Here is a 391,105-nt window from a genome sequence, read left to right on the forward strand (position 1 = left end):
AGGAAAAAGCCCGCTGCGTATGCGCTACTTCGTCTACTCTCCCCCCCCTCCCCCCCTCCCCCCCCCCCCCCGCCCCCCCCCCCCCCCCCCCCCCCCCCCCCCCCGACGGCGTACGGACGGCTCAGCCGTCGCTTCCGGTGCCCCGCGACTCGACCAGGGCGCGCAGGGCGCGGGCGTCGCGGATGGCCTGCTCCTTGGCCATGCCGGGCTGGATGCCGAGGGCGGGCATGCTGGTGCCGTCGCTGAGGTCGAGGAAGACCCACGGGTCGCCGGAGCGGAGGTTGACGCGGAGGATCTCCTCCCACGCCAGCCTGCGGGTCCGGGTGAGGTTGACGACGGTGACCCCGGTGTCGTCGGCGGCGACCTTGGGCCTGCTGAGCAGGGCCAGGACGCCGAAGAAGAGTGCGGCGACGAAGATGAAGCTGACCCGCTCCGCCGGGTTGAGCCGCTCCAGCATGAGCGCGACGACCGTGATGACGAGGAACATCGCCAGGCCCACGCTCAGCAGGACCACCCGGGTGAGGGTGGGCCGGAAGGTGACCGGCAGGGTGGGGAGTTCGGGCCTGGGCGCGGACATCGGGGTCTTCTCTCGGGGAGTGCGGTGGCCGGGGCCGTCAGAGTCGGCAGGCGTGGATGGCCGTGGTGAGGATGGCGCGGGCGCCGAGCTCGTACAGGTCGTCCATGATCCGCTGGGCCTCCTTGGCGGCGACCATGGAGCGGACGGCGACCCAGCCCTCGTGGTGCAGCGGCGAGATCGTCGGGGACTCCAGGCCGGGGGTGAGGGCTACGGCGCGCTCCAGGTGCTCGACGCGGCAGTCGTAGTCCATCATCACGTAGGACCGGGCGACCAGGACGCCCTGGAGGCGGCGGAGGAACTGCTGGACCTTGGGGTCGTCGGCGGGGGCGCCGTTGCGCCGGATGACGACGGCCTCGGAGGTCATGATCGGCTCGCCGATCACTTCGAGTCCGGCGTTGCGCAGGCTGGTGCCGGTCTCCACCACGTCGGCGATGACCTGGGCGACGCCCAGCTCGATGGCCGTCTCGACCGCGCCGTCGAGGTGGACGACGGAGGCCTTGACGCCCGCCTCGGCGAGGTGGGCGGCGACGATGCCCTCGTAGGAGGTGGCGATCGTCATGCCGTCGAAGTCCGCCGGTCCCGCCGCCGTGCCGGGCTTGGTGGCGTAGCGGAAGGTGGAGCGGGCGAAGCCGAGCTGGAGGATCTCCTCGGAGTCGGCGCCCGAGTCCTGGAGGAGATCGCGGCCGGTGATGCCGATGTCGAGCTTGCCGGAGCTGACGTAGATCGCGATGTCGCGGGGGCGGAGGTAGAAGAACTCCACCTCGTTCGAAGGGTCGACCAGGACCAGTTCCTTCGACTCCTTGCGCTGCTGGTAACCGGCCTCATGGAGCATCGCCATCGCAGGCCCGGAGAGTGAACCCTTGTTGGGGACGGCGATGCGCAGCATGAGGTCAGGTTCCTTTGTGCGGAGGGAGAAGCGCGGGACAGGGGCGTGCGGTGCTCGGGGCGGGCTCAGAGATGGGCGTAGACGTCGTCGAGGGAGATCCCGCGGGCGACCATCATCACCTGGACGTGGTACAGCAGCTGGGAGATCTCCTCGGCGGCGGCTTCCTTGCCCTCGTACTCGGCGGCCATCCAGACCTCGGCGGCCTCCTCGACGACCTTCTTGCCGATGGCATGCACGCCCTTGTCCACCAGTTCGGCGGTGCGCGAGGTGGAGGGGTCGCCTTCGGCGGCCTTGAGCTGGAGCTCGGCGAAGAGCTCTTCGAAGGTTTTGTTCGCCATGATGTCCTCAGAATACGGGGTCGCCGGAGGGCCCTCAGCGCCAGGGTTCGCTGACGGTCCGCAGCGTGGCGGCCGTGGCGACGGCGGCGGTGACCGCTTCGTGCCCCTTGTCCTCACCTGACCCTTCGAGTCCGGCCCGGTCGAGCGCCTGTTCCTCGGTGTCGCAGGTCAGTACGCCGAAGCCGACGGGAACTCCGGTGTCGACGGTGACCTGGGTGAGGCCGAGGGTGACGCCCTGGGACACGTACTCGAAGTGGGGGGTGCCGCCCCGGATGACCACGCCGAGGGCGACGATCGCGTCGTAGCCGCGTCCGGCGAGCACCTTGGCGACCACGGGCAGCTCGAAGCTGCCGGGGACCCGGAGCAGGGTCGGCTCGTCGATGCCCAGCTCGTGCAGGGCGCGCAGCGCGCCGTCGACGAGCCCGTCCATGACCTTCTCGTGCCACTGGGCCGCGATGACGGCCACCCGCAGGTCAGCGCAGTTGCGTACGGACAGTTCGGGTGCACCCTTGCCGCTCATGTTTCTCCTGAAGCTGGTGATGTGGGGATGGTCGTTACTGGTTGGCGCAGGTCGACGCGGGGGCGCCGTCGAGCCAGGGCAGGTCGTGGCCCATGCGGTCGCGCTTGGTGCGCAGGTAGCGCAGATTGTGCTCGCCGGCCTGGACGGGCATCGGTTCGCGGCCGGTGACGGTGAGGCCGTGGCGCAGGACGGCCGCCGTCTTGTCGGGGTTGTTGGTCATCAGCCGCAGGCTGCGTACGCCGAGGTCCTTGAGGATCTGGGCGCCCGCCGCGTAGTCCCGGGCGTCGGCGGGCAGGCCGAGCTCCAGGTTGGCGTCGAGGGTGTCGACGCCGCGCTCCTGGAGTTCGTACGCGCGCAGCTTGGAGAGCAGGCCGATGCCGCGTCCCTCGTGGCCCCGGAGGTAGACGACGACGCCCCGGCCCGCTTCGGTGATGCGCTGCATGGAGGCGTGCAGCTGGGGGCCGCAGTCGCAGCGCTGGGACTGGAAGATGTCGCCGGTCAGGCACTCGGAGTGAATACGGACGAGGACGTCCTCGCCGTCGCCTTCCGCGAGGTCGCCGTGGACCAGGGCGACGTGCTCGACGCCGTCGACGGTGGAGCGGTAGCCGTACGCGGTGAAGTCGCCGAACGCGGTGGGCAGCCGGGTCTCGGCCTCCCGGCGGACGGTCGGCTCGGAGGTGCGGCGGTAGGCGATCAGGTCCTCGATGGAGATGATCGTCAGTCCGTGCTTGCGGGCGAAGGGGACCAGCTCGGGCAGCCGGAGCATGACGCCGTCCTCCCCCGCGATCTCCACGATGGCCCCGGCGGGGCGCAGTCCGGCGAGCCGGGCGAGGTCGACGGCGGCCTCGGTGTGGCCGTTGCGGACGAGGACGCCCCCGGAGCGGGCGCGCAACGGGAAGACGTGGCCGGGGCGGACGAAGTCGCCGGGGCCCGCGACGCCGTCCGCGAGCATCCTGAGGGTGGTGGCGCGGTCGGCGGCGGAGATGCCGGTGGTGACGCCGTGGGCGGCGGAGGCGTCGACGGAGACCGTGAAGGCGGTCTGCATCGACTCGGTGTTGTCTTCGACCATCTGCGGGAGGTCGAGCCGCTCCAGCTCGTCGCTCTCCATGGGTGCGCAGATCAGGCCGCGGCACTCGCTCATCATGAAGGCGACGATCTCCGGGGTGGCCTTCTCGGCGGCGATGACGAGGTCGCCCTCGTTCTCGCGGTCCTCGTCGTCCACGACGACGACGGGCCGGCCGGCGGCGATGTCACGGATGGCCTGCTCGACCGGGTCCAGGGAGAGGTCCTCGGCGAGCGGGTCGTGGCCGGGGTGCAGCCAGGTGGGCTGGGCTGTCATGCCGTGGCTCCTTCCAGAGCGGGTGTCCGCGTACGCAGCCACCAGTCACGCATCCCCCACAGGACGAGGGCGCCGTAGATGATGTAGACGAAGCCCGAGAAGGCGAAGCCGTTGGCGAAGTTCAGCGGGACGCCGACCAGGTCGACCAGCAGCCAGGCGAACCAGAACTCGACCATGCCGCGCGCCTGGGCGTACATCGCGACGACGGTCCCGACGAAGATGTACGCGTCCGGCCACGGGTCCCAGGACAGCGACGGGTAGGCGGTGAACAGGCCGCCGACGGCCAGGGTGCCGAGCGCTGCCGCGCCGATCAGCACGACGCGCTCGCGCCAGGTGGCGAAGCGGACGGCGATGGAGCCGTCCTGGGCCTGCCGCTTGCCCCGGTTCCAGGACCACCAGCCCCACAACGCCACGGCGATGACGACCAGTTGCTTGCCCGCGCTGCCGGAGAGGTGCGCGGAGGCGAAGGCGACCAGGAGGATGGCGCCGGAGAGCAGCTGCGCGGGCCAGGTCCAGATGGAGCGCCGCCAGCCGAGGGCGAGGGCGATCAGGCCGATGATGTTGCCGATCATGTCCGACCACTTGATGTGCTGGCCGAACACGGTGAAGGCCTCGGAGTTGAGCCAGGAGGCGGCGTTCATCGCGGGTCCTGCCCGGACCGGTCGCCGAGCATCCGCTCGACGTACTTGGCGATGACGTCCACCTCCAGGTTGACCGGGTCGCCGGGCTGCTTGTGGCCGAGCGTGGTCAGGTCGAGGGTGGTGGGGATGAGGCTGAGGGTGAAGTAGTCCGCGGCGGCCTCGACGACGGTGAGGCTGACGCCGTCGACGGTGATGGAGCCCTTCTCGACGACGTACCGGGTGAGTTCGGGCGGCAGGGAGACCTTGACGATCTCCCAGTGCTCCGAGGGGGTGCGCTCCAGGATGGTGCCGGTGCCGTCCACGTGCCCCTGGACGAGGTGTCCGCCGAGCCGCCCGCCGAGCGCCATCGGGCGCTCCAGGTTGACCCGGGAGCCGGGGGTGAGCGCGCCGAGGCTGGAGCGCCCCAGGGTCTCGGCCATCACGTCGGCGGTGAACTCGCCGTCGGCGGTGTCCACGACGGTGAGGCAGACGCCGTTCACCGCGATGGAGTCGCCGTGCTTGGCGCCCTCGGTGACGAGGGGGCCGCGCAGCCGGAAGCGGGAGGCGTCCTCCAGCTGCTCGACGGCGGTGACCTCACCCAGTTCTTCGACAATTCCGGTGAACACTCAGATTCCCTTCCGGGCAGGCGTGGGGACGGCGGTGATGCGCAGATCGGGGCCGATGCGGACGGTCTCGGTCACTTCGAGGCGCAGCGCCTGGGAGATGGTGGAGATTCCGGCGTCGGCGAGGGCGGCGGGGCCCGCGCCGAGCAGGACCGGGGCGAGATAGCCGACGACCTTGTCGACCGTGCCCGAGGCGACGAAGGCGCCGGCCAGGGTGGGCCCGCCTTCGAGGAGTACGGAGCGGACGCCGCGGGTGTGCAGGGCGGCGAGGAGGGCCTCGATGTCCAGGCCGGGTCCGGTGGCGGCGCGGGGCAGCGGCAGGGCGACGCCCTCGGGGAGGTGGCCCGCCGGGGCGTCCTCGGCCACGGCGACGAGGGTCGGCGCGGTGCCGTCCAGGACCCGGGCGCCGGGCTTCACGGCGGTGGCGTTCGTGTCGACGACGACCCGCAGCGGCTGGGTGGCGCCGTCGATGCCGCGTACGCCCAGCTGGGGGTCGTCGATGCGGGCGGTGCCGGAGCCGACGATCACGGCGTCGGCCTCGGCGCGCAGCCGGTGGACGTCGGTGCGGGCCTCGGGCGAGGTGATCCAGCGACTGGTGGCGTCGGCGGCGGCGATCCGGCCGTCGAGGGTGGCGGCGTACTTCCACAGGACGTACGGACGCCCCAGGCGCACCGAGGTCAGCCAGGGCGCGTTACCCGCCTCGGCCTCCTCCGCGAGGAGCCCCTGCTCGACCTGTATCCCGGCCGCGCGCAGGGTGTCGGCACCGCCGGTGGCCTGCGGGTCCGGGTCGCCGACCGCGTACACGACCCGGCTGATCCCGGCGGCCGGGAGAGCCTCGGCGCAGGGGCCGGTGCGGCCGGTGTGGTTACACGGTTCGAGGGTGACGTAGGCGGTGCCGCCACGGGCCCGCTCGCCCGCCGCGCGCAGGGCGTGGACCTCGGCGTGCGGTCCTCCGGCGCGCTGGTGGAAGCCTTCACCGGCCACGGCTCCGGCGGCGTCGGTGATCACGCATCCGACGACCGGATTGGGGCTGGTGGAGCCGAGACCGCGCGCTGCGAGCGTGATCGCTCGGCGCATGGCGGTGATGTCGGCTGCGGTGGCCACCGGGTCCTCCTGCCTCTTCGGGCACGGACTCCGGGGCCTGTCGATGACGACAGATAGAGCGGGTCGTCAGGGGAACGCCGATACCCGAGGACGGGAAACGCCGGGAACACATGGATTGCCGGGAGCTTTCCGGCCATGCGTCCGCCGACGGCGGCGTACCGATGACAAACCGCCGCGCACTGCCTCCCATCCGGACTTTAACCGTCGGTCCAGGAATTTCACCTGGTCAACCGGCCGCTGGCTGCGGACGGGTCGCGGACTGTAACCGCCGGTTCGGAATTGCACCGACCCCGGAGTGCGCTGCTACTGGTATGGAACCAGTCTGCCACGGACGCCTCTCGGCCATGCGGGTGAGCGCTGTGGGCTGGGTCACAAGGGGCTCCGGGGCACCGGCGGCCGACAGGGAAGTTGACACTTAAAGGTCCGGACCTATTGACGCACTGGTCTAGTCCTCTTAATCTCTGCGTCACCTCCGAGGTTCGGTTCGACGGTGTGCGCACACCAGGACCCCGACACGACCCACCCCTCTTTGCCAGTTGTGTTCTGCCGACCTCCCCAGGAGGAACGACCACATGCTGTCCCCCACCCGAGCGAGAGCCACCCTGCTCGCCGCCGGCGCCGCCGTCGCCGGGCTGCTGATGACCTCCCTTGCCGCCACCCCGTCGGCGGCCGCCACCGACCACGAGTCCTGTCGCCCCGACGGCCTCTACCAGACCCCCGGTGCCGACACCCCCTACTGCACCGTCTACGACTCCGACGGACGCGAGAAGATGGGCGACGACCACCAGCGCCGCGTCATCGGATACTTCACCAACTGGCGTACCGGCAAGGACGGCAAGGACGCCTATCTGGTCCCGGACATCCCCTGGGACAAGGTCACGCACCTCAACTACGCCTTCGCGCACGTCGACAGCGCCAACAAGCTCTCGGTCGGCCCCGACAGCGCGGACAACGCCTCCACCGGCATGACCTGGCCCGGCGTCGCGGGCGCCGAGATGGACCCGGCGCTCCCCTACAAGGGGCACTTCAACCTGCTGACCAAGTACAAGAAGCAGTACCCGGACGTGAAGACCCTGGTCTCCGTGGGCGGCTGGGCCGAGACCGGCGGCTACTTCGGCCCGGACGGCGAGCGCGTCGACTCCGGCGGCTTCTACTCGATGGCGACCAACGCCGACGGCTCGGTCAACCAGGCGGGCATCGACACCTTCTCCGACTCGGCGGTCGACTTCGTCCGGAAGTACGGCTTCAACGGCGTCGACATCGACTACGAGTACGCGACCTCGATGAAGGACGCGGGCAACCCGATGGACCACGCGCTGGCCAACGGCCGCCGCGCGGGCCTGGTCAAGGGCTACGACGCCCTGATGAAGACCCTGCGCGAGAAGCTGGACCACGCGGGCGCCGCCGACGGCAAGCACTACCTGCTGACCGTCGCCGCCCCCTCCTCCGGCTATCTGCTGCGGGGCATGGAGACGTACCAGATGCAGAAGTACCTGGACTACGTCAACATCATGTCCTACGACCTGCACGGCGCCTGGAACGAGTACGTCGGCCCGAACGCCTCGCTGTTCGACGACGGCAAGGACAACGAGCTGGCGCAGGCGGGTGTGTACACCACCTCGCAGTACGGCGGCCTCGGCTACCTCAACACCGACTGGGCCTACCACTACTTCCGCGGCTCGATGCCGGCCGGCCGGATCAACATCGGTCTGCCGTACTACACCCGCGGCTTCAAGAACGTCCAGGGCGGCACCGACGGCCTGTGGGGCAAGGCGCCCACGACCGACTGCCCGGCGGGCGCGGGCCTGACCAAGTGCGGTGACGGCGCGGTCGGCATCGACAACCTGTGGCACGACAAGGACGACAACGGCGAGGAATCCCCGGCCGGTTCCAACCCGATGTGGCACGCGAAGAACCTGGAGAAGGGCATCGTCGGGGACTACGTCACCGACTACGGCTTCCCCGCGGACACCCGGCTGACCGGCACGTACGCCCGTAAGTACGACTCCACGCTGGTCGCCCCGTGGCTGTGGAACGCGCAGAAGAAGGTCTTCCTGTCCACCGAGGACGAGCAGTCGGTGCAGGCCAAGGCCGACTACGTCGTCGACAAGGGCATCGGCGGCACGATGATCTGGGAGCTGGCGGGCGACTACCGGTGGAACGCGGCCAAGGGCCAGTACGAGACCGGCTCCACGCTGACGACCGCGATGTACGACGCGTTCAAGTCGGCCACCCCGTACGGCGCGAAGCGCTCCACGATCGACCTGCCCACCGAGGCGCTGGACATCGACGTCTCCTTCGGGCAGTTCCCGCTGGGCGACTCCAACTACCCGATCAGCCCCAAGCTGAAGATCACCAACCGCACCGGGGCCACGCTGCCCGGCGGCACGGAGTTCCAGTTCGACTACTCCACCTCCGCCCCGGCCAACGCCAAGGACCAGTCCGGCTTCGGTACGACGATCATCCGCAGCGACCACACGGCGACCGACAACATCGGCGGCCTCAAGGGCGACTACAACCGCGTGTCGCTGAAGCTCCCGGCCTGGCAGACGCTGGCCCCCGGCGATTCGGTGGAGCTGGACTTCGTCTACTACCTGCCGACCTCCACCCCGTCCAACTGGACCGTGACCTTCGACGGGAAGTCCTACTCCCTCGCCGGTGACCTGGCCCGCGGCACCACGCTGGTCGAGCCCGGCACGGGACCCGACCCGACGCCGACCCCGGACCCGACCGGTCCCACGCCGACCCCGACCCCGACGGAGCCGGGCGGCGAGTGCTCGGCCCCGGCGTGGAAGGCGACCACCGAGTACGGCGGCGGCTCCACCGTCAGCCACGACGGCCACGAGTGGAAGGCCTCGTGGTGGACGAAGGGCGAGACGCCCGGGTCCACCGGTGAGTGGGGCGTCTGGAAGGACCTCGGCGCCTGCTGAGTCCGCACGTACGGCGACAGCCCCGGCCTCCCCGGCCGGGGCTGTCGCCCGTTCCGGCCGGCTGATCCCATGACGACGGTCCTGATGACCGGCGCCATCGGAACCCCGGACCACCAGTCAGCTGATCCGCCGACCGCTCGCGGAACCCCGGGACCGCCGGTCAGCTCTCCGCGGCAGTACGCTCTCCGGCCCGGTCAGCCCTCCGGGGCGAACAGCGCGTCCTGCGCCGCGTCCCGGGCCGCGATCAGGGCCCCGCGCAGGACGCCCCCGTCGCCCAGCGAACCGGCGCGGACCTCGGTGCGCAGGGGGGACAACGCGGTCAGCCGCTCCTCGACCCGGGCGGCCAGCGCGGCCCCGCCCGCATGTCCGACGGCCCCCGCCAGGAGCAGGCACCCGGGGTCGAGGACCGAGACGACGGCGGCGGCCCCGAGCGCGAGGCGGTCGGCCAGCTCGTCGAGGAACGGCCCGCCGCGCTCCCCCGGCTCCAGCGCGCGCCGCACCGCGTCGACGGCCGCCTCGTCCGCGTAGCCCTCCGGGTCCGCCCCGGCGGCCGCAAGACCGTGCCGGGCGGCGAGTCCGGCCACGGCGGCGGAGCCGGCCAGCGAGTGGAAGCCACCGTCGCAACGGGCCGCCGAGGGCAGTCCGCCCGCTCCCGGGACCGGCAGGAACCCGATCTCCCCCGCTCCGCCGGACGCCCCCTGGCGCAGCTTTCCGTCCAGCATCACCGCGGCCCCGACTCCGTGACCCAGCCAGAGCATGACGAAGGTTTCCCGGTCACGGGCGGCGCCCTCCCGGTGCTCCGCCATGGCGGCCAGATTGGTCTCGTTCTCCACCAGGACGGTGGCGGGCAGCCGCTGGTGGAGTTCGCGGACCAGGGCCCGGTGCCAGGAGGGCAGTCCGGAGGTGTCGCGCAGTTCGCCGGTGACGGGGTCGATCAGCCCGGGCGCGCCGACGCCGACGCTGTGCAGCGGTACGGACCCGGCCGCGCGGGCGGTGCGCTCCAGGAGGGCGGCGGCCCGCTCGACCGCCGGACCGGTGCGGGTGTCGCTGCCGATGGGCAGGGACCCCTCGGCGAGGGTGGCGCCCAGCAGGTCGGCGACGACGACGCTGACGCTGCCGGTGCGTACGTCGAGCGCCGCGAGGTGGGCCCGGTCGGCGACGATCCCGTACAGCCGGGCGTTGGGGCCCCGGCGGACGGCCCCCGACTCGCCGACGACCCGGATCAGCCCGGCGCCCTGGAGCCGCTCGACGAGGTCGGCGACGGTGGGCCGGGAGAGTCCGGTCAGCGCCTTGAGCTGCGTGGCCGTCAACGGGCCGTCCCGCTGGAGCAGTTGCAGGGCCAGGCGGTCGTTGATGGCCCGAGCCGTACTCGGTGATGCGGGCATACCGAGATCCTTCCAGATCGCCCTTGCGCCCCTCCTCCCCGGGCCGTCGCACGGCCACTATTTATCAGGCAGGGTTCCTGATAGTTTACGCCACGCATCGTCGCGCGGGAGCGTCGGGACAGCCGGCACCCCAGAATTCCCAGGGGAGGCACCACGGCATGACGAACGATCCGACCGTCACGGTCCACGGCAAGGAACAGGTGGGACGGGCTCGGATCGCCGTCGCCACGGTCTTCGCCGTGCACGGAGCGGTGACCGGCAGCTTCGCGACCCGGGTGCCCTGGATCCAGGACCACGCCGGGGTGAGCGCGGGCCAGCTCGGTCTGGCGCTGGCCTTCCCGGCGATCGGCGCGTCCATCGCGATGCCGCTGGCGGGCCGGATCAGTCACCGGTTCGGGGCGCGGGCCGCGCTGCGGGGGCTGCTGGCGCTCTGGACGCTGGCCCTGGCCCTGCCCGCCCTCGCCCCGAACCTGCTCGCGCTGTGCGCGGCGCTGTTCGTCTACGGGGCGACGGCCGGGATGTCCGATGTGGCGATGAACGCCCTGGGTGTCGAGGTGGAGAACCGCCTCGACAAGTCGATCATGTCGGGACTGCACGGGATGTGGAGCGTGGGCGCGCTGATCGGTTCGGCGGCGGGCACGGTCGCCGCCCACATCGGGGCCGACGCACGCCTGCACCACACGCTCGCCGCGCTGGTCCTCACGGCACTGGGGCTGATCGCCTGCCAGGGCGTCCTGGATCTGCGCGGCGCGCCGGACGAGGAGCCGCCGCCGCGTTTCACGCTGCCGCCGAGGTCGGCGCTGATCATCGGGGCCGTCGGGTTCTGCGCGGTGTTCGCCGAGGGGGCGAGCCTGGACTGGTCGGCGGTCTATCTGCGGGACGTCCTGGGCAGCTCGGACGGGATCGCGGCCGCCTCCACCACGGCGTTCGCCCTGACGATGGCGGTGGCGCGGCTCGCCGGGGACCGGATCGTGGACCGGTTCGGCGCGGTGCGGACCGTACGGGTCGGAGGGGCGCTGGCCACCGCGGGCGGGCTGCTCGTCGTGTTCTCGCCCGCTCCCGCGGCGGCGTTGGGCGGCTTCGGGCTGCTGGGCCTCGGCGTGGCGGTCGTGGTACCGCTCGCCTTCGCGGCGGCCGGGCGCAGCGGACCGAACCCGAGCCAGGCGATCGCGGGGGTCGCGACCATCACGTACACCTCGGGGCTCATCGCCCCCTCCGCGATCGGGTCGCTGGCCGAGGCGACCTCGCTGGTGGTGTCGTTCGGCGTGGTGACGGTGCTGGCCTTCGGCCTGGTGCTGGGCGCGGGGGTGCTCCGGGCGGGCGACCGCAGGGTCACGGGCTCGGCGGTGGACGGCAGGGCGACGGCGAAGAGTCCGGCGGCCGGGGGCTGACCCGGACCTCCGCGCGGTCACCGCCTGCCGCCCCACTACCATGGCGCTGATCTTTTCCGCAGGTGAACACCGAACACCGGATCACAGACCGGCCGGCACACCGAGCAGACCTTCAGGGAGCAACCATGAGCCTCGGCGTGCGCTGGACCTTGCACGGCGACGGGAAGACCCCCGCGCCCGGGGCGGTGGTGCGCCCCGACGAGCGGCTCTCCTGGCCCCGTACGTTCGGACTGGGCGCGCAGCACGTGGTGGCGATGTTCGGGGCGTCGTTCGTCGCTCCGGTGCTGATGGGGCTCGACCCGAACCTCGCGATCATGATGTCCGGTGTCGCGACCGCGATCTTCCTGCTGGCGACCAAGGGCCGGGTGCCCAGCTATCTGGGCTGCTCGCTCTCCTTCGTCGGCGTCGCGGCCACGATCCGGGCGAGCGGTGGTGACAGCGCGACCGTCACGGGCGCGGTGCTGGCGGTCGGCGCGGCGCTGTTCCTGGTGGGCCTCGCGGTGCAGCGGTTCGGCGCGCGGATCATTCACGCGGCGATGCCGCCGGTGGTGACCGGCGCGGTGGTGATGCTCATCGGCTTCAACCTGGCGCCGGTGACCGCGTCCACGTACTGGCCGCAGGACCAGTGGACGGCGCTGGCGGTGATGCTGTTCACCGGGCTCGCCGTGGTGTGCCTGCGCGGTTTCCTCTCCCGGATCGCGATCTTCCTGGGCCTGGTCTTCGGGTACGCGCTGTCCTGGGTGCTGGACCTGGCGTTCGGGAAGATCCACTCCCCGGCGGGCGGCGCGGAGGCCGTCGACCACTGGCGTCTGGACCTTTCGGCGGTCGGCTCGGCCGACTGGATCGGGCTGCCGTCCTTCCACGCACCGGCCTTCGAGTGGTCGGCGATCCTGGTGGCGCTGCCCGTGGTGATCGCGCTGGTCGCGGAGAACGCGGGCCATGTGAAGGCCGTGGGCGAGATGACGGGCGACCCGCTGGACGACAAGCTCGGCACCGCCATCGCGGCGGACGGCGCGGCGTCCATGCTGTCCACCGCCGTGGGCGGCCCGCCCAACACCACGTACTCCGAGAACATCGGCGTGATGGCCGCGACCCGCGTCTACTCCACGGCCGCGTACTGGGCGGCGGCCTGCTTCGCCCTCCTCTTCGGCCTGTGCCCCAAGTTCGGCGCTGTCGTCGCCGCGATCCCGGGCGGGGTGCTGGGCGGGATCACCGTGATCCTGTACGGGATGATCGGCCTGCTCGGTGCGCAGATCTGGCTCAACGGCCGGGTGGACCTGCGTAATCCGCTCAACCTCGTCCCGGCCGCCGCGGGCATCATCATCGGCGTCGGCGGGGTCACCCTGAAGATCACCGACAACTTCGAGCTGGGCGGGATCGCGCTCGGCACGATCGTCGTGATCACCGGCTACCACGTCCTGCGGGCCTTCGCCCCGGCCCACCTGAAGTCCCAGGAACCGCTGCTGGACTCCGGCACGTCGGCGTACGACGAGGAGCCGGGGGCCGGGAAGCCCTGAGCCGGCCGGTGGTCAGCCGGTCGCCAGGGCGTAGGCGTACTCCGGGGTGAAGGCACCCGCCGCGCCCGAGCAGCCGTCGGACTCCCCCGGCAGCTTCACCCACAGATACGCGTCGATCCCGCTCTCCCCGGTCCGGGTCGTGGGGCTCTGACCCAGCGCCCGGCCCGCCGGGTCGCACCACTGACCGGCGGCGGGCGCCCCGTTGCCGTTGCGGCTGGTGTCGATGACCGCGCCGAGTCCGGGCGGGCCGCCGAGGGCCGCCAGGACGCGGCGGGCGTACGCGGTCTCGTCGGCGGTGCGGTGGAAGTTGGCCACATTGGTGAAGATGCCGTCGCCGCTGGTGGCCGCGCCCGCCGCCCGGAGCGCGGCGGCCTGTTTCGCGGGGGCGTGCCAGCCGGAGTGACCTCCGTCGAAGTAGACCCGCGCCCGGGGGTTCGCGGCGCGCAGGGTCTCTCCGGCGCGGGCCAGCGCGGCGAAGCGGGCGGCCCGTTCGGGGGCGGTGAGGCAGTCGGAGAGGGCGATGGCGTCCGGTTCCAGGATCACGATCGCCGGGCCCGCGCCGAGCCCCTGGGCGAACTCCCCCATCCAGGCGTCGTACGCCGCGAGATCCGGCGCTCCGCCCTGCGAGGCCCCGCCGCAGTCCCGGTCGGGTATCGCGTACGGCACGAGCACCGGAGTCCGGCCCGCGGCGGCCGCGCCCCGGGTGACCGCGCGGACCTGACCGGTGATCTCCCCCGGGTTGTGGGCGGCGAACCAGACGGCCGCGGGCCGCGTCGCGATCCGGGACTCGATCGCCGGGCGGCGCGGGTCGCCGGGGTTCGCCCGGACCCAGTCCAGGACCTGGGACCGAGGGTGGCGGAACAGCCGGGTGCGGGGCGGCGGGGCGGGAGCGGCCGCCGGGGCCGTGGGCGAGGCCGTGGGCGGAGCGCTCGCGCGCGGCGTGGTGCGCGAGCGCTCCGGGGCCGGTGGCAGGGGCGTGGTGGACGTCGGCGCGCCGGGCCCGGGTGCGGTGGGCGACGGGACGGCGGGGAGCGGCGGGAGACGTTGCGAGGGCGCCGGCTCCGGGACGGCCGCGGTCCGCCGCTCCTCCTGCCCGGCCTCGACCAGCCCGGCGGTGGCGCCGATCGCCACCACTGCCGACGCGACGGCCAGCAGGGCCTGGCGCCGGGCGGCGCGTCGGCGTTCCCGGTGTGCGATACAGCGCTGTGCGCGTGAACCCGGCACTCCTCGATCCCCCTTTTCCGGCACCGTTGTTCGTCCGTTCCGATGAACCTCCGGCCGGTCGGCGCCGTGGCGAGCCTATGGCTGGGACGCTCCGCGCATGACGCAGATCGAGCAGTCCGCAGCCCCGGCCGGCCTCGGCACCCTCAGGGCGGGTGATCCTCCGGTGATCGAACGGATGGCGGCATTCCGCTCCCGGTGGCCGTCGGGGGACGGGGTGGCGGTCTTCCACCGGGTGTATCTGGGGGTCGTCGAGACGGTCGAACCGGACCTGGGGAGGGGCGGCTTCGACGACCGGGAGGCCGCCGCCACGCTGGGCGTGCGCTGCGCCGAGCGCTATCTGTCGGCGCTCGACGCGGCGACGGCGGGCGGCCGGGTGCCGGAGTGCTGGCGGCCGCTCGTCCGGTACCGGCGGCATCCCGGCGTACGGCCGATGCAGTTCGCGCTGAGCGGCCTCCAGGCGCACGTGGGTCACGATCTGGTCCTGGCGCTGGTGGACACCTGTCGTACGCTCGGCTGCGCTCCGGCGGACCTGGAGGGGGAGTTCGAGCGCGTGGGGGATCTCCTCGTGTTGCTGGAGGAGCGGATCCGCGACGATCTGATGCCGGGGCCCGAGCTGCTGAGGATCGCGGACCCGCTGACGCACCTGGTGAGCTGCTGGAGCCTGGAACGGGCCCGCGAGGCCGCCTGGACGGCCGCCCGCACGCTGTGGCGGCTGCGCGGATTCCCGTCGCTGGCCGAGGAGTTCAGGCAGCGCACCGACGCGGGCGCCGGCCTGGTGAGCCGCCTGCTGCTCACCCCGTGCCGCTGACGCCCGCGCCGGTGTCCTGCCGTCCGCGCTCCCGCCCTCCGGTTCAGTCCTCCGGAAGCTCCACCGGCGCGATCTCGTCGAAGAGGTCGCCGGGGCCGGGGTTGGTCGGGTCGCTCGCCCCGCCGAACTGGTGCATGACGCCCCACACCGCGTTCAGCGCGGTCTGCACGGCGCCCTCGGCCCAGCCCGCCGTCCAGGAGATGTCGTCCCCGGCCAGGAAGATGCCGCGCTTGTCCTCCGGCAGCCGGTCCTGCATGAAGTGGGTGAACAGCCGCCGCTGGTAGCGGTAGTGGCCGGGCAGGTTGGCCTTGAACGCACCCATGAACCAGGGCTCGTTCTCCCAGGAGACGGTGACCGGGTTGCCGATGATGTGGCTGCGGATGTCGACGTTCGGGTAGATCTCCCCGAGCGACTTCAGCATGACGTCCATGCGCTCCTTCGGGGAGAGCGGCAGCCACTTCAGGCTGTCGTCGCACCACGTGTAGGAGAGGCAGATGACCGCGGGCTTGTCGGGGCCGTCGTCCAGGAGGTACGTCCCCCGGGTCATCCGGTCGGTGAGCGTCATCGACATGGTGTCGCGGCCGGTGGTCTCGTCCTTGTCGAGCCAGAACGGCCGGTCGACCGGGACGAACAGCTTGGACGACTCCATGTAGTGGGTGCGCTCCATCGCCGTCCAGTGGTCGATCGGGAAGAGCGCGTCATCGCAGTCGATCTTGGAGAGCAGCAGCCAGGACTGGCCGGTGAAGACCGCGGCCCGGAAGGTGCGGATGTCGCCGGTGGCGTCGGTGACGGTGATGCGATTGCCCGCGGTGCGGGTCAGCCGGGTCACGGCGGGGCGCGGCTCGCCCTCGTGCAGGGAGGACAGCGAGGTGCCGAGCGGCCAGTGGACGATCTTCTGCGGCTCGCGGTCCCACAGGCGCAGCGGGAGCTGCTGACTGCCGCCGACGATGCCGCGGTGGTGGTCGTCGGCCTCGGTGTAGACGACGCGCAGGATCTCCAGGATGGAGTTGGGGAAGTCGGTGTCCCAGCCGCCGGTGCCGAAGCCGACCTGGCCGAAGATCTCGCGGTGCCGGAACGACTTGAAGGCCTCGGACTCGCAGAGGAAGCCGTAGAAGGTCTGGTTGTCGAGCCGCTCGACGAGCTGCGACCAGATCTCCCGGATGCGCGGGACGTCGCGCTCGCGCAGCGCCCGGTTCATGTCGGAGAAGTCGGCGCCCTCCTCCAGACAGGCGTTCCAGGCCTCGGCCACATCGCGGTAGACCTGCGGCAGGTCGTCGATGGTCTCGGCGTAGTGCGACTCGCCCTTGAGGTCCACGACGGTGGAGGGGGTGGCCGGGGAGAGCGGGTTGGGGAAGGACCGGGTCTCAAGGCCCACCAGGTCGATGTAGTGCTGGAGCGCCGTGGAGGAGGGCGGGAAGCGCATCGCGCCCATCTCGGCGGTGAGCGAGGGGTCGCAGCCGTCGAAGCCGACGGTGCGCAGCCGTCCGCCGATCTGGTCGGCCTCGTAGACGACGGGCTTGAGGCCCATCTTCATCAGCTCGTACGCGGCGATGATGCCGGAGAGCCCGCCGCCGATGACGGCGACCTCGCTGCCGTGCTCGGTCGCCGGTATCTGGCCGAGGCCCGCCGGGTGGGCGAGGAAGTCGTCGTACGCGTACGGGAAGTCCGGCCCGAACATGGTGATCGGCGGGGCGGCCGCTTCGGTGTGCTGGACGGCGTTGGGCACCGTGGACGTCATGGGGTGCGGACTCCTTGCGCGAAGACTGAAGGGGGAAGCGGTGGGGGGAGGGCTCAGCCGAGGGAGCCGTACAGACCGGGACGGCGGTCGTGCAGATACGGGTTGGCTGCGCGCGAGGCGGCCAGGAACTCCGGGTCCACCTCGCCGGTCACGAGCTCCTCGCCGCGCCCGGCGCGGGTGCGCACCACGCCGTCGGGTCCGGCCAGGCAGCTGAGTCCGACGAACTCGAACTCCCCTTCCGGGCCGGTGCGGTTGACGTAGGCCACGTACATCTGGCTCTCGAAGGCCCGTACGGGGACGACGGATTCGGCGACGAACTGGAAGGGGTGCATCTGCGCGGTGGGAACCAGCAGCAGGTCGGTGCCCGCCAGTGCGTGCGCCCGTACGTTCTCCGGGAACTCGACGTCGTAGCAGATCAGCAGGCCGATGCGGATACCGTCCAGATCGGCCTGGACGACGGTCTGCTCGCCGGGCGTGAACCACTCCTGCTCGAAGCAGCCGAAGAGGTGGGTCTTGCGGTAGTTCGCGAGCCGTGCACCGTCGGGGCCGATGAGCTGGGAGGCGTTGAAGATCCGCTCCCCGTCGCGCTCCGGGTACCCGTACAGGACGGCGAGGCCGTGGCGTACGGCGATCTCGGCGACGGCCCGGGCGCCGGGGCCGTCGGCGGGCTCGGCGAGCGCGGGGACGGCGTCGCCGATGGCGTAGCCGGTCAGGAACAGCTCGGGGGCGACGAGCAGCCGGTTCCCCGTCGCGGCGGCCCGGGCGGCGGCCTCGTCCAGCACCTTGAGGTTACCGGCGACGGCGCCGGGCCGTCCGGAGCTCTGGAGCAGGGCGGTGCGCAACGGCGGCATGGCTGACCTCGGGCGGGGCGGGCGGGGCGGGGAGACGTATCGAAGGTACGTGTCACGGATCTGCCCGGACAAGGCGCGACTGTTGCGCACCGACCGTTGATTCGTTGCGCGGGAAGGGCTGGGGACGGCGAAACGTTGCGTGGGACATCACCGCAGGTCAGCGGGGTGATATGTGCCACTGGTTGACGGGCTCCAGGGCCTGTCTGACCGTTCCCGTCGTCGCCCGAAGGGCAGCCGCGGCAGACGGGAGCTGTCACACCGGCCCTAGGCCGGCGGTGCCTCCGCCGAGTAGCGGCGCAGCAGCGGCGAGAGCACCAGAACGGACTTCGTCCGCTCCACGTACGGCTCCCCCGCGATCCGCTCCAGGACCTGCTCGAAGTGGCGCATGTCGGCGGCGAAGACCTGGACCACCGCGTCCGCGTCCCCGGTCACCGTGGAGGCCGAGGCGATCTCCGGGTAGCGGGCGAGGCCCTGCTTGATGGCTTCCGGGGAGGTGTTGCGGCTGCAGTAGATCTCGATGAACCCCTCGGTCTCCCAGCCGAGCGCGGCCGGGTCCACGCGCACGGTGAAGCCGGTGATCGCGCCCTCGGCGCGGAGCCGGTCGACACGGCGCTTCACGGCGGGGGCGGAGAGGCCGACGATCGCGCCGATGTCGGCGTAGGAGCGCCGGGCGTCTTCGGCGAGGGCGTGGACGATGCGTTCGTCGAGGTCGTTCAGGCGCACGTCGGGCGGTTCACTTCTCTGCGGTGGGTCGGCTGCGGGTGGCGGACGGTGCCGCCACCCGCAGTAGACCACGGGCCGCCGCCCGGGGCGCGCCCGGTACGGCGGGGCAGGCCGTCAGAAGGGGAACTGCGAGCGGCCGTGCTGGATGGAGATCCACTTCTGGGTGGTGAAGGCATCGATCATCGAGTCGCCGTTCAGCCGGCCGAGGCCCGAGCTCTTCTCGCCGCCGAAGGGGACGATGGGCTCGTCGTGGACGGTGCCGTCGTTGATGTGGATCATGCCGGTGTGGATGCGCTGCCCGATCCGCACGCCGCGCTCGGTGTTGCCGGTGTGGACGGCGCCGCTGAGCCCGTAGGGGGTGTCGTTGGCGATGCGGACGGCCTCGTCCTCGCCGTCGAAGGGGACGATCAGGGCGACGGGGCCGAAGATCTCCTGCTGGAGGACGGGCGAGTCGGCGGCGAGGCCGGTGAGCACGGAGGGGCTGACGAGGTTGCCGTCGGCGGCGCCGTGCAGGAGGGCCGTCGCACCGGCCGCCACGGTCTGGTCGACGAGCTTGGAGACGGACTCGGCCTGCGAGGAGTTGATCAGGGGGCCGATCTGGGTGGCCGGATCGGCCGGGTCGCCGACGGTGAGCGAGGCGACCTTCGCGACGAACTTCTCGGTGAACTCCTGCTCCACGGCACGGTCGACCAGGATGCGGTTGGCGGCCATGCAGACCTGGCCCTGGTGGACGTAGCGGCTGAAGACGGCCGCGTCGACGGCGTAGTCCACGTCGGCGTCGTCGAGCACGATCAGGGCGCTGTTGCCGCCGAGTTCGAGGACGGCCCGCTTGAGGTTGGCGGCACAGACGGTGGCGACGTGGCGGCCGACCTTGTCCGAGCCGGTGAAGGAGATGACCTGCGGCACCGGGTGCTCCAGCAGGGTGTCGCCGATCTCCGCGATGTCGGTGATCACGACGTTCAGCAGCCCGGCGGGGAGCCCCGCGTCCTCGAAGATCTTGGCCAGCAGGGTGCCGCCGCAGATCGGGGTGTTCTGGTGCGGCTTGAGGACGACGGCGTTGCCGAGGGCCAGGGCGGGCGCGACGGACTTGAGGGAGAGCAGGAAGGGGAAGTTGAAGGGGCTGATCACCCCGACGACGCCGACGGGCACCCGGTAGACGCGGTTCTCCTTGCCCTCGGTCGGCGAGGGCAGGATCTGTCCGGCGGGGCGCAGGGCGAGCTGGATGGCTTCGCGGAGGAACTCCTTGGCCAGGTGCAGTTCGAAGGCGGCCTTCAGCCGGGTGCCGCCGAGCTCGGCGACGATGGCCTCGCCGATCTCCGGCTCGCGCTCCTCGACGAGGCGCAGCGCCTTCTCCAGGACGGCCCGCCTGCTGTACGGGTTGGTGTCCGCCCACGCCTGCTGGGCGCGCTCAGCGGCGCGGTAGGCCTGGTCGACCTCTTCGGCGGTGGCCACGGGGATGGAGGCGAGCTTCTCGCCGTCGAAGGGGTTGAAGTCGATGATGTCCCAGGACCCCTTCCCCGGCCTCCACTCGCCGTCGATGTACTGATGGGCCAGGTCAGTGAAGAAGGACATGAGATCCCTTACCGCAGAGAGGCAGGCAGCTGAGTGCGCTTCATATTACTTAAGTTTCAACCGAGTTGAAGCGCACTCCCGGCCACCTCGCCGGGCTCGGGGGCCCGGGCCCGGAAACGCCCCCGCCCCTCCCGGCGCGAACGGCTGGGAGGGGCGGGGGCGTTGCGGTGGGAGCGGGATCAACTCCAGCTGGCGTGCAGCGGCTTGCCCTCGGCGTATCCGGCGGCGCTCTGGACCCCGACGACCGCCTTGTCCGCGAACTCCTCCAGGGAGCCCGCGCCCGCGTAGGTGCAGGAGGAGCGGACGCCCGCGATGATCGAGTCGATCAGGTCCTCGACGCCCGGGCGGGTCGGGTCGAGGAACATCCGCGAGGTGGAGATGCCCTCCTCGAAGAGCGCCTTGCGGGCCCGGTCGTACGCGGACTCCTCCGAGGTGCGGTTCTTGACGGCGCGGGCCGAGGCCATCCCGAAGGACTCCTTGTAGAAGCGGCCGTCGGCGGACTGCTGGAGGTCACCGGGCGACTCGTACGTCCCCGCGAACCAGGAGCCGATCATCACGTTGGACGCGCCGGCGGCGAGCGCCATGGCGACGTCGCGCGGGTGGCGGACACCACCGTCGGCCCAGACGTGCTTGCCGTGCTTCCTGGCCTCGGCGGCGCACTCCAGGACGGCGGAGAACTGCGGGCGGCCGACGCCGGTCATCATCCGGGTGGTGCACATGGCGCCGGGTCCGACGCCGACCTTGATGATGTCCGCGCCCGCCTCGATCAGGTCCCGTACGCCCTCGGCGGCGACGATGTTGCCCGCGACGATCGGGACCTGCGGGTCGAGTGCGCGGACTGCCCGCACCGCGCTGATCATGGACTCCTGGTGGCCGTGGGCGGTGTCCACGACGAGCACGTCGGCGCCCGCGTCCAGGAGCTGCTTGGCCTTGCCCGCGACGTCCCCGTTGATGCCGACGGCGGCCGCGATGCGCAGCTTGCCCTGTGCGTCGGTGGCGGGGGTGTAGAGCGTGGCGCGCAGGGCGGCCTTGCGGGTGAGGATGCCGACGAGGCGGCCGTCCGCGTCGACCGCGGGGGCGAGCTTGCGGTTGGCGCCGTCGAGCTTGTTGAAGGCGTCACGCGGGTCGATGCCGGCGTCCAGCAGGACCAGGTCCTTGGACATGACCTCGGAGAGCTGGGTGAAGCGGTCGACGCCGGTGAGGTCGTGGTCGGTGACGACGCCGACGGGGCGCCGGTCGGCGTCGACGACGACGCCCGCGCCGTGGGCGCGCTTGGGCAGCAGCGACAGGGCGTCGGCGACGGTCTGGCCGGGGGCCAGCTCGATCGGGGTGTCGAGGACGAGGTGGCGCGTCTTGACCCAGGAGATGACGTCGGTGACGACGTCGATCGGGATGTCCTGGGGGATGACGACGAGACCGCCGCGGCGGGCGACAGTTTCGGCCATGCGGCGGCCCGCGATGGCGGTCATGTTGGCGACCACGAGCGGGATGGTGGTACCGGTGCCGTCGGGCGACGAGAGGTCCACTCCCTGCCGGGAGCCGACCGCGGAGCGGCCCGGGACCATGAAGACGTCGTCGTACGTGAGGTCGTACGGGACCGCGGGGGACTCTGTGTAGCGACCGGTGCCCGGCTCAAGAAAGCGCATAACACTCATTTTTTCATACGAAACGGTGCAGGTCGTTTCCACGAAGACACAGCAAAAGACCCCCGCGTTCGTCCGTTCCTCCAAGGAGTGCTCCAAGGGGGTGGCCGGGGGCCCCGGGCAAGTGGAACCTGCCTTACCCACGGACTGTACCCGAACGGGATTCGAATCATTCGTGATCACCATCCCTGGACCGGGTGACAAAGGGTCAGGTAGCTTCAAACCCGCAGGTCTCGGGGGTGTCCGAAGCGCCGCTCCGGCACATCGGCAGTCCTGGGCACACCGTTTGACCGGAGAGGATCCAGATCCGCCTGTGGACAGCGAACTGCCGGACATCTACTGCCCGTTCCCGCAGCGGACCAACCCGCACGTGGCGCACACCCGGGGTCATCTGGACGCCTGGACCAGACAGACGGGTCTGGTCCACCGCGAGTCCGCGAGGAACCGCTTCGAACAAGCCGATTTCGGGGCGTTCGTCGGCATGGTCTATCCGACGGCCGACGGTGAACACCTCGATCTGGTGGCCGATTGGTTCGTCTGGCTCTTCCTGGTCGACGACCAGCTCGACGACGGCCATCTCGGCCGTTCCCCCGATCGGGTGAGGGATGTCGTCGACCGGATGCGCGCGGTGGTCGACGGCTCCGCCCCCGAGCCGCTGCCGGGCGAGGATCTCCCGGCCGCCGTGATCGCCCTGGCCGATCTGTGGAAACGTACGACGCCGAACGCGGCCCCCCACTGGCGGACCCGGTTCGCCTGGCATCTGGTGACCTACCTCACGACCGCCACGACCTGGGAGGCCGGGAACCGGGCCGAGGACGTGGTGCCGTCGGAGGAGACGTACATCGCGAAGCGGCGGCACACCGGGGCCATCCACGTCTGCATGGACCTCATAGAGATCGTGGCGGGCATCGAGGCCCCGGAGTCGCTCCACAACGACCCCCGGTTCATCACCGCCCTGGAAGCCTCGTGCAACCACGTGTGCTGGGCCAACGACGTCTACTCCTTCGAGAAGGAGCAGATGCTCGGCGAGATCCACAACCTCGTCCACCTCGCCCGCCACCACCGGGGCATGGGCGAGCAGCAGGCGCTGGACCATGTCGCGGAGCGGATAGCCAAGGAGACCGAGCGCTTCCTGACGGCCGAGGACGAGCTGCTGGAGCTGTATCCCGAGCTGTCCGCGCTGCTGGTGCCCTACCTCGACGGGATGCGCAGCTGGATGCGCGGCAACCTGGACTGGTCGCGTCAGACACCGCGCTACAACCCGGCCGACGTGGGCCAGTACGAGGAGCCCGAGGAGTATCTGGAGGAGACCGTGCTGGGTATCCCGCCCGCCCCTCCCGAGGCCGTCCGCACCGAAGCCGCGCCGTGCGCGGCCAAGGCGCCGCCGACGGGCTGAGTCCGGGGCCTGGAGAAGCGCTGAGGGGGCGTGCACCGCGTGGTGCAGGCCCCCTCAGCGCATGGCGCCCGTTGTCACTCCCCGTCGGGGTCGGCCCGCTCCAGCGCCGGACGCACCCCGGCGGCGGACTCGGTGAGCAGGAAGTCCGCGGCGGCGGTGTCCGTCACGAGGCTGGTCACCAGGCCGGAGCGCAGCACCGCGCCGATCGCCGCCGCCTTGCGCTGGCCGCCCGCGATCGCCACCACCTCGGGGATCCGGCGCAGCCGGTCCGCCTCCACGGTGATACAGCGCTCGCCGAGGTCCCGGCCGACCCGGCGGCCGTCGGCGTCGAAGAGGTGCGCGGACATCTCGGCGGCGACGCCGAGCGAGGCGTAGTGCGCGCGCTCCTCGTCGGAGAGCATGTCGTGGACCGTGGAGATGCCCGGCTCCCAGGAACCGATGGAGACCGCGGCGACCGTGACCTTGTCGAAGTACTCGAAGGCACGGGCGATGCCCGTCTGCTCGCGCAGCGCGGCGGCCGTCGCCGGGTCCGGCAGCAGCATCGGCGCGTAGATGGGGTGCGCCTCACCGCCGGAGACCTGGGCGGCCCGGCGGACCGCCTCGACCGAGCCGCGCTCGGCGGTGCCCGCGTCGTAGACCCCGGTCAACTGGACGACGGTGCAGGGCGGGAGCCGGTCGAGGGCGGCCGCCATGTGGATGGTGGAGCGGCCCCAGGCCAGGCCGAGCACATCGCCCTCGGCCACCAGCTCGCCGAGCAGATCGGCCGCGACCTCGCCCAGGTTCTCCGGGTCGGGGGCGTCCTCCTGCTCCTCGGCCGGGGACTCGACGACCACCGCGTGCCGCAGCCCGTAGCGGGCTCGCAGCGCGTCGGAGCGTTCGGCGTCCAGCTCGGCCGGGACCCGGATCTCGATCCGTACGAGATCACGTTCGAGGGCGGTCTCCAGGACCCGGGCCACCTTGAAGCGGCTGACGCCGAACTCCTCGGCGATCTGGATCTTGGACTTGCCCTCCAGATAGAACCGGCGGGCCATGGCCGCCGCCTGCACCAGCTCCGCGGGTCCCATCCGCATGGCTGACCGACCCGCCGAGATGCCAGACACCGCGATCTCCTCACTGCTGTTCACACGCCCGATACGCCGTTCATCCTGTCAGATCCGGCGATCCTTGATCGGCCCTGTCGGGCCGCGTTCATCTGTCCTTGGTTCAGTGGTCGCACGCCCAGGGGGCCGCGGCCGTCGCCACGTCCGCCTGCGCCCGCAGGTCCCGCACCGCCGCCGCCGGGTCCTTCGCCCCGTACACCGCGGATCCGGCCACGAAGACGTCGGCGCCCGCCTCGGCGCACCGCTCGATGGTGCCGGCCGAGACCCCGCCGTCGACCTGGAGCCACAGTTCGAGGCCGTGCTTGCTGATCAGCTCCCGGGTGCGGCGGATCTTCGGCAGCATGATGTCCAGGAAGGCCTGGCCGCCGAAGCCCGGCTCGACGGTCATGATCAGCAGCATGTCGAGCTCGGGGAGCAGGTCCTCGTACGGCTCGATGGGCGTCGCGGGCTTGAGCGCCATCGAGGCGCGCGCCCCCTTGGCCCGGATCTCCCGCGCGAGGCGCACCGGCGCGGCGGCGGCCTCCGCGTGGAAGGTGACGGAACCGGCCCCGGCCTCCACGTACTGCGGGGCCCAGCGGTCCGCGTCCTCGATCATGAGGTGGCAGTCCAGCGGGGTGTCCGTGGCCTTGCTGAGCGCTTCGACGATCGGCACGCCGAGGGTCAGGTTGGGCACGAAGTGGTTGTCCATCACATCGACGTGGAGCCAGTCCGCGCCTTCGACGGCCTTCGCCTCCTCGGCGAGACGTGCGAAATCCGCGGACAGGATGCTGGGATTGATCTGCGCCATGACCCAAGCCTGCCACGTTCCGCGCCGGTTCCCCGCCTCGATGCCCTCCGAGGCCTCGCACGACCATCACAGTCCGCGCATTCAGGGCATTTTGCCAGCCCTTTACCGCTCTTTCACCGGACGGGGAGGCCTGCTGACGCGGTGATATTCAGCCGGTCCGGCGCAGCAGAGCCAGATACATCGCGTCCGTGCCGTGCAGATGCGGCCAGAGCTGGACGTCCGGTCCCTCGCCGAGGGCGGGTACTCCGGGCATCAGCGGCCGGGCGTCGATCCACTCAGCCTCGACCGGCTCCCCACCGCGGCCCTTCAGCACGTCCTCGACGACCACCCGGGTCTCGGCGAGATGCGGCGAGCAGGTCGCGTAACCGACCACGCCGCCGATCCGTACGGCCTTCAACGCCTCGCGCAGCAGTCCGCGTTGGAGCGGGGCGAAGGCCTCCAGGTCCTCGGCCCGACGCCGCCAGCGGGACTCCGGGCGGCGGCGCAGCGCCCCCAGGCCCGAGCACGGCACGTCCATCAGGACGCGGTCGAAGGTACCGGGCCGCCACGGCGGGCGGGTGCCGTCGGCGGTGATCACCTGATACGGGCCCGGGTTGCCGGCGAGCGCCCGCTCGACCAGCCGGGCGCGGTGCGGCTGCTTCTCGGCGGCGAGCAGGGTCGCCCCCCGCCCGGCGGCGAGGGCGGCCAGCAGGGCGGCCTTGCCCCCGGGACCCGCGCAGCCGTCCAGCCAGCGGGTGTCGCTCCCGTCGAGGGGGGCGGCGGCCAGGGCGGCGGCGACGAGCTGGCTGCCCTCGTCCTGGACGCCCGCCCGGCCGTCCCGGACGGCTTCCAGCGCTCCGGGCTCGCCGCCCTCGGCCATCCGCACGGCGTACGGGGACCAACGGCCCGGGAGGGAGTTGTCCTCGCCCAGCGCCGTGGCCAGCTCGTCGGTGGTGGAGCGGCCGGGGCGGGCCGCCAACGTCACCTCGGGCCGCTCGTTGTCGGCTTCGAGGAGGTCCTCGATGCCCGCGCGGCCGCCGCCCAGCGCGTCCCAGAGCGCGGAGACGATCCAGCGCGGGTGGGAGTGCACGACGGAGAGGTGGTCCTCGGCGTCCTCCTCGTACGGCGGGGCGACTTTCTCCACCCAGCCGTCGAGGTCGTGCGCGGTGACCTTGCGCAGCACCGCGTTGACGAACTTCGCGCGCCCCTCCCCCAGCACCACCCGGGCCAGCTCCACGCTGGCGGAGACGGCCGCGTGGGTGGGGATGCGGGTGCCGAGCAGCTGGTGGACGCCCATGTTGAGGACGTCCAGGACCGGCGGGTCGACCTCGCGCAGCGGCCGGTCGATGCAGGCCGCCACGATCGCGTCGTAGGTCCCCTGGCGGCGCAGCGTCCCGTAGACCAGCTCGGTCGCCAGCGCCGCGTCCCGGCCGTCGAAGTCGCCCTTGGCGCGGGCCTTCTTCAGCAGCGGGGGCAGCACGAGGTTGGCGTACGCGTCACGCTCGTCGACGGCCCTGAGCGCCTCGAAGGCCAGAAAACGGACCGGGTCCTTCTGGGGACGGCGATGGGGCCTGGCGGGACGGCGACGCGGCTGGTCGTTCACGTGAAAGGTGCTCCGCTGATGGTGAGAGAGGCGAACCCTCCCAGCGTACGTCGCCGCTCCCGGCCCCTCGAACGAGAGGTTCTACGACCCCAGCAGCTCACCGTGGACGATGCGGACACCGCGCGCCCAGTCGGCGGCCTTCATCGGCTTCTTGCCCTGCGGCTGGACCCACAGCAGCTCGACGGCGTGCGAGCCGGTGCCCGCGTACACGTTGTTCTTGGCGGCGGAGAGCTCGCCGGGAGCCAGGTCGGTCCGGTCCAGGACGGGCGTGGCCTGGATCAGCTTCAGCCGCTCGCCGCGGAACAGGGTCCAGGCGCCGGGGGCCGGGGTGCAGCCCCGCACGACCCGGTCGACCCGCAGGGCGGGGGCCGACCACTGGACCTGGGCGTCCTCGACGGTGATCTTCGGGGCCTGGGTGACGCCCTCGTGCGGCTGCGGCACGGCGTGCAGGGTGCCGTCCTCGATGCCGTCCATGGTCGCGGCGAGCAGCCCGGCCCCCGCGAAGGCGAGCCGGGTGAGCAGGTCGCCGCTGGTGTCGGTGGGGCGGATCTCCTCGGTGAGGACGCCGTAGACCGGGCCGGAGTCCAGCCCTTCCTCGATCAGGAAGGTGGACGCGCCGGTCACCTCGTCCCCGGCCATCAGGGAGTGCTGCACGGGCGCGGCCCCGCGCCAGGCGGGCAGCAGCGAGAAGTGCAGGTTGACCCAGCCGCGCGCGGGCACGTCCAGGGCGGCCTTGGGCAGCAGGGCCCCGTAGGCGACGACCGGGCAGCAGTCCGGGGCGATCTCGCGCAGCCGGGCGAGGAACGCCTCGTCCCGGGGCTTGGCGGGCTTGAGCACCTCGATCCCCGCCTCCTCGGCCCGCTCGGCCACCGGGCTCGCGACGAGCCGCCGGCCCCGCCCGGCCGGAGCGTCGGGGCGGGTCACGACGGCGGCGACCTCGTGGCGGTCGGAGGCGATCAGGGCGTCCAGTGCGGGGACGGCGACCTCGGGGGTGCCGGCGAAGACGAGCTTCATGGGTGGCTGACTGCCTCTCGGGCCAAGACGTACGGTGACGAGCAGCACACCAGTCTAGGGCCTGTCGTCAAACCGCCGTCGTCGCCCGAAGGGCGGGCGGACGCCGTCCGGCAGGCGGCAGTCCGACGACAGGCCCCAGGGGGTGGCCGAGGGAAGAGCACGCCGGGTCCGTCCGCTCCGGCCGTGCGCCGACCGAAGGGGCGTACGCGCGCCGCGCACGCCCCGTGCATATGCACATACGCCCCGATAGCGTGACCACATACCCGGCTCGGGCGTTGGTCAAAGGAGATTGACCGAAGCGGGCCGCCCCGATGCGGCCCGATCCCTTTCAACGCCGGTTCGAGAGGCTTCTTCATGGCCGACCACGCAACCCACGACGCCCAAGCGCGGGCCAGTCTGCACCTTCTGGTGCGGGACATCGAGCGGGTCCGGCGGCAGGTGGACGCGCTGCGCACCCTCACCGCCCAGCTGGGCAACGTCTACCGTCCGCGCCGCTCCGGCCCCTCCGCGGGCTTCGTCGTCTACGGCAGGGCCCCGGCCCCCACCGTCCGCCTCGCGCAGGAGCTGCGGGACAGCGTCGAGACCCTGGTCACGGCCGCGGTGGACTTCGACCGCTCGCTGGGCTTCTCCTGGGACGCGGTGGGCTCCGCCCTCGGCGTCACCAAGCAGGCCGTGCACCGCCGTTACGGCACGCGTCGGGCCACCCAGCAGCCCGCCGCCGAGACGGGCGCGGAGACGACGGCCGCGCCGCGCACGGTCTCCGTCGGCACCGGCCTGTCCGGTGGCCCCGCCGCCGGGACCGGCGCCCCGGTACCCGCGGTGCCCGCGGCCCGGTCGAGGCCGCCGCAGCCGCCGGCGGCCCAGCCGTCGGCCCGTGAGGAACTCCGCCCCGGAGCATTCCCGGGCCCCCGCAACGGCTGACACCGATCCGCTCCTCTGCCCCACCGTGCAGGCCGCGCGGCGGGGCAGTGTCGCGTGGGGGCAGCGCCGGGTGGGGCGAGGCAGCGCTGCCTGGGAGCAGGGGTCGCTGGGGGCAGAGGGTCGCTGGGCGGGCCAGGTCCTGGGGCGGACGGGTGGCCTCAGCCGATGTCCGGCGGGTCGATCCGGATGCGCACCTGGTCCCCGCCGCCCTTCGCCGTGCGCGCCGCCTGTGCCGCCTTCAGAGCGCCCGCGAGGGCCGCGCCGCGGCCCGGGACCACCCGGATGAGGGCACGCTCCCAGGTCTCGCCCGGTGGGGCCTCTCCCGGCCTGCGGGGTCTTCCCGGCCCGGCCGGGGGGACCGGCACCGGGCCCAGGACCTCGGCCTCCGGCGGCAGGCCGGCGGTCTGGAGAAACGAGTCCAGGGAATCGGCCGGGCCGGTCACCGAGGCCATCCGGGAGACCGGCGGGAAGCCCAGCTCGGCCCGCTCCGCCAGCTCGCGGCGGGCGAAACCGGCCGGGTCCCAGCGGACCAGGGCCTGCACCGCCCGTTCCGTCGGCTCGGCCACGATGACCACCGAGCCGCCCTCCTCCTGCCCCCGCACCAGCGCGCCCGCGGCCGTCCAGCGGCGCAACGCCTCCTCGCCCGCCCGCAGGTCCGGCCTGCCGAGCATGGCCCAGCCGTCCAGGAGCAGCGCGGCGGCGTAACCGCCCTCGGCCACGGGCTCCGCGCCGGGGGTGCTGACCACCAGCGCGGGCGCACCCGGCACCGCGTCCAGGATGTGGTCGCGCCCCGAGGTGCGGACCGGCACGGCGGGGAAGGCCCGGCCCAGCTCCTCGGCGGTGCGGCGGGCGCCGACGATCTGGGCGCGGAGCCGGGGGGAGCCGCACTCCGCGCAGTGCCAGGACCGCTCGGCCCGCCCGCACCAGGCGCAGTTCAGATCCTGCTGGTCCGGGGCCTGGAGCGGGCCCGCGCAGTGGCGGCAGCGGGCGGGGGTGCGGCAGCGTTCACAGGCGAGGCGGGGGGCGTAACCCCTCCGGGGGACCTGGACCAGCACCGGGCCGCTGCGCAGGCCGTCGCGCACGGTCTGCCAGGCGAGGCTGGGCAGCCGGGCGGAGCGGGCGGCGCCGTCCCGGGCCAGCTCGCCGTCCCCGATCGTACGGATCAGGGGGGCGGCCCGGCGCAGCTGCTCCCGCTCCGCGAGGAGCGGCAGCGCCCAGCCGCTCTCCACGAGCTGGGCCGCCTCCACCGTGCAGCTGGTGCCGCCGAGCAGGAAGCCGCAGCGGCCCTGCGCGGCCCGCAGCTCCAGGACCTCGCGGACATGCGGGAAGGGGGCGTTGTCGTCGCTGTGGCTGGAGTCCCCGTCGTCCCAGATGACCACCAGGCCGAGGTGCTGGACGGGGGCGAACATCGCGGCCCGGGTCCCCACGACCGCCCGCACGGAGCCCCGGCGCACCGCGAGCCACTGGCGATAGCGCTTCTCCGGGCCGGAGTCGGCGGTCAGCAGCGCGTGCCGGCCCGCGCCGAGCAGCTCGGTCAGCGCCGCGTCGACCCGTCCGGCGGCCCGCCCGTCGGGGACCACGACGAGGGCGCCCCGCCCCGACGAGAGCGTCGCCGCGACGGCCCCGGCGATCTCGGCGGGCCAGTGCGGCCCGGGCAGGGCGGTCCACACCGCGCGCGGGGCGCCGCCCTCGGCCAGGGCGCGCAGAAAGGCCGGGCCCTGGCCGTACCGCTCCCAGGTGCCCGGCTGCGGGGGCGGGGGCGGCGGCAGCGGCTCCGGGGAGGGCTTGGACTCGGCGCGGCCGTTGCGGGGCGGGACGGCGAGCTGGAGGACGTCGGCGAGGCTGCCCGCATACCGGTCGGCGACCGCGCGGGAGAGGGCGAGCAGCTCGGGCCCGAGGACCGGCTCCGGGGAGACCACGTAGGCCAGGGCGGCCAGCGCGCCCTGGTAGTCGGAGTCGGCGCGGCGCTCGATGATGAAGCCGTCGATCAGGCCGCCGCCCTCGCGCCGCCCGCCCTGCACATTGCGCCCGCCCGCCCCGAACCGCACCCGCACCCGCACACCCGGCTGGGCGTCGGCGTCCAGCTCCTCGGGGACGGCGTAGTCGAAATACTGGTCGAGATGGAGGACGCCCTTGTTGACCAGGACGCGGGCGACGGGCAGTTCCCCGGCGAGCGCGGCGCCGCGCCAGGTCCGCGGCTTGGCGCGCGGCACCTTCGCCCGGCGCACCGTCTCCCGGATCAGCGCAAGCTGCTCCGGCGCCCCGGCACCGGGCTCGGCCGCCCCGGTCCCGGGCTCGGCGGACTGCTCGTTCTCGCTGCTCACAGCCAAATTCCTACCAGACGGCACTGACAGCGGCGGCCGCGCGCAGAGCGGCGGGGCCCGGCCACCGTGTTCGGTGTCCGGGCCCCGCTGTCATGACTGTGCGGTACTGCTGGTGCCGCGACCGGCGAGGCCGGCCCGACGGGGCGAAGCCCGCCGGGAGGGGCACTGACTAGAGACCGGCTGCCGCGCGCAGGGCGTCCACCCGGTCCGTGCGCTCCCAGGTGAAGTCCGGCAGCTCACGGCCGAAGTGGCCGTACGCGGCGGTCTGGGCGTAGATCGGGCGGAGCAGGTCGAGGTCCCGGATGATCGCGGCCGGGCGGAGGTCGAAGACCTCACCGATGGCGTTCTCGATCTTCTCGGTGTCCACGGCCGCGGTGCCGAAGGTCTCGACGAAGAGACCGACCGGCTCGGCCTTGCCGATCGCGTACGCGACCTGGACCTCGCAGCGCGTGGCGAGCCCGGCGGCCACCACGTTCTTGGCGACCCAGCGCATCGCGTACGCCGCGGAACGGTCGACCTTGGACGGGTCCTTGCCCGAGAAGGCGCCGCCGCCGTGGCGGGCCATGCCGCCGTAGGTGTCGATGATGATCTTGCGCCCGGTCAGACCCGCGTCGCCCATCGGGCCGCCGATCTCGAAGCGGCCGGTGGGGTTCACCAGGAGGCGGTAGCCCTCGGTGTCCAGCTTGATGCCGTCCTCGACGAGCTGCGCGAGCACGTGCTCGACGACGAACTCACGGATGTCGGGCGCGAGCAGCGAGTCCAGGTCGATGTCGGAGGCGTGCTGCGAGGAGACCACCACGGTGTCCAGGCGGACCGCCTTGTCACCGTCGTACTCGATGGTGACCTGGGTCTTGCCGTCGGGACGGAGGTAGGGGATGGTCCCGTTCTTCCGAACCTCGGACAGCCGCCGGGAGAGGCGGTGGGCGAGGTGGATCGGGAGCGGCATCAGCTCCGGGGTCTCGTCGCAGGCGTAGCCGAACATCAGGCCCTGGTCGCCCGCGCCCTGCTTGTCGAGCTCGTCCTCATCGCCCTCGACCCGCTTCTCATAAGCGGTGTCGACGCCCTGCGCGATGTCCGGCGACTGCGCGCCGATGGAGACCGAGACGCCACAGGAAGCACCGTCGAAGCCCTTTTTGGAGGAGTCGTAGCCGATCTCCAGCACCTTGTTGCGCACGAGGTTGGGGATGTCGGCGTAGGCCTTGGTGGTGACCTCGCCCGCGACATGCACCAGACCAGTGGTGATCAAGGTCTCGACGGCGACGCGCGAGGCGGGGTCCTCGCGCAGGAGCGCGTCGAGAATCGTGTCGCTGATCTGGTCAGCGATCTTGTCGGGGTGACCCTCGGTGACGGATTCCGAGGTGAAGAGACGGCGGGACACATCGCTCCCTGGGGTTGCAGCGGCTGCTGGCTGATCATGGGTGGTACGTCCGAGAGCTGCGCTCGGAGCGTGCCGTCGACCAGTTTATCGGTCGTATCCGGCGGCCGGGCCAGGTGTCTCGCCCTTTGGAAGTTCCGTGACCTGCGCCACAGGAGGTTCCAGTAGGACAATCCGCCCTTCCCGGCGACCTGTTTACACCCTATAGGGCCTTTTCAGTCGCCCGGAGGGTTGGTGATGAAATCGGCTGGAACCTTCCCGAAACCAGGTCCCAGACCGTGTCGGCGAGCGCTTCCTTGGGGCCGTGGGGAACTGGTGTCTCCTGGCCGTCGGCGGCGAGGACGACCGCTTCGTTCTCCTCGGAGCCGAAGGTCTTGCGCTCCCCCACCTCGTTGACCACGAGCAGGTCGCAGCCCTTGCGGCGGAGCTTCTCACGGCCGTTGGCCAGCACATCGTCGGTCTCGGCGGCGAAGCCCACGACGATCTGGTCCGGCCGAGCCCGCTCGGCGGCGACCTCGGCGAGGATGTCGGGGTTGCGGACCAGCGGGACGGCGGGGGCCTCCTCGCCGTCCTTCTTCTTGATCTTGCCCGGGGCGTAGTCGGCGGGACGGAAGTCGGCCACCGCGGCCGCCATCACCACGGCGTCCGCGTCGGCGGCCGCCTTCAGCACGGCCTCCCGCAGCTGTACGGCGGTGCCGACCCGCAGGACGTCGGCCCCGGCCGGATCGGGCAGCCCGGTGTTGGCCTCGATCAGGGTGACCCGGGCACCGCGGGCGACCGCCGTGCGCGCCAGTGCGTACCCCTGCTTGCCGGAGGAGCGGTTGCCGAGGAACCGGACCGGGTCCAGCGGCTCGCGCGTGCCGCCCGCGCTGATCACCACATGGCGGCCCGCGAGGTCGGGCTCGGTGACCCCGCGCGCCAGCACCCGGCGGCAGACCTCGAAGATCTCGCCCGGGTCGGGCAGCCGGCCCTTGCCGGTGTCGACGCCGGTGAGCCGCCCGACGGCGGGCTCGATGACGACGGCGCCCCGGCGGCGCAGCGTCGCGACGTTCTCCTGGGTGGCCGGGTGCTCCCACATCTCGGTGTGCATGGCGGGCGCGAAGACCACCGGACAGCGGGCGGTCAGCAGGGTGTTGGTGAGCAGGTCGTCGGCGAGCCCGTGGGCCGCCCTGGCCAGCATGTCGGCGGTCGCCGGGGCGACCACCACGAGGTCGGCCTCCTGCCCGATCCGTACGTGCGGGACTTCGTGCACGTCGTCCCAGACCTGGTCGGAGACGGGGTGCCCGGAGAGCGCCGACCAGGTCGCGGCGCCCACGAAGTGCAGCGAGGAGGCGGTCGGGACGACCCGTACGTCATGGCCGGACTCGGTCAGCCGGCGCAGCAGCTCGCACGCCTTGTAGGCGGCGATGCCCCCGCTGACCCCCAGGACCACCTTCGGCTTGTCCACTGCGTCTCCCCGCACTCGGCAACGTAACGGCTATGTGTGCGGTCCCATGCTGCCTCACCGCGCGGAACGCGTTCACCCGGCCCCGGACACGCCTCAGGCCCGGCGTACGGGCCGCCGGGCCTGAGGACGAGGTGCTGTTCTGCCTACTGCGCGGGGCCCTCGATGGCCTCGGAGGTCAGCAGACCCGCGTTGATCTCGCGGAGCGCGATCGACAGCGGCTTCTCGTGCACGTGGGTGTCGACGAGCGGACCGACGTACTCAAGGAGACCCTCACCGAGCTGCGAGTAGTACGCGTTGATCTGGCGGGCGCGCTTGGCCGCGTAGATCACCAGGCTGTACTTCGAGTCGGTGGCCTCAAGGAGCTCATCAATCGGCGGGTTGATGATGCCCTCGGGCGTGGTGATGGAAGAGGACACTCTCTGCCTTCCGAAGGGGGTAAAGATCAAAGATCACAGTAGATCTAAGCCTGAAGCATCAAGGCTAGCAGCTCGCGGGCCACGTCCTCGACGGAGGTGTTGACCAGCGTCGTATCGAACTCGGCCTCGGCGGCCAGTTCGACCTTCGCGGCGGCGAGCCTGCGCTCGATGACCTCGGGCGCCTCGGTGCCCCGGCCGGTGAGCCGGCGCACCAGCTCCTCCCAGCTCGGCGGCGCCAGGAAGACCAGGCGTGCGTCGGCCATCGACTCGCGGACCAGCCGGGCGCCCTGGAGGTCGATCTCCAGCAGGACCGGTTCCCCGGCCTCCAGGCGGTCCAGCACGGCGCGGCGCGGCGTGCCGTAGCGGTTGCCCGCGAACTCGGCCCACTCCAGCAGCTCGCCGTTGGCGACGAGCTTGTCGAACTCCTCGTCGTCCACGAAGAAGTAGTGCACTCCGTTGCGCTCCCCGGGGCGCGGCTTGCGTGTCGTCGCCGACACGGAGAGCCAGACCTCGGGGTGCACGGTGCGCATATGAGCGACGACCGTGCTCTTGCCGACCCCCGAGGGGCCGGAGAGCACGGTCAGCCGCGGACGTACGTCCGGGGGTACGGGGGACGTCCCCCGGGATGTTGCAGCCATGGGGCGATTATCCAGGTTCTCAGGGGTGCCTGAGAACGTCAGGCGGCGGTGCCGCCGAACTCACGCTCCAGGGATGCGATCTGGTTGGAGCCAAGACCCCTGACCCGGCGGCTCTCGGAGATGCCGAGACGCTCCATGATCTGCTTGGCGCGGACCTTGCCGACGCCCGGCAGGGATTCCAGCAGTGCGGAGACCTTCATCTTCCCGATGACGTCGTTCTCCTGGCCCTGCTTGATGACCTCGTGGAGGGAGGCGCCGGAGTGCTTGAGTCGATTCTTGACCTCGGCCCGCTCCCGGCGAGCCGCGGCGGCCTTTTCGAGCGCGGCTGCGCGCTGTTCAGGGGTAAGGGGCGGAAGAGCCACGCCTACGTCACCTCGGATGTCGATCTGTCGGATACGGACCGGCGGGGAAGCTGGACGCCCCCCACCAGGTGAGCGACGAACACACTGTGCTCGGCCGCTCTCGACGGAGACTAGCGGCCTGGGCCGCTGTAGTCAGCGAGAACAGACGAAAAGTCCTGGTCAGCTGTGCCCGACCAGGACTTTCCCGACATATCGACCAGGTTTCCGGTCAGTAACTCGTCAGTGATTCGTCAACACGCTGTAAACGTGTCAGGGTCAACTGCCGGATACGGCACGACGGACCTCGTCCGCGAACCGTTCGGCCGCTTCGCGCAGCCCGGACGCGTCCGGGCCGTGGCGCAGCACGCCCCGGCTCACACTGGGGACCACGTTGCCCACGGCGTCGCCGAACACCGTCGGCAGGTCCGCCGGGGTCGCCCCCTGGGCGCCGATGCCGGGCGCCAGGAGCGGCCCGTTGATGGCCAGGTTCACCCCCGCGTCGCCGAGCGTCGCGCCGACCACCGCGCCGACCGAGCCGAGCGGGGCCGCCCCCGCGTTCTCGGCCGCCATGTGGTCGAGCATCAGCTGGGCGAGCGAGCGGCCGTCGGCGGCCGTGGCGCGCTGGACCTCGGCACCCTCCGGGTTGGAGGTGAGGGCGAGGACGAAGACGCCCGCGCCGGAGACGGCGGCCGCGTCGAGCGCCGGTCGCAGCGAGCCGAAGCCGAGGTACGGGGAGACGGTCACCGCGTCGGAGAAGAGCGGGGAGTCCTTGTCCAGGTAGGTCGCCGCGTAGGCGGCCATGGTGGAGCCGATGTCGCCGCGCTTGGCGTCCATCAGGACGAGCGCCCCGGCTGCCCGTGCCTCTTCGACGGCCTTCTCCAGGACGGCGACGCCACGCGAGCCGAAGCGCTCGAAGAACGCGGACTGCGGCTTGAGGACGGCGACCCGGTCGGCCAGCGCCTCGACCACCGTACGGGTGAAGCGCTCCAGGCCCGCGATGTCGTCGTTCAGCCCCCAGGAGGTGAGCAGCGAGGCGTGCGGGTCGATGCCGACGCAGAGCGGCCCACGGGTGTCCATGGCGTGGCGCAGGCGGGCACCGAAGGGTTCGGGGGTCACAGGGCGGCCTTCTTCCGGGTCTCGGCGCCGACGGCCTCGGCGAGGGTGGCGTACGGGGATGCGGCGAGCCGCGCGGCGAGGCCCTTGTGGATGCCGCGGGCGTAGAAGGGGCCTTCGTAGATGAAGGCGCTGTAGCCCTGGACGAGGGTGGCCCCGGCCAGGATGCGCTGCCAGGCGTCCTCGGCGTTCTCGACGCCCCCGACGCCCACCAGGGTGATCCGGTCCCCCACACGGGCGTACAGGCGGCTCAGGACCTCCAGCGAGCGCTCCTTGAGGGGTGCGCCGGAGAGTCCGCCGGTCTCTCCCACCAGGGCGGGGTCGGATTTCAGGCCCAGGCCCTCGCGGGCGATGGTGGTGTTGGTGGCGATGATGCCGTCCAGGCCCAGTTCCACGGCGAGGTCGGCGACGGCGTCGACGTCCTCGTCCGCGAGGTCCGGGGCGATCTTGACGAGCAGCGGGACCCGCCGGGTGGTGACGGTGCGGTCGGCGGCCTCGCGTACGGCGGTGAGCAGCGGGCGCAGCGACTCGGTGGCCTGGAGGTTGCGCAGGCCGGGGGTGTTGGGCGAGGAGACGTTGACGACCAGGTAGTCGGCGTGGGCGGCGAGGGCCTCGGTGGACTTCACGTAGTCGGCGGCTGCTTCGGCCTCGGGCACGGCCTTGGTCTTGCCGATGTTGACGCCGACGGTCGTACGGAAGACCGGGTTGCGGGCGGCCAGGCGGGCGGCGACGGCGGCGGAGCCCTCGTTGTTGAAGCCCATGCGGTTGATCAGCGCGCGGTCGGCGACGAGCCGGAAGAGCCGCTTCTTGGGGTTGCCGGGCTGGGCTTCGCCGGTGACGGTGCCGATCTCGATGTGGTCGAAACCGAGCATGGCCATGCCGTCGATGGCGACCGCGTTCTTGTCGAAGCCTGCGGCGAGCCCGAAGGGGCCGTGCATCCGCAGGCCGAGGGCCTCGGTGCGCAGCTCCTTGAAGCGGGGGGCGAGGGCGGCGGCGAGGAAGGTGCGCAGGACGGGGATGCGGGCGGCGAGGCGGATCCAGCGGAAGGCGGCGTAGTGGGCCTGCTCGGGGTCCATCCGCTTGAAGACCAGCCGGAAGAAGAGCTTGTACATGGGGAGGTGTCCTTGGTGCTCGGTGGGCTCGACGGGGCTCGCAAAGAGGGGGACACCGTTTCCGGTGTCCCCCTCTCCGGGCGGCTAGTCGCGGGCCGCTGTCAGATGCTCGGCGTGTTCCTGGAGGGAACGGACGCCCACGTCGCCGTGGTTGAGGGCGTCGATGCCCTGGACGGCGGCGGCGAGCGCCTGGACCGTGGTCAGGCAGGGGACCGAGCGGGCGACGGCCGCGGTGCGGATGTCGTAGCCGTCGAGCCGTCCGCCGGTGCCGTACGGCGTGTTGACGATGAGGTCGACCTCGCCGTCGTGGATGAGCTGGACGATGGTCTTCTCGCCGTTCGGTCCGGTGCCCTCGGACTGCTTGCGCACCACGGTGGCGTTGATGCCGTTGCGCTTGAGGACCTCCGCGGTGCCGGAGGTGGCCATCAGCTCGAAGCCGTGGGCGACCAGCTCGCGGGCCGGGAAGATCATCGAGCGCTTGTCCCGGTTGGCGACCGAGATGAACGCGCGGCCCTTGGTGGGCAGCGGGCCGTACGCACCGGCCTGCGACTTGGCGTACGCCGTGCCGAAGACCGAGTCGATGCCCATGACCTCGCCGGTGGAGCGCATCTCCGGGCCGAGGACCGTGTCGACGCCCCGGCCGTGGATGTCGCGGAAGCGCGACCACGGCATCACGGCCTCCTTGACGGAGATCGGCGCGTCCAGCGGCAGGGTGCCGCCGTCGCCGGTCTTCGGCAGCAGGCCCTCCTCGCGCAGCTCGGCGATGGTCGCGCCGAGCGAGATGCGCGCGGCGGCCTTGGCGAGCGGGACCGCGGTCGCCTTCGAGGTGAAGGGGACCGTGCGGGAGGCGCGCGGGTTGGCTTCGAGGACGTAGAGGATGTCGCCGGAGAGCGCGAACTGGATGTTGATCAGTCCGCGGACGCCGACGCCCTTGGCGATGCCCTCGGTGGAGGCGCGCAGCCGCTTGATGTCGAACCCGCCGAGGGTGATCGGGGGCAGGGCACAGGCCGAGTCGCCGGAGTGGATGCCGGCCTCCTCGATGTGCTCCATGACGCCGCCGAGGTACAGCTCGGTGCCGTCGTAGAGGGCGTCCACGTCGATCTCGATGGCGTCGTCGAGGAAGCGGTCGACCAGGACCGGCCGGGTGGGGCTGATCTCGGTGGACTCGGCGATGTACGCGGCGAGGCGCGTCTCGTCGTACACGATCTCCATGCCGCGCCCGCCGAGGACGTAGGACGGCCGCACGAGGACGGGGTAGCCGATCTCGTCGGCGATGGCCTTGGCCTCGCCGAAGGTGGTGGCGGTGCCGTGCTTGGGCGCGGGCAGTCCGGCCTCGGCCAGGACCCGGCCGAAGGCGCCGCGGTCCTCGGCGGCGTGGATGGCCTCCGGGGAGGTGCCGACGACGGGCACGCCGTTGTCCTTGAGCGCCTGGGAGAGGCCCAGCGGGGTCTGGCCGCCGAGCTGGACGATGACTCCGGCGATCGGGCCCGCCAGCGACTCGGCGTGCACGATCTCCAGGACGTCCTCCAGGGTGAGCGGCTCGAAGTAGAGCCGGTCGGAGGTGTCGTAGTCGGTGGAGACGGTCTCCGGGTTGCAGTTGACCATGACGGTCTCGTAGCCCGCGTCGCTGAGCGCGAAGGACGCGTGCACACAGGAGTAGTCGAACTCGATGCCCTGGCCGATGCGGTTGGGGCCCGAGCCGAGGATGATCACGGCGGGCTTGGTGCGGCTCGCGACCTCGCTCTCCTCGTCGTACGAGGAGTAGAAGTACGGGGTCTTCGCGGCGAACTCGGCGGCACACGTGTCGACGGTCTTGTAGACCGGGCGGACGCCCAGCGCGTGCCGGACCTCGCGGACGACGTCCTCGCGCAGCCCGCGGATCTCACCGATCTGGGCGTCGGAGAAGCCGTGCCGCTTGGCCTCGGCGATCAGGTCGGCGTCCAGGCGTTCGGCAGAGGCCAGCTCGTCGGCGATCTCCTTGATCAGGAAGAGCTGGTCGACGAACCAGGGGTCGATCTTCGTGGCGTCGAAGACCTCCTCCTGGGTGGCTCCGGCCCGGATCGCCTGCATGACGGTGTTGATGCGGCCGTCGGTGGGCCGGACCGCCTCGGCCAGCAGCTCCGCCTTGTCACCGACCGGGCCGGTGAAGGCGAACTGCGAGCCCTTCTTCTCCAGCGAGCGCAGGGCCTTCTGGAGGGCCTCGGTGAAGTTCCGGCCGATCGCCATGGCCTCGCCCACCGACTTCATGGTGGTGGTGAGGGTGGAGTCGGCGGAGGGGAACTTCTCGAAGGCGAAGCGCGGGGCCTTGACGACGACGTAGTCGAGGGTCGGCTCGAAGGAGGCCGGGGTCTTCTCGGTGATGTCGTTGGGGATCTCGTCCAGCGTGTAGCCGACGGCCAGCTTGGCGGCGATCTTGGCGATCGGGAAGCCGGTGGCCTTGGAAGCGAGCGCCGAGGAGCGGGAGACGCGGGGGTTCATCTCGATGACGATGACCCGGCCGTCGGTGGGGTCGATGGCGAACTGGATGTTGCAGCCGCCGGTGTCGACGCCGACCTCGCGGATGATCGCGATGCCGATGTCGCGCAGCCGCTGGTACTCGCGGTCGGTGAGCGTCATCGCCGGGGCGACGGTGATGGAGTCGCCGGTGTGGACGCCCATCGGGTCGAAGTTCTCGATGGAGCAGACGACCACGACATTGTCGTTCCTGTCGCGCATCAGCTCCAGCTCGTACTCCTTCCAGCCGAGGATGGACTCCTCCAGGAGCACCTCGGTGGTCGGGGAGAGCGTGAGGCCCTGTCCGGCGATACGGCGCAGCTCCTCCTCGTCGTGGGCGAACCCGGAGCCGGCGCCGCCCATGGTGAAGGAGGGGCGGACGACGACGGGGTAGCCGCCGAGGGTGTCGACGCCCGCGAGGACGTCGTCCATGGAGTGGCAGATGACCGAACGGGCGGACTCGCCGTAGCCGGTCTTCGCCTTGACGGCTTCCACGACGCCCTTGAAGAGGTCGCGGTCCTCGCCCTTGTTGATCGCCTCGACGTTGGCGCCGATGAGCTCGACGCCGTACTTCTCCAGGACACCGTTCTCGTGCATGGAGATCGCGGTGTTCAGCGCGGTCTGGCCGCCGAGGGTGGGCAGGAGCGCGTCGGGGCGCTCCTTGGCGATGATCTTCTCGACGAACTCGGGGGTGATCGGCTCGACGTAGGTGGCGTCGGCGATCTCCGGGTCGGTCATGATCGTCGCCGGGTTGGAGTTCACCAGGATGACGCGCAGGCCCTCGGCCTTGAGGACGCGGCAGGCCTGGGTGCCGGAGTAGTCGAACTCGGCTGCCTGACCGATGACGATCGGGCCGGAGCCGATGACCAGGACGGACTGGATATCGGAGCGCTTAGGCACGCTGGCCCTCCATCAGGGATACGAAACGGTCGAAGAGATACGCGGCGTCGTGCGGGCCCGCGGCCGCCTCGGGGTGGTACTGGACACTGAAGGCGGGCCGGTCCAGGAGCTGGAGGCCCTCGACCACCTGGTCGTTCAGGCAGACGTGGGAGACCTTGGCCCGCCCGTAGGGGGTCTCGGAGTCACGGTCGAGGGGCGCGTCGACGGCGAAGCCGTGGTTGTGCGCGGTGACCTCGACCTTGCCGGTGGTGCGGTCCTGCACCGGCTGGTTGATGCCGCGGTGGCCGTACTTCAGCTTGTAGGTGCCGAAGCCGAGCGCGCGGCCGAGGATCTGGTTGCCGAAGCAGATGCCGAAGAGCGGGGTGGACCGCTCAAGCACGCCCCGCATGAGGGCGACCGGGTGGTCGGCGGTGGACGGGTCTCCGGGGCCGTTGGAGAAGAAGACGCCGTCGGGCTGGACCGCGTACACCTCCTCCAGGGTGGCGGTGGCGGGCAGCACGTGGACCTCGATGCCGCGCTCGGCCATCCGGTGCGGGGTCATGCCCTTGATGCCGAGGTCGATCGCGGCGACGGTGAACTTCTTCGTGCCGATCGCGGGGACGACGTAGGCCTCCTTGGTGGCGACCTCGGCGGAGAGGTCGGCACCGGCCATCTCGGGGGCCTGGCGGACCTTGGCGAGGAGCGTGCCCTCGTCGGCGATCGCGTTGCCGGAGAAGATCCCGACGCGCATCGCGCCGCGCTCGCGCAGATGGCGGGTGAGGGCGCGGGTGTCGACGCCGCTGATACCGACGACGCCCTGCGCGACCAGCTCCTCGTCCAGCGAGCGCTGCGAGCGCCAGTTGGAGGGCTTGCGGGCGGGGTCGCGGACGACGTAGCCGGAGACCCAGATGCGGCCCGACTCGGGGTCCTCGTCGTTGACGCCGGTGTTGCCGACGTGCGGGGCCGTCATGACGACGACCTGGCGGTGGTACGAGGGGTCGGTGAGGGTTTCCTGGTAGCCGGACATGCCGGTGGAGAACACCGCCTCGCCGAAGGTCTCCCCCACGGCCCCGTAGGCGCGGCCGCGGAAGGCGCGGCCGTCCTCCAGGACGAGTACGGCGGGGGTCTGGGCCCCCCGGGTGGAGATCGTCATCGTGCGGTGCCTTCCGTAGTGGTGCTGGTGAGGTGGTTGACGGCGTCGACCCAGGCCTGGTGCTCGGCGGCGTGGTCGGAGCGGAAGCCGGAGTCGATCAGCGTCCCGCCGTGCGCCCAGGTGATGATCAGCAGGCCGCCCTCGGGGAGGACCTTGCCCGCCAGCGCCTTGTCGAGGCGGGCCTCGCGCAGGGCCTCGGCCGGGACGAAGAAGTCGGCCGCCCCGGGGCGTACGACGTCCAGGCCGCGGGCGGTGAGCGTGAGCTCGGTACGGCTGCGGGTGCCGAGGCCGTGCGCGACGATCCGGTCGAGCCACTGCCCGGCGGTGGTGGAGGCGTGGTAGCGCCCCTTGAGCGTCAGGAGCACCTCGTCGTCGGCGAAGCCCTCGGGCGTGGCCGGGAGCTCGGGCAGGCCCGACTGGAGGCTGGCGCGCCACTTCCAGCCCTGGCGCATCAGCCAGTAGACGAGGGCGATGAAGACGAACAGGCCGACCACCCAGGCGATGCGGGCGGCCCAGTCCGTCACTTCCGCCGACTTCTGCTCGGCGGCCAGGTGGTACAGGGGGGTCAGAGTTGTCACGCGAGCTTCCCGTCGACGACCGTGGCACGGCCCCGCAGGAAGGTATGGGTGACGCGGCCCGGCAGCTCACGGCCCTCGTAGGGGGTGTTGCGGCTGCGGGACGCGAAGCCCGCGGGGTCCACGGCTCCACGGTATGCCGGATCGACCAGGGTGAGGTTGGCGGGCTCACCCGCCGAGACGGGACGGCCGTGTCCGACGAGTCGGCCGATGGCCGCGGGGCGGAAGGACATGCGGTCGGCGACGCCCGCCCAGTCGAGCAGGCCGGTGTCGACCATCGTCTGCTGGACGACCGAGAGGGCGGTCTCCAGGCCCACCATCCCCATGGCGGCCGCGGCCCACTCGCAGTCCTTGTCCTCGTGCGGGTGCGGGGCGTGGTCGGTGGCGACGCAGTCGATCGTGCCGTCGGCGAGCGCCTCGCGCAGGGCCAGCACGTCGGCCTCGGTGCGCAGCGGCGGGTTCACCTTGTAGACCGGGTTGTAGCTGCGGACCAGCTCGTCGGTGAGGAGGAGGTGGTGCGGGGTGACCTCGGCGGTGACGTTCCAGCCCTTGGACTTGGCCCAGCGCACGATCTCCACGGACCCGGCGGTGGAGAGGTGGCAGATGTGGACGCGGGAGCCGACGTGGGCGGCGAGGAGGACGTCGCGGGCGATGATCGACTCCTCCGCGACGGCGGGCCAGCCGCCGAGACCCAGCTCTGCCGAGACGATGCCCTCGTTCATCTGGGCGCCCTCGGTGAGGCGGGGCTCCTGGGCGTGCTGGGCGACGACGCCGTCGAAGGCCTTCACGTACTCCAGGGCGCGGCGCATGATCACCGCGTCGTCGACGCACTTGCCGTCGTCGGAGAAGACCTTCACCCCGGCGGCCGAGTCGTGCATGGCGCCGAGCTCGGCGAGCTTCTTACCCTCCAGGCCGACGGTGACGGCGCCCACGGGCTGCACGTCGCAGTAGCCGGACTCCTTGCCGAGCCGCCAGACCTGCTCGACGACGCCCGCGGTGTCGGCGACGGGGAAGGTGTTGGCCATGGCGTGGACGGCGGTGAAGCCGCCGACGGCCGCGGCCCTGGTGCCGGTGAGGACGGTCTCGGAGTCCTCACGGCCGGGCTCGCGCAGATGGGTGTGCAGGTCGACCAGGCCGGGCAGCAGGATCTGCCCCTCGGCCTCGATCACGGTGGCGCCGGCGGCGTCGAGGCCGGTGCCCACCTCGGTGACGGTCTCGCCGTCGATCAGTACGTCCTGCGGCTCGCCGCCGAGGATCCGCGCACCGCGAATGATGGTCTTGCTCATGGTTACTTGTTCTCCTCGGTACGGGCGGGGGCGGCGGACAGCGCGGTGTCGGAGCCGCCGAGCAGCAGGTAGAGCACGGCCATGCGGATGGAGACGCCGTTGGCGACCTGCTCGACGACCGTGCAGCGGTCGGAGTCGGCGACCTCGGCGGTGATCTCCATGCCGCGGACCATCGGGCCGGGGTGCATGACGACGGCGTGTTCGGGCATCCTCGCCATCCGCTCGCCGTTCAGGCCGTAGCGGCGGGAGTATTCGCGCTCGGTCGGGAAGTAGGCGGCGTTCATCCGTTCGCGCTGCACACGCAGCATCATCACCGCATCGGACTTCGCCAGCACGTCGTCGAGGCTGTAGCTGACATCGCAGGGCCACTTCTCGACGCCCACCGGGACGAGGGTGGGCGGGGCCACCAGGGTGACGTGCGCGCCGAGCGTGGTCAGCAGGTGGACGTTGGAGCGGGCGACGCGGCTGTGCAGGATGTCGCCGACGATCGTGATGCGGCGGCCGTCCAGGTCACGGCCGAGCCCGGCGTCGGCTCCGACGAGCCGGCGGCGCATCGTGAAGGCGTCCAGCAGGGCCTGGGTGGGGTGCTCGTGGGTGCCGTCCCCCGCGTTGACCACGGCCCCGTCGATCCAGCCGGAGGTGGCGAGCCGGTAGGGAGCGCCGGAGGCGCCGTGCCGGATGACCACGGCGTCGGCGCCCATCGCCTCCAGGGTCAGGGCGGTGTCCTTGAGGGACTCGCCCTTGGAGACCGAGGAGCCCTTGGCGGAGAAGTTGATGACGTCGGCGGACAGCCGCTTGGCGGCCGCCTCGAAGGAGATACGGGTCCGGGTCGAGTCCTCGAAGAAGAGGTTGACGACGGTTCGGCCGCGCAGGGTGGGGAGCTTCTTGATCGGCCGGTCCGCGACCCGGGCCATCTCCTCGGCGGTGTCGAGGATCAGGACGGCGTCGTCGCGGGTGAGGTCGGCGGCCGAGATGAGGTGACGCTTCATCTGGGGGTTCTCCGGGTGGCTGGAGGGAGTTTCAGACATGCGGGCGCGCGGGAGTCGCCGTACGGCCCTTCAGTGGCGCAGGGGCGTACGGAAGGGCTCGGGCTACTGCGCGTCCGCCGGGGCGGCCTGCTGGACACCGAGCAGCACGGCGTCGCGGCCGTCCTCCTCGGCGAGCTGGACCTTGACCGTCTCCCGCAGCGACGTGGGGAGGTTCTTGCCGACGTAGTCCGCGCGGATCGGGAGTTCCCGGTGACCGCGGTCGACGAGGACCGCGAGCTGTACGGCGCGGGGGCGGCCGATGTCGCCGAGCGCGTCGAGCGCGGCGCGGATCGTGCGGCCGGAGAAGAGGACGTCGTCGACCAGGACGACCAGGCTGCCCTCGATCCCCTCGCCGGGGATCTCGGTGCGGGCCAGGGCGCGCGCCGGGCGCAGCCTCAGGTCGTCCCGGTACATGGTGATGTCGAGGGAGCCGACCGGCATCTTCCGGCCGGTGATGTCTTCGAGTTTGTCGGCGAGCCTGCGGGCGAGGAAGACGCCTCGCGTCGGGATGCCGAGCAGCACCACGTCGTCGGCGCCCTTGGCGCGTTCGACGATCTCGTGGGCGATACGGGTCAGAACACGGGCGATGTCGGGGGCCTCCAGAACGGGGCGTGCCGCGTTGCCAGTGTCGTCGTGCTGTGCGTCCATAAGAAACGGACCTCCTTCTCCGCCTCACGGGACGGACCTTAAAGGACGTCGAAATTGCGTCATCCACGTTACCAGGGCTTGCACGGCGCCCTGGTACCGCCCCCGGGAGGTGCCGGTCCGGATCATTCGGCTTGACGCATCCAAGTAACGCTGCGTAACCTCACAGTGAGTTACCAGCCACGCGGCGCAGCCGCACACTGTTCCAGCGTCCGGGGAGCCATATGTCCAGCGAATACGCAAAACAGCTCGGGGCCAAACTCCGTGCCATCCGCACCCAGCAGGGCCTTTCCCTCCACGGCGTGGAGGAGAAGTCCCAGGGGCGCTGGAAGGCGGTCGTGGTCGGTTCGTACGAGCGCGGCGACCGTGCCGTGACCGTGCAGCGCCTCGCCGAGCTGGCGGACTTCTACGGGGTCCCGGTGCAGGAGCTGCTGCCCGGCACGACGCCGGGCGGGGCCGCCGAGCCGCCGCCGAAGCTCGTCCTGGACCTGGAGCGCCTCGCCCACGTCCCGCCGGAGAAGGCCGGTCCGCTCCAGCGCTACGCGGCCACGATCCAGAGCCAGCGCGGTGACTACAACGGCAAGGTGCTCTCGATCCGCCAGGACGACCTGCGCACCCTGGCCGTGATCTACGACCAGTCGCCGTCCGTGCTCACGGAGCAGCTGATCAGCTGGGGTGTGCTGGACGCGGACGCGCGGCGCGCGGTCTCCCACGACGAGGGCTGAGCGAGCGGGAGCGGGGCCGAAGGGCCTCAGCAGACCCCCCAGCAGAAACGTACCGCCGGGCCGGCGGGGACCTGAACGGGTCCCCGCCGGCCCGGCGTTCTTCGTCTCTCCTCCGTCGCGCTCCCGCCTCCGTCGCGCGTTCGTCCCTCCCGCCCGGGGACGTCGAAGGGCCCACGGTCGGTCGACCGTGGGCCCTTCGACGCGAGGTGCGCGACCGAACCGTCCGGGGCTACTGCTCCCGGCGGAGGTTCGGCTTGAGGTCCTTGAAACGGGCCAGCAGGCCGTTCACGAAGGACGGGGAGTCATCGGTGGAGAACTCCTTGGCGAGCTGGACGGCCTCGTCGATCACCACGGCGTCCGGGGTCTCGTCCAGCCAGATCAGCTCGTATGCACCGAGCCGCAGGATGTTCCGGTCGACGACCGGCATGCGGTCGATCTCCCAGTCCACGGCGTAGGTGACGATGAGGTCGTCGATGCGGTCCGCGTACTGCGCGTACCCCTCGACGAGCTCCATCGTGAATTCGCCGACCGGCGGCTGACGGTCGTCGGTCCGCGAGTGCCGAACCCAGTCCGCGAGGACACTCTGCACGGACTCACCGCGCTGGTCGGCCTCGAAGAGGATCTGGAAGGCGCGCTTGCGGGCCTTGTTCCGGGCAGCCACGGTTAGCTGTTCACCCGGCCGAGGTAGTCGCCCGTACGGGTGTCGACCTTGATCTTCTCGCCGGTGGTGATGAAGAGCGGCACGCCGATCTCGTAGCCGGTCTCCAGGGTGGCGGGCTTGGTGCCACCGGTGGAGCGGTCGCCCTGGACGCCCGGGTCGGTGTGCTGGATCGTCAGCTCGACGGCGGCGGGCAGCTCGACGTAGAGCACCTCGCCCTCGTACTGGGCGACGGAGGCGGTGAAGCCCTCGATCAGGAAGTTGGCGGCGTCGCCGACGGCCTTGCGGTCGACCATGAGCTGGTCGTAGGTGTCCATGTCCATGAAGACGAAGTACTCGCCGTCCATGTACGAGAACTGCATGTCGCGGCGGTCAATGGTGGCCGTCTCGACCTTCACGCCGGCGTTGAACGTCTTGTCGACGACCTTGCCGGAGAGCACGTTCTTGAGCTTGGTGCGCACGAAGGCAGGGCCCTTGCCGGGCTTGACGTGCTGGAACTCGACGACGGACCAGAGCTGGCCTCCGTCGAGCTTGAGCACCATGCCGTTCTTGAGGTCGTTCGTGGAAGCCACGGTTGCGGAATCTCCTGGGCTGAAGCTGGTGGAACGACCGAGGATCCGCGCTAGAGCGCGAGCAGCTCCTTGGTCGTCATGGTGAGTAGCTCGGGTCCGCCGTCCGCCTCGGGGCGCACGACGAGCGTGTCATCGATCCGGACACCGCCCCGGCCCGGGAGGTGGACCCCCGGTTCGACGGTGACCGGCACACAAGCGTCCAGTTTACCCATGGCTGTCGGTGCCAGTTGCGGGTCCTCCTCGATTTCGAGCCCCACACCGTGCCCGGTCCGGGGTACGAGGCCCTCCCCGTGCCCGGCGGAGTCCAGCAGATGGCGCGCCGCGTGGTCCACGTCCCGGTAGGCGGCCCCCGGCGCCAGCGCCTCCCGCCCGGCCCGCTGAGCGGCGAAAACAAGGTCGTAGAGCTCGATCTGCCACTCGGCCGGGGCGGTGCCGATGACGAAGGTACGGCCGATCTCGCACCGGTAGCCGTGGTAGCTCGCGCCCAGGCTGACGGAGAGGAAATCTCCCTCCTCCACCCTGCGGTCGGACGGCCGGTGCCTGCCCTGGCCGGAGTTGGGGCCGGTGGCTACGGAAGTGGCGAAGGCGGGGCCGTCCGCCCCGTGGTCGACGAGGCGGCGTTCCAGTTCGAGCGCGAGGTGCCGCTCGGTGCGGCCGACCAGGATCGACTCCAGGAGCTCACCCAGGGCCTGGTCGGTGATCTCGGCGGCGATCCGCAGGCAGCCGATCTCCTCCTCGTCCTTGACGATCCGCTGCTGCTCCACGACGAAGCCCAGATCAGCGAGTTGGAGGCGGTGGGCGGCCTGTCCCATAGCGCGGTGGCGGGCCACGGTCAGATCGTGTTCCTCGACGGCGAGCGAAGCGGCGCCCGACGAGGCGGCGAGGGCCGCGGCGGCGACCACCGGGTCCCCGTCCGGGGCGGGTAGGAGCTCGATGCGGAGCGCCTCGTCGGGCCGCCCGTGACCGGGCTCCCCCGTCGGGGCGCGGGGGCAGAGCAGGACGTCCTCGCCGGGGCCGAGCAGCAGCACGGCGCCGGGAGGCGCTCCGCCCGCGAGATAGCGGACGTTGGCGGGGCGGGAGACCAGGGCGGCCGCGGAGCCCGCGGCGGCGCACCGGTCGCGGAGCAGCCCGCGTCGGACGGCGTGCACCTCTGACATGCTCCGAGCGTACGAGCGGGGACGCCGCACCGCCCGGTCAGCGCATCCGACCGGGGGCCGGAAGGCCGGGCAGCGCGGACGGGACAGCGGCCGACGACAGGGGCGACGCGGCGCGGGCGGCGCGGGACGGGTCGGCATACGGGCCTGCCACCTGGCCCCGCGTGGGGCCGGCGGTCGTGCGGGCAGCTGTCTGTCGGACGAGCGGCCGTCTGTCGGAGAGGCGGCTGTCGGGCAGGCGGCTACCAGGTGGGCGGGCTCGCGATGGAGCGGGCGAGGACGTCGTCCAGGACGCGGGCCGTCGTCTCGACGTCGTACGTGGAGTTGTCGATGATCGGAAGGCCGGAGCCGTACCAGCCCGCCATCCGGCCGTGGATGCGGGCGACCTCCTCGTCGGAGAGGCGGCGGTTGCCGCTGCGCGCCGCGTTGCGCTCCAGGACGATCTCCAGGCCGGGCAGCAGCACGACGGGCAGCAGGCCGGGGCCCACATGCCGCTTCCAGCCGCCGAGGCCGACGACCGGGCGGTCGGGGAAGACCGCGTCGTCGAGGATGCACGAGATGCCGTTGGCGAGGAAGTTGCGTGCGGCGAACCCGCAGGTGCGGCGGGCCAGGCGGTACTGGGCCTCGGAGTGGTCGTTCCAGCCGGCCTGCGGGTCGGCGAAGCCGGAGCAGACCCACTCGCGGACGTCGTCGAGGGAGACATGGGCGGTGGGCACCCGGCGGCGGGCCGCCCAGAGCCTGGCGACGGTGGTCTTGCCCGCGCCCGCGGGGCCGATCAGAAGCACGGCGAGGGTCGCGCTGCCGGTGCCGGGCTCGGCGGGGGGCGCGGGCAGCCCGACGGGGCCGCCGGGGGGCAGCTGGACGTACCCGGTCGCCTGGCCGCCGGAGGGCGGCGGCGTGGGCCCGGTGCCGCTCCAGCCGTGCTGGGGGGCCTGTCCGGGGGCCGGTGGCTGCGGGGCCTGGCCCTGAGCCGGAGGCTGCCCCTGGCCATGGGGCGGAGAATGCGGAGCCTGACCGGGGGCAGGGGGCCGTGGGGGTTGGCCGGGAGTCGAGGGCTGGGGCGCCTGGCCAGGGGCCGGAGGCTGCGGAGCCTGGCCGTGAGCCGAGGGCCGGGGGGCCTGGCCCGGGGCCGGAAACCCGGGTATCGGGGGCGGGCCGGGGTGACCGGGGTGCTGGGCCTGGTGCGACCAGCCGACAGACCCGTTCCCGGGGCCGTGGGGCGGCGGCAGCGGGGCCCCCACTGCGTGCTGCATCCGGTGCCACTCCGTCTCGTCACTGCAACTGGCGCTGATGGGACGGCTACCGTACCTTCCCGGGCCGCCCTGGGGTGAACGGCCCGGGAGGGCACGAAGTGCCCGCCGCCCGGAGGGGGATCCGGACGGGAATCGCGTGGGTGTCAGCCCGGCAGTTCGTCGGCCAGAGCCCGCAGCGCGAGCCGGTAGGAGCCGATGCCGAACCCGGCGACCGTGCCGCTGGCCACCGAGGCGATCACCGAGGTGTGCCGGAACTCCTCCCGGGTGTACGGGTTGGAGATGTGCACCTCGATCAGCGGAGCGGTGCGCTGGGCGGCCGCGTCCCGCATCCCGTACGAGTAGTGCGTGAAGGCACCCGGGTTGAGAACGACCGGAATCGAACCGTCCGCCGCCTCGTGGAGCCAGCGGATCAGCTCGCCCTCGTCGTTGGTCTCTCGCACCTCGACGTCGAAGCCGAGCTCCTTGCCGAGGGTCGTGCAGACCTCGACGAGTCCGGCGTAGGAGGTGGCTCCGTAGACGTCGGGCTCGCGGGAACCGAGCCGGCCGAGGTTGGGGCCGTTCAGGACGAAGACCGTGCGGGTCACGCGGAGACCTCCCCGTAGGCGGCGAGCAGGACGGCCGGATCGGGGCCCTCAAGGACCGTGGGCTTGCCGATGCCGTCCAGGACGATGAAACGCAGCAGGTCGCCGCGGGACTTCTTGTCGACCTTCATGTTCTCCAGCAGCTTGGGCCACTGGTCGCCGCGGTAGGCGAGCGGCAGGCCCACCGACTCCAGGACGGTCCGGTGCCGGTCGGCGGTGGCGTCGTCCAGGCGTCCGGCGAGCCGGCCCAGCTCGGCGGCGAAGACCATGCCGATGGAGACGGCCGCGCCGTGGCGCCACTTGTAGCGCTCGTTCTTCTCAATGGCGTGGCCCAGGGTGTGACCGTAGTTGAGGATCTCGCGGAGTCCGGACTCCTTGAGGTCGCTGGAGACGACCTCGGCCTTGACCCGGATGGACCGCTCGATCAGCTCGGCGGTGTGCGGTCCGGCGGGCGTACGAGCACCCTCGGGGTCGGCCTCGATCAGGTCGAGGATGACCGGGTCGGCGATGAAACCGGCCTTGATGATCTCGGCCATGCCGGAGACGTAGTCGTGGACCGGCAGCGAGTCGAGCGCGGCGAGGTCGCAGAGCACACCGGCCGGGGGGTGGAAGGCGCCGACGAGGTTCTTGCCCTCCGCGGTGTTGATCCCGGTCTTGCCGCCGACGGCCGCGTCGACCATGCCGAGGACGGTGGTGGGCACCGCGACCCACCGCACCCCGCGCAGCCAACTGGCCGCGACGAAACCGGCCACGTCCGTGGTCGCGCCGCCGCCGACGCCGACGATGACGTCGGTGCGGGTGAAGCCGGTCTGGCCGAGCGCCTTCCAGCAATAGGCGGCGACCTCGACGGTCTTGGCCTCCTCGGCGTTCGGCAGCTGGATGGCGATCGCCTCGTAGCCCTGATCGGCGAGGTCCTGGCGGACCGCCTCACCGGTCTCGGCGAGCGCCTCGGGGTGCAGCACGGCGACCCGCTTGGCGCGGTCGCCGATGAGCTGGGGCAGCTCGCCGAGGAGCTGGTGGCCGACGAGGACCTCGTACGGGTCGGAACCCGCCGTGCCGGCGACCTGGATACGGGTGGTGCCCTGCTGCGTCATGCCGGTGTTCTCCACGCCGGGGGCCGCTGCGCCCTCCGGCAGTTCCAGTGCGTCGATGATCGCCTGGGCGACCTCTTCGGGGGTGCGGTCGTCGGTGGGGACGACCGTACGGGCGACCTCTTCGTACAGGTGGCGGCGGGCGTCCATCAGCTCGCGCCACTGCTTGCGCGGATTGACCGCGAGGAGCGGGCGGGCGGCGCCCAGCCCGACGCGGCGGACGGCCTCCTCCACGTTCATGGAGAGGTAGACGACCGGGCGGTCCGCCAGCAGTTTCCTGGTCGTCTCGTCCAGGACGGCCCCGCCGCCGAGGGAGAGGACGCCCGAGTGTTCGGCGACGGCCGTCGCGACGGCCCGGCGCTCCAGGGCGCGGAAGTGCTCCTCGCCCTCGTCGTAGAAGATCTCCGCGATCGGTTTGCCCGCCTCGGCGACGACGTCCGCGTCGGTGTCCCGGTAGGTGGTGCCGAGCCGGGCGGCGAGCAGTTCGCCGACGCTGGACTTTCCGACGCCCATCGGGCCGACGAGGACGACCAGGGGGCCGCTCATCGGATCTGGAGGTGGTCGAGGTACGAGCGCACGTTGCGGTGGGTCTCGGCCACGCTGTCGCCGCCGAACTTCTCCGCCACCGCGTCGGCGAGGACCAGGGCGACCATCGCCTCGGCGACGATACCGGCGGCCGGAACGGCGCAGACGTCGGAGCGCTGGTGGTGGGCCTTGGCAGCCTCGCCCGTGACGACGTCCACGGTGGCCAGGGCGCGCGGCACGGTCGCGATGGGCTTCATCGCGGCGCGGACCCGCAGCAGCTCGCCGGTGGTCAGCCCGCCCTCGGTGCCGCCGGAGCGGCCGGAGGTGCGCTTGATGCCGTCGTCGGTGGCGACGATCTCGTCGTGCGCCTTGGACCCGGGGACCCGGGCCAGCTCGAAGCCGTCACCGACCTCGACGCCCTTGATGGCCTGGATGCCCATGAGCGCGGCGGCGAGCCGGGCGTCCAGGCGGCGGTCCCAGTGCACGTGCGAGCCGAGCCCGACAGGCACCCCGTACGCCAGCACCTCGACGACGCCGCCGAGCGTGTCGCCGTCCTTGTGAGCCTGGTCGATCTCGGCCACCATCGCCTTGGACGCGTCGGCGTCGAGGCAGCGGACGGGGTCCGCGTCCAGCCGGTCCACGTCGGCGGGAACCGGGTAGACACCGTACGGCGCCTTCGCGGCGGCCAGCTCCACGACATGGCTGACGATCTCGATGCCCGCGGTCTCCTTCAGGTAGGAGCGGGCAACGGCCCCGAGGGCGACGCGCGCGGCGGTCTCCCGGGCACTCGCGCGCTCCAGGACCGGCCGGGCCTCATCGAAACCGTACTTCTGCATCCCCGCCAGATCCGCATGGCCCGGACGCGGCCGGGTCAGCGGGGCGTTACGGGCCAGCTGGGCCAACTCCTCCGGGTCGACCGGGTCGGCCGACATGACCTGCTCCCACTTGGGCCACTCCGTGTTGCCGACCATGACAGCGACCGGAGAGCCCATGGTGAGGCCGTGGCGTACGCCACCGAGGAAGGTCACCTCGTCCTGCTCGAACTTCATCCGAGCACCGCGGCCGTAACCGAGCCGCCGCCGGGCGAGCGCCTCCGCCACCATCTCCGTCGTGACGGGGACGCCGGCGGGAAGCCCCTCCAGCGTCGCGACGAGTGCGGGGCCGTGCGACTCCCCCGCGGTCAGCCAGCGCAACCTGCTCAACGGGTCTCCTCATGCTCGCGCCTGGAATCCAGCGGCGCGACCGGGTGCGCGGCCCTGGCCCGCCGCCTTTGATCCTCCCATGACCGGGGGCGCGGTCCGGCCGCCGGTCCAGCAGACGGACGGCCGAGGCCGCTGCCCGGTGCGTCAGCGGGCCGCGAGCGCGGCTTCCCCGGCCTGCCGCATGGCGACCAGCGGGCCCGGAACCCGGCCGGTCATCTGCTCCACCTGCAACAGGGCCTGGTGCACGAGGAGGTCGAGCCCACCGACCACCGTCCCGCCGCGCGCCGACCAGGCGGCGGCGAGCGCGGTGGGCCACGGCTCGTAGAGCACGTCGAAGAGGATTCCCGGGGCGTCCGGCACGCCTTCGCCCAGGGTGTCGGTGCTGCCCGCCGGGGTGGTGGCGATCACCAGCGGTGCGTCCAGCGCCTGCGCGGCGTCCGCCCAGGCGGCGATGACGACGTCGACCCCGAGCCGCTCCCCCCAGGCCCGCATCTCCGCCGCTCGCTCAGGGCTGCGCACGTAGGCCGTGACCGGCCCTGCGCAGATCACGGCGAGTGCGGCGAGTGCGGAGGAGGCGGTGGCCCCGGCGCCGAGGACGGCGGCGGATTCCACTTTGTCGACGCCGCGTTCACGCAGTGCGGCGATCATGCCGGGGATGTCCGTGTTGTCGCCGACCCGTCGGCCGTCGCCCGTGAACACGACCGTGTTGACGGCCTCCACCGCGGCGGCCGTCGTACTGATCTCGTCCAGCAGCGGGATGATCGCCCGCTTGAGCGGCATGGTCAGGGACAGCCCCGCCCAGGAGGAGTCCAGTCCTTCGACGAAGCCGGGCAGCGCAGCCTCGTCGATCTCGAACCGGTCGTAGGACCAGTCGTCGAGGCCGAGCTCGGCGTAGGCGGCGCGGTGCAGGACCGGGGAGAGCGAATGGGCGATGGGCGAGCCGAGAACGGCGGCCCTGCGCGTCGGGGTCACTGGCTGGCCTTCTCCTCTTCGTATTTACGCCGGTTCTTCTCGTGCTCCTTGTTGGTCACCGCGAAGACCGTCTTGTCCTCGTTGATCGAGACGAAGTAGTACCAGGGACCCGGCGTGGGGTTCATCGCCGAGTGCAGGGCGTCCGCACCCGGGTTGCTGATCGGGCCCGAGGGCAGGCCAACGATCTTGTACGTGTTGTAGGGGTCGTCGATCTTCCGCAGGTCGTCGACGGCGCCGATGTCCAGGGTGCTCTGACCCTTTATGTAGTTGATCGTGGAGTCGAACTCCAGTCGGCCGACCGTCTCCATGTTGCCCGGCTTGAGGCGGTTGTAGACCACCCGCGCGACCTTGTCGAAGTCGTGCTTGTACTTGCCTTCGACCTGCACGAGGCTCGCCACGGTGACGAGCTCCCACGGGTTCTTCAGGCCGAGTTTCGTCGCCGTGGCTTCCAGGTCGAGCTTCTTGTACTCCTTGTTCGCCCGCTCCACCATCCGCTTCAGCGCGGTCTCCGGCTTCGTCCCCTTGGCCACCGGATACGCCGCCGGGTACAGGAAGCCCTCCAGCGGGTCCTTGACGTCCGGGTTGTTGTCGGCCCAGTCGGGCAGGCCCAGAGACTCCGCCTTGGTCTTGGCGACCTTCGCCGTGGTGCCCTTCTCCAGCCCGAGCCGCTTGTCGAGGTTGGCGTAGACCGTGACGTTACGGGTGCCCTCGGGGATCACGAAGATGTTCTGGCTCTTGGGGTCGAGCATCGTCTTGACCGCGTTGGCCGCCGACATCTCCTGGTTCAGGAGGTAGACGCCCGCCTGGATCGACTTGCCCTTGGGGTTCGCGTTCTGTGCCGAGACGAAGGCGTCGACGGACTTGATGACACCCTTCTTCTGGAGGGTGTTCGCGATGTCGTAGCCGAGCGCGCCCTCGGGGATCTCGACCTCGACCTGAGGGCCGGTGCCCGTGCCCGCGTAGTCGGCCGGGGCGCCGAACTGCTTCTTCCAGAAGGTGTAGCCGACGTACGACACGCCCCCGAGGCCGCCGATCAGGACGGCGGAGACCACCAGGCAGGCGCAGCCGCTGCGGTTCTTCCTCTTCTTCTTGCCCTTGCCGCCGCGGCGGTCACTGCCGTCCCGGTCCCGGCGCGAGGCGCGCGATCCGTCGTCGTCCGGGTCGTCGTCGTCGTCACGCGGCTCGCGGCTCGCGGGCTCGTCGGCACCCGTGAAGAAGGGGTGCGTCTCCTCCTGCGGCCTGTCCGGGTCCCAGTCCGTCGACGGCTGTTGCTGTGGTTGCTCCCGCTGGTGCTGTTGTTCGGAGTCGCGGCGGCCCGGCGGCTGCGGGGGCGGGTAGGCCTCCGGCGTGCCGTAGTAGTCGTGCGACGCGTCGTAGCCGGCGGGCTGCTGCGCGTACGGGTCCTGGGGCTCGGCTCCGTACGGCATGGCGGCCTGCCGGCCGGTGTCCCAGCCGCCGTCGTACTGCGGCTGGGACACCGACTGCTGCGCGTACGGGTCCTGGTGGGGCGTCCCGTACTGCTGCTGGTACTGCTGATCCTGCTGCGGCTGCTGCGCGTACTGCTGCTGGTGCTCGTCGTACGGCTGCTGCTGCGGGTACTGCTGGTGGTTCTGGTGCTGCTGCGCGTACGGGTCCTGCGGATAGGACTGCTGCTGGTCGCCGTACTGGCTCTGGCCGTGGGCAGCCTGCTGGCCTCCCCATCCCTGGTCCCCGTACAAGGGGTCCTCGGGATGCCACGGTTCGGAGCCGGGGCCCCGGCCATACTCAGTCATCGATCCCCTAGAGCCGCGAGACGACGTTCCGTCTCTTCGCTTCGCTGTGCGGTGTCTGTTCGAACCACCGACGCATCGCGCGGAACGTTACCGTATCGCGATCAGACAACCACTTCGACGCCCTCGCCCGGGGGATTGCCTGACGCCCGTTCGGACTCCAGAGCGTTCTGGAGGATCACCACAGCGGCAGCCTGGTCGATGACAGACCGGCCCTTCTTGGACTTCACGCCCGAGGCGCGCAGCCCTTGACTGGCCGTCACTGTGGTCATCCTCTCGTCCACGAGCCGCACCGGAACGGGTGCGATCGAACGGGCGATCACCTGGGCGAAATCCCGGACCTTGGCGGCCGCGGGGCCCTCGCCCCCGCCGAGGGAGCGGGGCAGGCCGACGATGACCTCGATCGGCTCGTACTCCTCGACGATGGCCGCCAGCCGCCGGTGGGCGGCCGGGACATCGCGTCCCGGCACGGTCTCCACCGGCGTGGCCAGGATCCCGTCGGGGTCGCACGAGGCGACCCCGATCCGGGCGTCCCCGACGTCGACGGCGAGCCGTCGGCCCCGGCGCATCCCCGTCATCGCGCTCGTCACGCCGTCTCGGTGACGAGGCGCTCGACCGCGGCGACGGCGTCGCCGATGGCGGCCGGGTTCGTGCCGCCGCCCTGGGCGACGTCCGGCTTGCCGCCGCCACCGCCGCCGAGCGTCTTGGCGGCCGTGCGGACGAGGTCGCCGGCCTTGAGGCCGCGCTCGCGGGCGGCCTCGTTGGTGGCGATGACCGTGAGCGGGCGGCCGTTGGCCGTGGTGAACAGGGCCACGACGGCCGGGCGGCCGCCCTGGATGCGTCCGCGCACGTCCAGGACCAGCTTGCGCAGGTCGTCGGCGGAGGTACCGTCGGGGACCTGGCCGGTGACCAGGGCGACGCCCCGGACGTCCTTGGCGGAGTCGACGAGCCCGGCGGCGGCCGCGAGGACCTTCTCCGCGCGGTACTTCTCGATCTCCTTCTCGGCGTCCTTGAGCTTGCCGAGCATGCCCGCGATCTTCTCCGGCAGCTCCTCGGGACGGCCCTTGACCAGCTCCTGGAGCTGGGCGACGACCGTGTGCTCCTTGGCGAGGAAGTTGTAGGCGTCCACGCCGACGAGGGCCTCGATGCGGCGCACGCCGGAGCCGATGGAGGACTCACCGAGCAGCTTGACCAGGCCGAGCTGGGCGGTGTTGTGGACGTGGGTGCCGCCGCACAGCTCCTTGGAGAAGTCCCCGATGGTGACCACGCGGACCCGCTCGCCGTACTTCTCACCGAACTCGGCGATGGCTCCCTGCTTCTTGGCCTCGTCGATCGACATGACCTCGGCCTGGACGTCGAGTTCACGCGAGAGGACCTCGTTGATCCGCTGCTCGACATCGGTGAGGACCGTGCCGGGGACGGCGGCGGGCGAACCGAAGTCGAAGCGGAAGCGGCCGGGTGAGTTCTCCGAACCGGCCTGGGCGGCCGTCGGGCCGAGCGCGTCGCGCAGCGCCTGGTGGGTGAGGTGCGTGGCGCTGTGGGCGCGGGCGATGGCCCGGCGGCGGGTGGCGTCGATGGAGGCGAAGACGGGGGCCCCGACCGTGACCTCTCCGACCTGGACGACGCCCTTGTGGACGTGGACGCCGGGGACCGGCTTCTGGACGTCGCGGACCTCGATCACCGCGCCGGTGTCGAGCCGGATGCGGCCGGTGTCGGCGAGCTGGCCGCCGCCCTCGGCGTAGAAGGGGGTGCGGTCGAGGACGACCTCGATCTCGTCGCCCTCGGTGGCGGCGGGCGAGGGGACACCGTCGACCAGGAGACCGACGATGGTGGATTCGCCGACGATCGAGGTGTAGCCGGTGAACTCGGTGGCGCCGGAGGTGTCGGCGACCTCGCGGTAGGCGGACAGGTCGGCGTGACCGGTCTTCTTGGCGCGGGCGTCGGCCTTGGCCTTGTCGCGCTGCTCCTGCATGAGGCGGCGGAAGCCGTCCTCGTCCACGGAGAGCCCCTGCTCGGCGGCCATCTCCAGGGTCAGGTCGATCGGGAAGCCCCAGGTGTCGTGGAGCAGGAACGCCTTGTCCCCGGCGAGGACCTTGCCACCGGCGGCCTTGGTCTCGGTGACCGCGGTCTCCAGGATGTTGGTGCCGCCCTTGAGGGCCTTGAGGAAGGCGGCTTCCTCGGCGAGCGCGACCGTCTCGATACGCTTGCGGTCGGTGATCAGCTCGGGGTACTGGAGCCCCATCGTGTCGATCACGACGTCGACCAGGGCCTTGACGACCGATCCGGTGGCGCCCATGAGGCGCATGTTGCGGATGGCCCGGCGCATGATGCGGCGCAGGACGTAGCCGCGGCCCTCGTTGCCCGGGGTGACCCCGTCGCCGATGAGCATCACCGACGTACGGATGTGGTCGGCGACCACGCGGAGCGAGACGTCGGTGGACTGCTCGGCGCCGTAGCGGACGCCGGTCAGCTCGGTGGCCTTGTCCATGACGACGCGCAGGGTGTCGGTCTCGTACATGTTCTGTACGCCCTGGAGGATCATGGCGAGGCGTTCGAGGCCGAGACCGGTGTCGATGTTCTTCGACGGCAGGTCCCCGAGGATCGGGAAGTCCTCCTTGCCGTCACCGGCACCGCGCTCGTACTGCATGAAGACCAGGTTCCAGATCTCCACGTAGCGCTCGTCGTTGACGGCCGGGCCGCCCTCGACGCCGAACTCGGGGCCGCGGTCGTAGTTGATCTCGGAGCAGGGGCCGCAGGGACCGGGGACGCCCATGGACCAGAAGTTGTCCTTCTTGCCCAGGCGCTGGATGCGTTCGGCCGGCACGCCGATCTTGTCGCGCCAGATGGCCTCGGCCTCGTCGTCGTCGAGGTAGACCGTGATCCAGAGCTTCTCCGGCTCCAGGCCGTATCCGCCGTCCTCGACGGAGTTGGTCAGGGCCTCCCAGGCGAGCTGGATGGCCCCTTCCTTGAAGTAGTCCCCGAAGGAGAAGTTGCCGCACATCTGGAAGAAGGTGCCGTGGCGGGTGGTCTTGCCGACCTCTTCGATGTCCGGTGTACGCACGCACTTCTGCACGCTGGTGACGCGCGGGGCGGGCGGCTTGACCTCGCCGAGGAAGTACGGCTTGAAGGGAACCATGCCCGCGGGGACCAGCAGCAGAGTCGGGTCGTCCGCGATGAGCGACGCCGAAGGCACGACGGTGTGACCGCGCTCCTCGAAGAAGCTCAGCCAGCGGCGGCGGATTTCAGCCGACTCCATTAGTGGTCCTCATTCCGGTTGTTCGACTTGTAGGGGAGCTTGCGGTACGTGGTGACGGCGGGCTCGGGCGCGTCGACGGCGTAGAGCCGCTGTACGGGGAGTTCGGGGTCGACCGGCGCCTGGAGGCCCAGGGCGCCGCCCAGTTCGGCTTCGCGCCGGACCATGCCCGCACGGACGTCGAGGGCGAAGTCCTTGAGCTTGTGGCCGGTCTCGATCGCCTTGTCCGCGGCCTGCGCGGCGAGGCTCTCGGGGGTCAGCTGCCTGAGCTTGCGGTTGACCTTGGTGGTGGCCCAGACGCCGGCGGCTGCGCCGGCGGTGAACCAGAACGTGCGGCGGAACATCGCTCGATCAGTCCTTCTGTCCGCGGGGGTTTCGGCGGTCGCGCCTGCGTCCGCGCGCGGACGGCACGGTCCGGCCGACGATCACCGTACGGCGGGCGGAGGAACGGCCACGCGCCGGTTCCGGTTCGGACTCGGGGGCGGTGCGGCGGCCGAGGGCCTGCCGTACGCCGTAGCCGAACGCGGCGACCTTGACGAGCGGTCCGCCGAAGGTGGAGGCGACGGTGGTGGAAAGCGCGGAGGCGTTGGAGGCGACCTCCTGGACGTCGCTCGCGATGGCGTCGACCTTGTCGAGCTGCGTCTGCGCGGAGCGCACCGTCGCCGAGGCGTCGGCGAGCAGCGGGACGGCCTGGTCGGTCACGTCCGCCACCAGCTTGGTGGTCGCCCTGAGCGTCTGGGCGAGCCTCACCAGCACCACGGCGAGGAACGAGACCAGGATCGCCCAGAAGACGGCCACGAGAATCCCGGCCACCTCTCCACCGGACACTGTGCACCGCTCTCTGCTCGTCGATCGGCCCCGGAGCCGGGGCCTGTCTCCGTCGGTACGGCCGGGTTCCTGCCCCCGCGCGCGCCCGATCGTCGTCCCACGAGCCTATCGCGCCGTGCATCGCCTCCCCTACCGCATTCTCGGCGGCCAGGGCGGGAGTTGCCATAACGAGATTGTACGGAGAGCTTTCAAGCCAGTACCCTCCGTGTTCCATGCGACGCCTGCAGGGCCCCTGCCCCCAGCCCGACGATCCTGATGACCGCACCTCCGCCGCCTCCGGCCGTCTCCCGGCCGACCTGAACCGGTTCGTGGGACGGGAGTACGAACTGGCCGAGGTGGCCGGGCTCCTGGAGGAGTCCCGGCTCGTCACGGTCGCCGGAGTGGCGGGCGTGGGCAAGACCCGGTGTGTCACCCGGGTCGCCGCGCTTGTGGAGAAACGGTACTGCGACGGGGTCCGACTGGCCGAGCTGTCCACCGTCCACCACCCCGACCTGCTGGAACACGCCTTGATCGACGCACTGGGGCTGACCGATCACACGAGCAGGCCGCCCCGCGCCACCCTCGTCGAATATCTGTCCGGCCGCCGGATGCTGCTGGTCATCGACGGCTTCGAGCACCTCGTGGACGGCTGCGCCGACCTCGTACGCGAACTGCTGCGCCGGGCGCCGCGCCTCCAGGTGCTCGCAGCCGGGCGCTGCCCCCTCCGGGTGGACGGGGAACGGACGTTCCCGCTCGCCCCGATGTCCGACGAGGACGCGCTGGAGCTGTTCACGGAGCGGGCGCGCGCGGTGCGGCCGGGCTGGGCACCCTCACCGGGAGAGCAGGCGGCCTCGCTGGAGCTGTGCCGCCGCCTCGACGGGATTCCGCTGGCGCTCGAACTGGCCGCCGGGCGGCTGCGGGCCCTGTCGGTGGATCAGGTGCTGCTGCGGCTGGACGACCGGTTCCGGCTGCTGACCGGCGGCCGTCGCGCTGCGCCGCCCCGCCACCAGACGCTGCGTACGGCGATCGGCTGGAGCCATGAGCTGTGCACGCCCGAGCAGCGGCTGCTGTGGGCGCGGCTCTCGGTGTTCGCCGGACAGTTCGACCTGGAGGCCGCCGAGTACATCTGCGGCGGGGTGGATCTGCCCGCCGAATCGGTGCTGGACGTGCTGGACGAGCTGCTCGCCCAGTCGGTGGTGGAGCGCGAGGACGGAGCGACCGGGGCCCGCTACCGGCTGCTGGACACGGTCCGTGAGTACGGGGCGGAGTGGCTGGCAGCCACCGGGGACGCCCAGCGGCTGCGGCGGCGCCACCGGGACTGGTTCCTGGGGCTCGCGACCTGGTGCGAGCTGGACTGGTTCAGCCCCCGGCAGGCCGAGGTGGCGGCACGGATCGACAGCGAGCTGCCCAATCTTCGCCGGGCGATGGAATGTTCGATGGAAAGCTCCGACGAGGTGCATCTGGCCCAATATCTGGCGGGTACCCTGTGGTTCTACTGGGCCGGCTGCGGGCGGCTGTCCGAAGGCCGGCACTGGCTGGACCACGTACTGGAGGAGCCGTCCCCGCACGATGCCGCCCGGCTCAAGGTGCTGTGGGTGCTGGGCTATGTCGCGGTCCTCCAAGGCGATGCGGTGGGCGCGATCTCGGCGCTCCAGGAGTGCCGGGAGGAGGCCGAGCGCACCGGTGACGCGACGGCGCTGGCGTACGCGGTGCACCGCACGGGCTGTCTGGCGATCGTGACGGACGACATGCCGCGCGCCGAGGAACTGCTGCGCGACGCGCTCGGCCGGTACCGCGAGATCGGCGAGCTGAACAGCAACGTGCTGATGGCGCAGGTCGAGCTGGCCATGGCGGTGGCGTTCCTGGGCGATCTGGACGCGGCGGCGGTGATCTGCGACGAGGTCCGGGAGATCTGCGAGGACCACGGGGAGCGGTGGGCGCTGGCGTACGCGCTGTACGTCCTGGCGTTCGCGGCGCTCCAGCGGGGACGGCCCGCGCGGGCCCGGCAGATGCTCGGGGAGTGCCTGGCGATCGGCCGTACGTTCAACGACCTGCTGGGCACCGTGCTCTCGCTGGAGCTGCTGGCGCTGGTGACGGCGGTGGAGGGCGACGCCGGTGAGGCGGCGGTGCTCCAGGGTGCCGCGGAGCGCATCTGGCCGTCGGTGGGACTCCAGCTGTTCGGCTCGGTCCACTACGGGCGGCCACGGGTCGAGTGCGAGCAGCAGGCGCGCCGGGAGCTGGGGAACGCCGCGTACGAGGAGGGGCTGCGGGCGGGTCGGCGACTGGATCCGGACGCCGCGGTCGACCGGGCCCTGGCCGGCGGCGGGGCGTCCAAGGCGCCGGTCGGGGGCGGGGTGCCCGCGCCGGGCGAGTCCGGGGGAACGCGAAGGCCCGCCGCCTCCCGGATGACCGGAAGGGGCGGGCCGGAGCGCTGGTGAGAGCGGCTACGCCTGGATCAGCGGGCGTAGTACTCGACGACGAGCTGCTCGTCGCAGATCACCGGGATCTCCTTGCGGTTCGGGTCCCGGTCCAGGCGGAAGGCCAGGGCCTTCAGGTTCACCTGGAGGTAGCGCGGGGTCTCACCGTCGGTGTCGTAACCACCCTCGCGGGCCACCTGGAAGGGGACCTTGGAGCGGCTGCGCTCGCGGACCTGGACGATGTCGTCCGGGCGCACACGGAAGGACGGCTTGTCGACCTTGCCGCCGTTGACCTCGATGTGGCCGTGGACGACCATCTGACGGGCCTGGTAGATGGTGCGGGCGATGCCCGAACGCAGGACCAGGGCGTCGAGGCGGCGCTCCAGCTCGACGACCAGCGCCTCGCCCGTCTTGCCCTCGGCCTTCTTGGCGCGGTCGTAGGCGCGCGCCATCTGGCGCTCGCTGATGTCGTACTGCGCACGCAGGCGCTGCTTCTCCAGCAGACGGACCTTGTAGTCCGAGTTCTGCTTGCGGCCACGGCCGTGCTCACCCGGCGGGTACGGACGAGCTTCGAAGTACTTGACAGCCTTGGGCGTCAGGGCGATGCCGAGGGCACGCGACTTCTTGACCTTGGGACGCGACTGGTTAGGCACGTTCTCCAGACCTCCGTTGTAGGTTAGGTTAGGCTTACCTTACTCAAGGAGATCGCATGTCTCGCCCTGGGAACACCACTCACGTCACGGACAGCACAGACAGCGGCAGCACCTCTTCTGAGGGTGCTGCTACGACGGAAGGCCGATCTGATCGTGGTCAGCCGCGTCCCAGCGGGCTTGATACCACTCGGATGCCGTCAGCAGCCGAGCGCACACGAACTCTCGTACAGAGTACCTGCTCCGCGCTGCTGGTCGTACCGGGGCTCGATCTGGCCCACACCGAAGCCCTGGTCCCGGACAGCAGGAGCGTGGGGCCGGAGGGGGACCTGTTCCTCGAATTCCCCGCGGACTCCCCGGCGGTACGGGCCGCGACGCACGCCCAGGGCGACGAGCTGACGGCTGTGCTGGAGCTCACGGACGTCGCCCCCGTCTCCGTCCCGCACCGGATCCGGGGCCGTGCCTGGGTCTCCGGCTGGCTCACCTCCGTACCCGGTATCGCCGAGCCGGGCCGGATGATGCTGCGCCTGGAGTTCGGCGAGGCGTACGTGGATGATCTCTGGGGCGCCGAGGACATCGATCCGGAGGACTTCCGCGACGCGGCCCCCGACCCCCTGGTCCCCCACGAGACGGAGCTGCTCCAGCATCTGCACTCCGCCCACGACGAGCGGATGCGCACCCTGTGCGGACTGCTCGGCGAGCGGACCGCCCGGGCCTGCTCCTCCCACCAGCCGAGCGCCGTGCCCGTGGCGCTGGACCGCTTCGGGCTGCGGGTCCGCTTCGTCGAGGACAAGGGCTCGTGCTTCGACGCCCGCTTCGAGTTCCCCGAGCCCGTGCGGGACGTCACCGGACTGCGCCGGGCGATGCACACCCTCTTCGAAGCGGCCTCCCACTGACCCGCGCCCGGAAGCGGGGCGGGTCCGGTCAGGACGCGCCCTCGGCCGGCTCCTCGCCGCCCGCGCGGCCCAGCCGCTCGCGGACCCGCTCGACCACGTCCGCGTACCGCGCCTCCGCGCCATAGCGGGTGGGGGTGTAGTAGCACCGGTCGCGGACCGCGTCGGGGGCGTACTGCTGGGCGGCGATGCCGCCCTGGACGTCGTGCGGATAGACATAGCCCTGGGCGTGGCCGAGCTTGGCGGCGCCCTGGTAGTGCCCGTCGCGCAGATGCGCCGGGACGGGTCCGGCGAGCCCCTTGCGTACGTCCTCCTGGGCGGCGGAGATCGCGAGCGTCGCCGCGTTGGACTTGGGCGCGAGCGCCAGGGCGATGGTGGCGTGGCTGAGGGTGAGCGCCGCCTCAGGGAAGCCGATCATGGCGACGGCCTGGGCCGCGGCCACCGCGGTCGGCAGGGCGGTGGGATCGGCCAGGCCGATGTCCTCGCTGGCGGAGATCATCAGCCGCCGTGCGATGAACCGCGGGTCCTCGCCCGCCTCGATCATCCGGGCCAGATAGTGCAGCGCGGCGTCGACGTCGGAGCCGCGGATGGACTTGATGAGCGCGCTGGCCACGTCGTAGTGCTGGTCGCCGTCGCGGTCGTACTTCACGGCGGCCCGGTCGACGGTCTCCTCGACCGTCTCCAGGGTGATGCCGGCCTCATGCTTCGCCAGCGCCGCGCCCGCCGCCGCCTCCAGCGCGGTCAGCGCCCGGCGCGCGTCGCCGCCCGCGATGCGCAGCAGATGCGCCTCGGCGTCCTCGGGCAGGGTGACCGCCCCGCCGAGGCCCCGCTCCTCGGCCAGCGCCCGGCGCAGCAGCGCCCGCAGGTCGTCGTCGGTCAGCGGCTCCAGGGTGAGCAGCAGGGAGCGCGAGAGCAGCGGGGAGATGATCGAGAAGTAGGGATTCTCCGTGGTGGCGGCGATGAGGGTGACCCAGCGGTTCTCCACGGCAGGCAGCAGGGAGTCCTGCTGGGCCTTGGAGAAGCGGTGGATCTCGTCGAGGAAGAGGACGGTCTCCTTGCCGAAGCCGCCGGTGGCGCGGCGCGCGCCCTCGATGACGGCCCGGACCTCCTTGACGCCCGCGGTGATCGCGGAGAGCTCGACGAAGCGCTTGTTGGTCGCCTTGCTGACCACGTACGCCAGGGTCGTCTTGCCGGTGCCGGGCGGGCCCCACAGGATCACCGAGGAGGCGCCGGCCGGGCCGCCGCTCCCCTCGCCGACGAGGCGGCGCAGCGGCGAGCCCGGCTTGAGCAGATGCTGCTGGCCGACGACCTCGTCGAGGATGCGCGGACGCATCCGGACAGCGAGGGGGCTGCTGGACGGGTCCTTCTCCTGGCGGTCTTCGGCGGCTGCGGTAAAGAGGTCGGGCTCCACGTCATGAAGCCTATGCGACCCCACTGACAGCGCCCCGAAGAGCACCTGCCGAAGCGGTGGGTGGGGTCAGCTGGTCCAGAAGTCCCACCAGCGGGTCAGGATCAGCATGCCGATGATCCCGATCCACATCACCGGGAGCACCCAGGGGAACTCGGTGAGGCCGTTCCGCAGCCAGGCCGGGGCCGGGAGGATGCGGTGCTTGACGTTGTGCGTGGTCACGTAGGAGAACATGACGATCGTGGCGACCCAGGCCAGGCAGCACCACAGGCACAGCGAGTTGATGTTGTACAGCGACTGGTACTGGAGCCAGGTGCAGAAGCCGACGCCGAACAGCGTCCCGGCGTTCAGGCCGAGCCAGAACCAGCCGCGGTAGCGGGCTCCGGCGAGCAGGCCCATCCCGATGGCGATGACCATGCCGTACGTGACCAGCCCGAGCATCGGGTTGGGGAACCCGAACGCCGAGGCCTGCTCGCTCTTCATGATGTTGCCGCACGCGACGACGGGGTTGAGGCTGCACCCGGGGGTGAAGGAGGGGTCCTCCAGCAGCTTGAACTTGTCGAGCGTGATGACCCAGGAGGCCAGGAGTCCGGCCGCGCCGGTGATCACCAGGAGCAGGGCCAGACCGCGTCCGGCCCCGAAGGTCCGCTTCCGGCCGCCCTCGTCCTGGTCCGAGGAGAGGTCGTGGTCTACCGCTGCAGTCGTCATATCGCCGTTCCATCACCGAGTGGTCAACCGGGCAAGGTCATTGTGCCGCACCCCCGCACAGGTCAACCGTTCGATGGACATAAAGGTGTACGCCCGGTGGGCGGGAAACGGCCCGCTCCGCGGGATGCTCTGGACCATGTCAGAACTTGTGGTGAACGTGCGCGGTCTGCGGAAGCGCTATGGCGATGTGACCGCGCTGGACGGCCTGGACCTGGGCATCCCGCGCGGTGAGGTGTGCGGACTGCTCGGCCCCAACGGTGCCGGGAAGAGCACCTGCGTGGGCGTGCTCCAGGGGCAGCGGGACCGGGACGGCGGGAGCGTGGAGGTCCTCGGGGCCGACCCCGCGACCGCCGGCCGGCGGTCGCGGTCCCGCGTCGGGATCGTCTGGCAGGATGAATCCGCGCCCGCCGAGTTGACGGTACGGGAGACCGTGCGGCACTTCGCCCGCTACTACCCGCGCCCGCGCGACCCCGACGAGACCATCGCCCTGGTCGGTCTGGAGGCGAAGGCGGGGGCCCGGACCAAGGCGCTCTCGGGCGGGCAGCGGCGACGTCTCGATGTGGCGCTCGGCGTGATCGGCGCCCCCGAACTCCTCCTCCTCGACGAGCCGACCACCGGCTTCGACCCGGCGGCCCGGCGGCAGTTCTGGGAGCTGATCCGGCTGCTCGCCGACGGCGGCACCACCATCCTCCTCACCACGCACTACCTGGAGGAGGCGGAGGCGCTCGCCGACCGGCTCGTCGTCATCGCCGACGGCACCGCCGTCGCCGAGGGCAGCCCCGGGGAGTTGCGCGCCCGCTACGGCGCCCTGGCGACGGTCCGGTGGACGGAGTCCGACGGCACCCCTCGCGCCGAGGAGACCGCGACCCCGACCCGTACCGTCGCCGCGCTCGCCGACCGCTTCGACGGGGAGGTCCCCGGGCTGCTGGTCACCCGGCCCACCCTGGAGGACGTCTATCTGCGGCTCACCGGACAGCGGGAGGTGACCCGGTGAAGGAGAGCCTCCCCGGGGCCTGGGGACTCGGAGTGCTGCGCGGCGGTCTGGAGCTGAAGCAGTTCTTCCGCCAGCGCGACCAGGTCGTCTTCGTCTTCGCCTTCCCCGTCGTCTTCCTGGTGCTGTTCGCCTCGATCTTCAGCGGCACGGTGGAGGGTAGCGATGTGGCTGTCTCCCAGCTCTATGTGGCCGCGATGCTGGGGGCGGGCATCATGGCGACCAGCTTCCAGTCCCTCGGCATCTCCATCGCGGTCGAGCGCGACGAACGGCAGTTGCGCCGGCTGACCTCCACCCCGATGCCGCCCGCCGCCTACTTCCTGGGCAAGGTGTGGCTGGTCCTGGTCACCGGAGTCCTGGAGGCGGCCGTCCTGCTGCTGGTGGGGGTGGGTATGTTCGGTCTCAAGCTGCCCACGGACCTCCTCACCTGGCTGACGTTCGGCTGGATCTTCCTGCTCGGGGCGACCGGGTGCGCGCTGCTGGGCATCGCGATCAGCAGTCTGCCCCGGTCGGGGCGGAGCGCGGGGTCGGTGGTGATCCTGCCGTTCCTGGTGCTCCAGTTCATCTCCGGGGTCTACATCCCGGCGAGCGAACTGCCCGACTGGATGCTGAACATCGGCGCCCTGTTCCCGCTCAAGTGGATGTGCCAGGGCTTCCGCGGGGTCTTCCTGCCCGAGTCGGCCGCCGTGCTGGAGCAGGCGGGCAGCTGGGAGTTCGGCCGGATCGCCCTGGTGTTGGGCGCGTGGTGCATCGGAGGATTGCTGCTGTGTCTGCTGACGTTTCGCTGGAAGAACCGGCGCGACGGCTGACCGGGGCGGGCGGAGCGCGCGACTCCGACGTCTGGGTCCGGTCGCTGCGCCCCTGGGACGCGTATTTCGCCGTCGTCTGGGCGGTCACGCTCGCGGTGGTCCTCGGTGCCGCCGAGCCCTCGTGGCCGTTGCGGGCGGTGGCGGCCTCGATCGTGGCGCTGAACCTGCCGTGGTACGTCCTGATGGGCCGCCCGGCCATGCTGGACGACACCGGGGACGAGGGGCCCGCCCTCCGCTACGTGGTGGGGGCGGTGCTGCTGTTCCTGCCCACGGCGGTACTGGTGAACGAGACGCAGCTCGTCACGTTCGCGCTGGCCCCGCAGTGCTTCATGCTGCTGCGGCTGCGGGGCGCGCTGTGGGTGCTGGGCATCATGGGCGCGGTGCCGTTCGCGGGCTGGACGCTGCTGTGGCGGCCGTCGGCGGGCGAGACGGTCTTCCGGCTGCTGCTGGCGGTGGCGACCTTCGCGTTCAGCGCGTTCCTGGGGCAGTGGACGATGCGGATCATCGCCCAGAGCCGGGACCGGGCCGCGCTGATCTCCGAGCTGGAGGCGGGTCGCGAGGAGATCGCCCGGCTGTCGGCGGCGCACGGGGCGCTGGCGGAGCGGGAGCGGATGTCGCGGGAGATCCATGACACGCTGGCCCAGGGGTTCACCAGTCTGCTGATGCTGTCGCAGGCCGTGGAGTCGGAGCTGGAGCACGACCTGCCGCAGGCCCGGCGGCACGTGGCGCTGATGACACGGACCGCGCGCGAGAACCTCGCCGAGGCCCGGGCGCTGGTGGCCGGAGGCTCCCCCGCGGACCTGGCCGGTACGTCGCTGGCGGACGCCCTGCGGCGGCTCACCGACCGGCACACCGCGCAGACCGGGTCCCCGGCACGGCTGTCGGTGGACGGCGGTGTCCGCCCGCTGCCGACCGCGTACGAGGTGGTGGCTCTGCGCGCCTGCCAGGAGGCGCTCGCCAACACCCGCAAGCACGCGGGCCCGTCCGTACCGGTTACGGTGCTGCTCGGGTATGCCCCGGACGCCCTGACCCTGTCCGTTCGGGACGAGGGGTGCGGGTTCGATCCCCGGGCGCCCCGCGAGGGCTACGGTCTGGACGGGGTACGGGCCCGGGCCGAGGAGGCCGGCGGCAGTGCGGAGGTCCGCAGCGCCCCGGGCGTGGGGACCTCGGTGACCGTGGCCCTGCCGCTGCCCCCGGTTGTCCCGTCCCCTGCCGTCCCGTTCCCGGACGCCCCCCGAAGGAGTGCCTGATGATCCGTGTCCTGCTGGCCGACGACCACCCCGTCGTACGGGAGGGGCTGCGCGGGATGCTGGAGGCCGAGGCGGACCTCGACGTGGTGGGCGAGGCCGGCAGCGGCCCCCGCGCCGAGGCCCTGTGCGCCGAACTGCTTCCGGACATCGTGCTGATGGACCTGCGGATGCCGGGCGGCGGGGGCGTCGAGTCGATCCGCCGCATCCGGGCGGCGGGGCTGCCGTGCCGGGTCGTGGTGCTGACCACGTACGAGAGTGACGGCGACATCCTTCGGGCGGTGGAGGCCGGGGCGTCCGGCTATCTGCTCAAGGACCTGGGGCGCGGGGAACTGGCGGAGGCGATCCGGGCCGCGGCGCGGGGCGAGACGGTACTCGCGCCGACGGTGGCGACACGGCTGGTGGACCGGCTGCGCGGGGTGCCGGAGCTGCCGCGGCTCTCGGAGCGGGAGACGCAGGTGCTGCGGCTGGTGGCGGAGGGGTGCACCAACGCGGAGATCGGGCGGAAGCTGTTCATCGGGGAGTCGACGGTGAAGACCCATCTGCTGCGGATCTTCGGCAAGCTGGGCGTGAACGACCGGACCGCCGCGGTGACCGGGGCGATGCGCCACGGGCTGCTGTGAGGACTGCGGCGCGGGCGGGAGGACCTGGGGTCCTGCCGCCCGCGCCGCTTTCACGAAGCGGCTCAGCCGAGCCGCTTCGTCAGCTCCGCGACGGCCTCCGCCAGCGGCACCGCGCTCTGCTCGCCGGACTCCATGTCCTTGAGCTGGACGACGCCCTCGGCGAGATCGCGCTCGCCCGCCACCAGGGTGTAGCGCGCGCCCGAGCGGTTGGCGCTCTTCATCGCGCCCTTCAGGCCCCGGCCGCCGAACGCGAAGTCGGCGGCGACGCCCGCGCGGCGCAGCTCGGTGACGACGCCGAACAGCACCCGGCGGGCTTCCTCTCCGAGCGGGACCGCGTACACGCTGGTGGTGACGGGCAGGTCGAGCTCGACGCCCTCGGCCTCCAGAGCCAGGACCGTGCGGTCCACGCCGAGCGCCCAGCCGACGGACGGCAGCGCGGGGCCGCCGATCATCTCGGACAGTCCGTCGTAGCGGCCGCCGCCGCCCACCGCGGACTGGGAGCCCAGGCCGTCGTGGACGAACTCGAAGGTGGTACGGGTGTAGTAGTCGAGGCCGCGGACGAGCTTCTCGTCGTCCTCGTACCCGACTCCGGCCGCCGTCAGCAGCGCGCGGACCTCTTCGTGGTACGCCTTGCAGGCGTCGCAGAGGTGGTCGCGGAGCTTGGGCGCGTCGGTGAGCTGCTTCTGTACGTCGGCCCGCTTGTCGTCCAGGACGCGCAGCGGGTTGATCTCGATGCGGCGGCGGGTCTCCTCGTCGAGGTCGAGGTCGCGCAGGAAGGTCTGGAGCGCTTCCCGGTAGACGGGGCGGCACTCCTTGTCGCCGAGCGAGTTCAGCAGGATGCGGAACTGGCGCAGGCCGAGCGAGCGGTACGCCTGGTCGGCCAGGATGATCAGCTCGGCGTCCAGGACCGGGTCCTCGGTGCCGATGGCCTCGGCGCCGACCTGCGAGAAGTGGCGGTAGCGGCCCTTCTGCGGGCGCTCGTAGCGGTAGTAGGAGCCGGAGTACCAGAGCTTGACGGGGAGGTTGCCCGCCTTGTGGAGGTTGGCCTCCAGCGCGGCGCGCAGCACGGAGGCGGTGCCCTCGGGGCGCAGCGCGAGCTGGTCGCCGCCCTTGGTGGTGAGGGTGTACATCTCCTTGGTGACGATGTCGGTGGACTCACCGACACCGCGCGCGAAGAGCTCGACGTTCTCGAACCCGGGCGTCTCGATGTAGCCGTAGCCGGAGTCGCGCAGGGGGGCGGAGATGGCCTCGCGCACCGCCAGGAACTTCGCGGAGTCCGGCGGGGTCAGGTCGTACGTGCCCTTGGGGGCCTGAAAGGTGCTCACGATTACGTCTCTCGTCTACAGTCCTCGGCGCGGCGCCGCGTCCAGACCGTTCAGGAACGGGTTGGAGGCGCGCTCGCGGCCGATGGTCGTCTGGGGGCCGTGGCCGGACAGCACCACGGTCGAGTCGTCGAGCGGCAGGCACACGCGGGCCAGCGACTCCAGCAACTCGGCGTGGTCGCCGCCGGGCAGGTCGGTACGTCCGACGGAGCCGGCGAAGAGCAGGTCGCCCGAGAAGAGGACCGGCGGAATGTCCGCGGCCTCGGGCATCCCGAACGTCACCGACCCCTTGGTATGGCCGGGCGCGTGCGAGACGCCGAACTCCAGACCGGCCAGGCTCAGCTTCGCCCCGTCGGTCAGCTCCTTGACGTCGTCGGGCTCTCCCACGGTCAGCTCGCCCATGAGCGGCATCCCGATGGAGCGGCCCAGCGCCTTCTCCGGGTCGCTCATCATGTAGCGGTCCTCGGGGTGGATCCAGGCGGGTACGTCGTGGGAGCCGCAGACGGGGACGACCGAGGCGACGTGGTCGATGTGGCCGTGGGTGAGGACGACGGCGACGGGCTTGAGCCGATGCTTCTTCAGCGTTTCCTCGACGCCCTGGGCGGCCTGGTGGCCCGGGTCGATGATCACGCACTCCTCACCGGTGGCGGGGGCGACCAGATAGCAGTTGGTCCCCCAGGCCCCGGCGGGGAACCCGGCAATGAGCACGATCGTCCTTAATGTTCGTCCGGTGGAAGCGGCCGCAGTACAAGGATGCGGCGGATCAGAGCCTACCGGCGCTCCTCATGACACAGGTAACCCATATACGGTACGGGCAGCTCAGGCCCTCATCCGACGACCCACGACGTAACAAGGAGCCCCACCGGTGTCCAGCAGCGAACAGCGGCGACGGCAGCTCGCCCGGGAAAAGTTCGAGCGCCAGCAGAAGCGCCGGGAGGAGGCCCGCCGCAGGACCAGGCGCATCACCGCGATCGTCGCGGCCTCGGTGGCCGTGGTCGCCGTCATCGGAGTGAGCGCGTTCGTCGTGGCCGGCAAGGGCGACGACAAGGACAAGGCGAGCGACGCGGCGTCGAGCCAGAGCCCCGCTCCGGAGCCCTCGGAGAGCGAGAGCAAGGCTCCGCTGCCCCCGATGAAGATCGACAAGAAGGCGACGTACACGATGTCGCTGAAGACCACCCAGGGCGACATAGCGTTCTCGATGGACGCGGCGAAGACCCCGCAGACGACGAACTCCTTCAAGGCGCTCGCCGACAAGGGCTACTTCGACACCACCACGTGCCACCGCCTGACCACCCAGGGCATCTTCGTGCTCCAGTGCGGCGACCCGGACGGCAACGGTATGGGCGGCCCGGGCTACACCATCCCGGACGAGAACCTGGACGCGCTCGGCAAGGCGGGCGACGACGGCAAGGTGACCTTCCCGCCGGGCACGGTGGCGATGGCCAACACCGGTCAGCCGGACTCCGGCGGCAGCCAGTTCTTCCTGGTCTACAAGGAGACGAAGCTCCCGCCGACCTACACCCCGTTCGGCACGATGGACAAGGCCTCCCTGGAGGCCGTCGAGAAGATCGGCAAGGCCGGGGTGGAGGGCGACCAGCCCGACGGCCCTCCGAAGAAGACCGTGACGATCGAGAAGGCGTCGGTCGAGAAGGACTGAACCGGCCGGGCGGCGACCGGCCCGGCCCGAACCGGCCCCGAGCGGAGAATTTCGGCCGCGCGGAGTGCGGACAGCCGGGCGGCCGGTCGCCTAGATTGGCGTTGTGGAGGGCGGGCGATGCCCGCCCCAGGAAACTGTGGACGATGCCCGGGGGCGAACCCCCTAGCAGGCATCAGGTGGAGGAGGCGCTGTGAGCAGCGACCCGTGGGGCCGCGTCGACGAGACGGGCACCGTGTACGTGCGTACAGCCGACGGCGAGCAGGTCGTCGGATCGTGGCAGGCCGGTTCGCCTGAGGAGGCTCTGGCCTATTTCGAGCGCAAGTACGACGGCATGGTCGTCGAGATCGGCCTCCTCGAACGGCGGGTGAAGACCACCGATCTGTCGGCGAAGGACGCGACGACGGCGATCGGCCATCTGCGCCAGCAGGTCGACGAGCACCATGCGGTGGGCGACCTCGACGCGCTGCGCAAGCGGCTGGACGCGCTGGTGGCGACGGTCGAGGCGCGGCGCGAGGAGCGCAAGGCGCAGAAGGCCAAGCAGACCGACGAGGCCAAGCACGCCAAGGAGGCGCTCGTCGCCGAGGCGGAGGAGCTGGCGAAGAGCGAGCAGTGGCGCTCGGCCGGTGAACGGCTGCGGGCGCTGGTGGACACCTGGAAGGGTCTCCCCCGTCTGGACCGCAAGTCGGACGACGAGCTGTGGCACCGCTTCTCGCACGCGCGCTCGGCGTTCTCCAAGCGGCGCAAGGCCCACTTCGCCGCGCTGGACGCCCAGCGCGAGGACGCCCGCAAGGCCAAGGAGAAGCTGGTCACCGAGGCCGAGGCGCTGTCCGGCTCCACGGACTGGGTCGGCACGGCCGCGCGCTACCGCGATCTGATGACCGAGTGGAAGGCGGCGGGCCGCGCCCAGCGCGAGGCCGAGGACGATCTGTGGAACCGCTTCCGCGGTGCCCAGGACGTCTTCTTCGCCGCCCGCAGCGAGGTCTTCGCGGAGCGGGACGCCGAGCAGGGCGAGAACCTCAAGCTCAAGGAGGAGCTCGCCACCGAGGCCGAGAAGCTGGTGCCGGTGAAGGACCTCAAGGCGGCCCGTGCCGCGTTCCGGTCCGTCAACGAGCGCTGGGAGGCCATCGGCCACGTACCGCGTGACGCCCGGCCCAAGGTCGAGGGCCGGATGCAGGCGGTGGAGCGGGCGCTCCAGGAGGCCGAGGAGTCCGAGTGGCGCCGGACCAACCCGGAGGCGCGGGCCCGCGCCGAGGGTCTGACCGGTCAGCTCCAGTCGGCCGTGGACAAGCTGCGCGGCCAGATCGACACCGCGCGCGCTTCGGGCAACAACGCCCGCGCGGACAAGCTGGCCAAGGAGCTGGAGGGCCGTCAGGCGCTGCTGGACCAGGCGCTGAAGGGCCTGGAGGAGTTCGGCGGCTGAGAAAGCCCGTGAAAGGGAGGGGCCCCGGTACGGATCGCGTACCGGGGCCCCTCCCTTTCGCTCTTACGGCCTGCGGGCCGAGGTGACGCGGTAGACGTCGTAGACGCCCTCCACGCCGCGTACGGCCTTCAGGACGTGCCCCAGGTGCTTGGGGTCGCCCATCTCGAAGGTGAAGCGCGAGGTGGCCACCCGGTCGCGGGAGGTCTGGACGGCCGCCGACAGGATGTTGACGTGCTGGTCGGACAGGACCCGGGTGACGTCGGACAGCAGCCGGGAGCGGTCCAGCGCCTCGACCTGGATGGCGACCAGGAAGACCGACGACTGGGTCGGAGCCCACTCGACGTCGAGAATGCGCTCGGGCTGCTGGGACAGCGAGTCCACGTTGACGCAGTCGGCGCGGTGCACCGAGACGCCGCTGCCCCGGGTGACGAAGCCGATGATCGGGTCGCCGGGGACCGGCGTACAGCAGCGGGCCAGCTTGACCCAGACGTCCTCGACGCCCTTGACGACGACGCCGGGGTCGGCGTTGGCGCGGCGCTTGCTGCGGCCGCCGTGCGAGGGCGGGGTGGATTCGGCCAGGTCCTCGTTGGCCTCGTCGTGGCCGCCGAGGGCCTGCACCAGCTTCTGCACGACGCCCGCGGCGGCGACATGGCCTTCGCCGATCGCCGCGTACAGCGAGGAGATGTCGGGGTAGCGCATCTCGTGGGCGAGGGTGACCAGCGAGTCGCCGGTCAGGATGCGCTGGATCGGCAGGTTCTGCTTGCGCATGGCCCGCGCGATGGCGTCCTTGCCCTGCTCGATGGCCTCGTCGCGGCGCTCCTTGGAGAACCAGGCGCGGATCTTGTTGCGGGCGCGCGGCGACTTGACGAAGCCGAGCCAGTCCCGGGAGGGGCCGGCGCCGGCCGCCTTGGAGGTGAACACCTCGACCAGGTCGCCGTTGTCGAGGGTCGATTCGAGCGGGACGAGCCGCCCGTTGACGCGTGCTCCTATAGTCCGGTGGCCGACCTCGGTGTGGACGGCGTACGCGAAGTCGACGGGGGTCGCGCCGGCGGGAAGCGCTATCACGTCCCCCTTCGGCGTGAAGACGAAGACCTCGTTGCGCGAGAGGTCGAAGCGCAGGGACTCCAGGAACTCGCTCGGGTCCTCGGTCTCCTTCTGCCAGTCCAGGAGCTGGCGCAGCCACGCCATGTCGTTGACGGTGTCCTGGCCGCGGCCGGTGTTCTTGGGGACGTCGGTACGGACCTTGGAGGCGCCCGCGACGGCCTCCTGCTTGTACTTCCAGTGGGCGGCGATGCCGTACTCGGCGCGGCGGTGCATGTCGAACGTACGGATCTGGAGCTCGACGGGTTTGCCGCTGGGACCGATCACCGTGGTGTGCAGTGACTGGTACATGTTGAACTTGGGCATCGCGATGTAGTCCTTGAACCGCCCGGGCACCGGGTTCCACCGGGCGTGGACGGTGCCGAGCGCCGCGTAGCAGTCGCGGACCGTGTCGACAAGCACCCGGATTCCCACCAGGTCGTAGATCTCGGCGAAGTCGCGGCCTCGCACGATCATCTTCTGGTAGACGCTGTAGTAGTGCTTGGGGCGGCCGGTGACGGTGGCCTTGATACGGGCGGCCCGCAGGTCGGACTGGACCTCGTCGGTCACTATGGCGAGGTATTCGTCGCGCTTGGGGGCGCGCTCCGCGACGAGCCGGACGATCTCGTCGTACATCTTGGGGTAGAGGATCGCGAAGGCGAGGTCCTCCAGCTCCCACTTGATGGTGTTCATGCCCAGCCGGTGCGCCAGCGGGGCGTAGATCTCCAGCGTCTCGCGGGCCTTCTTCTCCTGCTTCTCCCGCTTGAGGTAGCGCATGGTGCGCATGTTGTGCAGGCGGTCGGCGAGCTTGATGACGAGGACCCGGGGGTCCTTGGCCATGGCCACAACCATCTTGCGTACGGTCTCGGCCTGGGCCGCCTCGCCGAACTTGACCTTGTCCAGCTTGGTGACGCCGTCGACGAGCAGAGCGACCTGGTCGCCGAAGTCGCGGCGCAGGGTGTCCAGGCCGTACTCGGTGTCCTCGACGGTGTCGTGGAGCAGGCCCGCCATCAGGGTGGCCGGATCCATGCCCAGCTCGGCCAGGATCGTGGTGACGGCCAGCGGATGCGTGATGTACGGGTCGCCGCTCTTGCGCTTCTGGCCACGGTGCCAGCGCTCGGCGACCTGGTAGGCCTTCTCGATCTGCCGGAGAGTGGCCGTCTCGATCTTGGGGTCGTTGCCCCGGACCGTACGCAGGAGGGGCTCCAGGACCGGGTTGTACGGGCTGGAGCGCTGGACGCCGAGGCGGGCGAGGCGGGCTCGCACCCGGTTGGAGGAGCCGCCGGAGCGGGGGGCGGACCCGGCCGGGGCGGCGGGCTTCGCCGGGGCCTGCGGCGCGGGGGCCGGGGGCTTGGGCGCCGCGGCGGCCGGTTTCGCGGCGGGCGGCTGCGCCGGGCTCACGGGGGCGGACCGCTCGGCCGGGGCGGGGGCTGCGGGCTTCGGGGGCGGAGTGCCCGTCCCGGCGGGCTTCGCGGCCCCCTGGGGGCGCGCGCCACCGGGGGCGGGCTCCGGGGGCGCGGGCTTCGGCGCGTTCGAGGGCGCGGCCTTCGCGGGCGTGGCGGGGGCCGCCACGGGCTTGTCGGGCTGCGGGGCGGCGGCTGACTGGGCCTCGTCTGGCAAGAGCGCTCCTCGTGCGGATCCGGGGTACCCGGAGAGCCCATGGTATCGATCCCCCGGCGAACCCTCGCCCGGGGACGGCAGGAGCCCGCACAACGAGGGACGGGCACCCGGTTCGTTCCCGGGTGCCCGTCCCTCGTACTCGGTGGCCGTCGCCGGCCTGTCCTGCGGATCAGACCGTGATCAGGGCCTCCAGCGGTGCGCCCCGCAGGCCCGGCTCCAGACGGGCGCGGCCCGCGAGGAAACCGAGCTCCATGAGGACCGCGACGCCCGCGACCCGGGCGCCGGCCCGCCGGATGAGCTCCAGCGAGGCTTCCGCGGTGCCGCCGGTGGCGAGAACGTCGTCGATGACCATGATCCGGTCGTCGGCGGCGAGGTCCTCGGCGTGGATCTCGATCTCCGCGCTGCCGTACTCCAGCTCGTAGGACTGGGCGAGCGTGGCTCCGGGGAGCTTTCCGGCCTTGCGGACCGGTACGAAGCCGAGGCCCGCGCGGACCGCTACCGGCGCGGCCAGGATGAAGCCGCGCGCCTCCAGGCCGACGACCTTCGTGGCGCCGTGGCGTACGCACAGCTCCGCGAGGGCGTCGGTGAGCGCCGTGAAGGCCGCCGGGTCCGCGAGCAGCGGAGTGATGTCCTTGAACATCACGCCCGGCTTCGGGTAGTCCGCGACATCACGGATCCGGCTGAGCAGCAGCTCCCGGGTGGATTCGGTGGTGCTCGTCATCGCTCAGCGCTTCCCGGGGTGCGGCCGTGCGAGCGGGGTCCGGCTCCGCTGCCCGCGGTCGCGGCGCCCTCGACGATGTCCTCGGGACCATCGTCGGCGGGCTCGCCCTTGGCTGCGGCGGCCGCCCGCTTGGCGAGGACCCGCTTCTTCAGCGCCTTCATCTGCGGGTCGCGTTCCTTGAGGTCGGCGACGAGCGGGGTGGCGATGAAGATCGAGGAGTACGCACCGGCGGCGAGACCGACGAACAGAGACAGCGAGATGTCGTTCAGCATGCCCGCGCCGAAGACACCGCCACCGATGAAGAGCAGCCCGGCCACCGGCAGCAGCGCCACCACGGTGGTGTTGATCGAGCGGACCAGGGTGCTGTTGATCGACCGGTTGGCGATCTCGCTGTACGTGAAGCGGGTCTGCTTGGTGATGTCCTTCTGCCCCTCCTTGAGGCTGTCGAAGACCACCACCGTGTCGTACAGGGAGTAACCGAGAATGGTCAGCAGACCGATCACCGTGCCCGGGGTGACCTCGAAGCCGACCAGGGCGTAGACACCGACCGTGATGGTGATGTCGTGGATCAGTGCGATGAGGGCGGCGACGGCCATCCGCCACTCGAAGGCGATGGCCAGATAGATCACCACCAGGACCATGAAGACCGCGAGACCGGTCCAGGCCTTGTTGGCGATCTGCTCACCCCAGCTGGGGCCGACCAGGTCCGCGTTGATCTCGTCGGCGGGGATGCCGAGCTCGTCGGAGAGCGTCTCCTTGATCTCGTTCGCCGTGGCGGTGTCGACCTCGGTGATCTGGATGCGCAGACCGCCGTTGCCGAGCTCCTGGACGATGGCCAGGTGGCCGGATGCCTCGGTCGCCACGTCCGTGGCCTGGGCGGTGGAGATCTTGGCCCTGGTGTCGGTCGTGAAGACCGCGCCGCCCTGGAACTCGATGCCCATGCGGAGGCCGCCGACCGCCACGCCGATGATGGCCGTGATGGTGATCAGTATCGAGACGCCGTACCAGATCTTGCGGTTGCGGATGAAGTCGTAGCCGACCTCGCCGCGGTAGAGCCGGGCGCCGAGATTGCCGAGTCGCGACATCTCACGCCTCCTTCGGTTCGGTGGGGGCGTTGACACGGCGCGAGCGGCGCAGCGGCGGCTGGGCGCCGAGCCGCTTCGGGTCCAGTCCGGACCACGGACCGCCCTTGGAGAAGAACTTCGTCCGCCCCATGAGCGTCATGAGCGGCTTGGTGAAGAAGAACACCACGACGACGTCGAGCAGGGTGGTCAGGCCGAGCGTGAACGCGAAGCCCTGCACCTTGCCGACGGTGACGATGAAGAGCACCGCGGCGGCCAGGAACGACACGAAGTCGGAGACCAGGATGGTGCGCCGGGCGCGCGGCCAGGCCCGCTCGATGGCCGGGCGGAGCGTGCGTCCCTCGCGGATCTCGTCTCTGACGCGTTCGAAGTAGACGATGAACGAGTCCGCTGTGATGCCGATGGCGACGATGGCGCCGCAGACGGCCGGGAGGTTCAGCGCGAAGCCGATGGCCGGGCCCAGCAAGGACATGATCGTGTACGTCAGGACGCCGGAGACCAGAAGGCTCAGGAGCGCGATGAACGAGAGTCCTCGGTAGTAGACGACGAGGTAGAGGACCACCAGCGCGAGACCGATGGCACCGGCGATCAGGCCGCCCTTGAGCTGCTCGCTGCCGAGAGCCGCGGTCACCGTGGTGACGCTGACTTCCTCGAAGGTGAGGGGAAGCGCGCCGTAGGACAGGATGTTGCCGAGCTCTTCGGCCGACTTCTGGTCGAAGCTGCCGGAGATCTGGGCGTTCTTGCTGAGCGCGGTGCGCACCGACGGAGCCGAGACGACCTCGCCGTCCAGGACGATCGCGAACTGGTTCATCGGCGGCTGCTGCTGCGAGAGCCTGCTGGTGATCGTCTGGAACTTCTTGGCGCCGCCGGAGGTGAACTCCATCGACACGATCCACTGGCCGGTCTGCTGGTCGATGGCGGCCTTGGCGTCGTCGACGTCGCTGCCGGAGACCTCGGCGGGGCCGAGCACGTACTTCTCGTAGCTGCCCGGGACGTTCGAGCCGCAGGCGACGATCGAGTCGGTGGGCTTGGCGTCCTGGCCCGCCTCGGTCCGCTGCTCGGGGTCGGTGCAGTCGAGCTTGGCGAACTCCTCCTGGAGCTTGGCCGTCGCCGGGTCCACGGAGGGCGAGGCCTCGGGGGAATCGGACGGCTTCGGCTCGTCGGAGCCCGGGGCGGAGGGTGTCGGGTCCTTCTTCAGGGCACCGGTGACCGCGCGGCCCTGGGTGGTGGCACTCGCCGAGGGGGTGGCCTCCGAACCGGTGGCCTCCTCGCCCTTGTCCTTGTCGGCGCCCTGGTCCTTGTCGTCCGGCGTGCCGGACTCACCGGGCTTCGGCGTGGCGCTGCCGGTGGGCGTGGGCTGCTCGGGACCGCTCGCCTGCACCGTCAGAACAGGCCGGAAGTAGAGCTGGGCGGTGGTGCCGACCTGCTTCTGGGCCTGCTTGGAGTCCGTCCCCTTGGGGATGTTGACGATGATGTTGCGATCGCCCTGGGTCTGGACCTCGGCCTCGGAGACGCCCAGCCCGTTGACACGCCGTTCGATGATCCCGACCGCGGTGTTCATGTTGGTCGGGTTGATCGCGTTCGGCTTGCCGGGCTGGTTCTGCGCCTCCAGCGTGATCGACGTACCGCCGGCCAGGTCGATGCCCAGCCGGGGTGTGGTGTGCCCGGACAGGAACATCCCGCCGGTGAGCGCGACCATGGCGATGAGGATCAGAGCCAGGGCACGCCCCGGCCTCCCCTGACCGCCGGACGGCCCTCGGCCCTTCTTGGGTGCTGCCACCTTCTCGTTTCTCCCTGTCCAACCGCCCCGCGCCGGGTACGCGCCCGAGCGGCCACGAAGTGTTGTGGGGGCCTGCCCCCCGCAGACGACCCCACGGTCCCGGGGACGCCGCGCGCCGGTGGGCACACGACGTCCCCGGGATCGTGAGAACTACTTGGTGTCGGCTTCGCCGTCGGTCTTGCCGTCGTCCTTGGCGTTCTTGACGTCCTTGGCGGCGCTCTCGGCGTCGGCGTCGTCCTTGCCCAGGTCGATCCTGGCGGGCTCGGCGTCTTCCGTGGCCGGCTCACCGGTCAGCGAGGAGGCGTCATCGGGAACGACCGTGCCGTCCGCGTCCAGCTCCTCGTCGTCGCCGTGGACGATGCGGTTGTACTCCGCGTCGTCGAGGACGGCGCCGACCGCGTTCTTCGCGTAGATGGCGTGCACGCCGGGGGCGACCTCAAGGAGGACGGTGTCGTCGTGGACTTCCTTGACGGTGGCGTACATGCCCCCGATCGTCCGGACGCCGGTGCCGGGCTGCATGTCGTTGCGCATCTGCGCGGCCGCCGCCTGCTTCTTCTTGGCGGAGCGGGTCATCAGGAACATGGCCCCGATGAGCACGATGAAGGGGAGGAGAGTCAAGATATCCACGGGACGGGAATTCCTTCGCACGACCGCGCTGGAATGCGGCCTGTATATACGGGGGTGGGTACACCGACCGGTAAGGGCGGCATCGGCGGAGTCTAAGCGAGTCCGCATCGATGGAACAACGCCCAGCATGGCACCCGGGTTCCTGTACTGGCGAACCTGTGATGCATCACGCCCCGAACAGACCCGGTTGTCCCCTTACGCCGTGCTGCGGCGGAACCAGTCCCAGATGCGCCCAGGCCGCCGGGGTGGCAACGCGGCCGCGCGGCGTCCTGGCCAGCAGTCCTTCCCGTACGAGGAAGGGCTCGGCGACCTCCTCGACGGTCTCCCGCTCCTCCCCCACGGCGACCGCGAGAGTGGACAGGCCGACGGGGCCGCCGCCGAAGAGTTTCAGCAGGGCGCCGAGCACCGCACGGTCCAGCCGATCGAGTCCCCTGGCGTCAACCTCGTACACCTTCAGGGCCGCCGCGGCGATCTCCCGGTCGATCGCGCCCTCCGCCTTGACCTGCGCGTAGTCGCGGACGCGGCGCAGCAGGCGGTTGGCGATACGGGGCGTGCCCCGGGAGCGTCCGGCGATCTCGGCGGCGCCCTCCACGTCGATGCCGACGTCGAGGAGGCGGGCCGAGCGGTGGATGACGCGCTCCAGCTCGGCGGGGGCGTAGAACTCCATGTGGCCGGTGAAGCCGAAGCGGTCGCGCAGCGGGGGCGGCAGCAGTCCGGCCCGGGTGGTGGCCCCGACCAGGGTGAACGGCGGCAGTTCGAGAGGGATGGCGGTGGCGCCGGGGCCCTTGCCGACGATCACGTCGACGCGGAAGTCCTCCATCGCCATGTAGAGCATCTCCTCGGCGGGCCGGGACATGCGGTGGATCTCGTCGAGGAAGAGGACCTCGCCCTCCTGGAGGGAGGAGAGGATCGCCGCGAGGTCACCGGCGTGCTGGATGGCGGGGCCCGAGGTGATCCGGATCGGGGCGTTCATCTCGGCGGCGATGATCATCGAGAGCGTGGTCTTGCCGAGGCCGGGTGCGCCGGAGAGCAGCACGTGGTCAGCGGTGGCACCACGGGCGCGGGCGGCCTTCAGGACCAGGTCGAGCTGCTCGCGAACCTTCTCCTGGCCGACGAACTCCTCCAGGTCCTTGGGGCGCAGGGCAGCCTCGACGGCGGTGTCCTCGCCGTCCGCGTCGGCGTCGACCAGCCGGTCGTCGAAGACCGGCCCGGTGGGCTCATCGGTCTCGGGTCCGGTCTCGTCCCAGTTCATTTCGGGGCCTCTTCGGTGGTTCGGTGCCGGTCAGCGTGCGCGGTTGAGAGTCTGCAGGGCGGCCCTCAGCAGCTGCGGCACCGGGGGTGCGGTGCCCTCGGCGACGGCGGCCTCGGCCTGCGGGGCGACGGCGTTGACCGCCTCGTCGGCCTCGCGGCTCGCGTAGCCGAGGCCGATCAGCGCGGCCTGGAGCTGGTCGCGCCAGCCGGAGGTGACAGGGGTGCCGATGCCCTGCTGGCCGATGTGCGCGCCAACCGGTTCGCCGAGCCGGTCCTTGAGCTCCAGCAGCAGTTTCTGGGCGCCTTTCTTTCCGATGCCTGAGACGGCGGTGAGGGCCTTCTCATCGCCGGTGGACACGGCGAGGCGCAGGGCGTCGGGGCTGTGGGTGGCCAGCATCGCCTGGGCGAGCCGGGGGCCGACACCGCTGGCGGTCTGGAGCAGTTCGAAAACCTGCCGCTCGTCGTCGTCCTTGAAGCCGTACAGGGTGAGGGAGTCCTCCCGGACGACGAGGGAGGTGGCGAGCCGGGCCTCCTTGCCGATGCGCAGGTCGGCGAGGGTGTGCGGGGTGCACTGGACGGCCATGCCGATGCCGCCGACCTCGATGACGGCCGTGGTCGGGGCGAGGGCGGCCACCGGGCCGGAGACGAAGGCGATCATGCGGTGGGGCCTTTCAGCGTGCGGGACGTGCGGGGCGTGTCTGCTGCGCCGGTCGTACGGGCGGTGCCGGGCGCGGGGGGCGTGCCGGCCGCGCCCGCCGTACGGGTAGCCCCAGGCGTACGGGGTGCTCCCGGTGCGCCTGCGGTACGGGAAGTGCCGGGCGCGCGAGACGTGCCGGGCGCGCCTGCCGTACGGGGTATGCCGGGCGTGCCGGGTGTACGGGATGCGCCGGGCGCGCCCTGAGTGCGGTGGGCCGCCACCGCCTGCTGGAGGCGGTTCTGCGCGGGCGCGCGCCAGATGTGGCAGATGGCGAGGGCCAGGGCGTCCGCGGCGTCGGCGGGCCTGGGCGGGGCGTCGAGCCTCAGCAGCCGGGTCACCATGGCCCCGACCTGGGCCTTCTCCGCGCGGCCCGATCCCGTGACGGCCGCCTTGACCTCGCTGGGCGTGTGCAGGGCGACCGGAATGCCGCGCCGGGCGGCGCAGAGCATGGCCACCGCGCTTGCCTGGGCCGTGCCCATCACCGTACGGACGTTGTGCTGGGCGAAGACGCGCTCCACGGCGACGAAGGACGGGGAGTGCTCGTCGAGCCACTGCTCGATGCCGCGCTCCACGGCGACGAGCCGGTCACCCAGCTCGGCGTCCGAAGAGGTGCGCACGACGCCGACGCCGAGCATCGTCAGCGGGCGGCCCGCGACCCCTTCGACCACGCCGACCCCGCACCGGGTCAGCCCCGGGTCAATGCCCAGAACCCGCATGGAGCCCCCCTGTCCTCGCCGTGTGCCGCGCCCGCTCGTTCATCTGTTCCCGCAGGCTATCGGCTCGCACTGACAAAGCCTCGCAACCACAAGACGACGGGCCGACGGGGAGTGCCCCGTCGGCCCGTCGAACCAAGCCGTACCGGCTGTGCCGGCTGAACCGGCCGCGCCGTCAGGCGTCGACCTTCTCCATGACCTCGTCGGACACGTCGAAGTTGGCGAAGACGTTCTGCACGTCGTCGCTGTCCTCCAGCGCGTCGATGAGCTTGAAGATCTTGCGCGCGCCCTCTTCGTCCAGCTCGACCTGCATGGTCGGCAGGAAGTTGGCCTCGGCGGAGTCGTAGTCGATGCCCGCCTCCTGGAGCGCGGTGCGCACCGCGACCATGTCGGTGGCCTCGCTGACCACCTCGAAGGTCTCGCCGAGGTCGTTGACCTCCTCGGCGCCCGCGTCGAGGACCGCGCCGAGGACGTCGTCCTCGGACAGCTCGCCCTTGGGCACGATCACGACGCCCTTGCGGTTGAACAGGTACGAGACGGAGCCCGGGTCGGCCATGGAGCCGCCGTTCCGGGTCATCGCGACACGTACGTCGGACGCGGCACGGTTGCGGTTGTCGGTGAGGCACTCGATGAGCACCGCGACACCGTTGGGGCCGTAACCCTCGTACATGATCGTCTCGTAGTCGGCGCCGCCCGCTTCGAGACCGCCGCCACGCTTGACGGCGGAGTCGATGTTCTTGTTCGGGACGGAGCTCTTCTTCGCCTTCTGGATGGCGTCGACGAGCGTCGGGTTGCCATCGGGGTCCACGCCGCCGGAGCGCGCCGCGACCTCGATGTTCTTGATCAGCTTCGCGAAGAGCTTGCCGCGCTTGGCGTCAATCACGGCCTTCTTGTGCTTCGTCGTAGCCCATTTAGAGTGGCCGGACATCTGCCTTCTCCTTCGCGTCACCAAAATCGAGTCGAACCCGAGAGATCCTACCGGGGTCCGCTCAGTTCACTGCGCGCACCATGTCCACGAACAGAGCGTGCACGCGATGGTCGCCGGTCAGTTCGGGATGGAACGACGTGGCAAGGACATTTCGCTGGCGCACGGCCACGATGTGCCCGCCGTGTTCGGCGATGACTTCGGCCTCGGCGCCGACGGACTCCACCCAGGGGGCGCGGATGAAGACGCCCTCCACAGGGCCGCCGTCGATCCCGGCGACCTCGACCGCGGCTTCGAAGGACTCGTTCTGCCGGCCGAAGGCGTTGCGCCGCACGATCATGTCGATGCCGCCGACGGTCTCCTGGCCCGAGCGCGGGTCCAGGATCTTCTCGGCCAGCAGGATCATCCCGGCGCAGGTGCCGTAGACCGGCATCCCGGCCCGGACCCGCTCGCGCAGGGGCTCCATCATGCCGAAGAGGACGGCCAGCTTGGACATGGTGGTCGACTCGCCGCCGGGGATGACCAGTCCGTCGACCTCGGCGAGCTCCTCGGGGCGCCGGACCGGCCTGGCCACGGCGTCCGCCGAGGCCAGGGCGATCAGGTGCTCCCGTACGTCGCCCTGGAGAGCGAGGACGCCGATCAGGGGGGTGTCGCTCATCAGTGGTTACCAGCCGCGGTTGGCGTAGCGCTCGGACTCGGGCAGCGTGTCGCAGTTGATGCCGACCATGGCCTCGCCCAGGTTGCGGGAGGCGTCCGCGATGACCTTCGGGTCGTCGTAGAAGGTGGTGGCCTTCACGATGGCGGCGGCGCGCTTGGCCGGGTCGCCGGACTTGAAGATGCCGGAGCCGACGAAGACGCCCTCGGCGCCGAGCTGGCGCATCAGCGCGGCGTCGGCCGGGGTGGCGACGCCACCGGCGGAGAACAGCACGACGGGCAGCTTGCCGAGCTCGGCGACCTCCTTGACCAGCTCGTAAGGGGCGCGCAGGTCCTTGGCGGCGGCGTAGAGCTCGTTGTTGTCGAAGCCACGCAGACGCGCGATCTCGTTCTTGATCTGGCGCAGGTGGCGGACGGCCTCGACGACGTTGCCGGTGCCGGCCTCGCCCTTCGAGCGGATCATGGCCGCGCCCTCGGCGATGCGGCGCAGGGCCTCGCCCAGGTTGGTGGCGCCGCACACGAAGGGGGTGGTGAAGGCGAACTTGTCGCTGTGGTTGACCTCGTCGGCCGGAGTGAGGACCTCGGACTCGTCGATGTAGTCGACGCCGAGGGACTGCAGGACCTGGGCCTCGACGAAGTGGCCGATGCGGGACTTGGCCATGACGGGGATGGAGACGGCCCCGATGATCTCCTCGATCATGTTGGGGTCGGACATCCGGGCCACGCCGCCGTCCTTGCGGATGTCGGCCGGGACCCGCTCCAGGGCCATGACGGCCACGGCGCCCGCGTCCTCGGCGATCTTCGCCTGCTCGGCGTCGACGACGTCCATGATCACGCCGCCCTTGAGCTGCTCGGCCATGCCGCGCTTGACGCGCGCGGTGCCGGTGGCGGGGGACTCGGTGGACTGCGGGGTGCTGGGAAGCGTGGACACGGGACCTCACTCGGTGAAAAGACGCTGGATACTGCATCGCCGAGCAAACGCTGCGGGACCAGTCCACAGCAAGGGCCAATGGGCAGGCCGTGGATCGTTTTGGAGTCGGGCCCGCGTGGTCCGGGGCCGGTCCTACGTACCGGGGCGGTCCGCCAGGGCCACCGGCGGGGCGTCGTCCATCTCGAAGGCCAGCGGGAACGGCGCGTGCCCGGCCAGCCGGAACAGTCTGACCGTACGGTGCCGGCGCAGCGCACGGGCCGCGCGCACGGAGTCGTTGTGGAAGCGGCGGGCCATGGGGACACGGCGTACGGCGGCGGCCAGTTCGACGGCCGCGTCCTCGCCGCCGGGGACCTCCTTCACCGCCTCCACCTGGGCCGGTTCGCCGAAGACGGCGCGCAGGGCGGTGCTCAGCTCGCTCTCGGCGACCTCGCGGTGGTCCTCCTCGGCCTGCCGGGCGGCGTGCGCGGCCTCGTACAGGACGATCGAGGCGGCCGGGTCCAGGACGCCGGAGGTGGCCAGCTCCTGGGTGACCGAGGCGCGGCGCAGCAGTTGGGCGTCGAGGGCGGCGCGGGCGGCGTCGATCCGGGAGTGCAGGCGGTCGAGGCGGCCCGCCGTCCAGCTGAGGTACACGCCGATCGCGACGAGGGCGACGACGATCCAGATGAGGGTTACGGTCACGGGCCCACACGCTACCGCCGCCGTGGCCTCCCCCTTCAACAGGAGGCCCCCACGCCGCCGTCACCGGAGCCCCGCCCCGGCACAGGCCCCGGCGGCCCGGCTCGAACCGCGCCCTCAGTCCCGCGCCAGCCCGAACCGCGCCCGCAGCCCCGAGCGTTCGTCCGCCGCGACGGACGCGGCCCCGTCCGTCACCGTCTCGTACACCGCGAGGATGTCGGCCCCCACCGTCGCCCAGTCGAAGCGCCGCACATGCGCCTCGCCGCGCTCGCGGAGTCCGGCCCGGCGCTCCGGGTCGCCCAGCAGCCGGATCGCGGCGGCGGCCAGCGCGTCGGCGTCCTCGTTGGCGAACAGGTCGCCCGCCGCGCCCTGGTCCAGCACCTGGGCGAACGCGTCGAGGTCGCTGGCGAGCACCGGCGCACCGGCCGACAGCGCCTCGACCAGGATGATCCCGAAGCTCTCGCCACCGGTGTTGGGGGCCACGTACACATCTACGCTGCGCAGCAGGCGGGCCTTGTCCTCGTCGCTGACCATGCCGAGGAACTCGACGCGCTCGCGCAGCTCCTTCGGCAGGGATGCCACCGCCTCCTCCTCGTCCCCGCGCCCCGCGACCAGCAGCCGGGTCTCCGGGCGGGCGGCGAGGATCGCGGGCAGCGCCTTCATCAGGACGGGCAGCCCCTTGCGGGGTTCGTCGATACGGCCGATGAAGCCGAGGGTCTGCCCCTGCCATTCGGCCTTCGGCTCGGCCTTGGCGAAGAAGCCGACGTCGACGCCGTTCGGGATGACGACGGCGTCGCCGCCGAGGTGCTCGACCAGGGTGCGCCGGGCGTACTCGCTGACCGCGATCCGGGCGCTGATCTTCTCCAGCGCGGGCTGGAGGATCGGGTAGGCGGCGATCATCGCCCGGGAGCGCGGGTTGGAGGTGTGGAAGGTGGCCACGATCGGTCCCTGCGCCGCCCAGCAGGCCAGCAGGCCCAGCGACGGGGAGGTCGGTTCGTGGATGTGGATCACGTCGAACGTGCCGTCGTGCAGCCAGCGCCGTACCCGGGCAGCCGACAGGAAGCCGAAGTTCAGCCGGGCGACGGAGCCGTTGTACGGCACGGGGACGGCCCGGCCCGCCGAGACGACGTAGCGCGGCAGCGGGGTCTCGTCGTCGGCCGGGGCCAGGACGGAGACCTCGTGGCCGAGCCGGATCAGGTGTTCGGCGAGGTCCCGGATGTGGAACTGCACACCGCCCGGTACGTCCCAGGAGTACGGGCAGACGATGCCGATCTTCACGCGGTGTCCCCCCGGGGTTCCAGGTCGTCCAGCCAGAGCCTCTGGAGCATGTGCCAGTCCTCGGGGTGTTCGGCGATGCCGGTGGCGTAGACGTCGGCCAGGGCCTGGGTCATGACGGACGTCCTCTCGGCGCGGGTGCCTTCCTCCGGCGCCTCGACCGCCGGGTGGACGCGGGCCCCCATCACCGGTGTGCCGTCGTACCAGAGGGTCACCGGCAGCAGCAGCGCGCCCGTCTGCTGGGCGAGCAGCGCGGGTCCGGCGGGCATCCGGGCGGTGGCGCCGAAGAACGACACCTCCACCCCGGAGGCGGACAGGTCCCGGTCCGCGACCAGGCAGACCAGGCCGCCCGCGCGCAGTCGGCGGGCCAGGGTCCCGAAGGCCGCCCCGCCGCTGTGCGGCAGGACCTCCATGCCGAGGCCCTCGCGGTAGGCGACGAAGCGGTCGTAGAGCGACTCGGGGTCGAGCCGTTCCGCGACGGTGGTGAAGGGGACCTTCAGGTCGGTGGTGACCCAGGCTCCGGCGAGGTCCCAGTTGCCCAGGTGCGGCAGGGCGAGGATCACGCCGTTGCCGGCGTCCAGGGCTTCGGTGAGCAGGTGCGCGTCCTTGACGTCGATGCTCGCCTTGATCCGTTCCGGGCTCCAGGTCGGCAGCCGGAACGACTCCATCCAGTAGCGCATGTAGGAGCGCATCCCGGCCCGGGACAGCTCGGCAAGACGCTCCGGACCCGCGTCGGGGACGACCCGCGCCAGGTTCGACTCAAGCCGCAGCACGCTCTTGCCGCGCCTCTTCCACGCCTGGTCGGCGATGGTGCGGAAGAGGGCCGCCGCCGCGGGCTCGGGCAGCGTCTTCACGGCGCTCCAGCCCAGCCCGTACAGCCCGTCGGTGACCCGGCCCTTCAGGCCGGACGCGCCGCCGCTCACCGGTCGGCCTCGCTCCCCTGGTCGGCGGAACCGACGGCGGACGCGTCCGCGGCGGACTGGCCCGCGGCGGCCTCCGCGGCGTCCGCCTCCGCCGATTCACGGCGTACGGTCACCACGCGCTGGATCAGCGTGACCAGGCTGCCCGCGGCGACGATCCACAGGGCGATCGGGAGCAGGACGTCGATGTGCGGGACACCGAACTTGTGCAGTCCGGCGAGACCTGCCGCGACCAGTGAGATCACCAGGCGCTCGGCGCGCTCCACGAGGCCGTTGACCGCGACCGGCAGGCCGATCGACTCGCCGCGCGCCTTGGTGTATGAGACCACCTGGCCGCTGGCCAGGCAGAAGATCGCGACGGCGCAGAGGATGTTGTCGTCACCGCTGCCCGCGTACCAGAGGGCGAAGCCGGCGAAGATCGCCCCGTCGGCGACCCGGTCCAGCGTCGAGTCGAGGAACGCGCCCCACCGGCTGGAGATCCCGGCCTGCCGCGCCATGTTGCCGTCGACGAGGTCGGAGAAGACGAAGATCGTGATGACGATCGTGCCCCAGAAGAACTCCCCCATCGGGAAAAAGACCAGCGCACCTGCCATCACTCCGGCCGTACCGATGAGAGTGACCGCGTCGGGGCTGACCCCGAGGCGGAGCAGCAGAGCGGCGAACGGGGTGAGGACACGCGTGAAGAATGCACGCGCGTACTTGTTCAGCATGGCCTTCCCGAGGGTTCGGTTGGCCGAGCGGCCCCTACGGCCACCGGCTGGCCCATCGTAGTCACCACCGCCGCCGTCCACCGGACGGGCACCCGCCCGGGGGGTGTCAGGGCGGCGGGGACGGGGACCACGCGCGACGTATGGACGCGGCCGCGTCCCGGTGCCAAGCTCGAAGGACCGCGGGCGTCGCCGAAGCCGCCGCGGCGGCCTTCCCGTGCCCGTGACCACCGCTGCCCCACGCGCGGTCGCCCTCCCCCGCACCGCGCCATCGACCGGGAGGCACGCATCATGGGCGACAAGGCACACGCACACCCCGGAGCCGCCGGAGGAGCACCGACGGCCGGCCACCCCTCCGCGATACGCAACGTGGTGCTGGTCGGCCCCAGCGGATCGGGCAAGACCACCCTGGTCGAGGCGCTGGCCCTGACGGCGGGCGCCGTGAACCGGGCCGGGCGCGTCGAGGACGGGGCGACCGTCTCCGACTACGACGAGATCGAACAGCGCCGACGGCGTTCCGTGCAGCTCTCGCTGGTCCCGGTGGCCTGGGACGGATGCAAGATCAATCTGCTGGACACCCCCGGTTACGCGGACTTCGTCGGGGAGCTGCGGGCCGGTCTGCGCGCGGCGGACGCGGCGCTTTTCGTCGTCTCGGCGGCCCAGGAGGCCGAGTCCGTGGCCGCGACCACCCGGGCCGTGTGGGAGGAGTGCGCGATCGTCGGCATGCCGCGCGCGATCGTCGTCACGCATCTGGACACCGCCCGCACCTCGTTCGACGGGATGACCCGGGTCTGCTCCGAGATCTTCGGCGGCGACGACCCCGATGCCGTACTGCCCCTGTACCTGCCGGTGCTGGGGCCCGAGGCCGCCGACGGGCACGCCCCGCTGACCGGGCTCACGGGGCTGCTGAGCCGGCGGATCCTCGACTACTCCTCGGGGGAACGCGCCGAGCTGCCGCCCGCGCCGGAGCAGGAGGAGCCGCTGCGGGCGGCCCGCGACCGGCTGATCGAGGGGATCATCGCCGAGAGCGAGGACGAGTCCTTGATGGAGCGCTATCTCGGCGGCGAGGACATCGACGTGACGACGCTGATCGGCGATCTGGAACGAGCGGTCGCCAAGGGCTCCTTCCACCCCGTCCTCACCGCGGCCCCGGCGGCCGACGGCGCCCGGCAGGGCATCGGCACCGTGGAGCTGCTGGAGCTGATCACGCGCGGCTTCCCGACCCCGCTGGAGCGCACCCCGCCCGTCGTCACGACCCCGGCGGGCAAGCCCCGGCCCGCGCCGGTCTGCGATCCGGAAGGCCCGCTGGTCGCCGAGGTCGTGAAGACCTCGTCGGACCCGTACGTGGGCCGTGTCTCGCTCGTCCGCGTCTTCTCCGGCACCCTGCGCCCCGACGATCCGGTCCACCTGTGCGGCCACGGCCTCGACGCGACGGGGCACGCGCCGCGCCCCTGTCACGAGGCGGAGATCCGCCTCGGCGCGCTCACCTCGCCGTTCGGCCGCCAGCAACGCACCCAGGACCGGTGTATCGCGGGCGACCTGGCGTGCGTGGCGCGGCTCGGTGAGGCGGAGACCGGTGACACGCTCTCCCCGGCCGGCGACCCGGTTCTGATCGAGCCCTGGTCGACGCCGGACCCGCTGCTCCCGCTGGCCGTCCGGGCGCACGGCAAGGCGGACGAGGACAAGCTGTCGCAGGGGCTGGCCCGGCTGGTGGCCGAGGACCCCACCCTGCGCCTCGAACAGAACCCGGACACCCACCAGGTCGTCCTGTGGTGCCTGGGCGAGGCGCACCAGGAGGTCGCCCTGGAACGGCTGCGCGAGCGCTACGGCGTCCAGGTCGACGCGGAACCGCACCGGGTGCCGCTGCGCGAGACGTTCGCGGGCCGGGCCACCGGGCGCGGACGGCACGTCAAGCAGTCGGGCGGGCACGGGCAGTTCGCGATCTGCGAGATCGAGGTGGAGCCGCTGCCGCCGGGTTCGGGCGTCGAGTTCGTCGACCGGGTGGTGGGCGGTTCGGTGCCGCGTCAGTTCATCGGGTCGGTGGAGAAGGGAGTACGGGCCCAGGCCGCGAAGGGGGTGGCCGCCGGGCATCCGCTCGTCGACGTACGGATCACGCTGCTGGACGGCAAGGCGCACTCGGTGGACTCCTCGGACGCCGCCTTCCAGACCGCCGGTGCGCTCGCCCTGCGGGAAGCGGCGGCGGACGCCCGCATCCAGCTCCTGGAACCGGTCTGCGAGGTGAGCGTGCTGGTCCCGGACGACTTCGTGGGCCCGGTGATGAGCGATCTGTCGGGGCGCCGGGGCCGGGTCGTGGGCACCGAGCAGAGTCCGGGCGGGCGCACCGTCGTACGGGCCGAGGTGCCGGAGATCGAGGTCGGCCGGTACGCCGTGGACCTGCGCTCCCTGTCCCACGGCACCGGGCGCTTCGACCGCGCCTACGCCCGGCACGAGGCGATGCCGCCGCAGGTGGCCGACCGGGTCCGCACCGAGCAGCGGGACGGAACACCCGGCGCGTGACCGGCGCACGGTCGCACACCCGGCCGGGTCCCGCCGGAGACGGGCGGTGCCGTGATCCGGACGATACGCTGTGGGCGCAGCTCAGAAGGTATGCCGCGTACGGTAGTTGGGCACACCCGCAGGAGCGGACGGTGCGGCGAGTGGGGGCGACAGGTGGCCAACGACGGATTCGACTTCTCACCCGGGGCCCAGATCCCGATCCAGGGGTCCGGCGGCCAGTCGGTGGCGACCAACGCCCTGGCCTCGGCGGCGTATCGGGACAGCCCGGTGGAGAAGATCCTCGACGCCAACAGCGAGTGGCACAAGTCCGTGGTGAAGCCGGGGTCCTCCAAGCTGTTCAAGTCGGACTACTTCAAGCCCAATCTGGGCGAGGCGTTCGCCCGCGCCGTTCAGGAACGGATGCTGGGCGGAGCCCGTAAGGCGCTCATCCAGTCCTTCGGCACGGACCCGCAGACGGTGGTGGAGCACTGCCTGTCCGCGAACAACCTGCGCAAGGCCCGCGACACCCGGCTCACTCTGGTGACCGTGGTGTTCGGCATCCTCTTCCTGCCCGGACTGCTGGCGTGGGTGATCGCCTTCCGGGTCCGCGACGCGCTCGACAAGTCCAAGGACACGGCGTTCCGGGCGGCCGGCACGGTGCTGCTGGCGGCCTGCGGGATCGGCGCGCTGGTGCTGATGGTCAAGCTCCCCCTGGACGGGCTGCTCGCGCTCTACGTCCGGGGCGCGCTCGTCGCCCCGGTGATCGGCTGGCTCCTCGCCAAGCGGATCGCGGAGACCTCCGCCAAGGATCTGCGGGCCCGCTGGGACGGGCTGCTGTCGGGCACCGGAGTGATCGCGAAGATCCCCGAGGCGGTGCCGAAGAACCCCAACGAGACCGCACGTGAGGCGCTGCGCCAGAGTCTGGAGAAGCTGTCGGCCGAGCAGCAGTCCAACGCCGTCTTCTACGCGGGGCCCAAGGGCGTCCTCGGGATGGGCACCCGCTGGGGCAGCTGGCAGCTGGCCGAGGAGCTGGTCCCCAAGGACCCGACGAAGGAGATCCACCAGTTCCGCAGCTGGGACCTGATCCGGATCATCCACGACCAGCTGAAGATGCTGGAGCGCGGCCCGCTGAACACCGGCGGTTTTCCCAAGCCGTCCGTGAAGCACTGGATCGTCTCTCCGATCGGGGAGAACGCGGACGCCGTCTCACGCCCCGACGGCGAGGACGTCGCCACCTTCCAGGTGAAACCGCACGAGATACAGCGGATCTGCAACCACCAGCAGTTCGGCAGCGGTGACCGGCACTATCTGGGAGTCCAGTTCACCCTGTGGGACGGGCAGCTGGTGATCACGATGATGATCACCGTCACCGTGCTCCACGAGACCCTGCGCATCGAGGTCACCGGCCATGCGCTCGGGCCGGTGCACGGGCTGTTCCTCTCCAAGCCGGAGGCCAAGACGAAGACGGTCAACAAGACCGTCCGCTTCTGGGAGACGCGGGACGTCCAGCTGCCGCTGGTGGAGGCCAAGGAGGTCGTCCGGCTCGCGCTGCGGGCCCCCCTCACCTGGTATCCGCCCCTGCTGGACTACCTGGGCGGGAAGATAGTGCTGCCCGAGCCGTTCGGGCTGCGGCACGCCTGGGCGGCCAAGCCGTGGAACCACCGCTTCATGGCGGACGACGCGATGCGCGCCGCGACCCCGGTGCTGCGGGTCGTCCACTCGGCGGCCATGCGGGTGCTGGAGGAGAACGGTGTGGACACCGAGCGCTTCGACAACCGCTCGATGATCCTGAGCGGCCTCGTCCAGGACGCGGCCCCGCGCAAGGCCGACGTCTACGACGCCTAGGCGCGGCTACGGAGGAAGGCCCCCGCCGGGGCGGGGGCCTTCCTTCGTTACCTACGGAACCGCCCGCTCAGACGGTCGCGGGCCAGGCGTCGGCCAGCATCGCCCGGGTGTCGCCGAGCAGCTGCGGCAGCACCTTGGTGTGGCCGATGACCGGCATGAAGTTGGTGTCGCCGCCCCAGCGCGGCACCAGGTGCTGGTGCAGATGGGCGGCGATCCCCGCACCGGCCACGGAGCCCTGGTTCATGCCGATGTTGAAGCCGTGCGCCCCGGAGGCCGCGCGCAGCGCGACCATCGCCCGCTTGGTGAAGTCCGCCAGCTCGACGGTCTCGGGGCCGTCCAGCTCGGTGTAGTCGGCGACATGACGGTAGGGGACCACCATGAGGTGGCCGCCGTTGTACGGATACAGGTTCAGCACCGCGTAGACGTGCTCGCCGCGCGCCACGACGAGGCCGTCCTCGTCGGATTTCGCCGGGATCGAACAGAACGGACAGCCGTCCTCGGCACCCGGGCCGCTCGGCTTGTTCTCGCCCTGGATGTACGCCATCCGATGGGGCGTCCACAGGCGCTGGAATGCGTCGGGCGTCCCCACGCCGATCTGCTGCTCCGGCTCACTCGTCATGCCGATCAGCATATTGCGTCACCCGTGCGGAGCGTGTCGCCGGGGGCGCACCGCACGGCCGCCCGTAATGCTGAGGCGATGAGCGACCGACCCGCATCCGGGCCACCGGCCAGGCTGACCCGCTGGGAGCAGCGTACGGAGGTGCCCCTCTTCGCCGCGGGGCTGCTCTTCCTGGCGGGATACGCGGTCCGGGTGCTGACCCCGCACGATGCCGAGCCCTGGAACGGCATCGCCCTGATTCTCGTCTGGTCGACCTGGCTGCTGTTCCTGGCGGACTACGTGACGCGGCTGGGGCTCAGCGGCCTGGGCGCGCGCTTCGTCCGCACTCACTGGCTGGACACCCTGGTCCTGCTGCTGCCGTTGCTGCGCCCGCTGCGGATGGTCCAGGTCTATACGGCGGTGCAGCGCCGCCGCGACCGGCCGCGGCTGAACCTGTACGCGCGCGTGATGGCGTACGCGAGTACCACCGTCGGCCTGCTCGGTTTCGCCGCCTCGCTCGCGGTCTACCACCTGGAGCGCACGGCCCCCGGCGCCTCCATCCGTACCTTCGGCGACGCGGTGTGGTGGGCGTGCGCGACGCTCACGACGGTCGGTTACGGGGACGCCTCACCGGTCACCTTCTGGGGCCGGACGGTGGCGGCGGGGCTGATGGCGTGCGGTCTCGCGCTGCTCGGCGCGGTGACCGGGTCGTTCTCGTCGTGGCTGATCCAGGTGTTCACGCGGGAGGACGAGAAACGGCCCCCGGAGCGCGGGTAGCGCCGCGGGGGCCGTGACCCGGGAGAGGGCTCAGACCTGGACGCGGTCCTCGACGGCCTTCGCGATCTTGGCGATGGCCTCGTCGACCGGGATGCCGTTCTCCTGCGAACCGTCGCGGTAGCGGAAGGAGACGGCACCGTTGGCCATGTCCTCGTCACCGGCGATGATCATGAAGGGAACCTTGTTCTTCTGCTGGTTGCGGATCTTCTTCTGCATCCGGTCCGAGGAGGCGTCCACGTCCACCCGCAGCCCCTGCTTGCGCGCCTTGGCGGCGAACTCCTGGAGGTAGGGGATGTGGGCGTCGCCGATCGGGATGCCGACGGCCTGGACGGGGGCGAGCCAGACCGGGAAGGCGCCCGCGTAGTGCTCCAGGAGCACGGCGAAGAAGCGCTCGATGGAGCCGAACAGGGCACGGTGGATCATGACCGGGCGCTGCTTGGAGCCGTCGGGGCCGGTGTACTCCAGGTCGAAGCGCTCCGGAAGGTTGAAGTCGAGCTGCACGGTCGACATCTGCCAGGTGCGGCCGATGGCGTCCTTGCACTGCACGGAGATCTTCGGGCCGTAGAACGCGGCGCCGCCCGGGTCGGGGACCAGCGGGAGGCCCTGCTTCTCGGCGACCTGGCGCAGCGTCTCGGTGGCCTCCTCCCAGGTCTCGTCGGAGCCGACGTACTTCTCCGGGTCCTTGGTGGAGAGCTCCAGGTAGAAGTCGGTGAGCCCGTAGTCACGGAGCAGGTTCAGCACGAAGGTGAGCGTGCGGTCCAGCTCCTCGGCCATCTGCTCCTTGGTGCAGTAGATGTGCGCGTCGTCCTGCGTGAAACCGCGCGAGCGGGTCAGGCCGTGCACGACGCCCGACTTCTCGTAGCGATACACCGTGCCGAACTCGAAGAGGCGCAGCGGCAGTTCGCGGTAGGAGCGGCCGCGCGCGTCGAAGATCAGGTTGTGCATCGGGCAGTTCATCGGCTTGAGGTAGTAGTCCACCCCGTCGTCGAGCTGCATGGGCGGGTACATGCCGTCGGCGTACCAGTCCAGGTGGCCGGACTTCTCGAAGAGCTTGCCCTTGGTGGCGTGCGGGCTGTAGACGAACTCGTAGCCCTCCTCCTCGTGACGGCGGCGCGAGTAGTCCTCCATGGCCCGGCGGATGACGCCGCCCTTGGGGTGGAAGACCGCGAGGCCGGGGCCGATCTCGTCGGGGAAGGAGAAGAGGTCCAGCTCGTTGCCGAGCTTGCGGTGGTCGCGCTTGGCGGCCTCCTCCAGGAACTCCAGGTGCGCCTTCAGCTCGTCCTTGGTCGGCCAGGCGGTGCCGTAGATGCGCTGGAGCATCGGGTTCTTCTCGCTGCCGCGCCAGTACGCGGCGGCGTTGCGCATCAGCTTGAACGCCGGGATGAACCGGGTGGTGGGCAGGTGGGGACCGCGGCAGAGGTCCTTCCAGCACAGGTCGCCGGTCTTCGCGTCGAGGTTGTCGTAGATGGTCAGCTCGCCGCCGCCCACCTCGACGTCCGCGCCGTCGTCCGAGGACGCCGAGCCCTTGATGCCGATGAGCTCCAGCTTGTACGGCTCGCCCGCCAGCTCCTCGCGGGCGGCCTCGTCGGAGACCACGCGGCGGGAGAACTTCTGGCCCCGCTTCTGGATCTCCTGCATCTTCTTCTCGATGGCCTTGAGGTCCTCGGGCGTGAACGGCTTCTCGACGTCGAAGTCGTAGTAGAAGCCGTCCTTGACCGGCGGGCCGATGCCGAGCTTGGCCTCGGGGAAGAGCTCCTGCACGGCCTGGGCCATGACGTGCGCGGTGGAGTGGCGCAGGATGTTCAGGCCGTCCTCGGAGGAGATCTCCACGGGCTCGACGGTCTCGCCGTCCTGGAGCTCGTAGGAGAGGTCCTTCAGCTCGCCGCCGATGCGCGCGGCGACGACGGTGCGCTGACCGGGGAAGAGCTCACCGGCGGTCGTGCCCGTCGTCACCGCGTGCTCTTCCCGCTCGGAATCGCGTTGGATGATCACACGGACGTCTGACACCGGTCTCTCCTGACTGAGGGGATGCCCGCCGTCGTATGGCAGGGCAAGACGAATCGTACCGAGCCGTACGCCCCCGATGCGAACGGCTTCCGGGACGCCCTACGGCTCCTCCCCGGCACACGCCTCCTCGAAGTGGTCGACGTTCTCCTGGAGCGCCTTCATCAGCCGGTCCCGCTCCGCCTCGTCGACCTGGACGGGCGCGACCTGCGAGGCCCCGGTGAGCCGCCGGAAGCCGCCGCGCCGCTCCAGCCGCCCCTCCACCCGCAGCGGCAGCCCGACGAGGTGGGCGTGGCCCGCGATGCGGTACGCCTCCTCGTCCAGCTCCACACGGACGTGGGCGACCTCCGCCCCGGCCAGCACCCGCAGCCGTACGATCCCGGCGCCGCGCGGCCCGGAGCGGCGCAGCCGGACCACGGCGCCGGTGAGGCGGACCTGCACGGCGGGTTCCTCGCGGAGGTAGCGGGCGCTCGCTGAACGCAGGGCCGGGAGGTCGCCCGGGGAGAACTCGACGGGCGCCGGGCGGACCGGGCAGCCGTCCGGGGTGCCCGCGGCGGGCGCCCAGCGCAGGTCGATCCCGGCCCCCTCCGAGCCGCGCACCAGGGCGATCAGCGCCTCGGTCAGCTCCCGGCTGACGCCCGCCGCGACCGCGCTGTCGAAGGCCTCCATGCCTCCGGTGGCCCGCTGGTAGTCCACGGCCTCGCGGGCGGCGTGCAGGGCGTGGCAGAGCTGGACGGCGACGGCGCGTCCGGTGGCGACGGGGACGTACGCCGTGAGGCTGCGGCCCCCGGGTGCGGGCCCGATGAGCGCGTCGTCGAGGGCGGCGCGCGCCTTCCTGCGGTGCCGCGCCCCGTGGTAGCCCGCCCGGCCGCGCGCCGCCAGCGCCCCGGCCAGCAGGAGCTGCCGGGCCGCCGAGCGCAGCGCCTCGGCCTCGGTCCACCCCGCGGCCCCGGCAGCGGCGGCGGCCGATTCGGGGACCTCGCGCCACCAGCGGATCTCGTCGCTGGGCACGGCGAGGGAGACCAGGACGTCCCGGGCGGAGGGGTCGGCGCTGCGGCCGAGCGCGAGAAGGGCCTCCTCGATCAGCTCACCGCTGTCGGGGAAGGCCGCGCTCTCGGGCACCAGGAGGCTGGTCGCTCCCGCCGAGGGCCCGGGCGGGGTCCAGCGGCCGTACCGCCCGGAGGCTCCACCGCGCCGCTGCCAGCCGTGCCGCCGTAGGAGGGCGGCGAGCACGGCGGGGTCGGGCGGCTCCGCCCCGGCGACCAGCGGGGGCCCGGGGCGGACGGTGGGGTGCGACCGGGCGGCGGGCAGTCCCGCCCAGCCCGTGGGCTCGTCCATCGACCGGTGCATCAGGGTCTCCCTCCGGCCCCGACCCGGGCCATGATGTCGCAGAGTGCGCGGTCGTCGAAGATCCGCGAGGTCGGGATGCGCACAGTGGTCCGGTACCGGCCCGTCACCGCGTGGCCGGCCAGGTTGGTCCAGTAGCAGCAGTGGCGCAGGTCGAGGCTGCCGGGCCCGGCGCTGAGCCAGTCGTCCTGGCTGCGCGGCACGAGCATCACGACCAGGATCTTGTGCACCGACACCGGGGTGCGGGCGAGTTTGACGAGGTGGGCGTTGTCGAGCGTGAAGGAGAACGCCCCGCCCGCCGGGTGCGGCGGTATCTGGTAGGTGCACTTGAGCTGCACCTTGATGGTCACTTCGTCGTCGACGGTGTGGGCCGGGGCGCCGTGGCTGACGTGCCAGTCGATGCCGTTGTCGGGAAAGGGCTGGGACAGCGAGCATCCGGCCGCCGCCGCGACGGCGTGCAGATAGCCCACCTGAAGGGTCTCCATGCAGGCGGTGGTGGCGAGGGAGCCGCGCAGCGGTGCGTCGAACTGCTGCGGCAGCCGCGCCCCGAAGTCCTCGGCGCGGGTGGGCCCCCCAGGGTCGGGCTGCGCGAGCGCCATGGCTCCGTGTGCCTTCCGGGCGTGCCGATCGATGGCAGATGGCTCTGCCGGCGGGTGACATGTGTGGGCGACATGCGGTGGGCGGGCCGACGGGGCTGCGCAAGCAACTTCCCGGCGTCTCATCTGTGTTGTCACCGCATCGGACCCCCCGCAAACGGCGTATCAGGCAAACAGCCCGGGTATCACCGATATCGGGCAGGGGAATCACTCCATCTGCCGCGCAGGTGCGAGGAGTTCGGGGATGATGCACTGGTTCGAAGGGCCGCTGGCCGCTTTTGACACGGAGACGACAGGCGTGGACGTCGAGCAGGACCGGATCGTTTCGGCCGCTCTCGTCGCGCAGGACACCGCGGGCGGACGCGTCCGCGTCACCCGCTGGCTGGTCAACCCGGGGATTCCGGTCCCGGCGGGGGCGACCGAGATCCACGGTCTGACCGACGACCACCTTCAGCGCAACGGACGTTGGCCCGCACCGGTCATGGACGAGATCGCCCGCGCGCTGGCCGAGAGCTGCGCGACGGGGCGTCCGCTGGTCGTGATGAACGCACCGTTCGATCTGACGCTGCTGGACCGGGAGTTGAAGCGGCACCGGGCGTCGTCGCTGGCCGGGTATCTGGACGGGGTGCCGATGCGGGTGGTGGACCCCCGGGTGCTGGACAAACACCTGGACCGCTACCGCAAGGGCCGCCGTACGCTCACGGATCTCTGCGCGAGTTACGAGGTGGTGCTCGACGGGGCCCATGACGCGGCGGCCGACGCGACCGCCTCGATGGAGCTGGTGCGCGCTGTGTGCCGGCGCTTCTCCGCCCGGATGGAGCGGCTGTCCCCGGCCGAGCTGCACACCCTCCAGGCGACCTGGCATGCGGCCCAGGCGCGCGGCCTGGAGGCGTGGTTCGCGAAGAGCGGGACACCGGAGCCGGTGGACCCGGCATGGCCGCTGCGCCCGGAGCTGCCCGCGGCCGCGTGAGGGGCTCACGGGCCCGGACACGCGAAAGCCGGTCCGCGTGATGCTGGCGGACCGGCTTTCCCCGGTGGGCGATACTGGGTTCGAACCAGTGACCTCTTCGGTGTGAACGAAGCGCTCTCCCACTGAGCTAATCGCCCGGGAACGGGTTGAACCATACAGGGCTCGGCGGGCTTCCTTCAAACTCCTCCCGGCCGGGCCCTACTCAGAGCCCTGTGACCGGGAAGTGAGTATCCGAGCGCATGTACGGGACGCGTGGCCGGGGCCACACTCCCGTACATGGAACATGTGCCCCCGCCCGCCGAGGAACTGGCCCTCCTCGACCGTGAACTGGCCGAGCTGGACGCCCGCAGGGCACAGCTGCTCACCCGGCGCGCCTGGCTGCTCGCAGCGCTCCGGCCGCCCGCGCCGACGGCGGCCCCGGGCTGGAACCCGTCCGCCTGGGGCTCGCCGCCTCCCGGCAGTCCCGGCGCCCCGGCGCGGGCGTGGGGTCATGTGCCGCCGAAGCCGTCCGCGCCGCGCAGCGCGCAGAACGTCCTGCTGACGCTGGGCGGTCTGCTGCTGACGATCGCGGCGATCGCGTTCACGCTGGTGAGCTGGGGCTCGATGGGGATCGGCGGACGGTCGGCCGTGCTGGCCGCGGTGACGGCGGGGGCGCTCATCGCCCCGGCGGTCCTGCTGCGCCGGGGGCTCGGGGCGACGGCGGAGGCCCTGGTGGCGCTGGCCCTGGTGCTGACGCTGCTGGACGTGTACGCGGTCCACGCGGCGGCGGACCCGGACATGGACGGGCTCGCCTTCACCGCGCTCGCGTCGGCCGTGCTGGCGGCGCTGTGGACGGCGTACGGCCTCGCGCTCCGCCCGCTCCACCTGCCGCTGCCCGCCGCCGTGGTGTTCGCCCAGTGGCCGCTTCTGTTCTGGGCGTGGTCGGCACAGGCCCCGGCACTCGTGTTCGGGTGGGCGCTGCTCGCGACGGCGGTGCTGGACGGGGCGATCGCCCTGCGGGGCAAGGGTCTCGGGGTACGGATCACGGCGGGCGTGGGCGGCACGGTGACGGGTCTGGTGGCCCTGCTGGTGGGCCTGGCCGAGTCGGCGTCCGCCGCCGGGCCGCTGGAGGCCGCCGCCCCGGGTGCGCTGCTCCTGGCGGCAGCGGCGGCCGCGCTGGCCGGGGCGTGGCGCGCATCCGACGGCTTCGCGCAGCTGGGCGGCGCGGTGGCCGGTCTCTCGGCGGTGGCGGCGGTGGGCGGCGTGCCCGCCGCGCTGACGCCGGAGGGCTGGCGTGTGCTGCCGTACCTGCTGTGCGGCATCGCCCTGACGGCGGTCGTACGGGCCCGGCTGCCGAAGAACGCGGCGCGCGGGGTGCTGGCGGCGTCGGGGGCGGTGGTCGCCGGGGCCCTGGTGTGGGCGCTGCCGCCGGTCGCGACGGTACTGCTGGGCCCGGTCACGCAGCTGACGGACGTCTGGGCGGGCACACCCGACGGCTTCCGGGCCGCACTGGGGTCGACGCTGCGGTGGCCGGAGCTGGCCGCGTCCCCGGTGGTGCTGGCCCTGGTGGCGGGGCTGCTGGGGGCGGCGTACCGGTGGTGGGCCGCGGTGGCAGAGACCGTGGGGCCGGTGGTCGCGCCTACGGCGGGGGCGGAGGGCGCAGCGGGTGCCCCGGCCCCGGCAGGCGCTCCGGGTGCTCCTGGTTCGGTGCCTCACGGTGCGTGGGGTTGGGGCGCGGGTCCGCTGGGGGCGGTGTCCCGGCCCCCCGCCCGTCGGCCGTCGGGTGCGGCGGTGCGCGGTGCGGCCGGAGCCTCGGCCCTGGCGCTCGGCTGGGGTGCGCTGCTGGTCGCGGCGGCCGTGCTGGACGTGCCCTACGCGGTCGCCGTGGCCGGGGAGACGCTGCTGGTGGCCGGGCTGCTCGCACTGGCCGCCCGGGTTTCCGGGAACGGCGGGAGCGATGCGAGGGGCCGGGGCGGGTCGGCGGCGCTGGCGGTGACCGCGCTCGTGGGCGCGGTCACCGGAGCCGTGAGCGTCGGGCTGCTGTCGCTGGCGTCCGAGGCGGGCACCTACGCGGTGTTCGGCGGGCTGGTGGCCCTGTTCACCGGGGCGGCGGTCCGGGCGCGCGCACAGGCGCCTCAGGCGGTCCTCGCGGTCGCCGCCGTGGTCGGGGGCACCGTGCTGACCGGGTGCGCGGGCCGGTCCCTGGGGCTCGCCCCGTACGAGGCCGCGCCGCTGCTGCTCCTGGTGCCCGCGCTGACGGTGCTGCTGGGGGCGCGGCTGCGGCGGCACCCGGCCGCGTTGCCGGTGGAGCTGACGGGGGCGGCGGGTGCGCTCGTCGCGGTCGGGCTCGCGGTGGAGGACGCGCCGTTCCTGGCGCTGGTGCTGGCCCTGTCCGGGGTGCTGGCGGCGGGTGCGGCGGTGCGGCCGGAGCGTCGGCCGGTGGCCGGGTACCTGGCGGCGGCGCTGTTCGTGCTGGCCACCTGGGTGCGGCTGGCGGCCTCGGAGGTGTCGTTCCCCGAGGCGTACACCCTGCCGGTGACCGTGCCCGCCCTGGTCGTGGGCGTGCTGCGGCGGCGGAAGGACCCCGAGGCGTCGTCGTGGACGGCGTACGGGCCGGGGCTCGCGGCAACGCTGCTGCCGAGCCTGGCGGTGGCCTGGACCGATCCGGACTGGCACCGCCCGCTGGTGCTGGGCGTGGCGGCCCTGGTGATCACGCTGCTGGGTGCGCGGTACCGGCTCCAGGCCCTGCTGCTGCTCGGCGGAGCGGTGCTGGCACTGGACGGGCTGCACGAGCTGGCGCCGTACGTGGTGCAGGTCGCCGGGGCGCTGCCCCGCTGGCTGCCGCCGGCCCTGGCCGGGCTGCTGTTGCTGGTGGTGGGAGCGACGTACGAGCAGCGGCTGCGGGACGCCAGGCGGCTGAAGGACGCGCTGGGCCGGATGCGGTGAGCCGGGTCCGGTCCGGGGGCACGCCGTTCGCGGCGCCCCCGGACCGGACCGGGCGGCGTGAGCAACGCAGAGGGCCCGGGAGACGGATTCCGTCTCCCGGGCCCTCTGTCCGGGTGGGCGATACTGGGTTCGAACCAGTGACCTCTTCGGTGTGAACGAAGCGCTCTCCCACTGAGCTAATCGCCCGGGCGCACCGCAAACATTACCCCATGTCAGCGGTGCTTCCGGACCACCCTCGGGTCACTCGGCGATCTTCCACGGCATGGTGATCCCGAACTTCCACACGTAGATCCCGACCAGCACCGCCATGATCACCAGCCCCACCGTGGTGAGGATGATGTTGCGCCGCCGGACCTTGGGATCGAGCGCCCGCTGCGCCGCCTCGGTGACCTTGCGCTTGGTCCAGCGCAGCACCAGTTGGGCCCAGACGAACTCGGTCGCCCAGATCGCCATACCGGCGAAGATCACCAGCCAGCCGGGGCCGGGCAGCACCAACATGAGCACGCCCGCCGCCACCACGCCGAGGCCGACGACGAAGACGCCGACCTGCCAGCTCAGGTGGAGCGGCTTGGACGCCTTGATGAAACCCGGCGCACGCGAGCCCAGCTCACGCTCCCCCGGGTCCGACTCCCCCGTGGCGGACGACGGGGCCGCCTGCTCGGAGACCCTGCTCCGCTCGTCACTCTCCGCGTTCATGAAGCCAACCTACCCGACACGCCCTCGTCACTTCGTCGTCACCGGAATGGACGCATAACTCAAAGTTACACGCCGCTGAGCGAGGGACCCGAAGCATCACAAATGGGTCAGAGGGGTTTACAACGCCACCGTAGGTGGCATGTCGATTTCGCCGACGTGCGAACCCCCGAGCGCACACTGAGCGAAAGGCCCTGGCGCTTATGAACACCACGGTCAGCTGCGAGCTGCACCTGCGCCTCGTTGTGTCGAGCGAGTCCTCACTGCCTGTACCCGCGGGCCTGCGGTATGACACGGCCGATCCCTATGCCGTGCACGCCACCTTCCACACCGGAGCGGAGGAGACGGTCGAATGGGTATTCGCCCGCGACCTCCTTGCCGAGGGGCTGCACCGCCCCACCGGCACCGGAGACGTCCGCGTCTGGCCATCACGTAGTCACGGCCAAGGCGTCGTATGCATCGCACTGAGCTCCCCAGAGGGCGAAGCGCTGCTTGAGGCCCCGGCACGGGCCCTGGAGTCGTTCCTGAAAAGGACCGACGCCGCGGTCCCGCCCGGCACCGAGCATCGGCACTTCGATCTCGACACGGAGCTCTCGCACATCCTGGCCGAGAACTGAGCCAGGCCGAGAACTGCTCGACGCCGTCCGACTCGGGGAGACGGCGTCAGGCGGACAACCACATACGGCAGACACCGGCGCCGTCATCGCGGAATCCACCGCGATGACGGCGCCGCTGCGCTCGGCCGCCCTCCCCCAGCCGTCATCCCCGCCCCGGGCCGTCCTCCTTCAGGGCCCGCCGAGCCAGTAGAGTCAGCCGCCATCGGCGGGCGCCCGCCCGCCGGAGGCCAGGGAGCGAAGCGTGCTGATCCCACACGACACCCGGATCGCCCTCGACGCGGTGGTAGATCTGGTGAACACCGCACCGGAGAGCGAGCCGCCGCCGGACGACGCCTCGGACGGACTGGTGGACGGGTCCGCCGACGGGCTCCCCGACGTAGCCGCGCTGTACGCCTTCGCCGAGCGGCACCACATCAGCGGCGTCGGCACGCTCGGCGAGAAGGACCTGGGGGCCGTACGCGACGTACGGGCCGGCTTCGCGGAGGTCTTCGCGGCGCCCGACGCCCGTACGGCCGCCGAGCTGGTGAACCGGCTCGTCGCGGCGGCCGGGACCACCCCGCAGCTCACCGACCACGACGGCTACGACTGGCATGTGCACTACTTCTCGCCGGACGCCTCGCTCGCCGACCACCTCGCGGCCGACTGCGGGATGGCACTCGCCTTCATCATCGTGGCGGGCGAGCAGGAGCGGCTGCGCCGCTGCGAGGCGCCGGACTGCGGCCACGCCTTCGTCGACCTGTCCCGCAACCGCTCCCGCCGCTACTGCTCCAGCCGTACGTGCGGCAACAGGCTCCACGTCGCGGCCTACCGGGCCCGCCGCAAGGAAGCCGCGGGCTGACGGCACGGGGCCTGCCCCGGCGCGGCCGGGTACAGCGGGTGCGGACTCGGCGGCTCACAGCAGCAGGAGATCGTGCAGGGCGGCCATCAGCAGCAGGCTCCCGATCACCGCCAGGAAGATCATCAGGGGCGGCTGGGAGAGCGCGAAGAGGCAGCCGCGGGGCTCTTCGGCTGGGGGTGCGGGGGCCTCGCCCCGGGAAGTGTCCACCATCTCGGGGCGATCATGACGCACCCGCGACCGGGTTGGCGATCAACCTGGTTCATTCCCCCGGGAGTTCACCGTCCCGTGGCCATCAGTAATCGCTCCGGCGTGCGGGGCGCCATCAGGCATTCGGGCCGGGCGGCCGCAGCGAGGCCGCATTCCGTGCGGCCGGAGTCCGGTCAGATGCCGTGCTTCTTGAGGATCGCCTCGATGTCGCTGAAGTCCTCGCCCCCGGCGGCGGCCTCCTGCTTCTTCTCCGGCTTCGACCGCGGCTTCGCCCCGGCCGCCGCGGGTCCGGCCGTGCTCCCGGCGCCGAGCGACGGGGCCGAGGCCGCCGGGGCGACCGCCTCGTGCTGCCCGGCGGCCCGCGCGGCCTTGCGTTCCGCGCGGGTGGTGCCGCTGCGGCGCTCGATGGCGCGGGTGGTCATGAACAGCAGCCAGGAGAGGCCGAGCAGACCGAATCCGATCCAGACGCTCGGCTTGAAGGCGATCCCCGCGACCCACTCGACGACCCCGGTCAGCACGAGCCCGAACGGGACGAGGGAGTAGGCGGCGATCCTCGTCGCCGTGAGGAACTTCTTGCGGTACGCGGTCACCGCGGCGATGCCCAGCCCGGCCGCCGACACCGCGGAACAGATGGTCTCGGCAAGCATGGGGGCCTCCAGGCACAGGGGATACGTCCCTTCCATCCTGCACCGCCGGCCACCGCCGGGGCCACGGCGGTGGCCCACTTCAGGGACATCTCAGGGCCGCACTCCTTCCCAGGTCCCGATCGGGAGGCACCCGCGCGGCCTGAAACAATGGGCGCATGAGCGATTCCACCCCTGCGGCACCGGTCGTCCTCGACGTCTGGTGCGATCTCCAGTGCCCCGACTGCCACCAGGCCCTCAGCGACGTGCACGCCCTGCGCGCCCGGTACGGCGACCGCGTCGAGATCCGCCTGCGTCACTTCCCGCTGGACAAGAACAAGCACGCCTACGCCGCCGCCCAGGCCGCCGAGGAGGCCACCGCCCAGGGCAAGGACTGGCCGTACGTCGAGGCGCTGCTGGCCAGGACCGCCGACCTCGGCCGCACCGGCGAGCCGGTGCTGCTCGACGTGGCGCGCGAACTGGGCCTGGACGCCGAGGAGTTCGACACCGCCCTGATCGACGGCCGGCATCTGCTGATCGTCGACGCCGACCAGGCGGAGGGCAAGGCGCTCGGTGTGACGGGCACGCCCACCTATGTGATCGGCGAGGAGCGGCTGGACGGCGGCAGGAGCCAGGAGGGGCTGCGCGAGCGGATCGAGGAGATCGCCGACCGGCTGCTCGCCGCGCGGGACCGGTAGGCCCCAAAGGCAGGGGCGCCGGCGGCGCCCGGCCGGGGAGCCGCTACAGCGCCTTGGCCAGGTTGTAGCGCGTCGTCGTGTAGCCGAGGGACTCGTACAGCCGCAGGGCCGGTGTGTTGGCGGCGAAGACGTGCAGGCCGAGGCGGTGCGCACCCCAGGAGCGGGTGACGTCCTCGGCCAGCAGCATCAGGGCCCGCCCGTGGCCCCGGCCCCGGTGCTCCTCGCGCACCTCGACGTCGAAGACGTACCCGGCCGCTCCGCCCGGCGGCAGCTCCCGCAGGGCCACCCACACATGGCCGACGGCCTCGCCCGCCGCGACCAGCACCGAGAAGCGCACCCCCGCGGTCGCCAGTCCGTCGGGGAGGTGCGTGGCGTGGTCGGTCTCGGACTTGAGCCGGGCCTGCTCGGGCGGCACGCCTCGGTCGGTCCAGCCCTGTGCGTACGCCTGCACCGCGCCCCGCCGCCAGTCGGCGAACTCCTCCTCGCTCATCGCGCGCGAGGTGAGGCCCGCGGGCAGGGCCGCGCCGTCCGGGCCGAGCTCCTTGACCATGGTGCGGCTGCGTTCGGTGTAGCCGAGGGCGGCGGCCAGCCGACGGGCGGGTTCGTTGCCGGCGGGGACCTCGGCCCGCACCTGGGTGCACCCCCACCCCCGCAGCACCTCCTCGGCGGCGAGCGCGGCGATGATGCCCCGGCCGCGTCTGCGCCGCGCCTCGTCGACGCTCAGGGAGCGCAGGACCCCGGCGGTGGCGCCGAACGCCTCGTCGGTGCCGATCTCGACGGCTCCGACGGGCCGCCCGTTGTCGCACACGTCGTAGCGGCGCGCCCGCACACCGGCGGCGTTCTGCTGGAGCGGCCCGGACGGCCGCAGTGTCGTGGTCATCAAGGGGTTGTATCCCCTGCCGGGCGGCCCGTCACGCGCCCTTCCGGCGCGCCCCTACGGGTCCAGGTCGTTCCCGGCCCGCTCGTCGAAGATCCGCATGGCCTTGGCCGTCACCGGGCCGGGCTCCGGGCTCAGCTCGCGGCCGTCGACCCGGTGCACCGCCTGGATGTCGCGGAGCGTCGAGGTCAGGAACACCTCGTCGGCGTCGGCGAGCACGTCCATGGGAAGGTCGGTCTCCTCCGCTCCGGTCCACTCGACGGCCAGCGCGCGGGTGATCCCGGCGAGGCACCCGGAGGCCACCGGCGGGGTGTGGATGCGGCCGTCCAGGACGACGAACACGTTGGAGCCGGTGCCTTCGCAGAGCCGGTCGGCCGTGTTGGGGAACAGCGCCTCGGACGCGCCCCGCTCACGGGCCCGCGCGAGGGCGACGACGTTCTCGGCGTACGAGGTGGTCTTCAGGCCGACGAGCGCGCCGCGTTCGTTGCGCGTCCAGGGCACGGTGATCACCGCGGTGGTGTCGGGGCGGCGGTTCACCCCGTCGAGCGCGACCACGAGGCTCGGCCCGCCGGTCCCCCGGTCCGAGCCGAGCGGGGCGAGCCCACCGGTGTAGGTGATGCGCAGCCGCCCCAGCGGTACGGGGTTGGCGCCGATGACCGCCGCGGCGGCGCGGCGGACCTCGTCGAGGTCCGGGTCGGGCAGCCCCAGGCCCCGGGCGGACCGGGTGAGCCGGTCGAGGTGGCGGGTCAGGGCGAAGGGGCGCCCCTCGCTCGTACGGACCGTCTCGAAGATGCCGTCGCCCACGGTCAGCCCGTGGTCGAGCACCGAAAGCCGGGCGTTGTCGGCGTCCCGCAGTCCGCCGTTGACCCAAATCCTCATTGCGCGGTCCTTCCTGTCTCCTCGAACGTGCCTGACGCTACAGCGAGCAGCCGGGACGCCTTCAGTTCGGTCTCGTCCCATTCGCGCTCCGGGTCGGAGCCCCAGGTGATCCCGGCGCCGGTGCCGAACCGCAGCAGGGGCACGGGACCGGTCCGGTCGATCCAGAACGTCCGTATGCCGACGGCGAGCGACGCGGTGCCCCGGTCGGCGTCGACCCAGCCGACCGCACCGCAGTAGGGGCCGCGCGGGGCCCGCTCCAGTTCGGTGATGATCCGCAGGGCGCTGGACTTCGGCGCCCCGGTGACCGAACCGGGCGGGAAGGCCGCCGCGAGCAGCTCCGTCCAGCCCGCGCCCTCGGCCAGCCGGCCCCGGACGGTGGAGACGAGGTGGACGAGACCGGGGTGCTTCTCCACCACGCAGAGGTCGGGGACGGTGACGCTGCCCGTCGCGCAGACCCGGCCCAGGTCGTTGCGGACCAGGTCGACGATCATGACGTTCTCCGCGTGGTCCTTCTCCAGCAGATCGTCCTCCGTCCGCCCGGTCCCCTTGATCGGCCCGGACTCGACGACCCGGCCGTCCCGCCGGAGGAAGAGCTCGGGGGACGCGGTGGCGACCTCCACGCCGTGCTCGGGCAGCCGAATCGTTCCTGCGTACGGGGCGGGGTTGCCGCGCGCCAGCAGGGCGGTCAGGGCGTCGACATCGGCCGCGCCCCCGGAGCCGGCCTCGGGCAGCGGTGCGGAGAGGACCCGGCAGAGGTTGGCCTGGTAGACCTCGCCCGCCGCGATGTATTCACGGATCCGCCGTACGCCCGCCGTGTAGGCGTCACGGTCCAGCGAGGACGTCCAGTCCCCGGCGGCGGGCCCGCGCCAGGCTCCGGGCACGGGAGGGGGCACCGGCTCCCTGCGTACGGTGGAGAAGCGGGCGCAGACGGGACGGCCTTCGAAATCGGCGCATACGGCCCAGAAGCCGGACGAGTCGAGGGCTGCCGGATCATGGGTGACGTCCCGCAGACCGGAGGCGACGAGGCCGCCGAAGCGGGCCAGTGGAACAAGGTCGGACACCCTGGTGAGTCTAGGACGGTGTGCGATGACCTGCGTCGGGGCGAGGACCGGGGCGGGGTCGCCGCAGCACGCTGCACAAACGCGTTTTTGTACTGGCCCGGGAATCCGCTAGAGTTCAACACGTCGCCGGGACGCGCAAGCGGAACGGGAAAGACAAGCGGACGTAGCTCAGTTGGTAGAGCGCAACCTTGCCAAGGTTGAGGTCGCCAGTTCGAACCTGGTCGTCCGCTCGCAGAAGACGGGGGATCTTCCCGAACCCCCGTCCCTGGTGGAGTGGCCGAGAGGCGAGGCAACGGCCTGCAAAGCCGTCTACACGGGTTCAAATCCCGTCTCCACCTCCAAGGACGATTAGCTCAGCGGGAGAGCGCTTCCCTGACACGGAAGAGGTCACTGGTTCAATCCCAGTATCGTCCACTGATCCGCAAGGATCACGGTCCGCAAGGATCCCCGCGCGATTAGCTCAGCGGGAGAGCGCTTCCCTGACACGGAAGAGGTCACTGGTTCAATCCCAGTATCGCGCACGCAGTACACGCAGGGTCACCTGCGCGATTAGCTCAGCGGGAGAGCGCTTCCCTGACACGGAAGAGGTCACTGGTTCAATCCCAGTATCGCGCACCACCGAGAACCCCCGGTCGTCTCCACGACCGGGGGTTCTTTCGTCGTACGGCCGATCCCTCGGCCCCTCAGGACGAGAAGAGCATCCGGCCGAAGCCCTTCTGACGGCGGTGACCGTAGTGGCCGCCGTGCTGCGGCGCACCCCAGGCCGGGGCGTGGGCGGCGGGAGCGGCCGGGTAGGCGCCCTGGGCCGGCGGCGGGGGCGGGGCCGGCTGGGACCACTGCGACTCCAGGCGGGTCAGCGACTCCAGCTCGCCGTAGTCGAGGAATATCCCCCGGCAGCCACTGCACTGCTCGATCTGGACGCCGTTGCGGTTGTACGTGTGCATCTGCGCGTGACACTTGGGACACTGCATCATCGGCTCGGCTCCTCGGCCTCGTTGTTCTCGTTGCGCCGTCGCCGAAAGTCTGCCCGACGACGCTCCGTTCAGCCTACGGCGCGCTCTCCACGGCCGACTCGGGTGGCAACGTAGCGATTCGGGCACAGGATTCGAGCATCAGCGCTTCGCCTTCATCCGGATTCCGTTGCTCCGCAGCGCACTTGGCCAGTGCGAGGGCGGCCGTCTGTACGGTCAGCGCGCGGGCGGGAACGTCCAGTCCGGGCCAGGGGTCCCCGTCGGCGGGTACGGCGGGGCCTCCGGCGGACCGGTAGGCGTCCAGGAAGGACAGCCAGTCCTCGGGCGGCAGCAGCCCGGCCGCGTACCAGGCGGCGGGCCGGGCAAGGTCCCACGCCGGATCGCCCGTCCCCATGTCGTCGACGTCGATGAGGAGCCAGGGCCCCTGTGGGGCGGGATGGCGTACGAGCTGGCCCAGGTGCAGGTCCCCGTGGCACAGGAACCGGCCCCTGGCCTCGGGCATCGGAGCCTCGCCCCGCGCCCAGGCGGGCAGGGCGTTCCAGGCGGCCAGCACGGGGAGGGCCGACGCGTGACGGGGGAGGGCGGTGCGCATCCGGGAAACGGCCCGCGCCGCCTTGACCGGGCCGCGCATCGGCGGGAGCCGGAAGGGGGGCGCCGTCCGGTGGAGGCGGGCGAGCAGCACGGCGGTGTCGGCCCAGGGGGCGGCTCCGGGATCGGCGGGATCGACGGGCACTCCGAACGGCCAGAGTGTGACGGGGCGCGCGGCGGCCGGGAGTGCGAAGGACCGTGGGGTGGTCAGGGGCGGGAGCAGGATGCCGGTCAGGCGCGGGTGTGCGGCCAGGGACATCCGGGCCGCCAGGGCGTCCCGGTCGGTGTCGGGGGCGTGGGCCTTGGCCACCGTCGTACCGCTGCGGACCACCGTGCCGTCGGGCCGGTCCGCCAGGACCTGGGGCGGTTCGCACACGCAGCGCGTTCCGGCGGGGTGGGAGAGGCGGTGCGCGAGGGTGCCCAGATCGTGGACGGCTGAGGTCTCGGTGCTGGTCAACGGCTCCCCCGGCGGTCGGCCCGGCCGTGCCGCCGGTCCCGCCGTGAGCGTAGCGCGGCGGTGGCCGGTCCGGTCGTGGAGTCGTGGAGTGGCCGTCCGGCGTCAGGGGCCGCCGTGGCAGGGGCCGGTCCGCACGGGCCCGGACAGCGCGATGCCCGGTCAGCTCCCCAGCTGACCGGACAAACGCTGCCGTCCGCCGCACCCCCGTCCCCACGGGGCTGTTGGCCGGATATGCGGGTCCGGACCGCTCTTCCGGACCCCGGGCGCCGCTCAGCGCCCCAGCATCACCGCCACGGACGACGCCTGTGTGACCACCGCTTCCCAGCCGCCGAAGGCGACCGCGAGCAGGGCCGCCAGGGGAAGGACCATGGCCGTCGCCACCAAGGGGTGACGCGTACCGGACGGGCGGGCGCCGAACGAGGCGTACGCCTTGTGTCCTCGCATACGGACCATCGTCCGCGTTGCCGTGTCCGCCATGGTTCCTCTCCTGACCTGATGAGGGGCGGCGGGCGTGTGACCTCGGGGGACGAGTGCTGCGCCCGCCGCTTGACCTCAACATTAGGTAAGCGGTGAGCACGGGGCGTCATGCCCGCGTACCGAATACCGGGCCTCCCGGAGGATGAGCCGTCGGCGCTCCGCCTACTCCCCTGGGTGGAGACGGGGCATCCGGCCTTGGGGGGATCCCGGAGGGGAGGGGGGCGGCGGAGGCCGGCGGGTGACTTCACTCACGTCCGCCGGGCGGCCTCCCCCACCCCGGGGGCGGCTCCGGACACCACCGCCCGGTATGCCGGAGCGGTGGGCCCGGGCTCAGCGCCTCGTACCCGGTGACGCGTGCCGGTCGATCCAATCCCCCCTGCCCGGCGGCGCCTTGGGGGAGGCCGACGGCCGAGAGGCCCGGAACCGCCGGGCTCTGACCTCGCTTCACCTATCCCACCGGGCACGGACAATCGAATCCCGGGTGAGGGCGCGGCCTCTGAGCGCGCCGGGCGCGGGGTACGTAAGCTGTGCCTCGTCAGGCGGACCAGGCAGCGGGGATGGGCAGACGATGGCGATGATGCGGCTCCGGCGCGAGGACCCGCGTCTCGTCGGCTCGTTCCGGCTGCACCGACGGCTCGGCGCGGGCGGCATGGGCGTCGTCTACCTCGGCTCCGACCGGCGCGGCCAGCGGGTCGCGCTCAAGGTGATCCGCCCCGACCTGGCGGAGGATCAGGAGTTCCGTTCGCGGTTCGCGCGCGAGGTGTCGGCGGCCCGGCGGATCCGGGGCGGCTGCACGGCCCGGCTGGTCGCCGCCGATCTGGAGGCGGACCGCCCGTGGTTCGCGACGCAGTATGTCCCCGGCCCCTCGCTGCACGACAAGGTGGCCGAGGAAGGCCCCCTGTCAGCGGCCGAGGTGGCCTCGATCGGGGCGGCGCTCTCCGAGGGCCTGGTGGCGGTCCACGAGGCGGGGGTGGTCCACCGCGACCTGAAGCCGTCGAACATCCTCCTCTCCCCCAAGGGCCCCCGCATCATCGACTTCGGCATCGCCTGGGCGACCGGGGCGAGCACGCTCACCCATGTCGGTACGGCGGTGGGGTCGCCCGGGTTCCTCGCGCCCGAGCAGGTCCGGGGCGCGGCGGTGACGCCCGCGACGGACGTCTTCTCGCTCGGCGCGACGCTGGCGTACGCGGCGATGGCCGACTCCCCCTTCGGGCACGGCAGTTCCGAGGTGATGCTGTACCGCGTGGTGCACGAGGAGCCCCAGCTCCACGGGGTGCATGACGCCCTGGCCCCCCTGGTGCGCGCCTGTCTGGCGAAGGACCCGGAGGAGCGGCCCAGCACGCTGCAACTGTCCATGCGGCTCAAGGAGATCGCGGCGCGCGAGGCACAGGGGCTGCACGAGAGCCGGCCGCCCGTCCAGCGCTCCGCCCAGGACGCGGACCGGGCGACCGGCCGGATGGCCGATCCGTACGCCGAGCAGCACACCCGCCGGGCGGAAGGGCCATCGGCATCCCGCCCGCAGCAGGGCAGGCGTCCCGCGCCCGCCCGTTCGGGGGCGCCGCGCACCGGTGGGTCGCGTCCGCAGGCACCGCGCACCACGACGCGCTCCGGCTCCGGGAGGCGGCCGGGACCGGCGGCCGGGACGAACGGCAGGCCGCGCACGCGTTCCGGGGCACGGACGACGTCGGCGGGGCGGCGGCCGGCCAACCCGCGGCTGCTGCGTCAGCGGCTGGTGGTGTTCGTGGTGGTGACGCTACTGGTGGCGCTGGGCATCGCGGCGGCGCAGGGCTGCCAGGGACCCGCCCGTGGTCTCGGCGGGACCGAGCGGCCTGCGGGCGGGGCATCGCAGCCGCGGTCTCAGTCGCCGGTGGACGTACGGAATGGCGCTGTTGACGGCGGCTTCGGCGTGGGGCGTCAGGGCCGGAACGCGTAAGGCAGGACCTACGGCAGGGCGCGGCGCAGTCGTGCTGCTGCCGGACACTGCCGTCCGCGCTCAGCTCTCCGGGCGGCCCGTCGCCACCGCGTAGAAGGCCACGGCCGCCGCCGCGCCCACGTTCAGCGAGTCCACGCCATGTGCCATCGGGATACGGACCCACTCGTCGGCCGCCATCAGCGCCTTCGTGGTCAGCCCTTCGCCCTCGGCCCCGAGCATCAGCGCCACCCGCTCCAGTCGGTGCGGGGCCGCCTCGTCGATGCTGGTGGCCTTGGCGTCGGGCGTCAGCGCGAGGAGCCGGAAGCCGGCCTCCCGTACCGTCTCCAGCGACCTGGGCCAGGCTTCGAGGCGGGCGTAGGGAACGGAGAACACCGCGCCCATGGAGACCTTGACGGAGCGCCGGTAGAGCGGGTCGGCGCAGTCCGGGGAGAGCAGGACGGCGTCCATGCCGAGGGCGGCGGCGCTGCGGAAGATCGCGCCGATGTTGGTGTGGTCGTTGACCGACTCCATGACGACCACCCGGCGTGCGGTGGTGAGCAGTTCGTCGGAGGTGGGGAGCGGCTTGCGCTGCATGGAGGCCAGCGCGCCCCGGTGGACGTGGTAGCCGGTGACACGTTCGGCGAGATCCGGGGCGACTGCGTACACGGGGGCCGGGACCTCGTCGATGACGTCCCGCATGACGTCGACCCACTTGGCGGAGAGCAGCATGGACCGCATCTCGTACCCCGCGAGGCGGGCGCGCCGGATCACCTTCTCGCCCTCGGCGATGAAGAGGCCCTCGGCGGGCTCGCGCCGTCGCCGCAGCTCGACGTCGGTCAGTCCGATGTAGTCGCTCAGGCGCGGGTCGTCGGGATCGTCGACGGTGATGATGTCTGCCACAGGGTGATACTGCCTTGTCCGGGGTGAGGTGCCAACGCCTGGGATGAAGATGCCCGGGTGTGCCCGCGCGGTCAGTCGGCCGCGGCCGGGGCGGGCCTCGGCGCGGAGTCCGGTCCCACCGCGACGACCTCGCCGATCACGATCACCGCGGGTGGGCGCACGTCCTCGGCGACCGCGCGCTCGCCGACGTCCGCGAGCGTGGCGTCGACGCGGCGCTGGGCGGCGGTGGTGCCCTCCTGGACGAGGGCGACCGGGGTGGCCGGGTCCTTGCCGTGGGCGATCAGGGCGGCGGCGATGGCACCGATCTTGTCGACGGCCATCAGCAGGACGAGGGTGCCGCGCAGCCGGGCGATCGCCTCCCAGTCGACCAGCGAGCGCGGGTCCTCGGGGGCGACGTGGCCGCTGACCACGGTGAACTCGTGGGCCACTCCTCTGTGGGTGACCGGGATACCGGCCGCACCGGGGACGGAGATGGTGCTGGAGATGCCGGGGACGACCGTGCAGGGGATGCCCTCGGCGGCCAGCGCCTGGGCCTCCTCCATGCCCCGGCCGAAGACGAACGGGTCGCCGCCCTTGAGCCGGACCACGGCCTTGCCCGCCTTGGCGTGCTCGATCAGCGCCTGGTTGATGGCCTCCTGGGCCATGAACCGCCCGTACGGGATCTTCGCCGCGTCGATCACCTCGACGTGCGGCGGCAGTTCGTCGAGCAGGTCGCGGGGGCCGAGGCGGTCGGCGATGACCACGTCCGCCTCGGCGAGGAGGCGGCGGCCGCGGACCGTGATCAGGTCCGGGTCGCCGGGGCCGCCGCCGACCAGGGCGACGCCGGGGGTGCGGGTGCGGTGGTGCGGGGCGGCGAGGGTGCCGTCGCGCAGGCCCTCGACGATGGCGTCGCGGATGGCGGCGGAGTGCCGGGGGTCGCGGCCCTGGGACGTGGTGGTGAGGACGGCGACCGTGACGTTCTCGCTGCGGCCGGTGGCCGGGGTCCATGCGGTCGCGGCCTCGGCGTCGTCGGCCCGTACGCACCAGGTGCGGGTGCGCTCGGCCTCGGCGGAGGCGGCGTCGTTGGCGGCGGTGTCGGAGGAGGCGACCAGGGCGTACCAGGTGTCGGCGAGGTCGCCGTCCCGGTAGCGGCGGCGCTCCCAGCGGATCTCCCCCGCGTCGGCCATCGCCTCGACGGAGGGCGTCGCGGACGGGGAGACCAGCGTGATGGCCGCGCCGGTGGCGATGAGCTGCGGCAGGCGGCGCTGGGCGACCTGGCCGCCGCCGATGACGACGACGCGGCGGCCGTGCAGGCGCAGTCCTACGGGGTACGCGGGGTGATCGGCGTGATCCGCGTGCGCGGCGTGGACTGCGTCCTCGGCGTGACCTGCGTGGTCTGCGTGCTCGGCCATGGCGGTGCGGGCTCCTCGTGCGGGGTGCTGCGTAGGCGCCGCTGCGGCGGTGGAGCGGCTGTGACGTGCGGAAGTGGGGGTTCCTGGGTGGGGAACACGATACGGGGTGGGCGGGGGTGGGGCCTGGGGCCGGTGGGCGGGTGGAGTACCGGGCGGGCCTTGTCCCCCACTCGCCCCCTCCCGGAACCGGGGGCTCCGCCCCGGCCCCCGCTCCTCAAGCGCCGGAGGGGCTGGGAAGGGCCGGAGGGGCTGGGAAGGGCCGGAGGGGCCGCAGGAGCTGGAGGGGTCGGCCCCGGCTACTTCTCCGTTACTCCCGCCGAGTCGAACGTCGCCACCTCGTGCATCGCCCGCGCCGCGCTCTGCACGATCGGCAGCGCCAGCAGCGCGCCCGTGCCCTCACCCAGGCGCAGGTCCAGGTCGACCAGGGGGCGCAGGCCCAGCTTGTTCAGGGCCGCCACATGGCCGGGTTCGGCGCTGCGGTGGCCCGCGATGCAGGCGGCGAGCGCCTCGGGGGCGATCGCCCGTGCGACCAGGGCGGCCGCGCCCGCGCTGACGCCGTCCAGGATCACCGGCGTACGCAGGGATGCTCCGCCGAGGAGGAAACCGGCCATCGCCGCGTGCTCCAGGCCGCCGACCGCTGCGAGGACGCCGATCGGGTCGGCGGGGTCGGGCTGGTGGAGGTCGAGGGCGCGGCGTACGACGTCGACCTTGCGGGCGTGCATCTCGTCGTTGATGCCGGTGCCCCGGCCGGTCACCTCGGCGGCGTCGATCCCGGTGTACACGCAGATCAGCGCGGCGGACGCGGTGGTGTTGGCGATGCCCATCTCACCGGTGAGCAGGGCCTTGTTGCCCGCGGCCACCAGGTCGCGGGCGGTCTCGATGCCGACCTCGATCGCGGCCAGGACCTCTTCCCGGGTGAGGGCGGGACCCGTGGTGAAGTCCGCCGTACCCGGGCGCACCTTGCGGGGCAGCAGGCCGGGGGTCGCGGGGAGGTCCGTGGCGACGCCCACGTCCACCACGCACACCTCCGCGCCGACCTGGGCGGCGAACGCGTTGCAGACAGCTCCGCCGCCGAGGAAGTTCGCCACCATCTGGGCGGTGACCTCCTGCGGCCAGGCGGTGACGCCCTGGGCGTGCACCCCGTGGTCACCGGCGAAGATCGCGACGGCCGCGGGCTCCGGGATCGGCGGCGGGCACATCCGGGAGAGGCCGGACAGCTGCGCGGAGATGATCTCCAGCATGCCCAGCGCACCGGCGGGCTTGGTCATCCGCTTCTGGCGTTCCCACGCCTCGCCGAGCGCCTTCGCGTCCAGCGGGCGGATCGCGGAGATCGTCTCCTGGAGCAGGTCGTGCGGCTCCTCGCCGGGCAGGGCGCGGCGGCCGTACGTCTCCTCGTGGACGACCCAGGACAGCGGGCGGCGCTTGGACCAGCCCGCCTGCATCAGCTCCGGCTCCTCGGGGAACTCGTCGACGTAACCCACACAGAGGTACGCCACCACTTCGAGGTGCTCGGGCAGGCCGAGTGCGCGAACCATCTCCCGTTCGTCGAAGAAGCTGACCCAGCCGACGCCGAGGCCCTCGGCGCGGGCGGCGAGCCAGAGGTTCTCGACGGCGAGGGCCGAGGAGTACGGCGCCATCTGCGGCTGGGTGTGCCGGCCGAGGGTATGGCGGCCGCCCCGGGTCGGGTCGGCGGTGACGACGATGTTGACCGGGGTGTCGAGGATCGCCTCGATCTTCAGTTCCTTGAACTGCTTCGCCCGGCCCTTGGGCAGCGACTTGGCGTAGGCGTCGCGCTGGCTCTGGGCCAGTTCGTGCATGGAGCGACGGGTCTCCGCCGAGCGGATGACGACGAAGTCCCACGGCTGCGAGTGACCGACGCTCGGCGCGGTGTGCGCGGCCTCCAGCACCCGGAGGAGGACCTCGTGCGGAATCGGGTCGCTGCGGAAGCCGTTGCGGATGTCCCGGCGCTCACGCATCACCCGGAGCACCGCTTCGCGCTCGGCGTCGTCGTAGCCGGGCGCGGGGGCGGTGACGGGGGCAGGGTCGGGAGCGGGAGCGGGAGCGGTGACGGGCGAGGTGGAGGGCTCGGTGACTTCCTCGGCCGACTGCGGTGACTCAGCCGACTGCGGTGCCTCAGCCTGCTGCGGCTCCTCGGACTGCTGCGGCGCCTCCGCCTGCTGCGGCTCCTCGGACTGTTCCGGTGCTGCCGCCTGCTGCGGCTCCTCGGACTGTTCCCGTGCCGCCGCCTGTGCCGGTTCGTGCGCCTCCGCCGGCTGGTCGGGCTGCTCGTCGGCCTGCGCAGGCCGGTCCGGCTCCGTCAGCTCCGGGGTCTCGATGATCTCGGGGCCCGTCCCGTCCTCCGCGTCGGGCTCAGTGGCCTGGGTGGCCTCGGTGGCCTGTGCGGGGGCGGGCGCGGGGATGTCGGTCGCCGGCGGTTCGGGCCGGGCCTCCGGCTGGGTCCCCGGCTCGGCGGCGGGTGCCCCCGCCTCCGGGGTCTCGGCCACCACCACGACCGGGGCCGGTTCGGGCGCGGTCGCAGGCTCGGGCGCGACGGGGGGTGCCTGGTCGGCCACGGCAACCGGCCCGGCGGGCGTCACCGGTTCAGCCACGGCCACGGCGATCGGCTCGGTGGGCACCGCGTCCGGGGCGGGAGCCGGGGCCTCCGCCTGCGGCTCGGGAGCGGTCGCGTGCGTCGGGACTGCCTCCGCTGCCACTGCCTGGGGCTCGGGCGCCAACGGCTCGACCGGGGCCTCGGCCCCGGCATCCGGAACCTCCGGCGTCTGCGCCACGGGGGCCGGGACCTCGGACGGCTGCTCGGCCGGAGGCTGGATCACGGCCTCCACCGGTGCTTCCGGCTGTGGCGCCTCGGGGACGACCGTTTCTTCCGGGATCGCCTGCTGAGGCGGCTCGACCGGCTCAGCGGGCTCAGCCGACTCGATCGGTGCGACCGGCTCGGCCCGTTCGATCTGTTCGGGCTGGGCGATCTGTTCGGGCTGGGCAGACGGCTCCGACGGTTGAAGCTGCTCCGGCTGCTCCACTTGCGGAGGCTGTTCCTGCTGAACCGGCTGCTCGACCACGGGCTCGGCGGCAACCGGCTCGGCGGGCTGGGCCGGCTCGGCGGGCTCGGTCGGCTCGGCGGGCTCGGTCGGCTCGGCGGGCTCGGTCGGCTCGGCGGCGACCGCGACGGGCCCCGCGGGCTCCGACGACTGCGGAGCTCCCCACGGCGCGCCGCCCTGCGGCGGGATCTCGCCCAGCTGGGGGCCCGGCAGCGCCGAGGAGTCCTCGACCGGGACGTCGAAGTACTCCGGTCCGGTGGTCGGCGGGCCCGCGTGGCGGGCGGGGGACGCGGTGCGCACCGCTCCGGCGGGGCCCCGGTCGGCCAGCGAGCGGACCACGCCACCGCCCTGCGTACCGCCGGCGTACGACGGGGCCTCGGCCGAGGCGGGGCCGCGGTGCAGCGGGCGACGGGCAGGAGCGGGGGCGGCGGGGGCCGTGGCCGCCACGTGCGCGCCGACCGGCGCCGGTGCGGGCGCGGGGGCCGGGATGCGTACGGCGCTCACGTCGACGGAGCCGGAGTCCCGGCCGCCGGACTCGTGCGTGCCGTGCGACTCGGCGGGCACCGGTGCCGTCTGGCCTTGCACGGGCACCTGGGGCTGGGGCTGTACGGCGTACTGCTGCGGCTGGGTCTGCTGCGTGGGCTGTTCGAGCGCGGGGGCCTGGGCAGGGGGCTGCTGCGCCACCGCGGGAGCAGGGGCGGGCGCCGTCTGCTCCTGCGCTGGGGCCGGGGCGGCCTGCGGGTCGCTCCAGGCGCCCTGGGAGGTCGGCATCAGCAGGAGGTCGTCGTCCTCGGGGGTGTGCTCGGAGGGGTCGAGGAAGGTGTACGCGCCCGGGGCGGGGATGCCCGGCTGCTCCACCATGCCTGCGTTCTCCGGCAGTCCCTCGCCCGGGATCTGGCCGGTGTCAGTCATGCGTACCCCTCGCCCATCGTCAGTGCTCCTTCGGCCCTTCGCCCGGGACGCCGAACCACGGCACGCCGGTGCTCGTCATCAAGAACGAGCGGGCTCGCCGCGCGGCACGAGACGCCCGCGGAGCTTCCTATTCTCGCGGCCGTTCGCCGCCGCGGCGGGCAGTTCCGCCACGGCTCACTGTGGACTACGCCACGTTGCGCGTCCCCCGGGTAGTGCCGTACCACAGTGCGGACCAAAACAGTCCACTTTTCCGGACATTGACGAACGAAACGTCGAACGGCCGGGCGCGGTACAACAATCGGCCAGCCTACCTTCCGTACCGGGCGGAACGGGTCAGGGGGCGAGGTCCGAACGGCGGCCGGACAGCAGGAAGACGACAGACCGTTCGCGTTCGGTCCAGGCGGTGGTGTCCAGGTCGACGGACTGGAGCAGTGAGCATTCGACGGCGTAGCCGTTGCCGGTGAGGGCTCCGCCGAGGGCCTCGGCCTCGTCCCGGGTGGAGGCGTGGGTCACGATGCGTTCCGGGCGGCGGTCCGCGACGGCGGTGGCCACCGGCACTCCCCCGCCGCCGATCCGTACGACGTCCGGTTCGGGCAGCCGCTCCAGGACGTGCGGGGCACGGCCGCGGACCACCTGGACGGGGACGCCGAAGGCGCGGGCGGCGGCTTCGGTACGTGCGCAGGCTGCCGGGTCGGCGTCCACCGCCAGGACCGCCGCGCCGAAGCGGGCCGCCTCGACGGCCAGGGCGCCGCTGCCGGAGCCGATGTCCCAGACCAGGTCGCCGGTGCGGGGGCCGAGGCGGGCGAGCTGCGCGGCACGCAGGCCCGGGAACTCGCCCTCGCCGGACTCCTGCATCCGCTCCGCCCCTGCCTCCCGGTAGGCGGCTGCGGGCAGGGCCCAGCCCCGTATGCCCTGGGGGTAGGCGGGTCGGCGGCCCGCGATCCAGGCGCCCGCGGCGGTGGTGTCGGGGCCGCTGCCGATGACGATGACGACGTTGGGGTCGCGCCAGGCGTGGTCGGCGGCCTTGTCGGAGGTGAGGACGGTGACGCGTTCGCGGTCGGTGCCGAGCTCCTCGCAGATCACGAAGGTGCGGTGTACGCCGTCGAGGAGGAGGGCCAGTTCGGCGGGGCCCGCGCCCGGTGAGGTGAGGACGGCGACCTTGTGGTGGGCCCGGCAGACGTTGACGGCGCGGCGCAGGGTGCGCGGGTGGGCGACGACGATCTGGGCGTCGTCCCAGGGCATGCCGGCCCGGGCGAACGCGGTGGCCACGGACGAGACGGCGGGGACGACTTCGACTTCGAGGCCGTGTTCGCGGGCGCGCAGGGTGCGGACGACGCCGAAGAAGCCGGGGTCGCCGTCGGCGAGGACCACCGCGCTGCCGCGGTGTCCGGCGATGCGGCGGGCGGCCAGGTCGACGCTGCCGAGGCGGATGCGTTCGGCGTTCGGGGGCACTTCGGGCAGGGCGAGGTGGTGGGCGGCGCCCGCGACGAGCGTGGCGGCCGAGAGCGCGGCCGTGGCCGCTCTGGTCAGTGGCGAACCGTCCCAGCCGATCACCGTGACCCGGTCGGCCATCGTCGTCTGTCTCCTGGGGTGTCGGAGGGAGCGGGGGTGCGCCCTGGCGTGGTGGGCGCGGTGCCCCGGTTGAGCTGGGCAGGGGTGAGAGTACCTGGTCCGGAGCTTGGCCTCTCGGGGGCCTCGGGGGCCCGGGGTGCTACTTCCAGTCGTTGTACGTGCCGTAGCCGCCGGCGTCGGCGAGCTGCTCGGCGACCCCTTCGAGGTCCTCGGGCAGGAGCCCCCAGACGATCAGGTCGGTGCGGATGTCGGTCCAGCCGCCGTCCGTGCCGTTCTCGGTCCGGGTGCGGGCGATGCGGGCGTTGCGCAGGACGCCCTCGCTGATGCAGCCGAGCTTCTGGGCGACCTGCTGGGCGGCGGTGTTGTCGGCGGGCGTGCGCAGCTCGATGCGTTCGAAGCCCTGGTCGCGGAAGAGCCATTCGGCTATGGCGAGCACGGACTCGGTGGCGTACCCCTCGCCCCGGGCCCAGGGGGCGGTGATGTAGCGGACCTCGGTGGACAGGGTGCGCCAGTCGGTGCTGAGGAGGCGGACGCTGCCGACGAGTCGCTGAGTGAGGAATTCGGTGACCGCGAAGACGATGCCGTGGCCGGTGGTGCGTTCCGCAGGAGCGATCCTGCGGACCCAGCGTTCGGCGTCGACCTGGGTGTACGGGTGCGGTCCGTCGGTCCACGCGGTGACCATCTCGTCGTTCATCATCTCGATGTACGCGGGGATGTCGGCCATCTCGAAGGGACGCATCACCAACCTGTCCGTGCTGATGGAGATGGACGGAAAGGTGGTAGTCATGCGCAGCTCCATGCCGAAGACCGGGTAAAAGCACAGCATGCAGCATCGGTGCGGCGTTGTGCATGGGCGGGTCCGCACGACGGAGCCCCGCCCCTCCCGGGCGGGAGGGGCGGGGCTCCGTCGGCAAGTCCGGTGCGGGCGTCAGGACTTGGCGGGGGCGCCGGAGGCCGGGACGATCGAGCCCTGGTAGGTGTCCTCGATGAACTTCCTGACCTCGTCGGAGTTGAGGAGCCTGGCGAGCTTCTCGACGCGCGGGGCCTTCTCGTTGCCTTCCTTCACCGCGAGGAAGTTGGCGTACGGGTTGCCCTCGGCCTTCTCCAGGGCGAGGGAGTCCTCGGCCGGGGAGAGCTTGGCCTCGATGGCGTAGTTGCCGTTGATGACGGCGGCGTCCACGTCGTTCAGGGCGCGGGGCACGGTGGCGGCCTCCAGCTCCTTGAACTCCAGGCCCTTCTTGTCGGTGATGTCGCTCAGCTTGGCGCTGGTGCCGACACCGTCCTTGAGGGTGATCAGGCCGTTCTCGGCGAGCAGCTGGAGGGCGCGGCCGCCGTTGGTGGTGTCGTTGGGGACGGCGATGGTCTGGCCGGACTTGATGTCCTTGAGGTCCTTGACCGTCTTGGAGTAGAGCCCCAGCGGCTCCAGGTGGACGTCGACGACCGGGACGATGGTGGTGCCGTTCTTCTTGTTGAAGTCGTCCAGGTAGGGCTTGTGCTGGAAGAAGTTGGCGTCGACCTGGCCGTTCTGGGTGGCGGTGTTCGGCAGGACGTAGTCCGTGAACTCCTTGACCTCCAGCTTGAGGCCCTCCTTCTCCGCCAGGTTCTTCTTGACGAAGTTCAGGATGTCGGCGTGCGGCGTCGGGGACGCGGCGACGACCAGGGCCTTGGAGGTGTCGGCGCCGGCGCCGGTCCCGCTCTTGGAGGAGGCCGGGTCGGAGTCCGTACCGCAGGCGCTCAGACCGAGGGCGAGGGCGGCGGCGGAAGCGGCGGCTGCGGTGATCTTGATGTTCTTGCGCACGAAAAGTGCCTCTTTCCTACTGGTGGTGGTGCGTCCGGACAAGGAGTTCGGACTTGGTGGGGAAGGGAGGTTCAGGGGGCCCGGCGGGCCTCAGGAGGCGGTGCGGCCTCGGCGGGCCAGCAGCCGGACGGTGAGGTCGCCGATCAGCTGGATCACGGTGACGATGACGATCAGCAGCGCGACGGTGATCAGCATGAACTGGTTGTCGAAGCGCTGGAATCCGTAGGTGACGGCCTTGGAGCCGAGCCCTTCGCCGCCGACCGCACCGGCCATCGCGGAGTAGCCGATGAGCACGATGAGGGTGGTGGTGACGCCCGAGACGAGCGAGGGCAGGGCCTGCGGCAGGAGCACCTTGCGGACGATCGTGGGGATCGAGCCGCCCATCGACTGGACCGCTTCCACGAGCCCGTGGTCGACCTCCCGGATCGCCGTCTCGACGAGCCGGGCGAAGAACGGGATGGCGCCGACGGCCAGCGGGACGATCATCGCGGTGGGGCCGATGAAGGTGCCGACGACCCAGGTGGTGAAGGGGATCAGGGCGATCAGCAGGATGATGAACGGCAGTGAGCGGCCGATGTTCACGATGACCCCGATGACCTTGTTCACCACGGTGTTCTGCAGCAGTCCGCCCTTGTCGGTGAGGACCAGCAGGACGCCGAGCGGCAGTCCGCCGACGACGGTGGCCAGCGCCGACCACAGCACCATGTAGAGGGTGTCGACGGTGCCCTGGGTGAGCAGCGGCTGCATTTCGGACCAGGTCACTTGACGACCTCCTTGGTGAGCGGGGCGGTCGGCTGTTCCGGCACGACGTCGGCGGTGGCGGCGGGGTTCTTCGGCTCGGTCTCGGTCTCGGTCTCGACGACCTCGGCCTGGAGGCCCTGCTCGCGCAGGAAGCCGATCGGCACGACGTTCTCCTCGAAGCGGCCGGGCAGCTCGATGCGCATCCGCCCGATCTGCTTGCCGCCCACGGTGTCCATCGCCGCGCCGAGGATCGAGATGTCGATGTTGTACGTACGGGAGAGCTGGGAGATGACCGGCTGCGAGGCCGACTCCCCGTGGAAGGTGACGTCGACGACCGTACGGTCGGGGCCGGAGGCGGTGCCGCCGACCGGGAACAGCTCGTGGGCCAGTTCGGAGCCGGGGGTGGCGAGGAGTTCGCCGACGGTCCCGGACTCGACGATCCGGCCGCGCTGCATGAGCGCCGCGGAGTCGCAGATGGTCTTGACGACGTCCATCTCGTGGGTGATGAGCAGGACCGTCAGGCCGAGCTGCCGATTGAGGTCGCGCAGCAGCTGGAGGATGGAGCGGGTGGTCTCGGGGTCGAGCGCGGAGGTCGCCTCGTCCGAGAGCAGCACCTTGGGGTCGCCCGCCAGGGCGCGGGCTATGCCCACGCGCTGCTTCTGGCCGCCGGAGAGCTGACCGGGGTAGGCCTTGGCCTTGTCGGCGAGGCCGACCAGGTCGAGGAGGTCCTTGGCCTTGCGGGTGCGCTCCTGGCCGGAGACCCCGAGGATCTCCAGCGGCAGTTCCACGTTGTCCAGCACCGTGCGGGAGTCCAGCAGGTTGAAGTGCTGGAAGACCATGCCGATACGGGTGCGGGCCCGGCGCAGCTCGGCGCTCGCGCGTCGGCCGCGGCCGGCCAGGGCGGTGAGGTCCTGGCCCGCCACCGTCACGGTGCCGGAGGTGGGACGTTCCAGGAGGTTGACGCAGCGGATCAGGGAGGACTTTCCGGCGCCGCTCTGTCCGATGACGCCGTACACCTCGCCTTCGCGGACGTGCAGGTCGACGCCGTCGAGTGCGGTGACCTCACGGTCGCGCGACTGGTAGACCTTCGTGAGGCCCGTAGTGGTGATCACAGGGGTTTCCGTCACTGTCGAGTGCGCGGCGCGGTGTCCGCCGGGCACGGGGCAATCGTCTGAAGAGACTGTTCTGGCTGGTCGGCCGGTTACGTCTCGGCACGGCTGAGGACGGCGGTCGGCCGGGAGGCAGCACATGCGCGGGCAGGCTCGTTCCACAGGGGGCAAACGGCGCAGGCTCGGTCTCGCTTCGGGGCGCGAGGCTCAGGCGGGGGCCCTCAGAAGGCGCGCATTCGACACATACAACGAGCACCGGGCGTGCTGATCGCCTCGGTCGCAAGGGTGCGGCTGCTCGTCGTGGTCATGGGCCAAGTAAAACAGACGTGCGGTGCCCGTGAACGACGTTGTCCGGATAGCGGACAGCGGTGGACTGCCGGAGGTTCCCGTTCCGGCCCTGTCGCCCGATCCTCGGAACAAAGCTGTGACCTGCGACGATACGGGCCATCCAAGGGTTCGTCCGGTGCGGTGCGGGTGCCCGGGATACGGAACTCCTGCCGCCGGTTGTGGCCAAGGCCACGATCTCCGCCGCCGGTGCCCCCGAACCGCCCGTACGCCTCAGGCCCGGGGTCGCACGCGGGCGGGCATTCCGTCCGTAATACCCTCACTGCATGCTTGACGCCCTGACGGTCGCGGTCGCCGTGACCGCGCTCGCCCTCGCCGCCTGGTGCGGACATGCCGCCTACCGGGACCAGCCGACGAAGGACTGGCATTTCATCGGGATGGCGATCGTCTCCGTCCTGGCGCTGGCCCAGTTGGTGGTGGGCGTCGTGCAGCTGGCGCGTGGGGAGCGGCCGGAGCAGGGGACGACGGTCTTCATCGCCTACCTGATCGGTTCCTTCGCGGCTGTGCCGGCGGCCGGATTCCTGTCGTTGTCGGAGCGGACCCGCTGGGGCTCGGTGACGGTGGCGGCGGGTGCGCTCGTGCTCGCGGTGCTCGAAGTGCGGCTCTACGACATCTGGGGAAACTGACGTGAGCGACACCGACCGTCCCGAGGCGGACCCGGCGGCGAAGCCGTCCTTCGAGCTGGGCACCGGCCCGGGCCGGGTCCTGGTCTGGTTCTACGGCGTGTTCACGGTCGCGGCGGCATCCCGCTCGATCGTCGAGATGATCAGGGGCTTCGACCGCGCCCCGCTCGCCTACACGCTGTCGGCCGTCGCGGCCGTGGTGTACGGCTTCATCACCTACTCCCTGGTGCGCGGCGGCGAGAAGGCCCGGCGGGCAGCGCTGGTGTGCTGCGCGGCCGAGCTCCTCGGCGTGCTGGTCGTCGGCGCGTGGACGCTGGCCGAGCCGTCCGCCTTCCCCGACTCGACGGTGTGGTCGGACTTCGGGATGGGCTACCTGTTCATCCCGGTGATCCTGCCGGTCACCGGGATGATCTGGCTGCGGCGCGCGAAGAAGGCGTGACCGCCTCCATGGCGTGACCCGTCTCGAAGGCGTGGCCCGCCCTCTCCGGCGCAAGACGGTGTGACCCGCCCTCAGGCGCCGGCGGCATGGTGCCGGTCAGGCGCTGGCCACGTAGTGCCGGTCCGCGGCCTCCTTCTCCAGCAGGATGAGCTGGACGCCGTCCGCCCCGGTCACGGCTCCCACTCGGGCGTACCCGGCCCGTCGGCAGAGCCGCAGATTGGTCTCGCTGCGGTGCCCGCTGTGCAGCCGGAAGCGGATCGCCGCCCGCTCGGCCGACAGTGCCGACTCGGCGGCGAACAGCAGCCGGGAGCCGAGGCCGTGCCCCTGGAGGCGGGGGTGCACACAGAGCTTGCCGATCAGGCCCGTGCCCTCGGCGTCGGTGAAACCGCGTACCGAACCGACGACTTCGTCGCCGAGCCGGGCCACGAACACCAGGTCGTCGGCGACTTCGGCACGCAGCGCGTCGAGGGTCTGGACGAGCGGGTCGATCCGGTAGTTGTCGTACAGCTCCGCCTCGCGCTGGAAGCAGAGGTACTGAAGTCTGAAGATCTGCTCGACGTCCTGTGCCGTCGCCGCCGAGATGGTCACGCTCATGCCCATGTGTGCACGCCTCCCGCTCACCTGTCCGCCGGTTGCCTACCGCTCCTTTCCCCGCACGGAAGGAGCGACAACCTCCGCAGCGAGCATTCTGCGCAGACATCCAAGGCAACGGGAACGGATCGGTCCCAAACTCCCCTGTGACATACCCAACTCCCCTGCGATTTCCCGGTAGGTCGGGTCGCTGGGGGCGAGCAACGCCTCCAGGAGCCGGGGGCAGTGTCCGGGCAGCCGGGCCACCGCGGCGCGCAGCGCCCGGCGTTCAGCGGCCCCGAGCGCGGCACGCTCCGGGCAGGCGGCCGGTCCGGCGGCGGGCTCCGTTCCGGCGTAGGGGCGTTCCCGCCGGGCGGTGCGGCGCCCCCGGCGGGCCTCCGCGCGTACGGTGTCGCGCACCCAGCGCGCCGGGTCGGCGGGCGGTCCGGCCGCGTCGGGGCGCTCCAGCAGCCGCAGCCAGACGCCCTGTTCGAGGTCGGCGGGGTCGAGCCCGGCGGCGGGAGCCTCGGCCCGCGCCTCCGCGCGCACCAGGGGCTGTAAGGCGCGGACGACGAGGGCGGTGGCCGCTGAGTCGGGTTCATGATCGAGAAGCGTCATGTCCCGGCGGACGTACCGGTGGCGGCGGCCGGTTGCCCCTCGGGCGTCTCACCACCCGACCGGGGCACGGCGGGGCGGACTGCTGACGGCGGGCGGCCCGTCGTCCCGACCGGGCCCCCGTCGCCCCCGCACATCGCCCCCGTACGCGGTCAGCGCCCCTTGGAGTCGGCCGCCGCGAGCAGTGCGGTGTCCGGTTGGTCGGCGAAGATGCCGTCGATGCCGGTGGCGAAGTACGCGGCGCAGGCCCCGAAGACGTCGCCGTAGGCGTTGGGGTCGGTGCCGCGCCGGAAGTCGGCGGGCAGGAAGCCGTTCTCGTTGCGCAGCGTGTACGGGTGCAGCAGCAGTCCCCTGGCGTGCGCGTCCCGTACGAGCGTGGTCGGGGTGGTGAGCCGTCCCGAGGCGTCCTTGGGGATGACCAGGTCGAGGGTGGGGCCGATGCCTTGAGCGTACGAGGCGATCCACTTCAGCCCGGCGGGCTTCACCAGATCGGCCACCGTGCGCGGGTCGCCGGACTCGACGAAGTCCCAGGGGCGCGACTTCGGGCCGGACAGCAGGACGATCCGCGGGGTGCCGACCAGACGGGCGAGGCGCTGGACCGAGCTGGGCTCGAAGGACTGGAGGATGAGCGGGGAGTTCTTGCGGTGGCGGCCGTGGCGGCGCAGCAGCCGGGCGAGCGGCTCCTCCAGGCCGAGGCCGAGCTTCCGGAAGTAGGTGGGGTGCTTGGTCTCCACGTACAGCCAGACAGGCCTGCCGCGCCTGCGCCCCTCCTTGTCCGCCCAGCGCAGGACCTCGTCGAAGGTGGGAACCGTCCAGCGGCCGTCGTAGAGGGTGTTGTCCGGGCGGTTGCCGGGGATGCGCTCCTTGGCGCGCAGGGTCTTGAGCTCGGCGAGGGTGAAGTCCTCGGTGAACCAGCCGGTGGAGGAGACACCGTCGATCGTCTTGGTGGTCCTGCGGTCCGCGAACCCGGGGTGGTCGGCGACGTCCGTGGTGGCGGTGATGTCGTTCTCGTGGCGGCAGACGAGGTGGCCGTCCTTGGTGGGGACGAGGTCCTGCTCGACGATGTGCGCGCCCATGTCGAGGGCCAGCTGGTAGGAGCCGAGGGTGTGCTCGGGGCGGTAGCCGCTGGCCCCGCGGTGGCCGATGACCGTCGGGACGGGCAGCTCGCGCAGTGATCCATGGCCGCCGCCATGCCCGTGGCCGCCACCGTGCCCGGGTCCGTGCCCGGTGGCGTGGGCCGCGCCGGGCAGCCCCAGGGCCGCCGTGCCGAGGACTGCGGCGCCCAGCAGGGTCCGTCGGCCAGGGGTCGTGCGGGCACGCTCCGTCATGAATGCTCCTCGCTCGGTGATGTCCGGGACCGGTCGAACGAGGCCCGATCGTAGGCTGGGAGGCGTACGGGAGGGCGGATCGACGGCCAACATGGCGGAAACACACGTCAACACCGCGTATCCGCTACGTGAACCCGATGTGCGATCAGCTCATACCCGCGAGTATCGTCCTCACCTGCACGACCATCGCCCGTCGGCTCCGGCCACCGCCCGTTCCACCCCATCCAGTCCACCGCGGCCGGCCCGGCCACCACACCGGAGGAACCCGTTGTCCCGTCTCACGGTCTTCAAGGCAGTGCTCGGACCGATTCTGCGCCTGATGTTCCGCCCACAGGTGGAGGGCGTCGAGAACATCCCCGGGACCGGGCCGGTGATCCTCGCGGGCAACCACCTCACCTTCATCGACTCGATGGTCATGCCGGTCTGCGTCGACCGGCCGGTCTTCTACATCGGCAAGGACGAGTACGTCACGGGCAAGGGCCTCAAGGGCCGGCTGATGGCCTGGTTCTTCACCGGCGCCGGAATGATCCCGGTGGACCGGGACGGCGGCCGGGGCGGTGTCGCGGCGCTGATGACCGGGCGCCGGGTACTGGAGGAGGGCCAGGCCTTCGCGATCTACCCGGAGGGCACCCGCTCCCCCGACGGCCGGCTCTACCGGGGCCGTACGGGCATCGCGCGGCTGACCCTGATGACGGGCGCCCCGGTGGTCCCGTTCGCGATGATCGGGACCGACAAGCTCCAGCCGGGCGGCGCGGGGCTGCCCCGGCCGGGCAAGGTGACGGTGCGTTTCGGCGAGCCGATGGAGTTCTCGCGCTACGAGGGCATGGACCGCGACCGCTATGTGCTGCGGGCGGTGACCGACTCGGTGATGTCCGAGGTGATGCGGTTGTCCGGCCAGGAGTACGTGGACATGTACGCGACGAAGGCCAAGGCCGCCTGAGCGCGTAGAGCCTGGTAGGCGGAAGGGCCCGCACCCCGGAAGGAAACGGGGTGCGGGCCTTTCACTGTGAACGGCTGCGGCTACGGGTGCTCGACGCCGTCCTCCAGCTTCTGGCCCCGCAGCAGGAACCAGGAGGCGACGGCCGCCGCGAGCAGCACTGCCGCGCCGACGCCCGCGGCGGACCGCAGCCCGTCGACGAACGCCTCCTGCGCCGCGGAGACCAGCGGGCCGGCCTGGGCGGCGGGCAGCGCCGTGGCTGCCTCGACGGCTCCCCCCAGCGATTCGTGGGCGGCCGACTCGACGTCGGCGGGGGTGCCGACCGGGGTCGGGAAGCCCCGGTAGACGCCGGTGACGATGGAGCCGAGCAGGGCGATGCCGAGGGCCGCACCGAGTTCGTACGCCGTTTCGGAGACCGCGGAGGCCGAGCCCGCCTGCTCCTTGGGGACGCTGGAGAGGATGACGTCGGCGGTGACGGTGAAGGAGAATCCGGCGCCGACACCGACGACCAGCAGCATGGAGCCCAGCAGCGGGTAGCCGGTGTGCTGGTCGAGCAGGGTCACCGTGCCGAGCGCGAGACCGACCGCGCCGAGTCCGCCCGCCACAACCGAGCGCACCGAGAACCGGCGGGCGGCGAATCCGGCCAGCAGACCGGCGGTCACCGCGCCGATGGCCGCCGGCAGTTCGGCGAGCCCCGCCTCCAGCGGCCCCCGGCCCTGCACCAGTTGCAGGAACTGGGAGAGGAAGAAGACCAGACCGGACAGGCCGAGGATGGTCAGCAGGTCCGCGAGGACCGCGCCGGAGAAGCCCCGGTGGTGGAAGAGCCGCATGTCCAGGAGGGGCGCGGGCAGCCTCAGCTGCCTGCGCACGAACCAGGTGAGCGCGACGGCACCGAGGACGGCTGCCGCACCGGCCTCCCAGCTCAGCCCGTGCGAGGCCGTCTCCTTGATGGCGTACACGACGCCGATCATGCCGACCAGGGAGAGCCCGACGCTGAGCATGTCCCACGGGCCGGGGGCCGGGTTCCTGGACTCCGGGATCAGCTTGATGCCGACGACCACGAGCACGGCCATCACGGGCAGGTTGATCAGGAAGACCGAGCCCCACCAGAAGTGCTCCAGCAGGAATCCGCCGACGACCGGGCCCACGGCCGCGCCCGCCGAGGCCATCGCGCCCCAGATACCGATGGCGAGGCTGCGCTCGCGCGGGTCGTGGAAGAGGTTGCGGATCAGGGCGAGGGTGGACGGCATCAGGGTGGCGCCCGCGACCCCGAGCAGCGCCCGGGCCACGATCATCATCTCGGGCGTGGTCGCGTACGCGTTGAGCACGGACACCGCGCCGAACGCCACGGCACCGATCAGCAGCAGCTTCTTGCGGCCGATGCGGTCGCCTAGGCTGCCCATCGAGACGAGCAGTCCGGCGATGACGAAGGAGTAGACGTCACCGATCCAGAGCAGCTGGGTGCCGGTGGGCGCGAGGTCCTCGCTGAGGAACGGGGTGGCGAGCCCCAGCACGGTGGCGTCGACGGCCACCAGCAGCACGGCGAGGACGAGCACGGCGAGCGCGATCCACCGCCCCGGGCGGCGTACCTCGTCCACGGTCTTCGGGTGCTGGTCGATGCTGGTCATTGCTCCACGCTCCGGCGGGCTCCGCCGAGCAGCAGCTCGACGACCATGTACTGGAAGTCCTGTGCGGCGACCCGTCCCACCTGGACGGCCCAGGCGCCGGTGCCGACGAGCCCGTAGAGGGCCTCGGTCAGCCAGGCGGGGGTGAGGTCGATACGGAATTCGCCGCGCTCCTGGCCACGGCGGAAGAAGGCGGAGACACGGGCGTCGGCCCGGTTCCAGCCCTCGTTGACCTCGTCGCCCTCGAAGAGCTGGTTCTCGTTGACGAGGAAGGAGAGGAGTCCGGCGCTGGGCTCGACGGCGGCGATGAGGCGGCGCAGCGCCTCATCGGAGGTGCCTTCGTCGAGCCGGGCGGTGTCGAGGGCTGCCTCGAACTCCTGGATGCCGAGATCCTCCAGCGCCTTCACCAGGGCGTCTCGCCCGGCGAAGTGACGGTGGAGGGTGGCCCGGCCGATACCGGCTGCCCTGGCGACCTCGTCCATGGTGGCGGTCGATTTGTGGGACAGCAGGGCGGCGGCGCTGCGCAGCACCTGCTCACGGTCGAGAGTCATGAGACAACCATAACCCATTTGAGACACCAATGTCTCACCGAGAGGTCATGAAGGTCCCGGTCGTGGCTCATGAAGGTCCCGGCCATGAAGGGACCCGGGGTCACGGACGACCCTGAGGAGATGCGGGGAGACGCGGCGACGGTCACCCGCGGGGAGGGTGCCGGGACGAGCGGCGGGATCGGCAGGAGGTGAACCCACTCCTTGCCACTCTCAACTTATAGCGCATGGGGGGCCTTGCGGCAAGGCCCCCCAAAGGCCGCAGAATCGTCGGCCGAAGCCCGGATACACCGGTGGCTTCCGGAGATTCGACGTCGACAGGGGCGGAATAGTGATGATCGACGCAGGCCCAGATATGGGCGCAGACGCCGACGTAATCGTCGTCGGCGGTGGACCGACCGGGCTGATGCTGGCCTGCGAGCTGCGGCTGGCCGAAGTGCGCACGGTCGTCCTGGAGAAGCTGACCGAGCCGACCCGGGAGTCGCGGGGGCGCGGCCTGCATGTGCGCAGCGTCGAGGTGATGGACCAGCGGGGGCTGCTGGACCGGTTCCTCGCGGTGAGCGAGACGTTCCAGGTCGGCGGGTTCTTCGGCGGCATCCAGAAGCCGTGGCCGGAGCGGCTGGACACCGCGCACCCGTACGGGCTGTCAACGCTCCAGCCGGTCACCGAACGGCTGCTCGGCGAGCGGGCCGTCGAGCTCGGCGCCGAGATCCGGCGCGGCTGCGAAGTGACCGGGCTGAGCCAGTCCGCCGCCGACGGGGTCACCGTCGAGCTGGCGGACGGCACGCGGCTGCGCTCCCGGTACCTCGTCGGGTGCGACGGCGGCCGCAGCACCGTACGCAGGCAGCTCGGCGTCGCCTTCCCCGGCGAACCCGCCACGGCCGAGACGCTGCTCGGCGACATGGAGATGGCCGAGGACCAGGAGACGGTCGCCGCCGTCGTCCAGGAGGTTCGCCGGACGCACCTGCGCTTCGGCACCATCCCCAACGGGGACGGCACCTTCCGCGTCATCGTGCCCGCCGCCGAGGTGGCCGGGGACCGGGCTGCCGCGCCGACCCTGGAGGAGTTCCGGCAGCGGCTGCGGGCCGTGGCGGGCACCGACTTCGGTGTCCACTCGCCCCGTTGGCTGTCCCGGTTCGGCGATGCCACCCGGCAGGCCGAGCGCTACCGGGTCGGCCGGGTGCTGCTGGCCGGGGACGCGGCCCATATCCATCCGCCGACCGGTGGGCAGGGGCTCAACCTCGGTGTGCAGGACGCGTTCAACCTCGGCTGGAAGCTGGCTGCCGAGGTCAACGGCTGGGCGCCGGAGGGGCTGCTGGACAGCTACCACACCGAGCGGCACCCGGTGGGCGCGCGGGTGTTGGACAACACCCGGGCGCAGATGAAGCTGCTGGGCACGGACGCCGGTGCGACCGCGCTGCGGGAGCTGCTCTCGCGGCTGATGGACTTCGAGGAGGTGAACCGCTACCTGACCGGCATGGTCACCGCGGTCGACGTCCACTACGACCTCGGCGAGGGGCACGAACTCCTCGGCCGCCGCATGCGGGACCTGACACTGAAGCGGGGCCGCCTGTACGAGCTGATGCGCAGGGGCCGCGGACTGCTGCTCGACCGGACCGGCGAGCTGTCGGCGGCGGGCTGGGAGGACCGGGTCGACCACGTGGTCGACCGTGCGGAGGAGCTGGACGTGCCGGCCGTGCTGCTGCGGCCCGACGGCCATGTGGCCTGGGCCGGGCAGGACCCGGCGGGGCTGCCGGACGCGCTGGTGCGGTGGTTCGGCGCACCCGCGGGCTGAAGCACCGCCGCGCCCCGGAGAGCCGGGACAGGCCGGAGAAGGCCGGAGAGGGCCGCCTTGTACGGACGAACGTGAGATCGGAACTGACGACGTGAAACCCCTGACCACCACCAGTGCCTTCAACCTCCCCGACCGCCTCGCCGCCAAGGCCGACCCGGCCCTGGTCGCCGACGACGAGGACCACTTCGCCGCCATCGCCCGGTGTCTGGAGGCGTCGATCGCCGAGCTGTCCGAGCGCCTCGACGCCGAACGCCGGGCGCCGGGCGGCGGCGGGCGTCAGGCGATGGACCGGGACGCGGAGATCCACCGGCTCAGCACCCGGCTGCGCACCCTGCGCCGCTTCGGCGTGGACCTGTGCCTCGGGCACATGGCCGCTGCGGACGGCTCCGCCCCGGTGTACGTCGGACGGCTCGGCCTGACCGACAGCACGGGCCGCCGACTGCTGATCGACTGGCGCTCCCCCGCCGCCGAACCGTTCTTCGGAGCCACCCACGCCAACCCGATGGGGCTGGCGAGCCGCCGCCGGTACCGCTGGACCGGCGGCCGGATCAGCGACTACTGGGACGAGGTGTTCACGGCGGACGCCCTGGCCGGGCATGCCGCGCTCGACGACCAGTCCGCCTTCATCGCGGGCCTGGGCGACAACCGCTCGGCCCGGATGCGCGATGTGCTCGGCACCATCCAGGCCGACCAGGACGCCATCATCCGGGCGGGCTCCCGGGGCGCCCTCGTCGTCGACGGCGGCCCGGGCACGGGGAAGACCGTCGTCGCCCTGCACCGCTCCGCGTATCTCCTCCACTCCGATCCGCGCCTCGGTCACCGCCGGGGCGGGGTGCTGTTCATCGGCCCGTCCCGGCCCTACCTGGGGTACGTCGCCGATGTGCTCCCGAGCCTGGGAGAGGAGGGTGTCCAGACCTGCACCCTGCAAGACCTCGTCGCCGAGGGGGCCGGGGCGGGAGTCGAGACCGATCCGGAAGTGGCCCGCCTCAAGGCGTCCGCGGACCTGGTGAAGGCGATCGAGCCCGCCGTCCGGTTCTACGAGGAGCCGCCCGCCACGGGGCTGCGGGTCGAGACGCACTGGTCCGACATCCGGCTGAGCCCCGCCGACTGGGCCTCGGCGTTCGAGGCGGCCGACCCCGGCACTCCGCACAACGAGGCGCGCGACCGGATCTGGGACGAGCTGCTCACGATCCTCGTGGACAAGCACGACGGCGATGCCCCCGAGGAGCAGCTCCGGGCGTCCCTGCGGCAGAACCGGGAGCTGCTCGCGGCCTTCGACCGGGCCTGGCCCCTGATCGAGGCGGCCGATCTCGTCGGGGACCTGTGGTCGGTCCCCGCGTATCTGCGTAAGTGCGCGCCCTGGCTGAGCCCCGAGGGCGTACGCAGGTTGCAGCGGGCGGACCCGCAGGCCTGGACGGTGTCCGACCTGCCGGTCCTGGACGCGGCACGGCAGCGGCTAGGCGACCCGGAGGCTTCGGTGCGCAGGCGTCGGCGGGAGGCGGCCGCCGCCGCGGAGCGCGAGCGGATGGCCCAGGTCATCGACAGTCTGCTGGCCGACGAGACCCTGGCCGAGGCGGACGCGGACGGGGAGGGCGCGCTGATGATGCTGCACGGCCAGGACCTGAGGAACTCCCTGGACGACGTGGAAGGGGCGAGCGGTATCGCGCCCGACCTGCTCGCCGGGCCGTTCGCCCACATCGTCGTGGACGAGGCGCAGGAGCTGACCGACGCCGAGTGGCAGATGCTGCTGGCCCGCTGCCCGTCCCGGAGCTTCACGATCGTCGGGGACCGTGCGCAGGCCCGGCACGGGTTCACCGAGCCGTGGCGGGAGCGGCTGGAGCGGGTCGGGCTCGACCGGATCACCCTGGCCTCCCTGAGCATCAACTACCGGACGCCGCGGGAGATCATGGCCGAGGCAGAGCCGGTGATCCGGGCCGTGCTGCCGGATGCCAACGTGCCGGCGTCCGTCCGTGACGGCGGCCTCCCCGTCGCCCACGGTTCCGCCTCGGACCTGGACGCGGTGCTCGGCGCCTGGCTCGCGGAGCACGCCGAAGGGACGGCCTGCGTCATCGGCGCCCCCGCGTTCCGGGGGACGGCCCGCGTGCGGTCGCTGAGCCCGGAGCTGGCGAAGGGGCTCGAATTCGACCTGGTCGTGCTCGTGGACCCGGAGGCGTTCGGCGCGGGGATCGAGGGGGCGGTGGACCGCTATGTCGCGATGACCCGGGCGACGCAGCGGCTGGTGGTCCTCACGAGCCCCTGACGGTGGCCGCGCCTCGGTTCAGTGCCAGGGCAGGGCCGCGCGGTGCCGCCAGTAGGCCTCCGGGTCCTCGACCAGGGCGTCCAGCCGGGCCCGCTGCTCCTCGTCGAGGTCGACGACGGGGGCGTGCAGGTTTCCGGCGAGCTGGGTGACGGTGGCGGCGCCGGAGAGGACGACCCCGGCCCACGGCTGGTGCAGGACGAGCGCCAGGGCCACCGCGTCGCCGCCCACCCCCGCGTCGGCGGCGATCTCCTGGAACACGGCGGGGGCCTCGTCCCCGGCGAGCCGCCCGTTGGCCATGCCCTCCTTGACGATCACGGTGAGCCCGGCGTCGTGGGCCTCGGCGAGAGCGGGGGCGGCCGAGGTCTCCAGAGCGTTGTAGGTGGCCTGGACGGTACGGAAGAGGGGGACGCCGTCGACCGTGACGGCGAGCGCGGCCCGGATGGCGTCCGCCTGGGCGGGACCGCTGGTGGAGAACCCGACGGCGACCCCCTCGGCGGCGAGTGCGGCCAGGCGTTCGTGGAGCTCCTTGTCGGCGAGGGCCGGGCTGTCGGGGGTGAGCGAGTGGATCTGGTAGAGGTCGAGCCGGTCCCCGAGGAGTTCGCGGGTCTCGGCGCGCTGCCGCTCGAAGGTGGCGAGGCTGTGGTCCTTCACCTCGTGGACCTCGGCCACGACGCTCCAGTCGGCGGTGTAGGTGTACCCCCACTTGGAGCCGACGACGAGGTCGGTGAAGGAGGGCCGGGCGTCCAGCCACTCACCGAGGAACTCCTCGGCGCGGCCGTAGGAGCGGGCCGTGTCGACGTACCGGACGCCCTGCGCGTACGCCGCGTCCAGCAGCTCGTGCGTACGGGCGCGCAGGGCGTCCGCATCCCGGCCTTCCGGCAGGTCCCGGTCGCGGTGGAGGTTGATGTATCCGGGCCTCCCGACGGCTGCGAGGCCCAGTCCGATGTGGGCGGTCGGGGTCGTCGCGGTGGCCAGGGCGGTGAAGGGCATCGCGGGCTCCTCGGGGTCGGTTGCGGATACTCCTACCCCGGTCAACGTAGCCCGCGACGCCTTTCGTACGCCTGTGACGGCACCGTGCGTACGGCTGTGGCGTCCTACGAGCGGGCGGCCGCCCAGGCCGTCTGGACCTCCAGGTCCCGCTTCACCTCGGCCAGCTGTACGGCGACGGCCAAGGGCGCGGTGCCGCCCCGGCCGCTGCGGGAGGCGAGGGCGCCCCGCACGTTGAGGACGGTGCGCACCTCGGGGGTGAGGTGCTCGGAGATCGCGGCGAACTGCTCGTCGGTGAGCTGGTCGAGCTCGATGCCGTGCTGCTCGCACTCCTTCACGCAGGCGCCCGCCACCTCGTGCGCGACCCGGAAGGGGACACCCTGCTTGACCAGCCACTCCGCGATGTCGGTCGCGAGCGAGAAGCCCGCCGGGGCCAGCTCCTCCATGCGCTCGCGGTTGACGGTGAGGGTGGCCATCATGCCGGTGAAGGCGGGCAGCAGGACCTCCAGCTGGTCGCAGGAGTCGAAGACGGGCTCCTTGTCCTCCTGGAGGTCCCGGTTGTACGCGAGCGGGAGCGCCTTGAGCGTGGCGAGCAGGCCGGTCAGATTGCCGATGAGGCGGCCGGACTTGCCCCGGGCCAACTCGGCGATGTCGGGGTTCTTCTTCTGCGGCATGATCGAGGAGCCGGTGGAGAAGGCGTCGTGCAGGGTGACGAAGGAGAACTCCTTCGTGTTCCAGATGATGACCTCCTCCGCGATCCGGGAGAGGTTCACGCCGATCATCGCGGTGATGAACGCGAACTCCGCGACGAAGTCCCGCGAGGCGGTGCCGTCGATGGAGTTGGCGACCGAGCCGTGCTCGAAGCCCAGGTCGGCGGCGACCGCCTCGGGGTCGAGCCCGAGCGAGGACCCGGCGAGGGCCCCGGAGCCGTACGGGGAGACGGCCGTGCGCTCGTCCCACTGGCGCAGCCGCTCGGCGTCCCGGGACAGGGACTGCACATGGGCCAGCACATGGTGGGCGAAGAGCACGGGCTGGGCGTGCTGGAGGTGGGTGCGGCCCGGCATCGCCACGTCCGGGTGGGCCTCGGCGAGGCCGACCAGCGCGCCCTGAAGCTCGGCGAGCAGGCCGCCGATGATCCGGGCGTGGTCGCGCAGGTACATCCGGAAGAGGGTGGCGATCTGGTCGTTCCGCGACCGTCCGGCCCGCAGTTTGCCGCCGAGGTCAGGGCCGAGGCGCTCCAGCAGTCCGCGTTCCAGGGCGGTGTGGACGTCCTCGTCGGCGACGGTTCCGGTGAACGAGCCGTCCGTGACGTCGGCTTCGAGCCGGTCGAGCCCGGAGAGCATCCGGGTCAGCTCGTCCTCGGCGAGGAGGCCCGCCTTGTTGAGGACGCGCGCGTGGGCGCGGGAGCCGGCGATGTCGTACGGCGCGAGCCGCCAGTCGAAGTGGACGGAGGCGGACAGCCTGGCCAGGGCCTCAGCCGGTCCGTCGGCGAACCGGGCGCCCCAGAGCCGGACGTCACCGTTGTTGCTGCTCACTGCGTGCTCCTCATGGGCAAGGGTGCGAATATGCGGCCGCCTCCCCGCCTCCCCGCCGCGCACGGGCAGGGAGGCGGCTGTACGGCGAAGGGGAAGCTCCTGTAGATCGTCAGGCGAGGTCGCGCTTGGCCGCGATCTTCGAGGAGAGGCCGAAGATCTCGATGAAGCCCTGCGCCTTGGACTGGTCGAAGGTGTCGCCCGAGTCGTAGGTGGCGAGGTTGAAGTCGTACAGCGACTCCTCGGACTTCCGGCCGGTGACGACGGCCCGGCCGGCGTGCAGGGTCATCCGGATGTCGCCGGTGACGTGCTGGTTGGCCTCGTCGATGAAGCCGTCCAGCGCGCGCTTGAGCGGGGAGAACCACAGGCCGTCGTAGACCAGCTCGCCCCAGCGCTGCTCGACCTGCCGCTTGTAGCGGGCCAGCTCGCGTTCGACGGTGACGTTCTCCAGCTCCTGGTGGGCGGTGATCAGCGCGATCGCGCCGGGCGCCTCGTACACCTCACGGGACTTGATGCCCACGAGCCGGTCCTCGACCATGTCGATCCGGCCGATGCCCTGGGCCCCGGCCCGCTCGTTGAGCTGCTGGATCGCCTGGAGGACGGTGACGGGACGGCCGTCGATGGCGACGGGCACGCCCTCCTTGAAGGAGACGACGACCTCGTCGGCCTCGCGCGGGGTGGCGGGGTCGGCGGTGTACTCGTAGATGTCCTCGATCGGGGCGTTCCAGATGTCCTCCAGGAAGCCCGTCTCGACGGCGCGGCCGAAGACGTTCTGGTCGATGGAGTACGGGGACTTCTTGGTGGTCGCGATCGGGAGGTTCTTCTCCTCGCAGAAGGCGATCGCCTTGTCCCGGGTCATCGCGTAGTCGCGGACCGGGGCGATGCACGTCAGGTCGGGGCCGAGCGCGGAGATGCCGGCCTCGAAGCGGACCTGGTCGTTGCCCTTGCCGGTGCAGCCGTGGGCGACGATCTGGGCGTTGTGCTTCTTGGCGGCGGCGACGAGGTGCTTGACGATCGTCGGCCGGGAGAGGGCCGAGACCAGCGGATAGCGGTCCATGTAGAGGGCGTTGGCCTTGATCGCCGGGAGGCAGAACTCCTCGGCGAACTCGTCCTTGGCATCCGCGACCTCGGCCTCGACCGCACCGCAGGCGAGCGCGCGCTTGCGGATGACGTCCAGGTCCTCGCCGCCCTGTCCGACGTCCACGGCGACGGCGATGACCTCGGCGCCCGTCTCCTCGGCGATCCAGCCGATGGCGACGGAGGTGTCAAGGCCGCCCGAGTAGGCGAGTACGACGCGCTCGGTCACGGGTTTCTCCTTACGGTGCATTCACTGATGGGCATAACTATGCAGACCTTCGTATGACTTGTCAAAGCTCCAGGTCAGGGCGGCGGAAAAGGCGGCACTCCGGGCCGGTGGGCATCCAGCATCGACAGCTGACGAGGGGAGGCCCACGTGAACAGCAGCGAGGAGAAGGCCCGGGAGTCCGTGGTGCGGGCGTCCGGGGGCGCAGCTCCGGACGAAGCGCTGGAGTCCGCCTCGGCCGAGGCATGGGTGGCCTTCGGCACCGCCGTACGGGCGACCCTCGCCCACCGCGCCTGGCCCCTGACCCAGTCGGCCGGGGGGGCGGGGGCGGCCGGGGCTGTCCGCCCTGTTCGGCCGCGCCCGTACACCGCCGCCACCGCCCCTTCCGCCCGCACCGGCCCTGTGTCACCCGGACGGGCGGGTCCGGGAAGCGGCGCTGGAGGGGTTCGGCGGCAGCCCGGAGCTGCGCCCGCTCCTGGCCGACCGCTCCGCCGTCGTGCGGACCTGCGCGCATTACGTCCTGCGGCAGGGCGGCATCGACCCGCTCCCCCTGTACCGGGCCCTGCTGCCGGCGGCCGCAGGGATTCCGGAGGCCCCACGAGATCGGGCAGTGTTGATAATCAGCCCATGGGAAAAACATACGAGCGTATTGACGGATGACTCAGGAGCTTCATCGAGGAACAGCCCGTCTTCTTCACGGCCACCGCCCCACTGGACGCCGAGGGCACCGTGAACCTCTCCCCCAAGGGCGTCACCGGATCGTTCGCCGTCCTCGACGAACGGACCGTGGCCTACCTGGACTTCGCCGGGAGCAACGCGGAGACCGTCGCCCACCTCCGCGAGAACGGGCGTATCACGCTCATGTGGTGCGCCTTCCAGGGACCGCCGAACATCGTGCGGGTCCACGGCCTCGGTGAGCCGGTCTTCCGTGACGACCCCCGGTTCACCGAGCTGCTCGCCCGCTTCCCCGATGTCGACCCCACCCCGCACGGACTGCGCGCGATCATCGTGGTGACCGCCGAACTGATCCGCGACACCTGCGGGTTCGCCGTGCCGCTGCTGAGCTACGAAGAGGACCGCGCGCTCCACGCGGACCGCTTCCGGCGCGAGGACGACGCGAGCCTCGACGCGTACTTCACGAAGAAACCGGACATCGCGACGAGCATCGACGGACTGCCGGGGCTGCCACTCCCGCTGCCGCCCCTGCCGAAGGGGGCTTCCCTGCCGGAGTGAGCCGCTGGGCCGTACGGAGCAGGTCCGGTGGGCCCTCGCCCCCGGCCGCCGTACGGTCCGGAGCATGCACCGACCTCTGCTGACCTTCGCCGCGCTCCTCGCCCTGGCCACCGGCTCCCTCGGGGCCGCCCCCGCCGGCACGCCGCCTCCCCTGCCGTACCGGATGGCGGACACGGGGGGCGGCTCCCAGCTCATCACCGCCGAGGCCCCGCACACGGGGTCCACGACGGGCACGGTGACCTGGTGGGAGCGGCGCGGCGGCAGATGGACGAAGGCCGGTTCCGCGCCCGCGCGGTTCGGGGCGAACGGGCTGGCCGAGGGGTCGGCCCGCGAGCAGGGCACCAGCACCACGCCGACCGGCCTGTACGACCTGCCGTACGCCTTCGGCATCGAGGAGGCCCCGGCGGGCACGACGTACCCGTACCGGAAGGTGACCGAGGGCTCCTGGTGGTGCCAGGACAACGCCTCGCGCGCGTACAACCGGTGGGTGGAGCCGCGCCCCGCCGACTGCCGGGCGGACGAGGCCGAGCGCCTGGTCGCCTACGGCACGCAGTACGCCCGGGCGCTGGTCATCGGCTTCAACTACGACGAGCCCGTACGCGGCCGGGGCGCCGGGATCTTCCTGCATGTGAACGGGCGCGGGGCGACGGCCGGATGCGTCTCGGTCCCCGCGGAGGCGATGGCCGGAATCCTGGCCTGGGCCGAGCCGGAGCGGCGGCCGCACATCGCGGTCGGGACCTCGTCGGGCCCGACCGCGATCACGCGGTACTGAACGGGACCGCTCAGCGGTCGTTCTGAGCGAGCCTCAGCAGATGGTCGGCGAGCGCCTGGCCGCCGTTCGGGTCGCGGCTGATGAGCATCAGCGTGTCGTCGCCCGCGATGGTGCCGAGGATGTCGTGCAGCTCGGCCTGGTCGATCGCCGAGGCGAGGAACTGGGCGGCGCCCGGCGGCGTACGGAGCACCACGAGATTGGCCGACGCCTCGGCCGAGATGAGCAGTTCGGCCGAGAGCCTGCGCATCCGCTCCTCCTTGGCCGAGCCGCCCAACGGGGCCTGCGGCGTGCGGAATCCGCCCTCGCTGGGCACCGCGTAGATCAGCTCGCCGCCGGTGTTGCGGATCTTCACCGCGCCCAGCTCGTCGAGGTCGCGGGAGAGCGTCGCCTGAGTGACGCTCAGCCCGTCGTCGGCGAGCAGCTTGGCCAGCTGGCTCTGCGAGCGGACCGGCTGCCGGTTCAGGATGTCCACGATCCGGCGGTGGCGGGCGGTGCGGGTCTGCGGCACGGACGGTCCGCCGTGCTCGGTTTCCTGCGCCTCGGTCATCGTCGTCGCCTCATTCTCCGGAGGGTCATGCTCCGGATCGTCCGTCCCCGTGTGCCGCGTCGAGAGCGCTCGGCAGGATCTCCAGGAACGCGTCCACCTCCGCGTCACCGATGATCAGTGGCGGCATGAGCCGTACGACATCGGGGGCGGGCGCGTTCACCAGGAGGCCGGCTCCCTGGGCCGCCTGCTGCACCTGCGGTGCGAGGGGTCCGGTGAGCACGATACCCAGCAGCAGGCCACTGCCGCGGACATGGGATACGAGCGGGTGGCCCAGCGCCTCGATTCCGTCGCGGATCTTCTCGCCGAGCCGCTTGACGTCGTCGAGCACGCCGTCGGCCGCGAGGGTGTCCAGGACCGCCAGTCCGGCGGCGCAGGCGACCGGGTTCCCGCCGAACGTCGTGCCGTGGTGACCCGGCTTCATCAGGTCAGCGGCCGGTCCGAACGCCACGGTCGCGCCGATCGGCAGACCGCCGCCGAGCCCCTTGGCGAGGGTGACGAGGTCGGGCTCGACGCCCTGGTGGGCCTGGTGCTCGAACCACTGGCCGCAGCGCCCGATCCCGGTCTGCACCTCGTCGAGGACCAGCAGGGTCCCGGTCGCGCGGGTGATCTCCCGGGCGGCCTCCAGATAGCCCTTGGGCGGTACGACGACACCGTTCTCGCCCTGGATCGGCTCGATGACGACGAGGGCGGTTTCGGTGGTCACCGCTGCCCGCAGGGCGTCCACGTCCCCGTACGGGACATGGGTGACGTCACCGGGGAGCGGGCGGAACGGCTCCTGTTTCCCCGGCTGTCCGGTGAGGGCGAGCGCGCCCATCGTCCGGCCGTGGAAGCCTCCGTCGGTGGCGACCATGCGGGTGCGCCCGGTGAGCCGGCCGATCTTGAAGGCGGCCTCGTTGGCCTCCGCACCGGAGTTGGCGAAGAAGACCCGGCCCTCGCGGCCGAACAGCTGGAGCAGCCGCTCGGCGAGCGCGACGGGCGGCTCGGCGATGAACAGGTTCGATACGTGGCCGAGGGAGGCCACCTGGGCGGAGACGGCCTCGACGACGGCGGGGTGGGCGTGGCCGAGGGCGTTGACCGCGATCCCGCCGACGAAGTCGAGGTAGCGGTTGCCGTCCTCGTCCCAGACGTGGGCGCCCTCGCCGCGGACCAGGGGCAGGCGGGGGGCGCCGTAGTTGTCCATCAGCGCGCCCTGCCAGCGCGAGGTGAGCCCTTCGGCTCCGGTGCCGGTCATGATTCCCCCTGCTGCTGGTGTCCGTCGGCTGTCTGTGCGCCGGCTGTCTGTACGTCGCTGGAGGCGTCCGGCACGACCATCGTGCCGATGCCCTCGTCGGTGAAGATCTCCAGCAGGATCGAGTGCTGGACCCGGCCGTCGATGACGCGGGCGGTCTCGACGCCGTTGCGCACGGCGTGCAGACAGCCCTGCATCTTGGGGACCATGCCGCTGGACAGCTCGGGCAGCAGCTTCTCCAGCTGGCTGGCGGTGAGCCGGCTGATCACGTCGTCGCTGTTGGGCCAGTCCTCGTAGAGCCCTTCGACGTCCGTGAGGACCATCAGCGTCTCGGCGCCCAGGGCGGCGGCGAGCGCGGCGGCCGCGGTGTCGGCGTTGACGTTGTAGACGTGGTGGTCGTCGGCGGAGCGGGCGATGGAGGAGACGACCGGGATGCGGCCGTCGTCCAGCAGCGCCTGGATGGCCCCGGTGTCGATGGCGGTGATCTCGCCGACCCGGCCGATGTCGACGGATTCGCCGTCGATGGTGGGCCGGTGCTGGGTGGCGGTGATGGTGTGGGCGTCCTCACCGGTCATGCCGACGGCGAGGGGGCCGTGCTGGTTGAGGAGGCCGACCAGCTCGCGCTGGACCTGTCCGGCGAGCACCATCCGTACGACGTCCATCGCCTCGGGGGTGGTGACCCGCAGCCCGGCCTTGAACTCGCTGACCAGGCCCTGCTTGTCGAGCTGGGCGCTGATCTGGGGGCCGCCGCCGTGCACGACGACGGGCTTGAGGCCGGCGTGGCGCAGGAAGACGACGTCCTGGGCGAAGGCGGCCTTCAGCTCCTCGTCGATCATGGCGTTGCCGCCGAACTTGATGACGACGGTCCTGCCGTTGTGCCGGGTCAGCCAGGGCAGCGCCTCGATGAGGATCTGCGCCTTCGGGAGTGCGGTGTGCTTCCGCGCGGCGCTCATGAGCTGTACGCGCTGTTCTCGTGGACGTAGTCCGCGGTGAGGTCGTTGGCCCAGATGACGGCGGACTCGGCGCCCGCGGCGAGGTCGGCTGTGATCTTGACCTCCCGGTAGCGCATGTCGACGAGGTCGCGGTCCTCGCCCACCTGGCCGTTCTTGCAGACCCAGACATCGTTGATGGCGACGTTGAGCTGGTCCGGCTCGAAGGCGGCCTTCGTCGTGCCGATGGCGGAGAGGACACGGCCCCAGTTGGGGTCCTCTCCGTGGATGGCGCACTTGAGGAGGTTGTTACGGGCGATGGACCGGCCGACCTCGACGGCGTCGTCCTCGGTGGCCGCGTTGATCACCTCGATCCGAATGTCCTTGGAGGCGCCCTCTGCGTCCCCGATGAGCTGCCGGGCGAGGTCGGCGCAGACGGCCCGGACGGCCTCGGCGAACGCGCCCTGCTCCGGCGTGATGCCGCTGGCTCCGGAGGCGAGCAGCAGCACGGTGTCGTTGGTGGACATGCAGCCGTCGGAGTCGACCCGGTCGAAGGTGGTCCGGGTGGCGTCGCGGAGCGCGGCGTCCAGCACGGGGGCTTCCACATCGGCGTCGGTGGTGAGGACGACGAGCATGGTGGCCAGGCCCGGGGCGAGCATGCCCGCGCCCTTGGCCATACCGCCCACCGTCCAGCCCTCGCCGCCCGCGAGCGCCGTCTTGTGCACGGTGTCGGTGGTCTTGATGGCGATGGCGGCCTTCTCACCGCCGTGCTCGCTGAGGGCCGCGGCTGCCTGCTCGATGCCGGGAAGCAGCTTGTCCATGGGGAGCAGGATGCCGATGAGCCCGGTGGAGGCGACGGCGACCTCGCCCGCGCTGTGCCCGTCCAGCACCTCGGCGACCTTCTCGGCGGTGGCGTGGGTGTCCTGGAAGCCCTTGGGCCCCGTACAGGCGTTGGCGCCGCCGGAGTTGAGGACGACGGCGGTGACCTCGCCGCCCTTGAGGACCTGCTCCGACCAGAGCACGGGGGCGGCCTTGACGCGGTTGGAGGTGAAGACGCCCGCGGCGGCGCGGCGGGGCCCGTGGTTGACCACGAGGGCCAGGTCCGGGTTACCGCTCTCCTTGATCCCGGCGGCGATGCCCGCCGCCGAGAATCCCTGTGCTGCCGTGACGCTCACGGTGCGACTCCGATCGTCGAAAGACCTGTGTCCTCGGGGAGTCCGAGGGCGATGTTCATGCTCTGGAGGGCGCCGCCCGCGGTGCCCTTGGCGAGGTTGTCGATGGCGGCGACGACGACGATCCGCCCGGCGGCCTCGTCGTACGCGACCTGGACCTGTACGGCGTTGGACCCGTACACCGAGGCGGTGGCGGGCCACTGCCCCTCGGGCAGGAGATCCACGAACGGCTCGTCCGCGAACGCCTTCCCGTACACCGCGCGCAGGCTCCCCGCGCTCACGCCGGGCTTCGCCTTCGCGCTGCACGTGGCGAGGATGCCGCGCGGCATGGGGGCGAGGGTGGGCGTGAAGGAGACGGTGACCGGCTCACCGGCGGCGGCGCTGAGGTTCTGGATCATCTCGGGCGTGTGGCGGTGCCCGCCGCCGACGCCGTACGGGGTCATGCTCCCCATCACCTCGGAGCCGAGCAGGTGCGGCTTGGCGGCCTTGCCCGCACCCGAGGTGCCGGACGCGGCGACGATCACAGCCTCCGGCTCGGCGATGCCCGCCCCGTACGCCGGGAAGAGCGCGAGGGACACGGCGGTCGGGTAGCACCCGGGCACCGCGATCCGCCGCGACCCGGCGAGCACGTCCCGCCCGCCCGGCAGCTCGGGCAGCCCGTAGGGCCAGGTCCCGGCGTGCTGGGACCCGTAGAACTTCTCCCAGTCCCCGGCGTCCTTCAGCCGGAAGTCGGCCCCCATGTCCACCACGAGCACCTCGTCCCCGAGCCGCTCGGCGACGGCGGCGGACTGCCCGTGCGGCAGAGCCAGGAAGACGACGTCGTGCCCGGCGAGGGCCTCGGCGGTGGTGGGCTCCAGCACCCGGTCGGCCAGCGGCCGCAGATGCGGCTGGAGCGGGCCGAGGGTCTGCCCGGCGTTGGAGTGAGCGGTGAGCGCACCGATCTCGACGTCGGGGTGCGCCAGCAGGAGGCGGAGCAGCTCACCGCCGGCGTATCCGCTCGCTCCTGCCACTGCTGCACGTACGACCATCGGTGACCCTCCTCGTTGATGGCATGACTATACGCAGCGCCGCACTTTTATGCAATCAGTGATCGTCGGGCGGCCACGAAGGCGACATCGAGAAGGACGGGGCGCTCAGATCCACGGTGATGGCCGCCCCGTCGGGGACATGGCGGTGGACGCACCGCGGGAACGCCGCCTCCGGGGCGAAGTCGTCGACGAGAATCACGCCGTCGTGCGATGGGCGGTGTACGTGGACGCCGTTTCGAGGCCCGGTCCCTGCGAATCGCTGCGAGCGACGTACGCGGCGCGGAACCGCAGCCGGGCGGCAGGGCTCCGGAGGGGCTCACCGCTCGGCGGAGCGGGCCTCCGGGCGGCCCTCCCGGGCCGCCTCCGGGCGGCCCTCCCGGGCCCACTCCCATCTCCAGAACGCGGCGAGGCGGTGGTCGTGCTCGTAGCCGGGGCGCATGTGGGACCCCACCCGTTCGATCGCTTCCCCGGTACGCGGGTCGTTCCGGCGCAGGAGGCCGTAGGCGGCGTTGAGCCGCGTCCCCAGGTCGTCCTCGTCGAGCAGGGCCACCAGGGCGTCTGCGACGGCAGCCGTACGGTCCGCGCCGTCCGCGACAGCCTCGGCGGTGACGGCCCGCACGTCGGCCGCCGGATCCTGGAGCAGCGCGACGATGGCGTCCGTGACCTCGGCTCCGCCGTCATGAGCCGCGACCAGAGCCCGGCCGGCCCCGGCGCGCACCGCCTCGTGTTCGTCCCCGGCGAGCTCCAGCAGGGCGGCCCGGGCCGCCGCGCCGAGGACGGTGCCGGGCGCGTCCCGGCCGAGCAGGAGGCCGGGGACCTCCGCGCGGACGCGCGGGTCCGGGTGGTCGCCGTACCGCAGCCCCACCGCGTCCGTTGTCCGGTGCTCCGTCTCGCTCAGGACGTTGAGCACCTCGGCGAGGACGGCCGGGTCGTCCTCGCCCCCGTCGGCCCAGGCTTCGAGCAGCTCCGCCGTCTCCTTCCCGTAGGAGTTCCGCCGGCCCGACCACGTCAGCTCGTACCAGCGCAGGACGTCGAGGGCGAAGCGACGGCACTCCGGGTGCGGGCTGTGGCGGTGCGCCGCGACGGCGGACCAGGTCTCCTTGCTGCGGCGTTCGCTGAGGACCCATCGGGCGGACGACCAGTCGACGTGGTCCGCGTCCGAGTGCGCCACGGCCCTGGCCACCAGCTCGTCCACGGGCGTCAGGACGCGGAAGGCCCACTCCAGATCGGTCAGGATCGCACCGTGCCCGGCGCGGACCGTGGCGCCTTCCAGCGTCAGCTGTGTCACGTGGTCGTACTCGTCGTCTTGCACCCGGACCCGGTGCACAGGGCCGGTTCCGCTCGTCCTGCTCCGGAGCCCGGCTTCCGCGCCCCGCTCGTACCGGTCCCGGGCCAGGGCGAGCAGGTGCTGCCGTTCGGCCTCCGGGAGGCGCAGCCGGGGTTCCCGGCCCAGCACGGCCTTCACCATCGCCGGAGAGCCTCCGTCGATGGCCCGTACCAGCGGGGTCGTGCCGTCCGGAAGCCTGCGGTCCGGGTCCGCGCCGCCCTCGACCAGCGCCTCGGCCACGGCGGCGTGACAGGCGCCGACCGCCAGGCACAGCACAGGCAGGCCGTCCTCCGTGGCCGTGTCCGGGACCGCCCCCGCCTCCAGCAGCGCGGTCACCGCCTCGGCGTCCCCCCGCCGGACCCCCGCGATCAACTCCGTGGCGCTCAATGTGCCGTTCCCCTCTGTTCCGTGACCGCCGTCGCCTGCTCGGCCCGTACGCCCCCCCGCCCTGTACTCGGGGCACCGCCACCACCACCGTGACCGGGAGGACGACGGCGGACTCGGAGACAACGGCGGAGGCGGCCGCCGCGTTCCCGAGTTCCCGACGGGCTGGACCGGACGGTCGTCGATGCGGGCGATCGAGGGCGTGGGAGAAGGTGAGCACCGCGGATCAGGGGCGGGGGGCGATACTGGTCGTGGCAGTCACCTCGCCGCCGATCCGGCCCCGGGCCGGTCGCGGCCGGTGGGGCCCCGTCCTCGGCCGACGCTCTTGAGGGGAGCCGTTCATGACCACGGCGAAAGACCTGTTCATCATCGCGATGGACCCGGCGCCGGAACACACCGTGGGGCAGGGCGACCTGTCGCTCGCACTCGCGGGAGCCGAGCTGCTCGATCTCATCGGTGCGGGAGCCGTCACCGTGGACGACGACCGCATCGTGCCGGGCGGGGCGTCCGCGCCGGACGACCGGCTGCTCGGCGAGGCCGCGGGGCTGATCACCCCGCAACGGCCCTACGAGCGGATCGAGGATTGGCTATGGCGCCGCGGCCGGGACCTGTCGGCCACCTACCAGGACGCCCTGGAGGCGGACGGCGAGCTCGCGCAGCGGAGGAGCGGCTGGTTGCCCTTCGGCCCGAAGCGCGTGGAGCTGGTGGACACGCCCGGCCGCCGCCGGGCCGTCGGCCGCCGGGAGGAGGGGGAACCCGTCCTGGCCGCCCTCGCGTCGGTCGTGGGCCTCGACGGCGGACCGTCCGACGACGGACTCCGCCTCGACGACGAGACGGTGACCACCGTGGTCGCCGCCGTTCACGACGCGGTGATGGAGCTGGAGGCCGTACGTCAGCGGCGGACCATCGAGAACACGGCCTTCGCCAATGTCTGGCGCGGCCCCTGATCCGCGTCGGTCACCGAGGCGTCCGGCCGGGCAGCCCCCGGCCGGGCAGCCCCCGGCCGGGGCGGCCGGTCCAGGAGCAGCGGGATCGCCAGGACGGGCAGCAGCCAGACGAACACGATGAGGCGGTAGCCGAGAAGTTGGGCCAGGTTCGGATGGCCCGCCTGGTTCAGGAGGCCCGCCGCCCCTGCCGCCAGGGCCACGGGCAGCACCACGGAGCGCCGCCGCAGCAGCGCCCAGGCCGAGAGTGCGAGCAGGGCGGGAAGGACGGGGTACGTGGCCTGGCGGCGTAGCCAGGCCGTCCAGAAGACCCACTCCTGAGCGAAGAACTCGGGCCAGGGGTTCGGCAGGTCGGGGCGCCGGTAGTGGTGGGTCAGCAGATCCTGGGCGCTGTCCTGGCCCGTCGGCCAGGACAGGAGGTGGACGCCCGCGTGGATCGAGGCCGCCAGGACCGCGCACAGGACGGCCGCCGCGCCGGTACGGGCCACCGGCTGCCCCCGCAGGCGGCACCACCCCCACCAGAGCGTGAACCCGGCCGCCAGCGCGGCCGCCAGCAGCAGGGCCTGCGAGTAGCGCACCGGGAACATCAGCGCCAGCCCGCCCGCGACGAGCGCCGCACCGAGGCGCGGCCGGTCCCGCAGCAGCAGGACACAGCCGAGGACGACCGCCGTGCCCAGGGCCAGGGTGAGCCCGTCGCTGAGCGGGTTCATGGCGACGGTGCCGGTGGGCAGGGCGAGATACAGCGCCTGACCGGCCAGGCCCGCACGCCAGGAGGCGCCCGAGCAGCGGAGGGCGAGCAGAACGCAGACACTTCCGGCCAGCGCGACGGCCAGCCCGGCGAGCCAGAGGCCCCACACCACGCCGAAGAGGGTCAGGAAGGGGACGAGGAAGAGCGGGTAGCCGGGGCGGGCCTCGAAGATGGCCATGAACCGGTGGTTCGCGAACGGCGCGGTCATTCCCGAGGTGTTGCCGTTACGGGACCAGTGGGCGACCGAGTCCGTCAGCCGGCGTACGCATGCGGCCTCCGTCTCCCCCGCCGCCTTCCTGCTGGTCCAGGGGATGGTGGACAGGGGTGCGCGCTGCCCGCTGTCGCAGGAGTAGGCGATGGCCCGCCGGCCCGCTTCCTCCCGGCTCTCGCCGCTGAGGCTCAGGGCGTAGGAGAGGTAGTTCTTGGTGTCGGGCGAGGCCCGTCCGGTGACCGCTGTCAGCTGGAGTCCGGTGAAGGCCACGGCGATGAGCAGCATCCCGATGAGGACGAGGTGCTGGGTTCTGCGGGTGTTCGGCATCGGACGGGCGCTCCCCTGCGTACGGCGGTTGTCCCATCAACGAGAGAACCGGCGCGGGGTGGCGTTCCGAGGGGGAAGTCCCCGCCGGAACGCGTGCGGCCCGACCGCTCGGGGAGCTACCGGCCGCGCGGCTTTCCGCGCTTGCCGCTCTGGCCGCCTGCCCGGCCGCCCGCCTGGGGCTTCCTGCCCGACGCGGACTTGTGCCGGGCACCGCCCGACCCGCCGCCCTTGGCCTTCCCGGTGGCCTTGGCCCTGCCCCTCGCCTTGTCCTTGGTCTTCGCCTTCGCCGTCTGCTGCGGCGGGGCGGCCGCGCGGCCGCGGGTGCTGTTGACGGTGCGCCCCCGGACGATGCCGATGAACTCCTCCACCAGGTCGGGGGTGATCTCCGCCTCGGGCCAGGAGAGGGCGATGCGTGACTCGGGGGCCTCCAGGACCGGACGGTAGGTGAGGTCCTTGCGGTGGTGCAGCCGGGCCAGGGACTGGGGCACGAGGAGGACGCCGACGCCCGCCGCCACCAGCTCGATCGCGTCCGCCGTGGTGGCCGGGCGCTCGATCGCGGGGCGGCCCGGGAGGGTCTCCCAGCCGAGGACGTCGTCGAGCGGGTGCAGCACGATCTCGTCGGCCAGCTCGTCGAGCGAGAGCTCCTCCGCGGCGGTCGCGACGTGGTCCTTGGGGATCACGACGACGGTCGTCTCGGTGTAGAGGGGGATGGCGCTCAGGACGTTCCGGTCGACCGGCAGCCGTACGAGGCCCGCGTCCGCGCCGCCGTCCGCCAGCAGCTCCGGCGCCTCGGCCGCCGTGGCCTGGACGAGCTCCAGGGGGGTGCCGGGCAGCCGCTCGTGCCAGACCCTCACCCACTTGGTGGGCGTCACGCCGGGGACGTACGCGAGCCTGAAGGATGAGGGGATGTCCGAGCCTGTCACGGGTTCAGGCTACCGGTCCGTGGTCGGAGGTATGTCCCACGGTCGATACCCTGGACCCATGACGTCGCACAAGACCGCCCAGACCATGAAGCCCGCCACCGCGGCGAAGAAGCTGGGTGTGTACCTCCAGGCCACCCCCGCCGAGTTCCAGGAGGGTGCCGTCTCGCGCACCGAGCTCAACGCCCTCCAGACCGACCCGCCCGCCTGGCTGGTGGAGCTGCGCCGCACCGGCCCGCACCCCCGCCCCGTCGTCGCGGCGAAGCTCGGCATCTCCATCGCGGGGCTCGCCCGCGGCGGGGTCACCGAGCCGCTCACCACCGAGCAGATCGACCAGCTGAAGAACGAGATGCCCGAGTGGCTGCAGAAGGAGCGCGCCACCCAGGCGGAGGTCCGCAAGGAGGCCGCCCGGATCAAGGAGCGCAACGCGGAGCGGGCCGCCCAGGCGGACTGACCCCCCGCGGTTGCGACAGCGCAACGGAATGCCCGGCCGACGCGATGGCGTCGGCCGGGCATTCCGGCTGTCGGGCCCGAGGACCTGACGTGGGTCGGAGGACCTGCCGTAGGTCAGAGAACGCCGGACTCGGCGATGGTGACCTTGGCGCTGGTACGGCCGCTGGAGGAGCCGAGCGCCTCGATCTTGCGGACCAGGGCCATGCTGTCGTCGTCGGCGACCTCGCCGAAGACCACGTGCTTGCCGTCCAGCCACGGGGTGAGCACCGTGGTGATGAAGAACTGCGAACCGTTGGTGTTCGGTCCGGCGTTGGCCATCGAGAGCAGGCCCACACGGTCGTGCTTGAGCTTGAAGTTCTCGTCGGCGAACTTCTCGCCGTAGATGCTCTTGCCGCCGGTGCCGTCACCGCGGGTGAAGTCACCGCCCTGGAGCATGAAGTCCGTGATGACACGGTGGAAGGACGAACCGGCGTAGCCGAAGCCCTTCTCGCCGGTGGCGAGCGCGCGGAAGTTCTCCGTCGTCTTGGGGACGACGTCGTCGAACAGGTTGAACGTGATCCGCCCTGCGGGCGCGTCGTCGATGGTGATGTCGAAGTAGACCTTGGTTGTCATGCTGACATCCTCACATTCCTGGCAACCGCAGGGGAAACCCGGGTGGGTGCGGCACGCCGGATGTCCGCCTGCGTCCGCCCCCGGCGGAATCCCGGCGGTCAGCGGATGCCTGCCTGCAGGCTGAGGCTCCAGCGGCCCGGCAGACCGGTCAGCGTGACGGTGGAGAGCGGGCGGACGTCCACGTTCCAGTACGCGGCGGGCGGGGCGTTCAGCGCGTAGACGAGGGCTGCCCGGATCACGGCGGGTTCCGCGACGGCGACGATGAGGCCGTCGCTCGCCGGGCGGGTGTCGAGCCAGCCGCCCACCCGCCCGATGAAGCCGAGCAGGGACTCCCCGCCGTGCGGGGCGCTGCGCGGGTCGGCGAGCCAGGCGTCGACGGCGGCCGGTTCGCGGGCGGTGACCTCGCCCAGGGTCAGCCCCCGCCAGCGCCCCATGTCGCAGTCGCGCAGGGCGGGCTGCGCCATCGGGGCGAAGCCGAGGGCGTCTCCGGTGGCGCGGCTGCGCGGCGTGGGCGAGCAGTAGCGCAGCTCGGCCGCGCCGAGCGGGACCAGCGTGTGGGCGACGAGCTGCACCTCGTGCCAGCCGGCCTGGTCGAGCGGCCGGTCGTCGTCGAAGCGTTCGGCCAGCCGGGAGGAGCTGCGCGCCGCTGCGACCAGGGAGACCCGAAGCGTCATGGCGGGATCGTGGGGCCGAACGCCTGTCCGGTCAAGGGGGCTCGCACCGGCACGGTCCCGGCCGTCCGCCGTCCTCCTTCGGGCGCACCCCCCATCAGCCGTACGGGCCAGACGAGTTCGCCCTGCGGCGCGATGCCCCCGGGTTCCCCGGCTGGAACCTTGGTCACCGGACAGGCCGGACGTCGGCCCGCCGGACCGGCCGCACCGGGCCGGGCCGGCGCTGCACCAGGAACGAGGACGCTCATGAAGCTGTCACCCTCCGTCGAGGACTCCGCGGCCATCCGCCCCGGACGGTCCCGGGGTGCTTGACGGGCGGCCCACGAACCCGTGGCCGGAGTGTCCCGGCCGATGCGGTTCATCGCCTACGCCGTGCCCCTCACCGTTCTGCCCTCGGCCGTCTGGCGCCTGCCGATCCTGTTCGACGGCACGGCCCCGCTCGGCGAGCGGGCCTATGTGGTCCTGCTGTCGGTCGTGTCCGAGGCGCTCGCGTTCACCGCGGTGGGCCTGGTCGCCCGCTGGGGCGAGGTGGTACCGCAATGGGTCCCGGGGCTGGCGGGCCGCCGCATTCCTCCGATGGCCGTCGTCGTCCCGGCCGCCTCGGGGGCGGTGGCCCTCACCCTGCTGTGGACCGTGCTCGCCCTCGTCACCGAGCTCAGGGGCACCACCGTCCGGGGCGACGAGCTGCCCAGCACCTTCCCGGGCCAGGCAGGTGGCTGGGAAGCGGCCTGGTACCACATCTGCTACACACCGCTGACCCTGTGGGGGCCGTTGCTGGCCGTGCTCACGGTCGCGTACGCGCTGCGGCGTCGGCGGACGCGGACGTGACCGGCGCCCCGGGGCCCGCCAGTGACTCGTACGCGGTACGGAGCCGGCGGACGCCCTCCGCGATCTCCGCCGCCCCGGAGACCGCGGCGAAGCTCAGGCGGACGTGTCCGGCCGGGGGTTCGGCGCAGAAGTAGGGGCGGCCGGGGGCGATGGCGACCGAGGCGCGCAGGGCGGCGGAGACGACGGCGGGTTCGTCGGCCCCCGTGGCCGCGCCGCTGCCCGGCAGCCGGAGCCAGAGGCTGCCGCCGCCCGCCGGGAGGTGCGGCAGCGTGAGGGCGGGCAGCTCTCTGCGGAGGGCGGCCGCCATGACCGTACGGCGCTGGCCCAGCTCCCTCGCGACGGCGGCCAGGTGGCGGCCCCAGGACGGGGAGCCGACCAGTTCCAGCGCGGCTTCCTGGAGCGGCCGGGGCACGAAGAAGCTGTCGACGACCTGGATGGCGCGGAGGCGCTCCAGCACCGGGCCCCGGGCGGCCAGCGCACCGACCCGGAGGCTGGGCGAGGTGACCTTGGTGAGCGAGCAGACGTGCACGACGACGCCGTCGGGGTCGTCGGCGGCCAGCGGCGCGGGCAGCGGCCCGGCGTCGTCGTGGACGAGCCGGCGGGCGAAGTCGTCCTCGATGACGAAGGCCCCGGCCGCACGGGCGATGGCCAGGACCTCCGCGCGGCGGGCGGGGGCGAGTGTGGCCCCGGTGGGGTTCTGGAAGAGCGGCTGGGTGACGAAGACCCGGGCTCCGGTGGCCCGGAACGCGTCGGCGAGCAGCTCCGGGCGGACCCCGTCGGCGTCCATCGGGACGGGTACGGGGCGCAGTCCGGTGGCGCGGGCGGCGGCGAGCATTCCGGGGTAGGTGGGCGACTCCACGAGGACCGGGGCGCCGGGCGGGGCGAGCGCGCGCAACGCGGTGGCCAGCGCACTCTGGCCGCCCGCGGTGATCAGGACGTCGGTGCCGGAGACGGCGGGCCCGATCTCGCGGGCGAACCAGGACCGCAGTTCGGGCAGTCCGTCCGTCGGGGGGCGCCCCCAGGCTCCCGGTCTGCGGCCCGCGCGGGCCAGCGCCGCGGAGAGGGCCCGCTCGGGCTGGAGCGAGGTGTGGAGGTAGCCGCCGTTGAACTCGATGACGCCGGGCGGCGGTTCGGCGAGGGTGACCAGCACTCCGGAGGCGTCGACGGTACGCGGCACCACCTCGGGGCCGCCGTCGCCGCTCAGCGACACCTCCTGCCAGGACGTGTCGCCCGGCTCGGGCAGCGCGGTGCGGGGCTGCGCGCGGAAGGCGCCCGAGCCGGGGCGGGTGACGACGAGCCCTTCGGCGGCGAGCTGCGCGATGGCCCGGGAGACGGTGACGGGGCTGACCCTGAACCGTTCGACGAGTGCACGACTGGACGGCAGCTTTCCACCTGGAGAGTAGCGGTTGAGCTCCGCCCGCAGGGAAGTCGCCAGTTCCGCAACACTGCTACGCTCATGCATGAGAGCAGAGAATAGCGCTATCCCGTCCTCCGCGATAGCGGCCAGGGTCCCCGCGAGCGCCCCGGCGCCCACACTGTCCGCGCCGGACTCCGCGACCGCTCCGGCCGCTCCGGCCTTGCCCGCGCCGACGACCGGCCGCGGCGGCACCGTACTCGCCGGACTCGGCGTCGTCGCGTTCTCGCTCACCTTCCCGGCGACTACCTGGGGCCTGGAGAGCTTCGGCCCGTGGTCCCTGGTCGCCCTGCGCAGCGTCCTCGCCGCCGTGATCGCGGGCAGCTTCCTGCTGGCGGCGCGCGTCCCGTTGCCCGAGCGCCGCCACTGGGCCGGACTCGCGGTGGTGGCGGGCGGTGTGGTGGTGGGCTTCCCCCTGCTGACGACGCTGGCGCTCCAGACCTCCACCACCTCGCACGCGGCCGTCGTCGTGGGCCTGCTGCCGCTGACCACGGCGGTCCTGGGGTCCCTGCGCACCGGCGAACGCCCGTCGCGGGCGTTCTGGGTCGCGGCCCTCGCCGGGGCCGCGATAGTGATCGTCTTCACCGTGGGACAGAGCGGCGGGTCCCTGACCTCGGGTGATCTGTATCTGTTCGGCGCACTGCTGGTGTGCGCCGCCGGGTACACCGAGGGCGGACGGCTGGCCCGGCTGATGCCGGGCTGGCAGGTGATCGGCTGGGCACTGGTCCTGTGCCTGCCACTCGCGGTGGCGGGCAGCGCGGTGGCCCTGCCGCTCGAACCGGTGCACCTCAACGCCCACGGCGTCCTCGGCCTGGTCTGGGTGGCCGCGGGCTCCGCCTTCCTCGGGCTGTACATCTGGTACCGGGGCATGGCCGCGATCGGCGTCGCCCGCGCCAGCCAGCTCCAGCTCGCCCAGCCGCTGCTGACGCTGATGTGGTCCTACTTCCTGCTCGGCGAGGAGGTGTCGGCGAGCGCGCCCGTCGCGGCGGTGGCGGTCCTCGTCTGCATCGCCGCCACCCAGCGGGCGGGCCACCGCCGCCGCACCGGACGGGAATCCCGGTCCGTACAGCCCTAGACTGGTCGATACGGATCACCCTCGCCCACTCGTGAGGAGGTCACTCCCGATGGAGGCACACGCGGGCGACCGGCTGCTGATGCACGGCAGGACCGTGGGACAGCACGACCGGGTCGCAGAGATCATCGAAGTGCTCGGGGACGGGGGCGCTCCGCCCTACCGGCTCCGCTTCCCGGACGGCCATGAGCATCTGATGTCCCCGGGTCCCGACAGCGTCGTCCAGCACATCGAGGCGCCGAAGGACCGGCAGCCGCAGTAGACACACGGCCGCAGCCGACGGACCGTGCCGGGGGCAGAGCACCGCGCCCTCCCCCCGGCCGCTCCTGTCCTGGGTTTCCCCCCCGGCCCGGGTCGCTTCCGCACGGGCTGCCCCGGGCCCCGGCTCACCCCCACCGGCCGTGCTCCGGATACAGCCGCACCCGGTCCGTGTAGTGGTCGTCCACCACGCGCCGCATCGCGCCGATGCGGTCGGCCATCACGCTCCTGCCGGAGAAGAAGACATGGCCGCCCACCTCCTCGCGGTCCCGGGCGAGGGTGAGGTGGCGGGAGAGTTCCGCGGGGTCCTGCCAGGCCGCGGGCTGGGCCGGGTCGCCCGCCTTGTACAGCGCCTCACCGACGTACAGGTCGACGCCCGTGCCCCGGACGGTCTCACTCCACCAGGCGAGGAGCTTGGCGTAGTCAGCGGCCTCGAATCCGATGTTCCAGTAGATCTGCGGGCAGATGTAGTCGACCCAGCCCCGCTTGATCCATTTACGGGTGTCGGCGTGCAGGTCGTCGTAGGTCTGGACGCCCGCCCGGGTGTCCGAACCCAGCGGGTCCGTCGCGGCGTTGCGCCAGACGCCGAAGGGGCTGATGCCGAAGCGGACGTGCGGCTTGATCCACCGGATTCGCTGGGCGGTCTCACGCACCAGGCGGTCCGTGTTGTCACGCCGCCAGGCCGCCCGGTCCGCGAAGCCCCCGCCGTACCGTTCAAAGGCCGCGTCGTCGTCGAAGCTCTGACCTGCCACCGGATACGGGTAGAAGTAGTCGTCCCAGTGCACCGCGTCGATGTCGTAGCGGCGCACCGCGTCCAGCATCGCGTCCTGCACGAAGCGGCGGACCTGCGGCAGCCCCGGGTTGTAGTAGAGCTTCCCGCCGTACGGCACGACCCACTCCGGGTTCAGCCGGGCCGGGTGGGAGGCGACGAGGCGGCAGGGGTCCGTGTGGTTCGCCACCCGGTAGGGGTTGAACCAGGCGTGCAGCTCCAGGCTGCGGTCGTGTGCCGCGCGCACCGCCGTGCCTAGCGGGTCCCAGCCCGGGTCCCGCCCCTGCTCCCCGGTGAGGCATTCGGCCCACGGCTCGTACGGCGAGGGCCACAGCGCGTCGGCGGTCGGCCGGACCTGGAGCACCACCGCGTTGAGCCGCAGCTCGACCGCCCGGTCGAGATACGCGAACAGCTCGGCCTCCTGCCGCGCCGCGCTCAGGCCCGGCTTCGAGGGCCAGTCCACGTTGGCGACCGTCGCGACCCACATGCCCCGCAGCCGCCCGGGCTCCTCCCCGGGCCGGCCGCCGCCGCCCTTCGCCGCCGCCGGGGAGGCGGCCGCGTCACCGGCCGTGGTGATCGCCGCCAGCAGTCCGGCAGCGCTCAGCACGAAGGCCCTTCTGGCCACTCCCGTACGCCCCATCCTGGTCCACCTCTCTCCGCTCTCCCGCACCGAGCTCCGATCGCTGTGCGTAACCGCATCATGCCCACCCGTAGCCGCGATGACCCGCAGGTCGTCCGTGTCGGCGCGCGGAGTAACGTCGTGGGGTCGAGGCGGGCACCGGAATCACACGGGACCCTGCGATACGGAGATCAGCGAAAGGCACGAGGTGACGGACTCTATGGCCGACATTGCACGCGTCGGAGTGGTGGGCTGTGGCCAGATGGGCGCAGGTATCGCGGAGGTGTGCGCGCGCAGCGGCCTCGAAGTGAAGGTCGCCGAGACCACCGGCGAGGCCCTGGAGATCGGCCGCACCCGTCTGCACAACTCGCTCTCGAAGGCCGCCGAGCGCGGCAAGATCAGCGTGGAGGAGCGGGACGAGACCCTGGCCCGGCTGAGCTTCACCACCGACCTCGGGGAGTTCGCCGACCGCGATCTCGTCATCGAGGCCGTCGTGGAGAACGAGCAGGTCAAGACCGAGATCTTCCAGGTGCTCGACCAGGTGGTGACCCGGCAGGACGCGATCCTGGCCTCCAACACCTCCTCGATCCCGCTGGTCAAGCTGGCCGTCGCCACCTCGCGCCCGGACCGGGTCATCGGCATCCACTTCTTCAACCCGGCCCCGGTGCAGAAGCTCGTCGAGCTGATCCCGGCGCTGACCACGTCGGACGAGACCATCAAGCGCGCCGAGGCCGTGGTCCACGATGTGCTGGGCAAGCACGCGATCCGCGCCCAGGACCGGTCCGGGTTCGTCGTGAACGCGCTGCTGATCCCGTACCTCCTCTCCGCGATCCGGATGTTCGAGTCCGGCATCGCCAGCCGCGAGGACATCGACAACGGCATGGAGATGGGCTGCGCCCACCCGATGGGCCCGCTCAAGCTCGCCGACCTGATCGGCCTGGACACCGTGGCCTCCGTCGCGGACTCGATGTACGCCGAGTACAAGGAGCCGCTGTACGCCGCTCCCCCGCTGCTCCAGCGCATGGTCGACGCGGGCCGCCTCGGCCGCAAGACGGGCTCGGGCTTCTACACCTACTGACCGTCCTACCGGCGGGCCCGGCGCTCACGCAGCCGGGCCCGCCGGGGCACGTTCCCCGAGGCCAGGACCGGTGTGCGGCCCGCATCGCCCCGTCTGCCACCGCCAGCCCGACGCCGCGACGGAACGCTCTCGTTCGACAGACCCCCGCACGGGTGGAAGTGGCGGACCAAGGCCCAACAGAGGTGGCGCCCTGCCGGCCCGGGCCAGATCAGACAAACTGGCCCAGATCCAGCGGATTGCCGACTTCCGGAACAAGAACGCCGACGACGGTCTGCGTTCGGCCGCTCGATCGCTGTGGCAGTGCCTGTCCGAAGACTCCCGCCGCGGTCTGCTTACGCTCTGGGTCGAGCTACGCCCACTCCCTCGTCCACCCGGACGGGCCATGGGCCGGCTTCGCCCCGCGAGACGGTCGACGACTGGCGGAACCTGCTCGCCGCCTGCCAGCCCGCCGCGCCGCGCGACACCAAGGCCGGGGCCGCACAACGCACTCCCGTCCTCGCTGTCCCGCGTGGAGCTCTGCTCGACCTGCCGGCCACCGGCGACGCCACGCGCGCCACCGCAGCGGTACGCCTCCAGCTGGCGCGGCTGGAGGTGGACGAGCGCCTCCGGCCCCTGACTGCCGCCGCGGCAGGCCGCTGACCGGCAGCGGACCTGGCGGCCGAAGGAGAGACGCGGTGAAAGGGTGATCCGTCGCCGGCGAGTGCCGGGAGCCGGCCCTTGCCGTTTCCCGTCAGGTGTTCACGGCCCCGGAGAGGAAGGTCCGGGCACTTTGGCCGCTTCGGCCCCCGGTGCGACGGCGAGCCGCGCGACCTCGGCCCGCAGTGCGGTGACTTCCGCGGTCAGGGCCTCCAGGAGGGCCGTCTGCCTGCGTTCCTCGGCGTTGTCCCGTTCGAAGCGGGAGATGAACCAGGCCGCGATGTTCGCCGTCACGACACCGAGCAGTGCGATGCCGGAGAGCATCAGCCCCACGGCGAGCAGCCGGCCGAGCCCGGTGGTGGGCGCCAGGTCCCCGTACCCGACCGTCGTCATGGTGGTGAAGGACCACCACACCGCGTCGCCCAGCGTGCGAATGTTGCCACTGGGTGCGTCCCGCTCCACCTGGAGCACCGCGAGCGAGCCGAACATCATGAGCCCGACGACCGAGCCTGCGACGTAGACCGTCATCGTGATCTGCGGCGCGTGCCTGGCCCGTCGGCCCACCAGGAGCAGGGTGGAGACCAGCCGCAGCAAGCGCAGCGGCTGAACCAGCGGCAGGGCGACGGCCAGCAGATCCAGCGGATGGCTCCGGACGAACGCCCACTTGCCGGAGGCCAGTGCCAGCCGAACCGCGTAGTCGACGGCGAACGCCGCCCAAACGGTCCACTCGGCGGCACGGCACGCCGCGTTCACCCAGTCCGGTGCGTCCGGAGCGAGGACAGGGAAGGCATATGCGACGGCGAACAGCACTGCCAGCAGCAGAAGGGGCGTACGCGTGGGCTGTTCCCATCGGCTCAGCCTGGTTCCATGCTTCATACGGGAATCGTAGGATCCGGGAACCCGAAGTCCGTCGGCAGCACCGGGATCACCCCGGCCTGGCCGACCTCGGGCTGTCCTCGCATCGGGAGAAGGCTGTTGCGGAGTCGGTGGTCGTGCACGCACTGGTCGAGTTCCACAACCGCGCGCACCTCGACGTGCTGCGAAGCGTTCACAGCATCCTCGTCGAGAACGGCACCGCAGGGAGCGAGAACGGCGACGCCCAGCGGTGAGGGTGGCGCCGGGCAGGCGCACGCCCCATCAGTGTCGTCATGGACGGCCCTGCTGACCTCCCCGCTGAGCCTGGCCGCCGAGATCCAGCACCGGCCGCTGCCCACGTCGTCGGCCTGCGAGGCGGCCCGGTTCGCGGCCGCCGGGCCTTGGAGCCGGCCGTCCAGGAACTGGACCTGCGGGCCGGGGGCCGGGGGCCGGCTGGTCATGGTCACCGGCGGAATGCTGGAGCGCAGCGCTGGGGACCTCGATCTGCCGGTCCGTGATGTATCCGGATGCGTACGGCACCGGCTCCACCCGCCGCGACGCCGACCACGGCGCCGACGAGAAGCCGGCCCGTCTCCCGCCTCGGACCAGGCGGAGGACTGTTGGCGGCCGTACCGCTCACAGGGGGTTCAGCGCCTTCGGCGACTGGGGCCCCGGCACCGCCCAGCCCGGAGCGGCACCGCAGGAAAGCGGGCCGCCGGTCGACGAATATGATTGGCCCCATGTCGAAGCCTGACGCGCTGCTCGTTGACGTTGCCGCCCTGGTGGAGTCCGGGCGCAGCAATCAGATGTCGTTGACCGTGGTCGCCGGTGGTGCTGTCATCACGGGCCGGCTGGCTCCCGAAGCCGTCTGGCGGCAGCGGGTGTCGGAAGTCCTCGCGGACTCGGCCCGCCTGAGCGCCTTTGCCGGCCTGTTCACCACCACTGCACCCGAGGAAGGGCCGCCCACGCATCTGCACTTCCACGTGGCGCGGATTCTGCAGGGCGCCGTGGGAATCCCGGAGACGGGTGGGATGTACCGGGTCGCGATCGAGGACGTCAGCGCCTGGACGATGGGCGACTTCAGCTACTCCGACAACTGACCGGCTGACTCGCCGGGAAACCCGGGTACGCGGTGAGGGTCCGGCCGGATGCTCCGGTCGGACCCTCACCGCTGCTCGCCGACGGCTCACGCCTGTCTGTCGCTCAGGCGGCCACAGGCGCGCCGAGCATCGCGGACGCCTGCTGCAACGGGTCGAGAACCCGCGTGGGTGCGGGGGCCGGGGCCAGGTTGCGGCAGGTGAAGCCGAGCTGGGTCATGGCCCGCAGGACTTCTCCCGCGCTGAAGTCGCGGCGGTCCTGGCGTGTGATGACCTGGCCGACCTGTTTGACGGGGTAGGTGCGTCGGCCGATGACCACGGACTCGCCGGATGCTTGCTCGGGTTTGACGCCCTTCATCGATTCCAGGACACCGCTCTTGGTCAGGTCGAAGGGGAAGCGGGCGATGACACAGCGCATGATGCCTCACAGGGAGAGGAGCGGAGAGGGGGGTGTTTCTGCTGCGGATGGGACGGCTCAGCGGGCCAGGGCGAACACGCCCAGCGCGCTGCCGTGTTCGTCGACCACGGGCAGGGCGTCGACGTGGCTGTAGTGCATCAGGTGCCCGGCTTCGGCCATAGTGGTCACCGGTGAGATGAACGGCCCCCGGTCGCCGAGGATGTCCCGCAGCTGGACCCTGTCCGAGTACGCGGAGCCGTCACGGACCGCTGCGAGCCGGGACCGGGTGACCAGTCCGGTACACCGGCCGCTGTCGTCGCAGACGAGCAGATGTCCGGTGCGGGCACTGGCCATGACCGCCAGGGCCACCTCGACGGTCATGTCGTCGCAGACCTGCGGCCCGGCGGTGTCCATCGCGTCGGCCACCGTCCTGCCTGCGGGCGTGGCGTGCGTCGAGCCCGGCTGCATCTGGACCAGCGTCAAAAGGTGCCTCCTGCACAGATGGGTCAGCTTCCGGATCACGAAGTTTCAGGCAGCCGCATCGAAGGAGGACTGACGTGCGGTCACGCGCCGGGCCGCGGAGGCGGGGCTGCGCCGGCCGCGTGAGGAGGCGCTGCGCCGTCGCCGCTCGACCACCGGCGCGGTGATCGTCACCGGAATACCGGAGGGGGTCCGGGCGCCGGTGATCCGGCCGAGTGCCTCCTCGCCCGAGCGGACCTGGGTCGTCTCGGGCACGATGCCGGCGGCGGTCATGAGGCGGCTCATGCCTCGGCGCTGGCTGGGGGTGACGAGGGTGACGACGCTGCCGGACTCTCCTGCCCGCGCGGTACGGCCGCCGCGGTGAAGGTAGTCCTTGTGGTCGGTGGGCGGGTCGACGTTGACGACGAGGTCGAGGTTGTCGACGTGGATGCCGCGGGCGGCGACGTTCGTGGCCACGAGCACGGTGACGTGCCCGGTCTTGAACTGGGTCAGGGTCCGGGTGCGCTGCGACTGCGCCTTGCCGCCGTGCAGAGCGGCGGCCCTCACACCGCTGGCCAGCAGGTGGTCGGTGAGTTTGTCCACGGCCAGCTTGGTGTCCAGGAACATGATGACCCGGCCTTCCCGCGCCGCGATCTCGGTCGTTGCCCGGTGCTTGTCGGTACCGTGGACGTGCAGCACATGGTGCTCCATCGTCGTGACCGCCCCGACGGCGGGATCGACGGAGTGGACGACCGGGTCGCTGAGGTAGCGGCGGACCAAACGGTCGATGTTACGGTCCAGGGTGGCGGAGAAGAGCATCCGCTGGCCCTCGGGGCGAACCTGGTCCACGAGCTCGGTGACCTGGGGCAGGAAACCCATGTCAGCCATCTGGTCCGCCTCGTCCAGCACAGTGATCGCAACCTGGTCCAGCCGGCAGTCACCCCGGTCGATGAGGTCCTTGAGCCGCCCCGGCGTCGCCACGACGACTTCCGCGCCACCGCGCAGCGCGTTGGCCTGCCTCCCGATCGACATTCCGCCCACGACGGTGGCCATGCGCAGCCTCACCGAGCGGGCGTAGGGGGCCAGGGCGTCGGTCACCTGCTGGGCCAGCTCGCGCGTCGGCACGAGGATCAGGGCCAGCGGCTGCCGGGGCTCGGCACGTTGACCGGCGGTACGGGCCAGCAGAGCCAGGCCGAAGGCGAGGGTCTTGCCGGAGCCGGTGCGCCCGCGTCCCAGGACGTCGCGGCCCGCGAGGGTGTTGGGCAGGGTCGCCCCCTGAATCGGAAACGGGACGCTCACCCCCTGCGCGGTCAGTGCCGCCAGCAGCGGCCCCGGCATGTCGAGGTCGGCGAACGCCTCGACCGCCGGCAGTGCGGGAGTGACCGTGACCGGCAGGGCGAACTCGCCCTGAACCGTGGCGGGCCGCCGCCCCTGGCCACCCGAGCGGCCCGAGCCGCCAGAGCGCGCCGGGGCGGCGGAACGGGCCGGGCCGGGCGAGTTGAAGCGGCTACCGCCCCGGCCGGAGTCGGCGGCACGGCTGCGGGACGAGCGGCTGCTCGTACGTGTGGAATTCATTCAGAACCTTCCCTGATACGGCACGTATCAAGGAATTTCCGCAGCGGAGGAACAGCGCAGGGAATCACAAGAACGGGCCGAGCGGATGCGAAATCAAATGAGGCCTGCGGTTGATCCCGGAGCGGGATGCAGACCATGGGACGAGTGGCGCCATATAGGCGAGGAATCCAGTTCCACCGGTGGCGGGACTCGGAAGGAACGGGCAGCCAGAGGACTCTGCGGGAAGGTTCCGCCGCAGATGGCACCGCTCCGCAAGAATGCCCGTAGCTGGGTCCCGCACCCCGAGGGATACGGGACCCAGCTACGAAGTACGCGCCAGTGTCAGGCGGGAACGATGTTCTCGGCCATCGGGCCCTTCTGGCCCGCTGCGATCTCGAAGGTGACCCTCTGCCCTTCGAGCAGCTCACGGAGGCCCTCGGCGGCGATGTTCGAGAAGTGGGCGAACACGTCAGCGCCGCCGCCGTCCTGCTCGATGAAGCCGAAGCCCTTGGCCGCGTTGAACCACTTGACCGTGCCTGACGCCATGTCACATCTCCTTCGAGGGCAGTGCGCCGAGAACCGCGATGCACGGATCCCGCGTCGCCGCGATGATGCCCCGACCGGAGAGAACCGGAAATACAAAAAAGCTCTTCGGGCCGGAAGCCTCGCCCGAAAGCTCAGAAATTTGGGTACCACAACTGCAACTGAGATCGACAGTAGCATGCCGTAATGGTCCGCGTACGGTGAAAAATTCCGCTCTCTTTGCTGCGCCAATAATGCTCCCGGCACGGCACATTGAACCCTCACCCCGCGGCCATAGATATTGGCCCGCCCCGGGCACAGCGTTGCAGGAAGGATGCTTACGCTTCACAGCGCGAGGGCGCCGACCACTCGCACGCAGGCCAGCACACCAGCGCGTCGTCCGTCAGGACGAAGGTCAGGAAAGGGCGCGGCCGAAGCCCCTCACCGTGGTGAAGTCGCCCCGCGGGGGAAAGAGAAGGCCAACGAGCGCAGTTCCGGGGCAGGGGGTTCGGCACCTGCCGGTCTTCCACCGGCCGCGCAGGCTTCAGGCTACGGGCGGTGTGCTGGGCGGCTGGGCGGCTCGGTGGTGTTCGGCGTTGATGCGCTGGGCTTCTTCGAGTTGGTCCTCAAGGATGATGATGCGGCAGGCGGCCTCGATCGGGGTCCCGCCGTCGACCAGCTCGCGGGCGCGGGCGGCGATGCGAAGCTGGTAGCGGGAGTAGCGGCGGTGGCCGCCCGCGGAGCGCAGGGGTGTGATGAGGCGGGCTTCACCGATGGCGCGGAGGAAACCTTGCGTGGTGTTGAGCATCTCGGCTGCCCGGCCCATGGTGTAGGCGGGGTAGTCGTCGTCGTCGAGGCGGCCGAACGAGTCGTCTGCTGTCATCTGTACCTTCCTGTGGAACACGCGTTGGGGGGCCCTGGCGCCATTGGCACCAGGGCCCCGAAGGAACTGCTACACCATCAGCCGGCCTGATCGGCTACGCCGGCTCTGTGTTTCCGCATACCTGCCGGGAAGAGGCCCGGGGGTTGCGGGGATCGCGGTTGCTTGACCGGAGACCACCTCACTATCGATGTCCTGCGGTACCCGGGCCCAAAAGTTCCGCCCGGGCGATCCTGATGGCGTTCAACTCCTCCGTTCTTTCCCTCTGGGCAACTGCTTCCGTACTCCTGGTGGCCTCTCACAGCGCCACTTCGGCAGCCAGCCCTGCGGCCCGTCCTGCATCTGCTCTGGCCGAGAACCCCACTGCCGAACTCCCCGGTACGCGCGCCGCAGCCTGACGCCATTTACCGAGGGACCACTGGTACTGCGGACTGCACTTGGGTCCTGCGGTTCTGCTCACGGCAGCCCCTGAAACTGCGGGCCACCCGGTCCGGGGCCAGTCCCGTCGCCATCCTGCAACAACCCCGGCTCCGGAACTCCACCACCGCACCGACCTGCGCACTGCAACTGCAACTGCTGAGTACTACCGCCCGGCAGTTCGTCTCTGCCAAGCTCTCTTGTCCCTCTTGGATACGAGAGAAACCATAGCCATCCCACACCCCAATGTCTACCCCAGCGAGCACAGATTTCCAGATGTTGGTCAGGAAGGCTTTCTGCCTGAACCACCGACGGAGCGCGAGCGGGCCACCCCGGCCGAGACCACTGCATCGGACCTGCACCCGGCAGCGGTGTCCGTACCGGAGGCGGCCGCGGCGCCCAGGCCGATGCCGTCGAGCCCGACCGGGCGTCCCGCGCATGCGTGCCCCCGAACTGAACGGCGACACCGAAGGCTTCGGCCCGTGGCCATCCGGCTCGCCCGCACCGCCGCGGCGCCAGACCGGGCATCCCGTGGCAAGAGCCGGGTTTTTTTACCCGTACGCCGGGCTTCGCCCTTCGAGGAGCCGGCCTCGGGCACCCGGAGCCGCCTCCTCACGCGTGGAGGCGTACGGGACACCTGTGCCGGACGGGTCAGCCCAGTCTGAGGTGGTGCAGCATCAGCAGCGCGGCCGCCATGTTCGCGGCGGGCACCTCGCCCCGGGCGATCATGTCCGGGACCACCTTGAGCGGTATCCACTCGCGCCGGGACGACTCGAAGGCGTCCTGCGGAGGCCCGGTCCAGTGCGCCTCGTCGGACCAGTAGAGGTGGTGCCGGGCGTCGGTGAGGCCGTTGGCGGGCTCGACGGTGAGCAGTCGGCGCAGCTCGCCGGGGCGCCAGCCGGTCTCCTCCTCCATCTCGCGGGCCGCGGCGGCCGCGAGGTCCTCGCCGTCCTCGACGACGCCCGCGGCCAGCTCCCAGCCCCAGCTGTCGGTGATGAAGCGGTGCCGCCAGAGCAGCAGCACCTCGTTGGCCTCGTTGACGACGGTGGCCGCCGCGACCGGGCGCAGCCGGATGACGAAGTGGTCGAGGTGGCTGCCGTCGGGCAGCTCGACATCGGCCAGATTCACCCGGAACCAGGGGTTCTGATACACATTCTGTTCGCTTAAGTTCGTCCACTGCACGGTTCTGCCGCCTTTCGACATGTTGAGGTCAACATGTCAGCAGGGTCGACGCAGAAGCGGAACGAACGGCGGGGCGTCGCCGGAGCTCACAGAGGCACGCGGAGCGCCCCCTCGATGAGACCGGCGGTCTGTACGGCGTCGGCGCAGCCGCTCTCGGCCAGCTGTGCCCGGACCTGCCGCAGCCGGTCGCGCAGCCGCTGGGACTCCATCCCCCGGGCCCGTTCGGCCATTTCGGCGGCGGTACCGGCCGCGCGGTCCGGTTCGCCCTGGAGCAGTTCGATATGGCTGAGCATCGCAAGACGGTGCACGCGCCCCCGGTCGTGCGCCGGGGCGCGCACCGCGGAGGCCGCGTGCTCCCTCGCCCCGGGCAGGTCCCCGAGGCTGAGCAGGGCTTCCGCCACCTGGACGTCCACCAGGCCGGGCTGGACGTACCCCGTCTCGTCCGGTTCGCGTCCCGTGTGAATGCGGCCGGCCTGGGCCTCGGCCCGGCCGATACAGGCCCGGGCGCTCGCCGCGTCGCCGAGGCGGCCGTACGCCTTGGCCTGCATGGCGTGCAGGTCGGCGGCCAGGGCGGGGGTGATGTGGTCGCCGGCGGCCCGCAGCGCGGCCTCGGCGAAGGCGATGGAGCGGCGGTAGTCGCCGAGGAACAGGGACTGGGTGACCAGCAGGGCGATCACATAGCCGCCGAGCGCCCGGTCGCCGCTGGACTTGGCGAGCCGCAGTGCCTGGTGGAAGTAGCGCTGGGCGAGCCCGTGGGCGTCGGAGTCGTAGGCGCAGATGCCCGCCACCGCCACCAGACCCGCCGTCGCCCGGTGCAGGCTCCGGCCCAGGGCGTCGCTGCAGCCGCCGCGCAGCAGGGGCGCGGCCTCCGCGTTGAGGAAGCGGACGATCCGGGACCTGGTCGCGACGCCCCCGGTCTTGCGGTACATCTGCTCGTAGTGGTCACGGGCCGCCCTGAGCATCGCTATGTCGGCCTCACTGACCCGGCCGGGTCCCGGCCGCGAGACATCGGTGTCCTCCGGGGGGTTCTCCCACTCCCAGACCGGCATCACCGCCGTGGTGCCGGTGACGGCGGGCACGGTGGCCAGATGCGGGCGCTGCTCGTCGGAGTGCCACAGCGCGGTGGCCCGGTCGACGAAGCCGGAGAGGGACGTGCACTCGGCGGCGGTCTCCGTGCCGGAGGCGGACGCGGCGCCCAGGCCGATGTCGTCGAGCCCGACCGGCCGTCCCAGCCGACCGCCCAGCACCTCGCAGATCAGGTCCGGCACCTGGCCGCGCGGCCGCTGGCCCTTCAGCCAGCGGGAGACCGCGGTGTGCTCGTACCGCAGGCTCAGGCCACGGCTCCGGCCCGCCCGGTTGACGTGGCCCGCGAGGCCCGCCCGGGACACACCGGCCTCCTCGATCAGGGATTCGAGCAGGACATTCGGCTCCATCGTCCCCCCAGGTACATGTCGCGATGAGCCTAGTGGAGCACGATTCACACGGGGTGTGAACGGAATGCCCGAACCCTCCTGCTGTGCGCTCTGCCGCGCCGCTCCCCGGCTCGGTTGAATGAACACCCTCGCAAGAGGCGGCCGGGTCGTCGGCTCCCCCTCGTAACGGTTGACGACCCGCCCCGCGCCGTCCGCACTGCTGACCTGCCCGACACTCCGTGGCAGCGCGGACGGCGCCAGGACCGCACGGCCCACTGACCGACGACGAAGGAGGGTGGCTGCGGAACGGAGGCCCGGAACCGCATTCCTCCCGGTTCCCCTCCGGATCCGGCGTGGGGTCCCTCCGCCGCTCGGCGGGAGAAGGAGAAGGGGCGTATCCGGTGGCCGGATACGCCCCTTCTCAACGCCTTCGCAGTTACTACGCCCCGCGCAGCACCGCACCCGTGCGCTCGGCGGCCAGGGCCACCGCGCTGTCGCGGGCGGCCGAGGCCTCCTCCACGGTCAGCGTGCGGTCGGCGGCGCGGAAGCGCAGCGCGTACGCCAGGGACTTGTTGCCCTCGCCGATCTGCTCGCCGGTGAAGACGTCGAACAGCCGCAGCGATTCGAGGAGTTCACCCGCGCCCTCGCGCAGCGCCCGCTCCACGTCGGCGGCCGGGACGTCCCCGGCGACGACGAGGGCGACGTCCTGGGTCGCCACCGGGAAGGTGGAGATCCGGGGCGCCTGGAGCGCTCCGTCGACGGCCTGCTCCAGGACGTCGAGCTCGATCTCGGCGGCGCAGGTCCGCTCGGGCAGGTGGAGCGCCTTGATGACGCGCGGGTGCAGTTCGCCCGCGTGTCCGAGGAGGGTCTCCTCGCCGTTCACGGTGACGTACAGCGCGGCGCAGCGGCCCGGGTGCCACGGGGCGTGCTGGTCGGCGCGGACGTTGACCTCGACACCGGCCTCCGCGGCGATCGAGCGGGCCGCCTCGACGGCGTCCGCCCAGGTCGCCGGGGTGCCCTTGCCCCACCAGCCGGCCTGCTCGCGGGCGCCCGCGAGAACGACGGCGGCGCGGCGCGGCTGACGCGGCAGGGCCGCGTTCAGTGCGGCGACCTCCTCGTCGGTGGGGCGGCGGTCGACGGGCAGCCGGACGGCCTGGGTCTCCTCGCCGGTGGGCCGGAAGACCAGGCCCGTCTCGAAGAGCGCGAGGTCGTGGCTGCCGCGGCCGTCGTTGCGCCGCAGTGCGCCGAGGAGGCCCGGCAGCAGCGTCGTGCGCAGCGACGGCTCCTCGTCGGAGATCGGGTTGACGAGCTTGACCGTGCGGCGGCGCGCGTCGTCCGCCTCCAGGCCCAGCTGGTCCAGGACCGCGTCGCCGATGAACGGGTAGCTCAGCGCCTCGACGTACCCGGCTCCGGCCAGCACCCGGCCGATGCGGCGGTGGAGCCGCTGGCGGTCGGTGAGACCGCGGCCGGAGGGGGGCGTGGGCAGGGTGGAAGGCAGGTTCTCGTAGCCCTCCAGCCGGATGACCTCTTCGGCGAGGTCGTTCGGCTCGTTCAGGTCGGGCCGCCAGGACGGGACGGTGACGATCAGCTCGTCCTGCCCGTAGACGTCGCAGCCGACCTGCTGGAGGCGGCGGACGACGGTCTCGCGGCCGTACTCCACACCGGCGACCTTGTCCGGGTGGTTCGCCGGCATGGCGATGGTGCGGGGCGCGTGGGGTGCGGTGATCTCGGTGACCCCGGCCTCGGCGGTGCCGCCCGCGAGCAGGACCAGCAGGTCGACGGTGCGCTGCGCCGCTGCTGCGGCGGCCTGCGGGTCGACGCCGCGCTCGAAGCGCTTGGACGCCTCGGAGGACAGCTTGTGGCGGCGTGCGGTGCGGGCGATCGAGATCGCGTCGAAGTGCGCGGCCTCGATGACGACCTCGGTGGTGAGGGCGTGCTCGCCGTCCGCGTCGGCGATCTCGGTGTTGGCGCCGCCCATGACGCCCGCGAGGCCGATCGGCCCGCGGTCGTCGGTGATGACCAGGTCCTCGGCGTCCAGCACGCGCACGGTGCCGTCAAGGGTGGTGAGCTTCTCGCCCTGCTGGGCGCGGCGCACGCCGATGGGGCCTTCGACCCGGGTGCGGTCGTAGGCGTGCAGCGGCTGGCCGAGCTCCAGCATCACGTAGTTGGTGATGTCGACCGCCAGCGAGATGGGGCGCATCCCGGCCTTCTGGAGGCGGCGCTGCAGCCAGATCGGGGAGCGGGCCTCGGGCTGGAGACCGGTGACGGTACGGGCGGTGAAGCGGTCGCAGCGAGACGGGTCGGAGATCTGGACCGGGTAGCCGTACGCGTTGGGCGCGGGCACGTCCAGCAGCGCCGGGTCGCGCAGCGGCAGCCCGTAGGCGGTCGCGGTCTCACGGGCGACACCGCGCATCGAGAGGCAGTAGCCCCGGTCCGGGGTGACGGCGATGTCGAGGACCTCGTCGACGAGCTGGAGCAGCTCGATCGCGTCGGTGCCGACCTCGTGCTCCGGCGGCAGCACGATGATGCCGTGCGTTCCGTCGTCGCCCATGCCCAGCTCGTCGGTGGAGCAGATCATGCCGTGCGAGGTCTTGCCGTACGTCTTGCGGGCGGAGATCGCGAAGTCGCCCGGCAGCACGGCGCCCGGGAGGACCACGACGACCTTGTCGCCGACCGAGAAGTTACGGGCGCCGCAGACGATCTCCTGCGGTTCGCCGGTGCCGTTGGCGGTGCCGACGTCGACGGTGCAGAAGCGGATGGGCTTCTTGAAGCCCTCCAGCTCCTCGATGGTCAGGACCTGTCCGACGACCAGGGGGCCCTTGAGGCCCGCACCGATCTGCTCGACGGTCTCGACCTCAAGGCCGACGGAGACGAGCTTGGCCTGTACGTCTCGGCCGGTCTCCGTCGCCGGCAGGTCGACGTACTCCCGCAGCCAGGAAAGCGGGACGCGCATCAGATCTCCATCCCGAACGGCCGGGTGAACCGGACGTCACCCTCGACCATGTCTCGCATGTCTTCGACGTTGTGGCGGAACATCAGCATCCGTTCGATGCCGAACCCGAAGGCGAATCCGCTGTACTTCTGGGGGTCCACGCCGCAGGCGGTGAGCACCTTGGGATTGACCATGCCGCAGCCGCCCAGCTCGATCCAGCCCTCGCTGCCGCAGGTGCGGCAGGGGCGGTCCGGGTTGCCGACGGACTCGCCGCGGCAGACGTAGCAGACCATGTCCATCTCGGCGGACGGCTCGGTGAACGGGAAGAAGTTCGGCCGCAGCCGGGTCTTCATGTCCGGTCCGAAGAGCGCCTGGACCATGTGGTCCAGGGTGCCCTTGAGGTCGGCCATGGTCAGGCCCTCGTCGACGGCGAGCAGCTCGATCTGGTGGAAGACCGGGGTGTGCGTGGCGTCCAGCTCGTCGGTGCGGTAGACCCGGCCGGGGCAGACCACGTAGACGGGGGGCTTCCGCTCCAGGAGCGAGCGGGCCTGGACCGGCGAGGTGTGCGTACGCAGCACGACGCCGGACTCGTCGCCCTCGGTCGCCTGGCCGTCGGGCGTGGTGCCCCGGACGAAGAAGGTGTCCTGCATCTGGCGGGCCGGATGGTCGGGCACGAAGTTCAGGGCGTCGAAGTTGAACCACTCCGCCTCGACCTCGGGGCCCTCGGCGATCTCGTAGCCCATGGCCACGAAGACGTCCGCGACGCGCTCCATGATGGTCGTCAGCGGGTGGCGGGCGCCTGCCGGGATGCGGTCGTAGGGCAGCGTGACGTCCACGGCCTCCTCGACGAGCACCCGGGCGTCCCGCTCGGCCTCCAGCTCGGCCTGGCGGGCGGCCAGTGCCTTGGAGACGGCGCCGCGGGCCTGGCCCACACGCTTGCCCGCCTCGGCCTTGGCCTGCGGGGGCAGGGCGCCGATCTCGCGGTTGGCGAGGGACAGCGGCGAGGTACCTCCGGTGTGCGCGGTCTTCGCCTGGGCGAGCGCGTCGAGGTCACCGGCGGCGGCGAAGGCGGCGAACGCCTCGTCCCGCAGGCGCTCGATCTCTTCCGGTTTCAGTGCCTCGACCTCGACTGGGTCGTACGACTTGTTCGGTGCCGACATCTCTTCCCGTGCTTCCGATTGGCTGATGGCGCGACCCGGCTCGACGACCGCAGGACGCAAAGGTGCCAAAGGTCGAGTCTAAAGGCCGCAGGACGGTCGGGGAGCCCGTGGGCTGCTCACACCAGGTAGGCGGGCATGCTCACAGGCAGAATAAATCGGAATTCGGCTCCGCCGCCGGGCCCCCGGTCGACGGTGATCGTGCCGCCGTGCGCCTCGACGATGCCCTTGACGATGTAGAGGCCGAGGCCGGTGCCGCCGCGCTTGCTCCCCCGCCAGAAGCGGGTGAAGACACGGCCCATCGACTCCTCGGGGATGCCGGGGCCCTCGTCGCTCACGGTGACAGCCGTTCCCATCTCGTCGCTCGTCCCCGGCGCGGGTGCCGGGGCGATCTCAATGGTGACGGTTCCCTCGCCGTGGCGCACCGCGTTTTCCAGGAGGTTGCCGAGGACCTGGTCGACCTTGTCGGGGTCGGCCCAGAGGGCGGGCAGCGGCCCCCCGGTGCGGACACGGAAGCGTTCGGGGGCCTGGCCGCCCGTGATCAGGCCCTGGACGTGGCGGGCGACGGCGGCGGAGACGTCGACGGGCTGGCGGCGCAGCTCCAGCCTCCCGGAGTCGATCCGGGAGATGTCGAGCAGTTCCGCGATGAGCCGGGTGACCCGTCCGGCGTCCGCGTCGACGGTCTCCAGCATCAGCCGCTTCTGGTCGTCGGTGAACCGCTCCCACTTGGCGAGGAGGGTCGCGGTGAACCCTTTGACGGAGGTCAGCGGGGAGCGCAGTTCATGGGCGACGGTCGCGATCAGCTCGGCGTGGCTGCGTTCGGTACGCCGACGGGCCTCGGTGCCGCGCAGCGAGACCACCACCCGGCGCACGGGCCCGGCGGGCGTCTCGCGTACGTAGCGGGCGGAGACGAGGACCTCGCGGCCGCCGGGGAGCAGCAGATTGCGCTCGGGCTGGCCGCTGCGGGTGGCGAGACCGCCGTACGGGTCGGTCAGCGGCCACCAGCGCTTGCCCTTGAGGTCCTCCAGCGGGAGAGCCGCGTCCAGGGGACGGCCGATCGCGTCGGCGCGGGGGGTGTCGGTGATGCGGGAGGCGGCGGCGTTGAAGCAGATGACGCGCCCGCTCCCGTCGGCGACGACGAGACCGTCGGGGAGATCGTCCGGGTCGATCCCGAAGCCGTCGAGGCCCTCCGGACCCGTCTTCGCGCCGTCCGGGTCCTCGCCCGCGGCGCTGACGACGGCGGTGTGCGCCGGTCGCGGCGAGCTCATGCCGACAGCCATATTCCCGTATCCCCACCTCTCGAACCGGTGCAGTGGGCCCCCGAGTTCGTCACCCTACTAGCCGCCGGTGAACCGGCGACACCCTGTGGGGGCGCGGACAGGAGTGCGCCGGTGGGCGGGGCGCGGGAATGGCCGGGATCGTACGCTGACGGGCCGTCGGGGTGCTGCTCCGGCGGGGTCCGGAGCAGCGGGCGGATGCTCCGTTACGCGCCGGGGGCGCGCCGGGGGCGCTGCGCGCGGGCGGAGGCGTAGAGGCAGACGGCGGCCGCGGTGGCGAGGTTGAGGCTCTCCGCCCTGCCGTGGATCGGGACCCGGACGACGGCGTCGGCGAGCGCGCGCGTCTCCTCGGGCAGCCCCCAGGCCTCGTTGCCGAAGACCCAGGCGGTGGGGCCGCCCATGGTGCCCGCGTCCAGCTCGTCGTCCAGGTCGTCGGCCCCGGCCCCGTCGGCGGCGAGGATGCGCACCCCGGCGTCGCGGAGCCCCTGCACGGCCTGCTCGACGGGCACGCCGACGGCGACGGGCAGATGGTAGAGCGAACCGACCGAGGCGCGCACCGACTTGGGGTTGTAGAGGTCGACGGACGCGTCGGTCAGGACCACGGCGTCCGCGCCCGCCGCGTCGGCGCAGCGCAGTACCGTACCGGCGTTCCCGGGGTCGCGGACGTTGGCCAGAACCGCCACCAGGGTGGGCTTCGCGTCCAGGATCTCCTGGAACGGGGAGTCCAGGAAGCGGCAGACGCCGATCAGGCCCTGCGGGGTGACGGTCTGCGAGACGTCGGCGAGGACGTCGTCGCCGGCCAGGAAGACCCGGGCCCCCGCCGTGTGAGCCGCCTCGACGATGTCGGCGTACCGGTCGGCGGCCTCGGGGGTGGCGAACAGCTCGATCAGGGTCGGCTCGCCGTCGCCGCCCCGGTGCGCCGCGGCCTCGCGTACGGCCTGCGGCCCCTCGGCGATGAACCGGCGCTCCTTGCCGCGGAAGTTCCGTCTGGCCAGCCGGCGGGCGGCGGCGACGCGCGGGGAACGCGGGGAGATCAGTTCGGGGGTGCCCATGGTCGGCGGCGAGCCTCTCTGCGTACGGCGGTGGGGGTCGGCGGCAACGCACCGGACCCGCAGGCGGCGTGCGCCTGCGGGTCCGGTTCGCGTACCTGGAAGGAGCGCCTGGGTCAGGCGGCCTTCGGGGCGTTGACGTCGCTCGGGAGGGCCTTCTGAGCGACCTCGACGAGGGCGGCGAACGCGTTGGCGTCGTTGACCGCGAGCTCGGCGAGGATCTTGCGGTCCACCTCGATGTTGGCGGCCTTCAGACCCTGGATGAGGCGGTTGTACGTCATGCCGTTCTGGCGGGCAGCGGCGTTGATGCGCTGGATCCACAGCTGACGGAAGTCGCCCTTGCGCTTCTTGCGGTCGTTGTAGTTGTAGACCAGGGAGTGGGTGACCTGCTCCTTGGCCTTGCGGTACAGGCGCGAGCGCTGACCGCGGTAGCCGCTGGCGGCTTCGAGGATCGCCCGGCGCTTCTTGTGGGCGTTGACTGCCCGCTTGACGCGTGCCACTTGTTAACTCCTTGTAGCGGGGCCGTGGTCGTACTCACACGGCCCGGAAACGAATTGGTCCCGGTGTGATCGAGGTCGTGCCTCCGGAGCGATCCGGAGGCCGGACCTCACTTGCCGAGAAGCTTCTTGATCTTCTTGGCGTCGGCCGGAGCCACGACGACCGTGCCGGTCAGCGAGCGGGTCTTCTTGGACGACTTGTGCTCGAGAAGGTGGCGCTTGCCGGCCCTCTCGCGGAGCACCTTGCCGGAGCCGGTGATCTTGAAGCGCTTGCTGGCACCGCTGTGCGTCTTGTTCTTCGGCATCGCGCCGTTCTCTCCTCGTCAGTGGCGCCCCTCACGGTGCGGGGCACCGGACAGCAGGGGCGTCAGATCTCTATGGGATTCCGGGGGGACCCGGGGCCGCCTGGATGGCAGCCCCTGAGGTCACGCCTCGGAAGGTGTCTCGGCCGAAGCCTCGGCCGCGTCGGCCGGAGCCTCGGCGGTGTCGCCCTCGGACGGCGCGTCGGACGAACCCTGACGCTCCGCCTTGCGGGCGGCCTGGGCCTCACGGGCTTCGGCCATGGCTTCGGTCTTCTTCTTGTGCGGGCCCAGAACCATGATCATGTTCCGGCCGTCCTGCTTCGGGTTCGACTCGATGAAGCCGAGGTCCTCGACATCCGAAGCGAGACGCTGAAGCAGTCGGAAGCCCAGCTCGGGGCGGGACTGCTCACGACCACGGAACATGATCGTGATCTTGACCTTGTCGCCCTGCTTGAGGAACCGGACGACATGACCCTTCTTGGTGTCATAGTCGTGCGGGTCGATCTTCGGCCGGAGCTTCATCTCCTTGATGACCGTGTGCGCCTGGTTCTTGCGCGCCTCACGGGCCTTCATGGCCGACTCGTACTTGAACTTCCCGTAGTCCATGAGCTTGCACACGGGCGGACGGGCGGTCGCCGCCACCTCGACCAGGTCGAGGTCGTACTCCTGTGCGAGCTCCAGGGCCTTGGCAAGCGGAACAATCCCGACCTGCTCGCCACTGGGACCGACAAGTCGGACCTCGGGAACGCGAATCCGGTCGTTGATGCGGGGCTCGGCGCTGATGGATCCTCCTCGGTAGCACCACGCGACCGCCTGGCGGACAGCCGCGTAACGTCTTATAACGTCAAGACCAACCGAGCCGGAAGCACAAAAATGCCCCGGACGGGACACAGGCGGGGCTCCAGGAACTACCGGAACACCGCCGCGGTGAACCGCGGGGCTATCGGGCGGGCCCATCGTCCGTACGGAACGATGGTCGCCGCCTGACCGGTGACCCGCCGTCCTTCACGGACAGCCAGGTGGGAGATCGGAGCCTCCACTTGTGGGCCGGGCACATAGATGTCCGGCCGGTCGTTACACGAGGCTAGCACCCTGTGCACGCATGCGCTAATCCCGCGCCTCCCCCGTCGTCCCCGCCTCCCGGGCGCGGGAGGGCGATGGCCTGGCCTTATCGTGTGGGCATGAGTGACGCGACCCCCAGCAGTGAGAACCCCGGCTTCGACGACATGGCCCGCGACATCGCGGAGGTCCCCGCGGTCGAGGTGATCGTGACGGTCGCCGTCAACCTGATGAGCGCCGCCGCCGTGAAGCTCGGCCTGACCGAGGAGGGCGAGCAGCACAAGGACCTCGACGAGGCCCGCAAGCTGGTCCACGCGCTGGCCGGACTGCTGGACGCGAGCGCCACGGAGATCAGCACCTTCCACGCCTCCCCGCTGCGCGACGGCCTCAAGTCCCTCCAGCTGGCCTTCCGCGAGGCCTCGCTGGTGCCGGACGACCCGGGCCAGGGCCCCGGCGAGAAGTACACCGGCCCGGTCTACGGCTAGCCACCCCCTCCCCGTACGCGCCCGTACGCGAGAGCCCGCCGTCCCCCCGTGGGGCGGCGGGCTCTCGCACGTGCGGCACCGGGGCCGGGCGGACCTCACAGGGCGTCCTCGGTCTCGGCGGCCTCTCCGGGCAGCAGGTTGGGGCAGGGGTGGGTCAGCCGGTGGACGTAGGCGGCGATCACCCCGCCGACGAGGGGCGCGACGATGAACAGCCAGAGCTGGGAGAGCGCTCCGCCGCCCGCGAAGAGCGCCGGGCCCAGGCTGCGCGCCGGGTTGACCGAGGTGCCGGTCAGCGGGATGCCCACGAGGTGGATCGCGGCGAACGCCAGACCGATGGGCAGTCCGCCGAAGCCCGTGATCGCGACCTTGCGGGTCACCGCGAGAACGACGTAGACGAGCAGGAACGTCAGCATCACCTCGACGAGGAACGCGCCGCCGATGTTGATGCCGACGGCCGACCGGTCTTCGTAGCCGTTGGTGCCGAACTCGCCGCTGGTCTCCAGTCCCGGGATCTGCTTCGCGAGCAGGAAGAGCAGGGCCGCGCCGACGATCGCGCCGAGGAACTGGGCCACCCAGCGCTCGACGGCGCTGCGGAGGTCGATCCGGCGGGCGATCAGCATGCCGAGCGTCACCGCGGGGTTCACATGGCAGCCGGAGACCGGGCCGAGCGCGTAGGCCAGCGCGAGGAGGGTGAAGCCGAAGGCGAGGGCGATGCCCACCGTGCCCAGGTACTCGACGGCGACCACCGCGGACCCCACGGCGAAGAACACCAGCAGCAGGGTGCCGAGGAACTCTGACGCCACGATCCGCGTCTTCATGCGACCACCTCGCGAGCTCGGTCGACTGTTCGGATTTCTCCGAATTTCTCGACAATTCTCACCGGGGCGGGCGCGTTGCGCGCGTCGGAGCCGGGCGGCGGCCTCTCAGCGTGCGAACAGGGGCTCACCCGGAGTGTTCGTCCCGGCGGGCAGCAGAGCCAGGTCCAGCCCGTTCACCAGGCGGGCCCGCAGGACCTCGCTGTCCGCCAGCGCCTCGCCGATCCGGCGGGCCGCCTCGGCGGGGACCGCGTCCGGGGCGAGGACGAGCGCGAGGGTGCCGTCGGCGCTGCCGGGCCCGAGGTGGGCGCGGACGACGGCGGGATCGGCGGCGGCGATCTCCCGCACGGCCCCGATGACGGCGGGGTCCTGGAGCGGGTCGGTGCTGGTGCGGTTCTCGGCGAGGGCCAGGAGCGCCCGCCCGGACAGCTCGAAGGCGACGGGCCCGGCGAGGTCCAGCACGACGGTGTCGGCCTTCTCGTGGGCGGCGGCCTGGAGCGCCTGGTGCAGCGGTACGGCGACGGGGCGGGCCTCCGGGTCCCAGCGGGCCAGCGAGTCGGTCGAGGTGAAGGCGGGCAGCGCGCGCCGGTCGCCCGCGTGGAGGGTCGGCACGGCCATGTCGCTGGTCTTCTCGCGCGGCAGCCCCTTCTCGTCCTCCTCGACCTCGCCGAGGACGGCGACGACGGGGACCAGGAGCCGGGCGTCGCGCAGGGCCGCGAGGACCGGGCCGACGGCGCTCCGGTCCCGGGACCAGGCCTCCAGTGCCCGGGTCAGGGCGGGGGATGCCGAGCCGTCGTCGTCGGAGAAACCGGAGTCCGGGATGTTCTTGAGCGCCACGGGACGAGGGTAGTACCTGGGGCTTCGCCGGTTGTCCGCAGGTCGGGCCGGGCGGAGGCCGGGGCTGTGCCTGTACGCGCGACGGAGTGGGCCGATCGGGTGAGCGGGGGGGGCGGTGTTGCTCGTTCAGCGGCGGCCGGGGGCGTGGGCGTTGCGGCCGCGCCACAGGACGACGGCGACGGCCAGCAGGGCGGCGCCGAGGCCGCCCGCGAGGGGGGCCGCCCAGTGGGCGGTCTCCTCGTCGGTACGGGACGGGGCCGGGCCCGCGCCGAAGTACCGCCCCTGGTGTCCCGTCCGCGCCCCCTGGGCGTTCGGCTCGGCGGGGCGCAGCCGGGAGCCCGCCTCGATGGCCTCCGCCGGATCGACGATGCCGTAACCGCGGGCGTCGTCGCGGCCCTCGGCTGGGGCGTCCCGGGCGGTGTCGGCGAGCAGCTTCTTGATCTGGGCGGGGTCGAGGCCGGGGTGGGCGGCGCGGACCAGGGCGACCGCGCCGGAGACGAACGCGGCGGCGGCCGAGGTGCCCCACTCGATGTAGTAGTGCCCGTCCGGGTTGGCGACCACGATGTCGACGCCGGGGGCGCTGACGGTGGCGTACCAGCGGCGGGTGGAGAACGAGGCGTGTGTGCCGTACTCGTCGACGGCGGCGACCGCGATCACCCCCGGGTAGGCGGCGGGGTAGGAGATCCGGTCCCCCTTCTCGCCGCCGTTGCCCGCCGAGGCGACCACGGGGACGCCCTTGGACAGGGCGTACTGGATGGCCGCGTCCTCGCCGGGGTCGGGGTGGGCGGACTTGCTGTCGTCGCCCAGGGAGAGGTTGATGACGTCGGCGCCGTTGTCGGCGGCCCAGCGGATGCCGTCGGCGAGTGCGGTGCCACGGGTCTTGCGGGCCTTGGCGCGGGCCGGGTCCTTGGACTCCAGGATCACCCGGACGGGCAGGATGCGGGCCTCCGGGGCGATGCCGAGGATGCCGTCGGCGCGGCCCGGACCGTTTCCGCGTCCGGCGATGATCCCCGCCATCGCGGTGCCGTGCAGGGCCCAGGAGGAGTCGCCGCGGGCGGCGCCGAAGCCGATGAGGTCCCTGCCGGGGAGTACTTGTCCGGTGAGGTCGGGGTGGGCGCCGTCGACGCCGGTGTCCAGGACGGCGACGGTCACGCCCTGCCCCCGGGTGGTGGCCCAGGCCCGGTCGGATCCCAGGGCATCCAGGGCCCACTGCTGGTCGCGGATCGCGTCCGCGCGGGCGGGGGCCGCGGGGGTGAGCGCGAGGACGGCGGCGGCGCAGACCGCGGCGAGGACGCGGTGGGGTCGCCGGGTCATCCGGGCCGCTCCGTGAGGTCGTCGACGGTCGTGCGCAGCCGCCGCTCCACCCGGTCCGCGATGCCTTTCGCCTCGTGGCCGAGCCCGGCCTGCGCGATGTCCGTGGTGGCGCCCGCCGCCATCGCCTCGGCCGCGGGCTGGGGGGCGGCGACGGTACGGCCGTCCGCGAAGCCGGAGACCGCGAGGACGACGACGGGGATCTCGGTGAGCGGGTTGACGGTCCAGCTGGCGCGCTGCCCGTCGCCGAAGGAGGCCGCGACGGTGCCTTCGGGAGCGTACGTACGGGGCATGAGGTCCTTGCGCGCGGTGAGCCTCTGCTCGATGAACCGGGTGCGCAGGGCCTCCATGGCGGAGGCGTCGGCCTCGGTGAAGACCAGGCCGACGGTGGTGACGCTGGAGCGGGTCGCGTCGGTGTACGTGGCACGCACGAGCCGTTCGCAGCCGACGGACCTGAGGGTGGTTCCGAGCAGCGGGTCCAGCCCCTGGCCGCAGGCGCTGTCGGCGGCGACGGCGACCCGCTTCCAGGTGCGGTGGGTGCCGCCGGGGCCCGCGCCCCTGCCGTCGAGTGTGCGCGGGAAGAGCGTGTCGACGGGAACGCTGTGCCAGGCGGTTCTGCCGGTGCTGTACGGGGTACGGGTGGGCTCGGCCGAGGAGTCGCCGGTCAGCCAGGCACCGGTGACTGCCCCGCCGATCAGCCCGAGCCCGAGCACGACGCAGGCGGCGGCCGACGCGGCCCGCCCCCGCTGCCGGGGCCCCGGCGGGACGGGCCGCAGCCGCGTGGTGGTGTCGACGGCCGTCTCCGGGTAGCCGTAGCGGTCCGGTGCGCGGTACGGGGTCCGGGGCGGGTGGGCGGCTCCCGGTGCGGGAGTGATGTCGACGGCACCGACGGGCCTGCGCCGGGTGGCGGCGGGGGGCGGGCCCGCGTGCGGGGGGTGCGGAGGGCGCGCGGGGGCGCTCAGGTGCGGAGGGGCGGGCGTCCCGGTCGCGGGCGCGGCGGAGGGCGCGGGCGCGGCCGGGCGCGGCAGGGGCGGGCCCTGCGGGCGCGGTGGGGCCGACGGGGGCGCCGAGGCCGGTCGGGCCGATGAGGCCGACGGCTGCGGCGGGGCCGTCGAGGTGGCAGGGGCAGGCGGGGCCACCGGGGCGGAAGCGGCCGTCGGGGCCGGAGGGGTTATAGGGGCCACAGAGGCCCTCGGGGGCCCCGGAACCGACGGGTCCGCGCCCGGAACCGACGGGTCCGCGGAGGTCGGCAGGACAGGCGAGGCCGGAGGGGGCGTCGGGACCGGAGCGGCCGTCGGGGCCACAGCGGCCTCCGGGGTCGAAGGGGTCGCCGGGCGGGGAGGCACGGGAGCGCGTTGCGCTTCGGTACTCATCCGGCCCCCTGCATACACGTTCTCGTACCGACCACGGATCACCATGACTGACAGGCCCGTTGGTGCTCGCGTGCACGTCACTCTACGGGCTGCGGGCGGGCGGCGGGGAACGGGACGCCCCGGGCGCGGGGATCTGTCCCGATCGTCCCCTACCCAGTCCTCGCGGCTCTCTGGCAAGCTGCGGCCATGACTGCCCGCGCCGCTGACCGGGCCCGCTACAACCGGGCCACCGCTCATCTCGACGCCCCGATCGCCGTCGTCGATCTGGACGCCTTCGACGACAACGCAGACGATCTGGTGGGCCGGGCGGGCGGGAAGCCGGTCCGGGTGGCGAGCAAGTCGGTGCGGTGCCGGGCCCTGCTGGAGCGGGTGCTCGCGCGGCCCGGGTTCGCCGGGATCATGTCGTTCACGCTGGCGGAATCGCTGTGGCTGGCCAGGGCCGGTTTCGACGACGTCCTGCTGGCCTATCCGTCGGCGGACCGGGGTGCCTTCGCGGAGCTGGCCGCCGATCCGAAGCTGGCCGCGGCCGTGACGGTGATGGTGGACGACCACTCCCAGCTGGAGCTGATCGACGCCTCCCGGGGCGGCGGGGGCGAGGAGATCCGGGTCTGTCTGGAGCTCGACACCTCGTTGCGGATGCTGGGCGGGCGGATCAGGATCGGTGCCCTGCGCTCACCGCTGCGCTCCCCCGCGCAACTCGCCGAGCTGGCCCGTTCGGTGGCGCGCAGGCCGGGCTTCCGGCTGGTGGGGCTGATGGCGTACGAGGGCCATGTCGCGGGGGTCGGCGACGCCCTGGCGGGGCGGCCGCTGCGGTCCCGGGCGATCCGGCTGATGCAGGCCACCGCCCGCAAGGAGCTGGCGGTCCGGCGGGCCGAGGCGGTGCGGGCCGTGCGGGCGGTCGCGCCGGAGCTGGAGTTCGTCAACGGCGGCGGCACGGGCAGCGTGCAGCACACGGCGGCCGAGGACGCGGTCACGGAGATCGCCGCGGGGTCGGGGCTGTACGTGCCCCGGCTGTTCGACAACTACACCTCGTTCACCGGCCGTCCGGCGGCGCTGTTCGCGCAGCCCGTGGTGCGGCGGCCCGGCGTGGGCGTGGTGACGGTGCTGGGCGGCGGCTATCCGGCGTCGGGGGCGGCCGGGGCGGACCGCTCGCCGGTGCCGTATCTGCCGGAAGGGCTGCGCTACGACCCGCAGGAGGGCGCGGGCGAGGTGCAGACGCCGCTGCTGGGGTCCCCCGCGGACGATCTGCTGATCGGCGACAAGGTGTGGTTCCGCCACGCCAAGGCGGGAGAGCTGTGCGAGCGCTTCGACACGCTGCACCTCATCGAGGGCGACCGGGTCACGGCGAGCGTTCCCACGTACCGGGGCGAGGGGCGGACCTTCCTCTGACGGGACGGTCCGGGCCGCGCTCGTATCCCTGACGCGGTGGAACCGGCCGCGCTCGTGTCCCTGGACGGGACGGAACCGGGCCCGTCCGCATCCCTGACGGGACGGACCCGGCCGCGTTCGTATCGCCGTCTCAGGGGCCGATCGACGCGCCCACTCCCCCGCTCGTCCCGCTGTCGCCCAGTGGCCGGATGCCCCGCATGATCGTGTCCATCAGCGAGAGCGGCAGCTCCGCCACGTCCGCGTCGAAGGCGAACCGGACGATCACCGGGGTCTCGCTGCCCACCGTCGAGGGGAAGGCGAGGGACTGCACGACACCGCCGGGGCCCTTGCCCGTGGTGACCCGCCAGCGCACGAGGTAGCCGGTGCGTCCGGCGACGGTCACCTCCTGCGCCTTGAGCACCTGGTGGGACGTGATGCCGCCGTGGCCGCGCCGGCCCACGGTGTCCTCCTCGTAGGCGTTGTCGGCGGCGGTGATGATGTCGGCCTCGGCCAGGGCCTTGGGGTCGCTCTCGCCCGACTGCGCGGTCCGGGTGCTGACCGTGCCGTGGTAGCAGTAGGACGACCCGCCGGGGCAGTCGTAGGAGTCCTTGGTGCGGATGGTGGGCACGTCGTTGAGGGTGTTCCCCGGCTTCTCCCAGCCGTCGGGCACCGGCAGCGTGATCCCGTTGAGCTGGTCGACCAGGACGGCGGGGTCGTCGTCGGGGTCCGCCTCGGCGGACGGGGTGGCGGTGGTCGTCGGGGTGGTGCCGGGGGCCGGTGCCGATGTGGTCGTCGTCGGGGCCGTCGGCGTACCGCTGTCGTCACGGCCGAGCAGGACGGCCCCGGTGACGGCCGCGCCCAGCACCAGCACCCCGCAGAGCGCGATCGCGACGACCTTCGTGCGGCTGCCGGTCCCGGGCCCGTCCTGGGCGACGCGCTGGTGCGGCAGGGGCACCGACGGGGGCCCGAACCCCGACGGGGTCTGCGGCTGCCGGGGATCGGGGTGGGCGGCGGCGAGCGGGCGGGTGTGCGCGGTCCAGGCCGTGCCGTCCCACCAGCGTTCGGTACCGGGGGCTCCCTCGTCCGGGTACCAGCCGGGCGGCGTCGCGTAACTCATTCCCACACTCTAGGGAGTGGGGCCGTACGAGGGGTCAGGAGTCCCGGCCCGTCAGGGTCAGCAGGTCGCGGGCCGGGCCGGTGGGGCGGTGGCCCGCGGGCCAGACGGCGCGCAGTTGGCGGCGCAGCCGTACGCCCGCGACCGGGACCTGGACGAGGCGGCGGGCCGACAGCTCCTCGCCGAGGGCCAGTTCGCTCAGGACGCACGGGCCCGCGCCGCTCTCCGCCGCGCTCTTGGCCGCCGTGGTGGAGGAGACCTCCAGGAGGGGCTGGGAGAGGCCGCCGTGCACGGCGAGCGCGGCGTCCAGGACCTGGCGGGTGCCCGAGCCCTGTTCGCGCAGGATCAGCGGTGTGGCGGCGAGTTCGCCGGGGAGCAGCGGGGTGCGGCGGCGGGCCCACCGATGGGTGGGGGCGACCACGACGACGAGGCGGTCGTGGGCGATGACCGTGCCGTCGAGGCCCTCCGGTATCGACAGGCCCTCGACGAAGCCGAGGTCGGCCTCGCCGCTGACCAGGCGGCGGGCGACGGCCGCGGAGTTGCCGACGAGGAGCGAGACCGCGGTGTCCGGGCGCTCGGCCCGCAGCGCGATCAGCCAGCCCGGCAGCAGGTATTCGGCGATCGTCATGCTGGCGGCGACCCGCAGCCGGGAGTCGCGGCGGTCGCGCAGCGCCTGGGCCCCCGCGTCGAACGCCTCGGCGGCCTCGACGATCCGGCGCGCCCAGTCGGTGACCAGCGCGCCCGCGTCGGTGAGCCGGGAGCCGCGCGGGGAGCGGTCCAGCAGGGCGACGCCGAGCTGCCGCTCCATGGACCGCACACGGCTGGAGGCGGCGGGCTGGGTGATGCCGACGTCCCGCGCGGCCCGGCCGAGACTGCCGTGGCGGGCGACCGCGAGCAGCAGTTCCAGTGCCCCGAGGTCGGGGACGCGGTGGGAGAGGGGGGCGGGGGGAGTGTGCACGTCGTCGCCGGTCATAACTCCAGCTTATGACCTCATAGGGACGGGGCCTCTGGTGGGCCGGTGCACCCCCACGAAGAATCGTGGCATGGCCGTCTTTCCGCAGACCCGCACCTCTGCTCCACCGCCCTCCGCCGCCGCGCTCCCCCCGTCCCACCCGGCGGGCACGACGCGGGTGCCGTCCCTGCGGCACATCGGCCCGAACTGGTACGCGAGCGTCATGGGCACCGCGATCGTCGCGGGTGCCGGCGCCGCGCTCCCGGTGGACGTGCCCGGTCTGCGCGCCGCGTGCATCGTGGCCTGGGCCCTGGCGGCCGTGCTGCTCCTGACCGTCCTGAGCGCCCGGGCCGGGCACTGGCTCTGCCACCGCGACCAGGCCCGCGCCCATCTGATGGACCCGGCCGTCGCGCCCTTCTACGGCTGCCTGGCGATGGCCCTGCTCTCGGTCGGCGGGGCGACTCTGACGGTCGGCCGGGACGTCGTGGGCGCGCAGGCGGCGCTCGCGGTGGACGTGGTGCTGTTCGCGGCGGGTACGGCGGTGGGGCTGGCGGCCGCCGTCGCGGTGCCGTACCTCATGGTCGTACGCCACCGTCCCGCCCCCGGGACCGCGTCGCCGGTCTGGCTGCTGCCGCTGGTCGCGCCGATGGTCTCGGCCTCGCAGGGCGCGCTGCTGGTGCCCCATGTCGCGGCCGGGCAGGGACGTGAGGCGCTGCTGCTGGCCTGCTACGCGATGTTCGGCCTGTCGCTGCTGGCCACGCTGGTGGTGCTGCCGCTGGTCTTCTCCCGGCTGGTCCACCACGGTCCGCTGCCGCTCGTGCTGACCCCGACGCTGTTTCTGGTGCTGGGGCCGCTCGGGCAGTCGACGACCGCGGTCAACCAGCTGGCCGACGCGGCCCCGGGCGCGGTCGCGGGCCCCTATGCCTCGGCGTTCGGCGCGTTCGCGGTGCTGTACGGGGTGCCGGTGATGGGCTTCGCGCTGCTGTGGCTGGCGCTCGCGGGCGCGATGGTGGTGCGGGCCGCGCGGGACGGGATGGGGTTCGCGATGACGTGGTGGGCGTTCACCTTCCCGGTCGGTACGTGTGTGACCGGCGCGGCGGGTCTGGCGCGGCACACCGGGCTCGACGCGTTCACGTGGCTGTCCGCGGCGCTGTACGTGTTCCTGGTGGGGGCGGTGGCGGTGGCCGGGGCGCGGACGGTGGGCGGGGTGCTCAGCGGAGCGCTGACGGCAGCTCCCGTGCCGCCTCGGCCAGCGACGGCCCGTACCAGGTGAGCAGCCGCCCCCCGACGAGGGCGGCGGGCAGGGCGGGGAAGGCCTCGGGCCCGTCGTCGGCGGTGAACCGGTAGGGCTCGTCGGGCAGGACGACGAGCTCGGCGCCGGACGCGTTCAGCTCGTCGACCGGGATGCGCGGGTAGCGCTCGGGGTGGTCGGCGTACACATTGCGGATGCCGAGGCGGGCGAGCAGGTCCCCGGCGAAGGTGTCGCGGCCGAGCACCATCCAGGGCCTGCGCCAGATCGGTACGACGGCGGGGCGCGGCTCTCCGGCCGGGGCGGGGAGAGCGGCCCAGGCGGCCTCGGCCTCGTCCAGCCAGGAGGGCCGGGCGAGCCCGCAGCCGTCGACGAGGACCCGGTCCAGCTCGGTGAAGGCCTGGTCCAGGGTGCGGACCTCGGTGACCAGGACGGTCAGCCCGGCGGCCCGGAGGTCGGCGAGGTCGGGGGCCCGGTTCTCCTCCTCGTTGGCGATCACGAGGTCCGGGGCGAGGGCGGCGATCGCGGCCACGTCCGGGTTCTTCGTGCCGCCGATCCGGGCGGCGCTCAGGCCCGCGGGGTGCGTGCACCAGTCGGTGACCCCGACGAGCACCCCCGGCGCGGTGTGGGCGACGGCCTCGGTGAGCGAGGGGACGAGGGAGACGACGCGCGCGGGCACCCCGGTCAGGCCCTCAGCGCCGCGAGTCGTACGTGGCGTCGATGTGTTCGGCGACCGCGACGACCAGGAGCCGCGTGCCGGGCGCGGTGGCGCGCCAGCGGTGGCGGACCCCGCCGGAGAGGAACAGCGTGTCTCCGCTCTCCAGTCGGTGCACCTGCCCCTCGGCCTCGACGTCGACCGCGCCCGCGACCACGTACATCAGCTCGTCGTTGCGGTGCTGGAACTCGCGGCCGAGATCCGGCTCGCCGGAGAACTCCAGGGCGCTGAGCTGGTGGCGGCCGCGCACCAGCCGGCGTACGCCCTCGCCCTCCTCGCCCCGGACGACGTCCACGGCGCGCGCCGAGTCGGCGGCGGCCCGCAGCCGTGCGGTGGTGGTCTCCAGCGCTTCGGCGACCCGGTCGAGGGAGCGGGCGCTCGGGCGGGCCCGTTCGTTCTCGACCTGGCTGAGGAAGGGCACGGAGAGCCCGCTGCGCGCGGCGACCGCGGCCAGCGTGAGCCCCAGGGTTCTGCGCCGACGGCGGACCGCGGCACCTACCCGCGGTGTGTCCTTGTCGTCCATCTCCGAGCTCCCTCCCGCCCCCGCCATCCTCCCGGTTGCCAGCACCTTACGCACATGGTTGCGCACGACGTCCGGTAAACGACCTTCGGGCAGCCGGAAGGGGTGGCCCCGCCCGACGGCGGGGGCCACCCCTTGCGACCTGTGCTTTCGTGCCCGTGGAGCCCCTACTGGGGTGCCATGGTGTCCGCGATGCCCGGGTTGTCGTCCATCCAGACCTTCACGGCTTCCTCCTCGTGACCCGCGCCGTGCTTCTGGATCTCGTTCTCCAGTCCGGCGAGCTGCTCCTCGCTGAGCTTGAAGTCCTTGAACCACTCGGTCAGCTGCGGGTACAGCTCCGGGAACTCCTTGGAGGCGATGGTGTGCAGCCGGTCGCCGTCACCGAACGCCTTCTTCGGGTCCTTGAGCTTGGTCATGCCGTACTGGTTGTACGCCCAGTGCGGGGTCCACAGCAGGACCGCGATGGGCTCCTTCTTGGCGTAGGCCCGCTTCAGCTCGGCCAGCATGCCGGGCGTGGAGGAGTCGAGGACCTCGTACTCCTTGTCCAGGCCGTACTGCGGCAGCACGTTCGTCTTGAGGTTCTCCATGGCTGCTGCGCCGGGCTCGATGCCGACGATCCGGCCCTTGAAGTCGGAGCCCTTGCCCTTGAGGTCGTCGAGGGACTTGACGTCCTTGACGTAGTCGGGGACGGCGATCTCGACGGAGGTCGGCCCGTACCAGGAGCCGATGTCGGTCAGCTTGTCGCCGTACTTGTCCCAGTAGTTCTTCTGGGTGTACGGCAGCCAGCCGTCGAACTGCACGTCGATCTGGCCGCGCGACATCGCCGCGTACATGGGCCCGACGTCGAACTGCTTGAGGTTGATCTTGTAGCCGCGCTCCTCCAGGACCGCCTTCCACAGGTACGTGGCGGCGATGTCCTCCTCCCAGGGGAACCAGGCGATCTCGACGGCACGGTCACGCTCGTCCTTGCCGTCGGCGGCCCGGTCGTCCTTCGGAAGCGGGGACCACTTGTCGGCGACGCCCGGGTTGGCCTTCAGCCAGGTGCGGACGGCCTCCTGCTCCTTGCCCGAGCCGGCCTTCTGGATCTCGGCCTCCAGGCTGGTGAGCTGGTCCTCGGTCATCTTGAAGTTCTTCAGCCACTTCCCGACCTCGGGATTGTCGGCGGAGAAGCCCTTGCGCGCCAGGGTGTGGATGCCGTCGCCCTTGCCCCACAGACCCTTGGGGTCCTCAAGCTTGGTGAGCTCGTACGCGTTGTACGCCCAGTGCGGCGACCAGAGCGGAACGACGATCGGTTCCTTCTTGGCGTACGCGCGCTTCAGCTCGGCCAGCATGGACGGCGTGGAGCCGTCGAGGAGCTCGTACTCCTCGTCGAGGCCGTAGCCCGGCAGGAGCTTGTCCTTGAGCAGTGCCGTCTCTCCGGCGCTCGGCTCGATGCCGACGATGCGGCCCTTGAACTCGGAGGCCCGGCCCTTCAGGTCCTCCATCGACCGGATGTCCTTCATGTACGCGGGGACGGCCAGCTCCAGCGAGGTGGGTCCGTACCAGGAGCCCAGGTCCTCCAGGTCCTCCCGGTACTTCTCCCAGTAGCTGGCGTGGGTGACCGGCAGCCAGGAGTCGGTCTGGAAGTCGATCTGGCCGTTGGCCATACCGGTGTACAGCGCGCCGGCCTCGTACTGCTTGACGTCGACCTCGAAGCCGCGCCGTTCCAGCATCTCCTTCCAGAGGAAGGTGGAGGCGATCCCCTCGTCCCACGGGATGTAGCCGATGGAGATCTTCTTGCCGTCGCCGATCCGCGCGCTCCCGCCCGCGGTGTCGTCCTTGGACCCGCCGAAGACGCCCATGCCTCCCGCGACGAGCGCGAGGGCGACGACCCCGGCGACCGCGACGAGCGGCTGCGGGCGGTAGGTCCAGATCTTCCAGCCCTCGGCCGCGGCCTGCGCCTTGGCGACCGCGCGGCGGCCCAGCGGGGAGACCTCGGTGCCGAGCGCGCCGGTCATCCGGTCCAGGTACATGGCGAGGATGACGATGGAGATGCCCGCCTCGAAGCCGAGACCGACATCCACGTTGCCGATGGCGCGGTAGACGGAGCCGCCGAGGCCGCCGCCGCCGACCATGCCCGCGATGACGACCATGGACAGGCCGAGCATGATGACCTGGTTGATGCCCGCCATGATCGTGGGCAGGGCGAGCGGCAGCTGGACGCGCAGCAGGGTGTTGCGCGAGGTGGTGCCGAAGGCCTCGGCCGCCTCGACGAGTTCGCCGTCGACCTGGCGGATGCCGAGTTCGGTCATCCGGACGCCCGGGGGCAGCGCGAAGATGATGGTGGCGATGATGCCGGGGACCACGCCGACGCCGAAGAAGATGACGCCGGGGATCAGGTAGACCATGGCGGGCATGGTCTGCATGAAGTCCAGGACCGGCCGGGTCACCGTGCTGACGGCCTTGGACCGGGAGGCCCAGATGCCCAGCGGTACGGCGATGACGAGCGTGACGAGGGTCGCCACCAGCACCAGGGTGAGGGTGTCCATCGCTTCGTCCCACAGCTCGACGGAGTCGATGAGGGCGAACCCGGCGAAGGTGAGCAGGGCCGCGGGCAGACCGCGCAGCCACCAGGCGATGATGGCGACGATGCCCGCGAACAGCAGCGGTGCGGGGGCGGACAGGACGGCGGCTATGCCGTCGAACATGCCGCTGACGATCGAGCTGATGGCGTCGAAGAGCCAGGCGAGGTGGGTCTGCAGCCAGTCGACCGCGGAGTCGACCCATTCGCCGAGGGGGAGCCTAAACACCGGCCACCTTCTTCACGCTGTCGTCCGCCGCCGGTTCGGCGTCGCGGGGGCCCTCGGCCGGGGTCATCGGCTCGCCGAGGACGGCGAGCAGCCGGGAGCTGGGGACCACGCCGACGAGCTTGCCCTTGGCGTCGGTCACGGCGACCGGGTTCGTGCTCTGCGAGCAGGGCGTGAACAGGTCGATGATCGGCGTGGACTCGGAGACCGCGGCGGGGGCCGCGGCGAGCACGTCCTGCGGGGTGCGCAGTTCCTTGCCGTCCTCCGCGGTGGAGCCCATGGCGGTGTGCGGTTCGGCCATGATCGCGCCCGCGGTGAGCACCCGGGAGCGGTCGACGTCCTGGGTGAAGGAGGCGACGTAGTCGTTGGCCGGGGTGACGAGGATGTCCTCGGCGGTGCCGAGCTGGACGATCTCCCCGTCGCGCATCACGGCGATCCGGTCGCCCAGGCGCATGGCCTCGTTGAGGTCGTGGGTGATGAAGACGATGGTCTTCTTCAGCCGCTTCTGGAGTTCGAGGAGCTGGTCCTGCATGTCACGGCGGATCAGCGGGTCGAGCGCGCTGAAGGACTCGTCCATGAGCAGCAGGTCGGCGTCGGTGGCCAGGGCGCGGGCGAGGCCCACGCGCTGCTGCATGCCGCCGGACAGCTCGTCGGGCCAGGACTTCTCCCAGCCTTCGAGTCCGGTCAGCCGCAGCGCCTCGGCGGCGCGCGCCTCACGCGCCTCACGCGGTACGCCCTGGACTTCGAGGCCGTACGCGGCGTTCTCCAGGACGCTCCGGTGGGGGAAGAGCGCGAAGTGCTGGAAGACCATGCTGATCTTGGTGGAGCGGACGTGCCGCAGCTCGCGGGGGGTGAGGGCGGTCAGGTCCTGGCCGTCGAACAGCACACGGCCCGCGGTGGGGTCGAGGAGGCCGTTGAGCATCCGCAGCAGGGTGGACTTGCCCGAGCCGGACAGCCCCATGACGACGAAGATCTGTCCCGGCTCGACCGTGAACGAGGCGTCGATCACCGCTGCGGTGGTTCCGTCGGCGCGCAGCTCGTCGCGGTCCGCGCCGGCTTCGAGCTTCCGCACGGCTTGATCGGGTCGTCTGCCGAACACCTTGTACAAGTGCTCGGCTTGCAGCCTTGACACATACACCTCACGCGTTGAACCGAGAACGGTCTGCCACCCCCACCAAGCAGTCCGTGGAGCGGTGCGGATTCGGCCCGCATGGCACATGCACTAGTTGAAAATGCGACGTGGTCCACTCCGGTGCCGCGCCTGCCCGTCCTTACGCCCACCAAACGCGGGAGTGATCCACCTCACCAGGGAATTACGCGGTGCCCGCCAGAGGTCACCCACGGCGACTGTCGGCGCCGTGGGGCATCATCGGGTCTGTGACGCGACGCCTGATGCTCCTCGACACCGCTTCCCTGTACTTCCGCGCCTATTTCGGGGTCCCCGACTCGGTCCGCGCCCCCGACGGCACACCCGTCAACGCCGTGCGCGGGCTGCTGGACTTCATCGGCCGCCTGGTGCACGACCACCGGCCGGACGAGCTGGTCGCCTGCTGGGACAACGACTGGCGTCCGCAGTGGCGCGTCGACCTGATCCCGACGTACAAGGCGCACCGGGTCGCCGAGGAGACGCCCGCCGGGCAGACCGACGAGGAGGAGATCCCCGACACGCTGTCCCCGCAGGTCCCGATCATCGAGGACGTGCTGGCGGCACTCGGAATCGCCCGCGTCGGCGTCACGCCGTACGAGGCGGACGACATCATCGGCACGCTCACCGCGCGCGCGACCGGCCCCGTGGACATCGTCACCGGCGACCGCGACCTCTACCAGCTGGTCGACGACGCCCGCGGGGTGCGCGTGCTCTACCCGCTCAAGGGCGTCGGCACGCTCCAGGTGACCGACGAGGCGTGGCTGCGCGAGAAGTACGGCGTGGACGGCGCAGGGTACGTGGATCTGGCCCTGCTCCGCGGCGACCCGAGCGACGGCCTCCCGGGCGTGCCGGGCATCGGCGAGAAGACCGCGGCGAAGCTGCTGGACGCCTTCGGTGATCTCGACGGGATCATGGCGGCGGTGGACGACCCGAGGGCGAAGCTGACTCCGTCGCAGCGCAAGCGCCTGGACGAGTCGCGGGACTATGTGGCCGTCGCCCCGAAGGTGGTCCGGGTCGCGAAGGACGTCCCGCTCCCCGCATTCGACCCGGCGCTGCCGCGCGAGCCGCGCGACCCGGCCGCGCTGGAGGCACTGGCGGAGCAGTGGGGTCTCGGCGGGGCGCTGTCGCGGCTCCTGACCACTCTTCAGCCCTGAGCCCCGAGGTGTTAGCTTAGGTATACCTAAGTAATCGAACCAGGGAGTACCTCGTGGCAGAGCGGCCGGCCCGGCAGGGACCCAAGGCCCAGGGGGCGCAGGTCGTGCGCACCGAGCAGATCACCCCGCACATGGTGCGCGTGGTCTTCGGCGGTGAAGGGCTCGCGGACTTCACCCTCTCCGGCTTCACCGACCACTACATCAAACTGTGCTTCGCGCCCGAGGGCGCGGACTACGCCCACCCGTTCGACATGGCCGCCATCCGCGAGAACCACCCGCGCGAGCTGTGGCCCACCACCCGCACCTACACGGTGCGCTCGTGGGACCCGGTCGCCCGGGAGATGGCCGTCGACTTCGTCGTGCACGGCGACGAGGGCCTCGCCGGGCCGTGGGCGCGGCGGGCGCAGGTCGGCGAGCAGGTGACCTTCCTCGGCCCCGGCGGCGGTTACGCGCCGGAGGCCTCGGCCGACTGGCATCTGCTGGTGGGCGACGAGAGCGCGCTGCCGGCGATCGCCGCCGCGCTGGAGCAGATGCCGACGGACGCGCTGGTGCACGCCTTCATCGAGGTGCCGGACGCCTCGGAGGAGCAGAAGATCGTGACGCCGGACGGGGTGGCCGTGACCTGGCTGCACCGCGGCGACCGGCCCGTCGGCGAGCTGCTGACCGCGGCCGTGAAGGAGCTGGACTTCCCCGAGGGCGAGATCCAGGCGTTCGTGCACGGGGAAGCCGGCTTCGTGAAGGAGATCCGCCGCTATCTGCGCGTGGAGCGGCAGATCCCGCTGGCCCGGCTGTCGATCTCGGGCTACTGGCGCCTCGGCCAGAACGACGACGCCTGGCGCGCGGTGAAGCGCGAGTGGAACGAGCAGGTGGAGCGCGAGCAGGAGAGCGGCACGACGGCCGCGTAGGCCCACCCCGGCGCCGGTGCGCCCGGTGCGGCCGCCCAGGGCCGCCGATCGCCGCCGAGCCCCGCCCCGGGGAGGCCGGCGCACCCGAGCGGCCGCGCCCGGAGGCACCGCCCCGGGCCGCCCGGCGAGCAGACCGTGGGACCCCGTCCGCCGCACATCGCGGCGGGCGGGGTCCGCGCGTGGGCCTCAGACCTCCGCAGTGCCTTCCGGAGCGCCTCCCCGAGCGCCTTCCCCCGACGGAGCCGCACGGCCGTCCGCCGGGCCGCTCCCCTCCACCCGACCGTTCCCCTCCACCGGGCCGTTCCCCTCCACCGGGCCGGAAAGATGCCCCGGGGACTCGAAGAGCCGGTAGGACGCGTCGATGTGCGCCAGCCTCCGCAATGCGCCGAACATCGCCTCGCCTAGGACGGTCCCCACCACGACGCTCTCGACCAGGTCCTCGCGGGCCACCCGCCGCCGCACGTAGTCGAGGTCGGCGCGGGCGACCGGCTCGGCGGCGTCCGCGTAGGCGTCCAGCAGGCTGATGTATCCCCCGTGCCCGGCCCGGCGCAGCGCGGCCAGCACCTCCGCCAGTGACTCGGCGGCGGGGCTCTGCTCGTCGGCCTGCCAGTCGCGCCGCCTCAGCAGCTCGGCCACCTCCTCGCGCGCGTCCTCCAGTTCGGGCCCCGGCTCCTCATCGCCGGTCGGCGCGATGCCGTCCGTCGCGATGCCGAGCACCTTGTGCACGGGCTGCTCGGGGTCGTCCATGGCCTCCAGGACCTCACCGATGGCAGCGAGCGAGAGACCGCCGACGTCCAGCAGTGCCCGGATGAGGCGCAGTCTGCGCTCGTGCCCGGGGCCGTAGTGCGCCTGGTTCGGGCTGGTCAACTCCCCTGCGGACAGCAGCCCTTCACGTAGGTAGTACTTGATCGTCGGCACCGGAACCCCGGACCTGCGACTCAATTCTCCGATGCGCACCGCGTGTTCGCCCTTCCGCCCTTGCCAGAAACCGCACCCATCATAGATAGTCCCCCTATCGGATAGCGGGCAGTGCAGCTATCCATAACTTCCCATCGTCGTCACAGGGGGTCCCTCATGTCGTCATGGCGTTCCTGGCATCGCCCATTAGTCGTGTTCTCCGCCGTGATGGCCGCTTTCGCCGTCGTCTGCGCCGTCGGCCTCCTGATCGACGACCGGGTCCTGGTGGGCGCGCCGATCTGGGAGAAGCCGTTCAAGTTCGCCGTGTCCTTCGCCGCGTACTGCCTGACACTGGCCTGGATGCTGACGCTCCTCACGCGCGGGCGACGGATCGGCCGGTGGGCGGGACACCTCGTCGTACTGACGAGTCTGGCCGAGATGGTGATCATCACCGTGCAGGTCGTCCGCGGGGAGCGCAGCCACTTCAATACCGCGACCGCCTTCGACTCGGCGCTCTGGAGGGCGATGGGGATGACCATCGTCGTCCTGTGGGCGGCCGCCCTGGTGATAGCCGTCCTGCTGCTGCGCACCCGCATCGCCGACCGCGCGACGGCCCTGGCCGTCCGGGGCGGCCTGCTGATCGCCATGGCCGGTGCGGCCCTCGGCTTCCTGATGGTCCTGCCGAGCGAGAGCCAGCGGGCGGCCGGGAACCTCGACACCGCCGACGTCATCGGCGCGCACTCCGTGGGCGTACCGGACGGCGGTCCGTCCATGGCCCTGACCGGCTGGTCCACGACCGGCGGGGATCTGCGGGTCCCGCACTTCGTGGGCATGCACGCCCTCCAGCTGATACCGCTCCTGCTGATCGCGCTGGTCGTGCTCGCGCCCCGCTTCGCCCCGCTGCGCGACGCCGGGATACGGCTGCGGCTCGTACGGGTCGCCGTCGGCGGTTACGCGGCGCTCGTCGCACTCTTCACCTGGCAGGCGCTCCGGGGCCAGCCGCTGATCCGTCCGGACGGGGCCACGCTGCTCGCCGCCGGAGCGATCCTCGCGGCGGTGGCGGGCGGCACCTGGATCGCGCTGCGCCCGACGGCAACCGCCCGCCCGGTCCGTACCGCCCTCGGCGACAAGGAGCCCGTCGCGTGACCGGCGCACTCTTCGAGATCACGTTCTGGCTGGCCGCCCCGTTCTGGCTGCTGATGATCTTCGCCCCCACCTGGTCCGGCACCGCCCGCGTCGTCGCCTCGCCGCTGACCGTGCTGCCGGTGCTCGCCGTCTACGTCGTCCTGGCCGTGCCGGTGTTCCCGGAGCTCTGGACGGCGGTGAGCAGCCCGGACATCGACACCTTCCGTGAGCTGACGGCGCTGGCCGGCGGAGCGGGAGCGATCTGGGCGCAGGTGATCGCCTGGGATCTCCTGCTCGGGCAGTGGATGTACCTCCAGAGCCGGAAGCTGGGGCTCTCGCCGTGGCTGACGGGGCCCCTGCTGGTCCTGACGATCGCGCTGTCCCCGTTCGGGCTGCTGGTCTTCCTCGCCGTCCGCGCCGTCCGGCCGCGGCGGCGCGAAACGCCCGCCGGCTGAGTCGCGCGTCCTCCCGGGGCCTGCTCTGAGAAGATCGCCCGCACCCGACCAATCCACACGGCCGTCCGCTCCGAACCACTGCCGGAAGCGACGATCGTCCCGGGAGGAAACCCGCGTGAAGGAAGCCGTACACATCAGTGGGGTGCCCTCGCCCGGTCCCGACCTCCAGGAGCTCCTGGGTCGGGTCGCGCGGGGCGACCAGGACGCGTTCGCCGCGGTGTACGACGCGGTGAGCGGGCCCGTGCTCGGCCTGGTGCGCAGCGTGCTCCGCGATCCGGCGCAGTCGGAGGAGGTGGCGCAGGAGGTGCTGGTGGAGGTGTGGCGGACCGCACCCCGTTTCCAGGCCTCCCGGGGCAGCGCGATGAACTGGGTGCTGACCCTGGCCCACCACCGGGCCGTCGACCGGGTCCGGGCGGCCGAGGCCTCGGCCGCCCGGGAGCACAAGGCGGCGCTGCTGGACCGGACGCCCGCCTTCGACGAGGTGTCCGAACAGGTCGAGACCCGGTTGGAGAGAGAACAGGTACGGCGCTGTATGCGCACCCTGTCCGAGCTGCAACGGGAGTCGGTGACCCTGGCCTACTACCGGGGCCTGACCTACCGTGAGGTTTCCGAACTCCTCGCCGTGCCGCTGGGCACCATCAAGACACGGCTCCGCGACGGCCTGATCCGCCTTCGCGACTGCCTGGGGGTGAGCGCATGAGCACGGCCGAGCTGCACACACTGACCGGGGCCTATGCCCTGCATGCGCTGCCGGAGTCCGAACGGCAGGCGTTCGAACGGCATCTGGAGGACTGCGAGGCCTGCGCCCAGGAGGTGCGGGAGCTGTCGGCCACCGCCGCCCGGCTCGGCCTCGCCGTCGCCGAGCCACCGCCGCGCGAGCTGCGCGCGAGGGTGTTGCGGGCGATCACGACCGTACGCCAGGAGACTCCGGCACCCGGCAGACGGGAGCGGACGGGCGGGGGCGGACGCACCGGCCGGCGGTACGCCTACGCTCTCGCCGCCTGCATCGCGGCGGCCGCCGCGTTCGGCGGGGTCGCGGTCTGGCAGAACCAGGTGGCGCAGGACGCGCGGCAGGACGCGCGGCAGGAAGCGCGGCAGGCGCAGCGGCAGAACGAGCAGCTGGCCCAGGTGCTCTCGGCCCCGGACGCGAAGACCGCCTCGGGCGAGCTGACCGGCGGCGCGCGGGGCACCGTCGTCGTCTCGCAGAGCCAGAACCGTGCGGTGTTCCTGGCCTCGGGGATGGAACGGCCGCCGAGCGGCAAGGTCTACCAGCTCTGGTTCAACGACGAAGGCACGATGCGATCCGCCGGTCTGATGGACCCGACCGCGAGCGACGACGCGGTCCTGCTGGACGGGCCGGTGGACCAGGCGTCCGGGATGGGCATCACGGTCGAGCCCGCCGGAGGATCCGCCGAGCCGACCTCGTCGCCGGTGGCGCTGATGGACTTCCCGACGGCCTGACCACTCACCCACGAAATCCTGCAAGGGAGCACCCGTTCCATGAGTGTCGCGGTGGTGCTGTTCACCTCCGATCTGCGAGTTCACGACAACCCGGTGCTGCGTGCCGCCCTGCGGGACGCGGACGAAGTCGTCCCGTTGTTCGTCCGGGACGACGCCGTCCACCGGGCCGGGTTCGACGCACCCAACCGGCTGGCGTTCCTCGCGGACTGCCTGGCGGATCTGGACGCCGGACTACGGCAGCGGGGCGGCAGACTGGTCACCCGCCAGGGCGAGACGCCCCGCGAGGTGAAACGGGTCGTCGAGCGGACCGGGGCGGCCTCCGTGCACGTCGCCGCAGGCGTCAGCCGGCACGCGGCGCGGCGCGAGCAGCGGATCGGTGAGGCTCTGGCGGGCACCGGCTGCGCACTGCGCATCCATGACGCGGTGGTCACCGCGCTCGCGCCGGGCCGGGTGGTCCCGACGGGCGGCAAGGACCACTTCGCGGTGTTCACCCCGTACTTCCGCCGTTGGGAGGCGGAGGAAGTACGGGGCACCCTGACGGCTCCGCGTACGGTCCGGGTGCCGGACGGCGTGGCGAGCGACCCGCTGCCGGACCGGGACGCGGTCGAGAACCTCTCCCCCGGTCTCGCCCGGGGCGGCGAGGACGCGGCCCGCAAGCTGGTCACGTCCTGGCTCCACGGACCGATGGCCGGCTACGAGGACGGCCACGACGATCTGGCCGGGGACGCGACGTCCCGGCTCTCCCCGCATCTGCACTTCGGTACGGTCTCCGCCGCCGAACTGGTCCACCGCGCGCGGGAGAAGGGCGGGCCCGGCGCCGAGGCGTTCGTGCGGCAGCTGGCCTGGCGCGACTTCCACCACCAGGTCCTCGCGGCCCGCCCCGACGCCTCCTGGTCCGACTACCGGCCGCGCCGGGACCGCTGGCGCGGCGACGCGGACGAGATCGACGCCTGGCGGACCGGGCGGACGGGCTATCCGCTGGTGGACGCGGCGATGCGGCAGCTCGCGCACGAGGGCTGGATGCACAACCGGGGCCGGATGCTGGCCGCGAGCTTCCTCACCAAGACGCTGTACGTGGACTGGCGGGTGGGCGCCCGGCACTTCCTCGACCTGCTGGTCGACGGCGACCTGGCGAACAACCAGCTCAATTGGCAGTGGGTGGCGGGCACCGGCACGGACACCCGGCCCAACCGGGTCCTCAACCCGGTGATCCAGGGCAAGCGCTTCGATCCTCGGGGCGACTACGTGCGGCGCTGGGTCCCGGAGCTGGCGGATCTGGAGGGGGCGGCGATCCACGAGCCCTGGAAGCTCCAGGGCCTGGACCGGGCGGGCATCGACTATCCGGACCCGGTGGTGGACCTGGCCGAGGCCCGGTCCCGGTTCGAGCGCGCCCGCGGCCTGGACTGACCGGACGAGAGTACGCGCAAGGGCCCGCCCCGCTCGCTGCGGAACGGGCCCTCGTCGATGTGCTCAGGTGCTGCGCGGCGGCCGGGGGAGGAAGCCGCTGGTCCGCGCGACGTATGCGGCGTATCCGGGCCGGTCGGCCATATGGCGCTCCAGCAGGGCCGCACCGCTGCCCTTGGTCAGCAGGAAGCTCATCACCAGCGGAGCGACGACGGTGGCGGCAGCGGCGGCCGGGGCCTGGCAGACAAGAAGGAACAGGCCCCACCACACGCAGAAGTCGCCGAAGTAGTTCGGATGGCGGGTCCAGGACCACAGCCCCCGGTCCATGATCTTCCCCTGGTTGGCGGGGTCGGCCTTGAACCGCGCCAGCTGTGCGTCACCGATCGCCTCGAAGGCGAGGCCGACCGCCCACAGGAGCACCCCGGCCCAGGCCCACCAGGCCAGTGGCGCGGTGAGGTACTGCGCCGCCTGCACCGGGAGCGAGACGAGCCAGACCAGCGCGCCCTGGAGCAGATACACCTTGCGCAGGGCGTACAGGTTCGGGTTGCCGGGGGCCTTGGCCAGCATCTTCGCGTAGCGCGGGTCCTCCCCATGGCCCCGGCCGCGCCGCCCGATGTGGACGGCGAGGCGCAGCCCCCAGACCACGGTCAGCGCGGTCACCAGGAGTCGGCGGCCGTCATCGCCCTCACCCGCCGAGAGGCCGTAGGAGACCAGGGCTACGGCGGCGAACGCAACGCCCCAGGCGATGTCGACGATCCGGTGCACCCCCTTGTTCAGGGCGACGGCGAAGGTGACGAGCATGACGCCGAGGGCGGCGACGGCCGCCGCCGCGAGCCCGTTCGCGAACGCGGCCCAGGCGAAGCCGCTCACCGGTCCGCTCCCGGGTCCCCCGCTCCGCGGGTCAGCGCGGGGGCGGCCGGGGCCTCATGGGGTCCGGTGTCGCCGCCTCCCCGCATCCGCGTCCCCAGGGGCGGCCCGCCGCCGAGGGACCGCTCGGTCAGCGGTTCGGCGCGTTGGGCGGCCCCGGCCGGGGTGCGCCGGGCAAAGGGGCTGGTGGTGGCGGTCACGCGGTCTCCTCGCGGGTCAGCAGCAGTTGCTGCACATCGAGATAGCCCGAGCGGAAACCCGCTTCGGAGTAGGCGAGATAGAAGGTCCACATCCGGCGGAAGACGGCGTCGAAGCCGAGGGCGTCGACCTCGGCGGCCCGTTCGGTGAACCTCTCCCGCCACAGCCGGAGCGTCTCGGCGTAGTGCGCGCCGAAGCGGATGCGCCGGGTGGTGCGCAGGCGGGTGTGGCCGGTGGTGATCCGCTCCACCGCCTCGGTGGAGGGCAGCAGTCCGCCGGGGAAGATGTACTTCTGGATCCAGGTGTACGTGGAGCGGCTGGCGCGGAGCCGGTCGTCGGGCATGGTGATGGCCTGGAGGGCGATCCGGCCGCCGGGGGCCAGCAGCCGGTCCAGGGTCCCGAAGTAGACAGGCCAGAACTCCTCGCCGACCGCCTCGACCATCTCGACGCTGACGATCGCGTCGTAGTCGCCGGTGACCTGGCGGTAGTCGCTCAGCCGCACCTCGACGCGGTCCTCGTACCCGGCCTCGCGGATACGGGTGCGGGCCAGTGCGCGCTGTTCGGCGGAGAGCGTGACGGTGACGACCCGGGCGCCGCGGGCGGCCGCGCGGATGGCCAGTTCGCCCCAGCCGGTGCCGATCTCCAGGAGGCGGGTGCCCTCGCCGACCTCCGCCGCGTCCAGCAGCCGGTCGATCTTGCGGTGCTGGGCGGCGGGCAGCAGGTCGTGCTCGGCGGGGAAGCCGCGGAAGACGGCGGAGGAGTAGGAGAGCGTCTCGTCGAGGAAGAGGGCGAAGAGCCCGTTGGAGAGGTCGTAGTGGTGGCTGATGTTGTCCCGGGAGCCTTCGGGGGTGTTCATCTGCGCTGCGGGCCTGCGCAGCGCCCAGATGCCACGCAGGCGCTGCAGCGGCCGGGGGACGAGGTCGGCGGCGTTGTCGGCGAGCACGGTCAGCACGCCGACCAGGTCCGGCGCGTCCCACTCCCCCGCCATGTAGGACTCGCCGAAGCCGATGAGCCCGCTCGCGCCGATCCGCCGGAAGAAGGCGTCGGGGTCGCGGATGTCCATGAGCGGCCCGCCGAGGCCGATGTCCTTCCTGCCCGCGAGCCGGGCGCGGAGCGGAAGCCGGCCGAGCGCGTGGCGGACGATGCGTTCGGCGACGGCCGTCCGGGCGCGGGAGGCCCGGGGCAGCGCGACGATGTCGGGCCAGGGTTCCGGGTCGGCCCCGGGGGTGTGTTCTGCCGGCGGCGCAGAGGTGGGCGCGGTCACTGCATGCCTTCCTGTGGGCGGTGCGGGGGACGGGGCTGCACGGGGAGCCCGCGCAGGTAGAGCCGGATGCCGTGCAGGCGGATCGCGGCGGAGACGAGGACGGTGGAGAGGGGGTGGCGCAGGGCGAGGCGCACCAGTTCGCGAGGGGTGGCCGGCCGGCGGCCGCCCCGTACGGTGGCGGTGAACGGGCGGTTCCCCTCCCGCTCCAGACAGACACTCAGGTCGAGACGGGGCCCGGGCTCGGGCAGCCGCATCCGGTAGCCGCCGTCCACGGGGAAGAACGGCGAGACGTAGAAGTCCTTGCCGGTCACGGCTCGGTGGTCCCCGTCGGGACGCAGCAGATAGCCGTGCCGTCCGCCGTACGTGTTGTGCACCTCGGCGACGACGCAGAGCGGAGTGCCGTCGGCGCGGTGGCACCAGTAGACGGTGATGGGGTTGAAGACGTAGCCGAACACCCGGGCCTGGGTGAGCATGGTGACGGTCCCGTCGCCGAGCTCCACCCCCCGCGCACACAGGAAGCGCTCCAGCCCGGCCCGGATCGTGGGCGCGGTACCGCCGAAGTGGTCGCGGGCGTCGAAGCGGGCCAGCGGCCGCAGGGCGCGCGGCAGCCGGGGCGGCCGGTCGGGGTCGATCAGCCACAGATACGTACGGTGGCGGAACGCGTACTTCCGGGGGCGGGTCCGTACGTGCGTGATGGTGCACGGGTAGAGGGCGTTCACCACCTCACCCCCAGGGCGGCCGCGGCCTCGACCCCCGAACGGCAGCCGTCCTCGTGGAACCCCCAGCCGTGGTACGCCCCCGCGTAGGCGGTGACGGGACCTGACAGGGCGGGCAGCCGGGCCTGGGCGGCGACCGACTCCGGGGTGTGGACGGGGTGTTCGTAGACCATGCGGGCGCGGACGGTGTCCGGGTCGACCCGGTCGGAGCCGTTCAGCGTGACCACGAAGGTCTCGGGCGCGTCGAGCCGCTGGAGGCGGTTCATGTCGTAGCTGACAGTCACGTGGTCGGCGTCCGCGGCGCACGAGGGCATCAGATAGTTCCAGGACGCCCTGGCTCCCCGGGCGCGCGGCAGCAGGGCGGTGTCCGTGTGCAGCAGCGTCGGGTTGCGGGAGTACCGGAACGCGCCGAGAGTGCCGCGCTCGGCCTCGGTCGGGTCGGCGAGCAGCCGTAGCGCCTGGCCGGGGTGGGTGGCGATGACGACGGAGTCGTACGGGGTGGTCGTGCCGTCCTCGGTGGTGACGTCGACGCCCTCCGCGTGCCGGGTGACGGCGCGCACCGGGGTCGCGGTGTGCACGGCGGTGAGCTGCTTGGCGACGCGGTCGACGTACGCGCGGGAGCCGCCGGTGACAGTGCGCCAGACCGGGGAGCCGCCGACGGCGAGCATGCCGTGGTGATCGAGGAACCGGAAGAGGTGGCGGGCCGGGTAGCGCAGGGCGGTGACCGGGTCGCAGGACCAGACGGCGGAGACCACGGGCGTGAGGAAGTGGGCGTGGAAGTACGGCGAGAAGCGCCCGCGCCGGCCGAACTCCCCCAGCGTCATCGCGCTCGCACCGCTTTCCGGCTGCGCCAGCAGGGCCCGGGCCGCACGGTGGAAGCGCGGCACCTCGGCGAGCATCCGCAGATAGCGTCCGCGCACCGCTGAGCGCGGCTGTGCGAAGAGTCCGGCGGGGCCGCGTGCCCCCGCGTATTCGAGGCCGCACCCCTCGCACCGTACGGACATCGACATCTCGGACTCCTGGGTGGCGACCCCGAGTTCGTCGAAGAGCCGCAGCAGCTGCGGGTACGTCCGGCGGTTGTGCACGATGAACCCGGAGTCGACGCGGTGCACCCGGCCGTCGGACGCGCCCAGATCATGCGTGTGGGCGTGCCCCCCGACGCGGTCGTCCGCTTCGTACAGCGTCACCTCATGAGCGTTCCGGAGAACGTGGGCGGCGGTCAGTCCCGCCACTCCGGCTCCCACCACGGCCGTCCGCCGCCGTTCCCCTGTCATTCCGGCTCCCTCCGGGTCTTTCCACTGCGGTCGGAGCGCTGCTGGAGCCCTCCTCACCCTCCATTCGTTGCCGGTGCCCGGAAGGATTGGTCGGGTCTCCGATCACTGCTCCGATCGAGTGAAGGGGGGCCCGGGACCAATCCGTCGGCCGGCCGGCGCCGAACCCCCCGTGTGAGAACAGAGCGGAACGACGCGCGGACGGACGGGGCGCTGCTGCCCCGGCCGGTCCCGCTCGGCGCGCGGCCCTCGCCCCCACCCCCCACTCCGCTCTGCGCACCGAACCTTCGATCCAGGAGAAACGCCATGAACACGCTCCTCTTCCGCCGCGCAGCCGTCGCCGTTTCCGCAGCAGCCGTGCTGCCGCTGACGCTGGCCGCCTGCTCGTCGGACGATTCCTCCAAGGACTCGGCGGCCGGATCGACGCCCACCGCGTCTGCGCCAGTGAGCCCCTCGGCCGATGAGTCGAAGCCCATGGACGGGCCGTTCGGCCCGGCCTGTTCGTCGGTGCCGCAGCAGGGCGCGGGCTCGTTCGACGGCATGGCGAAGGACCCGGTCGCCACGGCCGCCTCGAACAACGAGGAGCTGTCGACGCTGGTGGCCGCCGTGCAGCAGGCCGGCCTGGTCGACACGCTCAACAACGCCGAGGACATCACGGTGTTCGCCCCGACCAACGACGCGTTCGCGAAGATCCCGAAGGCCGACCTGGACGCGCTGCTGGCGGACAAGGCCGAGCTCACCAAGGTCCTCACCTACCACGTGGTGGGCGAGAAGCTGACCCCGCAGCAGCTGGAGACGGGGACCTTCGACACGCTGGAGAAGAGCGAGCTGACCACGGCCGGCTCGGGCGTCGAGTACACCGTGAACGACTCCTCGAAGGTCGTCTGCGGCAACGTCCCGACCGCCAACGCGACGGTCTACATCGTCGACACGGTCCTGATGCCCCCGAAGTAGCGCTCACGCAGACCCCACGGACGAGGGGCGGAAAGTCGCACCGAGGTGCGGCTCCCGCCCCTCGCCGCGCGCGGGCGCTGCCTTAGCCTGACCGGATGACGGATCGTGAACCCCCGAGCCGTGCCGACCGGGTGTCCGGCGCCGTGGTCGGCTCCGCTGTCGGTGACGCGCTCGGCGCCCCCTTCGAGTTCGGCGCCGCAGGGGTGTTCACCGACCGTTTCCCGGACGGCGTCGGGACGTTGTGCGGGGGCGGCGGCTGGGAGCCGGGCGAGGCGACGGACGACACGCAGATGGCTGTGCTGGTCGGGGAGTCACTGCTGGAGCAGGACGGCCTCGACCTGCCGGACGTGTTCGGCAGGTTCCGGCGCTGGGCGGCGGGCGCTCCGAAGGACATCGGTCTCCAGACCGAGGACGTGCTGACCAACGGCGAACCGTGGGACCTGGCCGCGGTCCTGCACTTCCAGCTCAACGGGCGGGCAGCGGGCAACGGTTCACTGATGCGGGCGACCACCTCGGGCGTGTATTTCGCCCACGCGGGGCGCGCGGCCACGATGGAGGCGGCACGGCGGATCGCGGCGCTCACCCATGGCGACCGGGCGGCCTGGGAAGGCACCGCCGTCTTCCACGAACTGATCCGGACGGCGCTGCTGGGCGACGATCCCCTCGCCGCCGTCCCCGGGGCACTGGACGAGGTGCACGCCGATCACCGGGCGCGCTGGGCGAAGGTTCTGGCGCCCGACTGGCACCCGGGGCTGGCGACCGAGTTCAACGGGGCCGTATGGCCCTGCCTCGGCACGGCGCTGTGGGCCCTGCGGACGACGGACACCCTCGAACGGGCCCTTGCGGCCGCCGTCGACGTGGGCGGGGACACCGACACGGTGGCAGCAGTGACGGGCGGGCTGGCGGGAGCGGTGTACGGCTTCGGCGCCGTCCCGGACCGCTGGCGCACGCCCTTGCACGTGCCGCTGCCCGGGTACGGGGGCCGCGTGCTGCGTACGGCGGACCTGATCGCCCTGGCCGACCGGCTGGACCGTCAGGGAGCACAGGCAGCCGGTACCGGAGATCCACCCCGATCCATATCGCCGGAAATGTACACATAAGCGCCGGATAAGCGCACTATGGGTATGGGCGCCTGCCGCACCTTCCGCACAGCGGCAGGGCCCGCAGGACCGAAGGAGACGAGAACTCATGAGCAACGTCTCACACGCGAGGAGCGACATATCGGGCCACCCCGATGCCTCCGAAATGCGCGCGCGGTACGACCGGATGATGGGCGGCCGCGATGTGGCTCTGGTGGACGCGCCGGTGTTCCTGGTCGGCCTGTACTGCGCTGTCTCCCCGTGGGTGCTCCACTTCACGGCCAGCCAGCCGGCCCTGGTGACCCACAACCTGGTGATGGGTATCGCCATCGCGGTGCTGGCCCTCGGCTTCACCGTGATGCCCGAGCGCATGTACGGGCTGAGCTGGGCGATGTGCGCCATCGGAGCCTGGGTCATCGTGTCGACCTGGGTGGTCGGGAGCAGCCCGGACGCCGGGATCGTCATCAGCAACATCATCGTCGGCGGACTGGCCATCCTGCTGGGCATGGCCTGCGCCGGGGCGGCGGCCAAGAGCCGCAGCACCTGACACCGACCCCCACCGGGCCCCGCCTCTCAGGCGCCTCCAGCCCTTGCGGCGCTTGGGAGCGGGGTCTGCTCCCGGCCCCTTCGCCGCTCGGCGCCTTCCAGCCCTTACGGCGTTCCAGGAGCGGAGGTGACGAGGCGGCGCCCCGGTTTCAGGAAGGGGCGGGCAGGGGAACAAGCCCGCCGCAGGCGCCCCACACCCGCGTCCAGGCCCCCTCACCCCACAGAGCTGTACGCCACAACCCCCCGCAACACCGCGTCAACCGCCTTCCTCGCGTTCCGAGCCACAGAACCGGCCGCCCCCGCAGACCCGGCCCCCTCCCGAGGAGCCGCCGCGGCCACCTGGCCCAGCACATCGATCACCTGCTTGCACCACCGCACGAAGTCCCCCGCCGGCATCTCCGCCTCGCGCAGCACCTCGTCCAGCGTGCGGCCGGAGGCCCACATGTAGACCGCCCAGGCGAAGCCGAGATCGGGCTCGCGCTGCCCGACCCCCTCCGTCTGGTTGATCTTGAAGTCCTCCTCCAGGGCATCCAGCCGACCCCAGATCCGCACCATCTCGCCCATGGCGACCTTGGCCGGCCCGGACGGCAGCTTCGGCGCGACCGCGTCATCGGCCTGCCGCGCCTCGTACACCAGCGCCGAGACGCACGCGGCGAGTTCAGCGGGGTTGAGCCCCTCCCACACACCCTCCCGCAGGCACTCGCTCGCGAGCAGATCCAGCTCCCCGTACAGCCGGGCCAGCCGCCGTCCGTTCGCGGTGACCTCGTTGCCCCGGAGGTAGTCCAGCTCGGTGAGGAGCGCGACGATCCGGTCGAAGGTGCGGGCGATCGTGTTCGTCCGGCCCTCGATCCGCTTCTCCAGCTGCCGGGTGTCCCGCTGCAACCGGTGGTAGCGCTCGGCCCACCGCGCGTGGTCCTCGCGCTCGTCGCACCCGTGGCAGGGGTGGGCGCGCAGCTCGGTCCGCAACCGGCTGATCTCCCGGTCGTCGGCCGCGGCCGCCCGCTGCTTGCGGTGCCGCTCGGGCGCGATGTGCCCGGCCTTCGTCCGCAGCGCGGAGGCCAGATCGCGCCGGGACTGCGGCGAGCGCGGATTGAACGACTTCGGCACGCGCATCCGGTCCAGCGCCTCCACCGGCACCGGGAAGTCCATCGAGGCCAGCCGCTTGACCTGCCGCTCGGCGGTCAGCACCAGCGGACGCGGTCCGTCGTGGTGGTCGAACCCGCGGTGCCCGTTGGCCCGACCGGCGGGCAGCCCGGGATCCAGCACCAGCGCCAGACCCGCGAACTTGCCCGTGGGCACGTGGATGACGTCCCCCGGCTTCAGCTTCTCCAGCGACGAGGCCGCCGCCGCCCGCCGTTGCGCCGCGCCCTGCTTGGCCAGCTCCGTCTCGCGGTCCTTGAGGTCGCGGCGCAGCCGCGCGTACTCCTCGAAGTCCCCGAGGTGGCAGGTCATGCCCTCCTTGTAGCCTTCCAGGCCCTCCTCGTTGCGCTGGACCTGCCGGGAGATCCCGACGACGGACTTGTCCGCCTGGAACTGGGCGAACGAGGTCTCCAGCAACTCGCGCGAGCGGTGCCGCCCGAACTGCTGCACAAGGTTGACCGCCATGTTGTACGAGGGGCGGAAGCTGGAGCGCAGCGGATACGTACGCGTGCCCGCGAGGCCGGCCAGCGCCGTGGGGTCCATGCCGCGCTGCCACAGGACCACCGCGTGGCCCTCGACGTCGATACCGCGGCGACCGGCCCGGCCGGTGAGCTGGGTGTACTCACCGGGGGTGATGTCGGCGTGCTGCTCGCCGTTCCACTTGACGAGCTTCTCCAGCACCACGGAGCGCGCGGGCATGTTGATGCCGAGCGCCAGGGTCTCAGTGGCGAAGACGGCCTTCACCAGGCCCCGGACGAACAGCTCCTCGACGACTTCCTTGAAGGTCGGCAGCATGCCCGCGTGGTGGGCGGCGATGCCCCGCTCCAGGCCTTCGAGCCACTCGTAATAGCCCAGGACGTTCAGGTCCTCGCCGGGGATGGAGGCGGTCCGCTCCTCGACGATCTCCCGGACCAGTCGGCGCTTGTCCTCGTCGTTGAGGCGGAGTCCGGCGTACAGGCACTGCTGGACGGCGGCCTCGCAGCCGGCCCGGCTGAAGATGAACGTGATGGCGGGCAGCAGCCCCTCGGAGTCCAGCCGGTCGATGACCTCGGGCCGGCCGGGCGTCCAGATCCGGCCGCGCTGCCGCCGCTCGCGCTCGCGGTCGGCCTCGCGGACCATCTTGCCCCGGCGGCGCTCACGGGGGTTGTAGCCCTGCTGGTTCTCCTGGCGGGCGAGACGGACCAGGTCGGGGTTGACCTCGCGGCGTCCGGCGCCGCGGCCGCCGTGGTCGGTCTCCTCCTCGAAGAGGTCGTACATCCGGCGTCCGGCCATCACGTGCTGCCACAGCGGCACCGGCCGGTGCTCGGAGACGATGACCTCGGTGTCGCCGCGCACGGTGTCCAGCCAGTCGCCGAACTCCTCGGCATTGGACACGGTGGCCGACAGGGACACCAGAGTCACCGACTCCGGGAGGTGAATGATCACTTCCTCCCAGACCGCGCCCCGGAAGCGGTCGGAGAGGTAGTGCACCTCGTCCATGACGACGTAGCCGAGGCCGGCGAGCGACTGGGAGCCCGCGTACAGCATGTTCCGCAGGACCTCGGTGGTCATCACGACCACGGGCGCCTCGGAGTTGACGCTGTTGTCGCCGGTCAGCAGACCGACCTTGTCCGCGCCGTACCGCTTGACGAGGTCGGCGTACTTCTGGTTGGAGAGCGCCTTGATCGGCGTGGTGTAGAAGCACTTGCGGCCCTGCTCCAGGGCCAGGTGGACGGCGAACTCGCCGACGATCGTCTTGCCCGACCCCGTGGGGGCCGCGACCAGCACCCCCTTGCCTTCCTCCAGGGCCTGGCAGGCCTCGATCTGGAACGGGTCCAGTCCGAATGCGTACATCTCCCGGAAGGGCCCGAGGGCCGTCGCCATCTCGGCCGCACGGACCCGAGAAGCCTGGTATCGCTCAGCTGGTGAGAGGTCCTCTGTCATCTTGGCTACGAGCCTACCCGCCACCTCTGACACTCAGCGCGATCTTTAAATGCCCTTGGCCTTTCGCCCGGCCAGCACCCGCACGGCCCCCGGTACACAGGTGGCGGTGAGCGGCAGCGCGCCCATCGGTTCACCGTCCGCGTACGCGGTGACACCGGCCGCGGCCAGCTCGATCGAGGAGACGCGGTGCACGGTGACGGCGGGGTGGCTCAGATGCGTGCCCTTGTAGACCCTGGGGAAGACCCTGAGGAGGGTGGCACGGGAACACTCCCCCACCACCGTCACGTCGAAGAGCCCGTCGTCCATCCGGGCCTCGGCGCAGATCCGCATGCCTCCGCCGTACGTCGTCCCGTTGCCCACCGCGATGAGCGTCGCCCTGATCTCGCGGGCCTCTCCCCCGTCCAGCCGGATGCGGTACGGGATCGGCTCGAAGGCGGCCAGTTCGGCGAGGATCGCGAGGTCGTACTTGAACCGCCCGCCCACCAGCCGCATCCGGTTGCCCCGGTCGTTGACCCGCGAGTCGAACCCGGAGGCGAGCACCGTACCGAACCAGCGCTCCCCGACCCGCCCGAGGTCGATGTCACGGTGACCGCCCTCCTTGAGCGCCCGCGCGGCCAGCGCACCGGCGGCGGCCGGGTCACGGATCGGCAGGCCCAGCGCCCGGGCGAAGTCGTTGCCCGTGCCGGCAGCCACGACGCCGAGCGGCGTGCCCGTCCCCGCGACGGCCTGGAGGGCGAGGGACATCAGCCCGTCCCCGCCCACGGCTATCAGCGCCCCGGTACCCGCCGCCACGGCCTCACGGGCCCGGCGCAGGGCGTCGTCGGCGTCCACGCCGAGCACCGTACGGACGGAGAATCCGGCGTCCCGCAACGCGGAAGCGGCCGGCTGCGCGGCGTGCGCGCCCCGGCCGCTTCCTGCGGTGGGATTGACGAAGAGGGTGATCTCGCTGGTCACCCGCCGGACCCTACAAGGTCAGGTGATGTCGTCGTAACCGTTCATCCGGCGCGGTCCCGGCCCGTCCGCCTCACCGGAGGCCTGCCCCGGCAGCGCCCGGCGCGGGTCGGTCCCCGGCTCGACGCCGCCGACCGGCTCGGGGGTCAGGTCGAGCTGCGAGGCCTCGTCGTCGCTGAGCTCGGCGTCGGGGTTGTTGCGGTTGCGGCGCTTGTCGTTCAGCAGGGAGAAACCGACGGCGATGAAGTAGAGCACCGCGAGCGGACCGGCCAGCAGCAGCATCGAGATGGGCTCGCCGCCGGGGGTCGCGATGGCCGCGAAGGCGGTGAGGCCGACGATCATGCCGCGCCACCAGCGCAGCATACGGGCGCCGGAGAGGACGCCCGTCATGTTGAGGGCGATGAGCAGCAGCGGCAGTTCGAAAGCGAGCCCGAAGACGATCACCATGCGGGTGATGAGGTCGAGGAAGTCGTCCAGCGGCAGCAGGTTCGTGACGTTGGCGGGCGTGAAGCCCAGCATGATCTCGGCCGTCTCCGGCAGGATCGCGTAGGCCAGGTAGGCGCCGGCGACGAACAGCGGGACGCCCGCGGCCACGAAGGCCAGGGAGTACCGCTTCTCCTTCTGGTGCAGGCCGGGGGCGACGAAGGCCCAGAGCTGGAAGAGCCAGACAGGCGTGGCGAGCAGGACGCCCGCCATGAGGGAGACCTTCAGCGCGATGGTGAAGGGCGACAACAGACCGTTGGTGGTCATCTCCGCGCAGGGGCGGCCGTTGACCATCGTCTCGACGCCGTTCTTGCAGCCGACCGAGTCGAGGATCGGCTTCATCAGGAACTCGAAGATCTCCTTGTGGAAGAAGGCGGCCCCGATGACGGCGATCACGACCGCCAGCACGGACTTCAGTAGCCGGTTACGCAGCTCACGCAGGTGATCGAGGAGAGGCATCCGCCCCTCGTCGTCCTTCTCCTGCTTGCGGGCAGACTTGAGCAACCCACTTCCCTCGTCTCGTACGGCGGCTGTCGGCGGAGCGCGTCAGCGGTCAGCTCTGGGTGGTGGGCTTGGCCTCGTTGACCGGGCGGGAGCTGGTGACGTCCCCGGGCGCGGCCTGGATGGTGCGCGCGGTGGTGGACTGCGGCGGGGCCGGGTCCTCGACGGTCTCCGTCGTGGCCGCGGCGGCCGCGTCGTCCTTCTTCATCGCCTTGGCCTCGCTCTTGAGGATGCGGGCCGACTTGCCGAGCGAACGCGCCATGTCGGGAAGCTTCTTGGCACCGAAGAGCAGCAGGATGACAGCGATGATCAGAACGATCTCTAGGGGCTTCAGATTGCCGATCATGTGCGACTTCCTTCTCACTGAGGCGGCTGGAGGGTGGGCTCGCTACCCGTTCGACCGGGCATACGTCCGATCATTGCGCTGGCAGCGATCGTAACCTGCGGGAGTAAACGCGAGGCAATGCCCGCGCGTACTGCGGCTTGCGGCCCGCACCTCCCTGTCTGGGCCGCCCCCAGCAGCGTACCCCTCGGTGCCGACGGGCATCAGCCCGCAGTGCCCGTCAGCGCAGGCCGTCGCCGGTGGCCGCGAGGCGGGTCGCCGCCTGTTCGAGGTCCTCCGACGCCCGGTTGATCCGCTCCGTGGTGGCCGTGACCTGGCGGCCGAGCCGCCGTGCCTCGACGAAGACCTTGATGCCGAGCACGCCGAGCACGAAGACCCCCAGAAATCCGAGGGCGATGGCGAGCATGGGCCAGAACATACGGCGTGCCTCTTTCCTGTACGGCGCTACGGGGTGGCGTGCAGGCGCAGCGTCCGTACACCGCCGCCGGTGAGCAGTTCGATGATGCGCTCCCCGGCGGGTTTGCGGACCGAGACGCCGCACTCGGGGCAGGTGAAGGTGTAGAAGGTGGTGCGGCGGGTGGCGCCGATCGCCAGGCGCAGCTCCCCGGCTGCGAGTTCGAAGCGCCCGCGGCAGTCGGGGCAGCCGGCCCGGAACCGTACGGCGGCGGGAACCGGCACCGGTACGGGCCCGGTCCCGGCGGTCGCCCGCGGTGTCGCCGGGCTGATCCCGGGGGCGGCCGGAAACAGGGGCGTCCCGTTCATCGTGGTCTCCGCTCCTCGGCCTCCGGGCCCGTGTCCTCGTAGGCGGCGAGCGCCTCGCGGGCCGCCTCGCGGGCGCTGTCGGCGAGCGCCGGCGGGTCGACGATGCGGCCCTCTCCGCCGAGGCGCAGGGCGAGGCGGCGCAGCGAGGCCGGGTCCGGGGTGCGCAGGGTGATCCGCAGTCCGCCGTCGGGCAGTTCCTCGGCGGAGTCGTGCGGGTAGTACTCGGCGACCCAGCGGCCTCCGGTGCCGACCTCGATCACCACTTCGGGGTCCTCGGCGGCGGGCTGGACGAGCCCCGCGGACAGGTCCCGCAGCTCCAGTTCGGGCGGGGCGGCGGGGGCGTCGAGGAGGCGGATCTCGGCGACCCGGTCCAGGCGGAAGGTCCGGCGGGCCTCGGAGAGCCGGCACCAGCCCTCCATGTAGGTGTGGCCGACGGCGAAGAGCCGGATCGGGTCGACCTCGCGCTCGGTGAGTTCGTCGCGGGCGGGCGAGTAGTAGCGCAGCCAGAGGCGGCGGCGCTCGGAGATGGCCCGGTCGACGTCGGCGAAGACGCCGCCCTCGGACTCGAAGGTCACCGAGAGCCGGGAGCTGGCCGCCCCTGACTCGCCTGCGGCCGTCTCCAGCTTGGCGGTGGCGCGGACCAGGGCCTGGCGGTCGCTCTCGCGGAGGCCGGGCAGGGTGGCGACGGCACGGGCGGCGACGAGCAGGGCGGTCGCCTCGTCGGCGGCGAGCCGCAGCGGCTCGGCGACGTCGTCCGGGTTGTGCCACCAGATCCGGTCGCCGTCGGTGTCGATGTCGAGGAGGTCCCCGCCGCGGAAGCTGGTGCCGCACATGGGCAGCACGTCGAGGTCGGAGATCAGCTCGTCCTCGGTGATCCCGAAGGCCCGGGCCACGTCCTGGACGTGGGCGCCGGGGCGCTCGCGCAGATACGTCACCAGGGACAGCATCCGGCGGGTCTGGTCGATCGCGTTCGTGGCCATCGCTTCGGTCCCCTGGTCCCTTAGTTCTTGGCCACGGCGCGCAGCCGGTCCACCACATCGGCCCGCAGGTCGGCGGGCTCCTCCACGACGACGTCCGGCCCGAACTCGACGAGCCAGGCGTCCAGTCCGTGTCCGTACGGGATTTCCAGCTCGTCCCAGCCGTCGCCGCGCTCCGTGACGGATATCGCCCGGGACCGCAGCGGGTAGCCGGCTCCGGCGCGGAGCCTGATCCGCGCGGTACGGGTCGCGGTCTCGCCGGCCCAGCTCTCGACGGTCTCGCGGACGGTGACCACGTCGGGCACCTCGGCGGTGAAGGCCCCGGCGCGGGAGCGGACCCTGCCGGTGATGCGGGAGAGCCTGAAGACGCGCTCGGCGCCCCGCTCGCGGTCCCAGCCCGCGAGGTACCAGTGGCCGCGCCAGCATTCGAGGGTCCAGGGTTCGACCTGGCGCTGCTCGGGGCGGGCGGAGTTGGCCTTGCGGTAGTCGAAGGTGACCGGGCGGCGGTCACGGCAGGCCAGCATCAGGGGCTCGAACGCGCTCTCGTGCACGGGGATACGGGGTTCGAGGGCGCTGTGCACCTCGTAGTCGTCCTCGGCCTCGGGCATCCCGGCGGCGCGCAGCTTCTGGAGGGCGCCGCTGGCGGCCCCGGCGAGGCGGGCCTGCTGCCAGACCTTGGCGGCGAGCCCGAGGGCCGCGGCCTCCTCGGCGTCCAGGGTGATGGGGGGCAGCCGGTTGCTGTCGCGGCGGGCCAGATAGCCGGTGTCGCCGTCGAGGTTCTCGACGGTCTCGATGACGAGGCCGAGCTCGCGCAGATCGTCCTTGTCGCGCTCGAACATCCGGTTGAAGGAGTCGTCGCTGCCCGCTTCGAGGTAGGCCTCGATGGAACCGCGGAGCTCACGCTTGCTGAGCGGGCGCCGGGTCCCCAGCAGGCACAGCGCGAGGTTCATCAACCGCTCGGCCTTGGCAATCGCCATCGACGCCCTTTCTCTTGTGCGCTACGACGGTCGACCGTACCGCCCCGGGGTGTGGGGGACCAAAGCCGGGCCGGGGCCGGTAGACGAGGAGGGCCCCCGCCGTGCGGCGGGGGCCCTCGTTCGCGTAACCGGAGCCGGTCAGACGGAGACCAGGTCGCAGACGAAGATCAGCGTCTCGCCCGGGGCGATACGGCCGCCCCCGGCGCCGCGGTCGCCGTAGGCGAGGTGCGCGGGGATGATCAACTCGCGACGGCCGCCGACCTTCATGCCCTGCACGCCCCGGTCCCAGCCGGAGATGACCTGGCCGGCACCGAGCTGGAACTGCAGCGGGGTGCCGCGGTTCCAGGAGGCGTCGAACTCCTCGCCGGTGGAGAAGGCCACGCCCACGTAGTGCACGGAGACGGTCTGGCCGGCCTGGGCCACCGGGCCGTCGCCCTCCCAGATGTCCCTGATCGCCAGGTCTGCCGGCGGCTCGCCACCCGGGAAGTCGATCTCGGGCTTGTCGATGCTCACTGAACTGCTCCTCTAAATGATGAACTGGACAACCGGGACAGTCTTACACCTTGGCGAGGATGTCCACGGCGAAGACCAGGGTGGAGTTCTTCGGGATGGCCTGCTGCTGCTGGTCGCCGAAGGCCTGGTCCGGCGGGATGACGATGAGCACCCGGCTGCCGACCTTCTTGTCGATGAGGCCGGTCTTGAGTCCCTTGAGGGTGACCTGCGACAGCGGGAAGGTCTGGGTCTTGCCGGTGGAGTAGGTGTTGTCGAACTCCTTGGCGTCCTTCCAGACCATGCCGACGTAGTTCACGACGACGCTGTCGGACTCCTTGACGACCTCGCCGTCGGACTCCAGGACGTAGGTGGAGGCCAGCTTCTTCGGCGGGTCGCTCTTGGGGATGGTGACGGTGGGGGCCTTGCCGTCGGTCTTCACTCCGACCTTGGGCAGGTCGATGTTGTCCTGGGCGACCTCGGTGCCCTTGGCGGAGGCCGGGATCTGGGTGGCCTTGAGGACGTCGACGACGAACACGAGGGTGGCGTTCGGCTTGATGTCGCCCTGGCCCTGCTCGCCGTATCCGAGCTCCGGCGGGATGACCAGCTCGACGCGGCTGCCGACCTTCTGCCCGACCAGGCCCTTGTCCCAGCCCTGGATGACCATGCCCGCACCGAGCGTCAGGTCGAAGGGCTGCTTGCGGTCGAAGCTGTTGTCGAAGGGCTTGTCGGAGTCCCAGGCCTGACCGAGGTAGTTGACCTGGATCGCGTCGCCGTTCTTGAGCTTCGCCCCGTCCCCCTCGCTGATGACGTCGGTCTTCAGCTCCTTGGGCGGGTCACCCTCGCCCTTGGAGAGGGTGGGCTTCTCGCCGAACTTCGCACCCGCGGTGATCGCGGGGACGCCGTTCTTGGACGAGGCGGAGTCGGAGGCCTTGTCGGTGCCGCACGCCACTGCCGACAGCAGCAGGAGGGGGGCGACGAGAAGGCCGGCAATTCGGCGCACTGGTTCCTCAGATCTCAGGGGGCACGGTGGTTTCAGTCCCGGAACACTCTAGGGCCTCTCATTCCGTTCGGGACGGACCTCGCACACAGCCCCGGCCCCCGGGACCGGTGGGTCCCGGGGGCCGGGGGCGGTGCGTGCGTGCGCTCACATACCGGCGATCAGCTTCTCCACCCGCTCGTCCACGGAACGGAACGGGTCCTTGCACAGCACCGTGCGCTGCGCCTGGTCGTTGAGCTTGAGGTGGACCCAGTCGACGGTGAAGTCCCGCCGCTGCTCCTGGGCCCGCCGGATGAAGTCGCCGCGCAGCCTGGCCCGGGTGGTCTGCGGGGGCACCGACTTGCCCTCGAAGATCTTCAGGTCGTTGCAGATGCGGGCGGTCTGCCCCTTGCGCTCCAGGAGGTAGAAGAGACCCCTTCGGCGGTGGATGTCGTGGTAGGCGAGGTCTATCTGCGCGACCCGCGGATTCGACATGGTCATGTTGTGCTTGGCCCGGTACCGCTCGATGAGCTTGTACTTCATGACCCAGTCGATCTCGGTGTCGATCCGGTCGAGGTCCTCGGCCTCGACCGCGTCCAGGGTGCGGCCCCACAGCTCCAGGACCTGGTCGACGGTGCCGGTGCGGATGCCCCGGCGCTCGACGAAGTCCACGGCCTTCTCGTAGTACTCCCGCTGGACCTCTATGGCCGAGGCCTCCCGGCCGCTGGCCAGGCGGACCTTGCGCTGCCCGGTGAGGTCGTGGCTGACCTCGCGGATCGCCCGGATCGGGTTCTCCAGGGTCAGGTCGCGCATCACCGTGCCCGCCTCGATCATGCGGAGCACCAGGTCGGTGGCGCCGACCTTGAGCAGCATGGTCGTCTCGGACATGTTGGAGTCACCGACGATGACGTGGAGGCGGCGGTACCGCTCGGCGTCGGCGTGGGGTTCGTCGCGGGTGTTGATGATCGGCCGGGAGCGGGTGGTGGCGGAGCTGACGCCCTCCCAGATGTGCTCGGCGCGCTGGCTGACGCAGTAGACCGCGCCGCGCGGGGTCTGGAGCACCTTGCCCGCCCCGCAGATCAGCTGCCGGGTGACGAGGAAGGGGATGAGGATGTCCGCGAGCCGGGAGAATTCTCCGTGCCGGGCCACGAGGTAGTTCTCGTGGCAGCCGTAGGAGTTTCCCGCCGAGTCGGTGTTGTTCTTGAAGAGATAGACGTCGCCCGCGATTCCCTCCTCGTGCAGGCGGCGTTCGGCGTCGACGAGCAAGCCTTCGAGAATGCGCTCGCCCGCCTTGTCGTGCGTGACCAGTTCGGTCACGTTGTCGCATTCGGGGGTGGCATATTCCGGATGCGATCCCACGTCGAGGTAGAGGCGGGCGCCGTTCCGCAGAAAGACGTTGCTGCTGCGGCCCCATGACACAACACGGCGGAAGAGGTAGCGCGCCACTTCGTCAGGTGACAGTCGGCGCTGTCCCCTGAACGTGCACGTGACGCCGTACTCGTTCTCCAGCCCGAAAATGCGGCGGTCCATGACTGAACATTACGCCTTACGGCCTCTGCTGAAACCGGGTTCGACAGCACCGTTCCGATCATTTTCGGATCCGGTCACGACGGCGGGTGCGCGGACGGGCACCGAGTCGGCCCCCAGAACCCGTCCGGTGGCCAGCAGGACCACCAGGGCCGCCACTCCCCCGGCCCCCGCGACGGCGAAACTCCAGGCCGTGGAGCCGAACTCGACGGCCGGTCCCGCGACGGCCGTTCCGACCGCCGCGCCCACGCCGAAGGTGGTGACGAGCCAGGAGAAGGCCTCGGTCACCGTGCCGCGCGGGGCGTGCCGGTCGACCACGATGAAGGAGCAGGCGATGGCAGGGGCGAGGAACACCCCGGCGAGGGCGGCGAGGGCGGCCATCACGGGCACCGAGGGGGTGAGCGTGAGCGGCAGGTAGCCGAGCGCCAGCAGGCCGACGATGACCCGCAGCCGCTTCTCCGGCGCACCGGCCCACTGGCGGGCGCCGTAGGCCAGGCCGCCGATCAGCGCGCCGAGGCCGAGCGCGGCCATCAGCCAGCCGTACACCGATTCCCGGCCGTGGTCGTCGGCGTACGCCACTCCGGCCACCGTGATGGAGCCGAGCGCGAGGCCGACGAAGAAGAAGGCGCCGAGGAGGGCGAGGAGTCCGGGCGAGCGCAGGGCGCCCAGCCAGTGCGCCTCGCGGGGTGCGGAGCGCCAGGTGCGCGAGGGCTCGGACAGGACGACGGACAGGGCGCCCAGGACTCCGATGGCGTTGATGACGAGGAGGGCGGCGGCGGGGGACCAGAGGGCGACGAGCAGCGTCACCAGGAGCGGCCCGACCGTGAACATGACCTCCTGCGCGACGGCGTCCATGGCGTACGCCCGGTGCAGCTGGTCCTCGCGCGTGAGGACGCTGGGCCACAGGGCGCGCAGGCCGCCCTCCAGGGGCGGTGTGGCGACTCCCGCGACGACGACGGCGGCGTAGGCCAGCGGGAGCGAGCCGAGGCCCGCGACCGCGAACAGGGCCATGCCGAGCGCCGAGAGGACGGCGGCGGGGAACTGGACGCGCGGCTGCCCGTACAGGTCCACGGCCCGGCCCAGCAGCGGCTGGCCCACGGCGGTGGCGAGTCCGTAGGCGGCGGCCAGCGCGCCCGCGAGGGTGTAGCTGCCGCCCTCGGCGCGGGTGAACAGCACGATCGCGATGTGCGCGGTGCCGTTGGGCAGCCGCCCCACCAGCGTGCCCGTGAGCAGCCGGGCAGCGTGCCGCGCCCGGAGGATGTCCAGATATCCCGCGGCCATGTCCGCCCCTCTCCGCCCGGCCCGGGCTGCCGCCCACCGAGGTTTTACGTATAACGTCGACGGTCATACGTACCATGTCCGCAGCCCGCGGGTCCACCTCGCGGCGCTGTGGAGACACCCCGCACGGAGGCCCGAGTGACCAGCGCCCATCAGCCCGTACCCGCCCGGCCCACCAGCCGGGACGTGGCCCGCGCGGCGGGCGTCTCCCAGGCGACGGTCTCCCTGGTGCTCGGCGGGAAGTGGCCGGGACGGGTCTCCGAGGCCACGGCCCGGCGGGTCCGGGAGAGCGCGGCGGAGCTGGACTACCGGCCCAATCTGGCGGCCCGCAGCCTGCGGCTCGGCCGGACCAGGACCGCGCTGCTGGTGGTCCCCGCGCTCACCAACGAGTTCTTCGCCCGGGTGTACACCGGGGCGGCGGCGGTCGCCGCGGAGCACGACTTCGGTGTGGTGCTCTACCCCTCCCCCGACGGCACGGGCCCGGCCCGGGACCCGTTCGCCTCGGCCCGCGCCTCGCTGGACGGGGTGATCGCGTCCTCGATGGCCGCCGGCGCCCTGGACGCACTGCGCGGGGCCGAGCTGCCGCTGGTGATGCTGGACAGCGATCCGGCCGACACCGGCCCCGCGGCCCAGGTGAACCTGGACATCGGCAGCGGGATGCGGCAGGTGACGGACCATCTGCTGGGGCTCGGGCACCGCCGCTTCCTGCACCTGGCCTCCGCCGTGGACACCTGGACGTTCGCGGTCCGGGCCCGGGCGCTGCACGACGCTCTGGGCGCGGCGCCGGACGCGAGCCTGCGTACGGTACGGGCCCCGCTGGACGTACGGGCGGGGCGCGAGGCCGCGGAAGGGGCGCTGGCGGCCACCGGGGAGAGGCCGACCGCGATCGTCTGCGACGACGACATCCTGGCCGCGGGAGCCTGCAAGGCGGCCCGGCGGCTCGGGCTGCGGGTGCCGGACGAGCTGTCGGTCACCGGCTTCGACGATCTGGCGCTGGCCACCGCCGTCGAGCCGGAGCTGACCACGGTTCAGCTGCCCGCCGAGCGCGTCGGGGAGCGCGGCATGGAGGCGCTGCTCGCCGTGCTGGACGGCCGCCCCGTCGAGCCGGGCGGTCTGCCGGTCCAGCTGGTCGTACGCGGCTCGACGGCTCCGTGCCCCGCCGCCCGGGCATGACGATGCCCCCGGGCCGGGGCCCGGGGGCACCAGAGGCGCCGGCGCCTACTCCTCCGTGGAATCGGGCGTGGTGGCGGAGTCGTTGTCCTCGGTGTCGGACGGGGCGTCCGTCGGGGTGCTGCTCGCGGCTTCCGTCTCCAGCAACCGGGTCAGCTGACGGCCGACGATCCGCTTGAACTTGCGCTGCTGGGGGCGGGTGCGGTCCAGGACCGCGACCTCCAGGCGCTCGGCGGGGATCTCCCGCTCGCCGCCGCCCGGCTCCCGCGAGAGCGCCTGGACGGCCAGCTTGAGCGCCTCGGCGAGCGTCATGCCGTCGCGGTGGCGCTGGTCGAGGAAGCTGCTGATCTGTTCGGCGTTGCCGCCGACGGCGACCGAGCCGTGCTCGTCCACGATCGAACCGTCGTGGGGCAGCCGGTAGATCTGGTCGCCCTCGGGCTCGGCGCCGACCTCGGCGACCACCAGCTCCACCTCGTAGGGCTTCTCGGCGGCGCTGGAGAAGATGGTGCCGAGCGTCTGGGCGTAGACGTTGGCCAGCCCACGGGCCGTCACATCGTCCCGGTCGTAGGTGTATCCGCGCAGATCGGCGTAGCGCACGCCGCCGATGCGGAGGTTCTCGTACTCGTTGTACTTCCCGGCGGCGGCGAAGCCGATCCGGTCATAGATCTCGCTGAACTTGTGCAGCGCACGGGACGGGTTCTCGCCGACGAACACAATGCCGTCGGCGTACTGCAGCACAACGAGGCTGCGACCACGGGCGATGCCCTTGCGGGCGTACTCCGCCCGGTCGGCCATGGCCTGCTGGGGTGAGACATAGAACGGCGTCGACACCGGCTATCCGTCCCTTCCTGTCAGTGACGAGTGCATCTCTAAAGGCTCGGAGTCCGGGTCAGAGCAGCGCGGCGCGCGGGCCGTCGGGCTGCTCCAGTCGGCGTTCCAGGACGGAGCGCGCGATCTCGGAGGACTCCTGGTCGCTCAGCCTCCGGAAGCCTTCGTCGGTGATGACGGTGACGATCGGGTAGATGCGGCGGGCCACGTCCGGGCCGCCGGTCGCCGAGTCGTCGTCCGCGGCGTCGTACAGCGCCTGCACGACCAGGGTGAGGGCCTGCTCCTCCGTCAGGTCCTCGCGGTAGAGCTTCTTCATCGCGTTGCGGGCGAAGATCGAGCCGGAGCCGGTGGCGGCGTAGCCGGTCTCCTCCGAGCGCCCGCCGGTGACGTCGTAGGAGAAGATGCGGCCCTTCTCGCGGTCGACGTCGAAACCGGCGAAGAGGGGCACCACGGCGAGGCCCTGCATGGCCATGGCCAGATTGCTGCGGATCATGGTGGAGAGCCGGTTGGCCTTGCCCTCCAGGGAGAGCTGGGCGCCCTCGACCTTCTCGAAGTGCTCCAGCTCCAGCTGGAACAGCTTGACCATCTCCACAGCCAGTCCGGCGGTGCCGGCGATGCCCACCGCCGAGTACTCGTCGGCCGGGAACACCTTCTCGATGTCGCGCTGCGCGATCATGTTGCCCATGGTGGCGCGCCGGTCACCGGCCAGGACCACGCCGCCGGGGAAGGACGCCGCGACGATGGTCGTCCCGTGCGGCGCCTCGATGGCCCCCTGGAGCGGCGGCAGGCTCCGGTTGCCCGGGAGCATCTCGGGCGACTGGTCGGACAGGAAGTCCATGAACGAGGACGACCCCGGCGTCAGGAAGGCTGCTGGTAGACGCCCGGTGCTACGAGTGTTGGCTTCCACGCGTTTCCCTCCACGTATGCGGCTGCACGCCTTATGGCATCCGGCCGATCCTTGAACTGCCCCAGGGCTGCGTTGCAGCTGAAGCACAGTACGCCACGGACCCTACCCGCCCCATGGCAGTGATCCACATGCTCAGCCGGAGCGATTGGACAGATACGGCACTCGCCCTGCTGAGCCGCGATCAGCTCGTCCGGCTCGGCAGGAGCAAGACCCCGCGTGCGCTTGAAGCAGCCGATCCGGTTTCGCTGCGCCCCGCGTTCGCGGCAGAAGCCCGACCAGCCGTCGGAAGACGACTCGTTGCGCTCCCACTGATCGTGCGGCTTCGCCTCGCCGCACCGCGGGCAACGTCCGGGGTCCCGTGGCACCGGCACCTCGACCCGGACCGGCTTGCCCCTGGCCTTGGCCTTGGCCTCCTGACGCTGCCGGCAGTACTCGGCAGAGCACTTCCGGCAGTACGCCTGGAGGCCATCACGCATGGCCCTTTACCGGCGAAGGACTGCCGCGGCCGATTCTTCCGTCGACGAGAGCGCCACCTCTTCGCGGAAGAGTCGGACACTCAGCCCTATTCCCCGCCCTTTTGGACAAACGACCTCACGAAGTCCTCGGCGTTCTCTTCCAGGACGTCGTCGATCTCGTCCAGCACCGAGTCGACGTCGTCGCTCAGCTTCTCCTGGCGCTCCTTGAGGTCCTCGGACGCCTGCGCGTCCTGCGCCTGCTCCTCGACCTCCTCGGTGGAACGCGTCGCCTTCTGCTGTCCGCCGCCGGTGTCCTTGGTCGCCATGTAGCTCACCCCGCTCGGTTCGAAGCAATCGAAGCTCTTGATCAGACCCTACCCACGGGGTCCGACATTTGGCCCGGTACTTGTCCAACGTCCGGGCCTCAGGTGATTGATTCCCCGTCCGGAGGCCTTTCAGCCGCCGGACAGCGCCCGGACCAGCTCTTCCGCCGTACGGCACCGGTCCAGCAGGTCCTTGACGTGCTCGCGCGTCCCGCGCAGCGGCTCCAGCGTGGGCACCCGCTGGAGCGAGTCGCGGTCCGGCAGGTCGAAGATGACCGAGTCCCAGGAGGCGGCCGCCACGTCGTCGGCGTACTGCTCCAGGCAGCGGCCCCGGAAATAGGCCCTGGTGTCCTCCGGAGGCTTCGTACGGGCCCTGGTGACCTCGTCCTCGTCCAGCAGCCGCTTCATCCGCCCACGGGCCGCCAGGCGGTTGTAGAGGCCCTTGTCGGGCCGTACGTCCGCGTACTGGAGGTCCACCAGATGCAGCCGGGGGGCGTCCCAGTCCAGCGCGTCGCGGCGGCGGTAGCCCTCCATCAGCTCCCGCTTGGCGATCCAGTCCAGCTCGCCCGCCAGACTCATCGGATCGGTCTCCAGCCGGTTGAGGGTGTCCTCCCAGCGGGTCAGGACGTCCTTGGTCTGCTCGTCGGCGTCGGTGCCGTACCGCTCGTCCACGTACTTGCGGGCCAGCTCGAAGTACTCCATCTGCAACTGGACAGCGGTGAGTGTCCGGCCGCTGCGGAGCGTGATCAGCTGCCGCAGATCCGGGTCGTGCGAGACCTGGTGCAGCGTGCGTACCGGCTGGTCGACGGCGAGGTCGACGTTGATGAAGGCGTCCTCGATCATGGACAGCACCAGGGACGTGGTGCCCAGCTTGAGGTAGGTGGAGATCTCCGAGAGATTGGCGTCGCCGATGATCACATGGAGCCGACGGTACTTCTCGGCGTCGGAGTGGGGCTCGTCCCGGGTGTTGATGATGGGACGCTTGAGCGTGGTCTCCAGGCCGACCTCGACCTCGAAGTAGTCGGCGCGCTGGCTGATCTGGAAGCCGTGCTCATGGCCGTCCTGGCCGATGCCGACCCGGCCCGCGCCCGTGACCACCTGGCGCGAGACGAAGAACGGCGTCAGATGGCGCACGATGTCCGAGAACGGCGTCTCCCGCTGCATGAGGTAGTTCTCGTGCGTGCCGTAGGAGGCGCCCTTGTTGTCGGTGTTGTTCTTGTAGAGGTGGATCGGCTGGGCGCCGGGGATGGCGGCGGCCCGTTCGGCCGCCTCGGCCATGATCCGTTCGCCGGCCTTGTCCCAGAGCACCGCGTCCCGCGGATTGGTGATCTCCGGGGAGCTGTACTCGGGGTGCGCGTGGTCGACGTACAGCCGGGCGCCGTTGGTGAGGATCACATTGGCCAGGCCGATGTCCTCGTCGGTGAGCTGGCTGGAATCAGCGGTCTCACGGGCGAGGTCGAAGCCTCGCGCGTCGCGCAGCGGATTTTCCTCCTCGAAGTCCCAGCGGGCGCGGCGCGCCCGGTGCATCGCCGCCGCGTAAGCGTTGACGATCTGGGACGAGGTGAGCATGGCATTGGCGTTGGGGTGGCCGGGGACGGAGATCCCGTACTCCGTCTCGATGCCCATTACTCGCCGTACGGTCATGCGGCCCTCCTTGCCCGGCGTCGGTCCCCTCCGGGAGCGACGCTCAAGTACCGCTGCTGTGTCCGGTGCGTGTGCGGTGCCCGTCACCACACTGCGCGACTCGGCGGTACCGCAGAGCCTAGAGCGCCTCTGCGCCGGTGGGGAGATCAATTACGACATTGCTCCGGCATGGCCGGATCGGTGGAATGCGAGCGGCTGCGGATACCCCCTCCGGGCATCCGCAGCCGGTCCGCGTATTACAGGTACTGGCCGGTATTGGCGACCGTGTCGATGGACCGCCCGGTGTCCGCGCCCTGCTTTCCGGTGACGAGTGTGCGGATGAAGACGATCCGCTCACCCTTCTTGCCGGAAATCCTGGCCCAGTCGTCCGGGTTGGTGGTGTTCGGCAGGTCTTCGTTCTCCTTGAACTCGTCCACACAGGCCTGCAGGAGATGAGCGACCCGCAGCCCCTTCTGGCCGTGTTCGAGGAATGCCTTGATGGCCATTTTCTTTGCCCGGTCGACGATGTTCTGAATCATCGCGCCGGAGTTGAAGTCCTTGAAGTACAGGACTTCCTTGTCGCCGTTGGCGTAGGTGACCTCAAGGAAGCGGTTCTCCTCGGACTCCGTGTACATCCGCTCCACGACCGACTGGATCATGGCGTGGGCGGCGGCCTCCCGCGAGCCGGTGTGCTCGGACAGGTCGTCCGCGTGCAGCGGGAGCGACGGGGTCAGGTACTTCGCGAAGATGTCCTTCGCCGCCTCGGCGTCCGGACGCTCGATCTTGATCTTCACATCGAGGCGGCCGGGGCGCAGGATGGCGGGGTCGATCATGTCCTCGCGGTTGGAGGCGCCGATGACGATGACGTTCTCCAGGCCCTCCACCCCGTCGATCTCGGCGAGCAGCTGCGGGACGATGGTGTTCTCCACGTCCGAGCTGACGCCGCTGCCGCGGGTGCGGAAGAGGGATTCCATCTCGTCGAAGAAGACGATGACGGGGGTACCCTCGCTCGCCTTCTCCCGAGCACGCTGGAAGACCAGGCGGATGTGCCGCTCGGTCTCGCCGACGTACTTGTTGAGCAGCTCGGGGCCCTTGATATTGAGGAAGTAGCTCTTCCCCGCGGGCTGCCCGGTCACCTCGGCGACCTTCTTGGCGAGCGAGTTGGCGACGGCCTTGGCGATCAGGGTCTTGCCGCAGCCGGGCGGACCGTAGAGCAGGATGCCCTTCGGCGGCCGCAGCTCGTGCTCCTTGAAGAGGTCGGGGTGCAGATACGGAAGCTCGACCGCGTCGCGGATCAGCTCGATCTGGTCGCCCAGGCCGCCGATCTTGTCGTAGTCGATGTCCGGGACCTCTTCGAGGACGAGCTCCTCGACCTCGCTCTTGGGGACCACTTCGTAGACGTAGCCGGACCTGGAGTCCAGGAGCAGGGCGTCGCCGGAGCGGATGGTGATGTCCAGCAGCGGCTCGGCGAGCCGCACCACCCTCTCCTCGTCGGTGTGCCCGACCACCAGGGCGCGCTCGCCGTCCTCAAGGATCTCCTTGAGGGTGACGATGTCCCCGGCCCGCTCGAACTCCATGGCCTCGACCACGTTGAGCGCTTCGTTGAGCATGACTTCCTGGCCGCGCCGCAGGTCGTCGAGCTCGACACTGGGGCTGACGTTCACCCGGAGCTTGCGGCCCCCGGTGAAGATGTCGCAGGTGCCGTCCTCGTTGGCCTGCAGGAAGACCCCGAAACCGGCCGGCGGCTGCGCGAGCCGGTCGACCTCCTCCTTGAGGGCCACGATCTGGTCACGCGCCTCACGGAGCGTGTTGGCGAGCCGCTCGTTCTGCGCGGACACGCCCGCCAGGTTCGTCTGCAACTCGACGATCCGCTCTTCGAGAATCCTCGTATGACGCGGAGAGTCGGCGAGCTTACGTCGCAGGACGGCGATTTCCTGCTCTAGATAGGCAACCTGGCCGGCCGGGTCCTCTGACCCTCGCGCGGGCCGGATGCCGCGGTTGATGTCGTCGTCGTGGGCTGCCACGGTCCTCACCTCCTCCATGGGGAGCTGGACGCTTCCTGACCCTACCTGGGTGGGTGATGATTGAAACCCCTAGATCACAAAGACTCCGGGGTGTGTCCGATCTTCACCCTTGCGCTCTCCCTCACGTCAAGGGAATACCCACCCTTCGGCACCGGAAAGCCGCCGGTTGTATCGTCGAACCGGTCAACACCCGTCAGGGCTGGCTCCAATTGGTTCGGATACGCAGGAACGGCAGGACTCAATGACCGTGCAGCAGGACTCGCCGGGCGACAGCGGCACCCAGGATCTGGAGGTCTGGATCGACCAGGATCTCTGCACGGGCGACGGCATCTGCGTGCAGTACGCCCCCGAGGTCTTCGAGCTGGACATCGACGGCCTGGCGTACGTGAAGAGCGGTGACGACGAGCTGCTTCAGGACAAGGGCGCGACCACGCCGGTGCCGCTGCCGCTCCTCCAGGACGTCGTCGACTCGGCCAAGGAGTGCCCCGGCGACTGCATCCATGTGCGGCGCGTCAAGGACAGCGTCGAGGTGTACGGGCCGGACGCCGAGTAGCTCACACGCTGCGCGCGAGGTCCCCGGAGGTGCGGACGAACGCCTTTCCCTTCCACCGCCAGGAGGCCTGTTCCACCTGGTCGGGGCAGCAGCGGGGGACGTCGAGCGAGGAGTAGCCGAGCAGGGTCGCCGAGACGGCGCCGTCCCGTACGGCGAACTCGCCGACCGTCTTCCTGTCAGCGGGGTCCACCAGGGTCGCCACGACCCGGGGTGCGGCCCCGCTTCCCTGTGTCAGTACGTAGATGCCGCTCGGCGGCGTTCCGGAGCCCGCGTCGCAGTGCACCACGGCGACGGTTTCCGGCCGCCCGTCGCCGTCGAGGTCCCCGGGCGCCTGTCTGGCGACGGTGGTCCCGGCGCCGCCGCACTCCAGCGGGAAGTCCACGCCGGCCGGGTCCGGGGCGGGGGCCTGCTGGCCGTGCCGGGTGGTGGTCCGCTGCTCGGGGGCCGTGGCGGTGGCGGTGGCCGTACGGGGCTGGAGCAGCCCGGCCAGCGCGACGACGCCGGCCATCGCGGCGGCCGTGGCGAGCCAGTGCACGGGCTTGGCGGCGGTGTGCGCCAGCTCCGGGAGCGCGGAGGTCTGCACGCGGTATGTCTCCTGATGGTTCCTGGGAGTCCCGGGAGGAGGTGGGGAGCACCCCCGAGGGGTGGCCAGCATCGTGCCACACCTCACACCCCGGCGGAACGGCGGGGTGGGTACGGGTTCCACGAACGGGCCGCTGTGTCGGCGGCAACGAAAAGGCGCCGCCGCGGAGTTCCCCGGTCGGTCGGGGAACTCCGCGGCGGCGCCGGTGCGTTGGACGGATCAGCCGCGGGAGGCGGCGGAGCCGCTCTGGCTGCCGGGGCCGTCGTAGTCCTCGCCGTAGGCGCCCTTGGAGGGGCGGCGGCGGCGCAGCGGCGGCTCGACGCCGTCCGCGAGGCGGCGGGCGGTGACCAGGAAGCCGGTGTGGCCGATCATGCGGTGGTCGGGGCGGACGGCGAGGCCCTCCACGTGCCAGTTGCGGATCATCGATTCCCAGGGCTGCGGTTCGGCGAAGCAGCCGATCTCGCGGATGGACTCGACGGTGCGCGAGAGCTGGGTGGTGGTGGCGACGTAGGCGCAGAGGATGCCGCCGGGCACCAGGGCCTTGGAGACAGCCTCCAGGCACTCCCAGGGAGCGAGCATGTCCAGCACGACGCGGTCGACGTCGGTGTCGGAGAGGTTGTCCTGGAGGTCGCCGACGGTCAGCTGCCAGGCGGGGTGCGGCGAGCCGAAGTAGCGCTCGACGTTCTGCTGGGCGATCTCGGCGAAGTCCTCGCGGCGCTCGTAGGAGTGCAGCATGCCCTGCTCACCGATGGCGCGCAGCAGGAAGGTGGAGAGCGAGCCGGAGCCGACCCCCGCCTCCACGACGCGGGCGCCGGGGAAGATGTCGGCGAAGGCCAGGATCTGGCCCGCGTCCTTGGGGTAGACCACGGCGGCGCCGCGGGGCATGGACAGGACGTAGTCGGGGAGCAGGGGGCGCAGCGCGAGGTAGGCGACGTTTCCCGTGGTTCGGACAACACTGCCCTCGGGAGCACCGATCAGCTCGTCGTGCTGGAAAGAACCCTTGTGGGTGTGGAAGCTCTTTCCGGCCTCAAGCGTGAAGGTGTAGTGGCGTCCCTTGGGGTCGGTGAGCTGGACCTGGTCCCCGACCTTGAAGGGCCCACGTCGGCGGGCGGCACCGGTCGGTTCAGACATGTGACCAGCGTACCGGTGTTTCAGGGGCCGCCGACCGCCCGGTCCGGGCGGCGGCGGGAGCCCCGGCGGCTCAGGTGCCGGGGCGGGCCATGGCCTTGACGAAGGCGCGCTCCACGTCGGCGGTGGAGAGGACTCCGTAGATCTGGCCGGTCTCCTCGACCACCAGGTACTCGGTGGCGGGGGTGGCCTTGAGCCGGTCGAGGAGGGCTTCCCCGGCCAGCTCGGCGGGGACCTTCATACCCTCGGTGAGGTCCTGGGCGAGGCCGCTGACGGCGACCCAGGGGCGGCGGTGTTCGGGGACGCCGACGATGGCGGCCTCGCGGACGACGCCCTTGGGGGTGCCCTGTCCGTCGACGACGACCAGGGCGCGGGCGCCCGCCTCGTTGGCCCGGCGCAGCGCTTCGGAGAGCGGGGTGGCGGACTCGACGGGGACGGCACGCCGGGTGAGGGTGCGGGCGCGGAGGTCGGGCAGGTGCTCGCGGAGCCGGGCCATGCGCAGGCTGTTCCCGGCGCCGGTCCAGATGATCGCGGCGAGGATCGCGGCGAGCAGGGCGTCCATGACGGTCTCGACGCCGCCGATGCTGTCGGGTGCGGCGCCCAGGGTTCCGGTGTGGGTGAGCAGCGGCAGTCCGATCAGGACGGTGACGGCCAGGCCGCGGCCGACCCAGGCGGCGGCGATGGTGCCGCTCATGGGCTTGCCGGTGATCTTCCAGACGACGGCGCGGAGCATCCGGCCGCCGTCGAGGGGCAGACCGGGCAGCAGGTTGAAGGCGGCCACGATGAGGTTGGAGATCATCAGGCCCGCGAGCAGGACACCGGGGACGGTGCCGGGCTCGACGAACTGCATCGCGCCGTAGAAGACGCCGCCGAGGACGAGGGAGAGGAGCGGGCCGACGAAGGCGAGGATGAACTCGCGGCCGGGTGTCTCGGTCTCCTTCTCGATCTCCGAGACGCCGCCGAAGAACTGGAGCTGGATACGGCGGACCGGGAGCTTGTAGCGCAGGGCGGCGACCGTGTGGGCCAGTTCGTGGACGAGCACGGAGGCGTAGAAGGCGATCGCGAAGAACAGCGCGACGAGATAGCGGGCACCGCCCAGCTCGGGCAGCACCCGGTCGAGCTGGTCGCCGAAGACCCAGGTGATCAGCGCGGCGACGACGAACCAGCTGGGGGCGACGTAGACGGGCACGCCGAAGGGGCGGCCCATGAGCAGGCCGCCGCCCGGCTCCGCGGGTCGTTCGGGCTTGCCGTTCTCGGGGGCGGCGCCGGGGTCCGTGCCCCCTGCGCCGGGCTGCGGCCGCCCGCTGTCGCCGCTCTCGTCCACGGGGTCCCTTCGGTTCGGTGAGTGGCCTTTGCCACGATCATGCAGTGTGCGAGGGTCTACCGTCGATGGTATGCCGCTGACTGTCAGTGGCGGGCCGTAGGGTCTGGAGACATGACTTCCGTGCCGCGGCCGCCTCAGCCGCCTTCGTCCCTGTCGCCGTCGCGGGCGAGCGATTTCATGCAGTGCCCCCTGCTCTACCGCTTCCGGGTCATCGACAGGCTCCCGGAGAAGCCCAGCGAGGCGGCTACCCGCGGCACGCTGGTCCATGCCGTGCTGGAGCGGCTCTTCGACGCCCCGGCGGCGGACCGTACGGCGCCGCGGGCGCGGGCGCTGATTCCCGGCCAGTGGGACCGGCTGCTGGAGACGAAGCCGGAGCTGGGCGAGCTGTTCGCCGAGGACCCCGGGGGTGAGCGGCTGACGCGCTGGCTGGGCGAGGCGGAGCGGCTGGTGGAGCGGTGGTTCTCGCTGGAGGACCCGACGCGTCTGGAGCCCGCCGAGCGGGAGATGTTCGTGGAGACGGAGCTGGACTCGGGGCTGCGGCTGCGCGGGGTGATCGACCGGGTGGACGTCGCGCCGACCGGCGAGGTCAGGATCGTCGACTACAAGACGGGCAAGGCCCCGCGACCGGAGTACTCCGAGGGCCCGCTGTTCCAGATGACGTTCTACGCGCTGGTGATCTGGCGGCTGAAGGGCGTCGTGCCCCGCCGTCTCCAGCTGGTCTATCTGGGCAGCGGCGATGTGCTGACGTACGACCCGGTGGTGGCGGATCTGGAGCGGGTGGAGCGCAAGCTGCTGGCGCTGTGGGACGCGATCGCGCTGGCGACGGAGACCGGCGACTGGCGGCCGCGCCCGACGAAGCTGTGCGGCTGGTGCGACCACCAGGCGGTCTGTCCGGAATTCGGTGGGACTCCCCCGGTCTACCCCCTGGCGGTGCGCCCGGCGGAAGCGGGTGAGGATGTGCAGGGCAGAATGGGACCGGTCCGGGCCGAGGCCGGCCGAGCCGTGGCCCTTGAGGGCCCTTAAGGAGTTCCTGTGGCGATCCGCGTCCTTCTGGTCGACGACCAGCCCCTGCTGCGCACCGGTTTCCGGATGATTCTGGAGGCCGAGGGCGATCTGGCCGTGGTGGGTGAGGCCGGTGACGGTCTGCAGGCCATCGACCAAGTGCGGGCGCTCCAGCCCGATGTGGTGCTGATGGACATCCGGATGCCGCGGATGGACGGGGTGGAGGCGACCCGTCAGATCACCGGCCCCGGCAAGGACGGCCCGGCGAAGGTGCTGGTGCTGACCACCTTCGATCTCGACGAGTACGTGGTGGAGGCGCTGCGTGCGGGGGCGAGCGGCTTCCTGCTGAAGGACGCCCCGGCGGCCGAGCTGGTGCAGGCGATCCGGGTGGTCGCGGCGGGCGAGGCGATGCTCGCCCCGAGCATCACGCGCCGGCTGCTGGACAAGTACGCGGACCATCTGCCCTCCGGTGAGGACCCGGTCCCGGACGCCCTGCACACGCTGACGGACCGTGAGGTCGAGGTGCTGAAGCTGGTGGCGCGCGGGCTGTCCAACGCGGAGATCGCCGCGGACCTGTTCGTCAGCGAGACGACGGTCAAGACCCATGTCGGCCATGTGCTCACGAAGTTGAGCCTGCGCGACCGGGTGCAGGCCGCGGTGTACGCGTACGAGAGCGGGCTGGTTCGCCCCGGCGCGCAGTAGGGGTCCTCGTCGCGAGCGAGCTCTGCGCAGAAGGCGTAAAAGCCGTCCGGCCCGCCCCCCTCCTGTTCCAGGAGGGGGGCGGGCCGGACGGCTTTTCCGGTGCGAGCCGGCCTCAGGCGCCGGGCCGGTGGAGCTCCCACAGCTGGAGCTCGGAGGTGGCGCTGACGGAGTGCTCCACCCCGGCGATCCCCTCGCGGGAGGCGACGTACTGCTTGCCCTGCCAGATCGGGAGCACGGGGACGTCGGCGGCGACGATGTCCTGGAGCTTCTCGTAGGTCGCGGCGGCGGCGGTGCGGTCGGCCTCACGGCGGGACTGCGGGATGAGGACGTTCTGCGCCTCGCGCGAGCGGTAGGGCGAGTTGAGGAAGTTGTCCTTGTCCAGGAACGGCGCGGTGTAGTTGTCCGGGTCCGGGAAGTCGGGGAACCAGCCCATGCCGTAGGCCGCGTAGTCGCCGCGCTTCTGCTCCGGGCGGTACTTCGACCACTCCGTGCCCTGGACATCGATGTCGAAGAGGCCCGAGCTGTTCAGCTGCTGCTGGATCGCCTTGAACTCCTTGGCGGTGGCCGAGCCGTAGTGGTCGTCCGTGTAGTGCAGGGTGAACTTCACCGGGGTCTTGATCCCGGCGTCCCGCAGCGTCGCCTCGGCCTTGGCGGTGCTGGGCTCGCCGTACTTGTTGAAGAAGGCGTTCGTGTGCCCGGAGATGCTGGACGGGATCAGGGAGTAGAGCGGCTCGGCGGTCGTGCCGTACACCTTCCCCGCGATCTCGCCCCGGTCGATGATCTGGGCCATGGCCTGCCGGACGGCCTTGTTGACCACGGGGTCCTTGGTGTTGAAGCCCAGGTAGCTGATGGCCAGGCCGGGCATCTCGGTGAGCTCGATGCCTTCCTTGGGGCTGACCAGCATGTCGCGGGCCTGCTCGGGCGACATGGCCCGGGTCATCATGTGGATCTTCTTCTCGTCGAGCGCCTTGCCCATGGCTTCGGCGTCGGCGAAGAGGTCCATCTCGACCTTGTCATTGAGCACCTTCAACTCGCCCTTGTACGTAGGGTTCTTGGAGAAGGTGATCTTCACGACCCGGCCGTCCTCGACCTGCGGCTTCATGGTGTACGGGCCGGAGCCGTCGACCTGGAAGCCCTCGCGCGGGGACTTCGCCGGGTACTGCGCCTTCGGGACGATGCCGGCGGCGGGCGTGGCGAGCTTGTACGGGAACGTCGCGTCGGGGGTCTTCAGGTGGAAGATCACCTGGTCGTCGCCCTTGGTCTCGATCGTGTCGATGTTGGAGAGCAGGCCGACCGGGCCGCTGTCCGAGTCGATGTCGATGACGCGCTGGATGGAGTGCTTCACGTCCTCGGCGGTGACGGGCGTCCCGTCGGCGAAGGTGAGGCCCTCGCGCAGGGTGCAGCGGTAGCTCTCGCTCTCGGTGTCCGTGAAGGCGCAGCTGCGGGCCGCCTCGGGCGCCGGTTCGCCGCCTCCGTTGGGCACGGCGGTCAGCGTCTGCACGGTCTGGCGCAGGACGTTCCAGACACCCGCTTCATAGCCGATGGCCGGGTCGAGGGGCGCGGGGTTCTCCGCGGAGGCCACGAGCTGGTCCGTGGTGCCGACGACGATGGCTCCCGTGCCACCGGCGCCGCTGTCCGTGCTGCCGCAGGCGGCGAGCACGGGGGCGAGCAGGCCGACGACGGCCGGCAGCACCAGGGTCTTGCGGTTCATCTGGACGTTCTCCCTCATCCCGGCAGGTGAGGAATCAAAGTTAGTAGCCGCCGACGACCTCTCCCGACCGCCCGGATGGCAGCTCGCTCCCCTCAGGCGGCCGGAAGGGGCGACACATGATCACCATTCCGGACATCTCATATGATCCCGGAGGCCACCTGACGGCTCCCGGGTGAGGAAGCTCACCCTCCCTACCTCTTCACATATGTGCACAGTGGCTGATTCACGTCCACGGAAAGTTGCCGGAATGCGCACGGCGGGGAAGGGGAATCCGCCGCTCGTCCATCGGTCGGGCTCTCCGCCCGGGTCAGCCCATTCCGGTGATGAGCTTCCGCAGGAAGGCCAGGTCGACCTCTTCGAGCGAGCTGACGACCACACGTCCGGCGGCAGGGGCGATCGGGGCGACCGACGGCACGACGACGACCCGGCACCCGGCGGCCTCCGCGGCGGCCACCCCGGTCGCGGTGTCCTCGATGACGGCACAGCGCCAGGGGTCGGCGCCGAAGCCCGCGGCGGCGGTGAGATAGGGCTCGGGGTGGGGCTTGGTCCGGGCGACCTCGTCCCCGGCGACCGTGAGCGCGAAGTGGTGGTGGCCCACCGAGTCCAGGACCCGGTCGATGATCCGGCGGTGGGAGGCCGAGACGAGCGCGGTGGGCACCTCGTACACGGCCAGCTCGGCCAGTAGCCGCTCGGCGCCCGGCATCAGGGGCACCCCGCGCGCGATACGCTTCTCGAAGCCGTCGTTGAGCAGCCCGGTCAGCTCGTCGAGCCGGATGTCGGCGCCGGTGACGTCGATGAGGTATCCCGCGCTGCGGGTCATCGGACCGCCGACGACGACGTCCCGCCAGGCCTCGTCCAGCCGGTGTCCGAGGCCGGCGAAGACCTCCTTCTCGACGTCCCACCAGAAGCCCTCGGTATCGACCAGGGTTCCGTCCATGTCGAGAAGGACCGCCTGCAGAGCGGCGCCTTCGGCCGTGCGGGTCGAGGACGCGGGGACCGTACTGGTCATCCGGCACACCTTCCGTAAGGGACGAGAAGGCCGGCCGCCATTCCCAGAAGTGGGAGGGCGACCGGCCTGCACTGGACCGACCAGTGTACGACGTGTCCGGCTACGGCGCGCGAAGGGCGCGGCAACGGGCGGTGAGCACCGCTCTACCGGGCGTTGAAGTACTTCGCCTCGGGGTGGTGGATGACGATGGCGTCGGTGGACTGTTCCGGGTGGAGCTGGAACTCCTCGGAGAGGTGGACGCCGATGCGCTCCGGCTGGAGCAGGTCCGCGATCTTGGCCCGGTCCTCCAGGTCGGGGCACGCTCCGTAACCGAGGGAGAACCGTGCGCCCCGGTACTTCAGAGCGAACATGTCCTCGACGTCCGCCGGGTCCTCCCCGCCGAAGCCGAGCTCACCGCGGACCCGGGCGTGCCAGTACTCGGCCAGGGCTTCGGCGAGCTGGACGGACAGGCCGTGGAGTTCGAGGTAGTCGCGGTAGGAGTTGGCGGCGAAGAGTTCGGCGGTGGCTTCGCCGATCTTCGAGCCGACGGTGACGACCTGGAGGCCGATGACGTCCCGCTCCCCGGACTCCTCCGGCCGGAAGAAGTCCGCGAGGCAGAGCCGGCGGCCGCGGCGCTGGCGCGGGAAGGTGAAGCGGGTGCGCTCCGAGCCGTCCTCGTGCAGCAGGATCAGGTCGTCGCCCTTGGAAACGCACGGGAAGTAGCCGTAGACGACGGCCGCCTCCAGCATGTTCTCGGTGTGGAGCTTGTCGAGCCAGCCGCGCAGATGCGGGCGGCCCTCGGTCTCCACCAGCTCCTCGTACGTCGGTCCATCGCCATTACGGGCCTGCTTCAGGCCCCACTGGCCCTTGAAGAGGGCGCCCTCGTCGAGCCAGGAGGCGTACTCCTTGAGCTGGATTCCCTTGACGACCCTGGTCCCCCAGAACGGGGGCTCGGGCACCGGGTTGGTGACGGAGACGTCCGAGCGGACACCCGCCTCCGGCTCCTCGACCTCGATCACCGGGACATCCCGCTTCGGCACCCGGCGCTGCTTGAGTTCGGGGAGGACGGCGCCGGGGACTCCGCGCTTGACGGCGATCAGCGCGTCCATCAGGCGCAGTCCCTCGAAGGCGTCACGGGCGTAGCGGACTTCGCCCTCGTAGATCTCGTGGAGGTCCTGCTCGACGTAGGCCCGGGTGAGGGCGGCGCCGCCGAGGATGACGGGGTAGTCGGCGGCCATGTTGCGCTGGTTGAGCTCCTGAAGGTTCTCCTTCATGATCACCGTCGACTTCACCAGCAGACCCGACATCCCGATCACATCGGCCCGGTGCTCCTCGGCCGCCTCCAGGATCGCCGAGACCGGCTGCTTGATCCCGAGGTTCACGACGTTGTAGCCGTTGTTGGACAGGATGATGTCGACGAGGTTCTTCCCGATGTCGTGCACATCGCCCCGGACGGTGGCCAGCACGATCGTGCCCTTGCCGTCGTCATCGGTCTTCTCCATGTGCGGCTCCAGATACGCCACCGCGCTCTTCATCACCTCCGCCGACTGGAGGACGAAGGGCAGCTGCATCTGGCCGGAGCCGAACAGCTCCCCGACCACCTTCATGCCCTCCAAGAGGGTGTTGTTGACGATGTCGAGAGCCGGGGTGTCCGCAAGGGCTTCGTCGAGGTCGGCCTCCAGACCGTTCTTCTCCCCGTCGATGATCCGCCGCTGGAGCCGCTCGTCCAGCGGGAGGGCGAGGAGCTCCTCGGCCTTGCCCGCCTTCATCGACTTCATGTTGACGCCCTCGAACAGCTCCATCAGCTTCTGGAGGGGGTCGTAGCCCTCGGCGCGGCGGTCGTAGATCAGGTCGAGGGCGACCTTGACCTGCTCCTCCTCCAGCCGGGCGATCGGCAGGATCTTCGAGGCGTGCACGATCGCGGAGTCCAGGCCCGCCTTCACGCACTCGTCGAGGAAGACGGAGTTCAGCACCACCCGGGCGGCCGGGTTCAGCCCGAAGGAGATGTTGGAGAGGCCCAGCGTGGTCTGGACGTCGGGGTGGCGCTTCTTGAGTTCGCGGATCGCCCCGATCGTCGCGATGCCGTCGCCCCGCGACTCCTCCTGACCCGTGCAGATCGTGAACGTCAGCGTGTCGATGAGGATGTCCGACTCGTGAATGCCCCAGTTCGTGGTGAGGTCGGCGATCAGCCGCTCGGCGATGGCGACCTTGTGCTCGACGGTGCGGGCCTGGCCCTCCTCGTCGATCGTCAACGCGATCAGGGCGGCGCCGTGCTCCGAGGCCAATGCGCTGACCTGCGCGAACCTCGACTCAGGGCCGTCGCCGTCCTCGTAGTTCACCGAGTTCAGCACCGCACGCCCGCCCAGCTTCTCCAGGCCGGCGCGCAGCACGTCCAGCTCGGTGGAGTCCAGCACGATGGGCAGGGTGGAGGCGGTGGCGAAACGGCCCGCCAGCTCCGCCATGTCGGCGACGCCGTCACGGCCGACGTAGTCGACGCACAGGTCGAGCATGTGCGCGCCCTCACGGATCTGGTCCCGCGCCATCTCCACGCAGTCGTCCCAGCGCGCTTCCAGCATCGCCTCACGGAACTTCTTGGAGCCGTTGGCGTTCGTCCGTTCACCGATGGCGAGGTACGACGTGTCCTGCCGGAAGGGCACGGTCTGGTAGAGCGAGGCGGCACCCGGCTCCGGGCGCGGCCGGCGGACCGCGGGCGTCAGGTCCCGGACCCGCTCCACGACCTGGCGCAGGTGCTCCGGTGTCGTACCGCAGCAGCCGCCGACCAGCGAGAGTCCGTACTCGTGGACGAAGGTCTCCTGGGCGTCCGCCAGCTCGGCCGGGCCCAGCGGGTAGTGCGCACCGTTCTTGCCGAGGACCGGCAGACCGGCGTTCGGCATGCAGGAGAGCGGGATACGGGAGTGCCGGGCCAGGTAGCGCAGGTGCTCGCTCATCTCGGCCGGACCGGTCGCGCAGTTCAGGCCGATCATGTCGATGCCCAGCGGCTCCAGCGCCGTCAGCGCCGCACCGATCTCCGAGCCGAGGAGCATCGTCCCCGTCGTCTCGACCGTGACCGAGCAGATCAGCGGGAGAGTGAGGCCGGTGGCCTCCATGGCGCGCCGGGCTCCGATGACCGAGGCCTTGGTCTGGAGCAGGTCCTGGGTGGTCTCCACCAGGATGGCGTCGGCGCCGCCCGCGATCATGCCCTCGGCGTTCTGCTGGTAGGCGTCGCGGAGGGTGATGTAGGGGGCGTGGCCCAGGGTGGGGAGCTTCGTGCCCGGGCCCATCGAGCCCAGCACCCAGCGCTGCTGCCCGGTCGAGGCGGTGAACTCGTCGGCCACCTCACGCGCGATCCGCGCGCCCGCCTCGGCCAGCTCGTACACCCGCTCCGGGATGTCGTACTCCGCGAGCGCCGCGTAGTTCGTCCCGAACGTGTTCGTCTCCACGCAGTCCACACCGACCGCGAAGTACTCCTCGTGGACCGAACGCACGATGTCCGGACGCGTGATGTTCAGGATCTCGTTGCAGCCTTCGAGGTTCTCGAAGTCCTCAAGTGTGGGGTCCTGGGCCTGGAGCATGGTTCCCATCGCCCCGTCGGCCACCACCACGCGGGTGGCGAGTGCCTCTCGGAGGGCGTCTGCTCGGGTCCGGCTGTCGGCGGCGGATGTCGGCAACGAGGCCATGGATGATCTCCCAGGGATGCGACGGCTGTCGGCTTTGCGTCCTTCTTGGGGAAGGCGCACGTCGCCAGCCTAGCCGGACGGCACCCCGGGCGGTCAGGGCGTCCATGGGGCGGACTGCATGCTGTGCGGGGTGCGGCACGTGTGGCCCAGTGGCGGAGACTTTCCCCCGGAGTCAGGCATAGGTCGGCATCGACCGATAGTGTTCAGCATTGTCGAACCGAGGTGGAGGAGTACGGCGCGATGGCCAAGAACATCCAGTCGCTGGAGCGGGCGGCCGCGATGCTGCGTCTGCTGGCGGGCGGCGAGCGCCGGCTCGGGCTCTCCGACATCGCCTCGTCGCTGGGGCTGGCCAAGGGCACCGCGCACGGCATCCTGCGCACCCTCCAGCTGGAGGGGTTCGTCGAGCAGGACACGGCTTCGGGGCGCTATCAGCTCGGCGCGGAGCTGCTGCGACTGGGCAACAGCTATCTGGACGTCCACGAGCTGCGGGCGCGCGCCCTGGTCTGGACGGACGACCTGGCCCGCTCCAGCGGCGAGAGCGTCCACCTCGGGGTGCTGCACCAGCACGGCGTCCTGATCGTCCACCACGTCTTCCGGCCCGACGACAGCCGCCAGGTACTGGAGGTGGGGGCGATGCAGCCGCTGCACTCCACGGCGCTGGGCAAGGTGCTGTCCGCCTACGACCCGGTGGCCCACAGCGAGGTCATGGAGGCGGAGCGGCGCTCCTTCACCGGGCGCACCGTCACCACCGCCGACGAGTTCGAGGCGATGCTCGACCTGATCCGGGCCCAGGGCTGGGCGGCCGACGCGGAGGAGACCTGGGAGGGCGTGGCAGCCGTCGCCGCCCCCGTGCACGACCGGCGCAGGATGCCGGTGGGCGCGGTCGCCGTGACGGGTGCGGTGGAGCGGGTGGCCCCGGACGGGACGCTGCGGCCCGAGCTGATCGCGGCCGTACGGGACTGTGCCCGCGCGGTCTCCCGGGACCTGGGCGCCGGGCGCTTCTGAGGGCCTTGGCCCGCCACGTACGCCCCGCAACGTCACCCACCCCCACGGCAGCGCGCACACCCAAGGGCCGTCCCGTACGCCGGGCCACGGCGCCGCGCGCGCCGACGTGCCCCACGCGCGCGAAGGGCCGGATAACGATCGCGTCGCGCACCGAGTCCTCCGCCACAGAACCCTTGACGCTTCCTTCACTCGGGGGAAACACTGCCGTTCAACGGTCGGCATTGTCGAACGCCTAACGGCAATACGCGTTAGGGTGTGACAGTGCCAAGGGCCGGTCAAGCCCTTACAGGTGGGCTGCCCACGCTTTGTGGATACCCATCTGGGGCGCGGACCACCGGAGGGACCCGGTGTTCCGCTCTCCCCTGGACGAAGGACAAAGGAGTCGCGGGTGTCCAGCTCCGACATTTTCATCGGCGAGACCTTCGGGACCGCCATACTCATCCTGCTCGGTGCCGGCGTTGTGGCCGCCGTCACGCTGAAGCACTCGAAGGCCCGCGACGCGGGCTGGCTGGCCATCACCTTCGGGTGGGGTTTCGCCGTACTCACCGGCGCCTATCTCGCCGGCGGCGTCTCGGGTGCCCACCTCAACCCGGCCGTCACCCTCGGCCTCGCCGTCAAGGGCGGCACCGAGTGGGGCGACGTGCCCCTCTACCTCGGCTCCCAGCTGCTCGGCGCGATGATCGGCGCCGTACTGGTCTACGCGGTGTACTACGGGCAGTTCCACGCCCACCTCAACGACCCGGAGATCATCGGTACCAAGGGCACCGAAGAGGGCATGGTCGACCAGACCGCCGCCCCCAAGGCCGGACCGGTGCTCGGGATCTTCTCCACGGGCCCCGAGATCCGCAACGCTGTGCAGAACGTCGTCACCGAGATCATCGCCACCGTCGTGCTGGTCCTGGCCATCCTCACCCAGGGCCTCAACAACGAGGGCAACGGTCTGGGCACACTCGGAGCCCTGATCACGGCCCTGGTGGTCGTCGGCATCGGCCTCTCCCTCGGCGGGCCCACCGGCTACGCCATCAACCCGGTCCGCGACCTCGGACCGCGCATCGTGCACGCGGTGCTGCCGCTGCCGAACAAGGGTGGTTCGGACTGGGGCTACGCGTGGGTACCCATCGTGGGTCCGCTCATCGGCGGCGCGCTCGCCGGCGGGCTCTACAACCTCGCCTTCGCCTGACCCGAGACCGGGACGCGGACCCGAGGCCGGGTATCAGCGCCGTAACCCCTATCACTTCACAGACTTCCGGGAGCACACCGTGACCGAAGCACACACGACCGGCACCCACGGCACCGGGCCGTTCATCGCGGCCATCGACCAGGGCACCACCTCCAGCCGCTGCATCGTCTTCGACAAGGACGGCCGGATCGTCTCCGTCGACCAGAAGGAGCACGAGCAGATCTTCCCGAAGCCGGGCTGGGTCGAGCACGACGCGACCGAGATCTGGGAGAACGTCCAGGAGGTCGTCGCCGGGGCCATCGTCAAGGCCGGTATCACCTCCGCCGACGTCAAGGCGATCGGCATCACCAACCAGCGCGAGACCACGCTGATGTGGGACAAGAACACCGGTGAGCCGGTCCACAACGCGCTGGTCTGGCAGGACACCCGCACCGACGCGCTCTGCAAGGAGCTCGGCCGCAATGTCGGGCAGGACCGGTTCCGCCGCGAGACCGGGCTGCCGCTCGCCTCGTACTTCGCCGGGCCCAAGGTCCGCTGGCTGCTCGACAACGTCGAAGGGCTGCGCGAGCGCGCCGAGGCGGGCGACATCCTCTTCGGCACCATGGACTCCTGGGTCATCTGGAACCTGACCGGCGGCCCCGACGGCGGCGTCCACGTCACCGACGTCACCAACGCCTCGCGCACCCTCCTGATGAACCTGCACACCATGGCGTGGGACGAGAAGATCCTCCACTCCATCGGCATCCCCGCCGCCGTGCTCCCCGAGATCCGCTCCTCCGCCGAGGTCTACGGCAACGCCAAGGGCGGCATCCTGGACGGCGTGCCGGTCGCCTCCGCACTGGGCGACCAGCAGGCGGCCCTGTTCGGCCAGACCTGTTTCGCCGAGGGCGAGGCCAAGTCCACGTACGGCACCGGCACCTTCATGCTGATGAACACCGGCTCCACCCCGGTGAACTCCTACAACGGGCTGCTCACCACCGTCGGCTACCAGATCGGCGACAAGCCCCCGGTGTACGCGCTGGAGGGCTCCATCGCGGTCACCGGTTCGCTGGTGCAGTGGATGCGCGACCAGATGGGCCTGATCAAGTCGGCCGCCGAGATCGAGACGCTGGCCTCCTCGGTCGAGGACAACGGCGGCGCCTACTTCGTGCCCGCCTTCTCCGGTCTGTTCGCCCCCTACTGGCGGCCCGACGCCCGTGGCGTCATCGCCGGTCTCACCCGCTACGTCACCAAGGCGCACATCGCCCGTGCCGTCCTGGAGGCCACCGCCTGGCAGACCCGCGAGATCAGCGACGCCATGACGAAGGACTCCGGCGTCGAGCTGGCCGCGCTCAAGGTCGACGGCGGCATGACGTCCAACAACCTGCTGATGCAGACGCTCTCCGACTTCCTGGACGCACCCGTGGTGCGGCCCATGGTCGCCGAGACCACCTGCCTCGGCGCGGCCTACGCCGCCGGTCTCGCCGTCGGTTTCTGGCCGGACACCGACGCGCTGCGCGCCAACTGGCGCCGGGCCGCCGAGTGGACCCCCCGCATGGACGCGGACACCCGTGCCCGCGAGTACAAGAACTGGCTCAAGGCCGTCGAACGGACCATGGGCTGGATCGAGGACGAAGAAAGCTGACGAGGAGCATTCACCATGACCACCCTGCAGAGCGTTCCCGCCCTCGGAACGCACCCGGCCTCCGGCTCCCTGCCGAGCCGCGCCGAGACCCGGGACCAGCTGTCCCGGGCCACGTACGACCTCCTGGTCATCGGCGGCGGCATCCTGGGTATCTCGACCGCCTGGCATGCCGCGCAGTCCGGGCTGCGGGTGGCTCTGGTGGACGCCGGTGACTTCGCCGGCGCCACCTCCTCCGCCTCCTCCAAGCTGCTCCACGGCGGACTGCGCTACCTCCAGACCGGCGCGGTGAAGCTGGTCGCCGAGAACCACTTCGAGCGGCGCGCGGTCTCCCGCGAGGTGGCCCCGCACCTGGCCAACCCCCTCACCTTCTACCTCCCCGTCTACAAGGGCGGCCCGCACGGCGCGGCCAAGCTCGGCGCGGGCGTCTTCGCCTACTCCGCGCTCTCCGCGTTCGGCGACGGCGTCGGCCACGTCATCTCTCCGGCCAAGGCCCAGCGTGACGTGCCCGAGCTGCGTACGGACGACCTCAAGGCCGTGGCGGTCTACCGGGACGACCAGATGAACGACGCCCGCATGGCGCTGATGACGGTCCGCGCGGCCGTCGACGCGGGCGCGGTCGTCCTCAACCACGCGGCCGTCACCGGGCTGCGCTTCACCCGGGGCCGGGTCACCGGCGCCGAGCTGAAGGACAGCACGGACGGCACCGAGTTCGGCGTCGACGCCCGGCTCGTGCTCAACGCGACCGGCCCCTGGGTCGACCACCTCCGCAAGATGGAGGACCCGAACGCGGCCCCCTCCATACGTCTGTCCAAGGGCGCCCACCTGGTCCTCAAGCGGACCCGGCCGTGGCGGGCGGCTCTGGCCACCCCGATCGACAAGTACCGCATCACCTTCGCGCTGCCGTGGGAGGACATGCTGCTCCTCGGCACCACGGACGAGGAGTACGAGGGCGATCCGGCGGATGTCGCGGTGACCGAGGCCGACACCGCGCAGATCCTCGACGAGGCGGCGTTCTCGATCAAGGACCAGCAGCTGTCGCGCGATCTGATCACGTACTCCTTCGCGGGTCTGCGGGTGCTGCCGGGCGGGCCCGGCGACACCTCCAAGGCCAAGCGCGAGACGGTCGTGACCGAGGGCCGCGGCGGGATGCTGTCGGTCGCGGGCGGCAAGTGGACGACGTTCCGCCACATCGGCCGTACGGTGATGAACAAGCTGGCCGCCCTCCCGGGCCACCCGCTGGCCGAGGACATGGAGCCGATGAACCGGCTGCCGAGGAAGCTGCCGCTGCCCGGGATCGCCAACCCGAACGCGGTCGCGCACCGGCTGCTGGTCGACGGCCCCGCCCCCGGCCCCCGTATGGCGCCGGACACCGCCCGGCACCTGGCCACGCACTACGGCTCGCTCGCCTTCGACATCGCGCGCCTGGCGAACGAGAACCCGGCCCTGGCCGAACGCGTCCACCCCGACGCCCCGGAGATCTGGGCCCAGGTCGCCTACGCCCGCGACCACGAGTGGGCCGAGACGGCGGACGACGTGCTGCGCCGCCGGACCACGCTGACGATCCGCGGCCTGGCCACGGACGACGTCCGCGACGGTGTCGAGAAGCTGCTGGCCGACCGGGACTGACCCGCCCCCCACGGGTACGAGGGCGGGGGCGGCTTCCGAGCGGGAGCCGCCCCCGTCGGCGTTTCCACGGGCCCCGGCACGTACCGCACTCCCCAGATCCTCGGCCGGCACGAGGACTGCCGCCTCGGCCCTCGGGCGGTCACCGCCGACGGCTTCGGGCCGGGCCGGGACCAGTGGACGAGCGGGGCTCCGGGAGCGAACGAGCAGGGTTCACCCGGCCGTGCAAGACGGCTGCGGCAGAAGGCCTCCGACGCCGTAAGGTTGCTCCGTACGTATGGAGACATCGGAAGGAGGCCCGGGTGATCGAGCTCGAGTCGGTGCCCGAGCTGATCGACCCGGTCATGGTGGCCGCGTTCGAGGGCTGGAACGACGCCGGGGACGCCGCCTCGACAGCGGTCGGCCATCTGGACCGGGAGTGGAAGGGCGAGGTGTTCGCGGCGCTGGACGCCGAGGACTACTACGACTTCCAGGTCAACCGGCCCACGGTGTGGCTGGACGGCGGGGTGCGGAAGATCACTTGGCCGACGACCCGGCTCTCCGTGGTGCGTGTCGGCGGGGACAAGCCGCGGGACCTGGTCCTGGTGCGCGGGATCGAACCGTCGATGCGCTGGCGCTCGTTCTGCAACGAGATCCTCGGCTTCGCCCATGAGCTGGGCGTCGAAATGGTCGTCATCCTGGGCGCGTTGCTGGGCGACACCCCGCACACCCGGCCGGTGCCGGTGAGCGGAGTCACCTCCGATGCGGATCTGGCGCGGACGATGGACCTGGAGGAGACGCGCTACGAAGGCCCCACCGGCATCGTCGGCGTCCTCCAGGAGGCCTGCACGCACGCGGGCGTGCCCGCGGTGAGCCTGTGGGCGGCGGTGCCGCACTACGTGTCGCAGCCCCCGAACCCGAAGGCGACACTGGCCCTGCTGAACCGGCTGGAGGACCTGATCGGGCTGCGCATCCCGCTGGGCGAACTGCCCGAGGACGCGCGGGCCTGGCAGCTCGGCGTGGACCAGCTGGCCTCGGAGGACAGCGAGGTCGCGGAGTACGTCCAGACGCTGGAGGAGGCGCGGGACACCGCGGAGCTGCCCGAGGCGTCCGGCGAGGCCATCGCCCGGGAGTTCGAGCGCTATCTGCGGCGGCGGGACGGCGGCCCCGGCCAGGGGCCCGGCGGCCATGCGACGGAGACCGGGGACGGCTCCTACCTGCGGGACCCCTCCAGCGGCCGCACCCGCCCGCCGAAGCCGCCGCGCCCGGAGTCCGGGCGGGGCAAGAACCCCGACGACAGGGGCGACAGGGGCGACCAGGGGGCCGACGGCCCGTCCGGTGAGACTTCGGGGGACGCTCCCGAAGAGGAGTGACCCCGGCTGGGGTGCGAACGGCGGGGGCCCCGCACGGAAGTCGATCCCGTGCGGGGCCCCCGCCGTTCCGGCGGCTCAGGCGCAGTGGAACTTCGCCGCCGCCCAGTCCCCGTGGTCCCCGGTCTTGGACCCGTTGGTGTCGGTGACCTTCAGCCGCACCTGGCGTACTCCGTCGAGCCCCACGTCCACCGGTACGGTCGCCGAGGCCCCGGTCAGCTTCGGTGAGGTCCACAGCACCTCGCCGTCGCCCTCCACCGAGAACGCGACCTCCCCGTAGCCGTCGATCTCGTCGTCGATGCCCACGTCGGCGGTGAACGCGGTGCAGCGGCCGCCGAGGTGGATCGCGATGTCGGAGTCGGCGTGGGTGCCGATGCCCTTCTCGTACGTGGTGCCCGCGAGCGTCAGCGTATGGCCGTCCTCCGCCCCGGACTCCCCGTTGGAGCGGTCGCGTTCGGCGGGCCCGTAGCCGTTGGTCTCCGAGAGCCAGACCAGGTCGCTCGCCCAGGCCTCTCCGGTGGGCGGCGGTGGAGTCACCGAGACGGCGAGCCGCTGTTCGCTGCTGCGGGCCTCACCGGCGGCCCGGTAGCGGGCGAGCGCGGTGAGCCGGGTCTCGCGCACCTCGGCGTCCTTCGCCGGGGTGACCTCGACCGCGACCCGCCGGGTGGTGCCCGCCGGAATCCGCCCCGGGACCTCCGCCGTGACGGTCCGCCAGCCCTCGGGGACCTGGAGGGTGACCGAGGTGCCGGTGAGGTCGGCGCTGCCCGCGGTCACGTCGACCAGAACCTCACCGGGCGTCCCCGCTCCGGCCTCCTGGCCCGTGGGGGCGGCGAGGACGGCTGCCGCGGCGGCCTGCCTGCCGCCCACGGCGCTGGTGCCGAGGAGCTTCACGGTGAACTTCTTCGCCGTGCTCAGGGGCGCGGTCTTCACGTGCACCACGCCTCCCCGGTCGTCACGGTCGTACCACCAGCCCTGCCGGGCCTTGTCGTACGCGGTTCGTGAACCCAGCTCCGGAAGGGCGCGGCCCAGCTTGACCGCGCGGGGCTCGGAGCCGGTGTGGACGGTGAACTCGTAGGGGCGGGCGGCCTGTTTGCCGGTGAAGCTCCCCCGGCTCTTGTTGATCGTGACGGAGACGTGCCCCGCGCCGCGCACGGGGGCCTTGACGTCGGCGCGCTGGGTGGCGTACTCGCCGTCGCGGTGCTGCCGGGTGACGCCGTCGTCCTCGTAGAGGGTGAAGGAGGTGTTGCCCTGCGGGTAGACGTCCCAGGCGAGCGGGGAGTCGGCGGTGCGGTCGCGGTAGGAGCGGATGCCGGGCCACATCGGGACCGCCGCGCCCGCCTTCACGAACAGCGGCAGGGTGTCGAGCGGGGCGCCGTAGGTGTCGATGGTGGTGGGGCCCTCGTAGGTGCGGCCGCTCCAGTAGTCGATCCAGGTGCCCTTGGGGAGGTAGATGCCCTTGCGCTCGGTGGTGTCCTGGTAGACGGGTGCGACGAGGAAGTGCTCGCCGGAGAGGAATTCGTACGTCGCGGCCTCCGTCGCGGCCTTCGGGTCGTCCGGGTATTCGAGGACCAGCGGGCGGACCAGCCCGACGCCCGTCTTGGTTGCCTCGTGGGCGTAGCTGTACTGGTACGGCAGCAGCGACTCCTTGAGCTTGAGGTAGTCGCGGTTGACGGAGGTGTACGGCTCCCCGTGGCGGAAGGGCTGCTTGTCCATGGGGGCCCAGCCGTTCATGGCCATCGTCGTGCCGAGGAACATCTTCCACTGGAGGTCGCGCGTGTACGTCTTGGCGCTGCCGCCGAAGATGCCGTCGATGTCGCCCGTGGTGTAGGCGAGTCCGGACATGGTCGCGCCCGCGTAGGTGGGGATCTGCCAGCGGATGTACTCCCAGCTGCCTGCCTGGTCGCCGGACCACTGGACTCCGCAGCGCTGTGCGCCCGCCCAGCTCTCCGGCGCCCAGGTGAAGCCCCGGGCGTCACTGTGGTCCTCGATGCCCTGGTAGGCGTCCTTGCAGGCGTCGAGCGCGAACTTGTAGCCCGGGCCGACCCAGGCGACGTCCAGCTTGGCGACCCGCTGCCCGGCCTTCACCTGGGCGCCGAGGTTCTCGATGCCGTCCTCGGTCCACAGGCCGAGCTCCATCTTGCGTTCCGTCAGGCCCTGGGCGGTCTCCTCCAGGTCCTCGTAGCCGCAGCCGTAGCCGTCGTTGACCAGCATCCAGCCGTTGGGCATGTCGTTCTCGACGTAGCCGTCGGCGACCTTCAGCGCGTCCAGGGTGCGGCGCTCGCCCCGGTTGGCGTTGTGGAGGTAGCAGTCGGCGTCGCCGGTCTCCATGCCGTAGATGGGCGGCAGGAAGGGTTTGCCGGTGAGGTCGGTGTACTGGCCGATGACGTCCTTGGCCCCGTCGCCCGCGAAGTAGTAGGCGTCGAAGCGCTGTTCCTTCGCACTGGTCGTCACCGGGTCGGTGAAGGCGTAGGTGCCCGGGGCGTAGGTGTTGCGGAAGACGCCGTAGCCGGCCGAGGAGAGGTAGAAGGGTACGGAGTTGGGGTGGCCGCCGTCGTCCCAGTTGTAGTCGACGGCGACCTCGACGGTCTTGTCTCGGTGGGAGGTGTTGCCGCGGCCGTTCTGCATCCCGGCCCCGTAGAACTGCTCACCGGCGCCCCGGGCCAGGGTCTGGACGGTCTTCTCGCCGGTCCAGCTCAGCCCCTTGGCCTCGGACCAGATCCGGCTGCCGTCGGCCCGGTGCAGGGCGAAGCGCAGCGGCTTCTTGTAGGCCCGCAGGGTGACCTCGCTCGTCGACAGCTCGTAGCGGTCGCCTCGGTCCTTCCAGCGGGTACGGGGCTCCTTGCCCTGGGGCAGGACGATGTCGTCGCCGGTGGGGTCGGTGAACCTGCCGTCGGGGGCCAGCTCGATACGGAAGGTCTCGGCGGAGACGAAGCTGACCCGGGCCTCGGCGGGCCCGGCGCTCAGCCGGTAGACCGCCCCGTCCGCCCGGAATCCGGTCACGTCCCCGACGGTGGTGGTCTCGGTGGTCTCCGGCGGGGCCTCGTCGGCGCGGGCCCCGCCGGGTCCCGTGAGGACCGCGACCAGTCCGAGCAGGGCAGCAACCGCTGCCGCTCTCATGCGCGTTGATGTTTGCATGATGAGCTTTTAGCGCAACTTCGAGCAGATGACCACGGACAAAAGGGAACCGGCCCCGAACTTCGTAGAGAAGTCCGAGACCGGTCCAGGTAGTCGGGGGGAGCGCTGACGCCCCTACAGCGCGACCCCCAGCAGGGCGTCGGCCGTACGCGACACGAGGCCGGGCGCACCCTCGTCCGTGCCGCCCTCCGCGCCCTGGAGCGCGGCCCAGCGGTCCACCGCGGCGAGCGCCGCGGGGCTGTCCAGATCGTCGGCCAGGGCCGCGCGGACCTCCTCGACCAGCGCGTCGGCGGACGGCCCGTCGGGGCGCGAGACGGCGGCCCGCCAGCGCGCGAGGCGCTCGACGGCGTCGGCCAGCACCTGGTCGGTCCACTCCCAGTCGGAGCGGTAGTGGTGCGAGAGCAGCGACAGCCGGATGGCCGCCGGGTCCACGCCCTCGCGGCGCAGCGCCGAGACGAAGACCAGGTTCCCGCGCGACTTGGACATCTTCTCGCCGTGCAGGCCGACCATGCCCGCGTGGACGTACGCCTTGGCGAACGGGTGCTCGCCGGTCAGCGCATGGGCGTGGGAGGCGCCCATCTCGTGGTGCGGAAAGGCGAGGTCGGAGCCGCCGCCCTGAACGTCGAAGCCCATACCGAGATGGTCGAGCGCGATGGCGACGCACTCGATGTGCCAGCCGGGACGGCCCGCGCCGAGCGAGGCCCCGTCCCAGCTCGGCTCGCCCGGGCGGGCGGCCATCCAGAGGATCGGGTCGAGGGGGTTCTTCTTGCCGGGGCGCTCCGGGTCGCCGCCGCGTTCGGCCGAGAGCAGCCGCATCGCCTCGGCGTCGAGACCGGAGACCTCGCCGAAGTGCGGGTCGGTGTCGACGGAGAAGTAGACATCGCCGTCGAGGTCGTAGGCGGCGCCCGCGTCCCTCAGGCGTTCGACGAGGGGCACGATGCCCGGTATCGCCTCGACCGCGCCGATGTAGTGCTGCGGGGGCAGCATCCGCAGGGCGGTCATGTCCTCGCGGAAGAGCGCCGTCTCGCGCTCCGCGAGCTCGGTCCAGTCCTGACCGTCGCGCACGGCCCTCTCCAGCAGCGGATCGTCCACGTCGGTCACGTTCTGGACGTAGTGAACCTGCCGCTTGGTGTCGAGCCACACGCGCTGAACGAGGTCGAACGCGTTGTAGGTCGCCGCATGACCCATGTGGGTCGCGTCGTACGGCGTGATGCCGCAGACGTAGATGCGGGCGACGGGACCGGGGTCAAGGGTGATCCGTCCGCCGGTCGCGGTGTCGTGGATCCGAAGGTCGCGGCCCTTGCCGGGCAGGGCGGGGACCTCAGAAGCGGGCCAGGCATGCATGTCACGAGCGTAACCGGACGATGCTTCCGGATACGAACCGGATCCGGAAACCTGTCCGAAGAGGCCCTCTTGCGCGAAGCCCTGGGGCCCGCTACACCGGTGGCCACGGGATCGGCGGCCACTGGCCGCTGGGCCGCGGGTGCACCGCGCTCCTGACCAGCCCGGCGACCCGCTCCCGCAGGGCCTCCAGCTCGGCCCGCGTGATGAGTTCCGCCATTCGGGTGGCCAGGGCGGACCCCGGCGCCAGATCCGTGGCGAGCAGGCTCAGCACCCGCAGCGCCTCGTCGGTCAGCGGCTCGCCCGCCCAGCCCCACAGCAGGGTGCGCAGCTTGTCGTCCGCGTTGAAGGTGACCCCGTGGTCGATGCCGTACAGCCGCCCGCCGGGCGCCGGCAGCAGGTGGCCGCCCTTGCGGTCACCGTTGTTGATCACCGCGTCCAGCACCGCGAGCCGCCGCAGTCGGGGGTCGTCCGCGTGCACCAGCAGCGCGGTCCTCCCCTCCCCCACGTCCGCGAAGCCCACGGCCTTCCAGCCCTCGCCCGGCTCCTCGCCCTCGACCAGTGCCAGCAGCGGCGGTTCACCGTCGTCGGACTCGGTGGGCCCGGGCGCGTCGATCCAGAGTTGGCACATGCCCTCGCCGTACGGCCCCTCCCGCAGCACGGTGGGCGGCACCAGGTCCCAGCCGGTGGCCCGGGAGATCTCGTACGCGGCGACCTCGCGCTGGGCGAGCGTCCCGTCGGGGAAGTCCCACAGCGGCTGCTCCCCCGCGACCGGCTTGTAGGCGCAGGTGCGCTCCTCGCCCTCGTACGCGACCGTGCAGTGCAGCACCGCGTTCGACGCCCCGCCGACCTGCCCGAGCACGGTGAGCGTGCCCTCGGTGAGCAGGGTGAGCAGGTCGGTGCCGGTCAGGCTCCGCGACGGTATCCGTTCTGGCGCGGGCATACGTGTCCTTCCGGATCCAGCGGCAGGCTGCACAGCGGGCACGGCGGGCGGCCGGCGTTGACGACGTCCAGGGCGCGCTTGGCGAACGCGCGGGCCTGGGCGCCGCTGAGCCGGACGCGGAGCATCGGCGGGCCGTTCTCCTCGTCCTGGAGGAGTTTCTCCTCGGCCTCCGCGAGGTCGTCCTCGGAGTCGGCGTCCAGCTCGACGAGGGCCTGCGCCTCGACGATCATGCGCTGTTCCTCGCCGTCCCAGGCCAGGGCCATGGTACCGACCCGGAACTCCTCCTCGACCGGCACGTCGAGGGGTGCGGTGTCGGTGATGTCGGCGGGGGCCACGGCGGGGACCGGGGAATTGCCCCCGGTGCGGCGCACGACCTCGTCGAGCAGCTCGTCGATCCGCTCGGCGAGCGCGGCGACCTGGGTCTTCTCCAGGGCCACGCTGGTGACCCGGCCCTGGGAGGACGCCTGCAGGAAAAACGTACGGCGGCCAGGCAACCCGACCGTACCGGCCACGAATCGGTCCGGCGGGTCATAGAGGAACACCTGACGGGACACGTCCTGCTCCCTTGAGATCGGTGGTGGTTGGGGCGGCGCTACGGCGCGTCCACCCTACTGCCCCAAGCGATCACGGCGCGCCCGCGCCGCCCCCGACCGCCGCGTCCGCGCCGACGGGGCGTTCGTGGGGGGCGAGGGAGGCGAGGCCGCCGGTGTCGCCGAGCCGCAGGAGGTAGGGGCGCAGCCGGGTGTAGCGGATCGCGGTGACCGAGCAGGGGTCGACCTGGACGCGCTGGAAGAGGTCCAGGTGCATGCCCAGGGCGTCGGCGACGAGGCTCTTGATGATGTCGCCGTGCGAGCACATCACGTACGTGGCGTCCTCGCCGTGCTCCGCCTCGACCCGGGCGTTCCAGTCGCGTACGGCGTCGACGGCGCGGGCCTGCATCGCGCGCATGGACTCGCCGCCGGGGAAGGCGGCGGCGGAGGGGTGCTGCTGGACGACGGACATCAGCGGCTCGTCGGCCAGTTCGGCCAGTTTCCGTCCCGACCAGTGGCCGTAGTCGCACTCGCTGATGCGGTCCTCGGTGTGCAGGGGCAGGCCGGGGCGGGCCTCCAGCAGCGGCTGGAGGGTTTCCCGGCAGCGTTCCAGGGGGCTGCTGACGGCGAGGACCGGGCTCAGGGCAGCCAGCCGTCCGGGCAGGGCAGCGGCCTGTCCGGCGCCGCGTTCGTCGAGGTGGACACCGGGGGTGCGGCCCGCGAGCACTCCGGCGGTGTTGGCGGTGGAGCGTCCGTGGCGTACGAGGATCAGCGTGGGCATACTCGCCAGCGTAGAGGGGTGGCGGAAGGTGCGCGGGGGCCGGTCAGGGGGAAGAATGCCCGCCGTGATCGTGGACTGTGCCATCTACCGGGACGGGCGCCGCACCGAACGGCCCGAGGATTTCTCCGGGGCCCTGGCTGAGGCCCGGGGCTCGCGGGACGCGTTCCTGTGGATCGGGCTGCACGAGCCGACGGAGCGGGAGTTCGATCTCGTACGCCATGAGTTCGGGCTGCACCCGCTGGCGGTGGAGGACGCGTTGCGCGCGCACCAGCGGCCCAAGCTGGAGGTGTACGACGACTCGTTGTTCGCGGTCCTCAAGCCGATCGTCTACGAGCCGGCGAGCGACACCGTCAGCGCCGACGAGCTGATGGTGTTCATAGGGGACTCGTTCGTGGTGACCGTCAGGCACGGCGAGAGCGCCCCGCTGGCGGCCGTACGCCAACGGCTGGAGGCCGAGCCGGAGGTGCTGAAGCACGGTCCGACCGCCGTGCTGTACGCGGTGAGCGACGCGGTCGTGGACCACTACATGGAGGTGGCCGGGGAGCTCCAGGTCGACCTGGAGGAGCTGGAGGCGCAGGTCTTCGCGCCGAGCGGCGGCGACGCGAAGAACACCGCGGCCCGGATCTACACCTTCAAGCGGCAGGTGCTGGAGTTCCGCCGGGCGGCGGGCCCGCTGACGGCGCCGATGGCCCGGCTCTCGGGTGCGGGCGTGCCGTTCGTCCACGAGCACGCGCAGCCGTTCTTCCGGGACGTGGCCGACCACCTCACGCGCGCCAACGAGCAGGCGGAGGGGCTGGACCGGCTGCTCTCGGACATCCTGTCGGCGCATCTGGCGCAGATGGGCGTCCGTCAGAACGACGACATGCGCAAGATCTCCGCCTGGGCGGCGATGGCCGCCGTCCCGACGATGGTGGCGGGCGTCTACGGCATGAACTTCGACCACATGCCGGAGCTGCACTGGACGTGGACGTACCCGGTGGTGGTCGCCCTGATGGGCGTCGCGGTGTACGGGCTGCACCGGCTGTTCAAGCGGCGCGGCTGGCTCTGAGGCGCGTTACGCGTACTCGCGCTCCGGTACGGCGGTGCTGCCGAGAGCGTCGCGGCGCTCCGGCATCTCCAGGGTCACCATGCGCCGCCAGCCGACGAGGCGTTCGTACGCGTACATCGCGTGGATGCCCGCGGCGAGCAGGGCCGCCCTGGGGCGGGACCAGCCCAGGACGCGCCCCATGTGGGCCATCACGGCGAGGCTGACGTCGCGGTAGACGCGGATCTCGGCCAGGGCGCACTCGCGCATGGTCCGCTGAATGGTCCGGCCGTGTCCTTCGCGCGCGAGCGACAGCAGTTCCTCGTGGCAGTAGGCGAGGTGGTTGTCCTCGTCGTCGGAGATCATCTTCACCGCGCGGCCGATGTCGGGGTGGTCGGCGAAGTGCCGGCGCAGCAACCGCATCTGTTCGGAAGCGCGCTGCTCGGTGATCCGGCTGTGGGCCAGATAGGTGATGATGTCGCGCTCGGTGAGCCGTTCCTCGCCACGCAGCCGGGAGTGGGCGAGCCCGATCCCCTGCTGTTCCAGGAGCATCGTGTAGTCGGCCTCCGGGGGGACCCGGACCGGCGGGAGGCCGCGCTTCTTGAGGAGGGCGTTGAAGATCCGGCCGTGCTTGTCCTCGTCGGCGCCGTGCCGGACGATCCTGGGAGCCAGTTCACGGCGGTCCTCGGGGACGAGGGCGGCGATGCGGGCGTTCTCCCAGCCGCCCTGGGACTCCCCGCTGGCGGCGATGGAGCAGAAGAGCCGGTAGGCCTCGTCGTCGTCGAGGATCTCCTGGAACAGGCTTTTCGCTGAGAGCATGGCGGCCACCTCCGTACCGGATACCCGCGGACCGCGAGTCCGCGGAGCAACGTTCCGCAGAGAGAGTCAAATGCGCCGCGGGCCGGTCGGCAACCGGAACAGTGGCGGACGGCAACCACCGGGCCGCCGTAACTCCTGGGCGTGGGGCGCGTTGTTCCGGGTGACGGCCGTGGCGGGGAAGACCCCCGAGCCCCCACCACGGCCGTAGTGCTGTGTTCAGGCAGTTCGGACTCAGACGAGTCCGGAGCGCTCCAGGGCGTCGGTGCCCGCGCGCAGGGCGGTGATCCGCTCCTCCAGCGTGAATCCGGCCGGGGCGAGGTTGAGCGTGGTGACCCCGGCGGCGGCGTAGGCCTGCATCCGCTCGGCGATCCGCTCGACGGGGCCGAGCAGCGCGGTCTGGTCGATCAGCTGGTGCGGTACGGCGGCGGCGGCCCCGGCCTTGTCCCCGCCCAGGTACTTGTCCTGGATCTCGGCGGCCTCCTTCTCGTACCCCATGCGCTGGGCGAGCTGGTTGTAGAAGTTCTGCTTCCGGCTGCCCATGCCGCCGACGTACAGGGCGGTGTAGGGGCGGAACATGTCGGCGAGGCCGTTCACGTCGTCGCCGACGGCGAGCGGCAGCGTCGGGGAGACGTCGAAGCCCTCCATGGTCTTCCCGGCCTTCTCCCGGCCCGCGCGCAGCGGCTGGATCGCGGTCTCCTCCAGGTGCTCGGCGGAGGGGAAGATCAGCAGGGCGCCGTCGGCGATCTCGCCGGTCTGCTCCAGGTTCTTGGGGCCGATCGCGGCGATGTAGAGCGGGATGTGCTCGCGCTGCGGGTGCACGGTGAGCTTGATCGGCTTGCCCGGGCCGTCGGGCAGCGGCAGCGTCCAGTGCGCGCCCTCGTACGACACGCGCTCGCGGGTCATCGCCTTGCGGACGATCTCCACGTACTCGCGGGTGCGGGCCAGCGGCTTGTCGAACTTGACGCCGTACCAGCCCTCGGAGACCTGCGGGCCCGAGACGCCGAGGCCGAGCCGGAAGCGGCCGCCGGACAGCGAGTCGAGGGTGGCGGCCGTCATCGCCGTCATGGTGGGCTGGCGGGCCGGGATCTGCATGATCGCGGAGCCGACGTCGATGGACTCGGTCTGGGCCGCGACCCAGGTCAGCACGGTCGGCGCGTCGGAGCCGTAGGCCTCGGCCGCCCAGCAGACGTCGTAGCCGAGCCGGTCGGCCTCCTGCGCGACGGCGAGGTTGTCGCCGTCCATGCCCGCGCCCCAGTAACCGAGATTGATGCCGAGCCGCATAGCCGCTCCCCTTACTGATCAGTAACGTCGCTTTCTCCGGACTCTAGCGCGGGTCGCGGCGATCCGGCAGACCCACACGGCCTCCCGTCCGACCTCCCGTTGTCCACAGGCCTCCACCCGGTGGGGCCCTGGCCAGTAATCTCAGCGCCCATGGAGCAGAGGCATCTCGGCCGTACCGGCCTTCGCGTGTCCCGGATCGGGCTCGGCACCCTCACCTGGGGCCGGGACACCGACGAGCACGACGCCGCCGACCAGCTCAAGGCCTTCTGGGACGCGGGCGGCACCCTGGTGGACACCGCCGATGTGTACGGGGGCGGCGAGGCCGAGCATCTGCTCGGGCGGCTCGTCGGCAGCCTGGTGCCCCGTCAGGATCTGGTCATCGCCACGAAGGCGGGCAACGTCCCGGACCCCTACCGCCGCTTCAACGGCTCGCGCGGGCACCTCCTGGCCGCCCTGGACGCGTCCCTGGAGCGGCTCGGCACGGACTACGTGGATCTGTGGCAGGTCCACGCCTTCGATCCGGCGACCCCGCTGGAGGAGACCCTCCAGGCGGTGGACCTGGCCGTCGCCTCCGGCCGGGTCCGCTACGCGGGGGTGTCGAACTTCTGCGGCTGGCAGCTGGCCAAGGCCGCCACCTGGCAGCTCGCCGCGCCCGGCGTGCGCACCCGACTGGCCAGTACGCAGATGGAGTATTCGCTGCTCCAGCGGGGCATCGAACGCGAGGTGCTGCCCGCCGCGCTGGACCTGGGGATCGGTCTGCTGCCGTCCTCGCCGTTGGGTCGCGGGGTGCTGACCGGCAAGTACCGCCAGGGCACCCCCTCCGACTCCCGGGGCGCGTCCGAGCGGCTGGCCCCGTTCGTCGAGCCGTATCTCGACGACGCGGCGGCCCGCATCACCGACGCGGTGGCGACGGCGGCGGACGGCCTGGCGACGAGCCCGCTCCAGGTGGCGCTGGCCTGGGTCCGGGACCGGCCCGGGGTGGCCGCCCCGATCGTCGGCGCGCGCAACGCCGGGCAGCTCACGGAGGCATTGTCAGTGGAGGCGCTTAGTCTTCCCAACGAGATCTGCCAGGCGCTCGACGATGTGTCGGCGCCCGTGCACCGCTATCCCGATCAGGACTGGAGCACGCTGTGACTGCGCTTCCCGGGGAGACCCCCGGCACCGCCGGCACGGACACGCCGGAGGCCCACGAGCCTCCGGAGGACACCGGCGCCGAGGACCCCGCGCACGCCGAAGCGCCCGAGGCCGCCGAGCCGGCCGGGGCGGACGACTCCGGCACGGACGGCGACGACGACTCCGCCGTGACCGAAGCGCCTGCGGCGGAAAGCGCCGACGCGGCCGCCGCCGAGCTCTCGGAGGCGCAGGCCGAGCTGGCCGCCCAGCGGGAGCTGCGGGAGCGGATCGAGCAGCGCAAGGCGGAGAAGGCCGGGCCCATCGCCGCCGGCACGAAGCTGAGCGGTACGGCCGCCGACCTGCTCGCGGCGGTTCGGGCCGTGGAGAGCGGCGAGAAGGCGGGGGCCACGTTCTTCGACTCGGCCGCCCCGGCCCCCGCGCCCCGGCGTGCCGCCCCGGTGCCCGCCGGGCAGGCGCCCCGGGCCCGGGCGCCCGAGGCCACGGCGGCGGTGCGGGCCGCCTCTCCCGAGGCCACGGCGGCGGCAGGGACGGTGCTCGGTGAGGGCGGGGCCCCCGAGGCGCTGGCCCGCCCGGCCGTCGGCGCCCTGGGCGAGCAGGCGGCCGAGCTGCTGCGCGCCGACCCCTGGCAGCTGCTGGCCGTGCCCGGCGTCCGGCCGGAGCAGGCCGACGGCTTCGCCCGGGCCCTGCTGGGCGCCGGATGCGGCCCGGACGACCGGCGCAGGACGGCGGCCCTGGTCGGCTGGGTGCTGGAGCGCGCCGCCCTCCAGGGCCATACGGCCCTGGACGCCGAAGCCGTACGGGCGGCGCTCGCCGAGCGTGCGGTCAGCGACCCGGACGCGGCCGTGCGGGACGCCGTCGAGGAAGGTGTCGCCCTCGTTTTCCAGGAGCAGGAAGAGGGAGACGGAGAGGCCGGGCTCGCCGAGCCGGAGGCGCCCGAGGGCGAAGCGGAGGCGGCCGAGGAAGCCGGTCAGCCCCAGGAGCCGGTCCAGGTGCTGCTTGGCCTGGACCGCTACGCCCTGGCCGAGGAGAGCCTTGCGGACGGCCTGGCCCGGCTGGTGAACGCCTGTGAGAAGGACGCCGACTGGGCGGAGGCGGCGGGGTCCGCCCCCTCCCCTTCGGCCGCCGAGCTGATCCGTACGGCCGCCTCGGCCGGGCTGGTCGTGCACAGCGGCGGCGAGGCGGCGCGGGCCGAGCCCGCCGCCCTGATCGCGGCGGCGCGCGGGCTGGGCCTGCGGGCCCTGGGCGCCACCCACAGCGAGGACGGCCGCCGACGGCTGGCGGCGGCCACCGGCGACCCGGACGCGGCGGTCACCCTGGCGGGCCTGCTGTCCGGTGCGCAGGGCCCCGGCCGGGACGCGGACGGGGCGCTCGCCCTGGATCTGCTGGTCGTGCTGGACGCCCCCCAGCTGGACGTGGAGAGCGCCGCGGTCCTCGTCGAGGCGCTGGCTGACGGCGCCCGGCTGGTGCTGAGCGGCGACCCCGGTGTGCTGGGCTCGGCGGGCGCCGGCCGGGTGTTCGCCGATGTGCTGGCCGCCCGTGCCTGCCCGCAGGTCGTCTCCCGCACCCCGGACCCCGGGCCCATCGGCGAGCTGGTCTCCGGCATCGGCATCGGTGAGCTGAGCCAGGTGGAGGCGCCCGGCAAGGAGGTGGTGATCGTCCCGGTCCGTGACGCGGGCGAGGCGGTCCACCGTACCGTTCAGCTGGTCGCGGACTCGGTGCCCCGGGCCTTCTCCATCCCCGCCGAGGACACCCAGGTGATCACCGTGGGCCACGGCGGGGCGGCCGGGACCCGGGTGCTGAACGAGGCGCTGAAGCAGCGTCTCAACCCCGGCCCCGGACGGTTCGGCGGCTTCGACCCGGGCGACCGCGTGATCCATGTGCCCGCGCCCGGCCGTGCGGTGCCCGGGGTGGTGCGCTCGGCCGACGCCGAGGGCCTGCACCTGGACTGCGGGGGCGTCCCCGTCGTCGTACCGCAAGGGCGGGTGGAGTCGGCGGTACGGCACGGCTGGGCCCTCAGCGCCCACCAGGCAGCCGGAATGCGCTGGCCCGCCGCCGTCGTGGTGCTGCCGGGCGACGCGGCGCAGGGCCTGAGCCGGCCGTGGGTCTACACCGCGTTCGGCCGGGGTGAGCGTCATCTGTCCGTGGTGCACGGGGTGGACCAGGCGCTCGCGCACGCGGTGGCGCAGATTCCGGCCCCGGAGCGGACGACCCGGCTGCGGCCGCTCCTCGAAGCGCTCCCGACACCCGACACGGCGTCCTGAGCGGACCCGGCCCCGGACAGCGGTGGGCCCCGGCGCATCGCGCCGGGGCCCACCGTCACGTCCGGTGCGGGAGGGAAGAGAACAGCGGCAGCGGGGTTCGGCGTCAGGCGCCGCCCCCGGCCGGTCCGACGAAGTCCTCCTCCGGCTCGTCCTCCTCGTCGAAGACCGCACTGACGTCGAAGCGGCAGACCACAAGTTCGGGTTCGGCGTCCTCGAAGGGCGCCGCGAGCCATTCGCCCGGTTCCGGAAGCGCGTCCGCGGCCGAGACCCAGAGGGTGGAGTCACCCTCCTCCAGGCCGAACTCCTTGTGCCGGGAGGCGATCTCGTCCGGTTCGTACTCTCCGAAGAGCACGCCGAGCGCCGCATGGACGCTGGTGCCGACCACGGGGGCCGAGTCCTCCTCGCCCGGCCCCGCTTCGAGGTCGGCGAGGCGCTGGGCCTGGGCGAGGAGGCGCGGGGGCTCCGCGACCGCGTAGTCGCGCCGGATCAGGACGCTGAGCGCGCTGGGCTCCGTGGGGCCCGCGTAGGGCGGCAGGGAGTCGTCCGCGCCGGGGATCTCGAAGGGGGTGACCTCGTCGTAGCGGTCGTAGAGGAGTTCGTCGTAGACCTCGGCGGCAGCGGCAAGGGCGTTGAACGCGTCGTAGACGGCGGGGTCGTCGTCCCCGGTACGGCGTTCGACCGCGTCGAGGTGACGGTCGATCGCGGCTTTGACCGCTTCGGCGGCGGCACGTACCTCGGCAGCGGTGGGCTGCGCAGCATCAGACATAGTGCAGACGCTATCCGTACCGGGGCTCTGCCCGCACAATAGATGCGATGCCGGAATACGAATTCGTCGACGTGTACGTGCCGCGCGGGGTGTCCCGCAAGGAAGCGGCCCGACTGCTGACCGACCACGCCGAGTACGGACACTGGGAGCTGGACCGACTGACGCTGCGCCTGGACGGCAGCCGCCGGGTGCGGCTGCGCAGACGGATCATCCGTCAGCTACGGGCCACCTGGTGACATGGAGCGGGCCCCGCAGCCGCGGGGCCCGCTCCCTTTTTTCTTCTGTCTGTACGCGCCCGGTGTCAGGCCGCGCTGCGCGAGCGGCGGTAGAGCACCGAACCCATACCGGCCAGCAGCAGCCCGGCACTCGCCGGGATGAGCAGGTCGAGCCCGCCGGAACCGGTCTGCGCGAGCTGCTCCTGCGGAATGTTCCGGGTCTCGGGAGCGTTCGGCTCGGTCGGCGGGTCGACCGGCTTCTCCGGCGTGACCGGGGGCTTCTCCGGCTCCTCGGGCGGCGGGGGTGGCACCTCGGCGTCGTTGGAGCAGCTGTTGCCGAAGGCGGGGTTGAGCAGTCCGCCGATGGTGACGCTGTTCCCGCAGAGATTCACGGGGATGTCGAGCGGTGCCTGGAGCAAGTTGCCGGAGAGGATGCCGGGCGAGTCCTGGGCGGTCCCTTCCGCCGAGGCGCCTCCCGGGGCCCGGTGACGGCCGCTGCCGGGCTCGGTGTGCCGGTCCGTGGCGGTGGTGTCGCCCGCCTGGGCGCCGTTTCCGGAGCCGTCGGCCGCGGTGCGGTCCTGGGAACCGGAGGACCGGTCGGACTGCGCGGACCGGTCGGATGCTGCCGCTCCGTTTCCGCAGTCGTTCCCGCTCGTGGGGTTGAGCAGTCCGCCGACGCTGACGGAGTTCCCGCAGACGTTGACCGGGATGTCGATGGGGACCTGTACCGAGTTGCCGGACAGCACGCCCGGTGAGCCGGACGCCGTACCGGCCGCGCCGGAGTCGGCGTGGGCGTATCCACCACTGAGCGCGAGCACTCCGCCCGCCGCCGCCATGGTGATCAGGCCTTTACGGGTGACCTGTCGCATAGGTTCGTTTCCTGCCTTCTGCCTTCCGAAAAACCCCCGGACATGACCGTGCGGGAGCCGAATGCCGAACGGTCCCGGAGTGCATGGAGTGCACTCCGGGACCGGTCGAGCTCAAACCCTTACAGGTTGACGTTCAACGTCACGCGTTGACGCAGGTGTTGCCGAAGGCGGGGTTCAGCAGACCGATCACGGAGACCGTGTTGCCGCACACGTTGATCGGCACGTGGACCGGAACCTGGACGACGTTGCCGGACAGCACGCCGGGGCTGCCGATGGCCGCACCCTGGGCACCCGCGTCGGCCGAGGCCATGCCCGCACCCGCGAGAACGAGGCCACCCGTAGCAGCCGCAACTGCGACGACCTTCTTGATCATTATTCCTCCTAGTTGGAAATGCGGTCCCAGCCGCGGACCGCAAACCTTGTAACGAGGAGGGTGTGAAGGAGCTACGTGTGAACGGCCCGTTTCACTCGTTCGGACATATCCGCACAGGCGGACGAATCAGCGGCCTCGGCGGCGAACCGGGCACGGTCGGCAGCAGGGCGGTCAGGAGTGGTCGATGAACCGGTCGAGCACCCGTACACCGAACTGGAGGCCCTCGACCGGCACCCGCTCGTCGACACCGTGGAACATCCCGGCGAAGTCCAGCTCCGGCGGCAGCTTCAGCGGGGCGAAGCCGAAGCCCCGGATGCCGAGGTCGTCGAAGGACTTGGCGTCGGTGCCCGCCGAGAGCATGTAGGGCACCGCCCGGGCGATCGGGTCCTCGGCGACCAGCGCGGTCTGCATGGCGTCCACCAGCGCCCCGTCGAAGGTGGTCTCCAGGGCCTTGTCCGCGTGCACGTCCTCACGCTTCACGTTGGGGCCGAGGATCCGGTCCAGGTCGGCGAGGAACTCCTCCTCGTACCCCGGCAGGTAGCGGCCGTCGACATGGGCGGTCGCCTGGCCCGGGATGACGTTGACCTTGTAGCCCGCACCGAGCTGCGTGGGGTTGGCGGTGTTCTGGAGGGAGGCGCCGATGAGCTTGGCGATGCCGCCCAGCTTGGCGAGCGTCTCGTCCATGTTCTCCGGGTCCAGCTCGGTGCCCAGCGCGTCCGAGAGCTCGTCCAGGAAGTGTCGCAGCGTCTTGGTGACCCGCACCGGGAACTTGTGCCGCCCCAGCCGCCCGACCGCCTCGGACAGCTCGGTGATCGCGTTGTCCTTGTGGATCATCGAGCCGTGCCCGGCGCTGCCGTCCACGGTGAGCTTCATCCAGTGCATGCCCTTCTGGGCGGTCTCCACCAGATACAGCCGCAGGTTCTCGTTGACGGTGAAGGAGAAGCCGCCGACCTCGCTGATGGCCTCGGTGACGCCCTCGAAGAGCCCCGGGTGGTTGTCGACGAGGTAGCGGGCCCCGTACGTGCCGCCCGCCTCCTCGTCGGCGAGGAAGGCCAGCACGATGTCGCGCGGGGGCTTGCGGCCGGTGCGCATGCGCTCGCGCACGACCGCGAGGGTCATCGCGTCCATGTCCTTCATGTCGACAGCGCCCCGGCCCCAGACACAGCCGTCCGCGATCTCCCCGGAGAACGGGTCGTGCGTCCAGTCCGCCGCGTTGGCCGGGACGACGTCGGTGTGCCCGTGGATGAGGAGGGCCGGCCGGGAGGGGTCCTCACCCTCGATCCGGGCGACGGTGGAGGCCCGCCCCTTGTGCGACTCGAAGATCTGCGGTTCCAGGCCGACCTCCGCGAGCTTCTCCGCGACGTACTCGGCCGCGAGCCGCTCACCGGGGCCCGAGTGGTCGCCGTAGTTGCTGGTGTCGATCCTGATCAGGTCACGACAGAGGTCGACGACCTCCCTCTCGGCGTTCCCACCGGTGACGGCCTTGCCCGTGCTGCTCTCGCTCACGCTGGTTCCTTCCACTGTCGCTGTGGTGCTCCACTTCATCCTCCCGCGCCGTCGGCGTACGCCCAAGACCGCCCATCGCCGGTCGTACGGCGTTCCCGGCCACGGGGGCGTGATCGAGCACCCTCGAATGTTTGCTATGGTTTTCCACGTCGGAACGGGCCAGGGCCCGCGAGACAGACACCTTGTCCGGGTGGCGGAATGGCAGACGCGCTAGCTTGAGGTGCTAGTGCCCTTTATCGGGCGTGGGGGTTCAAGTCCCCCCTCGGACACCAGCAGAGACCCCAGTTGAACTGGGGTTTTTTGCATTTCTGGGCGGTGGCGTGACCAACCACGTGACCAACGGCCCAGCGGTTCCCCAGGTCAGACCAGGGATGACAGGCCGAGTCGGCCCGCACCGGAGGCGGCGAGCTTCCGCGCTCCGTCCTTACGTGAGTGCCCGTACCGGGCCATCGTGTAGCCCGGCGAGTGGTGCCGGACGTTCGCGGAGACCTCTACGGGGTTCTCCCCGGCTTCCAGATCGTTCGTGACCTTGCTGTGCCGCCAGTCGTGAATCCGGAAGTCCTCCGGCAGGTGCAGCCGGTTCCGTAGGGTGCGCCACCGCGCAGAGACCTTTTCAGGGTCCTGCGGCCCGCCTGCCTCGCCCCGGTAGAGCTTGAAGCCATCACGGGCGAACACCAGGTCATGATCGACCCATGCGGAGCCGAGCCGCTTACGCTCGGCGTCCTGCCGCTCCTTCTGCCATTTCAGGACGTTCATCACGGACTGATCCACATAGATCACGGCGTTGTCATCGCCGTCCTTGGTGAGCTTCCGGAGCCGGTAGGTGTTCCCCTCCTCGACCACCACCCAGCCCAGCTCGATGGACCCTTCATCCCACTTCACGAGGGACCACTTCATCCCCAGGGCTTCACTGCGCCGGACACCCGTAGCGGCGTAGACGGTCCACAGGGGAGCGTCCCGGAGACAGTGGTGAGTGGGGCCACATCACAGGCCCTGTTGCCACAGGGCTCCCACACCGAGCCCAGGAACCGCCCTGTCTGGTCGTCGTCCACGGTCGGATACGCTGCTCCTGTGCCCGTACCTGCCGGGCGGTGGGCGGGTGCGCCGTCGCTGCGGGGTTGGCCGATATCAGTTTCCGAACCGTTCCGGGTTCGATAGGGACTCGATCATTTGAGAGGATCGAGTCATGGCACGTCCTTTCCCGGTACCCGCTTGAGCTGCGCCGTCGTGCGGTGCGGATGGTCGCCGAGGTGTGGCCCGGCTACGACAGCGAATGGCCGCGATGAAAGCGGTCGCCCAGAAGCTGGGCATCGGCACGACCGAAACGGACCGTAATGGTTTCCACGTCGTCCGGACGGACGCCTACCGCCCAGCCTCCCAGCAGGCACCGGAGCCCACGCCAGTGAAGCGGCCGGAACGGGCCAGGGGCTCCAACCCCTTCCACGCTCGCCTCTGATCAGCCGAACAAACCAGATGAACGCCCCTGCCACGATTGGCAGGGGCATTCCCCATCGGACAGTGGCCGCCGTAGATGGTTGTGCCGCAGCCCTGCCCCACCTGGTTTCACGTCTTGACTTCCGGCGGGGAGGTGGGAGAACGCGAGTGTGCCACCCGAAGCCATACGGGATCGAATCAGCGGTAGCAGGGTGTGCGGATCGACGAACCACACGGCACCGAAGATGGAGAGCACGACGTCGAACGCCTCGTCCGTCTCGCTCAGGAATGCCGTCGCCTCTGCCGTGCGGAACTCAAGACCCGCCAGATCAGCCCAGCGTTCCCGCGCGACCGCTTCACGGGCTGATGCAACGTCCACTCCCAGACCCGTCGCACCGAGCGTGACCAGGTGTGCCAGGTTGCTCCCGCTGCCTGAACCGAGTTCCAGCACCCGACGTCCGGCGACGGGTCCGAGAACACTCTCGTTCGGCCCGTGATCGGCGTACTGAGTCCAGTTCAACCACGTCGTGTCGCCCGTGGCGTTCACAGCCCTGCGTGGCTTGCTCCCGACCGCATACTTGTCCCAGGACTCAGCCAATGACATGCAGTGATCCTTTCCAGCAGAAGGGGCCTACTCCCAACGTACGGGGTAGGCCCCAACTCATCTTCCAGGCGGCTCTACTTGGGGCCCCACAAGTCGGGGTCGATCTCGAACCCGGCCGCCTTGATGGCCGTGATCGTCTGTTCCAGGGCGAGTGGTCGGCCAGTCTTGGAGCCGTGCCCGTCCTGCGTCGCCTCGCCGTCGCTGACGCACTGGACCTCGGCCGCCGTTCCCGGAAGCTCCGGAACGTGGTGGATGTACCGGCCGAAGTACCGGTCGGTGAAGTGGTGGTGCGGGATCGAGTCGAGCATGAACGAATGCCATGCCTCGTCCACCTGCTCGGACGGGCCCAAGAGAAGATCCGAGTTCTCGCCGCAGGTGACAAGGTAGGCGATGGCCTGCCCGAACTTGGCTTCCGCCACCTCGGGCGTGTTCGCGGGGTTGCGGAGAAGGAGGGCCACCTCTCGCTCCCACACGTCCGGCGCGACGTACGTTTTCGGGTCGCGGATCACTACTGCCGTACTCATGCTGGCTTGCCTCCACGTAGTTGGATGTACGACGTGTTCCGTTCATGCCGTCCGCCTCTGTACCTGGGACACAGGCACGGGGCCATCACGCCAGTCGCGAGGGGCTCCCCGCCCTCACCCTCGTACAGGCTTCGCGGCTCGGTCTGCGTACCGTCGGCTGTCACCTTGTAGGCGCTGACGGATGGACATGTCGACCATGCTCCGGATTGACCTCGACCATCGCGGCGACGTTCGCGGCGACCCTCGGGCGTCAAACCGGTGTCATTCGAGGTGCTGCGTGGCTAGCCGCGGACTGTGACGACTACGCCCGAGCGTGACCGAGTTCCCAACGACGTACTCACCTCCGTACGCAAGTCGATGAACCTGAGCCAAGACGAGTTCGCCCAGGGATTACGTGGCGCGGGGGAAGAACTGGGCGAACCGAACGAAGCTTCCAAGCGACTCGTGCAACGCTGGGAGTCCGGGAAGACCAGGACGTGCCGCCCGCTGTACGCGCGAGCGTTGAAACAGTTCACTGGCCACGCCCCCGAGTCGCTGGGGTTTACGATCCCTATGACACGCGTCCACTCGGACGACGCAGGAGGCCACGACATGCAAGCTGGGGAAGTCGGCACGACCAGTGCCGTCACAAGCCCGGAGGGAGAGGCCCCACGGATCGCCACAGGACCTCACCCTCCGCAAGCCGTTCAACGGACGGGACATCACAGAGGGTCGAGCAGCCCTCTGCTCTCCACCGACTTCTCCCCTGCGTAGGTAATCCGCACCACATCCTGCGCAGCGTGAACCAACGACTTCTCGTCGAGCGCCCGCACAGTGCGACGCAGGTTCGCCCTGGCGGACAACGGCATCCATTCCATGAGCTCGGCATACCCTGCCCCCCGCGTACCCCGTCGATAGAGCACGACGAGAATGCGGTCACCGGCTCGCAGGTCGGGTCTGAGTACCTTCTGGAACTCACCGAAGTCCTGGACAACAGGCACTCGCCTTGTCACTAGCCCCTCCACCAGTGCACGAGCACGGTCGGGAGTGGTCCCACCACTGAGCCTGACGAATTCCGCCAAGACCCAGTCGAGTACCCCGACCACCAAGGTGGCGTCCTGAAGGTTCGGATCGATCCCGTCCGCCAGATGTGCGGCGTCCCGGCTGTTGCGGATGTCGTAGACGAGACGCAGATTCCGTGGGATGTGCACCCTGATCGACTTGGGGTGGTTGGCGGCCGGGAGGGACTGAAGCCGCTTCGTCACTCCCTCGGTGTCAAGGTTGCCGCCGAGGGGGGTATACGTACCGCTGGTGGCGAACTCCAAGAGCCGATAAGCAGCCTCACAGAAACGTCCCCCCTCTACCGCACTGAGGCGGTGACCACCGAGGTAGAAGTTACGCTGAGCCTGTTCATACGACTCAACCAGTTCCCCGACCAGGAGGGGGTCATAGCTAACCCCGAGCACTTCAGTAACGGTGACTACCACTATTCCCCCTTACTCTGCTGAACCTTCTTTGAGGCAGACTCGCGAGGGCGCCGCGATTTGAACGGAGTATCGCTGAGTACCGCCTTCAAAGCTCCACGGTCCGGAAGAGCTTCCACGACCATCTCGCCCCTCGGCGTCACCTGCTTCTTTCCGTAACCAGCAGTGACGAGGTACCCACTCTGCCTGTCGGCCTTGTCCACGTCCCGGGATGGGTTACCGAACTTGTGAGCGGCAGCCTCGGTGTTCAGCTGCACAATGTCTTTGACCGTGAAGTGCGGAGTTTCCCTGTGGTGTGCAAGGTAGTACCCGAGGCAGGCGATACGCTCCACCAAAGACTGCGGCTTCTTCTGACTGACGAAATCACGCGGACTCAAGGTGCCCCCGCCGGCACGATGGGCAGCGTCCACGCCATTGCCGTCACAATCTGGCGGGGTCTGCCCATCTGTACTGCCTCCGAATACCACCGAGATCCGAGCCCCCCGAACCTCTCCCATCCACTTGACGGCACGGCACCAGCTTTCATCGTCGAGGGGCTTCGCGGCATCGTGCATGGTGTGCATGGCCACAAGCTCGACGTGGGCGCGGTCGGCCTCCTCACTCCGCCCTGTCTGCGACACCTGAAACTCGTCTCCCCCCTTCGGCGACCTGATGACCATTCCCTGGACGACGGAACCGTTCGACTCAATCACTTGAACTCCCTGGATGGCGCGACTGGAAGATCCTTGACGCATCAGCGTCGGAGGGTCACTCTCACACAGGGAATGTCGCAGTTATGTCGCAGCGGAATCGACGTGTCGCCGGAGGAACAGAATGCGGGCACGGAAGGCAGCACTTGACCTTGACTTGCAGACCAGTGGCTCTACGTGCACTTCCGAGAGAGGACAGGGAGCCGCCACCTCCCTGACCTCTCAGACACAGAGCGGCCAGGTGGCCAGCGATCTGCTGAGACATCTCCTCACCACGGATTCCAGGTATCTCACGCAGTGGCAGAAGCGCGCCCGCCGAAAGGGCGCATACATCAATCAGTCTGCTGTCGCGAACGTCCTGGACGATTACTTGTTCGAGTCCGGAGAGGCATGCTCGGGCAAGGGAACTCGGTCTCTCAAAGACCGGGTGTCCCGGGCTCTCTCCGGAACCAGTCTCTCCTGGGAAACTCTGGGCTGGTTCATCAACGCATTCTCCATGAGCGACATCGACGCCAATCGACTCCGAGAAGCCCACGGTGGCAGCGCTCATGGCCCGTCAGGAATCTCGCATACGCTCCGTGGGCGAAGAGAACTCGCCCGACCACAGCGCCATCGGACCATGAACCTCATCGAGAGGTACGAAGTCGGCCCCACGGGCACGCTGGCTTCCCGCCACACGAGCCAGGTCATCCGTGCTGCCGAGGACGGCGTGACAGCGTACTTCTTCAACCATGAGCCCGAAGCCGCCAGTATCGAAGTGCTTCACGGCGGAAGACTCGGCAGACGGTACGAATACGGCGGAGGACTTCTAGGGGTCGAGATCATGCTCTGTGACCCACTCGACCGCTCTGACGTGGCCTTACTGGAGTACCGCACAGCCTTTTCCCCCACCTCCTCCCGCGCGATGGAAGTGCGCAGGCCTGCCTTCGCCCGCGCGGAGAACGTTTCGCTGTCCGTGCGATTCACCGGCGAGAGACGCCCGCGGAAGGCCTGGACCTGTGTCTGGGACGATCCCCTTGGCGAACAGCCAGTGGAGGAGGAAAGCGTCGGCCCCGGAGGCGACTCCCTCTACCGGTTTCTTCCGTACATCGAGGAGACCGTCGTAGGGTTCCGCTGGCAGTAGCCGAGTCGGCCGATGGGCCATTCTGAGCGGAGAGACACGACGATGAGGGGCCGCAGAAGGGCTCCCGGAGCCCCGCTCCCGCAGCGGGAGGGGATCGACCCGGTGCGGGTGCGGTTGCCGGAGGATCCCGAGGGGTGCTGGGGAAGCGTCGGGGAGCATCTTCTTGCGCGGTTCGGCGGGGCGATCGGGGCCGAGCGCGTCGCGGCGATGCTCGGTGAGGGGCGGTTCGTGGGGGCCGAGGGGGCGGCCGTACGGGGCGATGAGCCGTACACCGCCGGGCGGTACCTCTGGTTCCACCGGGACTTCGCGGCCGAGGAGCCGGTGCCCTTCCCGGTCGGGGTCGTGTACCGGGACGCGCGTCTGGTGGTCGCCGACAAGCCGCACTTCCTGGCCACCACGCCCCGGGGGCGGCACATCACGGACACCGCGGTGGCCCGGCTTCGGCGGGAGCTGGGGCTGCCCGCCCTTCAGCCGGCGCACCGGCTGGACCGGCTTACGGCGGGGCTCGTGCTCTTCGTGGTGCGGCCCGAGGACCGGGGCGCGTACCAGACGCTGTTCCGGGACCGGCTGGTGCGGAAGGAGTACGAGGCGGTGGCCCCGTACGACCCGGAGCTGGTCCTCCCCCGGACCGTACGGAGCCGGATCGTGAAGGAGCGCGGGGTGCTCGCCGCCCGGGAGGAGCCGGGCGAGGCGAACAGTGAGAGCCGGGTGGAGCTGGTGGAGCACCGGGGACCGCTCGGGCGCTACCGGCTGCTGCCCGCGACCGGGCGGACCCATCAGCTGCGGGTCCATATGAACGCGCTGGGGGTGCCGATCGTCCACGATCCGCTGTATCCGGTGGTGGCGGCGGAGACACCCCATGAGGACTTCTCCCGCCCTCTCCAGCTGCTGGCGCGGGTACTGGAGTTCACCGATCCGGTCAGCGGGGAGCCGCGCCGCTTCGAGAGCGGGCTGCGGCTCTCCGCCTGGCCGGAGGGGTGAGGGGGCGCGGCTCAGTGGCCGCGCTTGATCCAGTCGTCGAGCTGCGGGGCCTCGGCGCCGATGGTGGTGGGGTCGCCATGGCCCGTGCGGACGGCCGTGTCGCCCGGGAGCGTGAGCAGCCGGTCCCGGATCGAGTCGATGATCGTCGGGAAGTCCGAGAAGGACCTGCCGGTGGCGCCGGGGCCGCCCTGGAAAAGCGTGTCGCCCGTGAAGACCGTGCCGAGGCCGGGGGCGTAGAGGCAGACCGCGCCGGGGGCGTGGCCCGGGGTGTGCAGGACCGTGAGGGCGGTGCCTGCCACGGTCAGTTCCTGGCCGTCGGTCAGGGTGCCGTCGGGGGCGCGGTCCGGGTGGGTCCGCTGCCAGAGCGGGAGGTCGTCCGGGTGGAGCAGGATCGGGGCGCCGGTGGCCTCGGCGAGGGCGGGGGCGGCGTCGATGTGGTCGTTGTGCGCGTGGGTGCAGACGATAGCGCGCAGCGTACGGCCGCCGAGTGCGGCCTCGATGGCGGCGGCGTCGTGGGCGGCGTCGATGACGATCGCCTCGGTGTCGTCGCCGACGATCCAGACGTTGTTGTCGACGTCCCACTCGCCGCCGTCGAGGGCGAAGGTGCCGGAGGTGACCAGGTGGTCGATGCGGGCGGCCATCAGAGGACCACCACCGAGCGCAGGACGTCGCCGTCGTGCATCCGGGCGAAGGCCTGCTCGATGTCGCCCAGGCCGATGGTCTCGGTGACGAAGGCGGCAAGGTCGAGGCGGCCCTGCTGGTGGAGGTCGATGAGCATCGGGAAGTCGCGGGAGGGCAGGCAGTCGCCGTACCAGGACGACTTGAGCGAGCCGCCGCGGCCGAAGACGTCCAGGAGCGGCAGTTCGAGCTTCATGTCCGGGGTGGGGACCCCGACGAGGACGACCGTTCCGGCGAGGTCGCGGGCGTAGAAGGCCTGTTCGTACGTCTCGGGGCGGCCGACGGCCTCGATGACGACGTCGGCGCCGTTTCCGCCGGTGAGGGCGCGGATGGCCTCGACGGGGTCGGTGGAGCGGGAGTTGACGGTGTGGGTGGCGCCCATCCTCTTCGCCGTCTCCAGCTTGCGGTCGTCGATGTCGACCGCGATGATCTTCGCCGCGCCGGCCAGCCGGGACCCCGCGATGGCCGCGTCGCCGACGCCGCCGCAGCCGATGACGGCGACCGAGTCGCCACGGCCGACCTGGCCGGTGTTGATGGCGGCGCCGATGCCCGCCATGACACCGCAGCCGAGGAGCCCCGCGACCTGGGGGGCGACCTCGGGGTCGACCTTGGTGCACTGGCCGGAGGCGACGAGGGTCTTCTCGGCGAAGGCCCCGATGCCGAGGGCGGGCGACAGCTCCGTGCCGTCGAGCAGCGTCATCTTCTGCTTGGCGTTGTGGGTGTCGAAGCAGTACCAGGGGCGGCCGCGCAGACAGGCGCGGCACTGGCCGCACACCGCACGCCAGTTGAGGATGACGAAGTCGCCGGGGGCGACGTCGCTGACGCCTTCGCCGACCGACTCCACGACGCCCGCCGCCTCGTGGCCGAGGAGGAAGGGGAACTCGTCGTTGATGCCGCCCTGTTTGTAGTGGAGGTCGGTGTGGCAGACGCCGCACGCCTGGATCTTCACGACGGCCTCACCGGGGCCGGGGTCCGGGACCACGATCGTCTCGACCCGCACCGGCTCGTTCCTCCCCGGTGCGATGACTGCCTGGACCTGCTGTGCCATAACCCTGCTCTCCCTGCTCCCGAGCTTCGTGAAGATCGAACGCGGACCACCGTACGCCTCGGGGGCGGGTCCTGTGCCACGTCGTGCGGAAGGCTCCGGGGGCTGCCGGAGAGCGCCTACGGGGCGAGCACGTCCAGCTCGTGCAGGGCGCCGGCGGCGATCTCCTTGGTGATCCGTTCGGCGGCCTCCGGGTCGCCCTCGCGGACCGCCTCGGCGAGCCGGACGTGCAGGGTGACGGCAGCCGGGTCGGGGTCCTCGAACATGACCTGGTGGTGGGTGCGGCCCGCGAGCACCTCGGCGACGACGTCCCCGAGCCGGGCGAACATCTCGTTGCCGGAGGCGTTGAGGACGATCCGGTGGAAGGCGATGTCGTGTTCGAGATAGCCCTCCAGTTGCCCGCCGCGTGAGGTGGCGACCATGCTGAGGGCTCGCTCGGTGAGCTCGGCGCACTGTTCGGCGGTGGCGTGGCGGGCGGCGAGAGAGGCGGCGACCGGTTCGATCGCGGAGCGCAGCACGGTGAGGGAGCGCAGCTGGCGGGGGCGGTCGGAGCCGGCCAGGCGCCAGCGGATGACCTGGGGGTCGTAGACGTTCCAGGCCTCGGTGGGGCGGACGGTCACCCCGACCCGGCGGCGGGACTCGACCAGGTGCATGGATTCCAGGACCCGGACCACTTCGCGGACGACCGTACGGGAGACGTCGAAGCGCTGGGCGAGCTCGTCGGTGCGCAGCACGCTGCCGGGCGGGCACTGGCCGGAGGAGATCTCCAGACCCAGGGTGTCCAGCACATGTGTATGCAGCCCCTGGCTCTGTGTGGTCATGGGTCAAGCCTACGGGGAGGCCCCCGGGAAGAAAAAGTACGACGTTTACATCACAGACTCTTGAATACGTCGTACCTAATGGGTTTCAGTAGCGCGACGGACCGATGTCGAAGAAGACAGCGAGGCACCCATGAGCACCCCCCACGTCGTCGTGGTGATGGGCGTAGCAGGAACCGGCAAGACCACGATCGGTCCCCTGCTCGCCGCCGAACTCGGCGTTCCGTACGCCGAGGGCGACGACTTCCATCCCCCGGCGAACATCGCCAAGATGTCGGCCGGCATCCCCCTGGACGACGACGACCGCCGGCCCTGGCTGGACGCCATCGGTGCATGGGCGCACGGGCGGGCGGGGCTCGGCGGGGTCGTCTCCAGCTCCGCGCTCAAGCGGGTCTACCGCGACCGGCTGCGGGAGGGGGCCCCGCACGCCGTCTTCCTGCATCTGACCGGTGACCGGGCGCTGATCGAGGAACGGATGGCGGACCGCAAGGGCCACTTCATGCCCACCGCTCTGCTCGACTCCCAGTTCTCGACGTTGCAGCCGCTCCAGACCGACGAGGCCGGGGTGAGCGTCGACGTGTCCGGCACTCCTGAGGACATCACCCAGCGAGCCGTCGCCGCGCTGCGCCGACTCGAAGACTAAGGACCACCACCGTGACCAGTCTCAGCGTCGAGATGCTGGCAGCGGACGCCGCCGAACCGATCACCTCGGCAGGCAACGCGCAGTTGGGCATCGCCGTACTGGCGGGCATCGCCGTCATCGTTCTCCTGATCACCAAGCTGAAGATGCACGCGTTCCTGGCGCTGACCATCGGTTCGCTGGCGCTCGGCTCCTTCGCCGGGGCGGCACCGGCCGACACGATCGCCAGTTTCACCGCGGGCCTCGGCTCCACCGTCGCGAGCGTGGGCGTCCTCATCGCGCTCGGCGCCATCCTGGGCAAGCTGCTCGCCGACTCCGGCGGGGCGGACCAGATCGTCGACACCATCCTGGCGAGGGCGAGCCGGGGGGCCATGCCGTGGGCGATGGTCCTCATCGCCTCGATCATCGGTCTGCCGCTCTTCTTCGAGGTCGGGATCGTGCTGATGATCCCGGTGGTGCTGCTCGTCGCCAAGCGCGGCAACTTCTCCCTGATGCGGATCGGCATCCCGGCACTGGCCGGGCTCTCCGTGATGCACGGACTCATACCGCCGCACCCCGGCCCGCTGGTCGCCATCGACGCCCTGGACGCCAACCTCGGTGTGACGCTGGCGCTCGGTGTGCTGGTCGCCGTCCCGACAGTGATCATCGCCGGGCCGGTCTTCTCCCGCTACGCCGCGCGCTGGGTGGACATCGAGCCGCCGGAGAAGATGATCCCGCAGCGCCCGTCCGAGGAGCTGGACCGGCGCCCGGGCTTCGGCGCCACCCTGGTGACGATCCTGCTGCCGGTCGTGCTGATGCTGCTCAAGGCGCTCGTCGAGATCGTGGCGGACGACCCCGCGAACAGCGTCCAGCGGATCACCGATGTGATCGGTTCGCCGCTGATCGCGCTGCTCGCCGCCGTACTCCTCGGCATGTTCACCCTCGGCCGGGCCGCCGGGTTCACCAGGGGCCGGCTCGCCGGGACGGTGGAGAGGTCGCTCGCCCCGATCGCCGGGATCCTGCTGATCGTCGGCGCGGGCGGTGGCTTCAAGCAGACGCTGATCGACGCCGGGGTGGGGCAGATGATCCTGGACTTCTCCGAGAACTGGTCGGTCCCCGCCCTGCTGCTCGGCTGGCTGATCGCCGTCGCGATCCGCCTCGCCACCGGTTCGGCCACGGTCGCCACCATCTCCGCCGCCGGTCTGGTCGCCCCGCTCGCGGCCGGCATGCCGACCTCGCACACGGCCCTGCTGGTGCTGGCGGTCGGCGCCGGTTCGCTCTTCTTCAGCCATGTGAACGACGCCGGGTTCTGGCTGGTGAAGGAGTACTTCGGGATGGACGTCGGCCAGACCGTGAAGACCTGGTCGGTGATGGAGACGATCATCTCCGTCGTGGCGATCGCCTTCATCCTGCCGCTGTCGCTGTTGCTGTAGCGGTCCCGTACAGCCCGGTACGCCGTGTGCCCGCCCCGGATCTCCTCCGCGGCGGGCACACGGCGTACGTACGGGGTGTTCAGCGGTCGGCGGACTCGCTCTCGGCCGCCTTCTCCAGCCGGAACGCCTCGTTGCCGAGGCCGATACGGGCGTGCACCTCGGGCTTGACCGAACGCAGGACCGTTCCGTACACGAGACCGCCCACGAGCGCGAGGGCGATCACCCCGGGCAGCAGCCAGCTGAGGGCGGACCCGGGGCCGGTGCCGACCAGCACGTCGAAGTCGCGGACGGTGAAGACGGCGATCGACAGGAGCGCGAGTCCGGCGAGGCCGGAGGCGACCAGGCGCGGGGCCTGGGCCCGGCCCGCGCCGCGCTTGACGAAGAAGGCGATGACGGCGAAGGAGGCCGCTGCCATCAGCAGGATCACGCCGAGCGCCCCGACGTTGCCCATCCAGGTGAAGAGCCGCAGGACGGGGACGGCGGGGTCACCGACCGGGTTGTCGTCGGTGAGGGCGAAGGCCAGCACGATCACCACGGAGACGCCGGACTGGAGCAGCGAGCCGGTGCCGGGGGCGCCGCTCGCCCGGTTGGTACGGCCGAAGCGGGCGGGCAGCAGACCCTCGCGGCCCATCGCGAACGCGTAGCGGGCGACGACGTTGTGGAAGCTGAGGAGCGCCGCGAACATCCCGGTGACGAAGAGGATGTGCAGGACGTCGGTGAAGGTGGAGCCGAGCCGCTCCTCGGTGAGTCCGAACAGCAGGCCGGGGCCCTCCTTGAGGGAGGAGTCGGCGATGGAGCCGGGCCCGGCGGCGACGGTCAGCGCCCAGGAGCTGATCGCCAGGAACAGCGCGGCGTAGCCCACGGCGAGGAACATCACCCGGGACACGACGACCTGCGGGCGGCTGGTCTCCTCCGCGTACACCGGGGCCTGCTCGAAGCCGACGAACGCGGCGATGCAGAAGCAGAGGGCGGTGCCGAGGCCCACGCCGGTCAGGGTCTCGGGGTTGAAGGCGTGCAGCGACAGGCCCTCGGGGCCCGGCTTGCTCACGGCGGCGATGTCGAAGATCACGACGAGCGCGCACTCGATGACCAGCAGCACACCGAGCACCTTGGCATTGAGGTCGATCTTCAGCCAGCCGAGGACGCCGACGACGGCCGCCGAGACCAGGGCCGGTATCCACCACACCACCTCGATGTCGAGGTACGTGGCGAAGATGACGGAGACCTCGAAGCCGAGGATGCCGTAGATGCCGACCTGCATCGCGCTGTACGCCACCAGCGCCACGAGCGAGGCGCCGGCGCCGGCGGTCGGGCCGAGGCCGCGGGCGATGTAGGCGTAGAAGGCGCCCGCGTTGTGGACGTGCCGGCTCATCTCGGCGTAACCGAAGCCGAACAGCATCAGGACGATGCCGAGGATGATGTAGAGGAGAGGCTGGCCGACGATGCCCATCACGCCGAACACCGTGGGCATCACCCCGGCGACGACCATCAGGGGGGCGCTGGCGGCGACCACCGAGAGGAGCAGGCCGGAGGTGCCGAGCCGGTTCGCGCGCAGGGCGCGTTCCTCGCCCTTGTAGGTGTTGATCCCGCCGGTATCGGCCGCCACCTTCGTGGTGGCGGTCTCGCTGGAAAACGAACTGCCCGTCGACATGGCGGGGGTGGTCCCTTCTTCGGTGGTGGCGATGGGTGCGACGTGCGTCAGGGGGTGCCGAGTGCGTACGCCCGCGCGGCGGCGAACGCGTCGTGGGGCTCGCGGCCGGAGTACGACCAGGGGGCGGCGGTGGCATGCGGGCCGATGCGGTGGAACAGTGCGGCGGCCTCGGCGGCCCGGCCCTCGCAGACCTTGGCGTGGGCCAGGAAGTTGAGGTCGATGCGGTGGCGCGGGTGGTCCTCGCGCTCCCACTCCAGCCACCAGTCGAAGGCGGCCTTCATCACCTGGCGGGCCCGGCGCCCCGACCAGTGGCCGGACGCCACCGGGTCGTCGGGCTCGATGCCCGCGGCGGCCAGGACCCGGTAGCGCTCGGCGTGGGCGACGACCGGGAGAACGGCCAGCGGGGAGTCGGCGGGGGCCTGTTCGGCGGCCCAGGCGGCGAAGTCGTACACCTCGTGGAGCGGGTCCTGACCGCTCTCGGGGCTGCTTTCGGCCAGCAGACCGGTCATCAGGTGGTGGGCGTGGTGGTGGTCGGGGTGCCGGGAGCGCACTTCCTCGAAGAGCCTGCCGCACTCGTCACCGCCGCCCTCGCGCCCCCGGTCCAGCAGGAGCAGCGCCAGCCAGGGGGTGGGGTCCTCGGGGGTGATCCGGGCCGCGGCCAGACAGGCTTCCCGGGCGCGGACGGCGTCGGCGGGCCTGGCCTTGGGACGCAGGGCCCGGGTGACGGCGGCGCAGCCCAGCAGCGTGGCGGCGTCGGCGCTCTCGGGCTCGACGAGCAGCCAGTCACCGGCCCAGTCGACGGCGGACGGGGTCCCGGCGAGGGCGAGGCAACGATGTCCGCGGCGGTCCCAGTCCGGCCCGGTGGCCACGAGAAGGGCGCGGGCCTCGGACCATCTCCCCTGGGTGAACCGGTCGCGGGCGGCGATGAGTTCGCCGTCGTCGAGGGCGGGGTCGAAGGCGCGGTCCGAGCGGCTGCCCCGACGGCGGGAGCGGCCCAGGGGCGGCGGAGGCGGGGACATGCCGCAGACTTCCTTCGACGCGGTGTGCGAGCGGATGATCGCGCACAGCCAAGCGGTAGGCAAGGCCCCGCGTCAAGGGCAGCCTTGCGTCAACTCAGCTCGCTCTCCGGATAGTTGGCTGGAAGTCATCCCGCCGGGCGAGCCGTTCGCACAGCGTGCGGGCAGGGCAGGCGGGCACGGAGTGGCGCCTGACACACTGGGGGAATGGAACCTCGCGAACCTCTCAGCCCCTACCTCCTCGCCTTTCCCGGGCCGCTGCGCGACCAGCTGGTGGCAGCGGTCCTGTCCGGCGAGAAGGTGTCCACCTCCGGGCTGCTGGCCGAGTACGAGCGGGAGCAGGAAGAGCTTCCCCCCGTGGGCGAACGGTCCGCGCTGATCGACTCGCAAGGGCGGGAGGTGGCGGTGCTGGAGGTGACCGGCGTACGGGTGCTGCCGCTCGGGGAGGTGGATCTGCAGCATGCGCTGGACGAGGGCGAGGGATACACGTCGGTGGCCGAGTGGCGGGCGGGGCACGAGGCGTTCTGGCACAGCGCGGAGATGCGGGAGGCGCTGGGCGATCCGTCGTTCACGGTGAACGACGAGACGCTGATCGTGGCGGAGCGGTTTCGCGTGGTCGAGCGGCTGGGGTGAGTACCGGGGCCCTGCCCCGGCCCCCGCTCCCCCATGGCCCGGAGAGGCTTGAATCGGCCGCCCGTGCCGTGGCCCGCGGGAGGGGTTCAGAAGGTGACCGCCTCCGCCGCGGCCCGGCCCGCCGCCCTGCCCGAGAAGATGCAGCCGCCCAGGAACGTGCCTTCCAGGGAGCGGTAGCCGTGGACTCCGCCACCGCCGAAGCCCGCCGCCTCGCCCGCCGCGTACAGGCCGGGCAGCGGGGTGCCCTCGGGGGTCAGGACGCGGGAGGACAGGTCCGTCTCCAGACCGCCCAGGGACTTGCGGGTCAGGATGCTCAGGCGTACGGCGATGAGGGGGCCCGCCGCCGGGTCCAGGATGCGGTGGGGTCTGGCGGTGCGGATGAGGCGGTCGCCGAGGTAGGCGCGGGCGCCGTGGATCGCGGTGACCTGGAGGTCCTTGGTGAACGGGTTGGCGATCTCACGGTCGCGGGCGGTGATCTGGCGGCGGAGCTCCTCAGCGTCGATCAGGCCGTCGCCGGTCAACGCGTTCATGCCCCGGACCAGGGCCGCGAGGTCCTTCTCGACGACGAAGTCCACGCCGTTGTCCATGAACGCCTTCACCGGTGCGGGCACGTCCGCGCGGGCCCGGCCGATCACGTCGCGGACCGACTTGCCGGTCAGGTCCGGGTTCTGCTCTGAGCCGGAGAGCGCGAACTCCTTGCCGATGATGCGCTGGTTGAGGACGAACCAGGTGTAGCCGTGGCCCGAGCCCATGATGTGTTCGAGCGTGCCGAGCGTGTCGAAGCCGGGGAAGAGCGGGACCGGCAGCCGCTTGCCGCGCGCGTCCAGCCAGAGGGACGAGGGGCCGGGCAGGATGCGGATGCCGTGCCTGGCCCAGATCGGGTGCCAGTTCTCGATGCCCTCGGTGTAGTGCCACATCCGGTCGCTGTTGATGTGGTGGGCACCCGCCTTCTCGGCGATCCCGAGCATCAGCCCGTCGACATGGGCGGGGACCCCGGAGAGCATCTTCTCCGGCGGGGTGCCGAGGCGCTTCGGCCACTGGGCGCGGACCAGGTCGTGGTTGCCGCCGATGCCGCCGGAGGTGACGATCACCGCCTGGGCCTTCAGCTCGAAGGAGCCGGTGGCCTCCCGGCTGCTCGCGGTGCCGCGCTCGGCCCCGCTGGGCTCCAGGATCTCCCCGGTGACCGTGTCGAGCGCCCCGGCCGTGCGGGCGAGGCCGGTGACCCGGTGGCGGAACCTCAGCCGGACGAGCCCCTTGGCGACGCCCTCGCGCACCCGCCGTTCGAAGGGGGCGACGACCCCGGGGCCGGTGCCCCAGGTGATGTGGAAGCGGGGTACGGAGTTGCCGTGCCCGGTGGCGTCGTAGCCGCCGCGCTCCGCCCAGCCGACGACCGGGAAGATCCGCAGCCCCTGCTGGTGCAGCCAGGACCGCTTCTCTCCGGCGGCGAAGTCCACGTACGCCTCGGCCCACCTGCGCGGCCAGCGGTCCTCCTCCTCGCGGTCGAAGCCCGCCGTGCCGTACCAGTCCTGGAGGGCCAGCTCCCGGCTGTCCTTGATGCGCAGCCGGCGCTGCTCGGGCGAGTCGACGAGGAAGAGACCGCCGAAGGACCAGTGCGCCTGACCGCCGATGGACTGCTCGGGCTCCTGGTCGAGGAGGATCACCGAGCGTCCGGCGTCGACCAGTTCGGCCGTGGCCACGAGCCCCGCGAGTCCTGCCCCGATCACGATCACATCAGCGTCGTACGCCATGGGTTCCATCCTGTTCGGGGAGGCTCAGGGGCGGCGAAACGTTCAAGTTACCCGTGCGTCAGATCTTCGGTACCCGCCGGTGCCACGTCAACCACCCGGGTGCGGTTGGATGGGCGCATGACGCCTTCCGACGAGATCCTGGACATCGTCGACGAGAACGACGAGGTCATCGGGCAGGCCCCGCGCGGTGAGGCGACCGCTCGGGGGCTGCGCCACCGCTGCGTGTTCATCGAGGCGCGTGACGCCGAGGGGCGGGTCTTCGTGCACCGCCGCACGCCCACGAAGCTGGTCTTCCCCTCCCGCTACGACATGTTCGTCGGCGGGGTCGTGGGAGCGGGCGAGTCGTACGACGAGGCGGCGCTGCGCGAGGCCGAGGAGGAGTTGGGGGTGTCGGGGCTGCCTAAGCCCGAGCCGCTGTTCCGGTTCCTGTACGCCGGTGCCGAGCACACCTGGTGGTCCGCCGTCTACCAGGTGCGCTGCGAGCTTCCGGTGGTGCCGCAGGCCGAGGAGGTGGCCTGGCACGCGTTCCTCGACGACGCGGAGCTGGAACGGCGGCTCGGCGAGTGGGCCTGGGTACCCGACGGCCTTGAGGCGTACCGCCGGCTGCGGAAGTTCCGGTCCGTCTGAACGTGGACGAGATCCCCTAAGGTGCCCGTGTGAAGAAGATCGCGCAGAGCATACGGCTGTGGTTCGCGCCGCAGCGCGTCCGGGAGGAGGGGAACACCCCCGACTACCGGTTCTCGCTGGCCAACGAGCGGACGTTCCTCGCCTGGATCCGGACGGCTCTGGCCCTGATCGCCGGGGGTTTCGCCGTCGACCAGTTCCTGCCGGAGCTGGTGTGGGGCGTCCGGGCGGGCCTCGCGCTCGGGCTGCTGGCCGCCGGGGTGCTGTGCGCGCTGCGGGCGGTCAACCACTGGGCGCGGTGCGAGCGGGCGATGCGCCGGGGCGAGGATCTGCCGGTGTCCCGCTTTCCGACGCTGCTGTCACTCGCGGTCGCCGTCGTCGCCGTGGCGATGGTGGTGGTGGTCCTCTTCGGCTGGGAGGGCCGGTGACGGCGGCAGGGGACCGGGACCCGGGGCTCCAGCCCGAGCGGACCCGGCTGGCCTGGCGGCGTACCACGCTCTCCGCCACCGTGGTCGCGCTGCTCGCCGTGCGGCAGGCGTCGCACAGCGGTGCGACCCCGGCCGCGCTGCTCGCGGTGGCGCTCTGCGCGCTGGCCTGGCTGGGGTTGCTGGTGGTGGCGCACCGGAGGGTGGTGCACATGGGCGTGGCGCGTCCGGAGCCGCTCGCGCCCAGCGGGGCGCTGCTGACGGCGCTGTGCACGGTTGCGCTGGCGGGGTTCGCGGCGGCGATGCTGTTCTGAGGCTCCTGGGCCGAGGAAGCCTCAGGCGTCCCAGTCCACCGTCACCACGATCTTCCCCCGGGTCCGCCCCTCCTCGTTGAGCCGGTACGCCTCGGCGGCCTGCTCCAACGGGAACACCCGGTCCACATGGACGGTGACGATGCCCCGTTCGGCCAGCTCCGCGACCTGGGCCAGATCGTTCGCGTCGGGGCGGACGAAGGCGTAGCGGCCACCGTAGGAGAAGACCTCGCTGTCCGCGATGGAGGCGAGCCGCCCGCCGGGGGCGAGGGTGTCGGCGGAGGCGCGCAGAGCGTCGCCGCCCACCGTGTCGAAGGCGGCGTCGAAGCCCTCGGGGACCAGCTCCCGCAGCCGGTCGACGAGCCCCTCGCCGTACTCCACCGGCTCCGCGCCGAGGCTGCGCAGATGGTCGTGGTTGCGGGGGCTCGCGGTGCCGATGACCCGGCAGCCGGTGTGCCGGGCGATCTGGACGGCGAGCGATCCGACGCCACCCGCCGCCGCGTGGACCAGAACGGTGTCGCCGTCGCGGACCTTCAGGGTGCGGTGCAGCACCTGGTACGCGGTCAGCCCGGCCAGCGGCAGGCCTGCGGCCTCCTCGAAGCTCAGGCTCAGCGGCTTGCGGGCGAGGGTGCGCACGGGGGCGGCGACGTACTCGGCGAACGTGCCGCGCGAGAGGAAGTCCTCGCGTACGTAGCCGATGACCTCGTCGCCCACCGCGAACTCGTCGACGGCGACGCCGGGTTGCACGACGACCCCGGAGACGTCCCAGCCGGGGATCACCGGGAAGACGGCTTCGAGGGCGCCCTGGAGGTAGCCCTCGCGGGCCTTCCAGTCGACCGGGTTGACGGCGGCGGCCCGTACCTTCACCAGGACCGAGTCGGGGCCGACCTTGGGGTCGGGCCGCTCGCCGTACTCCAGGACGTCGGCCGAGCCGTACGCGTTATAGCTGATCGCCTTCATTCCTCGACCTTCCGCGCAGGTCAGCGATGGCGCAACTCAGGGCCGCGCCCCCACGGGGAGCGGCGGAAGCGGGCCCTCCCCGATAACCGGCGGCGCAGGCACTGGACGACATACCGACTGGTCGGCATCATGGTGGGCGTTCGTTCTGTCGCCCCGGAGGTGCGCCCCATGAGTCCCGTCCCCCCACCAGGCATCGACCCCGAGCAGCTGCGCGGACACCTCGACCGCGAGCGCCCCGGGCTGGTGAGCGGGCCCCTCGAAGCGCGGCTGATCGAGGGCGGCCGCTCGAACCTCACGTACGTCGTCGGCGACGGGACGGGCCGGTGGGTGGTGCGCAGGCCTCCGCTCGGGCACGTCCTGGCCACCGCGCACGACATGAGGCGCGAGCACCGGGTGATCAGCGCCCTGCACCCCACCGCCGTCCCGGTGCCGGAGCCGGTGCTGCTCTGCGAGGACGAGACGGTGCTCGGCGCGCCGTTCTACGTCATGGAGTACGTGGAAGGCACCCCGTACCGCACCGCCGAGCAGCTCGCCCCGCTGGGCCCCGAGCGCACCCGGGCCGCGGTCCTCGGGCTCGTCGACACCCTGGTCGATCTGCACGCGGTGGACCCGGGGGCCGTGGGGCTCGGTGACTTCGGGCGGCCGGACGGCTTCCTGGACCGGCAGCTGCGGCGCTGGGGCAAGCAGCTGGACGCCTCCCGCAACCGCGATCTGGCGGGCATCGACGAGCTGCACGCCTCCCTCGGCCGCGCGCTGCCCTCCTCCCCCGCCCCCGCCGTCGTCCACGGCGACTACCGGCTGGACAACGTGCTGCTGGGCTCCGACGACCGGATCAAGGCCGTTCTGGACTGGGAGATGTCCACACTGGGCGATCCGCTGACCGACCTCGGGCTGCTCGTGATGTACAGCTCCGACCTCGGTCTGGCCGGCTCCCCGGTCTCCACCACCAGCGGCGCGGCCGGGCACCCGGCCCCCGCCGAGCTGATCGAGCGCTACGCCGCCCGCTCGGGCCGGGACACCTCCGCCATCTCCTGGTACACGGCGTTCGCGTGGTTCAAGCTCGCCGTGATCCTGGAGGGCATCCACTACCGCTACACCCTCGGCCAGACCGTCGGCGCGGGCTTCGACCGGATCGGCGAGCTCGTCCCCGTCTTCATCGAGCACGGCCTCACCACCCTCCAGGAAGGCTGAACACCCATGGACTTCGCATTCGACGCCCGTACCGAGGAGCTGCGTTCCCGGCTGCTCGCCTTCATGGACGAGCACGTGTATCCGGCGGAGCAGGTCGCCGAGGAGCAGCGGGCGCTGCTGGCCTCGCCGTGGGACACCCCGGCGGTGGTGGGCGAGCTGAAGGCCGAGGCCCGGCGGCAGGGGCTGTGGAACCTCTTCCTGCCGGACGCGGAGTACGGGGCGGGGCTGACGAACCTCCAGTACGCGCCGCTCGCGGAGATCACCGGGCGCTCCCCGCATCTCGCGCCGACCGCGCTGAACTGCGCGGCGCCGGACACCGGGAACATGGAGGTCCTCTTCCAGTTCGGCACCGACGAGCAGAGGAAGCAGTGGCTGGAGCCGCTGCTCGCCGGGGAGATCCGTTCCGCGTTCGCGATGACGGAGCCGGAGGTGGCGTCCTCGGACGCGACGAACATCGAGACCCGGATGATCCGGGAAGGCGATGACTACGTCATCAACGGGCGCAAGTGGTACATCTCCGGGGCGATGAACCCGGACTGCGCGGTCTTCATCGTGATGGGCAAGACCGACCCGGACGGCGACGACATCCGCCGCCAGCAGTCGATGATCCTGGTCCCCCGCGACGCCCCGGGCCTCGAAGTGCGGCGCGCCATGCGGGTGTACGGCTATGAGGACCACTCCCACGGCGGTCATGCCGAGGTGGTCTTCCACGACGTACGGGTGCCCGCCGCGAACCTGATCGGCGAGGAGGGCGGCGGCTTCGCCATCGCGCAGGCGCGGCTGGGTCCGGGGCGCATCCACCACTGCATGCGGCTGATCGGGATGGCGGAGCGGGCCATCGAGCTGATGTGCCGGCGCGCGGTGGGACGTACGGCGTTCGGCAAGCCGCTGGCCCAGCAGGGCGTCGTACGGAACTGGATCGCGGACGCCCGGGTCACGGTGGAGCAGCTGCGGCTGCTGGTGCTGAAGACGGCCTGGCTGATGGACACGGTGGGCAACAAGGGCGCGCACACCGAGATCCAGGCCATCAAGATCGCCACCCCGCGCGCGGTCGTGGACATCCTGGACTCCGCGGTACAGCTGCACGGGGCGGGCGGGGTCAGCCAGGACTTCCCGCTGGCGGAGCTGTGGGCGGCGGCGCGGACACTTCGGCTGGCGGACGGGCCGGACGAGGTGCACCAGCGGTCGCTGGCCCGGCGGGAGATCAAGCGGTACGTGTGAGAGCGGGGCGCGGCCCCCTCCCGCGGGACTGCGGAAGGGGGCCGGACCCGGACTGCCGGAGGTCAGAAGGTGAGCTTCCAGCCGTCGATGTAGCCGGTGTCGTACCGGGCGACGTCCTGGACGCGGAGCTTCCATTCGCCGTTGGCGGCCTTGTCGGAGGCGTTGACCGTGTACGTCGCGACGACGTTGTCGGCCGAGTCGCCGCTGCTGGGGTTCTTCAGCCGGTAGGCGGTGCCGTCCGGGGCCAGCAGGTCGATGACCAGGTCACCGCGCCAGGTGTGCTTGATGTCCACGCCCACCTGGAGTGCGGCCGGGGCGTTGCCCGTCCGTCCGGAGACCGCGATCGAGGAGGTCACGGCCGATCCGGCGTCCGGGATGGCGACCCGGGCGGGGTTGGTGTAGACGTCGTCCGCGGGCGGTTCGCCCGTGGAGTCCGCGGACAGGGTCCAGATCGCGTGGGCGGCGGCGTCGCTGTTCCGGTTCAGGGCGGTGTCGTTGATGTTGCTCAGGTTGTCGCAGGACGAGTGGTAGCAGCGGTCGAAGGCCTGCCCCGCCGTGCCGCCCCACTTCTGGGCCTGGGCGGCGGACTTGGTGTATCCGGCGCCGGTGAAGAGCCCGCCGACGGGGACTCCCGCGCTCTTGAACGGGGCGTGGTCGGAACGGCCGTCGCCCTCGGTCTCGATCTCGGTGGGGACGCCCAGGCCCGCGAAGTAGTCCTTGAAGGCCTTCTCGATGACCGGGTCGTCGTCGTAGACGAAGTAGCCGGCGTTGGGCGAGCCGATCATGTCGAAGTTGAGGTAGCCGGAGAGCTTGGAACGCTCGGCGGACGGCAGGTTGTTGACGTAGAACCGGGAGCCGACCAGGCCCAGTTCCTCCGCGCCCCACCAGGCGAACCGCAGGTGCTTGTCGGGCTGGTACCCGGCGCGGGAGACGGCGAGGGCGGTCTCCAGCACGGCCGCCGATCCGGAGGCGTTGTCGTTGATCCCGGCGCCCGAGGAGACGGAGTCGAGGTGCGCCCCGGCCATCAGGACCTCGTTCGGGTCACCGCCGGGCCAGTCGGCTATGAGGTTGTAGCCGGTGGCGCCGTTGGAGGTGAACTGCTGGACGGTGGTGGTGTATCCGGCCGCGTCGAGCTCGGCCTTCACGTAGTCGACGGACGCCTTGTAGCCGGGGCGGCCGTGGGCGCGGTTGCCGCCGTTGTTCGCGGCGATCGTCGAGAACTGCGAGAGGTGGGCCTTGACGTTGGCCAGGGGGATGTCGGGGGCCGCGGCGGCGGCTGCCACCGGTGTCGTCGCCCCGGCCGCCTGCGCCGCGGGCGCGGCGGTCGCGAGGAGGGCCGCGAGGGCGACGGCGGCGACGGCCGCCGGGGATCTGCGCAGGGTGAAGCAGTTCGGTCTCATTCACGGGCTCCGGATTCCGTTGGGGACTGACGGAACGTGCGGGGGGTACCCGGCCGGACGGTGCCCGGCCGGGTCCTGGAGCTGGCTGTGCGCGATGCGTGACCGATGCTCAAGGAAATGACAGTACTCCGTCAAGAGCGGAAACCGGACAAGTCCGTTCTATTAACGAACAGACTCTCGCCCGTGAACGTCTGCGCCTCCGGCGGAGGCCGGACATACCTCATGGATCCAGACTCACCCCACCGCGCGGAACGGGCCAGTGGATCGTCTCCCCTGTGAGCCGCCCTACGGACGCAGCGCCCGAAGCAGCAGGTCCGCGAGGTGGTCGGCGACCTCCTGGCGGCTGAGCGGGCCGTCGGGTCGGTACCAGGTGGAGAGGTGGTGGACCGAGCCGAAGTGGTAGTCGACGACCAGGTCGGCGGGGGTGGCCGAGGAGAAGACCCCGCTGCGCTGACCCTCCTCGATCAGGGCCCGGAACCGCTCGTGGTAGCGGCGGCGCTCCACACGTACCTGCTTGTTCTTCTCCGGGCTCAGATGGTGCATGGAGCGGAAGAAGATCGCCGCGTCGTCCAGGTTGTCGATGGTCGTCACGACCACGTCGGCCGCCGCGTCGCGCAGCCGCTCCTCGACGGGGGCGTCGGCGTCCGCGAAGGCGTCCAGGCGCTCCTGCTGGAGCCGCAGCACCCGGGCGTAGACCTCCTGGAGCAGGTCCTCCTTGGAGCCGAAGTAGTGGTAGAGCGCCCCCTTGGTGACGCCCGCCGCCTCGACGATCTCCTGGACCGAGGTGCGGTCGTACCCGCGCTCGGCGAAGAGCCGGGTGGCGGCGGCCAGCAGCCGTTGGGGGACGGGAGTGCCGTTCTGGTCCGTCGCCTTGGCCATGAGCCGCCACCTTCCTTTCGTACCGTGCGCGTGCTGTTTCGACGCCGTTCTAACGGGGGGAACGCAGTTCCCGCCTGAGGATCTTCCCACTCGCCGTCTTCGGCAGCTCGGTCAGGATCACCACCTCGCGCGGATACTTGTACGCGGCAAGCCGTTCCTTGCAGTACGCACCGAGTTCGTCCGGTTCCACGGAGGCTTCCGGACGCAGGCTGACGTAGGCCCGGACGGTCTCCCCCCGGTACGTGTCCGGCACGCCCACGACCGCCGCCTCGCGTACCGCCGGGTGGGTGTGGAGGACGTCCTCCACCTCGCGGGGCCACACCTTGAACCCGGAGGCGTTGATCATGTCCTTCTTGCGGTCGACGACGTACAGCCAGCCCGCCGCGTCCATGAACCCGATGTCGCCGGTGCGCAGCTCCCCGTCCGGGAAGGCGGCGGCCGTGGCCTCGGGGAGGTTCCAGTAGCCGGAGACGACCTGGGGGCCGCGCACCGCGATCTCGCCCTGCTCCCCGAAGGGCACCTCGCGCCCCTCCTCGTCGAGAATCCGTACCACGGTGTCGGGGCCGGGCACTCCGACGGACAGGGTGCCCGAGAGCGGGTCGACCGGAGCCTCGTGCTGCGGCGGTACGGAGGCGCAGGGGGCGGTGCACTCGGTGAGTCCGTAGCCGTTGCGGATGTACGGGCCGAAGCCCGCGCGGAACTTCTCCACCAGCGCGGGCGGCAGCGGTGCGCCGCCGGAGGAGATCACCCGGAACGAGGCGAAGTGGTCCGCAGTGGCGTCCGGGTGCGCGGCCAGCGCCATGAAGGCGGTGGACGGCCCGACCGTGTAGGCGGGGCGGTGGGCGGCGAAGGCGTCGAGGACCACCCCCGCCTCGAAGCGGTACGCCAGCACGAGGGTGCCCGCGTTGGTGACGCAGGCGGAGAGCTGGCAGACCACGCCGGTGATGTGGAAGAGCGGGGCGAGCGCGAAGTAGGCGGAACCCTCGGGGACCGGGTGCCCGACGCGCTGGCGTTCGGCGTTGACCATGATGTTGGCGTGGGAGTTCACGGCGCCCTTGGGGGTGCCGCTGGTGCCGGAGGTGTAGCTGATCAGCGCGGCGTCGGCGGCGGCGAGCTCCCTGCCCTCCGGAGCCGGGTGCCCGGCGCGGGCGACGGTCAGCAGGTCCTCGGCGAGGTCGTCGGGACCGGGGGCGGGGAGGCGTTCGAAGCCGAGGACGCGGGGGTCGTTCACGCTCTGGAGGTCCAGCTCGCAGGCCGTCAGAGCGATGGTGAGGTCCGGGGCCGCCGCCGCGGTGTCCCGCAGATACGCCGCCCAGGCCCGGTCCGAGCAGACCAGCGCGGTGACCCCGGCGTCCGCGAGGACATGACCGGCCTCGCCGGACTTGTACATCGGGTTGAGCGGTACGACGGTGGCCCCGGCCTTCCACGCGCCGAGCAGGGCGAGGACGAAGTGCGGGCTGTTCTGGAGCATGATCGCGACCCGGTCGCCGCGCCGCAGGCCCCGGGCGGCGAGGTGTCCGGCCACCGAGTCGGAGAGCGTGTCGGCCTCGCGGTAGCTCAGGCGGCCGTCGAAGTAGGCCAGGGCCGTACGGTCCGGGGCCCGGCCGACGGCCGTCCGGAAGGCGTGCAGCACGGTCGGGGGCGGGGTGACGGGGGCGCGCTGGGCCTCGCTGAGCAGGGCGAGCCAGGGCTTGGCCGCGTAGGGGGAGGTGCCGGGGGCCACGTCGCTCACGCTCCGCCCGCCTCCTCCCACTTCTGCTGGAGGCGGTTCATACTGCCCATCCAGCGGTCGGGGTCGGCGGCCCGGGCCTGGTAGTAACCGGCCACCTCGGGGTGTGGCAGGACCAGGAAGCGGTCGGCCTCCATCGCGTCGAACAGCGCGTCGGCGACGTCCTCCGGCTCGATGGCGCCGGGCGCGAGGACCAGTTCACCGGCCGAACCGGCGGCGGTGAGCATGTCGGTCCGCACGCCCTGCGGGCAGATCGCGTGGACCTTGATCCCCCGGTGCCGGTAGGTCAGCGAGAGCCATTCGGCGAAGGCGACCGCCCCGTGCTTGGTGACGCTGTAGGGAGCCGCGCCGATCATCGTCAGCAGCCCGGCGGCGGATGCGGTGGTGACGAAGCGGCCGCCGCCGCGCTCCAGCCACTCGGGGAGCAGGGCCCTGGCCGCGCGGACGTGGGCCATGACATTGACGTCCCAGGCCGCCGCCCAGACCTCCTCGTCGGCGAACGCGTCGCCGGGCGAGGCCAGGCCCGCGTTGGCGCAGTAGACGTCCACCGTGCCGCCCAGCGCCTCCCGGGCCGCGTCCACGACACCCGAGGCGTCCCCGGCGACGGCAGAGCCGCCGATCTCCTTCGCCAGCGGCTCGATCCGCCCGAGGTCGAGGTCGTTGACCACGACCCGCGCCCCCTCGGCGGCGAACCTGCGGGCCAGAGCGGCTCCGATACCGCCTCCGGCCCCGGTGACCACCACGCCCGCGCCCCGCACCGTATCCATCGCCGTCCTGCCTCTCTCCCGCCCGGTCCCGTCCGGCCGGTCCCGCCGGCCATCGGCAGACTAACCGGTCGGTATGTACCCGGGGAAGGGCCGGGAGGGGGGAAGGACGGGGCCCGGAGTGCGGGCTCGGGAACCGGCGCGGCGCGGGTCGTTCCGTGCTGGTCCCGCCCGCGCTAGCGTGCGTGGGCATGACAGTCGGCTCGATCATGGGAGCGCGATCATGGAGGTAGCGGAATGAGTCTGTCCCGACGTGGTCTGCTGGCCGCCGGAGGCGCCGTCGGCGCGATCACGGCGACGGCGGCGGGCGCCGCTCCCGCCTCAGCCACCGCCCCGGGGCACCGTCCCGGCCCCGGGCGGGGCCGGGTCCGTACCGGCTTCGACCGGCTGGCGGCGGACGGGTACCGGCTGCTGCGGGGCCGACGGGTCGGCGTCGTCACCAACCCGACCGGGGTCACCGCGGACGTCCGGCACATCGTCGACGTGATGCACCCGGACTCCCGGGTGAACCTGACCGCCGTCTTCGGCCCCGAGCACGGCTTCCGGGGCACCGCGCAGGCGGGCGGTTCGGAGGGGCGTTACGACGACCCGGCGACCGGGCTGCCGGTCTACGACACGTACCTCAAGAGCGGGCAGCCGCTCGCGGACATCTTCACCGCCTCGGGCGTGGACACGGTGCTCTTCGACATCCAGGACGCGGGCGCGCGCTTCTACACGTACATCTGGACGCTGTACGACTGCATGGAGGCGGCCGCGCTCGCGGGCAAGCGGCTGGTGGTGCTGGACCGGCCGAACCCGGTGACCGGGCGGGCGGCGCTGGGGCCGGTGCTGGACCCGGCGTTCGCCACGTTCGTCGGCCGCCGGGAGATCGCCCAGGCGCACGGGATGACGGTGGCGGAGCTGGCGCTGCTCTTCAACGCGGAGTTCCTGCACGAGAATCCCGTACGGCTGGACGTGGTGGGGATGTCCGGGTGGCGGCGCTCGGACTTCTTCGACGACACCGGGCTGCCCTGGGTGCCGCCGAGCCCGAACATGCCGACGCCCGGAACGGCCCTCGTCTACTCCGGCACCTGTCTCTTCGAGGGCACCAACCTCTCCGAGGGCCGGGGCACCACGCGGCCGTTCGAGCTGCTGGGCGCGGAGGGCATCGACCGCCGCTGGGCGGCCGCCGCGAACGCGCTGGAGCTGCCGGGCGTCGCCTTCCGCGAGGCGTACTTCGCTCCGGTGTTCTCCAAGTTCGCGGGGAAGACGGTGGGCGGGGTGCAGGTGCACGTCCAGGACCGGGAGGTCTTCGACCCGGTCCGCACCGGCATCGCCCTGCTGGTCACGGCGAAGGAGACGTGGAGCGGCTTCGCCTGGCGCCCGGACCGCTGGATCGACAAGCTCACCGGCAGCACCCTGGTCCGCACGATGATCGACGCGGGAGCGGACACCGACGCGGTGGTGGGCGCCTGGCAGGAGGACCTGGCGGCCTTCCGGGCGAAGCGGCGACGCCATCTGCGGTACGGGGGGTAGCGGGGGCGGAGAGGGTGGCGCGGGGCGGCCTCTCAGGCGCCGAGGTCCAGGTCGCCGAGGTATTCGCCGTCCTCCGTCAGCCCCCGCTTGCGGTAGCCGAGCCGGAGGTAGAACTCCTCCGGTCCGCCCTCCCCCGGGTGCCAGGTCACGGTCGAGCGCGTCCCGCCACGCCGCCGGATCTCCTCGTTCACCGCGCCCACCGCGAACCGCCCGTACCCCCGGCCCTGCTCCCCCGCGGCGACGGCGAGCCGCCAGAGCCCGGAGCGCGGCGGGGCGTCCGGCACCCCCGCGTCGTAGTCGAAGGACACGTCGAAGAAGGCCATCACGAAGCCCACGATGCGCTCGCCGTCACAGATCAGCCGGGGCCAGGCGACCTCGGGGTGCACGTAGGCCTCGGCCAGGGACTGCGCGACGGGCGAGACGAACTTCCGCTGCTCGGGCGCGACTTCCAGCCGACAGGCGGCGATGACGTTATCGGGGGTGACCTTTTCCAGGCGCGGGTGACTCGCTCTCATGCGCACACCCAACCGCACCCGCCCGGGTCGCCGCCACCGCGTTCCGGCGCGGCCGCACGCCCTCTCACCACCTGCCCGCGCGCCGTTCCGCTTCCGCCCGCGCCACCCCGCCCGACATGGGGAGTCTCAGCCAATGGACGGGTTTCATCTTTCGACGGAGCCGAAACGGGCAATCGTACGTCCATTCCTTGACGTCCAAGGACGAGCGACGGAGGTGGAGAGTGCCATGGCCGGTTTCCGGAGTCTGGCGAGACAGGTCCGCGATCCGCTGGGCGATCTGGCCCTGCGGCGGTATTCGTTGCGCAAGTGCCTGGAGAGATTCGCCCCGTACGGTCACCGGGCGACCTGGGACCATCTGTGCGCCCGGCACGGGATCGATCCCGAGGACCGGGCACCCGATCCGGCGCGCCTGGTGAGCGCGCTGGAGGAACTGGAGGAGGCGCGGGCCGTCTGGCTCGCGTACGAGGCGGGGTTCGCCGAGCGGCGGCGGCGCGAGAAGCACGCGGGGCTGCGCCGGCCGGGCGCGTTCGACGACTGGCACCGCCGCACCTGGGGCGGGCACGGGGTGGCCCGCTGCGCCGACCCCGGGGTGCACCCGACCGAAGCGCTGGCCGAGGTGCTGCGCCGCCTCATCGCCGCCCTCGGTTCCGGGCCCGGCTCCGCCTGCCCGGTCTGCGCGGGCACCGGCATCGAGTGGCGGCAGGAACGGGGACGCGAGCCATGGGCGGGTCCGGTGTGCACGGGCTGCGGGATCGCGGTGCCCCAGCCCGCCCTGACGGACCGAACGCTGGCGATGGCCCGGCTGCCGCGGCACCGGAGGCCCGCCGCGACGGCGGCGTAGCACCTGGGGGTGGCCTACGAGGAACGCTTGCGCTCCGGCATCAGACGGGAGCCGGTGATCCGCTCACCCGTGATGTCGTCGGGGTTGGACAGCACACAGGTCTCCAGCGACAGACAGCCGCACCCGATGCAGTCGGTCAGATGGTCGCGCAGCCGGTGCAACTGTTCGATCCGCTCGTCGAGTTCCTTGCGCCAGACCTCGGAGAGCCGGGCCCAGTCCTCGCGGTTCGGAGTGCGCTCCTCGGGCAGCTCGGCGAGCGCGTCCCGGATCGTGGCCAGCGGGATGCCGACGCGTTGTGCCGCCCGTACGAAGGCGACCCGGCGCAGCGCGTCGCGGGAGTAGCGGCGCTGGTTGCCACTGGTGCGACGGCTGCTGATCAGGCCCTTGGCCTCGTAGAAGTGCAGGGCCGAGACAGCGGCCCCGCTGCGCGCCGAGAGCTGGCCGACCGAGAGTTCGTGGAGTGTCTGTGGGATCTGGGGCACTCCTCAAACCTACTGCCATGTCGTTGACAGGAACGCGCCGCACCATGATGCTGAGCAAGCGCTTAGACATCGCGCCGGAGGGTGCGGCGAGCCGGAAGGCAGGGACCGGGAACATGGCAGAGCCGAAGATCTTCACGTCCGCGCAGGAGCTGCGGGACGGAGTGGGCGAGCAGCTGGGACACAGCGACTGGCTGGAGATCGAGCAGGAGAGGATCGACCGGTTCGCCGAGGCGACCGGCGACCACCAGTGGATCCATGTGGACCCGGAGCGCGCGAAGGAAGGACCCTTCGGCACGACGATCGCGCACGGCTATCTGACGCTGTCGCTGCTGCCCGCGCTGGTGCCGCAGGTGATGCGGGTCGAGGGCATGAAGATGGGCATCAACTACGGGACGAACAAGGTCCGTTTCCCCTCGACCGTCCCGGTCGGCTCGCGGCTGCGGGCCACGGCGGTGCTCCGCGAGGTCGCGGAGGTGGGCGGCGGAGTGCAGGTCACGGCGGTCGTCACGGTCGAGCGCGAGGACAGCGAGAAGCCGGCCTGCGTGGCCGAGTCGGTATCCCGCTACTACTTCTGATCCGCGGCCGCAGCCACGTGCGGCCCGGGGGCCGTGACCACGTGCGATCCGGAGCGGTGACTACGTGCGGCCCGGGGCCGTACGGGCTCCGACCATCCGCAGGACGAGGCCGGCGTACAGCTCGCCGACCTCGTCGGGCGTGCGGCTGCCCTGGGCGTTGAACCAGCGGGCCACATCGATGCAGAGGGACAGCACCGCGAGCGTGGTTCCGGGGATGTCGGGGACGTCGAACTCGCCGTCCCGCACGCCCTCGCTGATGATCCGGCGCACCACCGCGTCGCTCTTGCGGCGCAGCGCGACGATCTCCGTACGGTGCTCGTCGCCGAGGGCGTCGAGCTCGTACTGCACGACCCGGGCGGTGGTGTGCCGCTCGGCGTGCCAGCGGACGAAGGAGCGGGCGGCCCCGGCGAGCCGCTCGGCGGCCGTGCCGTCCCGGTCCGCCTCGGCCTCCAGGACGTACAGCGCCCGTTCGTGGCCGATCTTGCTGATCCGGTGGAGCAGCTCTTCCTTGGTCTTGTAGTGGATGTAGAGGGCGGCCGGGCTCATCCCGGCCCGCCCGGCGATGTCACGGGTGGTGGTCGCGTGGTACCCGCGCTCGGCGAAGGCGTCCACGGCGGCGACGAGGAGCCGCCTGGCCGCCTCGGGAGTGACCTCGCCCCACGGGGCGTCCTCGCCGCTCGTCTCCTCCGCCGCACTCATCGCCCAGGGCCCCTCTCCGTCAACAGGACGAACACCATACCCCGAACCTGAGCAAGCGCTTAGGGCCGTCTCGCCGTCCTGCCGGGTCAGAGCTTCTGGAAGGGGTCGTGCTCGGCGAGGATCTTCTCCAGCCGGGCCTGGTCCACCCGGCTGACGATCTGCCCGGCCTCCTGGCGGTCCCGGATCACCTTGGCGAGCGTGAAGCAGGACGTGACGAGGTAGAGCACGCCGATGGCGAGGAAGCCGCGCACCCAGGCGTCGGCGTCGAGGAAGAAGATACCGAGGGCCACCGCGCCCATCGCCACCAGGAAGGAGGCGACGGCCTGGCCGTAGAAGGCGGCGGTGCTCTGCTGCTTGACCGATGTCGTGTCACTCATGGGGCGAGCATCCGCCGGCGTGGCGCACGCCACATCCGCGCCCGTACTCAGGCGGCTACTCAGACACCCGTACGAACCGGGGCCGACGGCGCTCAGAACGCGGAGACACCCGTCAGCGCGCGGCCGATGATGAGCTTCTGGATCTGGCTGGTGCCCTCGTAGAGCGTCATCACCCGGGCGTCGCGCAGCAGTTTGCCGACCGGGTACTCGTCGATGTAGCCGTAGCCGCCGAAGACCTGGAGGGCGTTGCCGGCGCAGCGGACGGCGGCCTCGGAGGCGTACAGCTTGGCCTTGGAGGCGGCGGTGGCGAACTCCTGGCCCCGGTCGACCAGATCGGCGACCCGCCAGGTGAGCAGCCGGGCGGCGTCCACGTCCACGGCGATGTCGCTCAGCAGCTCCTGGACGAGCTGGTGGCGGGCGATGGCCTTGCCGAACTGCTCGCGCTCACCGGCGTAGCGCACGGCCGCGTCCAGGGCGGCCTGGGCGATGCCCACACAGCCCGCGGCGACCGACATCCGCCCCTTGGCCAGGGCGGACATCGCGATGGAGAAGCCCTTGCCCTCGGGGCCGAGGAGGGCGGCCGCGGGTACCCGGACATCCTCCAGGACCAGTTCGGCGGTGGCCTGGCCGCGCAGGCCGAGCTTGCCGTGGATGGTGCGCCGGGTGAGGCCGGGGGCGTCGGCGGGGACGAGGAAGGCGGAGACCCCGCGGTGGCCGGGGGCGTCGTTCGTGCGGGCGAAGAGCAGCACCACATCGGCCCAGGTGCCGTTGGTGATGAACATCTTGGTGCCGTTGACGACGTAGTCACCGCCGTCGCGTACGGCCCGGGTGGCGAGGTTTCCGGCGTCCGAACCGGTGCCGGGCTCGGTGAGGCCGAAGCAGCCGATCGCCTCGCCGGAGGCGAGCCGGGGAAGCCAGGACCGCTTCTGCTCCTCGTCGCCCCAGGACGCGATGGTCTTGGCCACCAGGCCGAGCGATACGGAGACGATGCCGCGCACGGAGGAGTCGCCGCGCCCCAGCTCCTCGGTGACCAGGCAGTAGGACAGATGGTCGCCGCCGGAGCCGCCGTACTCCTCGGGGACGGTGAGCCCGAGGAAGCCGAGGCCCCCGAGCTTCTTCACGATCGACCTGTCGACATTCTCGGCCCGGTCCCACGCGGCGGCGTGTGGCGCGACCTCGCGGGCGACGAAGTCGGCCGCCAGTTTCCGGACGGCTTCCTGCTCCTCGCTGAGCGTCAGGTCCATCGTGCGCCACCCCACCTCTCGCCAGCGCTTAATTAGCACTGCTAGTTTCTGGCTCGGGGGCCCTACTATGGGCCGCATGGCCCGACCGCGCAAGCCCCTCCTCAGCAGAGACCGCATCGTCGGGGCGGCGAGCGCGCTCGTGGACGCCGAGGGGCTCGACGCCGTCTCCACCCGTCGTCTCGCGGCGGTCCTGGGCGTCAGCGGGCCCTCGCTCTACAACCACTTCCGCAACAAGGACGAGATCCTCGACGCGGTCGCCGACGCCGTCTCCGTACAGGTCGATCTGTCGATGTTCGAGGAGTCGGACCCGCGCGACTGGCGTGCGGCCCTGCACGACTGGGCGCTGTCCTACCGGGCCGCCCTCGCCGCGCATCCGCACATTGTGCCCGTGCTCGCCCGGGGCCCCGGCCGCCGTCCGGCGGGGCTGCGGGTCGCCGACGCGGTGTTCGGGGCGATGGTGAGGGCGGGGTGGCCGCCCGCGCAGGCGACCCGGATCGGGGCGCTGATGCGGTACTTCATCACCGGGTCGGCGCTGGGGTCGTTCGCCGGGGGGTTCGTGGACGACGAGAGCGCCTACGACCCCGCCGACTACCCGCACCTCGGTCAGGCCCATCTGCTGGCCGACCACCGCAGCCAGGTCGACGAAGGGGCCTTCGAGACCGGGCTGCGGGCGCTGCTGGACGGGCTGGCGCTCCAGTACGAGCAGTACGCGCGACCGGTGGGCGACGGCGCTGCGACCCTGCGGCCGGCGACGAACCGTCCCTGACGCACCCTGGACTCATGGACCGTTCCCCGCGACACCGCCCCCGGCCGCACGACGCGGCGGCCCCGCGGCTCGCCGCACTGGCCGCCCTCCTCGCGGACGAGACCCGTGCCTCCTTCTGCCTGGCCCTGCTCGACGGACGGGCCCGGACCGCCGGTGAGCTGGCCCGGTACGCCTCCGTCGCCCCGTCCACCGCCAGCGAGCACCTGGGGCGGCTGGTCGCGGGCGGGCTGCTGGCCGAGGAGCGACAGGGCCGTCACCGCTATGTCCGGCTGGCCGACGAGCGGGCAGCTCACCTGGTGGAGGAGCTGGTCTCGCACGCGGCGCCCGGGACTCCGGAGCGGCCGCGTTCGCTGCGGGCGGCGAGCATCAGCAGTGCGCTGGCCCGGGGACGCACCTGCTACGACCATCTCGCCGGACGGCTCGGCATCCGGATCACCGAGGCGATGACGGTACGGGGGCTGCTGCGGCAGGACACCGGGTTCGCGCTGACCGAGGCGGGCCTGGAGTGGTTCGCCGCCCTGGGCATACCCCTGGACCGGTCGGCCCGACGCCCCCTGGCCCGAGGCTGCCTGGACTGGACGGAACGGCGCCCCCACCTCGCGGGGGCGGCGGGGGCGGCGCTGTGCGCGCATGTGCTGGCGGTGGGGTGGTGCGAGCGGGTGGGATCGGGGAGGGCGGTGCGGGCTACTCCGGCGGGGGTGGGGGCGCTGTCGGACCTCCTGGACATCGCCCCGGCGTCGCTCGACGACCGCCCCTGACATTCAGCACATTCGGCGTTTGACGACGGGCCGGCGCCCCCAGCCCGCCCGGCGTTCGAGGACGGAACCGTGGCGGTGGTCCGGGGCGGCCTCTCCGTGTCCGGCAAGCAGGGGTGCCGCCCAACCCGAGCACCGGTTCCGTCCTCAATCGCCGGACGGGCCTGCGTGGCAGGGCTGCGTCCCTGAGCGGCGGACGGACGAGAGACGGGCATGCGGTGGGCAGGGACTGCCCGGAGGCGCCGGGCGGGCGTCGATTGACGGGGGTTGGCAATTCGGTGAGGGGCGAAGCGTTTCGGCTTTACGGTCGTGGCCATGACGACGACCCCGACACCGCCTCCGGTCCCCACCCCCGCCCACCCCTGGCGCGCCCCCGCCGCCGCCTGCACCACCGTCGTGCTGTGGGCCTCCGCGTTCGTCTCCATCCGCGTTGCGGGCGAGGCCTACTCCCCCGGCGCGCTGGCCCTGGGCCGGCTGCTGGCGGGCACGCTGGTGCTCGGGGCGATCCTGCTCGTCCGCCGGGAAGGGCTCCCGGGGCGGGGCGCCTGGCCCGGGATCATCACCTCGGGGGTGCTGTGGTTCGGGCTGTACATGGTGGCCCTGAACTGGGGCGAACAGGAGGTCGACGCGGGTACGGCCGCGATGCTCGTGAACATCGGCCCGATCCTGATCGCCCTGCTCGGCGCCCGGATGCTCGGCGAGGGCCTGCCGCGCCGACTGCTTCTGGGCATGGGCGTCTCGTTCGCGGGCGCGGTGGTGGTCGGCCTCGCGATGTCAGGGCACGGCGGCTCCTCCGTACTGGGCGTGGCTCTGTGCCTGCTGGCCGCCGTGGCGTACGCGGCGGGCGTGGTGAGCCAGAAGCCGGCCCTCGCACACGGTTCCTCGCTCCAGGTCAACACCTTCGGCTGCCTGATCGGGGCCGTCGCCTGCCTGCCGTTCACCGGTGTGCTGGTCTCCGAGGCGGCCGACGCACCGCTGTCCGCCACCCTGAACATGGTCTACCTGGGCGTCTTCCCGACCGCGCTGGCCTTCACCACCTGGGGCTACGCGCTGGCCCGGACCACCGCGGGAAAGATGGGCGCGACCACGTACGCGGTACCGGCGCTCGTCGTGGGCATGGCGTGGGTGCTACTGGACGAGGTGCCGACCCCGCTCGCCGTCCTCGGCGGCGCCCTGTGCCTGGCCGGGGTGGCGGTCTCCCGGAGCCGTCAGCAGACTGGGCCCACACGCGGAAATCCGGCACGGCCGGTGGAGGGACCCCGTCATGACGAGGAGCGCCAAGCGGAACGGACGTAACGGAACCGGCGGCAGGGCCGGCCGGGACGCCCCCGAGCCGAGCGCGCAGGCGGCCCGTTACGGCGGGCCGTATCTGGACGGGTTCGGTGTGGTCGACAGCGGGGACGACGATCCGGTCCTCCTGACGCCGAAGGGCCACGCCCGCGACGCCTGGCGCGAGGACTACCCGTACGACCGCAAGCTCCGTCGCCGCGACTACGACAAGGCCAAGCGGGCGCTCCAGATCGAGCTGCTGAAGCTCCAGCACTGGGTGAAGGAGCGCGACGAGCGGCTGGTGATCCTCTTCGAGGGCCGGGACGCGGCGGGCAAGGGCGGCACGATCAAGCGGTTCACCGAGCACCTCAATCCGCGTGGCGCGCGGGTGGTGGCGCTGGAGAAGCCGACCGACCGCGAGCGCACCCAGTGGTACTTCCAGCGTTACACGGCGCATCTGCCGAGCGCCGGGGAGATCGTGCTGTTCGACCGCTCCTGGTACAACCGGGCGGGCGTGGAACGGGTGATGGGGTTCTGCACGACCCGCGAGTACCTGGAGTTCATGCACCAGACTCCGGGGTTCGAGCGGATGCTCGCCCGGGACGGCATCCACCTGGTGAAGTTCTGGTTCTCCGTCTCCCGCAACGAGCAGCGCAACCGGTTCATGATCCGGCAGATCGACCCCGTACGACGGTGGAAGCTGAGCCCGGTCGACCTGGCCTCGCTGGACAAGTGGGACGAGTACACGGAGGCCAAGGAGCTGATGCTCTTCCACACCGACACGGCGGACGCACCGTGGACGGTGGTGAAGAGCAACGACAAGAAGCGGGCCCGGCTGGAGGCGATGCGGCATGTGCTGGACCGCTTCGACTACCCGGGCAAGGACCCGGAGGTGGCCGGGAAGCCGGACCCGCTGATCGTGGGCCCGGCCTCCCGGCTGTTCGAGGAAGGCGAGATGGACGCCCGGCTGCTGGGTCCGGTCACCTCGACGTCGCGGACGACGGACTACTAGAAGACGACGAGCGCGCGGCCACCCTTGCCCGCGACCATGTTGTCGAAGGCGGCGGGAATGCCGTCCAGGGCGATGCGTTCGGTGACCATCATCGACAGGTCGAAGCGGCCCGCGCGGATGTGGTCGGCGAGGGCGGGCAGATCGCGGGCCGGGTCGCTGTTGCCGTACACGCAGCCCGTCAGGGAGCGGCCCCAGTGGAAGATCTCCAGGGCGTTGAAGGTGACCTCCTGGTCCTTGCCGCCGATGCCGACGACCGTGGTGCGCCCGCCGCGCCGGGTGGACTCCCAGGCGGCGCGGATGGTCGCGGGCCGCCCGACGCACTCCACGGCGACGTCCGCGCCCTGGCCTCCGGTCAGTTTGCGGATCTCGCGCGGGGTGGTGGCGGAGGCGACGGCGTAGTCGGTGGCTCCGGCCTGCCGGGCGAGCTCCTCCTTGGCCGGGGAGACGTCGACCGCGATGATCCGGGAGGCGCCCGCGATCCGGGCGGCCTGGAGCACAGCGAGGCCGACGCCGCCGATCCCGAACACGACGACGCTCTCGCCCTCGCGGACCCGGGCGCTGTGGTGGATCGCCCCGTAGCCGGTGAGGACCGCGCAGCCGAGGAGCGCGGCGTCGGTGAGGGGCACGCCGTCGGGGGCGGGGAGCACGCAGTTCGCGGCGACGACGGTCTCCTCGGCGAAGGCCGCGACATTGAGGCCCGGGTGGAGCTCGGTGCCGTCCGCCGTACGGGCGTGGAGGTTGGTGGCCCCCTTGAGAGCGTCGGCGCAGAGCCACACCTCGCCGATCCCGCAGTGGAAGCAGGCCCCGCAGGAGGGCGCCCAGTTGAGGACGACGCCGTCGCCCGGGGCGACATGGGTGACGCCCTCGCCGACCGCCAGGACGGTTCCCGCGCCCTCGTGGCCGAGGACGGCGGGCACCGGGACGCGCATGGTGCCGTTGGACAGGGACAGGTCGGAGTGGCAGACCCCGGCGGCGGCGAGCGCGACGCGCACCTGGCCGGGGCCGGGCTCCGGCAGGACGATGTCGGTGATCTCCAGCGGAGCTCCGACGGCGGGCAGTACAGCGGCGCGGACCACGAACTGACTCCTTACGGGGAAGGAAAGGGTTACGGGGTTCAGAACTGGAGCGACTTCGTCTGGAGATACTCCGCCAGACCGTGCGCCCCCAGCTCGCGCCCCACCCCCGACTGCTTGTAACCGCCGAACGGGGCCAGCGGGTTGAACCGCCCGCCGTTGATGTCGACCTGCCCGGTGTCCATCCGGCGGGCGAAGGCCACCGCCTCCTCGTCGTCCGCGGCCCACACGGCGCCCGCCAGCCCGTAGACGGTGTCGTTGGCGATCCGGAGGGCGTCGTCCACGTCCTCGTAGCGGAGGATCGAGACGACCGGGCCGAAGATCTCCTCCTGGGCGATGGTCATGTCCGGGGTGACGTCGGCGAAGACGGTGGGGCTGACGTAGTAGCCGCTCTCCAGCGGGGCTTCCGGGCCGCCCGCGACCAGCCGGGCGCCTTCCGCGACGCCGCTCTCGATGTAACCGCGCACCCGGGCCTGCTGCTTGGCACTGACGAGCGGGCCGACCCGCTCCCCGGCGACGTACTTGGTGACGGCGTTCGCCGCGAGCTCCACCGCCTCGTCGTACCGCTCGGCGTCCACGAGCATCCGGGTCCAGGCGCTGCACGTCTGGCCGGAGTTGGTCATCACGTTGGCGATGCCGACGTTGACGGCCTTGGCGAGGTCCGCGCCGGGGAGGATGACGTTGGCGGACTTGCCGCCCAGTTCGAGGGCGACGCGCTTGACGGCGGCCCCGGCGGTGGCCCCGATCTGCTTGCCGACGGCGGTGGAGCCGGTGAAGGAGACCAGGTCGACGTCCTCGTGCGCGGCGAGCGCCTGCCCGGCGACCGGCCCGAGACCGGTGACCAGGTTGAAGACCCCGGGCGGCAGCCCGGCGGCCTCGGTGGCCTCGGCGAAGAGCTGGGCGGTGAGCGGGGTGTCCTCGGCGGGCTTGAGGACGACCGTGCAGCCCGCGGCGAGCGCGGGGGCGACCTTGGCGACGATCTGATGGAGCGGGTAGTTCCAGGGGGTGATCGCGCCGACGACGCCGACCGGCTCCAGGAGCACGGTGGAGTTGCCGATCCGCTCCTCGAAGGAGTGGCACGCGGCCAGTTCGGCGTACGAGGAGGCGACCAGCACCGGGACGCCCGCGTGGACCATCTGCGAGAGCGGCAGCGGCGAACCCAGCTCGGCGGTGATCGTCTCGGCCAGCTCGTCCTTGCGGGCGGCCAGCGCGTCGGCGAGCGCGCTGAGCCGGGCCGCGCGCTCGGCGGGCGGGGTGGCGGCCCAGGCGGGGAGAGCGGCCCGTGCGGCCCGTACCGCCGCGTCGACGTCCTCGGCCGTGCCCGCCGGTACGTGGGCGATGACCTGTTCGTCGGCCGGGTTCACGACCGCAATCGTGTCCCGGCCGACGGCGGGCCGCCACGCGCCGCCGATGTACATCTGGTCATGGGCCTTCATGGCTGTTTCCTCCCGGACGTGCTGTGCGGAGCGCCGAAGCCGTGCGACGGGCGCGGGGCCCTGTCACACCCGCCCAAACTAGCGCCGTTAGTTTTGTGGCGCCAGGGAGCCTCCGGAGACACCGGTCACGCCGGTCATGACGGTCACACCGGAGTGCGCGCCGGGCGCGGGGGTCTTCCGGCGGCTGCCCGTCCGGCAGCGGCCCTCCGGCGGGTGTCGTCCAGCGGGTGTCGTCCAGACAGCGCTGGACGGTGCTAGATGGTGCCGAAGAGGATGCCCGCCCCGAGCACGACGAGGGAGGTGAGCACGGCCCACTTGACGGTGAACCGGGTGTGGTCGCCGAACTCGACCTTCGCCATGCCGACGAGGACGTACACGGCGGGCACCAGCGGCGAGGACATGTGCAGCGCCTGGCCCGCCAGGGAGGCGCGGGCGATCTCCAGCGGGGAGACCCCGTGGGCGGCCCCGGCCTCGGCGAGGACCGGGACGACGCCGAAGTAGAAGCCGTCGTTGGACATGAAGTACGTGAGCGGCAGGCTGAGCAGGCCGGTGACGATGGCCATGTGCGGGCCCATCGCGTCGGGGACGGTGCTCACGACCCAGTCGGCCATGTGCTCGACCATGCCCGTGCCGGTGAGGACACCGGTGAACACGGCGGCGGCGAAGACCATGCCGGATACGTTGAGGACGTTGTCGGCATGGGCGGCGATCCGGGCCCGCTGGTCGGGCATGCGGGGGAAGTTGACGGTGAGGGCGAGGGCCGCGCCGAGCAGGAAGAGCACCGGGATCGGCAGCAGCTCCATGATCATCGCGGTCAGCAGGGCGACGGTGAGACCGGCGTTGAACCAGTAGAGCTTCGGGCGGAGCGTGGACCGGTTCGGGTCGAGGCCCTTGAACTCCTCCTCGTCGCCGCCTTCGCCCTCGTCCGGGTCCGCGTCCGTGAACCCCGGGGCGGCGCCCGAGGAGTGGGGGTCCGGGGTGGTGCCCGAGGAGTGGGAGTCCGGGGCGGCGCCCGAGGAGTGGGGGTCCGGGGTGGTGCCTGAGAAGTCGGAGTCCGAGGCGGCGCCTGAGGAATCCGAGTCCGAGGCGGCCGGGCCCTTGCGGAGACGGTTCTCGCCGCCCGCGCCAACGGCGCCGACCGCCACGGTCTCCGGCTCCGCCTCCCGCACGAGCTCCTCGTCCAGTGTGAGCACGCCCAGGCGCCTGCGCTCGCGTCGGCCGAGCACGTACGCCAGCAGGAACACCGCGAGCAGTCCGACGGCGAGCGCCGGGATCATGGGCACGAAGATCTCGGAGGCGTCCAGCTTGAGGGCGGTCGCGGCGCGGGCGGTGGGTCCGCCCCAGGGAAGGGTGTTCATGACGCCGTTCGCGGTGGCGGCCACGCCGGTCATCACCACGAGGCTCATCTTGAGGCGTTTGTAGAGCGGATACATCGCCGAGACGGTGATCATGAAGGTGGTGGAGCCGTCGCCGTCCAGGGAGACGATCGCGGCGAGCAACGCCGTACCGACGACGATCCGCATCGGGTCGGCCTTGCAGAACCGGAGGATGCCCCGGACGATCGGGTCGAACAGGCCGACGTCGATCATCACACCGAAGTAGACGATGGCGAACATCAGCATGGCGGCGGTCGGCGCGAGGTTGCCGACGCCGTCGATGACGTAGTCGCCGAGCTGCGCTCCCTGCCCGACGGCGACACAGAACAGTGCGGGGATCAGTACCAGCGCCGCGATCGGCGACATCTTCTTCGTCATGATCAGGACCAGGAAGGTCGCGATCATGGCGAAGCCGAGGATTGTCATCATGGGGGATACCTAACGTTCATCCTTGAACTCCCACCGGTCTCGGCGGTCCGGACGACGTTAGGGGCCCTCTCGCAGCGTCAACAAGATGTCGACGCGTGAGCAATACGAGCAAAACCCCAGGTCAAAGCAGTGCCGTTAGGGCAGGGGGGTGACGGATACCGGAATGGCGTTCAGCACGGCCGTACCGGACAGCGGGTCCAGAAAGGTGCCGTCGAGCAGCTGGTTCACGTTCGCCCCGGGATGGGCGGCGGCCACCGACATACGGGTCCCGGGGCGGCTGTGGCCCCAGCCGTGCGGGAGGCTCACCACTCCGCTGCGTACGGTTTCCGTGATCTCGGCGGGGGCCTCGACCGCGCCTCCGGAGGACTCGATCCGTACGGTGGCCCCGTCCACGAGCCCCAGGCGAGCCGCGTCGTCGGGGTGGACCTGGAGGGTGCAGACGTTGGTACCGCCGCTCAGCGAGCCGACGTTGTGCATCCAGCTGTTGTTGGAGCGCAGATGGCGGCGGCCGACGAGGACGAGCGGGGCGGGCCGCACCCCCAGCGCCCGGCGCAGGCGCGGCAGATCGGCGGCGATCGGAGCGGGGAGCAGTTCGATGCGGCCGGAGCGGGTGCGCAGGATCTCCGGGAGCCGGGGCCGCAGCGGGCCGAGGTCGATGCCGTGGGGGTGGGCGAGGAGCTGCTCCAGCGTCAGACCGTACGGGCCGAGGCGCAGCATCAGGTCGAGGCGCCGTTCGGGACCGCTCTCACCGGTGAGTTCTGCGGCCAGTTCCTTCGGGGCCCCGGCCCGGGTGAGCGCGGTGTCGATGGCCAGGTCGTCCACGGCGGAGGGCGGGGCTCCGTGCATCCCGCCCACCGCGAGGATCAGCCGGGCGAGGACCTCGCTCTCGTCCATCCGTCCGTCCTCCAGGAGGACGGGGGCGCGGGTGTAGCGGACCTGGTTGTGCACGGCGAAGGAGTTGAACGCGAAGTCGAAGTGGGCGCTCTGCGAGGGCGGCGGCGGGGGCAGGACGACGTCGGCGCGGCGGGAGGTCTCGTTGAGGTACGGGTCGACGCTGACCATGAAGTCGAGCCGGTCGGCGAGGGCCGCGTCCAGGCGGTCGCCGTCGGGTGCGGAGAGTACGGGGTTGGCGGCGAGGACGAGCAGGGCGCGGATGCGGCCCTCGCCCGGGGTCTCGATCTCCTCGGCCAGGGCGGCGATGGGCAGTTCGCCCTTGGCCTCGGGATGCCCGGAGACCCGGCTCACCCAGCGCCCGAGGGTGAAGCCCTTGCCGGGGCCGGCTTCGCGCGGGGCGCGCGCGGTCGCGGAGAGCGGGAAGAGCGCCCCGCCGGGGCGGTCCAGGTTGCCGGTGAGGATGTTGAGAACGTCCACGAGCCAGCTGGCGAGGGTGCCGTGCTCGACGGTGCAGCTGCCGATCCGCCCGTAGACGGCGGCAGTGGGGGCGGCGGCCAGTTCACGGGCGAGCGCGGTGGTGGTGGCCGCGTCCACGTCACAGGCGGCGGCGACCGCTTCCGGGGTGAAGCCGGCCAGGGCGGCGGCCAGTTCGTCGAGCCCTTCCAGGTGCTCGGTGAGCGGCCCGGGGTCGGCGAGCTTCTCGGTGATGAGGGTGTGCGCGACCGCCGCCAGCAGCAGGGCGTCCGCGCCGGGCCGGATCGCGATGTGCCGGTCGGCGAGGCGGGCGGTGCGGGTGCGGCGCGGGTCGATGACGGTGAGGGTGCCGCCGCGGCGGCGCAGCGCCCTGAGCCGGCCGGGGAAGTCGGGGGCGGTGCAGAGACTGCCGTTGGACTCCAGTGGGTTGGCACCGATCAGGAGGAGGTGGTCGGTGCGGTCGAGATCCGGTACGGGGATGGCGTGCGCGTCACCGAAGAGGAGGCCGCTGGAGACGTGCTTGGGCATCTGGTCCAGGGTGCTCGCGGTGAACACGTTGCGGGTGCGCAGGGCCCCGAGCAGCAGGGGCGGGTAGAGGGCGCCCGCCATCGTGTGCACGTTGGGGTTGCCGAGGACCACGCCGACGGACTGCTGTCCGTGGGCCTCGGCCAGGGCCGGTACGCGCTCGGCGATCAGGTCGAACGCCTCGCTCCAGGAAGCGTCGTGGAGCTCCCCGTCCGCACCGCGCACGAGCGGGACGCGCAGCCGGTCGGGGTCGGCGTCCAGGCCTCCGAAGGACGCGCCCTTGGGACAGATGAAGCCCCGGCTGAAGATGTCGTCGCGGTCGCCGCGCGCACCGGTCACGGTGGCCCCCTCGATGGTGAGGGTGAGGCCGCAGGTGGCCTCGCAGAGGGGGCAGATACGCGGTGCGGTGCGGGAGTCGTGGGACATGGGCCCTCCCCGGGGCGGCTGCGGCGACGGCACGCGGACATGGGCCGGGCGGGGGTGGGAGCCCCGGCGGAACCGAGCATACCGACCGGTACGCATGGCGGGGAGGCGTCGTACGGCACGGATCGACGACGGCGCGGACCGGGGCGACAAGGACCGGGGGGGCACACACCGGGGCGACGTGGACCGGCGACCTGGACCAGGGCGGCACCGGCCGGGGGCAGCACGCACCGGGGCGGCACCGAGGGGGCAGCACCGACTGGAGGGTGACCTCCCTGCACCCCCGCCCGGGGTCAGGCGCGGCGGGCGGCCCAGACGGTGCGCTCGGTGCGTACCGTCAGGTCGTCCCGGCGCAGGATGCCCTGCGGGCCGGCCGGGTCGAGGAGCCGGTCGAGCGCGGTGAGGTCCTCGGGGGACAGCTCGTCGGCGACGGCGCTGCGGATGCGGCTCAGGACGCCGAGGGCGTAACGGCCGATCGCTTCGCCGCGGCCGCCCTCGATGTTCACGGTGATGGTGCGTTCGTCCTCGACGGTGAAGCCGGCGGCGGACAGCATCGGGCCCCAGTCGGCGCCGCGGTGGGGCAGGTGTTCGGCTTGGCGGCGGTCGGCTGCGGCATGGACGCGCTCTTCCAGACCGGGGCTGCCCTGGGGAGCGTTCCCGGGCAGGAAGCGGGGGTGGCCGGCCAGTTCGACGACGGCGAGCAGGCCGCCGGGGGCGAGCATGTCGCGGACGGTGCGCAGCGCGCGTTCGGGGTGGGTCATGTGGTGCATCGAGGCCGATGCCCAGATCAGGTCGGGTGAGCCGAGGTCGGGCCAGGCGGCGGCGTCGAGGTCGGCCTGCACGGTGCGCACCCGTTCCTCGACCCCGCGGGCACACGCCTTGGCGCGCAGGCGCCGGAGGTGTTCGGCGGACATGTCGACAGCGGTGACGTGCGCGTCGGGGAAGCGGTCGAGCAGGGCGAAGGTGCCCGCGCCCGTGCCGCAGCCCAGGTCCACGATGTGGTGGGGGCCGTTCCGCAGGGGCAGCGATGCGGTGATGGAGGCGGTGTGCTCGGCGAGGACTTCGGCGTCCAGGTCGAGGATCTCCGCCTGCCCACCGGTGTCCCGCTCGTGGTGGTGGCCGGGCGAAGCTCCGTGGTGGGGGGTGCGCGAGTGTGTTTGGCTCATGCCCTTCACCCTAGGACCGCTATGCGCCAGGGGCGTAACATCTTGCCGTTTCCGCAAGCCGATGGCGGCGGATGCTGCCTGACGCGCAAAACAGAAGCGCGGTGCAGGACATGAAGCGCGGCGCAGGACAAGAGGTGACCGCCCCGGAGGCCGCCATGTGGGCCAGCGCCCTCATTCGGGAGCATCGCCGCCGTCGTCACGCTGGTGGCAACGGCGGGCATCCCGGTCGAAGAGGCCCAGGATCTCGCAGGGCCCGCCCTCGGCGCCGATCGCGTGCGGCATCATCGTGGGGAACTCGGCGGCCTGGTTGGTCTCGACGCGGAAGCGGCGCCGGCCGAGCATGAGGATGGCGGTGCCGGACAGCACGACGAGCCATTCGCGCCCCGGATGGGCGCGCATGCGGGCGGGATTGTCGGGCGGGGGGTCGGTCAGCCGCTGGCGCACCACGCTCATGCCGGGGTCCGCCTTCAGGGTCCAGCGCATCCGGCCGTGGACGCTGTCGATCGTCGGGCTGGTGACGACGTCGTCGGTGGCGGTCTCCACGAGCTGGTCCAGCGTGGTGTCCAGGGCGCGGGCGAGGGTGACCAGCTGGTCGAGGGCGAGGCGCCGCTGACCGTTCTCGATGCGGCTCAGCGACGACTGGCTGAGGTGGGCACGGGTGGCCAGTTCCTCCAGCGACAAGCCCTGCGCGACCCGGAGCGCGCGGATGCGTCTGCGTACGAGGCTGTCCAGCTCTCCGCTCTCTTGCGTCATGAGCGACAGCGTATGCCCTGGACGCAAGGCCGGGTCGGCTTCGCGTGCAGATGGTCGTGCCGCCCGGGCCCACGCCCCCGTTCTCCCGCCCATCACCGCACCCTTGCCGCGCGCCGAGCAGGGCGTTGCCGGCCCAGCAGTCCTTCCCCGGCCACCGGCCGCAGTCCATGCGGGCAGCCGCCGCCGTCATGGGCGCCCTGCTCGCCCACATCGCCCTTCCGGGCCCGCACGCCTGCGCGCTCCGCTCAGTCCAGCGTCTGCGCGAGGTACGCCCTGACGAGCGTCCGGGTCTCGGCGACGATGGCCACGTCGCCCGGCGGGTCCGTACGGAAGGCGAGCTGGAGCAGGGCGTCGGCCGCTTCGACGCTGACCAGGATCGCCCGGGACAGACCCTCCTCGGGGTGGCGGCCGAGATGCCCGGCGAGCAGCCCGGCGAGCCGGTCCGCCAGGCGCCGGTTGGCGTCGTCCGACGCGTCCTCGGCCGGGAACGGCGGCCCGAAGTCGACCAGGGCGAACCCGGGAACGGTCCGCTTCATCGCCAGGTACTCGTCCAGTACCGCGTCGATGGCCTCGCGCCAGTCGTCGGCGGGGAGGGCGGCGAGCCGGGCGGCGATGCGCTCGGCGTAACTGTCCAGGTTGCGCAGCGCGAGGGCGTCGACGAGGGCGCGCTTGTTGGAGAAGAACCGGTAGACGGAGCCGATCGGCACTTCGGCGCGCTCGGCGACAGCACGCGTCGTGAGCTGCTCGTAGCCGGTCTCGTCCAGGAGTGCGGCACAGGCGTCGAGTATCCGGGCCAGGCGGTCGGCGCTGCGCTGCTGCACGGGAGCGCGGCGGAGGTTCGGGTTCGCATGGGGCACGGGCTCCATGATGCCGTGGCCCCCGCGCCCGCCGGACAGCGGCGGCACCCCTCCGGGGAAGCCGGCACCCACCACGAACGGCCCACCGCGTGCCGTATGCCGTTGACGTACCCCCACTCCTATTCCTACGGTAAAGCATAGGATTCGTTGTCCGGCGGATCCGAGGGCTTCTTGGGCACCAGGAGTGCGGGATGAGCGCGATCGAGCAGGCGAGGAAGACGGCCGAGGAGCTGACCTACTCCTCCGGATTCGGCAATGAGCACAGCTCGGAGGCGGTCCCCGGGGCGTTGCCGCACGGCCGCAACTCCCCCCAGCGCGCCCCGCTCGGGCTGTACGCGGAGCAGCTGAGCGGCTCCGCCTTCACCGAGCCGCGCGCCCACAACCTCCGTTCCTGGCTCTACCGGGTCCGCCCCTCCGCCGCGCACCCGGCCTTCGCCCGCATCGACAACGGCGGGCTGCGCTCGGCGCCCTTCACCGAGTCGGTGCCCGACCCGAACCGGCTCCGCTGGAACCCGCTGCCCGACCCCGCGCCCGGCACGGACTTCCTCAGCGGGCTCTGGACGCTGGGCGGCAACGGGGACGTCACCCAGCGCGGCGGGATGGCGATCCACCTCTACCACGCCAACTCCTCCATGACGGACCGGGTGTTCAGCGACTCCGACGGCGAGCTGCTGATCGTTCCCGAACGCGGCGGACTGCTGCTGCGCACCGAACTGGGCCTGCTGCGCGCCGAACCGGGCCACATCGCGCTGATCCCGCGCGGCGTCCGCTTCCGGGTGGAGCTGCTGGAGGAGACCGCGCGCGGTTACGTCTGCGAGAACTACGGCCGCCCGTTCGCGCTGCCCGACCTCGGCCCGATCGGGGCCAACGGCCTGGCGAACGCCCGGGACTTCCTCTCCCCCGTCGCCGCGTACGAGGACGACGACCGCCCGGTGGAGGTGGTGAACAAGTTCTGCGGGAACCTCTGGTCGGCAACGTACGACCACTCGCCGCTCGATGTCGTCGCCTGGCACGGCAACTACACCCCGTACGTCTACGACCTGCGCCGGTTCAACGTGATCGGCACGATCAGCTACGACCACCCCGACCCGTCGATCTTCACGGTCCTGACCTCGCCGTCCGACACCCCGGGGCTCGCCGGGGTGGACTTCGTCGTCTTCGCCCCGCGCTGGCTGGTCGGCGAGGACACCTTCCGGCCGCCGTACTTCCACCGGAACGTGATGAGCGAGTACATGGGCCTGATCGAGGGGGCGTACGACGCGAAGGCCGACGGCTTCGTCCCCGGCGGCGGCTCCCTGCACAACATGATGTCGGCCCACGGCCCGGACCGGGAGACCTTCGACCGGGCGAGCGCGGCGGAGCTGAAGCCGCAGAAGATCGACGACGGTCTGGCCTTCATGTTCGAGACCCGCTGGCCGGTCACGGCGACCGCCCAGGCGGCCACCGCCGACCACCTGCAACGCGGCTACGACGACGTGTGGCAGGGTCTGAGCCGCAACTTCCGGCCGTAGGCGGTACCGGAAGGGCACGCAGGGGCGGTACAGGACGGGACGTGACGGGGACGGACATGACCGAGAGCCATGAGCAGGCCGGGGCGGACAGCGGCGCGGACCAGCCACGCCACCCGCCCGCCTTCGCCCCCGACTCCCTCGTACTGAACCGGAAGCTGCCGCTCTGGTATCAGGTCTCGCAGTCGCTGCGGGCCTCGATACTGGGCCGCCCGCAGGACGCCTCCGCCCGGCTGCCCACCGAGGAGCAGCTCGCCGCGCACTACGGCGTCAGCGTGCTCACGATGCGCCAGGCACTGAAGGAGCTGGAGACCGAGGGGCTGATCAGCCGGCACCGGCGGCGCGGTACGTTCATCGAGCCGCGCGCCCGCCGGGTCTCGCCGGTGCGGCTGCTGGGCTCGGTCGACGCGATCGTCGCCCAGCAGTCCGGGGAGGCGACGACGGTTCTCGGCCACGGGGCGGTACCGGTGCCGGGCGACCTCGCGGAGTTCTTCCCGGACTGCGGCGAGGTGGTCAGCTACCGGCGGCTGCGCCGCGACGGCGAGAGCGACGAGCCGACCAACTGGGCGGAGAACGCGGTACGTCCCGACGTCGCCGCCCGGATCGACGTCACCGACCTGGAACGCTGGCCGATGACCAAGGTCCTGCGCGATGTCGTCGGGGTGAAGATCTCCCGGATCACCGACACGGTGGAGGCCCGCCTCGCCGACCCGGTCACCGCCGAACTGCTCCACGTCCCACTGCTCAGCCCGATCCTGCACTACACGGGCGTGACGTACGACGAGGAGGGGCGCGTCGTCGACGTGGCCCGCATCCGCTACCGGGGCGACCGCTTCTCGTTCTCCGTGACGGTGGAGGCGCACTGACCCGATCCCGTGTGCCCGCCCCCGCCGCTACGATGCGCGAGGGTCACGCGGACAGGGGAGGACGGCTCGGTGGCAGCGCGCAGGACGGCGGCGGCCGGATCCGGCAGGGACTTGGAGTCCTCGCCGCCGGACGCTCCCCCACCACGGGATGCTTCCTCACCTCCGAACGCCTCCTCTCCGCAGGAAGACTCCTCACCGCAGGACGCTCCCTCACCACAGGAGGGCTCCTCACCACAGGAGGGCTCCTCACCGCAGGACGCCTCTTCGCCGCTCGACGCGTTCGTACCGCTGGACGAACTGATGCCGTGGTCGGTGCGTCCGCTGAGGACCGGCCGCTCCTGGGTCGGCGGCCCCGACCCCGCCGCGCTCCGGGCCCGCTGGGAGCGGCTGGCCGCCGCCGAGGGCGCCGAGCAGGAGCGGCTGTTCGGCCCCACCCGTGCCCGTACGCCGCACACATCGGTCGCCGCGCTGCCCGGGCAGTCCACCGGGACGGGCCGCTTCGCCCGTGAGCCGGGCGACTGCCCCGGTCCCATACGGATCCTGCACGGCCCGTTCGACGAGCAGTGGCTGCTCCCGGACCACCGGCTGATCGACGCGGCCCGCCCGGAGCTGTGGCGGGTCGCCGACGGGCAGCAGCTCTTCGCGGTCGAACACGGTTACGTGCCCCGGTCCGCCGGGTCCCTCCCCCTGTCCGTGAGCCATCTCCTCCCCGACGGCCACTCCCCCGCCGGGCGGCCGGGCCGGATCAGGCCGCTGTACCGGCGGCCCGGCGCCACCGACCCCAATCTGGCACCGGGCCTGCTGGACGTGGTGCGCGCCCGGCTGGGGCCGGAGATCACCCCCGAGGCCGTACTGTCCTGGACCCTGGCCGCCGCCCGGCCCTCACCCTCCGGCTGCCGGGTCCCGCTGCCCGCCGACGCCGAGGTGTGGGCACAAGGAGTGGAGCTGGGCCGGAAGCTGACACGCATCCAGCTGCGCGGCGCCCGGGACGGGGAACGCCCCCGGCTGCCGGGCGGGCGCAGGCCCTATGTACGGGCGGCGCTCCCGGCCCGGCCGACGGAGATCGCGTACGACGCGGAGGCCGAGGCCCTGATCGTCGGCGATGGCCGGATCTCGCCGGTGGCGGCGGGGGCCTGGGAGTTCACGGTGAGCGGCGTACGGGTGCTGGAGCTCTGGTTCGCCCGCCGGGCGGCGGCAGCGGCAGGCACGGCGGCCGAGGGCGCGGAGGGACTGGCGGCGGTCGGCGCGCGCGGGTGGACCCGGGAGTGGACCTCGGAGCTGCTGGAGCTCGTCTCCGTACTGACGCTCCTGGACGGTCTGCGCCCCCGGCGGGAGGCATTGCGGTCCCGGCTGGAGGGGGTGCCGTTGATCTCCCGGGACGAGCTGCGGGCGGCCGGGGTGCTGCCGGTGCCGGCCTCCGCACGGCGCCCCGCCTCGGTCCTGGGGCACCAGGAGGAGGGGCCGGAGGGACAGTTCGCGCTGCTGTGAGGGCGCGGGACCCCGGTGCGAGAGCCGGCCGGGGGTGGCGAAAGGGCCGGTCGGCAGGGTAAGCACGGGCCATGAGCATTCAGCCCCTCCCCCTCGAAGGCCTCACCGTGGTCGCCGTCGAGCAGGCCGTCGCCGCCCCCTTCGCCACCCGGCAGCTCGCCGACCTCGGAGCCAGGGTCATCAAGGTGGAGCGCCCGGACGGCGGCGACTTCGCGCGCGGCTACGACACGGCGGCACGCGGTCTCGCCTCGCACTTCGTCTGGTGCAACCGGGGAAAGGAGTCCCTGGCCGTCGACCTGAAGGACCCGCGCGGACTGGCTGTGGTGCGTGAACTGATCGCCGGGGCCGATGTGTTCGTCCAGAACCTGGCGCAGGGGGCGGCCGCCCGGCTCGGCCTCGACGCCGCGTCCCTCTGCGCCGGGCACCCGCGCCTGGTGGCGGTCGACATCTCCGGTTACGGGGCGGACGGACCGTACGCGCACAAGCGGGCCTACGACATGCTCGTGCAGTGCGAGGCGGGCCTGGTCTCGGTGACCGGGACCGCCGGGCAGCCGGTGAAGGCGGGCGTTCCGGCGGCGGACATCGCGGCGGCCATGTACGCGTTCTCGGGGGTGCTGGCGGCGCTGCTGCGGCGGGCGAGCACCGGGCGGGGCGGGCCGGTGGAGGTGTCCATGCTGGACGCGCTGGCCGAGTGGATGGGGCATCCGCTGCACCAGGGGATGCACGGCTCGACGCCCCCGGAGCGCACGGGGCTGGCGCACTCGGTGATCGCCCCGTACGACGCCTATGCCACGGCGGACGGCGAGCAGGTGCTGCTCTCCGTGCAGAACGACCGGGAGTGGCGGCGGCTGGCGGAACAGGTGCTCGGGCGGCCCGAGCTGGCCGAGGACCCGGACTTCGCTACGAACGCGGCACGCACCGCCCACCGCGAACGGACCGATGAGGCGGTGGCCGGGGCGCTGGCGAAGCTGACGGGGCGGGAGGCGCTGGCCGGGCTTGAGGCGGCGGGCATCGCCTGCGCCCGGCTGAACACGGTGGCCGACGTGGCGGCGCATCCGCAGCTCGCGGCGCGGGACCGGTGGCGGGAGGTGGGGTCGCCGGTGGGGCCGTTGCGGGCGCTCCTGCCGCCGATCACGCTACCGGGGAGCGAGGAGGCGCGGATGGGGTCCGTACCGGCGCTGGGTGAACACACCGATGCGCTGCTGCGGGCCCTGGGGATGACGGACGAACAGGCATCGGTGCTGCGCCGGGACGGAGTGATCGCCTGAGCCGACCCGAGCGGCGGGCCGGTCCGGAGGGCGTTGACGCGCGTGGGTCAGCGGCGGCTGCCGAAGAGCGAACGCCGCAGTCGCCGCAGGGGCGCGAAGAGCGAGACGCGGGCGCTCCTGCTCCTGCGGGTGTGCGCGACGTCACGCGAGGTCAGCTCGCGCATCAGCAGCGTCGCTTCCGCCGACTCGCGCTGCGGGACGACGGGGCCGCCGAGCACCGCCAGATGGCGGTCGAGGCGCGTACTGGTCGCACCGCTTCCGCAGGTAATGGCAGGTACACGCGCCCTGCTCCGCATCGTTATCTGTTCCATGTCACTCCCCACCCGTACAAGGGCACCCGGTCCGGGCAGGTTAACCCTATCGTCCCTCAGTGACACCCGTGTATCCCGGCCACAGGATTGCGCACACATATACGGAGGTTGACGGGCCGTTACCGAATGCGCGCGATTCCAGGGCGACTTGGGACAGTTCGGCGGGTTTGCCCCTTGGGTTGCCCGCCGCTCGACCGTGGAGCGGGAGGCCTCGACCGGCGAGGACTCCCGCGTGGGGGACGGCGGGTGGCGGAACGCGTGCGTCAGAGAGCGGACTTGAGGACCGGGAGATAGCCGCCCGACTGTCCGGCGGCGGTGGGGTGGTAGGACTCACCGATGTTGAGCCAGTTCACGCTGTGCAGCCAGGAGTTGCCCGAGCAGATCTCGTGTCCGGTGAAGGTGGGGCGGACATCGCCGAAGGTGAAGCCGTGGTCAGCCGCGCGCTTGGCGGTGGCCGTGTTGAGGTGGTCGGACGCGCCGTTGATGGCCGCGCGCTCCTTCTCGCTCAGACCGGCGAGGCAGCTGCCGCCGAGCCGGTAGAAGCGGGGGTAGCCGAGGACGACGACCTGGGCCGAGGGGGCCTTGGTGCGGATCGCCGCGTACACGGAGTCGAGCCGTCCGGGCAGGGTCGAGTCGACGTAGGCGCGGGCGGTGGCGATCCGGTCGAGACAGGCCGCCTCGGACTGCAGGACACAGGTCGTCATGACGTCGGCGAAGCCCGCGTCGTTGCCGCCGACGGAGATCGACACGAGGTCGGTCGAGGCGTTCAGCGGTCCGAGCTGCCCGCTCGTGACGTCGTTGGTCCGGGCACCCGAGCAGGCGGTGAAGTGGAACGAGGCGGGGGAGTTGGCGGCTGCCCAGAGGGCGGGGTAGGCGCGGGAGCTGCGCTTGCAGCTGGAGCCGTCGTAACTGCCGGCTCCGACGCCGGAGGAGTACGAGTCGCCGAGCGCGACGTAGTCGACGGCCTTGACGGACGCGTCGGCGTGCGCGATCCCCGCACCGGTCAGGGCGAGGACCGCACCGAGCAGGAGAGAGGACGAGAACGCCACGAGTCTGGACATTTTCATGGGACCTCCTTGAGCAGGGGGTATCTGCCTACTCCGTAGTAGCAGCACCCCGACCACACTGGAAGTGTCCATGCCAAAAATAGATCCGGAGTGCTTCCGTCCGCCCCCGTGAGTTCACCCGGTGCGCCCTCGGGCCCCGGTGAGCTCCCGTCAGGTCCCGCCGCGCTTCCTGGGGAAACCCGGGTGCACGGGCTGCCCCCGTGCCGGATCATGGACGCCATGCCTGCCTCCCCCGAATCCGCTCTGCCGATCCGGCTCACCGTCGACGACAGCGATTCACCGTCCGACGTCGTCGACGCGCTCTTCCTCGGCCGCTTCGCGACGGGCGAGCAGCCGTACGCGCACAGCTCGTCCCTCGACCGGGTCAAGGCCGGGGCGACCCTGCTGCCCCCGCACGCCACGGTGTTGCGGGCCGCCCGCGACGACGACCGCAGCGCCACGCTCGCCGAGGGCGAGGGCTGGACCCTGCTGGCCTCCCGGTGGAACCGCGGCGCTGACGTCACCGTCACCGCGACCAGCGCGGAGCTTGCGGAGCGGATTCTCGGCGAGGCCACGGAAGGGGCGCAGGACGATCCGGAGCCCCAGCCCGACAACGTGACCATGGGCTTCTGGTACGTCTCCCCGCGCCGCGGCCCGTACCGCACCACCCGCCGGATCACCGCCGGGAGCTGGGACGAGGTGCGCCCCAACTACACCGCGCCGGTGGCCGACGCCATGGACCGGCTGATGAAGGTGACCCCGGACGACATCGCGGGGCGGCTGCTCCTGTTGCACGGCCCGCCCGGCACCGGCAAGACCTCCGCCCTGCGCACCCTGGCCCGCTCCTGGCGCGACTGGTGCCAGGTCGACTGCGTGCTGGACCCCGAGCGGCTGTTCAACGACGTCGGCTATCTGATGGACATCGCGATCGGCGAGGACGACGGCTCGGCGAAGGGCGGCCGGTGGCGGCTGCTGCTCCTGGAGGACTGCGACGAGCTGATCCGCGGCGAGGCCAGGCACACGGCGGGCCAGGCCCTGTCCCGGCTGCTGAACCTGACGGACGGTCTGCTGGGCCAGGGGCGGAACGTTCTGGTGGGGGTCACCACCAACGAGGACCTGGAGCGGCTGCACCCGGCGGTCGTCCGGCCGGGCCGGTGTCTGGCCCGGATCGAGGTCGGCGGGCTGACCCGCCAGGAGTCGTCGGCCTGGCTGGGCACGGAGGAGGGCGTGAGCCGGGAGGGCAACACGCTCGCCGAGCTGTACGCGCTGCGCCGGGGCATCGGCCCCGCGTCGGTGCCGAAGCAGGACGCGGGGGCGGACGCGGGGCTGTACTTGTAACTGCTGGCGGTTGACGTACGCCCCCTGCCGGGCGGGGCGGGACGACCGCGGCTACAGCTACAGCTGCGGATCAGTCCCCGTACTACGGATCAGCCCCCGTACGCGGCCCGCACCGCGTCCCGGGCGAGCGCCAGGGCCTGTTCCCGGGTGAGGCCGAGCCGCTCGGCGGTCTCCGCGTAACTCTGCGCGGCGGTCGCGGCCCGCTGCTCCGCCGCTCCCCCGGCGGCGGCGACGAAGGTCCCGTTACGGCCCCGGGTCTCGATCACGCCGTCCGCCTCCAGGGCGCGGTAGGCCTTGGCCACCGTGTTGGCGGCGAGGCCCAGCTCCTCGGCGAAGCCGCGTACGGTCGGGAGGCGGTGGCCGACGGGCAGGGCTCCGGAGCGGGCCAGTTCGGAGAGCTGGTTGCGCAGTTGCTCGTACGGGGCGATGCCGGAGTCCGGGTCCAGGACGATCTTCGCAGTCACGGGCTTCTCAGTCACGGGCCGATTCTCCCCCACCGGCGGAAAGCCGATTCCCCGTCACCGACGAAAAAGGAGAGGCGCCCGGGGCCCGGCTGCACCTACCGTCCCCCGCATGACTGTGATCGTGCGCGATTTCCGGCCGTCCGACGCCGAGGAGTGGACCCGTGTCCGCCGGGCTTCGGTCCCTTACATGGTGGCCACCCCCGAGCAGGTACTCCACGACCAGGCTCACGCCCATCCGGACCGGCACTACCGGCTGCTGGTCGCCGAGGAGGACGGTGAGATCATCGGTACGGCGCAGGCGGGCATCAGCCACGACAGCCCGGAACCGGGGCAGGGGTTCGTCACCCCGCACACACTCCCCGGTCGCACCGGCCGCGGCGCGGGCTCGCTGCTGCTGACCACGGCGGAGGAGCACCTGGCACAGGCCGGGGCCACGGTGGTGTACGCGTGGGTCCTGGACAACCCGGAGAGCCTGGGCTTCGCCCGTGACCGGGGCTATCTGCCCAAGCGCTCCGCCCACTTCCAGCGTCTGGACCTGGCGGGCGGTTCCCTGCCGCCGCGCCAGGAGGTCCCGGCGGGCGTCGAGCTGAGGACGGGCGCCGACTTCACCGACGATCCCCGGCCGCTGTTCGAAGCGGACGTCGAGGCGACGGCGGACGAGCCGGGTGACATCCCCGTCGAACTGGACGACTACGAGGACTGGCTGACGAACATCTGGCGGCACCCGGCCTTCGACCAGGAGCTGACCTCGGTGGCGCTGGTGGACGGGAAGGTGGCGGCGTTCAGCGCGGCCACCACCGACGGGGCGCGGACCTATCTGAGCGCCATGACCGGCACCCTGCGGGACTTCCGGGGGCGGGGCCTGGCGAAGCTCGCGAAGAACGACTCGCTGCACCGGGCGCGGGCCGCCGGGTACACGGACGCGTACACCTCCAACGACGCGGGCAACGGGCCGATGCTGGCCATCAACGAGTGGTTCGGCTACACGGTCTGCGCCACGGAGGTCCGGCATGTCCGCACCCTCCCCTGAGCCCGGCGCGCCCCGCACGGCCGGCGCACGGGACGTGGTCGTCGCCCTGACCAAGGCGGGCCGCACCAAGATCAGGTATCCGGCGGAGCTGGTCCGCGACGACGGCGTCCGTATCACCGTACGGGCCCCGTGGGCCGCGCCCGGGGTGCGGGACTTCGGCTTCGTCCGGTTCGAGCCGGGCGATGTCCTCACCGAGCACTACTGGCGTGACCGGTGGTTCGCGGTGAAGGAGGTCCGGGGCGGCGACGGCGGGCTCAAGGGCTGGTACTGCGACATCACCCGGCCCGCCGTCCTGGCCGACGGGGTGCTGGAGGTCGAGGATCTGGACCTTGACCTGTGGGTGTCGGCGGACGGCTCGTCCGTACTCCGGCTCGACGAGGACGAGTTCGAGGCGAGCGGCCTGGCCGGTCGCGACCCGGCTGCGGCCGGGGCGGCGGCCTCAGCCCTGGACGAGCTGGAACGCCTGGCCCGGACCGAGGGGCTGGCCTGTCTCCTCTCCTGAGCCCTCACCCGCCGGTGTACGGAGGGGCCGCGGGCAGTTCCACGCTCACGTGACGGACGCCGGAACCGACCCGGGCCCTGCGCACCGCGGTGAACGGGGGGCACTGCTCGGCGACCTCAACGGCACCTGGAGGACCGTGCGTTCGACGGCCTCACCTCTCAGCTGGGGGTGTGAAGCCGGCGGGCTCGCGGGGCTGCCCGCCACCGGGAGCGGCCGACTGCCGGTGGCGGCCGGGATCAGCTGGTGAACACCACGGGGAGGCGCGCCGGTCAAGGGCGGGGACGGAAGCCGGCGACCAACTCCACCTCGTATCCTGCCGGGTCCTCCAGATAGGCGGCGCAGTGGGTCTCACCGCCCGCGAACGGATGGCGGTCGGGGAACAGCAGGCGCCAGCCGTGCTCAGGGGCCTCGGCCGTCAGCGCGTCGAGGGCAGCCCGGTCCGCGACATGGAACGCCAGGTGGTTGAGGCCGGGGCGGCGGCGGTCGTGGCCGTCGGCGGCGAGGTCGGGTGACTGCTCGACCACGACATAGGTCTCGCCGCGCCGCCAGCTTCGGCCGTGTGCCCAGCGCTGGTACGGGACATGGCCGAGGCGGCCCAGCAGCCAGCCCCAGCTGCGCTCCGCCCCCGCCAGGTCCGCCACCCACAGCTCGATGTGGTGCACGCGCCCGGTGACCTCCCCGGCGGCGGGCAGCGGGACGCCCCGGCTGGCGCCGCCCGGTTCGTACGCGACGGGGTCCCCGTCCTGGTGCCAGTGGATCATGAAGTGCTCCCCCGCCCGGTAGCCGTCGAGGCCCGCCCGGCAGTAGGCGACCATGTCGTCCGGCAGGGCGGCCAGCGGGGACCAGACCAGCTCGGAGCACTTCTCCGGCTCGGCGTTGCGCGGTGGGCGCTCCGGGTCGTACTCCGCGACGAAGAACCAGCCCATGCGGGCGCCGCCGCCGGGGCCCCGGTGCTGCATCACGAGCGCCACCTTCAGCTCGTCGGGGTCCAGATCGAGGCCGATCTCCTCGGCGGCTTCCCGGATCATCGCCTCGCGGACGTCCTCGCCGTCCTCCGCGTGGCCCGAGGGCATGTGCAACAGGCCGTCCGCATACCCCGTGTCGGAGCGGCGGGCGAGCAGCACGTCGGGGCCCCGGCGCAGGATGAGGTGGACGTCGACGACCTCGGTGTGCCGGTGCGGGGGCATCGCGCGGGCCACCAGGGCATAGCGCTCGTCATCGACCTTCCTGCCCCACAGCCGCGCGTCGGCGGCGAGGTCCTCGTGGTGGACGCGCTCGGTGTGCGCGGAGAGGAGACGGGTCAGAGTGGTGGCGGACAGCCCCACCCCGCCCCACACCCCTTCGACGAGGACCAGCCGCCCGCCCGGCTTCAGCAGACCGAACCAGTGCTCCAGGGCCGCCGCCGGATCGGGCAGCAGCCAGACGACATGGCGGGCCACGACGACATCGAACGCGCGCTCCCCGACCGGGGGCCGGGCCGCGTCCCCGACCAGCACCTCGGCTCCGGTCCCGGCGAGCTTGGCCCGGGCCCGGTCCGCCATCCGGGGTGAGCGGTCGACGGCGGTGACGCGGTGGCCCTGGCCCGCGGCGAGCAGGGAGAGACTGCCGGTGCCGCACCCCAGGTCCAGCACATCGCCGCGGACAGCGGGCAGCCAGCTCTCCAGCCGCCCGGCCCAGGCGTCGCGCACGGCGGGGTCGAGGAGCCCGTGGTCGGGCTCCTCGTCGAAGGATCCGGCCGCCGCGTCCCAGTCGATCGTGGTCATGGTGTCGATGCTCTCAGCCACCACTGACAGTGCGGGAGTTCTCGGCCGTTTTCCGGCCGCCGCGCCTTCTGACGACCAGCCGGTGGACCAGCGGCCAGGCCACGATCAGCGCCACGATCGCGTAGACCGTGACGGGGAAGGGGGAGGGGGTGTTGACCAGGCCGGTCGCGCTGCCGTCGCTGATCTGGAGTGCGCGGCGCAGCTGCTGTTCGGCGGCCGGGCCGAGGATCACCCCGATGACGGCGGGCAGCACCGGCAGTCCGTAGCGCCGCATCCCGAACCCGATCAGCCCGATGACCAGGAGGACCACCAGGTCGAGGGACTCGCCACCGACCGCGTACGCGCCGACGGCGGCGAAGGAGAGGATGCCCGCGTACAGGTAGGGGCGCGGGATTCGCAGGAGTTTCGCCCGGACGGGGGCGAGCGGCAGGTCGAGGGCGAGCGGCAGCACCATGCCGACGAACAGGGAGGCGATGAGCCCCCGGACCAGCTCCGGTTCGCGTTCGAAGAGAAGAGGGCCCGGCTGGATTCCGTACTGCTGGAAGGCGGCCAGCATCACGGCGGCGACGGCGGTGGTGGTGGGCAGCCCGAGGGTGAGCATGGCCGCGAGGGTTCCGGCGGCGGATGCGGAGGCGGCGGCCTCCGGTCCGGCGACGCCTTCGATGGCACCCTTGCCGAACTGGTCGCGGTGCTTGGAGAGCCGCTTCTCGGTGACGTAACTGAGGAAGGTGGGGATCTCCGCGCCGCCCGCCGGGACGGCGCCGAAGGTGGAGCCGATGACCGGCCCGCACGACCAGGGCTTCCAGGTCCGTTTCAGATCGGTGCGGCCGAGCCAGGCGCGGCCGACGGGTATGGGCCTCCCGGTGGAGCGGCGCAGGTGGGCGGCGCCCCAGAGGGCCTCACCGATCGCGAAGAGGCCCACCGCGACGATCACCACGTCCACGCCGTCGGCGAGTTGGCGCGACGGGACTTCCTGAGCGCCCTCTTAGCCTCGCCTTAAAGGGAGCATAAGGATCGCCATCACCCCGCCCCAGCAGGCGTTTTCGGCGTTTCGAGCGGCTAGCTTGCTGATCGCCCACCCCCGCAGCCGTGCCGTTCCAGAAGGAGATCCACCCATGACCGCTCGTCGCAAGGCCACCGGGATTCTCGCCCTCGGTTTCGCCCCGATCGCGCTGGCCGGGCTGGCCGCCGCCCCGGCCGTCGCGCACGGTTCGCTGACCGATCCGGTGAGCCGGGTGTCCGCGTGCTTCGCGGAGGGTCCGGAGAACCCGAAGTCGGCGGCGTGCCGGGCTGCCGTCGCGGCGGGCGGTACACAGGCGCTGTACGACTGGAACGGGGTGAACATCGCCAACGCGGCGGGCAAGCACCGCGAGCTGATCCCGGACGGCAAGCTGTGCAGCGCGGCCAACGACAAGTTCAAGGGGCTCGACCTGCCGCGTGCCGACTGGCCGACCACCGCGATGTCGGCGGGCAAGCACACGTTCCGGTTCCGCGCGACGGCCCCGCACAAGGGCTCGTTCGAGCTGTACATGACCAAGCCCGGCTATGACCCGACGAAGCCGCTGGCCTGGTCGGACCTGGAGGCGAAGCCCTTCGCGGAGGCCACCGACCCGGTGCTGGAGAACGGTTCGTACGTCTTCGACGGGACGATCCCCGAGCGCGCGGGGCGGCAGCTGATCTACACGGTGTGGCAGCGCTCCGACTCCCCCGAGGCGTTCTACACCTGCTCCGACGTGACGTTCGGCGGCGGTCCGGCCGGCAGCGGCACGCAGGACGGCGGGGCGGAGAAGGAGGAAGGGTTGCAGGGCGGTGACTCCGGTGCCCAGGCCCCGGCTCCGGCCCCCTCCGCGCCCTCCGCGCCCTCCGAGGACGCGATCGCCGAGGGCGCCGAGAAGTCCTCCGTCGAGCACAACGGGCACGGCGACGACGACGCGAACACCGGGGCGAAGGTCAACACCGCCGCTCCGGCCTCCCCTTCGGACAAGGACAGGGACCAGGACAAGGACGAGGACAAGGCCGACAGCTCGGGCGAGGGCAACGCTCCCGAGGTCAACACCGCGAGCAAGGACGAGGTGCTCGCCGAGACCGGTGGCTCCGGCAGCAGCACCTACCTCGCCATCGGGGGCGCTGGGGTGCTCGCCGCCGGTGCGGCCGTGCTGTTCGCCTCGCAGCGCCGCCGGGCCGCCGCGTCGACGGGCCGCCACAGTCGCTGACCGGCACCGACCGCCGCAGCGGCCTTCCGTACCCCTGCCGCGTCCCTCCGGGACGTCGGGCGCGGCAGGACGTGACGGGCCGGGGCCCGCCGTCCGCCCCACCGGACGGCGGGCCCCGGCCCGTTGTCGTGTCGCGATGTGCCGTAACGCGTCGTCGGGGCCCGCGGGTCAGCCGATCACCGAGGCGCAGGTGGTCGGGGTGGCACGGGCCGGGTCCAGGGCGTTGGCCACTTCATGGAAGGCGATGCGGTCGATGGTGCCGATCGCCACGTGCTCGGACAGGTCGAGCGGGCACAGGTCCTGGAGGAGGACGTTGCGTACGTTCGGGCCGTCCAGGTACTGCGTGCGGTACGGGGTCACGACCTGGTCGTACTTGGTCGCGATGACGGTGTAGCGGACGCCGGGGACGGTGTCGCCGCCCGCCGTGAGCTTGGTGATGAAGGGCGATCCCGCGATCTGGTCGGCGAGTCCGGGGGTCTTCTCGCTGATGAACTTCTCGACGCCGGGGAAGAACGGCAGCAGCTTGGTCAGGCCGAGCAGCGTGGTGCCGTGGTTGTCCGGGGCGATGCCGACGAGGGCGTTGACCTTGTCGGCGCCTCCGAGGAACTTCAGGTAGTAGTTCGGCATCATGCCGCCCTGGGAGTGGCCGACGAGATCGGCCTTCGGGGCTCCGGTGGCGTCGAGCACCTTGTCGACGAACACGTCGAGCTGTTCGGCGGACTTGTCGATGGGTCCCAGACCGTGGAAGAACGGCACGCCGGGGAGCTGGCCGTAGTCGAGGGAGAAGACGCAGTAGCCCCGGTTGACCAGGTAGGGGGCGAGGAACAGCCAGTTGTCGATGGAGTTCCCGAAGGTTCCGTGGACCAGGACGACCGGGCGGGGATGGGCGGCGGAGGGCTTGCAGGAGTAGTCGTTCCAGCCACGGGAAGTGGCCGTCGCGGCGGTGGGGGTGGCCGCGCTCGCGGTCGCGGTGGGGGCGACGAGAACGGTGAGGGCGAGTAGCAGGGCTGCGAGAGAGCTGCGCACGCGGGGAACGCGCGCAGCACGGATCCAGGGCAGCATCGTGTGGTCTCCTTGCGGCTCAAGGGAGTGCGATGGCGGTGCGCCCTGTGGCCCGGACCACAAGCTCGGTGTGCTCATGCCAAATTACGCACGAGTAAGGTGGGGAGGGAAGTTACGCGTCGGTAAAAACTGGCGCGGTGTCACCGCACATCGAGTAGTGGACGTCCGCAGATGGAGTAGTGGACGTCCGCAGATCAGGTCATGGGTGTCCGGAGACCGAGACCGGGTCACGGGTGTCCGGCCCTGAAGCGCCGGACGCCCCGCGTGTCAGCTCAACCCCGTCGCTCAGGCCGCGAGTCCCGCCGGTTTCACCGCGCCGGGCCCGAACCTCTCCCGCAGCCGGTCCGCCACCTCCTCGATCCGGCGCGTCCGCTCGTCCGCCGGGTCGAAGGTGAGCTGACGGGAGGCGCGTCCGGCATCGGCCAGCCCCTCCGCGCGCAGCGCGATCCCCCGCACCCGGGCCCGCTGGAGCCCGAAGGACTCGTGGATGCGGTAGGCGAGCGCGGTGAGCGCGGCCGAGTGCGCGGTGGGCTCCCGCAGCGTCCGGCTCCGGGTCAGGGTCGCGTAGCCGGTCCGGTCCGCGAACCGCACCGAGACCGCGAGCGACCCGCACACCCGCCCCTCGCCCCGCAACCGCGCCCCCAGTTCCTCGGTGAGCGAGAGAAGCGCGCGGCGGTGCCGCTCGGGGGCCAGTTCGTCGCACGGGAAGGAGCGTTCGGCGGCGATCGAGCGGGCAGCCGCGTTCGGAACGACCCGCGTACGGTCGATGCCCCGCGCCCGTTCCCACACCTCGCGCCCGGTGCGTACGCCGATGATGCGCTGGAGCGTGGCCAGGGGTGCGGCGGCGATCCGGCCGACGGAGTCGAGCCCGTATCCGCACAGGGCGCGCGCCGTGGCTGCCCCGACACCGTCCAGGGCGACGGCCGGGAGCGGCGCGAGGAACGCCGCCTCCTCACCCCGGTCCACCACGAAGGTGACCCCGGGCGCGGCCCGCCGGGCGGCCGTCCGGGCCACGAGGGGGTTGCCCCCCGCCCCGATCGCACAGTCCACGCCGTGCAGGGCGAGCGCCCGGACCCGGATCAGCGAGGCCAGGCCCCGCGCGTCCCGCCCGAAGTAGCGCAGTGCGCCGCTCACATCGGCGAGCGCCCCGTCGGGCGGGGCGGCCTCGACGACCGGGGTGAGCGCGCCGAGCAGGGCGAGCAGACCGGCGTAGTCGGCACTGCCAGGGGGCCCGCCGGTGGTCCTGCGGAACCGCAGGGAGAGGACGCACGGGCCTTCCGCCCCACTGCCGTTCATCCCGCGCTCCCCTGCGACTGGTGCCACAACTTCCTTCCGGTGGGCGCCCCTTCGCCGGGTGGCTGGAGGTCGGCCCAGGGGTTCATCTCATAGCCGGTCTCCATCCGTATACGACGTCCGGGCCCGGAGGCCCCTTCCCCGGCCTCCCCCTCGGCGCCCTCCCCGGCTCCCTCTTCCGGGCCCTCCGCCAGCCGGGCCGCCACCGCGTCGAGCCCTCCGGTGCGCCGGAGTTCGGCCAGATCCGCGAGGTTCCAGGCGGCCGCCCCCACCACGCTCAGGCTGCGCGCGCCGCGCCGCTGCACCACCCCGCGCACCAGCAGCAGCCAGGAGTGGAAGACCGTGTGGGCGCAGGCGGCGTGACTGTCCTCGAAGAACGCCAGGTCGACCAGGCCGGTGCCGTCGTCCAGGGTGGTGAAGACGACCCGGCGGCCGGAGCGCATCGGCGGCGTCTGGGTGGCCACCTTGGCCCCCGCGACCAGCACGGTCTCCCCGTGCCGGGCCTCGCGCAGCCGTTTGGCGGAGACCACGCCCAGCTCCTTCAGGAAGGCCTGGTGGTCCCCCATCAGGTGGCGTGAGACATCCATGCTCAGCACCCCGAGTTCGGCGCTCAGCCGCTCCGCCTCGTTGAGGTCGGGCAGCCCGACGGAGCCCGTGCGGTGCCCCTCCCCCAGCGGAAGCTGGTCCCCGCCGGCACCGGAGCCGGAGCTCCGGTGGGCCCGGTGCAGCTCGGAGAGGTGCAGCAACAGGTCGCGGCGGTTGGCGCCGAAGGCGTCCAACGCGCCCACCTGCGCGAGCCGTTCGGCGACCGGGCGGCCCGGGCGAGCGCGCTGCCAGAAGTCCAGCAGCGAGGCGTAGGGCTGCCCCTCCTCGATCCGGGCGGCCTCGGCCTCGCTGATGCCGTGGACGTCCGAGAGCGCGAGCCGCAGCCCCCAGACTCCCTTCCGACCCCCCTCATCAGACACCAGTTCGATTCGGTGGGCGACCGCCGAACGGTTCACGTCCAGTGGCAGCACCGGCACCCCGCGCCGCCGGGCGTCCGCGAGCAGCAGCCGCTTCGGGTACATCCCGGGGTCGTGCGTGAGCAGACCGGCGTAGAAGGCGGCCGGGTGGTGCGCCTTGAGCCAGGCCGACTGGTACGTCGGCACGGCGAACGCGACGGCGTGCGCCTTGGCGAAGCCGTAGCTGCCGAACGCCTCGATGATCTTCCAGGTGCGGGCGATCACCTCGTCGTCGTACCCCATGGCCGCCGCACGCCGGGGGAACCACTCCCTGATCAGCTCCTGCGACTCGGGGTGGGAGAGCCCGCGCCGCACCCGGTCGGCCTCACCCCGGCCGCAGCCGGTCATGATGTTGACGATCTCGATGATCTGCTCGTGGAAGACGACCACGCCGTAGGTGCCGCTCAGTGCTTCCGCCAGGTCACGGTGGGGATAGCGGACCGGCGCGCGGCCGTGCCGGGCCTCGATGAACGGCCGCACCATGTCGGCCGCGACCGGCCCGGGCCGGAACAGCGAGATGTCGACGACCAGGTCGTGGAAGGTGGCGGGCTGGAGCCTGGCGACCAGGTCTCGCTGGCCCGGCGACTCGATCTGGAAGCAGCCCAGCGTCTCGGCGGTGCGGATCAGCCGGTACGTCTCCGGGTCGCCCGGCGGTACGGCGTCCAGGTCCAGGTCCGTGCCCGAGGCGCGTTTCAGCTCCGCGACGGCGTGCGCCATCGCCGACTGCATCCGTACGCCCAGCACATCGAGTTTGAGCAGCCCCAGGTCCTCCACGTCCTCCTTGTCGAACTGCGCCATCGGGAAGCCCTCGCCGCTGGTGGGCATGACCGGCGTACGGTCCATCAGCCCGGCGTCCGAGAGCAGCACCCCGCACGGGTGCATGGCGATTCCGCGCGGCAGTGCGTCGAGCCCCTCCACCAGCTCCCACAGCCGCCCGTACTTCTCCTGGTTCCGTGCGACCTCCTTCAGCTCGGGCAGCTCCTCCATCGCGGCGCGGGCGTCGCGGGCGCGGATGTGCGGGAAGGCCTTGGCGAGCCGGTCGGTCTCGGCCGGGTCCATGGAGAGCGCCGCCCCGACGTCCCGGATGGCGTGGCGCACCCGGTAGGTCTCGGGCATGGCCACGGTGGCGACGCGCTCGGGTCCGAAGCGTCCGATGATCCGGCGGTAGACGTCGAGGCGGCGGGCCGACTCGACGTCGATGTCGATGTCGGGCAGCACGAAGCGGCGCTTGGACAGGAAGCGCTCCATCAGCAGTCCGTGCTCGACCGGGTCGGCGTGGGCGATACCGAGGAGGTGGTTGACCAGGGACCCCGCTCCGGAGCCGCGCGCGGCGACCCGGATACCCATCTCCCGTACGTCGTCGACCACCTGGGCCACCGTCAGGAAGTAGGTGGCGAAGCCGTGGTGGGCGATGATGTCCAGCTCCTCGCGCATCCGCTCCCAGTAGGCGCGGTCACGGTCGTAGCCGCGCCGCACCATCCCGGCGGCGGCCCGGGAGGTCAGCACCCGCTGGGCGGTACGCCGGCCGGCGCCCACCAGGTGCGGCTCGGGGAAGTGGATGCCGCCCAGCCCGAGGTCGGCGGCGGGGTCGACGCGGCAGGCCTCGGCGGTGTGCCGGGTATCCGCCAGCAGCCGAGCCGCCGCGCCCTGCCCGAGCCCGGCGGCCGAGGCGATCCGCTCGGCGGTCTCCCGCATGGCGCCCTCGCCCTTGAGCCAGCGCTCACCGCTGTCCAGGGGCGAGCGGCGCGGGTCGAGGGGGACGAGCCCGCGGGCGGAGTCGAGGACGTCGGCGATGGGCCCCTGCCCCGGGTCGGCGTACCGGACGGCGTTGGTCAGCACGGCCCGTACGCCCTGTTCGGCGGCGAAGCCGAGGGTACGGGCGGCCAGCCGCAGCGATCCGGGGCCGGCGCCCGCGCGGCCGTGGTGGACGGCTTCGAGGCGCAGGTCGTCGCCGTACCTCTCCCGCCAGGGCGCGAGCAGCGCGGCGGCCCGGTCGGGGCGTCCGGCGGCGAGCGCCCGGCCCACTTCGGAGGCGGGCCCGAGCAGTACGGTCAGCCCGTCGGCGGGCAGTGCGGCCCGGGCGACGAGGGGCGGGCCCGCGGCACCGTCGTCCGTACCGCCCGTGCTCCGCGCATGGGCGGCGGTGACGAGACGGCACAGCCCGGACCAGCCGCGTGCGCCGTCCCGGGCGAGGAAGGTGACCCGGGGCGCGGATTCATCGACAAAGGCACCCCCGCGCACCGGGGTGCGCGGGCGCACGGCCCGGCCCGGCCCCTTCGCGTACGGCTCCACCGCGAGGTCCGCCCCGAAGAGCGGCCGGACGCCGGTCCCCTTCTCCCGGCAGGCCTTGGCGAAGCGGACCGCCCCCGCGAGGGTGTCGCGGTCGGTCAGCGCGAGGGCGTCCATCCCCCGTTCGGCGGCACGCTCGACGAGCCGCTCGGGGTGCGAGGCCCCGTACCGCAGGGAGAACCCCGAAACGGTGTGCAGATGCGTGAACCCGGACATCCGCACCTCCTTGACCGCTACGACCGTTCTGCCACTCACCACCCCCTGCTCTCCACCATAGACCAAGCTTCGAACATTCGTACGATAATCAATGTGGGTCGCACCACGCCGCCCCGCCACCCCCGTTTCCCCCTCCCCCGATCCACCTCTTCCGCCATTCAGCCCCGCCCCGCCTGCGCGGACACCGCACCGACCGGACGGTTGGGGCATGACTTTCGTCGACGAGGTGAAGAACGCCGTCACTCCACGGGCCGCCCTGCTCGTCATCGGGGTGCTCGGACTGCAACTGCTGTTCATCGCGTCCTACGTCGGGGCCCTGCACAAGCCGAAGCCGACGGACGTCGCGTTCGGGGTGGTGGCACCGCAGCAGATGTCCCAGCAGCTCGTCGACCGGCTCGACGACCTGCCCGGCGGACCGCTGGACCCCCGTACGGTGAGCAGCGCCGCCGAGGCTCGCGATCAGATCATGAACCGTGAGATCGACGGCGCCCTGATCGTCGCGCCGGAGGGCCGCACCGACACCCTGCTGGTCGCCTCCGGCGGCGGAACCGCCCTGACCACCGCGCTGGAACGAATCCTCACCGAGGCCGACGCCTCCCAGCAGCGGGCCGTGCGGACCGTGGACGTCGCCCCGGCCTCCGACGAGGACTTCAACGGACTCTCGTCCTTCTACCTGGTCGTCGGCTGGTGCGTGGGCGGCTACCTCTGCGCCTCGATCCTGGCGATCAGCGCCGGAGCCAAGCCCGCCAACCAGCAGCGCGCACTGATCCGGACCGGGACCATGGCGCTGTACTCGATCGTCGGCGGCATCGGCGGCGCGATCGTCATCGGCCCGATCCTCGGTGCGCTGCCCGGCAGCTTCTGGGGGCTGGCCGGCCTGGGCGCCCTGGTCGTCTTCGCGGTCGGCATGACCACGCTCGCCCTACAGGCCCTGACCGGCATCGTCGGCATCGGCCTGGCCGTCCTGATCATCGTCATCGCGGGCAACCCGAGCGCGGGCGGCGCCTTCCCGATGCCGATGCTCCCCGACTTCTGGCGGGCGATCGGGCCTGCCCTTCCCCCGGGCGCGGGCACCTGGGTGGCCCGCTCCATCGCCTACTTCCAGGGCAACGCGGTCACCGGACCGCTCCTGGTGCTCTCCGCCTGGGCGGTCGTCGGCACGGCCGTGACCCTGCTCCTGTCGATGCGGCGCCGGCCGGAGAAGGACGCGGCCCTCACCTCCTGACGATCCACCCGTGGGGCCGCCGACGATCCACTCGCGGGGCCGCTGACGATCCGCCCATGGGGCCGCCCGGCGGCGGCCCCATCTGACGTACACGCCAATTTCTGATGTCAGGTTGACTTAACACCTAGACGTGACAGGTCCATGACGACATCGTGGAGCCGCCTCGTACCACCCGACGAGGAGCACGGCCGGGACACCCCTTCCACCCCCACGGAGGTCGCTCATGCGTCGTCGAGTCACCGCCCCGCTCGCCGCGGTCGCCCTGTCCCTCCCGCTCACCCTGATCACCGCCGGTTCGGCCTCGGCAGCCCCCGCCGACAAGCCCCAGGTCCTCAGCTCCTGGACCCAGACGAGCGCTTCCAGCTACAACGCCTGGAACGCCGCACGCAACAACCAGGGCGCCTGGGCCGCGTACCGCTTCAACTGGTCCACGGACTACTGCAGCAGCTCCCCCGACAACCCGTTCGGCTTCCCCTTCCGGAACTCCTGCGCCCGCCACGACTTCGGCTACCGCAACTACAAGGCCGCGGGCACGTTCTCCGCCCACAAGAGCCGCATCGACTCCGCCTTCTACGCGGACCTCAAGCGCGTGTGCGCCGCGTACTCCGGCGCCAAGCGCACCTCGTGCAACAGCACGGCCTGGACCTACTACCAGGCCGTGAAGATCTTCGGCGTCGCCCCGGCCGAGACCGCCCCCGGCAATCCGCCCCAGGCCGCCTGACCCGTCACCGCCCGTTCGCGCACGGGAAGAGGCCCCCGGCCGGACCGGGGACCTCTCCTCGTTGCCGTGCTCAGGACGCGTACGCCCCCGGGATCAGCGGTCAGCCGATCTCGGCTCCGTAGGCGGCCAGCGCCTCCGGTACCGGCTGGAAGAAGGTCGTACCGCCCGAGGAGCAGTCGCCGCTGCCGCCCGAGGTCAGGCCGAGTGCGGTGCCGCCCGCGAAGAGGGCGCCGCCGCTGTCGCCCGGCTCGGCGCAGACCGTCGTCCGGATGAGGCCGCGGACGATGTCGCCGTTGCCGTAGTTGACCGTGGCGTCCAGCGCGGTGACCTCGCCCTCGTGCACCTGGGTGGTCGAGCCGCTGCGGGTGACCGCCTGGCCGACCGTGGCATCGCCCGCCTGGGTGATCTGCCGGGTGGCGCCGTTGTAGAGGTTGACCTCGCTCGGGTGCGCGATGCCCGAGGTGTACTTGACCAGGCCGTAGTCGTTCTCCGGGAAGCTGGAGCCCTCGGTCCTCCCGATCTCCGAGCCGCCCTGGGTGTCCGACCAGCTGGCGACCGACTCGGTGCAGTGGCCGGCGGTCAGGAAGTACGGTTCGCCGTCCTTGACCACGTTGAAGCCGAGCGAGCAGCGGGAGCCGGAGCCGAAGATCGCGTCGCCGCCCGCGATCAGCGGCTTGAACTCGCCCGCGGTCCTGTTCAGTTCGGCCGTGCCGCCGAGCCCCTCGACCACGGCCGAGAGCTTCTTCCAGGCCGCGCCGTCGACCGTGCTGTCGGCGGTGACGAGCACCTTGTTGGTCACCGGGTCGACCGCCCAGGAGGTGCCCGGGATCGTCGCCTTGTCGGTGAGGGTCTGCCGGGCCGACTTCAGCTCGGCGAGGGAGTTCTCCACGATCCTGGCCTTGCCGCCGGCCTGGCGGACCTGCTCGGCGGCGGCCTCGTCGACGACGTTGACGACGAGGGCCTTCGCCTTCGTGTCGTAGTACGTCCCGGCCGCGTCCGCGCCCAGGTCCCGGTCGAGAGCGGAGGCCAGCTTTCCGGCCGCGTCCGCGCTGAGCGCCTTGACCGTGAACTCGGACATCTCGTCGCTGGCGTTCGCAGTCTGGAACGTGAATCCCGCTGCGACCAGGGCGGCGACGGCCGAACCGGCCAGCGTCGCGCGCTTCCTGGATATGCGTCGATGCTTCAACTTCGACCTCCTGTGGGGGCCGTGCACGGAGCAAGTGGGGTGCCCGTACACGGAGGATGGGGCGCCCACTATTCCGAGGTCACCGTTAGCACACAAGGTCGACTTCCAGACGTGCACACCACACCGACGCTTCGCACGCGGGGCGTTCACTTACCCCGGGTCATGCCATGTCGATTCCGTTTGCGAACACCCGGTGCGATCACCGGCGGTCCCTGGGTGAGGACTAGTCCTGTCCGGTATTCGCCCCAGCCGGTCCGGATGACGCGCCCACTTGTCCGGATGCCGACGGAGACCGTCCGCCGGGAGCCTCCCAGGGCCTTCACAGTTCCTGTCACCCAACAGTCCCCGTAACGCCTCTGATGGGTCATCATCGAACGACGGCACACGCCGGGCACGCCGTGCCCGGACCGGCCGGGTGACCGATCTGAGGAGGCGCGGGTGCGCAATCGGGTGCGCGCGGCGGACGGGCGGCATCTGATGGTCGAGCGGCTGGGCGACCCGCGGGGCAGACCGGTCTTTCTGCTCCACGGGACCCCGGGCAGCAGGCTCGGGCCCGCTCCCCGCGGCATGGTCCTGTATCAGCGCCGTACACAACTGATCACCTACGACCGCCCGGGGTACGGCGATTCGGACCGGCACGAGGGCCGCCGGGTCGGCGATGTCGTCGAGGACGTCCGGGCGATCGCCGACTCCCTGGGCCTCGCCCGCTTCGCCGTCGTGGGCCGCTCCGGCGGGGCCCCGCACGCGCTGGCCTGCGCGGCCCTGCTGCCCGAACGGGTCACGCGTACCGCCGCCCTGGTCCCGCTCGCCCCCTGGGGCGCGGCCGGGCTCGACTGGTTCGACGGGATGGCCGCGTCCAATGTGGACGCGTACTCCACAGCGGCAGCCGACCCGGACGGGCTCGCGGAGTCCTTCATCGTCCGCTCGGCGCAGATCCGGCGCGACCCGGTGAAGCTCCTGGACGATCTGCGCCGGGAGCTGACCGACTCCGACCGGGTGGTGGTCAATGACGCGGGCATCCGGTCGATGCTGTTGCGCAACTACAGCGAGGGGCTGCGCACCTCGGCGTACGGCTGGATCGACGACGCCCTCGCCTTCTGCAGCCCCTGGGGCTTTGAACCCTCCCGGATCAGCGGCCGGGTGCTGCTCTGGCACGGGGTGAAGGACGTCTTCTCCCCGGTCGGCCACTCCCGCTGGCTGGCCGGGCAGATCCCGGGTGCCACCGCCGTACTGGAGCCGGCGGCGGCGCACTTCGACGCGTTCTCCGTCCTTCCCCGCGTCCTCGACTGGCTGCTGGACGACCGGGCCGATCCGGACCGGCCGCTGCCCTCCGCCGTACCCCTCTGACGCGGGGAGAGCAGCGCCGCGCCGGGCCCGTACGCCCGGGCCCGGCACAGAGATCAGGCTCGCCCGATCACACCGCCAGCGGTTCCAGTTCGCGCCGGAACCTGCGCTCGTCCCGCGCCATCCGGGTCAGCGGGTGGTCGTCGCCCAGCTGGCGGGCCAGCTCGTCGACGACCTCCGCCCGTACGTGCAGGGCCTCGTCCTTGCGCCCCATGGCATCCAGCGTGACCGCGATGTTCGAGGTCATCGCCAGTGTCTCCGGGTGGTGTGCCCCGAGGGCCTCCTTGAGCTGGCCGGAGACCGTGCGCTCGGTCCGCAGGACGAGGTCGAGATCGCCCGCTTCGGCCGTGGCGTTGGCCAGGTTCATGACGCAGAACAGCGTGTGCGGGTGATCGTGCCCGAAGATGTCCCGCATCGAGGCGACCACGCGGCGGTGCACCCGCTCCGCCTCCTCGGCCTCTCCCACACCCGCCAGATAGATGCCCAGGTTGTTCTGGGCGGCCAGGGTGGAGGGGTGCTTGTCCCCCGGCACCTTCATGTACTGGTCGACGACCTCCTGGGCGGTCTCCCGGGCCTCCGCCGCCTCGCCCGCCGCGAACAGGTCGGCGGCCAGATTGAGGTCGCAGGCCAGCGAATCGGGGTTGGCGGTGGTGTACTTCGCCCGGTACCGGGCGCGGGTGGCGACCGTCAGCCGGTGCGCGTCCTCCAGCCGGCCGGCCCGCCGCAACGACACCGCCAGGCTCTTCGCGGCGCTCAGGGTGGTGGGGAAGCTGCGCCCCAGGGTCCGCTTGCAGCTGTCGTAGGCGCGGCTGAGCAGGCCCACGGAGTCCTCGTACCGCCCGACCTCGCGCAGATCGCGGGCCAGGTTCATCGCGGAGGACAGGCTGTAGGGGTGCTCCGGGCCGAGCACCTGGGAGCGCAGATCGTAGACGTCCTGGTCGATCTCGCGGGCGCGGGCGTACTGGCCGACGCTGCGCAGGTTCAGGGCCAGGTTGTTGGCGGCGGCCAGGGTCCGGGGGTGGGAGTCGTGGAAGATCTGGCCGAATCCCTCGTGGGCCTCGGTCGCCATCTCGATCGCCCGGCCGTAGTCCCCGAGCAGCCCGAGGTCGATGGCCAGGCTGCTGGTGGTCATGTAGGTGTGCGGGTGCTCCGGGCCCAGCACCTCGCGCTGCCGCTGGAGCGTGAACTCGTCGAGCTCCTTCGCTTCCACGTAACGCCCGCGGGTGCGCAGGATGTTGGAGAGGTGGAAGCAGAGGTACAGGTACTGCAGGTCCCGCTCCCCCAGCTTCTCCTGCCAGATCTCCCGCAGCTCGTCGCCCAGCGCCCCCGCAGTCCTGACGTCGCCGCGCTTCCAGAGGTAGCGGACCCGGTCGATCAGGAGCCTGCGGGTCTCCGGCTCCTTGCAGTTGCGGGCGTCGGAGGGGCCCAGGTGCGGCCAGATGGTCGTGAAGCGCGGCCAGGTATCCGGGTTGTCGATCGGCTCGTCGTCGTCGGGGCGGGCGCCGGCCAGGATGCGGTGGACGACGTGCCGGGCCTCGCGCTGCTCCTCCTCGCTGAGCTGCGCCTTGATCACGGCCTGGACGAGGCGGTGCACCTGGATGGAGTTGGAGACCTGGTCGACCTTGGCGAGGGCGAACCGGCCGATCTCCCGGATGACCCGGCCCAGCACCAGCTTCTCCTGGAGCGAGGAGTCGTACGGTTTCAGCGCGTCGATCATCTCCTTGCTGTAGAGGAGGTTCGCGGAGATCGGTTCCGGGGCGAAGAAGGCGCAGAGCTGGAGCAGCCGTACGGCCGCGGGCGAGCGCTCCTTGAGCCGGGCGATGGAGATGTTCCAGGTGGCGGCGACCGGTTCCGGGTAGCCCGCGGGCTGGTTGAGGGCGAGGACCCGGGGCGCCTGCTGGGCGAGCTGTTCGAGATAGGCGTCGATGGGGGTGGCGGTCTCCGCGATCCAGGCCGCCGCCTGCTCGACGGCGAGCGGCAGGTCGCCCACGGCGGTGGCCACCTGGTCGGCGTCCTGGTCGCTGAGCCCCGGGGCCCGGCGCTGGAGGTGCTCGATGGACTCCTCGCGCAGGAAGACGTCCACGGGCAGGGCGTCCCCGTGCTGGGACCAGCTCTGGTTGCGGGAGGTCACCAGGATGTGGCCGGAGCCGCCCTGCGGGAAGTAGCGGCGCAGCTGCTCGGGATCGTCCGCGTTGTCGAAGACCAGCAGCCAGCGGTCCGAGGGCACCCCGCGCCGCAGCAGGTCGACGGCCTCCTGCGAGGCGACCGCCATGTCGTCGCCGCCCTGGGCGCCGAGCCGGACGGCGAGTTCGGCGAGCGAGGCGACCACGTCGTCGGGCTGTTCGGACGATATCCACCACACCAGGTCGTAGTCGGCCATGAAGCGGTGCACGTACTCCAGGGCCACCTGGGTCTTGCCGACACCGCCGAGTCCGTACAGGGTCTGCGGCTGCGGCAGGACGACGGCCAGACCGCCGCCGAGCTGGTCGCGCATCCGCTCCAGGACGAGCGAGCGGCCGGTGAACCCGGGGTTGCGGGGCGGTGCGTTCCAGATCCTCGGTACGGTGCCGGGGAACCGGGGCCCCGGGGCCACACCGTCGACCAGCTGCACCGGCCGGTCCAGGGCGCGCATCAGGGCCGTGGTGGCGTGCACCTCGTCGAGGCGGAAGAGGTCGACCGGGTTGCGGTCGATGTAGGGGGCGCTGAGGCGTACGTCCCCGACCCGCAGGGGCAGCAGCTGGCGGCGGCCGCCGCCCGGGTCCTCGGCGACCGCCCGCTCCCACAGCTCCACGCCGCGCTGCGACTTGAGGTAGGCGGTGGAGAGCAGCACCACCGTGCGGGCGGCGTTCTCGGTGGCGGGGCTCGCGGTGTCCTCGGGCGGGCGGTCGGCGGAGACGTCGCGCGGGACGACCCGGAAGCCGGCCCGGGTGAGGACGGACTCGATCCAGTCGGCCCACATCCGGTTCTCCGCCACATAGCTGAGGAAGAGGTCGGCGGGCAGAGCGGGCCTGCGCCGGGTGAAGGCGTCGCGGATCCGCAGGCGGACCTCCTCGCCGATCGGGGGCATCGAGGTGATCTCACGGCCGGTGATGACCGCGGTGAGCCGTTCGAAGGCGGAGAGCAGCGAGTTGGTCAGCCCGGCCTCGTCGCCGAAGGTGGCGAGCGTCTCCTCGTAGGCGTAGTAGGGGCGGTAGGGGATCTCCACCGCGCCCCAGTAGGCGGTGAGTTCGTCGCCGGACATGTCGCGGGGCAGCCGGTCGAACTTGAGCCGGGCCAGTGCCCGTCCGGCGTCCGCCTTCTCCTTCTCGCCCTCGTCGATGCGCATGGGGACGGGGAAGACGGAGATGGGGCGGCCGGTGTAGCGCTCGGCGATCTGGCGGGCCACGGAGGCCGCGCCGTCGATGGACTGGTCGCTGAGGGTGAAACAGTCGACGAGCACGTCCGGGAGGTGGACGGTGCAGATGTCGGCGATGTCGCTGAGGCCGGTCCGGCTGTCGATGAGGACGTAGTCGTAGTTGGCCTTCATGTCGTCGCGCAGCGCGTCGAAGAAGTGGCCGCCGCCGAGCCGGTCGTAGAAGTTGTCCCAGTCGAAGGTGGAGACGGTCGCGGAGTACTCGCGGTTCTGCCGTCCGGCGGAGACGAAGTCGAGCGTGCCGCCCTGCGGGAACTCCCAGCCGAGCGTCTCCGGGGTCAGCGACACGGCGTGCGGCTGGATGCGGGCGTAGTCGCGGTGCCAGTCGTCGGCTCGCTGGGCGGGGCTGGTCGCGGCCCAGGCGTACTCGGTGATCAGGTCGATCACTCCGGTGGTGGCGCCGAGGGTGGCGGGGTCGAGGAAGGGGTGGAAGAACCGGTGGAGTCCGGGCGCCTCCAGGTCCCAGTCGACGGCCAGCACCCGCTTGCCGTTGGCCGCGAGGATCCAGGCGGTGTTGGCGAGGGCCATGGTGCGCCCGGTGCCGCCCTTGTACGAGTAGAAAGTGACGATGCGTCCGTCACGACCGGTACTCATATGTCCTCCGCTTCCGTCGCGAGGTCGTGCGGATCGGGTGTGTAGCTGGTGGCGCCCATGGGGCCGGTGAGCCGGGTCCGTTCGCTGTGTCCGCCGCCGGTGCCCGGCGGGTAGGCCGTCGCGTGTTTCAGATACTGCTGGGCGGCCACCTCGACGACCTGGGGCAGGAGTTGCCCGAAGGCCTCCATCGTGGGCACGCCCCGGGCGGCGGCCCGACAGAAGGTCCGGCCGTGGCGCATCCTGGCGGGCATGGTCGCTTCGAGTTTCTCGGTCAGCTCCGCCTCCGCGGCCCGGCTCTGGTGGTCGTCGCGGCTCCACGGCACGACCATGGTCACCCAGGGGCGGTTCTCGGCGTCGAAGGCGGCGAGCCTGAGGCGGCGGTCCTCGTCCTGGAGGGCCCAGCGGTCGACGATGAGGATCTCCGGGGTGCTGGGCGGGGCCTTGCCCTCGGGCTGGCCCGACTCCTCGTCGAAGGAGGTGATCTGGGCCTGGTAGTTGAGCGAGCGCACCAGCTCCTCGGCGACGTAGGCCAGGGGGCGGGCGGCGTCCGGGTGGTAGGGGTTCCAGTCCTGCGGGTGGTCGCCGTAGTAGTCGGCGTCGCGCCCCTCGGGCAGCTCGTGGCGGGTGGGTGCGGCGATGGTGATCCGCATCGGCCGGGGGGCGCCGACCCCGCTGCTGGGGGAGCCGAAGGCGCTGGGGGCGAGGCGGTAGTCGACGGGGCGGCCGGTGTCGATGCGAACCGTGTCGGCGACGCTGACGATGCGTTTGGCCAGTTCGTAGACGGCCCGTTCGTACTCCTGGGCGAAGAGTCTGAGCTTGATCAGACCGTAGAGGCCGTCGCTGACGTAACGGTCCCCGAAGTCGCGGTGGTTGAACTGTAAGCGCTCAGCCGATCCGGGGAGCTGGCTCGGCGGCACCGGCACCCAGAGGGCGGGGACGATGGCCTCGGCGGGCTGGTTGGAGCGGGCCCGGTGGTGGATGGCGCGCTGCTCGAAGGCGTACCACTCCTTGCCGCACATCTCGCTGGCGAAGTAGCGCGGCGAGAACAGCGGGACGAAGACCCGGCAGGTGGCGAGGACGTCACCGAGCCGTTCCGACCAGCCCTCTCCGGAACGTATCTCCCGGTCCATGAATCCCGCGGGCGCGCCCGCGGGCAGGTCGGTCATGGCCATCACATGACCGCAAAGATCTTGGAAAAGCCGCTCGACCCACATATCGGGGTCCGTACCACCGCCGTACCCCGGTGTGTGGGCGTAACTCAGAAAGAAGTACGGCCGATGGTCCGCCGCTCGCTGCTGCGTCGATGCGTGCACACGACCCCCGTCCTGTATGAGCACCCGCACCCAAGGTCGGTGATGAATGCGAGCGGATTCATCATTCCGGAGTGGACCTTGTTCCACCCCCCTGACGTTCAGTCATTCAACGCCGCTTTCCAGTCATTCATACCCAGGTTTCGTCAGAGTCTTTCTTGATCGAAAGTAATCCTGGGGTGCTTATCCCCGCTTGTCCCCGTGTGTACCGCGCCACTCCCCCGGTGCACCGCCCCGCTCGTCTCCTTGCGCAGGAGATCCAGCAGCCGCAGCCCGTCCACCGTCGGCTCGGCCGCCCCTTCGAGGCGGTCGAGCGCTTCGGGCACACCCCGGAGGAAGCGGGGGTCCAGCGCGGCGAGCCCCACGCGCTCGTGGGTGTCGGCCAGCAGCCGGGAGAACGGGACCTCCTGTTCCCGCCAGGGCGACCGGTGGGTCCAGGCCCCGTCCGAGGCGTAGAGGTCCGTGACGTCGAGCAGGGCCCGCAGTCCCGTACGCCGGTGGCCCCGCAGCAACGCGAGCGCCAGCTCCTCCGCGTCCCCCGTCACCGGCAGGCCGAGCGCCCCGTAGCCGTGCTGCCGCCCCTCCTGCCGCCCCGGCCCGCACGGTGCGGGCGGCTGCACCGGGGTCAGCGTCGTCAGACCGGCCGCCGCGGCGGCGGCCTGCTCCGGGGCGGCCTCCGCCAGCAGCGCCCACGCCCGGCCGATGACCGCGGCCCACCGGTCCGCCGCGTCCGGCGCGAGGCGCGGTGCGGCGGGCGCGGTGAAGCAGTCGCGGTACGGGTCGAGGTCGTCGAGCAGGAACGCGGGGACACCGGCCGCCGCGAGCCGGCGGACCGGGCGCCAGCCGGGGGCGTCCCGGCCGTCCAGCGCGATCGCGCGGCGGGTGCCGTCCTCGCTCCGGACCTCGAACCCGTCGCCGGTGGCGCGCACCGAGACGCGGCCGCTCTCCCCGGGGCCGCCGAGCCGCAGCTCGCCGAGGGTGGGCAGGGCGATGCGTCCGGCGCGGTACGTGACGGGGACGGCCAGGTCGAGACCCCCCCGTACGGCCGCCGCCGCGACCTGGGCGGAGAGCCGCAGCGCGGCGCCGACGGCCTCCGGGCTCCCGGCGCGCAGCCCTTCGAGCACGTCCAGCAGCCAGGTGCGCGCATACGGGTGGGCCAGGACCTCGTCGAGGGCGGCGGCGCCGGGCTCGGAGGACTCGGCCGCGGCCGCGATCGCCCAGGCCTCGTCCCACTCCTGCCCCGCGCGGCCGTCGAGTTCGGCGTGCAGCAGGGCGAGCAGGGTGCGGGTCAGATCCTGCTGGGCGGCGGCCAGGTCCGCCGGGTCGCCCAGCGCCGGGGAGACGGTGGCCGACTCGGTGCGCTGCTGGATGCCCCGGACGAGCGCCTCCAGGTCGGCGCAGTAGACGGAGGGGTTGTCGAAGCCGCTCGCCGAGCGGTAGCGGTGGGTGTAGAGCCCGCCGCCGCACGAACGTACGACGGGGCACCGGCGGCAGGCCTCGCCGACCCCGGCCAGACCGAGCTGCCGGGCCCGGACTCCCGGGTGGGCGGCGACCTCGTCCAAGGAGTGGGAGAAGACGTCGAAACCGGTGGCGGCCGCGCCCTCGTAGGCGCTCTTGAGCGAGTCGACCTGCTCCAGCTGGCCGTCCGTCTCGACGACGACGAGGTCGGTGGGGGCCAGGCCCAGGGATTCGGTGAGGCTGGGGCCGCCGCCGAGGGTGGAGAGCACCGAGGAGAAGAGGCGGACCGGAACCGGTCGCCCCTGTTCCTGCCAGCGGTCGAAGACCGCGAGGAGCCAGGTGGCGTACGCGGTGGGCGATCCGTCCGGGCGGGGCGGCGGCTCGTCCCAGGTGGCGTGCGGGAGGAGGAAGTCGACCAGCGGAGGTTCGAGTTCGGTCAGGGCGTCCAGGACCGCGACGGGGTCGTTCTCGATGTCGATGGTGCACAGGAGGCCGAGGTTCAGATGGCGGTAGCGATCCTGGCCGAGCAGCTCCACGGCCTTGAGGACCAGGGGGTGGCTGCTGCGCCCGTCGGCGTAGCGGCGGTGGCGGTCGTTGGCGGCCTTGTCGCCGTCCAGCGAGATGCCGACCTTGACGCCGAACTCGTCGAAGAGGTCCAGATAGCGGGGGCTCAGCTGGAGGCCGTTGGTGTGGATGCGCAGATCCAGGTCGGCGATGCCCGCGAGCGCGGAGCCGAACTCCTCGCAGACGGTCCGCAGCCGTGCGGGACCGGCGAGCAGAGGCTCCCCTCCGTGCAGGATCACTGTCACGGAGGGCAGTGCATGAGTCCCGGCGTGCTCAGCGAGGCGCTGGGCCGTCCGGCGAATGACGTGGTCAGAGATAACCTTCGGCCTGGTTCGCCAGCTCTGATCCGCGTGTTCATAGACATAGCAATGGTCGCAGGCGAGATCGCACCTGCTGTGAACCTTCAGAACGATTTCGCGGAATGGCACCGCGGGTCCTGTCATTTCACCAGTCTAGCCAGCTGCTGACACCGCGTCATACCAGCTGGCGGGTATCGCTGGTGAGTCGCCTACAGCGCAGAGTTGAAGGTGGCAGTCTGCGTGGAACGACCGGTCGTCGATGCGAACACGCGCCCGAGCTTCAGCGCGGCAGCGCTGTCCGAAGCCTCGATCTTCGCGAGTGGAACACGACTCTTCTTCGCAACAGCGAAGGAGGGAGAGGATTCGTAGGTCTTCACGGCCGTCCTTGATGGGTTCGTTCCGGACACGGAATGAGCACCGGCAACTGCACCATTGCAGTGTCCGGCGGCACGACTTTACTCTCATACCCCGCGCGCGCAACTCTTGCACGCGGGCACAACCTCCGGTGAACGCGCGACTGCTCCAAATGGATCGGAATATTTCATTCCGTCATGCGGGGAAAACGGTACGGGACAAAGGAGCGATCATGACGGCGATTCCGGGACCCCTGCAGAGCATGGTCTTCAGGAACGCCGACCTGCCCGTCCTGTTCCATCACACGGACGCCATAGCCGTCGCCCGGCAGCGCGAGGCCGTGAACACCACGCGCGGACAACTGGCACTGCTCGCCGCGGGAGCCGTGCCCGCGGCCCTGCCGTGGCAGGTCCGGCTCGGAGGCTCTTTCCAACTCCTCGACGCCGCAGCGGCGTTGGCGTACCTCGGTGTCCTGATCGCGACCTTCCTCGCCTCCCGCCGCAAAGCAAAGTCGCACTGGCAACTGAACCGTTCGGCGGCCGAGTTCATCAAGTCCAACTGCTGGCGCTACGCGGTCCACGGCTCGCCCTTCGACAGCTCGGCCGAACACCCCGAGGCCCTGTTCGCCAATCGCCTCGAAGAAGGCCTTCAGGAACTGCGGAAAGTAGGCTGGGCGGACCCTCGCGAGAAGCTGGCGGATTCCGGCGGCGGCCTCATTACGGAATCGATGCGCACCTTAAGGAACAAGGCCTACACCGTCCGCAAGGAAACATATGTACGGGACCGGCTCATCGAACAGCGGCGCTGGTACCGCAGACGCCAGCAGGTCTCGCGGCGCGGGGCGCTCCTGTGGTCGGGGGCCGTCGTCGCCCTGACCCTCCCGGCGCTGGCGCTCAGCGTGCTCCAGGCCTTCGGGGTGGGGCGCGCCTTCGGACTGACCGGGGTGCTGTCCGCGGCCGCCGCCGCCTGCCTCGCCTGGAACGAGATGCGCCGTCACCATCCGCTGATCTCGGCTCATTCGCTGGTGGAGCAGGACCTGGAGTCGATGCAGGCCGCGATGGAGACCACCCTCACCGAGCGGCAGTGGCCCGCCGCGGTGTTCGAGACCGAGCGGATCGTCTCGCCCGAACACACCGACTGGCTGGTCAGACACCGGGTGTGAGCCGGGCGGAACCGGCGGGGGCTCAGGTGCGCAGCACCCCGTCGCGCCAGATGACGGTGACCGGGCGGCCCAGGGCGCGGGCGTACGTCACGATGTCGCCCGTCCCGCCGAGGCCACGGGCCGGGCGGCCGTCCCAGACGGCCAGCAGCCGGTCGCAGTGGTCGGCGATGTAGGCGCCCGCCGCGTAGTACGCCTCGTCCGTGGAGTGGGGGAAGTCCAGCCGGACCTCCTGGGCCGCGCGCGCCCTGAGCGCCCGGTAGCGGGCCAGGTCCACGGCGTTCTCGAAGCAGGCCTCGTAGTCGCCGCTGGGGATCACCGCCGTCAGCTTGGCCCCGCAGGCGAGGGCCAGGTCGGCGAAGAGCTGGTCGGCGCCGACCGCCAGGCTGGAGAGCGCCTCGGTCGCGCCGTCGAGGCCGCACAGCTCGGCCCGCAGCCCCGCGAGCACATGGGCCTCGGCCTCGGCGGGGATGGAGCGGTGACCGGTCACTCCGATGCGATTCACGGACCTGCTACCCCCTGATGCCGTCGTGGCGCCATCCTCTCAAGAGCTCCCCGACGAGCGGGAGCCCCCGTCCGGAATTCCGGACGGGGGCTCGTATGTACGGATACGGCTCCGGGCGCGGCCCGGTGCGCCGGTCAGTACACGCTCACGCCGTACGCGTTCAGGGCTTCGACGACCGGCTGGAAGAAGGTCGTGCCCCCGAAGTAGCAGTTGCCGCTGCCGCCGGAGGTGAGACCGATCGCCCGGGTGCCGGAGTAGAGCGGGCCGCCGGAGTCGCCGGGCTCGGCGCACACGTTGGTGCGGATCATGCCGTAGACGACGTCGCCGCCCCCGTAGTTGACGGTGGCGTTGAGTCCGGTGACCGATCCGCTGTGGGTGCCGGTCGTGGAGCCCCGGCGGGTGACGGCCATCCCGACGGTGGCGTTGGCGGCGCTGGTGATGTCCTGGCCGCCGACCGTGCCGCTCTTGGGAATGGTGGAGTTGGTGTAGCGCACGATGCCGTAGTCGTTGTTCGGGAAGCTGGACGCGGCGGTCGTGCCGAGCACGGTGGTGCGGGCGGAGTTGGCCCACCAGGTGCCCGTCCCGTTGGTGCAGTGACCGGCGGTCAGGAAGTAATAGGTACTTCCCCTGCGGACGTTGAAGCCGAGGGAGCAGCGTCCGGTGCTGGAGTAGATCGCGTCGCCGCCGGAGATCAGCTTGGTGAACTTCCCGGGCGTGCGCTCGATCGTGAGGGCGGAGGCGTTGGCGCCGGCCGCCTTCTTGATCCGGTTGATCTCGTCCTGTGTGACCGTGCTGTCCACGGTGACGAGGAGGCGCTTGGTCTGCGGGTCGATGTTCCAGGCGGTGCCCGCGATGTCGGCGCCGAGCACGGCGTCGCTCGCCGCGGTCAGCTGGGTGGCGCTGAACGTACGGGGGGTTTCGGCGTTCGCGGTGGGGATGGCCATGGCCGCGACGGCGGCGAGCCCCGCGAGGACGGCCGTGGTACGGACGCCTCTCGCCACGCTGGAGCGGTTGCTGGTGCGCTTGATCCTCACTTCGGGTTCCTCCGAGGGGAATCGGGGGCCCTCCTGTGGGGTGGTGGGCCCGTGAGGCGCAGTCGGGGGCGTGTCCGGATTCCGAGTTTGCCGTGCCCCTGACAATCGCTGACGGGAGTATCGAGGGGGCCGGACAGGCGGCGCAAGCATGCCTTTCGGCCACGCGGGCCCCACGCGTATCCGGCCCCGGAAGCCGTGGGGCCGCCGGGGCCGGAGGGACGTCTCGCAGGTCAGGAGTCGACGCGGTTCCGCTCCCCCGCCGGGACCGCCACGGTGAGCGTGTTGCCCGGGGGCGGGAAGGGGCAGATGAAGTGATCGGCGAAGGCACAGGGCGGCAGCAGGGCACGGTTGAAGTCGACCCGCACGCCACCGTCCCCGTCCGGTGCGCCGGGGCGCAGGAAACGGAAGCGGTAGCTGCCGTTCCCGCTGGTGGCGTCGGCGAAGACGGCCCATAGGGAACCGTCGGGCTCGACCGCCACCTGGAGCGTGTGCTCGTCCCCGTCCACCGTGAAGGCGAGCTCCCCGCCGAGCCCGAGCCCCCGCTCGACCCCGTCGGCGTTGGCCACCCGCACGGTCCGGTCGCCGCCGTACGGACGGAAGACGCCGGGCAGCACCCAGCGGGGGTCGTACGGGGTGGCCTCAATGGTCGAGAAGGCGTGCCGGGCCGACGAGTCCGGGTCGAAGTCCCGTACCGCCCAGAGCCCTTCGCGGCGGAGCACCACCAGCCGCCGGACCCCCTGCGTCACCCGGGAGTCGTCGATGGGTCCGCGGTCCGCGCCGAGCCGGACCTCGCCGGTCAGCGCCCTGCCGTCGACAACGATGCCGTCGTCCGCCGCGGCCGTGAGGACCACCTCGTCGCCGTCCTCGCGCCAGTGACCCGGGACGGCCGGAATTCGCCCTTCCGGGTAGTCGGAGAGCCAGTGGGTCCCGGTCAGGGAGAGAGGGCCGTACGGGGCGGCGACCGCGACGACGCGCCCCGCGTGCCACCGCTGCCAGTCCCGCGCGGCGTCCGGGCCGCCCACCTGCTCCTGCTGCGTCACGTCCGTGCTCATGCGGTCAACCTTTCCATACGGCTCGGCGGGGCCGAGGTGCGACCGCAGCGGGGAAGCGGCTGACGCCACCTCAGCAGTCGCAGCCGCAGGATTCGCCGCAACAGCAGCAGCCCTCGCCGCACTGGCCGCAGCAGTTGCACACCTCGCAGCAGTCGCCGCAGCTGTTGCACAGCCCTTCCCGCCGCTCCCGGCTCCAGGGGTCCTCGAAGCTCCCGCAGCACATCTGGCAGGTGCAGGCGAGGCCGGCCCACACCAGGCACCCGGCGATCAGCCCGCGCCGGTCACGGGGCGGCTGCGGCGGGGGCGGCGGGGAGCCCGGGCCCCCAGGAGCGTACGGATGACCCGGCGGCGGCCCGAAGGCGCCGTCCGGGGTCAGCAGCCCCCGGCCCTCACCGGGCTGCCGGTGCGAGCAGGACGAGGAGCCGAACGCCCGGTCGATCGAGCGCCGCAGTTCGTGGGCGAGCAGCACGTGGACGAGCTCGCCGTCCACGAACTCCACCTCGCGCAGCGCGAGCCGTACGCCGTGCAGCGCGTCGTCACACAGTCGACGCGCCTCGGCTAGCGGGGTGCCGGTCACCGTGAGCGGGTTCCAGGCGCCCGACGCGGCGTCGGCTTCCCGGTCCTCCACGGCGTCCAGCAGATGAGCGAGCCGCCCGAAGAGCCTGCCCGCCTCCGCGAGCGGCGCGGCGTTCTGCGGCCTGCCCGCGAGGTGGGCGGTGTGGGCGAAGGCGGCGGCGGTGGCCGTCTCAGTGGGTTCGGTGACCGTCAGCAGCGGGGTGCCGGGTCCGGCGAGCGTCTCGATCCCGGTCTGCCGGTCGATCGCGTCGACCAGGAGGGCGGTGTCGAAACCGAGTGCGGCCCCGGTCCGGGCGCCCGCGCGGTCCCAGCCCGCGGCCACCCGGCGCGCGGCGGCGGCGACCGGGCGGCGGGCCAACAGCCCGTCCCGGTCGGCGACGTGGTCGCGGACCTTCGCCGAGGCGAGGACGAGCGAGACAGCGGCGGCGAGCCTGGCCCCCTCACCCCGGGCGACCGGGGCGGTGCGCATGGCACGCAGCGGGCAGGGGCCCGCGGTGCGGCGTCCGGCCGGGGTGAGCCCCGTCTGAGCCTCCGTCAGAACCGAGACGATCAGACCGTCATAGTTCGTGACCATCCGGGCGAACTGTCCGTGATCCGCCCTCAGAGCCAGGCAGAGACCGCAGAGATGGGCCATCCACTCGGTCCGGAGCCCCTCGGAGAGCCGGTGCGTACAGGGCCTGACGATTCCGAACACGACGATCCCCCGCGAGCTGTTCCGGCCGGTGCGCGCCACTCGCGCACCGGAGCGCCGTGCATCGTATCGAGCGATCCGTTCACCCGTACGTCCCCTCCATCACCCGTACGGACCGGAGCATCATATTTTCCTTTCGCAACCCGTCTTATACGGGCAGAAACCTGACGAACCGCCACATCTTCTGCACCAGTACCGTCACGAATCGCCTGCGCGCCGACTATCCACTTGGCGCGGTATCCGCATCATGGACGACCATAGGGATACGAAAGAGATGCGGAACACCAAGGAACCGCGGTGAGAGGAGGCGTCCATGGGATCGGTGCGCAAGGCGAGTGCCTGGCTGGGCCTCGTGGAGGACAACGACGAGCGGTACTACGACGACGAGTACGCCGAGGGCGCGGAGACCGGCACGAACAACCAGGCCTGGGTCACCGACCCGCGGGTGCAGGTGGCCGCCGAGGCGGCCGAGGAGCAGGACCGCCGGATCGCCACGGTGACCCCGGACAGCTTCCGGGACGCCCGGGCCATCGGTGAGCTGTTCCGGGACGGTGTCCCGGTGATCGTCAACCTCACGGCCATGGACCCCGCCGACGCCAAGCGCGTGGTGGACTTCGCCGCCGGGCTGATCTTCGGTCTGCGCGGTTCGATCGACCGGGTGGCCACCCGGGTCTTCCTGCTGTCCCCGGCCGACACCCAGGTGGTGGCCGGTGAAGCCGCCGGCCGTACGACCGACGGCTTCTTCAACCAGAGCTGAGCAGGGCGCTCGCCGGAAAGTTCCGGTCAGCGTCTCCGGTCGGCGCGCCCCTTCGGACGTGCCGTGGTCACCGGAAGGCGTCGAGACCGGTGAGCGCCTTGCCCAGCACCAGCTGGTGCATCTCCACGGTGCCCTCGTAGGTGAGCACCGACTCCAGATTCGTGGCGTGCCGCATCACCGGGTACTCCAGCGAGATCCCGTTGGCCCCGAGGATCGTGCGCGCGGTGCGGCAGATCTCGATGGCCTCCCGCACGTTGTTGAGCTTGCCGAAGCTGACCTGTTCGGGGCGGAGCCGTCCCGCGTCCATGCGCCTCCCCAGATGGTGGGCGAGCAGGATGCCCTTGTGCAGCTCCAGGGCCATGTCCGCCAGCTTGGCCTGGGTGAGCTGGAAGCCGCCGATCGGCCGGCCGAACTGTTCCCGGCTCCTCGCGTAGTCGCGGGCCGACGCGAAGCTGGCCCGCGCCGCGCCCATGGCGCCCCAGACGATGCCGTACCGCGCGTGGCTCAGACAGCTGAGCGGGCCGCGCAGCCCCTTTGCACCCGGGAGCACCGCGTCGGCGGGCAGCCGGACCCCGTCCATGACCAGTTCGCTGGTGACCGAGGCGCGCAGCGACCACTTGTGCCGGATCTCCGGGGCGGAGAAGCCGGGCGTGCCGGTCGGGACGACGAAGCCGCGGATGCCCCGGCCCTCGTCGCCCTCGTCGGTCTGCGCCCAGACGACCGCGACCCCGGCGACCGAGCCGTTGGTGATCCACATCTTGCGGCCGGTGAGCACCCAGTCCTCGCCGTCGCGCTTGGCGTACGTCCGCATCCCGGCCGGGTCGGAGCCGTGGTCCGGCTCGGTCAGGCCGAAGCAGCCGATGATCTCGCCGGACGCCATGCCGGGCAGCCACCGCTGCTTCTGCTCCTCGGAGCCGAAGCGGTGGATCGCGTACATCGCGAGCGAGCCCTGTACGGAGACGAGCGAGCGGATCCCGGAGTCGGCGGCCTCCAGCTCCAGGCAGGCGAGACCGTACTGGACGGCGCTCGCCCCGGCGCAGCCGTAGCCCTCCAGCGACATGCCGAGCGCGCCCAGCGCCCCGAGTTCGCGCGCCAGCTCCCGGATGCCGGGCAGCTCGCCGTTCTCGTACCACTCGGCGATGTGCGGCAGGACGCGGTCGGCGGCCCAGGTGCGGACGGTGTCGCGGATCGCGAGGTCGTCGGGGCCGAGCAGGTCATCGATGCCGAGGGGATCGGATGCGTCGAACGGCGGGAGCTTCGACGGCTTCGCGGACTCGGTGCTGGACATGAGGGTGCCTCCGGCGGCTCGCACGGTGCTCGGAGGACCGGGAGACACCCCCGCCCTCCGGAAACTAGCAGTGGTAGTCAGGGCGTTCGTGCTGACGTTACGGCTCAGTGTGCCGCTCGTCCAGAGCCGGCCGCCTCGGCGGGCTCGCGCCGCGCGGGCAGCGTCAGACGCGGGGCCGGGCGCTCCTGGACGGCCGGGGCGACCGGCCGGACGGCGTCGCTGTCGGCCCGGGGACAGAGCTCCTTCGACGGGCAGTCCATGGCCTTCGGCAGCCGCAGCGCGGCGAGCGCGCCGAGCAGCAGCAGCCCGGCGCTGACGAAGAGCGTGATGTGGAGTCCGCCGACGAAGGCGTGCCGGGCCGTGGAGCGCAGCAGCTCGCCCATCGGACCGCCCAGCTGCGCGGCGACCTGGTAGGCCTCCCCCAGCGAGTGGGAGGCCTCGGCGCCCGCCCGGGCGGGGACGCCCTTCTCGCGCAGGGAGGCGAGGCCGGGGGCGTAGGCCGCGTTCATGACACTGCCGAGCAGGGCGATGCCGAGGCCCGCGCCCAGCTGGTACGAGGTCTCGCCGATCGCCGCCGCGCCACCGGCACGCTCCGGCGGGGCGTCGCTGAGCATCGACTCGTACGCCCCGAAGAGCGTCGTCTGAAGTCCGAAGCCGAGCAGGACGAAGGCACAGGTCAGCAGGGCGGGACGGTCGTGCTGGCCCATCGAGGTGAGCAGCAGCACCGAGGACGCGGTGAGGACGAAACCCCAGCCCACCATGCGGCGCGGGCCCAGCCGGCGCAGGGCGGAGGAGCCGGTGGCTCCCGCGGCCATCGCGGCGAACGTCAGCGGCAGCAGCCGCAGCCCGGTCTCCAGCGGGCTGAGCCCCAGCACCAGCTGGAGGTACTGCACGGCGATCAGCTGGAGGCCGACCAGGGCCAGCATGGCGAGGACGATGCAGCCGACGGCGGTGGAGAAGGCCGGGCGGGCGAACATCGCGATGTCGATGAGCGGATGCGTACGGCGCTTCTGACGGCGCACGAACACGATCAGGAGCGCGAGGCCGAGGGCGAGCGGGCCGAGCGCGACCGGGTCGAAGAGACTCGCGCCGCCGCCGAGGCGCTTGACTCCGAGGACGACCCCGAGCACTCCGGCGGCGGCGGTCAGCGCACCCAGCACGTCCCACGGGCCGTCGGCGCCGCCGCGTGACTCGGGCAGCAGCCAGCGGCCCAGCGGCAGGATCACGGCCATCAGCGGGATGTTGATCAGGAAGACCGAGCCCCACCAGAAGTGCTCGACCAGGAAGCCGCCGATGACCGGCCCGGTGGCCGCCCCGACCGCGGCGACCGCGGTCCACACCCCGATCGCGAGCGCCCGCTCCCGGCGGTCGGGGAAGACCTGGCGCAGGATCGACAGGGTGGCGGGCATGATCATCGCGCCGCCGACGCCGAGCAGGGCGCGGGCCGCTATGAGGACGCCGGGGGTGTCGGCCGTCGCCGCGAGCGCGGAGGCGATGGCGAAGATCGCGTAGCCGAGGAGCAGGACCCGGCGTCTGCCGATCCGGTCACCCAGCGTGCCGAAGAGGATGAGCAGCGAGGCGCAGACCAGGGGGTAGGAGTCGACGATCCACAGCAGGGCGGTGCCGCTCGGGCGCAGGTCCTCGGTGACGGCCGGAACGGCGACGTGGAGCACGGTGGCGTCCAGTGCCACGACCAGGAGACTGAGGCAGAGGACCACGAGGACGACCCAGCGATTGGCGTCGGCGGCGGCTCGGCGCAGCCGGACTCCGGCCGTGGTCGTCCCGGACATCTGCGTACCTCCCGATGAGTCCCTCGCGCTCGGCGGACCGACGGTGATGCGGGGCGCGCCCCCTGGGGGGTTTCTGCCGATCACCTCGGGCCCGGCATCGACGGGCGAGTGCGCCGTCAGCGTACGCCAGTTCGGTGAGGTCACACGTGGTCCACCTCATACCCCGGTCCGCCACACAGTGTGTCGTACGCCATACCGGGCCCGTTCGGGGGGCTCCCCGTGCCCCGCGTGCGCCCGGGCCTCCGGCAGGCCCGGGCGCACGGGCGCCCCCCTCCCCCGAATGGCGGGATCAATTCCGGCGGATTCCCGCGGAGCCAATTCATCGGGAGATCAAACACGCTTCCGAACGGGGCCCGGGGGCAATTGACCGCAAGATCACGGAGATTCTTCTCCGCGCCCGAAAAAGAAGCCGTTCTGAGACGAAGTCCACATCACATCGTCATCACAAAGCGGCCGGATTGGCCTGCTCGCACGCTCACTCGCTGTAACGTCGATTGGGTGCGTACCGACATCTTTGCCCGGCTGGACCGGGAGCCGGAACCGCCGAAGATAGAGCCACCGCGGATGAGCCGTCACCGCATCGCCCTCTTCGGCGGGACGTTGGCGTTCTATCTCGCCATCGTCTTCGCGGTCCTGGTCACCTCCTGGCTGGTGGCCCTGGACTGGAAGGTCATGCTGTTCCGGCCCTACCAGCAGTGGCCCGAAGTGCACCCCTTCCTCGACTACTACGTCGTGCTCGGCCAGCGCGGCCCCACGGCGGTGATGGTCGCCTGCTGGCTGGGCTGGCGCTCCTGGCGTCAGCACACACTCCGCCCGCTGCTGGTCCTCGGCACGTCCCTGCTGCTGCTCAATGTGACGGTGGGCGCGGTCAAGCTGGGCCTCGGGCGGCTGGGCCCGCACTACGCGACGCAGATCGGCTCGGCCGAGATGTTCGCCGGCGGCGATATATTTCCTTCGGGACACACCGCCAACGCCGTCGTGACCTGGGGAATCCTGGCCTATCTGGCCACCACGCCACGTGCCAGGCGCTATCTGTCGGCCCTCTCCGCGACGGTCTCGCTGGGCGTCGGCCTCACCACCGTCTACATCGGTACGCACTGGCTCAGCGATGTCCTGCTGGGCTGGGCGGCCGGGCTGCTGATCCTGCTGGCACTGCCCTGGTTCGAGCCACTGATCGCGCGGACCGAGGCCTGGATCTTCGCGATGCGCCGGCGGTGGCGCGAGCGCCTCGGCGGCTCCCGTCCGCAGCCCGTCGCCGAGGAGGGCCCGCAGCCGGTGCTGCTCCCCCAGTCGCTCGGCGCCGACGGCCTCGCCACCGAGGCCGCCGCGATCGATCCGGCCCTTGCCGTGGGTCATACGGCGCCCGGGGGCAGGGCCCGGGCCCACGCGGCGCAGCCCGTGCGGCCGGGCCGCTGAACGCCCCCTCCCCGTTACCGCGGGAACGGTACGCACAGCCCGGCCCCGCACGCCGAAGGCCCCGACCACGGTCGGGGCCTTCGGCCGTCGAGGGGTGTGCGGCGGTTCAGCCCACCCAGCAGCGCGTCACGGTGCCGTCCTCGACCTGGAAGTTGATGCGCCCGTGGCGGAACTCCATGGTGAGGAAGGTGCCCGGCGGAACCGCCCGGACCGTGTCCCAGCCGCGGCTTCTCGCCTGCTGCTCGGCGGCGTCGGCGCCGAGACCGACGTACGACTCGGCGGCGTCGTCCGGCTGTGCTGGAGGGGTCGGTAGAGATGCCATGCCCTCACCGTAGGCGGCCCCGGACCGTGACGGAAGGCCGGGCCGGGAGGGGACGCCGTGCATCTCCGGATGCCGTGGCGGTCACGCTTGTGTCACAGAATTCCCACACCTGTATACCGGTGGCTTTTCACTCGAACGGGCCGCCCGGAAGCATCTGTACGAAATAGCCGACGCCCCGGATCGACCCGGTGACGGGGGTCGTGACGGCACTCCGGAATCACCGTGATGACCTTCTTCTCTGCCATCCGGGCGGGGCGTCACCCGAATGGCCGGGCACCGTGATTTTCCCCGTTCCTTAAACGGGGCACGCTTTTCTTCACGTTTCTCTCACTTCTCGTGCGGGAGCACGCTTCCCGCACGAGGGCGCACGACCGGAGTCTCACGATCCGCCGAGCGCGCGGGTGAGCCGGTCCCGGGCCTCCCGCATCACCTCGGTGAGCTCGGGCGGTTCGACGACTTCGAAATCGATCCCCATCATCAGCACGTGGATCACCAGCACCTCAAGATTCGGAGCGCCCGCGGTGAGCCGGCAGGTGTCCGCGTCCACGGCCTCCAGAACCCCGGCGGACGGCGACACCCGCCGGGCCGCCTCCGCCAGCGGAGCGTTCAGCAGGATGACCGCCCGGGCCGCGTAGGCGGAGACCGCGACGCCCCGGGAGACGTACGCCGCCAGGTCCTCGGCGGGCGGGGTGCGCGGGGAGAAGCGGGGGCCGTGCGGCGGGGTGGGGGTGATCCGGTCCGCCCGGAAGGTGCGCCAGTCAGCCCGGTCCAGGTCCCAGGCCACCAGGTACCAGCGGCGCTCGGTGCAGACGAGCCGGTGCGGCTCCACGGTCCGGCGCGAGACCTCCCCGCCGTGGGTGCGGTAGGCGAACCGCAGCCGCTCGGCGTCCCGGCAGGCGCTCGCCAGCTCGGTGAGTACGGCGGGATCGACGGCGGAGGCGTCCGGCCCGTGGACCATCGGCACGGTGAACGCGCCGAGTGCGCCCACCCGGCGGCGCAACCGGTTCGGCAGCACCTGCTCAAGCTTGGCGAGCGCCCGTACGGAGGACTCGCCGATGCCCTCGACGCCATGGCCGGCCGCCGTGCGCAGGCCCACGGCGACCGCGACGGCCTCCTCGTCGTCCAGGAGCAGCGGCGGCAGCTGCGCGCCCGCCCCGAGCTGGTAGCCGCCGCCGGTGCCCCGGCTGGCGTTCACCGGGTAGCCGAGCTCGCGCAGCTTGTCGACGTCCCGCCGCAGGGTGCGCGGAGTGACGCCGAGCCGGTCGGCGAGATCGGCGCCGGACCAGTCCCGGTGGGCCTGGAGCAGTGAGAGCAGGCGCAGCAGCCGTGCCGAGGTCTCCAACATGCGGGAGAGTCTGCCAGGGCTTGCGGACAGCTTGTGTCCGCAAGCCCTCATCCGGCGGCGGGTGAGGACGCCAGCCGTACGCAGAGATCGTTGTCGGCGGTGTAGCAGGGGGTGGCGACCACCCCGTCGGCGGCCGCGCGGCCCGGGTAGACGTAGGACTTGTTGCGGGACCAGACGTCGTCGAGGATGCGCGAGATCCTGACCCCGGCCGCCCCCTCGGCCGGAACCAGCCACAGCTGCCAGAGCTGCTCCCCACGCACCGGCCCCGTCACCAGCGCGGCGAACGGCAGAGCGAAGGCGAAGCCGCCGGACGGCGCGTCCGGCGAGCTGAGCGGGAAGCGGTGCACGCGCTCCGGCTCGCCGGGGAGCCGTGCTTCGACGACCGCCGTCTCCCCCGCCGTGACGCCGTACAGCACGCCCTCGGCCGTCATGCCCGACGGGCCGACGGCGATGGCCCCCGCCTCGGCGTGCGGGGCGCGGACCCAGCAGCGCAGGGCGAGCCGGCCGTCGGCGGTCGGGTAGGGGACCCGGGCGCTGACCTCGGGGGCACGGGTGTCCGGGCTGCGGTCGACGAGGGCGCGCAGATCCCGCAGTCCCGGCTCGACGGTCCGGGTGCCCTCGCCCCCGGGCTCCTCGACATAAGCGTCCCAGCGCCCCTCGGGCAGTGCGGTGGTGGGCGGGAGGACGGCCCGCAGCCGCCGCCCGGGCCCGGACCGGGTGAGCGGGAGCCGCACCGTACCGCCGGGGCGGCTGCCCGCCGCGCCCCGGCGGCGCAGCAGCAGTACGGCGTCCGGATCGGGGGCGGGAGCCAGGTCGAAGGTGAGCGCTCCGGCCGGATCGGCGGCGCAGTCGGCGCGTACGGCGGTTGTGGCGGTGGCGTCGGTCATACGGCCCTTCCCTTGCGGAGTACGTCAGCGGCCTTGTAGCGCAGGGCGTACGCCCCGTCGAGCACGCTGCCCCGGGTGCGGTGCAGGGCCGTGCGCAGGGCGCTGTGGCCCCGGCCCTGCGCACCGCGGGCGACGAGCTCGGTGAACAGGCTCTCGTGGCGCTCGGCGATCCGCGCCGGGTCGAAGCGTGCCGATGCGTCGAGCGCCGCCCGGCCCATCCGGTGGCGCAGTTCGTCGTTCTCGATCAGCTGGAGCAGCGCGGCGGCGATCGCGTCAGGGTCGCCCACCGGTACGAGCCGGCCGTCGGTGCCGTCCTCGATGATCTCGGCCGGTCCGTGCGGGCAGTCGGTGGCGACGACGGGCAGGCCGCCGCGCATCGCCTCGACGATGGTCATGCCGAAGGACTCGCGGTCCGAGGTGACGGCGGCGATCGACCCCTTGGGCCACTCGGCCTCCATCGGGTTGGCCGAGCCCATCAGGAACACGTGGTTGTGCAGGCCGAGTTCGTCGATGAGGGCGCGCAGGGCGGCCTGTTCGTTACCGGTCGCGTCCCCGCCGCCGTAGATCCGCAGCCGCCAGTCCGGGCGGGCGGCGGAGACCTGGGCGAAGGCCCGTACGAGCAGGTCGTAGCGCTTGACCCGGGTCAGCCTGCCCGCCGCGACGACCCGCTTCAGGTCGCCCCCGGCGGGCGCACAGTCGGGCTCGGGGACCGCGTTGGGGATGGCCTCGATCCGGACGCCGGGCAGCTTCAGGCGGCTGCGGTAGTCGTCCGCGTCGGCGCGGGTGACCGTGGTGAGCGCGTCGAGCAGGGTGTACCGGTGGGCGATCTCGCGGCGCAGCCGGTAGCTGTGGCTGTCCAGCGTCAGGTGCTCCTGCCCCACACGCACCGGCCCGCGGCGGGTCTGGCGGCTGAGGTGGACGTTGAGTCCGGGGCGGGTGCCGACGACGACGTCCGCCTCGATTCCCTGGAGGTGGGCGGCGATCCGGGCATCGGTGAGCCGGCTGTACTGCTTGTGCCGGCTGTCGCCGCGCGGGAACACCGCGGCGGGCCGCGCGTGTTCGGCGGCATCCCCGTCGTAGGCCGCGCTCTTCTTGCGCAGGTCCACGAGGTGGCGCAGCGTCACGCCCTCGGGTGCGCCGAGGGCGGGTGCCTCGCGGTGGCGGAAGACCGACACGATCTCGATGTCGTGCTGTTCGGCGAGCGTGCGGGCCAGCGTGAAGGTCGTCCGGATCGTTCCCCCGATCCCATAGGCGTTGTGAAGAAGAAAAGAAATATGCATGGTGTCGCTGTTTTCCCCCTGGTCGACCTGGTCTGCCAGGCTGCACTTCCCGGCGGTCTTCCCCTCTGTTCACCGGTCTGTTCACCGGCACTTTCCTCCGAGCTTGACGGGGAATGATGTCGGGAGGTTGCCCGCACCCGGGTAAAACCTCGGGAAGGCGCGCCGCAGGCGGCCACGGACGGCGCTCGACCCGTGCGTCGACTCCTCGACGTACCGATGTGTCGACCTGTGCCGCACTTCCGTCCGCTCCGGTGCGTGACCCCGGCCACAGCTCCCGCGTTGTCCTTTCATGAGCCGGGAACCGCCCGGCCCACGCACCGAGTTCGAGGAGCCACCCGTGCCGCGCATGCTCGACGTCAGCCAGGACGTACGCGCCGAGATCGGCGACGACGAAGCCGACCGGCTGCTCGTCGGCGACGACACCCCCGGCAGTTACGACTGCACTTCCTGCCGCACCCCCGGCGACTCCGACCAGGAACGCACCAGCACGGTGCTGTTCATCGGGGACGAGACCGCCGTGCTCGCGTTCGCCCACGCGACGTGCATCCCTTCGCAGGTCGTCAAGGTCGCGGAAGAACAGCTTCAGGGCGCGGTGCGCAGCATCACCGGCAGCCAGCAGAAGACAACGGAGGGGCTCATGCCCGAACAGGCCGTCCTCGGCATCACCAGCGGACTCGTCCTCATCGAGGACGATCTCCGTCCGGCCCTGGTCGTCGAACCGACCGGACCGGTCGCCCGGCCCGGCACCGACGGCAGCGGGGGTGACGAATTTCTCCAGCTGCTGCTGGAGCAGGGCTTCCGCCCGGCCGATCTGAACGGGCTGCCCGAGGTCCTCCCCGGCTGGTCCGTGCTGCTGGCGGTGGGCCAGCTGCACGCCGTGCTCCAGCCGAGCGCGGGCGGCGGAAACCCGGTCGCCTGGTGGCAGGCCCACCAGCCGCTCCAGGTGACCGAGGGCTGGCGGGCCGCGGTCAACAAGACGCAGACGGTCCTCGTCTTCGCCGCCCCGGCCGGGACGATCGGCCAGCAGCCGCGCGAGGACCTGCTCCGGGACGCCCTGGAGAAGGCCGCGGTCAACGGGCTCCTGGTCGCCGCCGCGATGCCGCTGGCCGGGACCTGAGCATGACCGCCCAGCTCGGGCACCCCCGCCGAACAGCGTTTTCTCCTGTGGGACCGCATCCGACGGGCGGTGAGGTCGTTGGCACCTACGTGTACTCATACGACTCCCCCCGCCAGCATCAGAGTCAGATCCCTGCCATGCGTCCTTCGCAGGATCCGTCGGGGGGCCTGTCCCCCACCCCGATCTACGACGCGCTGTATTCCGAGTACCGGCGCTCGTTCCGGGCGTTGCCGGGCGACCGGAGCGGCGAGGAGAACCTCGGCTACCCTGCCTTCAGTGCCGGTCTCTTCGCCTCCAGGGCCCCGCTGAGCAGCCACCCGGCCCCGTCCGGGCACGGCGGCCACAGCGGCTATGGAGGGCAGAGCCAGCACACCGGGAGCCTCGGCTCCTGGCAGCGGGTGGGCCGGCACGCGAGTCGGCCCCGTCCCGCGGCGCTGCCGCCGGGGTCGCGGGACTCCTGAGCGCACGAAGCCCCGGGCCACTCCCTGTCAGCGGGGGCGGTCCGGGGCTTCGTCGTGCCGTGGTGCGGTCGTGCTACTTGTTGCGGCCGCGCTTCTCGCGGACCCGGACGGAGATGTGGATCGGGGTGCCCTCGAAGCCGAACTCCTCACGCAGCCGGCGCTCGACGAAGCGGCGGTAGCCGTGCTCCAGGAAGCCGGAGGCGAAGAGCACGAAGCGCGGCGGCTTGGTGCCCGCCTGGGTGCCGAAGAGGATGCGCGGCTGCTTGCCGCCGCGGACCGGGTGCGGGTGGGAGGCGACGATCTCACCGAGGAAGGCGTTCAGCCGGCCGGTGGGGACGCGGGTCTCCCAGCCCTCCAGGGCGGTCTCGATCGCCGGGACCAGCTTCTCCATGTGGCGGCCGGTGACGGCGGAGACGTTGACGCGCGGGGCCCAGGCGATCTGTGCGAGCTCCGTCTCGATCTCGCGCTCCAGGTAGTAGCGGCGCTCCTCGTCGAGGGTGTCCCACTTGTTGAACGCCACGACGAGCGCGCGCCCGGCCTCCACGGCCATGGTGATGATGCGCTGGTCCTGGACGCTGATGGACTCGCTGGAGTCGATCAGGACGACGGCGACCTCGGCCTTCTCCACGGCGGCGGCCGTACGCAGCGAGGCGTAGTAGTCCGCGCCCTCCTGGAGGTGGACGCGGCGGCGGATGCCCGCCGTGTCGATGAACTTCCAGGTGATGCCGCCGAGCTTGATCAGCTCGTCGACCGGGTCGCGGGTGGTGCCCGCCAGCTCGTTGACGACGACCCGGTCCTCGCCCGCGACCTTGTTCAGCAGGGAGGACTTGCCGACGTTCGGGCGGCCGATCAGGGCGATGCGGCGGGGGCCGCCGAGGACGCCGTTGCCGAAGGTCTGGGCCGGAGCCTCGGGGAGGGCTTCGAGGACCGCGTCGAGCATGTCGCCGGTGCCGCGGCCGTGCAGCGAGGAGACCGGGTAGGGCTCGCCGAGGCCGAGCGACCACAGGGCGGTGGCGTCCGCCTCACCGCTCTGGCCGTCGACCTTGTTGGCGCAGAGCACGACGGGCTTGCCCGCCCGGCGCAGCAGCTTGACGACGGCCTCGTCGGTGTCGGTGGCGCCGACGGTCGAGTCGACGACGAAGACGACCGCGTCGGCCGTCTCGATGGCGTACTCGGCCTGGGCGGCGACGGAGGCGTCGAGGCCCAGCACGTCCTGCTCCCAGCCGCCGGTGTCGACGACCTTGAAGCGGCGCCCGGCCCACTCGGCCTCGTAGCTGACGCGGTCGCGGGTGACGCCGGGTTTGTCCTGCACGACGGCCTCGCGGCGGCCGATGATCCGGTTCACCAGGGTCGACTTGCCGACATTGGGGCGGCCGACGACCGCGAGGACGGGGAGCGGGCCGTGACCGGCCTCGTCCAGGGCGCCCTCGACCTCTTCGAGGTCGAAGCCCTCCTGCGCGGCGAGCTCCATGAACTCCGCGAACTCGGCATCGCCAAGTGCTCCGTGCTCGTGGCCCGAGCCCTCGGAGTGAATCTGGTCGTTCATGAAGTCCGTTCCTCTTTGCATCATCATCGATGGACCGCGATCAGCGCGGTCCACTACTCAAGTCTGGCCTATCGCCCGGTGAGGCGCTTGGCACTTTCCAGGTGGGCGGTGAGCTTCGCCTGGATCCGCAGGGTCGCCTCGTCCAGCGCCTTGCGCGTACGCCGCCCGTCGCCGGCGCTCGCGTCGAACGCGTCACCGAAGACGACGTCGACCCGGCTGCGCAGCGGGGGCAGCCCTCGTATCAACCGTCCGCGGCGCTCGGTGCTTCCCAGGACGGCGACGGGAACGATCGGCGCTCCGCCGCGCACCGCGAAGTACGCGAGTCCGGCCCGCAGTGAGGCGAAGTCTCCCTCGCCCCGGGTGCCCTCGGGGAAGATCCCGAGCGCCCCGCCGTTCTCCAGGACGCCCAGCGCGTGGCTGATGGCGGTGCGGTCGACGGTCGTACGGTCCACCTCGATCTGTCCGATCCCGTGCAGGAACGGGTCGAGGGGCCCGACGAACGCCTCTTTCTTGATCAGGAAGTGCACCGGCCGGGGCGCGGTGCCCATCAGCATCGGTCCGTCGATGTTGTGGGAGTGGTTCACCGCGAGTATGACGGGTCCGGTGGCCGGGACGCGCCAGGCGCCGAGCACCCGGGGCTTCCACAGCCCGTACATCAGGCCGATGCCGATGGTGCGCCCGACGGCCGCTCCGCGCAGGGTGGGCGCGGCTGTGGCATCGCTCACGCGGCGACCCGCTTCTCCTCGACGAGGGTGACCACGCACTCGATGACCTGCTGGAGGGTCAGGTCGGTGGTGTCCACCTCGACGGCGTCGCCGGCCTTGGCGAGCGGGGAGGTCTTGCGGCCGGAGTCGGCGGCGTCCCGCCGGATCAGGGCCTCGCGGGTGGCGGCCAGGTCGGAGCCCTTGACCTCACCGCTGCGACGGGCGGCGCGGGCCTCCGGGGAGGCGGTGAGGAAGATCTTGAGGTCGGCGTCGGGCAGCACGGTCGTGCCGATGTCCCGGCCCTCGACGACGATGCCGCCGGGCGCGGCCGCGGCGATGGAGCGCTGGAGCGCGGTGATGAGGGTGCGCACCTCGGGGACCGCGCTGACGGCGCTGACCTTGGAGGTGACCTCCTGGGTGCGGATCGGCCCGGAGGCGTCCTCGCCGTCGACGGTGATCGTCGGGGCGGAGGGGTCGGTGCCGGAGACGATCACGGGCTTGGCGGCCGCGGTGGCGATCTCCTCCGGGTTGCTCACGTCGATGCCGTTGTTCAGCATCCACCAGGTGATGGCCCGGTACTGCGCGCCCGTGTCCAGGTAGCTCAGGCCGAGCTCGGCGGCGACGGCCTTGGAGGTGCTCGACTTGCCGGTGCCCGAGGGCCCGTCGATGGCGACGATCACGGAGGAGCCTGCGGTTTCCACGGTGGTGGACACCTTCCTGGTACACGGGGCGGGGACGGAGGGGCGGCGCGACGGCCTCGTACCAGGTTACCGAGTACCGGGCGGGCCCTTGTACCCCGTACGGGGGAGGCCGGGACCGCCCCCGTACGGGGCCGTCAGCCGCGGATCGACCAGCCTCGCTCCTGGAGCGCCGTGCTGAGCACCGGGGCGGCGCTGGGCTCGACCATGAGCTGGACCAGGCCCGCCTGCTGGCCGGTGGCGTGCTCGATGCGGACGTCCTCGATGTTGACCCCGGCCCGGCCCGCGTCGGCGAAGATCGCGGCCAGCTCGCCCGGCCGGTCGCCGATCAGGACGGCCACGGTCTCGTACGCGGCGGGGGCGGCGCCGTGCTTGCCGGGGACCCGGACGCGGCCCGCATTGCCCCGGCGCAGGACGTCCTCGATGGCGTCGGCGCCCGCGCTGCGCTTCTGCTCGTCGGCGGAGTGCAGGCCGCGCAGCGCGGTCACGGTCTCCTCCAGGTCGGCGGCGACCCCGGCGAGCACGTCGGCGACCGGGCCGGGGTTGGCGGAGAGGATCTCCACCCACATCCGGGGGTCGGAGGCGGCGATCCGGGTGACGTCGCGGATGCCCTGGCCGCACAGCCGTACGGCGGTCTCGTCGGCCTCCTCCAGCCGGGCCGCGACCATGGAGGAGATCAGCTGCGGGGTGTGCGAGACGAGGGCGACGGCCCGGTCGTGGGCGTCGGCGTCCATCACCACGGGGACGGCCCGGCACAGGGCGACCAGCTCCAGGGCGAGGTTGAGCACCTCGGTGTCGGTGTCCCGGGTCGGGGTGAGGACCCAGGGGCGCCCCTCGAAGAGGTCGGCGCTGGCGGCCAGCGGCCCCGAGCGCTCCTTGCCCGCCATCGGATGCGTACCGATGTACGGGGTGAGGTCCAGGCCGAGCGCCTCCAGCTCACGGCGCGGGCCGCCCTTGACGCTGGCCACGTCCAGGTAGCCGCGGGCCACCCCGTCGCGCATCGCGGAGGCGAGGACGGCGGCGGTGTGCGCGGGCGGTACGGCGATGACGGCCAGGTCGACGCGGTCCTCCGGCGGCCCGTCCGTGCCGGCCCCGAGCGCGGCGGCGGTGCGGGCGGACTCGGGGTCGTGGTCGGCGAGGTGGACGTGGATGCCGCGGCCCGCGAGCGCGAGGGCGGCGGAGGTGCCGACGAGCCCGGTTCCGATGACGAGGGCGGTTCTCACTGGGCGATGTCCTTGCGCAGGGCGGCGGTGGCGCCGAGGTAGACGTGGTTGATCTCGGCGCGCGCGAGGTAGGTCTCGACATGCACGAGGATACGGACGACCCGGGGCATGGCCCCGTCGATGTCCAGTTCCTGGGCGCAGATCAGGGGGACGTCGACGATCCCGAGGCCGCGGGCCGCGGCGGCGGGGAAGTCGCTGTGCAGATCCGGGGTGGCGGTGAACCAGATGCTGATCAGGTCGTCGGCGACGAGCCCGTTGCGCTCCAGGACGGCCGTCAGCAGCTCACCGACCCGCTCGTCCATGTGCCCGGCCTCGTCCCGGTCCAGCTGGACGGCTCCGCGGACCGCTCGTACCGCCACGTCGTACTCCCTCAGTCACTCTTCGCCGCTCGGTCACTCTTCGCCGCTCGCCCGTGCCTGTCAGCCTAGAGGTGTCCGGGCGGCGGTGATCTCGGTGCTCCGTCCGTGAGACGGACGGGCCGCCGGGACCGTTACCGGCCCGTGGTCGTGCCCCTCGTGAGGTGCGCGTACCGGCTCAGTGCCAGCCGAAATCACCCTATCTGCCACTCGGGCGGGCGTACGGTCCGCCCGGTTGCTTCACCTGGGGCCGCTCCGCCGCCACGATGGCCTGCACCCACCGCCCCACCCCCGTCACCGAAGGAGAGCCCATGAACGCACGGCGAAGGACGGTGCTGGTCGCGGGCGCGGCGGGCGCCGCCGCCCTGGCGACCGGCTGCGGATCATCCGGAGACGAGGGCGGGGCCGGGGAGGCCACCGGTACGCCGACCGCGTCGGAGGGCGCGGAGCTGGCCGGGACCGCGGACGTCCCGGTCGGCGGCGGCACGGTCCTCAAGGAGCGGAAGATCGTGCTGACCCAGCCGGTGGAAGGCGAGTTCAAGGCGTTCTCCGCCGTCTGCACCCATCAGAGCTGCCTCGTCTCGACGGTGCGTGACGGCACCATCAACTGTCCCTGCCACGGCAGCAAGTACAGCATCGCGGACGGGGCGGTGGAGGCAGGTCCGGCGCCCCGTCCGCTGCCCCCCGAGCAGATCACGGTCTCGGGCGGCACGATCCGCTCGGCCTGACCGGTCCGCCCGGGCCGGGAGTCGCGCACGCCCCCGAAATGGGCAGGCGGGGACGGCCCTGCCTCCCGTAGCCTCCCGGCCATGACCACCGCTGCCGACGAGACGCTCGTACGCGACCACACGCTCTACGCCTGCGTGATGGGCTCGCGCGCGTTCGGGCTGGCCACCGAGGACAGCGATACGGACCGGCGCGGGGTGTTCCTCGCTCCCACCCCGCTGTTCTGGCGCTTCACCAAGCCCCCGACGCATGTCGAGGGCCCCGCGCCGGAGCAGTTCTCCTGGGAGCTGGAACGCTTCTGCGACCTGGCGCTGCGGGCCAACCCGAACGCGCTGGAGTGCCTGCACTCGCCGCTGGTGGAGTACGTGGACGACACCGGCCGCGAGTTGCTGGCGCTGCGCTCGGCGTTCCTGTCGCGCCTCGCGCACGACCGGTTCGTCCGCTACGCGATGGGACAGCGCCGGAGGCTGGAGGCGGACGTCCGAAGGCACGGGACGCCGCGCTGGAAGCACGCGATGCATCTGCTGCGGCTGCTGGCGAGCAGCCGGGACCTGCTGCGGACCGGTGAACTGCACATCGACGTCGGTGAGGCGCGGGACGGGCTGCTGGCGGTGAAGCGGGGCGAGGTGCCCTGGCCGGAGGTGGAGCGCCGGATGAACCGCCTCGCCGAGGAGAACGACGAGGCGGCGGCCCGCTCCCCGCTGCCGGCCGGCCCCGACCGGGCGGCGGTGGAGGACTTCCTGGTCCGGACCCGGCGGGCGTCCGCGGCCCGGGAGACGGCCGGGACGGCGGGCGTCCACGGCCCGGACCGGAGGTGATCAGGAGTCCCAGAGCGCCGCGAGGGAGAGCAGGTCACTGCGGTACTCGATGCGCTCCGACCATTCCTTGGGCCAGGCGGCCGCGCCCAGGTGCGCCCCGGCCAGTGCGCCGGTGAGGCAGGCGATCGAGTCGGAGTCGCCCCGGGTGCAGGCGGCCCGGCGCAGGGCGGTGAGGGGCTCCTCGGGGAAGAGCAGGAAGCAGTGCAGGGCGGTGGCGAGGGCCTCCTCCGCGATCCAGCCGTCCCCGGTCCGCTCGCAGGGGTCGGTCTCCGGCGACGGATCGCGCAGGGCGTCCTGCACGGTGGCCAGCGCGGTCAGGCACTCCTGCCAGCCACGGCTGATGAAGGCCTCGGGCGAGGCGTCGTGCGTGAAGCGCCACAGGTTGCCGAGCCACCGTGTGTGGTAGCGGCCGCTGTTCTCGTACGCGTAGCTGCGCAACTGGCCGATCAGGCCGAGCGGTTCGGCTCCCTGGGCGAGCAGGGACACCGCCCGGGCCAGCAGGTCGGAGGCGGCCAGCGCGGTGGGGTGGCCGTGGGTGAGGGCGGCCTGGAGCTGGGCGGCTCCGGCGCGCTGTTCGTCGCTCAGTCCGGGGACGAGCCCGATCGGGGCGACGCGCATGTTGGCCCCGCAGCCCTTGGAGCCGGTCCGGCTGGCCTCCTGCCAGATCCGGTCGCCGTCGAGCAGTTCGCACGCCTCCAGGCAGGTGCGGCCGGGGGCGCGGTTGTTGTCGGGCGAGTGGTACCAGGCGACGAACTCCGCGCGGACCGGGCCCACCATCCGCTCGGGGGTGAGCAGTCCGCTGTCCATGGCGGTGCGGATGCCCCGGCCGAGCGCGATGGTCATCTGGGTGTCGTCGGTGACGAAGGCGGGCTTCGGCAGCTCCATCCGCCGCCAGGGGCCGCACTTGGCGAGGATCGAGGGGACGTCGTTGAACTCGGTGGGGAAGCCGAGGGCGTCGCCGAGCGCGAGCCCGGTGAGCACGCCGGTGGCGGCCTGCTTGGTGAGGGGCGGGGTGGTGACGGTCATCCGTCTCGTCCTTTCCGTGCGGCGGGCTGGGGCCTGGTGGCGGGCGGGCGCAGGAGCGGTGGGTGCAGGGCGGTGGCGTCGCCCGCCCGGTAGAGCGCGGCGGGTTTCCCGCGTCCGCCCGTGCGGCGGCGCGGGGGGCCTTCGACGGGCCGGACGAAGCCCCGTGCGCCCAGGACCTTGCGCCGGAAGTTGGGGCGGTCGAGCTCGACGCCCCAGATGGTCTCGTAGACCTGCTGGAGCTCGCCGAGGGTGAACTCGGCGGGGCAGAACCCGGTGGCCAGGCAGGTGTATTCGAGCTTGGCGCCGATCCGGTCGCGGGCGTCGGCGAGGATCCGGTCGTGGTCGAAGGCCAGCGGTCCGGTGCGGTCCGCGTCCTCCCACCGGGCGCTCGCCGCGTCCCCGCCGCCGTGCGGTTCGGGCAGGTCCGGCAGGAGCGCGGCGTACGCGACGGAGACGACCCGCATCCTCGGGTCGCGGTCCGGGTCGGTGTAGGTGCGCAGCTGTTCGAGGTGGAGGGCGCCGACGGTACCGGGGCCGAGGCCGGTCTCCTCGGCGAGTTCGCGGCGGGCGGCGCCCTCCGCCGACTCGCGCGGCAGGAGGAACCCGCCGGGCAGCGCCCATCTGCCCCGGAACGGCTCCTGGCCGCGTTCGACGAGCAGCACGTGCAGCCGGGTCTCACGGACGGTGAAGACCGCGAGGTCGACGGTGACCGCGAACGGGGCGAAGGCGTGCGGGTCGTAGCCCTCGGCCACGGAATCCCCTCCTAATAGTCACTCTGACTATAAAGGATGGACGGGGACGGCAGAAGGCCCGTGGCCGGTCCTGTTCGAGAATCCTGAACAGGACCGGCCACGGGCCTTCAAGCGGGACCCGGCGGCCGGCGGAACCCGGTGCGGGCTAGAGGCCGACCTCGCGCATCAGCATGCCGACCTCGGTGTTCGTCAGGCGGCGCAGCCACCCGGACTTCTGGTCGCCCAGCGGGATCGGCCCGAACGACGTCCGTACGAGGCGCTCGACCGGGAAGCCCGCCTCGGCCAGCATCCGGCGCACGATGTGCTTGCGGCCCTCGTGGAGGGTCACCTCGACCAGGTAGTTCTTGCCGGTGTTCTCGACCACGCGGAAGTGGTCGGCGCGGGCGTAACCGTCCTCCAGCTGGATGCCGTCCTTGAGCCGCTTGCCGAGGTCACGCGGCAGGGGGCCCTGGATGGCGGCCAGGTAGGTCTTCTTGACGCCGTACTTGGGGTGCGTGAGGCGGTGGGCCAGCTCACCGTGGTTGGTGAGCATGATGATGCCCTCGGTCTCGGTGTCCAGCCGGCCGACGTGGAACAGCCGCGTCTCGCGGTTGGTCACGTAGTCGCCGAGGCACTGGCGGCCGTCCGGGTCCTCCATCGAGGAGACGACACCGGCGGGCTTGTTCAGCGCGAAGAAGAGGTAGGACTGCGCGGCGACGGTCAGGCCGTCGACCTTGATCTCGTCCTGGTGCACATCGACGCGCATGCCCTGCTCGACGACGATCTCGCCGTTGACCTCGACCCGGGCCTGCTCGATCAGCTCCTCGCACGCGCGGCGCGAGCCCATACCGGCCCGGGCGAGGACCTTCTGCAGCCGCTCACCCTCCTGCTCGGCGCCCGGGTGGGTCTTGGGGAGCTTGATGTCGGGCTTGTTCGCGTACCGGTCGCGGTTGCGCTGCTCGATCTTGGCGTCCAGCTCGCGCGGGCGCGAGGGGGCACCGCGACGGAAACCGCCGCTGCGTCCGCCCCCGCCCTGCGCGGGCTTCGGGCCGCCCTTGGCCCCGCCGCGCGCCGCCGCGCCGCGCCCCTTGCGGGGGCCGTCCTGCTCGGTCCGGGCGCCGGGGGCGTCGTTGCCCACGTCGTAGCGGCGCTCCTCGGGGCGGGGACGGCGAGGACGCTTGTCCTTGTCCTGCTCGTCGCGTCCGCCCTGGAAGCCCGGACGCCCGCCCTGGCCGCCGGAACGACCGCCCTGCGCGCCGCCGCGTCCGCCCTGGCCGCCGGGGCGTCCGCCCTGGCCACCGCTCTGGCCCTGGCGGAAGGACCCGCCGCCGCCGCGGCCGCCTCCGCCCGCGCCGTTCCCGCTCCTGGGGGGCCGGCCGCCGCTGCCGCTTCCGCTGTTCCTGCCACTGCTTCGCATCAAAATTCCGTCTTGTCGTCTGCGTGAGTATCCGGGGTGTCCGGTGCGTCCGGATCGAACGACGGCACACCCTCTAGCGTCTCAGCCTCGATCGCGTCCGCCTCCGGGAGGAAGGGCGCGAGCTCCGGGAGCTCGTCCAGGCCGCGCAGGCCCATTCGCTCCAGAAAGTAGTTCGTCGTCCTGTACAGGATCGCACCTGTTTCGGGTTCCGCGCCCGCCTCGGCCACCAGGCCCCTCTGGAGGAGGGTCCGCATGACGCCGTCGCAGTTCACCCCGCGCACCGCCGAGACCCTCGACCGGCTCACCGGCTGCCGGTAGGCGACCACCGCCAGGGTCTCCAGCGCGGCCTGTGTGAGCCGCGCGTGCTGGCCGTCCAGGACGAAGCCCTCCACGGCCGCCGCGTACTCGGGGCGGGTGTAGAAGCGCCAGCCGCCCGCCACGAGCCGCAGGTCGAAGCCGCGGCGCTGCACGGTGTACTCGTCGGCCAGCTCCCGCAGCGCGTCCGCCACGGCCCTGCGGGGCCGCTGGAGCACCTTGGCCAGCTGGTCGACGGTGGCGGGCTCGTCGACGACCATGAGGACCGCCTCCAGGGCGGGCTTCAGGTCGAGCACGGCGACCGCCCCCTCGCCCTCCGCCCGAGTCGGCTGCTCGCTCATTCCCGTACGTCCTCCTCTTCGGGGGTCCCGTTCAGCGCCCGGATCTCCTGGACCTCCTGGATCTCCTGGTCGAACTCGTCCGTCACCACCGGCTCCGCGTCCGCCCCGCCGCACCAGGCCACCAGCAGGTCGCCCAGTGCCTCGTCCTGGTCCAGGGTGACGGCCTTCTCGCGGTACAGCTCCAGCAGGGCGAGGAAGCGGGCCACCACGGTGAGGGTGTCCGGCGCGTCCTCGGTCAGCGTGCAGAAGCTCACCGCCGCCCCCGCCTCGCGCAGCCGCTCCACCACGATGCCCGCCTGCTCCCGCACGCTGACCAGGGGGGCGTGGATGTGGTCCACGTACACCTGGGGCTTGGGCTTCGGCTGCGTCGCCTTCACCGCGAGCTTCGCGAAGCCCTCGGGTCCGATGCTGATGACGACCTCGGGCAGCAGCTCCGCGTGGTGGTCCTCCAGGCCGACGGTACGGGGGTGGCGGCGGGCCTCGGACTCCAGACGGTCCTGGAAGATCTCGGCGATCCGCTTGTACGCCCGGTACTGGAGCAGCCGCGCGAAGAGCAGGTCCCGCGCCTCCAGGAGCGCGAGGTCCGCCTCGTCCTCCACCTCGGCGGCGGGCAGCAGCCGGGCGGCCTTGAGGTCGAGGAGGGTGGCGGCGACGACGAGGAACTCTGTGGTCTGGTCGAGGTCCCCGTCGGGGCCCATGGCGCGGATGTACGCCATGAACTCGTCGGTGACCTTGGAGAGCGCGACCTCGGTCACGTCCAGCTTGTGCTTGGAGATCAGCTGGAGTAGCAGGTCGAAGGGGCCCTCGAAGTTCACCAGCCGGACGGTGAAGCGCTTGTCGTCGGCCGCCGTGCGCTCAGCCGCGGGCTCCGGCCCTGCCGCCGGTACTACGGCAACGGCTTCCGGCTCCCGTACGGCTTCCGGAGCCGCCTCCATCGCTGCCGCTCCCGCCCCCGGCCCCGGCCCGAGCGCACGGCGGCGCGGAGCGGCGGGGTCGGCGGGCGTCGGCATGGTGGTCCAGGGGTGGGGCGGGCGGGGACGGGCCCCACCGGTCGGCGGGCCCCAACCGGCAGGCTACCCGCGCCGCGCCGGTCAGCGGCCGCGCAGCCGCCGTACGAGGATGCTCGCGTCGCCCCGGGACTCCAGGTCTGCCAGGACCACCGCCACCGCCTCGCGGACGATGCGGCCGCGGTCGACGGCGAGGCCGTGTTCGCCGCGCAGGACGAGCCGGGCGTGTTCGAGGTCCATCAGCTCCTCGGCGGAGACGTAGACCGTGATCTTCTCGTCGTGCCGCTCCCGGCCGCTGGGGCGGCGGTTCGCCCCGCGTCCGCCGCCGCGCCTGCGCTGCGGCTGGACCGCCGGGGGCTGCTCCGCGGGGGCCGCGGAAGCCGCGGGGCGCTCGCCGGAGGCGGCCTTGGCGGAGGAGGAACGTTCGCCCTCGCCCCGGCCGCGCGTGGCGTCGCCGTCGGCGTCGGCCGCGGTGTGCTCCTCACGGTCGGCGGACGAAGCCCGGCCGGAGGGGTCGCTCTCTCCGGCGGGCGCCGGGACGCGCGGCTCGCCGTTCGCCTTGCGCCGCCGGTCCGCCGGGGAGGAGGGCTGGAGGCCCATCCCGCCTCCGGTGGTACGGAACAGTTCGTCGGCCCCGGGCAGACTCACTCGGCGTGACACCGGGCGAGCACCTCCCTGGCGAGCTGGCGATAGGCGGCGGCGCCGACCGAGTTGGAGGCGTAGGTGGTGATGGGCTCACCGGCGACCGTGGTCTCCGGGAAGCGGACCGTGCGCCCGATGACCGTGTGGTAGACGTGGTCGTCGAAGGCCTCGACGACGCGCGCCAGGACCTCGCGGCTGTGCACCGTACGGGAGTCGTACATGGTGGCGAGGATGCCGTCGAGCTCCAGCTCCGGGTTGAGCCGCTCCTGGACCTTCTCGATGGTCTCGGTGAGCAGCGCCACCCCGCGCAGCGCGAAGAACTCGCACTCCAGCGGCACTATGACCTTGTGAGCGGCCGTCAGGGCGTTCACGGTGAGCAGGCCGAGCGAGGGCTGACAGTCGATCACGATGTAGTCGTAGTCGGCCATCAGCGGCTTCAGGGCGCGCTGGAGCGTGGACTCTCGGGCCACCTCGCTGACGAGCTGCACCTCGGCCGCGGAGAGGTCGATGTTGCTGGGCAGCAGGTCCATGTTGGGGACCGCGGTCTTGAGCAGGACCTCGTCGGCCGCCATGCCCCGCTCCATGAGCAGGTTGTAGACGGTGAGGTCGAGCTCCATCGGGTTGACCCCGAGGCCGACCGAGAGGGCGCCCTGCGGGTCGAAGTCGACGAGCAGGACCCGGCGTCCGTACTCCGCGAGGGCGGCACCCAGGTTGATGGTCGACGTGGTCTTGCCGACGCCGCCCTTCTGGTTGCACATCGCGATGATCTTCGCGGGGCCGTGGTCGGTCAGGGGACCCGGGATCGGGAAGTACGGCAGGGGCCGTCCGGTCGGGCCGATGCGCTCGCGGCGCTGACGCGCGGCGTCGGGCGCGAGGGTGGCCGCGTACTCCGGGTCGGGCTCGTACTCGGCGTCGGGGTCGTAGAAGTGCCCCTCGGGCACCTCGGCGAAGTCGGCGAAGCTGTCGGTGTCCCGGCTGCTCTCGTTGCCGGCCGTGGCGTTCACGTGTGGGCCGTCCATCATCTGGGGGGCTGTCGTCATGTGCTGTTGGGTGGCGAAGGTGCGGACAGCGACGGAGCCGACAGCTTCGAGCCCGATCGGGCTCAGACCCCGTGCAGGCATCCCTGGTTGACCACCCCCGGGAGTAATTGTCGACTCATTCACAAGTCGTCTTACCTCCTTGGACGTGACCAGGAAACTTATCGATAGGTCAGCGTGGCACCATGCCGACGATTGGCGACTCTATGGCGTGTCACCGGTCCGCAGCAACACAATCCGCCGGACCCGGCCCGATGTGTCGGCAATCGAACGTCTCGCTGTCAAGGGTGCACAGCGTCCAAGCCACACATTTCGCCGCTGCACGAAACGGGTAAAGGGTTACGTTCGAGGCGAGTTGCGCAAGGGCCTCGGCGGGCCCGACGCACGTCCGGCCGGACCTTGCTCGGCAAGGTCCGGCCGGACGTGCGATGTTGACGGAAGAGGTTGACCCGTCAGCCGAGAAGGGTGCTCAGCTCGACGTGCGGGAGGTCGTGCGCCTCGGCCACCTCGCGGTAAACCACCTGGCCCTCATGGGTGTTGAGGCCCTTGGCGAGTGCGGCGTCCCGGCGCAGAGCTTCGACCCAGCCGCGGTTCGCCAGCTCCACGATGTAGGGCAGCGTGGCGTTGGTGAGCGCGTAGGTGGAGGTGTTGGGCACCGCGCCGGGCATGTTGGCGACGCAGTAGAAGACCGAGTTGTGGACCTGGAAGGTCGGCTCGGCGTGAGTGGTCGGGTGCGAGTCCTCGAAGCAGCCGCCCTGGTCGATCGCAATGTCGACAAGAACACTTCCGGGCTTCATCTTGGCGACGAGCTCGTTGGTGACCAGCTTCGGGGCCTTGGCTCCGGGGATCAGCACGGCGCCGATGACGAGGTCGGCCTCGACGACGGCCTTCTCCAGCTCGAAGGCGTTGGAGACGACGGTCTTCACCTTGGTGCCGAAGATCTTGTCGGCCTCGCGGAGCTTGTTGATGTCGCGGTCGAGCAGCGTGACGTGGAAGCCGAGGCCCACGGCGATCTGCGTGGCGTTCCAGCCGGAGACACCGCCGCCGATGACGACGGCCTCGCCGGCGTGGGTGCCGGGGACGCCACCGGGGAGCACACCGCGGCCGCCGACCGAGCGCATCAGGTGGTACGCGCCGACCTGCGGGGCCAGGCGGCCCGCGACCTCGGACATCGGGGCGAGCAGCGGCAGGGCGCGGTTCGCGGTCTCGACCGTCTCGTAGGCGATGGCGGTGGTGCCGGAGGCCAGCAGCGCGTCGGTGCACTCGCGGGAGGCGGCGAGGTGCAGGTAGGTGAAGAGCGTCTGGTCCTTGCGGAGGCGGTGGTACTCCTCGGCGACCGGCTCCTTGACCTTGAGCAGCAGGTCGGCGGCGGCCCAGACCTCGTCGGCGGTGGGCAGGATCTGCGCACCGGCGGCGACGTACTCCTCGTCCGGGATGGACGAGCCGACGCCGGCGTTCTGCTCGATGACGACCTGGTGGCCGTGGCGGACGAGCTCATGCACTCCGGCGGGGGTGATCGCCACCCGGAACTCGTTGTTCTTGACTTCGCGGGGGATGCCGACCTTCACGTCGATCACGGTCCTTGGCTCGGGGGGTCATCCGGGCACATCAGTGCAGACCCGGACATATACAGCATAAATGGAGACGCCACGAAGGAACGCGGCAGAGCCAGTCTAATGAAGGACTTCGCGCTGTCTAGCCTTACAAAGCATTAACTTTCTGTCGAAGCACTACGGATTTCGCAGGTAGAGCCTTCCTCGCCCAGCAATCTGTCGGCCGCGCCCCGGTGCAGCCGGGCCGCCGCCGGATCCCCCAGCCGGTCCAGCGTGTCGGCAAGACGCAGCTGGAGCGCCGCCTGAAGCCGCACGTCACCGGCGCGCCGGGCCAGCTCGACGGCCTCCCGGCAGGTCTGGAGCGAGTCGTGCGGCCGGCCCGCGTACTCCTGGACCCGGCCCGCCTCGCTGAGCGCCCGCGCCTGGGCCGCCGGGTCGCCGAGCCTGCGGTGGCCCGCCGCGGCCGCCCGCCAGTTCCGCAGCGCCTCGCCGTAGCGCCCGGCGTACGTGTGCACGGCGCCGAGCCGCCCGTAGAGGCGCGCCTCGTCCGCCCGCTCACCCTGGGTGAGGCGCTGGGAGAGCGCCCGGCCGTACCAGTCGGCGGCCCGGTGGTAGTCCCCCAGCTCCTCGTACGCGCCGCCTACGGATTCCATCGCGCGGCCGGTGGCGTACAGGTCCTTAGCGGCCCTTCCGGCGTCCAGCGCGGCCCGGTAGCGGGTCAGCGCCTCGCGGGTGCGGCCGGTGCGGGCGTCCAGATCGGCGAGGTTCAGCAGGGCGGCCGCCTGCTCCCGGGGCAGTTCGCGGCGCTGCGCCACGTCCAGGACCAGGCCGTGCAGCCCGTACAGCTCGGGGGCGGCAGCCTCCGTCCCCCGGTGCACGGCCAGGGCCCGCACCAGGGCGGCCACCAGCCGCCGGGCCAGGGTGTCGAGCTCCCCGTCCGCGACCGCGAGCCGGGCGGAGGCCAGCAGGGCGGGCTGCCGCTTGCGCAGCCAGGCGCCCGCCTCCTCCGCGTTCGGGAAGCGCAGCGAGCGGGGCAGCCCGGCGAGCTTGCGGCGGGCGGTGGAGCCCTCCGGTTCGGTGACCGCCCGGCAGGACTGGAGGCGGCGCACGGTCCGCTCCAGCATCCGGGCGCGGGCGAGCTGGATCTCGGCGGGCCGGTCCCGGTCCTCCAGGAGGGCCCGCAGCATCGGGGCGAGGCAGCCGGGCACCGCGTACTGGGGGTGGGCGGCGCCGTCCGTCCGCAACAGGCCCAGCCGCACGAAGTCGTCCAGCGTCGAGCGGGCGGCCGAGACCGAGCAGCCCGCCAGCGCGGAGGCCGTGTGGGCGTCGGCGAGCCCGGCGGGCGCGAGGGCCAGCAGACGCAGTATCCGGGCGGCGGCCCCCGGCAGGGAGTCGTGGACGAGCCGGAGGGCGCGGGCCAGCGGGCGGGCGGCGGTGGGCTGCTGCTCGCCGGAGTCGGGCAGCTCGTGCAGCTGCTTGGCGACGTCGGCCACCGAAGCCATCGGGTGGGCGGCGAGCAGCCCACCCACCAGGGTGAGCGCCGCGGGCTGCCCCCCGCACTCCTCCGCCAGGGTCTGGGCGGTGCGGGGGTCGACGGTGATGCGGACCTGTCCGATGGCGCGCGCCAGCAGGTGTACGGCCGCGCCCGCCTCCAGTCCGCCGAGGGTGCAGGGCCGCACGTCGGGGATGCCGGTCAGGGGTCCTGTCGCGGTGGCGACGACCAGGCAGTCCGGGTTCTCCGGGAGCAGCGGGTCGACCTGTTCGGCGTCGGCCGCGTCGTCCAGCAGCAGGACGAGCCGGCGTACGGCGAGGGCCTCGCGGACCATCTCGGACAGCTCGTCCTGATCTGCGCCGGGCGGGACGGCCACCCCGAGGAGGCCGAGGATCTCCCCGGCGGTGCGCTCGGTGGGGACGCCCTCGCCGCCCGGGTCGGTGAGACCCACCCTGATCACCCCGTCGGGGTAGTCGCCCGAACCCGTACCGGCAACGGCCCACGGCAGCGCGCCCGTCGCGGAGGCGGCGGGACCGGCGGTGTCGGTGCCGGTGAGGGCTCCGGCGAGCTCCTCGGCGAGTGCGCTGCGGCCGGAGCCGGGGCGTCCCGCGATGAGCAGGACCCGGGCGCGGGGGGTCTTGCGGCCCGCGAGGGTGTCCAGTCCGGCCCGCTCGATGTCCTCGCGCAGGGCCTTCAACTCACGTTCGCGGCCGAAGAATCGGGGCGGAGCGGCACCGGACGGCTCCTCGGTCGCCGGGGCCTTTGCCAGGCCGCTGGTGTCCACCGCCTGATCGGTCACGAGCCACGCTCCCACTTCGCTGCACGCAGTGCCCGCCGGATCTCCGGTCGGGGCCTTTCGAGCGTAGTTCAGCGGTGGCGAGGATCACTGCGGAGCGGGGCGGAGGGCGGGGGAACATCCCCCGATCGGATCAGCATCTCTTCGGATCGGCATTTCTTACGATCGTCCGACCGGGGGGTGGGGAAAGGGAACGAACGGACTGTCAGGCCTCGAAGGGCCGGGCCGGCCAGGGCGCCTCGGCGGGGCGCAGCGAGTCGATCCCGTCGCCCGCGAGGACGGCGGTGAGCGCGAGCGCCCCGACGACCAGACAGTTGTTGTGCAGGTCCCCCGCGATCACCGAGCGGACCAGCTCGGGCAGCGGTACCCGGGCGTGCTCCATGTCGGCCTCCTCCTCGGAGACCGCGTACCGCTCGCCCTCCGCCTCGGAGAGCTCGCGGGCGAGGAAGATCCGTACGGCCTCGTCGCAGCCGCCGGGCGTGGTGTAGACGTCGGTCAGCACCCGCCAGTCCTCGGCCTTGACGTGCGCCTCCTCGTACAGCTCGCGCTGGGCGGCGTGCAGGGGGTTCTCGCCGGGGACGTCGAGCAGCCCGGCAGGGATCTCCCAGAGCCGCTGACGTACCGGGTGGCGGTACTGCCTCAGGACGATGACCCGGTCCTCGTCGTCGAGGGCGAGGACCGCGACGGAGCCGGGGTGGACCTGGTAGTCGCGGCCGTGGACGGAGCCGTCGGGCATCACCACCTGGTCGGTGCGGACGCTGGTCTTGTTGCCGGTGAAGGGGGTCACGGTCGCGTTGACCTGCCACTCCTCGGGCGTGTCCTGGATACCCATGTGCGTCCTCCCACGTACAAAAACGAGAAACCGGGGCACGCGTCCGTGAAGGACCCGTACCCCGGTCAACCGTAGTGCCTCCCGGCTACTCGCCTGCGCCGACCTTGCGCGCGACGGCCGCCTTCACCAGGCCCGCGAAGAGCGGGTGGGGGCGGGTCGGGCGGGAGCGGAGCTCCGGGTGCGCCTGAGTGGCGACCAGGTAGGGGTGCACCTCGCGCGGGTACTCGACGTACTCGACGAGCTTGTTGTCCGGGGAGGTGCCGGAGAAGACCAGTCCGGCCTTCTTCTCCAGCTCGGCGCGGTAGCCGTTGTTGACCTCGTAGCGGTGGCGGTGGCGCTCCTCCACGTACGGCTCGTTGTCGTAGGCCTCGCGCACGAGGGAGCCCTCGGCGAGCTTGGCCGGGTAGAGGCCGAGCCGCATGGTGCCGCCGAGGTCGCCCGCGCCCTCGACGTAGGCGAGCTGCTCCTCCATGGTCGAGATGACCGGGTGGGAGGTGGCCGCGTCGAACTCGGTGGAGTTGGCGTCGGGGATCTCGGCGAGGTTGCGCGCCGCCTCGATCACGATGCACTGGAGGCCGAGGCAGAGGCCGAGGAGGGGGACCTTGCTCTCGCGGGCGTAGCGGATGGCGCCGACCTTGCCGTCGACACCGCGCTCACCGAAGCCGCCGGGGATGCAGATCGCGTCGACGTCGCCGAGGTGCTCGGCGGCGCCGGCGGCGGTGCGGCAGTCGTCGGAGGTGACCCACTTGACCTTGACCCGGGCCTTGTTGGCGAAGCCGCCGGCGCGGATGGCCTCGGTCACCGAGAGGTAGGCGTCGGGCAGGTCGATGTACTTGCCGACGAGCGCGACGGTGACCTCGTGGTCGGGGTTGTGGACGCGGTCCAGGAGGTCGTCCCAGGTGGTCCAGTCGACGTCGCGGAAGGGCAGGTCGAGCTTGCGTACGACGTAGGCGTCCAGGCCCTCGGTGTGCAGCACCTTGGGGATGTCGTAGATCGACTTGGCGTCGATCGCGGCGACCACGGCGGCCTCGTCGACGTCGCACATCAGCGAGATCTTGCGCTTGATGGAGGTGGGGACCTCGCGGTCGGCGCGCAGCACGATGGCGTCGGGCTGGATGCCGATGTTGCGCAGGGCGGCCACCGAGTGCTGGGTGGGCTTGGTCTTCAGCTCGCCGGAGGGGCCGATGTAGGGCAGCAGCGAGATGTGCACGACGAAGACGTTGTCCCGGCCGACCTCGTGGCGGACCTGGCGGACGGTCTCCAGGAACGGCAGCGACTCGATGTCGCCGACCGTGCCGCCGACTTCGGTGATGACGACGTCGACGTCGTCGGTGGCCATGCGCCGGATGCGGTGCTTGATCTCGTTGGTGATGTGCGGGATGACCTGGACGGTGTCGCCCAGGTACTCGCCGCGCCGCTCCTTGGCGATGACCTGCGAGTAGACCTGGCCGGTCGTCACGTTGGCGGAGCCGTCGAGGTCCACGTCGAGGAAGCGCTCGTAGTGGCCGATGTCCAGGTCGGTCTCGGCGCCGTCGTTGGTGACGAACACCTCACCGTGCTGGAAGGGGTTCATCGTGCCGGGGTCGACGTTGAGGTAGGGGTCGAGCTTCTGCATGGTGACCCGCAGGCCCCGTGCCTTGAGCAGGGCACCCAGGCTGGAGGCAGTCAGACCCTTGCCGAGGGAGGAGGCGACACCCCCGGTGACGAAGATGTGCTTGGTCGTCGTGGATGTGGGCTGCATAGCCAAAGGGGGCTCCCGTGGTCGCGATTCTGAGGTGCGTACCGGCCGCCGAACCGGGGATTCCGGGGGTGCCGTCGCTGCGGTTCGGGGGCCTCGTCCGCTCTCGCGAACGACCACCGGTCCACGGGCTACCAGGGTAACAGCGACGAGGGGAGGCTGCTTCCGGCCACACCCTGCACAGGGGCCTCACACCATCACCCCAGTCGTTTCACGTCCCACCCGATCAGCTCAGAGATGTTGCGGGGACCGTCGCGCGGATCTTCGCGGTGCGTCGTATCCTGCTCAAACACTCGCTGCCGAGACGGCCGGGCGGCGGCACCACCCAGGCCGCCCACCGGTACAGGACTCGTCGGATCTTCCCGGGTGAAAGACCCTACGACCCCCTTGACCCGCAGTAAGCGCCCTTTGACGGGGCGACATGGCCGTTCGACTGGAGACGCACGTGGCCGGGCGCATCGAGGATTACGCACTCATCGGAGACATGCAGACCGCAGCGCTGGTCTGCCGGGACGGCACGGCCGACTGGCTGTGCCTTCCCCGCTTCGACTCGCACGCCGTCTTCGCAGGACTGCTGGGCACCGAGGAGCACGGCTTCTGGCGCCTGGGCCCCGCGAGAGCGGAGGGAGCCGAGCCACCCTCCGCCGACCGACGGCGATATCGCGGTGACTCCCTCATCCTGGAATCGGAGTGGGACACACCGCGCGGCACCGTACGGGTGACCGATTTCATGCCCCCGCGTGACGGCGCGCCACAGCTCATCCGGATCGTGGAGGGCGTGAGCGGCCGGGTGCCGATGCGCTCCGAGCTGCGCATGCGGTTCAGCTACGGCCGGGTGACACCGTGGGTGCACAAGGTCGACAATCGCACGGTCGCCGTCGCCGGACCGGACTCCGTCTGGCTGGACACCGAGGCGGACACCTATGGCCGGAATCTGACCACGTACTCCGACTTCACGGTGGCGCCCGGCGACCGGGTGGCGTTCACGATCAGCTGGCAGCCCTCGCACCACGAGCCGCCGGCCCTCCCCGACCCCGAGGGGTCCCTGGAGGCGACCGAGCTGTTCTGGCGCGAATGGGTCGACCAGTGCACGTACCACGGGCCCTATCGGGAGGCGGTCGTCCGCTCCCTGATCACTCTCAAGGCCCTCACGTACGCCCCGACCGGCGGCATCGTCGCCGCGCCGACCACCTCGCTGCCCGAGGAGATCGGGGGCGTACGGAACTGGGACTACCGCTACACCTGGCTGCGGGACGCCGCGATCACCCTCTCCTCCTTGCTGCGCACCGGCTACCGGGAAGAGGCCCGCGCCTGGCGCGAGTGGCTGCTGCGGGCGGTGGCGGGCGACCCGGAGAACCTCCAGATCATGTACGGCATCGCGGGCGAGCGCGAGCTCGGTGAAGCGGAGCTGGACTGGCTGCCCGGCTACGAGAACTCCGGCCCGGTCCGGGTCGGCAACGGCGCGGCGAACCAGCTCCAGCTGGATGTGTACGGCGAGGTCACCGAGGCGCTGCACCTGGCGCACATGACGGGCCTGACCCGCAACGACTACGCCATGGGCCTCCAGCTCAAGCTGATCGAGTACCTGGAGAAGCACTGGGAGGAGCCCGACGAGGGCATCTGGGAGGTGCGCGGCCCGCGCCGCCACTTCGTGCACTCCAAGGTGATGGCCTGGGTCGCGGTCGACCGGACGATCAAGCTCATCGAGTCCGGGGACGTCGAAGGCCCGCTGGAGCGGTGGTACGAGCTGCGCGACGACATCCACCGGGATGTCTGCGAGCGCGGCTACGACAAGGAGCGCAACACCTTCACCCAGTCCTACGGATCCAAGGAGCTGGACGCCTCCTTGCTGCTCATCCCGCAGATGGGCTTTCTGCCGCCGGACGACAAGCGGGTCATCGGCACGATCGAGGCGATCCAGCGGGAGCTGTCCACGGAGGACGGCTTCATCCTGCGCTACCCCACGGAGGGCGAGGACGCGGGCGTCGACGGTCTGGAGGGCGACGAGGGCGCGTTCCTGGCCTGCTCGTTCTGGATGGCCGACGACCTCGCGATGATCGGCCGGGTCGACGAGGCGCGTCAGCTGTTCGAGAAGCTGCTGTCGCTCCGCAACGACCTGGGCCTGCTGGCCGAGGAGTGGGACCCCCATCTCCAGCGCCAGGTGGGGAACTTCCCGCAGGCGTTCAGCCATGTCCCGTTGATCGACACGGCACTGCGGCTGACGGCGAGCGGCGCGTACGTCGGCTGAGCTCCCGCGCGGTCCGGGCCGGCCGAGGGCTGTCCCGTCATCCCGGTGGACCGAGTCCGCCAGGGGTACGGGACAGCCCTTAGGCTGCCGATCATGAACGCGGCCACGACCAGCGGTAAGAGCACGGAGCCCGGGCTCATCATCCTCGACGCCCGGCAGCTGGCCTCCGACCCGGGGCTGGAGGCCTCGTTCGCGGAGTCGGCCCGGCGCATCCTGGCGGACCTGGTCGGCGCGGGCGCCGCGCTGGGGTGGGTCGAGCCGCCGTCGCGGGACGAGGTGGCGGACCTTCTGGGCCAGGTCGTCTCCGAGGCGCGGGCCGGGGACGCGGCGCTGCGGGCCGCCTACCTCGGCCGTCGTCCGGTCGGGCTGGGGTACTGGCGCCGCTACTCCCGGCCGACCCACCGCCCCCACGCCGATCTGGAGAAGGTCGCGGTGGACGCCGCCGCGCACGGACGCGGCGTCGGCCGGGCCCTGACCGCCGCCCTGATCGCCGACGCGCGCGATGCGGGCATCGAGATCCTCACGCTGGACGCCCGCGGCGACAACACCCGTGCGCTGGGCCTCTACCGGTCGCTGGGCTTCCGTGAATACGGCCGTCTGCCCGGCTTCGTCGCCGTCGGCGACCACCGTTACGACAAGGTCTTCCAGATGCTGGACCTCCGCCGGCAGGGCTGACCCCCGCCGCCGACGGCGGTCCGGCACGAGGCGCGGGGGCGGCTCGGCTCCCCGGTCACCCACCCCACCGTCCCGTCCGCCGGCGCTGCTGCGTCTCTTCCCGTCCCGCATCGAGCTCCCGAAGAGCACCGTGCGCCGGCCCCGGCAGGTCGGCGGCATCGCGATCGGCGGGGCGTCGCCCGAGCACGGCGATTCCGCCTCCCCTGCCATGCGCACCCCGTACCCCGGGCGGTAGCGTCCTGAACAGGACGACCCCCCCGGGGCATCGGGTGCGGAGACAGCGGAAACAAGGGGAAGCGGGCCGGGTACGTGGAGAGCCACAGCGGAATCACCGTGCAGCGGGCGCTGGAGCTGCCGGGGCTGCGCGCCGGGCTCCCGGAGGTGGTGGCGGGCGCCGACCGACTGAACCGTACGGTGCGCTGGGTGCACGCGGGCGAGGTCCCGAACATCGCCTCGCTCCTCAAGGGCGGCGAGCTGCTCCTGACCACCGGCCTGGGCCTCGGCACCCGCCCCGCCGAACAGCGCGCGTTCGTCCGCCGCCTCGCCGACCGGGGCATCGCCGCCCTGGTCGTGGAGCTCGGCCCGCGCTTCGGCAGGCTGCCCGCCGCCATCGTGGACGCCGCCCGCACGGCCGGGCTACCGCTGGTCCAGCTGCACCGCGAGGTCCCGTTCGTCGCGGTGACCGAGGAGGTGCACACCGAGATCGTCAACGGCCACTACGCACTGCTCCAGCAGGCGGAGGAGGTGCACCGGCACGCGACGCGGGCGCTGCTCGACGGGGGCGGGGTGCCGCAGGTCCTCGGAATCCTCGCCGACTTCACCGCCAACCCGGTCTTCCTGGAGACGCCCGACGGCCAGCTCCTGTACGCGGCCTCCACCGGCACGGGCCCGGTGGGCGCGGACCCGCTCCAGGTCTGGGAGGGCATGCGCGGCGACCGGGCGGCCCGGGAGAGCCCGCCGTCGGGTGCGGTCCTGGTGGATGTGCCGGGCGGCGGTCCGGAGACCGGTGCGGTACGGGCCCGGCTCGTGCTCCTCGCGGTGTCCGGGCCGCTGGCGACCGTGCACCGGATGGCGGCCGAGCGCGCGGCGGGCCTCCTCGCGGTGGTCCTGATGCAGGCCAGGCAGGAGGAGGAGCTGGCCGCCCGGGGCCGTGGCGACTTCCTCACCGACCTCGCGGAGGGCCGGATCGCCCCGGAGGACGCCCCCGCCCAGGCCCGGGTGCTCGGCTTCCGGCCCGGGGACACCCCGCTGCTCCCGGTCGTGATGCGGCTGGCCCCCGAGCTGTCCCCGTCCGGCAACTGGGCGCTGCTGGCCCGGGCGGTCCTGGAGGAGCTGGCGTCGGTCGGCGTTCCGGTGCTGCTGGGGGTGCGGCCGGTCGAGGGACGGGTGCCGCTGCTGCTGGGGCTGCGCTCGGAGGGGGAACGCACAGCGGTCGCGGACCGGGTCGCGGCGGCCCTGCGGGCGGGCGTGGTGCGGGCGGGGCTGGACCGCACCGGTTCGCATCCGCCGGTGGTCGTGGTCGGCGTCGCGGGCGGCTGGGCCGCTGCGGGCGCGGGGCTGCGGCACGCCTCGGAGACGGCGACGGCCGCGCAGGGCCTGGACGACCGGCCCTGGTACGACGCGCGGCGGCTCGACATCGACCTGCTGCTGTGGCGGCTGCGGGACCATCCGGACCTGGCGGCGTTCGTCAACCGGGCGATCGGTCCGCTGCGCGAGCACGACCGCACCTCGCGCCCGCCGCTGCTCCCGACGCTCCAGGCGTATCTGGCGCACGCGGGCCGCAAGGCGGAGACCGCCCGCGAGCTGCACCTCAACCGCCAGACCCTCTACAACCGCCTCGCCCGGATCGGCGAGCTGCTGGGCACGGACCTGGACGACCCGCAGACGGTGCTGGCGCTCAGCCTGGCGCTGCGGGCCCGCCGCCACACAACGTAAGGCCTCCTCAGCGACCGCGCCCCGGGGCCAGGGGCTGCGCCAACTCGTCGTACACGCTCAGGACATGGGCGATCGTGTCGTCCTCGGTGGGCCAGCCCGCCGCCTGGACCCGCCCGGCCTCGGCGAGCCGGGCGAGCGCCCCGGGGTCCCCGAGCAGCCGGACGACCGTGCGGGCGAGCGCCTCGGCGTTGCCGTACGGGACCAGCTCCGCTGCCTCGCCGACCAGTTCGGGCACGCCGCCGACGGCGGTGGCCACCAGCGGCACGCCCGTCCGCAGCGCTTCCTGCGCCAGCAGGGAGCGGCCTTCCCACCGGCTGGGCAGCAGGGCGAGATCGGCGGCGGCGAGCAGCTCCCCCACGTCGTCCCGGCAGCCGACGAGGCAGACGGGCAACTCCTCTTCCCCGATCCGCTGTTGCAGCGCCGCACGCTCGCGCCCCTCCCCCGCGATGACGAGCAGCGGTACGGGGTCGAGGCGGCGCCAGATGCGGGCGGCGTCCAGCAGGGTGTCGAAGCCGTGGTGCGGGACGAGGCTGCCGACGGCCATCAGCAACGGCCGGTCGACCGCCCCCAGTTCGGCCCGCACCTTGCTCTCGTCGAGGCCCCCGGCCAGGCGCGGGAGCGGGGCGGTGACCGGGGCGAGCCGGGCATCACGCGCGCCCCGCGCCCGGGCCCGGTCCACCAGGTCCGACGAGGGGGCGAGGACCACGGCCGCGGCCCGTGCGGCACGCCGTTCCAGCAGGTGCAGGATCTGCCGGCTGGCGCCCTCCGCGTACCGCCGGGTGTGCCAGGTCATGACCAGGGGAACGCCCCGCCCGCTCAGCGCGAGGGCGGTACGGGAGGCCGCGTGCAGCCCGTGCGCGTGGACGACGTCGGCGCCGGTGCACGCGGCCCGCAGCGCGGCGACGGCGGCCGGGTCGCTGCGCCGGGGCACCGGAAGGAAGCGGGCTCCGGCCGCCGTGAAGTCGTAGGCCCGGTCCACCGCGGACGGGGCGCAGACGGTCACCTGAACCCCGCGCGCCACCAGTCCGGCGGCCAGCGAACTGACGTGCGCGCTGCTGCCCGCGCTGCCGCCGCCCAGAACTTGGACCGTACGCAGCTGTGACACGTTGATTGGCTCCCCGGGGTCACCGAGTCGGCGGTAAGTACAGCGCCAAGGATGCCAGTCCGTACGCGCGTTCCGGGACCGGCGGAACGTTGCTGCCGCACCCGCAGCGACAACCGGCCACACGGCACCACTCTCACGGGTGAACATCGCGTCGCACTGTTGCCGCCGGTCGCCGTCCGTCACGGCGCCACCACGCCGACGGCCGGCACGGCGAACGCCCCGGCCGCATGTGCCCGGGCCGGACACGGGCGGCGATCCCGGCGGCGACGCCGAGCGCGGCCGCCGGTCCGGCGTACAGGGTGACGGTCCGTCCGGCGCGGTCGGTCCGCCGCCGGGGGGGGCATCCGTGCGGCGGCTCAGCGCCGCCTGCACCTTGCGGCCGCCGAAGCGGCAAATCCCGCACCGACGCAACCTGCGACGGCGGCCCTCACCACGTACTCACCCAAGAGGGATGCGTGGATACGCCTGCGGGGCCGGGCGGGGAAGCCCCCCGTCCGACCCCGCCGAGCGTCAGCCCTACCCGTGCTTGCGCGCCGTGGCGAGCAGCTCCTCCGCATGGGCGCGGGCCGTCTCCGAGTCCTCCTGGCCCGCCAGCATCCGGGACAGCTCCCGGACCCGGTCCTCGCCCTCCAGGACGGTGACACCGCTGCGGGTCACCGAGCCGTCCACGGTCTTCTCCACGAGCAGCTGCCGGTCGGCGAAGGCCGCGACCTGCGGCAGGTGCGTCACGACGACCACCTGCGCGGACCGGGCGAGCTTGGCGAGGCGCCGTCCGACCTCGACCGCCGCCTTGCCGCCGACGCCCGCGTCGACCTCGTCGAAGAGGTACGTGGGCACCGGGTCGGAGCCCGCGAAGACGACCTCCACCGCGAGCATCACCCGGGACAGCTCACCGCCCGAAGCGCCTTTGGCGATCGGCCGGGGCTGGGCCCCGGGGTGCGGGGCGAGCAGCAGCTCCACCTCGTCGGCGCCAGAAGGGCCGTACTGGACGCTGCGCCCGCCGATGTCGATGCCGGACTCCTCGTCCGCCGACTCGGTCTGCCGGATGGCGAAGGAGACCCGGGCGTGCGGCATGGCGAGCGAGGCCAGTTCCCCGGTCACCGCCTCCGCGAACCGGGCCGCCGCCTCCGTCCGCGCATCCGTCAACGCCTGCCCCAGCACAGAGAGTTCAGCCCGCAGCGCGTCCCGCTCGGCCGTCAGCTCGCCGATCCGCTCGTCGTCGCCCTCCAGCTCGGTGAGCCGGCCAGCACCCTCCTGCGCCCAGGCGAGTACGGCCGCGATGTCCTCGCCGTACTTGCGGGTCAGGGCGGTCAGCGCGGCCCGGCGCTCCTCCACGGCGGCCAGCCGCAGCGGATCGGCCTCCAGCTGGTCGGCGTACCCCGCCAGCTCGCCGGACACGTCGGCGATCAGGATCGAGATCTCCCCGATCCGGTCGGCCAGCGCGGCCAATGCCGGGTCATGGGCCCGGACCCCGTCCAGGGCCTGCCCGGCGGCGGCCACGACGGTCGTCGCGTCGATGCTCTCGGGGTCCTCGGGGTTGCCCGCCAGCGCGGTGTGCGCGAGGGAGGCGGCGGAGGCGAGGGCCTCGGCGTGCCCGAGCCGTTCCGCCTCGGCGGCCAGCTCGACGTCCTCGCCCGGCAACGGCTCGACGGCGGCGACCTCGTTCAGCCCGAACCGCAGCAGGTCCGCCTCCTGGGCCCGCTCCCGCGCCCGGGTGGTCAGCTCCTCCAGCTCAGCGGCCACGGCCCGCAGCCGCCGGTAGGCCGCCGCGTACTTGGCGTGCGGGACCTCCACGCCGTCCCCGGCGTACCGGTCCAGCGCCTGCCGCTGCCGAGCGGGCTTGAGCAGGCCCTGCTGGTCGGTCTGCCCGTGCACGGCGACCAGCTCGTCCGCCAGCTCCGTGAGGACCCCGACCGGCACGGATCTGCCGCCGAGGTGGGCCCGTGAGCGGCCCTCCGCCGAAACGGTACGGCTGATCAGCAGCGCACCGTCGTCGAGCTCCGCCCCGGCCTCCTCGGCCCGCAGCGCCGCCGCGTCGCCCTCGGACACCGTGATCCGGCCCTCGACGACCGCGGCCTTGGCCCCGACCCGTACGAGGGCGGGGTCGGCGCGCCCGCCGAGCAGCAGCCCGAGGCTCGTGACGACCATGGTCTTGCCCGCGCCGGTCTCACCCGTCACCGCGGTGAAACCGGGTGACAGCTCCACCACCGCGTCGTCGATGACTCCGAGCGACCGTATCCGCATCTCCTCCAACACGGACATGACCTTACGAGGTCCCGGGCCGCGCGCGCGACGGCCCCCGCTCCCGGATTCACTCTCCCGAGCGTTCCCGAGCGTTCCCGGGGGCCGCAGGGCATCGCGGGAACCGTCAGTGGGGCGCGCCTCGCCACCCCGACACGGGCAGCGCGAACTTCGCCACCAGCCGGTCCGTGAACGAGGCCTGGTGCAGCCGCGCCAGCCGTACGGGCACCGCCCCGCGCCGGACCTCGACCCGCGCCCCGGCGGGCAGCTCCACGGTCCGCCGCCCGTCGCACCACAGCACCCCGTGCGGGGTGTGCGGCTGGACCTCGACGGCGAGCACGGAGGACGGGGAGGTCACCAGCGGCTTGGCGAACAGGGCGTGGGCGCTGATCGGGACCATCAGCAGGGCCTCGACCTCGGGCCAGACCACGGGCCCGCCCGCCGAGAAGGCGTACGCGGTCGAGCCGGTCGGGGTCGCACAGACGATCCCGTCGCAGCCGAACCCGGTCACCGGCCGCCCGTCGATCTCCAGGACGACTTCGAGCATCCGCTCGGGCGACACCTTCTGCACGGCCGCCTCGTTGAGCGCCCAGTCGGTGTGCACGACATCGCCGTTGCTGTGCACCAGGACGTCGATCGTCATGCGCTCCTCGACCTCGTAGTCGCGGGTGACGACCCGGGAGACCACCTTGTCGAGGTCGTCGCGCTCCGCCTCCGCGAGGAAGCCGACACGGCCGAGGTTGACGCCGAGCATCGGCACCCCGGAGGCGCGGGAGAACTCCGCGCCGCGCAGCAGGGTGCCGTCACCGCCGAGGACGATCAGCAGCTCGCAGCCGTCCACGGCGGCGGGGCTGGTGTCCGTGACCGTCTCCACGGTGTCCGGGAGCGGCAGATCGGCCGCCTCGGTCGCCAGGACGCGCACGCCGAGCCCGTTGCGCAGCAGCCCCTGTACGACGAGCTCCGCGCTGCGGATCGCGGCCGGACGGCCGGTGTGCGCCAAAAGAAAGACTGTTCGTGCCGCATTCGTCGTCAACGAGGCCCCTCCACCACTGCACGGTCGACATCCGCGGGATCCAGCTCAGGTGCACCGGCCCGCAGCCACAGAAAGTACTCGACGTTCCCCGACGGGCCGGGCAGCGGACTGGCCGTCACCCCCCGCACCCCGAGGCCCAGCCCCCAGGCCCGGCGCGCCACTTCACGTACCGCCTCGGCACGCAGCTCCTCACTCCGCACCACCCCGCCGCTGCCGAGCCGCTCCTTGCCCACCTCGAACTGCGGCTTGACCATGAGAACCAGATCGGCGTCGGGCGCCGCGCACCGGGCGAGGGCGGGCAGCACGAGGCCCAGCGGAATGAAGGACAGATCCCCCACCACCAGGTCGACCGCTTCCCCGTCGATGTCCTCCAACGTCAACTCCCGCACGTTGGTACGGTCCTTGACGACGACCCGTTCATCGGACCGGAGCGACCAGGCCAGCTGCCCGTACCCGACGTCCACGGCGACGACCTGCCGGGCCCCGGCCCGCAGCAGTACGTCGGTGAACCCGCCGGTCGACGCCCCGGCGTCCAGCGCCCGGCGCCCTTCGACGGCCAGCCCCAGCGGGACGAAGGCGGCGAGCGCCCCGGCCAGCTTGTGCCCGCCGCGCGAGACGTAGTCGGGGTCGTCGTCGTCCTTGGTGACGACGATCGCGGCGGCCGTCTCGACCTGCGTGGCTGGTTTGGTCGCGGTGGTGCGGCCGACGGTGACCCGCCCCGCGGCGATCAGCTGACTCGCGTGCTCGCGCGAGCGGGCGAGCTTGCGGCGTACCAGCTCGGCGTCGAGGCGGCGACGTGCCACTCCTGCCACGTTCGGTTCAGCTCCTGTTGTCGTGCGTGTCGTACGCGGGTGTCGGTACGGGCCCGGGCGGCCCGGGTGCGGCCGGACGGGCGTCCAGCGAGGTCAGCGCGGACTTGAGCCCACGGTGTACATCCTCGTACACCTCGATGTGCCCGTCCGCCGGGAGGTGGTCCGCATCGGCCAGACGCTCCAGCGCTCCGTCGACCTCCGCCCGGCCGGTGGGGGTGCGTACGACCCCGAGGGGCGCGGGCCCGGCGGGCTCCCCGGTCGCCGACGCGTCCGGCTCCCCGGGCGTGCTCACGGGCGGCGTTCCCGTCTCCGGCATCCTGTCGCTCATGCCGAAACGCTACATCGACGGGCCGGTGTACCGTCGAGCACGATGGCGACCATGGCGGAGTGCCGCAGTGCACTGAGAAGACTTTCCGACAACCTCGCAGCCGCCGAGGGCGACGTGCGCAGCACCGCCGGCCTCGACCGCTCGCTGAGCTGTCACATCAAGGACCTCGACATCACGTTCACCGGCCTGCTGGCCGATGGGCGTATCCAGGTGCAGGACACGGTCGAGGGGCCGCCCCGGGAGAAGGCCGGGATCAGGCTCGCGATGACGAGCGACGACCTGGTGGCCCTGGTGGACGGCGACCTGAACTTCGCGAAGGCGTGGGCGTCGGGCCGCGTACGCCTGGAGGCGGGCTTCAGGGACCTGCTGAAACTGAGATCGCTGCTGTAGCGACAAGCGCGCCCGGCCGCACGTCCAAGGTCGGCCGACGGCGAAATCAAGCCCGTCCGGCGATGGAGGACAAACCGCCGACCAGGCGTCCCCGCGCGCCTCGGACGGCTGCTTCGCACGCCTCAGACGGCCACTTTCCGACTCTTCCGGGCCGCAGGCACGACGAGCGGCGTCCCCGTCTCCGGGTCGTCGATCACCTGGCACCGCATCCCGAACACCCGCTCCACCAGCTCGGCGTCGACCACGTCCGAGGGCGCCCCCTCCGCGACGATCGCGCCGTCCCGCATGGCGATGAGATGCGTGGCGTACCGCGCGGCGTGGTTCAGGTCGTGCAGCACCGCGACCAGCGTGCGCCCCTGCGTCTCGTGGAGCTCCGCACACAGATCCAGTACGTCGATCTGGTGCTGGATGTCGAGATACGTCGTCGGCTCGTCGAGCAGCAGCAGCGGGGTCTGCTGGGCCAGCGCCATGGCGATCCAGACCCGCTGGCGCTGACCGCCGGACAGCTCGTCGACGTACCGCTCGGCCAGCTCGGCGACCCCGGTCGACTCCATGGATTCCTGGACCACCCGCTCGTCCTCCGGCGACCACTGCCGCAGCAGCCCCTGGTGGGGGTAGCGGCCGCGGGCCACGAGGTCGGCGACGGTGATCCCGTCGGGGGCTATGGAGGACTGCGGCAGCAACCCCAGCGTGCGGGCGACCTTCTTGGCGGGCAGCTGGTGGATGGCCTGCCCGTCCAGCAGCACCTGCCCCTGGCTCGGCTTCAGCATCCGGGCGAGCGCGCGCAGGAGGGTCGACTTGCCGCAGGCGTTGGGCCCGACGATCACGGTGAAGGAGTTGTCGGGAATCTCCACCGAGAGGCTCTCGGCGATGACTCGCTGGTCGTAGCCGAGGGTCACCGATTCTGCGGTGAGGCGCTGCATGGTGGTACTCCCGGAGTTTGGTGAGGTGAGGTGAAGTGCGCGGCGCCGGGCACAAGCAGACCACCGAGCAGCACCAAGTTAGGTTAACCTATCTCCCTCTTCACGCCACTGGCCCCGGACCGCCGCCCCGCCCCCGCAACACCCCGCCGGGCAAGGAAAATCACGCGCGGGACAGCGGGCAGCGGCCGGGGCGCCGTTCAGAGCCCGAGTGCGGCGACAGCCTTCCCCGTCTCCAGCTCGCACCCGCCCGCACCGGCAGAAGTCCAGGCTGCCGCGCAGAGCGCCCGCAGTCCGTCGAGCGGGTCGCCCTCGCCCTCCAGGACCAGCGCGTCCCCGTGTACGGAAGCCCTCCACCCCTCGCACCGGTACGCCTCCCCGTCCCCCGTCACCTCGGGCTGCCCGGTCAGCAGCCCCCGCAGGTCCCGGTCCACATAGGTCGGCCGGTGCTGCGGCGGGGCGGCGAGCAGCTGGGCGGCGTCGGTCACCCCGGTCAGGACCAGCAGCGAGTCCACGTCCCCGTTGAACGCGCCCTCGATGTCCGTGTCCAGCCGGTCCCCGACGACGAGCGGCCGCTTCGCCCCGGTCCTCAGCACGGTCTCGCGGTGCATCGGCGGCAACGGCTTCCCGGCCAACTGCGGTTCGGCCCCGGTGGCGATCCGTACGACCTCGACCGCGGCCCCGTTGCCGGGCGCGATGCCCCGGGCGCTCGGAATGGTCAGGTCGGTGTTGGACGCGAACCACGGCAGCCCGCGCCGGATCGCGTAACTCGCCTCCGCGAACCGCCCCCACGCCAGGTCCGGCCCGCCGTACCCCTGGGCCACCGCGGCCGGGTCGTCGTCCGCCGACTCCACCGGCACCAGCCCGCGCTCTCGCAGCGCGACCCGCAGCCCCTCCCCGCCGATCGCCAGCACCCGGGCCCCCGGCGGCAGCTGATCTGCCACCAGCCGGGCGACGGCCTGGGCGGAAGTGATCACGTCGGAGGCCTCGGCCGGCACTCCCAGCTCCGTGAGGTGCTCCGCCACCGCGTCCGGAGTCCGCAGCGCGTTGTTGGTGACGTACGCGAGGTGCATGCCCCCGGCCCGTGCGGCGGCCAGCGAGTCCACGGCGTACGCGATGGCCTCCCCGCCCGCGTACACGACTCCGTCCAGATCGAGGAGGGCCGTGTCGTACGCCTCACTCAGCGCCGTACTGCTCCCCGACGGCCGGGACCTGTCCTGCTGGTGGCTCATATGGCTCGCTCCTCTTCCACGCTTCTGACCCGATCATCGCGTATGCCCACGGCACACATACGATGCCCTGATGAACACTTCAGGTCCCGACGCCGAGGGGCTGCGGCTGATCCCGTTCCGCGGACTGCGTTACGTGCCCGAGCGCGTCGGCAGCCTTGCCGCCGTGACCTCGCCCCCGTACGACGTGGTGGTCCGGCCGGACGGGCTGCATCACCTGGAGTCCGCGGATCCGCACAACATCGTGCGCCTCATCCTCCCCCAGGCGGACACGGCCCGGGAACGGCACCGGCAGGCGGCCGCGACCCTGGACCGCTGGCTGGCCGAGGGGGTCATCGCCGCGGACCCGGACCCGGTGCTGTACGTCTACGAGCAGCGCAACGACGAGATCCTCCAGCGGGGCCTGATCGGCGCTCTGGCGCTCTCCCCCGCCTCCGAGGGCATCGTGCTCCCGCACGAGGACGTCATGGACGACGTCGTGGCGGACCGCGCGGAGCTGATGCGGACGACGGGGGCCCATCTGGAACCGCTGCTGCTGACCTACCGCGGCGACGAGCGCTCCGACGACGGCACACCGACGGGCGCGGCAGCGGTGATCGAGCGCACGGTCCTGGGCGAGCCGCTGCTCGCCACCACGACGGAGGACGGCTTCCGGCACCGACTGTGGGCCGTGACGGACCCGGCCGAGCGGAGCGAGATCGAGACAGACCTCGCCCGGCACCAGGCGCTCATCGCGGACGGCCACCACCGCTGGGCCACCTACCTCCGGCTCCAGCGGGAACAGACCGCCCCCGGCCCGTGGGACTACGGCCTCGTCCTCCTCGTGGACACGGCCCGCCACCCCCTCCAGGTCCGGGCGATCCACCGGCTGCTGCGCGGTCTGCCGCTTTCCCGCGCCCTCGAAGCGCTGACCGGCCTCTTCCGCGTCACCCCGGTCGACGGACCGCTTCCCCGGGCGCTCGACGCGCTCGCCGACGCGGCGGCGCAGGGCAACGCGTTCCTCCTCGCGGGCGACGGCGGCTTCCACCTCGTGGACCGGCCCGACCCGGCGCTGCTGGCCAGGACCGTCCGGACGGACCGCCCCGACGCCTGGCGCACCCTGGACGCGACGGTCCTGCACTCCGCGCTGCTCGACGAGGTGTGGCGGATCCCCGACGCCCCCGAGCACATCGGCTACATCCACGATACGGCGGCAGCCGTCGAGCAGGCCGAACGCCTCGGCGCGACGGCGGTACTGATGCACCCGGTACGCGAAGAGGTCGTCCGGGACCTGGCCCGGCAGGGCGCCACCATGCCCCGTAAGTCGACCTCGTTCGGTCCGAAGCCGGCGACGGGCCTGGTCATGCGGAGCCTCACCGTCGGCTGACGCCGGACATGGCGAAGGGGGGCGGCACTCCGGCCGGAGTGCCGCCCCCCTTCGCCACCGCTTACGGATCTCTTCGCTTACTGACCCGTGACGGAACCGTCCACGGGGCCGTCCTCGCCGTCCCCACGGTCGTCGTCCCGCGCGGCGTCGCGGCTTTCGGCCGCTTCCCCGTCGAGACCGGCGAGACCGGCGACGTCGTCGGCCTCGTCGTCGCTGAGTGCGTCGACGAACTCCACACCGTCCAGCTCGGCCAGCCGGTCCGACGCGTCCGTCGCGCCGTCCTTGTCGGCCTCCATCGCCTTGCCGAACCACTCCCGCGCCTCGTCCTCGCGCCCCGCCTCCAGCAGGGCGTCGGCGTACGCGTAGCGAAGACGCGGCGTCCACGGCTGGACGGAGTTGGACGCCAGCTCGGGGCTCTGGAGGGTCACGATGGCGGCATCGATCTGGCCCATGTCCCGGCGGGCGCCGGCGGCCACCAGCCGCATCTCGACCTGCCCGGCCTTGTCCAGCTTCTGCACCTCGGGCTCACCGGCCATGGCCATCGCCCGCTCGGGCCGCCCGAGTCCACGCTCGCAGTCCGCCATGACGGGCCACAGCTCCACGGACCCGGTCATCCGCCGGGCCGCCCGGAACTCCGCGAGCGCCTCGGCATACTTCTGGGTCGCGTACGCCGCGAACCCGGCCGCCTCACGCACCGCCGCGACCCGCGAGGCGAGCCGGAGAGCGATACGGGCGTACGCATACGCCTGCTCGGGGTCCTCGTCGATGAGCCGGGCCACCATGACGAGGTTGCGCGCCACATCCTCGGCAAGGGTCTTCGGCAGGCTCATCAGCTCCTGGCGTACGTCCTTGTCGATCTCGTCGCCGGTGACGTCGTCGGGGATCGGAAGCCGCTTGATCGGCTCACGGTCCCGGTCGCGGTCGTCACGCCCGCGGAAACCACCACGGTCCCGGTCGTCACGCTGCCCGCCACGGTAGCCGCCCCGGTCCCGGTCCCGGTCGTCGCGGCGGAAACCGCCACCGGAACCGCCACCGCAGTTGTCGTCGCGCCGGAAGCCGCCGCCGGAGGGCCGGTCGTCGTCACGTCGCGGGCCGCGCGGCCGGTCATCACGCCGCTCGAAGCCACCACCGGGACGCCCACCACGGTCATCACGCTGCTGACCACCGCGATACCCACCACGGTCGTCATCACGACGGAACCCACGATCCCGGTCCCGGTCGTCGCGCCGGAAGCCGCCGCCGGAGGGCCGATCGTCGTCACGACGAGGACCGCGCGGCCGGTCATCACGCCGCTCGAAGCCACCACCGGAACCCCCACCGCGGTTGTCGTCACGGCGGAAGCCGCCGCCGGAGGGCCGATCGTCGTCACGACGGGGACCGCGCGGCCGGTCATCACGCCGCTCGAAGCCACCACCGGGACGCCCACCACGGTCATCACGCTGCTGACCACCGCGATACCCACCACGGTCGTCATCACGACGGAACCCACGATCCCGGTCCCGGTCATCGCGCCGGAAGCCGCCGCCGGAGCCACCGCCTCGATTGTCGTCACGCCGGAAGCCGGCAGGGCGGTTGTCGTCGCGGCGGAAACCGCCACCGGAACCGCCACCGCGGTTGTCGTCACGGCGGAAACCGGCAGGGCGGTTGTCGTCGCGGCGGAAACCGCCACCGGAACCGCCACCGCGGTTGTCGTCACGGCGGAAACCGGCAGGGCGGTTGTCGTCGCGGCGGAAACCGCCACCGGAACCGCCACCGCGGTTGTCGTCACGGCGGAAGCCGCCGCCGGAGGGCCGGTCGTCGTCACGACGGGGACCGCGCGGCCGGTCATCACGCCGCTCGAAGCCACCACCGGGACGCCCACCACGGTCATCACGCTGCTGACCACCGCGATACCCACCACGGTCGTCATCACGACGGAACCCGCCGCCGGAGCCACCGCCCCGATTGTCGTCACGGCGGAACCCACCACCGGAGCCACCGCCCCGATTGTCGTCGCGCCGGAAGCCACCATCACTGGGACGACGGTCGTCACGACGCGGCCCCCGGTCACGGTCGCGATCCCGGTCGTCGCGGCGGAAGCCACCGCGGTCGTTGCCACGGCTGTCGTTGTCACGTCGAGGTGCGCCGGAACCGGACCGGTCGTCACGACCACCGCGGTAACCGCCCCTGTCACCGCCGTCCCGGCGACGCGGCTCGCGCTCCGGACGGTCGTCGGGAGAGTTGGTGGACATGGGTGTGACTCCTGTCGTCGGGTACCACAGACATTCTCGCGCAGCCGACCTTCCGACGCGCTTCGACAAAAACAAAAGGACCCCTGGTCCCAGCGTGAACGCTGGGACCAGGGGTCCTTGAAAGATTGTTCGGCGGCGTCCTACTCTCCCACAGGGTCCCCCCTGCAGTACCATCGGCGCTGAAAGGCTTAGCTTCCGGGTTCGGAATGTAACCGGGCGTTTCCCTAACGCAATGACCACCGAAACCCTATCGGGTTCTAGCGAACAAGCACACTCTTCAATTAAGTAGTGAAACTGTTCAACCGGTGCGATAACTGTTCGCAACCCGGGAACAACACAGTGGACGCGAGCAACTGAGGACAAGCCCTCGACCTATTAGTACCAGTCAGCTCCACCCGTTACCGGGCTTCCACATCTGGCCTATCAACCCAGTCGTCTACTGGGAGCCTTAACCCCTCAAGAGGGT

353 protein-coding genes, 8 tRNA genes, 2 rRNA genes, 3 pseudogenes and 1 riboswitch are annotated in these 391,105 nt (G+C 71.9%); of the genes and pseudogenes, 111 read left to right on the forward strand and 255 right to left on the reverse strand.

Annotated elements, in window-relative coordinates:
- Nucleotides 1-121: 121 nt before the first annotated feature.
- From ACZ5WC_RS14090 to ribD, 8 genes are all read right to left on the reverse strand, one after another.
- Nucleotides 122-577 (reverse strand): PH domain-containing protein, encoded by a 456-nt coding sequence (locus ACZ5WC_RS14090; protein ID WP_468541046.1) that lies wholly within the window; start codon nt 575-577, stop codon nt 122-124.
- A gap of 37 nt (nt 578-614) precedes the next feature.
- Nucleotides 615-1,463 (reverse strand): ATP phosphoribosyltransferase, encoded by an 849-nt coding sequence (gene hisG / locus ACZ5WC_RS14095; RefSeq protein WP_468541047.1) that lies wholly within the window; start codon nt 1,461-1,463, stop codon nt 615-617.
- Between the two features lie 65 nt (nt 1,464-1,528).
- The gene (locus ACZ5WC_RS14100) at nt 1,529-1,801 is read right to left on the reverse strand and encodes a phosphoribosyl-ATP diphosphatase (protein ID WP_018490177.1); all 273 of its coding nucleotides are present in this window, start codon (nt 1,799-1,801) and stop codon (nt 1,529-1,531) included.
- Between the two features lie 34 nt (nt 1,802-1,835).
- Nucleotides 1,836-2,321 carry a 6,7-dimethyl-8-ribityllumazine synthase gene (ribH, locus tag ACZ5WC_RS14105; protein WP_468541048.1) on the reverse strand — a complete coding sequence of 162 codons (486 nt, stop codon included), beginning with the start codon at nt 2,319-2,321 and terminating at the stop codon, nt 1,836-1,838.
- A 34-nt stretch (nt 2,322-2,355) separates the two neighbouring features.
- Nucleotides 2,356-3,660, reverse strand: coding sequence for a bifunctional 3,4-dihydroxy-2-butanone-4-phosphate synthase/GTP cyclohydrolase II (locus ACZ5WC_RS14110; protein ID WP_468541049.1), 1,305 nt, complete (start codon nt 3,658-3,660; stop codon nt 2,356-2,358).
- Nucleotides 3,657-4,301 carry a nicotinamide mononucleotide transporter family protein gene (locus ACZ5WC_RS14115; RefSeq protein ID WP_468541050.1) on the reverse strand — a complete coding sequence of 215 codons (645 nt, stop codon included), beginning with the start codon at nt 4,299-4,301 and terminating at the stop codon, nt 3,657-3,659. The genes ACZ5WC_RS14110 and ACZ5WC_RS14115 overlap by 4 nt, the downstream gene beginning before the upstream one ends.
- The gene (locus ACZ5WC_RS14120) at nt 4,298-4,906 is read right to left on the reverse strand and encodes a riboflavin synthase (RefSeq protein ID WP_468541051.1); all 609 of its coding nucleotides are present in this window, start codon (nt 4,904-4,906) and stop codon (nt 4,298-4,300) included. Before ACZ5WC_RS14120 ends, ACZ5WC_RS14115 begins: the two co-directional genes overlap by 4 nt.
- The gene (ribD, locus tag ACZ5WC_RS14125) at nt 4,907-6,007 is read right to left on the reverse strand and encodes a bifunctional diaminohydroxyphosphoribosylaminopyrimidine deaminase/5-amino-6-(5-phosphoribosylamino)uracil reductase RibD (protein WP_468541052.1); all 1,101 of its coding nucleotides are present in this window, start codon (nt 6,005-6,007) and stop codon (nt 4,907-4,909) included.
- A 172-nt stretch (nt 6,008-6,179) separates the two neighbouring features.
- A riboswitch (FMN riboswitch) is annotated at nt 6,180-6,310 on the reverse strand.
- Between the two features lie 269 nt (nt 6,311-6,579).
- Here ribD and ACZ5WC_RS14130 point away from each other — a divergent pair.
- A complete protein-coding gene (locus ACZ5WC_RS14130) occupies nt 6,580-8,937 on the forward strand; it encodes a chitinase C-terminal domain-containing protein (RefSeq protein ID WP_468541053.1) in 2,358 nt (785 codons plus the stop codon).
- 194 nt (nt 8,938-9,131) lie between these two features.
- Here ACZ5WC_RS14130 and ACZ5WC_RS14135 read toward each other — a convergent pair whose 3' ends face one another.
- Nucleotides 9,132-10,322 (reverse strand): ROK family protein, encoded by a 1,191-nt coding sequence (locus ACZ5WC_RS14135; protein ID WP_468541054.1) that lies wholly within the window; start codon nt 10,320-10,322, stop codon nt 9,132-9,134.
- 158 nt (nt 10,323-10,480) lie between these two features.
- Between ACZ5WC_RS14135 and ACZ5WC_RS14140 the strand changes: the two genes are divergently transcribed.
- Both ACZ5WC_RS14140 and ACZ5WC_RS14145 read left to right on the forward strand, forming a co-directional pair.
- Nucleotides 10,481-11,713: an MFS transporter gene (locus ACZ5WC_RS14140; RefSeq protein WP_468541055.1), complete on the forward strand. Its 1,233-nt coding sequence runs from the start codon at nt 10,481-10,483 to the stop codon at nt 11,711-11,713.
- A 125-nt stretch (nt 11,714-11,838) separates the two neighbouring features.
- Nucleotides 11,839-13,230 (forward strand): uracil-xanthine permease family protein, encoded by a 1,392-nt coding sequence (locus ACZ5WC_RS14145; protein ID WP_468541056.1) that lies wholly within the window; start codon nt 11,839-11,841, stop codon nt 13,228-13,230.
- Nucleotides 13,231-13,242: 12 nt separating this feature from the next.
- Here ACZ5WC_RS14145 and ACZ5WC_RS14150 read toward each other — a convergent pair whose 3' ends face one another.
- Nucleotides 13,243-14,454 carry a glycoside hydrolase family 6 protein gene (locus ACZ5WC_RS14150; protein WP_468541057.1) on the reverse strand — a complete coding sequence of 404 codons (1,212 nt, stop codon included), beginning with the start codon at nt 14,452-14,454 and terminating at the stop codon, nt 13,243-13,245.
- Nucleotides 14,455-14,551: 97 nt separating this feature from the next.
- Between ACZ5WC_RS14150 and ACZ5WC_RS14155 the strand changes: the two genes are divergently transcribed.
- Nucleotides 14,552-15,262, forward strand: coding sequence for a DUF5995 family protein (locus tag ACZ5WC_RS14155; protein ID WP_468541058.1), 711 nt, complete (start codon nt 14,552-14,554; stop codon nt 15,260-15,262).
- Between the two features lie 43 nt (nt 15,263-15,305).
- On the opposite strand, the gene ACZ5WC_RS14160 is transcribed toward ACZ5WC_RS14155, so the two are convergent.
- From ACZ5WC_RS14160 to ACZ5WC_RS14180, 5 genes are all read right to left on the reverse strand, one after another.
- Nucleotides 15,306-17,000 (reverse strand): flavin monoamine oxidase family protein, encoded by a 1,695-nt coding sequence (locus tag ACZ5WC_RS14160; RefSeq protein ID WP_468541059.1) that lies wholly within the window; start codon nt 16,998-17,000, stop codon nt 15,306-15,308.
- Between the two features lie 53 nt (nt 17,001-17,053).
- A complete protein-coding gene (locus ACZ5WC_RS14165) occupies nt 17,054-17,851 on the reverse strand; it encodes a carbon-nitrogen hydrolase family protein (protein ID WP_468541060.1) in 798 nt (265 codons plus the stop codon).
- A 264-nt stretch (nt 17,852-18,115) separates the two neighbouring features.
- On the reverse strand, nt 18,116-18,574 hold the full coding sequence (locus ACZ5WC_RS14170) for an Lrp/AsnC family transcriptional regulator (RefSeq protein WP_366820620.1): 459 nt from the start codon (nt 18,572-18,574) through the stop codon (nt 18,116-18,118).
- Between the two features lie 114 nt (nt 18,575-18,688).
- Entirely contained in the window at nt 18,689-20,146 is a 1,458-nt protein-coding gene (locus tag ACZ5WC_RS14175) for an aldehyde dehydrogenase family protein (protein WP_468541061.1), read from the reverse strand.
- 179 nt (nt 20,147-20,325) lie between these two features.
- Complete coding sequence (locus ACZ5WC_RS14180) at nt 20,326-21,792, reverse strand: GuaB1 family IMP dehydrogenase-related protein (RefSeq protein WP_468541062.1); 1,467 nt, start codon at nt 21,790-21,792, stop codon at nt 20,326-20,328.
- Nucleotides 21,793-22,102: 310 nt separating this feature from the next.
- Between ACZ5WC_RS14180 and ACZ5WC_RS14185 the strand changes: the two genes are divergently transcribed.
- Nucleotides 22,103-23,185, forward strand: coding sequence for a terpene synthase family protein (locus ACZ5WC_RS14185; RefSeq protein WP_468541063.1), 1,083 nt, complete (start codon nt 22,103-22,105; stop codon nt 23,183-23,185).
- Between the two features lie 74 nt (nt 23,186-23,259).
- Here the strand turns inward: ACZ5WC_RS14185 and ACZ5WC_RS14190 are convergent, their stop codons facing one another.
- The 4 genes from ACZ5WC_RS14190 to fmt all read right to left on the reverse strand — a co-directional run bounded on the left by ACZ5WC_RS14190 (nt 23,260) and on the right by fmt (nt 27,668).
- Nucleotides 23,260-24,255 carry a sugar-binding transcriptional regulator gene (locus ACZ5WC_RS14190; protein ID WP_096631444.1) on the reverse strand — a complete coding sequence of 332 codons (996 nt, stop codon included), beginning with the start codon at nt 24,253-24,255 and terminating at the stop codon, nt 23,260-23,262.
- Nucleotides 24,256-24,388: 133 nt separating this feature from the next.
- Nucleotides 24,389-25,072 (reverse strand): ribulose-phosphate 3-epimerase, encoded by a 684-nt coding sequence (gene rpe, locus ACZ5WC_RS14195; protein WP_468541064.1) that lies wholly within the window; start codon nt 25,070-25,072, stop codon nt 24,389-24,391.
- 148 nt (nt 25,073-25,220) lie between these two features.
- Nucleotides 25,221-26,654, reverse strand: coding sequence for an RsmB/NOP family class I SAM-dependent RNA methyltransferase (locus ACZ5WC_RS14200; RefSeq protein WP_468541065.1), 1,434 nt, complete (start codon nt 26,652-26,654; stop codon nt 25,221-25,223).
- Nucleotides 26,655-26,735: 81 nt separating this feature from the next.
- The gene (gene fmt / locus ACZ5WC_RS14205) at nt 26,736-27,668 is read right to left on the reverse strand and encodes a methionyl-tRNA formyltransferase (RefSeq protein ID WP_468541066.1); all 933 of its coding nucleotides are present in this window, start codon (nt 27,666-27,668) and stop codon (nt 26,736-26,738) included.
- Nucleotides 27,669-28,022: 354 nt separating this feature from the next.
- On the opposite strand from fmt, the gene ACZ5WC_RS14210 reads away from it, so the two are divergent.
- A complete protein-coding gene (locus ACZ5WC_RS14210) occupies nt 28,023-28,589 on the forward strand; it encodes a hypothetical protein (RefSeq protein ID WP_468541067.1) in 567 nt (188 codons plus the stop codon).
- 158 nt (nt 28,590-28,747) lie between these two features.
- On the opposite strand, the gene ACZ5WC_RS14215 is transcribed toward ACZ5WC_RS14210, so the two are convergent.
- The 14 genes from ACZ5WC_RS14215 to pyrR form a co-directional block, all read right to left on the reverse strand.
- Nucleotides 28,748-30,913: a primosomal protein N' gene (locus ACZ5WC_RS14215; RefSeq protein ID WP_468541068.1), complete on the reverse strand. Its 2,166-nt coding sequence runs from the start codon at nt 30,911-30,913 to the stop codon at nt 28,748-28,750.
- Between the two features lie 169 nt (nt 30,914-31,082).
- The gene (gene metK / locus ACZ5WC_RS14220; protein WP_096630919.1) at nt 31,083-32,291 is read right to left on the reverse strand and encodes a methionine adenosyltransferase; all 1,209 of its coding nucleotides are present in this window, start codon (nt 32,289-32,291) and stop codon (nt 31,083-31,085) included.
- A gap of 199 nt (nt 32,292-32,490) precedes the next feature.
- Nucleotides 32,491-33,735, reverse strand: coding sequence for a bifunctional phosphopantothenoylcysteine decarboxylase/phosphopantothenate--cysteine ligase CoaBC (gene coaBC, locus ACZ5WC_RS14225; protein WP_468541069.1), 1,245 nt, complete (start codon nt 33,733-33,735; stop codon nt 32,491-32,493).
- 143 nt (nt 33,736-33,878) lie between these two features.
- Nucleotides 33,879-34,151, reverse strand: coding sequence for a DNA-directed RNA polymerase subunit omega (rpoZ, locus tag ACZ5WC_RS14230; protein WP_003970369.1), 273 nt, complete (start codon nt 34,149-34,151; stop codon nt 33,879-33,881).
- Between the two features lie 44 nt (nt 34,152-34,195).
- Entirely contained in the window at nt 34,196-34,789 is a 594-nt protein-coding gene (gene gmk, locus ACZ5WC_RS14235; protein WP_096630916.1) for a guanylate kinase, read from the reverse strand.
- 38 nt (nt 34,790-34,827) lie between these two features.
- Nucleotides 34,828-35,151 (reverse strand): integration host factor, encoded by a 324-nt coding sequence (locus tag ACZ5WC_RS14240; protein ID WP_031515413.1) that lies wholly within the window; start codon nt 35,149-35,151, stop codon nt 34,828-34,830.
- A 255-nt stretch (nt 35,152-35,406) separates the two neighbouring features.
- Entirely contained in the window at nt 35,407-36,246 is an 840-nt protein-coding gene (pyrF, locus tag ACZ5WC_RS14245; protein ID WP_311118749.1) for an orotidine-5'-phosphate decarboxylase, read from the reverse strand.
- Complete coding sequence (locus ACZ5WC_RS14250; RefSeq protein ID WP_468541070.1) at nt 36,243-37,355, reverse strand: quinone-dependent dihydroorotate dehydrogenase; 1,113 nt, start codon at nt 37,353-37,355, stop codon at nt 36,243-36,245. The genes pyrF and ACZ5WC_RS14250 overlap by 4 nt, the downstream gene beginning before the upstream one ends.
- 84 nt (nt 37,356-37,439) lie before the next feature.
- Nucleotides 37,440-40,748 (reverse strand): carbamoyl-phosphate synthase large subunit, encoded by a 3,309-nt coding sequence (gene carB / locus ACZ5WC_RS14255; RefSeq protein WP_468541071.1) that lies wholly within the window; start codon nt 40,746-40,748, stop codon nt 37,440-37,442.
- Nucleotides 40,741-41,880: a glutamine-hydrolyzing carbamoyl-phosphate synthase small subunit gene (carA, locus tag ACZ5WC_RS14260; RefSeq protein ID WP_468541072.1), complete on the reverse strand. Its 1,140-nt coding sequence runs from the start codon at nt 41,878-41,880 to the stop codon at nt 40,741-40,743. Before carA ends, carB begins: the two co-directional genes overlap by 8 nt.
- Nucleotides 41,877-42,458 carry a PH-like domain-containing protein gene (locus tag ACZ5WC_RS14265; protein ID WP_468541073.1) on the reverse strand — a complete coding sequence of 194 codons (582 nt, stop codon included), beginning with the start codon at nt 42,456-42,458 and terminating at the stop codon, nt 41,877-41,879. Before ACZ5WC_RS14265 ends, carA begins: the two co-directional genes overlap by 4 nt.
- A complete protein-coding gene (locus tag ACZ5WC_RS14270; protein WP_468541074.1) occupies nt 42,455-43,741 on the reverse strand; it encodes a dihydroorotase in 1,287 nt (428 codons plus the stop codon). Before ACZ5WC_RS14270 ends, ACZ5WC_RS14265 begins: the two co-directional genes overlap by 4 nt.
- Before the next feature lie 2 nt (nt 43,742-43,743).
- Entirely contained in the window at nt 43,744-44,730 is a 987-nt protein-coding gene (locus ACZ5WC_RS14275; RefSeq protein ID WP_468541075.1) for an aspartate carbamoyltransferase catalytic subunit, read from the reverse strand.
- A gap of 102 nt (nt 44,731-44,832) precedes the next feature.
- On the reverse strand, nt 44,833-45,417 hold the full coding sequence (gene pyrR, locus ACZ5WC_RS14280; protein ID WP_468541076.1) for a bifunctional pyr operon transcriptional regulator/uracil phosphoribosyltransferase PyrR: 585 nt from the start codon (nt 45,415-45,417) through the stop codon (nt 44,833-44,835).
- A 221-nt stretch (nt 45,418-45,638) separates the two neighbouring features.
- Between pyrR and bldD the strand changes: the two genes are divergently transcribed.
- Nucleotides 45,639-46,139, forward strand: coding sequence for a transcriptional regulator BldD (gene bldD / locus ACZ5WC_RS14285; RefSeq protein ID WP_003970358.1), 501 nt, complete (start codon nt 45,639-45,641; stop codon nt 46,137-46,139).
- 229 nt (nt 46,140-46,368) lie between these two features.
- Here the strand turns inward: bldD and nusB are convergent, their stop codons facing one another.
- From nusB to ACZ5WC_RS14350, 13 genes are all read right to left on the reverse strand, one after another.
- The gene (gene nusB / locus ACZ5WC_RS14290) at nt 46,369-46,800 is read right to left on the reverse strand and encodes a transcription antitermination factor NusB (protein ID WP_032768166.1); all 432 of its coding nucleotides are present in this window, start codon (nt 46,798-46,800) and stop codon (nt 46,369-46,371) included.
- Between the two features lie 2 nt (nt 46,801-46,802).
- Nucleotides 46,803-47,369, reverse strand: a complete 567-nt coding sequence (efp, locus tag ACZ5WC_RS14295) for an elongation factor P (protein ID WP_311118753.1) — start codon at nt 47,367-47,369, stop codon at nt 46,803-46,805.
- Between the two features lie 50 nt (nt 47,370-47,419).
- On the reverse strand, nt 47,420-48,526 hold the full coding sequence (locus ACZ5WC_RS14300) for a M24 family metallopeptidase (RefSeq protein ID WP_468541077.1): 1,107 nt from the start codon (nt 48,524-48,526) through the stop codon (nt 47,420-47,422).
- Between the two features lie 239 nt (nt 48,527-48,765).
- Nucleotides 48,766-49,776 (reverse strand): AAA family ATPase, encoded by a 1,011-nt coding sequence (locus ACZ5WC_RS14305; protein WP_468541078.1) that lies wholly within the window; start codon nt 49,774-49,776, stop codon nt 48,766-48,768.
- 143 nt (nt 49,777-49,919) lie between these two features.
- The gene (gene aroQ, locus ACZ5WC_RS14310) at nt 49,920-50,360 is read right to left on the reverse strand and encodes a type II 3-dehydroquinate dehydratase (RefSeq protein WP_096630900.1); all 441 of its coding nucleotides are present in this window, start codon (nt 50,358-50,360) and stop codon (nt 49,920-49,922) included.
- Nucleotides 50,357-51,994, reverse strand: coding sequence for a 3-dehydroquinate synthase (gene aroB, locus ACZ5WC_RS14315; protein WP_468541079.1), 1,638 nt, complete (start codon nt 51,992-51,994; stop codon nt 50,357-50,359). Before aroB ends, aroQ begins: the two co-directional genes overlap by 4 nt.
- Nucleotides 51,991-53,175: a chorismate synthase gene (aroC, locus tag ACZ5WC_RS14320; RefSeq protein WP_468541080.1), complete on the reverse strand. Its 1,185-nt coding sequence runs from the start codon at nt 53,173-53,175 to the stop codon at nt 51,991-51,993. Before aroC ends, aroB begins: the two co-directional genes overlap by 4 nt.
- A gap of 144 nt (nt 53,176-53,319) precedes the next feature.
- Nucleotides 53,320-54,147 (reverse strand): shikimate dehydrogenase, encoded by an 828-nt coding sequence (locus ACZ5WC_RS14325; RefSeq protein WP_468541081.1) that lies wholly within the window; start codon nt 54,145-54,147, stop codon nt 53,320-53,322.
- Nucleotides 54,144-55,919 carry an endolytic transglycosylase MltG gene (mltG, locus tag ACZ5WC_RS14330; RefSeq protein ID WP_468541082.1) on the reverse strand — a complete coding sequence of 592 codons (1,776 nt, stop codon included), beginning with the start codon at nt 55,917-55,919 and terminating at the stop codon, nt 54,144-54,146. The genes ACZ5WC_RS14325 and mltG overlap by 4 nt, the downstream gene beginning before the upstream one ends.
- A 101-nt stretch (nt 55,920-56,020) precedes the next feature.
- Nucleotides 56,021-56,494, reverse strand: coding sequence for a Holliday junction resolvase RuvX (gene ruvX / locus ACZ5WC_RS14335; protein WP_468541334.1), 474 nt, complete (start codon nt 56,492-56,494; stop codon nt 56,021-56,023).
- Nucleotides 56,495-56,502: 8 nt separating this feature from the next.
- Nucleotides 56,503-59,172: an alanine--tRNA ligase gene (gene alaS / locus ACZ5WC_RS14340; RefSeq protein ID WP_468541083.1), complete on the reverse strand. Its 2,670-nt coding sequence runs from the start codon at nt 59,170-59,172 to the stop codon at nt 56,503-56,505.
- Nucleotides 59,172-59,513: a DUF6167 family protein gene (locus ACZ5WC_RS14345; RefSeq protein WP_468541084.1), complete on the reverse strand. Its 342-nt coding sequence runs from the start codon at nt 59,511-59,513 to the stop codon at nt 59,172-59,174. The genes alaS and ACZ5WC_RS14345 overlap by 1 nt, the downstream gene beginning before the upstream one ends.
- 7 nt (nt 59,514-59,520) lie before the next feature.
- Nucleotides 59,521-59,982 carry a DUF948 domain-containing protein gene (locus ACZ5WC_RS14350; RefSeq protein ID WP_468541085.1) on the reverse strand — a complete coding sequence of 154 codons (462 nt, stop codon included), beginning with the start codon at nt 59,980-59,982 and terminating at the stop codon, nt 59,521-59,523.
- 227 nt (nt 59,983-60,209) lie between these two features.
- Here ACZ5WC_RS14350 and ACZ5WC_RS14355 point away from each other — a divergent pair, with 227 nt between their 5' ends.
- Nucleotides 60,210-62,414 (forward strand): ATP-binding protein, encoded by a 2,205-nt coding sequence (locus tag ACZ5WC_RS14355; protein ID WP_468541086.1) that lies wholly within the window; start codon nt 60,210-60,212, stop codon nt 62,412-62,414.
- 17 nt (nt 62,415-62,431) lie between these two features.
- On the opposite strand, the gene rpsD is transcribed toward ACZ5WC_RS14355, so the two are convergent.
- Entirely contained in the window at nt 62,432-63,046 is a 615-nt protein-coding gene (rpsD, locus tag ACZ5WC_RS14360) for a 30S ribosomal protein S4 (RefSeq protein WP_003970343.1), read from the reverse strand.
- 191 nt (nt 63,047-63,237) lie between these two features.
- Between rpsD and ACZ5WC_RS14365 the strand changes: the two genes are divergently transcribed.
- Nucleotides 63,238-63,939 (forward strand): DUF2470 domain-containing protein, encoded by a 702-nt coding sequence (locus ACZ5WC_RS14365; RefSeq protein WP_468541087.1) that lies wholly within the window; start codon nt 63,238-63,240, stop codon nt 63,937-63,939.
- A gap of 28 nt (nt 63,940-63,967) precedes the next feature.
- Here ACZ5WC_RS14365 and ACZ5WC_RS14370 read toward each other — a convergent pair whose 3' ends face one another.
- Nucleotides 63,968-65,347 carry a replication-associated recombination protein A gene (locus ACZ5WC_RS14370; protein ID WP_468541088.1) on the reverse strand — a complete coding sequence of 460 codons (1,380 nt, stop codon included), beginning with the start codon at nt 65,345-65,347 and terminating at the stop codon, nt 63,968-63,970.
- Between the two features lie 66 nt (nt 65,348-65,413).
- A complete protein-coding gene (locus ACZ5WC_RS14375) occupies nt 65,414-66,052 on the reverse strand; it encodes a vitamin K epoxide reductase family protein (RefSeq protein ID WP_468541089.1) in 639 nt (212 codons plus the stop codon).
- A 136-nt stretch (nt 66,053-66,188) separates the two neighbouring features.
- On the opposite strand from ACZ5WC_RS14375, the gene ACZ5WC_RS14380 reads away from it, so the two are divergent.
- From ACZ5WC_RS14380 to ACZ5WC_RS14395, 4 genes are read left to right on the forward strand one after another with little or no spacing between them, the layout of a single operon-like run.
- Nucleotides 66,189-67,046, forward strand: a complete 858-nt coding sequence (locus ACZ5WC_RS14380) for an ABC transporter ATP-binding protein (RefSeq protein ID WP_468541090.1) — start codon at nt 66,189-66,191, stop codon at nt 67,044-67,046.
- Complete coding sequence (locus ACZ5WC_RS14385) at nt 67,043-67,852, forward strand: ABC transporter permease (RefSeq protein WP_468541091.1); 810 nt, start codon at nt 67,043-67,045, stop codon at nt 67,850-67,852. Before ACZ5WC_RS14380 ends, ACZ5WC_RS14385 begins: the two co-directional genes overlap by 4 nt.
- Nucleotides 67,810-69,102: a sensor histidine kinase gene (locus ACZ5WC_RS14390; RefSeq protein ID WP_468541092.1), complete on the forward strand. Its 1,293-nt coding sequence runs from the start codon at nt 67,810-67,812 to the stop codon at nt 69,100-69,102. The genes ACZ5WC_RS14385 and ACZ5WC_RS14390 overlap by 43 nt, the downstream gene beginning before the upstream one ends.
- On the forward strand, nt 69,102-69,722 hold the full coding sequence (locus tag ACZ5WC_RS14395; RefSeq protein WP_096630876.1) for a response regulator: 621 nt from the start codon (nt 69,102-69,104) through the stop codon (nt 69,720-69,722). Before ACZ5WC_RS14390 ends, ACZ5WC_RS14395 begins: the two co-directional genes overlap by 1 nt.
- Nucleotides 69,723-69,784: 62 nt before the next feature.
- On the opposite strand, the gene hisS is transcribed toward ACZ5WC_RS14395, so the two are convergent.
- Nucleotides 69,785-71,047, reverse strand: a complete 1,263-nt coding sequence (hisS, locus tag ACZ5WC_RS14400; protein ID WP_468541093.1) for a histidine--tRNA ligase — start codon at nt 71,045-71,047, stop codon at nt 69,785-69,787.
- Nucleotides 71,048-71,062: 15 nt separating this feature from the next.
- Nucleotides 71,063-71,752 carry an MBL fold metallo-hydrolase gene (locus ACZ5WC_RS14405; RefSeq protein WP_468541094.1) on the reverse strand — a complete coding sequence of 230 codons (690 nt, stop codon included), beginning with the start codon at nt 71,750-71,752 and terminating at the stop codon, nt 71,063-71,065.
- A gap of 157 nt (nt 71,753-71,909) precedes the next feature.
- Here ACZ5WC_RS14405 and ACZ5WC_RS14410 point away from each other — a divergent pair, with 157 nt between their 5' ends.
- Both ACZ5WC_RS14410 and ACZ5WC_RS14415 read left to right on the forward strand, forming a co-directional pair.
- On the forward strand, nt 71,910-72,701 hold the full coding sequence (locus tag ACZ5WC_RS14410; protein WP_468541095.1) for a peptidylprolyl isomerase: 792 nt from the start codon (nt 71,910-71,912) through the stop codon (nt 72,699-72,701).
- Nucleotides 72,702-72,891: 190 nt separating this feature from the next.
- The gene (locus ACZ5WC_RS14415; RefSeq protein ID WP_096630872.1) at nt 72,892-74,121 is read left to right on the forward strand and encodes a DUF349 domain-containing protein; all 1,230 of its coding nucleotides are present in this window, start codon (nt 72,892-72,894) and stop codon (nt 74,119-74,121) included.
- Between the two features lie 63 nt (nt 74,122-74,184).
- Here ACZ5WC_RS14415 and ACZ5WC_RS14420 read toward each other — a convergent pair whose 3' ends face one another.
- The 15 genes and pseudogenes from ACZ5WC_RS14420 to pgsA form a co-directional block, all read right to left on the reverse strand.
- Nucleotides 74,185-76,821 carry a RelA/SpoT family protein gene (locus tag ACZ5WC_RS14420; protein WP_468541096.1) on the reverse strand — a complete coding sequence of 879 codons (2,637 nt, stop codon included), beginning with the start codon at nt 76,819-76,821 and terminating at the stop codon, nt 74,185-74,187.
- 169 nt (nt 76,822-76,990) lie between these two features.
- Nucleotides 76,991-77,542 (reverse strand): adenine phosphoribosyltransferase, encoded by a 552-nt coding sequence (locus ACZ5WC_RS14425; protein ID WP_468541097.1) that lies wholly within the window; start codon nt 77,540-77,542, stop codon nt 76,991-76,993.
- Nucleotides 77,539-78,627, reverse strand: a complete 1,089-nt coding sequence (gene secF, locus ACZ5WC_RS14430; protein WP_468541098.1) for a protein translocase subunit SecF — start codon at nt 78,625-78,627, stop codon at nt 77,539-77,541. The genes ACZ5WC_RS14425 and secF overlap by 4 nt, the downstream gene beginning before the upstream one ends.
- Nucleotide 78,628: 1 nt before the next feature.
- Nucleotides 78,629-80,404 carry a protein translocase subunit SecD gene (gene secD / locus ACZ5WC_RS14435; protein ID WP_468541099.1) on the reverse strand — a complete coding sequence of 592 codons (1,776 nt, stop codon included), beginning with the start codon at nt 80,402-80,404 and terminating at the stop codon, nt 78,629-78,631.
- 150 nt (nt 80,405-80,554) lie between these two features.
- The gene (gene yajC, locus ACZ5WC_RS14440; RefSeq protein WP_468541100.1) at nt 80,555-81,031 is read right to left on the reverse strand and encodes a preprotein translocase subunit YajC; all 477 of its coding nucleotides are present in this window, start codon (nt 81,029-81,031) and stop codon (nt 80,555-80,557) included.
- Nucleotides 81,032-81,197: 166 nt separating this feature from the next.
- A complete protein-coding gene (gene ruvB, locus ACZ5WC_RS14445; RefSeq protein ID WP_468541101.1) occupies nt 81,198-82,283 on the reverse strand; it encodes a Holliday junction branch migration DNA helicase RuvB in 1,086 nt (361 codons plus the stop codon).
- A gap of 30 nt (nt 82,284-82,313) precedes the next feature.
- Nucleotides 82,314-82,940, reverse strand: a complete 627-nt coding sequence (ruvA, locus tag ACZ5WC_RS14450; RefSeq protein ID WP_468541102.1) for a Holliday junction branch migration protein RuvA — start codon at nt 82,938-82,940, stop codon at nt 82,314-82,316.
- A 164-nt stretch (nt 82,941-83,104) separates the two neighbouring features.
- A pseudogene (gene ruvC / locus ACZ5WC_RS14455) lies at nt 83,105-83,695 on the reverse strand (crossover junction endodeoxyribonuclease RuvC); the annotation flags it as partial.
- A gap of 172 nt (nt 83,696-83,867) precedes the next feature.
- Nucleotides 83,868-84,620 carry a YebC/PmpR family DNA-binding transcriptional regulator gene (locus ACZ5WC_RS14460; protein ID WP_468541103.1) on the reverse strand — a complete coding sequence of 251 codons (753 nt, stop codon included), beginning with the start codon at nt 84,618-84,620 and terminating at the stop codon, nt 83,868-83,870.
- Between the two features lie 61 nt (nt 84,621-84,681).
- Complete coding sequence (pdxT, locus tag ACZ5WC_RS14465; RefSeq protein WP_468541104.1) at nt 84,682-85,275, reverse strand: pyridoxal 5'-phosphate synthase glutaminase subunit PdxT; 594 nt, start codon at nt 85,273-85,275, stop codon at nt 84,682-84,684.
- A gap of 6 nt (nt 85,276-85,281) precedes the next feature.
- Nucleotides 85,282-86,202, reverse strand: a complete 921-nt coding sequence (gene pdxS, locus ACZ5WC_RS14470) for a pyridoxal 5'-phosphate synthase lyase subunit PdxS (protein WP_096632479.1) — start codon at nt 86,200-86,202, stop codon at nt 85,282-85,284.
- A gap of 132 nt (nt 86,203-86,334) precedes the next feature.
- Complete coding sequence (locus ACZ5WC_RS14475; protein ID WP_311118774.1) at nt 86,335-86,880, reverse strand: hypothetical protein; 546 nt, start codon at nt 86,878-86,880, stop codon at nt 86,335-86,337.
- Nucleotides 86,881-86,994: 114 nt separating this feature from the next.
- Nucleotides 86,995-88,155, reverse strand: coding sequence for a glycosyltransferase family 4 protein (locus ACZ5WC_RS14480; protein WP_311118775.1), 1,161 nt, complete (start codon nt 88,153-88,155; stop codon nt 86,995-86,997).
- On the reverse strand, nt 88,152-89,075 hold the full coding sequence (locus tag ACZ5WC_RS14485; RefSeq protein ID WP_468541105.1) for a phosphatidylinositol mannoside acyltransferase: 924 nt from the start codon (nt 89,073-89,075) through the stop codon (nt 88,152-88,154). The genes ACZ5WC_RS14480 and ACZ5WC_RS14485 overlap by 4 nt, the downstream gene beginning before the upstream one ends.
- Entirely contained in the window at nt 89,072-89,782 is a 711-nt protein-coding gene (pgsA, locus tag ACZ5WC_RS14490; protein ID WP_468541106.1) for a phosphatidylinositol phosphate synthase, read from the reverse strand. The genes ACZ5WC_RS14485 and pgsA overlap by 4 nt, the downstream gene beginning before the upstream one ends.
- Nucleotides 89,783-90,070: 288 nt before the next feature.
- On the opposite strand from pgsA, the gene ACZ5WC_RS14495 reads away from it, so the two are divergent.
- Nucleotides 90,071-92,296, forward strand: coding sequence for an elongation factor G-like protein EF-G2 (locus ACZ5WC_RS14495; RefSeq protein ID WP_468541107.1), 2,226 nt, complete (start codon nt 90,071-90,073; stop codon nt 92,294-92,296).
- 153 nt (nt 92,297-92,449) lie between these two features.
- Nucleotides 92,450-94,120 (forward strand): hypothetical protein, encoded by a 1,671-nt coding sequence (locus tag ACZ5WC_RS14500; RefSeq protein WP_468541108.1) that lies wholly within the window; start codon nt 92,450-92,452, stop codon nt 94,118-94,120.
- Between the two features lie 67 nt (nt 94,121-94,187).
- Here ACZ5WC_RS14500 and ACZ5WC_RS14505 read toward each other — a convergent pair whose 3' ends face one another.
- Nucleotides 94,188-94,751, reverse strand: coding sequence for an HIT family protein (locus tag ACZ5WC_RS14505; RefSeq protein WP_096632490.1), 564 nt, complete (start codon nt 94,749-94,751; stop codon nt 94,188-94,190).
- A 66-nt stretch (nt 94,752-94,817) separates the two neighbouring features.
- Here ACZ5WC_RS14505 and ACZ5WC_RS14510 point away from each other — a divergent pair, with 66 nt between their 5' ends.
- Nucleotides 94,818-95,495 carry a potassium channel family protein gene (locus ACZ5WC_RS14510; RefSeq protein ID WP_468541109.1) on the forward strand — a complete coding sequence of 226 codons (678 nt, stop codon included), beginning with the start codon at nt 94,818-94,820 and terminating at the stop codon, nt 95,493-95,495.
- A 30-nt stretch (nt 95,496-95,525) separates the two neighbouring features.
- Here the strand turns inward: ACZ5WC_RS14510 and thrS are convergent, their stop codons facing one another.
- From thrS to ACZ5WC_RS14525, 3 genes are all read right to left on the reverse strand, one after another.
- Complete coding sequence (thrS, locus tag ACZ5WC_RS14515) at nt 95,526-97,502, reverse strand: threonine--tRNA ligase (protein ID WP_468541110.1); 1,977 nt, start codon at nt 97,500-97,502, stop codon at nt 95,526-95,528.
- Nucleotides 97,503-97,601: 99 nt separating this feature from the next.
- On the reverse strand, nt 97,602-98,837 hold the full coding sequence (locus ACZ5WC_RS14520) for a hypothetical protein (RefSeq protein WP_468541111.1): 1,236 nt from the start codon (nt 98,835-98,837) through the stop codon (nt 97,602-97,604).
- Nucleotides 98,838-98,848: 11 nt separating this feature from the next.
- Nucleotides 98,849-99,445, reverse strand: a complete 597-nt coding sequence (locus ACZ5WC_RS14525) for a DUF4365 domain-containing protein (RefSeq protein ID WP_311118784.1) — start codon at nt 99,443-99,445, stop codon at nt 98,849-98,851.
- Between the two features lie 241 nt (nt 99,446-99,686).
- Between ACZ5WC_RS14525 and ACZ5WC_RS14530 the strand changes: the two genes are divergently transcribed.
- Entirely contained in the window at nt 99,687-100,412 is a 726-nt protein-coding gene (locus ACZ5WC_RS14530) for an exonuclease domain-containing protein (protein ID WP_468541112.1), read from the forward strand.
- Nucleotides 100,413-100,477: 65 nt separating this feature from the next.
- Here ACZ5WC_RS14530 and ACZ5WC_RS14535 read toward each other — a convergent pair.
- Nucleotides 100,478-100,549, reverse strand: a tRNA-Val gene (locus ACZ5WC_RS14535).
- 139 nt (nt 100,550-100,688) lie between these two features.
- On the opposite strand from ACZ5WC_RS14535, the gene ACZ5WC_RS14540 reads away from it, so the two are divergent.
- Nucleotides 100,689-103,337 (forward strand): SCO7613 C-terminal domain-containing membrane protein, encoded by a 2,649-nt coding sequence (locus ACZ5WC_RS14540; protein WP_468541113.1) that lies wholly within the window; start codon nt 100,689-100,691, stop codon nt 103,335-103,337.
- Nucleotides 103,338-103,451: 114 nt separating this feature from the next.
- On the opposite strand, the gene ACZ5WC_RS14545 is transcribed toward ACZ5WC_RS14540, so the two are convergent.
- Both ACZ5WC_RS14545 and ACZ5WC_RS14550 read right to left on the reverse strand, forming a co-directional pair.
- Nucleotides 103,452-103,523, reverse strand: a tRNA-Val gene (locus ACZ5WC_RS14545).
- Nucleotides 103,524-103,577: 54 nt separating this feature from the next.
- Entirely contained in the window at nt 103,578-104,033 is a 456-nt protein-coding gene (locus tag ACZ5WC_RS14550; RefSeq protein ID WP_468541114.1) for a TIGR02611 family protein, read from the reverse strand.
- A gap of 200 nt (nt 104,034-104,233) precedes the next feature.
- Between ACZ5WC_RS14550 and ACZ5WC_RS14555 the strand changes: the two genes are divergently transcribed.
- Nucleotides 104,234-104,647 (forward strand): SsgA family sporulation/cell division regulator, encoded by a 414-nt coding sequence (locus tag ACZ5WC_RS14555; RefSeq protein WP_003987206.1) that lies wholly within the window; start codon nt 104,234-104,236, stop codon nt 104,645-104,647.
- Between the two features lie 241 nt (nt 104,648-104,888).
- Nucleotides 104,889-105,485: a CGNR zinc finger domain-containing protein gene (locus tag ACZ5WC_RS14560; protein ID WP_468541115.1), complete on the forward strand. Its 597-nt coding sequence runs from the start codon at nt 104,889-104,891 to the stop codon at nt 105,483-105,485.
- A 54-nt stretch (nt 105,486-105,539) separates the two neighbouring features.
- Here ACZ5WC_RS14560 and ACZ5WC_RS14565 read toward each other — a convergent pair whose 3' ends face one another.
- Nucleotides 105,540-105,695, reverse strand: coding sequence for a hypothetical protein (locus tag ACZ5WC_RS14565; RefSeq protein WP_311118788.1), 156 nt, complete (start codon nt 105,693-105,695; stop codon nt 105,540-105,542).
- A 170-nt stretch (nt 105,696-105,865) separates the two neighbouring features.
- Nucleotides 105,866-106,339 carry a hypothetical protein gene (locus tag ACZ5WC_RS14570; RefSeq protein WP_468541116.1) on the reverse strand — a complete coding sequence of 158 codons (474 nt, stop codon included), beginning with the start codon at nt 106,337-106,339 and terminating at the stop codon, nt 105,866-105,868.
- A 155-nt stretch (nt 106,340-106,494) separates the two neighbouring features.
- On the opposite strand from ACZ5WC_RS14570, the gene ACZ5WC_RS14575 reads away from it, so the two are divergent.
- Entirely contained in the window at nt 106,495-107,013 is a 519-nt protein-coding gene (locus ACZ5WC_RS14575) for a DsbA family protein (protein WP_468541117.1), read from the forward strand.
- 43 nt (nt 107,014-107,056) lie between these two features.
- On the opposite strand, the gene ACZ5WC_RS14580 is transcribed toward ACZ5WC_RS14575, so the two are convergent.
- Genes ACZ5WC_RS14580 through ACZ5WC_RS14590 form a run of 3 tightly spaced genes read right to left on the reverse strand, consistent with a single transcriptional unit; the run spans nt 107,057 to nt 109,812 of the window.
- Nucleotides 107,057-107,893, reverse strand: coding sequence for a GNAT family N-acetyltransferase (locus ACZ5WC_RS14580; RefSeq protein ID WP_468541118.1), 837 nt, complete (start codon nt 107,891-107,893; stop codon nt 107,057-107,059).
- 54 nt (nt 107,894-107,947) lie between these two features.
- Nucleotides 107,948-108,769 (reverse strand): aminotransferase class IV, encoded by an 822-nt coding sequence (locus tag ACZ5WC_RS14585; protein ID WP_468541119.1) that lies wholly within the window; start codon nt 108,767-108,769, stop codon nt 107,948-107,950.
- On the reverse strand, nt 108,766-109,812 hold the full coding sequence (locus ACZ5WC_RS14590) for a chorismate-binding protein (RefSeq protein ID WP_468541335.1): 1,047 nt from the start codon (nt 109,810-109,812) through the stop codon (nt 108,766-108,768). The genes ACZ5WC_RS14585 and ACZ5WC_RS14590 overlap by 4 nt, the downstream gene beginning before the upstream one ends.
- Before the next feature lie 175 nt (nt 109,813-109,987).
- On the opposite strand from ACZ5WC_RS14590, the gene ACZ5WC_RS14595 reads away from it, so the two are divergent.
- From ACZ5WC_RS14595 to ACZ5WC_RS14615, 5 genes are all read left to right on the forward strand, one after another.
- A tRNA-Gly gene (locus ACZ5WC_RS14595) sits at nt 109,988-110,060 on the forward strand.
- Between the two features lie 37 nt (nt 110,061-110,097).
- A tRNA-Cys gene (locus ACZ5WC_RS14600) sits at nt 110,098-110,171 on the forward strand.
- Nucleotide 110,172: 1 nt separating this feature from the next.
- Nucleotides 110,173-110,244: transfer RNA gene (locus ACZ5WC_RS14605), tRNA-Val, on the forward strand.
- 35 nt (nt 110,245-110,279) lie between these two features.
- A tRNA-Val gene (locus ACZ5WC_RS14610) sits at nt 110,280-110,351 on the forward strand.
- A gap of 22 nt (nt 110,352-110,373) precedes the next feature.
- Nucleotides 110,374-110,448 (forward strand) — tRNA-Val (locus ACZ5WC_RS14615).
- A gap of 65 nt (nt 110,449-110,513) precedes the next feature.
- Here the strand turns inward: ACZ5WC_RS14615 and ACZ5WC_RS14620 are convergent.
- The 3 genes from ACZ5WC_RS14620 to ACZ5WC_RS14630 form a co-directional block, all read right to left on the reverse strand.
- Nucleotides 110,514-110,804 carry a TFIIB-type zinc ribbon-containing protein gene (locus ACZ5WC_RS14620; RefSeq protein WP_096632504.1) on the reverse strand — a complete coding sequence of 97 codons (291 nt, stop codon included), beginning with the start codon at nt 110,802-110,804 and terminating at the stop codon, nt 110,514-110,516.
- A 73-nt stretch (nt 110,805-110,877) separates the two neighbouring features.
- Entirely contained in the window at nt 110,878-111,846 is a 969-nt protein-coding gene (locus tag ACZ5WC_RS14625) for a phosphotransferase (protein WP_468541120.1), read from the reverse strand.
- 270 nt (nt 111,847-112,116) lie between these two features.
- On the reverse strand, nt 112,117-112,323 hold the full coding sequence (locus ACZ5WC_RS14630; RefSeq protein ID WP_468541121.1) for a hypothetical protein: 207 nt from the start codon (nt 112,321-112,323) through the stop codon (nt 112,117-112,119).
- Between the two features lie 568 nt (nt 112,324-112,891).
- On the opposite strand from ACZ5WC_RS14630, the gene ACZ5WC_RS14635 reads away from it, so the two are divergent.
- A complete protein-coding gene (locus ACZ5WC_RS14635; RefSeq protein WP_468541122.1) occupies nt 112,892-114,256 on the forward strand; it encodes a protein kinase domain-containing protein in 1,365 nt (454 codons plus the stop codon).
- A 60-nt stretch (nt 114,257-114,316) separates the two neighbouring features.
- Here the strand turns inward: ACZ5WC_RS14635 and ACZ5WC_RS14640 are convergent, their stop codons facing one another.
- From ACZ5WC_RS14640 to ACZ5WC_RS14675, 8 genes are all read right to left on the reverse strand, one after another.
- On the reverse strand, nt 114,317-115,135 hold the full coding sequence (locus tag ACZ5WC_RS14640) for a TrmH family RNA methyltransferase (RefSeq protein ID WP_468541123.1): 819 nt from the start codon (nt 115,133-115,135) through the stop codon (nt 114,317-114,319).
- A gap of 71 nt (nt 115,136-115,206) precedes the next feature.
- On the reverse strand, nt 115,207-116,526 hold the full coding sequence (gene cobA, locus ACZ5WC_RS14645) for a uroporphyrinogen-III C-methyltransferase (RefSeq protein ID WP_468541124.1): 1,320 nt from the start codon (nt 116,524-116,526) through the stop codon (nt 115,207-115,209).
- Between the two features lie 296 nt (nt 116,527-116,822).
- Nucleotides 116,823-120,494, reverse strand: a complete 3,672-nt coding sequence (gene cobT / locus ACZ5WC_RS14650) for a nicotinate-nucleotide--dimethylbenzimidazole phosphoribosyltransferase (protein ID WP_468541125.1) — start codon at nt 120,492-120,494, stop codon at nt 116,823-116,825.
- A 333-nt stretch (nt 120,495-120,827) separates the two neighbouring features.
- A complete protein-coding gene (cbiE, locus tag ACZ5WC_RS14655; protein ID WP_468541126.1) occupies nt 120,828-122,066 on the reverse strand; it encodes a precorrin-6y C5,15-methyltransferase (decarboxylating) subunit CbiE in 1,239 nt (412 codons plus the stop codon).
- A 139-nt stretch (nt 122,067-122,205) separates the two neighbouring features.
- Nucleotides 122,206-122,892 carry a GNAT family N-acetyltransferase gene (locus ACZ5WC_RS14660; protein WP_468541127.1) on the reverse strand — a complete coding sequence of 229 codons (687 nt, stop codon included), beginning with the start codon at nt 122,890-122,892 and terminating at the stop codon, nt 122,206-122,208.
- Nucleotides 122,893-122,994: 102 nt separating this feature from the next.
- Complete coding sequence (locus tag ACZ5WC_RS14665; protein WP_468541128.1) at nt 122,995-123,864, reverse strand: MetQ/NlpA family ABC transporter substrate-binding protein; 870 nt, start codon at nt 123,862-123,864, stop codon at nt 122,995-122,997.
- Nucleotides 123,865-123,954: 90 nt separating this feature from the next.
- Entirely contained in the window at nt 123,955-124,626 is a 672-nt protein-coding gene (locus ACZ5WC_RS14670) for a methionine ABC transporter permease (RefSeq protein ID WP_468541129.1), read from the reverse strand.
- On the reverse strand, nt 124,623-125,717 hold the full coding sequence (locus tag ACZ5WC_RS14675; protein WP_468541130.1) for a methionine ABC transporter ATP-binding protein: 1,095 nt from the start codon (nt 125,715-125,717) through the stop codon (nt 124,623-124,625). The genes ACZ5WC_RS14670 and ACZ5WC_RS14675 overlap by 4 nt, the downstream gene beginning before the upstream one ends.
- 608 nt (nt 125,718-126,325) lie before the next feature.
- On the opposite strand from ACZ5WC_RS14675, the gene ACZ5WC_RS14680 reads away from it, so the two are divergent.
- Together ACZ5WC_RS14680 and ACZ5WC_RS14685 are read left to right on the forward strand one after the other, a co-directional pair.
- On the forward strand, nt 126,326-126,685 hold the full coding sequence (locus ACZ5WC_RS14680) for a hypothetical protein (RefSeq protein WP_096632522.1): 360 nt from the start codon (nt 126,326-126,328) through the stop codon (nt 126,683-126,685).
- Between the two features lies 1 nt (nt 126,686).
- Nucleotides 126,687-127,121: a hypothetical protein gene (locus ACZ5WC_RS14685; RefSeq protein WP_468541131.1), complete on the forward strand. Its 435-nt coding sequence runs from the start codon at nt 126,687-126,689 to the stop codon at nt 127,119-127,121.
- A 96-nt stretch (nt 127,122-127,217) separates the two neighbouring features.
- On the opposite strand, the gene ACZ5WC_RS14690 is transcribed toward ACZ5WC_RS14685, so the two are convergent.
- From ACZ5WC_RS14690 to ACZ5WC_RS14700, 3 genes are all read right to left on the reverse strand, one after another.
- Complete coding sequence (locus ACZ5WC_RS14690) at nt 127,218-127,721, reverse strand: GNAT family N-acetyltransferase (protein WP_468541132.1); 504 nt, start codon at nt 127,719-127,721, stop codon at nt 127,218-127,220.
- 36 nt (nt 127,722-127,757) lie between these two features.
- The gene (locus tag ACZ5WC_RS14695; RefSeq protein WP_468541133.1) at nt 127,758-128,309 is read right to left on the reverse strand and encodes a sigma-70 family RNA polymerase sigma factor; all 552 of its coding nucleotides are present in this window, start codon (nt 128,307-128,309) and stop codon (nt 127,758-127,760) included.
- Between the two features lie 149 nt (nt 128,310-128,458).
- Nucleotides 128,459-129,634 (reverse strand): glycerophosphodiester phosphodiesterase, encoded by a 1,176-nt coding sequence (locus tag ACZ5WC_RS14700; RefSeq protein WP_468541134.1) that lies wholly within the window; start codon nt 129,632-129,634, stop codon nt 128,459-128,461.
- A 268-nt stretch (nt 129,635-129,902) separates the two neighbouring features.
- Between ACZ5WC_RS14700 and ACZ5WC_RS14705 the strand changes: the two genes are divergently transcribed.
- Entirely contained in the window at nt 129,903-130,574 is a 672-nt protein-coding gene (locus ACZ5WC_RS14705; RefSeq protein ID WP_096629624.1) for a lysophospholipid acyltransferase family protein, read from the forward strand.
- Between the two features lie 80 nt (nt 130,575-130,654).
- On the opposite strand, the gene ACZ5WC_RS14710 is transcribed toward ACZ5WC_RS14705, so the two are convergent.
- Both ACZ5WC_RS14710 and ACZ5WC_RS14715 read right to left on the reverse strand, forming a co-directional pair.
- A complete protein-coding gene (locus ACZ5WC_RS14710; protein WP_468541135.1) occupies nt 130,655-132,199 on the reverse strand; it encodes an MFS transporter in 1,545 nt (514 codons plus the stop codon).
- A complete protein-coding gene (locus ACZ5WC_RS14715; RefSeq protein WP_468541136.1) occupies nt 132,196-132,747 on the reverse strand; it encodes a TetR/AcrR family transcriptional regulator in 552 nt (183 codons plus the stop codon). Before ACZ5WC_RS14715 ends, ACZ5WC_RS14710 begins: the two co-directional genes overlap by 4 nt.
- A 352-nt stretch (nt 132,748-133,099) precedes the next feature.
- Here ACZ5WC_RS14715 and rox point away from each other — a divergent pair, with 352 nt between their 5' ends.
- Both rox and helR read left to right on the forward strand, forming a co-directional pair.
- Nucleotides 133,100-134,539, forward strand: a complete 1,440-nt coding sequence (gene rox, locus ACZ5WC_RS14720; protein ID WP_468541137.1) for a rifampin monooxygenase — start codon at nt 133,100-133,102, stop codon at nt 134,537-134,539.
- A gap of 91 nt (nt 134,540-134,630) precedes the next feature.
- Complete coding sequence (gene helR, locus ACZ5WC_RS14725) at nt 134,631-136,799, forward strand: RNA polymerase recycling motor ATPase HelR (RefSeq protein WP_468541138.1); 2,169 nt, start codon at nt 134,631-134,633, stop codon at nt 136,797-136,799.
- Between the two features lie 18 nt (nt 136,800-136,817).
- Here helR and ACZ5WC_RS14730 read toward each other — a convergent pair whose 3' ends face one another.
- The 3 genes from ACZ5WC_RS14730 to ACZ5WC_RS14740 form a co-directional block, all read right to left on the reverse strand.
- A complete protein-coding gene (locus tag ACZ5WC_RS14730) occupies nt 136,818-137,789 on the reverse strand; it encodes an aldo/keto reductase (protein WP_468541139.1) in 972 nt (323 codons plus the stop codon).
- A 104-nt stretch (nt 137,790-137,893) separates the two neighbouring features.
- Nucleotides 137,894-139,321: an argininosuccinate lyase gene (gene argH, locus ACZ5WC_RS14735; protein WP_468541140.1), complete on the reverse strand. Its 1,428-nt coding sequence runs from the start codon at nt 139,319-139,321 to the stop codon at nt 137,894-137,896.
- A 109-nt stretch (nt 139,322-139,430) separates the two neighbouring features.
- On the reverse strand, nt 139,431-140,624 hold the full coding sequence (locus ACZ5WC_RS14740; protein ID WP_468541141.1) for an argininosuccinate synthase: 1,194 nt from the start codon (nt 140,622-140,624) through the stop codon (nt 139,431-139,433).
- A gap of 669 nt (nt 140,625-141,293) precedes the next feature.
- Between ACZ5WC_RS14740 and ACZ5WC_RS14745 the strand changes: the two genes are divergently transcribed.
- Together ACZ5WC_RS14745 and ACZ5WC_RS14750 are read left to right on the forward strand one after the other, a co-directional pair.
- Nucleotides 141,294-141,854 carry a pyridoxamine 5'-phosphate oxidase family protein gene (locus tag ACZ5WC_RS14745; protein WP_468541336.1) on the forward strand — a complete coding sequence of 187 codons (561 nt, stop codon included), beginning with the start codon at nt 141,294-141,296 and terminating at the stop codon, nt 141,852-141,854.
- Between the two features lie 64 nt (nt 141,855-141,918).
- Nucleotides 141,919-142,626 carry a L,D-transpeptidase family protein gene (locus tag ACZ5WC_RS14750; RefSeq protein WP_468541142.1) on the forward strand — a complete coding sequence of 236 codons (708 nt, stop codon included), beginning with the start codon at nt 141,919-141,921 and terminating at the stop codon, nt 142,624-142,626.
- A gap of 10 nt (nt 142,627-142,636) precedes the next feature.
- On the opposite strand, the gene ACZ5WC_RS14755 is transcribed toward ACZ5WC_RS14750, so the two are convergent.
- The 7 genes from ACZ5WC_RS14755 to ACZ5WC_RS14785 all read right to left on the reverse strand — a co-directional run bounded on the left by ACZ5WC_RS14755 (nt 142,637) and on the right by ACZ5WC_RS14785 (nt 149,244).
- Nucleotides 142,637-143,173, reverse strand: coding sequence for an arginine repressor (locus ACZ5WC_RS14755; RefSeq protein ID WP_019764598.1), 537 nt, complete (start codon nt 143,171-143,173; stop codon nt 142,637-142,639).
- Between the two features lie 25 nt (nt 143,174-143,198).
- Entirely contained in the window at nt 143,199-144,404 is a 1,206-nt protein-coding gene (locus ACZ5WC_RS14760; RefSeq protein WP_468541143.1) for an acetylornithine transaminase, read from the reverse strand.
- The gene (argB, locus tag ACZ5WC_RS14765) at nt 144,401-145,354 is read right to left on the reverse strand and encodes an acetylglutamate kinase (protein WP_468541144.1); all 954 of its coding nucleotides are present in this window, start codon (nt 145,352-145,354) and stop codon (nt 144,401-144,403) included. The genes ACZ5WC_RS14760 and argB overlap by 4 nt, the downstream gene beginning before the upstream one ends.
- Entirely contained in the window at nt 145,351-146,505 is a 1,155-nt protein-coding gene (gene argJ, locus ACZ5WC_RS14770) for a bifunctional glutamate N-acetyltransferase/amino-acid acetyltransferase ArgJ (protein ID WP_468541145.1), read from the reverse strand. Before argJ ends, argB begins: the two co-directional genes overlap by 4 nt.
- Complete coding sequence (argC, locus tag ACZ5WC_RS14775; RefSeq protein ID WP_468541146.1) at nt 146,502-147,530, reverse strand: N-acetyl-gamma-glutamyl-phosphate reductase; 1,029 nt, start codon at nt 147,528-147,530, stop codon at nt 146,502-146,504. The genes argJ and argC overlap by 4 nt, the downstream gene beginning before the upstream one ends.
- A gap of 55 nt (nt 147,531-147,585) precedes the next feature.
- Nucleotides 147,586-147,729, reverse strand: coding sequence for a hypothetical protein (locus ACZ5WC_RS14780; RefSeq protein WP_468541147.1), 144 nt, complete (start codon nt 147,727-147,729; stop codon nt 147,586-147,588).
- A 117-nt stretch (nt 147,730-147,846) separates the two neighbouring features.
- Nucleotides 147,847-149,244 carry an ankyrin repeat domain-containing protein gene (locus ACZ5WC_RS14785; RefSeq protein WP_468541148.1) on the reverse strand — a complete coding sequence of 466 codons (1,398 nt, stop codon included), beginning with the start codon at nt 149,242-149,244 and terminating at the stop codon, nt 147,847-147,849.
- 338 nt (nt 149,245-149,582) lie between these two features.
- On the opposite strand from ACZ5WC_RS14785, the gene ACZ5WC_RS14790 reads away from it, so the two are divergent.
- Nucleotides 149,583-150,188: a GOLPH3/VPS74 family protein gene (locus ACZ5WC_RS14790; RefSeq protein WP_468541149.1), complete on the forward strand. Its 606-nt coding sequence runs from the start codon at nt 149,583-149,585 to the stop codon at nt 150,186-150,188.
- On the opposite strand, the gene ACZ5WC_RS14795 is transcribed toward ACZ5WC_RS14790, so the two are convergent.
- Together ACZ5WC_RS14795 and ACZ5WC_RS14800 are read right to left on the reverse strand one after the other, a co-directional pair.
- On the reverse strand, nt 150,134-151,471 hold the full coding sequence (locus ACZ5WC_RS14795) for a hypothetical protein (RefSeq protein ID WP_468541150.1): 1,338 nt from the start codon (nt 151,469-151,471) through the stop codon (nt 150,134-150,136). The two genes, ACZ5WC_RS14790 and ACZ5WC_RS14795, sit on opposite strands and share 55 nt — an antisense overlap.
- A 116-nt stretch (nt 151,472-151,587) precedes the next feature.
- Nucleotides 151,588-152,394 carry a LysR family substrate-binding domain-containing protein gene (locus ACZ5WC_RS14800; RefSeq protein ID WP_468541151.1) on the reverse strand — a complete coding sequence of 269 codons (807 nt, stop codon included), beginning with the start codon at nt 152,392-152,394 and terminating at the stop codon, nt 151,588-151,590.
- 58 nt (nt 152,395-152,452) lie between these two features.
- Between ACZ5WC_RS14800 and ACZ5WC_RS14805 the strand changes: the two genes are divergently transcribed.
- The gene (locus ACZ5WC_RS14805) at nt 152,453-152,845 is read left to right on the forward strand and encodes a DUF5997 family protein (protein WP_311118820.1); all 393 of its coding nucleotides are present in this window, start codon (nt 152,453-152,455) and stop codon (nt 152,843-152,845) included.
- Nucleotides 152,846-152,958: 113 nt separating this feature from the next.
- Here the strand turns inward: ACZ5WC_RS14805 and ACZ5WC_RS14810 are convergent, their stop codons facing one another.
- Nucleotides 152,959-153,456 (reverse strand): peptidylprolyl isomerase, encoded by a 498-nt coding sequence (locus ACZ5WC_RS14810; RefSeq protein ID WP_084744997.1) that lies wholly within the window; start codon nt 153,454-153,456, stop codon nt 152,959-152,961.
- A 98-nt stretch (nt 153,457-153,554) separates the two neighbouring features.
- Nucleotides 153,555-154,130 carry a histidine phosphatase family protein gene (locus tag ACZ5WC_RS14815; RefSeq protein ID WP_468541152.1) on the reverse strand — a complete coding sequence of 192 codons (576 nt, stop codon included), beginning with the start codon at nt 154,128-154,130 and terminating at the stop codon, nt 153,555-153,557.
- Between the two features lie 348 nt (nt 154,131-154,478).
- Here ACZ5WC_RS14815 and ACZ5WC_RS14820 point away from each other — a divergent pair, with 348 nt between their 5' ends.
- A complete protein-coding gene (locus ACZ5WC_RS14820) occupies nt 154,479-154,955 on the forward strand; it encodes a hypothetical protein (protein ID WP_468541153.1) in 477 nt (158 codons plus the stop codon).
- Here ACZ5WC_RS14820 and ACZ5WC_RS14825 read toward each other — a convergent pair.
- The gene (locus tag ACZ5WC_RS14825) at nt 154,912-156,564 is read right to left on the reverse strand and encodes an aminotransferase-like domain-containing protein (RefSeq protein ID WP_468541154.1); all 1,653 of its coding nucleotides are present in this window, start codon (nt 156,562-156,564) and stop codon (nt 154,912-154,914) included. The genes ACZ5WC_RS14820 and ACZ5WC_RS14825 overlap by 44 nt on opposite strands.
- Between ACZ5WC_RS14825 and ACZ5WC_RS14830 the strand changes: the two genes are divergently transcribed.
- The gene (locus tag ACZ5WC_RS14830) at nt 156,491-157,444 is read left to right on the forward strand and encodes a DMT family transporter (RefSeq protein ID WP_468541337.1); all 954 of its coding nucleotides are present in this window, start codon (nt 156,491-156,493) and stop codon (nt 157,442-157,444) included. The two genes, ACZ5WC_RS14825 and ACZ5WC_RS14830, sit on opposite strands and share 74 nt — an antisense overlap.
- A 49-nt stretch (nt 157,445-157,493) precedes the next feature.
- Nucleotides 157,494-157,703, forward strand: a complete 210-nt coding sequence (locus ACZ5WC_RS14835; protein ID WP_096629655.1) for a DUF1918 domain-containing protein — start codon at nt 157,494-157,496, stop codon at nt 157,701-157,703.
- Between the two features lie 124 nt (nt 157,704-157,827).
- On the opposite strand, the gene ACZ5WC_RS14840 is transcribed toward ACZ5WC_RS14835, so the two are convergent.
- On the reverse strand, nt 157,828-159,108 hold the full coding sequence (locus ACZ5WC_RS14840; RefSeq protein WP_468541155.1) for a glycoside hydrolase family 10-like protein: 1,281 nt from the start codon (nt 159,106-159,108) through the stop codon (nt 157,828-157,830).
- A 199-nt stretch (nt 159,109-159,307) separates the two neighbouring features.
- Here ACZ5WC_RS14840 and ACZ5WC_RS14845 point away from each other — a divergent pair, with 199 nt between their 5' ends.
- Nucleotides 159,308-160,165: a 3-hydroxybutyryl-CoA dehydrogenase gene (locus tag ACZ5WC_RS14845; protein WP_468541156.1), complete on the forward strand. Its 858-nt coding sequence runs from the start codon at nt 159,308-159,310 to the stop codon at nt 160,163-160,165.
- A 738-nt stretch (nt 160,166-160,903) separates the two neighbouring features.
- Here the strand turns inward: ACZ5WC_RS14845 and ACZ5WC_RS14850 are convergent.
- Complete coding sequence (locus ACZ5WC_RS14850; RefSeq protein ID WP_468541157.1) at nt 160,904-161,677, reverse strand: potassium channel family protein; 774 nt, start codon at nt 161,675-161,677, stop codon at nt 160,904-160,906.
- Nucleotides 161,674-162,123: a hypothetical protein gene (locus tag ACZ5WC_RS14855; RefSeq protein ID WP_468541158.1), complete on the reverse strand. Its 450-nt coding sequence runs from the start codon at nt 162,121-162,123 to the stop codon at nt 161,674-161,676. Before ACZ5WC_RS14855 ends, ACZ5WC_RS14850 begins: the two co-directional genes overlap by 4 nt.
- Nucleotides 162,124-162,396: 273 nt before the next feature.
- On the opposite strand from ACZ5WC_RS14855, the gene ACZ5WC_RS14860 reads away from it, so the two are divergent.
- Complete coding sequence (locus ACZ5WC_RS14860) at nt 162,397-162,756, forward strand: hypothetical protein (RefSeq protein ID WP_468541159.1); 360 nt, start codon at nt 162,397-162,399, stop codon at nt 162,754-162,756.
- A 103-nt stretch (nt 162,757-162,859) separates the two neighbouring features.
- Here the strand turns inward: ACZ5WC_RS14860 and ACZ5WC_RS14865 are convergent, their stop codons facing one another.
- The 14 genes from ACZ5WC_RS14865 to infC form a co-directional block, all read right to left on the reverse strand.
- Entirely contained in the window at nt 162,860-163,171 is a 312-nt protein-coding gene (locus ACZ5WC_RS14865) for an SCO5918 family protein (RefSeq protein ID WP_468541160.1), read from the reverse strand.
- 57 nt (nt 163,172-163,228) lie between these two features.
- Nucleotides 163,229-163,633, reverse strand: a complete 405-nt coding sequence (locus ACZ5WC_RS14870) for a CBS domain-containing protein (RefSeq protein ID WP_468541161.1) — start codon at nt 163,631-163,633, stop codon at nt 163,229-163,231.
- A gap of 45 nt (nt 163,634-163,678) precedes the next feature.
- On the reverse strand, nt 163,679-165,184 hold the full coding sequence (locus ACZ5WC_RS14875) for a DEAD/DEAH box helicase (protein WP_468541162.1): 1,506 nt from the start codon (nt 165,182-165,184) through the stop codon (nt 163,679-163,681).
- Between the two features lie 321 nt (nt 165,185-165,505).
- The gene (locus ACZ5WC_RS14880) at nt 165,506-165,709 is read right to left on the reverse strand and encodes a cold-shock protein (RefSeq protein ID WP_468541163.1); all 204 of its coding nucleotides are present in this window, start codon (nt 165,707-165,709) and stop codon (nt 165,506-165,508) included.
- 520 nt (nt 165,710-166,229) lie between these two features.
- Nucleotides 166,230-166,568 carry a helix-turn-helix domain-containing protein gene (locus tag ACZ5WC_RS14885; protein ID WP_468541164.1) on the reverse strand — a complete coding sequence of 113 codons (339 nt, stop codon included), beginning with the start codon at nt 166,566-166,568 and terminating at the stop codon, nt 166,230-166,232.
- Between the two features lie 1,065 nt (nt 166,569-167,633).
- A complete protein-coding gene (locus tag ACZ5WC_RS14890) occupies nt 167,634-168,164 on the reverse strand; it encodes an NUDIX domain-containing protein (protein WP_311118834.1) in 531 nt (176 codons plus the stop codon).
- Nucleotides 168,165-168,250: 86 nt separating this feature from the next.
- Nucleotides 168,251-169,597, reverse strand: a complete 1,347-nt coding sequence (locus ACZ5WC_RS14895; RefSeq protein WP_468541165.1) for a transcriptional regulator — start codon at nt 169,595-169,597, stop codon at nt 168,251-168,253.
- 418 nt (nt 169,598-170,015) lie between these two features.
- Nucleotides 170,016-172,529, reverse strand: coding sequence for a phenylalanine--tRNA ligase subunit beta (gene pheT, locus ACZ5WC_RS14900; RefSeq protein ID WP_468541166.1), 2,514 nt, complete (start codon nt 172,527-172,529; stop codon nt 170,016-170,018).
- Entirely contained in the window at nt 172,529-173,668 is a 1,140-nt protein-coding gene (gene pheS / locus ACZ5WC_RS14905) for a phenylalanine--tRNA ligase subunit alpha (protein ID WP_468541167.1), read from the reverse strand. Before pheS ends, pheT begins: the two co-directional genes overlap by 1 nt.
- A gap of 116 nt (nt 173,669-173,784) precedes the next feature.
- On the reverse strand, nt 173,785-174,945 hold the full coding sequence (locus ACZ5WC_RS14910) for a sensor histidine kinase (RefSeq protein WP_468541168.1): 1,161 nt from the start codon (nt 174,943-174,945) through the stop codon (nt 173,785-173,787).
- Between the two features lie 203 nt (nt 174,946-175,148).
- Entirely contained in the window at nt 175,149-175,994 is an 846-nt protein-coding gene (locus ACZ5WC_RS14915; protein WP_468541169.1) for a TrmH family RNA methyltransferase, read from the reverse strand.
- A 113-nt stretch (nt 175,995-176,107) separates the two neighbouring features.
- Nucleotides 176,108-176,491, reverse strand: a complete 384-nt coding sequence (gene rplT / locus ACZ5WC_RS14920; protein ID WP_003970214.1) for a 50S ribosomal protein L20 — start codon at nt 176,489-176,491, stop codon at nt 176,108-176,110.
- Between the two features lie 107 nt (nt 176,492-176,598).
- A complete protein-coding gene (gene rpmI, locus ACZ5WC_RS14925; RefSeq protein WP_003970213.1) occupies nt 176,599-176,793 on the reverse strand; it encodes a 50S ribosomal protein L35 in 195 nt (64 codons plus the stop codon).
- A gap of 120 nt (nt 176,794-176,913) precedes the next feature.
- The gene (gene infC / locus ACZ5WC_RS14930; RefSeq protein ID WP_468541338.1) at nt 176,914-177,630 is read right to left on the reverse strand and encodes a translation initiation factor IF-3; all 717 of its coding nucleotides are present in this window, start codon (nt 177,628-177,630) and stop codon (nt 176,914-176,916) included.
- Nucleotides 177,631-177,971: 341 nt separating this feature from the next.
- On the opposite strand from infC, the gene ACZ5WC_RS14935 reads away from it, so the two are divergent.
- Nucleotides 177,972-178,334 carry a DUF1844 domain-containing protein gene (locus ACZ5WC_RS14935; RefSeq protein ID WP_468541170.1) on the forward strand — a complete coding sequence of 121 codons (363 nt, stop codon included), beginning with the start codon at nt 177,972-177,974 and terminating at the stop codon, nt 178,332-178,334.
- Nucleotides 178,335-178,429: 95 nt separating this feature from the next.
- Here ACZ5WC_RS14935 and ACZ5WC_RS14940 read toward each other — a convergent pair whose 3' ends face one another.
- The 4 genes from ACZ5WC_RS14940 to ACZ5WC_RS14955 form a co-directional block, all read right to left on the reverse strand.
- On the reverse strand, nt 178,430-179,152 hold the full coding sequence (locus ACZ5WC_RS14940) for an MIP family channel protein (RefSeq protein WP_468541171.1): 723 nt from the start codon (nt 179,150-179,152) through the stop codon (nt 178,430-178,432).
- Nucleotides 179,153-179,257: 105 nt separating this feature from the next.
- Entirely contained in the window at nt 179,258-179,986 is a 729-nt protein-coding gene (locus ACZ5WC_RS14945; RefSeq protein ID WP_468541172.1) for an SseB family protein, read from the reverse strand.
- Between the two features lie 126 nt (nt 179,987-180,112).
- Nucleotides 180,113-181,300: a type VII secretion-associated serine protease mycosin gene (gene mycP, locus ACZ5WC_RS14950; RefSeq protein WP_468541173.1), complete on the reverse strand. Its 1,188-nt coding sequence runs from the start codon at nt 181,298-181,300 to the stop codon at nt 180,113-180,115.
- A complete protein-coding gene (locus tag ACZ5WC_RS14955; protein ID WP_468541174.1) occupies nt 181,297-182,436 on the reverse strand; it encodes a hypothetical protein in 1,140 nt (379 codons plus the stop codon). The genes mycP and ACZ5WC_RS14955 overlap by 4 nt, the downstream gene beginning before the upstream one ends.
- A 420-nt stretch (nt 182,437-182,856) precedes the next feature.
- Between ACZ5WC_RS14955 and ACZ5WC_RS14960 the strand changes: the two genes are divergently transcribed.
- On the forward strand, nt 182,857-184,059 hold the full coding sequence (locus tag ACZ5WC_RS14960) for an amino acid deaminase/aldolase (protein WP_468541175.1): 1,203 nt from the start codon (nt 182,857-182,859) through the stop codon (nt 184,057-184,059).
- Nucleotides 184,060-184,189: 130 nt separating this feature from the next.
- Here the strand turns inward: ACZ5WC_RS14960 and ACZ5WC_RS14965 are convergent, their stop codons facing one another.
- Together ACZ5WC_RS14965 and ACZ5WC_RS14970 are read right to left on the reverse strand one after the other, a co-directional pair.
- Nucleotides 184,190-185,155 carry a DUF2510 domain-containing protein gene (locus ACZ5WC_RS14965; protein WP_468541176.1) on the reverse strand — a complete coding sequence of 322 codons (966 nt, stop codon included), beginning with the start codon at nt 185,153-185,155 and terminating at the stop codon, nt 184,190-184,192.
- Between the two features lie 34 nt (nt 185,156-185,189).
- On the reverse strand, nt 185,190-186,125 hold the full coding sequence (locus ACZ5WC_RS14970; protein WP_468541177.1) for a LysR family transcriptional regulator: 936 nt from the start codon (nt 186,123-186,125) through the stop codon (nt 185,190-185,192).
- Between the two features lie 70 nt (nt 186,126-186,195).
- Here ACZ5WC_RS14970 and ACZ5WC_RS14975 point away from each other — a divergent pair, with 70 nt between their 5' ends.
- Complete coding sequence (locus ACZ5WC_RS14975) at nt 186,196-187,377, forward strand: TDT family transporter (protein ID WP_468541178.1); 1,182 nt, start codon at nt 186,196-186,198, stop codon at nt 187,375-187,377.
- Here ACZ5WC_RS14975 and ACZ5WC_RS14980 read toward each other — a convergent pair.
- From ACZ5WC_RS14980 to ACZ5WC_RS14995, 4 genes are all read right to left on the reverse strand, one after another.
- Nucleotides 187,316-188,032, reverse strand: a complete 717-nt coding sequence (locus tag ACZ5WC_RS14980) for a helical backbone metal receptor (RefSeq protein WP_468541179.1) — start codon at nt 188,030-188,032, stop codon at nt 187,316-187,318. The two genes, ACZ5WC_RS14975 and ACZ5WC_RS14980, sit on opposite strands and share 62 nt — an antisense overlap.
- 13 nt (nt 188,033-188,045) lie before the next feature.
- Entirely contained in the window at nt 188,046-188,591 is a 546-nt protein-coding gene (locus ACZ5WC_RS14985; protein WP_468541180.1) for a helix-turn-helix domain-containing protein, read from the reverse strand.
- 164 nt (nt 188,592-188,755) lie between these two features.
- Nucleotides 188,756-191,377, reverse strand: a complete 2,622-nt coding sequence (locus ACZ5WC_RS14990; protein ID WP_468541181.1) for an ABC transporter permease/substrate binding protein — start codon at nt 191,375-191,377, stop codon at nt 188,756-188,758.
- Nucleotides 191,370-192,446 carry a quaternary amine ABC transporter ATP-binding protein gene (locus ACZ5WC_RS14995; protein WP_468541182.1) on the reverse strand — a complete coding sequence of 359 codons (1,077 nt, stop codon included), beginning with the start codon at nt 192,444-192,446 and terminating at the stop codon, nt 191,370-191,372. The genes ACZ5WC_RS14990 and ACZ5WC_RS14995 overlap by 8 nt, the downstream gene beginning before the upstream one ends.
- A 320-nt stretch (nt 192,447-192,766) precedes the next feature.
- Between ACZ5WC_RS14995 and ACZ5WC_RS15000 the strand changes: the two genes are divergently transcribed.
- Nucleotides 192,767-193,675 (forward strand): 5'-3' exonuclease, encoded by a 909-nt coding sequence (locus ACZ5WC_RS15000; RefSeq protein ID WP_468541339.1) that lies wholly within the window; start codon nt 192,767-192,769, stop codon nt 193,673-193,675.
- Between the two features lie 53 nt (nt 193,676-193,728).
- The gene (locus tag ACZ5WC_RS15005; RefSeq protein ID WP_468541183.1) at nt 193,729-194,580 is read left to right on the forward strand and encodes a siderophore-interacting protein; all 852 of its coding nucleotides are present in this window, start codon (nt 193,729-193,731) and stop codon (nt 194,578-194,580) included.
- A 186-nt stretch (nt 194,581-194,766) separates the two neighbouring features.
- Here the strand turns inward: ACZ5WC_RS15005 and ACZ5WC_RS15010 are convergent, their stop codons facing one another.
- On the reverse strand, nt 194,767-195,498 hold the full coding sequence (locus tag ACZ5WC_RS15010) for a MerR family transcriptional regulator (protein ID WP_468541184.1): 732 nt from the start codon (nt 195,496-195,498) through the stop codon (nt 194,767-194,769).
- Between the two features lie 207 nt (nt 195,499-195,705).
- Here ACZ5WC_RS15010 and ACZ5WC_RS15015 point away from each other — a divergent pair, with 207 nt between their 5' ends.
- The 5 genes from ACZ5WC_RS15015 to ACZ5WC_RS15035 all read left to right on the forward strand — a co-directional run bounded on the left by ACZ5WC_RS15015 (nt 195,706) and on the right by ACZ5WC_RS15035 (nt 199,925).
- The gene (locus ACZ5WC_RS15015) at nt 195,706-196,623 is read left to right on the forward strand and encodes a hypothetical protein (RefSeq protein WP_468541185.1); all 918 of its coding nucleotides are present in this window, start codon (nt 195,706-195,708) and stop codon (nt 196,621-196,623) included.
- A complete protein-coding gene (locus tag ACZ5WC_RS15020; protein WP_468541186.1) occupies nt 196,620-197,057 on the forward strand; it encodes an ABA4-like family protein in 438 nt (145 codons plus the stop codon). The genes ACZ5WC_RS15015 and ACZ5WC_RS15020 overlap by 4 nt, the downstream gene beginning before the upstream one ends.
- 115 nt (nt 197,058-197,172) lie before the next feature.
- On the forward strand, nt 197,173-197,757 hold the full coding sequence (locus ACZ5WC_RS15025) for a sigma-70 family RNA polymerase sigma factor (protein WP_468541187.1): 585 nt from the start codon (nt 197,173-197,175) through the stop codon (nt 197,755-197,757).
- Nucleotides 197,754-198,518, forward strand: a complete 765-nt coding sequence (locus ACZ5WC_RS15030; protein ID WP_468541188.1) for an anti-sigma factor — start codon at nt 197,754-197,756, stop codon at nt 198,516-198,518. Before ACZ5WC_RS15025 ends, ACZ5WC_RS15030 begins: the two co-directional genes overlap by 4 nt.
- A 39-nt stretch (nt 198,519-198,557) precedes the next feature.
- Complete coding sequence (locus ACZ5WC_RS15035) at nt 198,558-199,925, forward strand: cryptochrome/photolyase family protein (protein ID WP_468541189.1); 1,368 nt, start codon at nt 198,558-198,560, stop codon at nt 199,923-199,925.
- 63 nt (nt 199,926-199,988) lie between these two features.
- Here the strand turns inward: ACZ5WC_RS15035 and ACZ5WC_RS15040 are convergent, their stop codons facing one another.
- Genes ACZ5WC_RS15040 through ACZ5WC_RS15060 form a run of 5 tightly spaced genes read right to left on the reverse strand, consistent with a single transcriptional unit; the run spans nt 199,989 to nt 204,241 of the window.
- Nucleotides 199,989-200,792, reverse strand: a complete 804-nt coding sequence (locus tag ACZ5WC_RS15040) for a DUF1295 domain-containing protein (protein WP_468541190.1) — start codon at nt 200,790-200,792, stop codon at nt 199,989-199,991.
- Nucleotides 200,789-200,989: a hypothetical protein gene (locus tag ACZ5WC_RS15045; RefSeq protein ID WP_468541191.1), complete on the reverse strand. Its 201-nt coding sequence runs from the start codon at nt 200,987-200,989 to the stop codon at nt 200,789-200,791. Before ACZ5WC_RS15045 ends, ACZ5WC_RS15040 begins: the two co-directional genes overlap by 4 nt.
- Entirely contained in the window at nt 200,986-202,251 is a 1,266-nt protein-coding gene (locus tag ACZ5WC_RS15050) for a class I SAM-dependent methyltransferase (RefSeq protein WP_468541192.1), read from the reverse strand. Before ACZ5WC_RS15050 ends, ACZ5WC_RS15045 begins: the two co-directional genes overlap by 4 nt.
- Complete coding sequence (locus ACZ5WC_RS15055) at nt 202,248-202,970, reverse strand: DUF1365 domain-containing protein (protein WP_468541193.1); 723 nt, start codon at nt 202,968-202,970, stop codon at nt 202,248-202,250. Before ACZ5WC_RS15055 ends, ACZ5WC_RS15050 begins: the two co-directional genes overlap by 4 nt.
- Nucleotides 202,967-204,241: an NAD(P)/FAD-dependent oxidoreductase gene (locus ACZ5WC_RS15060; protein WP_468541194.1), complete on the reverse strand. Its 1,275-nt coding sequence runs from the start codon at nt 204,239-204,241 to the stop codon at nt 202,967-202,969. The genes ACZ5WC_RS15055 and ACZ5WC_RS15060 overlap by 4 nt, the downstream gene beginning before the upstream one ends.
- A 303-nt stretch (nt 204,242-204,544) precedes the next feature.
- On the opposite strand from ACZ5WC_RS15060, the gene ACZ5WC_RS15065 reads away from it, so the two are divergent.
- The 3 genes from ACZ5WC_RS15065 to ACZ5WC_RS15075 all read left to right on the forward strand — a co-directional run bounded on the left by ACZ5WC_RS15065 (nt 204,545) and on the right by ACZ5WC_RS15075 (nt 206,818).
- The gene (locus tag ACZ5WC_RS15065) at nt 204,545-205,192 is read left to right on the forward strand and encodes a fasciclin domain-containing protein (RefSeq protein ID WP_468541195.1); all 648 of its coding nucleotides are present in this window, start codon (nt 204,545-204,547) and stop codon (nt 205,190-205,192) included.
- Nucleotides 205,193-205,287: 95 nt separating this feature from the next.
- Nucleotides 205,288-206,292 (forward strand): ADP-ribosylglycohydrolase family protein, encoded by a 1,005-nt coding sequence (locus ACZ5WC_RS15070; protein ID WP_468541196.1) that lies wholly within the window; start codon nt 205,288-205,290, stop codon nt 206,290-206,292.
- 88 nt (nt 206,293-206,380) lie between these two features.
- The gene (locus ACZ5WC_RS15075) at nt 206,381-206,818 is read left to right on the forward strand and encodes an SPW repeat protein (protein WP_468541197.1); all 438 of its coding nucleotides are present in this window, start codon (nt 206,381-206,383) and stop codon (nt 206,816-206,818) included.
- Nucleotides 206,819-207,030: 212 nt separating this feature from the next.
- Here the strand turns inward: ACZ5WC_RS15075 and ACZ5WC_RS15080 are convergent, their stop codons facing one another.
- The 12 genes from ACZ5WC_RS15080 to ACZ5WC_RS15135 all read right to left on the reverse strand — a co-directional run bounded on the left by ACZ5WC_RS15080 (nt 207,031) and on the right by ACZ5WC_RS15135 (nt 219,150).
- Nucleotides 207,031-209,880 carry a DEAD/DEAH box helicase gene (locus ACZ5WC_RS15080; RefSeq protein ID WP_468541198.1) on the reverse strand — a complete coding sequence of 950 codons (2,850 nt, stop codon included), beginning with the start codon at nt 209,878-209,880 and terminating at the stop codon, nt 207,031-207,033.
- A gap of 45 nt (nt 209,881-209,925) precedes the next feature.
- Nucleotides 209,926-210,834, reverse strand: coding sequence for a diacylglycerol kinase (locus tag ACZ5WC_RS15085; RefSeq protein WP_468541199.1), 909 nt, complete (start codon nt 210,832-210,834; stop codon nt 209,926-209,928).
- An 18-nt stretch (nt 210,835-210,852) separates the two neighbouring features.
- Complete coding sequence (tatC, locus tag ACZ5WC_RS15090) at nt 210,853-211,818, reverse strand: twin-arginine translocase subunit TatC (protein WP_468541200.1); 966 nt, start codon at nt 211,816-211,818, stop codon at nt 210,853-210,855.
- A 49-nt stretch (nt 211,819-211,867) separates the two neighbouring features.
- Complete coding sequence (tatA, locus tag ACZ5WC_RS15095) at nt 211,868-212,161, reverse strand: Sec-independent protein translocase subunit TatA (protein ID WP_468541201.1); 294 nt, start codon at nt 212,159-212,161, stop codon at nt 211,868-211,870.
- A 217-nt stretch (nt 212,162-212,378) separates the two neighbouring features.
- Nucleotides 212,379-212,576, reverse strand: coding sequence for a hypothetical protein (locus ACZ5WC_RS15100; RefSeq protein ID WP_468541202.1), 198 nt, complete (start codon nt 212,574-212,576; stop codon nt 212,379-212,381).
- A gap of 26 nt (nt 212,577-212,602) precedes the next feature.
- Nucleotides 212,603-212,920: a hypothetical protein gene (locus ACZ5WC_RS15105; protein ID WP_468541203.1), complete on the reverse strand. Its 318-nt coding sequence runs from the start codon at nt 212,918-212,920 to the stop codon at nt 212,603-212,605.
- On the reverse strand, nt 212,917-213,900 hold the full coding sequence (locus tag ACZ5WC_RS15110; RefSeq protein WP_468541204.1) for a helix-turn-helix transcriptional regulator: 984 nt from the start codon (nt 213,898-213,900) through the stop codon (nt 212,917-212,919). The genes ACZ5WC_RS15105 and ACZ5WC_RS15110 overlap by 4 nt, the downstream gene beginning before the upstream one ends.
- A 20-nt stretch (nt 213,901-213,920) precedes the next feature.
- Nucleotides 213,921-214,874 (reverse strand): helix-turn-helix transcriptional regulator, encoded by a 954-nt coding sequence (locus ACZ5WC_RS15115; RefSeq protein WP_468541205.1) that lies wholly within the window; start codon nt 214,872-214,874, stop codon nt 213,921-213,923.
- Between the two features lie 138 nt (nt 214,875-215,012).
- Complete coding sequence (locus tag ACZ5WC_RS15120; RefSeq protein WP_468541206.1) at nt 215,013-215,387, reverse strand: FKBP-type peptidyl-prolyl cis-trans isomerase; 375 nt, start codon at nt 215,385-215,387, stop codon at nt 215,013-215,015.
- A 43-nt stretch (nt 215,388-215,430) separates the two neighbouring features.
- The gene (locus ACZ5WC_RS15125) at nt 215,431-216,366 is read right to left on the reverse strand and encodes an FKBP-type peptidyl-prolyl cis-trans isomerase (RefSeq protein WP_468541207.1); all 936 of its coding nucleotides are present in this window, start codon (nt 216,364-216,366) and stop codon (nt 215,431-215,433) included.
- A 144-nt stretch (nt 216,367-216,510) separates the two neighbouring features.
- Nucleotides 216,511-217,872 carry a Pup--protein ligase gene (pafA, locus tag ACZ5WC_RS15130; protein WP_030583618.1) on the reverse strand — a complete coding sequence of 454 codons (1,362 nt, stop codon included), beginning with the start codon at nt 217,870-217,872 and terminating at the stop codon, nt 216,511-216,513.
- A gap of 9 nt (nt 217,873-217,881) precedes the next feature.
- A complete protein-coding gene (locus tag ACZ5WC_RS15135; protein ID WP_468541208.1) occupies nt 217,882-219,150 on the reverse strand; it encodes an MFS transporter in 1,269 nt (422 codons plus the stop codon).
- A 135-nt stretch (nt 219,151-219,285) separates the two neighbouring features.
- Here ACZ5WC_RS15135 and ACZ5WC_RS15140 point away from each other — a divergent pair, with 135 nt between their 5' ends.
- A complete protein-coding gene (locus ACZ5WC_RS15140) occupies nt 219,286-220,320 on the forward strand; it encodes a LacI family DNA-binding transcriptional regulator (RefSeq protein WP_468541209.1) in 1,035 nt (344 codons plus the stop codon).
- Nucleotides 220,321-220,365: 45 nt separating this feature from the next.
- Here ACZ5WC_RS15140 and prcA read toward each other — a convergent pair whose 3' ends face one another.
- The 6 genes from prcA to arc all read right to left on the reverse strand — a co-directional run bounded on the left by prcA (nt 220,366) and on the right by arc (nt 226,477).
- The gene (gene prcA / locus ACZ5WC_RS15145) at nt 220,366-221,148 is read right to left on the reverse strand and encodes a proteasome subunit alpha (RefSeq protein ID WP_468541210.1); all 783 of its coding nucleotides are present in this window, start codon (nt 221,146-221,148) and stop codon (nt 220,366-220,368) included.
- A 58-nt stretch (nt 221,149-221,206) separates the two neighbouring features.
- Nucleotides 221,207-222,052 (reverse strand): proteasome subunit beta, encoded by an 846-nt coding sequence (gene prcB / locus ACZ5WC_RS15150; protein WP_096629989.1) that lies wholly within the window; start codon nt 222,050-222,052, stop codon nt 221,207-221,209.
- Complete coding sequence (locus tag ACZ5WC_RS15155) at nt 222,004-222,528, reverse strand: endonuclease VII domain-containing protein (protein WP_468541211.1); 525 nt, start codon at nt 222,526-222,528, stop codon at nt 222,004-222,006. The genes prcB and ACZ5WC_RS15155 overlap by 49 nt, the downstream gene beginning before the upstream one ends.
- 86 nt (nt 222,529-222,614) lie before the next feature.
- Complete coding sequence (locus ACZ5WC_RS15160; RefSeq protein WP_011027899.1) at nt 222,615-222,833, reverse strand: ubiquitin-like protein Pup; 219 nt, start codon at nt 222,831-222,833, stop codon at nt 222,615-222,617.
- Between the two features lie 129 nt (nt 222,834-222,962).
- Entirely contained in the window at nt 222,963-224,474 is a 1,512-nt protein-coding gene (dop, locus tag ACZ5WC_RS15165) for a depupylase/deamidase Dop (protein WP_468541212.1), read from the reverse strand.
- Between the two features lie 236 nt (nt 224,475-224,710).
- A complete protein-coding gene (gene arc / locus ACZ5WC_RS15170; RefSeq protein ID WP_468541213.1) occupies nt 224,711-226,477 on the reverse strand; it encodes a proteasome ATPase in 1,767 nt (588 codons plus the stop codon).
- Between the two features lie 241 nt (nt 226,478-226,718).
- Between arc and ACZ5WC_RS15175 the strand changes: the two genes are divergently transcribed.
- Entirely contained in the window at nt 226,719-227,030 is a 312-nt protein-coding gene (locus ACZ5WC_RS15175) for a ferredoxin (protein WP_096629995.1), read from the forward strand.
- A gap of 1 nt (nt 227,031) precedes the next feature.
- On the opposite strand, the gene ACZ5WC_RS15180 is transcribed toward ACZ5WC_RS15175, so the two are convergent.
- From ACZ5WC_RS15180 to ACZ5WC_RS15190, 3 genes are all read right to left on the reverse strand, one after another.
- Nucleotides 227,032-227,613 carry a hypothetical protein gene (locus tag ACZ5WC_RS15180; protein WP_468541214.1) on the reverse strand — a complete coding sequence of 194 codons (582 nt, stop codon included), beginning with the start codon at nt 227,611-227,613 and terminating at the stop codon, nt 227,032-227,034.
- 219 nt (nt 227,614-227,832) lie between these two features.
- The gene (locus ACZ5WC_RS15185) at nt 227,833-228,744 is read right to left on the reverse strand and encodes a tRNA (adenine-N1)-methyltransferase (RefSeq protein WP_096629998.1); all 912 of its coding nucleotides are present in this window, start codon (nt 228,742-228,744) and stop codon (nt 227,833-227,835) included.
- A gap of 70 nt (nt 228,745-228,814) precedes the next feature.
- On the reverse strand, nt 228,815-230,065 hold the full coding sequence (locus ACZ5WC_RS15190; RefSeq protein ID WP_468541215.1) for a site-2 protease family protein: 1,251 nt from the start codon (nt 230,063-230,065) through the stop codon (nt 228,815-228,817).
- A 177-nt stretch (nt 230,066-230,242) separates the two neighbouring features.
- Between ACZ5WC_RS15190 and ACZ5WC_RS15195 the strand changes: the two genes are divergently transcribed.
- The gene (locus ACZ5WC_RS15195; protein ID WP_468541216.1) at nt 230,243-231,088 is read left to right on the forward strand and encodes a RecB family exonuclease; all 846 of its coding nucleotides are present in this window, start codon (nt 230,243-230,245) and stop codon (nt 231,086-231,088) included.
- 9 nt (nt 231,089-231,097) lie between these two features.
- Nucleotides 231,098-231,769 carry a response regulator gene (locus ACZ5WC_RS15200; protein ID WP_096630003.1) on the forward strand — a complete coding sequence of 224 codons (672 nt, stop codon included), beginning with the start codon at nt 231,098-231,100 and terminating at the stop codon, nt 231,767-231,769.
- A gap of 112 nt (nt 231,770-231,881) precedes the next feature.
- Here the strand turns inward: ACZ5WC_RS15200 and ACZ5WC_RS15205 are convergent, their stop codons facing one another.
- The 3 genes from ACZ5WC_RS15205 to metH form a co-directional block, all read right to left on the reverse strand.
- On the reverse strand, nt 231,882-233,480 hold the full coding sequence (locus ACZ5WC_RS15205) for an ABC transporter substrate-binding protein (protein ID WP_468541217.1): 1,599 nt from the start codon (nt 233,478-233,480) through the stop codon (nt 231,882-231,884).
- Nucleotides 233,481-233,787: 307 nt separating this feature from the next.
- On the reverse strand, nt 233,788-234,489 hold the full coding sequence (locus ACZ5WC_RS15210; RefSeq protein WP_468541218.1) for an HAD family hydrolase: 702 nt from the start codon (nt 234,487-234,489) through the stop codon (nt 233,788-233,790).
- Between the two features lie 143 nt (nt 234,490-234,632).
- Nucleotides 234,633-238,145, reverse strand: a complete 3,513-nt coding sequence (gene metH, locus ACZ5WC_RS15215; protein ID WP_468541219.1) for a methionine synthase — start codon at nt 238,143-238,145, stop codon at nt 234,633-234,635.
- Between the two features lie 240 nt (nt 238,146-238,385).
- Here metH and ACZ5WC_RS15220 point away from each other — a divergent pair, with 240 nt between their 5' ends.
- The 5 genes from ACZ5WC_RS15220 to ACZ5WC_RS15240 all read left to right on the forward strand — a co-directional run bounded on the left by ACZ5WC_RS15220 (nt 238,386) and on the right by ACZ5WC_RS15240 (nt 244,929).
- Nucleotides 238,386-239,150, forward strand: coding sequence for an IclR family transcriptional regulator (locus ACZ5WC_RS15220; protein ID WP_468541220.1), 765 nt, complete (start codon nt 238,386-238,388; stop codon nt 239,148-239,150).
- A 388-nt stretch (nt 239,151-239,538) separates the two neighbouring features.
- On the forward strand, nt 239,539-240,330 hold the full coding sequence (locus ACZ5WC_RS15225; protein ID WP_468541221.1) for an MIP/aquaporin family protein: 792 nt from the start codon (nt 239,539-239,541) through the stop codon (nt 240,328-240,330).
- A gap of 79 nt (nt 240,331-240,409) precedes the next feature.
- Nucleotides 240,410-241,954 (forward strand): glycerol kinase GlpK, encoded by a 1,545-nt coding sequence (gene glpK, locus ACZ5WC_RS15230; RefSeq protein WP_468541222.1) that lies wholly within the window; start codon nt 240,410-240,412, stop codon nt 241,952-241,954.
- Nucleotides 241,955-241,969: 15 nt separating this feature from the next.
- Nucleotides 241,970-243,580 carry a glycerol-3-phosphate dehydrogenase/oxidase gene (locus tag ACZ5WC_RS15235; RefSeq protein ID WP_468541223.1) on the forward strand — a complete coding sequence of 537 codons (1,611 nt, stop codon included), beginning with the start codon at nt 241,970-241,972 and terminating at the stop codon, nt 243,578-243,580.
- Between the two features lie 299 nt (nt 243,581-243,879).
- Nucleotides 243,880-244,929 carry a PAC2 family protein gene (locus tag ACZ5WC_RS15240; RefSeq protein ID WP_468541224.1) on the forward strand — a complete coding sequence of 350 codons (1,050 nt, stop codon included), beginning with the start codon at nt 243,880-243,882 and terminating at the stop codon, nt 244,927-244,929.
- Nucleotides 244,930-245,004: 75 nt separating this feature from the next.
- Here the strand turns inward: ACZ5WC_RS15240 and ACZ5WC_RS15245 are convergent, their stop codons facing one another.
- From ACZ5WC_RS15245 to ACZ5WC_RS15265, 5 genes are all read right to left on the reverse strand, one after another.
- The gene (locus ACZ5WC_RS15245; protein ID WP_468541225.1) at nt 245,005-248,061 is read right to left on the reverse strand and encodes an NPCBM/NEW2 domain-containing protein; all 3,057 of its coding nucleotides are present in this window, start codon (nt 248,059-248,061) and stop codon (nt 245,005-245,007) included.
- Between the two features lie 114 nt (nt 248,062-248,175).
- Nucleotides 248,176-249,405, reverse strand: a complete 1,230-nt coding sequence (gene mshC, locus ACZ5WC_RS15250; protein ID WP_468541226.1) for a cysteine--1-D-myo-inosityl 2-amino-2-deoxy-alpha-D-glucopyranoside ligase — start codon at nt 249,403-249,405, stop codon at nt 248,176-248,178.
- A gap of 91 nt (nt 249,406-249,496) precedes the next feature.
- The gene (locus tag ACZ5WC_RS15255; protein WP_468541227.1) at nt 249,497-250,345 is read right to left on the reverse strand and encodes an SCO1664 family protein; all 849 of its coding nucleotides are present in this window, start codon (nt 250,343-250,345) and stop codon (nt 249,497-249,499) included.
- Nucleotides 250,309-250,899 (reverse strand): DUF3090 domain-containing protein, encoded by a 591-nt coding sequence (locus ACZ5WC_RS15260; protein WP_096630022.1) that lies wholly within the window; start codon nt 250,897-250,899, stop codon nt 250,309-250,311. The genes ACZ5WC_RS15255 and ACZ5WC_RS15260 overlap by 37 nt, the downstream gene beginning before the upstream one ends.
- A 70-nt stretch (nt 250,900-250,969) precedes the next feature.
- Nucleotides 250,970-251,656 carry a histidine phosphatase family protein gene (locus ACZ5WC_RS15265; protein ID WP_468541228.1) on the reverse strand — a complete coding sequence of 229 codons (687 nt, stop codon included), beginning with the start codon at nt 251,654-251,656 and terminating at the stop codon, nt 250,970-250,972.
- Between the two features lie 55 nt (nt 251,657-251,711).
- Between ACZ5WC_RS15265 and corA the strand changes: the two genes are divergently transcribed.
- The gene (corA, locus tag ACZ5WC_RS15270; RefSeq protein WP_468541229.1) at nt 251,712-252,704 is read left to right on the forward strand and encodes a magnesium/cobalt transporter CorA; all 993 of its coding nucleotides are present in this window, start codon (nt 251,712-251,714) and stop codon (nt 252,702-252,704) included.
- A gap of 6 nt (nt 252,705-252,710) precedes the next feature.
- Here corA and ACZ5WC_RS15275 read toward each other — a convergent pair whose 3' ends face one another.
- Together ACZ5WC_RS15275 and ACZ5WC_RS15280 are read right to left on the reverse strand one after the other, a co-directional pair.
- Nucleotides 252,711-253,499, reverse strand: coding sequence for a ferritin-like domain-containing protein (locus tag ACZ5WC_RS15275; RefSeq protein ID WP_468541230.1), 789 nt, complete (start codon nt 253,497-253,499; stop codon nt 252,711-252,713).
- A 231-nt stretch (nt 253,500-253,730) separates the two neighbouring features.
- A complete protein-coding gene (locus ACZ5WC_RS15280) occupies nt 253,731-254,780 on the reverse strand; it encodes an LLM class F420-dependent oxidoreductase (protein WP_468541231.1) in 1,050 nt (349 codons plus the stop codon).
- Nucleotides 254,781-254,930: 150 nt separating this feature from the next.
- Between ACZ5WC_RS15280 and ACZ5WC_RS15285 the strand changes: the two genes are divergently transcribed.
- Together ACZ5WC_RS15285 and ACZ5WC_RS15290 are read left to right on the forward strand one after the other, a co-directional pair.
- On the forward strand, nt 254,931-255,914 hold the full coding sequence (locus tag ACZ5WC_RS15285; protein WP_468541232.1) for an aldo/keto reductase: 984 nt from the start codon (nt 254,931-254,933) through the stop codon (nt 255,912-255,914).
- Entirely contained in the window at nt 255,911-258,175 is a 2,265-nt protein-coding gene (locus tag ACZ5WC_RS15290; RefSeq protein WP_468541233.1) for a helix-hairpin-helix domain-containing protein, read from the forward strand. The genes ACZ5WC_RS15285 and ACZ5WC_RS15290 overlap by 4 nt, the downstream gene beginning before the upstream one ends.
- 103 nt (nt 258,176-258,278) lie before the next feature.
- Here ACZ5WC_RS15290 and ACZ5WC_RS15295 read toward each other — a convergent pair whose 3' ends face one another.
- Nucleotides 258,279-258,941 (reverse strand): hypothetical protein, encoded by a 663-nt coding sequence (locus ACZ5WC_RS15295; RefSeq protein ID WP_468541234.1) that lies wholly within the window; start codon nt 258,939-258,941, stop codon nt 258,279-258,281.
- Between the two features lie 47 nt (nt 258,942-258,988).
- Between ACZ5WC_RS15295 and ACZ5WC_RS15300 the strand changes: the two genes are divergently transcribed.
- On the forward strand, nt 258,989-259,177 hold the full coding sequence (locus ACZ5WC_RS15300) for a DUF5703 family protein (protein WP_358685530.1): 189 nt from the start codon (nt 258,989-258,991) through the stop codon (nt 259,175-259,177).
- A gap of 65 nt (nt 259,178-259,242) precedes the next feature.
- Here ACZ5WC_RS15300 and ACZ5WC_RS15305 read toward each other — a convergent pair whose 3' ends face one another.
- The 3 genes from ACZ5WC_RS15305 to ACZ5WC_RS15315 all read right to left on the reverse strand — a co-directional run bounded on the left by ACZ5WC_RS15305 (nt 259,243) and on the right by ACZ5WC_RS15315 (nt 261,904).
- Nucleotides 259,243-260,025: a chaplin gene (locus ACZ5WC_RS15305; RefSeq protein ID WP_468541235.1), complete on the reverse strand. Its 783-nt coding sequence runs from the start codon at nt 260,023-260,025 to the stop codon at nt 259,243-259,245.
- A gap of 139 nt (nt 260,026-260,164) precedes the next feature.
- Nucleotides 260,165-260,398, reverse strand: a complete 234-nt coding sequence (gene chpH, locus ACZ5WC_RS15310) for a chaplin ChpH (RefSeq protein ID WP_003970136.1) — start codon at nt 260,396-260,398, stop codon at nt 260,165-260,167.
- 171 nt (nt 260,399-260,569) lie between these two features.
- Nucleotides 260,570-261,904, reverse strand: a complete 1,335-nt coding sequence (locus tag ACZ5WC_RS15315; RefSeq protein ID WP_468541236.1) for a M20/M25/M40 family metallo-hydrolase — start codon at nt 261,902-261,904, stop codon at nt 260,570-260,572.
- Between the two features lie 184 nt (nt 261,905-262,088).
- On the opposite strand from ACZ5WC_RS15315, the gene ACZ5WC_RS15320 reads away from it, so the two are divergent.
- Nucleotides 262,089-262,176: transfer RNA gene (locus ACZ5WC_RS15320), tRNA-Leu, on the forward strand.
- Nucleotides 262,177-262,264: 88 nt separating this feature from the next.
- Here ACZ5WC_RS15320 and ACZ5WC_RS15325 read toward each other — a convergent pair.
- Nucleotides 262,265-262,852 (reverse strand): tyrosine-type recombinase/integrase, encoded by a 588-nt coding sequence (locus ACZ5WC_RS15325; RefSeq protein ID WP_468541340.1) that lies wholly within the window; start codon nt 262,850-262,852, stop codon nt 262,265-262,267.
- Nucleotides 262,853-263,177: 325 nt separating this feature from the next.
- Here ACZ5WC_RS15325 and ACZ5WC_RS15330 point away from each other — a divergent pair, with 325 nt between their 5' ends.
- The gene (locus ACZ5WC_RS15330; protein ID WP_468541237.1) at nt 263,178-263,360 is read left to right on the forward strand and encodes a hypothetical protein; all 183 of its coding nucleotides are present in this window, start codon (nt 263,178-263,180) and stop codon (nt 263,358-263,360) included.
- Here the strand turns inward: ACZ5WC_RS15330 and ACZ5WC_RS15335 are convergent, their stop codons facing one another.
- The 4 genes from ACZ5WC_RS15335 to ACZ5WC_RS15350 form a co-directional block, all read right to left on the reverse strand.
- Complete coding sequence (locus ACZ5WC_RS15335) at nt 263,361-263,942, reverse strand: class I SAM-dependent methyltransferase (protein WP_468541238.1); 582 nt, start codon at nt 263,940-263,942, stop codon at nt 263,361-263,363. It abuts the gene before it with no gap.
- A gap of 74 nt (nt 263,943-264,016) precedes the next feature.
- A complete protein-coding gene (locus tag ACZ5WC_RS15340; protein WP_468541239.1) occupies nt 264,017-264,466 on the reverse strand; it encodes a glycine-rich domain-containing protein in 450 nt (149 codons plus the stop codon).
- 701 nt (nt 264,467-265,167) lie between these two features.
- Nucleotides 265,168-265,932 (reverse strand): hypothetical protein, encoded by a 765-nt coding sequence (locus tag ACZ5WC_RS15345; protein ID WP_468541240.1) that lies wholly within the window; start codon nt 265,930-265,932, stop codon nt 265,168-265,170.
- Nucleotides 265,932-266,621: a hypothetical protein gene (locus ACZ5WC_RS15350; protein ID WP_468541241.1), complete on the reverse strand. Its 690-nt coding sequence runs from the start codon at nt 266,619-266,621 to the stop codon at nt 265,932-265,934. Before ACZ5WC_RS15350 ends, ACZ5WC_RS15345 begins: the two co-directional genes overlap by 1 nt.
- A 238-nt stretch (nt 266,622-266,859) precedes the next feature.
- Between ACZ5WC_RS15350 and ACZ5WC_RS15355 the strand changes: the two genes are divergently transcribed.
- Nucleotides 266,860-267,741, forward strand: coding sequence for a hypothetical protein (locus ACZ5WC_RS15355; RefSeq protein WP_468541242.1), 882 nt, complete (start codon nt 266,860-266,862; stop codon nt 267,739-267,741).
- A 42-nt stretch (nt 267,742-267,783) separates the two neighbouring features.
- Nucleotides 267,784-268,722 (forward strand): RluA family pseudouridine synthase, encoded by a 939-nt coding sequence (locus ACZ5WC_RS15360; protein ID WP_468541243.1) that lies wholly within the window; start codon nt 267,784-267,786, stop codon nt 268,720-268,722.
- Between the two features lie 11 nt (nt 268,723-268,733).
- Here the strand turns inward: ACZ5WC_RS15360 and ACZ5WC_RS15365 are convergent, their stop codons facing one another.
- The 3 genes from ACZ5WC_RS15365 to ACZ5WC_RS15375 all read right to left on the reverse strand — a co-directional run bounded on the left by ACZ5WC_RS15365 (nt 268,734) and on the right by ACZ5WC_RS15375 (nt 271,266).
- Nucleotides 268,734-269,363, reverse strand: a complete 630-nt coding sequence (locus tag ACZ5WC_RS15365) for an MBL fold metallo-hydrolase (RefSeq protein WP_468541244.1) — start codon at nt 269,361-269,363, stop codon at nt 268,734-268,736.
- Nucleotides 269,363-270,448: an S-(hydroxymethyl)mycothiol dehydrogenase gene (locus tag ACZ5WC_RS15370; protein ID WP_468541245.1), complete on the reverse strand. Its 1,086-nt coding sequence runs from the start codon at nt 270,446-270,448 to the stop codon at nt 269,363-269,365. The genes ACZ5WC_RS15365 and ACZ5WC_RS15370 overlap by 1 nt, the downstream gene beginning before the upstream one ends.
- Before the next feature lie 116 nt (nt 270,449-270,564).
- Nucleotides 270,565-271,266, reverse strand: coding sequence for a FadR/GntR family transcriptional regulator (locus ACZ5WC_RS15375; protein ID WP_468541246.1), 702 nt, complete (start codon nt 271,264-271,266; stop codon nt 270,565-270,567).
- 130 nt (nt 271,267-271,396) lie between these two features.
- Between ACZ5WC_RS15375 and ACZ5WC_RS15380 the strand changes: the two genes are divergently transcribed.
- On the forward strand, nt 271,397-271,906 hold the full coding sequence (locus tag ACZ5WC_RS15380) for a gluconokinase (RefSeq protein WP_468541247.1): 510 nt from the start codon (nt 271,397-271,399) through the stop codon (nt 271,904-271,906).
- Between the two features lie 11 nt (nt 271,907-271,917).
- Nucleotides 271,918-273,315: a GntP family permease gene (locus ACZ5WC_RS15385; RefSeq protein ID WP_468541248.1), complete on the forward strand. Its 1,398-nt coding sequence runs from the start codon at nt 271,918-271,920 to the stop codon at nt 273,313-273,315.
- Between the two features lie 79 nt (nt 273,316-273,394).
- Here ACZ5WC_RS15385 and ACZ5WC_RS15390 read toward each other — a convergent pair whose 3' ends face one another.
- Both ACZ5WC_RS15390 and ACZ5WC_RS15395 read right to left on the reverse strand, forming a co-directional pair.
- A complete protein-coding gene (locus ACZ5WC_RS15390) occupies nt 273,395-274,966 on the reverse strand; it encodes an APC family permease (protein WP_468541249.1) in 1,572 nt (523 codons plus the stop codon).
- Between the two features lie 47 nt (nt 274,967-275,013).
- Nucleotides 275,014-275,985, reverse strand: coding sequence for a hypothetical protein (locus ACZ5WC_RS15395; RefSeq protein WP_468541250.1), 972 nt, complete (start codon nt 275,983-275,985; stop codon nt 275,014-275,016).
- Nucleotides 275,986-276,189: 204 nt separating this feature from the next.
- On the opposite strand from ACZ5WC_RS15395, the gene ACZ5WC_RS15400 reads away from it, so the two are divergent.
- On the forward strand, nt 276,190-276,615 hold the full coding sequence (locus tag ACZ5WC_RS15400; RefSeq protein WP_468541251.1) for an ASCH domain-containing protein: 426 nt from the start codon (nt 276,190-276,192) through the stop codon (nt 276,613-276,615).
- 86 nt (nt 276,616-276,701) lie between these two features.
- Here the strand turns inward: ACZ5WC_RS15400 and ACZ5WC_RS15405 are convergent, their stop codons facing one another.
- Nucleotides 276,702-278,363, reverse strand: coding sequence for an FAD-binding dehydrogenase (locus ACZ5WC_RS15405; RefSeq protein WP_468541252.1), 1,662 nt, complete (start codon nt 278,361-278,363; stop codon nt 276,702-276,704).
- A 117-nt stretch (nt 278,364-278,480) separates the two neighbouring features.
- On the opposite strand from ACZ5WC_RS15405, the gene ACZ5WC_RS15410 reads away from it, so the two are divergent.
- Genes ACZ5WC_RS15410 through ACZ5WC_RS15420 form a run of 3 tightly spaced genes read left to right on the forward strand, consistent with a single transcriptional unit; the run spans nt 278,481 to nt 279,726 of the window.
- Nucleotides 278,481-278,990: an NUDIX domain-containing protein gene (locus ACZ5WC_RS15410; protein WP_468541253.1), complete on the forward strand. Its 510-nt coding sequence runs from the start codon at nt 278,481-278,483 to the stop codon at nt 278,988-278,990.
- 29 nt (nt 278,991-279,019) lie between these two features.
- Entirely contained in the window at nt 279,020-279,415 is a 396-nt protein-coding gene (locus ACZ5WC_RS15415; protein WP_468541254.1) for a YidH family protein, read from the forward strand.
- Nucleotides 279,412-279,726, forward strand: a complete 315-nt coding sequence (locus tag ACZ5WC_RS15420) for a DUF202 domain-containing protein (protein ID WP_468541255.1) — start codon at nt 279,412-279,414, stop codon at nt 279,724-279,726. Before ACZ5WC_RS15415 ends, ACZ5WC_RS15420 begins: the two co-directional genes overlap by 4 nt.
- 21 nt (nt 279,727-279,747) lie before the next feature.
- Here ACZ5WC_RS15420 and ACZ5WC_RS15425 read toward each other — a convergent pair whose 3' ends face one another.
- Nucleotides 279,748-280,683: an NADP-dependent oxidoreductase gene (locus ACZ5WC_RS15425; RefSeq protein ID WP_468541256.1), complete on the reverse strand. Its 936-nt coding sequence runs from the start codon at nt 280,681-280,683 to the stop codon at nt 279,748-279,750.
- Nucleotides 280,684-280,851: 168 nt separating this feature from the next.
- Between ACZ5WC_RS15425 and ACZ5WC_RS15430 the strand changes: the two genes are divergently transcribed.
- Nucleotides 280,852-281,874 carry a phosphotransferase family protein gene (locus ACZ5WC_RS15430; protein ID WP_468541257.1) on the forward strand — a complete coding sequence of 341 codons (1,023 nt, stop codon included), beginning with the start codon at nt 280,852-280,854 and terminating at the stop codon, nt 281,872-281,874.
- Between the two features lie 6 nt (nt 281,875-281,880).
- Entirely contained in the window at nt 281,881-283,095 is a 1,215-nt protein-coding gene (locus ACZ5WC_RS15435) for an acyl-CoA dehydrogenase family protein (protein WP_468541258.1), read from the forward strand.
- Nucleotides 283,096-283,157: 62 nt separating this feature from the next.
- On the opposite strand, the gene ACZ5WC_RS15440 is transcribed toward ACZ5WC_RS15435, so the two are convergent.
- From ACZ5WC_RS15440 to ACZ5WC_RS15455, 4 genes are all read right to left on the reverse strand, one after another.
- Nucleotides 283,158-284,495 (reverse strand): M28 family metallopeptidase, encoded by a 1,338-nt coding sequence (locus ACZ5WC_RS15440; RefSeq protein ID WP_468541259.1) that lies wholly within the window; start codon nt 284,493-284,495, stop codon nt 283,158-283,160.
- Nucleotides 284,496-284,780: 285 nt separating this feature from the next.
- Complete coding sequence (locus tag ACZ5WC_RS15445) at nt 284,781-285,374, reverse strand: TetR/AcrR family transcriptional regulator (protein WP_096627833.1); 594 nt, start codon at nt 285,372-285,374, stop codon at nt 284,781-284,783.
- A 49-nt stretch (nt 285,375-285,423) separates the two neighbouring features.
- Nucleotides 285,424-287,106, reverse strand: a complete 1,683-nt coding sequence (locus ACZ5WC_RS15450; protein WP_468541260.1) for a class I adenylate-forming enzyme family protein — start codon at nt 287,104-287,106, stop codon at nt 285,424-285,426.
- Entirely contained in the window at nt 287,103-287,870 is a 768-nt protein-coding gene (locus tag ACZ5WC_RS15455) for an SDR family oxidoreductase (protein WP_468541261.1), read from the reverse strand. Before ACZ5WC_RS15455 ends, ACZ5WC_RS15450 begins: the two co-directional genes overlap by 4 nt.
- A 234-nt stretch (nt 287,871-288,104) precedes the next feature.
- Here ACZ5WC_RS15455 and ACZ5WC_RS15460 point away from each other — a divergent pair, with 234 nt between their 5' ends.
- Nucleotides 288,105-289,382, forward strand: a complete 1,278-nt coding sequence (locus ACZ5WC_RS15460) for an exo-beta-N-acetylmuramidase NamZ family protein (protein WP_468541262.1) — start codon at nt 288,105-288,107, stop codon at nt 289,380-289,382.
- A gap of 32 nt (nt 289,383-289,414) precedes the next feature.
- Here ACZ5WC_RS15460 and ACZ5WC_RS15465 read toward each other — a convergent pair whose 3' ends face one another.
- A complete protein-coding gene (locus ACZ5WC_RS15465; RefSeq protein WP_468541263.1) occupies nt 289,415-289,897 on the reverse strand; it encodes a GNAT family N-acetyltransferase in 483 nt (160 codons plus the stop codon).
- A 226-nt stretch (nt 289,898-290,123) separates the two neighbouring features.
- Between ACZ5WC_RS15465 and ACZ5WC_RS15470 the strand changes: the two genes are divergently transcribed.
- A complete protein-coding gene (locus tag ACZ5WC_RS15470; RefSeq protein ID WP_468541264.1) occupies nt 290,124-290,738 on the forward strand; it encodes a hypothetical protein in 615 nt (204 codons plus the stop codon).
- Between the two features lie 14 nt (nt 290,739-290,752).
- Here ACZ5WC_RS15470 and soxR read toward each other — a convergent pair whose 3' ends face one another.
- The gene (gene soxR, locus ACZ5WC_RS15475) at nt 290,753-291,220 is read right to left on the reverse strand and encodes a redox-sensitive transcriptional activator SoxR (RefSeq protein ID WP_311118914.1); all 468 of its coding nucleotides are present in this window, start codon (nt 291,218-291,220) and stop codon (nt 290,753-290,755) included.
- Nucleotides 291,221-291,333: 113 nt separating this feature from the next.
- Between soxR and ACZ5WC_RS15480 the strand changes: the two genes are divergently transcribed.
- On the forward strand, nt 291,334-291,795 hold the full coding sequence (locus tag ACZ5WC_RS15480) for a MaoC family dehydratase (RefSeq protein WP_468541265.1): 462 nt from the start codon (nt 291,334-291,336) through the stop codon (nt 291,793-291,795).
- Nucleotides 291,796-291,855: 60 nt separating this feature from the next.
- On the opposite strand, the gene ACZ5WC_RS15485 is transcribed toward ACZ5WC_RS15480, so the two are convergent.
- From ACZ5WC_RS15485 to ACZ5WC_RS15495, 3 genes are all read right to left on the reverse strand, one after another.
- Nucleotides 291,856-292,494, reverse strand: coding sequence for a TetR/AcrR family transcriptional regulator (locus ACZ5WC_RS15485; protein WP_468541266.1), 639 nt, complete (start codon nt 292,492-292,494; stop codon nt 291,856-291,858).
- 86 nt (nt 292,495-292,580) lie between these two features.
- Entirely contained in the window at nt 292,581-292,871 is a 291-nt protein-coding gene (locus tag ACZ5WC_RS15490) for a YiaA/YiaB family inner membrane protein (RefSeq protein ID WP_015607581.1), read from the reverse strand.
- A 92-nt stretch (nt 292,872-292,963) separates the two neighbouring features.
- Nucleotides 292,964-294,115, reverse strand: coding sequence for an acyl-CoA dehydrogenase family protein (locus tag ACZ5WC_RS15495; RefSeq protein ID WP_468541267.1), 1,152 nt, complete (start codon nt 294,113-294,115; stop codon nt 292,964-292,966).
- Between the two features lie 76 nt (nt 294,116-294,191).
- On the opposite strand from ACZ5WC_RS15495, the gene ACZ5WC_RS15500 reads away from it, so the two are divergent.
- The 4 genes from ACZ5WC_RS15500 to ppk2 all read left to right on the forward strand — a co-directional run bounded on the left by ACZ5WC_RS15500 (nt 294,192) and on the right by ppk2 (nt 297,917).
- Nucleotides 294,192-294,881: a TetR/AcrR family transcriptional regulator gene (locus tag ACZ5WC_RS15500; protein WP_468541268.1), complete on the forward strand. Its 690-nt coding sequence runs from the start codon at nt 294,192-294,194 to the stop codon at nt 294,879-294,881.
- Between the two features lie 14 nt (nt 294,882-294,895).
- Nucleotides 294,896-295,639 carry an ArsR/SmtB family transcription factor gene (locus ACZ5WC_RS15505; RefSeq protein ID WP_468541269.1) on the forward strand — a complete coding sequence of 248 codons (744 nt, stop codon included), beginning with the start codon at nt 294,896-294,898 and terminating at the stop codon, nt 295,637-295,639.
- A 312-nt stretch (nt 295,640-295,951) separates the two neighbouring features.
- Complete coding sequence (locus ACZ5WC_RS15510; RefSeq protein WP_468541270.1) at nt 295,952-296,932, forward strand: DMT family transporter; 981 nt, start codon at nt 295,952-295,954, stop codon at nt 296,930-296,932.
- Nucleotides 296,901-297,917 carry a polyphosphate kinase 2 gene (gene ppk2 / locus ACZ5WC_RS15515; protein ID WP_468541271.1) on the forward strand — a complete coding sequence of 339 codons (1,017 nt, stop codon included), beginning with the start codon at nt 296,901-296,903 and terminating at the stop codon, nt 297,915-297,917. Before ACZ5WC_RS15510 ends, ppk2 begins: the two co-directional genes overlap by 32 nt.
- Here ppk2 and ACZ5WC_RS15520 read toward each other — a convergent pair.
- The 7 genes from ACZ5WC_RS15520 to ACZ5WC_RS15550 all read right to left on the reverse strand — a co-directional run bounded on the left by ACZ5WC_RS15520 (nt 297,914) and on the right by ACZ5WC_RS15550 (nt 307,332).
- Complete coding sequence (locus ACZ5WC_RS15520) at nt 297,914-298,993, reverse strand: Zn-dependent alcohol dehydrogenase (RefSeq protein ID WP_468541272.1); 1,080 nt, start codon at nt 298,991-298,993, stop codon at nt 297,914-297,916. The two genes, ppk2 and ACZ5WC_RS15520, sit on opposite strands and share 4 nt — an antisense overlap.
- Before the next feature lie 38 nt (nt 298,994-299,031).
- Nucleotides 299,032-300,426 (reverse strand): aldehyde dehydrogenase family protein, encoded by a 1,395-nt coding sequence (locus ACZ5WC_RS15525; protein WP_468541273.1) that lies wholly within the window; start codon nt 300,424-300,426, stop codon nt 299,032-299,034.
- A gap of 254 nt (nt 300,427-300,680) precedes the next feature.
- Nucleotides 300,681-302,231: a CitMHS family transporter gene (locus ACZ5WC_RS15530; RefSeq protein WP_468541274.1), complete on the reverse strand. Its 1,551-nt coding sequence runs from the start codon at nt 302,229-302,231 to the stop codon at nt 300,681-300,683.
- A gap of 135 nt (nt 302,232-302,366) precedes the next feature.
- A complete protein-coding gene (locus ACZ5WC_RS15535) occupies nt 302,367-304,550 on the reverse strand; it encodes a molybdopterin-dependent oxidoreductase (RefSeq protein ID WP_468541275.1) in 2,184 nt (727 codons plus the stop codon).
- Nucleotides 304,551-304,840: 290 nt separating this feature from the next.
- Nucleotides 304,841-305,713 (reverse strand): class I SAM-dependent methyltransferase, encoded by an 873-nt coding sequence (locus tag ACZ5WC_RS15540; RefSeq protein WP_468541276.1) that lies wholly within the window; start codon nt 305,711-305,713, stop codon nt 304,841-304,843.
- 171 nt (nt 305,714-305,884) lie between these two features.
- Nucleotides 305,885-306,466, reverse strand: a complete 582-nt coding sequence (locus ACZ5WC_RS15545; RefSeq protein ID WP_468541277.1) for a helix-turn-helix domain-containing protein — start codon at nt 306,464-306,466, stop codon at nt 305,885-305,887.
- A 245-nt stretch (nt 306,467-306,711) separates the two neighbouring features.
- Nucleotides 306,712-307,332, reverse strand: coding sequence for a TetR/AcrR family transcriptional regulator (locus tag ACZ5WC_RS15550; protein ID WP_468541341.1), 621 nt, complete (start codon nt 307,330-307,332; stop codon nt 306,712-306,714).
- Nucleotides 307,333-307,514: 182 nt separating this feature from the next.
- On the opposite strand from ACZ5WC_RS15550, the gene hmgA reads away from it, so the two are divergent.
- The 4 genes from hmgA (at nt 307,515) to ACZ5WC_RS15570 (ending at nt 312,453) form a co-directional block, all read left to right on the forward strand.
- Nucleotides 307,515-308,834, forward strand: a complete 1,320-nt coding sequence (gene hmgA, locus ACZ5WC_RS15555) for a homogentisate 1,2-dioxygenase (protein ID WP_468541278.1) — start codon at nt 307,515-307,517, stop codon at nt 308,832-308,834.
- Nucleotides 308,835-308,890: 56 nt separating this feature from the next.
- On the forward strand, nt 308,891-309,697 hold the full coding sequence (locus ACZ5WC_RS15560; protein ID WP_468541279.1) for a GntR family transcriptional regulator: 807 nt from the start codon (nt 308,891-308,893) through the stop codon (nt 309,695-309,697).
- Between the two features lie 300 nt (nt 309,698-309,997).
- The gene (locus ACZ5WC_RS15565; protein WP_468541342.1) at nt 309,998-311,185 is read left to right on the forward strand and encodes a type ISP restriction/modification enzyme; all 1,188 of its coding nucleotides are present in this window, start codon (nt 309,998-310,000) and stop codon (nt 311,183-311,185) included.
- Between the two features lie 71 nt (nt 311,186-311,256).
- Complete coding sequence (locus tag ACZ5WC_RS15570) at nt 311,257-312,453, forward strand: CaiB/BaiF CoA transferase family protein (protein ID WP_468541280.1); 1,197 nt, start codon at nt 311,257-311,259, stop codon at nt 312,451-312,453.
- 47 nt (nt 312,454-312,500) lie between these two features.
- Here the strand turns inward: ACZ5WC_RS15570 and ACZ5WC_RS15575 are convergent, their stop codons facing one another.
- Together ACZ5WC_RS15575 and ACZ5WC_RS15580 are read right to left on the reverse strand one after the other, a co-directional pair.
- Nucleotides 312,501-312,764: a hypothetical protein gene (locus ACZ5WC_RS15575; RefSeq protein ID WP_468541281.1), complete on the reverse strand. Its 264-nt coding sequence runs from the start codon at nt 312,762-312,764 to the stop codon at nt 312,501-312,503.
- A 263-nt stretch (nt 312,765-313,027) separates the two neighbouring features.
- Nucleotides 313,028-313,831 (reverse strand): SGNH/GDSL hydrolase family protein, encoded by an 804-nt coding sequence (locus ACZ5WC_RS15580; protein WP_468541282.1) that lies wholly within the window; start codon nt 313,829-313,831, stop codon nt 313,028-313,030.
- 219 nt (nt 313,832-314,050) lie between these two features.
- On the opposite strand from ACZ5WC_RS15580, the gene ACZ5WC_RS15585 reads away from it, so the two are divergent.
- Complete coding sequence (locus ACZ5WC_RS15585) at nt 314,051-315,148, forward strand: DUF5925 domain-containing protein (RefSeq protein ID WP_468541283.1); 1,098 nt, start codon at nt 314,051-314,053, stop codon at nt 315,146-315,148.
- Between the two features lie 89 nt (nt 315,149-315,237).
- Here the strand turns inward: ACZ5WC_RS15585 and ACZ5WC_RS15590 are convergent, their stop codons facing one another.
- Nucleotides 315,238-315,612 (reverse strand): GntR family transcriptional regulator, encoded by a 375-nt coding sequence (locus ACZ5WC_RS15590; RefSeq protein WP_468541343.1) that lies wholly within the window; start codon nt 315,610-315,612, stop codon nt 315,238-315,240.
- A gap of 109 nt (nt 315,613-315,721) precedes the next feature.
- Here ACZ5WC_RS15590 and ACZ5WC_RS15595 point away from each other — a divergent pair, with 109 nt between their 5' ends.
- On the forward strand, nt 315,722-316,642 hold the full coding sequence (locus ACZ5WC_RS15595) for a GNAT family N-acetyltransferase (protein ID WP_468541284.1): 921 nt from the start codon (nt 315,722-315,724) through the stop codon (nt 316,640-316,642).
- Nucleotides 316,623-317,144: a ribonuclease FAU-1 family protein gene (locus ACZ5WC_RS15600; protein ID WP_468541285.1), complete on the forward strand. Its 522-nt coding sequence runs from the start codon at nt 316,623-316,625 to the stop codon at nt 317,142-317,144. Before ACZ5WC_RS15595 ends, ACZ5WC_RS15600 begins: the two co-directional genes overlap by 20 nt.
- Nucleotides 317,145-317,413: 269 nt before the next feature.
- On the opposite strand, the gene ACZ5WC_RS15605 is transcribed toward ACZ5WC_RS15600, so the two are convergent.
- Both ACZ5WC_RS15605 and ACZ5WC_RS15610 read right to left on the reverse strand, forming a co-directional pair.
- Nucleotides 317,414-318,907, reverse strand: a complete 1,494-nt coding sequence (locus ACZ5WC_RS15605; protein WP_468541286.1) for a methyltransferase domain-containing protein — start codon at nt 318,905-318,907, stop codon at nt 317,414-317,416.
- A 13-nt stretch (nt 318,908-318,920) separates the two neighbouring features.
- Nucleotides 318,921-319,871 (reverse strand): annotated as a pseudogene (locus tag ACZ5WC_RS15610) (tripartite tricarboxylate transporter permease); the annotation flags it as partial.
- A 151-nt stretch (nt 319,872-320,022) separates the two neighbouring features.
- On the opposite strand from ACZ5WC_RS15610, the gene ACZ5WC_RS15615 reads away from it, so the two are divergent.
- A complete protein-coding gene (locus tag ACZ5WC_RS15615) occupies nt 320,023-321,120 on the forward strand; it encodes a lytic polysaccharide monooxygenase auxiliary activity family 9 protein (RefSeq protein WP_468541287.1) in 1,098 nt (365 codons plus the stop codon).
- 168 nt (nt 321,121-321,288) lie between these two features.
- Here ACZ5WC_RS15615 and ACZ5WC_RS15620 read toward each other — a convergent pair whose 3' ends face one another.
- The 3 genes from ACZ5WC_RS15620 to ACZ5WC_RS15630 all read right to left on the reverse strand — a co-directional run bounded on the left by ACZ5WC_RS15620 (nt 321,289) and on the right by ACZ5WC_RS15630 (nt 326,981).
- Complete coding sequence (locus ACZ5WC_RS15620; RefSeq protein WP_468541288.1) at nt 321,289-322,182, reverse strand: esterase/lipase family protein; 894 nt, start codon at nt 322,180-322,182, stop codon at nt 321,289-321,291.
- A gap of 285 nt (nt 322,183-322,467) precedes the next feature.
- Entirely contained in the window at nt 322,468-323,478 is a 1,011-nt protein-coding gene (locus tag ACZ5WC_RS15625) for a DNA polymerase Y family protein (protein WP_468541289.1), read from the reverse strand.
- Nucleotides 323,475-326,981: a DNA polymerase III subunit alpha gene (locus ACZ5WC_RS15630; RefSeq protein ID WP_468541290.1), complete on the reverse strand. Its 3,507-nt coding sequence runs from the start codon at nt 326,979-326,981 to the stop codon at nt 323,475-323,477. Before ACZ5WC_RS15630 ends, ACZ5WC_RS15625 begins: the two co-directional genes overlap by 4 nt.
- A gap of 208 nt (nt 326,982-327,189) precedes the next feature.
- Here ACZ5WC_RS15630 and ACZ5WC_RS15635 point away from each other — a divergent pair, with 208 nt between their 5' ends.
- Together ACZ5WC_RS15635 and ACZ5WC_RS15640 are read left to right on the forward strand one after the other, a co-directional pair.
- The gene (locus ACZ5WC_RS15635) at nt 327,190-328,206 is read left to right on the forward strand and encodes a DUF3533 domain-containing protein (RefSeq protein ID WP_468541291.1); all 1,017 of its coding nucleotides are present in this window, start codon (nt 327,190-327,192) and stop codon (nt 328,204-328,206) included.
- 223 nt (nt 328,207-328,429) lie between these two features.
- On the forward strand, nt 328,430-328,927 hold the full coding sequence (locus tag ACZ5WC_RS15640; RefSeq protein WP_468541292.1) for a phospholipase: 498 nt from the start codon (nt 328,430-328,432) through the stop codon (nt 328,925-328,927).
- A gap of 100 nt (nt 328,928-329,027) precedes the next feature.
- On the opposite strand, the gene ACZ5WC_RS15645 is transcribed toward ACZ5WC_RS15640, so the two are convergent.
- Complete coding sequence (locus ACZ5WC_RS15645; protein WP_468541293.1) at nt 329,028-330,113, reverse strand: S1 family peptidase; 1,086 nt, start codon at nt 330,111-330,113, stop codon at nt 329,028-329,030.
- Between the two features lie 438 nt (nt 330,114-330,551).
- On the opposite strand from ACZ5WC_RS15645, the gene ACZ5WC_RS15650 reads away from it, so the two are divergent.
- The gene (locus ACZ5WC_RS15650; protein WP_468541294.1) at nt 330,552-331,460 is read left to right on the forward strand and encodes an alpha/beta fold hydrolase; all 909 of its coding nucleotides are present in this window, start codon (nt 330,552-330,554) and stop codon (nt 331,458-331,460) included.
- Between the two features lie 67 nt (nt 331,461-331,527).
- Here ACZ5WC_RS15650 and fxsT read toward each other — a convergent pair whose 3' ends face one another.
- From fxsT to fxsA, 4 genes are all read right to left on the reverse strand, one after another.
- A complete protein-coding gene (gene fxsT, locus ACZ5WC_RS15655; RefSeq protein WP_468541295.1) occupies nt 331,528-335,463 on the reverse strand; it encodes an FxSxx-COOH system tetratricopeptide repeat protein in 3,936 nt (1,311 codons plus the stop codon).
- A complete protein-coding gene (fsxC, locus tag ACZ5WC_RS15660; RefSeq protein WP_468541344.1) occupies nt 335,460-336,800 on the reverse strand; it encodes an FxsC protein in 1,341 nt (446 codons plus the stop codon). The genes fxsT and fsxC overlap by 4 nt, the downstream gene beginning before the upstream one ends.
- A gap of 119 nt (nt 336,801-336,919) precedes the next feature.
- Nucleotides 336,920-339,238: a radical SAM/SPASM protein FxsBH, inactivated beta-hydroxylase extension form gene (fxsBH, locus tag ACZ5WC_RS15665; RefSeq protein ID WP_468541296.1), complete on the reverse strand. Its 2,319-nt coding sequence runs from the start codon at nt 339,236-339,238 to the stop codon at nt 336,920-336,922.
- 65 nt (nt 339,239-339,303) lie between these two features.
- Nucleotides 339,304-339,471 (reverse strand): FxSxx-COOH cyclophane-containing RiPP peptide, encoded by a 168-nt coding sequence (fxsA, locus tag ACZ5WC_RS15670; protein ID WP_311118942.1) that lies wholly within the window; start codon nt 339,469-339,471, stop codon nt 339,304-339,306.
- Between the two features lie 209 nt (nt 339,472-339,680).
- Here fxsA and ACZ5WC_RS15675 point away from each other — a divergent pair, with 209 nt between their 5' ends.
- The gene (locus ACZ5WC_RS15675; protein ID WP_468541297.1) at nt 339,681-340,610 is read left to right on the forward strand and encodes a DUF4231 domain-containing protein; all 930 of its coding nucleotides are present in this window, start codon (nt 339,681-339,683) and stop codon (nt 340,608-340,610) included.
- A gap of 22 nt (nt 340,611-340,632) precedes the next feature.
- Here the strand turns inward: ACZ5WC_RS15675 and ACZ5WC_RS15680 are convergent, their stop codons facing one another.
- The 4 genes from ACZ5WC_RS15680 to ACZ5WC_RS15695 all read right to left on the reverse strand — a co-directional run bounded on the left by ACZ5WC_RS15680 (nt 340,633) and on the right by ACZ5WC_RS15695 (nt 344,468).
- A complete protein-coding gene (locus ACZ5WC_RS15680; RefSeq protein WP_311118944.1) occupies nt 340,633-341,112 on the reverse strand; it encodes a hypothetical protein in 480 nt (159 codons plus the stop codon).
- A gap of 134 nt (nt 341,113-341,246) precedes the next feature.
- Nucleotides 341,247-342,146: a S1 family peptidase gene (locus ACZ5WC_RS15685; RefSeq protein WP_468541298.1), complete on the reverse strand. Its 900-nt coding sequence runs from the start codon at nt 342,144-342,146 to the stop codon at nt 341,247-341,249.
- A 230-nt stretch (nt 342,147-342,376) separates the two neighbouring features.
- The gene (locus ACZ5WC_RS15690) at nt 342,377-343,198 is read right to left on the reverse strand and encodes a DUF1684 domain-containing protein (RefSeq protein ID WP_468541299.1); all 822 of its coding nucleotides are present in this window, start codon (nt 343,196-343,198) and stop codon (nt 342,377-342,379) included.
- Nucleotides 343,199-343,268: 70 nt separating this feature from the next.
- Nucleotides 343,269-344,468 carry a DUF5685 family protein gene (locus ACZ5WC_RS15695; protein ID WP_468541300.1) on the reverse strand — a complete coding sequence of 400 codons (1,200 nt, stop codon included), beginning with the start codon at nt 344,466-344,468 and terminating at the stop codon, nt 343,269-343,271.
- 310 nt (nt 344,469-344,778) lie between these two features.
- Between ACZ5WC_RS15695 and ACZ5WC_RS15700 the strand changes: the two genes are divergently transcribed.
- A complete protein-coding gene (locus tag ACZ5WC_RS15700; protein ID WP_096627766.1) occupies nt 344,779-345,222 on the forward strand; it encodes a cell division protein SepF in 444 nt (147 codons plus the stop codon).
- Between the two features lie 67 nt (nt 345,223-345,289).
- Here ACZ5WC_RS15700 and ACZ5WC_RS15705 read toward each other — a convergent pair whose 3' ends face one another.
- Both ACZ5WC_RS15705 and ACZ5WC_RS15710 read right to left on the reverse strand, forming a co-directional pair.
- Nucleotides 345,290-346,510, reverse strand: coding sequence for an acyl-CoA dehydrogenase family protein (locus ACZ5WC_RS15705; RefSeq protein ID WP_468541301.1), 1,221 nt, complete (start codon nt 346,508-346,510; stop codon nt 345,290-345,292).
- Nucleotides 346,511-346,614: 104 nt separating this feature from the next.
- Entirely contained in the window at nt 346,615-348,300 is a 1,686-nt protein-coding gene (locus ACZ5WC_RS15710) for an MFS transporter (RefSeq protein ID WP_468541302.1), read from the reverse strand.
- Nucleotides 348,301-348,798: 498 nt separating this feature from the next.
- Between ACZ5WC_RS15710 and ACZ5WC_RS15715 the strand changes: the two genes are divergently transcribed.
- Nucleotides 348,799-349,716 (forward strand): phosphatase PAP2 family protein, encoded by a 918-nt coding sequence (locus ACZ5WC_RS15715; protein ID WP_468541303.1) that lies wholly within the window; start codon nt 348,799-348,801, stop codon nt 349,714-349,716.
- Nucleotides 349,717-349,822: 106 nt separating this feature from the next.
- On the opposite strand, the gene ACZ5WC_RS15720 is transcribed toward ACZ5WC_RS15715, so the two are convergent.
- From ACZ5WC_RS15720 to ACZ5WC_RS15735, 4 genes are all read right to left on the reverse strand, one after another.
- Nucleotides 349,823-350,038 (reverse strand): I78 family peptidase inhibitor, encoded by a 216-nt coding sequence (locus ACZ5WC_RS15720; RefSeq protein WP_468541304.1) that lies wholly within the window; start codon nt 350,036-350,038, stop codon nt 349,823-349,825.
- Nucleotides 350,039-350,417: 379 nt separating this feature from the next.
- Nucleotides 350,418-351,383: a helix-turn-helix transcriptional regulator gene (locus ACZ5WC_RS15725; RefSeq protein ID WP_468541305.1), complete on the reverse strand. Its 966-nt coding sequence runs from the start codon at nt 351,381-351,383 to the stop codon at nt 350,418-350,420.
- A gap of 47 nt (nt 351,384-351,430) precedes the next feature.
- Nucleotides 351,431-352,270: a transferase gene (locus ACZ5WC_RS15730; RefSeq protein ID WP_468541306.1), complete on the reverse strand. Its 840-nt coding sequence runs from the start codon at nt 352,268-352,270 to the stop codon at nt 351,431-351,433.
- Nucleotides 352,267-353,550 carry a glycosyltransferase family 4 protein gene (locus ACZ5WC_RS15735; RefSeq protein WP_468541307.1) on the reverse strand — a complete coding sequence of 428 codons (1,284 nt, stop codon included), beginning with the start codon at nt 353,548-353,550 and terminating at the stop codon, nt 352,267-352,269. The genes ACZ5WC_RS15730 and ACZ5WC_RS15735 overlap by 4 nt, the downstream gene beginning before the upstream one ends.
- A gap of 337 nt (nt 353,551-353,887) precedes the next feature.
- Between ACZ5WC_RS15735 and ACZ5WC_RS15740 the strand changes: the two genes are divergently transcribed.
- Together ACZ5WC_RS15740 and ACZ5WC_RS15745 are read left to right on the forward strand one after the other, a co-directional pair.
- Nucleotides 353,888-354,667, forward strand: coding sequence for a hypothetical protein (locus ACZ5WC_RS15740; protein WP_468541308.1), 780 nt, complete (start codon nt 353,888-353,890; stop codon nt 354,665-354,667).
- A gap of 137 nt (nt 354,668-354,804) precedes the next feature.
- A complete protein-coding gene (locus ACZ5WC_RS15745) occupies nt 354,805-355,128 on the forward strand; it encodes a hypothetical protein (RefSeq protein ID WP_468541309.1) in 324 nt (107 codons plus the stop codon).
- A 73-nt stretch (nt 355,129-355,201) separates the two neighbouring features.
- On the opposite strand, the gene der is transcribed toward ACZ5WC_RS15745, so the two are convergent.
- The 5 genes from der to aroH all read right to left on the reverse strand — a co-directional run bounded on the left by der (nt 355,202) and on the right by aroH (nt 359,658).
- Nucleotides 355,202-356,674 (reverse strand): ribosome biogenesis GTPase Der, encoded by a 1,473-nt coding sequence (der, locus tag ACZ5WC_RS15750; RefSeq protein ID WP_468541310.1) that lies wholly within the window; start codon nt 356,672-356,674, stop codon nt 355,202-355,204.
- 68 nt (nt 356,675-356,742) lie between these two features.
- Nucleotides 356,743-357,399, reverse strand: a complete 657-nt coding sequence (locus ACZ5WC_RS15755) for a lysophospholipid acyltransferase family protein (protein ID WP_096633022.1) — start codon at nt 357,397-357,399, stop codon at nt 356,743-356,745.
- On the reverse strand, nt 357,396-358,091 hold the full coding sequence (gene cmk, locus ACZ5WC_RS15760) for a (d)CMP kinase (protein WP_468541311.1): 696 nt from the start codon (nt 358,089-358,091) through the stop codon (nt 357,396-357,398). Before cmk ends, ACZ5WC_RS15755 begins: the two co-directional genes overlap by 4 nt.
- A gap of 122 nt (nt 358,092-358,213) precedes the next feature.
- Nucleotides 358,214-359,299, reverse strand: a complete 1,086-nt coding sequence (locus ACZ5WC_RS15765) for a prephenate dehydrogenase (protein ID WP_468541312.1) — start codon at nt 359,297-359,299, stop codon at nt 358,214-358,216.
- Nucleotides 359,296-359,658: a chorismate mutase gene (aroH, locus tag ACZ5WC_RS15770; RefSeq protein ID WP_096633025.1), complete on the reverse strand. Its 363-nt coding sequence runs from the start codon at nt 359,656-359,658 to the stop codon at nt 359,296-359,298. The genes ACZ5WC_RS15765 and aroH overlap by 4 nt, the downstream gene beginning before the upstream one ends.
- A 308-nt stretch (nt 359,659-359,966) precedes the next feature.
- On the opposite strand from aroH, the gene ACZ5WC_RS15775 reads away from it, so the two are divergent.
- Together ACZ5WC_RS15775 and ACZ5WC_RS15780 are read left to right on the forward strand one after the other, a co-directional pair.
- Complete coding sequence (locus ACZ5WC_RS15775) at nt 359,967-360,383, forward strand: Rieske (2Fe-2S) protein (protein ID WP_468541313.1); 417 nt, start codon at nt 359,967-359,969, stop codon at nt 360,381-360,383.
- Nucleotides 360,384-360,464: 81 nt separating this feature from the next.
- Nucleotides 360,465-361,199: a nucleotidyltransferase domain-containing protein gene (locus ACZ5WC_RS15780; protein WP_468541314.1), complete on the forward strand. Its 735-nt coding sequence runs from the start codon at nt 360,465-360,467 to the stop codon at nt 361,197-361,199.
- Here ACZ5WC_RS15780 and ACZ5WC_RS15785 read toward each other — a convergent pair whose 3' ends face one another.
- The 11 genes from ACZ5WC_RS15785 to ACZ5WC_RS15835 form a co-directional block, all read right to left on the reverse strand.
- Nucleotides 361,200-362,225 (reverse strand): ADP-ribosylglycohydrolase family protein, encoded by a 1,026-nt coding sequence (locus ACZ5WC_RS15785; RefSeq protein WP_468541315.1) that lies wholly within the window; start codon nt 362,223-362,225, stop codon nt 361,200-361,202.
- Nucleotides 362,222-362,977, reverse strand: a complete 756-nt coding sequence (locus ACZ5WC_RS15790; protein ID WP_468541316.1) for an NUDIX hydrolase — start codon at nt 362,975-362,977, stop codon at nt 362,222-362,224. The genes ACZ5WC_RS15785 and ACZ5WC_RS15790 overlap by 4 nt, the downstream gene beginning before the upstream one ends.
- 145 nt (nt 362,978-363,122) lie before the next feature.
- A complete protein-coding gene (locus ACZ5WC_RS15795) occupies nt 363,123-364,373 on the reverse strand; it encodes a pseudouridine synthase (protein WP_468541317.1) in 1,251 nt (416 codons plus the stop codon).
- Nucleotides 364,373-365,029, reverse strand: a complete 657-nt coding sequence (gene scpB, locus ACZ5WC_RS15800) for an SMC-Scp complex subunit ScpB (protein WP_468541318.1) — start codon at nt 365,027-365,029, stop codon at nt 364,373-364,375. Before scpB ends, ACZ5WC_RS15795 begins: the two co-directional genes overlap by 1 nt.
- The gene (locus ACZ5WC_RS15805; RefSeq protein WP_468541319.1) at nt 365,026-366,039 is read right to left on the reverse strand and encodes a segregation and condensation protein A; all 1,014 of its coding nucleotides are present in this window, start codon (nt 366,037-366,039) and stop codon (nt 365,026-365,028) included. Before ACZ5WC_RS15805 ends, scpB begins: the two co-directional genes overlap by 4 nt.
- Nucleotides 366,040-366,120: 81 nt before the next feature.
- Nucleotides 366,121-366,684 carry a hypothetical protein gene (locus ACZ5WC_RS15810; protein WP_468541345.1) on the reverse strand — a complete coding sequence of 188 codons (564 nt, stop codon included), beginning with the start codon at nt 366,682-366,684 and terminating at the stop codon, nt 366,121-366,123.
- Complete coding sequence (locus tag ACZ5WC_RS15815; protein ID WP_096632213.1) at nt 366,681-367,799, reverse strand: ParA family protein; 1,119 nt, start codon at nt 367,797-367,799, stop codon at nt 366,681-366,683. The genes ACZ5WC_RS15810 and ACZ5WC_RS15815 overlap by 4 nt, the downstream gene beginning before the upstream one ends.
- A 368-nt stretch (nt 367,800-368,167) precedes the next feature.
- On the reverse strand, nt 368,168-369,283 hold the full coding sequence (gene ald / locus ACZ5WC_RS15820; protein WP_468541346.1) for an alanine dehydrogenase: 1,116 nt from the start codon (nt 369,281-369,283) through the stop codon (nt 368,168-368,170).
- Nucleotides 369,284-369,426: 143 nt separating this feature from the next.
- A complete protein-coding gene (locus ACZ5WC_RS15825) occupies nt 369,427-371,559 on the reverse strand; it encodes a tetratricopeptide repeat protein (protein ID WP_468541320.1) in 2,133 nt (710 codons plus the stop codon).
- 202 nt (nt 371,560-371,761) lie between these two features.
- A complete protein-coding gene (locus tag ACZ5WC_RS15830; protein ID WP_468541321.1) occupies nt 371,762-372,388 on the reverse strand; it encodes an NUDIX domain-containing protein in 627 nt (208 codons plus the stop codon).
- Nucleotides 372,389-372,473: 85 nt separating this feature from the next.
- Nucleotides 372,474-374,129: a CTP synthase gene (locus tag ACZ5WC_RS15835; protein ID WP_096632210.1), complete on the reverse strand. Its 1,656-nt coding sequence runs from the start codon at nt 374,127-374,129 to the stop codon at nt 372,474-372,476.
- A gap of 442 nt (nt 374,130-374,571) precedes the next feature.
- Between ACZ5WC_RS15835 and ACZ5WC_RS15840 the strand changes: the two genes are divergently transcribed.
- The 3 genes from ACZ5WC_RS15840 (at nt 374,572) to ACZ5WC_RS15850 (ending at nt 378,984) form a co-directional block, all read left to right on the forward strand.
- Nucleotides 374,572-376,374: a glycoside hydrolase family 15 protein gene (locus ACZ5WC_RS15840; RefSeq protein WP_468541347.1), complete on the forward strand. Its 1,803-nt coding sequence runs from the start codon at nt 374,572-374,574 to the stop codon at nt 376,372-376,374.
- Nucleotides 376,375-376,467: 93 nt separating this feature from the next.
- Nucleotides 376,468-377,049, forward strand: coding sequence for a GNAT family N-acetyltransferase (locus ACZ5WC_RS15845; protein ID WP_468541322.1), 582 nt, complete (start codon nt 376,468-376,470; stop codon nt 377,047-377,049).
- A gap of 309 nt (nt 377,050-377,358) precedes the next feature.
- On the forward strand, nt 377,359-378,984 hold the full coding sequence (locus ACZ5WC_RS15850) for a PucR family transcriptional regulator (RefSeq protein WP_468541323.1): 1,626 nt from the start codon (nt 377,359-377,361) through the stop codon (nt 378,982-378,984).
- A gap of 7 nt (nt 378,985-378,991) precedes the next feature.
- On the opposite strand, the gene ACZ5WC_RS15855 is transcribed toward ACZ5WC_RS15850, so the two are convergent.
- From ACZ5WC_RS15855 to ACZ5WC_RS15875, 5 genes are all read right to left on the reverse strand, one after another.
- Nucleotides 378,992-380,089, reverse strand: a complete 1,098-nt coding sequence (locus tag ACZ5WC_RS15855) for a glycosyltransferase family 4 protein (protein WP_468541324.1) — start codon at nt 380,087-380,089, stop codon at nt 378,992-378,994.
- A gap of 516 nt (nt 380,090-380,605) precedes the next feature.
- Nucleotides 380,606-382,351: a DNA repair protein RecN gene (recN, locus tag ACZ5WC_RS15860; RefSeq protein ID WP_468541325.1), complete on the reverse strand. Its 1,746-nt coding sequence runs from the start codon at nt 382,349-382,351 to the stop codon at nt 380,606-380,608.
- 106 nt (nt 382,352-382,457) lie between these two features.
- Nucleotides 382,458-383,363, reverse strand: coding sequence for an NAD kinase (locus tag ACZ5WC_RS15865; protein ID WP_096632203.1), 906 nt, complete (start codon nt 383,361-383,363; stop codon nt 382,458-382,460).
- Nucleotides 383,360-384,175 carry a TlyA family RNA methyltransferase gene (locus tag ACZ5WC_RS15870; protein WP_096632201.1) on the reverse strand — a complete coding sequence of 272 codons (816 nt, stop codon included), beginning with the start codon at nt 384,173-384,175 and terminating at the stop codon, nt 383,360-383,362. Before ACZ5WC_RS15870 ends, ACZ5WC_RS15865 begins: the two co-directional genes overlap by 4 nt.
- Before the next feature lie 7 nt (nt 384,176-384,182).
- Nucleotides 384,183-384,503, reverse strand: coding sequence for a hypothetical protein (locus ACZ5WC_RS15875; RefSeq protein WP_468541326.1), 321 nt, complete (start codon nt 384,501-384,503; stop codon nt 384,183-384,185).
- A gap of 42 nt (nt 384,504-384,545) precedes the next feature.
- On the opposite strand from ACZ5WC_RS15875, the gene ACZ5WC_RS15880 reads away from it, so the two are divergent.
- Entirely contained in the window at nt 384,546-384,893 is a 348-nt protein-coding gene (locus tag ACZ5WC_RS15880) for an SCP2 sterol-binding domain-containing protein (protein ID WP_468541327.1), read from the forward strand.
- A 122-nt stretch (nt 384,894-385,015) separates the two neighbouring features.
- Here the strand turns inward: ACZ5WC_RS15880 and ACZ5WC_RS15885 are convergent, their stop codons facing one another.
- Nucleotides 385,016-385,816 carry an ABC transporter ATP-binding protein gene (locus ACZ5WC_RS15885; RefSeq protein WP_468541328.1) on the reverse strand — a complete coding sequence of 267 codons (801 nt, stop codon included), beginning with the start codon at nt 385,814-385,816 and terminating at the stop codon, nt 385,016-385,018.
- A 197-nt stretch (nt 385,817-386,013) separates the two neighbouring features.
- The gene (locus ACZ5WC_RS15890) at nt 386,014-387,045 is read right to left on the reverse strand and encodes an HAD hydrolase-like protein (protein WP_468541329.1); all 1,032 of its coding nucleotides are present in this window, start codon (nt 387,043-387,045) and stop codon (nt 386,014-386,016) included.
- A gap of 70 nt (nt 387,046-387,115) precedes the next feature.
- On the opposite strand from ACZ5WC_RS15890, the gene ACZ5WC_RS15895 reads away from it, so the two are divergent.
- A complete protein-coding gene (locus ACZ5WC_RS15895; RefSeq protein ID WP_468541330.1) occupies nt 387,116-388,408 on the forward strand; it encodes a DUF1015 domain-containing protein in 1,293 nt (430 codons plus the stop codon).
- 77 nt (nt 388,409-388,485) lie between these two features.
- Here the strand turns inward: ACZ5WC_RS15895 and ACZ5WC_RS15900 are convergent, their stop codons facing one another.
- The 4 genes and pseudogenes from ACZ5WC_RS15900 to ACZ5WC_RS15915 form a co-directional block, all read right to left on the reverse strand.
- The gene (locus tag ACZ5WC_RS15900) at nt 388,486-389,238 is read right to left on the reverse strand and encodes a tetratricopeptide repeat protein (protein ID WP_468541348.1); all 753 of its coding nucleotides are present in this window, start codon (nt 389,236-389,238) and stop codon (nt 388,486-388,488) included.
- A gap of 693 nt (nt 389,239-389,931) precedes the next feature.
- A pseudogene (locus tag ACZ5WC_RS15905) lies at nt 389,932-390,639 on the reverse strand (tetratricopeptide repeat protein); the annotation flags it as partial.
- 127 nt (nt 390,640-390,766) lie between these two features.
- Nucleotides 390,767-390,883 (reverse strand): 5S ribosomal RNA (gene rrf, locus ACZ5WC_RS15910).
- Nucleotides 390,884-390,994: 111 nt separating this feature from the next.
- Nucleotides 390,995-391,105: ribosomal RNA gene (locus ACZ5WC_RS15915) — 23S ribosomal RNA — on the reverse strand; the annotation flags it as partial.

The organism is Streptomyces sp. NPDC033165 (assembly GCF_055577965.1).

Coding starts and splice junctions, on each gene's coding strand:
- ACZ5WC_RS14090 (WP_468541046.1), bottom strand. CDS start 577: ATGTCCGCGCCCAGGCCCGAACTCCCCACCCTGCCGGTCACCTTCCGG.
- hisG (WP_468541047.1), bottom strand. CDS start 1,463: ATGCTGCGCATCGCCGTCCCCAACAAGGGTTCACTCTCCGGGCCTGCG.
- ACZ5WC_RS14100 (WP_018490177.1), bottom strand. CDS start 1,801: ATGGCGAACAAAACCTTCGAAGAGCTCTTCGCCGAGCTCCAGCTCAAG.
- ribH (WP_468541048.1), bottom strand. CDS start 2,321: ATGAGCGGCAAGGGTGCACCCGAACTGTCCGTACGCAACTGCGCTGAC.
- ACZ5WC_RS14110 (WP_468541049.1), bottom strand. CDS start 3,660: ATGACAGCCCAGCCCACCTGGCTGCACCCCGGCCACGACCCGCTCGCC.
- ACZ5WC_RS14115 (WP_468541050.1), bottom strand. CDS start 4,301: ATGAACGCCGCCTCCTGGCTCAACTCCGAGGCCTTCACCGTGTTCGGC.
- ACZ5WC_RS14130 (WP_468541053.1), top strand. CDS start 6,580: ATGCTGTCCCCCACCCGAGCGAGAGCCACCCTGCTCGCCGCCGGCGCC.
- ACZ5WC_RS14135 (WP_468541054.1), bottom strand. CDS start 10,322: ATGCCCGCATCACCGAGTACGGCTCGGGCCATCAACGACCGCCTGGCC.
- ACZ5WC_RS14140 (WP_468541055.1), top strand. CDS start 10,481: ATGACGAACGATCCGACCGTCACGGTCCACGGCAAGGAACAGGTGGGA.
- ACZ5WC_RS14145 (WP_468541056.1), top strand. CDS start 11,839: ATGAGCCTCGGCGTGCGCTGGACCTTGCACGGCGACGGGAAGACCCCC.
- ACZ5WC_RS14155 (WP_468541058.1), top strand. CDS start 14,552: ATGACGCAGATCGAGCAGTCCGCAGCCCCGGCCGGCCTCGGCACCCTC.
- ACZ5WC_RS14160 (WP_468541059.1), bottom strand. CDS start 17,000: ATGACGTCCACGGTGCCCAACGCCGTCCAGCACACCGAAGCGGCCGCC.
- ACZ5WC_RS14165 (WP_468541060.1), bottom strand. CDS start 17,851: ATGCCGCCGTTGCGCACCGCCCTGCTCCAGAGCTCCGGACGGCCCGGC.
- ACZ5WC_RS14175 (WP_468541061.1), bottom strand. CDS start 20,146: ATGTCCTTCTTCACTGACCTGGCCCATCAGTACATCGACGGCGAGTGG.
- ACZ5WC_RS14180 (WP_468541062.1), bottom strand. CDS start 21,792: ATGCGCTTTCTTGAGCCGGGCACCGGTCGCTACACAGAGTCCCCCGCG.
- ACZ5WC_RS14190 (WP_096631444.1), bottom strand. CDS start 24,255: ATGCGGATGGGACCCGCGGAGCTGGTGCAGGCGGCGGCCATGGCCCGC.
- rpe (WP_468541064.1), bottom strand. CDS start 25,072: ATGGCGCAGATCAATCCCAGCATCCTGTCCGCGGATTTCGCACGTCTC.
- fmt (WP_468541066.1), bottom strand. CDS start 27,668: ATGAAGCTCGTCTTCGCCGGCACCCCCGAGGTCGCCGTCCCCGCACTG.
- ACZ5WC_RS14210 (WP_468541067.1), top strand. CDS start 28,023: ATGGCCGACCACGCAACCCACGACGCCCAAGCGCGGGCCAGTCTGCAC.
- gmk (WP_096630916.1), bottom strand. CDS start 34,789: ATGGCTGCAACATCCCGGGGGACGTCCCCCGTACCCCCGGACGTACGT.
- ACZ5WC_RS14250 (WP_468541070.1), bottom strand. CDS start 37,355: ATGTACAAGCTCTTCTTCCGGCTGGTCTTCAAGCGGATGGACCCCGAG.
- carA (WP_468541072.1), bottom strand. CDS start 41,880: ATGACGATCTCCACCCGGGGGGCCCAGACCCCCGCCGTACTCGTCCTG.
- ACZ5WC_RS14270 (WP_468541074.1), bottom strand. CDS start 43,741: ATGAGCAAGACCATCATTCGCGGTGCGCGGATCCTCGGCGGCGAGCCG.
- ACZ5WC_RS14275 (WP_468541075.1), bottom strand. CDS start 44,730: ATGAAGCGTCACCTCATCTCGGCCGCCGACCTCACCCGCGACGACGCC.
- pyrR (WP_468541076.1), bottom strand. CDS start 45,417: ATGGACGCACAGCACGACGACACTGGCAACGCGGCACGCCCCGTTCTG.
- bldD (WP_003970358.1), top strand. CDS start 45,639: ATGTCCAGCGAATACGCAAAACAGCTCGGGGCCAAACTCCGTGCCATC.
- ACZ5WC_RS14300 (WP_468541077.1), bottom strand. CDS start 48,526: ATGTCAGAGGTGCACGCCGTCCGACGCGGGCTGCTCCGCGACCGGTGC.
- ACZ5WC_RS14305 (WP_468541078.1), bottom strand. CDS start 49,776: ATGCAGCACGCAGTGGGGGCCCCGCTGCCGCCGCCCCACGGCCCCGGG.
- aroB (WP_468541079.1), bottom strand. CDS start 51,994: ATGAGCGGCCCCCTGGTCGTCCTCGTCGGCCCGATGGGCGTCGGAAAG.
- mltG (WP_468541082.1), bottom strand. CDS start 55,919: ATGACTGAGTATGGCCGGGGCCCCGGCTCCGAACCGTGGCATCCCGAG.
- ruvX (WP_468541334.1), bottom strand. CDS start 56,494: ATGACGGGGATGCGCCGGGGCCGACGGCTCGCCGTCGACGTCGGGGAC.
- alaS (WP_468541083.1), bottom strand. CDS start 59,172: ATGGAGTCGGCTGAAATCCGCCGCCGCTGGCTGAGCTTCTTCGAGGAG.
- ACZ5WC_RS14345 (WP_468541084.1), bottom strand. CDS start 59,513: ATGTTCCGCCGCACGTTCTGGTTCACCGCCGGCGCAGCCGCCGGCGTC.
- ACZ5WC_RS14355 (WP_468541086.1), top strand. CDS start 60,210: ATGCGACGCCTGCAGGGCCCCTGCCCCCAGCCCGACGATCCTGATGAC.
- ACZ5WC_RS14365 (WP_468541087.1), top strand. CDS start 63,238: ATGCCGTCAGCAGCCGAGCGCACACGAACTCTCGTACAGAGTACCTGC.
- ACZ5WC_RS14375 (WP_468541089.1), bottom strand. CDS start 66,052: ATGACGACTGCAGCGGTAGACCACGACCTCTCCTCGGACCAGGACGAG.
- ACZ5WC_RS14380 (WP_468541090.1), top strand. CDS start 66,189: ATGTCAGAACTTGTGGTGAACGTGCGCGGTCTGCGGAAGCGCTATGGC.
- ACZ5WC_RS14395 (WP_096630876.1), top strand. CDS start 69,102: ATGATCCGTGTCCTGCTGGCCGACGACCACCCCGTCGTACGGGAGGGG.
- ACZ5WC_RS14425 (WP_468541097.1), bottom strand. CDS start 77,542: ATGACGAGCACCACCGAATCCACCCGGGAGCTGCTGCTCAGCCGGATC.
- secF (WP_468541098.1), bottom strand. CDS start 78,627: ATGTCGCGACTCGGCAATCTCGGCGCCCGGCTCTACCGCGGCGAGGTC.
- ruvB (WP_468541101.1), bottom strand. CDS start 82,283: ATGAACTGGGACGAGACCGGACCCGAGACCGATGAGCCCACCGGGCCG.
- ruvA (WP_468541102.1), bottom strand. CDS start 82,940: ATGATCGCCTTCGTCTCCGGCCCGGTGGCCGCCCTCGCCCCGACCACG.
- ACZ5WC_RS14460 (WP_468541103.1), bottom strand. CDS start 84,620: ATGTCCGGCCACTCTAAATGGGCTACGACGAAGCACAAGAAGGCCGTG.
- pdxT (WP_468541104.1), bottom strand. CDS start 85,275: ATGAGCGACACCCCCCTGATCGGCGTCCTCGCTCTCCAGGGCGACGTA.
- pgsA (WP_468541106.1), bottom strand. CDS start 89,782: ATGCTGAACAAGTACGCGCGTGCATTCTTCACGCGTGTCCTCACCCCG.
- ACZ5WC_RS14495 (WP_468541107.1), top strand. CDS start 90,071: ATGGGCGACAAGGCACACGCACACCCCGGAGCCGCCGGAGGAGCACCG.
- ACZ5WC_RS14505 (WP_096632490.1), bottom strand. CDS start 94,751: ATGCTGATCGGCATGACGAGTGAGCCGGAGCAGCAGATCGGCGTGGGG.
- ACZ5WC_RS14510 (WP_468541109.1), top strand. CDS start 94,818: ATGAGCGACCGACCCGCATCCGGGCCACCGGCCAGGCTGACCCGCTGG.
- ACZ5WC_RS14520 (WP_468541111.1), bottom strand. CDS start 98,837: ATGGACGAGCCCACGGGCTGGGCGGGACTGCCCGCCGCCCGGTCGCAC.
- ACZ5WC_RS14525 (WP_311118784.1), bottom strand. CDS start 99,445: ATGGCGCTCGCGCAGCCCGACCCTGGGGGGCCCACCCGCGCCGAGGAC.
- ACZ5WC_RS14530 (WP_468541112.1), top strand. CDS start 99,687: ATGATGCACTGGTTCGAAGGGCCGCTGGCCGCTTTTGACACGGAGACG.
- ACZ5WC_RS14540 (WP_468541113.1), top strand. CDS start 100,689: ATGGAACATGTGCCCCCGCCCGCCGAGGAACTGGCCCTCCTCGACCGT.
- ACZ5WC_RS14550 (WP_468541114.1), bottom strand. CDS start 104,033: ATGAACGCGGAGAGTGACGAGCGGAGCAGGGTCTCCGAGCAGGCGGCC.
- ACZ5WC_RS14555 (WP_003987206.1), top strand. CDS start 104,234: ATGAACACCACGGTCAGCTGCGAGCTGCACCTGCGCCTCGTTGTGTCG.
- ACZ5WC_RS14565 (WP_311118788.1), bottom strand. CDS start 105,695: ATGGTGGACACTTCCCGGGGCGAGGCCCCCGCACCCCCAGCCGAAGAG.
- ACZ5WC_RS14570 (WP_468541116.1), bottom strand. CDS start 106,339: ATGCTTGCCGAGACCATCTGTTCCGCGGTGTCGGCGGCCGGGCTGGGC.
- ACZ5WC_RS14575 (WP_468541117.1), top strand. CDS start 106,495: ATGAGCGATTCCACCCCTGCGGCACCGGTCGTCCTCGACGTCTGGTGC.
- ACZ5WC_RS14580 (WP_468541118.1), bottom strand. CDS start 107,893: ATGACCACGACACTGCGGCCGTCCGGGCCGCTCCAGCAGAACGCCGCC.
- ACZ5WC_RS14585 (WP_468541119.1), bottom strand. CDS start 108,769: ATGAGGATTTGGGTCAACGGCGGACTGCGGGACGCCGACAACGCCCGG.
- ACZ5WC_RS14620 (WP_096632504.1), bottom strand. CDS start 110,804: ATGATGCAGTGTCCCAAGTGTCACGCGCAGATGCACACGTACAACCGC.
- ACZ5WC_RS14630 (WP_468541121.1), bottom strand. CDS start 112,323: ATGGCGGACACGGCAACGCGGACGATGGTCCGTATGCGAGGACACAAG.
- ACZ5WC_RS14635 (WP_468541122.1), top strand. CDS start 112,892: ATGGCGATGATGCGGCTCCGGCGCGAGGACCCGCGTCTCGTCGGCTCG.
- cobA (WP_468541124.1), bottom strand. CDS start 116,526: ATGGCCGAGCACGCAGACCACGCAGGTCACGCCGAGGACGCAGTCCAC.
- cobT (WP_468541125.1), bottom strand. CDS start 120,494: ATGACTGACACCGGCCAGATCCCGGGCGAGGGACTGCCGGAGAACGCA.
- cbiE (WP_468541126.1), bottom strand. CDS start 122,066: ATGGCCGACCGGGTCACGGTGATCGGCTGGGACGGTTCGCCACTGACC.
- ACZ5WC_RS14660 (WP_468541127.1), bottom strand. CDS start 122,892: ATGCTGTGCTTTTACCCGGTCTTCGGCATGGAGCTGCGCATGACTACC.
- ACZ5WC_RS14680 (WP_096632522.1), top strand. CDS start 126,326: ATGCTTGACGCCCTGACGGTCGCGGTCGCCGTGACCGCGCTCGCCCTC.
- ACZ5WC_RS14690 (WP_468541132.1), bottom strand. CDS start 127,721: ATGGGCATGAGCGTGACCATCTCGGCGGCGACGGCACAGGACGTCGAG.
- ACZ5WC_RS14695 (WP_468541133.1), bottom strand. CDS start 128,309: ATGACGCTTCTCGATCATGAACCCGACTCAGCGGCCACCGCCCTCGTC.
- ACZ5WC_RS14700 (WP_468541134.1), bottom strand. CDS start 129,634: ATGACGGAGCGTGCCCGCACGACCCCTGGCCGACGGACCCTGCTGGGC.
- ACZ5WC_RS14710 (WP_468541135.1), bottom strand. CDS start 132,199: ATGACCAGCATCGACCAGCACCCGAAGACCGTGGACGAGGTACGCCGC.
- ACZ5WC_RS14715 (WP_468541136.1), bottom strand. CDS start 132,747: ATGACTCTCGACCGTGAGCAGGTGCTGCGCAGCGCCGCCGCCCTGCTG.
- rox (WP_468541137.1), top strand. CDS start 133,100: ATGGGCGCAGACGCCGACGTAATCGTCGTCGGCGGTGGACCGACCGGG.
- ACZ5WC_RS14730 (WP_468541139.1), bottom strand. CDS start 137,789: ATGCCCTTCACCGCCCTGGCCACCGCGACGACCCCGACCGCCCACATC.
- ACZ5WC_RS14750 (WP_468541142.1), top strand. CDS start 141,919: ATGCACCGACCTCTGCTGACCTTCGCCGCGCTCCTCGCCCTGGCCACC.
- ACZ5WC_RS14755 (WP_019764598.1), bottom strand. CDS start 143,173: ATGACCGAGGCGCAGGAAACCGAGCACGGCGGACCGTCCGTGCCGCAG.
- ACZ5WC_RS14760 (WP_468541143.1), bottom strand. CDS start 144,404: ATGACCGGCACCGGAGCCGAAGGGCTCACCTCGCGCTGGCAGGGCGCG.
- argB (WP_468541144.1), bottom strand. CDS start 145,354: ATGAGCGCCGCGCGGAAGCACACCGCACTCCCGAAGGCGCAGATCCTC.
- argC (WP_468541146.1), bottom strand. CDS start 147,530: ATGGTCGTACGTGCAGCAGTGGCAGGAGCGAGCGGATACGCCGGCGGT.
- ACZ5WC_RS14790 (WP_468541149.1), top strand. CDS start 149,583: ATGACCACGGCGAAAGACCTGTTCATCATCGCGATGGACCCGGCGCCG.
- ACZ5WC_RS14795 (WP_468541150.1), bottom strand. CDS start 151,471: ATGCCGAACACCCGCAGAACCCAGCACCTCGTCCTCATCGGGATGCTG.
- ACZ5WC_RS14805 (WP_311118820.1), top strand. CDS start 152,453: ATGACGTCGCACAAGACCGCCCAGACCATGAAGCCCGCCACCGCGGCG.
- ACZ5WC_RS14810 (WP_084744997.1), bottom strand. CDS start 153,456: ATGACAACCAAGGTCTACTTCGACATCACCATCGACGACGCGCCCGCA.
- ACZ5WC_RS14815 (WP_468541152.1), bottom strand. CDS start 154,130: ATGACGCTTCGGGTCTCCCTGGTCGCAGCGGCGCGCAGCTCCTCCCGG.
- ACZ5WC_RS14820 (WP_468541153.1), top strand. CDS start 154,479: ATGCGGTTCATCGCCTACGCCGTGCCCCTCACCGTTCTGCCCTCGGCC.
- ACZ5WC_RS14835 (WP_096629655.1), top strand. CDS start 157,494: ATGGAGGCACACGCGGGCGACCGGCTGCTGATGCACGGCAGGACCGTG.
- ACZ5WC_RS14840 (WP_468541155.1), bottom strand. CDS start 159,108: ATGGGGCGTACGGGAGTGGCCAGAAGGGCCTTCGTGCTGAGCGCTGCC.
- ACZ5WC_RS14845 (WP_468541156.1), top strand. CDS start 159,308: ATGGCCGACATTGCACGCGTCGGAGTGGTGGGCTGTGGCCAGATGGGC.
- ACZ5WC_RS14850 (WP_468541157.1), bottom strand. CDS start 161,677: ATGAAGCATGGAACCAGGCTGAGCCGATGGGAACAGCCCACGCGTACG.
- ACZ5WC_RS14860 (WP_468541159.1), top strand. CDS start 162,397: ATGTCGAAGCCTGACGCGCTGCTCGTTGACGTTGCCGCCCTGGTGGAG.
- ACZ5WC_RS14865 (WP_468541160.1), bottom strand. CDS start 163,171: ATGCGCTGTGTCATCGCCCGCTTCCCCTTCGACCTGACCAAGAGCGGT.
- ACZ5WC_RS14875 (WP_468541162.1), bottom strand. CDS start 165,184: ATGAATTCCACACGTACGAGCAGCCGCTCGTCCCGCAGCCGTGCCGCC.
- ACZ5WC_RS14880 (WP_468541163.1), bottom strand. CDS start 165,709: ATGGCGTCAGGCACGGTCAAGTGGTTCAACGCGGCCAAGGGCTTCGGC.
- ACZ5WC_RS14885 (WP_468541164.1), bottom strand. CDS start 166,568: ATGACAGCAGACGACTCGTTCGGCCGCCTCGACGACGACGACTACCCC.
- ACZ5WC_RS14895 (WP_468541165.1), bottom strand. CDS start 169,597: ATGGAGCCGAATGTCCTGCTCGAATCCCTGATCGAGGAGGCCGGTGTG.
- pheT (WP_468541166.1), bottom strand. CDS start 172,529: ATGCGCGTCCCGCTTTCCTGGCTGCGGGAGTACGTCGACCTGCCGGCG.
- pheS (WP_468541167.1), bottom strand. CDS start 173,668: ATGTCGGCACCGAACAAGTCGTACGACCCAGTCGAGGTCGAGGCACTG.
- ACZ5WC_RS14910 (WP_468541168.1), bottom strand. CDS start 174,945: ATGGCTGTCGGCATGAGCTCGCCGCGACCGGCGCACACCGCCGTCGTC.
- ACZ5WC_RS14915 (WP_468541169.1), bottom strand. CDS start 175,994: ATGGGCACCCCCGAACTGATCTCCCCGCGTTCCCCGCGCGTCGCCGCC.
- rpmI (WP_003970213.1), bottom strand. CDS start 176,793: ATGCCGAAGAACAAGACGCACAGCGGTGCCAGCAAGCGCTTCAAGATC.
- ACZ5WC_RS14935 (WP_468541170.1), top strand. CDS start 177,972: ATGAGTGACGCGACCCCCAGCAGTGAGAACCCCGGCTTCGACGACATG.
- ACZ5WC_RS14940 (WP_468541171.1), bottom strand. CDS start 179,152: ATGAAGACGCGGATCGTGGCGTCAGAGTTCCTCGGCACCCTGCTGCTG.
- mycP (WP_468541173.1), bottom strand. CDS start 181,300: ATGACCCGGCGACCCCACCGCGTCCTCGCCGCGGTCTGCGCCGCCGCC.
- ACZ5WC_RS14960 (WP_468541175.1), top strand. CDS start 182,857: ATGACTGCCCGCGCCGCTGACCGGGCCCGCTACAACCGGGCCACCGCT.
- ACZ5WC_RS14965 (WP_468541176.1), bottom strand. CDS start 185,155: ATGAGTTACGCGACGCCGCCCGGCTGGTACCCGGACGAGGGAGCCCCC.
- ACZ5WC_RS14970 (WP_468541177.1), bottom strand. CDS start 186,125: ATGACCGGCGACGACGTGCACACTCCCCCCGCCCCCCTCTCCCACCGC.
- ACZ5WC_RS14975 (WP_468541178.1), top strand. CDS start 186,196: ATGGCCGTCTTTCCGCAGACCCGCACCTCTGCTCCACCGCCCTCCGCC.
- ACZ5WC_RS14985 (WP_468541180.1), bottom strand. CDS start 188,591: ATGGACGACAAGGACACACCGCGGGTAGGTGCCGCGGTCCGCCGTCGG.
- ACZ5WC_RS15000 (WP_468541339.1), top strand. CDS start 192,767: ATGCTCCTCGACACCGCTTCCCTGTACTTCCGCGCCTATTTCGGGGTC.
- ACZ5WC_RS15015 (WP_468541185.1), top strand. CDS start 195,706: ATGGCCGCTTTCGCCGTCGTCTGCGCCGTCGGCCTCCTGATCGACGAC.
- ACZ5WC_RS15030 (WP_468541188.1), top strand. CDS start 197,754: ATGAGCACGGCCGAGCTGCACACACTGACCGGGGCCTATGCCCTGCAT.
- ACZ5WC_RS15035 (WP_468541189.1), top strand. CDS start 198,558: ATGAGTGTCGCGGTGGTGCTGTTCACCTCCGATCTGCGAGTTCACGAC.
- ACZ5WC_RS15060 (WP_468541194.1), bottom strand. CDS start 204,241: ATGACAGGGGAACGGCGGCGGACGGCCGTGGTGGGAGCCGGAGTGGCG.
- ACZ5WC_RS15065 (WP_468541195.1), top strand. CDS start 204,545: ATGAACACGCTCCTCTTCCGCCGCGCAGCCGTCGCCGTTTCCGCAGCA.
- ACZ5WC_RS15070 (WP_468541196.1), top strand. CDS start 205,288: ATGACGGATCGTGAACCCCCGAGCCGTGCCGACCGGGTGTCCGGCGCC.
- ACZ5WC_RS15075 (WP_468541197.1), top strand. CDS start 206,381: ATGAGCAACGTCTCACACGCGAGGAGCGACATATCGGGCCACCCCGAT.
- ACZ5WC_RS15080 (WP_468541198.1), bottom strand. CDS start 209,880: ATGACAGAGGACCTCTCACCAGCTGAGCGATACCAGGCTTCTCGGGTC.
- tatA (WP_468541201.1), bottom strand. CDS start 212,161: ATGATCGGCAATCTGAAGCCCCTAGAGATCGTTCTGATCATCGCTGTC.
- ACZ5WC_RS15100 (WP_468541202.1), bottom strand. CDS start 212,576: ATGTTCTGGCCCATGCTCGCCATCGCCCTCGGATTTCTGGGGGTCTTC.
- ACZ5WC_RS15105 (WP_468541203.1), bottom strand. CDS start 212,920: ATGAACGGGACGCCCCTGTTTCCGGCCGCCCCCGGGATCAGCCCGGCG.
- ACZ5WC_RS15110 (WP_468541204.1), bottom strand. CDS start 213,900: ATGGCCACGAACGCGATCGACCAGACCCGCCGGATGCTGTCCCTGGTG.
- ACZ5WC_RS15115 (WP_468541205.1), bottom strand. CDS start 214,874: ATGGCGATTGCCAAGGCCGAGCGGTTGATGAACCTCGCGCTGTGCCTG.
- pafA (WP_030583618.1), bottom strand. CDS start 217,872: ATGGACCGCCGCATTTTCGGGCTGGAGAACGAGTACGGCGTCACGTGC.
- ACZ5WC_RS15135 (WP_468541208.1), bottom strand. CDS start 219,150: ATGGCCGCGGGATATCTGGACATCCTCCGGGCGCGGCACGCTGCCCGG.
- ACZ5WC_RS15155 (WP_468541211.1), bottom strand. CDS start 222,528: ATGCGTGATGGCCTCCAGGCGTACTGCCGGAAGTGCTCTGCCGAGTAC.
- ACZ5WC_RS15160 (WP_011027899.1), bottom strand. CDS start 222,833: ATGGCGACCAAGGACACCGGCGGCGGACAGCAGAAGGCGACGCGTTCC.
- dop (WP_468541212.1), bottom strand. CDS start 224,474: ATGACCGTACGGCGAGTAATGGGCATCGAGACGGAGTACGGGATCTCC.
- ACZ5WC_RS15175 (WP_096629995.1), top strand. CDS start 226,719: ATGACCGTGCAGCAGGACTCGCCGGGCGACAGCGGCACCCAGGATCTG.
- ACZ5WC_RS15185 (WP_096629998.1), bottom strand. CDS start 228,744: ATGTCTGAACCGACCGGTGCCGCCCGCCGACGTGGGCCCTTCAAGGTC.
- ACZ5WC_RS15195 (WP_468541216.1), top strand. CDS start 230,243: ATGCAGTGCCCCCTGCTCTACCGCTTCCGGGTCATCGACAGGCTCCCG.
- ACZ5WC_RS15205 (WP_468541217.1), bottom strand. CDS start 233,480: ATGAACCGCAAGACCCTGGTGCTGCCGGCCGTCGTCGGCCTGCTCGCC.
- ACZ5WC_RS15210 (WP_468541218.1), bottom strand. CDS start 234,489: ATGACCAGTACGGTCCCCGCGTCCTCGACCCGCACGGCCGAAGGCGCC.
- metH (WP_468541219.1), bottom strand. CDS start 238,145: ATGGCCTCGTTGCCGACATCCGCCGCCGACAGCCGGACCCGAGCAGAC.
- ACZ5WC_RS15220 (WP_468541220.1), top strand. CDS start 238,386: ATGGCCAAGAACATCCAGTCGCTGGAGCGGGCGGCCGCGATGCTGCGT.
- ACZ5WC_RS15235 (WP_468541223.1), top strand. CDS start 241,970: ATGACCACCCTGCAGAGCGTTCCCGCCCTCGGAACGCACCCGGCCTCC.
- ACZ5WC_RS15245 (WP_468541225.1), bottom strand. CDS start 248,061: ATGCAAACATCAACGCGCATGAGAGCGGCAGCGGTTGCTGCCCTGCTC.
- mshC (WP_468541226.1), bottom strand. CDS start 249,405: ATGCATGCCTGGCCCGCTTCTGAGGTCCCCGCCCTGCCCGGCAAGGGC.
- ACZ5WC_RS15255 (WP_468541227.1), bottom strand. CDS start 250,345: ATGCCCGCGCCAGAACGGATACCGTCGCGGAGCCTGACCGGCACCGAC.
- ACZ5WC_RS15265 (WP_468541228.1), bottom strand. CDS start 251,656: ATGCCCACGCTGATCCTCGTACGCCACGGACGCTCCACCGCCAACACC.
- corA (WP_468541229.1), top strand. CDS start 251,712: ATGCCCGCCGTGATCGTGGACTGTGCCATCTACCGGGACGGGCGCCGC.
- ACZ5WC_RS15275 (WP_468541230.1), bottom strand. CDS start 253,499: ATGCTCTCAGCGAAAAGCCTGTTCCAGGAGATCCTCGACGACGACGAG.
- ACZ5WC_RS15280 (WP_468541231.1), bottom strand. CDS start 254,780: ATGCGGCTCGGCATCAATCTCGGTTACTGGGGCGCGGGCATGGACGGC.
- ACZ5WC_RS15285 (WP_468541232.1), top strand. CDS start 254,931: ATGGAGCAGAGGCATCTCGGCCGTACCGGCCTTCGCGTGTCCCGGATC.
- ACZ5WC_RS15295 (WP_468541234.1), bottom strand. CDS start 258,941: ATGTCTGATGCTGCGCAGCCCACCGCTGCCGAGGTACGTGCCGCCGCC.
- ACZ5WC_RS15300 (WP_358685530.1), top strand. CDS start 258,989: ATGCCGGAATACGAATTCGTCGACGTGTACGTGCCGCGCGGGGTGTCC.
- ACZ5WC_RS15305 (WP_468541235.1), bottom strand. CDS start 260,025: ATGCGACAGGTCACCCGTAAAGGCCTGATCACCATGGCGGCGGCGGGC.
- chpH (WP_003970136.1), bottom strand. CDS start 260,398: ATGATCAAGAAGGTCGTCGCAGTTGCGGCTGCTACGGGTGGCCTCGTT.
- ACZ5WC_RS15330 (WP_468541237.1), top strand. CDS start 263,178: ATGGCCGCGATGAAAGCGGTCGCCCAGAAGCTGGGCATCGGCACGACC.
- ACZ5WC_RS15335 (WP_468541238.1), bottom strand. CDS start 263,942: ATGTCATTGGCTGAGTCCTGGGACAAGTATGCGGTCGGGAGCAAGCCA.
- ACZ5WC_RS15340 (WP_468541239.1), bottom strand. CDS start 264,466: ATGAGTACGGCAGTAGTGATCCGCGACCCGAAAACGTACGTCGCGCCG.
- ACZ5WC_RS15360 (WP_468541243.1), top strand. CDS start 267,784: ATGAGGGGCCGCAGAAGGGCTCCCGGAGCCCCGCTCCCGCAGCGGGAG.
- ACZ5WC_RS15365 (WP_468541244.1), bottom strand. CDS start 269,363: ATGGCCGCCCGCATCGACCACCTGGTCACCTCCGGCACCTTCGCCCTC.
- ACZ5WC_RS15370 (WP_468541245.1), bottom strand. CDS start 270,448: ATGGCACAGCAGGTCCAGGCAGTCATCGCACCGGGGAGGAACGAGCCG.
- ACZ5WC_RS15375 (WP_468541246.1), bottom strand. CDS start 271,266: ATGACCACACAGAGCCAGGGGCTGCATACACATGTGCTGGACACCCTG.
- ACZ5WC_RS15380 (WP_468541247.1), top strand. CDS start 271,397: ATGAGCACCCCCCACGTCGTCGTGGTGATGGGCGTAGCAGGAACCGGC.
- ACZ5WC_RS15390 (WP_468541249.1), bottom strand. CDS start 274,966: ATGTCGACGGGCAGTTCGTTTTCCAGCGAGACCGCCACCACGAAGGTG.
- ACZ5WC_RS15395 (WP_468541250.1), bottom strand. CDS start 275,985: ATGTCCCCGCCTCCGCCGCCCCTGGGCCGCTCCCGCCGTCGGGGCAGC.
- ACZ5WC_RS15400 (WP_468541251.1), top strand. CDS start 276,190: ATGGAACCTCGCGAACCTCTCAGCCCCTACCTCCTCGCCTTTCCCGGG.
- ACZ5WC_RS15405 (WP_468541252.1), bottom strand. CDS start 278,363: ATGGCGTACGACGCTGATGTGATCGTGATCGGGGCAGGACTCGCGGGG.
- ACZ5WC_RS15410 (WP_468541253.1), top strand. CDS start 278,481: ATGACGCCTTCCGACGAGATCCTGGACATCGTCGACGAGAACGACGAG.
- ACZ5WC_RS15425 (WP_468541256.1), bottom strand. CDS start 280,683: ATGAAGGCGATCAGCTATAACGCGTACGGCTCGGCCGACGTCCTGGAG.
- ACZ5WC_RS15430 (WP_468541257.1), top strand. CDS start 280,852: ATGAGTCCCGTCCCCCCACCAGGCATCGACCCCGAGCAGCTGCGCGGA.
- ACZ5WC_RS15435 (WP_468541258.1), top strand. CDS start 281,881: ATGGACTTCGCATTCGACGCCCGTACCGAGGAGCTGCGTTCCCGGCTG.
- ACZ5WC_RS15440 (WP_468541259.1), bottom strand. CDS start 284,495: ATGAGACCGAACTGCTTCACCCTGCGCAGATCCCCGGCGGCCGTCGCC.
- ACZ5WC_RS15445 (WP_096627833.1), bottom strand. CDS start 285,374: ATGGCCAAGGCGACGGACCAGAACGGCACTCCCGTCCCCCAACGGCTG.
- ACZ5WC_RS15455 (WP_468541261.1), bottom strand. CDS start 287,870: ATGGATACGGTGCGGGGCGCGGGCGTGGTGGTCACCGGGGCCGGAGGC.
- ACZ5WC_RS15460 (WP_468541262.1), top strand. CDS start 288,105: ATGAGTCTGTCCCGACGTGGTCTGCTGGCCGCCGGAGGCGCCGTCGGC.
- ACZ5WC_RS15465 (WP_468541263.1), bottom strand. CDS start 289,897: ATGAGAGCGAGTCACCCGCGCCTGGAAAAGGTCACCCCCGATAACGTC.
- ACZ5WC_RS15470 (WP_468541264.1), top strand. CDS start 290,124: ATGGCCGGTTTCCGGAGTCTGGCGAGACAGGTCCGCGATCCGCTGGGC.
- ACZ5WC_RS15480 (WP_468541265.1), top strand. CDS start 291,334: ATGGCAGAGCCGAAGATCTTCACGTCCGCGCAGGAGCTGCGGGACGGA.
- ACZ5WC_RS15485 (WP_468541266.1), bottom strand. CDS start 292,494: ATGAGTGCGGCGGAGGAGACGAGCGGCGAGGACGCCCCGTGGGGCGAG.
- ACZ5WC_RS15490 (WP_015607581.1), bottom strand. CDS start 292,871: ATGAGTGACACGACATCGGTCAAGCAGCAGAGCACCGCCGCCTTCTAC.
- ACZ5WC_RS15495 (WP_468541267.1), bottom strand. CDS start 294,115: ATGGACCTGACGCTCAGCGAGGAGCAGGAAGCCGTCCGGAAACTGGCG.
- ACZ5WC_RS15500 (WP_468541268.1), top strand. CDS start 294,192: ATGGCCCGACCGCGCAAGCCCCTCCTCAGCAGAGACCGCATCGTCGGG.
- ACZ5WC_RS15505 (WP_468541269.1), top strand. CDS start 294,896: ATGGACCGTTCCCCGCGACACCGCCCCCGGCCGCACGACGCGGCGGCC.
- ACZ5WC_RS15510 (WP_468541270.1), top strand. CDS start 295,952: ATGACGACGACCCCGACACCGCCTCCGGTCCCCACCCCCGCCCACCCC.
- ppk2 (WP_468541271.1), top strand. CDS start 296,901: ATGACGAGGAGCGCCAAGCGGAACGGACGTAACGGAACCGGCGGCAGG.
- ACZ5WC_RS15525 (WP_468541273.1), bottom strand. CDS start 300,426: ATGAAGGCCCATGACCAGATGTACATCGGCGGCGCGTGGCGGCCCGCC.
- ACZ5WC_RS15530 (WP_468541274.1), bottom strand. CDS start 302,231: ATGATGACAATCCTCGGCTTCGCCATGATCGCGACCTTCCTGGTCCTG.
- ACZ5WC_RS15535 (WP_468541275.1), bottom strand. CDS start 304,550: ATGTCCCACGACTCCCGCACCGCACCGCGTATCTGCCCCCTCTGCGAG.
- ACZ5WC_RS15540 (WP_468541276.1), bottom strand. CDS start 305,713: ATGAGCCAAACACACTCGCGCACCCCCCACCACGGAGCTTCGCCCGGC.
- ACZ5WC_RS15545 (WP_468541277.1), bottom strand. CDS start 306,466: ATGACGCAAGAGAGCGGAGAGCTGGACAGCCTCGTACGCAGACGCATC.
- ACZ5WC_RS15550 (WP_468541341.1), bottom strand. CDS start 307,332: ATGGAGCCCGTGCCCCATGCGAACCCGAACCTCCGCCGCGCTCCCGTG.
- hmgA (WP_468541278.1), top strand. CDS start 307,515: ATGAGCGCGATCGAGCAGGCGAGGAAGACGGCCGAGGAGCTGACCTAC.
- ACZ5WC_RS15560 (WP_468541279.1), top strand. CDS start 308,891: ATGACCGAGAGCCATGAGCAGGCCGGGGCGGACAGCGGCGCGGACCAG.
- ACZ5WC_RS15565 (WP_468541342.1), top strand. CDS start 309,998: ATGCCGTGGTCGGTGCGTCCGCTGAGGACCGGCCGCTCCTGGGTCGGC.
- ACZ5WC_RS15570 (WP_468541280.1), top strand. CDS start 311,257: ATGAGCATTCAGCCCCTCCCCCTCGAAGGCCTCACCGTGGTCGCCGTC.
- ACZ5WC_RS15575 (WP_468541281.1), bottom strand. CDS start 312,764: ATGGAACAGATAACGATGCGGAGCAGGGCGCGTGTACCTGCCATTACC.
- ACZ5WC_RS15580 (WP_468541282.1), bottom strand. CDS start 313,831: ATGAAAATGTCCAGACTCGTGGCGTTCTCGTCCTCTCTCCTGCTCGGT.
- ACZ5WC_RS15585 (WP_468541283.1), top strand. CDS start 314,051: ATGCCTGCCTCCCCCGAATCCGCTCTGCCGATCCGGCTCACCGTCGAC.
- ACZ5WC_RS15595 (WP_468541284.1), top strand. CDS start 315,722: ATGACTGTGATCGTGCGCGATTTCCGGCCGTCCGACGCCGAGGAGTGG.
- ACZ5WC_RS15600 (WP_468541285.1), top strand. CDS start 316,623: ATGTCCGCACCCTCCCCTGAGCCCGGCGCGCCCCGCACGGCCGGCGCA.
- ACZ5WC_RS15605 (WP_468541286.1), bottom strand. CDS start 318,907: ATGACCACGATCGACTGGGACGCGGCGGCCGGATCCTTCGACGAGGAG.
- ACZ5WC_RS15615 (WP_468541287.1), top strand. CDS start 320,023: ATGACCGCTCGTCGCAAGGCCACCGGGATTCTCGCCCTCGGTTTCGCC.
- ACZ5WC_RS15620 (WP_468541288.1), bottom strand. CDS start 322,182: ATGCTGCCCTGGATCCGTGCTGCGCGCGTTCCCCGCGTGCGCAGCTCT.
- ACZ5WC_RS15625 (WP_468541289.1), bottom strand. CDS start 323,478: ATGAACGGCAGTGGGGCGGAAGGCCCGTGCGTCCTCTCCCTGCGGTTC.
- ACZ5WC_RS15630 (WP_468541290.1), bottom strand. CDS start 326,981: ATGTCCGGGTTCACGCATCTGCACACCGTTTCGGGGTTCTCCCTGCGG.
- ACZ5WC_RS15635 (WP_468541291.1), top strand. CDS start 327,190: ATGACTTTCGTCGACGAGGTGAAGAACGCCGTCACTCCACGGGCCGCC.
- ACZ5WC_RS15640 (WP_468541292.1), top strand. CDS start 328,430: ATGCGTCGTCGAGTCACCGCCCCGCTCGCCGCGGTCGCCCTGTCCCTC.
- fxsT (WP_468541295.1), bottom strand. CDS start 335,463: ATGAGTACCGGTCGTGACGGACGCATCGTCACTTTCTACTCGTACAAG.
- fxsBH (WP_468541296.1), bottom strand. CDS start 339,238: ATGACAGGACCCGCGGTGCCATTCCGCGAAATCGTTCTGAAGGTTCAC.
- ACZ5WC_RS15675 (WP_468541297.1), top strand. CDS start 339,681: ATGACGGCGATTCCGGGACCCCTGCAGAGCATGGTCTTCAGGAACGCC.
- ACZ5WC_RS15690 (WP_468541299.1), bottom strand. CDS start 343,198: ATGAGCACGGACGTGACGCAGCAGGAGCAGGTGGGCGGCCCGGACGCC.
- ACZ5WC_RS15700 (WP_096627766.1), top strand. CDS start 344,779: ATGGGATCGGTGCGCAAGGCGAGTGCCTGGCTGGGCCTCGTGGAGGAC.
- ACZ5WC_RS15705 (WP_468541301.1), bottom strand. CDS start 346,510: ATGTCCAGCACCGAGTCCGCGAAGCCGTCGAAGCTCCCGCCGTTCGAC.
- ACZ5WC_RS15710 (WP_468541302.1), bottom strand. CDS start 348,300: ATGTCCGGGACGACCACGGCCGGAGTCCGGCTGCGCCGAGCCGCCGCC.
- ACZ5WC_RS15720 (WP_468541304.1), bottom strand. CDS start 350,038: ATGGCATCTCTACCGACCCCTCCAGCACAGCCGGACGACGCCGCCGAG.
- ACZ5WC_RS15725 (WP_468541305.1), bottom strand. CDS start 351,383: ATGTTGGAGACCTCGGCACGGCTGCTGCGCCTGCTCTCACTGCTCCAG.
- ACZ5WC_RS15730 (WP_468541306.1), bottom strand. CDS start 352,270: ATGACCGACGCCACCGCCACAACCGCCGTACGCGCCGACTGCGCCGCC.
- ACZ5WC_RS15735 (WP_468541307.1), bottom strand. CDS start 353,550: ATGCATATTTCTTTTCTTCTTCACAACGCCTATGGGATCGGGGGAACG.
- ACZ5WC_RS15745 (WP_468541309.1), top strand. CDS start 354,805: ATGCGTCCTTCGCAGGATCCGTCGGGGGGCCTGTCCCCCACCCCGATC.
- der (WP_468541310.1), bottom strand. CDS start 356,674: ATGAACGACCAGATTCACTCCGAGGGCTCGGGCCACGAGCACGGAGCA.
- ACZ5WC_RS15775 (WP_468541313.1), top strand. CDS start 359,967: ATGAACGCACGGCGAAGGACGGTGCTGGTCGCGGGCGCGGCGGGCGCC.
- ACZ5WC_RS15780 (WP_468541314.1), top strand. CDS start 360,465: ATGACCACCGCTGCCGACGAGACGCTCGTACGCGACCACACGCTCTAC.
- ACZ5WC_RS15785 (WP_468541315.1), bottom strand. CDS start 362,225: ATGACCGTCACCACCCCGCCCCTCACCAAGCAGGCCGCCACCGGCGTG.
- ACZ5WC_RS15795 (WP_468541317.1), bottom strand. CDS start 364,373: ATGCGAAGCAGTGGCAGGAACAGCGGAAGCGGCAGCGGCGGCCGGCCC.
- scpB (WP_468541318.1), bottom strand. CDS start 365,029: ATGAGCGAGCAGCCGACTCGGGCGGAGGGCGAGGGGGCGGTCGCCGTG.
- ACZ5WC_RS15805 (WP_468541319.1), bottom strand. CDS start 366,039: ATGCCGACGCCCGCCGACCCCGCCGCTCCGCGCCGCCGTGCGCTCGGG.
- ACZ5WC_RS15815 (WP_096632213.1), bottom strand. CDS start 367,799: ATGCCTGCACGGGGTCTGAGCCCGATCGGGCTCGAAGCTGTCGGCTCC.
- ACZ5WC_RS15830 (WP_468541321.1), bottom strand. CDS start 372,388: ATGGGTATCCAGGACACGCCCGAGGAGTGGCAGGTCAACGCGACCGTG.
- ACZ5WC_RS15835 (WP_096632210.1), bottom strand. CDS start 374,129: ATGCAGCCCACATCCACGACGACCAAGCACATCTTCGTCACCGGGGGT.
- ACZ5WC_RS15845 (WP_468541322.1), top strand. CDS start 376,468: ATGAACGCGGCCACGACCAGCGGTAAGAGCACGGAGCCCGGGCTCATC.
- recN (WP_468541325.1), bottom strand. CDS start 382,351: ATGTCCGTGTTGGAGGAGATGCGGATACGGTCGCTCGGAGTCATCGAC.
- ACZ5WC_RS15875 (WP_468541326.1), bottom strand. CDS start 384,503: ATGAGCGACAGGATGCCGGAGACGGGAACGCCGCCCGTGAGCACGCCC.
- ACZ5WC_RS15880 (WP_468541327.1), top strand. CDS start 384,546: ATGGCGACCATGGCGGAGTGCCGCAGTGCACTGAGAAGACTTTCCGAC.
- ACZ5WC_RS15885 (WP_468541328.1), bottom strand. CDS start 385,816: ATGCAGCGCCTCACCGCAGAATCGGTGACCCTCGGCTACGACCAGCGA.
- ACZ5WC_RS15890 (WP_468541329.1), bottom strand. CDS start 387,045: ATGAGCCACCAGCAGGACAGGTCCCGGCCGTCGGGGAGCAGTACGGCG.
- ACZ5WC_RS15895 (WP_468541330.1), top strand. CDS start 387,116: ATGAACACTTCAGGTCCCGACGCCGAGGGGCTGCGGCTGATCCCGTTC.
- ACZ5WC_RS15900 (WP_468541348.1), bottom strand. CDS start 389,238: ATGAGCCTGCCGAAGACCCTTGCCGAGGATGTGGCGCGCAACCTCGTC.